Consider the following 456,096-nt stretch of genomic DNA (forward strand, 5'->3'; position numbering starts at 1 on the left):
CCCAAGGTGGTCCGGTTCGCCGCCGAGTCCGCCGCCCGGGGCCGTCCCCGGACGGGGTTGCTGCAGCGCACCTTCGAGGACCTGCTGCGCACCAACGAAAAGACGACCGCCGGCCTGGAACAGGAGGCATGAAACGATGGAAACGCTCTACCAGTGGTTCGCCGAGTCGGCCGCCGAGCACGCCGACGAACCCGCGCTCGAAGTCGGCGCGCGGACCCTGACCTACGCCGGACTGCGGGAGCTCGCCGGGCACATCGCCGCCGAGGCCGTCACCGCGGCGGGGACCGTGCCCGGCCGGATCGGCGTGCTGGCCGAACGCAGCGTGCTGACGTACGCCGGATACCTGGCCGGGCAACGGCTCGGCAGCACCGTCGTCCCGCTCAACCCCGCCTTTCCCGAAGAGCGCAACCGGATGATCGCCGAAGCCGCCGGCCTCGACCTGGTCCTCACCGAGGAGAGCGCCGGCCTCGGCGTGCCGGAACTCGTCATGGCCGAGCCCGCGAACGGCGCCGCGCGCACCCCGCCGGAGCCCCGCACCGGGGACCTGGCCTACATCCTGTTCACCTCCGGCTCGACCGGGAAGCCCAAGGGCGTCCCGATCCGGCACCGCAACGTCTGCGCCTACCTCGGGCACGTCGTGCCGCGGTACGGCATGGCGCCCGGCAGCCGCGTCTCGCAGACCTTCGACCTGACCTTCGACCTGTCGGTGTTCGACATGTTCACCGCGTGGAGCGGCGGTGCGACGCTAGTCGTCCCCAGCCGCGAAGACCTGCTGGCGCCGGTGCGGTTCGTCGCGGAGAAGCGGCTCACCCACTGGTTCGCCGTGCCGTCGATGGTGTCCTACGCCCAGCGGCTGCGCAGCCTGCGGCCGGGGAGCATGCCGACGCTCCGCTGGAGCCTCTTCTGCGGTGAGCCGCTGACCACGCACCAGGCCGAGGCGTGGCAGCGCGCCGCACCCGACGGGGTGGTCGAGAACCTGTACGGACCCACGGAACTGACCATCAGCTGCGCGGAGTTCCGGCTGCCCGCCGATCCGGCGGACTGGCCGGCCACCGCCAACGGGACCGTGCCGATCGGGCGGCCCTACCCCAGCGTCAGCCACATCGTGCTCGACGACCGGGGGCGCCCCGCGGTGGAGGGCGAACTCTGCGCGCGCGGGCCACAGCGGTTCCCCGGCTACCTCGACCCGGCCGCCAACGAGGGCCGCTTCTACCACTTCGGCCCGGGCGACGAGGTCGCGCGCCCGCACGGTCCGGACGACGAGCTCGACGACACCGCCTGGTACCGCACCGGCGACCGAGTGACCTGGCAGGACGGCGCGCTCGTCCACTTGGGACGGTCGGACCAGCAGGTGAAGGTGCAGGGCTACCGGGTGGAGCTCGGCGAGATCGAAGCCGTGCTGCGGGACCAGGAAGCCGTGCGCGACGCGATCGTGCTGGCCCTGCCCGGCCGCGGCGGCACCACCGAGCTCGAAGCGGTCTGCACGGGTTCGGGCCTCGCCCCCGACCGCCTGCTGACGGCGGCGGCCGCCCGCCTGCCCGGCTACATGGTGCCGCGGCGGCTCAGTGTGCTGGACGAGCTGCCCCTGAACGTAAACGGCAAGATCGACCGTTCGGCACTCACCGCGCAAGCGATCGGGCAGCGCGGATGACCGCCGCGGAAGGGAAGACCATGGAAACCGCCGAACTGGTGCCCACGGAAGGTTTTTGCCAAGCCATCGCGAAGCTGCCGACCGGGGTCACGGTGCTGACGACCGTCGCCGAGGACTCCCCCGTCGGCTGCACGGCCAACGCGGTCATGTCGCTGTCGGCCGACACGCCGAGCATCCTGGTGTCGCTGGGCAGCCACAGCCGCACCCTCGCGGCCATCCTCGACACCGGGTCCTTCGCCGTCAACACGCTGTCGTGGTCCCAGCGGGAGCTGACGAGAAAGTTCGCGACCGGGAGTCCGGCCGAGCGCTTCGCCGGGGTGCCGTGGCAGCCGGAGCGCCGCGTCCCGGTCCTGTCCGCGGCGGGCATGGCGCTGGTGTGCGAGGTGGGTGACACGGCGGACCTGCTGGACCACACCGTGGTCGTGGGGAAGGTGGTGTGGCTGCGCGACACGAACGCGGCCCCGACGGTGCTGTACGGGCGGGAGCAGTACCCGCTCGGGGCTTGAGGAAGCCGGAAGCGCCCGGCCCGCCGAGGTCGGCGGGCCGGGCGCTTTGCTGTGCGCAATCTAGAGCGCGGAAAGGCCCGCCGGAGCTGGTGTCGCGTCCGAGGTTCGTGACGGCCGGCGGCGCGTGCGAACGTCTTGAATGAGTCATTCAGGTCTTCGGAGGTCCTGAATGACTCATTCAAGACCTTTGGTCCGGCTGCCGGGCCCGGATCAAAGTCGGCGTGCGGCCGACTTCGATACCGGCTCTAGAGCGCGGACCGGCGAGCCGGGGTCGCCTCCGCGACCTGCTCGGCGGTCGCGCGGGCCGCCGCGTCGAGCAGCACCGAAAACCGCGGGTCGGCGCGGATCTCGCGGTGCCAGGCGACTTGGGTGAAGACCTGGAACGGGGCCGTCCACGGGACCTCGACCAGCCGGCCCTCGGCCAGCTCGGCCGCGACGCTCAACCTGGGCAGCAGCGAGATACCCAGCCCCGCGGTCAGCGCGTGCTTCACCGCGTCGATCGAGCCGAACGTCAGCGCGCGGACGCGGGTGTCCGCGGCATCGCCCAAAGTCCGTTCGAACAGGCGCTGGTAGCCGCTGCCGCGGTGGGCGCAGAGCAGGGGTTGCCGCGCCAGCCGCGCCGTCGGCACCGGCTCCGGGCCGACCGGCCCGTCCTGACCGGCGACCACCACGAGCGGCTCCGGGCACAGCAGCGTCGAATCGGCCTTCGACGAAGAGTCGCAGACGTCGATGAAGAAGGCACAGTCCACATCGGAATCCCCGATCCGGCTCCACGGATCTTCTTCCAGCGGCCGGATTTCCAGCGCGAGCTCCGGGTGGCGGCGGTACAGGTACTCGACGATCGGCACCAGCCGGTAGGACGTGAGGCCGCTGTCGGCCCCGACCGTCAGCGCGTCGCCGACGGCGGTGCCTTCGAGCACGGTCTCCTCCGCCATGCGGCTCAGCTTCACGATCTTGTGGGCGTAGCGCCGGAACCGCTGGCCGGCCGTGGTGAGCCGGATGAGCGCGCCGGTGCGGTGGAACAGGTCGCAGGCGAGGTCGCGCTCCAGTTTCTTGATCCGGGCGGTGACCGTCGGCTGGGCGACGCTCAGGTCGCTCGCGGCCTTGGTGAAGCTCGACTTCTCGGCCACGCTGAGGAAAGTGTTCAATGACGCGGTGTCCACGACTGGTTCACCACCGGCCCGCGCGAGCAGCACAGGGGTCCGGCGGCGCACCCGGCCGTCCGGTTTTCCACAGGACCGTGGCCACGGCTTCCCCACGGTGGTGGCGCAACTCGGTCCCGCACACTAAGCCTCCCAGCCGCCGGCCGCTCTGCGCCGGAATCGAATCTTTCACGACGACGTTTCCCCCATCGGCGCCCACGGCACCTTCGCGGTCCGGGACGACCACTCGTTCTTCGCATCGCGGATACCAACCGGACACGACCGGCAAACTGCTCCCATCAGGCGGGCGGGCGCGGACAGCGCTTTCACCCGCCGTGGCCGGTACGGCAACGTCCTTCACTCCAAGAGACCAGCATCGCCCCGTCATCCCATTCATCCTCTCCGCGGGATGAGCACACTCTTCGAATCAGCCGAACACCAGGCGCAGCAGGGCGCTCACGACGGCGGCGCCGATCATCGCGGTCAGGATCGACCGCTTGCCGGCCAGCAGAGCCACCCCGACGCCGACGCCCGCCAGCGCGGTCAGCGTCCGCACCGAAGACACCTGACCCGAGGTCGGCCACAGCAGGGTGACCACCAGCCCGGCGATGAGCGCCGGGGTCGCGCAGGTCAGCGCGTTGCGCAGCCAGGTCGGCAGTTCCCGTCCGCCCGCCGCCAGCGGCACGACCACCCGCAACGTGAGCGCGGTGGCGCCGAGCGCCAGCACGATCAGCCACTGGTACGTCATCGCCGCACCCCCCAGACCGCACCGGCCACGGCACCCGCGGCGCCGGCGACCAGCACCGGGACACCCGGGGGCGCCCAGGCGACCAGCGCGCCCGCCGCGACGGCGCCGAGGATCGCGAGGACCCACGCGCGCGTGGTTTTCAGGTGCGCGCGCAGCAGGCCGAGGAAGAACACCGGGTAGGCGGCGTCCAGCCCGAGCCGCCCCGGGTCGCCGATGGCGTCGCCGAGGAGCGCGCCCAGCGCGGTCCCCGCGGTCCAGCCGCACAGGCACAGCGAGCCGGCGACCCGCAGGATCCGCAGGTCGTAGCGCCCGTCGCCCTGATGGGCGATCGCCCAGGAGCCGTCGGTGATCAGCAGCGCCGTCCCCGCCCGCGACCAGGCGGACCCGGTCAGCGCGGGGGCGATCGTGGTGCCCATCAACAGGTAACGCGCGTTGAGCGCGGCCGCGGCGCCGACCACGGCCCAGACCGAGCCGTGCTGCCCGATGACAGCGACGGCGCCGTACTGGGCGCTGCCGGAAAAGACCAGCAGGGACATGGCCACCGGGGCCAGCACACCCATCCCGACCGAGGCCGCGAGCGCGCCGAACGCCATGCCGTCCGCCAGGTCGGCCGCGGCCACCGGCAGCACCGGGCGCACGACCCCGGCCGGTGAACGGCGTTCAGCGGTGGTTTCGGTCACGATGTTCACCTCCTCGGACTCGACCTGATCGACGTTACCAACCAAGCCGAGTGTTGGTAACCCAGGTGGGTGGCTCTACCCGGCAAATACTTCCCTAAACCACCAAAACACCCGGTATTGCTCCGTTTGTGGTAACCATCAGAAGAACTTGCTGGTAATCTCCCGCGTATGACCCCTCGCCCGGCCGCACCCGCTCCGCTCACCGTGCTCCAGAGCCTGGTGAACACCCGTGAGCTGCTGGAGAACCGGGACGACCTGACCACGGCGTCCGGCCTGGTGGCGTGGGCGGCGGCCGAGGGCCTGCCGTGCCCCGCCCGGCCCACGCAGGCGGACCTGACCCGCGTCAGCCGCGTCCGGGAGGCGTTGCGGCAGCTGCTGCACGGTGGCGAGGGCGCACCGGGCGCGGCGGCGGTGCTCAACGGCGAGCTGGCGCGCACCGGCACCCGCCCACTCCTGCGAGCCGACCCGCCCGGCGCGGAGTTCGTCGGCGACGCCGCCACCTCGCTGGACACGGCGCTCACCCGGGTGCTCGCCACGCTGGTCACCGCCCGCCTCGACGGCTCCTTGTCGCGCTTGAAGATCTGCGGCGCCGAGGACTGCCTGTGGGCCTACTACGACCGCTCCCCCAACGCGGTGAGCCGCTGGTGCGAGACGTCGGTCTGCGGCGCCCGGCACAAGATGCGCGCCTACCGCGCCCGCCGCGCCGCGGCCAACGCGAACTGAGCCCGGACCGCGAACGGCGGCGCGGCGACCGGAGGGCCGCCACGCCGCCGTTCGCCGGGCTCACCAGCCGACCGCGACCACCAGCCACTGCGGGTCGCCGTGCGAGACGAACGACGACTGGGCCGCCACGTCGTCGTACGGGAAGCCGTACGCCAGGCGGTTGATGCCGTGGTCGTGCCAGAACTTGGCGTAGTAGTTCGCCGGAGCGCCCTGGTAGTACTGCGCGGGGTCCTGCCACTGGGACTGCGGGAGGTGCGCCGTGTGCCGGTTGAGCGCCGCGCACATGTCGGGGTTGCCGGCCAGCGAGCCGGCGCAGCCGGTGATGTTCGACGTGGGTTCGTTGACGCCCACCGACTGCGCGTAGGCGGTGAAGTAGTTCGCGTACCGGCCGCCCGCGCGGAAGTCCGGCGCGCTGCCCGGCGCCGGGATCCGGTACGGCGCGTTCACCGTCGCCAGGTCCTTGAACTCCGTGGGCACCTCGGCCTGGAACCGCGCGAACGTGGCCGAGCGGTCCTCCTGGAACAACCCGTAGTCGTCGCCGACCTGGACGTCGTAGCCGTCGTGGGCGTGCAGCCGCATGGCCAGCTTGAGCGCGAACGCGTCGACCCGGGTGGTGTTGCCGTTGAAGACGTCCGGCCCGACGGTGAACTCGATGAAGTCGGCGTACTGGCCGTTCGGGGTGCCGAGGTAGAAGTACATCCGCCCGGCGGAGTTGGCCGGCATGTCGATGTACGGCTGTTCGGCGATCGAGTGGGTCTGGCCGCCGAAGCTCCAGTACACCTGGCTGTCCGGGTACTTGCCGTTGGTGCGGTTGAGGACCTTCACGGTGAGCACGTTCCGCGCGGCGGGGATGCTGCCGGTGTCGCCCCAGAACGAGTCCGGCGGCGTGCCCGGCTGCGTCGGGGTGGTGCCGCCACCGGTGCCGTACACCTGGAACTCCCAGAGCGAGACGCCGTAGGGGGTCGCCCGCGCGGTGGTGTTCAGGCGCACGTACCGCCCGGCGCCGGTCACGTTCAGCGTCTGCGTGCCGCCGGTGCCGGTGGTCGTCTGGTACACAGTGGACCAGGTGGATCCGTTGTCGGACAGCTGGATCTGGTACGCCGTGGCGTAAGCGGCCTCCCAGCGCAGCACGACCTGGCTCACCGTCGCGGCCCCGCCGAGGTCGATCCGGATCCACTGTGGATCGCTGAACTGCGACGACCACCGGGTGGCGGTGTTCCCGTCCACCGCGGCGGCCGCGGGCGTTCCGGCGTTCTCCACCGAGGACGCCGTCACGGCTTTTCCTTGCGAGATCAGGGGGTCGGCGGCGTTCGCGGCGGGGGCGGCGAGCCCGAGCGCGGCGACCGCGAGAGCGGCGGCCACGGTCGCGAGGCGGCTGGTGGGTCCGCGACGGCGGGGCCGCGGCGGGGCGTTCGTGGGCATGGTTCCTCCCTGGCCGGGAAAGGTCGGACGCGCCGCCGGTCAGGGGGCGACGTCGTCCGGCTCGCCCCTGAGCGCCGGGCGGATGCCCACGGGGGCCGGCGGGGACGATCGGTAGAAAGGTTCATACCACCGGCACCGCCCTGTCAAGACTTGACAGTCCGGCGCCGCGGAGCGATCCTCGGAACCGGTTCCACCACCGGACGAAGACGCACCGCCGCCGGGGGTGTTCGATGGCGGTGTGCGGAAATCGGAAGAAGCTGCGGCCACCCTGCCGGACGTGCTCGCCGAGGGGCTGCGGGTGGTGTTCGCCGGCATCAACCCCGGCCTCTCGTCGGCGGCCGCCGGGCACAGCTTCCACACCCCAGGCAACCGGTTCTGGCCCGCGCTGCACCGATCCGGCTTCACGCCGCGGCAGCTGCGCGCGGAGGAAGAACGGCTGCTGCTCGGGTGGGGGCTGGGCATCACGAGCATCGTGCGCCGCCCGACCGTCCGCGCCGCGCAGCTGTCGCGCGACGAACTCGTCGACGGCGGCCGGGACCTGGCCGAGCGGATCCGGGCGATCGGGCCGGAGTGGCTGGCGGTGCTGGGCGTGACCGGCTACCGGACGGCGTTCGGCGCCCCGGGCGCCCGGCTCGGCCCGCAGACCGGCACGATCGGCGGCGCGCGGGTGTGGATCGTGCCCAACCCCAGCGGCCTCAACGCGCACTTCCCGCCTGCGGCATTGGCGGTCGAGTTCGCCAAGCTGCGCGTGGCCGCCGGGATACCCGACCGTTCCGGCGTCCTCGGCGGGTGAAGTCCCGACTCAAGCCAGCGGGAACCGCTTACCCAGCCACTCGGCGATCTCCGCGGCCGCGAGCTCGTTCCCGGTGGGCTCCCCTTCGGCGATCGCCGCCCCGAAGTGGAGGCCGCGCACCTTGGCCGTGGTCAGGTCCGCCGCGCCGAGGGCCTCGATCATGCGGCGCGCGTCCGCGGGGAACGCGGCCTGGTCGCCGGTCAGTTCCAGGTACAGCGTCGGGACTTCGACGCCCGGCGCGCAGCGGACGAAGTCGGCGTACGAACTCAAGCCGGACCAAGTCGACAGCCACGCTTCGGGCGTGCTCAGGCGGCCGAAGCCGACCAGTCCGTAGTCGATCAGGTCGGGGCGCTTGCCGAACAGGGAGCCGTACGGCCGTGCGCTGGGGTCGAGGGTGAGGTCGACCGTGCGCGGATCGGCGTCCGTGCGGAACACCGTCAGGATCCGGGGTGCCAGTGCGCGCCGCCGATCGGCGGCCCGGCCGCCGGACTTGAACGCCGCGCGTGCTTCGGCCGCACGCGCGAGGTGGGCGCGGGCGATCGCGTCGATGCGGGCCACCCGGTCGCGCTGCGCCGCGCGGTAGCGCTCCAGGAACTCCGGCGGGTAGCGGGAAGTCCCCGGTGGCTCGGCGAACCCGTTGGCCGGGCTGAAGGGGTCGAGCTCGGGCACCACCGACAGCGGGTCAGCCTCGTCGGCCACCGAAGGGTCGATGCACGCCAGCAGCAGCTTGCCCTGACCGGGGTGCGGCGCGAGGAAGACGGCGCCGTCCGGCACCGGCATCTCCGCCTCCGCCAGCCCGGTCGGCCGCCCGCCCGGCGTGGTCCTCACGCGGTCCGCCGAGGACGCCTGCTCGCAGTAGTACGCGAACAGCGTGCCACCGCCGGAGTGGCCGAGCACCACCACCGCGTCGAAACCCCGCTCCCGCAGGAAGACCTGCCCGACGGCGACGTCCAGCAGCGCCTGCTCGTGGACCAGGTTCAAGTCGTTGTTGACCGAGCGGGCGTGCTGGGTCCAGACCGCCACGCCGGCCCGCAGCAGCAAGGGAACCAGCGGGTGGTGCGTCAGGTCCTGGCGCGGGTGCATCAGGCACACGACCGTGGTCGCACCGGGCACAGTGGACAGAACCCCGCGCACGGTCGCGCCGTCCGCGGTGGTCAGCTCGTGCACGGTCGAGGCCGGCCGATCACCGGCGGCGAGGTAGCGGCCGGCACCCAGGCGCTCGCTCACACCGGCTCCACGCGAAGGGCGTTCTTGTCGTGCTGGGTGATCCGGCTGTCGCGGGCGACCCCGGCAACGCACGAGTACCAGACGGCGTGCCGGCAGCTCGTGGCCCGCCGGTCCACCTCGATCGCGCCGGCCGCGCTGATCTCGAAGTACGGCCCGATCCGCCCGACGCGCACCGCGGGGTCTTCGGCGGCGATCTTGGCCACGGCGGTGTTTTCGGGGACGTCGAGGACGTAGAGCGCGGTCATCGCGCGGGAACCCAGTCGGCCGCGCGCTCGACGATCAGCTCCGCCTTGCGCGCCAGCAGCTTCCCGAACGACGGCTCCGGCTCGCCGACGACGTCGAGCAGCGCGTCGATGGTGAGGTTCGCGTCCAGGTCCTCCTGCGGCGTGACCGGGCGCATGGCGCGCGTGATCTCGAACATGTAGCCGTTCGGGTCGTGCGTGTAGATCGACTCGATGGTCTCGTGCTGGATCTGCATTTCGACCGGCCAGTCGCTGGCGTCGAGCCGGCGCCGGTACTCCAGCAGGTCTTCCTCGTTCTCGACGTGGATCGCGAGGTGCCGCGACCGCACGAAGTACTCCGGGACGTCCGCGCCGAACCGCGCGTAGACGTCGCCCTTGGCGGCCGGGGTTCCGCCGATCGCCGGGGTGGTGCCGAAGTAGTAGAAGAACGCGATCCGGTCTCCGTTGCCGATGTCGAAGAAGAAGTGGATGAAGTCGGGGTGGTCCTCCGGGCCCCAGCCCGCCGCGCAGATCGAGTGGACGACGGGGAAACCCAGCACGTCCCGGTAGAAGCGCACGGTGCCGGCGGGGTCGAAGGTGGGGAACGCGACGTGGTCGACGCCCCGCACCCGGTGGTCCAGCTCGGTCATGACATACCTCCCGCGTAGTTCTCGTGGGGTTCACGCTACGCGGAAGTCAACGAGTGCGTCAATATTCTGACGCCTGTGCTGAACGCCTCAGATGTCGAGGATGCGCTCGAGGTGGTCCAGGTCCTGACGCAGCATCTTCAACGCTGCCGCCGGCCCTTCCCCGTCCAGAACGTGCTGGTCAGCCCGCTGCAACGCACCCACCGCCATGTCGGCCAGCTGCTCGACGACCGACTCCGCCGAATCCCGCCCGCCCGGGGTGAACCACCACGCCACCCAGTTGCACATGCCCAGCACGCCGAGCGCGGCGACGCGGCCGTCGACCGGGCGGAAGCGGCCCGCTCGCACGCCGTCCTCGATGACGGCCGCGATGGTCTTCAGGACCGCGCGGCGGCCCTCGTCGTAGGCCTCGGTCAGCTCCGCGGGCAGCTCGGCCTCCGAGCGGATGAGCAGCCGGAAGCGCTCCGGCTGGCGGGCGCGGCGGCCGACGATGATCTCCACGATGCCGCGCAGCTTGGCCACCGGGTCGAGGTCGCGCGCCACCAGCTCGGTGAGCTCTTCCAGGGGCCCGTTGGTGACCTCGGTGACGAGCTTCGCCAGGAGCTCTTCCTTGCTCTTGACGTAGTAGTAGAGCGCGGGCCGCGTGATGCCCATGGCATCGGCGATGTCCTGCAGGCTGGTGCCGGCGAACCCGCGCTCGGCGAACAGCCGGGTGGCGTGCTCGTAGAGCTCGTTCTCCACCAGCTCCCGCCGGGACGTGGTCGCCTTTTCGCGGGACCCGCCCCGCGGTGTGCTGCCGCTCATCCCTGAGATGGTAGAGGTCCCGCCAGCAGCCGCCCGGCTCCCGGCAGGCGCGGCGCCAGGTTCAGCCGCCGCAGCAGCGCGTACGCCCCGGCCGTGGCCGCCGACAGCACGGGCAGCCCGAACTCCTCCTCCGCCGGCTCGACCAGGTCCAGCGACGGCATCTGCACGCACGCGGAGATGACCAGCGCGTCGGCGTCCGCCAGGTCCAGGCCGCGGGCGGCGGCCAGCACGCGGTCGCCGGGGATGCAGCCGACCTCGGCGTTGTCCCCGACCTCCAGGGCCGCCCAGTCGACGACGTCGAAGCCCTCCGCGCGCAGGTAGCCGACCACTTCCTCGGCCAGCGGCCGCAAGTACGGCGTCACGAGGGCGATCCGGCGGGCGCCGAGCGCGCGCAGGCCCTCGACGAGGGCGCCGGCGCTGGACAGCACGGCCGGGTGCGCGCCGCGCGCCGACAGCTGCCCCTCGACGAACTTCTCGGTGCGCTCGTGCTCGCCCGGGCCCTGCGCCATGACCGCGACGAGGCAGGCGTAGAGGAGAGCGTCGACGCCCGCGTCGGCCAGCTCGTCGACGCACCGCTCGCGTTGCGCGTTCATCGCGCGCAGCTCCTCCGGCGACACCCGGTGCATGCGCATCCGGCTGCTGTGGAAGGAAAACTCCTCGGGATGCCGCGCGAGCAGCGCCGGGACCTCCGTCTCCACGGTGACGTTCGAGCTGGGGACGACGAGCCCGATCCGGTGCGGGGTCACGGGTTTCCTCCTTGTTCGGTGGCGAGCTTCGCGGCGATCTCCGCCTGCAAGCGCTTCTTGTCGAGCTTCCCGACGACGGTCCGCGGGAGCTCGGGGACGACTTCGACGCGTTCGGGCCACTTGAACTTCGCGACGCCGTGCTCGGCGAAGTGGCGCTGGACGTCGGGCAGGCCGAGGGGCCCGCCGGTGACGAACGCGCACGTCCGCTCGCCGAGGCGCGGGTCCGGCATGGCCACGACGGCGGCCGCGGTGACGCTGGGGTGGCGCAGCAAGAGCAGTTCGATCTCTTCGGCGTTGATCTTCTCGCCGCCGCGGTTGATGACGTCCTTGAGCCGGCCTTCGATGGCCACGTACCGGACGCCGTCGATGACCTGCACCGAAGCGAGGTCGCCGGTGCGGTAGAAGCCGTCGGCGGTGAACGCGCGCGCGTTGTGCTCGGCGGCGTCGAAGTAGCCGCGCAGGGTGTACGGGCCGCGGCAGCACAGTTCGCCGACCTCGCCGTCCGGGACCTCTTCTCCGGCACCGGGTTCGAGCACGCGGACTTCGTCCACTTCGGACAGCGGGGTGCCGACGGTGGTGGCGCGCGCGAGCCGCGGGGCGCCGGGCCGGGTGGTGAGGAACAGGCCCTCCCCCATGCCGAACAGCTGCCCCGACCACAGCCCGCGGCGCTCGAGGTCGTCGAACAACGCGGGCGGCACCTTCGTGCCGGACAGCACGACCTGCGTCAGCGAGGCCGCCGCCGCGGCGAACGCGGGGTGGCCGACGGCGCCGAAATGGCCGTGGCCCAGCAGGACGTGCGTGGCTTTCTCGCGGGCGAGCAGCGGCAGGGAGCGGTCGAGGTCGGCGGTGCCGAGGACCAGGCACGCGCCGACGCTGTGCGCGCCGTGCAGGGCGCAGACGATCCCGGCGTTGTGCACGATCGGGATGAGGTGCGCGACCCGCGTTTCCGGCGTCCAGCCCCAGGACTCGGCGTAGGCGAGGGCGTTGTACCAGTACTCGGCGTGCAGCCGCGGGATCACCTTCGGCACGCCGGTGGTGCCGCCGGAGAGCTGGAAGACCGCGACGTCGTCCGGGCCGATCCCGGCCTGGATGTCCTCGACCGTCTTGCGCGCGGTGCCCAGGTCGAGGTCCCGCCCGAGGTGCTCGACGGAGACCCCGCGCGGGTCGTCGCCGAGCACGAGGACGTGCCGCAGCGTCGGGTGGTCGCGGCCTTGCTCGGCGGCGAAGCCGACGAGGTCGAACCCGCCCGTCTCCACCAGGTGGGCCACGGCGCCGACGCGGCGGCTGACCTCGCCGATCTCATGCGCGCGGTGCGCGGCCAGGGTGCACACCGGCACCAGGCCCGCCTTGAGGACGCCGTACCAGGCCAGCACCGTGCCGAGCCGGTTGGTCGTCTGGAAGAGCACGGGGTCGCCCGGCACCAGACCGAGCCCCGCGAGCCCGGCCGCCAGCAGGTCGGTGCGCTCGTCCAGCTCGCGGAAGGTGACCCGGCCGTCGAGCGCGACGACGGCGTCCCGGTCCGGGTGCGCCCGCGCGATCCGATGCAGCTGCCCGGCGATCGTGGCGGTCCCCCACAGGCCGCCGTCCCGGTACGCGTGCACGACGTCGGCCGGGTAGGGAACGACCTTGGCACCCCAGCGGCTCATGCGCCCCCCTCACTGACGCTCGGCGCCACCTGAGCCGGAAGCGCAGTGTCCGATGATTCGCTCACAAGCTCGCTCATGCGGTCTCCTCGATCAGGTCGGTGCGGGCGCTGACGAGACCGGCGGCGAGGTCGTCCCGCAGCGCCGCGGGGCCTTCCACCAGGACGATGCCACCGGCTTCGAGCCGGACGCGCTCGGCGAGGTCCAGGCGGGTGAGCAGGGCGCCGCGATCACCCGGTCCGGTGAACCGGAACCCGGCCGCACCGCGGTCCCGCGCTTCCCGGGCGCGAGCCACCACCGCGTCCCCCTCGAGGTCCCACGGGTCGGCGACGACGTCGCCGATCGTGACGAGGTCTCCTGGCGGCGCCGGTTGCCGGTCGAGCACCCAGTCGACGAACCCGCCCTCGGGCGGCGGCGCCCCGGCGTACTGGGTCAGCGCGGTCGCGACGACGTCCGGGCTGGTCACGGCGAACCGCTCGAGGGGGACGTTCCCGGCACGGGTCATGTAGGCGACCATCAGCCGTTCGACCGGCAGGTGCGTCCGCGCGGGGAACGACTCCCACCACAGCCGGCTCCGCCGGGCCAGCTCCTGCAGCCGTTCGACGGCCGGCCGCCGGTTCGTCTCGAAGGCGGCGAACGCCTCGGCGGTGCCCGGCGCGGACCGCAGGGCTTCGACCAGGCCGATCGCGTCCTCCATGGCCAGTTTCGTGCCCGAGCCGATGGAGAAGTGCGCGGTGTGCGCGGCGTCGCCGAGCAGGACGGTGTTCCCGGCCGCCCACCGGCCACAGTGGACGGTCCGGAACCGCAGCCAGCGGGTGCGGTTGCCGATCAGCCGGTGTCCCCGCAGCGGCCCGGCGAAGGCGTCCTGCAGGTACCGCAGGGAAACCTCGTCGGACGCCGTCTCGTCGACGGCCCGGTCGAACCCGGCCCGACGCCAGGTGGCCTCGTCGGTCTCGATGAGGAAAGTGCTGCGCCCGGCGCCGTACGGGTAGGCGTGCGTGACGAACACACCATGCTCGGTGCGGACCGGTTCGAACAGAGCGTCGTCGAGGGCGAAGTCGGCACCGCACCACAGGTACAGGCCTCGCCCGGTCTCGATCCGGGCGTCGAACGGGCCCTGCTCGCGGGTGGCGCTGCCGACGCCGTCGGCGGCGATGACCAGGTCGGCGTCGAGCTCGGCGGCCGTGCGGCGGGCGCCGAAGTGCAGCGTCACCCCGGCTTTTTCGGCGTGGCGCTGCAGGATCGCGAGCAGCTCGGTCCTCGCGACGCCGACGAGCCGGTCGTTGCGCACGCGGACGACGTCCGCGCCGACCCGCAGGGTCATGTCGTGCCGGCAGCCCGCGGCGACCACGTCGCGCAGGGTGGCGGGGTCGGCCGCGGCGAGCTTGCGCTGGGTGCCCGCGGCCAGCCCGACGCCGAACCCGAAGGTGGTGTCCGGCTCCCCCTGCTCGTGCACGGCGACCTCGCAGGACGGGAACGCGAGCTTGAGCAAGCGCGCGGCGTAGAGCCCGCCAGGTCCTCCGCCCAGCACCGCGACCCGGCGTGGCTGCATCTCCGACCTCCTTGTTTGACATCTACGTCGAGTATTTGACGTCATCGACCAGACGTCGTCAAGAGGGTTGACTCTTGTCACATGCGTTGAATAGTCTACGCCACAGTTAGCAGATTCTCCGCGCAAAGGAGCGTGAGTCATGGCCTATGTCATCGGCGTGGACGTGGGCGGCACGTTCACCGACGCCGTTCTCGACGACGACGCCGGGACCGTGCTCGCCGCGAAGTCCCCCTCCACCCCGCCGGACTACTCCCGGGGTGTGCTGGACGTCCTCGAGCTGCTGGCCGACCAGCTCGGCAAGCCGCTGCCGGAGATGCTGGCCGAGACCCACCACATCGCGCACGGGACGACGTCGTCGCTCAACGCGCTGGTGACGGGCAACGTGCCGCCGGTCGGCTTCCTCACCACCAAGGGCCACCGCGACTCGATCTTCATCATGAACGTCGAAGGCCGCTACCTCGGGCGCTCGCCGCACGAGCTGCAGAACGTGCTGGGGCAGCGGAAGGACCACGGGCTGCTGCCGAAACGGCTCGCCCAAGAGGTGACCGAGCGGGTCGACCGCGACGGCGCCGTCGTCGTCCGGCTCGACGAGGACGAAGCCCGCGCGAAGATCCGCGCGCTGCTGGCCGACGGCGTCCGCGCCATTGCCGTCTCGCTGCTGTGGTCGTTCCGCAACCCGGCGCACGAACAGCGGATCCGCGAGCTGATCCACGAAGCGGACCCGGACGTCTTCGTCGCACTGTCGTCGGAGGTGAGCCCGCGCATCCGCGAGTTCGCCCGCAACGCCACCACGATCATGAGCACGCAGATCGGCCCCGGCCTGCGCGACTACCTGACCACGCTGGAAGACACGCTGCGCGAGAACCGGCTCGCCGGGCCGCTGCTGGTGATGCAGAGCAACGGCGGGGCGGTCGCCGCGCGCGAGGCGCCCGCCACCGCGATCAGCACGGTCGGGTCGGTGCTCACCGGCGGGGTGATCGGCTCGGTCGCGCTGGGCCGCCAGCTCGGCCACCGCGACATCATCTCCACCGACGTCGGCGGCACCACGTTCCTGGCCGGGCTGGTCGTCGACGGCGAACCGGTGCGCGACACCACGACCGTCATCAACCACCACCCGATCAACGTGCCGACGCTGCGGGTCGACGCGATCGGGTCCGGCGGCGGCGCGATCGCCTGGCTCGACGCCGGCGGCAACCTGCGCATCGGGCCGCACAGCGCCCAGGCCGTGCCGGGCCCGGCCTGCTACGGCAACGGCGGCACCGAGCCGACCAACACCGACGCCAACCTGGTGCTCGGCATCCTGCCCGAGCGCGGGCTGCTCGGCGGCCGCAAGCCGCTGTCGCTGGAACTGGCCCGCGAAGCGATCGACACGCACATCGCCAAGCCGCTCGGCCTCACCGTCGAGGAGGCCGCGGCCGCGATCTACACCGTGCAGAACGCGCAGACCGGCGACCTGCTGCGCAAGACGGTCGTCGAAGCCGGGCACGACCCGCGCGGGTTCGTGCTCTACGCGTTCGGCGGCGCGGGTCCGGCGCACTGCGCGGGCTACGCGGCCGAAGTCGGGTGTACCGAGGTCGTGGTCCCGCTCGGGCCGGTCGCGTCGGCGTTCTCGGCGTTCGGGCTGGCGTCGTCGGACATCGTGCTGGCGGCCGAGCTGTCCGACCCGTTGAACGTCCCGTTCGACCCGCAGCGGGCCGAGCGCAACTTCGCCCAGCTGGAACAGCGCGTCCGCGACGGACTGGACCGCCAGGGCCTGAAGTTCGAAAAGGTCGAGCTGCACCGGGAAATCGACATGCGCTACTCGATGCAGCTCGCCGAAGTCACGACCCCCGTCGTCCAGGGACCTCTGGACACGGCGGCGATCGAAGAAGCCGCCGCCGGGTTCGAGGAGCGCTATGCCGCGCTCTACGGCAAGGACGCCGGGTTCCGCGAAGCCGGGATCCAGGCCATCACGTTCCGCGTTCGCGGCGTCGGCATCCTGCCGTTCAGCCCGGAACTGCCCGAAGTCCCGGTCGCGGACTCACCCGCCACGCAGGCCGGCACCCGGCCTGTCTGCCTCGACGCGGCACTCGGTTACGTCGACACCGCCGTCTACGACTACCGCGAGCTGCGCAGCGGCCACGTGCTGACCGGCCCGGCCATCGTCGAGGTCCCGACCACCACCGTCGTGGTGCCCGCCGGCTCCACCGGCACCGTCGACCACCTCGGCAACCTCACGATCAGGAGCGCCGCATGAGCATGCCCATCCCGGGCTCGGAGCAGTTCTCGAGCCGTCCCGTCGACCTCGGTGAGCTCCAGCGCTCGGTACCGTCCACTTTGGACGTCCATAGTGTCACCCAGGACCAGATCGACGCACTGGACCCGCTGACCTACGAGGTCATCCGGCACCGGCTGTGGTCGGTCACCGACGAGATGGGCGAAGCGCTCAAGCGCATGTCCGGCTCGCCGATCGTCACCGACGCCAACGACTTCGACTTCGCCATCTCCGACGAGCTCGGTCAGGAGGTGCAGGTCGGCCTCTACAACACGATGCTCGTCGGCGCGGTCGACCTCGCCATCTACTGGACGCTGCGCAACCGCGCCGTGAACCCGGGCATCGAAGCCGGCGACATGTTCCTGTGCAACGACCCCTGGGTCGGCGGCGGGCTGCACCAGAACGACGTCATCGTCTACCAGCCGGTCTTCCACGACGGGCAGCTGTTCGCCTGGACCAGCGCCATCGCCCACCAGCCGGACCTCGGCGGCGTCGGGCTCGGCTCCTTCTCCCCCGCCGCCGAGGACGTCTTCTCCGAGTCGCTGCCGACCCCGCCGGTCAAGGTGGTCCGCGGCGGGCAGCTGCAGCGCGACGTCGCCGACCTGTGGGTGCGCCGCTCCCGCGTGCCGATGCTCGTCGGACTCGACCTGCGCGCGAAGATCGGCGCCAACAACGTCGGCGCCGAGCGGCTGCACGCGCTGATCGGCCAGTACGGCGCGGACACCGTCAAGGCCGTGATGAAGCGGATGATGTCCGACGCCGAAAGCCGGTTGCGGGACAAGCTTTCCGCGCTGCCCGACGGCTCCTGGTCGGCCACCGGTTACCAGGACCAGTCGCACGAAGGCGACCGGAACCTGCACAAGATCACGGTCACCACCACCAAGACCGGCGACCACCTGACGTTCGACTTCACCGGCACCGACCCGCAGGCCGGCGTCATCAACTGCACGTACGCGGGCATGCGCGGCGGCGTCATGCTGGCGCTGCTGCCGATCCTCGCCGGCGACATCCCGTGGTCGGCGGGTGGGCTGATGCGCTGCTTCGACCTGGTCACCGAGGAAGGGACGCTCAACAACGCGACCTTCCCCGCCGCCGTCGGCCGCGGGCCGATCGGGCCGGCGTGGCTGACCGGCAGCCTGGTCGCCGAGTGCCTGTCCCGGATGCTCGACCGCGACCTGGAACTCGGCAAGAACGTCCAGGCGACCTGTTGCGGCACCTGGGACACCGCGGTCATCGCGGGCCTCGACGAACGCGGTGACGTCCCGGCGCCGTTCCTCAACATCATCATGGAACCGATGGCCGGCGGCTACGGCGCGCGCCCGGACGCCGACGGCATCGACACCGGCGGCCTGTTCTGCATCCCGATGGGCCGCGTCCCCGACGTCGAGATGACCGAGTTCCTCTACCCCGTGCTGGCGTTGTGGCGGCGGGAAGTCCCCGACTCCGGCGGCCCCGGGCGCCACCGCGGCGGGCTCGGCGCGTCGATCGCGCTGACCCCGCACGGCACCAGCCTCCCGATGGGCCTCGTGCTGGCGTCGGCCGGGAAGGCGGTCGCGCAGAACGGCGGGCTGGCCGGCGGGCACCCCGGCAACAGCGGGCTGGACGTCGTCGCGCGGCGGAGCCGGGTGGCGGACCTGTTCGCCGCCGGCCGCCTCCCGTCCACATTGGACGAAGTGAGCGACACCCTCGAGCCGGGGCAGAACTACGCGTCGAGCTACCTCGCGCCGGGTGAGGTGTTCGCGATGACGTGGCAGGGTGGCGGCGGCTACGGCGACCCGCTCACCCGCGATCCCGACGCCGTCGCCCGGGACCTGCGCGAGGACAAGATCACCGCGGCGGCGGCCACCGGCGTCTACGGCGTCGTCCTCGACGGCGGCGCGGTGGACCGGGCCGCGACGGCGGCCGAACGCGACCGGCGGCGCGACCACCGGCGCGCCCGGTCGGCCGCGGCGCCGTCCCTCGGCAAGACGTCCCTCGCCGCCGCCCGCCGCCTCGACGACAACCTGGTCGAGCCGTCCGGCGGTGGCCTGGCCTGCGGCCACTGCGGCGAGCTGCTCCGGACGGCGGACGGCGAACCGGCGGTCGCCGTGTACGAGGGGCCCGCCACCGAAGCCGGGCCCCAGATCATCGCCACCGCAACGGATTACGTGGACGCACCGGTCGTGTTCCGCCAGTACTGCTGCCCGTCCTGCTGGACGGCGGTGTATTCCGGCGTGGTCCCGGCCGGCCACCCGGACGCGCTGGCAGCACTCGGGCACCGGACCACCGCACCGGCCGGCTGACCCGGCGTCGGGATGGGTGCCCGCCCATCCCGACGCGGTTTCGTTCCGTGGCCGGCCGCCGTTCGCCCACGGTGCTGCGCCCGGCCACGCACCGGCGCTCTACTCGAATCGAGCCGACGATTCGCTGCCACGAGCGGGAGCAGGAGTGCCGGAGCGCCCGAACGTCACGGTCACCGTCCACCGGGTGGACGGGACGCGGGTCCTGGCTGTCGCGGGGGACCTCGACCTGGGCACCGTCGCCGCGATCCGGGCGCGGCTCGGCGAGATCTTCGCCGACGGCGCGACCGCGGTCGTCGCGGACCTCCGCGACGTCACGTTCTGCTCGACCGCCGGACTGCACCTGATCGAGGAACTGCGCTGCCGGTCCGTCGCCTGCCCGGCGTCGTTCGGGGTGGTGGTAGGAGACCCGATCAGCGGCCTGTTGCGGTTCCTCGAACTGCCCGACGGCCTGCGGATCTACCCCACCCTGGCGGCCGCGCTCGCGCCGCGCTGATCCCCCTCCACCCGGCCGCGCGCGTACCGTATCGGGTACCGCAGCCTGGAGAAGAGCGATCTCATGGCCACTACTCCGTCCTGCCTCGCCACGCCCGAACGGACGAGGTTCGCCACCGCCGACCCGGATGAGGCGCAGGAGTTCATCCGGCGGATGTACACCGCCCGCCCCGGCAAGGCCACGGCGTTCGACCGGCGGTCGGCAGTGGCGTTGTCTCAGGTCAGCGTGCGCGGGCTGAGCTTCGTCGACCTCACCCTGCCGCCGGACCTCACCCTGTCCCTGGAGGGCACCGACGACCTGTCGGTGAGCACGCTCGTCACCGGCAAGACCCACGCCGAGCTGGGCAAGGACGTCGAGCGCTACCGGCCCGGCGACGTGTGCCTCGGCAGCTTCCCCCGCGGCGGCTACCTCGTCGCCTGCCACGAACTGCACGTCCAGATCATGACGGTGCCGGCGGCCGCGATGGCCAGCGTCGCCGCGGCGCAGCCCCGGTTCAGCTCCCTGGCTCCCCGGTCGGCGGCCGCCGCCGGGCACTGGCGGCGCGCGGCGGCGTTCGTCCGGGGCCTGCTGGACGACGACCGGACGGCGTCGAGCCCGCTGCTCGTCGGCCACGCCACCCGCCTGCTCGCGGCGACCGCGCTGACGGTGTTCCCGAACACGGCGTACCCCGGCGACGGCCCGGACGGCACGACCGCGCCGGACACCCTGCGCCGCGCCGAGGACTTCGTCCACGAGCACGCGCACACGGACATCGGGCTGGGCGACATCGCCCGCGCCTGCCACGTCACGCCGAGGGCACTGCAGTACTCCTTCGCCCGCCACCACGACCTGACCCCGCTGCAGTACCTGCGGCGGATCCGGCTCGCCCGCGCCCACGAAGACCTCGTCGCCGCCGACCCGGGCCGGGGTGACACGGTGACCGCCATCGCGGTCCGCTGGGGCTTCCCGCACCCCGGCCGGTTCGCGGTCGCGTACAAGCGGCAGTACGGCCGCCCGCCCAGCCACACCCTGCGGGGGTGATCAGCCGGCTTCGTCGGTGACGCCGTGGGGCGCGCCGACCGGTTTCGACTCCGGCGAGCCGCGCTGGCGCAGGTAGACGCTGAACACGGCCATCGAGCCGATGGCCAGGAACTCCGACTGCCAGTTCTGCAGCGTCCGGGACCAGAAGTCCGCCGAGGCGAGGTAATCCGCCCAGGACACCGGGTCGCCGAAGTCGCTGAGCTGTTCGGCGTTGTACGCGGCGACGCCGGCGACCGACTGGGCCAGCCACGACAGCAGGAAGATCGTGCCCATCACCAGTCCGAGCGACCGCGCGAACACCGCCGTCCGCCAGCCGCCGGCGCGGGCCCAGGCGGGCGACCCGGCGACGGTGTACCGGCCGAGCTGCTGGTCGCGGTCGCTTTCGGTGCCGACGCGGCCCAGCGGCTTCGACTCCGGCGAGCCGCGCTGGACCAGCCACACGGTCGCGAAGACGTACAGGAAGAACTGCAGGTACTCCGACTGCCAGTTTTCCGCGACGTCGACGGCGAACGACGACGACGTCAGGTAGTGGCCGAGGCTGACGGGGTCGGCGCCGTGGGCGAGCCGGCGCTCGTCGAAACCGGCCAGCCCGGAGAGCGCCTGGCCGACGAGGCTCAGCAGGAAGAGGGTGCCGAACGCGAGGGCGAGCCCGTTGTCGCGGACGAACTTCTTCATCGGCCGAGCACCCCGATCACGATGAAGCAGGCCAGTCCACCGAGGACGAGGACCAGGTAGCCGGTGAACACCACGCGCGCTTTCACCGGCCACCCACCGCGCAGTCGTAGACCTGCTCGTTGCGGGGGTGGCAGCCCGCGCCGGTGATCCGCCAGCCGTCCGGGAAGTCGTGCAGGAACAACGTGTCCGCCGAAGAGCGGGCCTGGGCCTCGTCGCCCCAGACCACAGTGGACGCGACGCCGGCCTGCGGGAGCAGCGCGACCGGCGAGCCCGCGCCGCAGCCTACCGGCCCCAGCCCGTCGCGAGCCCGCGGTGCGAGCAGCACGCAGGCGGCGGCACCGTCGTGGTGCGCCACGGCGCTGACGAACTTCCCGGCCGCTTCCGCGGCATCCGGGGCATCGGCGGCCGAGCACGCGCTGAGCATCGCGGCGGCCGCGAGCACCGGCACGATCTTGGACACGCTCGGGAATACCCGCTTTTCGCCGCCTCAACCGCCGCCGTTCTACGACAGCAGGGCCCGGACCGCCGCCGGATCGGGGCCGTCCGGGGCGAGCAGCACGACGGCGTCGTCGAAGCCCGCCTCCGCGTACCGGTGCAGCACCTCGCCGGTCGGCCCCAGGTCCGCCGAAACCGGGACGGCGCAAACGATCGCGCGCTGTCCCCCGGCGGCTCGGTAGCGCTCGTGCGCCGCGAGGATCTGCTCGGGGGTGCGGCGGTACGCGGACGCCAGCCAGCCGTCGAACTCCCGGGCGGCTCGCTCGACTTTGGCGCCCCACGAGCCGAGCAGCAGCGGTGGCCCATCGGGAAGCAGCTCCCGCAAGCGCGGCAGGTTCTCGTCGAAGTTCCGGAAGCGCGCGCCGTAGTCCCGGCCGAGAGCGGCGTAGTCGAGGTCGGTCGAGCCGGGGCTGACGCCGAGGGTCAGGCGGTCGCCGCACACCGACAGCAGCGACCGGACCCGGTGGGCGAGGTCGGCGGGGTGGTGCAGCGGGACCTGCACGGTGGCCGTGCCGACTTCGACGTGCTCGGTGGCCGTGGCCGCCACCGCCAACGTGACGAACGGGTCCGGGACCGGGAACCCCCGCCCGATGATCTGAGGCGTCCACAAGCTCTCGAACCCTTCGCCCACCAAGCGTTTCGCCCACTCCGCGACCACGATCGGCGGTCCGGGGGCCAGGCGGGCGAGCGTCGCACCCAGGCGCATCTCAGCGCGCCCGGTCCGCCGCGAAGCGCGCGTACCAGCGCAACGCGTCCGGGTCGTCGACCGAAGCGACGTTCGCGGCCTTCTCCAGCTCCACGCCGGACAGCAGCCTCTTGATCGGCACCTCCAGCCGTTTGCCGCTCAGCGTGTGCGGGACGGCGGGCGCCTCGACGATCTCGTCCGGGACGTGCCGCGGCGTCAGGCGGGTCCGCAGGGTGGTGCCGATCTTCCGCTTCAGGGCCTCGTCGAGCTGGTGCCCGGGCGCCGGGACCACGAACAGTCCCAGCCAGTACTCGCCGCCGGGCCGGTCGAGGCCGATCACGAGGGTTTCGCTGATCTCGTCCAGGGTTTCCAGCACGTCGTAGAAGTCGCTGCTGCCCAGCCGGACGCCCTGGCGGTTGAGCGTCGAATCCGACCGGCCGTGGATGGTGACGCTGCCGTCGGCGTGCAGCGTCACCCAGTCGCCGTGCCGCCACACTCCCGGCCAGGTGTCGAAATAGGACTCGGTGTAGCGGACGGCGCCGGGGTCGTTCCACAGCGACACCGGCATCGACGGCATCGGCTGGGTGACGACGAGGTCCCCGACCGCGTCCACCACCGGCTCGCCGGCCTCGTTCCAGGCCTCGCAGTCGACGCCGGCGAGCCGCCCGCCGATGCGGCCCGGCCGGACCGGGTCGTACTCGCTCGCGCCGACGAACGAGCCCGAGATGTCGGTGCCGCCGCTGGTCGAGTCGATCCGCACCGCGGGGCTGACGTGCTCGGTGATCCAGTGGTAGCCCGCCGCGGGCAGCGCCGAGCCACTGACCATGACGTGCCGCAGCCGGCCGAAGTCGTGCTGCCGCCGCGGCGAAACCCCGGTGCCGGCGGTGACGACCGCGGCGCCGAGCAGCACGACGTCCGCCCGGGTCCGGGCCGCAACCTCCCAGACCGCGCCCGGCGGGTGGTGCGGAGCGCCTTCGTAAAGCGTGATCGCCGCGCCCTGGGTGAGCGCGCCCAGCTGCATGTTCCACAGCGCCCACCCGGTCGACGTGCAGGCGAACATCCGCTCGCCGGCCCGCAGCCCGCAGTACAGCCCGGACCACTTCAGCCCTTCCAGGGTGATCCCGCCGTGGCCGTGCACCAGGCCCTTGGGCCGCCCGGTGGTCCCGGAGGTGAACAGCACCCACAGCGGGTGGGAGAACTCGACCTGCTCGAACTCCAAGGGCTCGTCCCGGGCGAGCAGCTCGTCCCACGGCGTCGAGCCGGCCGGATCCGGCCGGTCGAACGCATACGGGACGTGGACGAAGTGGCGCAGCGCCGGGAGTTCCTCGCGCAGCCGCGCGACGACGTCGGCGCGGTCGATCACCTTGCCGTTCCAGTGGTAGCCGTCCGCCGCGATGAGCACGGTGGGTTCGAGCTGCGCGAGGCGCCCGAGGGTGCCGTCGGCGCCGAAGTCCGGGGAGCAGCACGCCCACACCGCGCCGACGGCGGCGGTCGCGAGGCAAGCGATCACGGCGTGCTCGGTGTTGGGCAGGTAGGCCGCGACGCGGTCGCCGGGGCGCACCCCCGCCCGGCGCAGCCAGCCGGCCGCGGCCGCCACCGACCGGCGCAGGGCGCCGAAGGTGATCTCGCGCGCGGACGCGTCATCCTCCCGGACGCACACCAGCGCCGTGCCGTCCTCGGCGCCGCGGCGCAGCGCGTGCTGCGCCCAGTTCAGCCGCGCGCCGGGGAACCAGCGGGTGTGCGGCATGGGATCGGCGGTGCGCACGCGCGTCCACGGCGTGCTGAAGGCGACGTCGTAGTAGCCGGCGACGGAGGTCCAGAACCGGTCCAGGTCCGCGACCGACCAGGCCCAGAGCGCGTCGTGGCCGGGGAACGGCCGTCCTTCGCGCCGCTCCAGCCAGTTCAGGTACGCGCGCAGCGGGGAGTTCTCGATCCGGTCCGCGGAGGGGCTCCAGAGCACGTCCATACCTGGGAACGTAAAGGCAGACCGCGGCGTGCGGCGGTGCTGTTGTCCGGGATTTGAGAATCACGTGTGATCGAGTTGAGCCGGCCGGCGCACGATCCGCTTGACGACGACGTCTCGAGGAGGCCGGACGCATGAAGCTCGCTCTCTACCTGCCCAACTTCCGCGACGAGGTGACGATCAAGGAGCTCGAAGACCTCACCGCGCTGGCCGAGGACCTCGACTTCGACTCCGTCTGGACGCTCGACCGGATCGTCGTCCCGGAGAGCTCCGACCGCGCCGAACTGCAGTACCCGTTCGGCATGATGACCGACCTGCCCAACGCCCTGCCGGTCATCTCGCGCGGCAAGTGGTTCCAGGGCATGACGCTGATCCCGTGGCTCGCGGCGAAGACCACGAAGGTGCGCATCGGGATGAGCATCATCGACACCCCGTACCGCTCCCCCGGCGTGCTCGCGGCCGAGCTCGCCACCCAGGACCACCTGTCGGGCGGCCGCCTCAACGTCGGCGTCGGCTCCGGCTGGATGCCCGAGGAGTTCGCCGCCGCCAGCGTCCCGCACCTGTTCCCGCGCCGGCACGGCCACGTCCGCGAAACGATCGAGATCATGCAGGGCATCTGGTCCAACGAGCTGTTCGAGTACCACGGCGAGTTCGCGGACTTCGAGCTGTCGGGCTTCGGCCACAAGCCGATCCAGCAGCCGCCGCCGATCTTCTTCTCCGGCCTGAAGGACCCGAAGCGCTCGGCCAAGCGCATCGCGAAGTACGGCCTGCAGGGCTGGATCGGCATCCAGGACACCCCGGAGGACATCAAGCGCTGGAAGGGCGAGATGGAGCGCGAGCTGGGCGAGCTCGGCCGCGGCTTCCCGGACGGCTTCGAGATGTGCAGCATGATCTGGTTCGTCATCACCGACGAGCCGATGGACCAGACCCCGGCGGGCAAGGGCACCAACCTGCTGGCCGGCAGCGCCCAGCAGATCGAGGACATCCTCAAGCGGTACAAGGATGCCGGTTTGACGATGCCGCTGCTGTGGCCGCCGTTCCGCGACGTGCCGACGTCGAAGACGCTCGACGATCTCAAGCGGCTGACCGAGGAGATCATGCCCAAGGTCGAGTCCGCGTGACACCATCCCCCGCGCCGGCTCGGTGATCTGGCCGTCGCGCCGCTGGTGAGGCACCATGGGTGCGGGCCGCGGCGTGGCGGCCGGACGGCGGCGAAGGAGCTCGTGATGGACGCCCGAGCGACGCTGCCCGGCAGCCGCCAAGTGCTCGTCGTCGACGACGATCCGCGGGTGCGGACCGTCGTCACCTGGCAGCTGGAAGCCGAGGGGTTCCGGGTCACCGAAGCGGCCGACGGCAGGCGGGCGCTCGAGGCCATCGAGCGCGACCGGCTGGACCTCGTCATCCTCGACCTCGCCCTGCCCGGCGTCGGCGGCCTCGACGTCCTGCGGCGGCTGCGCGGTGGCGAGCACGCCGCGCTGCCCGTGATCGTGCTGTCGGGCCGCAGCGGCGAGGCCGACCGGATCGTCGGGCTCGACCTGGGCGCCGACGACTACCTCGTGAAGCCCTTCTCCCCCGGCGAGCTGGCCGCCCGCGTGCGCTCGGTGCTGCGGCGGGCCGCGCCCGCGCCGCCGGGGCCCGCGGCCGGGCTGCGGATCGACCAGGGCGCGCGCGAGGTGTTCCTCGACGGCCGCGAGCTCACCATGACCGCGAAGGAGTTCGACCTGCTCACCTTCCTGTCCTCCCACCCGCGGCAGGTGTTCACTCGGGCCCAGCTGCTCGAACGCGTCTGGGCGAGCGCCGCCGAGTGGCAGGGCGAAGCGACCGTCACCGAGCACGTCCACCGCCTGCGCCAGAAGATCGGGGCGGAGCGGGTGCGGACCGTCCGCGGGGTCGGCTACCGGTTCGAGCCGTGACCCGCACCCGCGAAGCCGCCACCGACACCGAAGCGCTGCTCCAGGCGCAGTCCGGGGTCCTCGAACGCATCGCGGGCGGCGTCCCACTGCCCGACGTGCTGACCGAGGTCGCGACCACCCTCGAACGGCTCATGCCGGACTGCCACTGCTCGATCCTCCTGCTCGACCGCGAATCCTCGACGCTCCGCCACGGCGCCGCGCCCTCGTTGCCGCCGTCCTACTCCTCCCGCATCGACGGGCTCGCCATCGGCCGCGACGAAGGGTCCTGCGGCGCGGCCGCCTACCTGGGGACGCCGGTCGTCGCCGAAGACGTCACCACCGACCCGCGCTGGATCCGCTACCGCGACCTCGCGGGCGCGCACGGCCTGCGGGCCTGCTGGTCGACGCCGATCCGCGGCCGGGCCGGGGTGGTGGGCACCTTCGCCGTCTACCACGAGCGGACGCACCAGCCGAGTTCCCGCGAGCGGGACCTGGTCGACCGGCTCACCCACCTGGCGTCGGTGGCCATCGACCACCACGCGCTCTTCGGCGCGCTCGCCGACAGCGAGGAGCGGTTCCGGCGGGCGTTCGACGACAACGCGATCGGCATGGCGATCACCGCCGCCGACGGGGCCGTGACCAGGACGAACGAGGCACTGCGCGACCTGCTCGGGCGGTCCGAGCACGAGCTGACCGGCGTCCGGCTGGCCGAGCTGTTCACCCCGGTGACCGCGCCGGAGGCGCCCTACGAGGCGACACTGCGCCACCCCGACGGCCGGACGCTCGACGTGGTCGTCACGGTCTCGCCGGTGGCCGGGCCGGACGGCGTGCCGGTCCGGCTGATCGCCAACGTCCTGGACGTCACCCAGCGGCGCGCGGCCGAACGCGAACGCCAGGCCCGGCACGAGGCCGACGTCGCCCGCCAGGCCGCGGAGCGGGCCAGCCGCGCCAAGACCGACTTCGTCGCCGCCCTCGGCCACGAGCTGCGCACGCCGCTGCAGGCCGTCACCGGGTTCACCGAACTGCTCGGGTCGCTCGACCTGCCGCCGGAACGCCGCCAGGCGGCGCTCGAACACATCACCGGCGCGGCCGGGCACATCCTCGCCATGGTGGACGACGTCCTCGACGTGGCCCGGATCGAGGCCAGGGCGCTGCCGCTGCACCCGGTCGACATCGACGTGCCGGCCGTGGTCGCCGAGGTGCTGAGCCTGCTGGAACCGCTCGCCGATGCGGAAGGCGTGCACCTGCGCGACGAGAGCGGGCCGGCCGCGCTGCACGGTGACGAGCGGCGGCTCAAGCAGATCCTGCTCAACCTCGCGGGCAACGCCGTCCGCTACAACCGGACGGGCGGCACCGTCGTGCTCACCACCCGCACGGAGGCCGACGCGGTGGTCATCACCGTCGCCGACAGCGGCCGCGGCATCGCCCCGGAGCACCTCGACCGGCTGTTCACCCCGTTCGACAGGCTCGGCGCCGACTCCGGCGAGGGCGTCGGCCTGGGTCTCCCGCTGGCCAAGGGCCTCGCCGAGGCGATGGGCGGCGGGCTCGCCGTGGAAAGCACGCCCGGCCGGGGCACGACCGTCGAGGTGACGCTGCCGCGCTGATCTTCCCGGTTCGACCGCCCGGCGGCGGGGAACCGGGACGCGGCGAACCGTCCCCGAACCGGAGGTACCGATGCGCGCCGTGGACCACGACGTCCGGCCCGGCGTCGAAGCCGACATGGGTGACGGCGACGCGTGGCCGTCGATCCGCGCCAAGGTCCAGGCGGCCGACATCCTGCTCGTGGCCACGCCGACGTGGGTCGGGCACATGTCCAGCGTGGCGCAGCGCGTGCTGGAACGCCTCGACGCCGAACTGTCCGAAACGGACGGCGAAGGCCGGCAAGGTCGCCGTCGCCGCGGCGGTCGGCAACGAAGACGGCGCGCACAAGATCATCGCCGACCTCTTCCAGACCCTCAACGACACGGGGTTCTCGATCCCGGCCCAGGGCGGCGACTACAACGACCTCGACGAAACGCCCGACGCCGTCGCCTCGACCAACGCCACGCTGGCCGCAACGCCGTGCACCTGGCCCGGCTGCTGGAAAAGTCCCAGTACCCGGCCGCTTGAACCGCGCGGGTTCTGGGTAGAAGCACCAGTACCCGCGGTTCAGCCAGCAGCCGTGACGCTCTTCGCGTCGGCCCGGCTCCGCGGAGCCGCCGTCACACCGGAGGTGGCAGCACCATGCGCACTGAAGACCCGGTAGCCCGGTTCCACCGGCGCACCACGACCGTCACGGTCACCGCGACCGGCGAGGCCACCGTGCTGGCCGCCGTCGGCGACCTCGACCAGGACATCGCCGACCGCCTGTTCGCGCACCTGGACGCCGAGCTGCTCAAGCGCCCGCGCGCCCTGCTCGTCGACCTCACCCGGGTCGGCTTCTGCTCGGCCGGCGCCCTGCGGGTCCTCTTGCTGACCACGGCCGAGGCGCACGCCGCCGGCATCCCGTGCGTCATCGCGAGCGACCAGCACTCCGTCCGGCGGCCGATCGCCGCCCTGCACCTCGAACACCAGCTGCCGGTCTACCCGACCCTGGCCGACGCCCGCGATCGCCTGGCGCTCTGCGTGGCGTCGACGGCAGCACGAAGGTAGTGGTGCCGTCGGGCCCGGTGATGGTGATGTGGAAGCTGAACGTCTCCGTCGTCGTGGTCTCGGTGGTCGACGTCTCCGTCGTGCTGGATTCGGGCTGCTCTTCCGTGGGGCGGAACAGCTCCACCCGGAACAGCCCGAGGACGACCGCCGCGCCGAACAGCAGGCCCGCGAACGCGACCACCGCGAACGCGCACCCCTCCGGCGGCGGCCCGACCACAGTGGACTGCGGCGCCGGCTCGATCACCGCCTCTTCCGCCCGGCGCCGCCACTCCGCCGTCGGGTTCGGCACGACCTCGGCCCGCCACGGCCGGTCCGGTGGGTACTGGACCACGAGGACCTCGCCCGCCGGGAAGCCGGGCAGGTCGGCCAGGTTGACGCCGTGGGTGATCTCGACGCGGAACGACGGCGCGTCCTCGGGCGCGACGGTGAGGACGAGGGTCAGGGGGACGTCGCCCGTTTCCGTGCCGCCGGCCCGCCGGCTTTCGATCCTCGCGAGCGCGACGCGGGGAATGACCGCGGCCTCGCGGGCGCGGCGTGGCGCGCCGGCCACGTACAGCAGTAGTCCGTAGCCGGCGGGGAGGCCGAGCGCGGTCAGGATGAGCGGGACTTCCTCGAGCACGATCCCGGTGACGAAGGCGCTCACCGCCGCGCCGGCGACACCGCCGCCGAGGAAGCCGCGCAGGAGTGCGGCAGGGGACATGGGAACTCCTCAGAAGAAGGGCGATTCGGCCGGATCCGGTTCCACCAGCACGGTTTCCGGGTCGCGGGGGTCGTAGCGGACGCGGACGGCCGAGCCGCGCGACGGGGACTGGAGGACGGGCGTGACCATCGTCGTCACCACCGTGCGCTCCCCCGTTTCCGCCGGGAACCGGACGTGCACGACGTACCGCGGGTTCCCCAGCACCCAGACGTTGGTGAACTCGACGTGCGTGACGTGCCCGGTCACCTCGCGGCCGTACCGGCGCAGGGCTTCGGCGCGGTCGTCGGCCTCCGCCTCGGCGAGGAACGCCCGCAGCAGCACCACGATCAGCACCAGCGCGATCAGCGCGGCCACCGCCGGCACCAGGTAGGGCTCGTAGTAGACGACCCAGTCCACATCGGACCACGGCTCGCCGTCGCCGTCGAGGACCGGCAGCCGCCGCCCCACCGCCTCCGGCGGCGTCCACGAGGGAATGGCCACGCCGCTGCCCAGCGCCACACCCAGTGCGGCGGCGAGCGAGCCCGCCCGGAAGCGGACGGCCATCCGGTCCAGCGACAGGCCCGCCGTCCACAGCATCGCGAAGCCGAGCGACGACGCCACCGTGATCGCGAGGCTGAAGAACAGCACGAGCGAAACCACCGGGCCCGCGTCGGCCCCCCACGCGTCGACGCGGTTCAGCGACATCAGCCGGAAGCCGTCCAGCAGCCCGAGCGAGCCGGACCAGCCCACCGCGGCCCAGGCGAGCGTCGTGGGCACGCCGAGCAGCCACAGCCGCCGCCCGCGACGGTCCGGCCGCGGGTCTCCCGGCAATCCGAAGGCGAACACGGCGCCTCCTTTCGGTTCAGGTAAAGGTGATGGCCAAGTCACGACCGGCCGGCCGGCGACACCGGCCGGCTCGAACGGGGTGCCGCGAGGTCTTGAATGAGTCATTCAGGACCTCCCAAGACCTGAATGAGTCATTCAGGACCTCAGGCACCCCACGGCGAAGTACGCCGGACTAGGCGATCGGCCCGAACACCGCGACCTTCGCCGGGTCGGCCGGGTCGACGCGGGCCTCGTGCCGGGTGCCCGGTGCGTACTGCTGGATCGTCGCGAGCGGCGTGATCAGCGGCGTGACCGTCCGGTACGTGCTGCCGTCCGCCCGGGTCACCTCCAGCGTCGCGGTGTACCGGGCCTGACCGGCGACCGTCCGGTCGGTCGGCTCCAGAGCGCGCACGACCAGCGTGGCCGCCTCGCCGGTGTCGTACAGCCGCCGCAGTTCCGTGCCGTAGGCCTGCAGTTCCTGCTGCTGGCGCAGCTGCTCGTCGGCGGGCAACGCCAGGAACTCCGCCATCGCGGGGTCGGCGTTCATCGCCCGGAACGCCTGCGCGGCCAGCTGCGGCGTCGGCAGCTGCGGGGTGATGTCGTGGCCCTGGGCGGCGGCCGCCCGGCGGAACTGCTCCGCGTGCTGCTGGAACTGCTGCGCGCCGCGGGCCGCGCCCTGGCGGGTGGCTTCGTCGACCTGGCGCCGGATCTTCTTGAACATCGTGTCCTGCCTCTCTGTGCGGTGTGCACAGCTTCGGCGGGCCGCGGTGCTACCGAACCCAGGTTTGCCCGTCGTCGGAGGCGTCCAGGCAGGTCAGCGCCGCCCAGAACGCGGGCGAGCGGGCCGGCTCGGGCTGTTCGCGCCACCGCGCGAGGCGGGTGCGCTGCCACTCGCACAGCTCGGTCACCGGGTCGTCGCCGTCGAGGGCGGTGTCGACGGCGATCACCAGTTCGGCCATCGGGTCCGCGCCGGGCACCGCGGCCGACGTCGGCAGCGCCCACACCGTCGCGGCCACCAGGCTGGCCCCGGCCGCGACGGCGGCGAGCAGCACGCCGAACGGCTCGGGCAGGCCGAAGTCGCTCGCGCTGGCGCAGCCGAGCAGCGCCACCCGCGGCGGCATCGTGTCCACATCGGACAGTGCCAGGTCCGCGGCGGTGAACGGCCGGTGCGCCCCGATCGGCTCGGCGGTGCCGGGCAGCTCGGCCGGGCAGGACAGGTGCAGCGCGGTCTGCGCGCCGTGTTCGTCGCGCACCCGGCTGACGTGCCCGGCGAACACCAGCCGCGAACACGGCTCGGCCAGCAGCCGGGCGAGCAGCCGCCGGTCGGTGTCGGTGCGGCGGACCAGGTCGAGCCCGCGCGCGGCGGCGGGGCGGACCGGGCCGGCGGCGAGCCGCGCGTCCAGGTGGCGGATCAGCGGCGACGCCGGCTCCTGCTTGCCGAGCACCGAGCCCAGCTCCCCGAACGCGCTCTGGCCGGGGATTCGCGGGTCGAGCAGGTACACCGGCGGCCCGTCGGCGGCACGCGGCGGGCGGCGCGGGATCCCGGCGGGCGCGAGCAGGGAGACGTCGGCGACGTCGAGGACGCGCTCGTCGCCGTCGAAGCACGTGCCCTCCTCGCCGGGTTCGAGCGCGCGCTCCGGCCGCCGGTCGGGCAGGGCGAGCAGGCCCCACGGCACCGCGGCGAGGCTGGGCGAGGGCTGCACGCGCAGGAGCGGCCGCCGCCCACCGGCAGCGGCCTCCCGCAGCCGCGCGACCAGGTCCGCGGGCAGGAGGTTGAGCGCGAGCACCCGGGCCACACGCTGTTCGCCTTCGAAGCCGCCGAAGGCGTCCTCTCCCAGCGAGCGCCGGACGGCGTCGGCGACGCTCTCGCCTTCTCGCGGGGTCGGCGAAGCATCGGCCAGGACCTCGCGGGCCGTCGCCACCAGCGCGGCGTCGACCGGGTGGACGTGGACGGCGCCGAGGTCCCGCGTGCTCCGCCAGCTCAGGTAGGTGTGGCCGGCGTCGGCGTAGCGCAGGAGGAACGTTTCGCGCCCGGGCTCGGCGGTGGGCCACGTCGTGACGGGTCCGGCGGCCGGGCGGGGCGAGCCGTACCGCTCGGCGGCGACGTCGAGCCAGCGGTCGAGTTCCATCGGCGCGTCCGGCGACCAGCGCAGGGCGGGCGGCGGGGTGAGCCGCAGGGGCAGCGACGCCGTGACGGAACCCAGTGCGGCCAGCGGGAACCCGGCGCCGGGCGGCGCGGCTTCGGGGGCGGGCAGCGTGCCGGTCAGGTCGAGCGCGGGCGCCCCGGCCCCGGCGTACGCGCCGACCGCGCAGGTGCGCTCGATCAGTTCGGCGGCCAGCCTCGGCTCCCGCAGCCGGGCCAGCAGCGTCATCAGCAGTTCGGTGGCCGGGCTCGCGACGTCACGCGCCCAGGCCGTGCGCGCCCGCGGCGACGCGAACTCGAAGCGGTAGTCCGCCGCCGCCAGCGCCACCGGGAGCAGCAGGTCCAGCACGGCCGGCAGGTCTTCGCCGCGGGCGAAGCCGATCGTGGCCGCCACGAAGTCCGTGTGCAGGCGCTGGAGCCACTCCCCGGACGCCCGCGCCGACTCCCGCGCGCGCGTCACGTGCGCCTCCGCCGCCGCCCAGTCCCCCTCGGCCGCCGCGCACCGGGCCAGCGCGACGGCCAGCCGGCGCAGGCCCGGCGTGTCCCCGTTGGCCGTCCAGAGCGACCCGGCGTGCTCGAACTGGGCGCGGGCCTGCCGGGCGTCGCCCGCGAGCAGCAGGAGGGTGCCCAGCGCGTGGCTCGCCTCCGCCACGTCACCGGTCGCGCCGGCCGCCGCGAGGTCGTCGCGGGCCGCGACGATCGCCGCGACCGCGCCCGGGAAGTCGCCGCCCAGCGCCCGGTCCGCCGCGAGGTCGATGGCGAACTTCGCGCCCGCCGGAGCGCCTTCATGCCGGAGACCGAGCCGGACCAGGTCGGCCCGGGCGTCCGCGTCCTCGCCGCCGGCCTGACGGAGGCGGGCGCGCTCGGCTTGCGCCATCACCTGCAGCGACGCCCGTTGCTCGTCGGCTCCGGTCAGGGTTTCCAGCGCGGCGAGGATCTCCTCGAGCGCGGCCAGCGCCCCGGCCGGGTCGCCGGCCGCCGCCTGGACGCGCACTTCGAGGATCTGCAGCTCCAGCTCGTCGGCGCCGTGCGGGTCGAGCAGCTCGGGCGGATACTGCCCCGGCCCGGCCGCCTTGCGCCGCGCCGCCCGGTGCCGCTGTCCCGCGATCAGTTCGCGAGCGCGGGCGACGTCACCCTCCTCAGTGGACAGTGAGATCAGCACGCGGTCGGCGACCTCGCGAGACCCTTCGATCATCCGCAGCTCGGCGTACTGTCCGAAGTGGACAGCCGCGGCGGCGCTCACGGGGAAGACGGCCAGCACGGCCTCGGCGCACTGCCGCGCGGTGCGCAGGTCACCCGCGGCGTAGCGGAGGGTGGCCAGATCGCTGACGGCGGCCAGTTCCAGGTCGGTCCGATCGAGCCGCTGCGCGAACTCCCGCAGCCGGCCGTACTCCCGTTGCGCACCGGCGAAATCCCGCGCCGCGCCGAGCCGCTTGGCCTCTTGCTGGGTCTCGAAGGCCTCGCCGAGCAGCCGCCGGTACTCGGCGTCGGTGAGCGAGCACGCCGGCAGTTCGCCGTACGGCGCCGGGTCGAGGCCGAAGTGCCTTGCGACGCAGCGGCAGTTGTAGCCGTGCGAACTCGCCCCCGCCAGTTCGGCGGGCAGTGGCCGGTCCGGCGGGGTGAGCGGCGGCGGCAGGCCGGCGAGCACGTCAGAACTCCTCGTCGCCGGCCGCGGCCGCCGCCCGTTCGGCCAGGGTCCGGGCCGCCGTCGGCAGTGCCTCGCGCGCCCGCACGAGCGCGACCACCTCGGCGCGGTCCTCCGGCGTCGTGCCGACGAGAGCCTCGGCCGTCACGCCGACGACGAGTCCGATGTGGACGTCTCCGGTCAGGTCCGCCGCTCCGGAGAACTGTCCGACACCGAGCCGCAGCGGCACCTCCGCGACGACCTCGCCGTCCCGGGTCGCGAACGCCGTGAGCGCCGCGTCGGCGAAGGCCCCGGCGACTTCGACCTCGAGCCGGGTGCCGGTCGGCGCGGCGACGATCCGCCAGGTCACGGTGTCCTCCGCGGCGTCGAGGACGCCCGGCGGCACCCGCGCCCAGTCGACGCTCGCCCGGCCCTCGGCCAGAATCCCTTGCCCGGCCGACGATCCCTCCGTACCCGCCGCCAGTGCGTACGCCCGCTGTCCCGGCGAGACGGCGGCCGCCAGCGCGGCCGCGGCTTCGGCGCGCACGACGTCGTCCCGGTCATCGAACCAGGCGGACAAGCGCAGGCACAGGTCGCGGACTTCGTCGGCGACGGCGGTCGCCGCGATCCCCTCGGCGGCAGCGTCGAACAGCTCCCCCGGCGTGGCTTCGAAGCCGTCCAGCACGCCCTCGGCCACGGCCGTCGTCGCGACCGCGGCTTCCAGGTCCAGCAACGCGGGATCCAGCGGCGGAATGCCGAGGACGGGGCTCGCGGGCCACCACCGGCGGGCCCACAGCAGCAGCGCGAGCGCGGCCAGTTCCGGCCGGGCGGGCACCTCGGCGTGCCCGGCGGTGATGGCTCCCAGCGCGCGTTCTTCGCCGACGAGCCGCGTCAGCCACGGTTCCGCGGCCGCGGCGTCGCTCAGCTCGACGCGCATCGTCGCGGGCACCCCGGCGAGCAGTTCGGCGAGCGCGAACCGGACGAGCCCGCCGTCCGCCGCGACGACGGGGGTGTGCACCGGGTGCGTCACGACACGGCCTCCAGGTCCGGCAGCCGGGCCACGAGTGCGCGGCGCACCTTCGTCCGCAGGTCCAGCGAGGTGGAGCGGACGACGCCGGTGAGCAGATCCCGGACCTCGCCCGCGTCGGCCGGGCGGTCGCCGCGGACGTCGAAGCCGTGCAGCCGGACCCACAGCCGGCCGAGGAACTGCTTGGCGAACTCCCGCAGGTCGCGCACGAGCTCAGGGTCGGGCCGCGCGGTGAGCGGCGTGGTGCCGGCCAGCGCACGGCGGGCGTGCAGCACGTACCCCTCGCGCGCGACCCGGGCGTTGAGCTGCCGGGCGAGTTCCGGCGCCTCGCCGGGCGCGCCGCCGTCGAGCGGCCGGAGCGCGGGCGCGAGGACGACGCCGAGCGCGAAGCAGGTGGCGAGCGCGGGCAAGCCGAGCCCGAACCCGGCGGCGACCCGGGCGAGTTCGTCGGCGACGAGGGTGTCCACGGCACCCCGCTCGTCGGCGGGCAGCCGGCGCAAGGTGGCGCGCACCCGCCGCTCGACACTGCGTTCGAGCAGTTCGGGCCCGGTTTCGTCGTGCCGCCGCAGCGGGGGCACGGCGGTGCGGTCCCCGCGCTGCAGCCCGAGTTCCGGCGCACCGGGGACGGCTTCGGACCCGCCGGGCCGGCGCAGGGCGAGTCCCAGCGCGTGCCCGGCGGCGGAACCGGCGAGCGCGCGCCAGGCGTCGTCGCCGAGGTCGTCCGCGAAGGCGCCGAGCAACGCGACGGCGTCCCCGGGCGCGCCCCCGGGATCGGCCGGGCTCCGCCAGTGCCGGTGCAGCTCCGCGGTGAGATCGGCCGCCACCTGGGGATCGGCCAGGTACGCGGCCAGCCGCGCGACCCCGGCTTCTTCGGTGTCCCCGTGCAGCTCGCGCAACGCCGCCGCGGCCGCCTCCGGCGCGTCCGGGCCGGGCGCGCCGGACGTCGTGGCCAGCTCGTAGGCCAGGGGGAAGCAGACGTCCTGGACGTCGCCGGCGGTGATGCGCAGTGCCCGGCGCTGCCGCTTGAGGTGCGTGAACCACTCGGCGGTCGCCCGCAGCCGCGCGGCGTCGGCGACCAGCAGCGCGGTCAGCTCCGCCGCCTCGGCGGGTTCGAGCAGCGGCCGCCCCAGCCGCGGCCGCGCGGCGGTGCGCACGACGAGCGGGTCGATGATCTTCTTGACGGTGCGGGTCAAGGGACCGCCGTCCGCCGCGGACAGGACGTCGACCCCGGGGATCCGCGCCCACGCGGCGGCGAGCACGGCCGACCGCACCCGAGCCCGCCCCGATCCGGCCACCGCCACCCCCTCGTTCTCCCTCCCACCTTACGAGACGCCGAGGGTGCCCGGCAGCCGTGACGTCCGCAGTGGACGTTGCGTGCCGCCGCGCCGGGCCGCGGCGGCAGGCGGATGCGCCCCAATCCGGAACCAGAACACCAGACCCAGCAGCCACATCGGTCACCGCCCGCCGAAGCGGCCGCGCCGGCAGAGTCCGACGGCCTGCGGCGTCACGGCTGACAGTGGTACGCGGGCGAAAAACCGTTGGCGGACCGCGGCGGCCGCTGCTACCTTCCCGGAGGCCGTGCGAGAGACCGAGGAGGTGGTACCCGTGAACCAGGCGACATGGGTGCTCTCCTCCGGGGTCACGGTCGGGCGATAGGTCGCCCGGGAGCGCCGTTCGGCAGCACTCCCGGAAGGCACGACCATGCACTTCACTTCCGAACAACGCCTCGGCGACGGTGTCCTCGAGCGCGGGTTCACCCTCGGCGAAGTCCCCGGCATCCTGTGGACACCCGAGTCCGCGCCCGGACCGGTTCCGCTGCTCCTGCTCGGCCACCCCGGCGGCCTGGAGCGGATGCACCCGCGGCTCGCGGCCCGCGCCCGGCACGCGGTGGCGGACGGCTACGCCGCGGCCACGATCGAGCTGCCCGGCGGCGGCGACCGGCCCCGGCTGGCCACCGTCGACGAGGCACGAGCCGACCTGCGCCGCGCCTTGGCGGCCGGCGAACCGGTCGGCGAGGACGTCGTAGAGCGGCTCATCTTCCCGCTGGTCGATCAGGCGGTCCCGGAATGGCGGGCCACGCTCGACGCCCTCCTCGCGCAGCCCGGGATCGACGGCCCGGTCGGGTTCGCGGGCGGCGTGCTCGCCATCGCCGTCCGGCTGGCGCTGGTCGAGCCGCGCATCGCGGCCGCGGTCCTGTTCGCCGGCAGCTACGTGCCCCGCCGCATGTTCGACGAGGCCCGGCAGGTCACCACCCCGCTGCTGGTCCTGCTGCAGTGGGACGACGAAGGCAACGACCGGCAGCTGGCGCTCGACCTGTTCGATGCCTTGGGCGCCAAGGAAAAGACGTTGCACGCCAACCTGGGCGGGCACACCGGCATCCCGGGGTTCGAGGGGGATGACGGGAGCCGGTTCTTCGCCCGGCACCTGAAGTGAGCGAGCCCCGGCGGGTCAGCCAGGGCTCGCCCAGTGTCTTGAATGAGTCATTCAGGTCTTCGGAGGTCCTGAATGACTCATTCAAGACCTCTGCCGCGGCCGGGCAGCCCAGGCTGATCCGTCAGAAACCGGGGAACACCCGGCGCAGCTCGTCGAGCGTGACGCTCCCCTCGACCCGGACACCCTTGTCGTACGGCGCCTTCAGCCGGCCGCTGAGCAACCGGATGAACGCCTCCGCCGGGCCGTCGAACGTCGCCGACGGCGCTTCGAGGTGCGGAACCACCGTGACCGCGTCGTCGATCACCAGACCCCCGCCGGGGACGGCGACGGAAACCGGGTTCGCCAGCTCGGCGGGCTTCGCCAGGAAGCTCAGCATGAAGCCCACCGGCCCGGCGAGGAGGTCGAGGAGCACCGCGGCCGAGCCCGCGTCCACCCCGGCCTCGGGGTCGAAGGCGACGCGCACGTCCCAGGAGTGGTTGGCCACCTCGCTGAGCCGCATGCCCAACGCGGTCACCAGCGGCACCGGCTCCGGCAGGAAGCCGAGGTCGACGGTCAGCGACGACCGCTGCTCGGGCGTGAGCGCTTCGACGGTTTCGAGCCAGCGGCCGTTGTGCTCCAGGAAACCCTCGGCCTGCGCGCGCGGCGCGGACGAGTCCCAGCGGGCCCAGATCGTCTGGTTGTCTTCGACGGCCACGGTCTCCCCGGCGGCGCGGAGGATCGGCGCGCGGCCGATCTCGGCGCCGCTGCCGAGGTGGGACAAGGCCTGCGCGACGGTCCAGTCCGCGGCACCGCTGGTTTGGGTCAGCTGCTCGTCGGTGAGGGTGCGGGTGAGTCCGGCGAGCACGTCGTGCTCGGCGCGGAGGGCGGCGATCGTGCGATCCACGAGTTGGTCCATGCCCAGCACAACTCCCGGACCCGCGAGTGTGTTCCACCGATCACCGCGCGCGATGTGCCGACCGCCACCTTTGCAGTTAGGTAAGCCTGCCCTTATTGTCCTCGTGTGTCCCCAGCCCCCCACCAAGCCGGTGTCGACGCCCGCGAGGTCGATGTCGCCTACGGCAGCGACGTCGTCGTGCGCGCCGCGTCCATCTCCCTGCACGCCGGCCGCGTGACCGCGCTGATCGGCCCGAACGGGAGCGGGAAGTCGACGCTCCTGCGCGCGCTGGCGCGGCTGCACCCCCCGGTCGCCGGCTCGGTCACCTTCGCCGACGGAGCGGACCTGCGCGCACTGTCCGGAAAGGACATCGCCAGGCGGATCACCTTGCTGTCGCAGCAACGGAGCGCGCCGGGCGGCGTGTGCGTCCGGGAGCTCGTCGAGTTCGGCAGGCACCCGCACCGGTCCCGCTGGGGCGGGCGCGATCCCGAGGGGCCCGCCGCCGTCGAGCGCGCGCTGGAGCTGACCGGGCTCGCCGCGCTCGCCGACCGGCCGGTGCAGGCCCTCTCCGGCGGGCAGGCGCAGCGGGTGTGGCTGGCGAGCTGCCTGGCCCAGGACACCGCGCTGCTGCTGCTCGACGAGCCCACGACCTTCCTCGACCTGCGCTACCAGGTGGAGATCCTCGACGTCGTCCGCGACCTCGCCGACCACCACGGCGTCGGGGTCGGCGTGGTGCTGCACGACCTCGACCAGGCCGCGGCGGTCGCCGACCGGGTGCTCCTGCTGGAGGACGGCCGGGTGACCGCCGAAGGCTCCCCCGCCGACGTGCTGACCTCGGCGAACCTCAGCCGGGCCTACGGCATCCGCGTCGACGTCGCGCGGGACCCGGCCGACGGGCGGATCCACACCCGCGCGGTGGGCCGCTTCAACGACACCGCAGCGCGTACCGCTTCCGTCTGACCCAGCGAAACAGGAGAACCATGCGCACCACCCGGATGATCCTCGGCCTGACCGCGGCCGCCACGTTCTTCGTGGCCGCCTGCGGCACCACCGAGGAGCCCACCAGCGCCGCCGCGACGAGCGCCGCCGGCCCGGTCACGGTCGTCGACTCGCGCGGCAAGGAGGTGAAGCTGCCCCACCCGGCCAAGCGCGTCGCGGCGACCGAGTGGAACGGCGTCGAGCACCTCGTCTCGCTCGGCGTCATGCCGGTCGGCGTCTCCGACATCAAGGGCTACGGCCAATGGGTCAGCGCCGAGAAGCTCGACGGCACCCCGAAGGACATCGGCACCCGGGGCGAACCGAGCCTCGACACGCTCGGCTCGCTGGGGCTGGACCTCGTGATCGTCACCGACAGCGTGACCGAGGGGGCGCTCGAACAGATCGAGGCGAAGGTCCCGGTCGTCGTCATCACCGGCGGCAACGCGAAGGACCCGATCGCCGGGATGTACGCCGGCTTGGACGTGATCGCGAAGGCGACCGGCACCGAAGCCAAGGCCGCGCAGCTGAAGGCCGAGTTCGAGCAGAAACTCACTTCCGGCAAGGCCGAGGTGGAGAAGCTGGGCGCGGCCGGCCAGAAAGTCGCGTTCTCCGACGCCTACGTCACTTCCGGTTCGGTCAGCATCCGGCCCTACACCAAGGGCGCGCTGGTGTCCGCGGTGTTCGGCAGGCTCGGCCTCGAGACCGCCTGGCCGATGGACGGCGACCCGGTCTACGGGCTCGGGCAGGCCGACGTCGAGGGCCTGACCCGGCTGCCCGACGTCCGGTTCTGGTACATGGCCAACAACGCCGACGGCGACCCGTACCAGCAGCAGCTGGCGAACAACGCGATCTGGCGGAACCTCCCGTTCGTCAAGAGCGGCAAGGTGCACCGCTTCCCGGACTCCCTCTGGATGTTCGGCGGACCCAAGTCCATGGAGCAGTTCGTCGACGCGGCCGTCGCCGCCCTCAAGGGGTAGCGCGTACGTGAAAACCCTGACCGAGCCCCGGCGGCGCGGGCGGGCGGCGCTGCTCGCCACCGGCCTCGCGGTCCTGATCGCGGCGGGTTCGGCCGTGCACCTCACGCAGGGCACGGCGAACGTCCACGCGCTGGACGTGCTGCGGCTGGTGTTCGGCGGCGCGACCGGCGACACGACCGCGGTGGTCGTCGAGTCGCGGCTGCCGCGGCTGCTCGCGGCGCTGGTCGTCGGGGGCGCCCTCGGCGTGGCCGGCGCGGTGCTGCAGTCGGTGTCCCGCAACATCTTGGCCTCCCCCGACACGCTGGCCGTCAACGCCGGCGCGCACCTCGCCGTCGTCGCCGTCGCGGCGTTCGGCGTCTCGCTGCCGCTGCTCGGCGCGACCGGGGTCGCGTTCGGGGGCGGGCTGGCCGCGGCCGTGTTCGTGCTCGCGCTGTCCGGCACCGGCGGTACCGGGATCGTGCGGCTGGTGCTGGCGGGCACCGCCATCTCACTGGCCCTGATCTCGGTGACCCAGGTCCTGCTCCTGCTCTACGCGCAGGAAACCCGCGGCTTGTTCGCCTGGGGCGAGGGATCGCTGGAGCAGAACGGGCTCGGCGGCGTCCGCACCCTCGGCCCCCTGATCGCCGTGGCGGTGGTCGCGCTGCTCGGCATGTCCCGGCGGCTCGACCTCGTCCACGTCGGCGACGACCACGCCCGGACGCTGGGTGTCCACGTCGGACGGGTCCGCTTCGCCGCGATCGGGCTGGCGGTCCTGCTGGCCGCCTCGGCCGTCACCCTGGCCGGCCCCATCGGGTTCGTCGGCCTCGCCGCGCCGGCACTGGCCCGGCTGCTCGCGTCCGCGGTGCCGGGCCTGCACCGCCACGCCGCCCTGCTCCCGTTCTCCGCGGCGCTGGGTGCGGTTCTCCTGCTGGGTGCCGATGTGCTGCTCCGCGCGATCGTCGGCCCGCAGCGCGCCCTGGAGGTCCCGACCGGAGTCGTGACGACGATCCTCGGCGCGCTCTTCCTCGTGGTGCTGGCGCGCACGGCCCGGATCACGTCCGCGCCCGCCGAACCACCCTCGGCCGGCTCGCGAAGCGGGGTCAGCGCGCTGCGGTACGGCGTCGTCCTGGGCGTGCTGGCGCTCGTGACGGTGGGCGCCGCCGTCGGGGCGGTCCTGCTCGGGGACGCGAAACTGCTGCTGGGCGACGTCGTCAACTGGGTGACCGGCCAGGCGGGCCCGCTCGTCACCGGCGTGCTGGACACCCGCGTGCCGCGCGTGGTGGCCGCGCTGCTGGCGGGCGCGGCGCTGGCCCTCGGCGGGGCGCTCACCCAGGCGGTCGCCCGCAACCCGCTGGCCGAACCGGGGATGATCGGCGTCGTCGGCGGCGCGGGCCTCGGCGCGGTCGCCGTGATCACCCTGGTCTCCGGGGTCGGGTTCTGGACCTTGACCGGTTTCGCGGGCCTGGGTGCCGCGGTGGCGATGGCCGTGGTCTTCGCCGTGGCGGCGAAGGGCGGCTTCAGCAGCGAACGCCTGGTGCTGATCGGTTTCGGCGTGTACGCGGCGTCGCAGGCGCTGGTGACGCTGCTGATCACCCTGTCCGACCCGTGGAACGAGACCAAGGCGCTGACCTGGCTGGGCGGCTCGACCTACGGCCGGACCTTCACCCACCTGGTGCCGATGGCGCTGGCGCTGCTGCTGGTGGCGCCGGTGCTGTTCCGCATGCGCCGCGAGCTCGACCTGCTGGCACTGGACGAAGAGACGCCACGGGTGCTGGGCGTGCCGATCGCCCCTTCCCGCCTGCTGCTGCTTTCGTGCGCCGTCCTGCTGACGGGCGCGGCGGTGGCCGGGATCGGCGTGCTCGCGTTCGTCGGCCTGGTCGCCCCGCACGCGGCCCGCGCGATCGTCGGCAGCAGGCACTCCCGCCTGCTGCCGGCCGCGGCTCTGCTGGGCGCGATCCTGGTCTGCACGGCGGACACGGTCGGCCGCACGGTCATCGCGCCGGGCCAGCTGCCGGCCGGGTTGATGACCGCGATCATCGGCGCGCCGTACTTCGTGTGGCTGCTGTACCGGCACCGCCGCGGCTGAAGACGGTGGACCACGAGGCGAGCACCGTGCTAGAAATAGAACGTGTTTCACTTCTGACCGCCGGTGCCGGGAGGTGCGTGGATGAGCGTCCCGACGGTGACCGAACTGCTGCTGGCCCGCGCCGGGGACGACCGGCCGGGCCTGCGGTTCGAGGACGAGACCTGGTCGTGGGCCGAACACGTCGAGGCGTCGGCACGCCGGGCCGGTGACCTCCGGGCGGCGCTGGACCCGGGCAAACCGCCACACGTCGGCATCCTGGCCGACAACGTACCGGCGTTCTCGATCCTCCTGGGCGCCTGCGCGTTCGCCGGGGCGGTGCTGGTCGGGCTCAACCCCACCCGGCGCGGCGAGGCCCTCGCGCGGGACGTCCGGCTCGCCGACTGCCAGTTCGTGCTCGCCGAGCGGAAGTACCAGCCCCTCCTGACCGGGCTCGACCTCGGCGGAATTCGCGTGCTGGACCTGGATTCCCGGCCGTCGGCGAACACGCCGATCGAGCCCGTTCCCGCGGCGCCGGACGACCTGCTCATGCTGATCTTCACCTCCGGCACCAGCGGCGACCCGAAGGCCGTGCGGTGCACGCACGGCAAGATCGCATTCCCCGGCGCGATGCTCGCCGAACGCTTCGGACTGTCCACAGCGGACACCGTCTACGTCACGATGCCGATGTTCCACTCCAACGCGATCATGGCGGGCTGGGCGGTCGGACTCGCGGCCGGCGCGACCATCGCGTTGCGCCGCCGGTTTTCCGCCTCCGGTTTCCTCCCCGACGTGCGGAAGTTCGGCGCGACCTACGCGAACTACGTCGGCAAGCCACTGTCCTATGTGGTCGCCACGCCCCCGCGCCCGGACGACGCGGACAACCCGCTGCGCCTGGTCTACGGGAACGAAGGGGCGAGCGCCGACCTGGCCGCGTTCGAAAAACGCTTCGGCTGCAAGGTCGTCGACGCGTTCGGCTCCACCGAAGGCGGTGTGGGGTTCGCCCGCACCGACGACACCCCGCCCGGCTCACTCGGCAAGCCGGCCGGCGACGTCGCCATCCGGCACCCGCACACCGGCCGGCCGTGCCCGCCCGCCGAATTCGACGCCGACGGACACCTGGTCAACGCCGGGGAAGCCGTCGGCGAGCTGGTCAACACCACCGGCGCCGGCTGGTTCGCCGGGTACTACCGCGACCCCGAAGCCGATGCGGAGCGGCTGCGCGGCGGCGTGTTCCACACCGGCGATCTCGCCTACGCGGACAAGAACGGGTTCTACTACTTCGCCGGCCGGCTCGGCGACTGGCTGCGCGTCGACGGGGAGAACCTCGGCACCGCGCCGATCGAGCGGATCCTCCTGCGCCACCCCGCGATCACCGACACCGCGGTCTACGCGGTCCCCGACCCGGTGACCGGCGACCAGGTGATGGCCGCCATCGTCACCGACGGCACCCCGCTGGACCCCGCCGAGTTCGGGCGCTTCCTGGCCAGCCAGCCCGATCTCGGCCCCAAGCAGGTGCCGAAGTACGTGCGCACGGTCCGGGCGCTGCCGCGGACGTCGACGTTCAAGGTGGTCAAGCGGCAGCTTTCCGCCGAGGGCCTGAACTGCGACGACGTGCTTTGGGAGCGAGCGGGACAGGAGATCGGCTACACGAGCCGGTAGCCCGCGGCCGAGAACTCCGCCGTCAACGCGTAGCGGTCGCCGCGGACCAGGGTGTGGCGCCACTCCACCGGGCGGCCGCGGGCGTGGCTGAGGCGGTTGATCGCGAACGCCGCGACGTCGTGCGCGCACGCGAGCTGGGCGCGCTCGGCCGCGGTCGGGATGACCGCGCGGACCTCCTCGCGGCCGTGGTCGAGCCGCACGCCGGCGCGCCGCGCGAGCTCGGCGTACAGGCCGGTGTGCGTGAAATCGGCCGGCAGCAACGGTTTCGCCACGTCGGCCGGCAGCCAGACGCGGTCGAGCGCCAGCGGCTCGTCCCCCGCCAGGCGCAGCCGCTCCAGGTAGACCAGCGGCGTCGACGCCTCCAGGTCGAGCCGCTCGGCGACGAGCGCGTCCGCGCGGACGTCGAAGGTGCGCACGACGCTGTGCTGCGAGAGCCCGGCCGCCTCCACCGAGGCGAACAGGCTGTAGAGCGCCCCGAGCGGCTGGGCGATCTCCGCGGGCGGTGCCACCCGGGGCTGGCGGCCCCGCTCGGCGACGATCACCCCGTCCGCGCGCAGCTGCCGCAGCGCCTGCCGCACCGTGCTGCGGCTCACTTCGTACTCCTCGACCAGTGCCAGCTCACCGGGGAACTGGTCGGTGAACTCGCCGGCATCGAGCCTGGTCAGCAGCTCGCGCTGGAGCTGGCGCCAGAGCGGCTCGGTGCCGGAGCGGCTGAGCGTCCGCGGTGGCATGGCTTCCTCCCGGCTCGTCGCGGCGACCCTACCCGTGGCCAAATGTCCGTACATCATCTAAGTTGAATGTACGTACATTTCGAGACGGAGGCCAGGGTGACCACGATCCGGAACGCACCGGCCGCGCCGCAGGCGCCGGTCCGCCTGCGGCGCGAGGCGGGGGCGGTGCCCGGCCTGCTGGTGGCGGTCGCGATCGCCGCGGTCGCGACCGGGCTGGGCCGGCTGGCCCCGATCGTCGGCGGCCCGGTCTTCGGCATCCTGCTCGGCGGGCTCGCCGCCGCCGTCGTGCCGGGACTGCGCCAGGAGCGGTGGACCCCGGGCTACGCCGTCGCGTCGAAGCCCGTGTTGCAGGCCTCGATCGTGGTGCTGGGCACCGGGTTGTCACTGCGCCAGGTGCTCGAGGTGGGCGGCGGCTCGCTGCCGGTCATGCTCGGCACCCTGGCGGTCGCCCTCGGCGGGGCGTGGCTGCTCGGCCGGTGGCTCGGCGTCCGCGGCGACACACAGACCCTCATCGGCGTCGGCACCGGGATCTGCGGCGCGTCCGCGATCGCCGCGACCACCGCCGTCCTCAAGCCGAAGCAGGCCGACGTCGCCTACGCCCTCGGCACGATCTTCGCCTTCAACATCGCCGCCGTCCTGCTGTTCCCGCCGCTCGGGCACCTGCTCGGCCTGAGCCCGCACGCCTTCGGCCTCTGGGCGGGCACCGCGATCAACGACACCTCCTCGGTGGTCGCCGCCTCCTTCGCCTACGGCGGCGACGCCGGGTCGTACGGTCTCGTCGTCAAGCTCACCCGCACGCTCACGCTGATCCCGATCGTCATCGTGCTGGCCGTCCTCAAGGCCCGCCGCGAAGCCCGGCAGGCCGGCCCCGGCAGCACGGTCGCGGCGATGCCCTGGCGCCGGATCGTGCCCCTGTTCCTGCTCGGCTTCATCGCCGCGGCCGCGCTGAACAGCCTCGGCGTCATCCCCGGCGCCTGGCACCCCGCCCTCACCGCGCTGGGCACGTTCCTGATCACGACGGCGCTGGCCGGGATCGGGCTTTCCCTGCGCCTGGGCGATCTTCGCCGCGCGGGCGGGCGGCCGCTGCTGCTCGGCGGGCTGCTCTGGATCGCCGTCGCCGCGACGAGCCTCGGCCTGCAGTCCCTCACCGGCACGCTCTGAACCGACTCCCCGGTAGCATGCGGCTGGTGACCGACAGCCACGGCGACCGGCCGGACCGGCCCCGTAAGGTGTCCCGCTTCGTCGACCTGCTGCGGGCCGCGGACCAGCGCCCGGGCCTGATCCGGTCCGCCCGCGCGGTACGCCGCCTGGTCCCCGGCGACCGCGACCTCGGTGACGCGCTGTCGACGACGGCGGGCCACCCGTCGGACCGGGTCGCCCGGCTGCTCGCCGAAGCGAAAGCCGAGCAGCCCAGCGCGATGCGGGAACTCGGGCTCGCGGCCGTCCAGGTCTGGCAGGCCGTCGCGCAGGGACGGCACGGCGAGGCCGGCGAGGCGACGATCGTGTTCACCGATCTGGTCGGCTTCTCCAGCTGGGCCCTCGACGTCGGCGACGCGCGGGCGCTCGAACTGCTGCGCGCGGTTTCGACCGCGAGCGAGGCGACGATCTCCCGCCACCGCGGCCGGGTCGTCAAGGGCCTCGGCGACGGCTTGATGGCCGTCTTCGGCGATCCGGCGGCCGCGGTCGAAGCGGCGTACGAGACGTGCGGCGCGGTCAGCGCCATCGACCTCGACGGCTACCGGCCCCAGCTGCGAGCCGGCCTGCACACCGGACGCCCGCGCAGGGTCGGCCGCGACTACTTCGGCGTCGACGTCAACATCGCGGCGCGGATCGCCGACGCGGCCGCCGGCGGCGAGGTCCTGATCACCGGGGACGTGCTGGCGAACCTCGACGCCGAGCGGTTCACCGTCCGGCGGCGGCGCCGGTTCCGCGCGAAGGGCGCGCCCAGCGACCTCGAGGTGTTCGCCGTCGTCCCGCGGTACGACGAAACCTAGCGGGCCAGCCAGTAGACGACGCCGGGCACCACGACCAGCAGTGCCACCGCGAGCCAGTAAGGGCCCGCTTTGAGCTGCGGAGCGCGGAAGGCGAACAGGGCGTTCACGCCCGCCACGACGAGTCCGGCGAACACCACGGCGGCCAGGCCGAGCCCGATCGCGAAGCCCGCGCCGTCGTCGACCACGGTGGGGTCGGGCGTGCCCAGCCCGAGCTCCCACGCGAGGACCTGCGTCCCCAGCATCGCGAACGCGACCGGGAAGGCGCACGGGATGGCCAGCAGCAGGTTGAGCGGGACGCCGATCATCCAGACGTGCCGCGGGCGGAGGTGACGAGGGGCCATCCGCACATCATGCCGGGCTCAGGCCCTCGCCGAGCACCCGGTTCAGCTCGGGCAGCACGGTGGCCAGGTCCTTCGTCGTCCGGAAGACCACGATGGACGCCTCACCGTCGTCTTCTGGCCGGGTGAACAACGCGACCGTCTCCGCCATCGCCGCGTCGAACTCCCGCTCCGGGTCGCTCGACCGGCCGCGCAGCCACCGGCGCAGCACGTGGTTGTGCGCGGTCACGACCGCACCGGCCATCAGCTCCGCCCGCAACGCCGTGTCCTCGCCGCCGCCCATCCAGCGGTGCAGGAAACCCCGGAACAGCCGCTGGTACTGCCGCAACCCCGAGATCTCCCGGTCCCGCAGCGCCGGAACGCTGCGCGTCAGGCGGTACCGGGTCCGCGCCAGCTCCCCCTCGGCGAGGTAGTGGCGCAGGACCACGCGGGTGCCTTCGGTGACCGCGAGCAGCGCGGTCCGCTCGGTCGAGGCGGCCAAGCGGGCCTCGATGGCCTGGAGCAGCACTTCGTGGTCGGGGAAGATCACGTCTTCCTTCGCCCGGAACGTCCGGAAGAAGGTCGTGCGGCCGACTCCGGCGCGCTCGGTGATGTCGTCGATCGTCGTGTGGTCGTAGCCGCGCTCGGCGAACAGCGCGAACGCCGCCTCGACCAGGCGTTCCTTGGCCGTCATCCGCTTCCTCCGCCCTGCCGTGGCCCAGCGTAGGGCGTGGCGGTCGTCATATCCGGGAGCGACGCCTTCAGCTACTGGGCGGTACTGAGTACCGTCATGAGGGTATCGAGTCCCAGAGAGGTGGCGGCGATGGAACGCGTTGGCGTGGTCGGGTGCGGGCAGATGGGGGCCGGGATCGCCGAGGTGTGCGCTCGCGCGGGCCTCGACGTGGTGGTCGTCGAATCGAGCCCGGAAGCCGTGGCGGCCGGCCGGCGCCGGCTCGAAGCCTCGCTGGCCCGCGCGGAGAAGAAGGGCAAGGTGCCGAGCGCGGCCGCGGTCCTGGACCGGATCCGGGTCACCGAATCCCTCGACGACCTCGCCGACCGCACCTTCGTCGTGGAAGCGATCGTCGAAGACGAAGCCGTCAAGACGGAGCTGTTCGGCCGGCTCGACAAGGTCGTGACCGCACCGGACGCGATCCTCGCGTCCAACACCTCGTCCATCCCCATCATGAAGCTGGGCACCGCCACCGAACGGCCCGCGCAGGTCGTCGGGGTGCACTTCTTCAACCCGGTACCGGTGCTCCCGCTGGTCGAGCTGGTGCCCAGCCTGCTGACCACCGAAGCCACCGTCGACCGGGCCCGGACGTTCGCCCAGGACGTGCTCGGCAAGCAGGCGATCCTCTGCCAGGACCGCGCCGGGTTCGTGGTCAACGCGCTGCTGATCCCGTTCATCCTCGCCGCGATCCGCATGTTCGAGTCCGGCTTCGCCACCCGCGAAGCCATCGACGAAGGCCTCGTGCGCGGCGCCGCCCACCCGCAGGGCCCGCTCGCCCTCGCCGACCTGATCGGCCTCGACACCACCAAGGCCGTCGCCGAATCGCTCTACGAAGAGTTCAAGGAACCGCTCTACGCACCGCCGCCGCTCCTGGCGCGGATGGTCGACGCCGGCCTGCTCGGCCGCAAGACCGGCCGCGGCTTCTACACCTATGAGCGGCCATGACGGAGTGCCGCTGCCTGTGCGTCCCGGCCGGTCACGAGCACCACATCTGCACCGGCACCGCCGAACGCGGGCACTCGGTTCCGCTGCCGGGCAGCCCGACCGGGGCGTTCGTCCCGGCCTGCCCGCCGTGCCACCGCGCCGCGCTCCCCCACCGGGGCCGGCCGCCGGTCACGCGGGTGGGCGAGCCGCCGCGGCGCCTCGACGCCCGCGACTGGGACGCCGCCGAGCTGGCCCGCCCCGGCCGTCGCTCCGCCCGATGGCCCAAGGCGGCTACGGCAAGCTGACGCCCCGGCGGCTGTCTGCAAGCGCCGACGGGGGTGCCGTCCGGCCGTGCCGATGCACGGCCATTCGCACACCGAAACCCTTGAGAGACAAGAAAACTCGTACATCCGTCAGCTGACGGATGTCTGATCCACGCGGATCGCGAAGCATTGCTCTACGGGGCCCCGACGCTCCGACCTCGAGACCCGAGGAGGAGCGATGTCCCGTGCTACCACGACCGTCTCCACACTGGTGATTTTCCTCTTGGCCATCAACCTGCGCCCGGCCGTGACGAGCTTGGGCGCGGCCCTTCCGGACATCTCGGTCGCCGGCAACCTCGTCGCCGCGGTGCTCGTGGCGCTGCCCCTGTGGGCGATCGGTCTCGGCGGCTGGGCGACGCCGTGGCTGGCCAACCGGATCGGGACGTACCGGACCGTCGCCGCGGCGCTCGGCGCGCTGGTGCTCTCCCTGGGCGGACGGGTCCTCGGCGGCTCGGCGCAGCTCCTGATCGGAACAGCGCTGACGTGCCTGGCGATCGCCGTCCTCGGCACCATCCTGCCCCTGCTGGCCCGGGGTTCCGCCGCCTTCACGTTCGGGCTCGGGCTCGGCAGCACGGTCGGCGCGCTGGTCACGCCCGCGGTGGTCCTCTCGTCGTCGTGGCAGGTCGCACTCGGCCTGTGGGCGGCCGTGGCCCTGCTGGCCCTCTACGTGTGGCAGCTGACCCCGGGCGAGTTCGCGGCGCCGCAACCGGCGTCCGGGGCGACCCCCGCCTTCGCCCTCACCATCCACTTCGGACTCATTTCGACGGTGACGTTCCTGGTCATGGGCTGGCTCCCGGGAATCCTGCGCGACGCGGGCGTCCCGGCGACGACCGCGGGCGGGTGCCTCGCGCTGTCGATGGCCATGGGGCTGCCCATGATGCTGCTGGTCCCGCGCTGGACGCGCCGGTGGCGCAACCAGACCCTGCTCGTCATCGCACTGGCCGCGCCCAACGCCATCGGGGTGACCGGATTGCTCGTCGCACCCGCGGCCGCGCCCTGGGTGTGGGCCGCGGCCACCGGCACCGGCATGGGCTCCCTCGCGTTCGCGCTGACGACGATCTCGTTGCGCAGCAAGGACAGCTCGCTCTCGCTGTCCGCGGTGGTCCAGGGCGTGGGGTACGTCATCGCCGGCTTCGGCGTACTGGCCTGCGGCTGGCTGCACACCTACACCGGCGCGTGGCGGACCCCGCTGCTGCTGGTGCTGGCCGTCCTGATCGGCCAGGTCGCCAGCGGGCACGCCGCGGTCACGCCGCGGACGTTGGCGTCGCTCGTCCCGCGTCCGCTCTTCGTGCGCCGGCCGCTTTTCGTTCGCCGCCAGGACGACGCACCGGAGGTCGGGGTCTGATGGCTTCCCTCAGCCCGACGCGGACTGGTGACGGCCGGCTTCCCGGGCGATGTCGATCCGCGAATGCACGCCCAGCTTGTTCAGGATGTGCGACACGTGCGTGCCGACGGTGCGCGGGGACAGGTACAGCCGGGCCGCGATCTGCGGGTTCGACAGGCCCTCGACCACGAGGGCGGCGATCCTCCCTTCGGTCGGGGTGAGGCTGTCCCAGCCGTGTGTGGCCTGGCGGTGCTTCACCGTCGGGCCGCGCCGGATGCCGAATGCCCGGAAAAGCGCGCGCAGCCGGGCCACGTCCCACTGCGCGTCCAGCTCCGCGTAAAGGTCGACGGCGTGGGTGAAGGCCGCCCGCGCCGAACCGCGGTCTTCCTCCTTGGCCTTGGCGAAGGCGATCGCGGCCGCTTCCAGCGCCTTGGCGCGGGATAGCGGCCGGCCCGCGTCGCGGTAGCCGTCGGCGGCTCTCAGCAACGTCGTCCCATCCCCGTCGAGCAAGCCGCGGCAGTACAGGGCCAGTGCGCCGAGGTGCGGGACGGCGGAATCGGCGGCGAGCTTGCGCACCCGGGCTTCGATCTCCGTCGCGGTCCGCGTGTCACCGATCGTCGTGGCCAGCCGGACCGCGTCACCCAGCAGGTCCTCCCCCGCGTCCACGCCGGCCAGCACCGCGGTGAGCACGGCGAGCGCCCGCTCCGGCGCCCCGGCGTACTCGAACGCGAGACTCCGGGCCCGTACCAGGGATTCCACCACCCGGTCGCCGATGCGTTCCCAGTACGCCGCGGCGACGTCTAGGTGCTGGCGGGCCGCGGCCGTTTCGCCGCGGTGGAAGTGGATGATCGCGGCGACGCCGTGGTCGCAGCACACCACGCTCGGATCCTTGCGGTCGTCGGGGACGACGTCGACCTCGGCCAGCGCGTCGTCCCACCGGCCGGCGCCCAGCAGCAGCTGCCCGAGCGCGCTCTGGGCCTCGCTCAGCCGGACGACGCTGCCGGTGCGGTCGGCCAGTTCCCGCGCCTGCGCGGCGGCGGCGTGCGCCTCGGGGTAGCGGTCGAGCGCGCCGAAGGTGACCGACTGGTTGATGCGCAGCTGCAGGGTGAGGTCGATCAGCGCGGGATCGCCCCGCACGACGGCCATCGCGCGCTCGAACAGCGGCAGCGCACCGGCCCATTCGCCCCGCACCATCGCGACCAGGCTCAGCACGTGCAGCGCCCACCCGGTCGCCCAGCGGTCTTCGGCCGGGCCGAGTTCCGCCAGCGCCTCGGTGGCGACCCGGCCCGCGGTGTCGACCTCGCCGATGTAGCGGTGCGTGCGCGCGATGAGCACCAGCAGCCGGGCCCGGTGCCGGGGCTGCAGACCCGGCTGGCCCAAGGCGGAGTTCAGCTCGGTGAGGAACTCGGCGGACCGGCCGGTCATCGCGCGGCACTGGACGACCGTCGTGTACAGGTCGACGCGCACATCGGGATCGCGCACGCGATCCAGTGCGCGCTCGGCGATCCGCTCGGCTTGGGCGACGTTGCCCACGCCGTAGTACGCGTCGGCCAGCCGGCAGGCCAGCGCGCCGGTCACGGCGTCGTCGAGCGGCGCGTCCCGGACCGCCCGCCGCAGGAGGGCGACGGCGACCCCGGGCGCCTGGCCGATCAGCGGCGTGGCGACGTCGAGCAGCCACCGCACGGCCCAGGCGGGCACCGGCACCCGACTGTCCGTTGTGGACACCATGGGCAGCAGCTGCCGGGCGACCCGCTCGACCGGGGCGTTCGCCTCGGCCAGTGCCCACGCGGCGCCCTGGTGCCAGGCGATCCGGACCGCCGTCGGCATGTCGTCGTACAACGCCGTGCGGATCAACGGGTGCCGGAACTCCAGGTCGTCGCCGGCCGCCACGAGCACTCCGGCGGCACGGGCCTCGTCGAGGGCGGGCAGCAGGTCGGCGAGCGGGGTGTTCGTCACGGTCACGAGGTCCGCGACCGAGAAGCCGACCCCCAGCAGCGCCGCCGCGCGCAGCACGCCCCGCGCGGGCTCCGGGAGGAAGCCCAGCCGGTCCGCGATCGCCTCCGGCAGCGAGTCCGGCGTGGCCGCGCCGGTCAGCTCCGCGATGCCCGCGGGATCGACCTGCAGGCACGAGCTCCTGGTCAGCGCGTCGAGGAGTTCGGTGAGGTACAACGGGTTCCCGGCGGCGTCGGCGGCCAGCCGGGCCAGCTCGGCGCCCGGCTTCCCCCCGGCCAGCTCCGCCACCAGTTCGAGCACCGCCGGTTCCGCCAGCCGGCCCAGCCGCAGCCGCTCGCCCGGCCCGACGATCCGGAAGAGCGACCGCAGGTCGTCGCGGCGCGGGATCGGGCGCAGGACACCGATCAGCAGCAACGGGAGCTGCCGGACCGCACGGGCCAGCCGGCTCCACACCGCCACCGTCGTGCGATCGGCCCACTGCAGCTCGTCGACGACCAGCACGGCCGGGCCGTCCTGGCTCAGCTCGTCCACCAGCGCGATCAGCTGCTCGGCGGCCCGGGCGGCGAGGTCGGCCTCCTTGCCCACGACGGCGCCGCCCCGCAACAGCTTGGAAATGGCCACCCGACGGGGATCCCGCGCGGCCGGCGTGATCCGCAACGCCTCCAGCAGCGGCAGCAGCGGCAGAGCCTGCCCGAGCTCGTCGCCCGCTCCCCAGTACACCTGGCAGCCCGCGTCGGTCGCGGCCGCGCAGGCCGTCCGCACGAGCGCGGACTTGCCGATGCCCGGCTCGCCGTCCACCAGCACGGCGACCCCGCGACCGGCACCCGCTTCACGGATCCAGGCGACCAGCCAGGACAGCTCGCTGTCCCGACCGACCAGCAGCTCGGTACCGTCGGTGAGCGGTCGCACACGGAGATAATAAGAGTAAAACTTGTTGCCCAACAAGAGGTATGGTGAGAGAAACCCGGGACCACCGGCCGTTAACCAAGGCTTCCCTTCCGGGCAAACATCCATTTCGATAATAATCCCGTTTTGTGATCCGAGCGTGATTCCGCTGCCCGGAAGAATGTGGCTACTCAGCGCGCACGACGCCACCGGACGACACTTTCGCCGATCCGGACGGAATGCGGGGAAACGGTGTTATCGCCAACGAAACAGGCCGCGGCCGCGGCCGCGTGCCCGGGTTCCCCTCCTTTCCGGCGCCCGCGCCGTCGGCGCCGCGCGAGGCGTTCGAATATTTCGACGACCACGCCGCGTCGACAAAGATCAGCGCGGCGACACCCGGCGAGCGCCTGGTTATCGCGGGGTGAACCGGCCGGATTCACCCGTCCCGGCACGCCGCCGATCCGTTGTTTCCGCCTCGCCTTCCCCCGCACACCGCGTTTTCCGCATCCGCCGATGATCCGGTGGCCGGACGGGCGGGCGGGTTTCCCGGCGCCGCCCATCGCCCGGCAAGCGCTTACCGCCTCATCACAGCGAGTGACCGACCGGCGGGCCGCCGGCGCCGGAGCCGGAGCGGACGAATCGGCGAACCCGGCGCCCGTCCCTCCGGAATCGGCGGGCTCGCCGCGTTTCGACCGGAGCTATTCGTAGCACGGGACGGCGTTCGCTGAGCAAAAACAAGATCGTCGATCCGGCATTCGTGCCGCCATTCTGGTGAAATCCCGTTTTCGATGTACGCACGCGTTGTCAAGCGGTGACGCGGTGCCTACAGTGGCCTGCCTGACTCCGGGGAATGATTCACGCAAACCCCTTGGACTCGGTACCTCAATCGTGATCTCCCGTCGAGGAGCAGGCCTTGTTCGGAATAGCCAGGAGCAGCAACCGGGTTCGCACTCGTCATATCGCACTCGCACTGGCGGGCGTCATGGTCACCGCCGGCTGCGGCGCGCTCGGCGCGGAAGTCTCGAACTCGTCGTCGAGCGGCCGTGACCTGGAAAAGCACACGCTGAAGGTCTCCATCCTGCCCACCACGGACCTCGGGCCGTTCTGGCTCGCCCAGGAAGGCGGGTACTTCCAGGCCGAAGGCCTCACCGTCGAGTCCGTGATCGCCAACAGCGGCCAGGCGTCGCTGAGCAAAGCGATCTCCGGCGAGGCCGACATCGCGTTCTCCACCTACCCGCCGTTCTTCATCGCCCGGAGCTCCGGCTCCGCCGACATGCAGCTGGTCGCCGACGCGACCTCGGTCAACCCGAAGTCCAATGCGATCGTCACGGTGCCGAATTCCCCGGTGAAAACAATCTACGACCTGGCGGGCAAGAAGATCGCCATCACCGCGAAGAACACCGCGTCGGATCTGCTCACCCGCTCGGTGATGCAGGACCACAACGTCGATTTCAGCAAGGTGAAGTGGGTGCTGGTCGCGCTGCCGAACATCGCCGCCGCGCTGCAGCAGGGGCAGGCCGACGCCGCGTACCTGCCGGAGCCGTACGTCACGCAGGCGGCCCAGACGGTCGGCGCGATCCCGGTGATCGACATCAACAGCGGCGCGACCCAGGACTTCCCGCTGACCGGCTACGGCGCGACGCGGAAGTGGGTGCGGGAGAACCCGAAGTCACTGGCCGCTTTCCAGCGCGCGCTGCAGAAGGCCACCCACGAAACCCTGATCGACCGGGGCAAGGTCGAGCCGCTGCTGGTGCGGTTCGCCAAGATCGACGAGGACACCGCCAAGCTGCTCACCATGCCGGGCTACGGCTCGATCCTGGACGCGCGGCGGCTGCAGCGGGTCCCGGACCTGCTGCTGCAGCTCGGCGCCATCCCGTCCCCGATCGACGTGAACTCGATGATCGCGCCGCAAGCGGGCAGATGACCCCGGGTGTGTTGATCCGCGCCTCGCCCATTCGACACAGGGAGGCGAGGGCCGAGCGGCGGCCACGCGGGACGAGGAACGCACGATGCCGAAGTACATGCTGATCATGCGGGGCACCCGCGCAAGAAGCCGTTGCCCGAGCGCTGCTGGCGTGGCCGCTCCATCCCCCCGGCCAACCCGGCCGGCTGGCTTCGGTCGACCGCCCGGCGGCGGGCCATCGACGCGATCCGCCGCCGGGCGGCCCTGCGGGACCGCTACGCCCGGCTCGCGCCCGACCCGGTGGCCGAACGCCGAGGTCGACTCCGACCGCATCGACGACGACGTGACGCTGACCCTGCGCGTGGTCGGCGGCTAGTCCAGCAAGGCGATCGCCCGTGCGTTCTTCGTACCCGTGCGCATCACCCGGGGCAAGAAGACCATCGCGGCCGCCGCATGACCGGCTGCTGCACCCCGAGGTCGCGTACGAGGCGATCCGGCTGGCCCGCACGCTGGCCGCGCTGCTGCCGGACGAGCCCGAGGTGCACGGCCCCGCTCGCGTTGTGGGAGCTGACGACGGCGCGCTTCCCGGCCCGGACCGGACGGCGAGCCCGTCCTGCTGGCGGACCAGGACCGGCACCGGTGGGACCACTCGGCGATCCACCGCGGGCTCGCCGCGCTGGCCAAGGCGGGTCCCCGCGGCCTCGGCCCGTACGGCCTGCAGGCCGCGATCGCCGCCACCCACGCGACCGCGCCCTCGGTCGCCGACACGGACTGGGACCGGATCATGGTGCGGTACGAGACACTCGGCCGCATCGCGCCGTCGCCGTGGCCACCGGCCCGGAGCCGGCGCTCGCGATCGTGGACGAGCTGGTCGCCACGGACCGGCTGCCCGGTTCGCACCTGGTCCCGACCGTCCGCGGCGAGCTGCTGGCCCGCCTCGGACGGCAGCCGGAGGCGGGCGCCGAACTGGAACTGGCCGCCCGGCTGTGCGCCAACGAACGCGAACGCTCGGTGCTGCTGCGCAAGGCGGCCGCACTGGACTGACGCCTCACCCGGGTCCGGCGTCGTCGGCGACCGCTAGCGCGAGCTCGCAGAACATCGAGTCCGCCCAGGAGAACCAGGGTCGTGAGAACGACGCCGGATCCGAGGCGTCGAAGCTTTCGTGGATGTGCCCGGTCCCCGCGTCCGTGCCGGCGAGGAGGTTCAGCAGCCGCCGCCGGTCGGCCGGGGTGCCGGTCAGGCCCTCGACGGCGAGCGCGATCGGCCACACGCGGCCGGGTTTCGTGTGCGGGCTGCCGATCCCGCTCGCCACCCGGCCGCGGAAGTAGTACGGGTTGCCGTCGCTCAGCACGAACTCGCGGGTCGCCCGCCACACCCGCGCGTCGACGACGTCGGGGGCGACGAGCGGCAGCGAAAGCAGCGACGGCGTGTTGGCGTCGTCCATGCGGAGCACGCCGCCGAGGCCATCGACCTCGTAGGCGTAGCTGCCGTCGACGATGCCGTGCGCCTCGACGCCGTCGACGAGTTCGCGGGACAGCGTGCGGGCGCCGGCGGCGAGCGCGGGATCCCGCAAGACCTCGTCGGTGATTTCGGCGATCGCCCGCAACGCCTGCGCGGCGAACAGGTTGGCTGGGATGTTGTAGCCGTACGTGCAGGCGTCGTCCGAGGGCCGGAACCCGCTCCACGTCATGCCGGTGACGCCGACCGGCGTGCCGCGGCCGCCGCGCGCGAGGGTCTCGGTCGGTTTCGCGCCCGGCCGCTCGAAGCGGTACGGGGACTCGTCGTGCCGTTGCTCCAGGCGCAGCTGCGCGACGATCGTGCGCAGCACGCGGTGGGCGCGGGCGTCGAACACCTCGGCCGAACCGGTGGCCCGCCACAGCGCGTGCGCCAGCGTGACCGGGTAGGCGAGGCTGTCGACCTCGTACTTCTGCTCCCAGACGTGCGGGTCGTCGCACACGTCGCCGGGTTCGTAGCGGGCACCGGTCGGGCCGTCGTTGAACGCGTTGGCGTAGGAATCGTGGTCCAGGCAGGCGAACTGGCGGCGCACGACCGCGGTGACGAGGCCGGCGAGCGGCGGGCAGTCGCCGAGGAAACGCAGGTACGGCGTCAGCTGGGTGGTGGAGTCACGCAGCCACATGGCCGGGATGTCGCCGGTGATGACGAACGCGCTGCCGTCCGCGCCGATCGTGATGGTGTCGCGCAGGGTGCGCAGCAGCGCGGCTTCGACCAGGTCACCGATCCGCTCCCCCGCCGTCGCGCGCACGCGCGCCGCGGCGGCCGCGATCGTCCCGGCTATCGTTGCCACGGCGTCGATCCGTCCTCGCCGGTGACCCGCACCCGCACGGGCTCGCCGGTGCTCCAGACGTCGACATCGACCGGCACGGCGATCGGCTGCCCGGTCGCCCACGAGCCCAGTTCGTCGAGGCCCAGCTCGAACTCGACCGGCGAACTCGTCACCCGCCGCACGGCCAAGAGGCTCCGGCGGCGCGGCCGCACGCCGAGTTCGTGACGGCGGCCGTAGAGCGGCACGACGACGGAAGCACCGGGGTCGGCGAAGTCCACCGTGACCGTCAGCGTGCTCCCGTTGTTCAGCGCGGCCGCCGAAATGGTGTACGAACCCTCGCGTACCCGGGCCGGCGGTGTCGCGCCGCTGCCGAAGGGAATCCCCACCGGGTGCCGGTGTTCGAGGTAGCCACGCGCGGTCTCCAAGCGCTCGTCGTGCGCGACCGGGAAAACCCCGTCGGCCACGGGAAAAGACGCGGGCAGCAGACCCGAGGCCGTGCCCTCGAACAACGCGCTCGCGATCGCGGAACCGCCGCTCGGGCCGGGAAACGGCACGACGAACAGCGCGTCCGCGAGCCTGGCCAGCTCGGTGAGGGCCCGCGGCCGCCCGTCGATGACGACCGCGACGACCGGCTTGCCGCTCGCCCGGGCCCGCCGCGCGAGTTCGAGCTGTGGCTCGGGCAGGGCGATCGACGCGAGGTCGACGCCTTCGCCGTTGGTCGTGTCGGCGGCCGGACCTTCGACGGCGCCGTTGGCGGCGAACTCGTCCTCATAGCTTCGGCGGCTGGTGCCGCCGAGCACGAGCACGCAGACGTCGGCGCGTGCCACGACTTCGTCGACGGCTGCAAGCGCTTCCCCGCCCAGCGCCGTGCGCACCCGGGAGCCGGGGGTGTAGACCACGCGAGCGCCGAGCGCCGAGCGCACGGTCGACGCGGCGGGGTCGTCGGCAGGCCGCGGCGGGGTGTAGTCGCCCAGCTGCGCGTCGAGGTCGTCGGCGTTGGGGCCGACGAGCACAATCGTGGCGGCGGGATCGAGCGGCAGCACGCCGTGGTCGTGCACGAGCACCACGGCCTGCCGGGCGGCCCGGTCCACGAGCGTGGCGACGTCCCGGGCGGGCGGCGGAACCACCGGCTCGCCGAACAGCCCGACCCGGCGCTTGAGCGCGAGCACCCGGTCGACGGCGCGGTCGAGGTGCCGCTCCTCGACGAGCCCGCGGTCCAAGGCCTGCTCGAGGTGCGTGAAAGCCTCGTCCCACAGGCTCAGGTCGACGCCCGCGCGCAGGGCCAGCGCGGCCGCGGCGGCGGGGTCGGGCGCGCTGTCGCGGAGGCGGTCGATCGCGGTGCCGTCGGCCATGACGACGCCGTCCCAGCCCCACTCCTCGCGGAGCTTTCCCGTCAGCAGCGCCCGGTTCGCGCTGCACGGCACGCCGTCTACGTCGTTATACGCGGCCATGAACCCGGCTACGCCGAGGCGGGCGGCGGCGAAAGCGGGCCGGAGGTGGATCTCGCCGAGTTCGCGGGAGCCGATCGGCGCGCCCGAGCCGTTGCGGCCGCCGATCCCCGCGCCCTGGGCCGCGAAGTGCTTGGCGACGACGGCGACGTGCCCCGCGCCGATCGGCTCCGTTCCGGTCGAGCCGCCCTGCATCCCGCGCACGGTCGCGGCCACGAGGAGCGCGGCGAGCACGGGATCTTCGCTGAAGCATTCCTCGGCGCGGCCCCATCGCGGGTCGCGCAGCACGTCGAGACCCGACACGAGCGCGACGTGCGTTCCCCGGGCCCGTGCCTCGGCGGCGACCGCGGCCGCGAGCTGCTCGGTGAGGTCCGCGTCCATCCCCGCGCCGAGCGCGAGGTTGACCGGCAGCGTCGTCCCGCCGAGTGCCTGGAGGCCGTGCGGGGCCTCTTCGACGAACAGCACGGGGATGCCGTCGCCGTTGCGCGTGACGTAGTCCTGCACGGCCGCGTACGCTTCCGCGCTGCGCTCGGGCGGGATCCCGTTGTGCCAGTGGACGGCCGACCACGGATCGGCGCGCAGCACCCCGTAGATCGCGCCGATGCCGCCGAAGCGGTCGACTTCGCGCCGGAGGACGTCGGTGACGCGCGGGGCGCCGTCGATCCAGCGCAGCGCCTCCCAGCCCTTGAGGCGCTGGTTGACCTGGCCGATCCGGCCGCGTAGCGAGAGCTTCATCCTTTGAGCGCCCCGGAAACCAGCGCGCGCTGCATCTGCCGCTGCAGGACCGTGTAGACGAGGTACACCGGCAGCAGCGTGAACAGCGTGCCCGCCATGAGGACGCCGTAGTCGGTGCCCGCGTCGACCTTGAGGGTCGGCAGGGCGACCTGGATCGTGCGCTGCGCGGTGTCCGGCCCGGTGAGGATGAGCGGGTACAGGTAGGCGTTCCAGAACGACAGGAAGTTCAGCAGCAGCACGGTCGCGATGCCGGGCACGCAGATCGGCAGGTAGACCTGCCGCAGCACCTGCAGCGTCGAAGCGCCGTCCATCGACGCCGCTTCTTCCAGCTCACGCGGGATCGTGCGCATGAACGACGTCAGGATCACGATCGACAGCGGCAGCGCCGTGGCCGGCAGCAGGAAGACGACGAACGTGCGGCTGTGGAAGAGCCCGAGCGACGCCGCGAGCAGGAAGGTCGGGAACAGCGCCGCGAACGACGGGATGAGGAAGCCGAGTGCGAAGACGTTCTCGACGAGCTTGCCGAGCCGTCCGGTCGACCGCGCGAGGGCGAACGACGCGGGCAGCGCGAGCACCAGCGTCAGGACGAGCGCGCCCACGGTCGTCAGGACCGAGTTCGCGACCGCGAGGACGAGGTCGGCCTGGCCGATCGCGGTGGCGAAGTTCCCGAAGTCCCACGTCCCCGGCAGCGCCAGCGGTGACTCGAAGATCTCGTCGTTGGACTTGAACGACGAGACGATGAAGTAGTAGAAGGGCACGATCAGCAGGGCGGCGTAGATCCAGGCCAGCGTGCCGCTGGTGATCGAGCCGACGCGGTCGCGCAGCGGGCGGAGGGCGGTCCGGGCCATGGTGGGCTCCTTCGGTCAGTGGGTCGCGCGGAGCACCCGGCGGATCGCACCCATGCCCAGCAGGCCGAGTACGAACAGGACGATGCCCACCGCCTGGCTGTAGCCGAGGTCGGTTTCGACGAACGCCTTGCGGTAGACCAGGTAGGACAGCGTTGTCGTCGCCGTGCCGGGGCCGCCCTGGGTCAGCAGCAGCACGGTCTGGGCCGAGTTGAACAGCATCGACAGGAACTGCAGCATCGTCACCACGCCGATGAAGTCGCGGGCGATCGGCCAGTACATCCCCCACGCGATGCGCCAGTCCCCCGCGCCGTCGATGCGCGCGGCCTGCACGATTTCGGTGTCGACGCTGTCGAGGCGCGAGGCGATGAGCACCGCCGAGTAGCCGATCCCGCTCCAGAGCTCGACGGCGATGAGCGCGCCGAGCGCCGTCGAGGGGTCGGCGAGCCAGGCGTTGCCGTCGAGCCCGAGCGAGCGCAGCACGCCGTTGAGCAGGCCGTCGGGGTTCAGCATCGCGTAGAAGACCATCGCGGTCGCCGGCGCGGAGATGAGCGCGGGGATGAAGAGCAGGTAGCGCAACACCTTGTGGCCACGCGGTTTCTGCACGACGTAGAACGCGAGCAGGAACGCCAGCAGCACCATGACCGGCAGGCCGACGACGATCTGGAGCGCCGAGTTCCCGGCGGCCGCCCAGAAGACGTCGTCGGCGAAGACGCGCTTGAAGTTGGCCAGGCCCGCGAACCCGGGCTTGACGAGCATGCCGGGCCAGGACAGGAAGCCGATGACGAGCATCGCCACGACCGGGCCGATCATGAAGACCGCGTACCAGATCAGGGCGGGCAGGGCGAGCCCGGGAAAGCGCTCTCGCAACGACGGCCGGGGACCGCGGCCGGGCGGGGTGGGTGGTTCCGGGGTGGTGGTGGCGCCGGCGGCCACGTCGGTCAGTGCGGTCACGGGTGGGTCCCTCCTCAGGCCGTGGCGTAGGCCTTTTCGAAGACGTCGATGATGCGTTCGGCGGAGAGCGGGCCGTAGGCCGCCGCGGTGGCCTGGATCAGGGGCTCGAACGCGGACTGGGGAATGACCAGGTCGGGCAGCATGACCGGCGAGACCTGCTCGGCGGTGAGCCGCGAAGCCTGCGCGACGAGCGGGAAGTTCTTGCTGAGCGTGCCGGTGATCCGGCTCATGTCCCGGCCGGAGCCGAGGATCAGCGCGTCGGTGACCTCGTCGGTGTAGAGGTACTGGACGAACGGCTTGATGAGGTCTAGCTTCTTCGCGCCGTTCTCGCTGATCCAGATGCCGTGGCCGTTGAAGCTGCGGATCACGCTCGGGTGCGCCAGCACGCCCCCGTGGGACGGCTTGGGCCAGCCGCCGACCGTCACCTCCTTGGCGCGCTCGGCGGACACCTTGGCCAGTGCCGAGGACATCGCCGGGACGATCGCGGCCTTGCCGGTGTTGAACTGCGTCAGCTCGGAGTCGGAGGTGTAGCCCTGGACGTCGTCGATGAAGACGCCCGCGTCCCGCAGTTCGACGAAGTGCCGCACGCCGGCGATCGCGCCGGGGCTGTCGGAGAGCTTGCCGCTCTTGAAGACCTTTTTCGCCTCCTCCGCGGTGAGGAAGCCCTGGACGATCTGCAGGAACAGCTTCTGGCCGCTCCAGTCGGCCCCGCCGACGGTCACCGGGCCGATCCCCTTGGCGCGCAACGCGTCGGCGGCGGCGATCAGCTCGTCCGACGTCGTCGGGATGCCGACGCCGGCGCGTTCGAGGAGCCTCGTGTTGAACGAGACCGGCCAGTTGGTGCGGGTGAAGGGGAAGGCGCGCAGGCGGCCGTTTTCGTCGGTCCACTCCGCGACGGCGTCCGGGATGATCTTGTCGCGCAGCCCCCATTCGTCGAGCAGGTTCGTGACCGGGATCGTGGCGCCGAGCCCGGTCCAGGAGAGCGTGCGGCCCTGCAGGTTGACCAGCGCGACGTCGGCTTCCTCGCCGGCGAGTGAGCTGGTCTCGAACACGATGGGCAGGTCGGAGCCGTTCTTCAGCAGCGCCACCGGCCGGCCGGTCCGCCGTTCGTAGGCGGCGACGGCGTCGGCGAACACCTGGGCGCCGGCGACCGCGCCGCTGAGCTGGGTGTGCACCGAGAGGGCACCGGGCTTGCCCGAGGCGGGCATCAGCGCCCCGCACCCCGCGAGCAGCGGCGCGGCGAGGCCACCCCCGATCGCGGCGCGCAACGCGGTGCGCCTGCTGACGGCGTGGGACACGTGTCCTCCTCGGGGAGCCGAGCCCGCTTTGTAAAGCGGTACACATCAAGTGGCGAGCAAGGTATACCGCTTTACATCGAGCGGTCAATTCCCTAATCTCGGCGGTGCCATGACTGAACCTGCCAAGCGCGTGACGATCGCCGCCGTCGCCCGGCTCGCCGGCGTTTCGCCGTCCGCGGTGTCGCACGTCTTCAACGGGCGGCCGAACGTCTCCGCAGCCACCGCTACCCGGATCCGCGCCGCCGCCGACGAGCTCAACTGGCGCCCGAACTTCGCCAGCCGCAAGGTGTCCGGCCAGGGCGGCCGCAGCCTTGGGCTCGTCATCGCGAGGTCTCGGGACACGTTCAACCGCGATCCCTTCTTCATGCGGCTGGTCGCCGGGCTGACCGGGCCGCTGGCCGAGCTCGGCTGGTCGCTGGCGCTGACCCTCGTGCAGGCCGACGAGGAGGAACAGGTCTACCGGCAGTGGTGGGGCGAGCAGCGCGTCGACGCGTTCCTGCTCGTCGACGTGCGCGACGACGACCCGCGGCTGGCGCTGGTCGAGCAGCTCGGCGCGCCGGCCGCCCTGCTCGGCGCCCCCGTCCCCGGCCCGGTCACCGCGGTCACCGTCCGCGACGGCACGGCCTTCGCCGAGGCGATCGAGCACCTGACCGCGCTGGGCCACCGCCGCGTCACGCGGGTCACCGACGCCCCCGGCCTCGCCCACACCCGGGCCCGAGACAAGCGGTTCCGCGCCGCCGCACGGGAACGCGGCGTCGAAGCCGGCCTGGCCGCGTGGGCCCCGGACGCCGAAGACCCCGTCGCCGACCTGCTCGGCCGGTTGAAGGGCGCGACGGCGATCATCGTCGACAGCGAGACGATCGCCGCCGAGATCGTCGCCCACGCGCCCGAAGTCGGCGTGCGGGTGCCCGAGCAGCTGTCGGTGATCGCGTGGGAAGACTCCTGGGTGTCGTCGATCGTGCGCCCGCGCCTCACCGCTTTCGACGCGCCCGTCGAGGAAAGCGCCCGGACCGCCGTCGCCCTGCTGGAACGGCTCGTCCGCGGCGAAGACGTCGCACCCCGGACCGTCAGCGGCCGCCGCCTGATCGTGCGCGAATCCACGGCGGCCGCTCCGAACAACCCCGAAGGAAGCTCTTGAGCACGAGGTTTGGCGTCAACTACACCCCGTCGCGGGACTGGATGTTCCAGTGGCTGGCGATCGACCCCGGCGTGGTGCGCGCGGACTTCGCGGCGATCGCGGCGCTCGGCGCCGACCACGTCCGCGTCTTCCCGCTCTGGCCGGTGCTGCAACCGAACCGCACCCTGATCCGGCAGCGGGCCCTCGACGACATCGCACTGGTGGCCGACATCGCCGCCGAGTCCGGGCTCGACATCGCGGTCGACGTCATCCAGGGCCACATGTCCGGCTTCGACTTCGTGCCGGCCTGGCTGGTGAACTGGCACGACGGCAACATGTTCACCGACCCGCGCGCGATCGAAGCCCAGGCCGCGCTCGTCGCCGCCGTCTACGACGCGGTCCGCGACCGGCCGAACTTCCTGGGGCTGACGCTGGGCAACGAGCTCAACCAGTTCCAGCTCCCCAACCCCGCGGCGATGCCGGCCACTCCGGAGCAAGTGGAGCACTGGCTGCGCGCCCTGCTGGAAGCGCCTCGCGACCGCGACCCCCGCCACGTCGTCACCCACAGCGAAAACGACCACCTCTGGTACCGCGACGAGCACCCGTTCCTGCCCGCGCACGCCGCCCGGCTCGGCGACCTGACGACCGTGCACTCGTGGATCTTCAACGGCACCGCCGCGCGCTACGGGGCGCTGTCACCGCAGTCGGTGCGGCACGCGGAGTGGCTGATCGAGCTGGCGAAGGCGTTCGCGACGGACCCGGCGCGGCCGGTGTGGCTGCAGGAAGTCGGCGCGCCGTCGATGAACCTCGCCGAAGCGGAGATGCCCGAGTTCTGCACCCGCACGATCGAGGCCGCACTCACGACGACCGATCTCTTCGCGGTCACCTGGTGGTGCTCGCACGACGTTTCCCGGTCGCTCGCGGACTACAAGGACCTCGAGTATTCGCTCGGCCTCCTCGACACCGAGAACCGCGTGAAGCCGCTCGGCCGCCGCTTCGCCGAGCTGATCGCGGAGTCCCGTCGCCATTCGCCTCAGCCGCGGACGGTCGGCGTGGTCGTCGACGTCGATGCTGATGACCGGCCGCTTTCGCGAGCCGCCCTCGGCCCGGGCGGCGCGGTTTTCGAGCGCTGGCACGAATTGCGTGAGCGGGGTGTCGACGTCACGGTCGTCATGAGCACGACGGCCGGGTCGCCCGCGGCGCTGGCGGCCCGGGGTATCCGGGAGCTCGATCGCGAGGCGGCGCCGGCCCGGCGGAACTGACGGCGCCCGGCTGCCGGCAGGTCCGGCTCGCCAAAGGTCTTGAATGAGTCATTCAGGACCTCCGAAGACCTGAATGACTCATTCAAGACGTCAGCCGCCCGGGATCCCTGGTCAAGCCCGCCGGGATGGAGCAGGATTCCCGGCGTGCCCGACATCAGAGGATTCAGCCTGTTCGCCCGGATCGGCCTGGTTTGCTACGCCTTCGTGCACCTGGTCGTCGCGTGGCTGGCGGCCCAGGTGGCGCTCGGCGACAACGAGAAGGCCGACAAGGCAGGCGCGCTGCAGATCGTGGCCGCGGGCGGCGGGGCGTGGCTGCTCTGGCTGATTGCCGTCGGCACCGGGCTGCTGGCGCTGTGGCAGCTCGTCGAAGCGCTCGCCGGCCACCGCGGCGCCGCCCCGCGCCGGCGCTGGGTGCGGCGCGCGACCAGCGGCCTCGAGGTCGTCCTGTACGCCCTCGTCGCCTACAGTGCGGGCAAGATCGCGACCGGCGGTTCCGGCAAGGCGGGCTCGATCGTGGCCGCGGCACTGGCCCAGCCGTGGGGCGCCGCGGCGGTGATCACGGCCGGCGGCGCCGTGATCGCGGCCGCCGCGTTCCTCGCCTACCGCGGGATCCGCAAGAAGTTCGTCCACGACCTCGACTTCGACGGCGCGTCCCCGGCCCTGCGCCGCTCGGCGATCCGGCTCGGCCAGGTCGGCTGGTGCGCGATGGCCCTCGCCTACGGCACCGTGGGCGCGATGTTCGTCGTCGCCGCCGTCGAGTACGACCCCGCCAAGGCCGGCGGCCTGGACCCCGCGCTCAAGACGCTCGCGGTGCAGCCGTACGGGCAGGCGATGCTGCTGGCGCTGGCCGCGGGGATCGCGGTCTTCGGGGTGTTCGGACTGGTCGAGAGCCGGTACCGCAAGATCTGACGCGGCATCAGGGCCGGTCGGCGATCCGGGCGCAGGCGGTCCGGTCGAAGGGAAGTCCGGCCTTGCGGAAGACCAGAAGCGAGTTGCCGATCCGGCTGTCCCACAGCCGGGCGTTGGCGACCGCCGCCGCGAGGACGTCCCGTTGCGTCGCCGACAATCCGGCCTGTTCGTCGTACGGGGTGCTGAAAGCAGCCAGCAGCAACGGACCCCAGGTGGTGTCGAACCCGGTCCAGTCCGCGTGCCGGACGATCGTCCCGGCCGGTGCCGCGATGAGCGCGAAGTCGTCGACCCGGGCGAGGACGACGGCGATGAGTTCGCTGAGCGTGTAGGGCGCGGCATCGGCGACGCCGTGGTCCGCCGCGTCGGCCAAGGCGGCGATGAGGACGCTCGTGGCCGTGGCATCGGCCGCGGCGCGCGGGGCCAGTGCGGCGCACACGCGCACGTCGTGGTCGGGATCCGCGAGGTACGGCTCGGTGTCGGCGCCGAGCTCGCCGAGTTGCCGCACCCACTGGGCCCGGTCTTCCGACGGATCGTCCGCCCAGCGGCGGAGGCGGGCGGCGAGAGCGGCCCGCCGATCGGCCGGCGCGGGTGTCTTGACACAGGACACCGCCGCCAGAACGGCCCATCTCCGCAACGCCGGATCAGCGTCGTCAAGGAAACCGGCCACCACGGGATAAGACTCCGTGATCGCCTGCCGCAACGGCCCGACAAGGCCCTCGAAATGCGTCGACCCGGCTGATCGCACGGTTGCTTCGGCGACCCAGCCGATGAACTCGACGAGCGCGACGCGCACCCTCGGGGAAACGCGGCCTTCGGCGAGCAGCCGGGCGACGACCCGGGTGGCGGGCGCGGTGGCGGACTCGGGAAACCCTTGGTGGAGCACGGCGGCATCCAGGTGGTCGAGCGCCGCGTTCTGCGCGTCGACGTCCGCGGAGGTGAGCGCGGCCAGGTGCCCGGGAGTGTCGGTGGCGGGGCCGTAAGCGTGGGTGAGCGATCCCCAGTCGATCTCGTCCGGCACCCGCCCATGCTTCCACACAGCCGGGCGTAACCGGCCGTGTGGAGCAATCCGTCGGTTTTCGCCCGGCATCCCGCGGGACGGTGTTAACTTCCGTCCGTCATCCGCGGCCCGAGCGAGGTGTTCCCGTCACCGTGACCCCGCACATGGACAAGTTCGCCGCCCACCTGCGCATGTTGAAAGACCGCAGCGGGCAGGGCTACGAACGGCTCGGCCGGCAGGCCGGGGTCAGCGGCTCCAGCCTGCACCGGTACTGCTCGGGCAAGAGCTTCCCCGCCGACTACCGCGTGGTCCACTCCTTCGCCAAGGTCTGCGGCGCGTCCACGGAAGAACTGCGCGAACTGCACCAGCTGTGGGCGCTGGCCGACACCGGCCGCGCCGACGAGCCGCCGCCGGAACCGGCCGAAGTTCCGCCGCGGCCACGAAGACGCGCGTACGTGGCGGTGGCCATCGCGATCGCGGCCCTGCTGGCGGGCGGCCTCGCCTGGGCCACCGCCGGTGGGACCGCGTCCGGCCCCGCGGCCCCCGGCCGGTACGCGGACCGGGTGCTGTTCTCCACGGGCTGCCAGCCGCCGGTCAGCATGGGCCAGCACGACGAGTGCGTCACCGAGGTGCAGAACCTGCTCGTCGCGGCCCAGGGGCGGCTTTCGGTCGACGGCTCGTTCGGCCCGGAGACGCTGCGCCGCGTCACCGCGTTCCAGGTGCTGGCCGGGCTGCCCGCGCGCGGCGTCGTCGACGAGGCCACCAAGAACGCGTTGTACGACCACCGGACCAGCATGGCGGGCTGGTCGGCGGCCATGGTGGAGCAGCGGATCCGGGCCGTCTTCACCGAAGCGCCGGACACCGCGGTCGCGATCGCCCGCTGCGCCTCGTTCCTCGACCCGCTGTGGGTGCTGCCGAACACCAACGGCAGCCGCAACTGGGGCGTCTTCCAGATCTCCGACGGCCGCCTGCTGGAGCTGGGTGGCACGCCGCGCCAGGCGTTCGACCCGGTCTGGAACATCGACGCGGCGCACCGCCTCTGGAGCGCGCGCCACGACTTCCACGACTGGCCGGCCTGCTCGGCGGCCCTCCAGCCGCCGCAGCCGCACTAGAGCGGACAGGGCGAAGCCCGCGTCCTCCGCGAGGGGCGGCCCGGCGAGCGGGCCCGGAGGGCGCGGGCTTCGCGGCACACTGACGCCGGAACCCCCAGGTTCCCGGCGGCAGCCTTCGGGTCAGACCGTCCCGTTCTCCCACCACCACGCGCGGCCGAGGTCGGCCCGGCTGTCCACGTGCTGGTGATCGGTGTTGTACGTCTCGAGGCCGGAGAACCCGCTGGTTTCGGCCTTCTGGTAGACGGTCTTGTTCGACACACCCGGCACGTTCAGGTCGGCCGCCGTGCCGTAGAGGTGCATGCTGTCGCTGGCGCCGCCGATGTCCGCGTTGTGCGCGATGCTGCGGAACCCGGAGTTCACCGTGATCGGCTTGTTCCCGAGCTTCTTGCGCACCGCCTCCAGCTTGTACATGCAGCGGCGGGCGTTCTCCTTGGCGGTGGCCGCGCTGACCTTGCCGCCGTTGAAGGTGCCGCTCACCCGGTCGGTGAACTCGCTGAAGTCGAAGTGCGCGGTCGAGCCGTCGCTCTGTTCCAGCGCGTTGAGCGCGGCCTGGGTGGCCGGGCCGACCTGGCCGTCCGCGCTCAAGCCGTACGCCGCCTGGAACCGGCGGACCGCGGCCGCCGTGCCGGGGCCGAACTCGCCGTCGATCGAAACCCGGCTGTGGCTGGGCGAATCGGCCGCCCAGCCGGCGACCCGGATCTGCAGTTCGGCGACGTCGGCGCCCGTATTGCCTTGCACGAGAGTGCGGGACCAGGAGTACGCCTGTGCGGTACCGGGCAGCAGCAGCGGGCTGACCGCCGCGGCCGCACCGAGCACCACCGCGCCGCGCAGCACCGTGCGGCGGCTCATGGGGAGCGTCATTCTTTTCCTTTCCTAGCGGGGATTCAGCGGTTGGCAAGCTGGTCGAGGTCGGCCTGGGTGCCGTTGAAGACGTCCCCGGTCGCCGGCGCAGGGATGCCGTCGGGGATGGCCGCGTCGGTGTACTGCCACATCAGCCAGGTCTTCGAGCCGGCGGGCAGCGCCGGCTGCGTCACGGACTGGCGGTAGTCGGCGAGCTGCATCGGGTACGCCGAAAGCGCCGTGGTGCCACCCAAACAGGCGTCCAGGAACGACTTCTGGGTGTAGATGATCGGGGTCCGGCCGAACGCCGCCTGCACCTTGTCCAGCCACGCCTTGGCGTCGGCGACCGTGACGTACGGCGGGCAGCCGCCGGAACCGTCGTCCTTCCACTCCAGGTCGAACACCGGCGGGAGGTCGCCAGCCCGCTTGCCGGTGTACCCGGTGGCCTTCACCGCGGCGATGAACCGGTCGGCCTGCGCGCCGCCGGTGCCGGCCGCCGTGCCCGTGTAGAAGTGGTACGGCCCCACGGCCAGCCCGGCGTTGCGCGCGGCGGGCAGGTCCGTGGCCAGGTACTCGTCAGTGACGTTCAGGCCGCGGGTCGCCTTGACGGTCGCGAACTCCACCCCGGACGCTTTGACCGCGCCCCAGTTGATGGGCGCGCCGCCGGGGTGCTGGTACTTCGCGGTGTCGACGCCGTCGATCGGGTGCCCGGCGGGCTTCGGCGGCGTGCAGTAGGTGTTGCGGCTGGACCAGTCGGTCACTTTTGCCCAGGTGGTCGGCCCGGCGACGCCGTCGGCACTGGCGTTGACGCAGTGCTGGAACTGGATCACCCGGTTCCGGGTGCCATCACCGAACTGGCCGTCGACCGTCAGCGGCGGGTAGTGCCCCGGTTCCATGGCGAGGTTCAGCCGGCACTGGAGTTCCTTGACGTCGGTGCCGGTGGCGCCGCTCTGCAGGGTCGGCCGCGCGGTGGAATGACCGCACACCACGCTCTGCGCGGTGTCCGACGTGCCCTGGGTGGCGCACTTGCGCGGCCGTGCGGCCCACGAGTTCAGCGCGGCCCAGGTGTTCGGCCCGATCTGGCCGTCCACGCTCAGCGCGGCGCACTTCTGGAAGACGCGCACGCGGGCATCGGTGGCCGGCCCGAAGGAGCCGTCCGCCCCGATCGGCGTGTAGCGGCTCGCCTTGGTCGCGAGGTTCAGTTCGCACTGCGCCTCCGCGACCGAGGTGCCGGTCGCCCCTTGTTTCAGCGTGGGCTGGGCCGTCGTGTGCCCGCACACGGCAACGGGTTCGGCCGCGACCGCGGTTGCGGCCGCGGCGGGGAACACCAGCAGCACCGCGACGGCCAGAGCGAGTCTTTGCATGGCTCGCAGGCTGGCAGTGATCGGCTTGCCGGTCCCCGGTTGGCGGGCGACTCGGGATGCCGGGACGGTCCCACCCCGGTGGACCTGCGGGAATGGCGGGGCGGTGGGACGCCGCTGGGACGTGGTGGCCACGCTGGGGTGGTGGAGTCTTGCGTCGGGTGGACCTTTCGCGGCGGCCAGCCCCAGTCGAGATGTTCGCCTAGCGCACCGGGTTGCGCGAATCGGCGACCTCGCCGGGCGTGCGCTGCCCGGCCGCGATGTTCTTCCCGGCGCCGTCACCGAAACTCCCCAGGGCTCGGGCAAAGTCAAGCCGGCAGCCACATCGGTCACCGCCCGCACGTCATGAACGACCCGTTCACCTCGCCAGACGTCAGGGCCCCGACAAAGTCGCGTCGGTGCAGTTCGCAGCGTTGCACCAGCGTCTTGAATGACTCATTCAGGACCTCCGAAGACCTGAATGACTCATTCAAGACGTGGGGCCAGCGGGTCACCGACGGCAGAGTGGCCCGGCCGCGTGACTTTGCCGCAACCCCGGCCGTGATGTCGTGAACGACTCGTTCATGTCGTCGGGTGAGGTGAACGACCCGTTCATGACGTCCCGCGCGCCGGGCAGACCAGGCACGACTTTGCCGGGGCCCTGCCGGTACCCCGGCGGCGGAAATCCGCGCCGCCGGACCCGCGCGGGCGCGCCCGGAGTCCCGCGTCCGCTGGACCTTCCGCGGCGGCCACAGCGTCGACGACAACCCGTCACCACTACAAAGAGTGACCAACACCCGAAGGATCCTCATGATCACCGCGCACGAAAACCAAGCAGTTTTCGGAAAATCCGCTCCTCTACCAGTCCACGCGATCACTCTGTGTATCAGGGGGTCACTGAGCGCTCGTGATCATCACGCTAAGTTTCCCCCTGTTCGCCGGGGCCCGACGACGCGTCCCCGCCCATCCTCCGCCGGCGCGTGCCCCGTGGCGCGCGCTCGTTCGCCGTGCCGAAAGGAAGTTGCTTGACCGCCACGACGTTGACACAGGTGCTTCGCGAGACCCACACCGTCGCCGGGCCCACCCGGCTGATCGTGCGGTGGGACCGTGAAACCGGCTGGGCGCACCTGGCCATCGCCGTTCCGGGTGCCGGTCCGGCCTGTTTCGCGGGTTTCCACCGGTTCGCCGGGGGAAGCGCCGGAGCCGTCGCCGCCGAGCTCGCGGCCGCCGGGTGTGTGTCCGCTCCCCCGCTCCACCTCGACGACACCTTGTCGGAGATCGAAGCCGTGCTGCCGGAGGTGACCGTCGATGCGCGTGGATGACCTGTACCTCAACGGGATCGGCACCGACGTCGGCGCGCTGAGCCCGGTCGCCGCCTCGCTGGCGGCCGGGGAGTTCACCGCCGACGACGCCGGGCGGACCGGCCAGCTCTCCACCGCCGTCGCCGGGCTGCCCGGCCCCGAGCTGGCGGTGCGCGCGGGGCGGAAAGCCCTGCGTGAGGCGGAAAGCACGGGTGGCGAGCCGGTGTGGCCGACGTTGTGCCTGCACGCCGGGATCTACCACTCCGGCATCGATTTCTGGCACGCCGCGTCCTACGTGCGCGACCAGCTCGGCGTCGGCGCCGGGCCCGGCCTCACGCTCGAGCTCGGCGCGATGAGCAACAGCCTGGTCGCCGGCCTGGACGTCGCGGCGAGCGTGCTGCGCGGCCGTCCGGACCACGACGCCGCGCTCATCACCGCGGGCGACCGGTTCGGCGCGCCCGGCTTCCCGCACTGGACCACCGACACCGGCATCGTCTACGGCGACGCCGGCAGCGCGGTCGTGCTGTCCCGGCGGCCGGGCCTGGCGCGGATCCGCGCGATCGCCTCCTACACCGACCCGTCACTGGAAGGCCTGCAGCGCGGCAACGAACCGTTCCGCACGGCCAGCATCGCCGCGCACCGGTCACTCGACATCCGCGCCCGCAAGCGCCAGTGGCTCGGCCGCCACGGCGGCCCGGCGCTCGTCGACAGCCGCAACGCCGACGGCGTCACGACGGTGGTGAAGACCGCGCTGGCCGACGCGGGTGTCGACCTGCCCGACATCGCCCGGATCTGCGCCCCGCACTACGGCCGCCGCCTGGTGCACACGCAGATCCTGCGCCCGCTGGGCATTCCCGAGCACCGCACGATGACCGAACTCGGACTGCGAGTCGGTCACCTGGGCGCCAGCGACCAGATCGTGGCGCTCGACCACCTGCTCCGCACCGGCGAAGCGGGCCCGGGCGACCACGTGCTGCTGCTGGGTATCGGCGTCGGCATGACGTGGACGGCGGTGGTCCTGCAGCTCGGCCCGGTCGCCGCGCGGTGACCACCCTGCCCGGCGAGTACGGCTCGCCGGGCAGGGGGCTCAGCTGACGAGCTGCCAGAGGAAGCTCGCGTTGTTCACCGGCGCGGAAACCTTCTTCGTCCAGAGGTACTTCGTCGTGCAGGGCGGGACGATGTGGTACTTCCGCACGGTGAACGTGCGGGCCTCCTTGTACTGCTGCAACCGCATCACCTTGCCGGCGGGCACGGTCGCCGCGTAGGACCACGAGTCGGACTTCGAATAGCTCGCGCCCACGCTCACCGCGAGGGAAACGCTGGCCTTGGCGAAGATCACGCCCGCTTCCGCGCTGGTCGTCCCCGTGATCGACGCGTTCACCGTCGACGTCGCCGTCCGGTTGTAGGTGATCGTGCCCGGCCCGCGCAGGTAGTCGCTGCGGAGGTTCGTCGCGAGCCACGAACGCGAAGGGCTGGAGAACGTGTAGTCGGGCGGATCCCGCACCTCGGGGCACGGGTACAGCGCGAGGGCCTGCGCGCCCGCACCCGTCACGGCGGGCACGACGGCAGGCGCGCAGGTCAGCAGGACCACTGCGGCGATGGAACGCAAACGCATACCGGTCTCCCCTGGTTGATCTTGGGAACAACCCTAAGCGCAGCGAATCGGCGAAGCGCGGGAAGTAACCTCTTCGGGCGACCCGCGCCGAGGCCGGCGGCCTACCGCGTGGCCGCCGCGGGGATCGACGGGCCGGCATCCGGCACTCCCGCGTAGTCGGGCAGTTCGACGCCGTTGAGCGCGCGCTGGACCAGATCAGTGAGCCACTCCATGTCCGGCTCCCCGGCCGGCTCGGCGCCACTGCGCATCTCCGCGTGCAGCCGGCCCATCTCCTGGTTGGCCTCGACGAACGAGCGCATCCGCTCCTCGTAGCGGGCGAACGCGGTCGCGGGGTCCCAGCCGGCCGCGGCCAGCTCGCCGGCCAGCAGGTAGGCCCCGATCAGCGCCAGCCCGGTGCCCTGGCCGGACAGCGGCGACGAGCTGAACGCCGCGTCGCCGATCAGCCCCACCCGGCCGCTGGACCAGCTGTCCATCACCACCTGGGCGACCTGGTCGAGGTAGAAGTCCGGGGTGTCGTCGAGGTGCGCGAGGATGCGCGGGGTCAGCCAGCCGAAATCGCCCATCCGCTCGCGCAGCAGGCTTTTCTGGGCCTCGACGTCGCGGTGGTCGACGTCGAAGTCGGGTGCGGTGAAGGAGAACATCGCCATCGCACGGGTGGCGTCGCCGATCGGGCGCAGCATGGCGGAGCGCCCGGGCTCCTGGTAGTCCAGCAGCCAGCGGTCCAGCCCGAACTCGTTGGGCACGCTGTAGAACGCCAGCACGTGCCCGAGGTGGCGGACGAACCGCTCGTGCGGCCCGAACACCATCGCCCGCAGCGCCGAGTGCAGCCCGTCGGCCCCGATCACCAGGTCGAAACGCCGCCGGCCGCCGCCCGCGAAGGTCACGTCGACGCCGTCCGCGTCCTGGGTCAGCTCGGCGATCCGGTCGCCGAAGAGGTACTCGACGCCGTCGCGCGTGTCGTCGTACAGCACCTGGGACAGGTCACCGCGCAGGATCTCGATCTCCGAGATGTAGCCGTCGCCGCCGTCGTCCTCCGCGCTGAAGGTCTCCAGCACGTTCCCGTCCGCGTCCACCGTGTACGCGCCGGCGGTTTCGGTGCGGGCCGCGCGCACCGCGTCGTCCAGCCCCATCAGCCGGATGACCTCCCTGGTCACCCCGCGCGCGTCGACCGCCTGCCCGCCGGGCCGCAACCCGGGCGCCCGCTCCACCACGGTGACCTCGGCCCCGCGCCGGCACAGCCAGTGGGCCAGCGCGGGCCCCGCGATGCTGGCGCCGGCGATCAAAACTCTCGTACCGCTCACGGTTCCCCCTACCGGTTCCGATCAGTGCCGGGATCCTACAGCGGCACCTCAGTCGGCAGTGGGTTGTTCGCTGGGAAACAGGATCGGGCTGAGCAGGTAGCGGGTGCGGCCGGGGGCGGGCGGATTGGCCAGCCGGGGCAGGATCGCGGCGCGCAGTTCGTCGTTCATGGCGATCAGTTCTTCGCGGTTCAGCCAGATCGCGTGCTGCCGGTAGCCGACGGGATCGGTGGCGGGGTCGGCGTTCTCGCGGTCCAGGTAGGCGTTGAACTCGGCGACGAGCGCCGCGACCGCCACCGCGAACCCGCGCCGGTGGTCCTCGGGGGACAGTCCCGCGGCCGTGTCCGGATCGATCGACGCCCGTTCCGGCCGCAGCTCGTAGTGGCGCTCGACCGCGCCGCGCACGCGCCGTTCTTCGGCCACGCGCAGGATCCCGCCCGAGGCGAGCAGGTCGACGTGCCGGTAGACCATCGCTTTCGAGACGTCCGGCAGCAACGCGCAGAGCTGGGCGGTGGTGTGCGTCCGCCCGCCGCGCATCGCGTGCACGATCCGCAGCCGTACCGGGTGCGCCAGCAGTTCCAAGGTGTCCACTACCCAACGATCTCACACGGTGATACCGTTCGCAAAAAGCGAGAAAGGTGGGGGGACGATGACGGAACGGGGGCCCGCGGCAGTCGCCGCGGCGGTGGTGGACCTGGCGGCCGAGCGGCGGTTCGCCGACGTCGAGGAGCTGTTCGCGCCGAGGCTGCGGGCGGTGGCGTCGGCCGAGACGCTGCGGGTCGGCTGGGAGGGCGAGATCGCCCGGATCGGGCCGGTCTCGGCGATCGGCGGGCCGGTGAGCGGGCCGGCCGGGGCGGGGCTCGTCCGGGTGCGCGTTCCGGTGACCTGCGAACGCGGCGGGCTGACCGTGGTCATGTCGGTCGACGACGCCGGCCTGCTGCACGGCCTGCGGCTCGCCCCGCCGTCGAGCACCTCCTGGGAGCCACCGGATTACGCGACCCCCGGCCGGTTCACCGAGCGGGACATCACCGTCGGCGAAGGCCCGCTCGCGGTGCCCGGCACGCTGACCGTCCCCACCGGGCGCGGCCCGTGGCCCGGCTTGGTGCTGCTCAGCTCCGGCCCGTTCGACCGCGACCTGACGACCGGCCCGAACAAACCGTTCAAGGACCTGGCGTGGGGCCTGGCGAGCCGCGGTGTCGCGGTCGTCCGCTTCGACAAGGTCACTCACACGCATCCCCACGTCGGCGCCGAACCCGGGTTCACGATGGCCGAGGAGTACGTGCCGCACGCGCTTTCCGCCGTCCGCCTGCTCCAGCGGCAGCGGACCGTCGACGCCGAGCGGGTGTTCGTCGCCGGGCACAGCGGCGGCGGCAAGGCGGCACCGCGGGTCGCGGCCGCGGACGCGTCCATCGCCGGGCTGGTGAGCCTCGCCGGGGACACCCTGCCGTTGAGCCGGACGGCCGTCCGGGTGGTCAAGTACCTGGCGGAGCTGGATCCCGGCCCGGCCACGACGGCGGCCGTCGAGGCCGTCACCCGGCAGGCCGCGCTCGTCGAGAGCCCCGGCCTGTCCCCCGCGATCCCCGCGTCGGACCTGCTCTTCAACTGGCCGGCGTCGTACTGGCTGGACCTGCGCGACTACGACCCGGTCGCGACCGCGGCCGGGCTGGACCGGCCGATGCTCATCCTGCAGGGCGGCCGCGACTACCAGGTGACCGCGGACGGCGACCTCGCGGGCTGGCGGGCGGGCCTGGCAGACCGGCCCGGCGTCACGATCCGCGTGCACGACGCCGACGACCACATGTTCTTCCGCGGCGAAGGACCCTCCACGCCCGCCGCGTACGAGTCGCCGCAGCACGTCGACCCGGCCGTGGTCGCCGACATCGCCGAGTGGCTGGCTGCTCGGCGGCGGAAGGTCCCCCGGCGCTGGTTCCGCCGCGAGCGTTAGCCGAGCCGGGCCGCCAGGAGACTGCGGGCGGTGTCGGCGATGGTCTCTTCCACCGGGCGGGTCCGCCAGCCGAGTACGCTGCGCGCCTTGTCCGTGCGGATGACCGGGACGCGGCCGAGCCGGGCGAGCGCGTCCCGCATCGCCGGGTCGGTCTCGGCGGCGGCCCGCACCTGTTCGGCTGTCAGCTCGCCGGTGGGGAGGCCGGCCCCGCCGACGGTCTCCGCGAGGATCCGGGCCATCCCGAGGAAGCTGATCGACTTCCCGGCCGCGGCCAGGAACCGCTCCCCCGCGGCCCGCGGGTGGGTCATCGCCCGGACGTGCAGCTCGGCGACGTCCCGGACGTCGACGACGCCGAAGTACAGCGGCGGCACGACCGGCATCGCCCCGTCGAGCATCGCCCGCACCAGCGCGACCGACGACGACAGGCGGCCGCCGAGGACCGGGCCGAAGATGCCGGCCGGGTTGATCACCGCCAGCTCCGGGCCGCCCGCCGACCGCACCTGCGCCCACGCGGCGCGCTCGGCGATGACCTTCGACCGGACGTAGGCGCTGTTGGGATCGGCCGGGTCGGTCCAGTCGGCCTCGGTGTACTCCGCCCGCGGCGTGGCGCCGTAGCCGACCGCGGCGAAGGACGACGTCAGCACGACCCGCCGGACCCCGGCCTCCCGGGCGGCCGCCAGCACCCGGACCGCGCCGTCGCGAGCCGGGCGGATCACCTCGTCGTCGGTTCCGGGCGAGCCGGGCGGGAACGGCGAGGCGACGTGGAGCACCCCGTCCACGCCCTCGGCCGCTTCGGCCCAGCCGGCGTCCGCGCCGAGGTCCGCGGCCACCACCTCCAGGTCACCGGGCCCCACGGCGGCCCGCACCTCGGCCGCGCGCCCGAGGTCGCGCACGGTGGTGCGGACGCGGTGCCCGCCGGCCAGCAGGCGCGCGACGGTGTGCCCGCCCAGGTAGCCGGTGCCCCCGGTGACCAGGACCACCGATCGCTTGTCGTCGTTCATGTTTCCGTCCTCTCAGAACCGCTCGATCAGCGCCAGGAGCTCCGGGACGAGCCGCTTCGCCGTGTCGGCGTCACCCCGGTCGCGGGCGTCCCACAGCCGTGCCTTCAGCCGCAGGTACGCCAGCCGCGACCGCAACCGCTCGATCTCGGCTTCGAGCCGATCGGCGTGGTGGTCGAACAATTCACGCTGCTCGGCGGCGGCCTCGTCCCCGCGTGCCAGGAGAGCGAGGTAGCGACGCAGGTCCTCGACCCGCAGCCCGGCCGAACGCAGGCACCCGAGCGAATCGAGGACCTCCAGGGTCTCGGCGTCGTACCGCCGGTGCCCGCTGCTCGGGTCCCGCGGCACCGGGCCGATCAGCCCGATCTGCTCGTAGTAGCGCAGCGTCGGCTCGCTCAGCCCGCTGCGCCGCGACGCCTCGAGGATCGTCAGCCACACCTGCTCGCCCGCAACTCCTGCCATGGGAGACAGCATGCCGAACTTCAAGCACTTGAAGTCAACCGCACGGAACCGGTGTCGCCGACCACATCCGCCACGCGGAAATTGATCCAGATCGCCCCGCGGGCACCGAATGCGCGAATTCTTCGAATTCACCCGCTGCCGACGAAGAATCGGACTACCGTATCCGGCGGAGGGGAGCCGCCATGGCGCGAGTCACCGCGAACGACAATCACGAACCACGGCGGAGATTCGCGCGGATCCGGCATTTCCTGCGTCGCCGGGGCCGCCCGCTGACCGGGCTCGAGGCGTTCAACCTCATCGAACTCAAGCGGGGCGCCGATCCGATGCGCTGGCATTCCCGCCACGGCGTCTGGCCGCCGGACCGGGAATCGTCCGGGAAACCGAGCCGCCGGCCGTAGCGCGCGGTCTGTCCACTGTGGTCGGTCGCCCGGCCCGCCCGGGTAGCGACCGGAAACAGCCGACATCCGGGTGCTGGCGGCCGCCGGGGATCTACGTGACGATGGGAAGCGCTTGCATCCGGACAGAGGAGTTCGCATGGTCGAAGCGTTCAGCCGTCGCACCGTCCTGATCACCGGCACCGGGATCACCGCCGGGCTCGCGTTGCCCGGCCTCGCCCACGCCTCCCCGGGCGGCCGCGTCGGGTTCACCCTCGACGCCGAGACACTCGACGGCGGCGAGCAGGTCACCTCGCTCACCCTCGGCACCGCCCGGCTCGGCCCGATCGACCCGGCGAGCCTCACCACCGCCACGTTCGGCGTGCACGTCAAGGCCACCAGCCCGATCGACACCGGTGGCCAGGACATCGGCTACGAACTCGACCGCCCGGTGACGGCGGCGCGGCTCGAGCGCGGGAACATCGTGCTGGACCTCAGCCACGGCGAAGGCCAGACCGGCGGCGGCACCCTCGGGTACATCAACAGCAAGGCCCGCAACGTCCGCTTGGACCTGGTCTACACCATCACCCAGAACGCCCCCGTCACGCGGCACAGCCGTCCGGTCACCCTGACCGGGTTCACCCAGGGCCGCCTGGTCAACCCCGAAGTCGACGCCTTCACCCACCACGTCTCGCGGTCCGGCATGAAGTACCGGCTGTATTCCCCGCCGCCGCGGCGTGGCCGGCGGCCCTTGATCGTCTGGCTCCACGGCGGCGGAGAAGGCGCTTCCCTGCCCGACGGCTACTACGACAACGAGACCACGCTGCGCGCCAACCGCGGCGCCCTCGGCTTCACCACCCGCGAAGCACAGGCGATCTTCGAAAGCGCTTACGTCGTCGCCCCGCAATGCACGGCCGCCTGGATGGACAACGGGCCCCGCTTCGCCCCGCTCATCCACGAAATCGTCCGGGACGTCCTCCGCACGCACCCGGTCAACTCCGCCCGCGTCCACGTCACCGGCTGCAGCAACGGCGGCTACATGACCATGAAGATGACCACCGTCTATCCCACCGCCTTCGCTTCGTCGGTGCCGATCTGCGGCGTCGTCGCCGGCCGGAAAGCGGGTGACCCGCCGCTGATCCCCGACCCCGAACTGGCCGCGATCGCCACCCCCACCTGGCTGATCGCCTCCCGTGACGACGACACCGTCGACCCGCTGGCCAACTCCGTCCACGCGCACGACCTCATCCCCCGCGCCGAACTCACGCTGTACGACCACGTCGTGCGCGACGGCCACCAGTTCCCCGGCCACTGGTCGTGGATCTACGCCGCCCGCAACGACCCCAGCGTCCACGGCACGCACCTGTGGCAGTGGATGGCGCGGCAGGTCAGCGGCGGATGAGGCCGAGGTCCGTCGCGGCGGCGACCGCGGCGGTGCGCGAGTCGACGCCGAGCTTGGTGTAGCAGCGCGCCAGGTGGGACTTCACCGTGCCTTCGGTGAGGTGCAGCCGCTCCCCGATGGCCCGGTTCGACAGCCCGTCGGCGACCAGGGTGAGCACCTCGATCTCCCGCCGGGTCACCGCGACGCCGGGCCGGCGCATCCGGTCCAGGAGCCGGTCGGCGACGGCGGGCGCCAGTGCGGTGCGCCCGGCCGCGGCGGTGCGCACCGCCGCGGCCAGGTCTTCGGGCAGGGCGTCCTTGAGCAGGTACCCGGTGGCGCCGGCCTGGACGGCGGGCAGGATGTCGGCGTCGGTGTCGTAGGTGGTGACGATCAGCACGCGGGGTGCCCCGGGCCGGGCGGTGATCGCCGCGGTCGCTTCGGCTCCGGTCATCCCGGTGCCGAAGCGCAGGTCCATCAGGACGACGTCGATGTCGCCGGCGGCGGCCCGGGCCACGGCGGCTTCGGCGGTCGCGGCCTCGGCGACCACCGCGAGACCGGGTTCGGTCTCCAGCACCGCGCGCAGTCCCGCCCGCACCACGGGGTGGTCGTCGGCCAGCAGCAAGCGGATCTCGGTCACGGGCGCACCTCCGGCAGGGGAAGCCGGGCCGTCAGCGCGGTGCCGCCGCCGGGCGCCGACTCGACGGCGAAGGTGCCACCCAGCGCCCGGGTGCGAGCGCGCATGGCGGCCAGCCCGAAGCCGCCCTCGCCGGGGTCGGGCACCGGCAGCCGGCCGGTGTCGAAACCGCTGCCGTCGTCGGTGACGTCGAGGGTGACCTCGTCGGCGAGATAGCCCAAGGTGACTTCGGCGGTGGCGGCGCCGGCGTGCCGGACGGTGTTGGCGAGCGCCGCCTGGGCGATGCGCAGCAGCGCGACCTCGTGGGCGGTCGGCAGCGGCGCCGGGTCGCCGGTCAGGTGGAAGCGCGCGGTGATCGGGTGCCGCGTGCTGGTCGTGGCGCACAGGCGTTCCAGCGCGCCGGCGAGCGTGGTGCCGTCGAGCGACGGCGGGGTGAGGGCGGCGACGAAGCGGCGGGCCTCGGCGAGGTTGTCCGCGGCGGCCTGACGGGCCTGCTCGACGTAGCGGGCGGCGTTCCCCGCGGGTTCGGGCAGGGAGCGCCCGGCGGCGCGCAGCAGCAGCTGGATGCTGGACAGGCCCTGGGCGAGGGTGTCGTGGATCTCGTGGGCCAGGCGTTCCCGTTCGGCCAGCACCCCGGCGGTGTGCTGGGCCTCGGCCAGGTCGGCACGGGCCGCGGTGAGCTCCTCGATCAGGTGCCGACGGTGTTCGCTTTCCCGGTACAGCGCTTGGTAGCCCCACACCACGGCGACCGCGACGGCCGCACCGAGCGCCGGGCCGATCGCGGCGGCCGGGGTGAAGGCGCCCTGGTGCCCGGCGAAGGCGGTGATCGCGGCCAGCGCCGTGGCGAGCACCGCGAGCAGGCCTGCCCGGCGGGACAGCAGGTGGAGCTGGAGGAAGTACAGCGGGAAGGCGACCCACACCCCGTCGGCGGTCAGGACGACCAGTGCCAGCCACCCGGCGCCGACGACGCCCAGCCACGCGGCGGCGGCCCGCCGGGACACGCGGACACGCGGGAGGAGCGGCCCGGCCGCGTACACCAGCGCGCAGGCCACCGCGACCGCGACGACCGCACCGGCCCGCGGCTGTCCCCCGGTAACGGCCCGCACCGCCGCCAGGCCGAGCAGGGCGACGAGCAGCAGGTGCAGGCACCAGGTCAGCACCCGGCTGGTCGGGGTCAGTGCAGGAGCGGCGGCGTTCACAGTGCGTCCAGGCTACGGAGCCGCGGCGCGAACCACCTCTATCGAAAGAGGGAACCGCGGCGCCGTCGTCCGGCCCGGGAAGTGCCGTCCGCCGCCGGATGCCCCGCCGGGGCACCGGGGACGACTGTGGAGACGTACCCGCTTCCCTCCGGAAAGGACAGTCCGAGGCCGTGTTCGTCGCCTGGAGAGACCTCAAGTTCGCCAAGGGGCGCTTCGCCCTGATGGGAACCGTCATCGTGCTGATCACCCTGCTCGTCGGCCTGCTGTCCGGGCTGACCGCCGGGCTCGGCGAGCAGAACGTCTCCGCCATCACCGGCCTGCCCGCCGACGAGATCGTCTTCGCCGGCGGCCAGGACCCGTCGTACGCCGACTCCACGGTCACCGAGGCGCAGCGGCGGCAGTGGGCGGCCGCGCCGGGCGTCACCAGCGCCGAGCCGCTGGGCATCACCACCACCAAGGCCACCGCCGCCGGCCGCAGCGCCGGCGTCTCGGTCTTCGGCGTCCGGCCCGGCTCCGCCCTCGCACCGGAGAGCGGCAAGCTCACCGGAGCCGACGTCGTCCTGTCCGCCCCGGCCGCCGCCGACCTGGGCGTCCGGCCCGGCGACCGCGTCACCCTGGCCGGACGTCCGCTGACCGTCACGGCGGTGTCCGGCGACGCCTCCTTCAGCCACACGCCCGTCGTCTGGACCACGCTCGACGTCTGGCGCGCGCTCGCCCCGCCGATCGGCGGCGACGCGACGGTGCTCGCCCTGACCACGACGGCCGGCGCGGACCTCGCGGCCACCGACCGCGCCGCCGGCACCCGGACGGTCTCCCGGGCGGACTCCCTGTCCGCGATCGGCTCCTACCAGTCCGAAAACGGCTCGCTGCAGCTCATGCGCGGCTTCCTGTTCGTGATCTCCGCCCTGGTGATCGGCGCCTTCTTCACCGTCTGGACGATCCAGCGCAGCGCCGACATCGCCGTACTCAAGGCGCTGGGCGCCACCACGGCCGGGCTGCTCAAGGACGCGCTGGGCCAAGCCGTCGTCCTGCTCGCCGGCGGCACCCTCATCGGCACCGGCCTCGCCGTCGCCGCCGGGGCCGCGCTGGCCGGCTCCGCGATCCCCTTCCTCCTCACCCTCGCCACCGTGCTGGTCCCGGCCGCCGTGCTGGTCCTGCTCGGCGGGCTCGGCGCGGCACTCGCCATCCGCCGGCTCACCTCCGTCGACCCGCTGACCGCCCTGGGAAGTGCCCGATGAGCCTCACCCTGACCGACGTCACCCTCACCTACCCCGACGGCGACACGCGGCTGACCGCGCTCGACCGGGTCAGCCTGGACGTCCCGCGCGGCAGCCTGACCGCGGTGGTCGGCCCGTCCGGCTCCGGCAAGTCCAGCCTGCTGGCCGTCGCCGCCACGCTGATCACGCCCGACTCCGGCACGGTCGTCGTCGACGGCACCCCGGCCACCGGATTGAGCCGCGGCGAGCGCACCGACCTGCGCCGCCACAAGGTCGGCATCGTCTTCCAGCAGCCCAACCTGCTGCCCGCCCTGACCGCCGCCGAACAGCTCCAGGTCATGGCCCGGATCGACGGCCGGTCCGCCGCCAAGGCCCGCACCCGCGCGCTGGAGCTGCTCGACGCCGTCGGCCTCGCGCCCCAGGCCGGGCGCCGCCCGCACCAGCTTTCCGGCGGTCAGCGCCAGCGCGTGAACATCGCGCGTGCCCTGATGAACGAGCCCACCGTCCTCCTGGTCGACGAACCCACCAGCGCCCTCGACCACGACCGCGGCGCCGCCGTCATCGACCTCATCACCCGCCTCACCCACCAGCGGGCGACCGCGACCGTCCTGGTCACCCACGACCGCGCCCACCTCACGGCGGCCGACCGGATCACCGAAGTCCGCGACGGCCGCCTGCACGTGCCGGCACCGGCTTGAGAAGTGCCCCACGTCTTGAATGACTCATTCAGGTCTTCGGAAGTCCTGAATGAGTCATTCAAGACGCCGGCGCAGCCCAATGGGACTGCGGCCCTCAGGCGAACCCGAGGAAACGGTCGTCGCCCTCCAGCACCGCCGCCCGGGTGCGGGCCAGCTCCGCGCCCGGGTCGACCGAGAAATCGCACCGCAGCCGGTCGTGGACCCGCTGGTACACGGCCAGCGCATCGGTGCGCAGGCCACGGGCGTACAGCGCGCGCATGAGCAGCACCGCGATCGGCTCGCGGTGCGGGTGGGCGGCGAGCACAGTGGACAGTTCGTCGGCCGCCGAGGCGTACCGGCCCAGGCGCAGCTGGGAGTCCGCTTTCCGCTGGGCCAGGGAAAGCCGGTATTCCCGCAGCCGCAGGCGCTCGCCTTCGGCGAAGGGACCGGGCAGGCCCGCCAGCGGTTCGCCCTGGAAGAGCCCGATGGCGTCGGCGCACAGCTCGGCCGCGGCGGCCAGGTCTCCGGTGTCCGCGGCCGCTTTCGCTTCCTGGTCGAGCTCGCGCAGGCGCGTGAGGTCGGTCCAGACGCCGTTGCTCGCGAACAGGTAGCCCGCGCGGCCGCGGCGGATCACCGACTCCTTGCTGGTTTCGTGGGCCGCGCGCAGGCAGGAACGCAGGCGCAGCACGTACGTCGGCAGCACGCCGGTGCCGGTGCCCGGTGGCTCGAGGCCCCAGACGTCGTCGAGGAGGCCGTGGTCGGTGACCACGACGTCCGGGCGCAGCAGCAGGGCGGCCAGCAGTGCCTGCTGCCGGACCGGGCCGAGGTCGAGCGCGGCCGTGCCGCGCCACGCCCGCAGCGGGCCGAGCACCGAAAACCGCAGCCGCGCCGCCGCGGGCCGGGGTGCGGGCGCCGGCGGGACCGGGGTGGCGGCGGTGCTCCGGGCGGTCACGATGCCGTGGTCGAAGGCGTACACGACGGCCGCGGCCCGGTCGCGCAGGCCGAGCTCCTTCATGAGGCGGGCGAACCGGGTCTTCACCGCCGCTTCGGGCAGGCCGAGCGAGCGGGCGATCTCGGCGTCGGTGCCGCCCCGGCCGGCCGCGCGCAGCAGCTCGAGCTGGTCCGGGGTCAGGTGTCCCGGCTCCGGGTGCCCGGCCGACTGCCGGAACGTCGTGAGCACGCGGGCGGTGACGGCGACGTCGAGCCAGGCGTCGCCCGCGGCCACCGCGCGGACGGCCCGGATCAGGTCCTCGGCGGGCGAGTCCTTCAGGACGTACCCGACCGCGCCCGCCCGCAGCACGCCGGCGAGCAGCTCGTCGTCGTCGAACGTCGTCAGGGCCAGCACCGGTGGGCGGGCACCGGTCAGGCGCAGCCGCCGGGTCGCTTCGATCCCGTCGACGTGCTTCATCCGCAAGTCCATGACGACGACGTCGGCTTCGGCCGCGGCGAGCGCCGCGGGCACCTCGGCGCCGTCGCCGCATTCGCCGACGATGGTGAACCCGTCGCGCGGCCGCAGGATCCGGCGCAGGCCGGACCGCACCAGCTCCTGGTCGTCGACCAGCAGGACCCGGATCGCGGTCACCGGGTCGCTCCGGCCGGGGGCAGGGCGAGGTCGACGAGCCAGTCGCCGCCGTCGGGCCCGGTGCGCAGGCGGGCGCCGATCTGCTCGGCCCTGGCCGCCATCCCGGTCAGCCCCGAGCCGTCGGCGGCGAACTCGGCCGGCCGGTCGGGCAGGGTGTTGCGGACGATGAGGCGGACCTCGTTCCGGCCGACGTGCAGCCGGATCCGGGCGGTGCTGCGCGGGGCGTGCTTGGCGATGTTCGCGAGCGACTCCTGGGTGATGCGGTAGAGCGTGAGCCCGGCCAGGTCCGGCACCTCGGCGGCGTCGCCCTCCTGCTCGAAGTGGATGTCGAGACCGGCCCCGCGGGTGTGGGCGACCAGGCCGGCGATGTCGCCGGCGCCCGGCAGCGTGTGCCGTTCGGCCGGGGCGTGCGAGAGCAACCGGACCGTGCGGCGGATGTCGGTCATCGCCGCCCGGCCCACCCGCTCGGCTTCGGTGAGCCCTTCGATCGCTTCGTCGACGTCGCGGTCCTGCTGCAGCGCGCGCCGGGCACCGGTGAGGTGCAGCAGCGTGATGCTGAGCGAGTGGGCCACGACGTCGTGCACCTCGCGCGCGATGCGCTGGCGTTCGGTGAGGATCGTGTGCTCCCGCTCGGCCGCCCGGCCGGCGCGCTCGGCGGCCAGCGCGCGGACGTACCAGCGGAGCATGAACCCGCCCGAGTGCCCGAGCAGCACCGCGGCCAGGTACACCGCCGCCCCGGTCAGCCCGGGCCCGGCCGCCGCCCAGCCGAGCACCGCGAGGTCGAGACCGAGGAACAGGAACGCGACCGCCGGCCGGGCGATCGAGGCCACCTCGGCGGCCAGCACCACGAGCACGATCGGCGCGAAGTCCGGCAGCCGCGGCACGGTCAGCAGGATCGCCACCGCGGCGGCCACCGTGACGCACTTGGTCCACACCGGCAGGATCCGGCCGGTGCCCAGCCAGGCCAGGCTGGTCGCCACGGTCAGCAGCGCGACCAGCACGAGCACGAGCGGCGGCAGCGCCCCCGCCCGCTGGGTGATGGCGGTGGCGGCCAGCAACGCGGAGAACGCGTTGGTGCAGACCGCCACCCACCACGGCAACGCGATCCGGGACTGGGCGAGACTCGCTTCCAGCTTTTCCCGCATCTTCACCATTTCACCCTAGGGCTCCTCGCAGGATCAGGGGTAGTAGACGCCGTTGTACCACTGGCCGCCGGCGTCGTCGGAATAGACGTCGACGTTGAAGTTGTAGTTGCCGTGCTTGCCTTCCCACAGGTAACCGGGCAGGCCCGAGGCCGCGTCGATGTCGCAGATGACGTCGTCGGTGCACAACGTCAGCGTCGGGATGTTCCCGAAGAAGTCGTCCACCCCGGCGAGCGGGGCGCCGGCGATCGGGGCGATCAGCGGGTGGCCCGCCGCCCCGGCGTTGCCCGGGCCCGGTGCCCGCTTCGGATCCGCGATGAGCACGGCGTTCACGTTGTCGATGGTCGGCCAGTTTTCGGTCACCCAGGTGTGCACCACCGCGGCGCCGAGCGAGAACCCGACCGCCTTGACGTGCTGGCCCCCGCAGGCGTTGCGCTGGTCGCGGATCAGCCGGTTCAGCTCGTTGACGCCCTGGCGGGCGTTGTAGCCGATCGGCTGGGCCGGGTACCCGACACGTTGGCTGATGTTGCCCTGCCAATAAGGAGCGTTCGAATCGTTGTCCCCCGTGCCGCCGACCACGATCGTGTAAGTGCCGTCGCACGACGCGGCCTGCGCGGGCGGGGAAAGCAGGCCCAGCCCGGCGGACGCGAGAATGCCCGTCAGCAGAATGGAAATCTTCTTCACTTCAACCCCCTTGCGCTGTCGCGGCCCGAAATGACCCCGACGCGGGGGATGCTGCCAAGCGATCATGAAATTCCGATGAAACGGCGGACCGGTCACCCGGTCGGGGCGCGGGGAAGTCGGGTCGGCACGGCCGGTTCCGCCGTCCGGACGTCATGAAGGGGTCGTTCACCTCACCACCCGGCGGGGTCCCGGCAAAGTCACGCGGCCGGGCCACCCTGCCGCCGGTGACCCGCTCGCCCGACGTCTTGAATGACTCATTCAGGTCTTCGGAGGTCCTGAATGAGTCATTCAAGACGCTGGTGCAACGCTGCGGGCTGCACCGACGCGACTTTGCCGGAGCCCTGTCACCACCCGGCATGAACGACCCGTTCACGACATCCCCGCCACACCGAGCAAGCGGCCGCGCCACAAAACTCGCCGGAACCCTTGCTCACCCCGCCATGCGGTAGCCGACACCCCGCACAGTCTCGATCAGCACCGGTTCGCGCAGCTTGCGCCGCAGGCGGCCGATCACCACCTCCAGCACGTTCGACCCCGGGTCCGCCGCCTCGTCCCAGGCGTAGCCCAGCAGCGCCGTGCGCGACACCGGCCGCCCGGCGGCGGTCATCAGGCGTTCGAGGACGAGGTACTCCTTGCGGGTCAACGTGAGCAGCACGCCGGCGCGGGTCACCTGGTGCTTGCCGTTGTCCAGCTCGACGTCCGCGCAGCGCAGCACGTCCGGGCGGCTGGTGAGGTCGCGGCGGCACAGGCGGCGCACCCGCGCCACCAGTTCCGGCATGGCGAACGGCTTGACGAGGTAGTCGTCGGCGAAGCGCAGGCCGTCGATCCGGTCGGCGACGCTGTCGCGCGCGGTCAGGAACAGCACCGGCATCGGCCAGGCCTCCCGGCGCCGCTCGCTCACGTACCGCAGCGCGTCACCCGAAGGCAGCATGCGGTCGAACACCGCGCAGTCGTAGGAGTTCACGCACAGTGCCTCATCGGCGGCCGGCAGGTCGGCCACCGCGTCGACCGCGAACCCGGCGGCGCGGAGGGCGGCGTCGAGCGCCACCCGCAGGTTTTCGTCGTCCTCGGTCACCAGCACCCGCACCCCAGCACGTTAGCGTGCGGCCGCCACCACCACGTCGTCGGCGAGCAGCTCGCGCAGTTCGGCCACGTCCGGGATCCGGCCCAGCCGCCGCAGCCGCTGGGACTGCGCCTTGCGCATGCCTTCGAACAGCCGCCGCGCGTCGCGGGCGTTGCCGAAGTTCGGTTCGGCGGCGGCGCCGGTGAAGAAGTCGAGCAGCACCGGGTGCGCCGCCCGGTCCAGTGCGTAGTCCCCCGCCGAGACCATCCGGCCGACGATGCCGAGCAGCTCGCCGGGCGTGTAGTCCGCGAACTCGATCGTCTTGCCGAAGCGGGACGCGAGACCGGGGTTGGCCGACATGAACTCCGCCATTTCGGCGGTGTAGCCGGCCACGATCACCGCCACGTCGTCGCGGCGGTCCTCCATCAGCTTGACGAGCATGTCGATGGCTTCCTGGCCGAAGTCGCCGCCCGCCGACGCCGAGCGCGACAGCGTGTAGGCCTCGTCGATGAACAGCACGCCGCCGAGCGCCTCCTCGACCACGACCGCGGTCTTCTCCGCGGTGTGCCCGATGTACTGGCCGACCAGGTCCCGCCGCGACACCTCGCGGAACTGGCCGCGCGGCAAGACGCCCAGTGCCTTCAGCAGCTTCCCGTAGATCCGCGCGACCGTCGTCTTCCCGGTGCCGGGAGAGCCGGCGAACACGAGGTGGTGGCCGGTCGGGCCGACCGGCAGCCCGGCCCGGCGGCGCCATTCGTTGACCTGCAGCTCGTCGACCAGCGCCCGCACTTCGGCCTTCACGCCGGGCAGCCCGACCATCGCGTCCAGCTCGGCCAGCAGGTCGTCCAGCTCCTGGCTGCCGAGGCCACCGGACGCCGCCGGGTCGGCCGCCGCGGCCACCGTCGTCGTCGCACCCGGCGCCACCACGATGCCCGGTTCCGCGGTGTTCTCCACGCGGCACCCGGACACCCGGCCGCCGCAGCCCGCGGCGAACGTGATCCCGGCGCCCCGCGCGTCGCGGACCGTGCAGCCGGACAGCTCGGGCGCGCCGTGGTGCGCCACCGCGATGCCCTCCTGGCCGGTCCGGGTGATCTCGCAGCGTTCGACCACCGGCCGGGCGTACTGGTAGACGTACAGCCCGCGCAGCCCGCACCCGGTCACCGCGCAGTTGCGGATGACCGGGTCGGCGCCCATCGCGACGATGACGCCGTCGCCGGTGACGTCCCCGACCGTGGTGTCGGCGAGCGTGCCGGAGCCGCCTTCGACGACGATGCCCTGCTCCCCGCCCGAGACGGCGCACCCGGTCACCTCGAACCCCGCGGTCCCCCGGATCCGGATCGCCGGGCCGCGCCCGCCGGCGAAGACGCACTGCCGCACGGTGAGCGCGACGTCGTCGGCGAAGATCGCGGCCGCGTCCCCGGCGCGCACTTCGATCCCGCGCAGCGCGAAGGATCCGCCCTGCACGGCGAAGACCGGCCGGTCGGTGCCGACGCCGTCGACGACCACGGCCGCGCCGTCCGCGGCCACCAGCGTCACGCGGCGCCCGGCCAGTTCGAACACTTCGCGGTACGTGCCTGCGGCGACGGTGATGAGGGCGTCGTCGCCGGCGTCGGCCAGCGCTTCGCCGATCGTGGCGTACGCGCCGGGCCGCGCCGCGACCTCCAGCGTCCGGCCGGTCATCAGCCCGCCTCGGCCAGCAGCCAGCCGCGATCGACGGCCTTGGCCCCGGCCTGGAACCGGCTGCGCGCGCCGAGCCGGTTCATGATGTCGGCGACCATCCGGCCGACCGTGCGGACCGAGATGCCCAGCTGCGCCGCCGCCGACTCGTCGGTGCTGCCGGAGCACAGCAGCACCAGCAGGTCTCGCTCGCGCGCGGTCAGCATCTCGTCGTCGCCGGGCTCGGGCAGGTCCGACGGCCCGAGCGGCACGGCGGTCCGCCAGGCCCGCTCGAACAGCCCGGCCGTCGCGGTGACCATTCCCGGCAGCCGGAACGAAACCAGGCCGTGACATCCGGGGCTCCGCCCCGAGCCGGGGGCTCCGCCACCCGGGGCCCCCGAAACGAAATGGGGGCCCGGGCGTTCGGCCGGCAGCACCACGGACCGGCGGTCGAGCACCAGCGCCTCCATCGGGACGTCCGTGTCGGTCCGCACCCGCGCCCCGGCGAGCGCCAGTGCCCGCGCCGCGCCCGACAGCCGCGCCGAGTCCGGGAACAGCGCCCGGCAGGGCACCCCCGCCCGCAGGTTCGCGTGCGCGATCCGGCGGAACTCGCCGACGGCCGCCGCACTAATGTCGGCACTCATGATCAGGACCTCGCCGACCGCCGTGTCCGGTCCGGTCCCCTCGACGAGACTGAGCCCGCTTGCCTGGTCCATCGCCCCATCCCCTCGTTTCGCCGCGGCCGGTTCATGCCAGATCCCGCGGATCCGCTGGTCTTCGCCCGCCGACGCGTTAACGTGCTCGGGCATGTGGCCACTTTCCCCCGGGCACCTGAGGTTTCGATGACAAGCGTGCTGGTCGTCGAGGACGACGAAAACCTGCGGGTCGCGGTGGCCGCGCGGCTCGGCGCGGCGGGCCTCGCCGTCGAGGTCGCGGGCGATCTCGCGACCGCCGACCAGGCCCTGCGCGCCGGACGGCACGGCTGCGTCGTGTTCGACCGGATGCTGCCCGACGGCGACGCGATCGGGTACGTCCACGCACGGCGCCTCGAAGGCTGGCGGACGCCGGTGCTGTTCCTGACCGCGCGCGACGCGCTCGCCGACCGGGTCGCGGGCTTCGAGCACGGCGGCGACGACTACCTCGTCAAGCCGTTCGCCGTGGCCGAGCTGACCGAGCGCGTGCTCAACCTCTGCCGCAACGCCGGGCTCGACCGGCCGTCCGTGCTGCGGCACGACGACCTGGTGATGGACTGCGCGCGCCGCGAAGTGCGCCGGGCGGGCGTCCTGCTCACGTTGTCGAACAAGGAGTACGCGGTGCTGGAGTACCTCCTGGTGCACGGTGGCGACCCGGTGCAGCGGGCCGATCTGCTGGAGCACTGCTGGGACAGCACGACCGACCCGCTGTCCAACGTGGTCGACGTGACGATCCGCCGGTTGCGCCGCAAGCTGCGGGAACCGGAGCTGATCCACGCCGTGCGCGGCCTCGGCTACCGGCTGGGTGCCGGGTGAACGGGTCGTCGGCAGACCGCTTGCGGCGGCTGCGCTGGGCGTTGACGGCGCTGTTCACCGCGGTCAACGCCGTCGGGCTGATCGCGTTCGCCTGGTTCATGATCAGCGAAGACGCCGACCAGGGCACCGAGCGGATCAACGCCGACCTCCTGCGCGTCACGTCGTCGGTGAGCAGGCTGGTCGGCTACGACGACGCGATCGACCTCGCCCTCGTCAACACCGACGTGCTGAACGAGCAGTGCCCGCAGTTCGCGATCCTGCCCGGCGGCGCGGCCGGGTTCCAGCCGCACCTGTCGCGGCGGACGTGCGTGCCGGTGGACGCCCAGGTGCTCGACGGGCTGGCCACCGACGCGGTGCGCGGCGGCACGGTCGTGACCGGCTACCAGCGCGGCTCGGGCGGCGAGCTGGTCCAGGTCCGGGCCGAGCCGCTGCTCAGCCGGACGGGCAAGCCCTTCGCCGCGGTGGTCGCGGTCGAGGACACCGCGGCCGTGTCGGCCGAGCACACGCGCTACCTGCTGCTGGTGATCGGCAGCTGCGCGCTGCTGGTCACGGCGCTCGGGTTCGCGGCGCACGTGCTGTCCGGCCGGTCGATCCGCCCGGCGGCGTCGGCCTTGCAGCAGCAGGAGGTCCTCCTCGCCGAAACCGCGCACGACCTGCGCACCCCGGTGGCGGCGCTGCGCGCGCTGGCCGAGACGGCGATGCTCGACCCGGCCCAGCGCACGGACCTGCTGCCCCGCACGGTCCGCCTGGCGGCGAGGATGGGCGGCATCATCGACGACCTCCTGGTCCGCGCCCGCCTCGCGGCCGGCGTCGAGCAGCTGAGCATCCAGCCGGTGTGGCTCGACCAGCTCGTGGCGGGCGTGGTCGACGACACCGAACCGGACGGCGCCCAGGTCACGGTGACGACGGCCCCGACGAAGGTGAACGCCGACCCGGCCCTGGTCCAGCGAGCCGTCGGAAACCTCCTGAACAACGCGTTGCGCTACGGCCGCCAGCCGGGCGCCCCGGCGATCGTCCACGTGATGGTGGCGGGCGGCACGGTGACGGTCGCCGACCACGGCCCGGGCATCGACACGACGCTGACCGAGGACGCGTTCGACCGCTTCGCGAGCACCGGCGGGTCGTCGGGGCTGGGGCTCTCGATCGTGCGGTGGGTGGCCGAGGCCCACGGCGGGACGCTGTCGGTCTACAACGCCGACGAGGGCGGCGCGATCTTCGAGCTGCGGTTCCCGTTGAGCACGTCCTGAGCGGTCACTCCGCGGTCAGCCGCTGCCGGAGCCAGCCGGGAACGGTCTCTCGCGGGTACCTCCCGGCTTCGGCGGCGAAGTGTTCGCGGGACGGGACGTGGTCCCAGTCCGGCTCACCGTCCCAGTCGTACTCCGCGTCGTAGCGGCCCGGGTGCACCAGGTGGTAGCGCAGCGACGTCCAGGTGCCCTCGCCCGGCCGTGCCATGTCGTCCCTGAGGCCGGCGAAGAACTCGGCGACGCCGGGCGGCGGCGTCCACTCGAGGCCGCCGCCGAGCACGGTGATGATCGACGCGCGCAGCTCGACGTACCCGCCGACCGACCGGAACGTGAGGAACAGCTGGTCCCAGTCCGCCGGCACCGAGTGGATCATCCACGTGGTGAAGTCCTTGAGCACTTCGTGGGCCTGCGCCGTGGTCAGCGGCATCCGGGGCATCGGCATCAGTTCCGCTCCTCGCCGCTCGCCAGCTTTTCCCGCAGCCAGGCCGGAATGTGCTCCGGTTCGCGCGGGAACACCTTCAGGTCCTCGGCGTAGTCCGCGGCCGTCATCGGCGGGGTCAGCCGGGGCTCGTGGTCGTAGTTGTAGTTGTAGAAGATCGCCCCGGGCGGGTTCATCGAGACCCGCGCCGAGAACCAGGCGCCGCGACCGGGCCGGTAGGTCAGCGTGCGCAGCTTCGCGAGGACGACGTTCAGCTCGTGCGGCGGCCGGATCTCCGGCCGCGAGCCGTCGTCCATGATCACGGTCAGGCCGAGGTCCTGCACCGGCACGGTCATCGAGCTGACGAGGTCGATCCGCCGCCAGCCTTCCTCGGGCACCAGGTCCAGCAGCGCGATCCCGAGTCGCTGGACGAGGTCCTCGTGGCTCTCACCGCCGGAAGTCACGGGGCCAGAGCGGGGTGTTGTGGTCACCGGGGAAACTCCTGACATTGACGGTGATTCGGCCTTGCTCGTCCACGCCGTAGGAACGGTAGTGGCGGGTGTGCGGATCGTCGACGCCCGGGTCCCGCGCCGGCATGACGTCTTCGTGCGCCACCCGGTCGAGGTGCTCGTCGCGGACGCGTTCCATCTGGTACCAGCTGTCTTCGGGGTCGTAGGTGGCTTCGACGTCCTTGGTGCCCGCGTTGCTGTTGTCGATGCGCCCCTCGGTGGACTGGTTGATCGACTCGCCGCCCTTGCCCGTCGAAGTGCTGCCGTGGTGGCCACCGTCGTCGATGTTCCGGTTGTCCGGCCCCTTGCCGCCCAGCGCGCCCACTTCGGACTGCGCGGTGGTGTCGCGCCGGATCTGGCTGGCACCCGCCGCGTCGGGCGGCCCCGAGGTCGCCACCGTGTTCCCGCGCGCGTCGGTGCGGTGCACGTCGCCCTCGGTGATCCGAGTGCTGCCGTCCGGGTTGCGCACCTCGAGGCCGTGGTCGACGCGCACCGTCGCGCTCGGCGGCGGGTAGTTCAGGTCGGGGTTGGTCGGCTGGAAGGTGTGGACGTGGGTGACCGTGCCGTCCGGTCCGGTCTGGACGGTCGTGTACGGGTGCCCCTTCTGGTCGACGACGTGGATCCGGGTACTCGGCGGCAGGTCCGCGCGATCGACCAGCGGCGTGCCGCGCTTGCCGGTGACCGGGCCGGTCACGGCCTTCACCTCCGCGTCGCTCCAGCCGTCCGGGCGGCCCCCGGCGAAGCCACCGCCCTTCTTCTTGTGCGAGAACGTGACTTCCCGGTCGGGCGGGGGCCACGTCTCCTGGACGGTCTTGGCCTTGCCGGTGCCGTAGAAGCCGTCCTGGGTGACCTTCGCCCCTTCCGGCGCGTGGGTGATCTCGGGGTTGGTCCGGGCCCGCTGCCCGGTCGTCGTGTCGACGTGGGTGATCCGGCCGTCCGCGTCGGTGTGGAACGAACCGCGGAACTGCCCGTGGTCGTCGAACACCCGGTGCTCGCGCGCGCCGGCCAGGGGCGAGTTGCCCTCGGCGTCGACGTGGCCCTGCCGGTTGAACGCCTCGCCCTGGCGGAGGTTTCCGGTGTGCACGACAGCCTCACCCGAGTCGGGCGGCTGCCGCCAGGTGGCCGCGTGCTCGGGCCTGCCGTCCGCGCCGACGTGGAACTCCTGGTGGTTCGGCCCGCGGTCGACCCGGTAGTTGCCGTTCGCCACCCGGTGCTCGAGGTCCGGGTTGGGACGGCCGGGCGTGCCCTCGTGGGTGTCGACCCACTTGACCCGGCCCGCACCGTCGGTCTGGAAGCTGCCGCGCGGGTTCCCTTCGGAGTCCGTGACGTGGTAACGGGTGTCCGGGTCGAGGTCCCCCCGCGTGCCGAACGGCTGGTCCGCCCGCGGCGCGCGCGGGTCGTGCGGTCCGATATCGGTGTGCCGGGCCGGTTCCGGCGGGGTTTCGACGTGGTCGACGCGCGTGACGTCCCGCGTCCCGTGCACGGTCTTGACGTCGTGGTGCGTGACGGTCCGCACGCTCCCGTCCGGACCGGTCGGGTAGATGTCGTGCCGGCGCCCGACCTGCACCCGGTAGTCGGCGTCCGGGACCGGGTGGGCGACCTCCGGATTGCCGCCGCGCAGCGTGTTCGGCGCGTGCGCGTCCACATGGGACACCTGGCCGCGGTGGTCGGTGTACACCCGGGTGCGGACGGTGCCGTCGGGATCCAGGACGTGGTAGCGCGTGTCCGGCTTCAGTTCCCCGGCGTGGTCGAAGAAGTTCTCGTTCGCGCCGAGGCGTACTTCCTCACCCGGCGGCGTCCAGTTCGCCGGCTCCTTCCAGCGTCCCTCGACCTGGTGCTGCGGGTTGAAGTCGTCGCCGTCACCGCGGTGGCGCGCGCTGTCCGCGTCGACGTCGTGCGGGTCACCGTGGTGGCTGCCGGGGGCGAAGCCGTCTTCGCCGGCGCGGTGGGTGGAGCCGTCCGGGTGGTGGGTGTTCCACTCGCCGTCGGGTGGGATGCGGGGGCGGAGGCGGCCGTCCGGGCCGATTTCGAAGCCTGAGGAGAAGACGCGGCCACGGGAGTCGGTCCAGGCGGCCTTCGTCGGGGCCAGGACTTCGGTGTCGAGTTCGCGGGCCAGGCCGTGGGCGAACGCGTTGGAACTCGCGTCGCAGCCGATCAGGCGGATCGGGCCGCCGTCGTAGTCGGCATTGCGGCGCAGGACGTCGGCGAACTCCTTCGGGGTGTAGTGGTGGTCGCCGATGCGGGCGTGGCCGTCCGGGGTGACGTGGACGTCGACGGTGTAGCGGCCGTCCGGGTCGGGCGGTACCCGGTGGGGCAGGTCGCCCAGGTCCGGGTCGCCGACGTGGAACGAGCTGCCGGACGGGGTGCTTTCGGCGTGGGCGTTGGCGGGGTCCGGGGGCGGTGGGTCGTCGGGGTGGGGGCCGTGCTCGTGGGCGCCGTCCGGAGGCGGCGGATCGTCCGGCTGGGGACCGTGCTCTCGAGCGGCGGCCGGAGGCGGATCGTCAGGGCGGGGGCCGTGCTCGTGCGCGGTGTCCGGGTTGATCGCCCTGTCGATGTCGCTGCTCGGGTGGCCGCGGCCGGCTGGTGCGCCGGCCGGGGTCGGCTCCGGGTGAGGTCGCTCGGCGGGTTCGACGTGATCGACCTTCAGCGTGTCGGGGTCGACGTGCGCGACAGCACCCTCACCGGGCTTCGGCGGGACTGCCGGGTCGCCGGGCTTCGGGTCCGAAGTGGACTCCGGCGCGGGCTCGGCCGGCTTCTCCTCGTGGCCCTTCGGCTTGTGGTTCTTGGGCGGGTGCAACGGGGTCAGCTTGCTGGTGGGAAGCAAATCGTGCCCCGCGACCATGTCGATGCCCGTGTGCAGCACCCCCAGCCCCCGGAGTACGGCGAACGCCACCTTCTGCGTCGGCGTCTTCGGCTCGGGCGACGCGGCTCCCGCCCAGCGCTCCTGCTCCAAGAAGTGGTCGCCGCCCACGCCGGTCGTGGCGTGCGCTTCCCGTGCCGGCTCGAGGGAACCCGTCAGGCGTGCCTGCTGGGTGCGCGGGTCCAGCTCGGCCTTCGCGTCCCGCCACGGCGCGGTGTCCCCCGGCTCGTGGCGCCCCGACGGTTCGGGGTTCCGGTGCGCGGCGGGTGCCTCGCCCCGGCCCGGTTCCGCCGCGGTGTGCGGCTGGTTCCCGTGCGTTTCCCCGCCCATCGCCTCGCCGACGGAACCCGGCCGCGCCACGGGTTCCGCGGACCGCTCCCGCGCGCCCTCGGACGCCCCGTGCTCCGCCGGTCGCTCCGAAGCATGCTCGGCGGACCCCTCCAAAGCACGCCCACCAGGCCGCTCCGAAGCGTGCTCAGCAGGCCGTTCCGAAGCACGCACCGGCCGCTCCGGCGCGCGTTCGGAAGGCGTGTGCTCCCCCGTACGATCCGGCCGCCGCTCCCCACCCGGCCCCTCCTCCCGCGCCGAGTTCGGCCGGCTCGGCACGTTCTCCGGCGGCGGCCCGCCCGGCGGATCCCCCGGTGGCCCCTCCCCCGATCCCCCTTCCCGCCGCGCAGCCGGCTCCTCGACATGGGGCGCGCCCCGCCCGAGCCCGAACCGCGACAGCGCCCCCTCGACGCCCGGGATCTTGCGGACCACCTTCCCCGCCACTTCGGTGGCCGTGGGGATCTTCGTGATGGCCGAACCAGTCGTCTCCAGCACGCGACCGGCCGCCGCGACCGCGCCGATCCGGCTGCCCGCCGCGGCCGCGCCGGCGCCGCGCATCGCCGCGCCCGCTCCCTTCGTGCCCAGGACGGAGCTGACGATGTTGAACGTCGCCTTGCCGCCCGCGCGGGCCGGGTCGTCGCTCCACTCGTCCCACGCGACCAGGGACTTGCCGGCGTCGACGAGCGTGCGGCCCATCTCGCCGCGTTCGAAGCCCGGCAGGCCGTAGGTCTGGTCGATCGACGACAGCCCCGGCACGGCGTAGGTCGCGGCGGCGAGCGCGAACTTGCCCAGGCCGCCCCACGCCTGTCCGGCGGTCGACCACGACCAGTGGCCGTCGGCGTAACCCACCAGTGCGCCGAAGCCGACCACCATCTCCTTCGCGCCCTCGCCGATGCCGGCGAAGAACTCGCCGACGTTCCCCAAGAAGCCGTGCGGTTTATCAGGTTTCTTCGGTTCCGGGGGCTTGCCGAAGTTGTCGGCCAGGTCGGTTTGGATCTTCGCGACCCGGCTCGCCACGGTGATCACGAACACCAGCTGCCCCGCCAAGCTGGTGCAGTGCGCGAAGAGGCTTTCGTTCTGCGCGATGTACGTCCGGATCAGGAACTTGGCGCTGCTGACCTTGTTCGCGTAGTCCTGGCACAGCGCCGCCAGGCCGTCCATCGCGGTGGCGAGGCCGGCGATGCCCGAGTCGCCGGTGTCGCCGTGGTTCAGCGAGTGGACGGCGTAGTACATCTCGAACCCGGCCGCGTCCGTCCAGGTCACCCGCAGGTCGGCCGCGGCCTGGTCGGAGTGCTCGACGGCGTCGCGCAGCGCCTTCGCCGCGACGGTCCACGCCTGGGCGAGGTCGTGGGCGTCTGTCTCGCTGTCCGGCGGCCACAGCGAGTCCTTCGGCCGGCCGCCGTTCGCGACGACCCAGCGCCACAGATCGCCGTCCGGTTCGAGGAGGTCGGTCATCGCCGGGCGCGGGTCACCGGGGGAATTCGGCGGCGGCCGCGCGGTCCGCGGCCTCGTAGACCCGCACCGCCTGGTCACCGTTGGCCGCCAGCGTCTGGTACGCGCCGGTCAGCTGGGCCATCGCGTCGCCGATCGCCTGCTTCGGTCCATTGTAGACTTTTGCCAGCGCCTGCCCCAGCGGGCCGCCGCCCAGGCGCCCGGGAACCTCGATCCGGTCCCGGCACCCGGGCCAGGCCGCGTCCAGCGCCGTGCCGGCCTCGCGCAGCCGGCCCAGCCGGGCGGTGGTCTCGTCCGGGTCCATGTCGATGCGGCCGTCGCCGTCGTGGTCGATCCCGGTCATCGGGCGCTCCTGCGGTCGAGTTCGTGCAACAGCGGGTCGAAGCGCAGATCGGTCGACGCGGGGGTGGCGTCCGGCGGCAGCAGGCTCGCGACGATGGCGAGGCCCTCCTCTTCGGCGAGTTCGACGGCCCGGTGCACGGTGCCGGTGATGTCGCGCGCGAGCGCGGCCGCGTCTGTCGTGCGGTAGATGCGCGGGTCCAGCCGGAGGTCGAGCAGCTCGCCCGCGCCGCCGACGGTGACGCCGATCAGCCCGTCGTCGGACTCGGCGGTGGCCCGGATCTCGGCCATGCGCCGCTGCGTCGACCTGATGTCGCCGGCCAGGCGCGCGTGGTCGGCGCGCAAGTCGAACGGGAACGGGGAATCCACGGCCACCTCCGGAGGTCGTCTCCGGCCCAGTGTCACGCTGTCCGGGGCCTCGGACGGCCCGGTGACTTGTTCTTGCCACGACGGTCTTCTACGCCCCGCCGGGCCGGACGATGGCGGCATGACCTTCGACGTCGTCGCGCTGTGCCGGCGCGAACCCGGTCCCGAAGCCGTCGTCGCCGCGCTGCTGACGGCGGGCGAAGAGTCCTTTGTGGACTTCGACGCGGGCCGGCGGCTGATCGGGGTCCGGCACGCCGGCGGCCGGGTGCTGCTGACGGTCGAAGGCGCCCGGCTGGTGCGCGTTCCCGGCGAGGTGGACCGGTTGCTCGGTCTCGACGTTCCGCCTCCGGTGTGGTGGGTCGAAGGCCGCGCCCCGGACGACGACGCCGAAGCCGAAGCGGTGGCCAGGACCTTCGCCGAGGCACTGGCCGTCGCGACCGGGGGCCGGACGTGGTCGAGCCGGTGACCCCGGCCGCCGACCTCGTCACCGCGGAGGCCGTCGTCGTCGGACAGCACCGCGCCGTCGTGCCCGCCACGACGTGGCTGGTCGACGCGGCCAAGGCGGCCGCGCGCGGCGGGCGGGCGCTGCAGGTGCGCACCCCGGAGCACAGCCGCCTCACCTTCCCGCTGGAGCTGCTGCTCCGCGACGGCCTCGGCGACTGGGTCGCGGGCGACCGCGACGGCTTCCGGGGTTTTCCCTTGACGTGGAACGGGCTCCGGTTCGTCCGTGACGCCGGCCGCGCGCCGGAAATCCCGGTTCACGTACCGGGGTCCGGCGAGCTGGAGGTGCGCATCGTCACCGCGGATCCGCCCCGGCCCGGCGCGAGCGTCGAGACCGCGATGCGGGCCCTCACCGGCGGCCCGCCGCTCGGCTGGGGCGTCGCCGAGCCGGTCACGCAGCCGTGGTCCACCGACGACCTCGCGGATCATCTCCGGCGGCGCCATCCCCGTCCGGTGAACGTCGTCGTGGCCGGCGACGGCGTCATCGGGCGGCTGCGGATGTCGCAAGTGGACGGTGTGGTCGTCGAAGACGTCGAGCTGAGCGGCCCCGCGGCCGGCACCGTGGCGAGAGCCGGCATCGAAGCGCTGGCCACTGAATCCGCCCGCACGGCCCGGCTGGTCGTCGTCGGCGCGCACCCCGGGCGGCGGTCCGGGCTGCGCTCCCCCGGCGTGGCGACCGCGCTGCCGTACGGTGTCCTCTTCGGACCCGAGCTGGTGGCGGAGAACGGCATTGCCCACGCCCACCGCGCCCCGGCCGCACGGGTGAAACTCCTCGGCTCCGGCCGGCACACCGCGGTCTGGTGCCGGTTCGACGGCGACCCGGCGCCGCCGTACGAACAGTTCGCCGCCCTCCTGCACCACTTCGGCGCGGACTGAGCGGGTGTCCTGTTGTCGCCACGACGTCCCGGCGCCGCAGCTCGCGGCGGACGATGGCGGACGTGACCCGACCAAGACGACTCGCCGCCGTGCTGGCCGCGGCCGCGCTGCCCTTCCTCGTCGCACCGCCGGCCCACGCGGCGCCACCCGCCGGCGCCTGCCACGAACCGGAACCCGCGCACGCCACCGTGCCGGCCCAGCCGTGGGCCCAGCAAGCGCTTTCCCCGGAACGGGCGTGGCCGCACAGCCGCGGCGCGGGCGTGGTCGTCGCCGTCGTCGACTCCGGTGTGGACGCCGACCACCCGCAGCTGAACCGGCCGGGAAAGGTGTTGCCGGGCCGTGACTTCTACCTCGCCGGCGCGCTGCCCGGGGCGTTCGACTGCGTGTCCCACGGCACCGGGGTGGCCGGCATCGTCGGCGCGGACCCGGTGCCGGGCATCGGGTTCCACGGCGTGGCGCCGGACGCGGTGCTCCTGCCGGTGCGGATCAGCGACCGGGACGTCGGCGACCAGGGCGAGTCGCTGCGGATCGACCCGCAGGTCGTCGCGAACGGCATCCGCTACGCCGCGGACCAGGGCGCGAAGGTGATCAACCTGTCCTTGGCCGGCCACGACGACTTCCCGGTGATCCGCGACGCGGTCGCGTACGCGGTGTCGCGCGACGCGCTCGTCGTGGCGGCGGCGGGCAACGCGCAGAAGGACACGAGCGGCGAGCTGCCGTCGTACCCGGCGGCCTACGACGGGGTCCTCGGGGTGGGGGCCGTCGACATCGACGGCGCCCGGCTGAGTGGCTCGCAGATCGGCCCGTACGTCGATATCGTGGCCCCGGGGGCGAAGGTGCTGACCACGACCCGGGCGGGCGGGCACGCCTATGTGGACGGCACCAGCTTCGCCGCGCCGTTCGTCGCCGGGACCGCGGCGCTGGTACGTTCGGCCTGGCCGCAGCTGAGCGCGGCTCAAGTGGCCCAGCGGCTGCTGGCGACGGCGACCCCGGCCCGCGGCGGCCGCGGCAGCCACGCCTTCGGCGCCGGCGTGGTCGATCCCTACCGCGCGGTGACCGACGGGCTGGACCCGGCAAAACCCGCGCTGCTGCCTGCTTTCGTGCCCCAGCCACCGGACCGTGCCCGGCTCGACCGGGAGTCTGCGGAGCGCGAAACGGCGACGGCGGCGAAGTGGCTGGCTGTCGGCGTGGGAGGTGCGCTGGTGGTGGGCGGGCTGGTCGCGGTGGTCGTGCCCCGGGGCAGGCGGCGGCGCTGGCGGGCGGGCTGGGCCGCGCCGGTGCCTGTCGAACCCGCGGCTGTCGAACCGCCGGAGCAGGTGTTCCTCGTCTGACGCACGCGAAAGCGGCCCCGGAAGTCTTCCGGGGCCGCTCGTCTTCCCGTCCTCAGATGCCGCGGATCGCCTGCTCGGCGGCACGCACCGCGCTCATCAGGTGATCGTCGGCCCGGACGAGGCCCTGGCTCTGCGCGTTCTGCTGTTCCCAGGCCTCGTTGGCCTTCGCCTGGACGTTGCCGACGACCTCGTAGTAGCTCGAGCCGAACCTGTCGGTGAGTTCGTTCTCGTAGAGGAAGCCCGCGCCGTGGTGGTGGTCGTCGGTGTGTTCGCGGCTCTGCTGCGCGCCCTGCGCCACGGTCTGCGCCGTGCTGTGGATCGAGTCGCTGTTTCCGGTGATCCGGGACGTCATGGCGATTCCCCTTCGTCAGATCCGGTTCGAGATGTCGAAGCCGCCGCCCTGGTAGGTCACGCGGTTGGCTTCCTGGTTGGCCGCGTCGTCGGCGTCCTGGTAGCCGCCGGCGCCGCGGTGCATCGCGTCGGACGCCGCCAGGTACTTCGGGGCCAGGTGGTGGTCGACGACCGTCTGGCGGCCCTGATCGGCGTCGGCGAAGCCGTCGGCCCAGCGGCCGCTGCTCGCCGAGCGCAGGTCGGCCCCGGCACTCGTCACGTGCTGGGAGCTGTTCTGCAGGTTGGTGGCGGTCTCCGACGACGTCTTCGCCTGCCGCAGCATGGCGTCGACGTCGCCGTCGATTCCCCCTGTCGAACCGAACATCGCGGTTTCCCTCCGGTCGGATTGCGCCTGTCCCGGCCAGGCTAGGGCGGGAACCGGGCCTCGACGCCGCACGCGTCTTGTTCCGGTCACCGCGCCCACCGGGCGCCGCCGGGCGGGGACGCTCGTGGGGTGGCGACAATCGTGGTTAAGCGGCCGGCCCGCCGGCCCTCGCCGGAGCTGCCCTCCGGCGAGCTGATCCTCCAGGCGCCGCCGGAGATCCCGGCGCCGCCCGCGCGGCAGTGGGCGCAGCTGCTGATGGTGCTGCCGATGGTGGGCACCACCGGGGCGATGATGCTGATGTTCTCCGGCTCGGCGGGCGGATCCGTCCGCTACGCCGTTTTCGGGCTGATGGGCGTCGGCATGCTCGGCATGGTCGTGATGGGCCTGCTGCAGGGCGGCGGCCCGAGCCGGCGGGAGATGGGGTACGCGCGCCGCAAGTACCTGCGGCACCTCGCCCAGCACCGGCTGCGGCTGCGCCGCTCGGTGCGCCGCCAGCGCGAGGCGATGGAGTACCTGCACCCGGATCCGGCGTCGCTGTGGTCGCTGGCCGCGAGCTACCGACTGTGGGAACGGCGCAAGGACGACGCCGACTTCGGCGTCGCCCGGATCGGCCGCGGCGCGCAGGGGCCGGCCACGACGCTGGTCGCGCCGGACACCAAGCCGCTGGAAGAGCTGGAACCGTTGTCCGCGCTCGCGTTGCGCCGGTTCATCACCACCTACAGCACCGTCGACCGGCTGCCGCTGGCCATCGCCGTCAACGGGTTCAGCCGGATCCACGTGCGCGGCGACCGCGAGGCCGCGCTCGGTCTGCTGCGCGCGATGCTGGCCCAGCTGGCCACCCTGCAGTCGCCGGACGACCTGCGGATGGCCGTCTGCCTGTCCGACGACCGCCGCGGCGACTGGGACTGGGTCAAGTGGCTGCCGCACGCGCTGCACCCCGAGCGCGCCGACGCGCTCGGCCCGCTTCGCCTGGTGGCACCCACGATCCCCGCGCTGGAGTCGGTGCTCGAAGAGGAACTGGCGAAGCGGCCCCGCTTCGACCCGGAGTCCGACGGCCGGGTGCCCGGCCCGCACATCGTGGTCGTCCTCGACGGCGGTTCGGTCGCCGGCTCCGACCACCTGATGACCGGCGGCGGCGTCGAAGGCGTCACCGTCGTGGACCTGACGACGATGCCGCCGCGGGCGCTGGACCGCACCACCGTGGTGCTGGCGGTGGACGACGGCGGCGACCTCGTCAGCGAGACCATCGACGGCGAGGCCCCGCTCGGCCGCGCGGACGCGCTGGGCCCGCGCGCGGCGGAAGGCCTCGCCCGGCAGCTCGCCCCGCTGCGGCTGACCGTGGGCCGGGGCGGCGACGCGCCGATGACCGCGGAGCTGGGCCTGGCCGAGCTGCTCGGGCTCGGCGACCCGTACGCGTTCGACCCGGCCGACACCTGGGTGCCCCGGCCGAACCGCGACCGGCTGCGCGTCCAGTTCGGCATCCAGGCCGACGGGACGCCGATCGAGCTCGACCTCAAGGAGTCCGCCCAGGACGGCATGGGCCCGCACGGCCTGCTGATCGGCGCCACCGGGTCCGGCAAGTCGGAGCTGCTGCGCACCCTCGTGCTGGCGCTGGCGGTCACCCACCCGCCGAACTCGCTGAACTTCGCGCTGGTCGACTTCAAGGGCGGGGCGACCTTCACCCGGCTGGACGCGCTGCCGCACACCAGCGCCGTGATCACGAACCTGGCCGACGAGCTGCACCTCGTCGACCGGATGACCGACGCGATCAACGGCGAGCTCATCCGCCGCCAGGAGCTGCTGCGCGCGGCGGGGAACTTCGCTTCCCTGCGCGACTACGAAAAAGCCCGCGTAGCCGGTGCGCCACTGCCCGAAGTGCCGACGCTGCTGGTGATCTGCGACGAGTTCTCCGAGCTGCTGTCGGCCAAGCCCGACTTCATCGACATGTTCGTCCAGATCGGACGCGTCGGCCGGTCGCTCGGCGTGCACCTGCTGCTCGCCTCGCAGCGACTCGAGGAGGGCAGGCTGCGCGGGCTGGAAAGCCATCTGTCCTACCGGGTCGGGCTGCGCACGTTCTCCGAGATGGAAAGCCGCGCGGTGCTCGGCCACCCGGAGGCGTTCCGGCTGCCGCGCGCGCCCGGGCACGGGTTCCTGAAGGTCGGCACCGACCAGCTCGACCGGTTCCGCTCCGCCTACGTCTCCGGCGTCCACCAGCGGGCCGCGACCGGCGGCGTGCGGCCGGTGACGCCCGCGGACCAGCTGACGCTGCGTGAGTACACGACCGCCTACGTCGCCGGCGAGCTCGACACCGGCGAGGCCGAGCCCGAACCCGCCGACGAGCCCGCCACCGGCGAAACCCTGCTGGACATCCTCGTCGACCGGCTGACCGGCCAGGGCACGCCGGCGCACCAGGTGTGGCTGCCCCCGCTGTCGGACTCGCCCACCCTGGACCGGCTGCTGCCCGGCCTGGCCGTCGACCGGCAGCGCGGGCTGACCGCCGGCGCGCCCGGCGCGTTGCGGCCCGTGCTGGGGATCGTGGACCGGCCGTTCGAGCAGCGGCGCGACCCGCTGGTCCTCGACCTCTCCGGCGCCGCCGGGCACGTGCTGGTGCTCGGGGCGCCGCAGGCGGGCAAGAGCACGGCGCTGCGCACGCTGATCACCAGCCTCGCGCTCACCCACACCCCGCGCGAAGCGCAGTTCTACTGCCTGGACTTCGGCGGCGGCACGCTCGCGTCGATCGCCGGGCTGCCGCACGTCTCGGGCGTGTCGGGCCGGCTGGACACCGGGGCCGTGCGGCGGACGGTCGCCGAGGTCGCGGACCTGCTGGCCCGGCGGGAACGCCTCTTCGCCGAGCACCGGATCGACGGCATCGCCACCTACCGCAGGCTGCGCGCGGAAGGCCGGTTCGCCGAGCTCCCGCACGGCGACGTCTTCCTCGTGATCGACGGCTGGCAGACCCTGCGCACCGACTTCCCCGAGCTCGAGGAGGCGGTCGGCGACCTCACCGCGCGCGGCCTGTCCTACGGCGTCCACGTCGTGGCGAGCTGCGCCCGCGCGTTCGACCTGCGGATGAACATCCGGGACCTGTTCGCCAGCCGGCTGGAGCTGAAGATCGGCGACCCGATCGACTCGATCATCGACCGGCGGGCCGCGATGAGCGTGCCAGCCGACGCGCCCGGCAGCGGGATTTCGCCGACCGGGCACCAGATGCTGGTGGCCTTGCCCCGCATCGACGGCGTGTCGGCAGCCGGTGACCTTGCCGACGGCACCGGCGCGCTCGTCGAGGCGGTCCGCACGGCGTGGCCCGGCGAGCTGGCGCCGCCGGTCCGGCTGCTGCCGACGCAGCTCCCCTACGCAGAACTGCCCGCCGCCGACGAGCTGACCGGCGAGCACGCCGGGCTCGCGGTCGGCATCCACGAGCACGACCTTTCGCCGCTGCGCCTGGACTTCGCCGCCGACCCGCACTTCTTCCTGCTGGCCGACGCCCAGAGCGGCAAGACGTCGTTCCTGCGCGCGCTGGCCAAGCGGATCCAGGGCGCCTACCGGCCCGGCGAAGCCCGCATCATCGTGGTCGACCACCGCCGCGGCCTGCTCGGCGAGGTCGCCGACGAGTACCTCCTCGGCTTCGGCGTCAACGACGAGCACAGCGGTGGCATGCTCACCGAAACGGCCGAGGCGCTGACCAAGCGGCTGCCCGGCCCGGACGTCACGCCCGAGCAGCTCCGGGCCCGGAACTGGTGGCAGGGACCGGAAATCTTCGTACTGGTCGACGACTACGACATGGTGGCCACGCACCGGGACCACCCGCTGATGCCGTTGCTGCCGCTGGTCGCGCAGGCCTCGGACATCGGCCTGCACGTGGTCTTGGCCCGCCGGACCGGCGGGGCCGGGCGCGGCCTGTTCGAGCCGTTCCTCGGCCGGCTCCGCGAAGTCGGCACGCCGGGCCTGATGATGTCCGGCGACCGCGACGAGGGCCCGCTGCTGGGCGGCATGCGCGCCCAGGTGCTCCCGCCCGGCCGCGGCTGGCTGGTCGACCGCCGCGGCGGCAAGGGCCTCGTCCAGCTCGCCTGGCACCCCCCGACGACGTGAGATCAGGAGTGGACCATGAGTGGTGACATCGAGGGCGACACCGACGCCATGCGGGCGTTTTCGAAGGTGCTGCTGGACAGCCTCGAACGGGACCCGGTCCCCGCGGCGGTCAGCCGGCGGGAAATGGCGCTCCCGTGCCCGGACGGCTTCGGCAGTCCCCTGTGCGAAGCGCTCACGAGCGCGGACAACACGAGCATGCAGGCCCTGCAGGAGTTCATCACGCAGGTGACGCAGGGGTTCGAGATCTACAGCTCGTTCGTGCACCGGACGGCGAAAGCGTACGTGGACGCTGATGAACAGGCCCGCGCCGAGTTCACGGCACTCGATCCGCCGCCCGCGGCCCGGCCGGAGCGGTGAGGAGGTTCCGATGGGAGATCAGATCGGGCAGTGCGTCGACACCTCCGCTATCGAAACTCGGTACCGGCAGATCACGGCCGAGCGCCGGTTCCACGTCGGCAGGCTCGCGTCCGCGGCGCTCATGTGGACCCAGGGCCGCGACTGGATTTCGCGGCACGCGGGCCTTTTGTACTCCCAGGCGTCGGCCCTCACCGCAGCCGACCACTGGCCGGACGCGGCGGGCCGGGAGTTCCGTTCCCGGGCCGACCGGGACGCCGCGATCATGCGCAGCTGGGTCGACCCGAGCGGACTCGCCAACCTGGCGCTGGCCGACGGGCTTCCGCCGACCGGCGGCGATCCGGCGTCGACGGTGATCCACTGCCTCGACGACCTGGCACTCGGCATCTCCGAAGCGCAGACCAAAGTCGAACAGCTGCGCAACGACTTCGCCCGCTTGTCCATCGAGGAGCAGGCCGAGCAGTTCGACGACGTCTACCGCGCCATCATGACGGAGATCGACGGCCTGAAGCCCAAGTACGAGGCCGCGACCACCGCGCTGCACAAGGCGAAGGGCCTGGAATGGCGAGGTCCGCGGCGCGCGGCCCAGGACCCGCCCGGTCCCGCGTCGAAACCGGGACCGGCGGCGACCGCGCCGGGTGCCACCACGCCGGCGCCCGCGAATCCCGCGCCCACGGCCGCGCCACCGTCCACTCCGGACGAACCGGCCACCGAGGACCCGGTCAAGGCGGCGCTGGCGGAGGCGCCGAACGCCCTGGACGCGGCAAGCCAGGCGCTGCAGGGACTTCAGCAGCTGATGGGCGGCGGCGTGGGCTCACCGAGCCCGACCGACCTGGGTTCCCCGACACCGGCCGAAGTCGCGGAGCGGCTCAGCGGTCTCGGCGACGGGAGTCCGGGCGGCGCCGGGTTGCCGAGCCTCGCCGGGGGCGGCGCCGATCCGGCCGGCGGCGGCTTCGGTGCGGCGGGACTTCCCGCCGCGGCACCGCCGGCGCCCCCGGCGCTCCCGGCGCCGGACCCCGGCTCGACGACGGCAGCGGCCGCGCGGGTGTTGGGCACCGCGGCCGCGACCGGTGCGGCGGCCGCCGCCGGGAGTCCCGGGATGCTGCCGCCGATGCAGCCGCGTGGCGCGGGTGGGAAAGCCGCGGCCGAGATCAAGCCGGGGGACGCCGAGCACGCCGCCACCGGGCGGTCCCGCAAACCCGGTGCCACGCCCGGTGTTCCGCTGCTCGGGCGGGCGGGCCGGCGGGGCTCGGCGGCCACGCCGCCACCCGCGTCGAGGCGGCGCTGGGACACCGAAAACGACACCGTCCGGCTGCTCGACGAAGAGCTGTGGCAAGTGGACAAGACCGACGGCGCGGCGCGCTTCCGCGCGGGTCACTGAGGAGGGGTAATGGCCGCACAGGAAATCAACGGCGACACCGACGCGATGAGCACGTACGCCGGGCAGCTCACCGCGCCCGCGATGCCGCCGTCGCTGGCCCGGCTCGGCACGCCGCCGAACCTGACCGGGCTGTTCGAGGGCATCGCGATGTCGGTGCTCGACAAGGCCGCCACCGCCGCGATGGCCGCGCTGCTGACGAAGGTCACCGAGGACATGGTCACCGACAGCACGAAGGTCAAGGCCGCCGCCGCGGGGTACACCGCCGCCGACGTCGCCGGCGCGCTGACGCTCGCGGCGTCGGCGACCAAGGTCATCAAGCAGGGCGTCGACCTGTTCAAGAAGACGGCGGGCTCGGTCCCGCACCCGTCCGAGAAAACCGCCTGAGGAGAGCACCCATGGTCGTGCCCTACAACCTGCTGCCCATCGAACTGCACCGGGACATGGTCCAGGCCGAACAGGCCAAGGTCTCGGTGCTGCTGGACGCGGCGAAGATGTGGACCGAGTGCCGCGCCTGGATCGACGCCGCGAGCACGGAACTCAACACCCGCGCCGGCCGGCTCAGCCCGGAATGGCAGGACGACGCCGGCCGCGCGCACGAAGAGAAAACTCAGCGGTCACTGGCCGAGCTGAAGATGTGGGGCGAGCGGATCGACGCGGCCCAGCCCGCCGAGACGCTGACCACGCTCGCCTCGTCGATTTCGGAGGCGTACACCGAGGTCATGGCGTGCTACGCGGCGTACTGCGCGGCCGACCTGAACCCGCTGACCGCGATCCCGGCCAAGATCGCGGCGCAGCAGGCGTCGGCGTTCCGGATGAACGCGCTCGGCGGGCAGTTCGACGTGTCGATGCTGAAGGTCGTCGCGGCGTCCGGCCTGCGGTCCCCCGGCGATCTCATGCCGACGCCGAAGGCGGCCGCGGAAGGCAACTCCCCCGCGGACTTCGTCAAGGCCGCCGAGGCCGGCATGAGCGCGTTGACCGAGCTGGAAGGCCTCGCCGAATCCGCGGGCGTCGGCAGCGGTGGTGGCAGTGATGCGCAGCTTCCGAGTCTGCCCGGGCTCGACCAGGACGGTTCGCCGGGCCTGTCGCTGGCCGGGCTGTCCCCGGCGGCGTCCCTCCCGGTTGCCGCGACGGCGCTCGGCGGCCTGGGCGGCGGCGCGGGGACACCGCCGGTGGCGTCGGGCCTGCCGGGCATATTCGGCGCGGGCGGCCTCGGCGCGATCCCGGCGCTGGCCAAGCCGGTCGCCGGGAAACGCGCGCCCAGCCTGGCTTCGGAGGTCCGCCCGGGCACCGCGAACCCGGCCACGGCGAAGCCGGCCGGCAGCTCGATGCCACCGATGATGCCGCCGCAGGGCGGGCAGGGCGCGACGGCGGGGACGTTGCGGCCCGGATCGGCCGAGCAGCGCACCGGCCGGGGCGGCGGCGGGCGCCGTGCCGCCGACGCGACCGACGGTGTGCCCGCGAAACTGCGCGGCCGGTCGGTCAACGGGAATCCGGACGCCGGGTTCACGCTCCCCCGCGGCCGCCGCACCGGGGAGACCGACGCCGAGTCCGTCCAGCTGCTCGACGAGGAGCTGTGGCAGCCCGGCCGCTGACCCACCACGACGACGCCCCCGCACGGTGCAAACCGTGCGGGGGCGTCGTGTCTCCGGGCGTGATGCGCCCCAATGTGGCCTTCGGTGCGTCAGACGCACCGAAGGCCACATTGGGTGCGTCTCACGCAACCAAGGCCGCCTTGGGTCGTTGGCAGGCCGTCAGTGCTCGGTCTGGTTGCGGGCGGCGGCCGGGTCCAGGCCCGGTCCCTCCGGCATCCGGGCCACCAGCCCGGCGGGCAGCCGCAGTACGCGGTCCGACGGGTAGCCCAGCATCTTCAGCACCTCCGGCGCCGACAGCGAGTAGCGGCGGCCCATGTCGGTCACCAATGTCAACGTCCCCGACGGGGCCTGCGCCGACGGCATCGCTTCGACCACCGCCGCGCTGCCCGGTGGGACGTACACCCGGTCCGCCAGCGGGGTTCCGGTCGCCGAGCGGCGGGTCGTGGCCGACAGCGCGTCCGCCGGGGGCAGCTCCGGGTCGATCGCCAGGCCCGGGGACGACGCGCCCGGCTCGAAGGTCGCGCACACCGTCGCTTCCCGGTCCCGCGGGCGCGCGATCGGCGGGCGAGTTGCCGGGGCCGCGCCCTCGGCGTCGTCGGCCGGGTCGAGGCGGCGGGACGTCGTGGCCAGCGACGGTGGCAGCGTCACCGCCACCGGGTCGCCGCCGGGGTAGGCGGCCGGTGTCTGGGCGGCTGCTCGCTGGATGTCGTACTGCAGCACGGAAATCGGGCGCAGGGCGTCCCGCTCGGCCAGGTAGTACTGCTCGCCGCCGCCCGAGGGCCGGACCACCAGCAGCATCCCGGCGCGGAGGTCGGTCCGGCCCGGGACCGCCGTCGACGGTTCGCCCGGCCGCGCCACCGGGATCGGGCCGATCGGGGCGCCTTCGGGCAGGACGTCCAGCCACGGCCGGCCGACCCGGGCCCACGGCTCGGCGGTCAGCGCCAGGCCGGTGCCGACCGCGGCGTAGTCCTCGATGCGGTGCCGGTACCCGCGCCAGACCAGGTAGCGGTCGCCGGTCGTCACCAGTTCCACCAGCAGCGCCCGGTCGCCCAGCGCCGCGCCGCCCGCCGGAGCGGCGCCGGCCAGCAGCACGGACTCCTCGATCCGGGTGCCCGCCAGGTCGCTGGCGGGTGCCGAGCACAGCGACCACGAGCCGGTCAGCAGCCGGTCGGGCGCGGGCAGCGCGTCGGGCGCGTCGGGGATGCCGAGCCGGGGCCCGCGCGGGACGCCGGCGAGGGACTCGCGCGACACGTGCTCGGTGGCCCGGTGGTCACCGAGCAGCAGCAGCGCGGACGCGTAGTTGGCCACCGGGTGCAGCCGCCCGTCGAGGTAGACGTACCGGGTGCCGGTCTCCTTCTCCACGATCACCGCGGAATCCTGGCGCCACGCGGTGTTCCCGCCCGGCACGATCAGACCGTACACCCCGGCGCCCGCCAGCGACACGATGCCGAGCGCGATCCCGGCGAACGTCGCGCTCCCGGTGCGCCGGAACGGCGGCTGCTCGGGATCGGTCTCGCGGGTGACGAGCGCGGACGTCGCCCGCTGCACGAGGAACTGGTACGCCTGCAGCTGGTCGCGTTTGGACGCCACGGGTCAGCCTCCCAGCCCGCGCACGAGGGCGTACAGGTCGAGCACCCAGCACACCACCGGCACGATCGCGACCATCAGCAGGATCTCGAAGTACTCGGCGAACCGGCCGAGGTAGGGGTTCGGGCGCCGGGTGCTCAGCAGGACGCCGGCGGCGATCGCCCCCGCCGCCACGACGACCGCGAGCGGCCCGGCCGGCAGCAGCGCGCCGCCCGCCATCAGCGGTCCCAGCGCGAGGCAGCCGACGCCGGACATTCCCGCCAGCAGTAAGGGAACCCGTTGCCGCAGGATCGGATACAGCCTCGCGCGCATCAGGAAACCCAGTGCCAGCACCGAAACCAGCACGACCGGGGCGGTGCCGCCGGCGCGGATCAGCACGATCTGGCAGTACAGCACCACCACCGACGTCCCGGCCAGCAGGCCGGTCAGCAGCCCGTCGGCCCTGGCCACGGCGCTGTGCACGAGCGGGAGCGGCGGCTGCGGCTCGTCGCGGACCAGGTCCGCGGTGCTGCGCGGCAGCACCGGCATCGGGACGCGGGCGAGCCGCAGGGCCAGCGGAGCGAACGCGCCGGACAGCGCCAGCAGGCCGCCGCCGACCACCGCAGCGGCCCGGTACCCCGCGAGGGCGTCGAGCGTGGCCAGCCAGCCGCCGAGCACGGCGAGCAGCCCGGCCGTGGCCGCCGCGGTGAACAACGCCGGTGCCGCGGCCACGCCGAGGCGTCCCGCCAGCGCGGCCGCCAGCAGCGCGGCGCCCGCGAGCACGAGGTGGCCCGCGGACAACGCGGTGATCGGGGTGCCGCCGGCCGGGAGCAGCCCGCCCCCGGCGAAGGCGTAAGGCAGCGCGGACGCGGCGAGCACCGCCCCGGCCGCGGCGTCCCGCATCGCGCGCGCGAGCACCACTCCGGCGGTCAGCAGCAGCACGGCGGCGGTGAGCGCCCACAGCGCGGGTCCGGGCCACGGCGGCCCGGCGCGCAGCACTGCCACCAGCCCGAGCAGCAGGGCCGCGGCGCCGGCGGCCAGCCCGGCCACCCGGGTGTGCCGCGGGCCCCAGGCCCGGCCGGTCCGGCCGGAGCCGGTGGCGATCGCGTCGACCAGGTCGTCGTATTCCAGCTCGGGCCAGTCGGTGCGCCGCGGGGTCAGGTGCAAGACCTCGCCGTCGCGCACCCGGTGCGCGCCGAGGGTCCGGTCGAGGTCGAACGCCGTCCCGTCGGCCCGGCGCAACGACCAGCCGCCGCCGGGGACGCCGTCGTCGGCGAGCCCTTCGCCGGCGCGGGCGAGCAACCCCGGCAGGATCTCCGCGACGGCGGCGTGTTCCGGCAGCGCGATGTCGATGCGCCGGTGTGGGGTGGCGACGGTGAGCCTGACGAGGCCGGCGGTCTGCATGGGAAAAGCCTCGGCCACCGCGCGCGCGAATGGGTGACGACGGCCGGAACCGGCCGCGCGAAACCGCCCCCCGCACGGCTTTCGTGCGGGAGAATGGCGGCATGAGCATCGAGCACGCCGCCGTCGACCTGCTCGCCACCGGCCCGATCGCCACGGTGCACGCGATCCGGGCCACCGGCGAAGCGGTCAAGGTGTTCCCCGGCCCGTTCGACCGCGACACCCTGGCCGGGCTCGAGCGCGAGCGCAAGGCGCTGGCCGCTACCGGGCCGGCGCCGTCGATCCTGCCGGTGCTGGGCGTGGTCGACTACCCGGGCGGCCGCGCGGGCGTCCGGATGGAGCTGTGCCGCGGTTCACTGGCCGGGCTGCTCGCTTCCGGCGTCCGCCTGCCCGCCGACGCCGTGCTCGCGCTGGGCACAGCGGTCGCTTCGGCGCTGGCCGCGGCACACGGCGCCGGCGTCCTGCACGGCGGCGTGACGCCGGACAACGTGCTCTACCGCGCGTCGGGCGAGTTCGTCCTCGCCGACTTCGGGCAGACGCTGCGCCGCCGGTTCCCGCGCGATCCGGTGCACGCCGTGGAGTACACCGCCCCGGAAACCCTGCGCGACGACACGCTTTCGCCCGCGTCCGACCTCTACGGCCTGGGCGCGGTGCTGTACAGCGCACTGACCGGGGCGCCGCCGTTCCCGCGCCGGACCGGGCAGCAGCCCGGCGAGCGGATCCTGCAGGTGCTGCGGGAACCGGTCGCCCCGATCCACGGCGCGGACATCCCACCCGGACTGTCCGATGTGGTCACCCGACTGCTGGCCAAGGAACCGGACGACCGCCCGGCGGACGCGGCGGCCGTCGTGACGCTGCTCGAGAACCTCCGCGACGGCGTCGCACCACCGGTTCCCGCCGCGGAACCCGCGCGGCCCGAGGCCGAGCCGGAGCCGGCCGCGGCCGACGTCGAATTCGACGACTTCGCCGAGGAACCCCGGCCCGCCACGCCCGCGCCGGCCCCGCCGAACCCGGGCGGGCGCACGCTGATCCGCACGTTCGGCGGCCCGGCCGAGCGCACCGCTTCGCCCGCCCGGCGCCGCACCGCGCTTTCGGCGGGCGCGGGTGTGGTCGTCGCGGGCCTGGCCGTGCTGCCGTTCTTCACCGGACCGGACGAGGTGACCGGGCACGCGCTCCCGATCGCGCCGGCCGCGCAGCCGGCGAACACCGCGGCGGCCCCGGACATCCACCTGGCGCTGGCTCAGCCCGCCGACCTCGGCGACCACGTCCGGCTGACCTGGCAGGCCGACGGCGACCTCGACTTCGCCGTGGTGGTGGCGGGCGAGCGGATCGACACGATGGTGCTGGTGGCGCACCGGCAGCGCGCGATGGAGGTGCCGATCGACCCGGCCCGCCGCTACTGCTTCCAGATCCGGGCGACCGACGGCAAGAACGTGTACACGAGCACCCCCATCCCGATCCGCGGCGGCCACTGCACCCAGTGAGCGCCACGGGACAAGCGCCCCAATGTGGCCTTGGTTGCGTCACACGCACCCAATGTGGCCTTCGGTGCGTCAGACGCACCGAAGGCCACATTGGGGCGCACCGAAGAGCCGTCAGCGCCGCCGTGCGGGTGGGAGCAGCGTGCGCGGGTCCAGTGCCGAGCGCAGGCGGGTCGTCCACGGGCGCGTGGCCAGGCTGCGGCGCAGCTCCCCCACCTCCTGCCAGGCCCGGCGCACCGCGCCCTCCGTCACCGGAACTCCCGACCACAGCGCCATGTCGAGCACCTTGCCCAGCCGCGTGATCGGCTCCCGCGTCCCCTCTCCCGCCAGCTCGGCGAGGTCGCGCGGGGTCATCCCGACCCGGTAGGGCACGCCGTCCGCGCGAAGCCGGTCGCGGGCCTCCGCCCACGCGCCGATGACGCCCTCCGCGCCGGTCGACCGGCGACGGCGCCGGGTGCGGATCCCCTTCGCCAGCGGCACTCCCCACAGCCAGCCGACGAGCAGCGCGCCCGCGGCGATCGCCGCCACGACGTCCCAGCGGACCGAACCTCCGGTGGACGCGTCGGCGTCGCCGGACTCCGGGTGGTCCGGCGGCAGCTGCGGCGGCTGCAGCGACTGCTCCGGCGGCAGCTGCTGCCGGGCCAGCGCGGTCGCCTTCGCGAGACCGGTCTGCTGACCGGTCTTGGCCGCCGCGGCCGTCGGGTCGAGCGGCACCCAGCCGACGCCGTCGACGGCCACCTCGGGCCACGCCAGGACGTCGCGGTTGCGCACGACCCGGTAGTCGCCGTCCACTTCGGACGATCCGCTGAAGCCGACCACCAGCCGCGCCGGGATGCCGGTCAGCCGCGCGAGGGCGACGTAGGCCGCGGCGAACTGCTCGCTCGTGCCCCGGCGCGTGTCGAGCAGGAACCGCCGCAGCTGCGGCCAGCCGTGCCCGGTCGGCAGGTCGGTGCCGACGGCGACCTGGTAGTTGGTGCTGAGGAACCGTTCCAGCTGCAACGCCGACTGGAACGTCGGGCGCAGGCCGCGCACGGCGTCCCGGGCCAGCTGTTCGACGTCCGCGGGCACCTGGCCGAGTTCGCCGAGCCCGCCTTCGGCCTTCGCGTCGACCTCCGCGCCCTCGAGCCGGGCGGCGTCGACGTCCGGCGACGACCAGGTGAGCCGGTACCGCGGGTCCGGGGCGGGCGGGTCGAGCAGCAGCGCTCCCGCCGTCTCATCGACGAGCGGGTCGACGCCGGTCACCCCGGTCGGCACCGGCTGGCTCGGCAGCCACGGTCCGGGCAGCCCGGTCACCCGCACGTCGGCGCTGCGCAGGACGCCGTCGCTCTCGAGGTGCTGCCCGAGCCGGCGTAGCCGCAGGTCGGTGGTCCAGCCGGCGCCGTCGAACCCGTCGAGGACGGCGAGCCGCCAACGGTCGACCGGCGCGTCGCCGCGGTAGCGGAAGACTTCCGCGCCGGGCCGGGCGAGCCGCTCCCCGACCTGGTCCAGCGGATTGCCGAGCCCGTGCTGCGCGAGCGGCGCGACCTGGCCATCGGTGAGCCGGACGGGCTCGCGCCCGGCCGGGTCGAGCGCCCCGAACGCCGCGGCCCCGGCGAGCAGCCCGGCGACGGTCGCCACCACGAGCCAGCCGCCCGACCCACCCCGCGACCGGTCCGGACGAGACCACAGCGCCAGAGCGGCGACGCCCGCGTAGAGCACGGCCGCCCCGACTGCGGCCGGCCCGGACAACGGTTGGTACGCCTGGGAAAGCGCGGCGACGAGCAGACCTGGCAGCACTGCGAGGAGCGGTTTTCGCAGCCGCAGCAGCACTTCCAGGCCGACCACCGACGCGAGCAGCACGGCGAGCGGGACGAACAGCAGCTGCTCGGGAACCGGCCGGGCCGGCCAGGTGGACTGCAGGGTCAGCAGCCAGCCCTCGGTCGCCCCGCGAACCAGGACGGCCAGCGATTCGCCGGTCGGCAGGCCCGCGAGGGTGGTCGGGAACGCGACGGCCTCGATCAGCCCGAGAAGTCCGGTCGCCAGCACCAAAAGCGGCCGGTACGGCGCGGTTTTCGGCCAGCGTGTGCAAAGTTCGGCGCAGGCGTATGCGAGCACCACGACGACGAGCACCGGGACGAGCACGGCGGCGAAGCCGAACACCGGCGTGAACAGCAGTCCCGCCACGGCACCTGAGCCGAGAACTCCGGCGACGGCGGCCCGGTTGAGCACGGCCGCGCGCTTGACGCTCCTCCCGCCCGGGTGGCGGCGCCCTCTGCGCGCCGCCACCCGGGCCCCGGGCTCCACCCGGCCCCGCCGCGTCACCGCCACGCCGCCCCCACGTCGGCGCCCGGTGCCCACGGCGCGATCCACCCCCGCGGTCACACCGCCCCCACGACTCGATCGAGCCCCGCCGTCACGCCCCTCGCAGATCGCCGGGTCACCCCCACCCCCGGCCCCAAGCGCCCCAATGTGGCGTTCGGTGCGTTGGACGCACCGAACGCCACATTGGGTGCGTCCAACGCAACCAACGCCACATTGGGGACGCTCCGCCCCACCACGGCACCCCGTTGCCCCCCGGCGTCCACGACCCGCTCGAGCCCCGCCGTCACACCGCACCTCTCAGCAAGCCGTTCCACCCCCGCCGTCACGCTGCCCCCGTCATCAACGCATTCCACCGCGCAGCCGCATCGGCCGCGTCGACCGCCGTGATCTGCCCGGCGCCCGCGACCGAAGCCGACGGCGCCGCGCCGAGCCGGATCACCGTGTCCGGGTGCCACCGCCGGGCCGGGCCGAGGTCCGTGTCCGGGCCCGTCACCACCACGACCACCCCGCCCGGACGGCGCCCCGCCGCCAGTGGGCCCGGCAGCAGCGGAGCGTCGTCCGCGGCGTCCTGGGTGACCAGGCACAGCTCGTCCAGTACCACCCGCGCCACCCGCAACCCGCTGTCCACCGGCGTATCCGTGCCGGTCGTGGTGATCAGCCGGCAGTGCTGACCCGCCGTCGCCGACGCGAACAGCAGGGACGCCGCCACCTCGACCGCCTCCTCGAACGCGGCCGCGGTCAGCGCCCGGGGCCGGGTGTCGAGCAACACCGTGCACCGCAGCTGCGCGGGATCGGCGTACTCGCGCACCATGAGCCGTCCGGTGCGGGCCGACGCTTTCCAGTGCAGGTGCCGGACTTCGTCGCCGATCACGTACTGCCGGACCGCGCGCAGGTCCGCGGAGCCGCTCAGCGGGGGGTCCGTGATCGGGCCGTCGTGGTGGTGACGCGGGTGGCCGGCCCGTGCCGGGCGCACGGCGTGCCGGCGCGGGTGCACCCACAGGCTCGCGGTGCCGCCGACGGTCCGCTCGCCGCGGGCGAGGGCGAACAGGTCGGGGCGGTCGAGCACGAGCGGGCCCACCTCGAGCCGGCCGCGCCGGGTGGTCGGCAGCTCGTAGTGGTACGTCGCCGCCGTGCCGGGGGCGAGCGGGCGCACGCGCACGCCGTGCCTCGCCTCGCCCATGCGGTCGGCCGCCGCGAATCCGCCGTGCCGGCGCGTGCCGGTGTTGCGGACGGTCAGCGACGCCAGCGCGGGTTCGCCGCGTTCGATCCGGTCCGGCAGCACGGTCCGGTCGACCTCGACGTCGGGCCGGAACCGGACGACGGCCACCGCGACGAGCACCGCACCCGCCGCGATCCCGCCCAGCGCACGGAAAAGCGCGTACCCCAGCACTTCGCCCGCGGCGTACAGCACGACGGCGGAAGCGAGCACGAAAACACCGCGGCGGGTGAGCCGCATCGCTACCGCCCCGCCGTGGCCGCCGGCGCGGGCGTCTCGGCCAGCAGTTCGTCCACGACGTCGGCGGTGCGCCGCTGGTTCAGCTCCGCGTCCGGCGTCAGCACGAGCCGGTGCCCGAGCACCGGGTGCGTGACGTCCTTGACGTCGTCGGGCGTGACGAAGTCCCGGCCGTGCGTGGCCGCGAGCGCCTGTGCCGCCCGGATCAGCGCGATGCTGCCGCGCGGGCTGGCCCCGTACCGGACGGCCGGGTGCGTCCGGCTCGCCGTGGCCAGCCGGACCGCGTAGGACACGATTTCCGGGGCCAGGTGCGACTTGCGGACCTCGGCGATCACGGCCTGCACCGCGTCGAGGTCGAGCACCGGCCGCAGCTCGTCCGGGGTCACCCCGGCGCAGTCGCCCATCACGACCCGCATTTCGGCGTCGTGGTCGGGGTAACCGACCGAAAGCCGCATCAGGAACCGGTCGAGCTGCGCCTCGGGCAGCCGGTAGGTGCCCTCCAGCTCGATCGGGTTCTGCGTGGCCACCACGAAGAACGGCCGCGGCACGTCCTGGCTGACCGCGTCGACCGTCACCCGCCGCTCGGCCATCACCTCCAGCAGCGCGGACTGCGTCTTCGGCGTGCCGCGGTTGATTTCGTCGGCCAGCACGACGTTCGCGAAGATCCCGCCGGGGTGGAACTGGAACCGCTCGGCGTTCTGGTGGTAGACCATCACGCCGGTGATGTCGCCGGGCAGCAGGTCCGGCGTGAACTGGATGCGGTTCCAGCTCGCGCCGACGCTGCGCGCCAGGCAGCGGGCGAGCGTCGTCTTGCCGAGGCCCGGCACGTCTTCGATGAGCAGGTGCCCTTCGGCGAACAGCGCGGCGACGGCGAGGCGGACGAGCTCGGGCTTGCCGCGCACGACCGTCTGGACGTTCTCCGCGATCAGTTCGTAGGCGGCCTTGGGAGTCGGTGTCACGTTTCCTTCTTCGCCTCGGGTTTTCCGGTTTTCTTCAGCAGGCGGCGCGTGCCCAGCAGCGCGAACGGCCCGAGCACGACCACGAACGCGGGCGTGCCGTTGAAGTGGTCCGAGCCGGTGCCCGCCGACGTCGTGATGGTGACGTCGACCGGGATCGCGCCGACCCAGTAGACGTTCGAGATGGTGAGGTTCGTGGTGCCGCTGCACGGCACGGTCGGGGACGAGGCCGAACCCAACGCGGTCGCCTTGCACTTCGCGGCGGCGCCGTTGCCGTTCGCGGTCACGGTGACGATGATCTGCTGGTCCGGTGCGCCCTTGCCCTGGACGTGGGTGATCTTGATCGTCGGCGGTCCCGAGGGCACGCGCACCGTCTTCCGGCCTGGGCTCCCGGTGAGCGCGGCGCCCGAGCCGTACCGGGTGACCGCGCGGACGGTGACCGTGACCGACCCGGAAAGCCCGGAGAACTCGGTCGACGTCCCGGAAACCTGGCGCTCCCCCGCGCCCGTCGCGCTGACCAGGTAGTGCACCAGGTCCGCGCCGTGCAGGTCCGGCGCGGACCAGCTCGCCGAGACCTTCCCGCCCGTCCCGGCGGTCAGGGTGACCGACGGCGCGCCGGCCGCCTGCCCCGGCGCCGCCACCTTCGCGCTCGCGCCCGGGCCGCGGCCCGCGGAGTTCTCCGCGGCCACCGTGACCACATAGGACTTCCCGTTGTCCAGCCCGCTCACGGTGGCGCGCCGCGACGTCCCGGAGACCGTCGTCGACCCGCCCGCCCAGGACACGCGGTACGCGGTGATCCGCGCGCCGTTGTCCGCCGCGGCCGCCCACGTCACGACGACGGAGCCGGCCGACGCCGACGCGCTGACGTTGCGCGGCGCCCCCGGCGGCGTCGCCTTCGCGACCGGCGGCGGCACCGGCCGGGACGGCGGCTGCGGCGGGGCCGGTGGCGCCGAACCGGTGTCCGACGGCTGCGGCGGGGCCGGCGGCGGGGTCGCGGCCTGGTGCCGGGCCTGCTCGTCGACGGCCACGTCGGCGACCGAACCGTCGTCCCCGTCGACGATCAGCACGTGCGAGCCGTCCGAGCTGTCGACGTAGACGCGGTCGTCCTGGCCGTGCGCCAGCCTCGGTCGCCCACCGGGCACCTTCTTGGTGCCCTTGAGGGTGCCGTGGCTGTCGTAGGTCCGGACCTCGTTGCGGGTTTCGTCGACCAGCGCGACGACGTGCGAGGTGGCGACCGGGCCGCTGAACCGGCCGTCCTTGGGCAGGTCGACCGAAACCGGACGGCCGGCGGGGCCGTCCTTCCCGAGCCCGGTGGTGTCGATCAGGTGCAGCTGGTTGCGGTCCGGGTCGGCGACGGCGAGCCGCCCGTCGACCGAGGTGTTGGCCACCAGCGCCGTCGCGGGCAGCTTGACGCCGATCGCGACGGGCTCGCCGAGCCCGTCTTTGCTCACCGGGCTCAGCGTGTCCGCGGTGACGTCCAGCACCACCGGCCGGTCGTCGGCCAGCGCGAGCAGCCCGCTGTGCCCGGCGGGCAGGTGCGCCGGGCAGGTCGGGGTGGCGGCGCCGCGCGGCAGTTCGCACACCGAGCCGGTGTCGATCCGGTACACCCACAGGGTTCCGTCGCCGGTCGCGACGGGCGTGGCCAGCGGACCGCCGGCCGCGACGGTGGCCACCGGGTCACCGAGCCGGACGATCCGGCCGGCGTTGCGGTAGACCAGGTACGGCCCGCCCGCGACCTCCAGTACCGACGGCGTTTCGGCGGCGGGCGGCGCGATCGTGCTCTCCACGCCCAGCGTCGACTTGTCGAACAGGGTGATCCGCGACCGGTCGACGACGTAGCCGGACCGGCCGCCCTGCGCGACCTGGCTGCCCGGCCCGGCGGGCACCCCCGCCCGCGCGTCGACCTGACCGGCCCCGCCGTCGACGTGCAGCGCGGACTGGAGCGCGTCGCTGTACACCCAGTGACCGGCCTGGACGTACTCCAGGTCCGACGGCATCGGCGCCCGGCCGGCGACGGCCACCCCGATCAGCGCGAGGCACCCGGCGACCAGGAACGCGAGCACCAGCCGGGTTCGCGCGGCGGCGCCGAGCCCGCGGCCCTTCTTCTCCGTGCCCTCCCCGGCATACATGGCGCCGACGCTAGGGCCCGATCATGAAATTTCGATGAAACGCCCTGACCCGCGCCGATGTCATCGAAACCTCAGGTCGGCCGGGAAAACTGAGGCTCCCGGCCGGCAGGAAGAGGGGGCGCGATGACGGATTTCGGCGCGGCACAGGCGAACGCGCACCGCGGCGCGACCGCACCACCGCCCGCGTACCCCGTGGCCGCGAGTCCGGCTGCGTTCGGCACGGTGGCTGGCGCGGATGCGGCTTCCCGCGCGGCGGCCCGCGAGGCCGCGCTCGCCGCGTTGTCCGCCGCCCAGCCGCCGTTCTCCGCAGTCCAGCCGCCATTGCCCGCGGCCCAGCTCCCGTCGTCCGCGGCCCGGCCAGCGTCGGCTGCGGCCCAGCTGCCGTTCTCCGCGACACAGCCGCCGTTGTCCGCGGCCCAGCCAGCATCGGTCGCCGCCCAGCTGCCGTTCTCCGCCGCCCGGTCGGCGTCGGCCGCGGGTCCGGTCCCGGCGCCCGCGCCACTTCCGACCCCACCTCGGAATCCCCCGCCCGCACCCCGCCGCACCGCCGGGCGGCCGCGCACGATCGGCGTCGCGCGGATCGTGTGCTGGCAGCTCGTCCTGGTCGCACTGGTCGCCGCCGCCACCCGGCCGTGGCCTGTGCTCGTCGCCGTCGCGCTCCCGGCCGCGGTGGTCGTCGCACTGACGACCGTCCGGGTGCGCGGCCGGTGGCTGTCCGCCTGGCTCGTCGTGGGTTCGGACTACGCGCTCCGGGACCGGGTCCGCGACCTGCGCGGTCCGGCCGAAGCGGGCCGGGAACTGCTGCGCCTGATCTCACCGGAAGCGACCGGGACCGCCGGCGACACCGGCTTCCTGCTCAGCCGCGCGGCCGGGATCACCGTGGTGCTGCAACCGAAGTCGGCCGAGCGGGACCTGACGAAGGCGATGCCGTCGCCGGAGAGCCTGCTGCCCCCGCCGCACGAACCGGCCAAGGCGGTCGCGGCGCAGGTCGTCCACCACGCGGGCATCGCGCGCGACCGCCCGCCCCGCGTGTGGCTCGCGCTCCAGGCACTGCGCACGGCCGACGTCCAGCACGACGCCGACGTCCAGCGCGCGCTCGGCAACACCGTGCGGCGGGTGCTGCGCCGGCTCCGGCGCGACGGGCTGCCCGCGCACGGGCTGACCGAACCCGAGCTGCTGGGCACGCTGGCCTCGCTCGCGCACGTCAACGCCGGACGCGGGCAGGTGCGCGAGGACTGGCGCCACTGGTACAGCGGCCCGATCGCCCAGGCCACGTTCCGCCTCGACGGCTGGGCCGAACTGCCGCCCGGGGTGGCCCCGCAGCTGCTGCGCTGGCTGCCGGCGAGGATCCCCCGCGCGGCGGTCACGGTGGCGGTCACCGCCCACCGCCCGGCGGCCACGGCCCGGATCCGCACCGAAGCCACCGTCCGCCTCGCGGCAGCCGGCCCGGAAGACCTGGAAGCCGCGGCCGGTGAGCTGATCCGGCTGGCCAGCGAGTGGGCCCTGTCCGCGGACCGCCTCGACGGCCGGCACGCCAAGGGGGTGGCGGCCACGCTGCCGATCGGCCTCGCCGGGCCGTGACGACCGGACCCGGAAGCCGAAACCCGGCAGGCCCTGGTCGAAATGTTCGACGAGGCCAACCAGACCGAGCTCGACCTGGCGTCGGCCCGGCAGTCGGCCCGCGAGGCCGCCGCGGCGGCGAACGACCTCGCCAAGGAGTCCGTGCCGGCCGCGGACGACCTCGAAGCCGCCTTCGCCGAAACCACGCGCCTGCTCGAAACCACCGAGGCGCGGGCGGAGCGGCCACCGATCCCGACTTCGCGGTCCTGCGGCTGGCCACGCCCCTCGACGTCACCCCGCTGCCGCCCGGCCGGCCGGCCCTCCTGCGGATCGGCGACCAGCTCTGGCTCCCCGGCCCCGCGGACGACGGCGGCCGGACGCTGCTCACCGGTGTGGTCAACCGGTTCGAGGCGACCGACCGCGGAACGCGGTTGTTCCGCACGAGCCTCGCGCTCCCCGCCTCGTACGCGGGGACACCGGCCTTCGACGAGCTCGGCGAGGTCGTCGGTATCGCCGTGCCGACGGACGACGGCGGCGGGCTGGTGCTGAGCATCGACGCCGTCGAGGATCTCCTCCGGGAAGCGGGCGCTCAGCCTGCGAGTTGAGTGCACGCCTGTACACTCAATGGGCATGGTCACCATCGACTGGCCCGGCGAAGTCGTCACCGCCTGCCGTGCGCGGGGTGGTGCGTGATGGCGGAAGTCGGAATGCGTCCGCCGGTGTCGCCGCTGCGGCGCCGGGCACTGCGCGCGCTGCGCTGGCTGTTCACGCCGTTGCGGCCGGACGACTACCTCGAACTGATCAACCCGCTCTGGTCCACCCGTGAGCTGCGCGGGCTCGTCGAGCGGGTCGAGCCCGAACGCGGCGGGGCGGCGACCGTGCTGATCCGCCCCGGGTACGACTGGGTCGGGCACCGGCCCGGCCAGTACGTGCGGCTGGGCGTGGTCATCGACGGCGTGCACCACTGGCGCGCGTACTCGCTGACGTCGCGCCCGGACCGCCCGGACGGGCTCATCTCCGTCACGCCCAAGCGGGTCGACGGCGGTGTCGTCTCGCCGTACCTGGTCGAGCGGGCCCGGCCCGGCGAAGTGGTGCGGCTGGGCGAGGTCGAGGGGTCGTTCACCCTGCCGGACCGGCTTGATCGCGGCCTGCTGTTCATCACCGCCGGGAGCGGCATCACGCCGGTCATGAGCATGCTGCGGCACCTCGCGCCGGGACCGGGGCTGCGCGACGTCGTGCACGCCCATTCGGCGCGGGAGGCGGACGGCGTCATCTTCGGCGACGAACTCGCCGCGCTCGAAAAGGAGCACGACGGGTTCCGGCTCGAACTGCGCATCACCGGGCGCGACGGCCGGTTCACCCCGGACGCGCTGGAAGACCTCTGCCCGGACTGGCCGGAGCGGGAGACCTACGCCTGCGGGCCCGGCGAACTCCTCGACGCGCTGCAGGCGCACTGGCAGCGCCACGGCGACGCCGGCCGGCTGCACCACGAACGGTTCCAGCCGATCGTCGGCGGCGAAGGCGCCGAAGGCGACGGCGGGACGGTGCGGTTCGCCCACCGCAACGTCGACGCCGACTGCCCGCCCGGCACCCCGATTCTCGTCGCCGGGGAGAACGCGGGCGTGGACATGCCGTTCGGCTGCCGGGTCGGGGTGTGCCACACGTGCGTGCTGCCGATCCGGGAGGGCCGGATCCGCGACCTGCGCACGAACGTCGTCAGCGAGAAGCACAACGAGATCGTGCGCACCTGTGTGCACGGCGCCGAAGGCCGGGTCACGGTCGAACTCTGAGGGAGAAAGGAAAACATGTCCACGACAACGCACCCGTTCGCCCACCTGAGCGCGGACCAGCTCGTCGAACTCGCCCGCGAGTTCGACGCGATCCACGACCACGTGCGCGCCGACCTGGGCGAGCGCGACCGCCGGTACATCAAGGGCGTCATCCGGCTGCACCGGCAGATCGCGGTCGCCGGCCGGGCCCTGCTGCTCGGCTCACGGTCCAAAGTGGCCTGGACGGCGGGCACCGGCTGCCTGGCCATCGCGAAGATCCTGGAAAACATGGAGATCGGGCACAATGTCCTGCACGGTCAGTGGGACTGGATGAACGACCCGTACATCCATTCGTCCACTTGGGACTGGGACACCGCCTCGACGGCCGCGGCGTGGAAGCACTCGCACAACTACATCCACCACACCTACACCAACATCCGCGGCAAGGACAAAGACCTCGGCTACGAGATCATGCGCATCGACCCGCACCAGAAGTGGCATCCCGCGTACCTCGCGCAGCCGTTGTACAACCTGCTGCTGATGGCCTTCTTCGAATGGGGCGTCGCGGTCCACGACATGGACGTCGAAGCGATCCGCGCCGGCGAAAAGCCGCTGAAGGACGTGTGGCACGACATCAAGGGCATCTCGGGCAAGGCACGCGACCAGATCCTCAAGGACTACGTCGGCTGGCCGCTGGTGAGCGCGCTCGCCGCGACGGCCGTGGGCCGGCTGGTGAAGCCCGAACCCCGGTCACGGCGCCGGGTCCTGGCCGACCGCGCCCGCGGCCGGGGGTTCCGGGGCGCGGTCCGGGCCCAGCTCGCCGCCGTCCGGAAGGAAGGCGGCGGCACGTTCGCCGCGACGTTCTGGGCCGACTTCACCGCGAACGTCATCCGCAACGTCTGGGCGCACTCGATCATCTTCTGCGGCCACTTCCCCGACCAGACCTACACGTTCAGCCAGGAGGAGGTCCGCGACGAAACCCGCGGCGGCTGGTACGTCCGCCAGCTCGTCGGCGCGGCGAACATCACCGGCTCCCCGCTGTTCCACCTGCTCAGCGGCAACCTCGGCTACCAGGTCGAGCACCACCTGTTCCCGGACATGCCCAGCAGCCGCTACGCCGAGATCGCGCCGCGGGTGCGGGACATCTGCCGGCGCTACGGCCTGCCGTACAACACCGGCCCGCTCTCCCGCCAGCTCGGCACGGTGCACCGCACGATCCTGCGCCTGGCGTTCCCCGGTGGGAAGCCGCGCCCGAAGCCCGGCCCGTACCGCGGTGACGAGGTGGCCCGCGCCGCCTGAGCGGGGCCGGTCAGCGGGCCCGGAAGCCGTCGGCGTAGGCGCAGAGTTCCGACCGGTCGAGGTTGGTCTTCGTCTTGAGGCTGGACACGTGCTTCTCCACGGTCTTCGGCGAAATGTGCAGCCGCCGGGCGATCTCCTGGTTGCCGAGGCGTTCCGACAGCAACCGCAGGACGTCGAACTCCCGGGTCGTCACGCGCGCCCGCCGCAGCTGCGCCGGCAGGTGCTCGAAGCCGGTCCGCCGTTGCACGACCGGGGCCCCGGCGGACCTCAGCAGCGCCCGGCAGGCGCGGGCCGCGGCGTGGATCCCGGCGTCGTGGAAGTACGCCTCCGCGGCACGCAGCGGGCCGACCGGGTCGCCCCAGCCGTCGGCGATGGCGGCTTCGGCGGCCAGGCGGCAGCCGAGGTGCCGGGCCACCGGGAAGGGTTCGGACGCCCGGAGCGCTTCGGCGAAAGCCGCGGCGGCCGCTTCGCCGTCCCCTTGCCGCCCGAGCAGGACCGCCTCGGCGAAGCAGCTGAACTGGCGGTTCCAGCGCAGGCGGCTGTCGGCATGGGAAGCCTGCTCCCGCACCTCCCGCAACGTCACCTCACCGTCGAGCGCACGCAGGAGCAACGCCACGCCCCGGGGACCGGCCAGCGGGAACGCCCCGGGAAACCGGTCGAGGCAGCCGGCCGCGGCGGTCAGGTCCCGGACGGCGCGGTCGCGGTCCTCTTCGAGCAGCGCGCAGAACGCCCGGGCCAGGCCGAGGACCAGCGCCAGCTCGGCCTGGCCGTCGCCGCCACTGCCCAGGAAGTCTTCGATCGCCTGCTCCATGCCCCGCCGGTCGCCCTGGTGGGCGGCCGAGACCGCGCGGATGGCGTGCAGGTAGCGCACCAGGTCCACGAGCTGGAACCGCGCCGCGGTGCGGACGTCTTCGCCGAGCAGGCCGTCGGTGCCGTCGAAGTCCCCGCGCAGCACCCGGCCGTAGAACAGGAGGATCGCGTCGGCCATCAGGCCCACGGTGACGGCGCCGGTCTGCGCGGCCTCCTGGCGCGCGAGCTCGAGGACGTGCACGTCGCCGCCGAAGACGATCCGGTGCCCACCCAGCCGCAGCAGCACGTGCGCCCGCCAGGCCGGCAGGCGGTGCCGCTCGGTCAGGGCCCGCGCGCGTTCGTAAAACGCTTCGGCTTCGTCCAGCGATTCTTCGCGGGCCACGCAGGCGAGCGCGAGCAACGCCTGGCACGCGATGACCGGCTCGTCGTGGCTTTCGGCGTGGGAAAGCGCGCGGTGGGCCAGCCGGTGCGCCGTGCCGATGCGCTCGGTCCCGTCCAGCTCGACCAGCACGTTCGCCTCCACGGCGTCGATGGCGGCCCGGGCCGCCCCGGGCGGCGAGCCACCCGCCAGTTCGCGCGCGGCGGCCACCTCGGTCGCGGCGGTCTCGAACCGGCCGCCGAGGTAGGCGGCCCAGGCGAGGCCGACGTGCAGGGCGATGGCGCGTTCGGACGTGCCCAGCTCGACGAACCGCGGGGCGAGCGAAGCCGCGCGGTCGAACTGCCCGGCTTCACCCAAGGCGAGGACCAGCGCTTCCAGCACTTCGCCGCGCAGGTCGAGGTCGGGATCGCCGAGCAGCAGGGCGTCGGCCTTGGTGAGCAGGTCCACGGCGGTGTCCGCGCCGCCGCGGGCGAAGGCCGCGTTGCCCGCTCGCGCGAAGAGCCGGCCGGCCGCCGGCTCGTCCCCGGCGGCCAACCGGAGTGCGGCGGCGAGCGGGCACCAGTCGCCGGGCAGCCCGGGGTGCACCGCTGCCACGGCGTCGGCGGCGCGCCCGGCCAGCCGGGCGAGGGTCACCGGATCGTGCAGGGACCGCAGCGCGTCGACGGTGAGCGCGTGCCGGAAGGAGTACCAGCCGGCGGCCCCGGCTTCGGGTTCGATCAGCTGACCGGCGATCGCCGAGCGGACGAACGCGAGGGTGGTCCGCTCGTCGGCGTCCGCCGCGCGGCAGGCGACCTCGAGCGAAAACCGGAGACCGAGCACGGCCGCATGGGACAGCACGCTCCGCGCGCCGGCGTCCAGTTGCTCCACGCGCCTGGCGAGGCCGGCGCTCAGCGCGGCCGGCACGACCGGGAGCACCTCGGCGACGCGCCAGTGCCCGCCGACTTCGGTGAGCACGTCGTCGCGGACCATCTGGTACAGCAGTTCTTCGACCGTGAGCGGGTGGCCGGCGCTGAGCCGGAACAGGCAGTCGGCGACCTCGTCGGGGACGTCCGGCACCGCGGTGCCGAGGCAGCCGGCGACCATCTCGTGGACGTCCGCCCGGCCGAGCCACGAGAGTTCGAGGACGGTGCAGCGACCGCGTTGCGCCGCGGCCGAAGCCATCCGGAGCGTCGCGGGCGAGTCGTGCCGCGCCGTCGCCACCACGAGGACCCGGGTCCCGGCCAGTGATCCGGCCAGGTAGTCGAGGACGAACAGCGACTCGGCGTCGGCGTCGTGGAGGTCGTCGAGCAGCAGCACGCATCCCGTGTCCCGGCCGACGACGGTGAGCAGCCGCAGGGCCGCTTCGGCCACGGTCAGCGGCGAAAGCTGGTAGCCCTGATGGCTTTCCCGCCACCAATCCGGCACGAGCGCGCCGAGCGCGGGCAGGTAGGGATCGAGCTCGGCGGTCAGGACGTCCGCAGCCGAGCGCGCCAGCGACAGCAGGGCCTCGGTCAGGAGGCGGTAGGGCACCGGCGGCCCGACCGAGCCGCGCCGGCCGCGAAGCACCCGGGCACCCCCGGCCGCGGCGGTGTCCGCGAGTTCGTCGGCCAGCCGGGACTTGCCGATCCCGGCCTCGCCGAGCACGAGCGCGAGCTCGCCGGAACCACTCCGGGTCCGGTCCCACGCTTCACGCAGGCGCCGGAGCTCGCGCTGCCTGCCGACCAGCTCCGGTGCTCTCAGCAGCACCCGCGTCCCCGAGCGGCCGGGCTAGCAGAGACCCCGGGCCGAGGGGTTGCCGTCGCAGTAGAGGCTCAGCGTGTCGGCGTCCACGCGCGGCTTGCGCCCGTTCAAGGCGGCGTTCCGTTCGCCGGTCGTGTTCACGGCGGGCAACCGCACATCGCCGATGACTTCGTCCACGGACACGTTGTCGAGTTCCACGTGAGACCCCTCCCCTGGGTTCGCGATGTGTGGACATCTTGCCGGAACCGGCCCTGGTTGGCCAGCACCCGGCGGACCGGATTGGGCCGTTCGAGTCATCGGTTCCGTTCGCGGCGGCGGGAATCCGGGGGTGTTTCCCCTACTGCGCCGGGCGTGCGGCCCGCGAAGCTGATCACGCCCGGAACCGGCTCTGGGGGGCCGGTTCCGCACTTTCGAAAGAGGGGAACGTGCACCGAGCCGACGACGTCCCGAGGCGCACGCGCGTCGCGCCCGCCGTGGCGGCACCGCACCACGGCGGGCGGACGGCCGAGGCCGAGCACGTGCGGCCGCGGGACGAAGAAGCCCGGTGAACCCGGCGGCGGCGCTCGCGGGCGTTTCGCTGCTGGCCGCGGGAATGTTCACCAGCCCGGCGCCCGCCGCGGACACCGGGGTCGTGCTGTACGCGGCCGAGGTGACGGTGGCGAAAGTGGTCGTGTCGCGGGGAACCACGGGCTCCGCCGCGGTGCGGCTGGCAGTCGTCGTGACCCCGGTCGCCGTCCTGCGCGCGGCCCTCCGGCCCCAGTACCACCCCGCGTTCACCGGCTGAACGAGAATCAGCCGTCGAGGGCGGCCGCGGTCAGGGTGAGGTGGCGGGCGAGCAGCTCGGCCGCCGCGTCGGCGTCCCGGCTCAGGGCCGCCTCCTCCAGGCCGCGGTGCTCGCCGACGGCGTCCCGGTCGGGGGCGCGGCGGGCCGACCAGCGGCGGGCGAGTTCGCTCGCGGCCCACATGCGGTCGAAGGTCTCTAGCAGGGCCGCGTTGCCGCAGCCCTCCAGCAGGGTGCGGTGGAAGACCCGGTGGGCTTCGGACCAGGCGCCGCTGTAGTGCTCGCCTTCCTCCGGCGCGTACGGCTCCGTGCGGGCCAGGCGATGGTGCGCGGCGCGCACGCGGGCCTCCCAGTCGACGTCGCCGCGCTCCACCGACAGGCGCAGCACCACCGGCTCGACCGTCCGGCGCGCCTCCGTGATCTCCTGCCAGCGCCGGTCGGAGACCGCCGGGACGGCGAAGCCGCGGTTGGGCAGCCGGTCGGCCAGGCCCTCCCCGACCACCCGCACGAGCGCCTCGCGCACGACGGCCAGGCTCACGCCCTGGTCCCGGGCGAGGTCCTGCGGCTTGAGCGCCTCGCCGGGGGCGTAGTCCCCGCGCATGATCGCGTCCCGCAAGTGTGCGTAGACCTGCTCCGACAGCATCTGACCCATGGCCAGAGCATAGATGTTGCGGTTAATAATCGATTATCTGTATGATCGTCGATGAACTGAGTACCTGGAAGGACATCGATGACCGTCAACGACCCGTTCGCCCGCCTCCCCGAAGCCGCCGCTTTCTCCGTCACCAGCACCACGGTCGCCGACGGCGGCGCCTGGCCTCGCGCGCAGTTCTCGTCGGGGGTCCCGGGCGGCGAAGACCGCTCCCCGCAGCTGAGCTGGAGCGGCGCGCCGGAAGGCACCAAGAGCTTCGCCGTCACCGTCTACGACCCCGACGCCCCCACCGGCTCCGGGTTCTGGCACTGGGCGGTCGCCGACATTCCGACGACCGTCGCGGAACTGCCGGAGGGCGCCGGCGACGACACCGGCTCGGGCCTGCCGGAGGGCGCTTTCCAGCTGCCCAACGATGCCCGCGCGCCCCGCTACCTGGGCGCCGCCCCGCCCGCGGGGCACGGACCGCACCGCTACTTCGTCGTGGTGCACGCCCTCGACGTCGACGCCATCGGCGTCCCGGCGGACACCACCCCGGCCGTCCTGGGCTTCACGATGGCGGGCCACATCCTCGGTCGTGCGGTCTTGACCGCCACGGCCGAAACAGCCGCCTGAAATCCCGCCGGCCCCCGATAGGCTGGCGGGGACGGCAAAGTGTGCGGTGACGGAGAAAGGGAACCATGCCCGATTTTGACGAGATCAACGCCAAAGTCATCGACGAGTACCGCGCCAACGGCGGCGAGCTCAGCGGTGGGTTCGCCGGGGAAACCCTGATCCTGGTGCACCACTTCGGCGCCAAGTCGGGCGTCGAGCGCGTCTCCCCGCTGGCCTGCTACGCCGAGGGCGAGCGCCTGTTCGTCTTCGCCAGCAAGGCCGGCCTGCCGGAGAACCCGGGGTGGTACTACAACCTGATGGCCCACCCCGACGTGACCGTCGAGTTCGGCGACGAGACGTTCCCCGTGCGGGCGACGGAGATCAAGGGCCCCGAGCGGGACGAGATCTACGCCAAGAACGTCGAGAAGCGCCCGCAGTTCGGCGAATACCAGGCCAACGTCGACCGGCTGATCCCGGTCGTCGAACTGGTGCGCCGCTGAGGCACACCCGGCACCGGAAGCCCGATGGGCGCTTCCGGTGCCGGGCCGGCGTCAGATCCCGCAGGAGGACGCCGACCAGAAGCGGGTCGAGCGGTGAGCCACGTGCGTGTGGTCGCTGTGGCCCGGGTACCCCGGCCCGAGGATCTCGCTGAACCCGTGGTTCCGCGCCTCCCGCGCCAGCGCGCAGAAGCCCTGCACCCCGGCCCCGAGATCGACGGCGTCCCCGTAAAGATGCCTGCTGGCGGCCGCGCCACCGACCGCGTTGTTGCAGGCCACACTGCGGAAACCGCCGTTGACCACGATCGGGCGGTCGCCCATCGCGTGCCGCATGGCCTGCAGCTTCCACATCGACACCAGCGCGTTGGCCTTGGCCGTCGCGGCGGGGACGTTGCCGCCCGACCAGTCCGAGTTGCAGCGGTTCAGTTCCGCGTAGGTGAAGTTGACCGGCGTGCAGTCGTCGTCCTGCAGCTGGTAGATCTTGCCGAACGTCGCCGGGCCGGCGATGCCGTCCGCGGCGAGGCCGTAGGCCTGCTGGAAGCGGGTGACCGCGGCCTTGGTCCCCGGCCCGAACTGGCCGTCGAGGGCCAGGACCCCGCCGTAGCCCGGGTAACCGGCGACCCGGATCTGCAGCTGCCGGACGTCTTCACCGGACGCCCCTTGCGCCAGCGTGCGCCCCCAGGAGTAACAGGCGTCGGCGGCGACCATCGCCGATCCTTGGTCGGCCGCGACCGGGGCGGCCGCCGCCGTGCCGCACGCGGCCATCAGCGCGAACAGGGACAGCACCAGACGAATGCGCATGGCAGGAACACCTTTCGGACGTCCGCGATTCACTGCCCCGCACGCTAATGCGGCAGTGAGCACCACACTGTGGGGTGTTCGCACCACAAGGCCGCGTCAGCGCGCCAGCAACCCCAGCACCAGCGCCAGCGGCGGCCACACCTCCCGCCCGCGCCGGGTGCAGGCGAACGCCCGCTGCCGAACGTCCGGCCCGGCCAGTGGCAGCAACGCGACGCCGGGCTTCACCGCCCGGCCCGCGGGCAGCAAGCCGACCGCCGGGGCCGGCCCGGTCGCGATCAGGTCCTCCACCAGCTCCAGGCTGTCCGCGCGGTGGGTCACGCGCGGGGTGAACGTCGACGCCAGCCTGCGGACGACGTCCTCGTCGGCGGTGTTGCGGGAGTTGACGATCCAGTCGTGGTCGCGGAACGCCTCGAACGCCGCCACCGTGCCGCCGGCGCGGGCGAGCCCGGCGTCGGCCGCCGGGACGGCGAGGCCCCAGTGCGCGGTCCACAGTGGACTGACCGTGAGCGCGGGGTCCACGCTCGCCGGGGCGAGGTCGTAGTCGTAGGTGAGCGCGAGGTCGATGTCGTCGGCCAGCAAGGCCGCGAAGGCTTCAGCCGGTTCGTACTCGCTGATCCGCAACTTGACCCGCGGGTGGTGCTCGGCGAGCGCGGCCGCCGCCGGCAGCACGGAGCGCCGGATCGCCGTGGCGAACCCGGCGACGCGGACGGTCCCGGCCGGTTCGGCGCCGGGGTCCAGTGCGGCGCGCGCGGCCTCGACCGCAGCGAGGATCGTCACGGCGTGCTCGGCCAGCCGCCGTCCCGCGGGGGTGAGCCGCACGCGGCGGCCGTCCGGTTCGAGCAGCGGCGCCCCGGTTTCCTTCGCCAGCGTGGCGATCTGCTGCGAGACCGTGGACGTCGTGGTGCCGAGCACATCCGCGACGGCGCGCATCGAGCCGTGGCGGGACAGCTCGAGGAGGAACTGCAGCCTGCGGGTGTCCATCCAGCGATTGTCCACGATTCGCGAACGGTACGTCCACGATCGGCACGTGGACGTGAACGGTGGGATGGGCTTTGCTCGGCACGTGCGCTCCTCCACCCGTACCGGCACGGCCTTCGCGGTCGCCGCCATGCTCTGCGTCCAGCTCGGGCTCGCCGTGTCCGTCGGCCTGTTCGACCGCCTCGGCCCCGAAGGAGCGGCGTGGCTCCGCCTGGCGTGGGCCGGTGTCCTGTTGCTGGTCCTGGTCCGGCCGCGGCCGTCGTCGTTCCGGCGGAGCACCTTCCTCGCCTGCTGCGGCCTCGGCGTGGTCACCGCGGGCATGACCATGCTGTTCATGCAGGCGGTCGCCCTGCTGCCGCTGGGCACGGCGAGCGCGCTGGAGTTCCTCGGGCCGCTCACGGTCGCCGTCACACGCGGGCGCGGCGGCAAGAAGCTGTGGCCCGTCCTCGCCGCGGTCGGCGTGCTCCTGCTGACCGAACCGTGGCGGGGCGGCGCCGACCCGCTCGGCGTCGGCTACGCGCTCGCGTCCGCGGTGTGCTGGGCGGGCTACATCCTGCTGACGCAGCGGGTCGGCGACGAAGTGGCGGGCGTGCGCGGGCTGGCCGTGTCGATGCCGGTGGCGGGGATCGTGGCGACGCTCGCCTTCGGCCCGGGCGCCTTCGGGCACCTGACGTGGGAGCTGCTGCTCATCGGCCTCGGGCTCGCGATCCTGCTGCCGGTGATCCCGTTCAGCCTGGAGATGCTTGCCCTGCGCCGGCTGAACGCCTCGGCGTTCGGCACGTTGATGAGCCTGGAGCCGGCCATCGCGCTGACGATCGGGTTCGCCGTGCTGCACCAGGTCCCGAACCCCGGCGCGGTGGCCGGGGTCCTCTTCGTGGTGGTGGCCGGCGTCGGCGCCGAACGCGGCGGGGCGCGGGAGCCCGTGCTCAGCCGGTCAGCGCCGGGCTGAGGTCCAGGTGGACGCGGTAGTCGACGATCCGCTCCTCCTCGAGCCACATCACCGTCACGCACGGCAGGGCCAGCGGCTGGCCCGCCGGTGACTCGGTTTCGATCGTGAAGCGGCAGAACAGCTGGTCCTCCCCCACCACCGCGACCTGGTCGACGACGTGGCGGACCCACGGCAGGGCGCCGGCCGCCCCGGCCGTCGCCGCGGTGATCGCGGCGCGCCCGATGAGCGGCTCGGCGTTGCCGAACACGTAGGTGGCGTCGTCGGCGAACCACGACGCGAAGGCCTCCGCGTCGCCCGCGTCGACGGCCGCGCACATCTCGCGGACCATCCGCTCGTGGTTCACTTCTGCAAGCTCAGGCCGTAGCGGGTCATCACTTCCGCGACCAGCTTCATGTCCCGCCCGGGCGGCAGTTCGGACAGCTCCTGGTAGTAGTTTTCCAGCCCCGGCGGGGAAACCACGGCGATGATGCGGGTCTCCTCGTCGAACGGGTTGCGGAACACGTGCGGCACCCCGCGCGGCATCAGCAGCGAGTCACCCGGGCCGAGCACGTGCCGGACGCCGTCCAACTCGACCTCGACGCGCCCCTGGACACACGTGAACAGCTCGTCCTCGCGGCTGTGGACGTGGGTCGGCGGGCCGCCGAGGCCCGGCGGCACGACGTATTCGAACAGCGAGTACGCGCCGTTCGTGTCGGCGCCGGTGAGCCGGGCGTGGATGCCCAGCCCGATCGCGCCGAGGTTCGTCCCGTCGCCGGGGCGGATCACGCCGGTCGTCACGGTGTCCATTTCGGACTCCTTTCTACAGCGGGGCTTTCGCGGGTTCGGGAGTGCTTTGCAGCCGGGCCAGCAGCTTCGGCGTCAGCGAGCGGTACGCCGACGGCGCGACCGGGTTCAGCCAGTGCGTGAAGCGGGTGAACCGGCCGAGCTGGACGCCGAGGTCGCCGAGCACCTCGTCGACGTTGTGGATGGAGAACGGGATGATCTTCGTGCCGCGGCAGTGGTGCGCCGCGGTCGCGACGTCCAGGAAGGCGAGCTGGGCGACGACGTCTTCGCGGCGCGCCGCCTCGTCCGGCAGGGTCAGCGCGCCGGCCAGGTCGGCCGCGATCCACAGCGCCGCCACCTCGGCGTTGAGCGGGCTGAAGAACGACGAGTTGTAGCCGTTGAAGTACAGCCCCGGCACGCCGATCGGCTGGATCTGCCGGTACAGCAGGAAGTTCCGCCGTTCGTCGAAGAGCCGCTCCTGGACGGGCGCGGGCAGGAACGGCACGCCCTGGGTGAACCCGGTGGCGCAGACGACGAGATCGGCGCGCAGCACCGTGCCGTCGGCCAGGTGCGCCACCGGGTGGCCGCCGTCGGCGGCGAGCCGCTTGATCACCTGGTCGCGGTGGACCCGGATCGAGCCGTCGGCGACGCCTTCGAAGAAGCCTTCGGTGGCCAGCCCGATCGCGTTCTTGACGATGTCCTCCATCCGCCCGCGCGGCACCAGGTCGTGCCGGGCGAGGCCGAACTGCCGCACCGACACCGACCCGATGGAGTTCAGCATCGCCCGCCGCAGCCGGTTTCCCGGGCCGTGCAGGAACTTTTCGAAGCCGCGCAGCCACCGGTAGCGGAACAGCGCCTCGCCCAGCCGGGTCAGCAGCAGCATCTTGAAGTTGAGCACGCCGGCGATCTTGCGCGGCACCTTCCACAGCAACTGCCGGGCGATGACGTCGGTGCTCGCGGCGACGCCGCTGATCGCGACGGTCACGTCACAGGCGGACTTGCCGTAGCCGACGACCAGCACGTGCTCGCCGCGCGCTTCCTCGACGTCGTGGAAGTCCGAGCCGGCCAGCAGCCGCCCGCCGGCCGCCTCGAACTCCGCGCGGCCCGGGTAGTCCGGGAGCGCGGGCTCGCAGAACACGCCGTTCGCGACCACCACCCGGTCGAACCCCGCGGCCCCCTGCGCCGCGGTGGTCACCACCCACCGGCCGCCGTCGGGCACCACCGACGTGACTTCGGTGCCCAGCCGCAGGTGCGGCGTGACGCCGTACTCGTCGGCGTAGGCCGCGAGGTACTCCTGGATCTGCGCGCCGGACGGCCATTCCGGGAACTCGCGCGGCATCGGGAAGTCCGAAAAGGAGTACTGCGCCTTCGGGCTCTGCGTCGTCAGCCCCGGGTAGCGCCGGGTCCGGCTCCACACCCCGCCGACGTCCGGTGCCTTGTCGAACACCTCGACGTCGTGCCCGGCCTGCCGCAGCACCTTGGCCGTGGTCAGCCCGGCGAGCCCGGCCCCGATGATCGCGACGCGCATGCCCTGCTCCTCCTCGTCGAGGCCGTCGGGACGGGTGCCCGGCTCGGCGTGCGCACAGCGTTCATCAGCGAGCCGCCGCGGGCCAACCGGGAGTCCTGCTCACTGGGACGGCAGCTCCGCGCGGGGCACCGCCCAGCGCCGGGCGGAGTAGGCGCGGCTGGCCGCCGCGGCCGCCATCCGCACCGCCGGCCCGATCCGGTCGGGCTGCACCGCGGCGCTCGGGCCGGTGACCGACAGGGCGGCCGTGACCCCGCCGGTGAAGTCGAAGATCGGCGCCGCCACGCAGCTGATGCCGACGTTGCCCTCTTCGCGGTCGTAAGCCCAGCCCTGCTCGTGGACGACGGCCAGCTCGCGTTCCAGCGCATCCGCGGTGGTGATGGTGCGCGGGGTGCGCCGGGTCAGCCCGGCCGCCACCACCGCCGCGACCGTTTCCGCGTCCGCCCAGGCGAGGATCGCCCGGCCGATGCCCGAGCAGTGCGCCGGGATGAAGCCGCCGACCTGGTCGAGCATCGGCAGCGGCCGGTGCCCGCTGATCTTCTCGACGACCAGGATCCGCGTGCCCTCCAGCACGCCGAGCTGCACGGTCGTCTTCGCCGCGGCGTAAAGGTCCTGCAGGTACGGCAGCACCGCCTCACGAAGTTCGTGGCGCACCGGCACCAGCCCGGACAGCTCGAACAGGCGGGTACCGATCCGGTACTTCTCCCCCGGCTTGTCCAGCCAGCCGAGCTCGATCATCCGGGCCGCGGTGCGGTGCACGGTCGAGCGCGGCAGGCCCGAGCGCTCGACGAGCCGGGCGAGGGTGAGCTCGCGGTGCGTCACGTCGAAGGCGTCCAGCAGCGCGGCGGCCCGTTCGAGCGCGCCGGAGTCCCGGGCAGTGGGACTCATCCTTGGTCACCGGGGGTCATGCGCCGAATGTAGGGCACATCATGGAGAGCAACCAGACCTTCGCGAACCGCCGCCGCGTGGCTCTCGTCGGCGGCGGCGCCGGCGGCATCGGCTCGGCCTGCGCGGCCACGCTGCACGCGAGCGGCCACTGCGTGGTCCTCGCCGGGCGCACGGAGACCACCCTCACCGAAACCGCGCTCGAGCTCGGTCCCGGCGCCGATTACGTCGTCTGCGACCTCGGGGACCCGGCCGCGGCGGCGGCCGCCGTGGACCACGTGCGCGAGCGGCACGGCTCGCTCGACGTCGTCGTGGCCAACGCGGGCGGGCCGGCGCCGGGCACAGTCTTCGACGTCCCCGCCGCACAGTGGCACCACGACCTCGACCTGCTGGTCCTCGGCCCGCTCTCCCTGATGCGGGCCGCGCTGCCCGCCATGGCCGAGCGCGGGTACGGCCGCGTCGTCGTGCTCACCTCGACGGCGGTGCGCCAGCCGCAACCCGGCCTGGCCGCGTCGACCGTGCTGCGCTCGGCGACGACGTCGGCGGCGAAGCTGGCCGCGCTCGAGTACGCCGACCGGGGCGTCACCGTCAACTGCGTCGCGGTCGGTGCGACGCTCACCGAGCGGCGCCTCGAAGTGGTGCGCTCCCGGGCCGGCGCGGCCGGCGTCGACGTCGCCACGGCGCTGGCCGAGGACCTCGCCGCCATCCCGGCCGGGCGGGCCGCGGCACCCCGCGAGGTCGCGGCCGCGGTGGCGTTCCTGGCATCCCCCGAGGCGGGGTACGTCAACGGGACGGTGCTGACGGTCGACGGCGGCCGCACGGAATGCCCAGCCTGAAAGGTGCGCCCATGACCACGTCCGGACCCGGCTTCGCGATGCCCGACTTCCTCGCGAGCATCGGCCACACCGTCCGCCCCGGCGAGCAGCGCCCGCTCGTCGTGCACGACGGCGAACTGGAGGAGATCCCGCCCGGCGCCGTCCCGAACCCGACGTCGCTGCGGATCGCCGGGAAGCTGCCGACCACGACGTTCGAGCTGTTCCGGCAGGTCATCCCGGCCGGTGCGAGCTCGGACATGCAGCGCCACCACCACGAGACCGTCCACTTCGTCCTCTCGGGCGACGGGCACAGCGAAATCGAGGACGAGACCGTCACGTGGACGACGGGGTCGTTCGTCTACACCCCGCCGTGGACCTGGCACCGCCACTACAACGACTCGGCCGAGCACCCGGTCGAGTTCCTGACCATCGAAAACTCGCGGCTGCTCGGCCTGTTCGGGCTCGGCCGCCGCCAGAGCGCGGGCCTGGCGACCATGGCCGAAGCCCGCCACCGGGAGGACCAGTGAGCACCACCGAACGCGCCGCCCCGCCGATCCCCGACCACGTCGGGATCTGGGGCGAGCTGGGCGAACTCGAGCACACCCTGCGCTACCTCGACGTGCCGCTGGACGGGCAGCCGGTGCGCACCCGCGTCCTGCAAGCCGGCGCCGGGCCGGACCTGGTCCTGCTGCACGGCACCGGCGGCCACCTCGAGGCCTACGCCCGCGACCTGGCCGGGCTGGCGCGCGACTTCCGCGTCACGGTCTACGACATGGTCGGCCACGGCTGGTCGGACCTGCCGGACCGGCCGTACACCATCGACGTCCTCTCGGCGCACCTGGTGTCCCTTTTGGACACTCTCGGCATCGGGCGCGCGCACCTGTCCGGCGAGTCGCTCGGGGGCTGGGTGGTCGCGTGGACCGCCGCCCACCACCCGGACCGCGTCGACCGGCTGGTGCTCAACACCCCCGGCAACATCGCCAACAAGCCCGAAGTGATGGCCAAGATGCGGGACAGCACGATGGCCGCGGTGCTCGACCCGAGCGACGAGACGGTCCGCCGCCGCGTCGAGTTCCTGTTCCACCACAAGGAGATGGTCACCGACGAGCTGGTGAACCTGCGCCGCCGGGTCTACTCGCGGCCGGGGTTCGTGCGGGCCATCGGCAACACGCTCGTGCTGCAGGACCCCGCGGTGCGCAAGGATTTCGCGTGGGATCCGTCGTGGGTTTCGCGCGTCACCGCGCCGACGTTGCTGCTGTGGACCAGCCACGACCCCACCGGCGGGCTCGACGAGGCCGAGCTGCTGCTGGACTGGCTGCCGGACGCGCTGCTGCACGTCATCGACGACGCCGGCCACTGGCCGCAGTGGGAGAAGGTCGGCGAATTCCTCGACGTCCACCGCAGGTGGCTGCTGACCGGCGAGGACCCGTCCTGATGGCCGAGCTCATCGGGTTCGCCGGCATGTCCCACAGCCCGTTCGCGACCCTGCTGCCGCCCCCGCCCGAAGGCGGCCCGGGCGCGAAGTTCCTCGCCGACGCCGCCGTCGTGCGCCGCGCGGTGGCAGCGCTGGCGCCGGACGCGATCGTCGTCATCGGCCCGGACCACTTCCACGGCAACTTCTACGACGTGATGCCGCCGTTCGTCCTCGGCGTCGAGCACGCGGCCGGCTTCGGGGACTTCGGCAGCACCGAAGGCCCGTTGCCGATCGCGGGCCCGCTCGCCTGGTCCGTCCACAACGGACTGACCGGCGCCGGGTTCGACGTGTCGCTGTCGTACTCGCTCACCGTGGACCACGGCATCGTCCAGACCTACGAGATGCTCACCGGCGGCACCACGCTGCCGCTGGTGCCGCTGGTCGTCAACACCGCGGCGCCCCCGCTGCCCTCCCTCGACCGGTGTCTCGCGCTGGGCCGGGCGCTCGGCGAGGCGCTGCGCTCGGCCGAGTTCCCCGGCCGCGTCCTGGTGGCGGCGAGCGGCGGCCTGTCGCACTGGCTCCCGTCCAACGACCCCCGCGAGGTGGCGGGCGAACGCCGTGAGTCCCTCATCCACGGCCGCGCGGACATCCACGCGTTCGCGGCGGCCCGCGAACCCCGCGTCCGCGCCATGGCCGGCGACCCCACCGCGCGGGTGAACACGCAGTGGGACGCCTGGTTCCTCGACCGCCTGACCGCGGGCGACCCCGGGTCGGTGGCCGCGCTGGGCCACGAGCGGCTGGAAACCCTGGCCGGCAGCGGCGGCCACGAGGTCCGCTGCTGGCTGATCGGCCAGGCCGCGATCGCCGCGCCCCTGACGTGGACCAGCTACGAACCGGTCCCCGAGTGGATCACCGGAATGGGCATCGGCACCACGTTCCCGGTCGGGTGAGCCCGGCTACCACCGGAAGGGCACGAGCGTGGGACCGCAGTGGTGGTACTCGTCCGCGTGCTCCGGTTCGGCGTGGTGCCCGAGGTGACCGCAGTACCAGAGCACGGCGTCGGCGCTCGTCATCGGCTCACCGGTCAGGTAGGCGGCGAGCCCGTCCCCCTGCGCGGTGCCCTGGTTCCCGCGGAGGTCTTCCCCGCCGCGGTAGCGCATGATCCAGATGTCCCGGTCGGAGAACGTGTCCGCGACGCCGTCGTCCGGGTCGGGCAGGACGTGGTACCCCCGCTGGGAGTTCAGGTCCATGATCGCCCAGCTGCGTTTGGTCGGCGGGTTCTTGACGCGGCTGATCTCCCGGGTCTTCTGGTGCCAGCCCGGACCCCAGCCGAGGTTCGGCGTCGACGTGTTGTATTCGAACACGCTGTCCGTGCCGGCGCCGTCGATGTCGAAGTCCAGCCGCCAGTACGCGTGGTGGCGGTGGTCGGTGTTGCACTGGAGCCCGGCGCTGTAGAGGCGCGGGGTGATCCGGCCGTCGGCCCAGAACGTCCACCGCTCGGTCAGCTTGTAGGCCCCGATGCGGTGGAACGCCTCGACGGCGATCCCCGGCAGCCCGGCGCTGACGACGGTGTAGGTCTTGACCTTCTTGGTCCCGGCCAGCGGCTGGGCGTTGTTGTAGGTGAGCGGATCCTTGTACGGCCCGCAGGCGTTGTGGTCGTACTGGACCCGCAGCGACGGCAGGCTGCCCTTGTAGAGCACCTGGTGGTCCCGGTAGAACGCCTGCGTGATGGCAATCCCTTCGCAGGCAGGCGGGTCGGCCAGCGTGTAGGTGAACCGCCACAGCGCCGAACCCGGGCTCGGCCACGCGATGTACCCCGACTCGCCCATCAGTCTTCGCCTCCCGCGTTTCCGCAGCCACATTCGCGGTCGGCCCTGGCCACCTTGAGGACCTGCTCGGTGCTGAGGTCCACCCAGATCCGGTGGCGGGGCAGCCGCTGCCCGCACGCGCCGAACAGCACCTCGACGAGCCGGTGGTTCGCGGCCGCCTCGGGCAGCCCTTCCGGGGCGACCTGGATGGCCATGGCTTCCAGCTCGGCGAGCTCGGCCCGGTCGAGCCGGGCGTCGCCGCGGGCCAGCTCCACCGCTTTCTCGACCTCCGCGGTGGCGAGGGGCGGCTGCGTGACGGTTTCGGTGATCGCGACCAGCTCTTCACGCCGTCCGTCGAGCACGGCGTCGATCGCGCGATTGCCTTCGTAGTCGAAGGCGGTGACGACGAAACTCCACGCTTCGTCGCCCTTGTCCCGGAACCGGCTGACGCCGATGAGCTGCCAACGAGCCCCCAGCCGTTCCCGCAGTTTGGGCTGCGACAGGGCCAGCTCGACCATCCGCTCGGCCAGCTCGGCGGTGAATTCGTCCTCGTCCCGCTGCGCTTCGAACGGCTCCGTTTCGTCCGGGAGTTCCCCGGTCCAGGGGGCCAGCCGCAGCCCGCCCAGGTGCGGCGGCAGCTCCGCCGAAGCGGCCAGCCTCGGCGGTGGCACCAGATAAACCTCGTTCTCGGGCATGACGGCCTCGACCTCCCGGATCTCGAACGCACTTGTCGTACGCCGGGCAAAGAGAGCCGGGACCCCGCGCTGGATACCCGCGGCGGGAGGTGAAGAAATGGCGGGAAATCGCTGTTCCGAGGCGGTCGGATCACGAATTCGTCAGAGGCTGCCGCTTTGTGGCGGGGACGACGGACGCCGCGGCTACACCGAAGCCGCGCGCTGCCTCCGGTGGGCGGCCATCCGGACCGGCGAATTGACCGCGCCATCACCGGCATAGCCGCCGATCCGTTGCACCACCTCGAAGAACACCCGGCCGCCCAGCACCACCGTGAAGAAGTGCAGCAGTTCGCCGTGGTCGTCGCGGTCGTAGAGCACCGACTCCTGCCGCAACGCCGCCAGCAGCGCTGGATCCGGCGCCAGGCGGGCGTCGAGGTCGTCGTAGTAGTTGCCCGGGATCTCGAGCAGCGGCGCTCCCCGCTCGCGCATCCGGCGGGCGCTCGCCAGCGCGTCCCCGGTGGTCAACGCGATGCGCTGGGGCTCGCGCACCCCCGGCGCCCAGTCGCCGCGGCGGAGCAGGGCCGATTCGAGGGCGATGCGGACGCGGCCGGACGGGTCGGCCACCGTCCGGCTGCGCACCAGCCCGAACGGCGCCGCGAACTCCGTCACCGGCTCCGGCGCCAGGCCGAGCACCGCGCGGTAGAACAGCGCCGCCTCGTCGAAGTGGTCGAACGGCTGGGTGAGGGCCAGGTGGTCGACCCCGGTCACCCCGGCACTCTCGCCCACCGGCGACGTCTCCGTGAAGTCACCGAGCCAGCTGTCCGCGGTGTCCGCGCCGGTGCGGCAGAAGAAGACCGAGGTGCCGTCGGGCGCGGCGATCGCCGACAGGTCCGCTTCGTCCGCACGGTGGCCGCGGGGCAGGATCGGCGCGAGCAGCCTCTGCGCGCGCCGGGCCGACGCGACCGGGTCGGCGCTCTCGACGGCGACCGCGGCGACCGACGCGCCCTCGGGAGCGCCGGAGCCGTTCAGCAGGATCCGCGCGTCCCCCTGCCGCCACAACCGGACCGGCTTGGACCGGTGGTGGCCCGTCTCGGTGAAACCCAGTCCGGTCAACGCCTGCGCCAGCGCCGGCCCGGCCGCGTCGTCGACCGCCAGCTCGACGAACGCGTGCCCGGCCAGCGCCGGCGCGGGCGGCAGCTCGGCGGCCCCGAGCGTCTCCTGCAGGCCGAGCAGGGACCGCATCGCGTCGACGGCCGCGGGTCCCGGGTCGGCCTGGCGGAAGACGTCGTTGAACACCTCGAGCGACAGCGGCCCGCGGTAGCCGGCCGCCAGCACGTGCCCGGTGAACGCCGTCAGGTCGAACGCACCCTGGCCCGGGAAGAGCCGGTGGTGCCTGCTCCACTGCAGGACGTCCATCTGCAGCCGCGGCGCGTCGGCCAGCTGCAGGAAGAACAGCTTCTCGCCGGGGATCGTGCGGATCGCGGCCGGGTCGCTGCCCCGCGACAGGATGTGGAAGCTGTCCAGGCACAGCCCGAGCGCGGGGTGGGCGGCGCGGCGCACGATGCGCCACGAGTGGTCGTAGGTGTTGACGAACCGGCCCCACGCCAGCGCTTCGTAGGCGATCCGGATCCCCCGCGCCGCCGCGCGCTCGGCCAGCAGGTGCAGCTGCTCGGCGGCGAGGTCGTCGTCGTCGACCGCGTCCGGCGACACCGACGAGCACACCAGCATCGTGTCCGCGCCGAGCTGGCCCATGACGTCGAACTTCAGCTCCGCGCGCCGGAGGTTGCGGGCCAGCACGTCCGGCGGCACCGCTTCGAAGTCGCGGAACGGCTGGTACAGGTCGATCGTCAAGCCGAGTTCGGCGCAGTGTTCGCCGATCTCCTTGGGCGACCACGACGAGGCGACGAGGTCGTTTTCGAAGATCTCCACGCCGTCGAACCCGGCGCGGGCGGCCGCGGTCAGCTTGTCTTCCAGGGTGCCGGACAGGCACACGGTGGCGATCGAACGGCGGGACTCAGTCGAGGGCATCGGCGGGCTGCCTTTCCTGGGACGTCGTGAGCCGGGCGAAGTGATCCAGCATCCGCGCGGCGTCGGGTTCGGTGCCGGTGAACAGGCCGAGGGCGCCGGCGGCCTGGAACACCGCCATCCGGCCGCCGTCGAGGACCCGCGCCCCGAGCGCGCGGGCGGTGCGGACCAGCTCGGTTTCGAGCGGGCGGTAGACCACCTCGGCGACCCACAAGTCCGGGCGCAGCAGCCGCGCGGGCAGCGGCAGCCCCGGGTGGGCGGCCATGCCGGTCGGGGTGGCGTGCACGAGCCCGTCCGCGGCGCCCACCGCCGCGTCGAGGTCGGTTCCCGCCGAGGCGCGGCCGGCGCCGAACCGGGCGGCGAGGGCACCGGCCAGCTCCGCGGCCCGGCCGGCGTCGAGGTCGAAGATCCGGAGGCGGCCCGCGCCCGCGGTGAGCAGGCCGTACGCCACCGCGGCCCCGGCCCCGCCCGCACCGAGCACCAGCACGGAGTCCAGCTCCACACCGGGCAGCCCGGTCCGGAGCCCGCGCGCGAAGCCCGACCAGTCGGTGTTGTGCCCGATCGCGCGGCCGTCTTCGAACACGACGGTGTTGACCGCGGCCAGCGCGGCCGCGTCGGCCGACAGCTCGTCCAGGTGGTCGAGCACGACCTGCTTGCACGGGTGCGTGATGTTCAGCCCGCGGTACCCGGCGGCACGGGCCTCGGCCAGCATCGGGCCGACGGCGGTGGCCGGGACGTCGTGGTCGTCGAGGTCGAACCGGGCGTAGACCAGCTCCAGCCCGAGCCTGCGGGCCTCGGTCTCGTGCAGCGGCGGGCTCAGCGACGGGCCGATGCCCGTGCCGATCAGGCCGGTGAGCACCGTGCCCGGCGTGGCCCGATCCGCGTACCCGCGGATCGCCTCGGCGGCTGATGACAAGGTCACGCGCCCTCCCCTAATGTACGAACTAGTACGTTATTTGTACCACGGCCTAGAGTGGTCAGCACCAGCTGAAGCGAGGAAGGAAGTCCGTGGCAGCACCGACGTCGGGCGAAGTGGCGAACAGCGGACCCGGACGCGTCCGCGACGCCGACCGGACCCGCACCGAGATCCTGGACACCGCCGCCCGCGAGTTCGCCGAAAAGGGCTTCGACGGCGCCCGGGTGGACGAAATCGCCGCGAAGACCCGCACGACCAAGCGGATGATCTACTACTACTTCACGAACAAGGACCAGCTGTTCGTCGAGGTGCTCGAACGGGCCTACACCGTCATCCGCTCGCTCGAGCAGAACCTCGACGTCGACCACCTCGACCCCGCCGAGGCGATCCGGCAGCTCGCCGGGCTCACCTTCGACCACCACGAGTCCCACCCGGACTTCGTGCGGCTGGTCAGCATCGAGAACATCCACCGCGCCGAGCACATCGCCCGCTCGACCGCACTGTCCAATCTGGCCAACCCGGCCCTCGACGTGCTGACCCGCATCCTCGCCCGCGGCCGCGAAACCGGGCAGTTCCGCGACGACGTCGACGCGCTCGACGTGCACATGGCCATCAGCGCGTTCTGTGTGTTCCGCACGGCGAACCGGCACACGTTCAACGCGATCTTCGGCCGCGACATGCTCGACCCGGCCTTCCGGGACCACCACCGGCGCATGGTCGCCGACATGCTCGTCAGCTACCTGACGACCCGCTGAGCCGCACGATCCGGTCCGTCACCGGCGGGTACCGCGCCAGCACCTCCGGGTCGTGCCCCGGCACCGCCAGGCCGGGGCCCGCCAGCTCCCGGATCCGGTCGAAAGCGCCGTACACCCCGGCCATCGAGTGCAGCAGCGGCGCCGGGCGGTCTTCCTCGAGGTTCTCGTGGAAGTGACTGGCGTCCGAGGCCAGCACCACCGGACCGGCGGCCGTCTCGACCCGGACGACCTGCATGCCGGCCGTGTGCCCGCCGACCAAGTGGACGCTCAGCCCCGGCACGACCTCGGCGTCCCCGTCGACCAGGTCGGCTCGCAGGTCTTCGAGCGCCACTTCGTCGAGCAGCCACCGCTCCCGCTCGATCCGCTTCGCCAACGGGCCGGTCCAATAGTCCACTTCGGACCGTTGGACGACGACTCTCGCCCCGGGGAACTCGCCCACCGTGCCGCAGTGGTCGTAGTGCAGGTGGGTGAGGACGACGTGGTCCACCGTCTCCGGGCCGACACCGAGTTCGGCGAGCAGCCGGACGGGCTCGACGTAGTCCAGCCCGTCGATTTCGCGCGCCCGCTCGGCCCGGATGCCGGCGTCGACGAGCACCGTGTGCTCCGGCGACACCGCCAGCCAGACGTAGTAGGCGGTCGGGTGGGGTTCCGCGGATTTCCCGTCGTAGCCCAGGAAGTGCTCACCCCGGAACCCCGTCCGCCGTCCGTAGCAGAGCGCGTAGACCTCGAACTCGTTCATCGCGGAACGGCGACCTCGCCGCGCACCGGGTCCTTGCGGCCGAGCTGCGCGGTGGGCACCCGGTAGGTCTCCTTCCCGGTGGCCACGGCGACGACGTTCACCAGGCACAGCGCGGCGGTGAAGACGGCCACGCCCAGCCACGCGCCCCGGCCCGTCCCGGTCACCCCCACCGCGATGGTGGGCAGGAACCCGCTGATCGCGAACCCGATCTGGGTCCCGATCGCCGTCCCGGACAGGCGCACCCGCGCGGGGAACATCTCGCCGTAGAACGACGGCCACACGGCACTCGTGGCGGTGTAGACGATCCCGAACATCCCGATGCCGACGACGAAGATCCACAGGTAGCTGCCGGCCGCGATGGCACCGAGGTACGCGAAGATCAAGACGGCGCAGCCCAGTGAACCGGCAATGAAGATCCGCTTGCGGCCGACGCGGTCGGAAAGCTTGGCCCACAGCGGGATCGAAACGACGGCGGCGACGTTGGCCAGCACCCCGACCCACAGCATGGGCGTCTTGCTCAGGCCCACCGTGTTCACGGCGTAGCTGAGCGCGTAGACGGTGAAGATCGTGCTGACGGAAGCGATCAGCGCCGCGACGACGACGCGCAGGACGTCGGCCCAGTGGTCCCGCAACAGCACGGCCAGCGGCAGCTTCACGACTTCGCCGCCGGCGACTTCTTCCTGGAACACCGGCGTCTCGTCCAGCGAGCGGCGGATGTAGTAGCCCACCAGCACCACGACGGCGCTGAGCCAGAACGGGACCCGCCAGCCCCACGACAGCAGCGCTTCCTGCGGCAGCGCGGCGACCGGCAGGAACACCGCGGTCGCCAGGATCTGCCCGGCCTGCGTGCCGCTGAGGGTGAAGCTCGTGTAGTACGCGCGGCGGTGCTCGGGGGCGTGCTCGAGGCTCATGGAGTTCGCGCTGGCCTGCTCGCCGCCGGCGGACAGGCCCTGCAGCAACCGCAGCGCGACCAGCAGGATCGGCGCGGCGACGCCCCAGCTGCCGTAAGCGGGCAGGCAGCCGACGAGCACGGTGGACAGCCCCATCAGCAGGAGTGTGGCCAGCAGGACGCGCTTGCGGCCGAACTTGTCCCCCAGGTGCCCCAGCAGCAGCGCCCCGAGCGGCCGCGAGACGTAGCCGACGCCGAAGGTCGACAGCGCCAGCAACGTGCCGGTCGCCGGCGACGAGGCCGGGAAGAAGATCTTGTTGAAGACCAGCGCGGCGGCCGTGCCGTAGATGAAGAAGTCGTAGTACTCGAGCGCGCTGCCGATCCACGCGGCCAGTGCCGCTTTGGCGGGCCGGCCCGCGGGAGGGGCGTCCACTGCGCCATCCGGACGATCGGTCACGTCATTCTCCTCCGCGGGTGCGCCACTGCAGTCCGAGTAACTAACCGGTTAGGTATGTACCGTACGGTTAATTAGAGAGATTGAACGGCGCCCGCGGGCTTGTCAAGTACGAGTTCCCGGTCCTCAGGACGGCGGGGTGAGGTTCTGGCAGAGCGACCTGGGAAACGCCGGTTCGACGGCCAGGATTTCACCGCAGCCGCCGCCGCTGGCCGAGGCGAAGCTCGCCCAGCCGGTGCCCGCCCAGCGGTAGGCGACCCGGTTCGGGGCCTGGCCGCTGTGCCGCTGCAGGTCGTGGATCAGCCAGTTCTGGTCGCACGCCCGCGTGGTGCCGGGGTACTCGGCCTCCGTGCTGAACTCGATCTGCGCGACCCACGCCTGGGCGCAGTGGTCGGGGGGCGGTTCGCAGCCAAGGATCTTGTCGCACTTCTTCCAGCCGCCGGGCAGCAGCCGCCAGCTGTCCTCGGCGTTGACGATCACCGGCCGCTTCCCGATCGGTGCCGCCGTCTTCAGCGGGACGTCGGCCGGGACCTGCTGGCAGTCCGGCCCGGCCCCGGCCTGGAACAGGACGCCGGCGTCGATCCGCTCGGGGGCCTCGGTGACCTGGGCGTGCGGCGCGATGGCGCAGGCGGACAGGTCGACGTGCAGCACCGCGCTGTGGTCGTCCAGGCCCGGCCGGATGTCCGTGACCCACGCGGTCATCTCCGCCGGAGCGGCCGCGGGTACGGGCGGCGGTTCCGGGGTGGTCGCGGACGTGGTTTCCGGGGCGGCGGTGCTCCGGTACGGGATGTTGAGCGCCAGCAGCACGCCGAACACGAGGCCCCCGGCGGCGAGCGCCCCGAACGTCCACAGCACGGGTCTGACGAATCGCGACACCGAAGTTCCCCCTCCACCGTTGCCGGCGGGAGCCTACCGGCCGACGACGTCCAGGCAGTGCCGCAGCAGCCGTTCCGCGTCGCCGGGCGCCGGGCGCGTGCCGGGCAGCAGGTGCGTCGGCCGGTCCCGGCGGTCGTGCCAGAACCGCCCCGGCGGCGGGCCGGGCTCGGTCGCCGCCAGCCACACCGCCGTGTCGGCGCCCTCGGCGGCCGTGCGCAGCACGGGCCCGAGCAGCCGCCGGAACGACGGCAGGGACGCGGCCAGGCCCGGGGTGTCCGCCCAGCCGGGATGCGTGCTGTGCACCGCGATCCCGTCCGGCCGCCACCGGTCGGCCAGCACCGGCGTGAGCTCGACCTGCATCCGCTTCGTGCGCGCGTACGCGGTCGCGCCGCGGTAGCGCCCGCCCCGGTATTCCGGGTCGTCGACGGCGAGCGGCTGGGTGTACATCCCGCCGGAGGACACCCAGATCACCCGCGCGTCGGCCGACGCACGCAGCGCGGGCCGCAGCAGTTCGGTCAGCAGCAGCGGTCCGAGCACGTGCGTGGCGAACGTGCGCTCGTGGCCGTCCACGCTCTCTTCCCGCCGCGGCGGCAGCACTCCGGCGTTGTGGACGAGAACGTCCACACGCGACTCCCGGGCCGCGAACTCGCGCACCGACGCGAAATCGGCGACATCGCACCGGGCTGTCCGGACCTTCGCGTCCGGCACCGCCGCGTGGATCCGGTCGAGCGCCGACTCCCCGCGTGCGAGGTCGCGCACCACCAGCACGACTTCCGCGCCCAGCCGGGCCAGCCCGGTGGCGGTCGCTTCGCCGAGGCCGGAACTCGCGCCGGTCACCAGTGCGACCCGGCCCCGCAGCGCGTCCGGCGCGGGATCACCGGCCGCCCAGGCGCGGCGACGCAGCGCGTAGCCGAGGCGGGAATAGCCGACGACCACGGTGCGGTCGAGGAGGGTGTCGAGCAGCAAGGGGATTCTCCGATCAGTTCAGGACGACGATCGCGGCATTGAGCGCCGTCGCGAAGAGCGTCCACGCGAGGTACGGCAGCTGAAGCGCGGCCGCTGCTCGCGAGCGGCGCCGGAAGACCAGCGCGGTCGCGGCGATCACGACGTCGAGCGCCACGATCTCCACCAAGGCGACGGTGTACGCGCCCGCGGCGAAGAACAACGGCGTCCACGCCGCGTTGAGCACCAGCCCGGCGGCGTACCAGCCGAACTCCCGCCGCGGTCCCCCGGCGCGCCAGAAGAGCCAGCCGGACAGGGCGATCGCCAGGTACAGGACTGTCCACACCGGACCGAACAACCACGAGGGCGGCGCCCACGGCGGCTGCGCCAGTCCGGCGTAGACGGCGCGGGACTGCGTCGCGGCGAGGCCGCCGACGACGGCGACGACGGCCACCGCGGCGACGAACCCCGCCAGGGCCAGCGGCGGCGCGGGACGGTGGATGGTGGTCATACCGGCTCTCCTACGGTCGGGCGTGCGTCCGAATCGGTTTTGGCGCCCAGCAAGTGGGCGAGCGCGTCGCGAAGCCGGCCGTGACGGAACTCGTGCCCGGCGTCGAGCAGGCGCCCGGGCCGCACCCGCTGGTCGGCGAGCGCCAGCTCGCGAGCCCCTTCGCGGCCGAGCAGCAGCCGCGGGCCGAACGCCGGCACCGGCAGCAGCGCCGGGCGGTGCAGCACCCGCCCGAGGGTCTTCGTGTACTCGGCGTTCCGCACCGGTTCGGGACTGACGGCGTTCACCGCGCCGGACAGGGCCCGGTCGGTCACGGCCCGCAGGTAGACGTCGGTCAGGTCGTCGAGGCCGATCCACGGCAGCCACTGCCCGCCGGTCCCGATCGGGCCGCCCAGGCCGGCGGCGAAGAGCGGGCGCTGGAGCCGGAGCACGCCGCCGCGCGGGCTGAGCACCAGCCCGGTGCGCACCCGGACCACGCGGATTCCCGCGCCGGCCGCCGGTTCCGCGGCGGCCTCCCAGTCTTCGACGACGTCGGCGAGAAACCCTTCCCCGCGCTCGCTGTCCTCGGTCAGCACCTCGTCGCCCCGCTCCGGGCCGTAGTAGCCGACCGCGGACGCCGAGACGAACACCCCGGGACCGTCCGGGGTGCGGGCGGCCAGTTCGGCGAGCTTCCGGGTGGGGCCGATCCGGCTGTCGCGCACGGCCCGCCGGTGGCGCTCGTCGAACCGCCCGGCCACCGAGGCACCGGCCAGGTGCACCACCGCGTCGACGCCGGCCAGGAGGTCCTCGGCGGGCTCTTCCGGCCGCCACGTCCGCTCGTCCGGAGTGCGCGCGGCGCGCCGCACCAGGCGGATCACCCGGTGGCCGCCGGTGGTGAGCAACGCCGTCAGCGCGGTGCCCACCAGCCCGCTCGCCCCGGTCACCGCGATGGTCAGCGGCTCGTGCCAGTACCGCCGCTGCGCGGCCAGGTCGGCCGCGAGCTGGCGGTACCGGTAGGCGAACATCGAGCGCAGCGCCGCCGCCGGCACGGGCGTCTCCACGCGGTCGGTGAGCACGGTGCGGCCGGGGCCGTCGGCTTCGAACCGGTGAACGTGCCGCCACGGCACGACGGCCGAGAGCACCGGCGTGGCGAGCCGGTCGACGAACTGGTGCGGCGGCCGGTAGCCGGCGGGCTCGTGCTCGGCGGTCCACTTCAACCCGCCGGGCAGCACCAGCTCGGCCGTGCCGTCGCACAGGGACTCGGCCTCGGTCCCGACCCGGACCGGCTGCCACGGCGGGGCGAGCCGCGTGAACGCCCCGGGCAGCCCGTGCCACGAGAACACCTCAGCCAAGGGGGCGGAGACGACGCCCGAGAACTCCGCGACCACGCGCTCCTCCGATGCAGTATCGACTCAACTATCGCCGTAACCGTACCTCGGCCTGGTGATTCTCGCCTATTTCCCCTGTCAGGTGCGATTCATCTTCGATGCAGCCGCGTGCAATCTCGGCGCACCGGTGTGACGATCGAGAAGGCAAGCGACCGATCCCTGGAGAGTCCGATGAGTTCACTCACCACCCCGACCAAGGGGTCGAGTGCCGTGGAGCGGCACGTGGGCGAGGCCGCGGACAACGCGGACCGGCGGTACCACGCGGCCAAGGGCCTGCGGCACCAGATGAACAAGGTGTTCCCGACGCACTGGTCGTTCCTGCTCGGGGAGATCGCGCTCTACAGCTTCATCATCCTGCTGCTCACCGGTGTGTACCTGACGCTGTTCTTCGACCCCTCCATGCAGGAGGTCGTCTACCAGGGCAGCTTCAAGAACATGCAGGGCCTGGAGATGTCGCAGGCGTTCCGCACGACGCTGGACCTCTCCTTCGACGTCCGCGGCGGGCTGTTCATGCGGCAGCTGCACCACTGGGCGGCGCTGATCTTCGTGGCGTCGATGGCCGTGCACATGCTGCGGATCTTCTTCACCGGTGCGTTCCGGCGCCCGCGTGAGGCGAACTGGGTGATCGGCGGGCTGCTGCTGATCCTGGGCTGTTTCGAGGGCTTCTTCGGGTATTCGCTGCCGGACGACCTGCTCTCGGGTACCGGTATCCGCGCGACGCTGTCGGGCATCGTGCTCTCGGTGCCGGTGATGGGCACCTGGATCCACTGGGCGCTGTTCGGCGGGGAGTTCCCGGGCGACCAGATCATCCCGCGCCTGTACACGCTGCACATCCTGCTGCTGCCGGGCATCATGCTCGCGCTGGTCGGGGCGCACCTGGCGCTGGTCTGGTACCAGAAGCACACCCAGTTCCCGGGGGTGCGCCGCAAGGAGACCAACGTCGTCGGCGTCCGGATCATGCCGTACTTCGCGCTCAAGGGCGGGGCGTTCTTCACCCTCGTGGTGGGTGTGCTGGCGTTGATGTCGGGGTTGTTCCAGATCAACCCGGTGTGGAACTTCGGCCCGTACAACCCTTCCCAGGTCTCCGCCGGGTCCCAGCCGGACTGGTACATGGGCTGGGCCGACGGGCTCCTGCGCGTCTGGCCGCCGTGGGAGCTCTACCTCGGCGACCACACCGTCCCGCCGGTGTTCTTCGCCGGCGCCATCGGGATCGCGGTGCTCGTGACGCTGCTGCTCAGTTATCCGTTCCTGGAACGGAAACTCTCCGGCGACACCGCGCACCACAACCTGCTCCAGCGCCCGCGCGACGTCCCGGTGCGCACCTCCATCGGGGCGATGGCGATCACGTTCTTCCTCGTGCTCACCCTCTCCAGCTTCAACGACATCCTCGCGGTCCAGTTCGACGTCTCGCTCAACGCCATGACGTGGGCCGGCCGGATCGGGCTGCTCGTCGGCCCGCCGGTGGTCTACTTCCTCACCTACCGGCTCTGCGTCGGCCTGCAGCGGGCCGACCGCGAGGTGCTGGAGCACGGCATCGAAACCGGCATCATCAAGCGGCTCCCCCACGGCGAGTTCATCGAAATCCACCAGCCGCTCGCCGCCGGGCCGCTCGAGTACCAGGGTGCGCCGGTGCCGAAGAAGATGAACCAGCTGGGCTCGGCCGGGCACGCCGTCCCCGGCTCCCTGCTGACCCCGGACCCGGTCGAAGAAACCGCGGCGCTGGAGCGGGAGCGGCGATGACCGTCACGGCACCCCGCGTCGCCGTCGCGTCCCGCCTCGCGACAGGATGCGCCGCGGGGGCGGCACTGTTGTCCGCGTTCGCCACGACGAGCAGTTTCGGCTGGCTGCCCCTCGAATCGCCCGCGGTGGCCGCGGGGCTGGCCCTGACGGTGCACGCCACGCTGCTGCTGACCATTGTGGACAGCCGGGACCGGCGGCTGCGCGGCCCGGCCGTCGTCGTCGGATCGCTGCTCGCCTGCGGCCTGCTCGCCGGCTCGCTCTGGGCCGCGACCGCGCACTCCCCCGGCCAGGCGGGCCCGGTCTTCGTTCAGGTCGTGGAAAACATCGCCGGGCCGCTGGCCGTCCTGACCGTCCACATCGGAGCGGGGCGCACCTCGTGACCCGGCCGGTCCTGATCACCACGGCCGCGCCGTCGGCCGAAGAACAGCTCGCCCGGCGGCGCCGCAAGTACGTGGTGATGATGGCCTGCCGGATCCCGTGCCTGGTCCTCGCCGGGCTCACGGCGCACGTCTGGTGGCTGGCGCTGACCTTCCTGGCGATCTCCATCCCCCTGCCGTGGGCCGCGGTGCTCATCGCCAACGACGTCCCGGCGCGGCGGAAGGAGCCGGCCGCCCGCCACCTCGCGCGGCCCGCGCTGTCACCCGGAGAAGACCGCGAGCGCCCCGGCGAATGACGGCGGGAGCGGTTCGCCCACGGTCGGCAGCCCGCGCCAGCCGGGACCGGCCGGGCGCACCGGCACCCCGTCGGCGTGCAGCGCGCGCAGGATCCGCACGTCCGCGGACTGCGACGTCATCGACCAGACCACCACCTCCCCCGGCTCGAACCGGGCGGCGACCACGCGCAGGACGTCGAGGGAAACCAAGCCTCCCAAGAACATCGCCGACGCGCCGTCGTCGTTCAGCGCGGCGCTGAGCATCTTCACCGGCAGGTCGTGGCGCTCCGCCGGACCGCACACGAAGAGGACGGGCGCCCGGCCGGCCCGCGCGGGCGCGGGATACCGGTCCACCGCCCCGGACGCCGCGGTGGCCAGCGCCCACTCCGCGGCCATCGCGGCGCGGTCGCCGTGCCGCGCCCACCGTTCCCCGATGGCCCGCAGCACGGGGCCGACGACCTCGGTCCACGTCTTCGCCACGCCCAGGCTGCCGAGCGCGTCGTCGACCAGACCGCCCATGGTGGGCAGGTCGAGCGACTCCGCGGCCTCGGCGAGCCGTTGCCTGCGCTGCCCGGCGGTCACCTCGGCGGCCGAGCGGTCCAGCACCAGCCGGGCGGCGTCGCGCGCGCTGGTCCCCTGGGCCTGCAGGGCACGCATCCGGCGCAGCCGTTCGACGTCCTCGGGGGTGTACCGCCGCCGTCCGTTCGCTTCGCGCTCGGCGGCGCCGATGCCGTACCGCTGCTCCCAGGTGCGCAGCGTCACCTGCGACACGCCCAGCGTCCGCGCGACCTCGCTCGAGCTGAGGAACCGCGCCCCTGCGGTGCTGCTCATCGGGCCTCCTCGTGAACGCGTAGTGAATCACGAGCATACCGATTCAACTGCGATGCACACTTCCGCTGACTCGACCGAGTCTCCCGGATCGATCGCAGCCCCGCAACAGGTGATTGACCTGCTACTTCTCGCTCTCCGCTGCCGATCCGTCACTTGTGTGCCGAGCGAACGAGAGCAGGCGCCTTCGCGCTCGCGCAGCGCACGCGGCACACAAAGCTTAGATTCGCATCGACTCTGCATCGACCACCGGAAGGCGTCGCATGGCCGACAGCAGCCGGACCGCGGCCGGCCGCGGTCCACGTCCCGCGAGCAGCCGGTGCGCGGCTTGACCCTCCTCATGAGCGGCCGCGAGCACCTCCGTCAAGGCCGCGGCCACCTCGCCGGGGGTGACGCGGAAGGGGTCGAGCGCCCGGCCGGCCGGAATCCGTTCGAGGTCGTGAGCCACGGCGAACTGGTCGCTGGAAAACGGCAGGGCCACCGCGGGCACCCCCGCCGCCAGGCACTCCGTGAAGGAGTTGTTGCCACCGTGGTGCACGACGGCGGCCGTCCGCGGCAGCAGCGCCCGCTGGGGCACCTGGTCGGCGACGTCGACCCGGGGCTCGCCGTCGAACTCCGCGCGAAGACCGGCCGCGCGATCACCGGCGGCCACCAGCACCGACACCTCGCGCACTTCGAGCAGGCCGCGCACCACCGTGCGCAAGACGTCGTCCCGCGCGGACAGGAAGGTCCCGAAGGACACGAGGACGAGCCGCCGCCGGCCGCCGTCGGTCAGCGCGTCGGTCCGCCGGGCCCAGTCGCCGGGCAGCACCACCGCCCCGACGTCGCTGCAGTGTCCGGCGAAGATCCGGGCGGGACCGGCCGGGAGCTCGGGCAGCCAGGGCAGCTCGGGGTAGTTGAACAGCACTGCTTCCGGGGAAGTCAGCCCGAAGGCGCTCTTCGGCACCGGCCGGTCCGGGGCGTGCTCGGCGAGGAAGCCGGCGAACAGCCCGGTGAACAGCCGGTCGTTCGCCTCGGCCTCGGCGCGCAACCGGCCCACTTCGCCGTCGGTGGGCCGGATCGCGCGCGGCCAGTACGGCGGCAGCCCGAAGAAGCGGCCGGCACCCTCGAGGACGTAGCTGGGGTGGCCGGGGCAGAAGGCGGCCCACCGGCGCCCCAGGGTGTGCACCGCCAGCGTGACGGCGTAGGCCAGCTGGTCGATCAGGTACCAGTCCGGTCGCAGCCGCTCGTCGAGCGACCGGATGGACGCGAGCACGCCGCCGGGATCGGGCAGCATGTCGGCACGCCGGTGCCGGGCCTGGGCCAGCAACGCGGGCACCGCGCCGGCGCGGGTGGCTTCGAGGAACTCGGCCAGCCGCCGCGCGCCGTCGGCTTCCTGGCGGGTGCGCTCGGCGATGCCCGTGTTGGCGTTGTCCCCGAAAACCAGCGCCGTGAAGGGCAGTCCGTGCTCGGCGGCCAAGCCCGCGAAAGCGGGCGCGCAAGCGAACGTCACCTCCGCTCCTTCGGCGGCGAGCGCCGCCCCCACCGTCGCGAGTGGACGCGCGTGCGAAGCGAACGGCGGGCTCACCACCACGATCCGCGATGCCTTCATCCCGGTCTCCTCCCTCTTCCCCGCCGACCCTACGGCCCGACCACCGGAGCAGCGCAGTGATCAGTCAGGACACCCGGACCACCGCGGCCACCGACCCGCTGGCCGTCCTCCGCACGCTCACGCCCGGAACCGATCCGGCCCGGATCGACGCGGTCCGCCGGGCCCTCCACCCGGACTTCGCCGGGCCCGCGCTGGTCGAATACGCCGGCGCCCCGGCGGGTGGCGTCGATCCCGACGGGGCGGTGGCCGCGCTGCGCGCCCGCACCCGCGGGACCGCCACGCCCAGCGCCGTCGACGTACTGGCCGCGATCCCGGACACCGGGGACGACGTGCTCGACGACCTGGCCGGATCCATCGCGTTGGACCTCTTCGCCGCCGCGGTCGCCGCGCACGGCGAAGCGGCCGCGGCCGCGGCGATCGGCCTCGCGTTCGCCGATGCGCCGCCCCGGCGCGGGGCGCTCCTGCTGGATCTCGCGGAACGGCACGGCCTCCGCTGCCTGCCGGTCAAGGCACTGGCCGGAGCCGCGCCGGGCCACCGGCGGTACCGGCACGCGATGTGGCGCTACCTTTCCCAGCTCGACGAAGCCGCGGAAGCGACCGAACTGCTGGCCGCCGCCCACGTCCGGGCCGGGGATCCCTACGAACGCGCGCTGTCCGCGGTGTGCCTGGCCCGGCAGTCCGGGCCGGGTTTCAAGAGTCCCCTGTGGACCGTTCCGGCGTCCGGCCGGAGCGGGCTGACGGTGGCGCAGTCGATGCTGCTGGGATCCTTCGACCAGCCCGGCGCCGGTGCCAGCGGCGGCCTCACGGTCCTGCTGCGGCACCTCGGCACCGCCTTGCCCCGCCACGCCGGCATCGCCCGCGTCGTGACGCTGACCTTGGCGGGCCAGGACCTGCTGCGCGACCGGAACACCCTCGCCGAAGCCGACGACCACGGGCACGTCGTGCTGCGGCTGCCCGTCGACTCCCCCGGCGCCCCGGCGCAGGCGGCGCTCTCCCGGCACCGGCCGGCCATCGGGTTCCTGGCCCGGCACCTGCTGTGGCTCACGGACTGCATCCCGGACGTCGTCCACGTGCGGTATGCCGACGACGGCTCAGCCGCGGTCGCGGACGCCGCCGGGGCGATGGGCGCGCGGACGGTCTTCACCCTCACCGCCGATCCGCACCGCTCCCTGGCCGAGCGGTACCGGCCCGGTCTCGCGGCGGACCGCGCGGCGGCCCGGTTCGACCTGCACCGGATGTACGCTGCCGACCGGCTGGTGGCGGCCGCCGACACCCTGCTGGGGCTGCCCGGGCGCCCGGGCGGGGAACTCACGGCGTACTTCCCCCAGCTGCGCGAAGGCCCGGAACCGGAGTCACTGGCCGAAGGAATCCCCTTGCTCTCGCCCGTGGTCACGGCCGATGCCCGCCAAGAGCAGCTGATCGCGTCCTTGTTCGCGCCCGGCTCCGTGCTGCCCCGGCTCGCGCCCGAGGTCCGCGGTCTCCCGATCACGCTGTCGGTGGGCCGGCTGCACCCGGTCAAGCAACAGGACGTGCTCGTCGAAGCCTGGCTGGCCCGCGGCCTGTACCGGCACACCGCGCTCGTGCTCGTCGGCGGCGACCCCGCGCACCCGAACGACGACGAATCCCGGATCCTGGCCCGCATCCGGGAACTGGCGAGCGCGTACCCGGACGCGGCGGGCCGGCTGGCGGTGCTGGCCGCCGTGAGCAACGAGGACGTCCGCTCGCTGGAGCACGGCCTGGCCCGCCGGCTACCCGCCCCGACGCCGCACCTCTACGTCTGCCCCAGCCGCAAGGAGGAATTCGGCATCGCCGTCCTCGAAGCCATGGACGCCGGCCTGCTCGTCCTCGGCCCCCGCCGCGGCGGGCTCGGCCACTACATCGAGCACGGCCGCAACGGTCTGCTCGCCGACACCTCGACCCTCGCCGCGTTCGGTGACGCGCTCACCGCGTTCGTCCGCGGCGCGGCCGGCGATCCGGCGCGAGCCCGGGCGGTCGCGGCCGCCGGCCGGGACACCGTCGCCCGGCGCTTCGGCATCCACGAGGTCGCCGGCCGCTTCGCCGGCGTCTACCAGCGCACCGCAGGCACCAGCGCCCGGCGGGCGACCACGAACCGCGGACCCCTGTCCTCGCTGCCGCCGGGCCCGGAGCCGCGATGACCTCCCCGCGAAACGCCGTCCGGCCACGCTGCGCGGTCCTGGGCGCGACCGGTTTCGTCGGCCGGGCGCTCGTCTCCGATCTCGTCGCCGCCGGCCACCCGGTCCGCGTCCTGTCCCGCTCCGCGGCACACCGCTTCCCCGGGCAGGTCGAGGTGACGCTCGGGGACGCCGCGGACCCGCGTGCCCTCGAGACCGCGATCGCCGGCGCGGACGTGGTCTTCCACCTCGTGCACTCGCTGGCCCGGTCCGACTTCGCCGCGCGGGACCGCCTCATCGCCGAACGCCTCGCCGCCGCGGCCGCCACCGCGCGGGTCGGGCAGATCGTCTACCTCGGCGGGCCGCGCCCGGTGACCGCCGCTTCGCCGCACCTGGCCTCCCGGTCCGAAGCGGCCGACATCCTGCTCGGCGGCGACGTCCCGGCGATCGCGCTGCAAGCCTCGATGGTCCTGGGCCGGGGATCCGCCGGGGTCGAACTGCTGGCCCGGACCGCGCGGCTGCCGATCCGGCCGCGTCCCCGCTGGACCGCCCGGCGAAGCCGTCCGGTCGCGCTCGCCGACGTCCGGCACTACCTGCGGGCCGCCGTCGATCTCGCGCCGCTGCGGGGCCGGTTCGACGTGAGCGGCCCGGAAACGATCAGTTACCACGACCTGGTGCGCCGGTGCGCCCGCGTGCTGCGCCGGCCCGCCGCGCTCGACCTGCCTTCGCCGTGGTGGTCGCACGAGATCGCCGCCCGGGTCGCCGGGGCGGCGTCGCCCGTTCCGACCGCCGTCGCGGCCGGGTTGTTCGCTTCTCTCGAGCACGACCTGCTCCCGGCCGACGTCCCGGCGGAGACCGTCCTGCCGTCACTTCCGGCCGGGGCCACCAGCCTGGACAACGCCTTGCGGGCAGCACTCGGGGTTCCGCTGCCGGACCCGCCGGCGGGACGGTCCCACGTGGAGGAAGACACCGAAAGCTCGACCGCCACCCCCGAACGGCTGTGGCGGGCGATCACCGAGCTGGGCGGGGAAAGCGGCCGGTTCCCGCCCGGACCCGCGTGGGCCCTCCGCGGCCTGCTCGACCAGGCCCTGGGCGGTGCCGGGCTCTACCGCGGCCGTCCGGAACGCCCGGGAACCGGGGACGTCATCGACTTCTGGGCCGTCCGGCACCGGGACGACACCCGCCGTGAACTCGTGCTGGCCGCCGACATGCGCTTGCCCGGCGACGCCGAGCTGACCTTGCGCGCGGAACGGGCCGCTTCGGGGAGCCGGCTGCGCCGCCGGGTCCGGTTCACCCCGGCCGGCCGGCTGGGCGACGCCTACTGGTACCTCCAGAAGCCGGCGCACGACCTCGTGTTCGCGTGGCTCGCCCGCTCGATCGTCCGCGCCGCCGAAGGCTGAAGACCGCGGGGGATCAGCCGGGCACGGCTTCCGCGGCGGTGAGCCGGTAGCCCGGCACGAGCCGCACGTCGTCCGGGCCGAACTCGACCCAGACCGAACCGGGCCGCAGATCCGGGGTCCGGTCCACCACCACGCCGGTCCGGCCGCGGAACTGGCCGCTGTGCGCGCGGACGCGCAGCCCGGCGGGAAAACCGCCCGTCCGGGCCGGTCCGGGGTCGGGCGTGCGGTGGGCGAAAGTCATGCCGACCTCCAGGGAACGCCGGTCAGGACAGGGAAGCGGTGGTGGCGGCCGGAAGGGGCCGGTTCACCACCACCGTTCTCCGCGAGGGCGTCCGCCGCCGATTTCGACCGGGCCGGCGCCGGGCGGCTCCCTCATCAGCCAGGTTCCTCGCGCCGCCGGGCCCGCGCAGTGTTCGAAAGTCCTTGGGGGCGGGGACGAAAGGCCGTGCGGTTCTCTCGGAACTGACACGGTTCATGGACGGACGGCGGCCGGTGATAGGGGTCTGGGCCGCCGCCCGTCCGGGAAAGCGGCGATCCCCCGGGGGGAGGGGAGGGATCGCCGCCAGTCAGGGAGCCCGGTGGCTCAGTGGGTGGGACGGGTGGCCGGCGGCCCGGACGGGTGCGTCTCGGGCGCACCGGTCGGGTGGGTGGGAACCGTCGCCGGCGCGTGGTCCTTGCCGTTCTCCGAGTTGCCCGGGTCCGCCGGCGCTCCCGGCGAATCGGTGGTGTGCACCGGCTTCGAGGCCTCGTCCTTGAGCACCGTGTCGCAGTACCCGTCGACGCCGTTCTTGTCGCCCGCGGCCGCGATCAGCTCGGCGAACGCGGGGCTTTCCAGCGCCTTGCCGTGCTCGGCCTTGTCACCGGCGGCGTACGCGTGGCACAGCCCGACCAGGGACGGCGACGGCGACGGGTGGTCCGACGGCCGGGACCCGGCGGGTGCGTGGGTCGTGGCCGCGTCCGACGCGCCGGCCGGGGGCTGGGCGTGGGTGGAGGCCGAGGGGGCCGCGGGCGCGTTGCTGCCCGGGAGGGGCAGTGCGCCGGTCACGGCGGCCGCGGCGACGCCGCCGGCGGCGAACAGCGCCGCCACGACGGCGGCGACCTTGGCCGTCAGCAGCTTCGCCGAAATGCTCTTGATCATCGAGGGACTCCGGGGTTGAGGGGCGTTGGCGTGCTGAGCCGCCTCGAGGAACGCCGTCATGGCCGCTGGTTCCCCACCCAGCTCGCCGTCGCGCGGTGGGGCGGCCGCGGCGGCGAGCAGGCCGGCCAGCGCGTCCGGGGCATCGGCCGGCGCACCCCGCAGCAACTGCTCGGCGGTGTGCCGGTCGAGCCGGCGCCCTTCGTGCTTGCTCATCACATTCCCCTCAGCGTCGGGCCGCTCGAAAGTGTCACACCTGCCCGCCGAGCCGGTCGGCGAGCGTGCGAAGTCCCCGGTAGGCGGCGGTGCGCACGGCGCCGGGGCGCTTCCCCAGCACGGCCGCGGCGGCCTTGGCGTCGAGGCCGACCACGACCCGCAGCACCACCGCCTCGGCCTGGTCACGCGGCAGCGTCGCGATCAGCGCCAGCGCCGCGCCGGTGGCCGTCGCCTCGATGGCCGCGCCGGCGGTGTCGTCGGGCGCGGCCCGCTCGGGGAACCATTCCGCCGGCGTGTCCGAGACCGGGCGACGGCGGTGGTGCCGCAGGTGGTCCAGCGCCCGGTGCCGCCCGATCGTGGCGGTCCAGGCCCGGAAGCCGTCCAGGTCACCCCGGAACGACGCCAGGTCGCGCGTGATCTGCAGCCACGCCTCCGAGGCGACGTCCTCGGCGTCCTGTCCCACCAGGACCCGCAGGTAGCGGCACAGCCCGGGCTGCACCGCCCGGTACAGCGCGCGGAAGGCCTCCTCGTCACCGTGCCGGGCTCGTTCGAGGGCGGCCGACAAACCGGCGTCCACCGCCGGCTCCACCGGCGCGCGCTCACCACGGTAAGGGACCGAATCCAGCACCACACGCATCCTTTGCGGTCTGCCCCACCGCGTTCGTCCGGCCATCATGGTCCATCGCCCCGGCTCGCGATAGCCCGCCCCACCCCTGTTCCGCACGGCTTCCGACAAAGCGGCCAGGTCGGAAATTCTCCCCCTCCTCGCGGTACGCAACGGGATGGTGCTGCGGCTCCGGCAAAGTCGTGGTCTCGCGGTCTGCCCGGCGTCGCGGCGATGTCATGAAAGGGTCGTTCATGTCGCCTGGCGACAGGGTCCCGGCAAAGTCGCGTCGGTGCAGCCCGCAGCGGTGCGCCAGCGTCTTGAATGACTCATTCAGGACCTCCGAAGACCTGAATGAGTCATTCAAGACGTCGGGCGAGCTGGTCACCGACGGCAGAGCGGCCCAGCCGCGTGACTTTGCCGGGACCTGGGGGTGATGCTGCTCAGCGACGGCGGCTGGTCAGTCGCGTGAGCACCACGAGGACGGACTTCAGCCGGTGACCTTGGACGGGTGCGCCGCCAGCGGCGTGACCTGGATGTCCATGTAGGGGAACAAGGGCAGCCCCGACAGCACCGCGTGCAGCTCGTCGTGGTCCGCGACGTCCAGGATCGAGAAGTTGGCGTACTCCCCCGCGATCCGCCACAGCTGGGGCCACTTGCCCGCCCGCTGCAGCCGCCGGCTGTATTCCTTCTCGCGCGCCACGATCTCCTCGCGCGCGCCCGGGTCCAGGTCGGCGGGCAGGCGGACGTCCATCCGGACGTGGTACAGCATCAGGACCGCTCCGGGTCCAGGACGAAGCCGTACTCGATGGCCTCGCCGCCGTCGACGGAGCGCGGGTCCAGCAGCAGTTCCGGCTTGACCGCCGAGGCGATGTCGTCGTCGTTGTGCTCGTCGCCCGGGAAGTACAGCTGCGCGGTAAGCAGTTCGTGGCCCGGGGCGGACACCTTGACGTGCAGGTGCGCCGGGCGCCAGGCGTGCCAGCCGGCCGCCGCGATCAGCTTGCCGCAGGCGCCGTCGGTCGGGATCTGGTACGGCGCCGGGCGCACGGTGTGGATCTCGAAGCGGCCGGAGTCGTCCGCGGTGAAGGAGGCACGCAGGTTCCACTCCGGGATGCCCGGCGCGAACTGGGAGTAGAAGCCGTCGGCGTCGGCGTGCCACAGCTCGACCTTCGCCCCGGCCAGCGGGGAGCCGTCGGTCGAGGTGACCTGGCCCGTCCAGGTCAGCGGGGTGCCGGGCTCGCCGTCCCGCATGGGCACCGAGCCGCGGGCGCCCCGCTCGGGTGCGTCCGGGACGTAGTACGGGCCTTCGATGGTGCCCTTGTTGCCTTCGCGGTGCTCGGTGGCTACCTCTTCGACGACGTGCTCGACCCAGACGTCGAGGAACAGCGGCCATTCGCCGTCCTCGCCGACGCCGATCAGCCACGCCTTGAGCGCGTTGTACTCGTCGTAGGTGACCTTGTGCTTGCGGATCGTGCCGTGCACAGCCTCCAGGACTTCCCGCGCGAGCAGGCTGACGCGCTCGGGCGGAGTTCCGGCGACGCCGGCGAACTTGTCGCTCTTGAAGCGCTCGGTGGCGTTGGCGCCCGAAGCCGCGGCGGTCGCGGTCTCTTGGATGGCGGTCATGAATCCTCCTTGATTCGTGGTGGGAGTCAGCGGTCCTGGCGGTAGCGCCGGAGTTTTTCGGGATCGATCTCGGCACCGAGGCCGGCGCCGGGGCGGACGGCGAGTTCGCCGTCGCTGATGCACATCGGTTCGGCGAGCAGGTCGTCGCTCATGTCGAGGAAGTTGGACAGCTCGCCGGCGCGCCGTGAAGTCAGCTCGTACGCCGCCCCGAAGGCGACGGTGCACAGCGAACCGAGCTGGCCGTCGATCTGGTTGCCCATCACGACTTCCAGGCCGAGGCCCTCGGCGAGGTGGTGGGTGCGCTGCGACCGCGTGAAGCCGGTGCGCGCGGTCTTGATGCTCACCGCCGTCGCGGACCCGCCGAGGATCTCGCGGGTGACGTCGGCGGGCGTCACGGCCGACTCGTCGGCGATGAACGGGACGTCCAGCCGCTGCACGAGCCACCGCCGGCCCAGCACGTCGTCGGCCGGGCACAGCTCCTCCGCGAAGAGGAGGTCCAGATCGGCCATCTCCTTCATCGCGCGCGCCGACTCGGCGGCGGTCCAGCCGCGGTTGCCGTCGACGTAGAGGTCGGCGCTGTCACCGAAGTGCTCCCGCAAGGCACGCACGACCGCGGTGTCCAGCGACGCCGGGCGGCGGCCCACCTTGACCTTGAACGTCGTGATGCCGTGGGTCTGGCGCATCTTCTCGGCCTCGGCGACCATCGCCGCGGGCTCGTCGAACCCGAGCATGTGCGCCACGCGCATGCGGTCGGTGTAGCCGCCGAGCAGCTCGGTCACCGACACGTCGAGGCTGCGCCCGAGCGCGTCCCAGATCGCCATGTCGATGGCGGACTTCGCGGCCGGGTTGCCGACCGTCCGGGACAGTCGCGTGTGGACGGTCTCGCGGTCGAGCAGGCTCAGCCCGACGACCTGCGGCGCGAAGATCGAGTCGATGACGGCGACGATCCCGGCCTGGGTCTCGCCGTAGGTGAACGGCCGCGGGGGCGCCTCGGCCACGCCCACGACGCCGTCGTCGGTGTGCACCCGCACGAGGACGTGCTCGGCGGTGCGCACCTCGCCGGAGGCGAACCGCAGCGGCTTGCGGTACGGGATCGCGAACGGGATCGCCTCGACGTGCGTGATCTTCATCGGCTGACCTCCGAGGGTGGCCGGGTGGACGGGAAGACGTCCTCGAGCGCGGCGAGGACGGTCGAAACGAGCGGGGACCGGGTTTCGCGGTGCCAGGCGAGCGCGAGTTCGACGCTCGCCGCTCCCGCCACGTCCCGGAAGACGACGCCGGCCAGGGGCAGCGACCGCGCCGACGCGGGCACGACGCCGATGCCGAGGCCGCCGGCGACCAGCGCGAGCAGCGGCGCGGTGCCGGGTGCCTCGTGCTGGCGGCGCGGGGTGAAGCCCGCTTCGCGGCAGCTGCGCGCGACCGCTTCGTGCACCACCGAGTTGCGCCCGGTGTAGGTCACCAGCGGCTCGGCCCGCAGGTCGCTCATCGCCACCACCGGCTCGACCGCGAGCCGGTGGTCGGCCGGGACCGCGAGGATGAGCGGCTCGGCCTCGATCACGCGGAACGCGATGTCGTCCCCGGTCACCGGCGGGCGCAGCACGCCGATGCCGAGCGTGCCGGCCCGCAGGAGCTCGCACTGTTCGGCGGTGAGCAGGTCGGCGCGGACTTCCAGCTCGACCTGCGGCACCCGCTGGGCGAGCGCCCGGGCCAGGTGCGGCAGGTGGGAGAACGCGGCCGTCCCGGTGAAGCCGATCCGGACCAGGCCGAGCTTGCCCTCGCCGATGCGCCGGACCCCGCGCACCCCGGCGTCGACGGCGGCGAGCACGTGCCGGGCCTCGGCGAGGAAGAACTCGCCCGCCGGGGTGACGCTGACCTGGCGGGTGGTGCGGGCCAGCAGGGCCACGCCGAGCTCGTCCTCCAGCTGCCGGATGGCGTGCGACAACGCCGGCTGGGCGATGTGCAGCCGCTCGGCGGCGCGGCCGAAGTGGCACGTCTCGGCGACGGTGGCGAAGTAGCGCAGGTGACGGAGTTCCACGGTGAGCCTCCTCCCGGTGCCGTTGTCGCCGATCACCTCACGGTAAGGAGCAAGCTGATCGAAGACAAAGACCTGATGTCGAGTGATCCATAAACAGTAGCTATCAATCGCACCCTGGGTCAGGTCTAGGCAGATGTCCGGTGTGACCGACCGCACGGCCTGTCATGGTCGATCCATGACCGAGATGCTGGAGCACGTGTCCGCCGTCGTCGCCGACGCCGTCGTCGAAGACCCCGAAGCCGGCGTCTACCGCGCCAACCGGCGGATCTTCACCGACGAAGGGGTCTTCGAGCTGGAGATGAAGCACATCTTCGAGGGCAACTGGATCTACCTCGCCCACGAGAGCCAGCTGCCGGACCCCGGCGACTACTTCACGACGTACATCGGGCGCCAGCCGGTCGTCATCACCCGGGACGCCGGCGGCGAGCTGCACTGCCTGATCAACGCCTGCGCCCACCGCGGGGCGATGGTCTGCCGCCGCAAGACCGACAACCGCACCACGCTGACCTGCCCGTTCCACGGCTGGACGTTCCGCAACGACGGCAAGCTGCTCAAGGTCAAGGACCCCGACGGCGCCGGCTACCCGGACAGCTTCGACACCGGCGGCTCGCACGACATGACGCGCGTCGCCCGCTTCGACTCCTACCGCGGCTTCCTGTTCGGCAGCCTCAACCCGGACGTCACGACCCTGGAAGAGCACCTCGGCGACACCACCAAGGTGATCGACATGCTCGTCGACCAGTCCCCCGACGGCCTCGAGGTGCTGCGCGGCGCGTCGACCTACACCTACGACGGCAACTGGAAGGTGCAGGCCGAGAACGGCGCCGACGGCTACCACGTCACCGCGACGCACTGGAACTACGCGGCGACGACCGCCCGGCGGAACACCGGCGAGTCCAAGAACAGCACCAAAACGCTCGACGCGGGCAGCTGGGGCAAGTCCGGCGGCGGCTACTGGTCCTACCCGAACGGGCACCTGTGCCTGTGGACGTGGGCGGGCAACCCGCAAGACCGTCCACTGTGGAACCGCATGGCGGAGCTGAAGGAGAAGTTCGGCGACGCCAAGGGCGAGTTCATGGTCCGCGGGTCCCGCAACCTCTGCCTGTACCCGAACGTGTACCTGATGGACCAGTTCTCCACCCAGATCCGGCACTTCCGGCCGATCGCGCCGGACAAGACCGAGGTCACCATCTACTGCATCGCACCCAAGGGCGAGAGCGCCGACGCACGGGCGTGGCGGATCCGCCAGTACGAGGACTTCTTCAACGCCTCCGGCATGGCCACCCCGGACGACCTCGAGGAGTTCCGCTCCTGCCAGCTCACCTTCCGCGCCACCGCCGCGCCCTGGAACGACATGAGCCGCGGCGCGCGGCACTGGCTCACTGGCCCGGACGAAGTGGCCGAGGCCCTGGGCATGACGGGCGTGATCTCCGCGGGCAAGAAGAACGAGGACGAGGGCCTCTACCCCGTCCAGCACGGCTACTGGCGCGAGACCATGCAGGCCGCGATCGCCGCCGAGCGAGGAGAAACCCGATGACGACCGCCGAAAAGACGATCACCCAGCACGACATCGAGCAGTTCCTCTACCGCGAAGCCCGCTACCTCGACGACCGCGAGTTCGAGAAGTGGCTGGAGTGCTACGCCGACGACGTCGTCTACTGGATGCCGTCCTGGGGCGACGACGACCTGCTGACCGAAGACCCGCAGACGTCGATCTCGCTGATCTTCTACCCGGACAAGGGCGGCCTGGAGGACCGGGTGTTCCGCATCCGCACCGAACGCTCGAGCGCGACGTCGATCCCGGAGCCGCGGACCAGCCACAACATCACCAACGTCGAGCTGATCGAACGGCGCGGGGAGGTCGTGGACGTCCGGTTCAACTGGCACACCATGTACTTCCGGTACAAGACCGTGGCCCCGTACTACGGGACTTCGTTCTACACCATCGACTTCTCCGGCCCCGCGCCGCTGATCCGCCGCAAGACCGTGGTGCTCAAGAACGACTACATCCACCACGTCGTCGACGTCTACCACATCTGAGGTCCCGTCATGACGCACCAAGTCGCACTGTCCTTCGAGGACGGTGTCACCCGGTTCATCACGTGCGCGCCGGACCAGACGGTCGCGGACGCGTCCTACCGCCAGCGCATCAACATCCCGCTGGACTGCCGCGACGGCGCCTGCGGCACGTGCAAGGCGTTCTGCGAGTCCGGCGAGTACGACGGCGGCACCTACATCGACGACGCGCTCACCGCCGACGAAGCCGGACGCGGGTACGTGCTGCCGTGCAGCATGAAACCCAAGTCGGACCTGGTCCTGCGGATCGCGAGCACGTCGGCGGTCGCCAAGACGCAGGCCGCCACCTACCCGGCGACGATCACCGCGCTCGACCGGCTCTCCCCCACGACCATGGCGGTCACCCTGGAGACGCCGGAGCGGGACAAGCTGGCTTTCCTGCCCGGCCAGTACGTCAACATCGCCGTGCCCGGCACCGGCGAATCCCGGTCGTACTCCTTCAGCAACGCCCCCGACGAGAAGCACCTGACGTTCCTGGTGAAGATCACGCCCGGCGGCGTGATGTCGGAATACCTGACCGGGCGGGCGAAAACCGGCGACGAGCTGACCTTCACCGGCCCGCACGGCAGCTTCTTCCTGCGGGAGACCGACCGCCCGGTGCTCCTGCTGGCCGGCGGCACCGGGCTCGCGCCGATCCTGTCGATCCTGCGCACCCTGCGGGCGGCCGGATCCACCCGGCCCGTCCACCTGATCTACGGCGTCAGCACCGACGACGACCTCGTCGAAGTCGAAACGCTCGAGGAGCTGGCCGCCCAGGTCGAGAACCTCACCTGGGACCACTGCGTGGCCGATCCGGGCAGCACCGCGCCCCACAAGGGGTACGTCACGACGCTCATCCGGGACGAGCACCTGCACGGCGGCGACGTCGCGGTCTACCTGTGCGGGCCGCCGCCGATGGTCGAGGCCGTCCGCGAGCACTTCAGCGGCGCCGGGTTCGAGCCGACCGGGTTCTACTACGAGAAGTTCGCCCTCGCCGCGACGCCGGTTCCCGAACCCGTCTCGGTGCCCGAGCCCGTCGTGGAGCAGCCGCCCGCGAGCCGCGGCCTGGGCGGGCAGGACCTGTTCCCGGCCGTCGCGGTCGACCCCCTGTGGGCGGGGACACCGCTCTCGGCCACCGCCGAGGCCGCCGTCGCCCGGACGATCGCGGGACAGGACGTGTTCCCGGCGCCGCCGTCGTCCGGCCACTACGAGATCGGCGAAGAACACCCGTCGGTGCACGAGTCGGACGCGGTGTTCGAAGCGCGTCAAGCCCTCGAACTGGGCGCGCTGGAACTCACCATCGGCCGGCTGGATTCCCGGCAGCTCGCCGGGTACCGGCTGCTCGCCGAGTCGGCGGTGCCCTATGTGGACGGTGACCGGTTCGTCGACGCCGCCGCCTACACCGAGGCCAACGCCGCGTTCCACGACTACCTGTTCACCCTCACCGGCAACGAGCACCTCCTGCAGGCCTACCGCGCGCTCGGCGTCAAGGGCCACATGGAGACCACGCTGCGGAACGCGACCTGGTGCCACCCGCGCTGCACGCAGGACCACCTCGACATCGTCACCGCCTTCGAAGCGGGCGACCGCGCCACGGCCCGCCGGCTGATCGCCGAACACGCCGGCCGTTCGAAGCTGACCACCCGCCGGGCGATGGCCACCGAGCCCGCGCGGCCGGCGTTCGTCACGCCTGGCCGGTTCGACGGCAGGGTCGTCGTCGTCACCGGCGCCGCCCAGGGCATCGGCGAGCGGACCGCACGTCGGATCGCGGCCGAAGGGGGCTCGGTCGTCCTGGCCGACCGCTCCGATCTGGTCCACGACGTCGCCGGCGAACTCGCGGGCGAGGCCGTGGTCGCCGACCTGGAGACCTGGGCGGGCGCGCAGGCCGTGGCCGAGGCGGCGCTCGCCCGGTTCGGGCGGATCGACGTGCTCGTCAACAACGTCGGCGGAGCCATCCGGTTCAAGCCGTTCACCGAGTTCTCCCCGGCGGAGATCGAAGCCGAGCTGCGCCGGTCGCTGCTGACCACGTTGTTCGCCTGCCGGGCCGCGCTGCCGTCGATGTCCGCGGGCGCGGTGATCGTCAACGTCTCCTCGGCCGCCACCCGCGGCATCCACCGGATTCCCTATTCCGCGGCCAAGGGCGGGGTCAACGCCCTCACCGCGTCGCTCGCCTTGGAGTACGCCGACGCGGGGATCCGGGTCGTCGCGGTCGCCCCCGGCGGCACCGAGGCACCCCCGCGGCGCGTCTCCCGCGGCGGCTCGGCGTTGGAAACCGACCAGGAACGGGCCTGGTTCCAGGCCCACATCGACCAGACGCTCGAGTCGTCGCTGCTCAAGCGATACGGCACGCTGGACGAGCAGGCCGCGGCGATCGCGTTCCTGGCCTCCGACGAGGCCTCCTACGTGACCGGGACGGTGCTGCCCGTAGCCGGGGGCGACCTCGGCTGAACCCGCGTGAGGTGGACGTGACACGACCGGCGCAGCCGCTGATCGGGCGAGCGGAGCTCGTGGCCGGGCTGGAGCAGGGCCTCCGGACCGGCCACAACCGCTTCGTGCTGCTGGCCGGGCCGCCCGGCAGCGGCACGTCGGCCATCGCCGCGCACCTCGCGCGCAGCCACCACGGCCCGACCCACCGCGCGACCGCGGCGGCGTGGGAGTCCCACTGTCCGTACGCCCTGCTCACGCAGGCGTTCCCCGGGCTCCCGACGTCCGAGCCGTTCCGCACCGCCGGGGAACTCGCCGCCCGGCTCGACCCCGGCACCCTGCTGGTCGTCGACGACGCCCACCTCGCCGACGAGGCCTCGCTGCAGACTCTGGCCTCCGCCCTGCGCCACCACCCGGACGCCCACCTGCGGATCATCGCCACCGCCACCACCGGCGACCCGCGGGCGAGTGCCGCGGCGCTCGACCTGCTGCCGCGCATCGCGACCGACCACCCCCGGATCCCGCCGCTGGACGCCGCGCAGATCAGCGAACTGGCCGCCGCCTACGGCATCGCGCTCCACCCTTCGATCGCCGAACGGCTGCTGCGCCACAGCCTCGGGCGGCCGAAGCCGGTGGTCGAGCTGCTCACCGAGCTGCCCAAGACGACCTGGACGCAGTTCGACCCCACGCTGCCCGCCCCGGCCACGGTCACCGCCCGCGTGCGGGACGCCCTCGCGGCGTGCTCGCCCCCGGCCCGGCGGTTCGCCGAGGCGGCCGCCGTCCTCGGCACCGATACCGCGGTGCAGGACGTCGTCGCGCTCGCCGGGCTCGACGCCGGCCCGCTGGAGCTGCTGGACGAAACCGCCGCCGCCGGCCTCGTCCGGCTGGCCCCGCGCGGGCTCACCAAGGTCGGCCCGCCCGACCCGACGGTGCGCGCGGCCGTCCTGACCGAACTCGGCCCGGCCCGGCGCGCCGTGCTGCAACGGCGGGCCGCGGAGCTGGTCACCGATCCGGTCCGGGCCCTGCGCCTGCTGGCGGCCGCCAGCCCGGTGCCCGACGCCGCCGTCGCCGTCCGGCTGGACGACCTGGCCCGCGAGCGGGCCGCCGAAGGTGCCTGGGGCACCGCGGCGACGTTGCTCAGCGACGCCGGCCGGCTCACCGACGACCCGCAGCTGCGGCAGGCCCGCATCACCCGCGCCGTCGACGCGCTGATCGGCGCGGGCGACGTGTTCCGGGCGGCGGCCCTGGTCCCGGAAGTGGAAAGCATCCGGGAAACCCCGCTGCGAGACGCCGTTCTCGGCTACCTGGCCGTGGTTCGCGGCCGCGCCACCGAGGCCGGCACCCGGCTCCGCCGCGCCTGGGACATCGTCAACCCCGAGCGCGATCCCGAGACCGCCGCGCTCATCTGCCAGCGCTACGTCCTCGACGCCCTCGCCCGCTACGACGGCCGCGACCTCGTCCGCTGGGCCGACCGCGCCATCGAGCTCGCCGGCGCCGACACCCCGCCGGCCGTCGAAGCCGCCGCCATCCGCGGCCTCGGCCTGGCCGCCACCGGCCGGGCTAAGCAGGCCCGGCGCGACTACGAGCAGCTCACCACGCGCCTGCGCCACGGTGCACAGGCGCAGCGCGCGACGATGGCGCGCGGCTGGCTCGGTCTGCTCACCGACCGGCTCGACGACGCCCGCGTCGACCTGGAAACCGCCGTGCCCACCAGCTACCTCGGCGGCTCCGCGCGGATTTCGCTGTGGGCCCGCGCGTGGCTGGCGCGCACGCAGTTCCTCACCGGCGAACTCGACGACGCCCTCGCCACCGTGCGCGAGGCCTCGGATCTGCAAGAACGGACCGGCATCCTGCTGACCGGCCCGCTGCTGTCGTGGACGGCCGCGGCGGTGCACGCGCTGCGCGGCGAGTGGGACGCCGCCGAGGCCCACCTCCTGCGCGGCGGCACCGGGGCGAGCGACTACCCGATCATGCGGATCCCGAGCCTGCTGGCGCGAGCGCACGTCGCCGAGGCCCGCGCCGACTCCGCCGGTGTGCTGCGCGCGCTCCACCCGTTCACCCGGCCGTCGCCGGAGTCCAGCGCCGACGAACCCGGCCACTGGCCCTGGCAGGACATGTACGCCCACGCCCTGATCCTGCTCGGCCGGCTCGATGAAGCCGGGGAATTCCTTGTCCCGCACGAAAAACTGGCCGCCAAGCGCGACCACGCGTCCGCGCGTGCCCGCCTCGCCGCGGCCCGCGGCCGCCTCCACGGCGTCCGGGGCGACGTCACCGGTGCGACCGCCTGTTTCGACGAAGCTCTCGAACTGATCAGCACCCTGCCCCTGCGTTACGACCAAGCCCGCGTCAACTTCGGGTACGGCCAGACCCTGCGCCGTCTCGGCCGCCGCGCCCGCGCCGACGTCGCGCTCACCGCCGCCCGCGACGGCTTCGCCGCGATGGGCGCGACGACGTACGTCGACCGCTGCGACCGCGAGCTGAAAGCCGGCGGCGTCCACCTCGCCCGGTCGGACTCGACACTGACGCCGCAGGAGGAAGCCGTCACCCGGCTCGTCGCACGGGGGATGTCGAACAAGGAGGTCGCCGCGGAACTGTTCCTGTCGAGCAAAACCGTCCAGTACCACCTGACCCGCGTCTACGCGAAGCTCGGTGTCCGCTCGCGGACGGAGCTGGCGGCCCACCACCGCACCGAGGACTGACCGAGCCGTCCGCCCGGACGGCGCGGGAATCCACGCCGTCCGGGAAGAACCGCGTCAGCTCAGCTTGTTCTTCGCCGACTTCGCCTTGCCCTTCACCTTGCCGACCGCGTCCATCGTCGGCGAATACGTGCCGTACAACGCCGGGTCGGGCCTCGGTGCGGTGCCCGGCCCGCCCAGGGGCTTCGGGTCGGTCAGGTACTCGATCCCGGCCTTGGTGGTCCAGCCGCCCTTCGGGCCGTCCGGTCCGTCGGACAGGCCCCAGATCGTGTTGTTGTGGGTCTGGTCTTCCTCGTCCAGCAACGCGTTCGGGGCGATCTCGCCCTCGAGGCCGTCGGCCTCCAGTTCCTCGATCGCCGCGAGCCACTGCTTCTGGTGCACGGTGTCGCGGGCGAGGTTGAACTGCAGCATCGCCTTCACGCCGGGGTCGTCGGTCATGTTGTACAACCGCGCGGTCTGCAGCCGCCCCTGCGCTTCGGCGGCGGCGTTGGCCCGGAAGTCCGCCAGCAGGTTGCCCGAGGCGATGATGTACTTGCCGTTCCACGGCGTGCCGTTGCTGTCCGCCGGCAGGGCGCCGCCACCGGCGACGATGGCCTGCTGCGGGTCCATGCCGCCGAGCACCGCCGCCATCACCGGATCCTTGACCGCTTCGGCGGTCGCGGTCGCGGGCGCGCCTTCCAGCAGCCGGGCGACCATGGTGGCGAGCATTTCGACGTGCCCGATCTCCTCGGTCGCGGTGTCCATGATCAGGTCCTTGTACTTGCCCTCGACGCGGCAGTTCCAGCCCTGGAACAGGTACTGCATGGTCACCGTCATCTCGCCGAACGCGCCGCCGATCAGCTCTTGGAGCTTGTGCGCGTACACCGGGTCCGGCTTCTCGGGCTTGGCCTCGAACTGCAGCAACTTCGTGTGACGAAACACGGGGACTCCTCCGTCTGCCTGGTGGATCCCGGCCGGAACCCGGCGGGATCGTCGGGGCTTTCCCCGCCGTCCGCCGGATAACCACGATCGGATCAGGCGCGCAGGGCGTACCGCCGCTCGGCGTAGGCGAGGTCGTCACGCCACAGCCGCGCCGCCGTGTGCCGCATGAGCGGGCGGATCGCCGGCGCCAGCTTGGCCGCGACGGCGAAGCCCGGCCGCTCCGACGCGGCGATCGTCGCCTCGATCACCGCGGTCCGGGGCCGCCCGTCCGCGCCGGGGCCGAGCGGCGTCGCGTGCGTCTCCACCACGCTGCCTTCGCCTTCGCCCTCGACGATGCGCATCACGACCGTGCGCGGCTCGGGACAGGCGAACTCGGCCACGACGGGCACTCCCCAGCGCCCGGTGATCCGGAACGTCACCTCGACGAGGAACCGGTCCTCCGCCTCGGGCACGTCGACGCCCTTCGGCGCCGAGAGCACCCGCAGGCGCGCGAAGGAGTAGGGGTGGAACCAGGCGCCGTGCCACGGGTCGAGCCGGTTCGCCACGACGTCCTCCGGTTCGCACACCCCGGTGAGCGTCGCGACGGCGTCGATGCGCGCGCCGTCCGGCCGGTCCGGGACCACCGGCCGGTCGGTGGGCTGCTCGCGCCCGGTCGCGTCGAGGCGGGCCCAGACGAGCACACCGTCGTCGTAGGCCGGGATCGGAGCCCAGCCACCGCGGCGGCCGCCGCCGAGGCGCAGCCCGTGCCACCGGCAGACCAGCTCCCCGCGGTCGAGCCGGGCGTCGGCGAGCGGGGCGCCCAGGTGCGGGCACGCGCCCGGCCCGGCGCGGACCTCGCCGTCGCGGTCGCGCCACGCGACGAGCTCGCGGCCGGCGACCGTCACGCCGAAGGGCCGGTCCGGCCGCACCGATCGGCTGGCCCCGAGGACGAACCAGTTCCCGGACGGGCGGGCCGACGCGCGTTTGCCCGCGGCCTCGATGAGCGCGGGCGCGCAGTCGCGGTAGGTCGGTTCCTGGCCGGCCCACCGCGGTTCGCGGAACGGCTGGACGGGCCACCGCCGCGGCCAGAGCCCGGTGATGCGCTGACTGACGTTCACCGCCCCATCGTGGCGGCCGCGCAACGAACGCGCACGACGGACCGTGGTGCCACTTTCGAGGGAACGCACGTTTAACCGCGCTTCACTAGGGTAAGGCTGAACGGACGCATCGCTTGCGCATCGAATGGTCCTGCGTCAACCGAAGGAGCCTGCATGACCGTGACGTCCGCCGCCGACGCGACCACGGCCTGGCTGGCCCACCTGCGCCGGAAGTGCGCCGACGACGTGCGGGAGTTCGTCGGCGACCGGGTGCGGGAGCACTTCACCGGCCGCGCCGCCACCCCGGCGGCCACCGCGCTGCCGGAGTTCGTGGCGGGCGGGAAGTTCCTGCGGCCGCTGTTCGCCTACACCGGCTGGTGCTGCGGCGCGCCGGACGACGAAGCCGCGCTGCGGGCCGCCTCCGCGCTCGAACTCCTGCACTGCTTCGCCCTTGCGCAGGACGACGTCATGGACGGCTCCGAACGCCGCCGCGGCCGTCCGGCGCTGCACGTGACGTTCGCGCGCTGGCACGCCGAAACGGGGCTCGGCGGCTCGGCCGCGCGGTTCGGCGAGTCGGCCGCGATCCTCGCCGGCGACCTGTTCCTCGTCTGGTCCGAGCAGCTGCTGCGCGGCAGCGGCCTGCCCGCCGGGACGCTCGCCCGCGGCTGGCCGGTGTACGACCACCTGCGCTCCGAGCTCGCCGTCGGTCAGCTCGGCGACCTGGTCAACGACGCTCGCGCGCTGCCCGCTTGGGGTGACGTCCTCGACGTCGTCCGCCGCAAGTCCGGCAACTACACCGTGCGCCGCCCGCTCGAGTTCGGCGCCGCGCTGGCCGGGTGCGACGAGCGCGTCCGCGCGGCGCTCGGCACGTACGGCGGCCTGGTCGGGGAAGCCTTCCAGTTCCGCGACGACCTGCTGGGGGTGTTCGGCGATCCGGCCGTCACCGGCAAGCCGGTCGGCGACGACCTGCGTGAGCGGAAGGCCTCCACGGTGGTCGTCCTCGCCGCCGAGCTGGCCGGCCCTCGGCAGCGCGCCGAGCTGGCCGACCTGCTGGCCCTCGACGTCGTCGACGCGGCCGCGGTCGAGCGCTGGCAGCGGCTGATCACCGCGACCGGCGCCCGCGACCAGCTGGAGAAGTTCGCCGACGAGCGGGTGCGCCACGCGCTCGAAGCGCTCGACCTGGCCGGGCTCCCCCAACGCCCCGCGGACGCGCTGACGACACTGGCGCTGCGCTGCACCGAGCGGGTCCGGTGAGGACGGTCACCGGCCGCACCGACCGCGTGGTGGTCGTCGGTGCGGGACTCGCCGGGCTCTCGGCCGCCCTGCACCTGGCCGGGCGCGGCCGCTCGGTCGTCGTCCTCGAACGCGACCCCGGACCCGGCGGCCGAGCCGGGCGGGTGGAGCGCGACGGCTACCGGCTCGACACCGGCCCGACCGTGCTGACCATGCCGGAGATCCTCGGCGACGCCTTCGCCGCGGTGGGCGCGGACCTGGCCGATCAGTTGCGGCTGCGGCGGCTCGAACCCGCCTACACCGCGCGGTTCGCCGACGGCTCGAGCCTGCCGGTGCACACCGACGGCGACCGGATGGCCGACGCCGTGCGGGACTTCGCCGGCCCGGCCGACGCCGCGGGCTACCGGCGGCTGCGCGACTGGCTGACCCGCCTCTACCGCACCGAGTTCGACCGGTTCGTCGCCGCCAACTTCGACTCGCCGCTCGGCCTGCTCACCCCGGCCCTCGCCCGGATCGTGGCGCTCGGCGGCTTCCGACGCCTCGACAACCGGATCGGGGCCTTCCTGACCGACGAGCGGCTCAAGCGCGTCTTCACCTTCCAGGCGCTGTACGCGGGAGAATCGCCGATGCGGGCGCTCGCGCTGTACGCGGTCATCGCCTACATGGACACCGTCGGCGGCGTGTACTTCCCCGACGGCGGCATGGCGGCCGTCCCGCGGGCCATGGCCCGGGCCGCGACGGAGGCCGGGATCGAGTTCCGCTTCGGCACTTCCGTGACGGCGCTCGAACGCCGCGGGACCCGGGTCACCGCGCTGCTCACCAGCGAAGGAGACCGGATCGAAGCCGACGCCGTCGTCCTGACCACCGAACCGCACGAAAGCCACCGGCTGCTCGGCCGCACCCCGCGCCGTCCCGTTCCGTTGCGCGCGGCGCCGTCCGCGCTCGTCCTGCACGCCGGCGGGCGCGCGGACCCGTCCCTCGGGCACCACACGATCTCCTTCGGGCACGGCTGGCGCTCGACGTTCCGCGAGCTGATCACCGAGGGACGGCGGATGAGCGACCCGTCCCTGCTGATCACCCGGCCCACCGCGACCGACCCGTCGCTGGCCCCGCCCGGCAGGGAGCTGTTCTCGATCCTCGCGCCGGTGCCGAACCTCGAGCGCGGGCCCCGCGACTGGGACGCCGAAGCCGGGCCCTACGCCGAAGAGATCCTCGCGCACGTCCGGTCCCGGCTGCTGCCCGGCTTCACCCCCGAAACGTCCTACGTGCTGAGCCCGGCGGACTGGGCCCGGCGCGGGCTGGTGGCCGGCACGCCGTTCAGCTATGCGCACTCATTTGTCCAAACCGGACCGTTCCGGCCCCGGAACCTGCCCCGTGGCAACGAAAACGTCGTGCTCGCCGGCGGCGGGACCGTGCCCGGGGTCGGCGTCCCGACCGTCCTGCTCTCCGGACGGCTGGCCGCCGACCGGATCACCGGAACCCGGCGCGCCGCGACCGCCGCCGCCGGCCTCGCCGCGGAAGGAGCCCGATGACGAGCCGTGAGCTCGACGCCGCCGGCATCACCGACCCCGGACTGCGCCAGGCCTACCGGCGCTGCCGGGAGGTCAACGCCCGGCACGGCCGGACCTACTTCCTCGCCACGCGCATGCTTTCCCCGGCCCAGCGCCCGGCCGTGCACGCGCTTTACGCGTTCGCGCGCCGCCTCGACGACCTCGTCGACGAGCCGGCGCCCGGCACCACCCCGGAGCGCATCGCCGCCACGCTGCACGATGTCGAACGGCGGTTCTTCGCCGCGCTCGCCGCCGGGCACAGCGACGACCCGCTGCTGACCGCGGTGCTCGACACCATCGGGCGCCACGGCATCGCCGAGGCGCACTTCCGCGCGTTCTTCGCGTCCATGCGCATGGACCTCACGGTCACCGGCTATCCGAACCGCGCCGCGCTCGACGAGTACGTGCACGGCTCGGCCGAGGTGATCGGGCTGCAGGTGCTGCCGGTGCTGGGCACCGTGGTCGCCCGTGCGGAGGCGGCCCCGCGCGCCGCCGCGCTCGGGAAGGCGTTCCAGCTGACCAACTTCCTGCGCGACGTCGCCGAAGACCTCGGTCGCGGCCGCGTCTACCTGCCCGAGGACGAACTCGCCGCGGACGGCGTCGACCGTGACCGGCTGCGGTGGTGCACCCGCGCCCGCCGAACGGATCCGGCGGTCCGCCGGGCGCTGGCCGTTCAGGTGGCCCGGACGCGCCGGATCTACGCCGAAGCCCGGCCCGGCATCGCGATGCTGCACCCGGCGTCCCGGCCGTGCGTGGCGACCGCGTTCGACCTCTACGGCGGCATCCTCGACCGCATCGAGGCCGCGGACTTCAACGTCTTCGGCGGCCGCGCCCGCGTCCCACGGCACCGCCGGGCGCTCGCGGCCGGCGGTGCGCTCGTCCGCGCGCAGTGGGCGCGTCGCCGCCACCCGGTGGCGGTGGCCTGAGGTGGGCAAGCTGGAGTACCTGCTGGTCCTGGCCGCCTGCGTAGTGGTGACGCTGCCGCTGGAACTGGCCGGGGCCCGCGTCTACCGGCGGCCGCGACGGCTGGCGCGAGCCGTGCTGCCCGTCGCGGCGGTGTTCCTGGTCTGGGACGCCATCGCCATCGCCGCCGGCGCCTGGGACTTCGACCCGGCGTTCGTCACCGGTGTCCGGCTGCCGCTGGGGATTCCGCTCGAAGAGGTGCTGTTCTTCGCCGTCGTCCCGATCTGCGGGCTGCTGACCTACGAAGCCGTGCAGCTGACCGGGCGGCTCGCCACGCGGCTGCTGCGCCGCCGGGAGCGGGTGCCGCGCTGATGCCTTGGGGCTACACGGTTCCCGCCGTCGCCGCCGTGCTCGTCGTGGTGGCCGCCGAGCTGCTCGTCCTGCGCACCGGCCTGCTGCGGCGCCCGGCCTACTGGGTCACGATGGCCATCGTGACCGCCTTCCAGGTCCCGGTCGACGGCTGGCTGACGAAGCTTTCCGCTCCCATCGTCCGGTACGCACCCGACGGCGTCACCGGGTGGCGGTTCCCGTGGGACATCCCGGTCGAAGACTTCCTCTTCGGCTACGCCATGGTCACCGCGGTCCTGCTGCTGTGGGAACGCGGCAAGTCGCGAGAGGACAGTGCATGAGCTCGTTGCCCCGCAACGGTTTGCCGCGCGCCGAGGTGCCGTCGGCGTTCGACGGGGGTGCCGCGGCCTACGACCGGCTCGTCGGCGCGAACCCGGGCTACCACCGCGACCTCCGGCTCTCCGCGCGCCGCCTGGAGCTGCCCGACGGCGGCGCGGGGCAGCACGTCCTCGACGCCGGCTGCGGCACCGGCGCGTCGACCGCCGCGCTGCTGCGGGCCGCCCCCGGGGCGCGGGTCACCGCGATCGACGCGTCCGCCGGGATGCTGGCGCGGGCGCGCGCGAAGCGGTGGCCGGCCGACGTCGAGTTCGTCCACACGCCCGTGGAGGAGCTGACGGCCGAGGAGCCCTTCGACGCGATCTTCGCCGCTTACCTGGTGCGGAACCTCGCCGATCCCGACGCCGGGCTGGCCGGGCTGTACCGCCTCCTGCGCCCGGGCGGCCGCATCGCGCTGCACGAGTACTCGGTGCGGGACTCGCGGCGCGCCCGCTGGGTGTGGAACGCGGTGTGCGGCGCCGTCGTGATCCCGCTGGGCCGGCTCGCCACCGGCGACGCGACGCTGTACCGGCACCTGCGCCGCAGTGTGCTCGCCTTCGACGGGCTCGCCGACCTGTGCGCGCGGCTCACGCGGGCCGGCTTCACCGACGTCCGCACCGGCACGATGCCCGGCTGGTCACGCGGGATCGTCCACACCGTCCTGGGTACGCGCCCGTGAGCCGCGACCGCCGCGCCGAGCTGCACCCCGCCCCCGGCGGCCTCCCCGACGCCGGAGCGCTCGGCCGTCGTCCCCGCACCGCCGTCGTCGGGGGCGGGATCGCCGGGCTCACCGCGGCGACCGGACTCGCCGAGCGCGGCGTCGAGGTCACGGTGTTCGAGCGCGAGCAGCACCTCGGCGGGCGGGCCGGCGGCTGGGCCGAGCGGCTGCCGGACGGCACCGCGGTCACCATGAGCCGCGGCTTCCACGCGTTCTTCCGCCAGTACTACAACCTCCGCGCGCTGCTCGCCCGCACCGACCCCGGCCTGCGGCGGCTCACGCCGGTGCCGGACTACCCGCTCATCGACGCGCTCGGCCGCACGGACACCTTCGCCGGGCTGCCGCGCACGCCGCCGTTGAACGCGCTGGCGTTCGCCCTGCGCAGCCCCACGTTCCGGGCGCGCGACCTGCTGCGCCTCGACGGACGGCGGGCGCTGCCCCTGGCCGGCGTCGGCGTCCCCCGCGTCTACGACCAGCTCGACCACGTCGACGCGGCGACGTTCCTGAGCGCGATCAACTTCCCGGCCGCGGCCCGGCACCTCGCGTTCGACGTGTTTTCGCGCAGCTTCTTCGCCGACCCCGGCGAGCTGTCCGCCGCCGAGCTGGCGACGATGTTCCACCTGTACTTCCTCGGCTCCGCCGAAGGCCTGCTCTTCGACGTGCCCACCGAGCCCTTCCCCCAGGCCCTCTGGAACCCGCTGGGCGACTACCTCACCGCGCGGCGCGCCGACATCCGCACCGGAGTGTCGGTCACCTCCATCGAGCTGCGCCCCGGCGGTTTCCTCGTCGACGGCGAGTTCTTCGACGCCGTCGTGCTCGCCTGCGACGTACCGGGACTGCGGCGCGTCGTGGCGGATTCGCCCGGCCTGGGCACCGCGGACTGGCGCGACGCGATCGCCCGGCTGCGCACGGCACCCCCGTTCGTCGTGCGGCGGCTGTGGCTCGACCGGCCCGTCGACGCCGCCCGGCCCGCGTTCCTCGGCACCGGCGGCCTGCGGCCGCTGGACAACATCAGCGTCCTCGACCGCTACGAGGGCGAGGCCCGCCGCTGGGCCGGCCGGCACGGCGGCTCGGTCGTCGAACTGCACGCCTACGCGGCCGGCGCGGACACCGCCCGCGTCTCGCACGACCTGGACGGGCTCCTGCACCAGCTCTACCCCGAGACCGCCGGTGCCAGGGTGCTCGGCTCGAGCACCCTCGTGCGCGAGGACTGCCCGCTGTTCCCGGTCGGCGGCTTCGCCCACCGGCCCGCCGTCGAGACGCCCCAGTCCGGCCTGCTCCTCGCCGGCGACGCGATCCGCGTCGACCTGCCGGTCGCCCTCATGGAACGCGCGGCGACCACCGGCTGGACCGCCGCGAACACCCTGCTGCGCGGGTGGGGCCTGGCCGGGCACCCGCTGCGCTCGGTGCCCAACCACGGCCGCATCGCGCTGTTCGACCGGCTCGCCGCCCGGACCGGGCGGCTGTCCGCGCACCGCTGATCAGCTGGCCAGGGCGGGCGCCGGGCCAGCCGGGCGATGCGCCCCAATGTGGCGTTCGGTGCGTTGGACGCACCGAACGCCACATTGGGTGCATCCGGGACCAGACCACCAGACCCAGCAACCACATCAATCACACCGCACGGGCCCAGCCAGCCGGTCGGACACAACTGCGCCGGAGCCCTGGCGTTCGCCCAATCCGCTGAGGCGACGTCCGCGAGTGACGGCTGATCAGCTGGCCAGCACCTGCGGGGAAAGGATCTTCAGCATGGCGTTGGTCCACTTCAGCTGACGCACCGTCCGCGGGTGACAGCGTCCGGCGAGCGCGAGCAGATCGGGATCCTTGACCGCTTGGGCACCTTGGGCCACCAGTTCCCAGTCCAGGGACACCCCGGCCGCCTTGCGGTGCAGCCGCCGCAGGTCCGCCAGCAGCACCAGTCCCGGCTCGGGACGGCGGCCGGTCAGCTCGGCGACCGTGGCACGGATCGCCTCCAGCGGCCCGGATGGCGAGGGGACTTCCGGGGACAGCTCGACGTCGTAGCCGCGGGCCGCTTCGGCCAGCTCGCGGACGTTTTCCCGCGACCAGCGCGCCAGATCGTGGGCGACGTGGTGGACCTCGTGCTCGGCGGCGTGCCGGTCGGCGACCTTGACCAGGTCCTTCGCCAGCGCCGTCTCCGACCGGTGCAGTTCGCGGAGCGCCAACCCGAGTTTCACCGCGCACCTCCGGTCGACACGGGCCGGATGGCGGCCGCGGCGGTCTTGAACAGCGGCTGTTTGGACACCGGGTCCCACTCGGTCCTCGTCAGCTCGTTCGCGGCGCGGTCGGCCCGGCCGCCTGTGGGGTCGTCGGTGTCGAAGTAGCCGTAGTGGAAGGGGATGAAGAGCACTCCTTCCCGGATTCCGCCGACGCGCACGCGGGCGAACACCCGGCCACGCGGGGTGGTGATCTCCGCCCACGCGCCGTCGTGGAGATCGAGCCGCTTCGCGTCCACATCGGACACTTCGACCCAGGACTCCGGGGCTGCGGCCTGCAACTGCGGCGCGCGGGCCGTCTTGGTCCGGGTGTGGAAGTGGTAGATCGTGCGCCCGGTGATCAGCGCGAACGGGTGGTCCTCCCCCGGCGTTTCGTGCGGCGGCAGGTATTCGGCGGCCTTGAGCATCGCTTTCCCGTCCGGGTTCATCGCCCGGTACTCGTCCGGTTCCACCGGCGCACCCGTGATCAAGTCGCGGCCGTAGCTTTCGCAGTAATCGGGCTGGGCGAAGAACTTCCCGTCGGCGTAAAGCCGTTCCGCGCCGTCGGGATTTTCCTCGTTGCACGGCCATTGGACGCCGCTGGTCGCCCGCAGCTTCGCGTAACTCAGGCCGGTGTAGTCGCACGGGCGGCCCGCCGTCGCGCGTTTCCACGCCTCGAACGCCGACTCGGCGTCGTGCCAGGACGGCAGCGGCGCGCCATCCTTGTCCCGGAAGTCCATGCGGCGCGCGTAGTCGAGCAGGATGTCCAGGTCCGGCCGCGCCTGCCCAGGTGGCTCGACGGCCTTCTCCGACAGGTGGACGGTGCGGTCGGCGTTGGTGACCGTGCCGGTCTTCTCGCCCCAGATCGCCGCCGGCAGCACGACGTCGGCGAGTTCGGCGGTTTCGGTGCGGAAGGCGTCCTGGACGACGAGGAAGAGCCGGTCCTGGCTCAGGATCGACCGGACGCGCCGCAGCTCCGGCAGCGAGACCGCCGGGTTGGTCGCCGAGACCCACAAGAACCGCAGCGTGCCGTTTTCGGCGTAGCGCAGCAGCTGCATCAGGTGCGTCGGCGGCCCGTAGTGCGGGATGGTCGACTGCTCGACGTTCCACAGCTCGGCCAGCTCGGCGACGTGCGCGTCGTTGGCCCAGTTGCGGAACCCGGTCAGGTCGCCGTCGGCGCCGCACTCGCGGGTGTTCTCCGCGGTCGGCTGGCCGTTCATCTGCAGGACGCCCGCGCCGGGCTTGCCCAGCATTCCCCGCAGCAGCACGAGGTTGTTGACCTGCACGGACGCCGCACTCGCCTGGTGCGACTGGTAGAAGCCCTGCAGGACGGTGCACAGCAGCCGTTCGGCCGACCCCAGCAGTTCGGCGGCGGCGGTGATCTCGCCGGCGTCGAGCCCGCAGATCTCCGCGACCCGGTCCGGCGGGTACCCGGCGACCATCTGCTTCAGGTCGTCGTAGCCGACGGTGCACCGGCGGACGTAGTCGTGGTCGACCCGGTCGTGGGCGATGACCTCGTGCAGGAGGCCGTTCATCAGCGCCAGGTTGGTGCCGGGCAGCGGGGCGAGGTGCAGCGTCGCCGCGCGCGCGACCGGGGTGTCGCGGGGGTCGACGCACAGGATGGCGGGCGGGTTCGGGCCGGCGAGCCGGTCGAGCACGCGCGACCACAGCACGGACTGCGTTTCCGCGACGTTGTGGCCGAAGAGCGCGATGACGTCGGCGTGGTCGACGTCGGTATAGGAGGCGGGCTGGCCGTCGCAGCCGAAGGACTCCTTGAGCGCGGCGGCCGCGGTGGCCGTGCAGAGCCGGGTGTTGCCGTCGAGGTGGTTCGTGCCGAGACCGGCGCGGGCGATCGCGGCGAGCGTGTAGTACTCCTCGGCGAACAGCTGGCCGCTGGTGTAGAAGCCGATCGCGCTGGGTCCCTGCTCGTCGAGCAGTTCCTTGCTGCGCCCGGCGACCAGTGCCATCGCCTCGTCCCAGGTCGCCGCGACGAGCTCGCCGTCTCGGCGGACCAGCGGGGTCGTCAGCCGGTCGGGCGAGGAGTTGGCCTGCCAGCCGTAAAGGTCTTTCGGGTCCAGCCGGCCGCGGTTGACGCGGTCGTCCGCCCGGCCCCGCACGCCGACGATCGCGCCGTCCTTGACCGCGAGGTCGAGACCGTCACCGTTGGAGTGCAGCACGGCGGCGGTGCGGACCCAGCGGTCGATGTCATCAGACGCCAGCCCGTCGGCGAGGTGGCTGTCCACGCGCACCGGCCACGCTTCGCCGGGGCCGTAAGGCGTCCGGGCACCCCACGGCTGGTCGATGGCGTCCCGTCCGGCCACGATCGCACCTCCCGTCCACTACCGGCTGAGGCGCGATTACCCGCGTGCGTGCCTGGCAAACACACGTCGTTTGCCGGACGCAAATGTCAGGGCGCGTCCGGGGTGGCGACCGAGGCGAAGTTCGCGAACGCGGTGAGCACCGAGGCCCGGACGTCCTCGTCGAGCCGGTCGAGCACGGCGGCGAGCACCCGCCGCCGGTCCTCGTCGACCCGCCCGACCAGCTGGCGCCCCTTCGCCGTCGGCGCCAGCAGCGTCTCGCGCCGGTTGAGTGGGTTCTGCGCCTTCTGGAGCAGGTCGAGGCCGGTCAGGCGCTCACACGCCCGGGTGACGGTCGAGGGGTTCATCGCCAGCTCGTCGGCGACGCGGCTCATCGTCACCGGAGTCCGCTCGCTGACCACCCGCAGGGCGTGGAACTGCGTCAGCGTGAGCTGCCCGGTGGCGCGCTCGACGGTCGAGTCCGCGATCGCCACCATCGCCCGCAGGACCGCCAGTGCGGTCTCCACACCGTGATCCGCGGAAATATTTTGCGTCACGCAAGCATGCTAAGCGCCGAGAGCGGGTACAGCGAATTCGAGTACCGCTTCCGCAGACGGGGTATCCGGCACCGCACCCGAGACACGGCTAAGGAGTTCCCATGGCCCAGACAGTCGGCGACCACCTGCTCCAGCGCTTGCGCGAATGGGGTGTCGAGCAGGTGTTCGCCTATCCCGGCGACGGGATCAACGGCCTCGTCGCCTCCTTCGGCAAAGCGGACAACCAGCCTCGTTTCGTCCAGACCCGGCACGAGGAGATGGCCGCGTTCGCGGCGGTCGGTTACGCGAAGTTCAGCGGAAATGTCGGCGTCTGCATGGCCACTTCCGGCCCCGGCGCGATCCACCTGCTCAACGGCCTCTACGACGCCAAGCTCGACCACGTCCCGGTCGTCGCGATCGTCGGGCAGACCGCCCGCAGCGCGATGGGCGGCAGCTACCAGCAGGAAGTCGACCTGCAGTCGCTCTACAAGGACGTCGCGAGCGAGTATCTCGTCGAGGTGAACGTCGCCGAGCAGCTGCCGAACGCCCTCGACCGGGCGATCCGCACGGCGCAGTCCTCCCGCTGCCCGACCGCGCTGATCATCCCGGCCGACTTGCAGGAAGAGCCGTACGAAGCGCCGAAGCACGCCTTCAAGCAGGTGCCCTCCAGCCCGCCGAGCACGTCCTGGCCGGCGCCGGTGCCCGCCGAGCGCGACCTCGATGCCGCCGCCGAAGTCCTCAACGCCGGCGAGAAGGTCGCCATCCTGGTCGGCCAAGGCGCCCGCGGCGCGGCCGAGGAGGTTCGCCAGGTCGCCGAGGTCACCGGGGCGGGCGTGGCGAAAGCCTTGCTGGGCAAGGACGTCCTGTCCGACGAGCTGCCGTACGTGACCGGCGCGATCGGGCTGCTCGGCACCCGGCCGAGCTACGAGCTGATGCGCGATTGCGACACGCTGCTGATCGTCGGCTCGAACTTCCCCTACAGCCAGTTCCTCCCGGACTTCGGCCAGGCGCGCGCGGTGCAGATCGACCTGGACGGCCGGTTGATCGGGATGCGCTACCCGACCGAGGTCAACCTCGTCGGCGACAGCGCGGCCACCCTCCGGGCCATCCTGCCCCGGCTGACGAGCAAACCGGACCGCTCGTGGCGCGAGACGGTCGAGAAGAACGTCTCGTCCTGGTGGGACACCATCGACAAGGAAGCCGACGTCGACGCCGACCCGGTGAACCCGATGCTCGTCGTGTCGGAGCTGTCGAAGCGGATCCCCGAAAACGCGATCGTCACCGCGGACTCCGGCTCCTCCACCAACTGGTACGCCCGCAACCTGCGCATCCGCGGCGACATCCGCGGCTCGCTGTCGGGCACCCTCGCCACCATGGGCCCGGGCGTGCCGTACGCGATCGGCGCGAAGTTCGCCCACCCGGACCGGCCGGTGATCGCCCTCGTCGGCGACGGCGCCATGCAGATGAACGGCCTCGCCGAGCTGATCACCATCGCCCGCTACCAGAGCCTGTGGACCGACCCGACGTGCGTGATCTGCGTGTTCCACAACAACGATCTCAACCAGGTCACCTGGGAGCTGCGCGCGATGGGCGGCGCGCCGAAGTTCGAGGAGTCCCAGAGCCTGCCGGACGTCGACTACGCCGGTTTCGCGCTCTCGCTCGGGCTCACGGCCGTCACGGTGGACAAGCCGGACCAGCTCGCGTCGGCGTGGGACACGGCGCTGTCCGCGGGCAAGCCCGCGGTGCTCGACGTCCGCTGCGACCCCGAGGTGCCGCCGATCCCGCCGCACGCCACCTTCGAGCAGGTGAAGTCCGCGGCCCAGGCGGTGCTCAAGGGCGACCCCGACGCGTTCCACCTCGTCGCGCAGGGGGTCAAGACGAAGCTGCAGGAGTTCTTGCCGGGCAAGAAGAACTGATGTCCACCGTCGACCGGGTCGGTGCCCGCGCCTACCGGGTGCCGACCCCCGGCCCGGAGGCGGACGGGACCCTGGAGTGGGACTCGACGACGATCGTCGTGGTGCACGTCGAGGCGGCGGGCGTCACCGGGCTGGGCTGGACCTACGCCGACGCGGCCTGCGTGCCGCTGATCGAGGGCACCCTCGCCCCGGTCGTGCGCGGTCGACCGGTGCTCGACGTCCCCGCCTGCTGGACGGCCATGCGGCGCGCCATCCGCAACCTCGGCCGTCCCGGCCTGGTCTCCTGCGCGCTGTCCGCCGTCGACATCGCGTTGTCGGACGCCGCCGCCCGCTCGCTCGGACTGCCCCTCGGCAGGCTGCTCGGCCGGGTGCGCGATGAGGCCGCCGTCTACGGCAGCGGCGGCTTCACCACCTTCAGCGACGGCGAACTGGTCGCGCAGCTGGACGATTGGGTGCGCCGCCGTCGCATTCCCCGGGTCAAGATCAAGATCGGCGAGTCCTGGGGCAGCCGGACGCGCCGCGACCTGGACCGGGTCGCCGTGACGCGGGACAAGGTCGGCGACGACGTCGAGATCTTCGTCGACGCCAACGGCGCGTACCAGGTCGGGCAGGCCCGCCGGATCGCCGAACGGCTGCTGGAGTGGGGCGTCACCTGGTTCGAGGAGCCGGTCTCGAGCGACGACCTCCCCGGGCTCGCGGCCGTCCGCTTCCCCGGCGGCCCGGACGTCGCGGCCGGCGAATACGGCTACGACCTGCCCTACTTCGCGCGCATGGTGCCGGTCGTGGACTGCCTGCAGGTCGACGTCACCCGCTGCGGCGGGTACACCGAGTGGGCCCGGGCGGCCGCCGTCGCCGCGGCGGCCAACCGCGACGTCTCCGCGCACTGCGCGCCGAACCTGTCCGCGCACGCCGCGGTGGCCACGCCGAACTTCCGGCACATCGAATGGTTCGCCGACCACGACCGGATCGAACGCGCCCTCTTCGACGGCTGCCTCGACCCGAGCGGCGGCACCGTCACGCCGTCGATGTCCGTCCCCGGGCACGGCCTGACCTTCCGGCCCGAAGCCGCCGCCGAATACGCACTCTGAAGGAGGAGCAGCGATGGCAGACCTCGACGTCGGCGCGCTCGCCGGAGCGCTGCGGGAAGCGGTCGCCGGCGAAGTCCGCTTCGACCCCGGCACCCGGGCCGCGTACTCGACCGACGCCTCGAACTTCCGCCAGGTCCCGATCGGCGTCGTCCTCCCCCGCACCCCGGAGGACGCCGTCGCCGCGGTCGCGGTCGCGCGGGAGTTCGGCGCCCCGGTCCTGTCCCGCGGCGGCGGCACCAGCCTCGCCGGCCAGTGCACCAACACCGCCGTCGTGCTCGACTTCTCCCAGTACTGCACCGAACTCGAGTCCGTCGACACCGGTGCCCGCACGTGCGTGGTCCAGCCCGGGATCGTGCTCGACGTCCTGAACTCCCGGCTGGCGGAGACCGGCCTGCGGTTCGGGCCGGAACCGGCGACGCACATGAACTGCACGCTCGGCGGCATGATCGGCAACAACTCCTGCGGCGCCACCGCCCAGCGGACCGGCAAGGTCGTCGACAACGTCAAGCGCCTGGAAGTCCTCACCTACGACGGCACCCGCTTCTGGTGCGGTGAAACCACCGACGAGGAATACGCCGAAATCGAACGCCACGGCGACAAGCGGTCGGCGATCTACCGGCAGCTCCGCCGGCTGCGCGACGAGTACGCCGACGAGATCCGCCGCCGGTTCCCGGACATCCCCCGCCGCGTTTCGGGCTACAACCTCGATTCCCTGCTGCCCGAGCACGGTTTCGACGTCGCCGGGTTGCTCGTCGGCAGCGAGTCCACTTTGGTCACCGTGCTGCGGGCCGAGCTGGAACTGGTGCCCGTGCTGCCGGAGCGGACGCTCGTCGTGCTCGGCTACCCCGACATCGCCACGGCCGCCGAGGCCGTGCCGTCGATCCTGCCGCACGAGCCGGTCGCGCTGGAAGGCGTCGACCACAAGCTGATCCGCGACCAGCAGATCAAGGACATGAACCCGCAAGCTCTCGAGGAACTCCCCGAGGGCCGCGCGTTCCTGATGGTGCAGTTCGCCGGGCGGACCACCGAAGAGGTCGACGCCCAGGCCCACCGGATGCTCACGGCCCTGCACGGCACCGCGCACGAAGCCGACGTCGAGTTCCTGGACGACCCCGAGCGGGAAAACGAGCTGTGGCAGGTCCGCGAAGCCGGGCTCGGCGCGACCGCGCACGTCCCGGGCAAGGCCGACACCTTCGAAGGCTGGGAGGATTCCGCCGTCGCACCCGGACGGCTCGGGGAGTACCTGCGGAAGCTGACGGCGCTGTACGAGGAGTTCGGCTACGCGAGCGAGACCGGGCCGAGCCTGTACGGGCACTTCGGCCAAGGCTGCGTGCACACCCGGATCCCGTTCGACCTCTACTCCGCCGACGGCGTCGCCACCTACCGCCGGTTCATGGAACGCGCGGCCGACCTCGTCGCGTCGATGGGCGGTTCCTTGTCGGGCGAGCACGGCGACGGGCAGTCGCGCGGCGAGCTGCTGCCGAAGATGTTCGGCGCCGACCTCGTCACCGCGTTCGGCAGGCTCAAAGCCGTCTTCGACCCGGAAAACCGGATGAACCCCGGCAAGGTCGTCGCCCCGGCCCGGCTCGACGAACACCTGCGCCTCGGCGGCGACTGGGCGCCGGCGGACCCGCGGGACCTGCGCTTCCGGTTCCCCGGCGACGGCGGTTCGTTCGCCCAGGCCGCCAACCGCTGCGTCGGCGTCGGCCGCTGCCGGCAGCACACCACCAGCGGCGGGGAGGTGATGTGCCCGTCGTACCAGGTGACCGGCGAAGAGGAGCACTCCACGCGGGGGCGGGCTCGGCTGCTGTTCGAGATGCTCGACGGGCACGGCGACAGCCCGGTCGGCGACGGCTGGCGCTCCACCGAAGTCCGCGACGCGCTCGACCTCTGCCTGGCCTGCAAGGGGTGCAAGACCGACTGCCCGGCCAATGTGGACATGGCCACCTACAAGGCGGAGTTCCTGTCCCACCACTACGAAGGCCGCCCGTGGCGCCGGCCGCGGTCCGACTTCACGATGGGCTGGCTGCCCGCCTTCGCCCGGCTCGTCGGCAAGCTCCGCGCCGGAAAGCTGGTCAACGCCCTCACGCACGCCCCGGGCCTGGCCCGGCTGGCCACGCTGGCCGCGGGCGTCGAGAACCGCGAAATCCCGCTGTTCGCAGGGGAAACACTGCAGCAGTGGTTCGCCCGCCGCATGCCACGCGGTACGGGCGCCCGCGGCACGGTGCTGCTGTGGCCGGACACGTTCACCAACTCCTTCCACCCGCACGTCGGGCAGGCCGCGGTCCGGGTCATGGAAGACGCCGGGTGGCGGGTGGCGCTGCCGTCCGCGCCCCTCTGCTGCGGCCTCACCTGGATCTCCACCGGGCAGCTCGACGTCGCCAAGCGCATCCTCGCCCGCACCGTCCGGGCGCTGGCCCCGCATCTGCGCGAAGGCGGACTCGTCGTGGGCTTGGAACCCAGCTGCACGGCCGTGTTCCGGTCGGACGCGTTCGAGCTGTTCCCCGGCGACCAGGACGTCCGGCGGCTGCGCGCGCGGACGGTCACCCTCGCCGAGCTGCTCACCGAGCACTCCCCCGGCTACCGCCCGCCACAGCTCGAGGTGAAGGCGATCGCCCAGGTGCACTGCCACCAGCACGCGGTCCTGGGCTGGGACGCCGATCAGCAGCTGCTGAAAGCGGCCGGCGTCGACGCCGAACACCTGGACTCCGGTTGTTGCGGCCTGGCCGGGAACTTCGGGTTCGAGAAGGGGCACCTCGACGTCTCCGAGGCGTGCGCCGAGCGCGTCCTGCTCCCCCGCGTCCGCGCCGCCGAGCCGGGCACCGCGGTGCTCGCCGACGGGTTCAGCTGCCGCACCCAGCTGCACCAGCTCGACAGCGGCGGCCGGGAAGGCGTGCACCTGGCCGAACTCCTCGACTTCGCGCTCGGCAAGGGCGGCCCGCGGTGACGCGCCCGGATGCGGCGGCCCGCATCGCGTGGGGCCTGGGAATTCTGGCCGCTTCCCGTCGGCTGCCCGTGCCGCGGGAAGTGGCCGTGGCCCTCGCCATGCGTCACCTCGCACAAGCGGTCGCGACCCTGCGGCGGCCAAACGGTTTCGTCGCGCACTGGGGCTGGACCGCCGACGTCGCACACGGCGTGAGCATGCTCGGCCTCGCCGCCGTTTCGCCCCGGTGGCGTGCGGCGGCGCTGGTGAACGCGGTCGTCGCGGCCGCCTGGGCCCGTGCGGCCAAACAGAACGGAGGTAACCATGTCTGACACCCAGGTCGTCGTCGTGACCGGAGCCAGCGGCGGCATCGGCCGCGCGGTCGCCCGTGCCTTCGGCGCCCGGCGGGCGCGGGTCGCGCTGCTGGCCCGCGGCGAACGCGGGCTGGCGGCCGCCGCCGCGGACGTCGAACGCGGCGGCGGAACCGCCTTGGCGATCCCCACCGACGTCGCCGACTTCGGCGCGGTCGACGCCGCCGCCGAGCGGGCCGAGAAAGAACTCGGGCCGATCGACGTCTGGGTCAACGTCGCCTTCACCTCGGTCTTCGCCCCCTTCGAAGACATCGGGCCGGACGAGTTCCGCCGCGTCACCGAGGTCAGCTACCTCGGCTACGTCCACGGCACGATGGCCGCCCTGAACCGGATGAAGCCGCGGGACCGCGGCACGGTGGTCCAGGTCGGCTCCGCGCTCGCGTACCGCGGAATCCCGTTGCAGAGCGCCTATTGCGGCGCCAAGCACGCCATCCAGGGCTTCAACGAATCGCTGCGCTGCGAACTCCTCCACGAAGGCAGCCACGTCCGGACGACCATGGTGCAGATGCCCGCCGTCAACACCCCGCAGTTCTCCTGGGTGCTTTCGCGGCTGCCGGACCACGCGCAGCCGGTGCCCCCGATCTACCAGCCCGAGGTCGCCGCCCGCGCCGTGCTGTACGCCACCGATCACCCCCGCCGGCGGGAGTACTGGGTCGGCGGCAGCACCGCCGGCACGCTCATCGCAAACGCCGTCGCGCCCGGGATCCTCGACCGCTACCTCGCCAAGACGGGCTTCAAAGCGCAGCAGACCGGCTCGCCCAAGCCCGCCGACCAGCCGGCGAACCTGTGGGCACCGGCCGACCGTGACACAGACTTCGGCGCCCACGGCGAGTTCGACGCGAAGTCCACGCCGCGCAGCCTCCAGCTGTGGGCGAGCCGGCACCACGGCCTCCTCGCGGCGGGCGGCAGTGCCCTGGCCGCGACGGCGCTGGCCGTCTGGCGGCGGGCTCGCTCGTGACCGGCTTCGCCCCGCACGTCCTGCGCGAGTACGCGCTGCTGGCCGACGGCGAGCGCGGCGCGCTGGGCGGCCCACGCGGGGACATCTGCTGGCTCTGCGCGCCCGGGTGGTCCGACAGCGCCGTGCTGTCCTCGCTCATCGGCGGCACCGGCAGCTACACCGTCAGCCCGGTGGACACGTACGTCTGGGGCGGGTACTACGAGCCCGGCAGCCTGATCTGGCGCAACCGCTGGGTGACGACGTCGACCGCGGTCGAATGCCGGGAAGCGCTGGCCCGCCCCGCGGACCCGCACCGGGTGGTCCTGCTGCGCCGCGTCGAAGCCGTCGAGCGGGACGTCCGGGTCCGCGTCCGGCTCGACCTGGCCGACGACTTCGGCCGCCGCCCGTTGTGCGAGCTTCGCCGCGGCGACGACGGGACGTGGACCGGCCGCGCCGGCGACCTTTGGGTGCGGTGGACCGGCGCCGCCGGGCCCGGGCTGGGGTTCGAGCTGACCGTCCCGTCCGGCGGCCACCACGACCTGGTCCTGGAGATCTCCTCGCGGCAGTTGCCGGACCCGGTCGAGGCAGGTCGGCTGTGGCAAGCCACCGAACAGGCCTGGCACGCCGACGTCCCCCGGTTCGAAAACAGCGTCGCGCCCCGGGACGCGCGGCACGCCTACGCGGTCCTGCGCGGGCTGACCACCGGCACCGGCGGCATGGTCGCCGCGGCCACGCTGGGCCTGCCGGAACGCGCCGAAGCCGGCCGCAACTACGACTACCGGTACGTCTGGCTGCGCGACCAGTGCTACGCCGGCCTCGCCGCCGCCGTCGGGGAACCCCATCCGCTGCTCGACGACGCCCTGCGGTTCACCACCGCCCGCGTCCTCGACCACGGCGACCGGCTCCTGCCCGCCTACCGCACCGATGGCACCCCGCCGCCCGGTGAGACGCGGCTGGACCTGCCCGGCTACCCCGGCGGCGCCGGCATCGTGGGCAACCACGTCAACGAACAGTTCCAGCTCGACGCCTTGGGCGAGCTGCTGCAGCTGCATGCGGCCGCGGCCCGCCACGGCCGCCTGGGCGCCGATGACCGGCGCGCCACCGCCATCGTCGTCCAGCTCATCACCGACAGGTGGGACACGCCGGAGGCGGGCGTCTGGGAGCTGCACGACGAGTGGTGGACGCACTCGCGGCTCGCGTGCGTCGCGGGCCTGCGCGCGCTGGCCCGCGAGGTACCCCGCGGCGACGAGCTGACCCGGCTCGCCGACAAGCTGCTCGCCGAAACGACCGCGCGCTGCCTCGGCCCGCGCGGAGCGTGGCAGCGCAGCCCGGCGCACCCCGGCACGGACGCGGCCCTGTTGCTACCGCCCGTGCGCGGCGCCCTGCCACCCGAAGACCCGCGAACGCGCGCGACGCTCGCCGCGGTCGAGGACACGCTGACCGAGGACGGCTACGTCTACCGCTTCGCCCCGGACGACCGCCGCCTCGGCGAGGCCGAAGGCGCGTTCCTGCTGTGCGGCTTCACCATGGCACTCGCGCACTGGCACCAGGGCGACCAGGCCACGGCGTTACGCTGGTTCGAGCGCAACCGCGCGTCGTGCGGACCGCCCGGGCTCTTGGCGGAGGAGTACGACGTCCGGCAGCGCCAGCTGCGGGGCAACCTGCCGCAGGCGTTCGTCCACGCTCTGCTGCTGGAGACCTCGCAGCGCTTCGCCTGCTGAGCGCGGGTCAGCGGAACTCGGGCAGCACGTGCTCCTGCCAGCCGCGGAAGAACGCGTCGTGGTCCGGGCCGACCTGCTGGACGTAGACCTCGTCCACCCCCGCGTCGACGTACTGCCGGACGCGCTCCGCGTGGGCCTTCGGGTCGTCGCCGCACACGATCGCCTCGGCGACGTCGTCGCGCGAGACCAGCGACATCGCCGCGGCGAAGTCCTCCGGTCGCGGGATGATCTGGCCCAGCTGACCCGGCAGCGCGTCGCTGGCCCACAGCCGGTGCGCGACGTCGAGGGCGGCGTCCGCGTCGGCGTCCCAGCTCACCTTCATCCCGGCCTGCACCGGCTTGTCACCGCCGCCGGACTCGCGGAACGCGCGCACCAGGTCGGCGTCCGGCATGACGGTGCAGTAGCCGTCCCCGATCCGGCCGGCGAGCTCGGTCGCCTGCGGCCCGAAGCCGGAGACGTAGATCGGCACCGGCCGCTCCGGCACCGTGTAGATCCGGGCGTCCTGCACCCGGTAGTGCGGCCCGCGGTGGCTGACGGACTCGCCCCGGATGCCGGCCGCGTGCAGTTCCCGGATGACCTCGATCGCCTCTTCGAGCATGGCCAGCCGTTCCCCGACCGACGGCCACGGGTCGCCGAGGATGTGCTCGTTGAGCGCCTCCCCCGACCCCACCCCCAGCACGAACCGCCCGTCGAGCTGCACGGCCGCGGTCGCCGCCGCCTGGGCGATCACCGCCGGGTGCAGCCGGATCGTCGGGCAGGTCACCGCCGTCGTCACCGGCAGCGAGACCGCCTCCGACAGCGCCCCGATCACCGACCAGACGAACGGGCTCTGCCCCTGCTCGTCGTTCCACGGGTGGAAGTGGTCGGAGATCCACAGCTTCTCGAACCCCGCGGCCTCGGCCGCCTTGGCCTGGGCGATCAGTTCACGCGGGCCGTACTGCTCGCAGGACAAGAAGTATCCGATCGACGTCATGGCCCGCGGGTACCCGGCCCGAGGGCCCGGTACACCGGCCGGAGCAGCTCGGCGACGTCTGCACCGGCCACGGTGACCCCGAACGGCGGCGCCTGGTCCAGCAGCGCGTCGACCGCCGTCCGCGGGCCGTGCAGCGGTGCCGCGGCACCCAAGCCCGGAGCCTGACCGCAGTCGAAGAAGGTGTCCATGACGTCGGTCAGGGCCGGCGACGTGTCGGCGGGGTCGCGCGGCTCGGCGGACATGAGCCGGTTCTTCAGCTCGTCGAGCAACGCTTCGCGGTTCCGGCCGCGCAGCGCGAGGACCGTGAACGGATCGTCGGCGACCCGCGCCACGAGCGCGGAGAACACCGCGTTCAGGTGACCGCACGGCACCTCGGCGGCCGGGCAGGTGCAGTCCAGGGACACCTCCCGCGCCGACGACGGGAACAACGGCAGCCGGGCCGCGGTGAAGATCTGCTCGACGTCGCGGGGCAGCTCGCCACCGAGCAGCAGCACCGTCAGCGACGCTTTCGCCGCGAGGGCCTGGGTGATCGCCGCCCAGTCCGGTTTCCCGAACGCCGTGAGCCCGATCCGCACCTGGTGGACGCGGTCGTCCCGCACCTCGGCGTCGACGCGCCCGGCGCCGACCGTCAGGGACTCGACGTGCCCCTGGCCCTGCGCGGGGAGGAGGACGCCGACGGCCGTCAGCGCCCGGATGAACCGGGCCGGCCACCACGGGAGCGGCTCAGTCATCGATCGCGTCCTCCCCCAGGGCGAGCAGGCCGCGCAGCGCGTCCGTGGACAGTTCGGTGAGCCAGCTTTCGCCCTCGCCCACGACCATGCCCGCGAGCGCGCGCTTCTTGGTGATCAAGGTGTCGATGCGTTCCTCGATGGTGCCCGGGCAGAGGAACTTCCGGACCTGGACCCTGCGGCCCTGCCCGATCCGGAACGCCCGGTCGGTGGCCTGGTTCTCCACCGCCGGGTTCCACCAGCGGTCCAGGTGCAGGACCTGATTGGCGGCGGTCAGCGTGAGCCCGGAACCACCCGCTTTGAGTGAGAGCAAGAGGATCCGCGGGCCGTCGCCGGCCTGGAACCGCTCCACGATCGCGTCCCGCGCGCCTTTCGCCAGGCTTCCGTGCAGGAACGCGACTTCGGTGCCGAGCCGGTCGGTCAGGTGGGGCACGAGCAGGTGGCCGAATTCGGTGTACTGCGTGAAGCACAGCACCCGGTCACCCGAGGCGAGGATTTCCGCCAGGATCTCTTCGAGGCGGCTGACCTTGCCCGAGCGGCGGCCGATCGGCGAACCGTCGTGCAGCAGGTGCGCGGGGTGGTTGCAGACCTGCTTGAGCTTCGTGATCGCGGCGAGGACGTTGCCGCGGCGCTTGATGCCCTGGCTGTTCTCGATCTTCTTCATCATCTCGTCGACGATGGCGCGGTAGAGCGTGCCCTGTTCGCGGGTGAGCCGGTACTCCTGCCGGATTTCGATCTTTTCCGGAAGCTCGGGCACGATCACCGGATCCGTCTTCACCCGGCGCAGCAGGTACGGCTGCGTGAGCCGGCGCAGCTCGGCGGCCGTGGCGGTGTCGCCCCGGCGCTCGATCGGGACCGCGAACCGTTGCCGGAACTCGAACCTGCTGCCGAGCAGCCCGGGGTTGAGCAGGTCCAGTACCGACCACAGGTCCGCCAGCCGGTTCTCCACCGGGGTGCCGGTCAGCGCGAGCCGGTGCCCGGCGGTGAACCGCCGCACTGCCTTGGCCGTCGCGGTGTCGGCGTTCTTGATGGCGTGCGCTTCGTCGAGCACCAGGCGCCGCCAGGTGACCGTCTCGAGCTCGCCGGCGTCACGGGCGGCGGTGGCGTAGGTCGTGACGACGAGGTCGGCCGCGGCGACCCGCTCGGCAAGGGCGTCCCCGTGCAGGCGGGCGCCGCCGTGGTGGGCGTGGACCCGCAGGCCGGGCGCGAAGTCCGCCGCCTCCCGCTGCCACATGCCGACCAGCGACATCGGGCACAGCACCAGCGTCGGGCCGCGGTCGCCGTCCGCTCGCTCGAGCGCCTCGAGGGCCAGCGTCTGGACGGTCTTGCCGAGGCCCATGTCGTCGGCCAGGCACGCACCGAGCCCCAGCTCCGACATGAACGCCAGCCAGGCGACCCCCCGCTGCTGGTAGGGGCGCAGCGTGGCGCGGAACGACGGCGGCAGCTCGACCGGCCGCAGTTTCTGCTGGACCCGCCCGGCCAGGACGTCCCCGGCCCAGCCGTCGGCGCTGACGCCGGTGACCGGGAGCGGCGTCTCCCGTGTGAGGTGGACGAGCTCCAGCACCTCGGCCGCGGTGGGGCGCCGGTGCGGGTCGCGGCGCAGGTACTCGAGACCGGCGCGGAGCCGTTCGGGATCGACGCTGATCCACCTCCCCCGCAGCCGCACCAGCGGGGTCTTCGCCGCGACGAGCTTCGCCAGCTCTTCTTCGCCGAGCTCGTCGTCGCCCACCGCGAGCGACCAGCGGAACGCGGCCAGCTCGTCGCGGCCCACCCGGCTGCGGGTGACGACCTGCTCCGACGGCGTGCTGCTGACCGACAGCCGCAACGCGAGCCGGCGCCGGCCGTCCCAGGTGGCCGGGAGCTGCACCTCGAACCCGGCTTCGACGAGCCGGGTCGCGCCCGAGGTGAGGAACTGTTCGGCTTCCTCGACGGTCAGGTCGTACTCGGCCGGTTGCGTCCGGCGCACGGCGGGCGCCAGCACCGGCTCGACGAGCGCGGCGCGGCCGAGTTCGGCGAGGAACAGCCCCTTCGGGTCCCGGACCAGGCCGTTCGCCTCGCCCGACCAGATCTGCCCCGCCGACAGCAGCAAGCTCGGATCGGCGGTCGACCGCAGCAGGAACTGCAGCTGCCACTTGGTGCCGTCCCCGGTCTGGTCGTCCGGATCGTCCTCGGCCGGCCGCCGCAAGGTGCCGACCTCGGCCAGCCGGAAACACGCCCGGCCGTCGACGACGTCGCTGTCGGCGACTTCGTCCCACTTCGCGACGGCCTCGGCCAGGACCCCGAGCTCGTCCAGCGGCAGTTCGACGCGGGGATCGCCGCCCGCCAGCGCGGCCAGCCACACCCCGGCCGCGCCCCGGCCCCCGCGCAGGTCGACGGGCGGATCCGCCCGCGCCAGCCGATCCCGCACCGCGGCGTCGGCCAGGGCGTGCAGGGCATCGGTGACGAGCGCTCGCGGCGAGGCCCCGGTGAGCGGCGCGATCTCCTCGGCCCGCCCGACCGGCGGCATGGCCGCGGCCAGCGCGTCGAACGCGACGAAGTCCACCCCCTGCAGCACCGGGCGCCACCGGGCCTCCGCTGCGTCGCCCCGGCGGAGCAGCGTCGGCAGGACCCGCCCGCGCCGCACCAGGTCCGCGGCCAGGCGGGCCACCGCCCGCAGGTAGGTGACCGAAGCGCCGTAGGAGGCCGAGTCGTCGAGGTCGTCCAGCTCGGCCGCGTCCACGACCAGGGCCGGGACCGACCACGGCCGCAACGACGGAGCCGCGCCCCGCCGCTTGGCGGCCGGCTCGGCGGACGCGAAGGGCCGGTTCGCCCGTGACGGCAGCAGCAGCGTCACCGACGTCGGCTTGCCGGGGTGCAGCGCGGTCAGGCTCGCGCTGGAGACCGCGAACGGGTGCGACAGGGCGATCCGGCTCGGCCGGCTCGACGGGCCGGCCGCGATCCGGTCGTGCTCCGCCCAGAGCAGCAGACCCCGGCCCGGCGACCACAGGGCGTGCACCAACGGCAAGGGCTGAGGCTCCTTCGTCGTCCGATCCGGGTTCCCCGCAGATCGTCGCACGGCGCACGTGGCGGCCCGACGCCCGCCTGAGGGAGCTTCACCGCCAGGGCAGGACTTCGCCGTGGCGGACCAGCTCGCCGTACTGCGCGGGGTCGAGGGGCGCCGACACGAGGTCCAGCAGCACCTCCGCCGCTTGGGCGGGGCTCGGCGCGTCGCGGACGTCCCACCACAGCGCCGACGTCGGGGTGTTCATCATCCCGGGGCAGACGGCGGCGAGCAGGATCCCGCGCGCCAGGTCGTCGTCACGGCGCCCGGCGGCGAGCGCGCGCACGGCCGCGACCTGGCCGATCTTGGACGGGATGTTGACGAACCCCGGCCAGTCACCGCCGCGGGCACTGCCGTCTTTGACCGCGTCACGCCAGGCGGCCACCTGCTTGTCCAACTCGTCCAAAGAGGACAGACCGTCGAACCGGTCGTGCAGCGCCGGTGCCAGGTGCCGCAAGGTGCCGAACGAGCTGGCCACGACGAGGAACCGGCCGCCGTCGCGCAGCAGCGGCGCGAACGCCCGCAGCAGCCGGGTGGTGCCGAAGTTGTTCACCTCGGCGTACTCCTCGACGATCGCGCGGGGGTCGTCATCGGGCCCGACGCGCATGACGGCGTTGCCGAACACGACGTCGACCCCGCCGTGCCGGTCCGCCAGCCGCTCGGCGAGCCGGGCCGGAGCGTGCGGATCGGCGACGTCGAGAACTTCGCCGCGGACCCGGGCGCCCCCGGCGGGCATGGCCTCGACGGCCTGGGCCACGCGTCCGGCGTCGCGGCCGGTGAGGTAGACGGTGTCCTCAGTGGACCACCGCTGGGCGAGCCCGTCGACGAGGGCCAGGCCGAGTCCCTGGGTGGCCCCGGTGACGAGGGCGGCTTTCGGGGTCATGCGATTCCTTTCGCGAGCAGGGTTTCCGACCGGGTCCACAGCCGCTCGGCGCCTTCGGGGTCGAGCGCGTAGCGGGCCACACCGTGCAACGGCGCGGCGTCCCCGCGGCGGTCGATGGTCCCGGTCTCGTTGCAGTCGGCGAAGTAGCGGCCGCCGATCCCGTCGAGCAGCGGCGAGGTGGCGAGCAGGACCGACGTCGCCGCGCCCTGTTCCGGCGTCTTGATCAGCTCCGGCGGGACCTTGCCGGAGCCGCGGCCACCGGTGTGGCGCTGGAGGTTCGTGTAGATCGCGCCGGGCATCAGCGCGTTGGCCGTGATGCCGTCCCCGGCCCAGCGGCGCGTCGCTTCGACCGCGAAGAGCACGTTGGCGGTTTTGGATTGCCCGTAGGCGAGCCACGGGTCGTACGGCTGGAAGGCGAAGTGAATGTCGTCGAAGACCACCGGCGACTGTTGGTGCCCGCTGGAGCTGACCACCACGATCCGCGCGGCGCCGGCCGCGGCCAGCGCGTCGTGCAGGCCGGTGGCCAGCGCGAAGTGCCCGAGGTGGTTGGTGGCGAACTGCCACTCCCAGCCCTGCTCGGTGTACTGCTCCGGCGTCGCCATCACGCCGGCGTTGTTGACGAGGATGTGCAGCGGGCCGTCCCAGGCCGACGTGAAGGCGGCGATCGAGTCGGGGTCGGTGAGGTCCAGCGGCGCGACGCGCAGCGCGGTGCTCCCGGTCGTGGCCGCGATGTCCTTGGCGGCACGCTCCCCCGCCTCGACGTCACGGACGGCCAGGGTCACCTCGGCGCCGGTCGTGGCCAGTGCGCGCGCGGTCTCGGTGCCGAGGCCGGAGGACGCACCGGTCACCACCGCACGCCGGCCGCTCAGGTCGATGCCCGCGGCGACCTCCGCCGCGGTGCTGCGGAAACCGAAGGGAGTCTTGATCAGGTCCATGACTCCACGCTAGATCCGCTCGGGCCATGCGAAAAGTGAAAGGTCGGCAGACCTGGTATGCGGAAAAGTCATGCCCGCACTCGTCGATGGCCCAGGGGCCCGGCGAAGTCACGCGGCCGGGCCACTCCGCCGCCGGTGACCCGCTCGCCCCACGTCCTGAATGACTCATTCAGGTCTTCGGAGGTCCTGAATGAGTCATTCAAGACGCCGGCGCGACGCCGCGGACCGCACCGACCCGACTTTGCCGGGCCCCTGCGTCGGTGGCCGGGCGGCAGCGGAGTTTCACATCTCGAAGACGACGCGGGCGGGGACCCGGCCGGCCAGCACGTCCGCGATCGAGTCGTTGACTTCGTCGAGCTTGCGGTCGACGGCGACGACCTTCGTCCGGCCGGCCGCGTGCAGGGCGAACACGTCGGCGAGGTCGTTGCGGGTCCCGACGATCGAGCCGATGACCGACTTCCCGCCGAGGACGGTGTCGAAGATCGGCAGGCTCATCGTGCCGTCCGCGGGCAGCGCCACGCACACCAGCCGGCCGCCGCGGCGCAGGGACCGGAACGCCTGGTCGAACGAGGCGGGCGAGGCCGCCAGTGCCACCGCGACGTCCGCGCCTCCCAGCGCCTGGATCGCCTCGGCCGGATCACCCGCCGACGCGTCGACGACGTGGTCGGCACCCAGTTCCTTCGCCAGCGCCAGCTTTTCGGCGGTCACGTCGACCCCGATGGTGAACCCGCCGAAGATCCGCGCGTACTGCAGCGCCAGGTGCCCGAGACCGCCGATCCCGAACACCGCGACCGTTTCGGCCGGTGCCACCCCGGCGACCTTGATCGCCTTGTACGTGGTCACGCCCGCACAGGTCAGCGGGGCGGCGTCACGGGAGCTCACGTCGTCCGGCACCGGGGTGGCGAACGCCGCGGGAACGGCCACGTACTCGGCGAACGCGCCGTCGACCGAGTAGCCGGAGTTGCGCTGCTGCTCGCACAGCGTTTCCCGGCCGGAGATGCAGTACCGGCATTCGCCGCAGGCGCCGGCCAGCCAGGCGATCGCGACCCGCTGCCCGATCTGCCGGTTGCCACCGCCGACCCGAGTTCCCGGATCACGCCGATGCCTTCGTGGCCTGGGACGAACGGCGGTGACGGCTTGACCGGCCAGTCCCCGTGGGCCGCGTGGATGTCGGTGTGGCACAACCCGCTGTGCTCGACGCGGACGAGGACATCGCCGGGCCCGATCGCGGGCACCGGGAGGTCCTGGATCTCACAACACCGGCGTCCGGCGGCTCCCCAGGTCCGAAAGTCCCCGGCCGCGTCGACCAAGGCCCTCCCGGGTCAGCGCCGCCACCGCGTGCTCAAGAACCCGCCGGGCTCTGGTCACCCTTGCGCCGGGTCTGCAGGACGTTCCACTCCCGTTGCCACTCGGCGAAGCGGTACCGGTTCAGCAGGAACACCAGCACGCGGTACGCCGCGACGAGCATCGACGTCACCGCCGCCCACAGGGTCAGCGCCGCGATCGGGGCACCGATCGCCGCCGCGGCCGTGGTCAGCGGAGGCTGGGTGGGCGCACCCGTCGCGTCCAGCCAGATGTCGATCCCTTGGCCCGCGACCGCTCCGGCCGGTGCGTCCACGTCGCCGGCGCGCTGCAGGCCGTCGCGGGTCCACCAGGTCGCCCGGGTCGGGCCGGCCTCGTAGGACGTTCCGCCGCGGCCGGCCGCGGCGGGCAGCGGGCCGTCGACGAGCAAGGTCGCCGTCGCCGGGTAGCGGGTGGCGCTCTGTTCGACGGCTTTCGCCGACTGGGCCGAATACACGCCGATACCGAACGGCACCGCGCCCGCCGTCGCCCCGAGCACCAGCAGGATCAGCAGTGCCAGGAGCCGCGCCTGCAGGCGGTCCGACGGGCGGGCCAGCGAGTCGCGTCCGGGCAGGAGGCTGTGCCGCAGCCGGGTCAACCGCATCCTGGTGTACATCTCTCCTGCCCTCCGGATCGCTCGGAAACGTGTCACCAGCATCGCCGGGGCGGTGGGGCGCACCGCAGGGGAAACGGTCCTCGTTCGGCGGGCACTGAGACCGTTCCGCCGCCGGGGGTTCCGGTGACTTTGGGCCCTGGCCAAGGCGTCCGTGGTGCCCGACAGTGGACATCCGCGCGTCCAGTGAGAGGCGACCCCATGCAGACTGTCGACGTCGGCACGCTCTCGATCTCGGCCTACCGGGCAGTCGCACCGGACTGGGTCGTGCAGCCTCTCCTCTCCGTCGCGGAGCGGCTCAGCGACGCGCGGGTGGTCCACCTGAGCGCCACCCCCTACGGTGGCGGCGTTTCCGAGCTGCTGCGCTCGGCCGTGCCGCTCTACAACGACCTGGGCGTCCACGCGAGCTGGAAGATCATCAGCGGGGAGCCTGCGTTCTTCACCGTGACGAAGAAGCTGCACAACGCCCTGCAGGGCGGCGGAGACCCGCTCACGGACGCCGACATCCGGCTCTACGAGGAGACCTCACGCCGCAATGCCGAGCAGCTGTCGGCCGACCCGGACTTCCTCGCGGCCGACTTCGTCTTCGTGCACGACCCGCAGCCCGCCGCCGTACTGTCCTTTGCGGACGGTTCGAGCGCGCGATCGGTGTGGCGGTGCCACGTCGACACCTCCGAGCCGGCTCCGGGCGCCTGGGACTACCTCGGCGGGTTCGTCGAGCGCTACGACGCGACGGTCTTCACCATGGCGGACTTCGTGCCGCCGACGCTTTCCCGCGACCGCGCCGACATCATCTGCCCGGCCATCGATCCGCTCAGCCCCAAGAACATGTCACTGGACGACCGGACCGCGCACGCGGTGCTCAACTGGATCGGCATCGAACCCGACCGCCCGCTCGTGACGCAGGTGTCGCGGTTCGACCCGTGGAAGGACCCGCTGGGTGTGATCGACGCGTTCCGCCTGGTCCGGCCCGAGGTACCCGGGCTGCAGCTCGCGCTGGTCGGCTCGATGGCGCTCGACGACCCGCAGGGCTGGGACGTCTACCGCCAGATCGGCGAGGCCGGCCGCGACGACCCGGACATCCACGTCTTCACCAACCTGACGGGCGTCGGCAACGTCGAGGTCAACGCGTTCCAGAAGTTCTCCTCGGTGATGATCCAGAAGTCGGTCCGCGAAGGGTTCGGGCTGGTGGTGTCCGAAGCGCTGTGGAAGGGCACGCCGATCGTGGCGGGCCGGGCCGGCGGGATCCCGCTGCAGGTCGCCGGCACCGCCGGCGGGGTGCTCGTCGACTCGACCGACGAGTGCGCGAAGGCGCTGCTCGGGTTGCTCCGGGATCCCGCCCGCTCGGCCGCGATGGGTGCGGCGGGCCGCGAGCGCGTGCGGCGGCACTTCCTCCTCCCCCGGCTCCTGCTCGACGAGCTGACGTTGCTGGACGGCCTCGCCCACGGCGATCCGCCCGGCGCGCTGATGACCCGGTCGGACCACCGCGATCCGGTCTGCGGGCTGACGGTCCCGCCCGACGCCGGGACCCCCACGGCGGTCCGGGCCGGGAAGACCCGCTTCTTCTGCTCGCCGGAGTGCCGCACCACCTTTCTGAACGGAGCGGAATCGTGACGACCAGGCGCTGGCACGGCGGCGAACTGCGCTGGAACGCCGAAACCGAGGACTGGACGGTGCTCGCGCCCGGCCGGCGGGACCGCCCGCACGGCGTCGGCCGGACCGCGTGCCCGTTCTGCCCGGGGCCGGCCCAGGACACCCCGCCCGAAACGTGGCGGCTCCCCGCTGCGGGCCCGGGCTGGCGCGTCCGCGCGGTCCCGAACCGCTATGCCCTCTCCGACAAACACGAGATCGTCATCGAATCGCCGCGCCACGACTGGGACCTCGCGACCGGAACACCGGCGGAGGTCGCGGACGTCCTCACGGCGTGGCAGGACCGCCACCGGTCGCTCCGTGCGTCGGCCGCCCAGGTCGTCGTGTTCCGCAACCACGGGCTCGCGGCCGGGATCTCCCTGGCGCACCCGCACTCGCAGGTGGCCGGCCTGCCCGTGCTGTCCGCCGGCACCCGGCGCGAACTGGAGACCGCGCGGGCGCACCACCGCGACCACGGGCGGCGGCTCGCGGACGAACAGCTCGAAGCGGCGCTGAGCGAGGGCAGCCGGGTCGTCTTCGCCGACGACCACGCGGTCGCGTACGCGCCGTTCGCGCCGGTCGCGGCGTACGAGTTCCGGATCGTCCCGCACCACCCGCGACCGGACTTCGCGGCCTCGACCGAGGAGGAGATCCACGCGACGGCCGGGTGCTTGCGGGCCGTCCTCGCCGCCCTGCGCGCCGAACTGGGCGACCCGGCCTACAACGTCGTCGTGCGGACCGCGCCGTGCGGTTACGAGGCCGCACCGTTCCTCGCCTGGTCGTTGCAGGTGGTACCCCGCCTGGAGATCCCCGCCGGCCTGGAACTGGCGACGGGTGTTCCCGTCACGACGGTCAGCCCGGAACACGCCGCCGCCCGCCTGCGCACCGCGGTCGGCGAGGCCCGGCCGCCGGGGTCCCGGCAAAGTCGTGCGTGGTCTGCCCGGGGTCGCGGGTCGTCATGAAGGTCGTTCATGACGTGCGGGTGGTGACCGGCGTGGCTGCTGGGTCTGGTGTTCCGGTCCCGGAAGCACCCAATGTGGCGTTCGGTGCGCTGGACGCACCCAACGCCACATTGGGGCGCATCCGCCAGCCACCTCCGGCCCGACTCTGCCGCAGTCCTGGCCGGACCGCGGTGAGCGAGGCCGCTCAGTTCCCGGGGTCCGGGGCCTCCGGGACGATCCGGAACACCGGGACGTCCGCGGCGATTTCGGCGAACTCCTCGAGCGAGGCGTGCCGGTCGACCGCGATGTGGGCCCGGGCGCCGGGCGCGACGGCGAGGTAGCGGCGAAGCACCGGCGGGCGTTCCTCCGGCACCACCTCTTCCAGCCGCACGGTTTCCCCGCGGCCGTGCCGGAGCACCACGTGACCCCCGGCCGCGCGGACGTTGCGCACCCACTGGGTCCGGTCGCCCAGCATCGCCACGAGGTACCGCTCGCCGTCGTGGTCGGCGACCACGAGGGGAACCCGGACCAGCCGCCCGGTGGCGCGGCCGGGCACCTCCAGCGTCGCGACCCGCTGCGGGAGCACGCCCGCCGAATACGCGAGCGCGGCGCCGCGGTTCATCAGCCGGGCCACGCCGTGCGGGCGGGCACCGCGGTACTGGCGGCGCGCCCACCGCTGCACCGGGCCGTCCGGCGGTGCCGTGCGGCCGTCGACGAGCGACGCCGCGTCGTCGCGGATCGTCCGCAAGGTGGCCAGCATGACGAAGCGGGCGAACGGCCGGACCAGCCGCCAGTGACGGGCGAACCGCCGGGCCGACTCCGGGTCGGTGGTGGCCGCCCGCGCCTCGTAGGTGACCAGCGTGCGGGAAGGTCCGTAGGGGCGAAGCGAAATCCCGGCCACGATGCGGCACCAGCCGGGTTCGGCGAACTCCGCGAACCCGCCGGGTGTCATCGTCCGCACGTCGTGCCACTCGACGCCGGGCAGCCAGAACCGCCCGATCGCGCCCAGGACCACCTCGCGTCCCGGCGTGTCGCCCAGCCGCAGCCAGCCGGGGAACCCCGTGGCGCGGTCGAAGGGCTTCAGCTCGGCCGGCGTGGTCCGCGAGAACACCGCCAGGCCGGTCAGCGGGGACCGGACCCGGGTGAGGTCCAGGTCGCGCACGGCGCGCCAGGTTTCGCCGATGTCGGCGTCGGCGACGACGTGCTCGATCAGCGTGACGTCGAACCGCGGGAGGAACCGGTCGACGAGCAGGTCCGCGCCCGCGAGGGCGGTATCGGTCATGGCCGTGCCTTTCGTTCGGCGGGCGGATCACCCGCGGGCTTCCGGAGGGCCGCCCGGACCACGGTCACCAGTCCGACGACGAGGCCGAGCACCGATCCCGCGATCCCGGCGACGAGCACGATCCGGGCCACCACGGCCCAGTCGAACGACCCGCCGCCGAAGTCGAACGGGAAGACCTGCCACAACCGCACGAGGGCGACCAGGCCGGCGCACGTCGTCACCACGCCGTCGAGCGCGACCAGCCACTCGGGGTCGTGCCACAGGTGCACGAAGCCGGTGACCGCGCCGACCACCAAGGCGAGGTCGACGACTCCGACCACCGAGGAGAACGCCGGGGTGAGGAACGGCACCACCGCCCAGCCGGGCCTGCCGTTGATCAGCACCAGCAGGACGCCGTTGACCACCACCCCGGCGAAGTAGCCGGCGAGCCGGGTCCGGGCGGGGGGACGGCGGGTTTTCACGCTGGTGGTCATCGCGGGCCTCCGTTCGCTCCGATCGTCGTCCGCCGGGTGGTTCCGGGGCAGGGTCCTGGGTCCACGACGGGAGAGCCGAAAGGCCGCTCTTCAGCCGGATTCCCCGCGCACCACAGCCAGTTCCGCCGCCAGTCCGTCGACGAGGACGTCCAGGTCGGGGCACCGGTCGGCGGCCGCGAGCACCGAGATCGTCAGCGTGCCCGCGTAGGAGAGCGCTTCGAAGACGACGGCCAGGTTCCCGCTTTCGCCCACGCTGAGCGGGATCGCCGCCAGGACCGGCGCACCGCCGAAGCCGACCGGCTCGGCCGGGCCCCGCACATGGCTGACGAGCGTGTGCATCCGGCGCTGGTGGTTCATGTACCAGCGGTAGCCACCGAGCGCGGCCGCCGCCCGGAAGGCCGCACCCAGCACGGCGATCGGCGGTGGCCCGGAAGCGGCGGCCTTGGCGGACCGGACCTGGGACGTCACCCGGCCGAGCCGGGCGCGCACGGAACCGGTGGCCGGCACCGTGACGAGCATCGGGCTGACCGCGTTGCCCAGGGCCGCGCCGTCGCCCGCGGTCCGGCCCGACACCGGCACGGTGATCACGAACGCGTCGACGTCCTCCCCGCGAGCGGCCGCCAGCCGGCGCAGCGCACCGGCCACGACGACCAGGACGGCGTCGTTCACCGATGCGCCGTACCGGTGGGCCGCCGCCCCCAGTGCGGACAGGTCGGTCCGGACCACCGCGAGCTTGCGACCCGGTCCGGTCGGGCCGACCAGCGAACACGGGGTGGCGCGCGCCGGGTGCAGGCCGCCACCGGCGGCGGTGGCGCGTCGCAACGCGCGCAGGGCCGGCCCGATCCGGCGCACCGCGCGCAACCGGCCGGCCAGCGCGTCCCGGCGCAGCGTCCCGGCACCGGGACGCGGGACCGGGAAAGGCGGCACGTCCGGCTCCGCGGTTCCGTCCACCAGGCGAGCCAAGACGGCGAGACCTCCGACGCCGTCCGCGAGCACGTGGTCGAACACCACCACCAACGCGGCTTCGTGGCCGGCCAGCCCGGTCACGAAGGTCGCCGACCACAGCGGGGCGTTCCGGGGCAACGGGGTGGACACCAGCGACAACGCGGTGTCGAGCACCGCCTGCCGATCGCCGGGCGGTGCGCACACCGCGGCCCGGACGTGGCGGCGGACGTCGAAGCAGGCGTCGTCGGCCCAGATCGGCCCGCCGCCGCCCAGCGGCGCCCGGACCAGCCGACGGCGCAGCCGCGGGACGGCCGGGATCCGCTCGGCGATCCGCTGCCGCACCCGGGCCAGGTCGAGCCCCGGAGCCGGCCCGAGCAGCAGGAGCACCCCGAACTGCACCGGTACCTCGGCCGTGTTCATCGCCAGGAAGGCGCGGTCGGCCGGACTCGCGCGGTCCACGACCGGCCGCGCCGGGCGGCCCCTTCGCACCATGGCCCGAGTCGACCCCGGAACCCGGGGTATCGGCCAGGGCCGGAAGTCACCAGGCCCGTGCCGGCCCGGACCGGTCTTCCGGGCCCATCGGCCGCGCCCGCCGGCGGATCTCCGCGAACAGCTCGCCGACGCGGTCGTGCATCTCCGGGCCGCCGTCGGGGCCGGTCCAGAAGCGGCGGACCACGCCGGTCAGGCGGTAGCAGGCGTCGACCGGGACGAGGAAGCAGTCCGTGGTCCGCTCCGCGCCGCGGAACACGATCGCCTCGACGTCCGGTTCCGCCGCCGCCAGGAGGGGGTGGCCGGCCGCGATGTCCGTCCAGAGGTCGGCGGGCAGCGTGGTCTCGGCGGCGCCGGCCGGACCGGGCTGGAACGCCGTGACCCGGGTGCCGCGGCGCAGCACGAACGCGAACCCGGCCGGCACGCCGAGGGCGCGCCAGTCGAGGCACGCGACCGGGTGGGCGGGGTCCCAGAGGTAGCGCTCCGGAACCGCCCGGTAGCGCGCGCCGTCGCACCTCGTGCACCGCAGGAAGCACGCGCGGCACGCGCACAGCAGGCCCCGCCGGCCGGTGTCGACCACGTGGGCGTGCCGGCCGGCCACCGGCGTCCCGCACAGCTCGCACGCCTCCGGGCGCACCGCTCCCCGGTTCAGCGCGGCGGGAAAAGCTCCACTGTGGACACTCATGACGCCGGTCCGGCGTAGCCCGGCGGCGGTCCGACGCCGATCCGGTGGAACGCGGTGACGAACTCGACGCCGGTGACCTCCGGTGCGGCGTCGCGGACCGCCGCGGCCACCGCCGGCCGGGACGCGGCCCCGCAGCCGCCGCCGAGCCACAGGCGCACCACCCCGCCGTCGGTGTTCAGGTACCCGGCGTCGGCGCCCACCCGGGCCAGGGCGCGCCGGATCCGGGCGGTGGCGTCGTGCGGATGGAGGTCGTGCAGCACCAGCAGGTCCGTCACGACGTCGTCCGCGGCGATCGCGTCCAGCGCGCCGGGAGCGTGCTCGCGCAGGAGGGCGACGACCCTGGTCAGGCCTTCGCCGTACAGGTCCGTCAGCTGCCGGACGATCTCTTCGGCGGGCCGGCGGCCCGGCCCGGCGAGCAGCGTGGACAGAAGTGTCCTGAGCCGGGTTTCGACGGAGCTCACCGCTCGCCCGCCGTGCGGATCTCGCGGAGGATGCGGATCGCCGAGCCGGTCACGCTTTCCGTCGCGGTCGGCACCCCGGCGTCGACCGGGTTCTCCATGAACGGCATGAACTTGTCCGGGAACCCGGGCATGGTGCAGCCGATGCAGATGCCGCCGACGTTCGGACAGCCGCCCACGCCGTTGATCCAGCCCCGCTTGGGCACGTTGCACCGGACCACCTGGCCCCAGCACCCCAGCTTCACCAGGCAGCGCGGCGAGTCGTGCCGGTCGGCGAACTCGTCCTGCTCGTAGTAGCCGGCCCGGTCGCACCCTTCGTGGACGGTGTTGCCGAACAGCCACTTCGGCCGCAGGGCCTCGTCGACGTCGATCACCGGTGCGCTCCCGGACGCCTGGAACAGCAGGTGCAGGATGGTCTCGGACATGTTGTCCGGCTGGGCCGGGCAGCCGGGCACGCACACGATCGGCAGCCCGGCCCACGACCGCCAGTCCCGGCCGAGGTACTCGGGCACCCCCATGGCGCCGGTGGGGTTGCCGGCCATGGCGTGCACCCCGCCGTACGCGGCGCAGGTGCCGACCGCCAGGATCGCCATCGCCCGGGGCGCCAGCCGGTCGAGCCACTCGGCGGCGGTGATCGGCTGGCCCGTCTCCGGATCGGTGCCGAACCCGCACCAGAAGCCTTCGGCCTTGTTCGTCTCGTCGGCGATCGAGCCTTCGACGATCAGGATGAACGGGTCGAGGTCGCCGCGGGCCGCGCGGTGCCACCATTCGATGAAGCTGTCCGGACCGCCGTCGGGCCCGCTCTGGAAATCGAGGAACGGCCAGTGCATCACGATCTCGGGAAGGCCGGGAAGACCACCGAGGACGATCTCTTCGATACCGGGCTGGGTGGCCGCGGTGAGGGCCACCGATTCCCCGTCGCAGCTCAGCCCGCCATTCATCCACAGAATGTGGACGGTCGGCGGGAGATTTCCCGAGCCGGCCTTCGCCATCGTCGATCCCTTCCCCGCGAGCGAGAAGACGCCACCGTAGTCCGTGCCCGGCGGGCGCGGCAAGGCCGGCCGGACACACCTGAGCGACGGGCGGGACAAAACCGGCCGTCCGCGCTCGGTATTCCGCGACTACACTGAACACCCCGTCGGAAGGGACTTTGATCGAAATGGAAACGGCCGGCCGGTCAGCGGGCAAGTCGATCGAGGTGGTACCGGTCGAAATCGTCACGAAGATCTTTCCGGCCCGGCCGTCCGCGGTTCCGCGAATCCGGGAATTCGTCCAGGGGTGTCTCGGGGACGCGCCGCTCGCCGACGCGGAAGACCGCGAGATCGGCAACACGATCCTCACGGCGCTGCTGAGCGCCGCCGGACCTTCGGGGGTGCTCGAGGTCTCGTGCCGGCGGTACCCCGGGCACGTCGAGTTCGACGTGCTCCCCTCCCGCGCCCCGCGGTCCGGCCCGGTTGCCCCGCGGCCGGAGCCGGCCGCCAGCTTCGCCGCCTGGCTGGCCGAGGCGCTGCTCAGCCGGGGCATCACCAAGGAGGCCGCCGCCGAGCAGCTGGGCGTGTCGACCAAGACGCTGACCCGCTGGCTCGGCGGGCAGACCGAGCCCCGGCTGCGCGACCTGCGCCGGATCGAAGACCGGTTCGGTGACGTGCGGCTGCGGTGAGGACAGGTATGTCCGCGCCGCTCAGTCCCCGGCCGCGCGTTCCCGCATGGCCAGCTCGACGGTGCAGCCGGCGGCGTCGGAGCTGATGTCGAGCCACTCGCAGATCTGGTCGGTCATCCAGAGGCCGCCACCCGGGCCGGCCGCGGCGCGAAGGCCGTAGAACGCCGGGCCAGCGACCGGCCGGTCGCTGTGCAGCGTGCACACCACCCGGCCGGCCGCCGGCCGCACCCAGACGGCCGCCCGGTCGATACCGCGCTCGAGCAGGTAGGCGATCGCTTCGCCGACGGCGATGCCGAACAGCGTCGCCGTGTCCTCGGAACGGAGCAGAGCGCCGGCCCGGTCGAGCACGTACCGCCGGACGGCGACCAGATCCCCTTCGAAGCGGAAGACCTCATCGGCTTCCGGTGTCCCGGCCACCTCGAACGCGTCCCCTGCCGCGGGTGGCGTGAACCGCGCGGAGAGCCGGACCTGGCCGGCGATGACGCACTCGGGGTGGGTGCGGCGGGCCTCCTCGACGACGCCCGCGTCGAGGACCCTGGTGTCGTACGGGCAGATCAGCCAGATGCGGGTACCGCCCAGCGCCGCGTTGAACCCGTGTTCGGTGCGCTGCCACGCGGCCGCTTCACGGGCGCCGCCGCTGCGCGCGGGTTCGGCGAGGACGCGGACCGCCCCGGTCGGCGCGGTGGACCGGTGCCGGTCCCAGTAGCGCCGCAGCGCGTTGGCCAGCTTCGCCGGCCGACGGCCGATGTAACCCGATTCGGCGAAGGCGATCCGGTCGGCGTCGGCGCCCAGCACGGCGCGCAGCAGCTCCAGGTTGGCCGCGGTCGTGGTCACCAGCACCGGTTCGCCCCGGCACAGCCCTTCCTGCGCGAACGGCACGGCCGTCGCGAGGAACTCGGCGTCCGTGCCGTAGAGGAACCCTTGGTGGCGGAAACCGGCCTCCGGCACACCTCCCGGCGCCGAGCCGGTGGCCGCGGTCGTCTCGTGCACGAAACCTCCTGAAGCCGTCGTCGATCGCTTGTCGCGATGATCGCGTTTTCCCCCGAAATTCCCGAAGACCGCCGGAGCCTACTCGACGGCGCCCGATCCGGCTAATGCCCGACGAATTGATTGCACCCGTTCGGAGCAATTGCCGCCACCGGGACCCGACGGCCGGGAAACACTGCCCCATCGCAGGTCTAGGGCCAGATGTGTCTCACCGCCCAGCGACCCGGACAGTACTGTCCACCGATCGACCGAAAAAGGTCGGAACCATTGCACAATGGCGTTCCACGAACAATTGAATGACTGTTGCGACCAGGCATTCGAAATTGTTTCACCGCTCGCGCAGCACCTCTTCGACCGCCCGGCGAGGAGCGGGCGCGACCGCTTCCGCGGCGTAGCCGACGCGCACGAGAGCTTGCGGGAAGCCGGTGAGGCCGAGGTCCTCGCACAGCGCGGAGCGCACCGGCGCCCAGTGCAGCGGCTGCGTGAGCACCGCCGCGGCCAGGCCGAGGTCGACCGCCGCGAGCCAGGCCCGCTCCATCGCGTAGCCCACGCGGACGTGGTCCAGGCGGGCGTCGTCGGCGGTCACGAACAGCAGCAGGGTCTCGCCGGCCAGGCGGCGTTCGAGCTCGGCCGGCTCGGGGATTTCGGTCGCGCGGCGGACCAGGCCCGCCCACGGCACCGAGCCGGCGGGGATCCGGCTGGCGGGAACGCCGACGCCGTGGCGGTGGACAGCCTCGTCCCGGATCGTCCACAGGGACAGCTCGCGCTGGTAGACGCCGTCCTGGCGGAAGTGCTCGGCGGCGGAGTGCAGCAACCGGGACACGACGGCGACTTCCCGGCCGGCCTGGACCGGGCGCGCCTCGACGCCCCGCGCACCTCCGGCGGCGACGATGGCCCGTACGACCGGCGCCGGCACGGCCACCCCTTCGAACGGGGCGCGGTGGCTGACCCGGCGGGCGATGGCGCCGTAGCGGCGCAGTTCCTCGGCGGCAGGCGGTTCGGGGTCCCCGACGGCGATCCGCGCCACCAGGTCCGGCCGGCCGTCGTCGGGCAGGAAGGCGACCTCCGCCGAGCGGCCGAGGGTGCGGACCGCGAGTTCGAGGTTGGCCACGGCGGCACCGCAGGAAGCGGCGCGGTCGCGGCCGAGCGGGTCGTGGTGCGGCAGGGCCGGCTCGGCGCGTTCGCGCACCGACAGCTCCCCCGGCGCGACCTCCAGCAGCCACGGCTGGGTGTTGTGCACCGAAGGCGCGAGCATCATCGACCGGACCAGTACCTCGGTCTCGGCCGGCGTCCAGGTCGCGCGAGCCACAGCGGACATCGGCGTCACCCCGCTCCGGTCCGGAAGGGGACGGTCGTGGCCCACAGGCCGCGGCGGTGGCGCCGCAGCCGGTCCAGCAGTTCGCCGCGGTCGCCTCGCAGGTCCGGCGGGACGGGCTCGCCGGACCCGCCGCCGGCCAGCCGGACCGCCGCCACGAAACCGCGGACGCGCGCCGGGCTGGGCACGAGTTCCCCGCCGAGGTAGGCGAGCACCAGCAGGTCCTCGCCGGAATGGGTCTCCATGGCGAACGCCCAGCCGTGGCGTTCGTCCCACAGCAGCGCCATGTCCCGCCCGGGGTGCCGGGGCAGCCGGACGTCGAGGGCGACGTACGCGGAAGCGGGGGCATCGATGTCGACGGTGCAGGACTCCTCCCCCACCCCCACCGCGGCGCTCACCGCCGCCAGGTAGCCGGTCAGCCCGCCGCGCAGGCCGTGGTCACGGTCGATACCGGTCAGCAGGGGAATCACCTTCCATCGCTTCGGGACGTGCACCGGCCACATCGGACCGGGGTGTACCGGGATCCGACGGTACGTTCACGGAACGCCCGGCGGATGGCGTCGTTCGGCCCGGGATGCGAGGACTTTCGTCACTTCGCTTCCGGAAGGCACGCAGCAGGTCGCGCAGGACGGGGGTGCCCGGCCGGTCGTCGATCCGGCGCAACCCCACCCACCCCGCGGCCAGGACCGCGCCACCGGCGCCGAGCAGCACCACCCGGGCCGCGGGGATCCCCTGCGGGACCGCGCGAAGACCGACGAGCACGCTCGCGAGGGCGATCGACACCAGCAGGGCGACGCGCCCGCCTGCCTCGACGAAGCCGAAGACGCGGCCACGCAGGTCGTCGCCCACCTCGCTGCCCAGGAGGGTCCAGCCGACGAGGAAGGTCATGCCCGCCCCGGCGCCCGTGCCGACGCAGGCGGCCACGGCCGAGCCGAGGTCCGGGACGACGGCCAGCACCGCGACCGAGAACCCGGCGAGCACGATCGACAACGCGAACCAGCGGCGGCGGGAGAGCGCGTGCACGACCAGCGGCCCGCCGCCGACACCGAGCGCCATGCCGGCGAACAGCGCCGCGAACAGCAGTGCGAAGACGACGTCACCGTCGCCCAGAGTCCGGGCGTACCGCTGGGCGGCACCGATCACGGCACCCGCCCCGGCGAAGGCGACCAGGATCCCGGTGACCAGCCCGCGCACCGACGGGGTCCGGCGCACGTACCGCCACGCCTCGCCCAGCTCGCGCCGGACGCCGGGGTGCCCGGGCCGCGGCCCCCGGCCGCTCAGCTCGCGCACCCCCACCGCGAGCACGCCGGCGTTCGCCAGGAAGGTCGCGGAGTTCAGCAGCAGTGCGACGGTGACCGGGTCGAACCGGTCCGGGAGCCCGTACAGGCCCGCCATGGCCAGCGCGGAGACCACCGGCGTGACACCGTAGGTGGTCGCCAGGGAAAGCCGGTTGGCCGCTTCCAGCGCTTCGCGCGGGACGAGCGTGGGCACGGCGGCGTCACGGGCGGGCGACCACACCATCGCGAGGGCTTCGATGCCGAAAGTGGCGATCGCGGCCCACGCCACGACGGCCCCGGCGTCGGCCACCAGCAGCCCCACCGCCGGGATCGACGCGAAGAGCAGGAACCGGAGGAGGTCGCAGACGATCATCGTGTGCCGCCGGTCGAACCGGTCGGCCAGTACCCCGGCGACCGGGCCGAGCAGCAGCGCGGGCAGCAGGCGCACGGCCATCACCCCGCCGAAGGCGGCGCCCTGGGCCGTCGGGCCGGTGAAGCGCGCCGCGGCGAACGTCGAGGTGGCAAGCAAGCCGAGCCAGTCGCCGGTCGAGGAGACCGCGAGGACGAGCCACAGCCGCCGGAACGGCCGGATCCGCAGCACGGCGGCCACGGTGGGTGTCGTCGCCATCCGGACGTCCTTTCCCGGTTCCCGTGGCCGGAGTCAACGCCGTGCCCCGCGACCCCGCCAGTACCATCGGTCCCCCGGCCCGCGGACCTTCGGCCCTCCCGGTGCCGACCGCTCCCGCCGATGCTGGGCCGATGACGCACCAGGTAGCAGCGACGCCGGCGCGCTCCTCGACCGACGGGGTCCTGGCCGCGACCGGACTGGTCAAGCGCTTCGGTGACCGGCTCGCGGTCGACGACGTCACCTTCGCCATCCCGGCCGGAGAGACCTACGGGCTGCTGGGCCCGAACGGCGCGGGCAAGACCACGACCATCCGGCTGGTGTGCGGTCTGCTGCACGCGGACGCCGGCCACGTCGTGGTCGGCGGGACCGCGGTGAGTCCCGCTTCCACCGCCGGGCGGGGCCTGATCGGCTACGTTCCGCAGGATGTCGCGCTCTACCCCGACCTCACCGCCCGGGAGAACCTGACCTTCTTCGGGCGCCTGTACCGGCTGCGCGGCAAGGTGCTGCGTGACCGGGTGGACGAAGTCCTCGAGCTGATCGGGCTCGCCGACCGGGCGAAGGACAAGGTGGAGTCCTTTTCCGGCGGGATGCGGCGCCGCCTCAACATCGGCGCGGGGCTCCTGCACCGGCCGACGCTGCTGGTGCTCGACGAGCCGACCGTCGGCGTGGACCCGCAGAGCCGCCACGCGATCATGGAAAGCGTCCACCGGTTCGGCGCGGGCGGCATGGCCGTCCTCTACACCACGCACGACATGGCGGAAGCCGAACGGCTCTGCGACCGGGTCGGGATCATCGACCACGGCAGGCTGATCGCCGAAGGAACCCGCCGCGAGCTGGTCGACCGGCTCGGCGAACGGGACCGGATCACCCTGTCGGCGTCGGGCGACCTCGTCGGGTTCGCCACCCTCTGCCGCGACCTGCCCGGCATCGAGGGTGCGGACGCCACCGGGACCGAAGTCCACCTCATCGGGCGCGACGGCCGGAAGCTCCTGCCGTCGCTGTTCGCCGCGGCCGAGCGGGCGGGCGTGGCCGTCCGCTCGGCCGAGGTGGCCGAACCCGACCTCGAAGCGGTGTTCCTGCACCTCACCGGCACCGCACTGCGGGACTGAGCATGTGGCCCGTCTTCGTCGTAGCCGCGAAGGACCTCCGGCAGCGCGCCCGCGACCGCTCCGCCTGGGTGCTCGGTTTCCTGGCTCCGCTCGCGATCGCCGCGCTGGTGAGCTTCGCCTTCGGCGGCGCCGAGACCTTCCACGCCGACGTCGCGGTCGTCGACGAGGACCACGGTGTCCTCGCGCGTACCTTCACCGGCCTCCTGACCAGTCCCGAACTGGCTTCGGTGCTCACCGTCACCGCGGTCGGCGACGCCGCCGACGCCCGCGCCCGGGTCGACCGCGGCGCGGTCGGTGCGGCCGTGGTGATCCCCGCCGGGTTCTCGGCCGCCGCGGGCGGCGCACCGAGCCGCCCGGTCACCGTGCTGACCACAGTGGACAGTCCGCTGGCGGGCCAGGTGGTGCGCTCGGTCGCCGAGTCGTTCGCCGCCCAGCTCGACGCGAACCGGCTTTCGGTGGCGTCAGCGGTCGCCGCCGGGGCGCCGGCAGGCGACCTCACCGCCCGCGCGGCGCAGCTGCGGCTCCCCGAGCAGGTGGTCCGGCAGGCGTCCGGCAGCCGGCCGATCTCCGGCGTCGAGTACTTCGCGCCGGCCATGGGGATCTTCTTCCTCTTCTTCGCCATGGGGTTCGGCGCCCGGGGCTACTTCCTCGAGCTCCGGGACGGGACGCTCGACCGGATCGCCGTCGCTCCCGGGGGCCGGGGCGCCGCGCTGGCCGGCAAGTCGCTCGCCACCTTCGCCTACAGCGTCGCCGGCCTCGGCACGGTCTGCCTGGTGACCTCGATGGCGTTCGGCGCGGACTGGGGACCGCTGCCGGCCGTCGCCGTCTTGATCTTCGCGGTCGCGTTGAGCGTCGCGTGCCTGACCGCGTTCGTCATCACGGTGTCCCGCACCGAGCGCCAGGCCGACGGCCTGGCCGCGATCCTCACGTTCGGGCTGGTGCTCGTCGGCGGGCAGTTCGTGTTCGCCGGGACCGGACCCGAGCTCGTGCGGCGGCTGGCGCTGTTCACCCCGAACGGCTGGGCGCTGCGGGGGTTCACCGATCTGGCCGGCGGCGCGCCCGGGACCAGCGTGGCCGTGCCCGTCCTCGCGATCCTGGCGTTCTGCGCGCTGCTCGCCCTCGTGACCGGCGTCCTCCAGCGGCGGGCGGTGCGCCGATGACCGTCATCACCATCGCGGCCACTTCCCTCGCCCGGCTGCTGCGCGACCGGGTCGCCGCGTTCTTCATGATCCTGTTGCCGCTGGTCGTGATCCTCGTGATCGGCGCGACCGTCGGCGGTCCCACCACCCCGCGGGTCGGCGTGGTCACCGCCGCGGGGCCGCTGGCCGCCGGGCTCACCCAGGTCTTGGACAGCTCCGACGACCTGCGGGCGACCGCGTTCGCCGACGAGCGGGCCGCGCGGGATTCGTTGCGCCGCAACGAACTGGATGCCGTCCTGGTCATCCCCGCCGGATTCGACGCGGCGCTGGCGAGCGGCGGCACCGCCCGGCTGCCCCTGCTGACCGGTGGGACCACGGGGGGCGGGCAAAGCGCGTGGCAGGCGGTGTCCGCGGCGGTGGCGCGGCACGCGAAGACCCTGCAGGCGGCGGGATTCGCCGCGGCGGTCGCCGGGGGCACCGTGACCGGCCGGCTGCCGCTGGCCACCGCGGTGGCCGGTCAGGTGCCCGCGACGGTCGTGGCCGGCGAGGTGGTGAACGGCTCGAGCGACATCCTGCCCGGCGGGTTCGGCTACAGCGCGCCGACCATGCTCGTGCTGTTCGTGTTCGTGAACTCGCTCGCCGCCGGCGCCGCCATGGTGCAGACGCGGCGCCTCGGCGTCCACGCCCGGGTGCTGGCCGCGCCCGTGCGGGCGCGGGAGATCGTCCTCGGCGAGGCCCTCTGCCAGCTCGGGCTCGCGCTGCTGCAGTCCGCGCTGATCGTCACCGCGGGCGCGGTGCTGTTCGGGGTGCGCTGGGGTGATCCGTTCGCCGCCGCCGTGCTGGTCGTGACGTGGGCGGTCGTGGGCACCGGGGCCGGCCTGCTCGCCGGCACCCTGTTCCGCACGCCCGAGCAAGCGTCCGCGCTCGGCACGACGTTCGGCGTCGGCCTCGGGATGCTCGGCGGCTGCATGTGGCCGCTGGAGATCGTGCCGGGGGCGGTGCGCGCACTGGGCCACCTCACCCCGCACGCCTGGGCGGTCGACGCCTGGACGACGCTGCTTTCGCGGGGCGGCGGGCTCGTGGACATCCTGCTCCCGCTCGGGGTGCTGACCGCGTTCGCGGCGCTGCTGCTGGCCTTGGCGTCGTGGCGGCTGAACCGGGCACTGACCACCTGAGGCGGACGGTGGACGCGGCCCCTCAGGGGGTGCGGCGGCGCAGGGTGGCCGCGCCGAGCAGGAGGGCGACCACGCCGCAGCCGGCGATGATCGCGACGTTGCGGACCAGCGTCCCGTCGATCTCGGCCGAGCGCGTGACGTGCGTGAGCGCGTCGACGGCGTACGACAGCGGCATGACGTCCGACAGCGCGCTCAGCACCCAGCCCATGTCCCCGCGCGGGACGAACAGGCCGCACAGCAGGAACTGCGGCAGCACGAACACCGGCAGGAACTGGATCGCCTGGAACTCCGTGCGGGCGAACGCGCTGACGAACAGCCCCAGCGCCGTGCCGAGCAGCGCGTCCAGCACGACGATGAGCAGCAGCGTCCAGACCGAGCCGGCGATGTCGAGGCCCAGCCAGGTCAATGAAATTCCGGCGGCGACGACGACCTGCAGGGTGGCGAGCAGGCCGAACGCCAGTGCGTAGCCGAGCAGCAGGTCGAGCTTGCCGATCGGCATCGTCATCAGGCGCTCGAGCGTTCCGGTCGTGCGCTCGCGCAACGTCGTCACGGAGGTGAGCAGGAACATGATCGTGAACGGGAAGATGCCCAGCAGCGCCGGCGCGATCGCGCTGAAGCGCTGCTCGGAGTTCAGGACGTAGCGCAGCAGGATCATCAGCACGCTCGGCACGCCGATGATGAGCGCGACCGTGCGCGGGTCGTGCCGCAGCTGGGTGAGGATCCGGCGCGCGGTGGCCAGGGTGATCGGGGTGCTCATCGGGTCGCTCCTGCCTTGATCAGGCGCAGGAACGCCTGCTCGAGATCGGCCGCGCCGGTCCGCGCGCGCAGGTCCTCCGGCGTGCCCCTGGCGAGCAGCTTTCCCCGGTGCAGCAGGAGGAGGTCGTCGCAGCGCGCGGCCTCGTCCATGACGTGGCTGGAGATCAGCAGGGTCACCCCGGTCGCCGCGAGGTCGTGGAACAGCTGCCAGAGCTCGTCCCGCAGCTCGGGGTCGGAGCCGACGGTCGGCTCGTCCAGCACGAGCAGTTCGGGCGTGCCCAGCAGGGCGACGGCCAGGTTGGCCCGGCCGCGCTGGCCGCCGGAGAGCCGGCCGACCAGCGTGCGGGCCGACCCCGAGAGCCCCGTCTGCGCGATCACCCGGTCCACATCGGACGGACGCGCGCCGAGCACCGCGGCGAAGTAGCGCAGGGCCTCGGTGACGCTCAAGTCCGCGTAGATCGCGGGTTCCTGCGTCGCGTAGCCGATCCGGCGGCGCAGCTCGGGGCTGCCCGCCGGCCGGCGCAGCACCGTCACCTGCCCCGCGTCGACGATCTGCACGCCGACGATCGAGCGCATGAGAGTGCTCTTGCCGCAGCCGTTCGGGCCGAGCAACCCGGTGACGGTGCCGCGGCGCACGGAGAACCCGATGTCGCGCAGCACCTCCTGGCCCCCGCGGCGGACGCGCAGGCCCGCCACCTCGATCGCCGTCTCGTCCACGTCGCTCCTCCGCTCTCGACGGATCCATGGTGGGCGCCCGGCCGGCCCGGGACAGGTGGCCGCGGTCCCCGGCGCCGGTGACTTTCGTCCCCGGCGCGACAGCCCCGCGGAAGCCGATGCTCGGGACATGAACAGACCATGGGCCGACGTGCACGAAACCCACATCGGCGCGGTCTTCCTGGTCGGAGACCTGGCCTACAAGCTGAAAAAGCCCGTCGACCTCGGCTTCCTGGACTTTTCGGCACGGAAGACGCGCGAGCGGGTGTGCCACCGCGAGGTGGAGCTGAACCGGCGGCTGGCACCGGACGTCTACCTCGGCGTCGCCGACGTCACCGGCCCGGACGGCGAAGTCCTCGACCACCTGGTCGTCATGCGCCGGATGCCCGAGGACCGGCGGTTGTCCGCGCTGGTCCGCCGTCGGGCGCCGCTGTCCCTGGCGATCCGGCGGCTGGCCCGGCAGCTCGCGGCGTTCCACTCCCGGGCCGCGCGCGGGCCGGAGATCGACGCCGACGAGACCCGCGACGCGGTCCGCGACCGGTGGCGGGACAGCTTCGAGCAGGTCCGGCCGTTCCACGGCGCGGTGCTCGACCCGGCCACCGCGCTGGAGATCGAAGCCCTCGCCGAGGAGTTCCTGGCCGGCCGCGAGCCGCTGTTCGAGCGGCGGATCGCCGAAGGGCACGTCGTCGACGGGCACGGCGACCTGCTCGCCGACGACGTCTTCTGCCTCGACGACGGCCCCCGGGTCCTGGACTGCCTGGAGTTCGACGACCGCCTCCGGCACGTCGACGTCCTCGACGACGTCGCGTTCCTGGCCATGGACCTCGAGCGCCTCGACGCGCCCGAACTGGGTGCGCAGCTGCTGCTCGACTACCGCGAGTTCAGCGGCGACCCCGCTCCCCCGGCGCTGGTGCACCACTACCTCGCCTACCGCGCGTTCGTCCGGGTCAAGGTGGCCTGCCTGCGCCACGCACAGGGCGACCCCGAAGCGGCCGCGCTGGCCCGCGAGTACGCCGAGCTCACGCTGTGGCACCTGCGGCTCGGCCGGGTGCGCCTGGTCCTCGTCGGCGGAGAGCCCGGCACGGGCAAGTCGACGATCGCCGGCGGGCTGGCCGACCGGCTCGGCGCCACGCTGCTGCAGTCGGACCGGCTGCGGAAGGAGCTGGCCGGGCTCGCGCCCGTCCGGCGGCCCGCCGAGGGCTACCGGCAAGGCCTCTACGACGCGGGCCACACGGACGCGACCTACGCGGAGCTCGTGCGCCGCGCCGGTGAACTGCTGGCCCTCGGCGAGTTCGTGGTGCTGGACGCGTCCTGGAACGCCGCCCGGCACCGCGCGCTCGCCGCCGAAGTGGCCGGCCGGACGGACACCCCGCTCCTCGCCGTGCGCTGCCAGGCCCCCGAAGAGACCGCGGCGCGGCGGATCACGACCCGCTCCGGCGCGCTGTCCGACGCCACCCCGGAGATCGCGCACCGGATGGCCGCGGACGCCGACCCGTGGCCCGAAGCGCACCCACTGCCGACGACCGGCACCCCGGCCGAGACGCTCGCGCGGGCGGTCGCGGCCCTGGTGCCGGAGCACCGAAAGTCCCCCGGGCAGAGGCACTCCGACTCTCCCGGCGCCCGACGCCGCGGTGCGAAGGTCGAACCCGAAGACACCCACGATCCCGAGGAAGGCCGATGATGGAGCGAGGACTCCCGGACGAGTTCACCGTCAAGACCGCGGTCGCGATGGCCGTCCGCGCACCGTCGGTGCACAACTCCCAGCCGTGGTACTGGCGGATCGGGCACAGCTCGCTGCACCTCTACGCCGACGAGGACCGCCGGCTGCCCGAGACCGACCCGGACGGCCGCGACCTGATCCTCAGCTGCGGCGCGGCCCTGCACCACCTGCGAGTCGGCTTCGCCGCGCTCGGCTGGGCCGCGCAGGTGCACCGGCTGCCGAACCCGGACGAGCCCGCCCACCTCGCCGCGATCACGCTGCAGCGGCACGATCCGTCGCAGGACGAGATCGCGATGGCGGCGGCGATCCCGCGGCGGCGCACCGACCGGCGCCGGCACAGTTCGTGGTCCGTGCCGCGCAGCTACGTCGAAGCGATGGCCAAAGCCGCGGCGCTGGAAGGCACCGTCCTGCGCGCCGCCGACAACTCGGCGCGCTACTACCTGGCGACGGCGATCGAGGAGGCCTCGCGACGGCACGCCGGCGATCCCGCCTACCGCACCGAGCTGGCAGCCTGGAGCGGCCGCCACATCGCGCCGGACGGCGTGCCCGCGCGCAACACCCCGGCACCGGACGACACGCCGGGCGCGCTGCGGGGCCGCCCGTTCGCCGACCCGATGCTCACCCAGCCGCCGGACGCCAAGGCCGAAGACGACGAGACCGTGCTGCTGGTGCTGAGCACCGCCTCCGACGACCGGATGTCGCGGCTGCGCGCCGGCGAAGCGACCAGCGCCGTGCTGCTCACGGCGAACGCCTACGGCCTGTCCTCGTGCCCCCTGACCGAGCCGCTGGAGCTGGCCGACGTCCGCGAGAGCGTGACCGAGCACGTCACCGGCGGGTCGTTCCCGCAGATGGTGCTGCGCATCGGCTGGGCACCCGCCAACGCCGACCCGCTGCCCGCGACGCCGCGGCGCGACCTCGCCGACGTGCTGCAGCCGCTCGAGGCGGCCCCCAAGCACTTCCAGTCCCGCTAGGAGAGGAGCCGTCATGCCGTACTGGAACCACCCGGGAACCATGGGCTGGGCCGGCTGGGCCGGTGGCATCGGCATGCTCGTGCTGATGGTGCTGGTCCTGGCCGCGCTCGTCAGCCTCGTCGTGGTCTTCGCGCGCCGGGCGCCGCAGCCACCGCCCCCGGTCGACCCCGCCCGGCGCATCCTCGACGAGCGGTTCGCCCGCGGCGAGATCGACCAGGAAGAGTACGAACGCCGGCGCGACGCCCTCACCCGGGCGAGCTGACCGTGCGCGGGCAGGCGATCGTCGTCGCGCTGGGGTGCGGGCTCGCCCTCGCCGGGTGCGGGGCCGACCAGGGAGCGTCGCCGTCGACCAGTACGCCGCTCTCGGCTTCGGTGCTCCCGGCACCGGTGACCACCACGGCCACCACGCCGGCTCCGGCGACGACCACCCCCGCGAAGCCGGCACCGTCCTCGACGGCGCCGGCGACCCCGGCGTGTACGGAAACTTCGGGCTGGCGCACGGATCCGCGCGGCTCGGACACGATGAGCCGGGACGCGCTCTACCTGGTGCGTGCCGGGCGGCACGCCTGCTTCGACCGCGTGGTCTTCGACGTCAACGGCCCGGCCGCAGCCGGGTACGCCGTCCAGTACGTCCCCGTGGTCACCTCGGACCCGAAGGGCGACCCGCTGCCGGTCCCCGGCGGCGCCGCGCTGGAGATCGTCGTCCGGGCACCCGCGCTGGGCAGCGACGACGCCGGGCACCAGCCCGGGCGGGTGCTCGCCGCGGTCGGCGACACCCTCGTGAACACCCCGGACTGGCCGTCCCTGCGGGCCGTGCGCTTCGCCGGTTCGTTCGAAGGCCAGAGCACCTTCGCCGCGGGAGTCCGCGCGAAGCTGCCGTTCCGCGTCTTCACCCAGACCGGGCCGCAGGACCAGGTCCGCCGGGTGGTCGTCGACATCGCCCACTGAGAGGACGTCATGGACCGGCTCAGCCCACTGGATGCGGCGTTCCTCGAGATCGAGGACGAAGACCCCAGCTCGTCGCTGGCCATCGCCTCGGTGGCGATCGCCGAAGGTCCCGCGCCCGCGCAGGAGGAGTTCACCGCCGCCGTGCTCGCGCGCCTGGCCGGGATTCCCCGGTACCACCAGAAGGTGCGGACGGTGCCGTTCGACCTCGGGCCGCCGGTCTGGGTGGACGACCCCGAGTTCGACCCGGCCGCGCATTTCGGCCGGGTCTCGCTCCCCGCGCCGCACGACCGGGCCGCGCTGAACGAACTGGTCGCGCTCCTGATGGGCGAGCGGCTCGAGCGCGAGCGGCCGCTGTGGGAGTTCTGGGTGATCGAGGGCCTGCCGGACGGGCGCTGGGCCATCCTGTCCAAAGTGCACCACGCGCTCGCCGACGGGCTCGCGGCGACCCGGCTCCAGACGATCCTGTTCGGGACGACCCCGGCCGCCCCGGAACCCGCGGCCGAGGCACCCGATCCCGGCGGCGTGAACCTGCTGCTGGACGCGGCGGGCAAGCTGCTGCGCACCCCGTGGGACCAGGCGCGGCTGCTGCTGCGCCAAGCCCGGCACCCGAACCGGCTGGCCCGCCGCGTCAGCGACGTCGCCCTCGGCCTCGCGTCGATGGCCTCCGCGCTGCTGCCCGCGTCCCCGAGCCCCCTCACCGGACCACTCGGCCGCGACCGGCGCTACTCGACCGTTTCGGTGCCGCTGGCCGAGGTCAAAGCCGTCGCCCGGGCGTTCGACGTCACGGTGAACGACGTGCTGCTGGCCGCCGTCACCGGCGGGCTCCGCGAACTGCTGCTGCAGCGCGGGGAAACCCTCGCCGCCGACAGCGTGCGGTCCCTGGTACCGGTGTCGGTGCGGACCGGCACGGACCTCGACAACGAAGTTTCGCTCCTGCTGCCGCTGCTGCCGGTCGACCTGGCCGACCCGGTGCAGCGCCTGCTCCGGATCCACCACCGGCTGGGCACGCTGAAGGCGGGCACGGAAGCCGCGGCCGGCGCCCTGCTCACCGCGACGGCCGCCCGCGAGCCGTTCGCCCCGGTGGCGTGGGCGATCCGGGCCGCCGCGCACCTGCCGCAGCGCAACATCGTGACGGTCACGACGAACGTGCGCGGGCCGGCGGAACCGCTCTCCGCGCTCGGGCGGCCGATCGTCGAGATGTACCCGTACGTCCCGATCGCTTTGCGGGTGCGGATCGGCGTGGCGATGCTCAGTTATGCCGGGCAGGTGACGTTCGGGATCACTTCCGATGCTGACGCGGTGCCGGAGACCGATGTGCTCGTGAAGGGGATCGAGCGGGAGATCCAGTCCCTGCGGGGCGCCGCGCGCTGAGCTGCTGGGACCCTTCCGGATGTCATGAACGGGTCGTTCACCTCGCCAGACGTCATGAACAGGGCTCCGGCAAAGTCGCGTCGGTGCAGTCCGCAGGGTTGCGCCAGCGTCCTGGCTCGTAAATCGAGGTGACCGTGGGCGCGCGGTAGCGCCCCCGGCGCAGCGCAGCGGAGCCGGGGCCTGGACCTGGGCCCGGGTGGTGGGCTAGGCGGCGTGAGGTCGCAGGGTGACGTGCTGGCCGGTGAGGCGTTCGAGGTCACGGATGAGGGTGCGGCGGCGACGTTGCGTGGTGTACCGGTCGGCGTAGTAGCCCTGGCCGAGGTCCTGGTAACGGGCTCCGGGGTCGGACAGCAGATGCCAGATGATCTTGAGGACGGAGTTGCCGACGGCGGTGATGGCGCGTTTCTTGCCGCGGCGGCGCACCAGACGCCGGTAGCGTTCCCCGAGGAAGGTGCGGGTGCGAGAGAGACCGGCCACGACTTCGCCCAGGGTCCCGGCCAGCCACGGGTTGCCTTTGCCGGTGGAGCCGTAGCCGGTGGTAGCGGCGGACTGATGCGCGATCGGGGCGAATTTGGCCCACGAGACCAGATGCCCCGGGCTGGGGAACCGGGTCATGTCGACCCCGATCTCGGCGATCAGTTCCTGGGCGGAGATGATCCCGATCCCGGTAATCTCATCCAGCCGCTGCGCGGCGGCGCGAAAGGGAGCCATCGCCTCCTCGATCGCGGCGTTGACCTTCTCGACATCGGCGCTGATCCGGTCGATCCGGTCGATCATCGTGCGGGTCAGGAACGCATGGTGGTCGGTGAAATGCCCGGTCAGCGCCTCTTCCAGTACCCCGATCTTGGTGCGCATCCGGGTCCTGGCCAGCTGCGCCAGCACCCGCGGGTTCCGTTGCCCGCCGATCATGGCCTCCAGCATCTCCCGGCCGGAGACACCCAGGATGTCGCTGATCACGCTGGAGAGTTTGATCTGGGCGTCTTCCAGCAGTTTCTCCAGCCGTTGCTTCTCCCGGGTCCGGTCCTGGATCAGGGTGCGGCGATACCGGGTCAGATCCCGCAGCTGCCGGATCGGGGCGGGATGGACCAGGCTGGGCCGGCACATCCCGCGCTCGACGACCTTGGCCAGCCAGACCGCGTCCAGGGTGTCGGTCTTCGGGCGGCCGGGCAGATGCTTGACGTGCTTGGGGTTGAGCAGCCAGCAGTCGAACCCTTCGGCTTCCAGCAGGTAGAACACCGGCTTCCAGTAGGAACTGGTGGCCTCCATCGCCACCAGGGTCACCCGCTCGGCCCGCAACCAGTCCGCCAGTTCCAGCAACGACCGGGAAAACGTGTCATAGGAGCGGACCTCCTGCTGGCGTCGGCCCGGCCGGTCCGAGGGCACCCGCACACACGCGACCAGACCGGCCTTGCCCAGATCCACCCCGGCCACGCGTTCGATGATCTGGTCGAGTTCGTCCACCTCTTCCACGACTCACCTCGCTTCGGTCTCGCATCAGCGACAACGGCGGTCACCCGGGGAGCCAGGGATGTGAGCCAAAGCCGGGCTCGCGTGCTCGAAGCAACAATGCAGGACCCTCAACGACTCCCAGCGTCAGACTGAATGACGGCCTTGACCCAGCGCCAAGGACACACGACGTCACGCAGGCGACCAGACACGATTTTCACCCCAGCACGGACGTCCCGCCAGGGACACCAACGACTGAATGACTCATTCAGGTCCTTGGAGGTCCTGAATGAGTCATTCAAGACGTGGGGCGAGCGGGTCACCGGCGGCAGAGTGGCCCGGCCGTGTGACTTTGCCGGGACCCGGCCCGCACGACATGACCTTTCAGGCCCGCTCGGCCGCCGCGGCGAACTCCTCCGCCAGGGCCTCCACCAACGCCTCCGGGTCCGGGATCAGCTTCCGGTCCGTGCCGAACCCGAAGCGGACCTCGCCGGCGTAGCTGAAGATGCAGATCGTGATCGCCTGGCGGCCGCTGCACGGTGCCCAGCCGACGATGCCCTCGACCGGTGCTCCCGCCAGCGTCATCGGGGTGCGCGGGCCCGGCACGTTCGTGAGCACGCCGACGGCCTTGCCGGCGAAGAACCGGCTCGCCGGCAGGCCCAGCGCCGCCGGGCCCCGCGCGATCGCGTACTGCACCCCGAAGGTCAGCACCGGCTCGTACGAGTCGCGGATGCGGGCGACCCGGCGGTGCACTTCGGCGAGGCGCTCGGCGAACGTCCGGCGGCCGAGGGGCAGCTGGGCCAGCACGAGCGAGAAGTGGTTGCCCAGCGTCGCCGGCAGCTCGTCGTCGAACGACGACAGGCTCACCGGGATCAGCCAGCCGAGGTCGGACGGGTCCGGGCGGGCGATGCCGTGGGCGGCGAAGTACCGGTCGAGCGCCCCGGTCACGAGCGCGGTGCAGACGTCGTTGAGCGTCGTTCCGGTCTCGTGCCCGATCCGGGCGAGGGTGAGGAGCGGAACCGGGTCGCCCCAGGCGGCGGTCTTCTCGACCCCTGGTTCGCCGTCCCACAAGCCGGTGGCGGTCGAGGGTCCGAGCAGCTCGCCGACGCCGGTGGCGCTGTGCCAGAGGGTCGTCGCCGCACCGGCGGCCGTGTCGACCGCCCGGCGCGGGCCACCGCTCAACGCCGACGACACGAACCCGGCGGCGGACCCCGCTGCTCCCGCGACCGCCGACGCGCCGAGAACCGGTAGCGCCACCGCGGACTCCAGCACCGGGTGCACCCGGGCGGCCTGCTGCCGGGCCTTCTCACCCGCGTCACCGAGCGCGCGCAGCACCGCCGCGCCGAGCCGGACGACCGGCTGGGCCACGGCTTCCCGGTGCGGCGCAGCGCCACCCACCTTCGCGTGCGGCGCGGTTTCGCCGTCGACCGGGTCCAGGAGGCTGAACAGGACCTGCGTGAGGCGGATCCCGTCCGCCATCGCGTGGTGCGTGCGGGAGACCAGCGCGCTGCCGCCGCGGTAGTCCTGCAGCAGATCGATGGTCCACAGTGGATGCTTCGGGTCGAGCGGCTCGCTCCGCCGCGTGGCGACGAACTCCTGCAGCGCCGCTTCGCCGGCGCCCTCCGGGAGGTTCCGCACGACCAGGTGGTCGCCGAGGTCGAAGCCGGGATCGGTTTCCCAGGACAGGGTCCGTCCGTGGGCCACGGGTCGCTGGCAGTACACCGGGTAGCGCGCGAGCAGCCGGTCCGAGACGACCGACCGCAGCCGCGCCGGATCGACCGGGGTCCGCGTCCAGAGCACCGACGTGACGACCATCAGGTTCTCCGGCCGGTCCAGGTGCAGCCACAGGCTGTCCTGCGCGGGGATCCGGCGGTGCGGGCCCGCCGGCCTTCTCGTGTTCGGCACGGGTCCACTCTCCGTCCGCGCGAAGTCGCCGGGAAAGGGCCGGAAGTCCTCCGTGCGGACCGCCGAGGACCCTGCCTCGCGCACTCTTCCGGCCGCATCGTGGAGGCACCCTCGAAACCCTGGAGCATCGGAGAGACTCATGTCCCCCACCCACGTCGTCGTGCTGGGCAGCGGGTTCGCCGGGCTGGAAACCACGTTCGCGCTGCGCGCGCTCGCGAGCCCGGAGCAGGTCCGGCTGACCCTGGTCTCCGACCGGGACGACTTCTTCTACCGGCCCGGCGGCAGCTACCTGCCGTTCGGCGCGGCCGAATCACCGCTGCACGTTCCGCTCGCGAAACCGTTGCGGCGCCGGGAAATCGACGTCCGGGTCGCCACGGCCGAAGGCGTCGACACCGCCCGCGGCGTCGTGCACACCTCCCGCGGCCCGGTTCCCTACGACCACCTCGTCGTCGCCACCGGCGCCGCGATGCGGCCTGAGGAAGTGGCCGGCCTGGCCGAGCACGCCCGCACCGTCTGGAAGCCCGGTCAGCTGCACGCGCTCGGCGAACAGCTGCGATGGGTCGCGCAGAACGCGCGGCACGGCCGGCTGCAGCAGGTCCTCTTCCTCGTGCCACCGGGCAACAAGTGGGCCGGACCGCTGTACGAGATCGCGTTGATGCTCGACACCTGGCTGCGCCGCCGCGAAGTCCGCGACAACGTCCAGCTCGCCTTCACCACGTCCGAGCAGAGCTACGTGCAGGCGTTCGGGCCCAAGCTCCACGACGTCGTGGCGGCGGAGTTCGCCGAGCGCGGCGTCGACGGCCGCACGGGAGCGTCGCCGGACAAGGTCAGCGAGCTCGAGATCGCCTACACCGACGGCACCGCGCAGGAGTTCGACCTGCTGGTGACGTTCCCGCCGTACGTCGCCGCCCATCGCTTCGACGGCCTCCCGGCCGACGACCGCGGCTTCCTCGTCTGCGAGGAAAGCACGCGCCGGGTCCTCGGCCACCCGAACGTGTACGCCCCCGGTGACGCCGGCGACTTCCCCGTCAAACAGGCCTTCCTGGCGCTGCGCCAAGCCCAGGCGGTGGCCGGGCAGATCGCCGCGGACGTGGGCGCGCACCTGCCGGGGCCCGGGTTCGAGCCGGTCGGCATGTGCGTGCTGGAGATGTTCGACAAGGCCACCTTCGCCCAGGTGCCCCTGTCGGTCACCGGTGACCCGGCGAACCCGGTGGTGGTCGACCCGAAGGCGCTCGACGCCTACCGCGTCGGCACTTCGCCGGTCTGGCGGCTGGGCAAGAAGGCCCTCGGGACGTACGTGACCGGGCGGTTCCGGGCCGGGCTGCCGGTGCACGCCGGCACGGGCTGGGACGCCATGGAGCTCGGCCTGCGCGGAGCGACGCGCTGGCTGGCCCGGTGAGCCACCGGTTGCTCCTGGTCCCGGCCGCTGCGGCGGCCGTGGCGGTGTACGCGGTCGGCGACGTGCTCTCGACCCTACGGTACGACGGCTACCGCGCCGCCGACCAGGCGATCAGCGAACTGAGCGCCTTCGGGTCACCCGTCCGGCCGCTGATGGTGACCGCGATCCTCGTCCACAACGCGCTGCTGCTCGGCTTCGGAGTCGGCCTGCTCAGGGCGGCCCGGAGCCGGAGCGCGTGGTGGATCGGCGTTTTGCAGATCGCGGACGTCGTCCTGGTCGGCATCGCGACCCACACGTTCTGGGCGATGAGCTCACGCGGAAGTCAGCCGGGGTTCAACGACGTCATGCACATCGCCTTGTCGGGCGTGTTCAGCGTGCTCGTGATCGCGATGGTGGTCCTCTCGGCCGTCGCGTACCCCGGCTGGTTCCGCGGCTACGCGCTCACGACGGCGATCGTGGTGGCGGGCTTCGGCATCGCGGCCGCACTGGCGATGCGCGGCCTGGCTCGGAACGACACCCCGTGGGCCGGCGCCTTCGAGCGGATCAACGCCTACGCCTACTTCGCCTGGCTCGTGGTCCTCGCCGTCGTGGCGGCCCGCCACGAGCCGCGGCCGTCGCCGGCACCGGAAATCCGTGAAGGCCACCTTCAGGAACGTTGAGTTCCTCAAGGTGGCCTTCACGAACCGGCGCGTCAGCGGGGTGCGGGGACAGGAACCACGGGTTCGCCGTTGGGCGCCGCCTTGACCTCGGGGGTGGCCGCGGCCGCCTCGCGGGCCAGGAACGTGCCCAGCTCGCCGATCGTGCTCATCAACGGTGCCGGGAAGACCACCGTGCTGTTGTGGTCGACGCCGATCTCCATCAGCGTCTGCAGGTTGCGCAGCTGCAGCGCCAGCGGGTGCGCCATCATCGTGTCCGACGCCGCCCCGAGCGCCGCCGCGGCCTGGGCTTCGCCCTCCGCGTTGATGATCTTGGCTCGCTTCTCCCGCTCGGCCTCGGCCTGCTTGGCCATGGCCCGCTTCATCGACTCCGGCAGCTGGATGTCCTTCAGCTCCACCAGGGTCACGTCGACGCCCCACTCGGACGTGGTCACGTCGAGGATCTGCCGGATGTCCGAGTTGATCTTGTCGGTTTCGGCCAGCGTCTCGTCCAGGGTGTGCTGGCCGACGACCTTCCGCAGCGTCGTCTGGGCGATCTGGTCGATCGCGGCGTAGACGTTTTCGATCGCCACCACCGACTTCGTCGCGTCCACCACGCGGAAGTACGCCACGGCCGAGACGTCGACGCTGACGTTGTCGCGCGTGATGATGCCCTGCGACTGGATCGGCATCGTGACGATCCGCAGGGACACCCGGCGCAGCACGTCGATCACCGGGATGATGAACCGCAGCCCCGGCTCGCGCACGCCGACGACGCGGCCCAGCCGGAACAGCACACCCTTCTCGTACTGCTTGACGATCCGGATCGACAGCGCCAGCAAGACGATGACGACCGCGGCGATGATCAGCCACACGGTCATGACGCCACTCCTTCCATTTGCCCGCTCCAGCGGTCGGAGCGGCCCGCGGTCATCAGGTCGACGACCGTTTCCTTGGTCAGCTCGCCGGTGGCGTACACGCCCGCCAGCCGGCCGAGGTACAGCACCGCGATGCGGTCGGCCACGTCGAAGACGTCGTTCATGTTGTGCGACACCACGACGACGCCGAGCCCGCGTTCGGCCAGCCGGCCGACGAGCTCCAGCACGACCTCGGTCTGCTGGACGCCGAGCGCCGCGGTCGGCTCGTCCATGATCACCAGTTTCGAGTGCCACAGCACGGCTTTGGCGATCGCCACCGCCTGGCGCTGGCCGCCCGAGAGGGATCCGACCGGCTGGCGGACGGACGTCACCGTCGTGACGCCGAGGCTGTGCAGGGTCTCCTTCGCGGCCAGCTCCATGGCGTCCTCGTCGAGCGTCACGCGACGGAGCTTTTCCCGGCCCAGGAACATGTTCTGCACGATGTCGAGGTTGTCGCAGAGCGCGAGGTCCTGGTACACCGTCTCGATGCCGAGTGCGGCGGCGTCGCGCGGGGTGCGGATGCGCACTCGCCGCCCCTGCCACGTGAGCGTCCCGGCGTCCGGGACATGGATGCCCGCGATGCACTTGATCAGCACGGACTTGCCCGCGCCGTTGTCGCCGACCAGCGCGGTCACCTGCCCGGCCGGGATGTCGAGGTCGACCCCGGCCAGCGCCTGCACGGGCCCGAACTTCTTGGTGACGCCCCGGACGCTCAACAGCGGCGCGGTGGTCACGGCGTCAGGCCTTTCCCGGCGTGACCTCGGCCAGCCGCTTGCCCAACGCGCTCTCCGGCGCCCGGGCCGGCGGCGGGATCACGGCCACCGGGCAGGTCGCGTGCCGCAGGCAGGCGCTGCTCACCGAACCGGCGAGCGCCGCGCGCAGCTTGCCCTTGCCGTGGCTGCCGACCACCAGCATGGTCGCGTCCTTCGCCCGGTCGACCAGGATCCCGGCGGGATCGCCGTCCGGGGCCAGGCAGCGCGCGTTCACCCCGCCGAGGTCCTTCGTGACCGTGGCGACGAGCTTTTCGAGCTCGTGGAAGTGCACCCGCCGGGCCTCTTCGAGCGTCCGGTTCACCGAGGCGTCGTCGAGCATGGCGTCGTGCGTCCACACCGTCACGACCTCCAGTCCGGCGCCACTGGACGCCGCTTGGCCGGCCGCCCACAGGAGTGCGGCCATGCCCGCGTCCGAACCGTCGACGCCGACCACGATCCGGCCCTTCCCGGTTGCTTCGGTCATCACCGCTCCTCTTCGGGTCGCAGGCCCCCTCGATCCCCAGCCAACTCCCTCCGGCCGCGGGGCGAAGCAGGCCTACTACCCGACCTGCGAGGACCAAAGGCCTTCCGCGAGCACCGCCCGTACCGCGGCCGGGATCGCCGCCGCCACCGGGGCCGAAAGCTCCTGTCCCGGCACGAAATCCGTCCCGGTTATCCCGATCACCACGAGCCGTCGCGGCACCAGGCCCAGCGCTTCGCCGAGCCGTACCGCCGCCGCGAGGTCTAGCGTGTGCCCGCCCCGGCCGGCGCCGGCTGGCCAGCCGCCTTCCCCGGTGATCCGCAGGATCTCCCCGGCCGGGGACGTGCTCCGGACCGCGTCGACGAGCACCGCGGGATCGGCGCCGGCCCAGGCGTCGAGGAGCTGCGCCGGGTCCGCGATCCGGGGCACGACCAGCACGCCGGGCAGCGCCGGCAACGCGGCCACCACCGCGGGGCCGATCCCGTCGTCGCCGCCCAGCGGGTTGCCGAGCCCCAGCACGACCGCGGTCACCGGCGGACGACCGTCAGGTCGAGGAAGTGCGTGGCGCAGGAGATGCACGGGTCGTGGTTGCGGATCGCCCGCTCGCAGAACAGCGCGAGGGCGTCGTCGCCGAGGCCGAGCCGCGTGCTCGCGAGCCGGCACAGGTCGTCTTCGATCGCCGCCTGGTTCTGCGACGTCGGCGGGACGATCGCCGCCGCGGTGACGAGCCCGGCCTCGTCGAGGGTGTAGCGGTGGTAGAGCAGGCCGCGCGGTGCTTCGCTGACGCCGTGCCCGGTGCCCGCGCGCGGGGTCACCTCGGCGCACGGCCGGTCGGGCCGCTCGTAGCCGTCGATCAGCCGCAGCGCTTCTTCCACCGCGTACACGACTTCGACGGCACGGACCACGATGGACCGGAAGGGGTTGCGGCACTCCGGCCCGAGCCCGGCTTCGGCCGCCGCTTCGCGCGCCGCCGGGCCGAGCAGCGCCGAGTTGAGCGAGTACCGGGCGAGCGGGCCGGTCAGGTAGCGGCGCCCGTCGAGGCTCGCGTGCAGCGCGGTGGAGTGCGGGACCTGCCGCTCGACGACGTGCGCCGGGAACTCCTCCGCGGGGAAGGCGGCACCGGTGCTCGTGACGACGCTCCCGCGGTCGATCGGGTAGCGCCCGGGCTCGCTCGCCGAGAGCAGGTCGTGGTCGGTCTCGAAGTCGGGGAAGTCGAAGCCGGCCACCCAGCGCACCACTTCGCGGGCCTGGTCGAGCGCGCCCAGCAGCCGTTCGCGCATCGGCGCGAGATCGGCCCGCGCGGGCACCGAGTAGAACCCGCCGACCCGGACGTTCACCGGGTGGATCGCCCGGCCGCCGAGCAGCTCCATCAGCGCGTTGCCGGTCTTCTTGAGCGCCAGCCCGCGTTCGAGGACGCCGCGGTGTTCGCCCGCCATGGCGATGCCGTCGGGGAAGCCGAGGAAGTCCGGCGCGTGCAGCAGGTGGATGTGCAGCGCGTGGCTGGAGATCCATTCACCGCAGTAGACCAGCCGCCGCAGGTCGGCGAGCGGCCCGTCGAGCGTGACGCCGCACGCGGCCTCCAGTGCGTTGCACGCGCTCGTCTGGTAGGCCACCGGGCAGATGCCGCAGATCCGCGAGGTGATGTCCGGCGGCTCGGTCCAGGCCCGGCCGCGCAGCAGCGCCTCGAAGAAGCGGGGTGGTTCGTAGATGTTCAGCTCGGCGGTGTGCACCCGGCCGTCCTCGACGACGAGCCGCAGCGCGCCTTCGCCTTCGACGCGGGCGATCGCGTTCACCGCCAGCCGGCGCGCGGTCACCGCCGCTCCCAGGACACCGCGGCGAAGTCGGGCGCGGCCGCGTTGAAGGTGGCGAAGACGCGGCCGATGGCGTCCTCGCCCATCCCGCAGGTCCGCAGGATCGGCAGCAGGGCCGCGGTGTTCGGCTTCGCCATCGGCCCGAAGCACCCGAAGCAGCCGCGGCGGTGCGCCGGGCACAGCGCGCCGCACCCCGCGTGGGTGACCGGCCCGAGGCACGGTGTGCCGTCGGCGACCGTCACGCAGGTGAGGCCGCGGCGCTTGCACTCGGTGCACACGCTGGTGTCGGGCAGGTCGGGTTTGCGCCCGGCGAGGAACGCGGCGAGGGTCTCCAGCAGCTGGCCGCGGTCGATCGGGCAGCCGCGCAGCTCGAAGTCCACCGGCACGTGCGCGCTGATCGGGGTCGAAGTGTCCAACGTGGACAGGTACTCCGGGTTCGCGTAGATCGACGCGGCGAACTCGGCGACGTCCCCGAAGTTCCGCAGGGCCTGGATGCCGCCGCTGGTCGCGCACGCGCCGATCGTGACGAGCACCCGGGACTGTGCGCGGACCTCGCGGATCCGCCGTTCGTCGGCCGGGGTGGTGATCGAGCCTTCGACGAGCGAGACGTCGTACGGGCCGGGCAGCACCGCGCTGGTCGCTTCGGTGAAGTAGGCGATCTTCACGCGGCCGGCGAGGTCGAGCAGCTCGTCCTCGCAGTCGAGCAGCGTGAGCTGGCAGCCGTCGCAGGAGGCGAACTTCCAGACGGCGAGGGTGGGCAGGCTCATGTCACAGCTCCCGGACCAGGAGGAGGGGTTCGGCTTCGGCGTAGGACACGACCGGGCCGTCGCGGCACAGCAGCAACGGGCCCAGCTGGCAGTGCCCGCACAGGGCCGCGCCGCACTGCATGTTCCGTTCCAGCGAGACGCGGATGTCTTCCGGCGCGAGCCCGTCGCGCAGCAGCACTTGGGCGCTGAAGCGCATCATCGGCTCGGGCCCGCAGAGGAACGCCGTGGTCCGGTCGGCGGTCGGCCGCACGCGGGCCAGTGGCTCGGTGACGAAGCCGACCTCGCCGCTCCAGCCGTCGGCCGGCTGGTCGACGGTCCGGTGGACTTCGATCGAGGTCTCCCAGGCCGCGAACTCGTCGCGGTAGAGGAAGTCGCCGGGCGTGCGGGCGCCCGCGACCAGGACCACCCGGCCGTAGGCGGCCCGGTCGGCGAGCACCGCGAGCACGACCGGGCGCAGCGGCGCCAGCCCCACTCCCCCGGCGACGATCACGACGTCGCCGCCGCGCGCCGACTCGACGTCCCACCCGCGCCCGAACGGTCCGCGCACGCCCAGCACGGTGCCCGGCCCGGCGTCGTGCAGGGCGTGGCTGACCGCGCCGACGTCCCGGATCGTCTGCTCGAGCGCACCGTCCGCTGTGGACGGATCGCCGCTGATCGAGATGGCGACCTCGCCGACGCCGCGGGCGTAGAGCATCGTGAACTGGCCGGGCCGGAACCGCGGCAGGCTGCGGCCGGCGGGTACCAGCCGCAGCGTCGCGGTGTCCCGGGTCTGCGGCGTGCGCCGCTCGACCCGGTACGGCACCGGCACCATCGGCTCAGTCACGCCCGCTCCGGTAGAGGTCGAGCAGCCGGGCCCGGGTGCCGCGCAGCCGGTGCGCCAGCACCTCGGCCATCGCGCGGGTCAGGGCGTAGCCGAACACGGGGTCCTCGTCGGCGAGCGCGCGCAGGAGGTTCCCGTCCAGCTCGGCCGCGGTGACGGTGGTGACCGCGCGGGCCCCGAAGTCCCAGCGGTACGGCGGGACGAGCCACGACCAGCCGAGCAGCTCACCGGCACCGAGCGTCTGCACGACGACGTCGCCGCGGCCCGGTACCGTGGTGACGATCTCGACCCGGCCGCTCTCGAGCACCCAGAGCCGGTCGGCCGGGCGGCCTTCCTCGCACAGCCGCTCCCCGGCGGCGAACGCGACCTCGCGGGTGGCGCGGGTCAGCTGGGCGGTCTCCGCGGGCGTCAGGCGGGAGAACGGGGGCAACGCGGTGAAGCGGTCAACCGCCGACACGGCCGGCTCCTTCCCCGGCGAGCCGCGCGGCTTCGGCCGTGATGTCGATCCCGGCCGGGCACCAGGCGATGCAGCGCCCGCAGCCGACGCACCCGGAGGTGCCGAACTGGTCGTACCAGGTGCTCAGCTTGTGGCTCATCCACTGCCGGTACCGGCTGTCCCCCGACTCGCGCACGCTGCCGCCGTGCACGTAGGAGAAGTCGAGCTCGAAGCAGGAAGCCCAGCGCTCGGCCCGCCCGGCGTGCTCGCCGGTGACGTCCGTGACGTCCTCGGTCGTCGTGCAGAAGCAGGTCGGGCAGACCATGGTGCAGTTGCCGCAGGTGAGGCACCGGCTCGCGATCTCCGACCAGACCGGGGACTCGCGCGAGTCCCGCAGCAGCGTCTTCAGGTCACCCGGCGGCATCGCGCGGCCCATCTTCGCCGCGGCGGCCTCGACGTCCGCTCGCGCGCCGTCGACTTCGGCTTCCGCCGCTTCGCGGGTGGTGACCAGCGCGAGGATGCGGTCGCCTTCGGCCGACCCGACGCCGACCACGAACCGGTGGCCGTCGTCGTCGACCCGTTCGGTGAGCGCGAGGTCGTACCCGGCGGTCGCGCCCGGGCCGGTGCCCATGGACGCGCAGAAGCACACTTCGCCGGGTTCGGTGCAGTTCGCCGCGATGGTGAACAGCCCCTGCCGGCGGCGGGCGAACGACCCGCTCGCGGCGAGGACGGTGCCGAGCACGGAGATCGCGGCGAGGTCGCAGGCGCGGACCCCCAGGAAGGCGTACCGCGGCACGTCTTCCTCCGCCGCGGTGTATTCGCCATCGGGGCCGATGTGCCACAGCGGCCGGTGCGGCGGGTGCAGGAAGCGCTTCCACGACTGGGGGCCCGCCGAATGGCCGAACACCGCGGCGTCCGCCCGGCGGCGCAGCCGGTACCGGCCGGGCGCGGTCTCCACCCCCCAGCCGGCGGGCAGTTCGGCCGCCGAGTCCAGCTCGGCCAGCACGATCGCGTCGTCGCGCACCACCGGTCCGACGACGCGGTAGCCCTCGCCGAGCAGGACCTCGACCAGCCGGTCGAGGCCGGCCCGGTCGAGCACACGATGTCCGGCCGCCATCCCGCTCCCCTTTCGCCGTCGTCCAGCCAACCGGGTCCGGCTCGATCACCCAAGGGCCGAAGGTCACCGAGCGGGGAAGTTCGGCTCCCGCCCTGGGGAACTTGGGCCCTACGGGCGAGGCCGACGGATCACCACCATAGAGGAGGAAATCGACGACAGGGAGAAGATGATGACAGTACGGCTCGGGATCAACGGCTTCGGCAGGATCGGGCGGGACATCCTCCGGTGCGTGCTGGAGTCGCCGGACAGCCCGATCGAAGTGGTCGCGGTCAACGACATCACGTCGCCGGAGATGCTGGCGCACCTGCTCGTGCACGATTCCACCTACGGCAGGCTGCGCATCCCGGTGGAAGTCGTCGACGGCGAAGCCCTGCGCGTCGGGGACCACTTGATCCAGGTGACCGCGAAGGCCGATCCCGCGCAGCTGCCGTGGGGCGAGTACGGCGTCGACGTCGTCGTCGAGTCGACCGGCAAGTTCCGCACCCGCGAAGCCGCGGGGGTGCACCTGGCCGCGGGCGCGAAGAAGGTCGTGATCTCCGCACCCGGCAAGGATGTCGACGCGACGATCGTGCTCGGGGTCAACGAAGGCGACTACGACCCCGCGAAGCACCACATCATCTCGAACGCCTCCTGCACGACGAACTGCGTGGCGCCGATGGTGAAGGTGCTGCACTCCGCGTTCGGCATCCGGCGCGGCCTGCTCACCACGATCCACAGCTACACCGGGGACCAGGCCCTGCTGGACCGCCCGCACAAGGACCCGCGGCGCGCGCGCTCGGCGGCGGTCAACGTCGTGCCCACCAGCACCGGCGCCGCGAAAGCGATCGGCCTGGTGCTCCCGGAGCTGGCCGGCAAGCTCGACGGCGTCGCGGTGCGCGTCCCGGTCGAGGACGGCTCGCTGACCGACCTGACGGTGGAGCTCGAGCGCCCGGTGACGGCCGAGCAGGTCAACCACGCGTTCGCCGAGGCCGCCGACGGCGATCTCAAGGGCATCCTGCGCTACACCGAGGCGCCCGTCGTCTCGCGCGACATCATCGGCGACCCGGCGTCGTGCGTGTTCGACGCGGAACTGACCAAGGCCGACTCGCACCTGGCGAAGGTGTTCGGCTGGTACGACAACGAATGGGGCTATGCGACCCGCACGGTGGAACTGGTGGAGCTGATCGGACGCTCGCTCGCCTAGTGCACCGGGTGCCCGCCGGTGGTGCGGCCCGGCGGGCACCCGTTCCTCACGCGGTCGAGACGATGTCCGCGGACAGCGGCGCGATGGCACCGATGATCGTCTCCGTCGTCTCCTGGGGCACCCCGGCGGCGAGGAGGGCGTCGGTGAGGTACTTCGCCACGAGGTCGAAGTGGTGCTGCTCGATCCCCCGGCCCAGGTGGACGTCTTTCATGGACCGGCCGCGGTACTCGTCGGGCCCGCCGAGCGCGGCCGTGAAGAACTCGACCTGCATGCCCTTGAGCCGCGGCAGGTTCGTCCCGCGGAAGAACACCGCGAGTTCCGCGTCGGCGAGGACGCGTTCGTAGAAGTCGTCGACCACGGCCACCAGTGCTTCCTGGCCGCCGATCCCCTCGTAGATGCTCGTCACGTCGCCTCCCGGTCGTGGTGGTCACCGTGGTGACCAGCCAACAACCGGGAGGTTTCGCGCCGGTAAGAACACGATCACCCGGGGGTTAGATCGGCCTCACCGCGTCAGGTGAAGATGATCTGACCGCCCGCGGCGAGGTCGTAGAACTCGCCGACCGTGATGATCCCGTTCACCTGGTCGATGAAGTCCGACTTCTCCATCCCGAACAGGTCCACCGACGCCTGGCAGGCGTAGAGCCCCGCGCCGGTGTCGGCGATCATCTCCACGAACTCCGGGATCGACGGGATGTCGAGCGCCTCCATCTTGTGCGCCATGTAGTGCGTCATCACCGACGACAGGCCGGGCAGGCCGCCCGCCCACGTCGCCAGGTGCAGGCCGGGGTTGCCGACCGTGGCGAGCTTGATGTGCTCGTGGCGCGCCTTGTGGATCGCGTCCAGTCCGAAGAACGTGAAGAACAGGTTCGCCTCGATGCCTTCGGCCCGGGCGCCGTTCGCCATGATCAGCGCCGGGTAGATCCCCTCGAGGGACCCCTTCGACACGATGATGGAAACCTTTTCGATCTTGTCGGTCATGACGTCCTCCGGACTCAGATGCAGCCACGCGGCTTCGGGATCCCGGCGATGCGGGCCGCCAGCTTGGCCGGCCCCTTCGGGAACAGCTGGTAAAGCTCCTTGACCGCCACCCCGGACGTCTTGCCGAGGACGCGGACCGTCGGGCCGGTGCCCTTCTCCTCGAACTCGGCGCGGACGAACTTCAGCACCTGCCAGTGCCGTTCGCCCAGCTCGCCGACGCCCGCGTCGGCGGCGATCTCCGGCGCCATCTCCTCGCGCCAGAGCGCGGGATCGGTGAAGAAGCCTTCTTCGTTCACGGGCACCTCGGTACCCGCGTAGACCTTCGTGAACATGGTCCTCCTATCGTCCGGCGGGTTCCGGGAACCGCTTTCCCGCGCGCGGCATCGCGCTCGACACGCCGGGCAGGTCCCGGCCGGGGAGCAGGCTGTGCCAGTAGAGCCACGAGAACATCAGCTTCCCGAGGTGGTTGAGCCGCGACTCCTTGAGCAGCGGCAGTCCCGTGTCGGCCGGGTAGTGGCCGGGCAGCGGTTCGGTGTCGTAGTTGAAGTCGATGAGCAGCGCCTTGCCGAACCCGCTCTCGATGAAGCAGTTCGTGTGCCCGTCGAAACTCGCGTCCAGCGGCCTGCCGTCCAGGAACTGCCCGACGTTGCGGGTCAGCACCTCGCCCTCGAAGTGGGTGACCGAGCCGGCCTTGGACGTCGGCACCGAGGCGGCGTCGCCGAGGACGAAGATGTTCTCCTTGACCTTCGAGCGCAGGGTGTGCTCGTCGGCGCGGACGAACCCGAGCTCGTCACCCAGCCCCGGCGATCGGTCCACATAGGACGCTCCGCCGTGCAGGGGTACCACCACGGCCTGGTCGAAGCCGATCTCGCGGCCGTCGAAGGACACGAGCCGCCCGCCGTCGCCGTCGACCTCGCCGGTGTTGAACTCGGTGACCAGCTCGATGCCCTTCGCTTCCAGGATCCCGGCGAGGGTCCGCGCGGCCACCGGCTTGGTGAAGGCCGCGTCGAGCGGCGTGACGTAGGTCAGCTCGACGCGGTCGCGGATGCCGCGCTCCGTGAAGAACCAGTCGGCGAGGAAGCAGAACTCCAGCGGCGCGACCGGGCACTTGACCGGCAGGTCGACGACGTTCACCACGAGGCGGCCGCCGTCGAACGCGGCGAGCGCCGACGCGAGGCCCACCGCGCCGTCGAGGTCGTAGAAGGTGTCCACGCGGCCGCGCCAGCCCGGGCCGGTGAGCCCTTCGGTCTCCTCCGGCAGGAGCCGGGCACCGGTCGCGATCACCAGCGCGTCGTAGCCCAGCACGGTGCCGTCGGCCAGGTGGACGCGGTCGGCGTCGATGTCGACCCGCTCGACTTCGCTGCGGTGGTAGCCGATCCCGGCGGCCAGCTGCCGCGGGCGCGAGCGGACGAGGTCCTCGGCGTCGGCCATGCCGAAGGGCACGAACAACAGCCCCGGCTGGTAAACGTGCTGGTCGTCCCGGTCGACGACGGTGATCTCCGCGCCGTCGCCGTAGTCGCGGCGCAGGCGGTTCGCCGCGAGGGTGCCGCCGGTTCCCCCGCCGAGGATGACAATGCGTTTCATCACTTCTCCTGTCAGCGCAGCTCGGCGGCCGCGCCGTCGTCTTGGGCCCACTTCATGCGGTTGCGCACCGCGACGACGCCGGGTATCGAGCCGGTCAGCCACTCGGCGCGTTCCACCTCGCTGCGCCGGTCGATGACCCCGCTCAACGTCACGACGCCGTCGTCGACCCGCACGGTGGCCGCCGCGGGGTCCGCCCAGATCGACCGCTGCAGCACTTCCCGCTCGACGGTCTCCTTGATTTCCTCGTCCGGGCGCAGGAAGGCGCCAAGGACGTCCCGCCGGGCGATGACGCCGGTGAGCCGGCCCGAGCCGTCGACCACGTACAGGCACCGCTGGTTCGTCTCGACCAGCCTCCGGCCCGCGGCGGTCACCGGCTCGTCCTTGGCGATCGTGGGCACGCGGCGGGTCATCAGCTCGCGCGCGGTCAGCCCCTGCGCCTTGCTCCACACCCGGCGCTTCCACAGCACCGGCTCCGGACGGCGCGCGTCTCGGCCGTGCCGGGCCAGCAGATCCGCCTCGCCGACCACGCCGATCGGCCGCCGGTGCTCGTCGACCACCGGGACCGCCGCGATGCCGTGCTCGGCAAGGAGAGAAACCAGTTCCTTGAACGGCGTCCCGGGCCCGGCGGACACCACCGGCGAGGTCATCAGGTCGGACACCAAGGGACCGCGCATGGCACACCTCCGTCGAAGGGTTTTCCCCACGGTAGGAACACGTGCCCCCGGACCGGAGCGGGCGACGGTCCCCGGTCCGAAGGCCTTTCGCCCCTTTGCCCGGACCCGGGGCGTGCCGTTGCCTGGACACCCCGGCGGAAGGAGCGGAAATGAACGACCACAAGCGGTGGCGCGAGCTGAGCCCCCGGCAGCGCGCCCGGATCCGCGTCGCGGCAGGTGTCCAGCTGCTGCTCGCCGCATCGGCGTGGTGGGACCTGGCCCGCCGGCCCGCCTCGCTGGTCCGCGGACCGAAGTGGCTGTGGGCACTGGTGATCGCCGTGAACTTCGTCGGCCCGGTGGTCTACTTCACCCGGGGCCGGGCCACGAGCACCGGGCAGAGCGCGTACGACATCAACGCCTGACTCGTCGAACCCAGCGCCAAACCACTGATCCCGCCCCGGCCGCGGCTGCCGGCGACCAGCAACTGCGCGCGGTCGGCGAAGTCGAGCAGCCGCTCGGCCGGGCGCCCGGTGACGACCTCGCGGTCGACGACGACGTCCGGGAACTTCTCCTGCCAGCCCGCCAGCCGCTGGGCGAGCAGTTCGCGCGCGTACTCCCCGGCGGGTTCGCCCGCGTCCCACCAGCCGTCGTGGCGGCAGTGCACGGCGATCAACCGCGCGCGCCGCCAGGACGCCTCCTCGAACGCGGTGGCGATGGCCTCTTCACTCGCCGGGCTGCCGTCGACGCCGACCACGACCGGTCCCTGCGCGGGCGGCTCGTCTTCGCCGGCGTGCGGGCGGATCAGCGCGACCGGGCAGTGCGCGTGCGCGGTGAGGGCCACCGTGACCGAGCCGAGCAGGAACCGGCCGAGGGGGCGCAGGCCCGGGGTGCCGAGCACGAACATCCGCGCGTCGCGGGATTCGGCGACCAGGGCGTCCGCGGGTCGTTCGGGGCGCAGCACCGTCTTCACGCTGATGTCCGCGGCCACCTCACGGGCTTCGGCCAGGACGCTCCGGCCCTGCCCCGCGGCCGCTTCCAGCAGCTGCTCGTAGGTCGGATCGGCCCGCGGGTAGGGCGCCGGCAGTTCCGGCAGCGCGTGCACCAGCCGCAGCCCGAGGTTCCGTTCCCGCGCGACGCGGGCGGCCCACCGGACCGCCGTGAGTGCGCCCGCCGAGCCGTCGACCCCGACGACGAGTTCCGAGCCGCTCATCCGTTTCCCCTTTCGCCTCACGGAAGTCAACCGGCCGAAGGCGCTTCCGGCGCGAGGCTTCGGCCCCCGCGCGGGAGGACTTCGGTCCCTTTCCGGGTGGTCCCCGTCAGGCGGCGCCCAAGGGCCCCCGGTCCGGTGACCTTCGGCCCCAGCACCCGCCGCGGACGCGGAACAAGCTGACCGCAGCACCGAAGAGAAAGAACGGAGGTTTCCCCATGTCCATCCGACCGGATGAGAAGAACACCCCGGTTCACCGGGCCACCGAACCGGCACCGGTCCCCGACTTCGTCGCCGCACCCACCATCGCCGGGAAGTCCCTGGCCGTCCTGCGCGTCGCCACCGGCTTCATCTTCCTGTGGGCGTTCCTGGACAAGCTGTTCGGCCTGGGCTACGCGACCCCGTCGAAGGGCGCCTGGCTCAACGGCGGCTCGCCGACCAAGGGCTTCCTCAGCAACGTCCACGTCGGCCCGTTCGAGTCGATGTTCCACGCCTGGGCCGGCACCTGGTGGGCCGACTGGCTGTTCATGCTCGGCCTCGGCGCCATCGGCCTCGCCGTGATCGCGGGCGTCGGGCTGCGCCTGTCCGCCGCGGCGGGCGCGCTGATGATGCTCATGATGTGGGCCGCCGAATGGCCGCTCGCGCAGAGCATGAGCACCGGCGAAGCAACGCACTCGACCAACCCGATCGTCGACTACCACATCATCTACGCGCTGATCCTCGTCGCGCTGGCCGCCGCGTCGGCCGGGAACACGTGGGGACTCGGCCGCCGCTGGTCCGCCCTCGTCGGCGACCGCACGTGGCTGCGCTGAAACCGATCCGTTCCCTGGGCGCCCGCCGACCGGCGGGCGCCCTTTTCCCCTGCCGGAAGGAAGAAAGATGAAGGCACTCGTGTACGACGGCCCCGGCCGGCGCAGCTGGACCGACCACGCCGAGCCGGGGATCGCCGCGCCGACCGACGCGATCGTGCGGGTCGACGCGGTCACCATCTGCGGCACCGATCTGCACATCCTCAAGGGCGACGTGCCCGAGGTCGAGCGCGGCCGGATCCTCGGCCACGAAGCGGTCGGCACGATCGTCGAGACCGGATCCGCCGTCACCACGGTCAAGTCCGGGGACAAGGTCCTGGTCTCCTGCATCTCCGCCTGCGGCCGCTGCGAGTACTGCCGGGTGGCCGCCTACGGCCAGTGCCTCGGCGGCGGGGGCTGGATCCTCGGGCACACCACCGACGGCGTCCAGGCCGAGTACGCGCGCGTGCCGTTCGCCGACACCTCGACGTACCTGCTGCCGTCCGGGGTGAGCGACGAGTCGGCGCTGATGCTGGCCGACATCGTGCCGACGTCCTACGAGGTCGGCGTCCGCAACGGCGGGGTCAAGCCGGGTGACACGGTGGTGATCGTCGGGGCCGGGCCGATCGGGCTGGCCGCGATCACGAACGCCCAGCTGTTCGCGCCGAGCACGATCATCGTGGTCGACAAGGAACCGGCCCGCCTCGACGCGGCCAAGTCGTTCGGCGCCGACGTGATGGTGCGGCCGGACGAAGCGGCGGCCGCGGTGGCGGAAGCGAGCGGCGGGCTCGGCGCGGACGTCGCGATCGAGGCGGTCGGCGTCCCGGAGACGTTCGAGCTGTGTGCGAAGCTGGTCCGCCCGGGCGGGCACGTCGCGAACGTCGGCGTGCACGGCGCACCGGCGACGTTGCACCTCGAGGAGCTGTGGATCAAGAACATCACGATCACGACGGGCCTGGTCGACACGTCCAGCACTCCGATGCTGCTGCGCATGCTCGCGGCCGGCCGGCTGGACACGAGCCGGTTCGTCACCCACCGGTTCGGGCTCGACGAGATGGACGAGGCCTACGACGTCTTCGCCCACCCGCAGGACAGCAACGCGCTGAAGGTCGCGCTGTTCCGCAGCTGAACCGGAAGCGGCCACCGTCCATTCCGGACGGTGGCCGCTTCGCGTCCCCGGCTCAGAACACCGGGCGCTTCCGGCTCAGCATCCCGGCCGGCCCGGGCGGGACCGGTGCCACGCCCCGGTCGTCGAAGTGGGACTTCAGGGTCTGGCGCACCTCGACGACCCCGTCGACCCGGCGGACCAGCGCGACGATGACCGGGATCATGCTCTCCCGCTCGACCGTGCCGTTGAGGGTCACGATGCCGTTGTGCACGGAGACGTACAGCGAAGCCGGGTCCAAGGCCATGTCCCGCAGCAGCACCTCGTCGCGGACTTCGTCCCGGATCTCCCGGTCCGTGCGCAGGAACACCCGGACCAGGTCCGAACGCGACACCACCCCGACCAGCTTTCCGTCCTCGTCGACCACCGGCAGGCGGTGGAAGTGGTGCTGCTCCAGCAGTTTGGCGGCCACCGCGACGTCGTCGTCAGCGCGCACCGTCACCGCCGGGCTGGTCATCAGGTCCGCGACGAAGGCCGCGCCCGCCTTGCGCCTGGCCTGTCGCGAGCCGGGCTGGAGCAGACCGTGCGGTGCCTCGCGCTCGAGCAGGTCGCCCTGCGACACGACCCCGAGCACCAGCCCGTCCTCGTCCACCACGGGCGCTCCGCTGATGTTCCACGTGGCCAGCAGGACCGCGACCGCCTTGAAGGGGGTGTCCGGCCCGACGGTCGTGACGTCGGTGGTCATGACCGAGCCGACTTTGCGGCGACTGGGCATCTTGATCTCCTTCACAGCAGCGGCCCCGGGTAGTACGTGGCCGCGGGCTCCACGGCCGGCTCGGCTTCCTTCTCGGCTTCCGGAACGGTCCGGGCCGGGATCACCACCACGGGGCAGCTCGCCTCGCGCAGGCAGTGCTCGGCGACCGAGCCGACGAGCAGCTTCAGCAACCGGCCGCGGCCGTGGCTGCCGAGCACGAGCATCGCCGCGGTCTTCGACGCCTCTTCCAGCGCCACCGGCGCCGAGTGCTCGACCAGCTCGGCGCGGACGGCCACGCCCGGGTGCTCGGCGCGGACCTGGCCGATGACGTCGTCGAGCTGCTGCCGCTCCCGCTCCGCGACCGTCTGCGGCGTCCCGGCGACCGCCGCGCCGAGGTCGTAGACCGGCTCGAACGTCCACGCCCGCAGCGCGACGACCCGACGGCCGCTTTGCGCGGCCTCGGCGACCGCCCAGCGCAAGGCGGCCACGCTGACCGCCGAATGGTCGACACCGACGACGATGTCGCCCTGGTTTGCCGTGGTCATTTCGGTTTCACCTTCTCCTCGTTCTCAAGAGTGGGTTTTGCGGTCCTGGTCGGCGAACCACTCCCGCTGCCACCGGGCGTAGCGGGCGCGGTCGAGCGCGAAGGCGGTGAGCCGGTAACCGGCCGCCAGCAACGCCAGCGCGGCGGCCCACAGCCCCAGCCCGACCCCGACCGCGTCGATGACGACGGCCGCGCCGGTCAGCGGCGGCTCGGCCACGGTGCCGTCCCGGTTCACCCAGACGGCCACCGTCTCCCCTTTGAGCGTGCCCTGGTCGGCGACGACCTTGCCGACGCGGCGGGTCCCGTCCGCGAGCGTCCAGGTCGCGTCGGTGGGTTCCCCGTTCCCGGCGACGCCGGTGCGCGGGTTCGGCGCGATGGCCGGCCCGTCGGCGAGCAGGGTCGCGTTCACCTGCGTGCGCTCGGCCAGCTGCTGCGCGGACTGTCCTTGCTGCCGCACATAGGTTTCCGAGCCGAAGCTGGCGGCGACCGGCAGGGCGGCGAGCGCGAGCAAGGCCACGAAGACCAGCAGGCCGGCCTGGAAGCGGTCCGAGCCGCGCGCCACCGAGCCGCGCCCGGGCAGGACGGTGTGCCACAGCCGCGTGAGCGGGTTCGACGACGTGCTCATGGTTCTTGCCCTCTCCGGTCGGGAGTCCTTTCTGTGTCCAGGATCATCGGAATCGCCGCCCGCCCGAAGAGGACTTGGACCCCGGCGTGAAGACCCTCGGCCGGTTGCCCGGGGACTTAGGACCCTGTGCCGGTCCCCGGCCCGCCCGGGATGGTCGGGGAACCCGACGGAAACGGAGCACGGACCATGCGCGCACGCGACATCATGACCACCCCGACGTTCGCACTGACGCCGTCCGCGACGCTCGACGAAGCCGCCGAGATGATGACCGGCCACCGGTTCACCACCATGCCGGTGGTCGACGCGGACGGGCGGCTGCTCGGCCTGCTCACCGAAGCCGACATCCTGCTGACGCCCGAGCCGTCCGGCGACCCCGACACCGGCGTGATGCTCGACAGCAAGCCGCGCACGGCGGGCGCGGCCATGCGCACCACCGGTCTCGCGGTGCCCGCCGGCACCGACGTGCGCGAACTGGCGCGGCAGATGACCGACGCCGGGGTCCGCTCGGCACCGGTCGTCGAAGGCGGGCGGGTGATCGGCATGGTGACCTTCCAGGACGTCCTGCGCGCCCAGCGCGCTTGACGACGTCGGCCCGGCCGCTCACCCCAGCGCCCCAATGTGGCCTTGGTTGCGTCCCACGCACCCAAGGCGGCCTTCGGTGCGTCTGACGCACCGAAGGCCACCTTGGGGCGCTGATCCGGCGGGCCTCACCAGAGCACGCGCTCACCGTCTTCCGGGACCACCGCGCACCAGCCCGCCTCGGCGTGCAGTGCCTTCGCCAGCGCGTGCGACGGCCTCGCCGGTCCGTCGACGACGAACGCGGTCTCCGGGGCCGGGCTTGCGGTCGCCCACGCCAGCAGTTCCGCCGGATCGGCGAACTCGCCCGTGCTGCCCAGCGCCGTCACCTCGGCCCGGACCGGGTGGTACCGCCCGTGGATCTTCACGTGGCGGGCCCCGGCCCCGAGCCGGGCGGCACGCGTGCCCGGCGCCGGATGCCCCAGCAGGATGACGCCGTTGCGCGGGTCCGGCAGCAGGGTCTCCAGGTGCCGGAGCACCCGGCCCACGTCCGCCGGCTCCGGCCCGGGCACGATGATCGACGGCCGGTCCGGCACCTCCGCGACCAGCGAGCCGGGCTCCTCGAACCGGCGGTCGCGGCGCAGCTCGGGCCACTGCTCGGCCACTGCCCGCCGGAAGACCTCGAGCCCGGCGCCGCCGTCGAGGAGCACCGGTGACGGCGGGATCTCCCCGGCGTCCACGAGGTTCCGCACCATCGTCAGCACCAGCTCCGTGCCACCGGCCGCGGACGCGAGGACGACCACGCTGCCCCCGCGCCGGAACGCGCGGTGCACCGCCGCGGCGAAGCGGCCGGCCAGGTGCCCGTCGCCGGGCGGGTGCGGGGCGGTGAGGACCAGGACGTCGGAGCGCGGCCGCGGGTCCGGGGCGCGCAGCAGCGGGTGGTCGTCCGCCCCGAGCGGCCCCGCGAGCACGACCGAGCGCCCCTCGGCGCGGATCCGCACCCACGCGGCCCCCAGCCGGCCGCCCGCGCGGCCGAACTCGAACTCGGCGCCGTCGAGCCGGTGCGGCGTGCCGAAGTCGACCGGCCGCAGCAGCGCGACGGCACGGGTGACGTCTGCCGGCCGGAACGGCGGCAGCCCGACGCCGAACGGGCTGCGGTCCGCGTCCTCCGCGAACTGCGTCGCGGCATCGGACAACACCGCCGGGAGCAGCGCGGCGGTGGCGGGCGTCGCGAACACCGGCCCGTGCCACCCTTCGGCGACCAGCTGCGGGAGGAAACCCGCGTGCCCGAGTGCGGCGCTCGGCAGGAGCACCGCGTCGGCGGCGTGGAACTCGTCGGGGCCGGGCGAGAAGTTGCCGCGCCGCGCCGCGTCCGGCCCAGCGAACAGGCCGCACCCGACCAGGAGCGTCGTGCCCGGTGTTTCGACGAGGCAGCGGGCGCAGCCGGTCCCGCCCAGGAACGTCAGCACCGGGTCCGGGAACCCGCCCGGCCACGGACCGGTGCGGTAGCGGGCGGCGAGCGCGGCGGCGCGGGAACCGTCGGACATCGGTTTCCTTCCCTTCACGGTGTCAGCCGGCGATGTCGCGCCGACGGAACCCCGCCACGCCGGCCGCGACCAGCACGGCCCCGAGCGCGGCGAGCCAGAGCAACGGCGTCGCGTGCACCGCCGCGCCCGGGAGCTTCGGCGAGTGCGTGAACGGCGACAGGTCGAGCACCCACTGGTCGAGCTTCAGCAGCGTGCCGAACTCGCCGAGGAGCAGGAACGCCACCAGCGCGACCCAGGCCGCGGTCAGCGCGCGGCCGAACAGCCCGAACACCGCGGTCGCGATGCCGGTCAGCACCCAGACCGCCGGCAGCTGCGCCAGCGCCGCGCCGGCGAGCCGGGCCACCTCCGGCCCGATCCGGCCGAGGTGGGCGCCGTTGGTCAGCCCGGCCGCCAGGCCGAGGGCGGTCAGCAGGACCGCCGGCGCCACCGCGGCGAAGACGAGGTAGCCGCCCAGGAGCCGGCGCCGGTCCACCGCGGCCGCCAGCAGCGGCTCGACCCGCAGCGCCCGTTCCTCGGCGCGCAGCCGGGCCAGCACGGCGATCACGTAGGTGGACGTGATCACGCCGGCCATCGCCAGCTCCGCCGCGAGGAACGCGTCGGAGATCCCCTTTTCGCCGCCCAGCGCGGTGATCATGGCCTGCGCCTGCGAGTTCGTGAGCATCGAGCCGACGTTGCCGGCGAGGCTGCCGCACACCACCCCGAGCAGCACGTACGCGCACGCCCAGACGGCCAGGGTGCCGCGGTTGAGCCGCCAGGCCAGGCCCCACGGACTCCGCAGCGCCCGCCCCGCACCGGCGGGGCCGGGGTGGTCGGGCAGCAGGCCCGCGTCGAGGTCGCGGACCCGGGCCAGCGCGATCGCGAGCCCGCCGAGCGCCGCGGCCGCCACGACCGGGAGCACGAGCACCCACCAGGCGTCCCCGGCGTACGGCCGGACCTCCTCGCTCCACCCGATCGGCGACGCCCAGGAGAGCCAGGCCGGGCCGGCCGAGTCGCCCACCGCGCGCAGGAAGTACGCGACGACCAGGGCGAGCACCGCCAGGCCCGACGCCGACCGGGCACTCTTCGTCAGCTGGGCCGTCACGGCCGCCGCGCCACCGAAGACCAGGCCCGCCGCCGCCCAGCAGAGCCCGAAGGCGAGCGAGCCGGCGACCGGCAGCCCGGTCGCGACGAGCGCCGCCGCGGTGGCCAGGCCGAGCACGACGCTCGCGCCCGCCGTGACGGCCAGCCCGGCGGCGAGCCCGGCGTAGCGGCCCACCACCGTCGCCCCCAGCAGTTCGCGGCGTCCCGCCTCCTCCTCGGCCCGGGTGTGCCGGACCGCGGTGAAGACCATCAGCAGCCCGACGAGCGCGGCCCCGAAGGCGGTCAGCTTGAACACCGACGTCGCGCCGAGGGTCGCCTCGCGCACCGGGCCGTACAACGCCCGCAGCGACGGCACGGCGTTGATGCTCGCGGCCGCGGCGTGCAGGTCGGCGTCCGTCGGGTAGACCGCCATCGTGGCGGCCGCGGCCGAGGCCGCCGTCGCCGCGAACACGGCGATCCACACCGGCAGGCGGATCCGGTCGCGCCGCAGGGCGAGCCGGACCAGCGCGCCGGTGCCGGCGAAGGCGCCGCTCATACCGGCACCGCCTCCGCGACCGGTTCGCCGCGGTAGTGCCGCAGGAACAGCTCTTCGAGCGTCGGCGGCCGGCTGACCAGGCTGTGCACGCCGCACCGGCCGAGCGCGGCGAGCACCGGCGACAGCGCGGCGGTGTCGACGGTCAGCCGGACGTCGGCGCCGTCCAAGACGAAGTCGTGCACCCCCGGCAACCGCGCGAGGCCGTCCGGTGCGCCCGCGAGCCGGGCGGTGATCGTGGTGCGGGTGAGGTGGCGGAGGTCGTCGAGACTGCCCGAGTCCACCAGCCGGCCGCCGCGGATGATGCTGACCCGGTCGCACAGGGCCTCCGCCTCGGACAGGATGTGGCTGGACAGCAGGATCGTGCGGCCGCGCTCGCGTTCCTCCCGGACACACTCCCGGAAGGTCTCCTCCATCAGCGGGTCGAGCCCCGCCGTCGGCTCGTCGAGCAGCAGCAGCTCGACGTCCGAGGCGAGGGCCGCGACGACGGCGACCTTCTGCCGGTTGCCCTTCGAGTACGCGCGGCCCTTGACCCGCGGGTCGAGCTCGAAGCGGTCCAGGTACCGCTTGCGGCGCGCGGGATCCAGGCCGCCGCGCAGCCGGCCGAGCAGGTCGATGACCTCCCCGCCGGTGAGGTTGGGCCACAGCGACACCTCCCCCGGCACGTACGCGAGCCGCCGGTGCAGCGCGACGGCGTCGTGCCAGGGGTCGCCGCCGAGCAGCCGCAGCTCACCGGCGTCGGCGCGCAGCAGGCCCAGGAGCACCCGCAGCGTCGTCGTCTTGCCGGCGCCGTTCGGGCCGAGGAAACCGTGCACCTCACCGGTTTCCACGGTCAGCTCGAGTCCGTCGAGGGCACGGGTGTGCCCGAAGGACTTCCGCAGCCCGCGGATCTCGATCGCCGGATTCATCGGGTGGCCTCCAGGAGGATCCGGCGCTCGGCCGAGGCGATCGCCGCGCGGGCGGGACCGATGACGTCCGGGTTGACCGAGATCGACGTGATCCCGAAGCGCACGAGGTGCTCGGCGAAGCCGGGCTTCGTGGACGGCGCCTGGCCGCACAGCGACGAGGTGATGTTGTGGTGCCGCGCGATGCGGACGATGCGCTCGATGGCGTCCAGCACGGCCGGGTCGGCCTCGTCGAACAGCTCCGCGCACTGCCCCGAGTCGCGGTCGACGCCCAGCATCAGCTGGGTGAGGTCGTTGCTGCCGATGGAGACGCCGTCGATGCCCATGCCGGCGTACTCGCCCAGCCAGTGCACGACCGACGGAACCTCGGCCATGACCCAGCGGTGCAGGCCGCGCTGCCGGCCCAGCGGGCTGGCGTCGACCAGCTCCAGGCACTCCTCCAGCTCCCACTTGGTGCGCACGAACGGGATCATCAGGTGCAGGTTCGGCGAGTGCTCGCGCACCCGGGCGAGGGTCTCCAGCTCGAGGGCGAACAGATCGCGCTCGCGGACGTACCGGTAGCAGCCGCGGTACCCGATCATCGGGTTGCTCTCGACCGGCTCGAACTCCTCGCCGCCGGCGAGGCCGCGGAACTCGTTGGTGCGCAGGTCGGTCGCCCGGTAGACGACCGGGCGGGTGCCGAACGGCTTGGTGATCTTCAGCAGGGATTCGGTCATCTTGTCCACGAAGGACCGTTCCTCACCCTTGGCGAGCAGGTCCCGCGGGTGGCGGCCGCCGAGCGCCTCGGTGAGCAGGAACTCGGCGCGCAGCAGGCCGACGCCGTCGACCGCCTGCGCGGCGACCTCTTCGGCGTGCTCGGGCATGGCGAGGTTGACGTACAGCTTGGTGCCGATCGCTTCCGGGGCCACCGGCCCCGCGACCGGCGCGGTGCGGGCGGCCTCGTGCTTGGTCGCGCCCGGCCGGACCTCGCCCTGCGTGCCGTCGACGGTGACGAGGCTGCGGTCGACCAGGACGCGGGTGGCGTCCCCGGTGCCGACCACGGCGGGCACGCCCAGCTCGCGGGCGACCACGGCCGCGTGGCAGGTCATCCCGCCGCCGTCGGTGACCACCGCGGCCGCCCGGCGGATCGCCGGTACCCAGTCCGGGTTGGTCATCGGCGCGACCAGGATCTCGCCGTCGCGCAGGTGCTTCGCCTCGACCGGGTCGTGCAGCACGCGCACCGCGCCGCTGCCCTCGCCCGGCGACGCGCCGAGCCCGGTCACCAGCGCGACGGTGCTCGCCGGGGTGAGCGGCGGCAGCGTGGTGATCGGCCGGGACTGCACCAGGAAGATCTCGTGGTCGGCGATCGCGAACTCGATGTCCTGTGGCACGCCGTAGTGCTCCTCGACGCGGCTGGCCATCCGGGCCAGTTCGAGCACGGCGGTCTCGCTCAGCACGCGGCGCCCGCCCGCGGGTTCCGGCAGCTGGACGGTGATGTCGCCGCCGCCTTCGTCCGCGACGATCTTGTGGGTCTGCCGCCCGATCCGGACGGACAGGATCAGCAGGTCCTGCTTGCCGACGACGTAGGTGTCGGGCTCGACGGCGCCGCTGACGATCGCTTCGCCCTGACCGAACACGGCTTCGATGACCACGCGCTCGCGGTCGCCGGTGCGCGGGTCGGCGGTGAAGATGACCCCGGCGCGCTCCGAGGCGATCATGCGCTGCACGACGACGGCGATCGCCGGCTCGCCGGTGAACCCGCGGCTGGCCCGGTAGCTGACGACGCGCGGGCTGAACAGCGACGTCCAGCAGTCGATGACGTGCTCGGCGACCGCGTGGTCGCCCCAGATGTTGGTGTAGGTGGCGTTCATCCCGGCGAAGGAGGCTTCCGCGCCGTCCTCCCCGGTGGCCGAGGACCGGATGGCGACCGGCGTCGACGCGCCGAGCTCGCGGTAGGCCTGCGCGATCTCTTCCCGCAGCTCGCCGGTCAGGCCGGCGAGGCGGACGAGGTCGCGGATGCGGTCGCACTGCTCGGACAGGAAGTCGGAATCGTCCACATTGGCCAGTGCCTTGGCGTGCAGGTCGGCCACTTCGGCGCGGACGCCCGCCTTCTCGAGCGCGGCCCAGTAGCCGTCGCGGGAGATGACGAATCCGCCCGGGACGGGGAACCCGGCGGAAATGAGCTCGCCGAGGTTGGCGCCCTTGCCGCCGACGGTTTCGTCGTCGGCGAGCCGGATCTCGGACAGGTCGCGTACGTAGGTCATCGGGGTCCTCCTGTGGGTGGGAACAGCTCGCCGAGTGGAAGCCGTGGTGAGGGTGCCGCCGGGACGGCGGGGTAGCCGAAGCGGAAGATCGCCTGGGGACAACCGGGGAGCGCCAGCTCCGACACGAGCCGGGCCCGGAAACCGGTGAGGTGCAAGGGTTGCGTCAGGACCGAGCCGACCAGCGCCTTCGTGGTCGCGGTGAGCCAGGCGCGCTGCAGTGCCGCGCCGGCGGCGAGGTGCTCGGCCCGGGTGTCGCCGTCGGTGCAGACGATCAGCAGGTTCTCCTCGGCCAGCCGGGCCGCGAGCACGACGTCGTCCGGGACCGGGGTGTCCGCGCGGACGAGTCCGGCCCCCGGCAGGGCTTCGCGGGTCAGCGCGTCCTCCGGAACGCCGTCGCCGACGGCTCCCCAGCCGTGGGTGTGCGCGGTCCAGACTTCGAGTTCGCGTTGGTAGCCGCGGTCTTCGCGCAGCACGCGCGTGGCGAAGCCGAGGAGTTCGGCCAGCTTGCCGAGGTTCCCGGGCGCGACGAGGTGCACGCCGGTCGTCTCCCCCGCGGCGGCCACCGCCGCGACGGCGGTGGCGGGCACCCGGCCGTGGTGGAACCGGTGCCGGTGGCTGCGGCGGCGGGGAATGGCGTTGTACAGCGCGAAGTCCCGGGCCGGCGTCGGGTGCGAACGCCCGATCGTCACGGTGGCCGCGACGTCGTCTTCGTACTCGACGTGGCAGTCCCGGCCGAGCGCGCGCACCGCGAGCTCGAGGTTGGTCACGGCGGCACCGCAGGAGAGCAGCCGGTCCCGGCCGAACGGGTCGTGGCGGCGCAGCTCGACGTCCCGGCGCTCGACCAGGTCCACCTCGGTGCCGCGGACGAGCAGTTGCCACGGCTGGCTGTTGTGCACCGAAGGCGCCCGGCTCACGGCCCGCGCGAGAATGCCGATCTGGTCGGACGTCAGTGCGGCCGGTGCGGCGGCGGTCATCGCGGTCACTCCTCCTCGGGCGGAGGCAGCCGCTCCGCCGCCAGTCATGGTGCGACCGCGGACGGTGTGCCCACCGGAGCACAAAGTCCCCCGCTCCGGCGGAATTCGTCCCCTACCGCGGCTTCGCGCCGGCCCGCACGCTCGGTACGACACCGGAGAGAAAGAAGGACACCATGACTGCCGGACGCGTGATCGTCGTCGGAACGGACGGTTCTCCCCGCGGCGACGCGGCGCTGCGCTGGGCGCTCGAGATCGGCGCGCACGCCGGCGACACGGTCCGGGCGATCCTCGTCCGGCCCCGCGACACCCTGCTGCCGGGCACCTCGTTCACCCTCCAGCCGCACGGCCGGGTGCCCGAGGCGAACTACTCCCTGGACGAGCACATCGCCGGCCTCGCCATCGAAACCGCCGCGGCCGTCGAGACCAGGACCGTCCACGGCGACCCGGCGACGGAACTGGTGACGGCGTCGGCCGACGCGGACCTGCTGGTGCTCGGCACGCACCGCGGTGGTGCGATGGCGGACCTGGTGCTGGGCAGTGTCGGACGCGAGTGCGTGCGCTTCTCCCGCTGCCCGGTCGTGGTCATCACGCCGGAAGCGGCCCACCGCCTCGCCCCGGCTTGAGCCCGTGCCGGCGCCCCAGGAGCGGGCTGAAGGGGACGTTCCGCTCATCTGATGCGGGGAACGTCCCCTTCAGCGCATCTGGTGCGAGGAAAGTCCCCTTCGCTTCGGGGTCGCGATGCCGATCAGCAGCAGTCCTTGCGGGCGCCCGGGCAGCGGTTCCGCGTGGCGGGCCCGCTCCGCCGTGGTCAGGTAAGGCAACTGGACCCGCTCCGACGCGAACCCGCGCATCGCCGCGGCCAGCCGCGTCGTGTGGAGCGCGGCGCCGGCGAGGACGTGGTGGCGGCGGCTGTCGCCCGGCGTCGTGACGAGGAGAGCCGACCGGCCGGCGAGATCCGCGCCGAGCCGCTTGAGAACCGCGATCCAGGCGGGGCGGACGGTCCGGACGTCGGTGTCCGGCCAGAAGTCGTCGGCCGCCAGCGCCCCGAGGACCGCGAGGCTGACCGGCCGCAGCACCGTGCCGTGGCCCGGGTCCGCCACTTCGCGCAGCGCCGCGTACCGCGCCCACTCCGCGCTCGACGGCGTGCGCGGGCCGCCCACCCGGACGACGGCGGCGACGTCGGGCCGGTCCGGGTCCTGCGGGAAGGCCACGACCGGGTCGCGGCCCAGCACCCGCAAGACCGTCCAGATGGTCGAAAGCGCGGCTCCGCATTCGAGCAGGGCGGCGTTGCCGGCCCGCTCGCGCCGGGCGGGCGGTTCGGTCAGCACGACCTCGTCCGGCCGGACCTCGGCGACGCACCGGTTGGGGCCCAGCCGTTCCAGGGCGTCACCGAGGACCGCCTTGGCCGAGGGGTCCCAGCGGAACGCGGGCCGGGTCATCCGCCCGAAACGGGAACGCCGAGGTGTCTCGTGGCGGCCCGGCAGGTGGCCAGCAGGCCGTCGACATCGATCACGGTGACCCGGTTCTCCAGGCCCGGCGGTACCTCGGCGCGGACGCACGGGTCCGGGGAGACCAGCGCGACGGGCACGTGGTCGCGGACCGCGCAGACGACGCCGAACTCGCGCGCGGTCAGCTCGGCGCCCTGGCCTCGCACGTCGACGAGCAGGTCGGGCTGGGCAAAGGGCTCGTCGAGCGGGCAGCGGCCGCCCGGGGCGAGCGCCCGGCACAGACCGGCGCGGCTGTGGCACCGGCTGACCAGGCAGCCGGCGTCCCGCAGGGGCTGGACGAGGAAGTCGGCGTCACCGAAGGACGCTTCGGTCAGCAGGACGTGCACGGGGTCACCTCACGGTCTCTCGGGCGAGCGCCTCCTCGGCGCCACGGGCCAGCTCCAGGTCTTCCCGGGGCTGCACGATCAGGGCGGGCACCGGCGAGCCGGCGCGGGTCACGACCCGGTCGACGTCGGTGTGCGGCACCTTCCCCGCCCGCAGGCCGAGCACCCCCAGCCCGTCGACGACGGACGTGATCAGCTCCGGCTGGTGCTCGGCGACGCCGCCGGTGAACACCACGGCGTCCAGGCGGGACAAGCTCATCGCCGCCGCACCGATCTCCCGGCGCAGGCGGTGCCGGTAGACGTCGAGGGCGACCGCCGCGTCCCCTTCGCCCCGCGCGGCCGCGGCCAGCACCCGCCGCAGGTCGCCGTTCGTGCCGCTCATCCCGGCCAGCCCGGACCGGTGGAACAGCGCGTCGGCCATCTCCGCCGCGCTCATCGGCGCGGTCTGCATGACGTGCAGCAGCAGGCCCGGATCGACCGAACCCGAGCGCGTCGCCATCATCGCGCCTTCGAGCGGGGTGAAGCCCATGCTGGTGTCCACGCCGTGGCCGTCGCGGATCGCCGTCACCGAGACCCCGGCCCCGACGTGCGCGCACACCAGCTGGAGGTTTTCGGGCGCCCGGCCCAGCAGCTCGCCGGTGCGGCGCAGCGCGTACTGGCACGACAAGCCGTGAAAACCGTAGCGGCGCAAGCGGTTCTGCGCGGTCCACGACCGCGGCAGCGGGTACCGCGCCGCGGCCTCGGGCATCCGGGCGTGGAACGCGGTGTCGAAGCACGCGACCACCGGGACGGCCGGGAGCAGGCGGCGGACCTCGCGGGTGACCTGCAGCGACAGCGGCTGGTGGTTCGGGGCCAGCGACGTCAGCCGTTCCAGGTTGGCGAGCAGGGCGTCGTCGACCCGGGCCGGCACCTTCTGGGAGCCGCCGTGCACGAACCGGACGGCGATCGCGTCCACGCCGGTCCACCGGCTGATCGCCTGGGCGACCGCACCGGGCGCGCTCAGGTCCCACGCGGCCCAGCCGACGCCCGTGCCGTCGTCGACCAGCGCCACCTTCATGCTGGACGAGCCCGGGTTCAGGGTCAGCACACGCACGGCTTTCCTCCTAAGAAAGTCAGTCCCGCAGTCCGCGCAGGAACGGGTCCGGCGCCGTCGGCCGCTCCAGCCGGGCGCGGACGTCGAGCGCCACACAGCCGTCGGATCGGACGCGCACGGGATTCAGGTCCAGCTCGGTCAGCTCCGGCACCAGTTCGGCCAGCCGGCTGACCTTGAGCAGCAGGTCGCGGACGGCGGCCCGGTCGAGCTGCCCCGGCGCCCACAGCGCCTTCGAGGAGCGCAGGCCGTCGAGCAGCAGGTCGGCGTCGGCGCCGGTGAGCGGCGCCAGCCGGGCGGCCCGGTCGTCGATCAGGTCGGTGTCGACGCCGCCGAGGCCGAACACGACCAGCGGCCCGAACACCGGGTCCGACCGCACGCCGACCAGCAGTTCGCGCCCGGGTTCGGCCATCGGCTGGACGGTCACACCGCGCAGGGCCGAGCCGAAGCGGGACCGCAGGGTGCGGAACGCCTCGAGGATCCGGTCGGCGCCGTGCACGTTCAGCAGCACGCCGCCGGCGGCGGTCTTGTGCAGCACACCGTCGGCGTCGGCCTTGAGCACGACCGGCGCGCCGAGGTCGGCGGCCGCGGCGGCCATCGAGTCGCCGGCTTCGACGTAGTGGGTCTCCACCATCGGAACCTCGGCCAGGCGCAGCAGTTCGACGGCGTCGGCGGGCGAGAGCCAGCCTTCACGCTCGGCGGCGAACGAGCGCAGCGCCTCCGGATTCTCCAGCGGGGCAAGGGAATCTTCGGTCTCGGGCCGGTTCAGCCACTGCTCGTAGCGGACGAGCCGGGCCAGCACGGCGGCCGCGGCGGCGGGGTCGTCGTAGCAGGCGGTCACCCCGCGGCCGGGCACCAGCGGCTCGACGCGGGCGCGCTGCCCGGGCCGCACGGCGAAGACGGTCTTGTACTCCGGCGGCAGCACGGCGGCCAGCGACGAGCCGGGATCACCGACGGCGGTGGGCACGGTCGCGGCGATGACCGCGTCGACGCCGTCGTCGTCGAGCACCGCGCGCAGCGCGTCGGCGAACACCGCCGGCGCGACGGCCGCGGTCGTGTCGACCGGGTTCCGCGCCGCCGCCTCCGCCGGGAGCAGCTTCACCAGCCGTTCCCGGGTGTGCTCGGACAGCTCGGCCATGACCAGGCCTTCGCGCTCGCACGCGTCGGCGGCCAGCACTCCGGCGCCGCCCGCGTTGCTGACGACGGCCACGCGGGGCCCGCCCGGCAGGAGCTGCCACGACAACCCGGCGATGACGTCGACCAGCTCGGCGACCGTGTCCACGGCGATCACCCCGGCCTGCTCGAAAAGCGCGTCGCGGGTGACGGCGGGGGTCGCGGCCGCGGCGGTGTGCGAAGCCGCCGCGCGCTGGGCGGTGTCCCCGCTGCCGGACCGGACCGCGAGCACCGGCCGCGTCCGGGCGAGCTGCCGCGCGAGGCGGCCGAACTTGCGCGGATTGCCGAACGACTCGAGGTAGAGCACGACCAGCTCGGTGCGGAGGTCGGCGGTCCACCACATCAGCAGGTCGTTGCCGCTGACGTCGTACTTGTCGCCGGTGGACACCAGCGTCGACACGCCGAGCCCGAGGTCGCCGAGCGACTCGGCGAGCGCGATCCCGACCCCGCCGGACTGGGTGACGACGCCGATGTTGCCGGGGCGGACCGGGGTGGCGAGGAAGGTGAGGTCATAGGGGTGGGCCGGATCGGTGGAGACGACACCGAGGCAGTTCGGGCCGACCAGGCGCATGCCGTACTCGCGCACGGCGGCGTGGACCCGCTCGCCGAACCCGGTGCCGGTGAGCCCGGAGGAGATGACCACGACGGCCCGGACACCGCGCTTGCCGCACGCTTCGACCGCGTCCGCGGCGGCCGGCGCGGGCAGGCAGATCACCGCGAGTTCGGGCGTGCGGGTCAGCTCGGCGACGGATGGCACGCTTCGCACGCCGAGGATCGCGCGGGCGTGCGGGTTCACCACCTCGACCGGGCCCCGGAAACCGGAAGCGGTCAGGTTGGCCAGCACCGCGTGGCCCACCGACCCCGGCCGCCGGCCGGCACCGATCACGGCGATCGAGGACGGCTTGAACAGGTGCGCGAGGCTGGCCGCGTCCGCGACCGAGTCGCGCTTCAGCACGGCGTCCAGGTAAGCGGGGTCTTCGTCGAGGTTCAGCACGACGTCGCGCTCGGGTCCGCCGACGCTGGCCTCGAAGCTGAGTCCGAGGTCCTTGAAGACGTGGAGCACCTTGGCGTTCTCCGCGAGCACCTCGGCGAGGAACCGCCGGAGGCCGGTCTTGCGGGCGTGGGAGACGAGGTGCTCCAGCAAGAGGGTGGCGACGCCTTGGGTGCGCACGGTCTCGTCGACGACGAGCGCGACTTCGGCGTCGGCCGAGCCGTCGAGGACTTCGTAGTTCGCGACGCCGAGCAGCTCACCGCGCCGGTAGCAGCCCACCGCGTAGTGGCCGGGCCCGGGGTCGGCGGCGATCTCCGCCGCGAGCCGGTCCAGGCGGGACGGTGCGCCGAAGAAGCGGAAGTAGGTGTCCTGCTGGGTCAGCCGGGTGTGCAGGGCGAGCACCTCGGCGGTGTCGGCCGGGTGCAGCGGGCGCACGAGCACCACGTCACCGCCGGCGAGCAGGGCCCGGGAGCCCGCCTCCACGCTCATCGAAACTCCTCGGGGCACGAGGGTGGGCGCGGCCGACCAAGGGCCGCGCCCACCGCGGGAGGGTCACCTAGTTCTTGGTGACCTGGATCTTGACGTGCTTGTCGCGCGGGTGCTCCGAAACCGGCATCGAGATCTCCAGGATGCCGTCGGCGTACGTCGCCTTGACCTTCGCCGGGTCGGCCCCGGCCGGCAGGCTGACCGTGCGGCTGAAGGTGCCGTAGTAGAACTCGCTGCGGCCGCCCTCGGCGACTTCCTTCGCCTCACGTTCGGCGGAGATGGTCAGCAGCCCGTTGTGCGTGGTCACGGAGATGTGTTTCTCCGGGTCGAAGCCGGGCAGTTCGGCCCGGACGAGGTACTTGCCGTCCTCGGTGGACTCCTCGATCCGGACCGGGTTGTGCTCGGCGAACGGCCAGGGGTTCTCCAGCCACGCCGCGATGCTCGGCAACGCCAGGCGTGAGCCCGGCACCAGGGTGGTCATCCGTTCTCTCCTCTCCGCGACGACGGGGCGTCGCAGAGCAAGGAAACCTCCGGAAGGGGGTCCGGCGACGCGGCCGGATTGCCCGAACCGCGAGGACCTTCGTCACCGAACGGGGAGAGCGGACCCGGTCGACCCACGGGCTCGGACCTGAGAGAGCAGGAGCGGCGACGGCCCGGACCACGCGGGGAACCGCGACGGGGTGGCGGGACGCGGGCCGGCGAGCCGAGGGGGAGGGAGCGCGCCGACCCGCGTGACAGACGCTAGCCGATCGTCACCGAACACGCCGATCGGACAGAAATCCCTCGGGACGCTCGCTCAGCCGACCGGCGCCACCCACTCCACCCGCACGCCACCTTCCGGACCGCTGCCGAGCGTGCACGACCCGCCCGAAGCTTCCGCCCGGTCCCGCAGGTTGCCCAGCCCGCTCGGCGTCACCCCTTCGGGCAGTCCCTTGCCGTCGTCGACGACGACCACGCGGATCAGGTCGTCCTTCACCGCCACCGAAACCGACACCGAGGACGCCTCCGCGTGCCGGACCGCGTTGCTGACCGCTTCGCGCACCACCGCCTCGACGTGCTCGGCCAGCTGGGTGGGCAGCGCGTCGAGCGGGCCGGCCATGCTGACCGTCGGGTGCACCGGGGCGTCGTCGGTCAGCTCGGCGATCGCGTCGTGCAGCCGGTGCCGCAGCCGCAGACCGGTCTCCCCCGCGACGCCGCCGTGCAGGTCGAAGATCGCCGTCCGGATCTCCAGCACGATCTCGTGCAGCTGCTCGATGCTGTCCCCGAGCCGCTTCTGCAGCTCCGGCGACTTCGTCCGGCGCTGCGTGCTCTGCATCGACAACCCCACCGCGAACAGCCGCTGGATGACGTGGTCGTGCAGGTCACGCGCGATCCGGTCGCGGTCGCCGAGCACGTCCAGCTCCCGCGCGGTCCGCTGCTGCGCCGCCAGCTGCAGCGCCAGCGCGGCCTGGTCGGCGAACGACGCCACCACCGGCAGCTGCGCCGACTCGAACAGCGCCGCGCCGCGTTCGCGCGCCGCGATGAGCACCCCGGTCGTCCGGTCGCCGGCCCGCAGCGGGACCACCAGCGCGGGCCCGAGCCGGTGCTCCCGCAACGCGATCTCCGCGACGCTGCGCGGCGTCCGGTCCCGGTACACCGCGCCCGGCACACTCGCGTCGAGGTCGATGTGCGTGCCCGACAGCTCCGCCGCCCGGGCACCCGCGCAGACCGTGACCGTCAGGTCGTCGGCGTCGTCACCGCCGTCTTCGTCCACGTCGAGCCGCCCGGAGTCGGGCAGCGCGAGCATCGTGACGTCCGAACCCGTCAGCTCCAGCGCGCGGCTCGCGATGGTGTTCAGCGCCTCGGCCGGATCGGTGCCGCCGAGCAGCTCGGTCGTCACCTCGCTGGTCGCGGCGAGCCACTGCTGCCGCACCCGCGCCTGCTCGTAGAGGTGCGCGTTCTCGATCGCGATGCCGGCCGCCGCGGCCAGCGCCTGGACCACCACCTCGTCGTCGTCGGTGAACGGCTCGCCGTTCTTCTTCTCCGTCAGGTACAGCCGCCCGAACACCTCGTCGCGCACGCGGACCGGCACGCCGAGGAACGAATGCATCGGCGGGTGGTGCGCGGGGAAGCCGACCGAGGCCGGGTGCGCGGAGATCTCCTCCATGCGCAGCGGCTTCGCCTCGTCGATGACCACGCCGAGCACGCCGTGGCCGGTCGGCAGGTCACCGATCAGCTGCCGGGTCTCGTCGTCGATGCCGACGTAGACGAACTCCGACAGGGAACCGTCCTCGGCGAGCACGCCCAGCGCGCCGTACTTCGCCTCACCGAGCTCGATCGCCGCCTGCACGATCCGCCGCAGCGTCGTGTCCAGCTCCAGGCCCGAGGCGACCGCGAGCACGGCGTCGAGCAAGCCGTCCATCTTGTCGCGCGTGCCGATCAGCAGCTCGATCCGGTCCTGCAGGTCGCGCAGCAGTTCGCGCAGCCGCAGGCCGGACAGCGTGCCCGCCATCCGGCGCGGCTCGTGCCGGGCTTCACTCACCAAGGCCTCCGCATCATCGGTGACTTTGTCCCCTTTCCGCGGCACCTCGGCACGAGAGACCGTCGACGGAAGCTTTCGGATCATCAGTGTGCCGCTCCGCGGCACCGAGGGGAAACCATGACACTACCCATCACTTCGATCGGCTTGCTGGACGCCGATCAGGTGAAGTCCGTCATCGGCGCCGCGGTCCTGGCGCCCTCGACGCACAATACGCAGCCTTGGCGGTTCCACTGCACGTCAGCGGGCCTCGAGCTGCACGCCGACCCGGATCGGGCGCTGCCGGTGGCCGACGCCGACCAGCGCGAGCTGCTGCTCTCCTGCGGCGCCGCGCTGTTCAACCTGCGCACCGCCATCCAGGCACTCGGCGCCCACCCGGCGACGACGCTCCTCCCCCGCCGCGACGACCCGGCGTTGCTGGCCGTCGTCCGGCCGTTCGCGGCCCGCCGCCCGGATCCCCGCCTGGTCGAGCTGGCCGCGGCGATCCCCCGCCGGCACACCAACCGGACGCCGTTCGAAGACGGCGCCGTCCCGCCGTCGGTGGTCAACAGCCTGCGTCACGCCGCCGAGGTGGAGCAGGCCTGGCTGCCGAAACTGGACACGCAGCAGCTCGAAGGGCTGCGAGAACTGGTGCACAAGGCCCACCACACCCAGATCGCCGACCCGGCCTTCCTCGACGAGTGGCGGCTGTGGACCGGACGCAGCCCGGAGTCCCGCGACGGCGTCCCCGAGTACGCCGCCGGTGCCATGCCGTCGAACAACGGGGGCTGGGTCCTGCGCGACTTCGGCGTCCGGCCGCGCGGCCGGACCGACAGCTCCGAGCCGCTGGTCGTGGTCATCGGCTCCTTCGACGACACCGCGGTCGACCGGATCCGGGCGGGTCAGGCCATGCAGCGGGTCCTGCTCACCGCGACCGCGGCCGGGCTGGACGCGTCCTTCATCTCCCAGCCGGTCGAGGTCCCCGCCGTCCGGGCCGAGCTGCGCCAGCTGCTCGGCGGCGGGCTCTGGCCGCAGATCGTGCTGCGCATCGGCCGGGGCACCCCGGTGCCGTGGACGCCGCGGCGTTCCCTCGACGACGTGCTCGGGTGACCCGGGCGGCGGCCGGTCACCGGCCCGCCGCCGGGCCACTCAGCTCCGCTGGTTGCGCAGTTCGGTGGCCAGCACGGCGGCTTGCGTGCGCCGCTCCATCCCGAGCTTGGTCAGCAGCCGCGAGACGTAGTTCTTGACCGTCTTCTCGGCCAGGAACATCCGCTCCGAGATCTGCCGGTTGGTCAGGCCCTCGCCGATCAGCTCCAGCAGCTTCCGCTCCTGGTCCGACAGGTCGGCCAGCGGCCCCTTCTTGACCTGGCTGTCGCGCAGCCGCGCCATCAGCGCCGCCGCGGCGTGCGCGTCCAGCAGGGACTTGCCCGCCCCGACGTCCCGCACGGCCGAGACCAGGTCCATGCCCTTGATGTCCTTGATGACGAACCCGCTGGCCCCGGCCATCACGGCGTCGAGCATCGCCTGCTCGTCGGTGAACGACGTCAGCATCAGGCACTTGAGCTCGGGCAGCTTCGACCGCAGCTCCCGAGCCAGCTCGATGCCGTTGCCGTCGGGCAGCCGGACGTCCAGCACGGCGACGTCGGGGTTCAGCGCCGGGATCCGCGCCAGTGCCTGCGACACGGTGCCGGCCTGGCCGACCACCGTCAGGTTCTCGTCTTCGTCGAGCAGGTCGGCGACACCACGACGGACGACCTCGTGGTCGTCGACCAGGAATACGCGGAGCATTCGACCTCCTGTGAACGGTTTGTCGAAGGTCAGCCTACGACCACAGGGCCCTGGGCTCCAGGGACCCGGGACCGTCCGGGAAGTGACCAAGGACCCTCTCGCCGGAGTGCCCCCGGCCCCGATGCTTCCGTGGTCACCAGCGTCCGCGCGAGCAGGAGAACCGGATGAACGCCCTGGACCTCGCCCGATGGCAGTTCGGGATCACCACCGTCTACCACTTCCTCTTCGTCCCCCTGACCATCGGGCTGTCCTTCCTGGTCGCCGGGATGCAGACGGCCTGGGTGCGGACCGGGAACGACAAGTACCGCCGGATGACGAAGTTCTGGGGAAAGCTGTTCCTCATCAACTTCGCCATGGGCGTGGCGACCGGCATCGTGCAGGAGTTCCAGTTCGGGATGAACTGGTCGGACTACAGCACGTTCGTCGGCGACATCTTCGGCGCGCCGCTGGCCATCGAAGGCCTGCTGGCGTTCTTCCTCGAGTCGACGTTCCTCGGCCTGTGGATCTTCGGCTGGGACAAGCTGCCGAAGAAGCTGCACCTGGCCACCATCTGGCTCGCCGCGACCGGCACGCTGCTCTCGGCGTACTTCATCCTCGCCGCCAACTCCTGGATGCAGCACCCGGTCGGCTACGCGGTCAACCCCGCGAGCGGCCGCGCGGAGCTGAAGGACTTCGGTGCCGTCCTGACCAACTCGACCGCCGTCGGCGCCTTCGCCCACACCATCACCGCGTGCTTCCTCACCGGCGGCATGTTCGTCGTCGGGATCAGCGCGTGGCAGATCAAGCGGCAGCGCAACGTCGACGTCTTCCGGCCGTCGATGAAGCTCGCGCTGGTCACCGTGCTGGTCGCCAGCCTGGGCGTCATCGTCACCGGTGACCTGCAGGCCCGGCTGATGACCGAGCAGCAGCCGATGAAGATGGCCGCCGCCGAGGCGCTCTACGACACCGTCGCGCCCGCGTCGTTCTCGCTGTTCACCATCGGCTCGCTCGACGGCTCGCAGGAGAGGTTCAGCATCCGCGTGCCCGGCGTCCTGTCCTTCATGGCCACCGGCAAGTTCGACGGCCGCGTCGAGGGCATCAACGACCTGCAGGCCGCCGAACAGCAGCAGTACGGGCCCGGGGAGTACCGGCCCGACATCCCGGTCGCCTACTGGACGTTCCGCCTGATGATCGGCTTCGGCTTCCTCTGCCTGCTGATCTCCCTGGTCGGACTCTGGCTGTTCCGCCGCGGCCGCACCCCGCGCGCCCGCTGGTTCTTCCCCGTCGCGACCGCCGGCCTCGCCCTGCCGTTCCTGGCCAACAGCGTCGGCTGGATCTTCACCGAGCTGGGCCGCCAGCCGTGGTCGGTCTTCGGCGTGCTGAAGACCGCCGACTCGGTGTCCCCCACCGTCTCGGCCGGGAACGTGCTGACCTCGCTGATCGTGTTCACCGTGCTCTACGGCGTCCTCGCGGTCGTCGACGGCGTCCTGATGGTCCGCTACGCGAAGGCCGGTCCCCCGCCACCGGAAGCTCCGCGCGAAGACACCGATTCCGACGAGCCGCGGCCCGCGGCCTTCGCCTACTGACGCCGGAGAAACCGTCATGGCCCTCACCGACATCTGGTTCCTGCTCATCGCGGTCCTCTGGACCGGCTACTTCGTCCTGGAAGGCTTCGACTTCGGCGTCGGCACGCTGCTGCGCGTCCTCGGCCACGACGACACCGACCGCCGCGTGCTGATCAACACGATCGGCCCGGTGTGGGACGGCAACGAGGTGTGGCTACTCGTCGCCGGCGGTGCCACCTTCGCCGCCTTCCCGCTCTGGTACTCGAGCCTGTTCTCCGGCTTCTACCTGGCGCTGCTGCTCGTGCTCGTCGCGCTGATCCTGCGGGGCGTCGCGTTCGAGTTCCGCGGCAAGATCGACAGCCCGCGCTGGCGCACCACCTGGGACTGGGTCATCGTGGCCGGTTCCGCGGCGCCGGCGCTGCTCTGGGGCGTGGCGTTCGGCAACATCGTGCACGGCGTCCCGCTCGACGCCCAGCACCACTTCACCGGCTCGTTCTTCACGCTGCTCAACCCGTACGCGCTGCTCGGCGGGCTGGCCACGCTGAGCCTGTTCACCTTCCACGGGGCCGTGTTCCTCACGCTGAAGACGACCGAGGCCCTGCGCGACCGGGCCCGGACGCTGAGCCGCGCGCTGGGTGGCGCGGCGATCGTGACCGGCGGCGGATTCCTCGCCTACACCGCCGTCGAGCACGGCGGCTGGACGTGGCTCACCTCGGCCGTCGCGGCCCTGCTCCTGGCCGCGGGCGTGCTGTTCGCCGCAGGTGAGCGCGACGGGCTCGCCTTCGCGAGCACGGCCGGCGCGATCATCGCGGTCACCTTCACGCTGTTCTGGGCGCTCTACCCGGACGTGCTGCCCTCCACGACCGACCCGGCGTTCAGCCTGACCACGACGAACGCGTCCTCGACGCCGTACACGCTGCGGATCATGACCTGGGTGGCGGTCGTGTTCACCCCGATCGTGCTGGCCTACCAGGCCTGGACGTACTGGGTGTTCCGCAAGCGGATCAGCCGGACGTCGATCCCCGCCGGCGGCGGCCTGCCCGCGAGCCGCCGGTGAAGCCCCTCGACCCGCGGCTGCTGCGCCACGCGAGCGCGGTCCGGCCGTTCGTCCTGGCCTGCGCGGCGCTGGGCGCGCTCACCGCGATGCTGGTGCTCGCCCAGGCCGAGCTGCTGGCCAAGACGATCACCTGGGCGTTCCTCGACGGCTTCACCTTCCGGGCCCTGCTGGTGCCGATCGGCATGCTCTCGCTGGTCGTCCTCGCCCGCGCCGGCGTGACCTGGCTGTCGGAGACGACCGCCCACCGCGCCGCCGCCCGCGCGCTGTCGCAGCTGCGGGAGACCGTCGTCGCGGCCGCGCTGCGGATCGGGCCGCGCCGGGCGGAGCGCTCCCCCGCGGAGGTCGCGGCACTGGCCACGCACGGCGTCGACCGGCTGGACGGCTACTTCTCGCGGTACCTGCCGCAGCTGCTGATCGCCGCCGTCGTGCCGCTCGTCGTCGGCGCGCGGATCCTGCTCGCCGACTGGGTGGCCGCGGCCGTGATCGGCCTGACCGTCCCGCTCATCCCGGTCTTCATGATCCTCATCGGCCGCTACACCGAGCGCGACGTCCGGCGCCAGTGGAAGACGCTTTCGGTGCTGAGCAACCACTTCCTCGACCTCGTCGCCGGGCTCGCCGAGCTCACGGCGTTCGGCCGGGCCCGGGCGCAGCTCCGGTCGTTGCGCGAGATCACCGGGAAGTACCGCACGCACACGATGCGGACGCTGCGCGTCGCGTTCCTGTCCGCCCTCGCCCTGGAACTGCTGGCCACGCTGTCGGTCGCGCTCGTGGCGGTGTCGATCGGCCTGCGGCTGCTCGCCGGCGAACTCGACCTGCAGACCGCGCTCGTGGTGCTGGTCCTCGCGCCGGAGGTGTACCTGCCGCTGCGGGCGGTCGGCGCGCGGTTCCACGACAGCGCCGAAGGCCTGGCCGCCGCCGAGGAGATCATCGCGCTCGCCGGCACGCCGTCCGGCGACCACGGCACCGGTGTCGTGCCCGACCTGACGCGGGTCGCACTGCGCTGCGAGGACGTGACCGTCGAAGGCCGGTCCGGGCCGGTCCTCGACGGCTTCAGCCTGCGGCTCCCGCCCGGCGAGGTCGTCGGCGTGACCGGGCCCAGCGGAGCGGGCAAGTCGACGCTGCTCGACCTCCTGCTCGGCTGGCGCCGGCCCGACTCGGGCCGGATCCTCGCCGGCGACGTCGACCTGGCCGGCATCGGCCGGGCCACCTGGCACCGGCACCTGGCCTGGGTGCCGCAGCAGCCGCACCTGGTGGCGGGCACGGTGGCCGAGAACATCCGGCTGGGCTGTCCCGACGCCACCGACGACGCCGTGCTGGCCGCCGCCGACACCGCGGCGCTCGACGTCGCACTGTCCACTGTGGTCGGCGAGCTGGGTGCCGGGCTGTCGACCGGGCAGCGCCGCCGCGTCGCGCTGGCCCGCGCGGTGCTGCTGGACCGGCCGCTGATCCTGCTCGACGAACCGACCGAAGGCGTCGACGCGGAAACCGAGGCCGCCATCCTGGAGCGGCTGCCGAAGGTGCTCGCCGGGCGGACCGCCGTCATCGTCAGCCACCACCCCGCCGTGCTGGCGCGGTGCGACCGCGTCGTCTCCCTCGGCGGGCCGGTCACCGTCGCCGTCCCGGCAGCGGTGTCGTCTGTTGCGCCCGGCCCGATTTCCCAGCCGGCTGGCATCACCGAACTCGACGAGCCCACCGGGGAAGTTTCCCGGTGGCGCCCCCTGCGCGAGGCGATCCGCCCGCACCGGCTCCGGCTGGCGCTGGCGTGTCTCGCCGCGACCGCCGCGCTGGGCTGCGGGGTGGCGCTCACCGCGACGTCGTCGTGGCTGATCGCGAGCGCGGCCCTGCACCCGCCGGTGCTGAGCCTGATGGTGGCGATCGTCGCGGTGCGGACGTTCGGCCTGGCGAAGGGGATCTTCCGGTACGTCGAGCGGCTGCTGTCCCACGACGTGGCACTGCGGGCGCTGGCCGACCTCCGGGTGCGAGTGTGGGCCCAGCTGGTCCGGATCGGCCCGGCGGGCACGGCCCGCCTGCGCCGGGGCGACCTGCTGCACCGGCTCGTGTCCGATGTGGACAGCCAGCAGGACGTCCTCGTCCGCGGCCTGGTGCCGGGCGTCTCGACGGTTCTCGTGCTGGCGGCGACCGCGGTCACCCTCGGGGTGCTCCTGCCGGGCGCCGGCCTCGCGGCGGCGCTGGGCCTGGCCGTGGCCGGGGTGCTGGCGCCGGTCGTCGCCGCGCTGGCGGCCCGCCGGGCGCAGCGCGAAACGGCCCGGCTGCGCGCGGACCTCACGGCGGGCACCGTGGAACTGCTACAGGCTTCGGCCGACCTGATCGCCTGTGACGCGGCGGCCCGCCGGCACGTGCGGCTGCGCGAACTCGACGCCGCGGTGACGGCCCTCAACCGCCGGTCCGCGGCCTGGCGCGGGCTGGGCGGCGGCATCGCGACGCTGGGCGTCGGCCTGACTTCGGTCGCGTGCCTGGCACTGGGCGTCCTGGCGGTGCGGGCGGGGACGATCTCCGGTCCGGCGCTCGCCGTGCTGGCCCTGATGCCGCTCGCGACCGCCGAACTGGTGGCTGGCCTGCCGGAGGCGGCGCAGCGGTTGCTCGGCGCTTCGGGCTCCGCACGTCGCCTCGCCGAGCTGGACGCCCTCCCCGCGCCTCACATGGCGGGCACCGCCACCGCACCGGCCGCCGCCGAACTGACGGCGGAGCGCCTGTCGGTCCGCTGGCCCTCGGCCCCGCGCGACGCGGTCCACGAGGTGGACCTGCGCATCGGCCAAGGCCGCCGGATCACGCTGACGGGCCGTTCGGGCGCGGGCAAGAGCACCGTGATCGCGGCGCTGATGCGCTACCTCGACCCGTCGTCGGGCCGGGTCCTGCTCGACCGGACGGACACGCTGGCCTGCGACGGGGACTCCGTCCGGGAGCGGATCGCCTGGTGCGGGCCGGAAACCCACCTGTTCGACAGCACGCTGCGCGAGAACCTCCGGCTGGCCCGGCCCGCCGCCGCCGATCCCGACCTGCGGGCCGCGCTCGAACGGGCCCAGCTGGGCCCCTGGTTCGCCGGACTGCCGGACGGCCTCGACACCACCCTGGGCGCCCACGGAACCCCGGTCTCGGGCGGCGAGCGCCAGCGCGTCGGCGTGGCTCGCGCGCTGCTGTCGGACCGCCCGATCCTGCTGCTCGACGAGCCGACGGCCCACCTGGACGCCCCCACCGCGGCGGCGTTGGCGGCCGACGTGCTGGCGGCGACGGAGGGCCGGTCGGCGCTGGTGGTGACGCACCGGCCCGCGGAATTCGCCTCGCTGCCCGCGGTGCGCCTGCCCGGCACCGGCGGTTCCCCGCGCGAGGACGGTCGGCCCACCGGCCGGGGACGGAGGACCCTGGCGGCGTCCCGGCGTCCGGCGCGAAGCTGACCCGTGTGAAGACCTACGAGATCCGCATCCGGAACCGGAACGCGCAGCAGACCGCCGTCGCCGAGGCGACGCTCGACGTCTCGGAGATCGGGGCCTGGCTGGGCCGGCAGTACCGTGCGGTCGCCGAAGCACTGGCCGCCCACGGCTCGGCGCCCGCCGGCCCGCCCTTCGCTCGGTACCACCCCGAGGCCGAGGGGCAATTCCACGTCGAAGCCGGGTTCCCGGTCGCGACCGCCATCGAGCCCGTGGCCGGGATCCGGCCGTCGACGCTGCCCGGCGGGCCCGTCGCGGAGACGGTCCACACCGGCTCGTACGACACGATGGAACCCGCGTACGGCGCGCTCGCGTGCTGGGTGCACGAGCACGACGGCGAACTGGCCGGCCCGGCGTGGGAGGTTTACCTGACGTCGCCGGAAGACCAGCCGGATCCCGGCTCGTGGCGGACCGAAGTCGTTCAGCCGTACCGGATCCACTGATCAGCGGTGGCTGGGCGGCTTCGCCTTGCCGGTGAAGGTGATGTCGCCCTCGGTGCGGAGGCGTTCGACCATGTGCGGGTAGTGCAGTTCGAACGCGGGCCGCTCGGAGCGGATCCGGGGCAGCTCGGTGAAGTTGTGCCGCGGCGGCGGGCACGTGGTCGCCCACTCCAGCGAGTTGCCGTAGCCCCACGGGTCGTCCACCGTGACGATCTCGCCGTACCGGTAGCTCTTCACCACGTTCCACAGGAACGGCAGGACCGAAGCGCCGAGCAGGTACGCACCGACCGTGGAGATCGTGTTCAGGGTGGTGAAGCCGTCGGTGGACAGGTAGTCCGCGTAGCGCCGCGGCATGCCTTCGTTGCCGAGCCAGTGCTGGACGAGGAACGTGGTGTGGAAGCCGATGAAGGTCGTCCAGAAGTGCCAGCGGGCCAGGCGTTCGTCCAGCATCCGGCCGGTGATCTTCGGGAACCAGAAGTAGATGCCGGCGAAGGTGGCGAACACGATCGTGCCGTAGAGCACGTAGTGGAAGTGCGCGACGACGAAGTAGGTGTCGGAGACGTGGAAGTCGATCGCCGGCGCGGCGAGCAGCACCCCGGAGAGACCGCCGAAGAGGAAGGTGACGAGGAACCCGACCGAGAACAGCATCGGCGACTCGAAGCACAGCTGCCCTTTCCACATCGTGCCGATCCAGTTGAAGAACTTCACCCCGGTCGGTACCGCGACCAGGAACGTCATGATGGAGAAGAACGGCAGCAGCACGGCGCCGGTGGCGTACATGTGGTGCGCCCACACCGCGACCGACAGCGCCGCGATCGACAACGTCGCCCACACCAGGCTCCGGTAGCCGAACAGCGGTTTGCGGGAGAACACCGGCAGGATCTCCGAGACGACCCCGAAGAACGGCAAGGCCAGGATGTAGACCTCCGGGTGGCCGAAGAACCAGAACAGGTGCTGCCACAGCACGGTGCCGCCGTTGGCCGGGTCGAACACGTGCGCCCCGATCAGCCGGTCGGCGAGCAGCCCGAACCCGGCCGCGGTGAGGATCGGGAACACGATCAGCACCAGGATGCTGGTGACGAGGATGTTCCAGGTGAAGATCGGCATCCGCCACATCGTCATGCCCGGCGCGCGGAGGCAGACGATGGTGGTGACCATGTTGACCGCGCCGAGGATCGTCCCCAGCCCGCCGACGGCGACCCCGACGATCCAGAGGTTCGCGCCGACACCGGGTGAATGGATGGCGTTGGACAGGGGTGTGTAGGCGAACCAGCCGAAGTCGGCGGCGCCGCCCGGGACGAGGAACCCCGAGAGCATGAGCAGCCCGCCGAAGAGGAACAGCCAGAAGGAGAACGCGTTCAGCCGCGGGAACGCCACGTCCGGGGAGCCGATCTGCAGTGGCAGGACGAAGTTGGCGAACCCGAACACGCTCGGGGTGGCGTAGAGCAGCAGCATCACCGTGCCGTGCATGGTGAACAGCTGGTTGTACTGCTCCTGGGACAGGAACTGCAGGCCCGGCCGCGCGAGCTCGGAACGGATCAGCATGGCCATCGCGCCGCCGATGAGGAAGAAGGCGAACGTGGTGACCAGGTACATGACCCCGATCTGCTTGTGATCGGTCGTCCGGAGCACCTGGAGCAGCCAGGCGCCCTTGATCCGCCGGCGCGCCGGCGACACGCTGAGGGTGATCGGCTTCGGTACGGTCGCCGCCACGAAGAACTCCTGTCTCCCGGAAGAAGGCCGGAGACAGTCGATCGTGAAAGCCGTCGCGCCGTTTAGGGACGAAAGTCCTCAGCGGCGTGGCCGAAGTCCTTCGTTCCGCCTCAGCTCTGCGAGAGCGGCACCCACCAGACCAGTTCGCGCTCGCGCACTTCCGAGGCGCCGCCCCTTCGCCGCGCGAGTTCGGCGATCCGCGCCGGCGCCTCCTCCGGTGTCGCGGCGAGCGGGCTGCCGTCGTGCGCCAGCACCACGCTCAGCCGCCCCTCCGCCGACCGCACCGCCACCTGAACCGACACCGCGCCGGTGCGGCGGGCGATCAGCGACAGCCCCTCGCGCAACGCCGTGACCAGCTCGTCGGCCAGCTCCGGCGGCGAAATCGCGTCCAGCTTGCCCGAGAACTCCGTCGACGCCGTGAACCCCAGCTCGGCCCCGACGTCGGCCAGGACTTCGAGGACCCGGTCGTGGACGCTGGCCGCGGCCCGGGGCAGCACGTCGTCGAGCTCGAAGACCGTGTCACGGATCCGGGTGATCACGGAGTCGAGGTCCGCGATCGCCGTGCGCACCCGGCGCGCCACCACTTCCGAGCGGGCCGCCCCCGCCGTCGTCTGCAGCGAGAGACCGATCGCGTACAGCCGCTGGACCACGTCGCTGTGCAGTTCCACCGCGATCCGGTCGCGCTCGTCGTACAGCTCGCTGCGCTGCTGCTCGGCGCGCGCGTCGGCCAGCTCGATCGCCACCGAGGCCTGGCTCGCGAAACCCGCCGCCATCGCGAGGTCGTCGGCGGTGAACCCCGGCCTGCCGATCTTCCTGGCCGCCGTGAGCACCCCGTTCACCTGGCCGGCCCCGGTCAGCGGGACCACCATGACGGCGTCGAGCCCGGCGCGGAGCGGATCGGCGGCGTCGGACCGCGCTTGCCGGTCGAGCCACGACCCCAGCAGCGGCGCACCGGTGGTGAAGACCTGTCCGGACATCGTCCCGTCGGGCTCGAGGACGCTCCCGGCGAGCTCTTCGGTCCCCAGGCCGACCGCGACTTCGATGCGCAGCCGCTCGCCGTCGGGACGCACCACGGTGACGAGATCGGCGTCCGCCAGGTCGAGGGTGTGCCCGGCGATCAGCTCCAGCGGCCGCCCGGACCCGGTCGAGAGCAGCTCCCGCATGATCGCCCCCGACGCCGCGAGCCACTCCTGCTGCTTCCGCGCGGTCTCGTAGAGCCGCGCGTTGTCGATGGCCTGGCCCGCGGTCGCGGCCAGCGCGAGGGCGAGCTGCTCGTCTTCCGCGGTGAACTCGCCGTGCCGGCATTCGGTGAGGTAGAGGTTGCCGAACACGATGCCGCGGACCCGGATCGGGACCCCGAGGAAGCTGCGCATCGGCGGGTGCTCGTCGGGGAACCCGGACGAGCGGGGATCGTCGCCGATGGTGGCCAGCCGGATCGGGCGCGGGTCCTCGACCACGGCCCCGAGCAGGCCTTTTCCTTCGGGCAGCCGCCCGACCCGCGCCACCGTCTCCTCGTCCATCCCGACGTGGACGAACTCGGCGAGCTGCCCGTCCGACCCGATCACGCCGAGCGCCGCGTACCGCGCGCCCAGCAGCTCGCGGGCCGCCTCGACGATCCGGCGCAGCAGGGTCGGCAGGTCGAGATCGCCGGCCACCACCTGGCTCGCCCGCAGCAGGCCGCGCAGGCGGCCCTGGGTGCCCATGACCTCCTGGGCCCGCTCGACGAGCTGGCCCAGCAGCTGGTCCAGTTCCATCCGCGGCAGGTCCGGGAAAGTCAGTCTGTCCTGCTCATCACCCGTCCGGCTCACACGAAACAGTGTCCCGCTTCGGACGGGGTGCGGGTCAAGCCGCGGTGTGCGTCATTACGGTGAATCATTCACCGTAATTTCGGGCGGTTTTGCCCGCGGTGGACCAGGCCGGACGCCCCAATCGCTGCAGAGCCGATGCGAAGTGCTCGGCCCGGTCAACGTCTTGAATGAGTCATTCAGGACCTCTGAAGACCTGAATGAGTCATTCAAGACGTTTGCCGAGCACGACCGGCGACACCGCGGCGGGCCAGGACGGCCGCGGCGATCACCTCTCAGCCCTCCCAGGTCCAGCGGCGCACCTCGGGCAGGTCCTCGCCGTGGGCGCGGATCCACCGCCGGTGCCGTCCCTGTGCCTCGGTCATCCGCTGCCGCAGCACCCCCGCGGTCGCGACCAGCCCCGGCACCCGGTCGATCACGTCGACGACCAGCTGGAACCGGTCCATGTGGTTGAGCACCAGCATGTCGAACGGCGTGGTCGTGGTGCCGTGCTCGGTGTAGCCGCGGACGTGGAGGTCGTGGTGCCCGGTGCGGCGGTAGGCGAGCCGGTGGATCAGCCACGGGTAGCCGTGGTAGGCGAAGATCACCGGCCGGTCCGGGGTGAACAGCGCGTCGAACTCCCGGTCCGAAAGCCCGTGCGGGTGCTCGTCGGCGGGCTGCAGGCGCATCAGGTCGACGACGTTGACCACCCGCACCGCCAGCTCCGGCAGTTCCGCGCGGAGGATCTTCGCGGCCGCCAGGACTTCCAGCGTGGGGGCGTCGCCCGCGCAGGCGAGGACGACGTCCGGTTCCCGGTCGACCCTCGTGCTCGCCCACTCCCAGATGCTCACGCCGCGGGCGCAGTGCAGCGCCGCCTGCTCGGCGTCGAGCCAGTTGGGGCTGTCGTTCTTCCCCGCCACCACGACGTTCACGTAGTCGCGGCTGCGCAGGCAGTGCGCCGCGACCTCCAGGAGCGTGTTGGTGTCCGGCGGGAAGTAGACGCGCACGACCTCGGAGCTCTTGTTCGCCACGTGGTCGACGAATCCGGGGTCCTGGTGGGAAAAGCCGTTGTGGTCCTGGCGCCACACGTGCGAGGTCAGCAGGTAGTTCAGCGACGCGATCGGGCGCCGCCACGGGATCTGCCGGTGCACGCGCAGCCACTTGATGTGCTGGTTCACCATCGAGTCGACGATGTGCACGAACGCCTCGTAGCACGAGAACAGCCCGTGCCGGCCCGACAGCAGGTAACCCTCGAGCCAGCCCTGGCACAGGTGCTCGGAAAGCACCTCCAGGACCCGGCCGTCCGGGGCCAGGTGCTCGTCGACCGGTTCGATCGCCGCCTGCCACTCCTTCGCGGTGACGTCGTAGACCGCGTCGAGGCGGTTGGACGCCGTCTCGTCGGGGCCGAAGAGGCGGAAGTTCGCCCGGTCGGCGTTGAGCGCGAAGACGTCCCGCAGGAACCGGCCCAGTACCCGGGTCGGCTCGGCGTGGGTGGTGCCCGGCGAGGCGACGGCGACGGCGTGGGACGCGGTGTCCGGCAGCGTCAGCGGCCGCAGGAGCACACCGCCGTTGGCGTGCGGGTTGGCGCCCATCCGCCGCTCCCCCACCGGGATCGTCGCCGTGACGTCGGCGACCGGGCGGCCGGACTCGTCGAACAGCTCCGAAGGCCGGTAGGACAGCAGCCAGTCCTCGAGCTGCTTCAGGTGTTCCGCGTTGTGCCGGACCTCGGCGAGCGGCACCTGGTGCGAGCGCCAGGTCCCCTCGACCGGCAGACCGTCCACAACGGACGGACCGGTCCAGCCCTTGGGGCTGCGCAGCACGATCATCGGCCACACCCCGCGGCGCTCCGCGAGGGTGGCGACCGCCGAGTCGAGCGCGGCCGCCATGGCCTGGTGCATCGGCTCCGGTTCGCTGCCTTCGACGTAGATCGGCGCGTAGCCGTAGCCGCGCAGCAGTGCGTCCAGCTCGGCCGGCGGGATGCGCGACAGCACGGTCGGGTTGGCGATCTTGTACCCGTTGAGGTGCAGGATCGGCAGCACCGCGCCGTCGCGGACCGGGTCGAGGAACTTGTTGGCGTGCCAGGACGTCGCCAGCGGGCCGGTCTCGGCCTCGCCGTCGCCCACCACGCACGCGACGATCAGGTCCGGGTTGTCGAACGCGGCCCCGAACGCGTGCGCGAGCGAGTACCCCAGCTCCCCGCCTTCGTGGATCGATCCGGGCACCTGCGGGGCGACGTGGCTCGGGACCCCGCCGGGGAAGGAGAACTGCTTGAACAGCTCCGCCATCCCGGCGGCGTCCCGGGTGACCTCGGGCCAGGCTTCGGAGTAACTGCCTTCCAGCCACGTGTTCGCCAGCAGCGCCGGGCCGCCGTGGCCCGGGCCGGTGACGAGCATCGCGTTCAGGTCGTGGGCGCGGATCGCGCGGTTGAGGTGGGCGTAGACGAAGTTGAGACCGGGCGAGGTCCCCCAGTGCCCGAGCAGTCTCGGCTTGATGTGCTCGGGCCGCAGCGGCTCGCGCAGCAACGGGTTGGCCATCAGGTAGATCTGGCCCGCCGAAAGGTAGTTCGCGGCCCGCCACAGGGCATCCACCTGCGTGAGCTCGGTGCTGCCGAGCACCGCGGGCCGCGCGTCGAGGGCGGTCACGCCGTCTTCTCCGGGCGGACCACGAGCACCGGGCACTGGGCGTGCTGGACCAGCGCCTGGCTCGTCGAGCCCAGGAGCATGCCCGAGAAGCCGCCGCGGCCCCGGCTGCCGACCACCACGAGCTGCGCCGCCGCGGAGGCCTCGAGCAGCGCGTGCCGCGGCCGGTTGCGCACGAGCACTCGGCGGATTTCGACGTCGGGGTACTTCTCCTGCCAGCCGGCGAGCCGCTGGCCGAGCAAGCGCTCTTCGTCCTCTTCCAGGCTTTCCGGCTGGGGCAGGAGCCGGGCGGTGCCGTAAGCGTCCTCCCAGGTGACGTCGTTCCAGGCGTGCAGCGCGGTCAGCGGCGCCCCGCGCAGCGAGGCTTCCTCGAACGCGACGGCGATGGCCTGCTCGCTGTTCGGGCTGCCGTCGACCCCGACCACGACCGGGCCGGCCTCCGGGATCGTCGAGTCGGCGCGCCCGCGGACGACGGCGACCGGCGAGTGGGCGTGGCTGACGACCGAAGCCGCCGTGCCGCCGAGCAGCATGTCCGCGAAACCGTCGGTGCCGGTCCGGCCCACCACGAGCAGCCGGGCGTGCCGGGACTCGTCGATGAGCAGCGGCACCGGCGGGTCGTTCGGCAGGTCCGTCGTGACGACGAGGTCCTTGTCGATCGACGCCGCCAGGCTGCGCGCGTCGGCCACGACCCGCTCGCCGTCGGCGCGGATCGCGTCGAACAACGCCTCCGCGCCCGCGCCGAGCACGCCGCCCCCGTAGTACACGCCGGCGAGCTGGAGCCCGTGCACGATCCTGAGTTCGAGGTGCCGGAGCGAGGCGATCTTCGCCGCCCACGCGACGGCGGCGGTACTGCCCGCCGACCCGTCCACGCCGACGGTGATCCTCGGGTCCGTGGTGCTCATCGGTTCTGCTCCTCACCCGCGTAGGCGGTTTCGGCGGCGACGACCCCCGGCACGGCGAGCGCCAGCAGCTGGGCGACGTGCCGGTCGGAGTCGTCGTCGAACTGGTCGGTGATGTGGACGAACCCGTCGCGGACGTCGACGCCCCAGCGGCCGCTGCCGCCGTAGATCTCCAAGCGGTGCTTGACGTCCCGGGCGATCTCGACGTCGTCCCGCGCGAGCACGCGCACGACGTCGCCGCGGGTGACGATGCCGACGACGGCCGAGCCGTCGACGATCGGCACCGCGCGGATCCGCGCGTCCACCAGCGCCTGGCACAGATCGGCGACGTCGGTGCCGGTGCTCATGGCGGTGACGGGGGTGGTCATCAGGTCGCCCGCGGTCTTGCCGGCCACGGCCACGCGGGGCTCGTGGGTGTAGCGGGGGTCGGCCGGGATGCGGCCGCGGATCAGGTCGGCCTCGGTGACGATGCCGACCAGCCGGTCGTCGTCGTCCACCACGGGCAGTGCGGTGAAGCCGTGCGCGGACAGCAGTTCGGCCGCCTCCTTGGCGGACGTCCACGGGTGCACGGTGATCACCGGCGCGGTCATCAGGTCGCGTGCTCGCATCGGGTGTTCCTGCCTTTCGGGTCACCTCCCAACGTAGGCAGGCGGCAGCCGGGCAACCGCTGGCGTCGGTCACCGGTCGTGGGGACTTATGTCCTTTCGCGCGCCGGTGTCCACAACGGACGAAGGTCCCGGCGGAGGTCGCGCCACGCTCCGGGCAGCGCCGACGCGCAGCGTTCGGCCGAGGCCGCTTCGGCGTCGATGATCGCGGCGAGGCCGCCGTCGCGGGCTTCGAGCACCCGCAGGTGCGCTCGTGCGACGACCGCGTCCTGGAATTCCCCGAGCAGGTCCTGGAAGTCCCGCAACGGCCCGGTGCCGACCGGCAGCACCCCGGCGCCGGCTTCCAGCGCGTACCTCAGCCGCTTGGCGGCCTTGCGGACCTCGTGGACCGCGCGATCCCGGTCCGGCGCCGCGGGCAGCGCGGCCACCCGGCCGTCGACGTCGTCGGCCATCGCCCGCGCGAGCCGGCTCAGGACCTTCGCGGCCGGCCGCCGCGCGGCTTTCGGCCACTCGCGCCGCGGCTGCTCGCTCAGGACCACCTCGAGCACGTCGAGGGCGTTGAGCAGCTGCACGTACCGGTGGCTGTCCAGCGCGCGCCGCACCCGGGCGTTCCCTTCCTCGGTGAGCTCCGCGAAGTACGCGTCCGTCCGCTCCCGGGCCCAGGCCCGCGAGCGCGCCCACTGGACTTCGGTGTCACGGGCGGGCGCGAGCTCGCCGCCCAGCCAGCGCAGGGCGCCGCCGAGCTCCTTCAGCAGCTTGCGCCCGCCGAGCACCGGCGCGTAGACGGAGAAGACGCCCCGCAGCCGCCGCGCGGCCACGCGCATCCGGTGCACCGAGTCGGGCTTGCCCTGCCGGACGGCCAGGTCGGCGGCGGCGAGCGCGGCGATCTGAGCCCGCACGTACTCAAGGACCACGCACCGGGCGGAGCCGTCGGACGGCCGGGCCGGTGCGGTCAGGCGGCCACCGACCAGGGCCCGCAGCTCGGCCGGGCCGCCCCGCAGCCGCGCGACCGGCACCAGCTCGTCGCCACGGGTGTAGGCGCGCACGAGCCGGGACAAGGTCGGCGGCACCGCCCGCGGGGAGCCGGCGACGCCGACCGGACCGTCCGGGGTGTCGAGGCACCACCGGCCGGCGTGGTTGCCCAGCGTCAGGCCGTTGCGGAGCAGGCGCAGCGAATCGGTGTCGAAGAACTCCGTTTCGTGCCGGACGGTGACGGACGCGCTCATGGCGACCCCAGTCTCCGGCGGGCCAGCAGCGCCAGCCCGGCCAAGACGATCAACAGCGCCACGGTCACCCACTGCACCGGTGCCCGCAGGCCGATGACGCCGAACTGGATCGCCAGCCAGCCGGCGAGCACCGCGCAGGCGGCGAGGGCCGCGACCGGCGCGCGGAAGTCGATCCGCCAGGCGAACACCGAGGCCGCGGCCAAGGACCCGCCGACCACGAGCACGAGCGCGATCCCGGGCAGCACCCAGCTGGTCAGGCCGAGCGGGGCCAGCCATTCGACGGGCATCGCGAACCCCGGTGCCCCGGCGGCCAGCGAGATCCCGCCGTACACCGCGCTCGCGGCGAGCAGCGTCTCGAACGTGGCCAGCAGGCGCATCGTGGCCCGGACCCGCAAGGTGGTCACCTCCCGGTCCGCTGGGGACGCACGACGGCCACCGGGCACGGCGCGTGCGCGATCAGCGCCTGGCTGACCGAGCCGAGCAGCATGCCGGTGAACCCGCCACGGCCCCGGCAGCCCACCACGACCAGCTGCGCGTGCTCACCGCGCTCCAGCAGTGCGCGGACCGGCCGCCCGCGCGTGACGTCGAACTCGATCGCGACGTCCGGGTACTTCGCCTGCCAGCCCGCCACCTGCTGCGCGAGCTTGTCCCGCTCCGCCTGCTGGATCGCCGCCGGGTCCTCCTCCAGCGGATGTGGCCGCAGCATGCCGTCGGCCAGGACGTCGCTCCACGTGTGCAGCGCGATGAGCCCGGTGCCGCGCAGCCGGGCCTCCTCGCAGGCGAACGCCAGCGCGGCCTCGCTGTCGGGCGAGCCGTCCGCGCCGACGAGCACCGGTCCGGTGACCGGCGGCGGGTCGTGCGGGGTCCGGCCGCGGACCACGACGATCGGGCAGCGCGCGTGCGCCACGATCGAGACGGCGGTGGAGCCGACGAGCAGGCCGGTGAACCCGCCCAGCCCCCGCGAGCCCAGCACGACGAGTTCGGCGTGCTGGGACTCCTGCACCAGCGCCGTGACCGGGCTCCATTCGCGCGCCGCGGTGGTGATTTCGGCCGCCGGATATGCTTCGAGCACCGCCGCCTCGGCTCCGGTGAGCCACTCTTCGGCTCGTTCCGCCAGGCCCGCGCGGACCTGCTCGTGGGTGCCGAACGCGGCGGGCGCGCGCACCGTCGGCAAGGTGTAGACCTGCACCAGCCGCAGCGGGCGGCCGCGGCGGACGGCTTCCCCGCCGGCCCAGACGGCGGCCTCGACCGCCGACGAGGACCCGTCGATCCCGGCGACGACCGCGCCCTCAACGAACCCGGACATGACCGTCCTCCTCGTGGATGGCCCGCCGGAACCGGTCGAATCGAGTCGACGCGCGGTCTTCGGCCGCCTTCTCTTCGGCAGCGGTCAGGACGACCGCGTCGGGGCCGGGGAAGACGGTCGACACGTGGTCGTCGGCCGTCCAGCGGACGACGTAGGGCGGCGCTCCGTCGGCGGAGCGGACCTCCAGGATCCGGCCGCGCTGTTCGGGCGCGTCGACCCGCGGGCCCTTGACGACGAGCCAGTCGCCCGGCTGTGCGTGCATGATCGTTCCTTCCTCAACTGTCCACTGTGGATTGTTCGGGCGGGGTGGGCGCCCCCGGCCGCCGCGAAGCGCGGTGGGCGGCGGCGCCGATCAGGACGGCACCACCGGCCAGCGCCACGGCCCCGGAAACCAGCAGCGCCAGCGCGATCCAGCCCAGCGCGGGTGCGGTCGAGCCCGCTTCGGCGCGCACGGACACCCCGCGCGAACCGTCCGCGTTCATCACCACGGCGGTCCAGTTCCCGTCGAGCACCGGCCAGCCGACGGTCTGCGTTCCCGCGCCGGACGCGCCGGCGACCCACACCCCGGCGGCGTCGCCGGGCGGGACGGCCGGGGCACCGCCCGGGTGCGTGCGGTTCCCGGCCGTCGTGTACTCCGTGGCGGCCAGGTAGCGCTCGACGTCGGCGGTGCGGCCGATGCCGACGAAGACCGGGCGGCCGGCGGAGTCCGTGGCCCGGATCCGGACGTCGCCGAGCACTACGTCGGCCTTGGGCGCGGCCACGCCCCGCAGCCGCACCGGGTCGGTGGCGACCGCGTAGCCGTTCGAAACGAACGTGCTCGACGCGGTGAGGTAGCCGTCGGCGTCGCGCTGGGTGCGATCCGCCCACAGCGCGGTCCCGCCACCGGTGAGCAGGCCCATCGACCCGAGCACCAGCACCGCGCCGGTCACCGCGGCGGCGATCCGCCCGGCGGACCAGCCGGCCGCGTGGGGGTGGGGCGCGTGCGGGTGCGGAGGCTCGTGGCCGGCTTCCGCGCCGCCCATGTCCAGCCGGAACGGCGGGTACTCGTCGGTCATCAGGGACACGTAGGCCGCGACGCGCAGCACCCAGCGATCCATGCCGAGGACGAAGTCGAAGATCGGCCGGGGATAGCGGCCGGTGAACAGCAGCACCACGCCGGCCACGAGGACCAGCACGCCGACGAGTCCGCCGGCGGCCCAGTCGAAGTCGTCGTCGCTCGCGCGGAAGACCAGCCAGCTGCCGCCGCCGGCGAACAGGCCCACGATGACGAGGTGCGGGATGGCCAGCAGCCACCACTTCACCAGCACCAGTCCGCGCGAAAGCCGTTCGGGGTAGGCGATTTCGAGCCGGGCCGGGTAGTCCGGGACGTCGGCGAAGGTGAACGGCGGGTACCGGTCGGTGCCCAGCGCGGCGTAGGAGTAGTACTGCACCCGCCAGCTCCAGCGCAGCACCCCGGAGGTGAAGTCGAACAGCGGCCGCGGGTACCGGCCGGTCACCAGGATCGCGAAGAACGCCGCGATCGTGACGAACGGGTAGGCGAACCACAGGAACGCCAGGATCACGTAGTGCGGGATGGCCAGCAGCCACTTCACCAGCCAGAGACCGCGGGACAGCGGCTCGTCCAGGGTCGCCTCGACCCGGACCGGGTAGTCGGTCATGGCACGCTCCTTTCCGCGTGGGCCAGGCTCGTCCCGATCTCGCGCCCCCACGCGCGGATCGACGGCCAGTCCCGGTTGTCGGCGTCGGGGACCCGCAGCGCCGTCACGACGGCGCGCTCGGGGAACTTCAAGAGGTGGCGGTCGATCTTGCCGCCGAAGAGCCGGTGCCCCCGCGCGTCCAGCCGCCGTACGAGGTCCTCGACGGCGACGGGCTCCTCCGCCGGGCGCTTCTGCTCGCCGACCGGGCCACTCGAGAAGAGCCAGACCGGCACCCGGCGGAGTTCGTCCGAAAAGGACTCCGCGAGCTTCCTGGCCGGCTCGATCCAGTGTCCCAGGTAGACAGCGCTGCCGAGGACCACGGCGTCGAAGCCCTCGACCGACCGCACCAGGCCCGCGTCCCGGACGTCGACCAGCGACCACACCCCGGCGTCGGTCAGCGCCGAGCCGATCGCGGTGCCCACGGCCTCGGCGATCTCCCTGGTGGCTCCGTGCCGGGTCGCCACCGCCACGAGGACCTTCATGTCCGCACCGAGGCGTCTTCCCACAGCTCGACGCCGACGACGCCGTAGATCGTCCTGGCCAGCGCGGTCACCACGCGGCGCTCGGCCTCGTCGACGAAGACACCGCGGATCGTCACCATCCCGCCGGTGACGGAGATCGTCCAGCGGTCGCGGTGACTGGAGTAGTCGGTCAGCAGCGCGTTGAGGTGCGACGCGATGGTGTCGTCCTGCCGCACCAGCGGGCTGAGCATGTCGCGGCGACTGACGATGCCCACGAGCACGCCCTCGTCGTCGACCACCGGGATGCTGCGCAACCGATCCCCCAGCATGTGCCGCGCGATCTCGGCGACGTCGGTGTCGAGCTGCACGGTCTGGGCCGGCGAGGTCATCTTCGTTCCCACCAGCGCTTCCGCCGCCGGCCCCTCGCCGGGGACACTGCTGCGCAGCGCGTCGGCTTCGGTGAACATCCCCAGCACGGCGTCCTCCGCCCCCACCACCGGCAGGGCCGCGACGCAGTGCTCGGTGAGCAGCACGATCGCTTCGCGGACCGGCGTGGCCGGGCCGACCCGGACCACGGGCCTCGTCATGATGTCGCGTGCCTTCACTTCGATTCCTTTCAGTGCACGACCGCGACCGGGCAGGCCGCGTGCGCGAGCAGTGCGTTGCCGGTCGAGCCCAGCACCCCGCCGGCGACCGGGCCGCGGCCGCGCGTGCCCACGACGATCAAGCGAGCGTCGGGAGCCGCGTCCCGCAGGGCGCGCGCCGGAACGCGGTCCGCCACGACCTTGGTGACGACCTCGAGGTCCGGGTACTTGCCGATCCAGCTCGCGACCCGGGCCTCCAGCTCCAGCTGTTCGGCGACGCCGTCGCCGCCGTGCCGGGCGTGGACGACCAGCACCGGCGCCCGCGCCGCGTCGGCCGCCTCGAAGGCGAACCGCAACGCGTGCTCGCTGGACTCGGACCGGTCGACCCCGGCGACGACGGGCCCGGTCCGGATCGGCTGGTGGCCCGGGACCACGACGACGGGGCACGGCGCCTCCGCCGCCACGCGCAGGGCGACCGAACCGATCAGCGCACCGCGCAGCCCGCCGAGCCCGTGCGAACCGAGGACGACCATCTCGGCATCGGCCGCCTCGGCGAGCAGGACGTCGACCGCGAGCCCCAGCCGGACCGCCGTCTCCACCTGCAGTCCCGGTGCCCATTCGCGGGCGATCTCGGCGGCCCGGCGGAGCCAGCGGTAAACGTGTTCGAGCAGGAGCTCGTCGTGGTCCCGGGGAGTGGGGTCGTCGAACACACAGGCGTGCAGCAGCCGCAGCGCGGTGCCGCGGCGCGACGCTTCCCTCGCGGCCCAGCGTACGGCTTCGAACGAAGGTGCCGAAGCGTCCACACCGGCGAGCACCGGGCGGTTCGGGGTTGCGGTCATCGAATCCTCCCTGCGGGTCCGGAATGAGCATGAGGCGGGCGGGTACTCGCCGGTCAGGGCACGAAGTCCCTTTCACCGGGGACCAAATCCGCCTGTCCCCGGGGGCCGGGTCCACGACCCTGGGGCGATGACCGCACCCGATCTGTTCATCGACCACTTCCTGCCGCACCCGCACTTCGAGCTGGCGCGCACCGAGATCGTGGACGCACCCGTCAGGGAGACCTACGCGGCGGCGCGCGAACTCGACTTCACCGATGTCCGCGGCGGCGTCGTCTCCGCGGCCGGCTGGCTGCGCCTGCTGCCCGAACGCTGGCACAACCGACGGCACGGCCCACCACGCCGCCCCACCCGCCTGACGCCGGACGACCTCGACGCGGGCTCCGAGTGGGCCCTGCTCGGCGACCGGCCGGGCAGCGAGTTCGCGCTCGGTGTCACGGGCAAGTTCTGGAAGCCGGTGATCACCTGGCACCGGGTGGCGGCCGAGGACTTCGCGGCCTTCGACGAACCCGGCTACGGGAAGCTCGTCCTGGCCGTGGCGGCGTTTCCCTACGGCCCGCACCGCACGGTGCTGACGGTGCACACGAGGATCCGGCTGAGCGACCCCGAAAGCTGGGTGAAGTTCCGGCGATACTGGCGGGTCTCCCGGCCCGCCATCGGGTGGGTGCACACCGCGCTGATCCGCACGATCGCCGCGAACGCCCGGACCCGGGCGCTCGCGGCTTACCGGCGCACCGATCAGTCCTGACGTCCGCCCACCGGCTGCCGAGGTGCGTCCGCGGCGGCCGGCACCTCGTCTTCTTCGTTCTCCTTGACCGCGTGGTGTTCGACCGCGTGCAGGTAGCGGCCCACCACCGGGCCGTGCCGGCCGCGCTCGGCGACGTCCCGCCGAGCCTCCGCCTCGATGGCGGCCTTTTCCTTGTCGTCCATGGTTCTCTCCTCCGGTTCAGCGCGGCAGCAGGGTGGCCGCGTGGTCGGGGACGTAGGTCTGCAGCCGCCGGTCGGGCCGGAAGTAGCCGGTCGGTTGGGGCCGCGGCGGCAGCGAGACGGCCTGGCGGGGCACCTCGAAGTAGGGAACGCTCGAGAGCAGGTGCGCGATCATGTTGAGCCGGCCGCGCCGCTTCTCCTCGCTTTCCACCACGTGCCACGGGGATTCGGTGGTGTCGGTGTGCACGAACATGTCGTCCTTCGCCCGCGAGTAGTCCTCCCAGTGCGTCACCGACTGCAGGTCGATGGTCGAGAGCTTCCAGCGGCGCATGGGATCGTCGATCCGCGCGGAGAACCGGCGTTCCTGCTCGTCGAGGCTGACCGAGAACCAGTACTTGCGGAGCAGGATGCCGTCGTCGACCAGCAGGCGCTCGAAGATCGGGCACTGCTGGAGGAACCTGCGGTGTTCTTCGGGCGTGCAGAACCCCATCACCCGCTCGACGCCGGCCCGGTTGTACCAGCTGCGGTCGAACAGCACGATCTCGCCCGCGGCGGGCAGGTGCTCGACGTAGCGCTGGAAGTACCACTGCGTGCGCTCGCGTTCGGTGGGGCTCGGCAACGCGGCGATGCGCACCACCCGCGGGTTGAGGTGTTCGGTGACGCGCTTGATCGTGCTGCCCTTGCCGGCCGCGTCCCGGCCCTCGAAGACCACGACCAGGCGAGCCCCCTCGGCCCGTACCCACTCCTGCAGCTTCACCAGCTCGGCCTGCAGGCGCAGCAGTTCGCGCTCGTAGACCGCGCGGGGGAGCCGCGCCTTCTTCCGTCCGGCCATGCCCCGACACTACGAATCCGGGACCCGCCCGTGCTGCGGCCGGACGTCGGCGGAGCGGGGGTCTTTGGTCCTTCGGTCCGGGGTGCCGCGAGGGTCGAAGGGCCTCGGCCGCGGCCCCTCGGTGTGCCCGGCCCGGAGGCCTTCGGCCCTGGGTACCGCGGCCCCGGCCGGGAGAGCATGGCGGCACGCGACCCGAGGAGGAGCGATGGACCACACGATGCCCGACGCGTACACCGTGAGGGCGGCTGTCGCGCTCGCGGTGCGTGCCCCTTCGGTGCACAATTCCCAGCCGTGGCAATGGCACGTCGGCGGCCGCACGGTCGAGTTGCGGGCCGACCCGCGCCGCCGGCTGCGGCACGCCGACCCCGACGGCCGCGACCTGCTGGTCAGCTGCGGGTGCGCGCTGCACCACTTCACGGTCGCCGCCGCGGCGATGGGGTGGGCCGCCCAGGTCGACCGGCTGCCCGAACCCGGCGTGCTGGCCCGCATCGACCTCGTGCCCCACGACACGCGCGACGGCGACATCGCCCTCGCCGCGGCCATCCCCCGGCGCCGCTCGGACCGCCGCCGCTTCGCCGAGCGCCCGTTGCTCGTCCGTGACGAGGTTTTCCTGCAGAAGAGCGCGGCCGACCAGGGTGCGGAGCTGCGGATCGTCACCGAGGCCCCGCACCGGTCGGCCCTCACCAACGCGGCCGAGGAGGCAGGCTGGGTGCACCGGGCCGACCCGGACTACGAGATCGAACTCGCGGCGTGGAGCGGCCGCGGCTACGCGACGGACGGCGTCCCCGCCCGGAACGCCGTCCCCGCCACCGTTCTGTCGCACGAACTGCGGGTCCGCGCCTTCGCCGGCGCCCAGTTGCCGGACACGGGCGAGCACGACGGCGCGGTCCTCACGGTGTTGGACACCGCGGGCGACACCGCTCTCGACCGCCTTCGCGCCGGTGAAGCCGCCAGCGCGGTCCTGCTGACCGCGACCCGGCTGAACCTGGCCTCGTGCGTGTACACCGAGCCGCTGGAGCTCACCAGCACCCGCGGCCTGATCCGCGACTGCGTCCTCGGCGGACGGCGCGAGCCCCAGCTCGTCATCCGCGTCGGGTACGCACCGGAGCACGCGGCCCCGCTCCCGGCGACCCCGCGCCGCCCGATCGGCGAGGTCCTCGGACCGCTCCCCCACCCGTACGGCATGGGGTTGCCGATCCCGGAGCAGCTGCGCGGCCGTTGACCGCGCGGGCGGTTCCTACGTCGGAAACCGGTTGTGATCAAACGCTTCCCGGTGATCTGCTCAGGCCGACGGCCTGCGCGTTCGCGCGGCGCCGGGGCCTCGAAGAGAAAGAGCAGATCGCATGAGCGAAAAGGACCGGCACGTCGTGCCGAACCCATCTGGTGGCTGGGACGTCGTCAAGCCGGGAGCGAGCCGGGCGAGCGCGCACACCGATACCCAGGCGCAGGCGACGTCTCGAGCTCGGGACATCACCGCGAACACGGGCGGGGAAACCGTGGTGCACGGCCGTGACGGCCGGATCCGGCAGAAGGACACCTCCCCGAAGGGGCACGACCCGACCCCGCCGCGTGACAAGCACTGACCGCCAACGCGAGAAGGCCTCCACCCGAGTCCGGGTGGAGGCCTTCTCGCATCAGGCCGCTCAGGCCACGTCGTTCCACACGTAGTCGAGGCGGTTGCGCACCTCCACCACCCCGGACAGCTCCTGGATCAGCCGCGTCACCGGGTCGATGTCGCTGCGCCGTTCGACGCGTCCCACGACCGTCACGACGCCGGCGCGCACCTCGACGCGGACGCGGTCCGGGCCGAGGTTGAGGCGCTCGCGCAGCACCTGGTCGCGCACCTCGCGCTCGAGGTCCGCGTCGCCGCGGGTGTAGACGCGCACCAGGTCGCGGCGGGACAGCACGCCCGCGACCTTCCCGTTGCGCAGCACGAACAACCGCCGGACGCCGGTGCGCGCGAACTTCGCCGCGGCGGCCGGGAGGGACTCTTCCACGTCGATCGTGACCGGCGGGCTGGTCATCAGGTCCTTCGCGGTGCAGGCGGTCGCCTTCCGGGCCAGCCGGCGGTCCCGCCAGCGGGGCTTCGGGCTGTCCCACAGGTGCGGCAGCAGGTCGGCCTCGGAGACGACGCCGACGAGCGCGCCCCTCTTGTCGAGGACACCGACCGCGCTGATCCCGTTTCCGGTGAGCAGCTCGGCGATGTCCTTGAACGGCGTCTGCTGGGAGACGGTGATCGGATCGGCGGTCATCACCGCGGCTACCGTGGTCATGGCAGGACTCCTTGTGGTTCAGGCGTTTTCGGTGCGGACGACCATCACCGGGCACGCCGCGTGGTGGATCAGTGCCTGGCTCGTCGAGCCGAGGACGAGACCGCCGAAGCCACCGCGGCCCCGGCTGCCGACGACGACGAGCTGCGCGCCGTGGCTGGCCGAAAGCAGGCGGGAACGGGGCTTGTCGTGCTCGACCCGGCGCTCGACGGCGACGTCGGGGTACTTCTCCTGCCAGCCGGCGAGCCGCTGCGCGAGCAGCCGCCGCCCGGAGTCCCGCAGGGATTCACCCTGGAAGGCGACGTTGCCGTCGCTGAACAGGCCGGCCGTGTCCCCGTCGTGCCAGGTGTAGAGAGCGATGAGCGGGGCGCTGCGGATCGAGGCCTCCTCGAAGGCCCACGCGATGGCGGCTTCGCTGAGCGGGCTGCCGTCGGTGCCCACGACCACCGGGCCGTCGACGCTCTCGTTCCCGCGCACGACGACGACCGGGCAGTGCGCCTTGGCGGCGAGGTCGACGTCGGGCGAACCGCTGAACAGGCCCGCGATCACCCCGACGGGCTCGCCGGTGACGAGCACCCGGGCCCGCCCCGAGACCTCCAGCAGCGCCGGGACCGGACCGCGGTCACTGGCTTCGGTGGTCACCGCCAGCCCGGGGACGGCGGCTTCCAGCGTCGCCCGCGTCTGCCGCAGCAGCTGGTCGGCTTCCGCCTCTTTGACGGCGAGCCAGTCCGACGGCGGGTAGACCTTGCCCCCGAACGCGGTGTCTTCGTAGCCGTAGGCGGTGAAGACGAGCAGCGAAGCGTGGCGGCGGGCCGCTTCCCCGGCCGCCCACAGCGCGGCCGCGGCGGCGCTCTCCGAGCCGTCCACGGCCACCACGACCGGTGGGTTTCCGGTTGCGCTCATGACGTTTCCCTCCGGGTTCCAGTTCGTGGACCCGACGGTAGGTCGCTTCCGGGGGCGCAGGCTGCGGTCGTTCGTCCCCGCGCCCGGTGACCTTTGGCCGCTCCTGGCCCCGGCCCCGGCGAGCATCGTGTACCGCGAGGAGGTGACCGCGATGTACCGCGAATGGCGAGACACCGCGGCGACCGTGCCGGTCCTGGTCACGATCGCCCTGTACATCGACTACCTGGCCGACGGGACGGCCCTGTGGGTGCACGGCCCGCGGGCGATGGCCGCCACCGTGCTCGTGCTTGGCCTGACCGCGGGCGCGCTCGGCGCGCAGGCGTTGACCCGCGCGGCGGGGTGGTTCGGCGTCCCGCTCGGCACGGCCGCGCTGCTGCTCGCGGTCTTCACGTTCGTCACCGGCGACGGCACGACGCTCGCCGTGCTGGTCGGGCTGGTCGTGGCGCTGTGGGCCGGGACCACGGTCCGGCACCTGCGCACCCCGGCCGGGCGGCCGTGACCGTCCGGCTGGTGTCCGGGTCAGCCGGCCCGCAGCACCGCCGCGCCGTTCACCCGGTCGGCAGCCAGGTCCGTCAGCGCCTGATCCGCTTCGGCCAGTGCGTAGGGCACCGTGCTGACGCTCAGGTGGTGCGTCCCGGCGAAGTCCAGGAACTCCCGTGCGTCGGCTCGCGTGTTCGCCGTGACGCTGCGCACCTGACGCTCCTGGAACAGGTGCTGCTGGTAGTTCAGCGGCGGCACGTCGGACAGGTGGATGCCCGCGATGGCCAGCGTTCCGCCGCGGTCGAGGGCTTCGAGCGCCGGGAGCACCAGCTCGCCGGCGGGAGCGAAGAGGATCGCCGAGTCCAGGGGCTCCGGCGCTGGGTCGGCGGCGTCGCCGGCTGACGCGGCGCCCAGTGCCAGGGCGAGCTCACGCGCCTCCGCGCTGCGCGTCATGACGTGCACGGTGGCGCCGCGGGCGAGGGCGACCTGGGCGGTCAGGTGCGCGCTGCCGCCGAAGCCGTAGATGCCGAGCCGCCCCTTTTCCGGTACCTCGGCCCGGGTGAGCGCGTGGTACCCGATCAGCCCGGCGCACAGCAGCGGCGCCAGCTCGTCGTCGGAGTAGCCGTCGGGCAGCGGCAGCGCGTACGCCGCCGGGACGACGGCGAATTCGGCGTACCCGCCGTCGGCGTCCCACCCGGTGTAGCGAGACTCCGGGCACAGGTTCTCCCGCCCGCGCAGGCAGTACCGGCACCGGCCGCAGGTGCCGCGCAGCCACGCGATCCCCACCCGGTCCCCGGTGCCGAAGCCCGTGACGCCGTCGCCGAGCCCGACGACCTCGCCGACGGCCTCGTGCCCCGGCGTCACCCCGGGCCGGTGCACCGGCAGGTCGCCTTCCGCGACGTGCAGGTCCGTCCGGCACACCCCGCAGACGAGCACCCGCACCAGCAGCTCACCGGCGGCGGGCCGCGGCACGGGCACACGGGACCACTCGAGCGGCCGGGTAGCCATCGGGCCGGGCCGGGTGACGTGCCAGGCCCGCATCGTCGTCGGCAGGTTCACGGGCGGTCTCCTCGGGTCTCGGGCGCACTTCGGGCCAGGATGCCGCCACCGACCGCGCGCCGCGACCTTCCGTGGTCCTCGCGGTCGAGGACGTTCGGCCCTTCTTGCCGGTCCGGCGCGGCCGGGAAGGTGGGCGGAACGGACCAGCAGCGACCCCAGGAGCACATCATGTCCCGAACCGCCCGGTCCGGTCCGCCGCCCACGCCGGCGCCGAAGCCGGAGCCGCCGCACCGGTCCCGGGGCGGCGGCTGGCTGCTCACGGCCATCACGTTGCTGATCCTCGGGGCGATCGTCGTGCCGGCCTTCTGGACGCCGTCCGCGCCGTCGATGACCTACACGGAGTTCCTGGCCGAGGTGGACGCCGGGCACGTCGAATCGGTGTCGATCGACGACACCGGCGCGGTCGACGGGATGCGGCGCGGCGGTGCGGGCTTCACCAGCCGGGTCCCCACCGCGCTCGAGCCGGCCGGGCTGGAAGCCAAGCTGCGCGAGAAGAAAGTCGCCATCACCGCCACGAAGGCGAGTGGCTCCCTGCTGTCGGGGCTGCTGGGCTACCTGCCCTTCTTCCTGCTCCTCGGGTTCCTCCTCTGGGCCGGGATGCGGGCACAGAAAACAGCGGGCGGCGGCCTCGGCATGACCGGGTTCGGCCGGGCCAAGGCGAAGATCATCGAGGCGCAGCGGCCGACCACCCGCTTCGCCGACATCGCCGGCTACGAAGGCGTCAAGCAGGAGATCGGCGAGATCATCGACTTCCTGCGCGACCCCGCGCGCTACGCCGCGGCCGGGGCCAAGGGGCCGCGCGGGGTCATCATGGTCGGGCCGCCCGGTACCGGCAAGACGCTCTTCGCCCGCGCGGTCGCCGGCGAGGCGAGCGTGCCGTTCCTGTCCATCACGGGCTCGGCGTTCGTCGAGATGTTCGTCGGCGTCGGCGCGTCCCGGGTGCGGGACCTGTTCGAAGAGGCGCGCACCCGGGCGCCGTCGATCATCTTCATCGACGAGATCGACGCCGTCGGCGGCCGCCGCGGCACCGGGGGCGGCCTCGGCGGCCACGACGAGCGGGAGCAGACGCTCAACCAGCTGCTGGCCGAGATGGACGGCTTCGACCAGAGCAGCGGCGTCGTCGTGCTCGCGGCCACGAACCGCCCGGAGACGCTCGACGGGGCGCTGCTGCGGCCGGGGCGGTTCGACCGGCAGGTCACCGTCCCGCTGCCGAACCAGGCCGAGCGCGCGGCGATCCTGGCCACCCACATCGACGGCAAGCACCTCGCCCCGGACGTCGACCTGGGCATCGTCGCGCGCGGCACCCCGGGCTTTTCCGGCGCCGACCTGGCGAACCTGGTCAACGAGGCGGCGATCAACGCCGTTCGCGACGACCGCACGACGCTGACGGCCGCCGACCTCGCCGCCGCCCGGGACCGGGTGCTGCTGGGGCGGCGCGACAGCTCGAACGCGCTGCTGCCCGAGGAGCGGCGCTCGGTCGCGGTGCACGAGTCCGGCCACGCGCTGGTGGCGGCGCTCTGCGAGCACGCCGACCCGGTCGCGAAGGTGACGATCCTGCCGGCGGGGATGGCACTGGGCGCGACCGAGCAGCTCCCGGAGGCGGAGCGGCACCTCTACCGCGAGAGCCACCTGACCGACCTGCTCGCGATCCGCCTCGGCGGCCGCGCGGCGGAGCTGGTGGTCTTCGGTGAAACCTCGACCGGCGCGGCGAACGACCTCGCCGGCGCGACGGCGCTGGCCGCCAAGATGGTGACGGAGTTCGGGATGTCTCCCGCCCTGGGCCCCGTCGGCTACGGCTCGGGCTCGGGCTCGGGCTCGGGCGAACGGCCGGAGCTGCTCGGCAGGCCGTATTCGGAACAGACCCAGCGAGCGGTGGACGAGGAGATCGCCCGGCTGGTCCGGGCCGCCCAGGACCGGGCGGCCGACCTGCTGCGGCGGCACCGGCGAGCGCTCGACGCGCTGGCGGGGCAGCTGCAGGAGCACGAGACCGTCGACGGGGGCGTGGTGCTCGCGGTACTGCGGGACGAACCGGCCACTGTGGACAGCCGCCCCGGTTCTCACCCCGTGGTCGCGAGCCAGGTGCGGTAGGCCGCCACCGCCGTCGGCAGCGTCGGGAAGATCCGCTCCTCCCCCACCTTCGCCACCAGCCCCGCCGCCACCAGGTCGTCGCGCAGGTCCTGCTTCACCCGCGCCATCGCGAACACGATGCCGCGCCGGCCGAACTCCTCGCGCAGCCGGTCGAGGGCGTCGGCCGCGGTCACGTCCAGTTCGACGTTCGCCTCCGCGTTCAGCACGAACCACCGCGTCCCGGCGGCCGCCGCCGCCAGGGCGCGGCGGCGGAAGTCCTCCGCGTTCGCGAAGCACAGGGGCGCGTCGTAGCGGTACACGACCAGGCCCGGTTCGGTCGTCGCCGCCGGGTAGTCGTCGACGTCGTGCATGCCGGCCAGGCCCGGCACCGTCCCGAGGATCCCGTCGTGCGGGCGGGCGATCCGGCGCAGCAGGTCCAAAATGGACAGCCCGACCGCGGCCAGCACGCCGTAGAGGACGCCGAGCCCGAGCACCCCGGCCGTGGTCAGCAGGGCCAGCACGAGCTCGCTGCGGCGGAACCGGGCGAACCGCCGCAGCTCGCGCAGGTCGACCAGGTGCACCGCCGCGAAGACGACCAGCGCGCCGAGCGCCGCCTTCGGGAACGCCGCCAGCAAGGGGCGGGCGAAGAGCACGGTGAGCGCGACCGTGCCCAGCGCGACCAGTGAATGCAGCTGGGTCCGGCCGCCGACCGCGGCGCCCAGCGCGGTCCGGCTGCCGCTGCTGCTGACCGGGAAGCCGTGCAGCAGCCCGGCCGCCACGTTCGCCGCCGCGAGCGCGCGCAGTTCCTGGTCCGCGTCGATCTCCTCGCCGCGGCGGGCCGCGAACGCCCGGGCCGTCAGCACGTTGTCGGAGAACCCGACGATCGCGATCCCGACCGCGGGCAGCACGAGCTGCCCGACGTCGGCCGCGGCGACACCGGAGCCCGCCGGCGGCAGGCCGGCGGGCAGGGCCCCCACGACGTCGACGCCCGTGAGCCCGGACGCGACCACCGTCGCCACGGCCATCGCGACGAGCGGCCCCGGTGCCCAGGGCGCGAGCCGTTCCAGCAGGAGGAGCAGGGCCAGCACGCCCGCGGCCAGCCCCACCGCGGGCCAGTGGACGTGCCCGAGCCGGGCGAAGAAGGAGCCGACCTCGGCCCCGAACTCCCCGCCGTCGACCGGCACGCCGGTGACCTTCCCGAGCTGCCCCGCGATCATGAGCACGGCGACGCCGGCCATGTACCCGGTGAGCACCGGCTTGGACAGCAGCTCGGCGAGCACCCCGAGCCGGGCCAGCCCGGCCACCAGGCACAGGCAGCCGACCATGATCGCGAGCACCGCCGCCAGCGCCGCGTAGTGCCCGGGATCCCCCGCGGCGAGCGGCATCAGGACGGCCGCCGTCATCAAGGCGGTCGTCGACTCCGGTCCGACCGACAGCAGCCGCGACGAACCCAGCAGCGCGTACACCGCCAGCGGGCCGAACGCCGCCCACAGCCCGGCGACCGGCGGCAGGCCGGCGACTTCCGCGTACGCCATCACCTGCGGCACGAGGTAGGCGGCGACCGTGACCCCGGCGACGACGTCCCCGCGCAGCCACGCGCGGCGGTAGTGGCGCAGGCGGGCGAGTCCGGGCAGCACGGCGGAAACGTTCACGCCGTCGAGGATGCGGGCCGCGGGGACCCCGGTGCTGCGGCCGGAAGTCCCGCCGCCGGGTGACTTCCGGCCGCAGCCCGGCCGCGGGCCGCCGCCCTACCCTCGGGGCCCGACACCCGTGATCAGGAGCTGTCATGACGATGACTCACGAACCGATCGTCACCGGAGTGGACGGTTCGGGCGAGGCGCTCGACGCCGTCCGCTGGGCCGGGCGCACCGCCCGGCAGCACGACGTCCCGTTGGAGATCGTGCACGCCCTCGACTTCTCGGCGCTGCTCGCCGGCGGCGTCGTCCCGCCGCCCGAGGAGATGAAGGACGTCCTGCGCGCGCACGGGCGGCGCTTCCTGCGCGCGGCGCGGGAGATCGCCGAAGCGCAGGGCGCACCCGCCGTCACCACCCGGCTGGACCCCGACCGCGCCGCCCAAGCCCTCATCGAAGCCTCGCGGAAGGCCTCGCTCGTCGTGGTCGGCTCGGGCGGGCGCGGCCGGCTCACCGGGCTCCTCGCCGGCTCGGTCGCCTCCGCCGTCGGCGCGCACGCGTGCTCCGATGTGGTGGTGGTCCGCGGCGACTCCTGGGACGAGCCCGGTGCCGAAGACCGGCCGGTCGTCGCCGGCATCGACGGCAGCGAACCGAGCGGCCGGATCCTGGCGACGGCGGTGGCCGAGGCCAAGGCACGGCGGACCCGCCTGGTCGTCGTGCACGCGTCGGCCGACGACCCGCCCCGGCCGGAAGCCGAACCGCACCTGGATCCGAAGGCGGTCACCGAGGCCGGAACCCGGCTGCTCACCGGCTTGACCGGGGAGCACGACGACGGCGGTGTCCGCATCGAACGGGTCGTGGTCCGCGGCCACCCCCGCCGCGAGCTGATCGAACGGAGCGCGACCGCGCAACTCGTCGTGCTGGGCGACCGGGGCCGTGGCGGCTTCCCCGGCATGCTGCTGGGCTCGACCGGCCAGGCCCTGCTGCACAACGCGGTCTGCCCGGTGTACCTCGTGCGCACCGCCACCTGACGGGACCGAAAGTCCTCCCGCGGATGGGCCTTCGCCCCACCGGAACCGGGGCCACCGGGCCCCGGGAACCGGGGCGGTCCGGCCCTCGTCGCCCGGCCCCGCCCGGCGGAGGCTGGAGCACGACGAAAGCGAGGCACCCCATGGACACCCAGCCCGGATCCGCCCCGGCGACCACCGCCGAGCCGACGTCCCTACGCCGCAACCGCCGCGACCGCCTCGCCCTGCGGCCCGCCGACTTCGTCGACCCGCGCTACGCCGACGTCGCCGACCAGCGGCTGGCACGCTCGCTGACCGCGGAGGACCGGTCCGAAGAGGACGGTCTGGACCCGCTCGACCGCGTCACCTGCCGCACCCACCGGCGCTGGCTCCACGACTGCGTCGCCTCCCCGCTGCACGTCGTCGTCATCACCGGCACCCGCTGGTGCCGCAGCTGCGAACGCGCGCTGAACGTCGCGATCGACCAGCTGGCCGGCGACGTCTCCGTCCACTGCCCGTCCTGCGGCGAACCGCCGTCGACGCGGGCCACCCGTCAGCTGGTCCGCGCCTGCCGCGCCAGCCTGGCCACGGCGTACGACCGCTGAGCCGGCGATGACGCGCAGCCGGCTGTACCGCAGCGGTGTCCTCGAGCGGGAGGACTTCCCGGCCGCCGAGGCCGCCCGCCACCTCGCCGACCCGTCGGTGACCCTGTGGCTCGACCTGGACGCGCCCACCGCGCAGGACCTGGCGGTGCTCGCCCGCGAATTCGATCTGCACCCGCTCGCCGTCGCGTCCGTGCTCGACGACGACCACCAGCGGCCCAAGCTCGTGCACTACGACCGGCACGCGTTCCTCGCCGCGTACGCGGTGCACGTCACCGACGGCGCGCTGGCGGCGTCCGAGATCGACGCCTTCCTCACCGACCGCGTGCTGATCACCGTGCACCACAACAACACCACCGGCATCGGCGCCCTCACCGAGCGCTGGGACAGCACCCCCGAGCTGGCCAAGAACGGCGCCGCGTTCCTGCTCCACGGGCTGCTCGACCACCTCGTCGACGGGCACCTCGACGCCGTCCAAGCGCTGGACGAGCAGGTCGAGGAACTCGAGGACCTGGTGTTCGCCGACCACGTCGACCACACCGATCTGCAGCGCCGGTCACTGCGGCTGCGCCGGAGCCTCAGCCGGCTGCGCCACCTGGCCGTGCCGATGCGGGAGATCGTCGCCTCGCTGATGCGCCGCGACGACACGCTCCTGCCGTACTTCCAGGACGTCTACGACCACGTCCTGCGCGTGACGGAGTGGACGGAGTCCCTGCGCGACCTGATCGCGACGATCCGCGAAACCCAGCTGAGCATCCAGGGCAACCGGCTCAACACGATCATGAAGAAGGTCACCAGCTGGGCGGCGATCATCGCGGTCCCGACCGCGATCACCGGCTTCTACGGGCAGAACATCCCCTATCCCGGGTTCGGCCAGGCCTCCGGCGTGTGGGTCTCGACGCTGGCCATCCTGGTCATCTCCGCGACGCTGTACGCGTTGTTCAAGCGCCGGGACTGGCTCTGATGGCGACCACCCACCGCCGCCGCTTCCCCCGGGCCGAGGTGACGCCGGAGACGCCGATCTGCGGCCGCGAACCCCTGCGGGGAAAGCGGCTGGCCCGGCGGTGGTTCCTCGTCGTGACGGTCGCCGAGTTCCTCGGCTTCTCGATACCCGCGGTGGCCGGTGCGCTGACCGCCGACCATCCGCTGGCCCTCCCCGTGCTGCTGCTCGCCGGAGCCGCCGAAGGTGCCGCGCTCGGGTTCGGGCAGGCACTCGTCCTCCGGCGCGCCCTTCCCGCGTTGAACGCGCGTCACTGGGTGGCCGCGACAGCGTCCGCCGCGGCGTTCGCCTACTTGCTGGGTCTCGCGCCGAGCACGTGGGCCGCGGCGCTGACGACCTGGCCACCCGCGCTGCTCTGGCCGGTGGCCGCCGTCCTGGGGATCGCCTTGCTGCTGTCCATCGGGTTCGCGCAGTGGCTCGTGCTGCGGCACCTGCTCGCCCGCTCGGCCCGGTGGGTGGTCACGACCGCCGCCGCGTGGCTGCTCGGGCTGGCGGTCTTCCTCGGCTTCACGATGCCGCTCTGGCAGCCCGGCCAGGCGCTCGTGACCACGGTCCTCATCGGAGTTTTCGGCGGCCTGCTGATGGCGGCGACCACCTCGGCGGTCACCGGCTTCGCGCTCGCGCGGCTGACGCCCGCGCAAACGCCGTGAAGGCCTCCTTACCGGCTTCTGGTGCCGGTAAGGAGGCCTTCACGGAACTAAAAGCCGGTAAGGGGCCCTTCACGGACCACCGCGGCGTGAGGCCCGGCGTGCGGTGAAGCGCAGCCACAGCAGCTTGTCCGCCTCCACCACCGCGAACGCCACCACCGCGGCCCCCAGCACCCACAGCCACGACACCAGCCCGACCGGCGCGGTGTGGAACCACGTGTTCAGCACCGGCACGTACGTCAGCACCAGCTGCAACCCGGCCGTCAAGACGAGCCCCAGCGCGAACATCCGGCTGTGGCCCGGCCACGCGCGCAGCACCGGGCGGTCGAGCGAGCGGCAGCTGAGCAGGTAGGCGGCCTGGACGCCGACGAACACGTTGACCGCGGTCGTCCGCGCCTCCTCGACCGGGGCACCCGAGCCGAGTTGCAGGCGGTACGCGGCGAACGCGGCCACCACCTGCAGGAGCGAGACGAGCACGACCCGGCGCAACAGCGATGCGGTGAACAACGGCCGTGCGGGTGGCCGCGGCGGGCGCCGCATCACGCCGGCCTCGGTCGGCTCGAACGCCATCGTCAGTCCCAGGAAGACCGCCGTGGTCATGTTGATCCACAGGATCTGCACCGGCACGATCGGCAGCGTCGCCCCCAGCACGATCGCCACGAGCACGACCATGCCCTCGCCGATGTTGGCGGGCAGCGTCCACGCGATGAACTTGCGCAGGTTGTCGAACACCCCGCGGCCCACCCGCACGGCCGCCTCGATCGAGGCGAAGTCGTCGCCGGTCAGGACCATGTCCGCGGCCTGGCGGGCGGCGTCGGTCCCGCCCGCGCCCATCGCGACGCCGATGTCCGCGCGGCGCAGCGCAGGAGCGTCGTTCACCCCGTCGCCGGTCATCGCGACGACGTGCCCGCGCCGCTGCAACGCCTGCACCAGCTCGAGCTTCTGTCCCGGCGACACGCGTGCGAACACACTCGTGTCCGCGACCGCGTCGTCGAACTCCGCCGGCGGCAGTTCCGCCAGCTCGGCCCCGGTGCGGACCCGCGCGGAATCGGCCAGTCCCACGGCGCCGGCGACCGCGAGGGCGGTCCCGGCGTGGTCGCCGGTGATCATCTTGACGTCGATGCCCGCGCTCCGGCAGGCCTCGACCGCGGTGACCGCCTCGGGCCGCGGCGGGTCCTGCATCGCCTGCAGGCCCAGCAGGACCGGCACCGGCGTGAGCCGCGCGAACGCGAGCACCCGCAATCCGCGCGCGGTCAGGGTTTCCTGCATCCGGTCGAGGGCGGCCCGGTCGAGCGGGCGCTCGCCGCCGCCGGGCAGCAGCTCGGTCTCGCAGCGGGCCGCGACCTCTTCGACGGCCCCCTTGAGATAGGCGACTCCATTGTGGACCGTGGTCATGGTACGGGTCTCGGACTCGAACGGGACGGTCTCCGTGCGCGGCGCGGCCGCCCGGATCGCGGCCGGGTCCAGTCCGGCCTCGACCGCCGCGGCGAGCAGCGCGATCTCCGTCGGATCGCCTTCGTCGAGTTCGGCGTCATTGCACAGGACGCCGGCGACGAGACACTCCCGCAGCGCGCTTCCCGCCTCTGCCAAGGGAACCGGCTCGCCCGCCGCCGCGAGGGTGGTCACGGTCATCCGGTTGCGGGTGAGGGTGCCGGTCTTGTCCGTGCAGATCACCGTCGTCCCGCCCAGCGTTTCGACCGCGGGCAGGTGCCGGACGATCGCGCCGCGCCGGGACATCCGCACCACGCCGATGGCCAGCACGATCGCCACCGCGGCCGGCAGTCCCTCGGGGATCGCGCCGACGGCGAGCGCCACCACGGCGGTGAACATCTCCGGCGCCGGCGTGCCCCGTGCGACGCCGAGCGCGAACGCCCCGGCCGAGACCGCGACGATCACCACGCTCAGCTGCCGCGAAAACCGGGCCAGCTTGCGCGTCAACGGCGTGGTGACGACTTCCGCGGTGGCCACCAGGTGCTGGATGTCGCCCAGCTGCGTCGCACCGCCGGTCGCGGTCACCAGGCCGCGCGCCTGGCCGCGGGTCACGAGCGTCCCCGAGTAGGCCGAGCCGGCGCGGTCGGCGACCACGGCCGACGCGGGCACCGGATCGGCGGACTTCACCACCGGCACCGACTCCCCGGTCAGCGCGGACTCGTCGATCTCGGCCAGGTGCACCTCGGTCAGCCGAAGATCGGCCGGAACCCGGTCACCGGCAGCGAGCTCCACGACGTCACCCGGCACGAGCCGCGCGGCGGGGATCCGCCGCGGGACGCCGTCCCGGACGACGGTCGCCTCCACCGGGACCATGGTCGACAGTGCCTCCAGCGCCCGCTGCGCCCGCGACTCCTGCACGAACCCGACGACGGCGTTCAGCAGCACGACCCCGCCGATCACCCCGGCGTCGACGCGCCCGCCGAACACCCAGGTCACCACGCCGGCGAGCAGCAGGACGTAGATGAGCGGGTTGTGGAACTGGACGAGGAACCGCCGGAGCGGCCCGGGTCCGGCGGGCACGCTGACGGTGTTGGCGCCGTAGCGGCGCAACCGGGCGTCGGCATCCTCGCTGCTCAGGCCGCGCCGCGGGTCGACCCCGAGCCGGTCGGCCACGGTCGACACCGGCAACGCGTGGAACTCGTCCGTGCCCAGCACCGTTCCCGAACTCATCGCGCCACCTCCAGGCTTTCGTCGTCCGTTCCCCGGGTCACCGCGGCCAGCCGAGCCGCGAACGCCGCCGGGGTCTTCGATGCCGCGCGAAGCGCGCGCTGCCGGCCCGCACCGCCGCCCCGAGACCCGATCGCACAGCAGCCCCGCTGCACCTCGTCGAGGTCACCGGTGGCCAGCAGCGCCGGGCGGACGTAAGCCAGCAAGTCCGCCACGAGCTTCTCCCCCGGCGCCGGCGACCCGGTGACGACGTCCAGGCCGGGTCCGGCCAGTCCGTGCCGGGCGGCGGTGCGCAGCGACCGCGCGATCACCGAGTCCGGTGGCCGAACCGCGGGAGCGCCTTCGCCGAGCGCCGTGACCACGAGCGCCCGCACCAGGCCCGCGAGCACGACAGCGTCGCCGACGTCGAGACAGACATCGGCGATCCGCACCTCGACGGTCGGGTGCCTCGGCGAGAGCCGGGCGTAGAAGTACACGCTGCGGGCGTCCGGCGCGGCGCCGCTCCGGATCGCTTCGCCGACCGCCGCGTCGTACTCGGCGACGTCGCGCCACGCGGCCGGTGGCCGGGCCGTCGGCCAGCGCGACCACAGCGGGTACCGGGCGCTCGCCCACCCCGAATCGAGGCCGTCGACGTACGGCGAGTTCGCGCTCAGCGCCAGGAGCACGCCGAGCCACGGTCGCAGCCCGGCGAGCGCGCGCACGCCGGCGGCCCGGGACGGGATCCCGACGTGGACGTGGCAGGCGCAGGTCCCCGCGCCGGCGACCAGCGCCGGGAACCGCGCCGCGAGCCGCTGGTACCGCACGTCGGCGGTGACCACCGGCGCGGCGCCGAACGGCGGGACGGCGGTCGCCACCGCCAGGCACCCCTCACCCGCCGCGGCCTCGCTCACCCGCCGGCGCAACCGCGTCAGGTCCGCGCGGACCTCGGCCAGCGACCGGCACACCCCCGTCAGCGTCTCGAGCTGGAAGCGCAGGAACTCCGGCACCACGCCGGGTTCGTCGTCCAGGACGCCGAGGACCGACGGCGCCGCCGGGACGGCCACCCCGGTCCGGGGGTCCAGCAGCACGAACTCCTCCTCCACGCCGACCGTAGGCGGTCCCCCCACGACGATCAGGAGAGGCTGCGGCCCAGGGCCGCACCCCACGCCTCGGCGCGCTCGACCTCACCGGGCTTCGGTCCGGCGTCGGCCGGGCTCGTCTCGACGAAGAAGCTCTCCGCCGGCCGGACGAGCCGGCACCCGCGCCGGCGCAGCCGTTTGGCCTCGCCGAGCGACGCGGCCCCGGTCAGCACGCGCGGCTTCTCCAGCCGGGTGTCGAAGGTCGCGGCCGGCAGCCCGGCCGGCACTGACTCGAGCGAGTCCAGCCATTCGCGCACGCCGGTCTGCGAGTGGGTCGGTTGCTCCGACTGCTCCGCGGCCGACTTGCGGGTGGCGGCGCGGCTCATCGCGTGCACGTGGGTCGGGCCGCCGACGACGAGCAGGTCGACGCCGGTCAGGTCCCGTGGCGCTTTGTCGACGTTGACCACCTCCACCGGGGCGGCCCCGGCCAGCCCCTTGCCGATGGCCTCCGCGATTTCTTCGGTGGCACCGAACATCGATTCGAAGACGACGAGGATCCGCATGTCCTGCTCCTCTCAGTGGTCCAGCCGGACCGGCTTGTGCGTGAGCGCCTCGATGTCGCCCGCGGCGCACTCGAGCAGGTTGTGCGCCAGGTCGCTCAGCGCGCGCGAGGTGGCGAGCTCGTCCCCGATCTCGGGGATGTCCCGGTCGGCGGGGTTGAGCCGGGCGACGCCGGTCCCGGAGATCCTGGTGTCGTCGGCCGTCTCGAGCCGGGCCGTGGCGCGGGTGCGGCCGTCGTCGTCTTCGTCGATGTGCACTTCGACGTGCCAGCGCTTCTCCTGCATGACTCACTCCTCAGGTTTCTTCGGGCACCATTTCGATGGCGCCGCAGGGGCATTCGGCGACGCAGATCCCGCACCCCTTGCAGTAGTCGAGGTCGATCGCGTACTTCTCGCCCGGCTCGAGCTTGAGCACCGCGTTGTCCGGGCAGACGCCGTAGCAGTTGTCGCATTCGAAGCAGTTGCCGCACGAGAGGCAGCGGCGTGCCTCGAACAGGGCCGTGGACTCGTTCAGCCCGCCCTTGATCTCGTCGAAGGTGGAGACCCGCCGGGACAGGTCGAGGTGCGGGCGGACCTTCCGGTCCGCGTCGCTGTAGTACCAGGTGTTCAGGTCGTCGAAAGTGGCCTCGCGCCGGGCGGGCGCCTCGGGGTCGACGGCGTCGCGCAGCCAGGCGTCGATCTGCCGGGCCGCCTTCGCGCCGTGCCCGACCGCGACGGTCGCGGTCCGGCCCGATGGCACCATGTCCCCGCCGGCGAAGATCCCCGCGTGCCCGGTCATCATCCCCGGGCCGACGCGCACGACGCCGTGCTCGCGCTCCACGTCGGGCAGAGCGTCCACAAGGGACAGATCGGCGTCCTGGCCGAGCGCCAGCACGACGCTGTCCGCGGCCAGCCGCTCGAATTCGCCGGTGGGCTGCGGGAAGCCGGTGTCGTCCAGCCGCATCTTCTCGATCGTGATGCCTTCGCCGTCGATCTCGCTGATCGTCGACAGCCAGCGCATCGAGACGCCTTCTTCGGCCGCCTCGGTCACTTCGGACTCGTGGGCGGGCATCCGGTCGCGCGTCCGCCGGTAGACGACCACGGCGTCGGTGGCGCCGAGCCGTTTCGCGGTGCGGGCCGCGTCCATCGCGGTGTTGCCACCGCCGTAGACGGCGACCCGGCGGCCGAGCAGCGGCCGCTCCCCGGCTTCCAGGTCGTGCAGCACGGAAATCGCGTCGAGCACCCTGGCCGAGTCGCCGGCCGGGATGTAGGCGCGCTTGCCGACCTGGGCGCCGACGGCGAGGAAGACGGCGTCGAACCCGCCGTCGGCCTTCGCGGCCACGACGTCGGTGACCCGGCTGTTCTGTTCGAAGGTCACTCCCATGTCGGCGATCCGGCGGATCTCGGCGTCGATGACCTCGCGCGGCAGCCGGTAGCGCGGGATGCCGTAGCGCATCATGCCACCGGGAGCGGCTTCCGCGTCGCGGACGGTGACGGCGTGCCCGAGCCGGGCCAGGTGGTAGGCGGCGGACAGCCCCGCCGGGCCGGCGCCGACGACGAGCACCTTCCGCCCGGTCGGCGCCGCGACCGGCATCTTCCAGTGCCGCTTGATCCCTTCGTCGCCGAGGAACCGCTCGACGGAGTTGATGCCGACGGCTTCGTCGAGCTGACCGCGGTTGCACGCGCTCTCGCACGGCCGGTAGCAGATCCGGCCGAGCACGGCGGGCAGCGGGTTGTCGGTCATGATCCCGCGCCACGCGTCCTCGTAGTCGCCGGATTCGGCGTGGTAGAGCCACTTCTGGATGTCCTGCCCGGACGGGCAGGCCTGGTTGCACGGCGGCAGCAGGTCGACGTAGACGGGCCGCTCGCTGCGCCAGGCGCCGGTCTTGTTCGCCCGGCTCGAGCCGACGTCGAGCGTGATCGCGAACGGCTTCTCGTGCTCCATCTCAGGCCTCCCCGAGCAGGTTGTAGCGGCGGATGTTCCGGTCGGCCTGCGCCTGGATCCCGGCGATCACGCCGGTCCGCGGCTCGTCGCCGAACAGGTGCGCGTACCGGGTCTGCAACCGCAGGTAGTCCTCGACGGGTACCTGGTGCCGGATCTTCGAGGTCGCGACGACCTCGCCGTACTCGGCCTCGAACACCGGGAAGAGCCCGCTTTCCTTGGCCAGCCGCGCGATCCGGATGGTGTCGTGGGACGCGCTGCCCCAGCCGAGCGGGCACGGCACCAGGACGTGCAGGTAGCGCGCGCCGTGGAACTCCATCGCCCGTGTCACCTTGGCCTCCAGGTCACGCAAGTCCGCGACGGTCGCCGTCGCCACGTACGGGATCTCGTGCGCCATCGCGATCATCGGCAGGTCCTTGCCCTGGCCGAACACCGCGCCGGGTTCGGGGCCGACGGCCGGGGTCGTCGCCGTGCGCGCGGCGGCCGGCGTCGCCCCGGACCGCTGGACGCCGGTGTTCATGTACGCCTCGTTGTCGTAGCAGATGTAGAGCACGTCGTCGTCGCGCTCGAACATCCCGGACAGGCAGGCGAACCCGATGTCGACGGTCCCGCCGTCGCCGCCCTGGCCGACGACGCGGACGTCGGTGCGGCCCTTGGCCTTCATCGCCGCGGCCACGCCGGTGGCCACGGCCGGGGCGTTGCCGAACAGCGAGTGCAGCCACGGGATCCGCCACGACGTCTCGGGGTACGGCGTCGAGAACACCTCCAGGCAGCCGGTCGCGTTGACCGCCACCATCCGGTTCCCGGTCGCGCGCATGGCCGCGTCGAGCGCGTACCGCGCGCCCAGTGCCTCACCGCAGCCCTGGCAGGCGCGGTGCCCGCAGTCGATGGAGTTGATCCGCTCGCGGTCGGACTGGACGCTGCGCTGGTCTTCACCGAGCAGCCGGCCGCCCACCGCGAAGCTGCCGGTCTGGTAGAACTTGATCGGCGTCACTGCCATCTCATCACCCGATTCGCGAGGCGACCGCACCGAGGTCGCGCAGGATGTTTTCGGCCGTCGGCCCGGAGCGGCGGGTGGCCGCGAGCCGGGACAGCTCGCGGTCGATCAGCGAGCGGTCGAGGTCGAGGAAGGTCAACGGCGGCAACCGGTCCGCGGCCCGCAGCAGCGCGGTGAGGGACTTCTTCGTGATCGCCCGGCCGCCGAGCCCGGCGACCACCGTGTGGACGTCGGCCGCGGGTGCCGCGCTGACGATGTTCTGCGTGACGATCCCGCCCACGCCGGGCTCGAAGGCCCGTTCCAGGACGACGACGCGCCGCGCGTGCCCGAGCGCCGCGCGAACGGCATCGGCCGGGAACGGCCGGAAGCACGTCAGGCCCAGCACGCCGACCCGCGCGCCGTCCGCGCGCAGCTCGTCGACGGTGTCCTTGAGCGTGCCCAGCACCGAACCGAGCGCGACGACGACCGTTTCGGCGTCTTCGGTGCGGTACGAGCGGGTCAGCCCGCCGGAGTTGCGGCCGAACGCCTCGGCGAAGCGGTCCGCGACGTCCGGGACGACGTCGAGGGCCTCCATCAGGCGGGCGTGCGCGAGGTAGCGGACCTCGGTGAACGCCTCCGGCCCGACCATCGCCCCGATCGACGACGGCTCGTCCGGGTCGAGGACCTGGCGCGGCTCGTACGGCGGCAGGAACGCGTCGACCTCTTCCTGCGTCGGCGTGTCCACCGGCTCCCAGGCGTGGGTCAGCACGAACCCGTCCATGCACACCATCACCGGCGTGGACAGCTCTTCGGCGATCCGGAACGCCTGGACGTGGAGGTCGGCGGCTTCCTGGTTGGTCTCGGCGTAGAGCTGGATCCAGCCGGCGTCGCGCAGGGCCATGCTGTCGCTCTGGTCGTTCCAGATGTTGATCGGCGCGCCGATCGCGCGGTTGGCCACCGTCATCACGATCGGCAGGCCGAGCCCGGACGCGTTGAACACCGCTTCGGTCATGTACAGCAGCCCTTGGCTGGCGGTCGCGGTGTAGGCCCGCGCACCGGCGGCGGACGCGCCGATCGCCACGGACATCGCGGCGAACTCCGACTCGACGTTGACGAACTCGCACGGCGTGAGCGCGCCGGACTTCACCAGCTCCGCCAGGCCTTCGACGATGTGGGTCTGCGGCGAGATGGGGTACGCGCAGATCACTTCCGGGCGGCACAGCGCCACGGCTTCGGCGACGGCCCGGGATCCCTCAATCTGCCTGCGCACCGGCCAGCTCCTCCCGCTCGGCCCGGACGAACTCGTACGCGGCGGTCGCCGCGCCGAGGTTTCCTTCGGCGGCCCGGCCGTGGAACCGGCCCGAGATGGCGGACAGCACGCTCTCCAGCCCGACGATCCCGGTCATCGCGGCGAACCCGCCGAGCAGCGCGGCGTTCGGCACCGGGCGGCCGAGGTGCTCCCGGGCGAACTCGGTCGCCGGGACGACGAGCAGCCGCTCGGGGCGGCAGCCGCGGACGAACTCCCCGAGCCCGAGCTCGGCGAAGCCGTGCGCGGAGTTGATCAGCAGGTACCCGCCGGGGTCGAAACCTTCGAAGACGTTCACCTGGTGCAGCAGGGTGGCGTCCTGGATGATCAGCACGTCCGGCCGGACGACCGGCTCGCGGGTCCGGATCACCCGGTCCCCGATCCGGCAGAACGCGACCACCGGCGCGCCGGTGCGCTCGGAGCCGAAGCTGGGGAACGCCTGCGCGTGCCGGCCTTCGGTGAACGCGGCGACCGACAGCAGCTCGGCCGCGGTCACCACGCCCTGGCCGCCGCGGCCGTGGATGCGGACCTCGGTGGCGCTCATGCGCTCGGGTACTTGGCGAGGATGTCCCGCAGCGCGCCGACGAACCGCAGGGACTCGTCGTGCTCGCGCTGCCAGACGTTGCGGCCGAAGATCAGGCCGGTCGCGCCGGCCTCCATCGACTCGCGGGCCTTTTCCAGCATCGCGTCGTCACCGGCCTTGCCGCCGCCGGAGACCAGCAGCAGGGTGCGCCCGGCCGAGCGGACGACGGCGTCGATCGCTTCCTGGCTGGTGGTTTCCCTGGCGTAGGCGCCGGGCACGTTGTCGATCTTCGCCGGGTGCGGGAAATTGACCTTGACGACGTCGGCGCCGAGCTCGGACGCGGTCCGGGCGGCGTAGTCGACCGCGTAGAACGAGTCGCGGCCGCCCTTGGCTTCGATGGCCGAGCCGCGCGGGTACGCCCAGACGATCAGCGGCATCCCGAGGCGGTGCGCGTCGGCGCGGACCTGGCGCAGCTGCGCGAAGTCCTGTTCCTGGGCGGGCGTGCCGACGTAGAGGGTGTAGCCGACGGCGTCGGCGCCCAGCCGGACGGCGTCCTCGACGCTGCCGTGCAGCGGGGAGAGCGCTTCGGCGTCGGACGGGATCTCGGTCTTGCCGTTGAGCTTCAGCACCAGCGGCAGTTCACCCGCGTAGTCCCAGTAGAACTTCTCGGCCAGCCCGATCTGGATGGCGATCCCGTTGAAGCCGCCCTCGAGCGCGAGCTTGAGGATGTACTTCGGGTCACCCGCTGCGGGGTTGGCGAAGAAGTCACGGGGGCCGTGTTCGAGCCCCTGGTCGTAGGGCAGGAAGAACGCCGTGCCGTTGCGCAGCCCGTGTTCGTGCAGGATGCGGTGCAGCCGCGTCTTCTTGCCGGTGTTCAGCCCGAGTTCGGCCAGCGGGGGACGGTGCGCCATGGTGGCCTCCGGAGTCGCTGATGCTTGGTGAAGCCAGCAAATCGCGCCGGGACGGCCGACACCGCTGGCGAACGCCACCGGCGCCGGGGTCCTCGGTCACCGGCAGCGGGGACCATCGGCTCTGCCTCGCGGGGGAACCCGGCGGGAAACTCCGGCTCATGAAGGTCGACGAACTGCTCGCGAAGGCGAAGGACGGGCTCCGGACCGGAATGGTCTACGGGGAGCCGTACGAGGTCGACGGCGTCACGGTGATCGTGGCCTCGACAGTCGGTACCGGCGGTGGTGGCGGGGACAGCCGGGACGAGAAGGGCCGCTCCGGCGAAGGCGGCGGGTTCGGCTTGTCGGCCAAGCCGGTCGGGGCCTACGTCATCAAGGACGGCAAGCTCCACTGGGAGCCGGCGATCGACGTGAACCGCCTCCTGGTGACGCTCGGCGCGATCGTGGTGGCCGCGCTCTTCGCCGCGACACGGCTGGCGAAGCTCAAGTACCGCGGGGACACCGGCTCCTGATCCGGCTATCCCGTCGGCTCGGCCGAGCAATCCTCTTCCCCGGTGGCCTGGATCTGCTCCGTGAGGGCTTCGGCGATGGCCGCGGGCTGGGCGGCACGTTCGCGCAGCGCCTGAGCGATCCTGGCGAGCACCACGGTGAACTCGCGGATGTGGGCGGGCTCCGAGCGCGAGACCGATTGGTACACGTCCGCTTTGAACAGCGCGAAGCTGGCCTTGATGGCTGCCCGGCCACCGGGGGTCAGCACGACCAGGACGCTTCGCCGATCGGTCGGGTGCCGCTCGCGACGGGTGTAGCCGGCGGCTTCGAGGCGGTCGAGCAGGGCGGTCACGCTCGCCGAAGCGATGCCCAGCCGCTTCACCAGCGCCGACGGGGGCAACGGGCCCTCGTGGAGCAGTTCGCCCAGCACCGCCGCCTCGTGCACGCCCACCCCGAACGCGGAAGCCATGGCGCGCCGGTACTCGTCGGTGGCCACGATGACCGATCTCAGCTGTTCAGCCAGACGTTCCATGCCTCACTACCCGAAAAGATCACAAGCGAAATTACTAGCTAAACTAGATAGTAGCCCATCTAGGGTCATGCTGCCCACGCGATGCCGCCTCACCCTCCCCGCACCACCGAGCCGATCTTCCGCGTCGTTCGCGCAAAGATAGGGCAGCGACCACGGCGGCCCACACCCGCCACGCCGACCGCGAAAAAACGGGGACCGACGGCGCGAAGATTCTCGCTTCCCGAAATAGGTGCCAGCCGAGAATCATGGCACCGGGCGCCCTGTTTTCGGTTGCCCCGCAGGAGAACCCGCAGATCGGCCAGACACTTTCCGACCCCGGTTGGAATGCGGCCGTAATCGACGCCGAGATACCGGATAACGGAGAAGTTTCATCGCGCCAACGACCGGCGAATTGCCGAAAGGATCGTTATCCTCGACACAGCACGCCGTTTTCGAGGAGATTCACCGATGACCGAAGCGCCGTTTCCCGAACCCGCCGCCCCGCTGCCCGAGGCAGCCCTCCTCCGCCGCGAGCGCAACCGGTGGCTGCGCCGCGAAGCGAACCTGGTCCTGGACCGCGCCGGAGCGGACGAGCCCGAAACCCAGCAGGCTCGCACCGCGCACCTCGTGCTCACCTACGCGCTGGCGATCGTCGAGCAGCGCCCCGCCGTCATCGGCTCGTTCGCCGACCTCACCCGGCACCGAAGCGGGACCTGACGTCCGATCACTCGCGCCGGTGCTCGTCTTCGGGCGGCGGGTCCACGACGACCGGGAAGACCTCGTGCTCGTGCACCACCGTCACCCGCGACGGCGGGGGGACGTGGCAGGCCGGATCACCGTCGAGGTGGAAGCAGCTGAACAACACGACGGGCAGGGGGTGCGCTTCGTCGCGGATCTGCCGCACCACATGGTCCTCGTCCGGGTGGATCGGGCGCCAGCAGCGCTCGCACAGCAGCACTTCGGGTACGTCCATCGCCGGCACCGTCCAATCCGGACCACAGCGCCGCCGTCGACCCGCGGGGCGGGGCCGCCGGCGGCGCTTCCTGGGTGCGTCATCCCGAGCCCGAGGGCGGTGGAGCTCCGGATGACCGCCTCCAGGCTGACAGTTCACGCGCGCTCCGCGGAGCCACCGGACGGAGGAGAATTGTTCGGAGAATTTCGGAAAGCGAAAATGATCGCAGCCGAGCGAAACCGAGCACCCGGCCTCGACGGTGCGGTGACTTCGGTCCTGCCCGCGAGTGACCTCGTCCCCTGGGAGCACCGGCGCCGGCAGCGGAAGAATCCTCCCTCCAACGAGATCTCGAGACCGGGGACGACCAGTGACCACACCGGATCTGCGCGCGCTGGGCCCGGCCCGCTGCCGCGAGCTGCTCGCCTCCGTCCCACTGGGCCGGCTCGGCTTCGTCCGCGACGGTCGCCCCGCGATCCGGCCGGTGAACTTCACCGTGGCCGGCGACGCGATCTGGCTGCGGGCGGGCCGCAGCTCCTGGGCCGACCGGCTCGACGGACAGCCGGTCACCTTCGAAGCCGACGCCTACGACGCCCGCGGCCGTACCGGCTGGAGCGTCATCGTGAGCGGGATCGCGACCCTGACGACCGACGTCGAAACCGTGGCGGCCCAGCTCGGCGCCGGCCTGCGCTCCTGGGCACCGCCACCGCGTGACCGGCTGCTGCGGATCCGCGTCGACCGGATCGAGGGCAGGCGGCTCGCGCGCCGTCCGGACGCCGACGACACGACCGAAACGGGGGCACCATGACGGGACGCCGCGCCGCCCTGACGAGCCTGACCGCCGGCCTCGCGCTGCTCCTCGCGGCGTGCGCCCCGGCCGGCAACACCTTCGCCGACCACGCTTCGCGGCCCGGATTCTGGCTGGGGCTGTGGCACGGGTTCATCTGCCCGGTCAGCTTCGTCGTTTCGCTGTTCAACGACCACGTCGGGGTCTACGAGGTGCACAACAACGGCCATTGGTACGACTTCGGGTTCGTGTTCGGCATCCTCGTCGCCGCGAGCGTCTTCCACGGCCCGAGCTACACCCGGCGCCGGCGGCGCGCCTTAACCGACCGCTAACCCGCCGCTGGCGTCCCGGAAACCCGGCAGGACGCGCGGCCCGCGTACGGGCATCATGGCGGCCATGCCCCACCGCGTTCTGCTCGCCGACGACGACCGCGCCATCCGCGAGTCGCTGGTCCGGGCCCTCGACCTCGAGGGCTACCACGTCACCGAGGTGACCGACGGGGTCGACGCGCTCGCCACCGCCCGGCGCGACGACTTCGACGTGCTGATCCTCGACGTGATGATGCCCGGCGTCGACGGGCTCGGCGTGTGCCGCGTGCTGCGCGCGGAAGGCGATCCGACCCCGATCCTCATGCTCACCGCGCGGGTCGAGACCCCCGACCGGGTGGCCGGCCTGGACGCCGGGGCCGACGACTACCTGCCCAAGCCGTTCGAGCTGGACGAGCTCCTCGCGCGGTTGCGCGCCCTGCTGCGCCGCACCTCGGCCGAGCCGGAAGCGCGGCGCACCCTGCGGCTGGGCGAGCTCGCGGTCGACCCGGCGGCCCGGCGGGTGTGGTGGCAGGGCACCGAGATCACCCTGTCGAAGACCGAGTTCGACCTGCTGGAACTGCTGGTGCGCAACGCCGGGATCGTGCTCGACCGCACCACGATCTACCAGCGCATCTGGGGTTACGAGTTCGGCGCGGACTCCAAGAACCTCGCCGTCTACATCGGTTATCTGCGGCGCAAGCTGGAGCGGGCCGGCGCCACGGAGCTGATCCACACCGTGCGCGGGGTGGGCTACTCGGTGCGGCCGGCGTGAACCTGCGCAGCAAGCTCGCGATCGCGTTCGCCGGGGTCGGCGCGGCGGCGGCGATCCTCGTCGGGGTGCTGAGCTACCAAGCCGCTTCGGAACGGATCCACGCGGAGCTCGACCGGTCGCTGCTCACCACGTCGGCGGAGGTCGCGGCCGGCGCGACGCAGGTGCTGGCCCCGAGCCCGGTCACCCGCGGCCCCGATGACGACGACCACGACGAGGCCCAGCCGATGGTCGCGCAGGCGCTCGCCGCCGACGGGACGACCCGGCCGATCGGCGGCCGCCGGGTGCGCCTCCCCGTCGACGACGCCGACCGCGCGCTGGCCGCGACCGGCGCGCCCGGGGACCACCGCTACCGGGACTTCACCGCCAGCCGCGACGACTACCGGGTCATCACCGTGGCCCTCGGCCCCGGCCGCGGCGCCGTCCAGCTCGGCATCGACGTCGACGAGTCGCGGCACGTGCTCGGCGGCCTCGCCAAACGCATCACCGGGCTCAGCGCGCTGGTGCTCGCCGGCGCCGCCTTGGCCGGCTGGCTGCTCGCCCGTCAGATCACCCGGCGGCTCGTCCGGCTGACCGACGTCACCGAGCAGGTCAGCGACGGCCGCCTCGACGACGTCGCCGTGCCCACCGGCGGCCGCGACGAGGTCGGCAGGCTCGCGACCTCGTTCGACCGGATGCTCGGCCGGCTCGCCGACGCCCGCGCCGACCAGGAACGCCTGGTCCAGGACGCCGCCCACGAACTGCGGACGCCGCTGACCAGCCTGCGCACCAACGCCAGCGTCCTGCGCCGGTTCGCCGAGCTCAGCCCCGAATCCCGCGGCCGCCTGCTCGACGACGTCGACGGCGAAACCCGCGAGCTGACCCACCTCGTCGACGAGCTCGTCGAGCTGGCCACCCGCCGCTACGAGGCCGAAGAGGCCACACCGGTCGCGCTGGGCGAAATCGTCGAGCACGCGGCCGATCGCGTGCGGCGGCGGTCGGGGCGCACCATCACGGTCGACACCGATCCGTCGGCGGTGACCGGCCAGGCGAAAGCACTGGAACGCGCGGTGGCGAACCTGCTGGAGAACGCCGTCAAGTTCGCACCCGGCGGCCCGATCGAGGTCGTCGTCCGCGACGGCCGGGTGCAGGTGCTCGACCGCGGCCCCGGCATCGCCGACGACGAGTCGGCCCGCGTGTTCGACCGCTTCCACCGCGCGGACGGCGCCCGCGGCCTGCCCGGCTCCGGGCTGGGACTGGCCATCGTGCGGGACATCGCCCTCGCCCACGGGGGCACGGTGTTCGCCGAGCCGCGCCCCGGCGGTGGCGCGGTGGTCGGCTTCACCGTCGGAGCGGATCTTCTCTTACCGAACTCTCACCCCGGTCACGTCGACGGCTAACCGGCCTCGGGAAGGGTGGACCGGAGAAAGCGATCACCCCGAGGAGCCCGATGACCGCCACGCTCACCACCCCCCGCTTGGCGCGGCCCCGGGTCCGCGCGTGGTGGCGGGACGCGGCGGGCCTGACGGCCTGGCTGAGCGTCCTGTTCGTGGTCGCGCTCTGGGTTTCCGGGCGCGGCCTGCAGGACCTCCGCACCGACTTCTTCACCAGCACCGGCCGGCTGACCGGGCTGCTGTCGGCCGACCTCCTGCTCCTGCAGCTGGTGCTGATGGCCCGCATCCCGTGGGTCGAACGCAGCTACGGGCAGGACGAGCTGGCCCGGCGGCACCGCATCGCCGGGTTCACCTCGATCACGTTGCTGGCCGCACACCTCGTGCTGATCACCCTCGGCTACGCGGCGACCGACCGCTCCGGCGTCCTGGCCGAGGCCTGGGCGCTGGTGACGACGTACCCGGGCATGCTGCTGGCGACCGCCGGGACGGCCGCGCTCGTCATGGTCGCGGTGACGTCGGTCCGCGCCGCCCGGCGACGGCTGCGCTACGAGTCCTGGCACCTGCTGCACCTCTACGCCTACCTCGGCGCCGGCCTCGCCTTGCCGCACCAGCTGTGGACCGGGGCCGACTTCACCGCCTCCCCCGTGGCGACCGGCTTCTGGTGGACCGCCTACGCGGTGGCCGCGGGCGCCGTGCTCGTGTTCCGCGTCGGCCGGCCGGTGTGGCTCAACGCCCGGCACCGCCTGGTCGTCGAGCAGGTCGTGCCCGAAGGTCGCGGCGTCGTCTCGGTGTACCTGCGCGGCCGCGCCCTCGACCGGCTGCCGGTGGCGGCGGGCCAGTTCTTCGTCTGGCGGTTCGCGGCCGGGCCGGGCTGGACCCGCGGCAAGCCGTTCTCCCTGTCGGCCGCCCCGGACGGGCACCGGCTGCGCATCACGGCGAAGGACCTCGGCGAGGGCAGCCGACGGCTCGCGACCCTGCGTCCCGGCACCCCCGCGTTGTTCGAAGGCCCGTACGGCCGGCTGACCGGCACTGTCCGAAAGGGACGGAAGCTGGCGTTCTTCGCCTCGGGCATCGGGATCACGCCCCTGCGCGCGCTCCTGGACGAACTACCCTACCGGCCCGGGGAAGCCGTGCTGTTCCAGCGGGCCGGCCGACCGGCGGACCTGCTGTTCCGCGCGGAACTGGCGGACCTCGCCACCCGCCGCGGCATCAGGGTCCACTACCTGCTCGGCCGGCGCTCGCGCGACCGCGCTTCCTGGCTGCCCGCCGGCTACGCCCCCGTGCCCGACGAGCAGGTGCTGCGCCACCTGGTGCCCGACATCGCCGACCACGACGTCTACGTGTGCGGCCCCGACGCCTGGACCGGTGCCGTGCTCGGCAGCGCCCACCGCGCCGGCGTCCCCGCCGACCGCGTCCACGCCGAGCGATTCTCCTGGTAGGAAAGGACTTCCGATGCGCCGGATCGCCATCGCCTTCGCGGCGACCGTCTCCATCGTCGTGCTGCTGTTCAGCTACCGCACCAGCACCGACCAGACCCCGGTCGCCACCGGCCGCCCGCTCGGTGCCACCCCACCGTCCCGCACGACCGGCCCGGCCACCGCCACCGCCACCGCCGCGGGCGGCGGCGACGGGACGTTCACCGGAGACGCCGCCGACACCCGCTACGGGCCGGTCCAGGTGCGGATCACCGTCGCGGGCGGCAAGATCACCGACGCCCAGGCCGTCGAGTACCCTCAGGAAAGCGGCCGCGACGTCCGGATCAACTCCGCGGCCGTACCGGAGCTGAACCAGGAGACGCTGCAGGCCCAGAGCGCGCAGATCGACACGGTCAGCGGCGCCACCTACACCTCCGAGGGCTACCAGCAGTCGCTGCAGTCGGCCCTCGACCAGGCCCACCGGTGAGCACAAGGCTTCGCCGGTCCTGGACCCGGCCGGTCATGGGGACGGCGGCCAGCCTCCACCTGCGCGGCCCGCGCATCGACTCCGACCCCGCCGTCGAACCGGCCGTGGCGGCGGTGTTCGGGCACCTGCGGGCCGCCGACGAGCTGTTCAGCACCTACCGCCCCGGCAGCCAGGTCAGCGCACTGCGCCGCCATGAACTCCCCCGCGAGGAACGGCACCCGTGGCTGACCGAAGTCCTGGAGCTGTGCGAAGAAGCGCGCGACCGCACCGCCGGCTACTTCGACGCGTGGGCGCCCGGTGGCTTCGACCCGTCCGGTCTGGTGAAGGGCTGGGCGGCCGAGCGGGCCGCCGCGCACGTCTCCCGCCTCCGCGGGTTCGACCACTACCTCAACGTCGGCGGCGACATCACCGGCCGGGTCGGCCTCGCGAGCGCCCCGCCGTGGCGGGTCGCCGTCGAAGACCCGGTCACCGAAGCGGCGTTCCTGGCGATCCTCGACCTGCGCGACGGCGGTGTCGCGACCTCCGGCACGGCCGCCCGCGGCGCGCACATCGTCGACCCGCACACCGGCACCCACCCGCGCGACCTGCTCGCCGTGACGGTGACCGGCCCGACCCTGCTGTGGGCCGACGTCTTCGCCACGGCCGCGTTCGCCCGCGGTGGCGAAGACGTCGCCGACTGGGTCGCGACGCGCGCGCCCGGTTACCGCGTCGCCGCCCTCGCCCGCGCACCGTGACCACACCCCGCCGCCACGTCCCTCACCCTCCACAAAGGACACCATGACCACCGTCAACGGCCTGCCCGCCCACGTGCTGCTCGTGCACGCGATCGTCGTCCTGCTCCCCCTCTCCGCCCTGCTGCTGGTGCTCACCGCCCTCTGGCCGGCCGCACGCGCCAAGCTCGCCGGCCCGAACGCGATCCTGTCCGTCGTCGTGGTGGCGCTCGTCCCGGTCACCACCGAAGCCGGCGAATGGCTGGAACGCCGCGTCGCCTCGACGCCGCTCCTGCGGAACCACACCGAACTCGGCGACACCGCGCTGTGGGTCGCGCTCCCGGTGGCCGTGCTCGCGCTCGTCGTCTGGTGGCGACGGCGGGAGAGCCTCCGCACCCCGGCGAACGACACGAGCGCCCGCCGGACGTTCCTGGCCCCGGCATCGACCGCGGTGACCGTCGTCCTTTCGGTGCTGGCGGTCGGAGCCGCGGGCGCGGCGGTGTTCGACGTCTACCGCATCGGCGACTCCGGGGCGCAGGCCAGCTGGCAAGGCCAGTTCAGCACCGTGCCGGCCCCCCGCGGCCCGGGCGGGTGAGCCCCGCCGGCGACGCCGCTCATCACGCGGCGAGGCCACTCTGCCGCCGGTGACCCGCTCGCCCACGTCTTGAATGACTCATTCAGGACCTCCGAAGACCTGAATGAGTCATTCAAGACACCGGCACGACGCTGCGGACCGCACCGACGCGACTTTGCCGGGACTCGGGCGCCTGCGACGCCCCTACCGCCATCGCCGCCGCGACGTGCCCAGCACGAGCGCCGCGCCGGTGGTGGTCGTGAGGAAGGCGCCCAGCGCGAGCCAGGCGACCGCCACGCCCGTCTCGGCCAAGCCCCGCGAAGGCGTCGACGCCGACCGCGCCGCCGGTGCCGCGGCCGGTGCGGGGCGGACGGCGGGCGGCGTCGCGGGATCCGGATCGCGCTGGTACGGGCCGGGAACGACGAAGTACAGGTGGCGGTAGGGATGGTCGGGGTCCACCCCGTTCTCCCCGTCGCGCACCACGAACTCCGGGTCGGAGTAGACCAGCTGCCACGGTCCCACGATCCCGAAGTCGTACAGGCCGGCCGGCACGCCGAAGAACGTGAAGCCGCCACTGCTGCCGCTCACCGCGCGGGCGACGACCGCTCCGGTGACCTGGCTCTTCAGGTAGACCTTCACCCCGGGCAGGGGATCGCTGTTGGGCAGCCCGAGTTGCGGCTTGTCGCGGAAGAGCCCGAGGTAGCCGTCGACCCGGGGAGCCAGGCCGCCGGGGATCCTCGCGGTCGCCTGGAGGGAGCCCGTGCCGTTCAGGTTCGGCGGCGTGCCGACGGTGCAATGGACGCGCAGGTAGCCCTCGGTGAACTCTTCGGCCGTGATCCGGACCGTCATGCCGAAGATCCGCCGCTGCCCGGCCGGGATGGCCACTCCGGGCCCGCCTTCGGCCAGCACGCCGGTCTCGACCTGGCCCGAACCGGTGGCCCAGCACGCCGCGGTCAGGTGCGCGAGCGTCGCCTGCCCCTTGTTGGTCAAGTTCAGGGTCAGGTGGGCGACCTCGTCCTTCCGGTACACCGGCCGCGTGAACGCCATCGAAGCGGACAGCCAGGTGTCGACCGAGGGCGCGGCGCGGATCAGGAGGTCGGGATCGCCGGTACCGGTCACCTCGGCACCCGGGCCCAGCAGGAACCAGCCGGGAGCGGGCCCGAACCAGGTGTAGTAGCTGCCGGCCGGCAGGTCCGGGAAGGTGAAGCGCCCGCGGGCGTCGGTGGTCGTGCTGCGCTGGACCGTCGGAACGCCACCCGAGGTGTTCGCCGCGAGCCCGGCCAGCGCCTCGCCGGGATCCATCGCGCCGTTCCCGTTCCGGTCGCCGTAGACGGTTCCGCGGAGGCTCCCGCTGACGTGCGTGACCGGGACGGAGACGGTGACGGTGTTGTCCGCCGGATCGGCGTCCGGCTCGCCGGCGGGCAGGGCCGCCGTGACGGTGAGCGTCACCGGGCCGGAGGTGGTGGTCACGTACCCGGCGGCGCTGCCCGTCACGGTCTGCCCGGGTTCGACCGGCACGCCCAGGGGCGAAATCGGCGACCACCAGGACGTCGAGAAGTTCCCGGTGGAAACGAGGGTGACCCGGGACGCGGTCTTGGTCCCCGCGTTGGTGACGCTGGCGTGCGCGGTGATCTCTTGGGTGGCGAAGTAGGAAGGCCGGTCGAACCACACCGACAGCCGCAGGTCCGCCGACTCCGGCGCGGGAGTTCGCGGCTGCGTGGTCGCCGTCGCGATCGCGCTCGTCGGGGGAACGGTGGTCGCCGGGGCCGGGGTCGACGGCCCGGCCGGGAGCGCTTCGCCCGCGAAAGCGGGTCCCGCGGGGACCGCGAGGCAGAGTGCGATCGCCGACAGCACCACTGCGGCAGATCTGGATCGTGACATCATCGGACGCCTCGATTCGCCGGGGTTCGTGCTCTCGACACCGAGAGCCTTCACCCCAGCCAACTGCGTGCCGCGAAATCCCGACGCGGGCACAAGTCCTCCGGCCGGTGGACGAAAGACCATCGCGCGGGCACAAGTGCCCGAACGCACGGGAAGAACGGCTCACGCGTGCCTGGCTTCCGCCTCTGCCCGCGCTCGCCACCGAGCGTGATCCTGGTGAGGAAAGCAAAACACCCGGCACTTCCCTCCACGAGGAGGCCGAAATGAGCTTCGCCCACCACGATCGGCACCAGGGGCCCGCCCGTACGGACGGATTCCCCGACGGCTTGCGGGTGCGCGCGCACGGCGGCCGGTTCACCGGGCGGACGGGAACCGTGGTCGACCGCGCGCCCGACCTGCGTCCCGGCTCGGTCTGGGTCCGATTCACCGACGGCGACGCACGGCTCGTTCCCGGCTACCGGCTCGACCGCGCGGAGACGGACGACTGAAGGGGGCCGCAGTGCACGACGAGCCGACGCCCGGCGAGCGCACTCGCGTGATCCGCGTGGTGAAGCGGCAGGCGCGGAACAGCGACGAGGAGGCCGAGCTGATCGCGATGCTCGGTCTGGACCGCACGGAACCCGCGCCCCCGAAGCACCGGTCGCGCGGCGCGCTCTCGGCCGCCGAGTTGCACGACATGCTCGCGCCGTTCGCCGCCGAGCGCGTCCGCCGTTACCGCCGCACACGCAAAGAACAGGAGTAACCATGTCTGCTTCCGGTACCTGCCGGACGGCCGCGGCCGTCGGCATCCTCTTGGCCACGGCAGCGGCGTGCGGTCACAACGCGAACACCGCGGCACCGACCTCCACGCCGAACCTGACCACGGCGCCACCGGCGTCGACCACCACCGCGTCGCCGACCCAGCCGTCGGTGACCCCGCCGCCCGGGACCCGCTCGACACCGCGGACGAGCGCGCCGCCGGCCACGCCGTCGATCACCCGGTGCACCACTGCCGCACTGCGCCTCAGCCTCGGACAGGGCGACGGTGCCGCCGGGCACCTCTACGTCCCGGTCACGTTCACCAACACCGGGCGCACCTGCACCATCACCGGCTACCCCGGGGTGTCCTACTTCGCCGGCGCCGACCACCACCAGGTCGGCGCGGCCGCGGTCCGCGACCCCAGCGCCACGCCGACGCTCCTCCTGCACCGCGGGCAGTCCGCGGTGGCCTGGGTCGACCAGGTCAACATCGACGCCTACGACCCCGCCGTGTGCGGGCCCACCCCGGTGACGGGCCTGCGCGTGTACCCGCCCGGCAGCACGACGCCGGTGCTGCTGCCCGAACCCGGCGCCCGCGCCTGCACCAAGCAACTGCCCGGCGGCCAGCGGACCCTCGCCGTCCAGGCCGTGCGGCGCGACACCGGCGCCCCCTGAGGCAGGGTCCCCGGGCCCTCCCGGAAGTGTCTTTGTCCTTCTCCGGCAAGGACTTCGAGCCCTGCCCCCGGCCGGCTTACCGGCGAAGCATCGGACGTGAGGGAGCCGCCCGCCGCCTCCCGCGAACCCGGTGGCGGGGCCCCCTCCCCGCAACGGTGGTGGCGGCCCGGGCCGCGCTCCCCCTCCCCCCGCACCCGGCGGTCACCACCGTTCGCGGCCGAAAGCACGCACCCAATGTGGCGTTCGGTGCGTCCAGCGCACCCAATGTGGCGTTCGGTGCGTCAGACGCAACCAACGCCACATTGGGGCGCATCGCCGGGCCGCTGCCTAGTTCCGGTCGTCCGTAGTCTGGAGGTGCCGGATGGAATCCCCGCCCTTGTGGTGCCAGGCCCGGCCGTACTCGCTCTCCAGCGCGCTCACGAGCTTGCGCACCGCACCGTGGCACGCCTCGGCCACCGAACCCGCGTGGTGGGTTACGGAAACCGTCCGGTGACCGGCGAGGTGGGCGTCGACCACGCACCGCCGTTCCCCCTTCTCGCGGCCGGCGGCGGTTTCCTCGCCGAGGTGGACGCCGAGGCGGGTGATCCGGTCGGTGAACCGGGACAACGCGGACTCGAATTCGCCTTCCAGGCGCCGGATGAGTGTTTCGCTGCCGTGCACGGTCTTGTCCGTGCCGATCTGGATCTGCATGCCCTGATCGTCTTCGCCGCGGCGGGTCCGCCCCAGGACCGCAGGTCCCCGGCCCGGAGGACCAAAGGCCGTACCGGAGCGGGTCATGGGACCCGGCAGGTCAGGTCAGCTCGGCCGGCTCCGGCGTGAGCAGCGTCCTGAACGAGCGGGGCAGCGACGCCAGCACGTGGTCGAGGTTCCCCGCCGAGCACAGCGTGTCGAGCGCCGCGCTGACCGCGACGGCCGCGTCGGCGACCTGGCTCTGGTGGATCCCGGCTTCCGCGGCGAACCGTTCGCAGAACTCGGCGACGTCGTAGGTCATCGGGACGCGAGCGGGGTTCCAGCCGTCGAAGAACTCGCCCCGCAGCAGCACCGGCAACTGGGCGGCGAAGTGCACCGCGGGTCCGGCGGGCAAGCGGTCGCGGACCACGTGCAGCCACGCCCGCAGCACCCGGTGGGCCAGCGAGCGGTCGTCGGTACCCAGCTCCCCGCCCACGACGGCGAGCCACTCGTGGGCGGTCGCCTCGGCCCGGCCGAACGGATCGGCAACGACTGACATCGCACTCCCTCATTCCCGGTAGCGGCTCGTGCGCATTCCGCCGGACCCTATGCCTGGCGCGAACGCGGAGTATGCGGCCGGAAGTCACCACCGGCCGGGTCTTCGTGCCCCGCCTCACCGAGCCGTCAGGACGTGGTCACCGCGTCGATGACGGTCCGCGCCTGGACTCGCGTGAGGTGCAGCGTGCGCACCAGCTCGTCCGCGCCCGATCCGGTCGAGGCCAGTACCGCGGCGGTGCACAGGACACCGGGGAGCACCCCGGGCAGTGTGGTCCCGAGCCGGTCGAGCAGGTCGCGTGGACCGTTGTCGCCGGCCGGGCCGAGCCGGTCGCGCCAGAGCAGCATCGCCACGTCGTCGTCGGGTCCGCTGCCGCCCGCGGCCAGGCGCGCCATCGCCTCGCGGTAACCGTCCTGGGCGAGCTGGCCGTCAAGGAGCCGCGCGGTCAGCAGCCGCTCCCGGTCGGCCGCGCCGGGCTCGTCACCACTGGTCTCGACCGGCGCGCGCCGGTGCGCGCGCACGAGCCGCCAGGCGAGCAAAAACAGCACCAGGACCCCGGCCACCAGTCCGATCGCCATGATTCGCCCTCCCCGCGGGTGCGTCCCCTTCGATGGTGACAGCACCCGGCGGCCGAGCGGAGGGCCGAAAGTCCACTTCCACCCGGAACGCCGATACGCCTAGGCGTAGCCGGCCGGCGACGACACCTCCGCAGGCGTGCCCCGCCCGGTCACCAGCCGCTCGTAGAGCGCGATGTACTGGAAGAACGACCGCGTTCCCAGGAAGTCGCGCCGGACCCGGAGCCGGGCCCGCTCCCCCATCTCCGCCGCCCGGCCCGGGTCGGCCACCAGGCCCGTCACCGCCCGGCCGAACGCGGCCAGGTCGCGGGCCTCGACCAGGCAGCCGGTGCGGCCGTCGTCCAGCTGGTCCTGGATGCCGCCGATGCGGCTGGCCACCACCGGCCGCGCCTTCCACATCGCTTCGGCCACCGTGAGCCCGAACCCCTCGGCGATGGACTTCTGCACCACCACCTGCGCCCGGCGCTGGAGCGCGTTCACGATCGCTGCGTTCTCCTCGAGGTCGGCCATCGGCAGGCTCGCGAGGTGGACGTGGTCCCGCGCGTGCTCGGGAAGCGCGGCGTAGTAAGCCTTCGCCTCGCCCAGCACGTCCCCGCCCTCCGGGTCGTCGGCGACCTCCTCCACCGCGGGTCCCGCCAGCACCAGGTGGGCCCCGGTGGCCGGGAGGACGTGGTGCACGAACCCGTCGATCACCCCGAGCGGGTCCTTGAGCCGGTCCCAGCGCGAAACCTGCGCCACCACCGTGTCGTCCGGGCGCAGCCGCCGGGTTTCCGTCATGCGCGCGAGGCGCTCGACCCGCGCCGCCGAGCCGTCGAACCGGGTGAACACCGGCTCGGCCGCCGGCGCGCCGTCCTGCACGCCCGCCGCCGCGAGGATGGCGGACACCCGGTCTTCGGCGAGGTCCTGGTTCTTGGCCGAGAAAGCGTCGATCGACGGGGCGATGACCGCGGTCTTCGCCGGGTCCAGGTCGGCCCAGACGTGCTGGCGGCGTGAGAAGACGTAGGCGTCCGCCTGCCGGACGTAGCCGCGCAGGAACTCCCACGCCCGCAGGGTCACCGGGGTGGCGTGGTCGATCCCGACGTGGCTGCGCCACACGACCGGCACGCCGAGCCCGCTCAGCACCGGGACCATCCCCGCCGTCTGCGGATCGTGCAACAGCACGACGTCACCCGGCGAAAGCCGGTTCGCGAGCTCTTCGCCCGCAGCGCGGGTGAACGACTCGTAGACCTCCCTGGCCTCCCCGTCGAGCGGCAGCCCGTCGCCGGGCGCGCCGTGCAGGTTGTTGTGCAGCCGCTTGGTCACCGCGAAGTACGGTGCCGTGCCGGCGACGGCCAGCCAGCGCTGCTCGATGCCGGCGCCCCGCCCGTAAGCCAGCAGCGAGTGGAGCATCTCGGCCACGCCACCGCCGCGCGCGGTCGAGTTCACGTGCCACATGACGTGGTCGCCGAGCAGTTCCCGCCCGCGGGCGAACCGGTCCAGCAACCGGTGGTAGACCTGCTCGCCGACCAGCGGTTCGAACCGTTCGAGCGCCAGTCTGCCCACCGGGACCGGAACCAGCAGGGAACCGGCGGGCGCCGGGCCGGGTGTGATCATCGTGGGCTCCTCGGGTCGGTACGCTCGGCGGGGTGGTGGCTTTCGGCCCTGTGCGGCCGGGGAAGCCGTGAGCAAGCTGGCACCGTGACCCGACACTGGCTCGCGTACGGGATGCGGGACGTCGCCACGGCCGACGACTGGCTGTCGCCGGCCGAAGCCGCCCGCCTGGGCGCGCTCGCGCACCCGAAACGGCGATCGGAACTGAGGTTGTCGCGCTGGACGGCGAAACACGCGCTCGCGGCCGTGCTCGGGCTCGGCACCGAGGCGGCCGCCCTCGCCCGGATCGAAGTCCGGCCGGCGGCGACCGGCGCGCCGGTGGCCTGCCACGACGGCGTTCCCGCTCCCGTGGCGGTGTCGCTGACCGACCGCGCCGACTGGGCCGTCTGCCTGACCGGGCCGCCGGGCACGGCGCTCGGCTGCGACCTCGAACTGGTGGAACCGCGCTCGGCCGCCTTCGTGCGGACGTGGTTCACCGACCGGGAGCGCCGGGCGGTCTCCGCCGGCGACCGGTCCCTGCTGGCCAACCTGATCTGGTCGGCCAAGGAAAGCGCGCTGAAGGTGCTGGGCACCGGCCTGCGCCGGGACACCCGCTCGGTCGAGGTCGAACTCGGCGCCACCCGGCCCGGGTGGAGCCCCCTGGTCGTGCGCGCGGCCGAAGGCGGCGAGTTCCCCGGCTGGTGGCGGCGGTACGGCGAGTTCGTGCTCACCTGCGCGGCCGCGGCCCCCGGGCCCCCACCGCGCTGCCTGACGGAACCGCCGTCGCTGGCGACGGCGGTTCCGTCACACGGCTGGCTCACCGAGGTGCGGCGCACCGGGCCAGCCCCCGTTCCAGCGCCGCGATCAGGTACGGGCGGAGCTCACTCGCCGGGATGATGTGGTCCACCGACCCGACGTCGCGCGCGCGGCCGATGTCGTGGGTCTCGTCGAACTCCGCCGCCACCTCGCCGAGCTTCTCCGCCCGGACCCGCTCCTCCGTCTCGGCCACGTCGGCGGCGGAGCCGGTGCCGCTGCGGCGCCGGGCTTCCGCCTCGGCCACGCGCGGGTCCGACCGGGTGCGGGACCGCACCTCCCTGGCGAACACCACGGCCGCCGCCGGCGCCCCGCCGATCACCGACGCGTAGGAGCCTTCGACCGCGGCGACCTCCAGGTTCTCGTTGAGCTGCTTGGAGAACACGACGAACGCGCCGCCGTGGTAGCGCGACACGACCGCGAACACGATCGGCCCGGCGAAGTTGGTCACCGCGCGGCCGATCTCCGCGCCGTACTCCAGCTGACGGCTGCGCATCGACTCGGGCGAGCCGTCGAAGCCCGACAGGTTGGCCAGCACGACGACCGGCCGGTTGCCGCTCGCCGCGTTGATCGCCCGCGCCACCTTCTTCGACGACTGCGGGAACAGCGTCCCCGCGGTCCACACCGCCGGGCCGTCGCCGGGCACCGGGTCTTCGCGGGGCACCGGGTGCGACTCGAACCCGATCAGGCACACCGGGATCCCGCCGAGGTGCGCGTCCTGCACCACCGCGGTGTCGGCGTGCTTCCACCGGGCCCAGCGCTCCAGCGGCCGGTGGTCGTCGTCGGCGACCGCGCGCAGCACCGCCCGGATGGCGAAGGGCTTCTTGCGCTCGGGGTTGGCCGTGGGCGAGAAGATGTCCCCGACGGTCGTGAAGTCCGTGCCGGCCAGCCGCGGGTGCGGGGCGTCCCGGACGTCCCGGTCGAACGGGTCGGCGGTGCGGGCCCGCCGCGGGAACCGCTCGCCGGGCACCACGTAGGTGTGCTCGTAGTGCGCGAAGAGGATCTCGCACGCCGACTCCAGGTCGTCGGCTCGGTACTGGGCCTGCCCGTTCGGGCCCATGATCCGCTCGAACCCGCCGATGCCGAGGTTGTCCTCGGCCGAGACGCCGCCGGAGAAGTCGAGCGCCTGCTTGCCGGTGAGCACCATCGCGCTCTCCGGCAGCATCACGAGCACCCCGCGGGTGTGCATGAGCATCGTCGCTTCGGCGTTCCAGTACGGCTGGGCGCCGACGTTGATCCCGGTGACGACGATGTTGATCTCGCCGCCGCCCTGGGTGAACGTGATGATGCGGCGCAGCACCGCGCCGATCCAGTCCATGTTCTCCGTGCCGCTGGTCATCGAGATCCGCGCGCCGGAGGACACCGCGAACCACTCCACCGGCACGCCCAGCCGCTCGGCCAGGTCGAGGGCCGCGACGATCCGGCGGCACTCCGGCTCGGCGAGCGCGCCGAGGCTGCGGCTGGGGTCGCCGGCGATCAGCACGCGCGCCATGCCCTCCGGCACGGTCGTGGTGTGGTTGCGGATCAGGCCGGTGACGAGGTTGGCCGTGTTGCCGCCGGGCGGCTGGTCCACCGGGCCGAACCCGCCGTCGCCGAAGTCGTACTCGGTGAACTCCCCCGGCGGGAAGTCCGCCGACGCTCCGACCGGCGGGGTGAGCAGCCGGATCAGCTCGTACGGGTAGACGTCGCCGCGCCGCTCGGTCCGCAGGGCCTTCAGGTCGTACTCGCCGAGCGGGGCGATCGGCTCGTCCGACGGCACCGTCTCGCGCACGACGATCCCGACGCCACCGAGGTGGCTCACGTCCAGGGCGACGTCGCGGAGCCCGCCGTCCTCGCCGGCCACCCGCAGGCGGACCAGGACGTGCTCGACGCCGAGCCCGCGGAACGACGGCGCCAGCCGGTGGCCGAGGTCGCGCCACAGCTCGGCGGCGACCGTCCACGGTGGACGGACGTGCAGCAGCACCACGTTCTTCAGCAGCCGCTGCCCCGGCGGCCGGTGGGACTGGAACCGGCGCAGCCCGGACAGCACCTCGCCGAGCACCCAGTCCAGCGCGGGATAGCTCAGCACCTCGCCGTGTTCACCGGTGACCGGGGTCAGATCGCGGACCTCGGCGAGCGCGAACAGCCGTTCGTCCTTCGGGTTGTCGTGCGCGACGCCGTGGAAGAGGTAGACGTCTTCGGCGGAGTCGAGGCGGGTGATCGCGAAGCGGGACAGCCGGTCCACGTTCAGCCGCTTGGCCAGCATCGGGTGCAGGTCCCGGTACAGCGGCTCCTCGGCCAGTCCATCCACTGTGGACCGGAACGTCCAGTGCCGGGTCTCCCGCGGGCCGCTGACCGTCACGTCGGCGCGGTGCAGTGCCCGGCCGGTCACCGCCGCGGCGAGGACGTCCCGCAGGTGCTCGCGCAGGGTCTCGTCGGGCTCGGCGCCGGCCCAGACGTGCAGGTCGAGCACCGGCCGCAGGTGCGCGGCGACGCCTTCGAGGTACCGGCCGACGGCGTCCGCGAGGGTGTCGAGCCCCTCGGCCGCCCCGCAGCCGACCACCAGGTGGAACAGCTCGTCGCGGTGCCGGTACCCGGCCACGGCGAGCCGGACTCCCCCGGCGTCGACCAGGTCCACCGGGCCCAGGTCGCGGATCCGGTAGTAGCGGCGCGCCGACACCTCGAGCGCGACGTCCCGCGCCCGCTCGCCGCCCCGCCGGTACCACCGCAGCAGCAACGGCCGCAGCGGCTGCGGGCAGGCCACCAGCGCGGCCATGCGCCGGCCCCGTTCGGCCCCGGTGACCGCACCCGTGGCGAGCGCGGCGATGTGGCCGTCCATCTCCCGGTAGAGCCGGGCCCGCGCCCGCACCAGCACCGGTTGCTCGAAGCAGCGGAACCGGACGTCGCGGGCCAGGTCCATGACCGCCGGGTAGCGCCGGTCGGTCGCTTCGACGAGCCGGTCGAGCAGCTCGCGCAGGTCGTCGTCGGCGTGCCGGGCCAGTTCCGGGCCACGGGCGATCCAGCGGTCCAGCACCGCGGCGACCGCGGGCAGCACCGCTTCGAGCCGGTGCTGCCCGCGGTAGAGGCGCAGCAGGGCGTCCGCGACCCCGGCCGATGGGCCCAGCTTCGTGATCCCGTGGTGGCCCAGCACCCGCAGCAGCGCCTCGAGGAACCGGGGCGGCAGGCCCTCGCCACCGGTGCCGTAGGTCCGCAGGCAGGTGAGCAGGTACTCCTCGGGGGCGCGGACGGCCTCCTCGCCGGTTTCGTCAGCGGGCTCGGGCCGGCGGCGCGACACCGCGCAGACGTCGGTGAACAGCCGCAGGAACTCGCGCTCGCCGCGGAACCGCGCGGCGTCGGGCAGCGGGACCCAGGGGTCCTCGCCGCGGTCCAGCCGGGCCAGTGCGCCGGGATCCGGGTCGAAGCCGAGCACCAGCGAGCGCAGCGCGTCGGCCAGGCTCCACGCGGTGCCGGTGCCGACGCTCAGCGCCGGGACGGCGTGGCCCGGGGCGGGCGCGTCCCCGATCACCGGGTCCAGCCGCACCAGCGGCGCACCCGAGCCGACCTGCCCGTTCGGGGCCACGAGCACCGCCCGCACCCGGCCGGGGAACGTCGCGGTCACGGCCGTCTCCATCTTCATGGACTCGAGGACGACCAGCGGGTCGCCCACCGCGACCGCGTCCCCGGCCGCGACGGCGACCGACACCACCACCGCCGGGGTCGGCGAGCGGACGACCCCACCCTCGTCCCGGGCGATCGTGTGGGTGATCCCTTCGACCTCCACGGTGTGGATCGGGCCCGCGTGCGCGGCGAGCACCCGGTAGCCGCGGCCCGGGAAGCTCAGCCGCCGCTCGACCTCCCCGACGCGGACGACCTCGACGTCGGTTTCGGCGTCCCCGAGCGAAACCCGGTAGCTCGCCGGGCCGCGCCGGCGGACGCCGACCGCGCACGCCGTCCCGCGGTAGCGGAACTCGATGCGCCGGCCGCCGTCGGGCAGCTCGCCCGGCCGGCCGCGGGCCACGCCCGCGTAGAAGTTCGCGCGGGTGCGCTCGTGTTCCAGCTCGTAGGCCTCCACCCCGGCACACACCAGCGCGATGTCGGCGTACCGGCGTTCGAGGAGTTCGCCGGTGGCCATCTTCGCGTCGAGCCAGCCAGTGTCGTAGTGCCCGGCCACGACGTCGGGGTGGTCGAGCAGGGTCAGCAGGAACGCCTTGGTGATCCGGCCGCCCTCGACGATCAGCTGGGTGCGGGCCAGCGCGCCGGCCAGCCGCGCCCGCGCCTCTTCGCGGTCGCGGCCCCACGCCAGCACCTTCGCGATCATCGAGTCGAACTCGGCGGCGATCTCGTCGCCCTCGGCGACCCCGGTGTCCACGCGGACACCGGGCCCGGCCGGCAGCCGGAACCGGCGGATCCGCCCGGGCGCCGGCGCGAAGCCGTGGTCCGGGTCCTCGGCGGTGAGCCGGACCTCCATCGCGTGCCCGGACGGGGCCGGCGGCGCACCGGTGAGCCGTTCGCCGCGGGCGACGGCGATCTGCAGCTTCACCAGGTCGAGCCCGGTGGTCAGCTCGGTGACCGGGTGCTCGACCTGCAGGCGCGCGTTGACCTCGAGGAAGCAGTACTCCCGCGTCGCGGGCAGGTACAGGAATTCGACGGTGCCGGCGTTCGTGTACCCGGCGTCGCAGCAGAGCCGGGCCGCCGCGGCCCGGATCCCGGCCTCCTGCGCGGGATCGAGCAGCACGCACGCCGACTCCTCGAGGACCTTCTGGTGCCGCCGCTGCAGCGAGCAGTCGCGCAGGCCGACCGGCCAGACGGCGCCGTGCCGGTCGGCGATGACCTGGACCTCGACGTGCCGGGCGCCGGTGAGCTCGCGTTCGAGGAACACGCTCGCGTCGCCGAAGCCGTGCCGCGCCTCGGCGCGGGCCGACTCGAAGGCCGCTTCGAGCTCGCCGGGACCGCGCACCCGGCGGATCCCGCGGCCCCCGCCACCCGCGGTCGCCTTGACCAGCAACGGATAGCCGATCCCCGCCGCAGCCGCGGCGGCGTCGGCGAGGGTGTCGACCGGTCCGCCGCTCCACGGCACCACGGGCACGCCGGCCCGCTCGGCCAGCTGCTTGGCCCGGATCTTGTCCCCGGCCAGGCGCATCGCCTCCGGGCTCGGCCCGATGAAGACGACACCCAGCTTTTCGCACAGCTCGGCGAATTCCGCGTGCTCGGCGACGAAGCCCCAGCCGACCCACGCGGCGTCGGCGCGGGCCTCGACGAGCGCCTGTTCCAGCCGGGGCAGGTCCAGGTAGGCCTGGACCTGCCGGCCGGAGTGCTCGTCGGTGGTCGTGGCCGGGCCGAGGCACACGGCTTCGTCGGCTTCGCGCACGAACCAGGCCTGCCGGTCGGGTTCGGTGTAGAGCGCGATGGTGGTCAGCGGGTCGCCCTCGCGGGCGAGCTCGGCGGCGGCGGTGAGGAACCGCATCGCCGGCTCGCCGCGGTTGACGACGGCCACCCGGTGGAAGCCGCTCACGACATCGCCTCCGTCATCGGGGCGCTGCGCTCGACGTCGAGGGCGCCGGGCAGCTCGGTCGTGCGGTAGCCGCTCAGCTCCAGCAGGACCGCGCCGGTCTCGTCGAGCACGCGCCCGCCGAAACCGTCCGCTTCGGACGTCACGACGGCTTCGAGCCGTCCCCGCGGCTCGGGGGCGTCGTGCAGCACGATCCGGTCGACGTGCCGCGGCAGGCCGAACCGGCCGTGGCGGCCGATGTCCCACACGCCCGCGGTCTGGAAGACCAGCTCGATCAGCCGGGGCGACACGAGTTCCGGCTCCTCGGCCGGCACGTGGTCGGCCGGCAGGTCGCTCGCGTAGAGCCCCACCGGGCCGGCTTCAGCGCGCCAGGCCTGTTCGAGGACCTGGAAGGCCGGGCCGTGGAAGAAGACGTCGTAGATCGCGTCCGCGCGCACGCCCTTCCCGTCGGGCACCGGCGGCGCGGCCGTGGTGACCGCGTCGCCGACCGGGGTGCGGGCCAGCCGGACCCGGCCGGTGAAGTGCGTCGTCACCTGCGGTTCGGCCTGGCCGGCGAGCTGACGGCTGCCGGTCAGCGCGCAGTCGGCGACGAGGCCGTCGCCGTCCGCGCGGAAGACCGCGGTGACGGTGAGCGTCCGCGGCTCGTCCCGGTAGAACTTGCAGGGGGCGAGGAACTCGACGTCTTCAACGGCCACCGGGCGCCAGCCGGGCAGCGGCATGGCCGCCACCTCCGCGAACGCCTCGATGCCCAGCACACCGGGCAGCACCGGGGTGCCGTCGATGCGGTGGTCGGCCAGGAACGGCTGGACGCCCGGGTCGAGCGTGGTCCGCACGACGAGCCCGGTGTGCACGCCCATCCGCTCGACCTCGCCGGCCATCGGCCCGGCCGGGAAGCGCGCCGGCTCGATGCCGTCGCGTTCGCCGACGAGCGCGCCCAGCTCGCCCGCGACCACGACCTCGCCCCGGTGCGCGCCACCGGTCAGCTCGCGGCGGATCCACGGGACGCCGATCTCGGGCGGGAGCATCTCGATGCCGGCGCGTTCCATCATCTTCGGGATGGACCCGCGCGTCGCCATGCCGATGCCGGCCCACGCGGTCCAGTCGATGGCGAGGCCACCGGTCGCCGAGGTGAGCTTGCAGAGCAGGTCGTTGGCCGCGCTGTAGTCGGTCTGGCCGAGGTTGCCGAAGCGGCCGGCGACCGAGCTGAACACGACGGTCGTGCCGGGCGGGTGGTCGCCGAGTGCCTTGCGCACGGTGAACCAGCCGTCGGCCTTGACGCCGAACACGAGGTCGTACTCGCGGGGTTTCTTGTCCGGCAGGGCGTGGCTGATGTCGAGCCCGGCCGCGTGCAGCAGCACGTCGACGCGCTCGACGCCCTCGAGCGCCCGCGCGACCGCGTCGGCGTCGGTGAGGTCGACGCTGTGGTAGTGGACCTGCCCGCCCGCGTCGCGCACGGCGTCGATCGCGGCCTGAGCGGCGGCGAGCCGTTCGTACCGGGCCAGTTCCCGTTCGACCTTCACCGGGGTGGGGCGCTTGCCCTTCGCCGTGAGCCGGGTGATCAGGTCGGCTTTGAGGCCGTCGTGATCGGTGGTGAACCGGACGACGTCGGCGTCGCCCTCGGCCGGTTCCGGCGTCAGGTCGAGCAGGTGGAACGTGCCGCCGGAGGCCTGCGCGAGGTCGGCGGTGATGGCGGAGACGATGCTGCCCGCCGCGCCGGTCACGACGAAGACGGTGTCCGGTCCCAGTGCCATCCCTTCGCCGGTCATCGGCCGTTCCTCGACCGTGACGCTCCACCGCAGTCCGTCGGCCCGGCCGATCTCCAAGGCGCCGGGGTCGGTGAGGGTCTCCTCGATGAGCGCGTCCGCGATCTGGTCGTTCGTCGCCCCGGGCCCGAAGTCGACCGCTTTGACCAGCGCGTCGGGACGTTCCCGTCCGTAGGCCTTGGCGAACCCGGTGACGGCGCCGCCGAGCGGGGCGTACGCGCCCGCGTCGTCGTAGCCGTGGCGGCCGCCGAGGCGGGTGCCGGTGACGAGGAACGGTTCGCTGTCGTACAGCTTTCGCATCGTGGCGTAGAGCAGCTTGACGCGGATCCGGTTGGCTTCGCGCCAGGCGTCGAGGTCCATGGCTTCGATCGGGCCTTCGTGGTCGAGGGCCGGGAGCCAGTAGACGCCGTGGACGGGCCCGTCGGCGACTCGGGCGACGAGGTTCTCCGCCGCCGGGTGGCCTTCGACGAGGAGCACGTCGACACCACGGTCGGCGAGCTTCGCGGCGAGCGCGGCGCCCGCGCCCCCGTCGTCACACGCGACGACGACCCGCTGTCCCTCTCCGAGTTCGACGCCGGTCGACCGGCAGAACCCCACCGGCGGCCGGATGGTCGCGACCGGCACCCGGCGCGGGAACGCCCCGGACTCGGCCGGTGCTTCCTCCACAGTGGACTCTTCGACGGTCTTGAGGGTCGACGCCCGCTCGCGCACGAAGCCGATGACGTGGGCCAACGTCGGGTAGTCACGGAGCTTCAGGGTGTCGTCGCGCTCGATGCCGAACCGCTCGCGGATCTGCGCGAACACCTCGGCCTGCTTGACCGTGTCCACGCCGAGGTCGGCTTCCAGATCCAGGTCCAGTTCGAGCATGTCCTCCGGGTAGCCGGTCTTCCCGGCGACGACGGCGAGGACTTCGGCTTCCACGGTGTCCACATCGGACTCGGCCGGGACGCCGGAGCGCTCGCGCACGAAGCCGATGACGTGGTTCAACGTCGGGTAATCCCGCAACCGCAACGTGTCGTCCCGCTCGATCCCGAACCGCTCCCGAATCTCCGCGAACACCTCCGCCTGCTTCACCGTGTCCACACCCAAGTCGGCCTCCAGATCCAGGTCGAGTTCGAGCATGTCCTCCGGGTAACCCGTCTTCTCCGCCACCACGGCCACAACCTGCCCGGCAACGTCGTCGACCACCGGTTCAGGCACCACACCGGAACGCTCACGCACGAAACCGATCACGTGATTCAGCGTCGGATAGTCCCGCAGCCGCAACGAATCATCCCGCTCGATCCCGAACCGCTCCCGGATCTCCGCAAACACTTCAGCCTGCTTCACCGTGTCCACACCCAGATCCGCCTCCAGATCCAGGTCCAGTTCGAGCATGTCCTCCGGATAGCCCGTCTTCTCCGCCACCACCGACAGCACCTGCGCGGTGGTGTCATCACCGACCGGAGCAGGCTCGGCGACCGGGACGTTCCCCCGCTCCCGCACAAAACCGATCACGTGGTTCAACGTCGGGTAATCCCGCAACCGCAACGTGTCGTCGCGCTCGATCCCGAACCGCTCCCGAATCTCCGCGAACACCTCCGCCTGCTTCACCGTGTCCACACCCAAGTCGGCCTCCAGATCCAGGTCGAGTTCGAGCATGTCCTCCGGATAGCCCGTCTTCTCCGCCACCACCGCCACGACCTGTGCGGTGATGTCGTCACCAGCCGGCTCGGGTTCGGCGATCTCGACCGGCTCGGGCTCGGGTGCCGGCCGCCGCTCGGCCGGGTGGTCGGCGATCCGCAGCCGCCGGTGGTCGACCTCCAGCTCCGTGCCGCCCAGGTCCGTCAACCACCGCTGCCACGCGGCCCGGTCGGCGATGCGGTACCCGTAGCCCAGCTCGGCGGGCGCGCGGTGGCGGCCGTCGGCGACCGGGGTCCAGCGCAGCAGCACCATGCTGATCTGCGAACCGAACCCCGCCGCGAGCCGCAGCGCGTAGCGGACCGGGTAAGCGCCGCCGCCCGACAGGTTCAGGCGGCCCAGCGAAGGGTCGACCTCCTTGAAGTTCGGCACCGGCGGCACGATCCCCGTCTCCAGGGCCTTCACCGCGACGACGTCCTCGATCCCGACACCCATCGGGTGCCCGGTGAACCCCTTGGTGTTGGCGATGATGACGCGGTCGGCGTCCGGCCCGAAGACCGCGCGCAGCGCGTCGATCTCCGCCTGGGCGCTGCCGCCCCGGGCCGGCGTGTACGTCTCGTGGGAGACGAACACCATTTCGGACGCGACCGCGTGCCGGTCGATCCCCCGCCGCTCCGCTTGCGACACCAGGCTTTCCATCACGCCGGAGATGTGCTCGACGTCCAGCTTCGTCCCGTGGAACGCGCTGTTGGCGCTGACGCCGGCCAGGACTTCGCAGATCGGCCGCAGCCCGCGTTCCCGCGCGGCCGAAGCGGCCTCGACGACGATGCCCGCCGCCCCCATGCCGAGCAGCATGCCGTGGCGCCGCGCGTCGAACGGGACGGCCGCGTCCTCGACCGCCGCGTCGGTGGCCGCCGCGCCGCTGGCCAGGAAGCCGGCGCCGACCCATTCCAGCAGCGAGTCGGACGTCGCGTCGTCGGCCGCGACGATCACCACGCGGCGGCAGCGGCCGGCCCGGATCCAGTCCTCGGCCAGCCCGATCGCCTGGGTGGTGCTCGCGCAGGCGGAGTTGACCTGGGTGTTCGGGCCGCGCGCGCCGATGATCTCGGCGAACTGCGAGTGCCCCATCGACAGCACGCGGAACAGGAACCGCCGGTCGAACTCGAACGGCTCCGCCGCGATCGCGGCGTCCAGCTCCCCGATCCGCCGGTCGAGGTCGGCGGCGACGTCGCCCTCGGCCCGGACCCGGATCGCCTTCAAGGTGTCACGCTCGTGGCGCCGGTGCCGGTCGGCGAGGTACCGCTCGACGTCCTCGGCGAACTCGCCGAGACCGGGGAACGCGGACGCGAAGATGACGCCGGTGTCGTCGCGCAGCGCCGCGGGCAGGCCCCACCGGTCGGCCAGCCGCGTCCCGACCGTCGTGGTCTTGTAGTGCTGCGCCAACGGGATCCCGGCGTCGCGCAGCGCGTCGAAGCCCGCGCCGATCGCCAGCCGGGTGCACTCGCCGAGGGCCTTGTCGCGCTCGGCGTCGACCCCGAACTCGTCGACGAGGTCGAGCGCGCCCGCCCGCGCCGCCAGCTTGATCACGTCGTCCGGGCTGTCGATGGCCGTGAAGCGCGGCGAGCCGTTTTCGCTCTTGACCAGCCGGGTGATGTGCTTGTCCGCCATCGCGTCCCGCAAGGCCTGCGGGATCGCGCCGATGAACTGCTCGCCGTGCAGGATCCGGCCGACGTTGGCGTCGTCGAAGACGCGCTCGGTGCCGGGCAGGCCGAGGGCGGCGCCGGTGATCACGACCGGCTCGGTCTCCGCCGGAACCGGCGCCGGCGCTGGTGCGGCCACGCCGCCCAGCACGGCCTGGCCGCGGGTGAAGAAGTCGGCCACCAGGTGGCCCAGTTCGGTGTAGCGGTCGGGGGTCACGGTGTCCGTCCTCGGTTCGACGGGGGCCGGCGCGGCCGCTTCGGCGGCGCCGAACCCGGCGGCGTAGAGCCCGCACAGGGCCTGGTTGAACGACACCAGGTCGCCCTGCTTGGGGTGGTTGGTGAACAGGGCCAGCACGTCGTCGTGCCGGCTGCCGAGCGCGTCCTCGACGAAGCCGTGCAAGGCCTTCTTCGGCCCGACTTCGACGAACACCCGCGCGCCTTCGGCGTAGAGCGTCTCAAGGCCCTTGACGAACTGGACCGGCGAGGCGACCTGGCGCTCCAGGATGTCGAGCATCCGCTCGCGCGCGTCCGGCCCGGTCGGGTACAGCTCGCCGTCGACGTTGGCGACGACGGGCAGCGCCGGCACCTTCAGGTCGAGCCGCCGCAGCATCCGGCCCAGCGGTTCGCTGACCGGCGCGACGATCGAGGTGTGGAAGGCGTGGCTGACCGGCAGCCGCACGGCGGTGCGCCCGGCCGCGGTGAACGCCGCCACCGCGGCTTCGACGGCGGTCGTGGCGCCGCCGATCACCGCCTGGCTGGTGCTGTTGACGTTGGCGATCACGACGTAACCGTCGATCCCGGCGACCGTCCGTTCGATCTCCTCGAGCGGGGCGAACACCGCGGCCATCGCGCCGTTGTCCTCGATGGCGAGGTGGGCCATCTCGTTCCCGCGCGCGCTGACCGCTTCGAGCGCGTCCGCGAAGGACAGTGCGCCCGCCGCAACCAGCGCGCCGTACTCGCCGAGACTGTGCCCCATCGCCAGGTCCGGCCGGACGTTGTGCGTGGCCAGCAGCCGGGTGAGCGCGAGGTCCGCCGCCAGCACGGCGGGCTGGGTGATCTCGGTCTGCAGCAACTGCTGCTCCGCACGGGCGACGGCGTCGGCGCCGTCGGCGAAGAGGTATTCGGTAAGCGGTTTCCCGAGCAGTGGCGTCATCACTTCGTCCGCCTGCGCGAAGGTCTCGGCCACCACCGGTTCCCGCGCGGCCAGCGTGCGGAGCATGTTGACGTACTGGGAACCCTGGCCCGTGTAGAGGAACGCGATCTTGCCGCGCGGGCCGCGTCCGAGGAAGATCCCCTGGGCCCGCAACGCCTTCCACATCGCCGGCTTCTCGAACGCCTGCAGGGCGCGGCTCGCCTTCGCGGCCAGTTCGGCCGCGTCGCCGTAGTCGATCGCGATCCGCACCGGCGCGGCGAGGTCGGCCGCCGACGGCGGTCCCGCGGGTGGTGCCTCACCCGCGACCACCTGCCGGAGCCGGTCGGTGATCCCGCGTTCGTCGGCGGCGCCCGCGACGAACGCGCCGCGCGCGGGTTCCGACTTCGCGGGCAGGTCCGCTCCGGCGAAGGACACGGACTTCCGTTCCGGGTCGCGGTGCCGGCCGGGCACGTACTCCTCGAGCACGGCGTGGAAGTTGGTCCCGCCGAAGCCGAACGCGCTCACCCCGGCCCGGCGGATCCCGGCCGCGGGGGCGGCCCACTCGCGGATCTCCGTGTTGGGCCGGAAGGGACCGTGGGCGAAGTCGATGTTCGGGTTGGGCACCTCGGCGTGCAAGGTGGCCGGCAGCACCTTCTCGTGCAGGGCCATGGCGGCCTTGAACAGTCCCGCCGTCCCGGCCGCGCCCTTGAGGTGGCCGATGTTGGACTTCACCGAGCCGAGCGGGATCGAGCCCGCCGGCACCGAGCCGAAGACCTCGGTGAGCGCCTGCACCTCGACGACGTCGCCGACCGCGGTGGACGTGCCGTGGCCTTCCACCAGCGAGCAGGTCGCCGGGTCTTCGCCCGCCAGCCGCCAGGCCCGCTCGACGGCGAGCCGCTGCCCGACCGGGTTGGGCGCGGTGATGCCCTTGCCCTTGCCGTCACTGGACCCCGCCATGCCCAGCAGCACGGCGTAGATCCGGTCGCCGTCACGCTCGGCGTCGGCGAGCCGCTTGAGCAGGAACAGGTTCCCGCCTTCGCCCATCACGAACCCGTCCGCGCCCGTGCCGTAGGGCCGGGTGCCGGTGGCCGAGAGGGCACCGATCTTGCAGAACTTCACGTACGCGGCGATGCCCATGTTGCGGTCGATGCCGCCGGTCAGCACCGTGTCGTACTCGCCGTTGATCAGGCCTTCGATCGAGGCGGCCATGGCGGCGAGCCCGGACGCGCAGGCCGCGTCGGTGACGTAGCTGGGGCCACGGAAGTCGAAGAGGTTGGCGATCCGGCCGGCGATGACGTTGGCCAGCTCGCCGGGCATGCTGTCTTCGGTGACGGCCGGGATGGTTTCGCGCAGGCCGTGGCGGGCCTCGTCGACGATCGCGGCGCGGGTCGCCTTGGGCAGTGCGGAAAACGCCGCCGACCGCTCCAGCTCCCGGGCGAACTCGGGGAAGCTGATCCGCAGCGCGGTCTGGTAGTGCTTCTCCCCCGCCAGCGCGTTGCCGATCACGACGGCGGTGCGCTCGTGGTCCAGTTTCCGGTCGGGCCAGCCGTAGTCGATCAGCGTCGCGCGTGCCAGGTTCACGCCCCACTGCTGGGCGATGTCCATCGCCGCGGAGACCTTCGGTGGCACCGGCAGCCGCCAAGCCCGCGGGTCCCACTCGAACTCGCGGACCCAGCCGCCGATCTTCGAGTACGTCTTGTCCGGCACCGCGGGGTCGGCGTCGTAGTACAGCGCCGGGTCCCAGCGCTCCGGCGGGACGTCGCTGATCGAGTAGCGGCCGCCGACGATGTTGCTCCAGAACTTCTTCGCGTCCGGCGCGTCCGGCATGATCGCGCTCACGCCGACGATCGCGACGGCCCGTGCGTTGGGCTGCTCGTGCATCACTTGCCTCCGGAACGGCTGTTGAGGATGTCGGCGAGGGCGTCGGAATCGGCGAGCCCGCCGGCCTGGCTCGCGGCGACCTCGGCCAGCCGCAGCGCCGAGGTCAGGTCGGCCACCGGGCTCTCCACGCTGCCCTGGACGAGCTGCAGCCCCCCGGTAGCCACGCGCAGCACCGCCTCGCGCCCGAAGACCCGGGCCAGCACGGCGAGCTCGGCGAGGTCGAACCGCCGGTCGGCCTTCGCCGGCAGCTCCGCGAGGGCGGCACGCCGGCACAGGGCGGCGGCGCATTCGGCGTACGCGATGAGCTCGCCGAGGCGCAGCAGGACGTGCTGGCGCCGGGTGAGCCGCGCGGTGCGGCACCGTTCGAGCAGCTCGGCGAGCACGTGCAAGCCGAGCGCGGCGGTCCCCGCCCCGATCCCGGGGTGGGCGGCGTCGAGGGATTCCAGTTCGGCGGCCCGGTCGTGGTAGTACCGGCCGCGGGTCTTGAGGTGCTCCTGCCAGCGGTCACGGGAGATCGTCATCTCCATGATCTCCGACGTGCCTTCGTAGATCGTGGTGATCCGGACGTCGCGCTTGATCTTTTCGACGAGGTACTCGTGGGTGTAGCCGTAGCCGCCGTGCGCCTGGATCGCCGCGTCGGCGGCCAGGTTGCCGGCCTCGGTGGCGAGGTACTTGGCGATCGCGCCCTCGGTGTTGAGCCCCTGCTCGCCGGAATCCAGGCGGGCCGCGGTCTCTTCGATGTACGCGCGGGCGGCTTCGAGCCGTGCGGCGTGCGGCACGAGCAGCTTGTGCGTGTAGCCCTGCTTGCGGGACAGGGGCCCGCCGGCCTGGATCCGGTCGGCGGCGTAGGCGATCGCCTTGTCGAGCGCCGCCCAGCCGGCGCCGAGCCCGAAGGCGGCGACCATGAGCCGCGTGTGGCCGAACACCTGCTGGGCCTGCCACAGCCCCCGGCCCTCGACGCCACCGACGAGCGCGTCGACGCCGACCTCGACGTCGTCGAGGAACAGCGCGGCGGTGTTGCTCAGCCGGATGCCGTGCTTGTCCTCCGGTTTCGCCCGCGTGAACCCCGGCGTGTCGCGCTCGACGACGAACCAGCTCGGTCCGCCCGGCGCGTTGGCCAGCACGCTGTAGGCGTCGGCGATGCCGCCGTTGCTGATCCACTGCTTGCGGCCGGTGATCCGGTACCCGGTGGTGTCGCCGTCTTCGACGACCGGGACGGCGACGGTCTTGAGCGCCCCGAGATCGCTGCCCGCCTCGGGCTCGGTCGCCCCGTAGGCGAACAGCAGGCCCTCCCCGGCCATCCGGGACAACCACGTCTTCTTCTGCTCCGGGGTCGCGCCGACGGCGATCGGATCGCTGCCCAGCGCGGTCGCGAGCACGCTGGTCGCAACCCCGAGGTCGATCCCCGCCATGCGTTCGCAGACGCGGCAGACGTCCAGGCTGCCCGCCCCCATCCCGCCGTGGGCCTCCGGCACGAACAGCAGGTGGATGCCGAGGTCGTCCCCGCACATGCGGCGCACCACGTCCTCGGGGCATTCGTCGTCGTGGTCGAGCCGCAGCAGCAGCTCGGCGGGCAGGTTCCGGTCGGCGAACTCCCCGATCGCCTCCAGGATCATGGCCAGGGTTTCGGCGTCCAGGCCGGACAGCTCGGCATCACTCATGGCTCGGCCCGCGATGTCGCGCGATGACCAGGCAGCCCTGCATCGCGGGTCCTCCTCTCCGTTGAGACGGGACGTGCGCGGAGCTTCCACCGTCGGACCGACCCGCCGGTAGGACAGGGGCCTTACGTCACCGCCCGGGTGCCGATCGTCCCGAGATCGGCCCGCACCGGCGAACCTGCTGCCACGTGGGGGAAATCGCTCGTCCCGACGGCCCAGCGGGCAGCCGGGACCAGGTTCCTCCCGCGAGTGACCTCCTGCCCTATCCCGTGCTCCGCGTCGCCGCGCAGGCTGGCCGGGCGGCGCGCGAGCCGGGAGGTAAGCCATGGCCGAGAAGAGAACACTCGTGGACGTCGTCCCGTCGCCGAAGCGCGTCCGGCACTGGCCCGCCGGCTGGTGGTACGTCCCGCTGACGATCCTCACGGCGGGGCTCGCGGCGTGGGCTCCGTTCCTCCACGCCGCCGTGGTGCTCGGCAGTGCCCGCTTGCGCTGGGTCGCCGCCGCCTACGGCGCGGCGATCGTGGCGCTCTTCGTCTGCGCCGTGGCCGCACCCGCCGACGCGCAGGGCAACCCGGTGGGCGCCGCCGGAGACGTACTCCCGGTCATCGCCGGGATGGGCTGGCTGGCGCTGATCCCCGTGGCCTGCGTCCACCAGCTGTTCCTGCGGCGGAGGCTCGCTCCGAGCCGGCAGGAGCCCCGGCCCGAGCCCGCGATCACGCAGGCGCTCGCGGCCCGCACCCGGCGGAACGCCGCACGCGAACTCGCCGCGGCCGACCCCCTGCTGGCCCGCGAGCTGCGGATCGGCCGCCCGGACCTGCCCCACAGCTACGACGACGGCGGCCTGGTCGACCTCAACAACGCTCCGGCCGCGATCATCGCGCAGGTGTGCGAGATCCCGCTTCCGGCCGCCGAGGACATCGTCCGCGCCCGGCGGGACGGCGGGTTCTCCGGCGTCGACGAGCTGCTCGTCATGGTCACCGTTCCCGTGTCGGCGTGGGACCGGATCCGGGACCGGGGCCTGACCCTGCCCGGGTGACCCGGTTACTTTCGGGGCCCGGCAAAGGACTTTCGGCCTCTGACCCGCGACGTCCCCGGCGGGTTTCATCTCTACTCGACGGTGATCGTCGCCGGCGAGGGAGAGCGATGTCCGATCCACAAGAGACACAGCCGGCTCCGGGCCGGCCTGCCGAGCACCGGATGCGGGCGCTGGGACTGACGTCGGCGACCGGCCTGGTCGCCGGCAGCGTCATCGGCACCGGGGTCTTCACGATGCCCGCCGTGCTGGCCGGCGCGGGTACCAGCTCCCTGCTCGTCCTCGGCGTCGTCGCGGCCGGTGCGGCGCTGCTGGCCGTCCTTTTCGGACAGCTGACCAAGCGGGTGCCCAACTCCGACGGCGGCCTGTACGCGTACGCCCGCCACGAGTTCGGCGACTTCGCCGGCTACCTCGTCGGCTGGTGCTACTGGGTTTCGGCGTGGGCGGGCAACGCCGCGATCGTGTCCTCCTGGGTCCTCTACGTCGAAGCCCTGCTCGGCATCGACAACCCGACGGTCTGGGCGAACCTCGGCATCGCGCTGGCGGGACTGTGGATCCCGGCCGCGGTGAACCTGATCGGGGTCAAGCAGATGGCCTGGTTCCAGAACGTCACCGTGGCCCTGAAGTTCCTGCCGCTGCTGTTCGTCGGCGTGATCGGCTGGTTCTTCGTGTCCCGGGCCAACTTCGGCGCCTTCAACGCCTCCGGCGGCAGCCTCTACAGCGCCATCGGCATCGCGGCCGGCGTCGCGCTGTTCTCGTTCATCGGCGTCGAGGTCGCCGCGGTGACGGCCAAGCGGGTCCGCGAGCCCGGGCGCAACGTCGGCCGGGCTTCGCTGCTGGGCACCGGCGCCAGCGCGGTGCTGTACCTGGTGGTGTCCGCGGCCGTCATGGGCCTCGTCCCCCACGACGTCCTGGCCGGGAGCGGCACGCCGTTCGTCCCGGCCTTCGAGGCGATCCTGCCCGATGCCGCGTGGGCCGGGAAGCTCGTCGCCGCCCTCGCCGTGGTCTCGGGGATCGGCGCGCTGAACGGCTGGACCCTCGTCACCACCGAGGTCTCGCGCGCGGCCGCCGCGGACGGGCTGTTCCCGCGGGCGTTCGCCTGGACCGACCGCAAGGACACCGCGTGGTTCGGGATCGTGCTGGCGGCCCTGCTGCCTTCGCTGCTCATGGTGTGGCGCTACACCTCCGGCACCGGCCTGACCGTGTTCACCTTCCTGGTCAACCTCGCGGTGGTCACCGTCGCCATCCCCTACCTGTTCTCCGCCTGCGCGCAGCTGACCCACCTGGTGTCCCGCCGGCGCCGGGTGAACGGCTGGCTGCTGGCCCGCGACCTGGTCATCACCGCGGCGACCGTGCTCTTCTCGCTGTGGGTGACCTTCGCCGCCGGGTACGCCGCCGTCTACGAGGCGATGCTCGTGCTGCTCGCCGGCCTGATCCTGCACGCCGTGCTCAAGGGCCGCGCCACCGCGACACGCGGTCAGGCGGCACCGGCCGAAGACGACCAGTGGCCACGGGCCGCGTGACCGGGAAGGCCGCCGAGCGGATGAACTTCACCGTCGCCTCCGAGACCGGCCGGCTCCGGCAGGTCGTCCTGCACCGGCCGGGACCGGAGCTGGCGCGGCTGACCCCGCGCAACGTCCACGAGCTGCTCTTCGACGACGTCATGTGGGCCCGCAAGGCCAAGGAAGAGCACGACGTCTTCGCCGAGGCCCTGCGCGAACAGGGCGTGCGGGTGCACTACTTCGACCGCCTCCTCGCCGAGACCCTCGACGACCCGGCGGGCCGCGCGTTCGTGCTCGACCGGGTCTGCACCCCGCAGGCCGTCGGCCCGGCCCTGGTGCCCACGCTGCGGAAGCTGTTCGACGACCTCGACGGCGCGAGCCTCGCCGGTTCGCTGGTCGGCGGCGTCCTGAAGGCCGACCTGCACCCCCTGCGGACGAGCAGCCTGAAGTGGCACACGCTGCGGGCGGACGACTTCCTCCTGCCGCCCCTGCCCAACCACCTGTTCCCGCGGGACAACTCCTGCTGGATCTACGGCGGGGTGTCGATCAACCCGATGGCCAAGCCCGCGCGGCAGCGCGAAACCCTGCACGCCCGGGCCATCTACCGCTACCACCCCCTGTTCGCGGACGCGGAGTTCACCACCTACCTCGGTGACGACGACGCCACCCACTTCCCCGCGACCATCGAAGGCGGTGACGTCCACGTCCTCGGCGATGGCGCGGTGCTCATCGGCATGGGCGAACGGACCACCCCGATGGCCGTCGAGCTGCTCGCCCGGGCGCTGTTCGACAGCGGCCAGGCGCACACGGTCATCGCGGTCGAGCTACCCCGGTCCCACGCCATGATGCACCTGGACACGCTGATGACCATGGTCGACGCGTCGACGTTCGTGCTCTACCCCTACTTCGACCGCCGGCTGCGCTCGTGGACCGTGACGCCCGGCCCCAGTGCCCTCGCCGTCGAGCAGAACGACGACCTCTGGGCCACGCTCGGCCGCACCCTCGGCGTCGAGCGGGTCACCGTGCTGTCCACCGACGAAGACGTCCGGGCCGCCGAGCGCGAGCAGTGGGACGACGGCAACAACTACCTCGCCGTCGCTCCCGGCGTCGTCGTCGGCTACGACCGCAACGTCGCCACCAACACCATGCTGCGCAAGCACGGCATCGAGGTGATCACCGTCCCCGGCAGCGAGCTCGGCCGCGGGCGCGGCGGCCCCCGGTGCATGAGCTGCCCGATCGAGCGCGACCCCGTCCGATGACCACTCACCCCGTGGAGAACCCGATGCACCTGCAGGGCCGCAACCTGCTCAAGGAAACCGACCTCACCGCCGACGAGTTCCGCGGCCTGGTCAGCCTCGCCGCCGAGCTGCGCCGGGAGAAACGCGCCGGCGCGCGGCCGCTGCGGCTGGCCGGGCGCAACATCGCCCTCGTCTTCGAGAAGAGCTCCACGCGCACCCGCTCCGGGTTCGAGGTCGCCGCCCACGACGAAGGCGCGCACATCACCTACCTCGGTCCCGACGAATCCCACTTGGGCCACAAGGAGTCGGTCAAGGACACCGCCCGCGTGCTGGGCCGGATGTTCGACGGCATCGAGTTCCGCGGCTCGTCCCAGGACGCCGTCGAGACGCTCGGCGCGTACGCGGGCGTCCCGGTCTGGAACGGGCTCACCGACACCTGGCACCCCACCCAGATGCTCGCCGACGTCCTCACCATGCGCGACCACGCCCGCAAGCCCCTCGACGACGTCGCCTACTGCTACCTCGGCGACGGCCGCAACAACGTCGCCAACTCGCTGCTGGTCACCGGCGCGCTGCTCGGGCTCGACGTCCGCGTCTGCGCGCCGAAGGCACTCTGGCCCGCGCCGGAGATCCGGCGCATCGCCGCCGACGTCGCCCACGCTTCGGGCGCGACCGTGCTGGTCACCGACGACGTCGGCGAAGCGGTGCGCCACGCCGACTTCCTCTACACCGACGTGTGGCTGTCGATGGGCGAGCAGGAGGAGACCTGGGGCCCGCGCATCGAGCAGCTGCTCCCTTACCAGGTCAACGCCAAGGTCCTCGGCGCCACCGAAAACCCGGCGGTGAAGTTCCTGCACTGCCTGCCCGCCCTGCACGGCCGCGACACCGCCATCGGCCGCCGGCTCGGCGAGCAGTACGGGCTCGACGCCCTCGAAGTCACCGACGAGGTCTTCGAATCGCCCGCGTCGATCGTCTTCGACCAGGCGGAGAACCGGATGCACACCATCAAGGCCGTCATGGTCGCCACGGTGGGGTCGTGAGGATCGTCGTCGCCCTCGGCGGGAACGCCCTGCTCGAACGCGGCGAACCACCGGAGTCCGAGATCCAGGAGAAGCACGTGCTGGCCGCCGCGGAGGCTCTGGCACCGCTGGCGCGCGAGCACGAGCTCGTCATCACCCACGGCAACGGGCCCCAGGTCGGCCTGCTGGCGCTGGAGAACGAGACCGATCCGGCGTTGCGCCGCCCGTACCCCTTCGACGTCCTCGGCGCCCAGACCCAGGGCATGATCGGGTACTGGCTGGTGCAGGCCCTGCAGAACGCCACCGGGCGCCCGGCGTTCTGCGTGCTCACCCGGACGCTGGTGCACGCCACCGACCCGGCGTTCGCCGCTCCCACCAAGTTCGTGGGCCAGGTCTACGACCGGGAAACCGCCGGACGGCTCGCCGCCCGGCACGGCTGGCAGGTCCGCCAGGACGGCGGCGCGTGGCGGCGGGTGGTGCCGTCTCCGGAACCGGCCGGGCTGGTCGAGCTGCCGCTGCTCGAAAACCTGGTCGGCACCGGCGCCACCGTGGTGTGCGCGGGTGGCGGCGGGATCCCCGTGATCGCCGGGGAAAGCGGCCTCCGCGGTGTCGAAGCCGTGGTGGACAAGGACCTCACCGCGGCTCTGCTCGGCCAGGCGATCGGCGCCGACGCACTGCTGCTCCTCACCGACGTCGACGCCGTCCAGGACGGCTACGGCACGCCGCGGGCCCGGCCCATCCACGACATCACCAGCACGGAGCTGCGGGCCCGCAGCTTCCCCGCCGGGTCCATGGGCCCCAAGGTCACCGCGGCCTGCCGGTTCGTCGACGCCGGCGGGGGCTTCGCCGCCATCGGCCGCCTCGACGCGGCCGGGGATCTCGCCCGCGGTGCCGCGGGCACGCGGGTCCACGGCTGAGCGGTTCCTCGCGGCCCGATCAGGTCGTCACGGCGTGGGCAGGGTCAGCGAGTTCACCGCGGCCCGCACGGCTTCGACGCGGTCGTCGTCCCAGCTGACTTCCGGGTCGGGCTCGAGGAAGGCTACGGCCGTGGCGGCGATGCCCAGCGCCGGCAGCGACCAGTCCGCGGTCTCGGACGCTCCGAAGGGGCGCGCCGAGACCCGGCGGCCGGCGATGTCCGGTGTGGACAGTGCCATCAGGATCAGGCCCCGTGCGGTGGCGCTGACCAGGATCGCCACCGTCTCGAACGTCGACCCCAGCTCGGGCCGCAGCCGGTAGCCGAACAACGCCGCGATGTGCTCCCAGGCCGCGGCGACCCGGGTGGCGAACCCGTGCTCGGAGCGGGCGAGGATCTCCTGGATCCGCTGCCGCAGCTCGCCTTCCGCGATGCTGAGGAACGTCGCGTGCAGGGCGAGGTAGGTCCGCCACCGGGCCGACCCGTAGAGGTCCTGGAAGTCCTGCAGCGCCGCCTGCCGGAACAGCTCGACCAGCAGCGCGTGCCGCCCCTCGGCGGTGCCGAGCCGGTCCCGGCGCTCGGCCACGACCTTCTTGATCAGGCCGATGATCGCGTCGGTGTCGGCCGCGCTCGGGACGGCGGCCTCGGCCAGCTCGGTCAACAGGTCGCTGAAGAACAGGTCCTTGTACGGCCAGCGGCGGTAGACGGCACTGCGCGCGACGTCGGCCTCGCGGATGATGTCCTCGAACCGCAGGTGGTCCAGGCTCACCGTCAGGCCCGTGCGGTCGACCATCGCCACCGCCGCGTCGAGCATCCGCCTGGCGGTCTCCTGGTCCGACAGCCGGCCGCGGCGGCGGCCCAGTCCGGTCGGCTCACGGCTCGGCTCGTTCACGTCCACTCCGAAGTTACTTTGGACTCTATGTCTCAAGTCTCATACCGGGTCAAGCTTACCCCAGTCCGAGGACCCGACCAAGGAGACGAACGATCATGTGGCCGTACTCTTCCGACCGCTTGCGAGCGATGTACCGCGGTGGCCGCGCGGACCGCACCGCCCGGCGCTTCTCCCGGCTGTGGGCCGCCGTCTTCAGCTGGGGCGTGCTGCCCCCGCGCTGGGTGACCCTCCAGGTGACCGGCCGCCGTTCCGGTCGGCCGACCCGGTTCCCGCTGGGCATGGCCGACTGGCACGGCGGCTGGTACCTGGTGCCGATGCTGGGCGAACGGTGCAACTGGGTGCACAACGTCCGCGCCGCCGACGGCCACGCCGTCCTCCACCGCCGGGGCCGCCATCCGTGCCGGCTCGTCGAGATCCCCGTCGCGGACCGCGGCCCGATCCTCCGCCGCTACCTCGAAACCGTGCCCGGCGCCCGCCCCCACCTGGCGATCAGCCCCGACGCGCCGGCCGCGGAGTTCGACGCCATCGCGGCCGACTACCCCGTCTTCCAAGTTCTTCCCGACCCCGCGCCCCAGCGCTGAAAGGACCGTTACCCATGATCACCACGACGTCCGAAACCGCCAGCAGACCGCCGCGCAAACGCCGCTGGCTCCGCCGCACCCTGATCGCCCTGGCCGCACTGGTCGTCCTGCTCGTGGCCGCGGTCGTCCTCTACGTCAAGCTCGCGCCGGTGCCCGCCCCCCTGGCCTTGCCCGCCACGACCAGCGCTCCCACCGGACCCCTCGCGGGCCAATGGGATGTCACGACCGGCTCCGCCGCGGGCTTCCGCATCCAGCAGACCGTTCTCTTCGTGAGCAACGACGTCGTCCAGCGCACCGGGTCCGTCGCCGGCAGCCTCACCATCGCCGACGACCAGGCCACCGCCGCCCGGTTCACCGTCGACCTCACCACCCTCACCACGAACGGCAAGCCGACGCCCCAGCTCGCCATCAGCCTCGACACGGCCCGGTACCCCGAGGCGCTCGTGACGCTGGCCGCGCCGCAGAAGGTCGACGCCACCTTCGCCTCCGGCGACGCCGTCACCGAAACGGTTGCGGGGCAACTGATGCTGCGCGGCCGGACTCATCCCGTCACGATCACGCTCACCGCCCGCCGGGACGGCGACCTGCTCCGCACTGCGGGGACGATTCCGGTGACGTTCGCCGACTGGGACATCCCCAGCCCGGCGGGCTACGGCCCCTTCGGCTCATTGGCCGACCACGGTATCGCCGAATTTTCCCTGGTCCTGCACCGCCATTGACGCACTTAGTGCAGCGCGACAGTCAGCAGCACGGCGCTGTCGGCGAGCGCGGTCAGCCCGTGCCGGTCCGGCGGGATGCGGGCGAGCTGGCCGCGTTCGAGGGTCCAGGCGTGGTCGTGGGTGTGCAGCCGCACGCGGCCGGTGACCACGTACAGGGTGGCGGCCGGCGGCGAGTCGTGCTCGGCCAGCTCGGCGCCGTCGGCGAGCGCGATGAGGGTCGCGCGCTGCATGGTTCCGGTGATGAGGGTCCGCGCGGCGCGGCGGGTGCCGTGCCCGCGGGCCTCGTCGATCAGCTCGCCGGCGACGGTGTCGACCTGGGTGACTTGCGGGTGGGTGGTCATTTCGCGGGTTCCTCCGTCCGTTCGGCCAGGCCGGTGCCGACGCGCCGCCGGACCGCCTCGATCGCGTCCCACTCGGCCGGGTCCAGCCGGCCGAGTGCCGTGGGGAAGACGCCGTCCTGCTCGGCGAGGATGTGCTCGCGGAGCAGGTGCAGCGCCGCCAGCAGCCGGTCCGGCCAGGCCGGGTCGGCGGGCGGGCCCCCGGCGGCCTCGCCGAGCACCGCCTCGATGACGCGGTGCTGGGCGGTCAGGTCGGCGACGTGGTCCGGGAACTCCGCCGCCATCGCCGGGAACAGGCCGTCCTCCTCGACCGCCGTGTGCGGGCCGAGGACCTGCGTGATCCGGGTGGCGAGGCCGGCCATCGCCGGGACGTCGCCGTCGGCGTGCGCGGCGCGGACGTGGCTGATCAGCGCGACGACTTCGTCGTGTTCGCGGGTCAGGTCCCGGATGGCGGTCAGGGCCTGGCAGCCGCAGTACTCACACATGCTGGTGCAGCGAGCGCCGCGCCACCGTGGCGGTGAACGCGAGGGCCGCCCCCGCGACCAGGGCCAGTGCGGCCAGGCCGAGCGCGTACGACCCCAGCTCGCCGTAGAGCGCGCCCATCACCAGCGGTGGGATGAACCCGCCGAGACCGCCCGCGGCACCGACGACGCCGGTGACCGAGCCGACCTTGTTCGCCGGGGCGAGCTGCGCGACGAGCGCGAACACCGCGCCGCTGCCGGCGCCGAGCGCGGCCGCCATGGCCAGGAACGCGATCGTGCCCAGCGGCATCAGGCCGGGGGTGAACGCCTGGACGGCGGCGGTCACGGCGACCACCGAGAAGACGCCGCCCAGCACCCGCACGGGGCCGAAGCGGTCGGACAGCCAGCCGCCGATCGGGCGCATCACCACGGCGAAGAGCACGAAGCCGGCCATGCGGTTGGCCGCGTCGGCCTGGGCGAGCCCGTAGCCGGCCTTCAAGTAGGCGGGCAGGTAAACGGAGAAGGCGACGTAGCCACCGAACGCGATGGCGTACAACGCCGAGGCCTGCCACGTCACCGGCAGCCGGAGGGTGTCGCGCATCCTTCGTGCCAGCGGCTCGGTCGGCACCGTGCGCCCCGGCGCGTCACGCAGGAACACGGCCGCGACGACCGCGTAGAGGGCCAAAACGACGGCGGTGATGACGAACGGCGTCGCGACGGCCCCCGCCTTCACCAGCGGAACCGTGGTCAGCGCGCTGATCGCGGTGCCGCCCATCCCGGCGCCGAAGACGCCGATCGCCAGCCCGCGCCGCTCGGGCGGGAACCAGGCGTTGACGAACGGGACCCCGACCGCGAACGCCGTGCCGCCGAGGCCGAGGAAGAACCCGCCGATCAGCAGCGCGGCCAGCGACGAGTGCCCGGCGAGGCCGAGGAACAGCACGGGCACGATGGTCAGGGCCGAGATCACCGGGAACATCACGCGTCCGCCGAACCGGTCGGTCAGCGCGCCCACCGGGATCCGCCCGAGGGAGCCGACCACCACGGGGACGGCGACCAAGAGGGCTTGCTGGAACGCGGTCAGCTTCAGGGAATCCTTGAAGAGCGGGCCGAGGGGGCTCAGCAGGGCCCACGCCCAGAAGTTCAGCGCGAACCCGGCGGTGGCCAGGCCCAGCATGAGCATCCGCCGTCCGGTCTTGACCGGGTGGTCTGGTGTCGAGGTCATCGGCCCAGCATCCGCGCTCCGCGATGCCCGGGACAGAGCCGAAGTCCTTCCGTCCGAGGACCAAGGTCCACAGTGCACTAGAGGACCGGAAAGGCCGCTGCGGCAACGCAAACGAGCCCGCCCAGCTCGACCAGGCCGATCCGGGCCGGGCGCCAGGAGGGGTCGTGCCACCAGAACGCCCGGACGGCCAAGAGGACGAACGGCACCACCAGCCACCCGTGCCCGGAAACCAGGTACACGACAACGGGCGAGGCGAGCGCGAAAGCCCGGGATGCCCGCGTGTAGGCCGGGTTGGCGCGTTCCCGGATCAGCGATTTCACGTGCAAGGTGGAGCCGACGAGCGCGAGGGCGGTGAGCACCGCGGCGGTCAGCACGGGCAGCGTCCCGATTTCGCCGTCGACCACGCCGGCCACGACCGGCACCAGCAGCACGCACTCGGCGATCAGCACCAGGCCGTTGGCCAGCGAGCGTTCCCGGCGCGCCCGTGCCAGCCGCAGGTTGACGACGAAGAGCAGGAGGTACGCGACCAGTACGCCGCCGAGCCAAAGGTGGGTGACCAGCAGCGGGACGCCGGCGGCGACGCAGATCGGGGTCCACAGCCGCGCCGCCTTGCGGAACCGCTCGGGCCGCCGGGCGGTGAGCAGGCCCGTCAGCGCCCAGCTGCACGGGTAGGCGGCCACCCAGGCGACCGCCAGCGGGACCAGCCAGAACGACCAGCCGGTGGCCGCGATGCCGAGGAGCAGCGGGAGCGCGAGAAATCCCCACGCGCCGTGCTGCCCGGGCAGCACCGGATCGCGACGGCGGGCCGGAGTCCGCGTGCTCACGAGCCGCGCTCCGCCGCCCGCGCGGCGACATCGGCGTCGCTGCAGAACCCGGTGCGGCGCCGCTTGAGGCACAGCAGCCCCACGAGGACGCCCTCGGCGTCGACCGCAGCCAGCCGCCGCTGCCCGCGGGCCAGCATGAGCTGCCGGGCGTCCGCGGCGGGCAGCTCCGCCGGGATCGTCCGGCCCGCCACGCGCGAGTGGACCAGAGCCGGCCCGTCGGCGACGCCGGCCAGGTCCTCGCGGGCCAGGGTGCCCAGCAGCCGTCCGGCTTCGGTGAGCAGGAGCAGGTGGACGTGGTCGTCCGTGAAGCAAGCGCGGGCCTGCGCGACGGAGGTGTCCACCGGCAGTGTCTTGGGCAGCCGGACGACCACGTCGCCGGCCGTCGGCTCACGCAACGCTCTTCCGCTCCGCGACGGCCCGGTCGCGCACGACGGCCGGAGCGGGGACCGGCACGGGCGGCGCACCCCGCCGGGCGCGGTAGACCACGTACGGGCGCCACAGGTAGGCCAGCGGTGCCGACCACACGTGGACCAGCCGCGTGAACGGCCACAGCGCCAGGAACAGGAACCCGCCGACCGCGTGCAGCTGGTAGACCAGTGGCGCTTCGATCATCAGGTGGCTCTGCGGCGAGAACCAGAAGACGCTCCGGAACCAGACCGCGATCGTCTCGCGGTAGTCGTAGCCCTCCCCCAGCAGGTTGGTGCCGACGGTGGCCGTCATCCCGAGCACCACCATCACGGCGAGTGCCATATAAAGAACTCTGTCCATTGTGGTCGTCGTCCGGCGGAGACGGCCCTTGACGAACCGGCGGGCGATCAGCAGCACCAGACCGGCGACCAGCATGACGCCGGTGATCGTGCCGCCCCACACCGCGGTGGCGTGGTAGAGGCTTTCCGGGATGCCCAGCGCCGCCGTCAGGGAGGCCGGCACCAGCAGGCCCATGGCGTGGCCGCCGATCACGCCGAACGCGCCGAGGTGGAACAGCGGCGAACCCCAGCGCAGGATGCGGCTCTCCAGCAACTGACTGGTGTGGGTGGTCCACCCGAACTGGTCCTTGCGCCACCGCCAGACGTGGCCGAGCACGAACACCGCGAGGCAGGCGTAGGGAATGACGATCCAGACGAACGTGCTCACGGGGCACTCTCCAAGGACGGGCACGAACCGGCACCGAACCCGATCGCGCCGGTGCCGTAGGGCGCGAGGCCGACCGATTCGACGGGCGGTCCGTCGACGGCGAGCGCCCGGATCGCCTCCCGGTCGGTATCGGTGAGCGGGCACAACGCGGCGACGACGGCTTCGAGCAAGTGGTGGTAGGGCGATCCGGCCTCGGCCAAGGCGACGCGGAGCAGTTCCAAGCCTTGGCGGTGCTGGCGCAGCGGCGCTTCGCCGTCACCCGGGCCGACGGCGGCGGCGAACTCGAGCACCACCGGCAGCAGGTCCGGCAGCTCCCCCTCGGCCAGGCGCAGGCCGTGGGCGCGGTAGCGCTGTTTGAGCGTGAGCAGGGCGATGCCGCGCTTGCGGGTGTCGCCGTGCAGGTAGTACGTCAAGTACAGGCCACAGCGGCGGCGCAGGTCGAACGTCCGCACGTAGTGGGCTTCGACCTCGATCGGGTCGGTCGTGAGGAACCAGCCGAGGAACGCCGTGAGCCGCTCGCGCACCTCGGCGTCGGTGATTTCGCCGACGGCGCCGCGCAGTTCCGCCGCCGCGCCGGACAACCGGCTGTCGGGGTAGGTGAGCAGCAACGACGCGAGGTCGAACAAGCGCGGCCGGTCTTCGGGGATCACGACTCGCCTCCCGCCGGGCCGATGGACAGGCCGAGCCGCCCGTCGGAGCGACGGCTGGCCAGGGCGCCCGGCTCCGTCATGCCCGGGCCACCGGCGCAGTCGAGTGAACAGTCCGAAGTGGACGCTGCGTGCGCTTCCAGTTCGGCGGCAGCCTTGCTGTATGCGGTGGGGATGACGTACCGCTCGTCGTACTTCGCGATCGCGAGCAGCCGGTACATCGCCTCGATCCGCTCCCCCGGCATGCCGACGGCTTCGCAGATCTCCTCGGCGACGGTGCCGTCGAGCGTCCGGGCTCGCATGTACGAGCGCATCGCGGCGAGCTTCATCAGCACCCCGGCCACGGCGTCGGCGTCGCCCGCGGTGAACAGCTCGGCCAGGTACTCCACCGGGATCCGCAGGTCGCGGATGGTGTGGAAGACGTCGTCGGCGTCGGTGTCGTCGCGCCCGGCCGCCCCGACGGCGTCCAGCACCGGCGAGAGCGGCGGGACGTACCAGACCATCGGCAGGGTGCGGTATTCCGGGTGCAGCGGCAGCGCGATCCGGTACTCGCTGATCAGCTGCCACACCGGCGACGCCTGCGCGGCGAGCACCCACTCCTCGGGCAGCCCGGCTTCGGTCGCCAGTCGCACGGTCTCGGGGTCGTTCGGGTCCAGGAACACGTCGCGCTGCGCGGCGAGCAGCTCGCGCTCGTCCTCGACCGAAGCGGCGGCGAGCACGGCGTCCTCGTCGTAGAAGACCAGCCCCAGGTACCGCAAGCGGCCGACGCAGGTCTCGGAGCAGATCGTGGGCTGCCCGGCTTCGATGCGCGGGAAGCAGAAGGTGCACTTCTCGGCCTTGCCGGTGGCGTGGTTGACGTAGACCTTCTTGTACGGGCAGGCACTCACGCACATCCGCCAGCCGCGGCAGCGGTCCTGGTCGACCAGGACGATGCCGTCCTCTTCACGCTTGTACATCGCGCCCGACGGGCACGCCGAGACGCACGCCGGGTTGAGGCAGTGTTCGCAGATGCGCGGCAGGTGGAACATGAACGTCTTCTCGAACTCGAACTTCACCCGCGCGGCCGCTTCCGGGTCCATCGCGGTGATGTTCGGGTCGGTGCCGGCCCGCTCGTGGGCGCCGCCGAGGCCGTCTTCCCAGTTGGCGCCCCACTCCAGGCTCATCGGCTCGCCGGTGAGCGCCGAGCGCGGCTGCTTGACGGGAGTGTCGGTCAGCCCGGCGGGCGCGTCGACGAGGACGTCCTTGTCGAAGGTCGCGGGCTCGTAGTAGTCCTCGAGCGTCGGCAGGTCGGGGTTGGCGAAGATCCGCGACAGCCGCTTCACGCGGCCGCCGGAGCGCAGCACAAGCCGGCCCTTGGCGTCGAGCCGCCAGCCGCCCTTCCAGCGGTCCTGGTCCTCGTAGTGCTTCGGGTAGCCGATGCCGGGTTTCGTCTCGACGTTGTTGAACCAGACGTATTCGGTGCCCTCACGGTTGGTCCACGTCTGCTTGCAGGTGACCGAACACGTGTGGCAGCCGATGCACTTGTCGAGGTTCATCACCATCGCCACTTGAGCGCGGATGCGCATGTCAGTACTCCACTTCCTGGCTGCGCCGCCGGATGACGGTGATCTCGTCGCGTTGGCTGCCGATGGGGCCGTAGTAGTTGAAGGCGTAGGTCAGCTGGGCGTGCCCGCCCGCGAGGTGCGTGGGCTTGACCAGCAGCCGGGTCATCGAGTTGTGGTAGCCGCCGCGCTTTCCCTTGCCCTGGCCGGATTTCTCGGTCTTCGGGACGTTCACCGTGCGCTCGGGCGAGTGGTACTGGAACACCGTGCCCTCGGGCATCCGGTGGCTGACCACCGCGCGCGCCACGACGACGCCGTTGCGGTTGACCGCTTCGATCCAGTCGTTGTCCGCGACGCCGATCTTCGCGGCGTCCTGGACGCTCATCCAGATCACCGGCCCGCCGCGCGAAAGCGCGAGCATCAGCTCGTTGTCGTGGTACATCGAGTGGATCGACCACTTCGCGTGCGGCGTGAGGAACCGGACGGTGACGCCGCCATCAGCAAGCTCGCCGGGCTTGCCGAAGTGGCGCGCCATGTTCAGCGGCGGCCGGTAGCCGGGCAGGTGCTCGCCCAGTTCGGCGACCCAGTCGTGCTCGACGAAGAAGTGCTGCCGCCCGGTAAGCGTGTGCCACGGCTTGTGCCGCTCGACGTTGATGGTGAACGGCGAGTACCGGCGGCCGCCCTTTTCCGAGCCGGACCACTCCGGGCTGGTGAACACCGGCTGTGGCGCCTGCTGGGTGGCCGCGTAGGTGACGTGGTCGGTCTCGTGGCCTTCGACGAGGTCGGTGAACGGCTGCCCGGTCCGCTTTTCCAGCTGCAGGAAGCCTTCGTGGGCGAGGCGGCCGTTGGTGGTGCCGGACAGGGCGAGGATCGCCTCGCACATCCGGTCCGCTGTGGACAGTGACGGCCGGTCCGCGAAGGGGCCGTGGCCGACGACGCCGTTCCGGTGGCGCAGGTACGCCAGCTCCGGGGTGACGTCGACGGTGATGCCCTTGGTCGTCGTGCCGAGCTTGTCCAGCAGCGGGCCGACCGCGCGCATCTTGGCGCCGATCAGGGTGTAGTCCCGCTCGACCTCGACGAGCTTCGGCATGGTCACGCCGGGGATCGGCTCGCACTCGCCGCGGCGCCAGTCACGCACCCGGCCCGACGGCGTCGCCAGCTCGTCGGGGGTGTCGTGCTGCAAGGGCGCGGCCAGCACGTCCCGGCGCGTGCCGAGGTGGGTGACCGCGTACTCGCTGACCTTGTCGGCGATGGCCAGGAAGGCGTCGTAGTCGGTGCGCACGTCGGCCGGCGGCGCGACCGCCGGGGAGAACGCGTGCACGAACGGGTGCATGTCGGTCGTGGAGATGTCGTGCTTTTCGTACCAGGTGGCCGCGGGCAGCACGATGTCGGAGTGCAGGCCGGTGTTGGTCATCCGGAAGTCGATCGTGGTGAGCAGGTCGAGCTTGCCGGTGGGCGCCTCGTCCCGCCACGCCACGTCACGCGGCCGCTCACCGGGCCCGCACTCCTCGGCCGAGGCCAGCGAGTCGACGCCGAGCAGGTGCTTCATGAAGAACTCGTTGCCCTTGCCGGACGAGCCGAGCAGGTTGGCCCGCCACAGGGTCAGGCAGCGCGGGAAGTTCGCGGGGTCGTCGGGGTCGTCGGCGACGGCCGTGAGCCGTCCCGCCTTCAGCTCGCCGACGATGTGCTCGGCGGTGCTCACCCCCGCCGCGGCGGCTTCGTCGGTCAGGTCGAGGGGGTTGCGGTCGAACGCCGGGTGCCCGGGCGACCAGCCCATCCGCTGCGCGGCCGCGACGGTGTCGGCGAAGGTCATCCCGGCCAGCCGGCCCTCCCCCAGCGGGGACGCCAGCTCGTCGGCGGGAACTTTCTCGTACCGCCACTGGTCGGTGTGCAGGTACCAGAACGGCGTGCTCGCCTGGTGGCGCATCGGGCGCTGCCAGTCGAAGGCGAAGCTCAGGTGCTGCTGGCCGGTGACCGGCCGGGCCTTCTCCTGGCCGACGTAGTGCGCCCAGCCACCGCCGTTGACGCCCTGGCAGCCGGTGAGGGTGACCAGCGCGATGAACGCGCGGTAGGTCATGTCGGAGTGGAACCACTGGTTCGCGCCCGCGCCCATGGCGATCAGGGACCGGCCGTGGCTGCGCTCGGCATTGCGGGCGAACTCGCGCCCGATCTTCGTGGCGAGCGCCGCGGGCACGCCGGTGATGCGCTCCTGCCAGGCCGGGGTGTTCGGGGCTTCGGCGTCGTCGTAGCCGGTCGGCCACTCGCCGGGCAGGCCGCCCCGGCGGACACCGTACTGGGCCATGACCAGGTCGAACACGCCGGTGACCAGGTGCTCGCCGACCCGGACGACCGGAACGCCGCGGCGCATCGTGGTGCCGCCCTCGGTCTCGCCGGCGTCGAAGCGGGCGAGGTCGACGGCGACCTGCCCGGTGGCGTGGTCCAGCACCCCGAGCGCCGGGACGACGGTGCCGAGGTCGAGGTTCCAGCGGCCCTCGCCCTCGGCGCCGTACCGGAACCCGAGCGAGCCGTTGGGCACGACGGGTCCGCCGGTGGCGTCGTCGAGCAGGACGGTCTTGTGCTCCGCGCTTTCGGTGGTGTCACCCAGGTCGGCGGCGGTGAGGAACCGGTCGCTGGTGTAGACGCCGGGCTCGCGCTCGCGCAGCGTGACCAGGAACGGCAGGTCGGTGTAGGAGCGCACGTAGTCGGTGAAGTACGGGACCTGGCGGTCGCGGAAGAACTCGGTGAGCACGACGTGGCCCATGGCCATCGCGAGCGCGCCGTCGGTGCCGGGGTGCGGGGCCAGCCAGTCGTCGGCGAACTTGACGTTGTCGGCGTAGTCGGGGCTGACCGCGACGACTTTGGTGCCGCGGTAGCGGGCCTCGGCGAGGAAGTGGGCGTCCGGGGTGCGGGTGACCGGGATGTTGGAGCCCCACATGATCAGGTAGGTCGCGTTCCACCAGTCGCCGGCCTCGGGGACGTCGGTCTGGTCGCCCCACACCTGCGGCGAGGCGACCGGCAGGTCGGCGTACCAGTCGTAGAACGAGAGCAGCGTCCCGCCGAGCAGCGCGTGGTAGCGGGTCCCGGCGGCGAAGGACGCCATCGACATGGCGGGGATCGGCGAGAACCCGACCACGCGGTCCGGCCCGAAGGTCTTGGTGGTGTACACGTGCGCGGCGGCCACCATCGCCGTCGCCTCGTCCAGCGTCGCCCGCACGAACCCGCCGCGGCCGCGCTGTCCCTTGTAGGCCTCGGCCTTGCGCGGGTCTTCGACGATGTCGGCCCAGGCCGCGACCGGGTCACCGAACCGCTTCAACCCCGCCCGGAACATGGTGAGCAGCGAGCCCCGCACGTAGGGGTGCCGGACCCGAGACGGCGAGTACTCGTACCAGGAGAACGACGCGCCGCGCGGGCAGCCGCGAGGTTCGTAGTCCGGGCTGTCCGGGCCGGTCGTGGGGTAGTCGGTGGCCTGGTGCTCCCAGGTGATGAGGTCGTCCTTGACGAAGACGTTCCACGAGCACGACCCGGTGCAGTTGACGCCGTGGGTGGAGCGCACGACCTTGTCGTAGCTCCACCGGTCGCGGTAGAAGGACTCCCAGGCGCCCGCGTCGATCTGGTGCAGGGTGCGCCCGTGGTCGCCGACGGTCTCCTTGGTCAGGAAGCGGCGGACGCCCAGTAGCGGTCCGTGCCCGGGAACGTGGTCGTTCGCCGGAACTGGTCGAGTGGACAAGGCGCGACTCCTCCGCGCGGACCGGCGCGGCGGCGAGCGCCCCGCCGCGACACCACCCTGGTGTCAGCCGCACGCGGTCCAGCTTCGGCGAAATCCCCGTGGCGATCGGCAGGCGAATGTCACGGGCCGAAGTGACCTTCGTCCTTCGTGGACGGCAGGAGGTCCGGTGGGCCCGGAGGCCGTCCCGGCCGGCAGTGTCTTGAATGAGTCATTCAGGTCTTCGGAGGTCCTGAATGACTCATTCAAGACGTCGGCGAAACCCGTTGCCAGGCGCACCGCCGCGCTTCAGTTGCGCTGCTCCGGCGGCACGTACTCGAACGTCGGGCCCGCCGTCGTCGTCCCGTCGCCGGTGGGCAGCTTCATCAACGCCTGTGCCTGCTTGCGCAGCGCGAACATCGTGCCGACCGCGTCCATCATCCCGCCCGGGCTGCCGTTGAACGCCTCCTCCAGCTGGAAGAGCAGCAGGCAGTACGTCTGGTTGAACTCCTCCTGCGCGACGCGGATCGGGCTGCCTGCCGGGTAGTCGGCGGTCCGCGGGTCGGGCCGCATCGGCAGCACACCGTCGAAGTCGACCGCGATCTGCTCGCCGGTCGGGCCGGACTGCGGGGTGTCGCCGGTCTGGTAGCGGCGGCCCACCTTCAGCTCCTGGAACCGGAAGTAGTGCGCGACCTCCTCCCGGTCGGGGTGGAAGACGTCACGGTCGCCGTCCCACACGTCGGTGCGCGCGGCGCCTTCGCCCTGCTCGACGATTTCCGCCAGCGCGGCCGACGCGGACTTCAGGTCGTGGACCGGGAGCACCTCGCCACCGCCGCCGCGGAGGTGGAGCTCGCCGATCTGGCGGGCCGGGTCGCCGGTGAACACCTGCTCCTCGCCCAGCTCGTCGCACAGCTTGCGCAGCCCCTGCTCGATCGCGGCGTAGAACTGCCCGATCGTGCGGTACTCGTCGGCCTGCGGCGGCGCGTCCGCCGACTCCGGCTGCTCGATGCGCAGGAACAGCTCCAGCGCCTCGGGGCCGAACGGGACCAGGTGGACGTGCACGGACCGGTCGCCGTGGGGCAGCGGGTGCGGGTACGGCGGCAGCAGCTCCGGCGTGTCGAGCTTCGGCTCGCCGCCGACGGCGTTGAGCAGGTTCGCGGCCAGGGCCAGGTGGATCATCTCCTCGGCGAGGACCGTGCCGACGACCTGGGTGGCTTCGGGGTTGCGCGCCGCGTCCAGCGAGTACAGCGCGCACAGGTACGGCGGGATCGTCGCGTGCTCGAGTTCGATCGCCCACTGCAGGTGGCGGCGGAGATCGTCGATCGTGTCGATGGCGTGGGCGCCACGGGTGTCCATGCGGTGCTCCGGTTCGTCAGGTGGGTGTCGCCAGGCAAGACCGGACGCCGTCGCGGTTTGTGACAGCCCGGGGCTGTCACAAACCGGGCGCCGGTCCGGTCCTTACTGGCGAACGACGTCCCGGAGCGGCCGGGACGCGGGAGGAGACACACCATGAAGATCGTCGTGATCGGCGGCAGCGGGCTGATCGGCTCGAAGCTCGTCCGGAAGCTGACCGCACACGGCCACGAAGCGGTCCCCGCGTCACCCGAATCGGGCGTGAACACGCTGACCGGCGAGGGGCTGGCCGAAGTGCTGGCGGGCGCCCAGGTCCTGGTCGACGTCTCGAACTCGCCGTCGTTCGCCGACGACGCCGTGCTGGACTTCTTCCGCACCTCCACCGGGAACCTCCTCGCCGCCGGGGAGAAGGCCGGGGTGGGCCATCACGTCGCGTTGTCGGTCGTCGGCACCGAGCGGCTCGCCGAAAGCGGTTACTTCCGCGCGAAGATCGCGCAGGAGAAGCTCATCAAGGAGTCCGGGCGGCCGTACTCGATCGTGCACGCCACGCAGTTCTTCGAGTTCGTGGGCAGCATCGCCCAGTCGGCGACCGAGGGGAACACCGTCCGCCTGTCGGACGCGCGCATCCAGCCGATGGCCGCCGACGACGTGGCCACCGCGGTCGGCCGGGTCGCCGCCGGCACCCCGCTGAACGGCACCGTCGAGGTGGCCGGTCCCGAGCAGTTCGGTCTCGACGAGCTGATCCGCACCGGGCTGGCCTTCCGCGGCGACCCGCGCGAGGTCGTCACCGACCCGGACGCGCGCTACTTCGGTGCCCTGCTGGACAAGGACATGCTCCTGCCCGGCCCCGGCGCGCAGCCGGCCGACACCCGGTTCGCCGACTGGCTGCCGCTCAACCCGCCGCCGGCCAAGTGAGCGTGACCGGCCGGCCGCCCCCGAGACCGTCCGGATCGTGGCCGCGAACGTGCGCGCCCTGCGGCGGGCGGTGCGGGACACCATGACCGAGCACGCCGGGGTGGTCCGCGACGAGACCGGCCTGGCCGCGCTGGAGAACCGGATGGGTGCCGTGGTTGTCCAGGACCTGGCGCACGCGTTCGGCCTCAAGGCCGCGGTGCCGGCCGCGCGGGCGGCCCTCGAGCGCCGGGGAGACACGGGCTACCACAATCTGGTCCGGGCACGGGAACCGATCTCGTAGAGTGGCTTGCGAGACGACGAGGGGACGTGGGGTGGCGGATTCCGGAGTGGGTGCCGAACTCGGCGACGTGGCCGGTCTCGAATCGGCCACGGCGGTGTTCACGCGGCTGCGGCCGCGCTTGTTCGGGATCGCCTACCGCATGCTGAGCAGCGTCACCGAGGCCGAGGACCTGGTGCAGGAGGTCTGGCTGCGGTGGCAGGCCTACGACCGGTCCACTGTGGCCAGTCCGGAGGCCTTCCTGGCGACCACCACCACCCGGCTGGCCATCAACGTCCTCCAGTCGGCGCGGAAACGGCGGGAGACCTACATCGGGCCGTGGCTGCCCGAGCCGGTCGACACCGGCGCGGACCCGTACCTGGGTGCCGAGCGCGGGGAAGCCCTGGAGTTCGCGGCCCTGCTGCTGATGGAGAAGCTCACCCCCGGCGAACGCGCGGCCTACGTGCTGCGGGAAGCCTTCGATTACTCCTACGCGGAAATCGCCGACATCCTCTCCTCGACCGACGCCGCGGTGCGCCAGCTCGTCAGCCGGGCCCGCAAGCACCTGAAGAGCGAGCGGCAGGCGTCGGTGCCCGCGGCCGAGCAGCGGGAGCTGCTGGCCACGTTCCTCGCCGCCGCGCGGTCCGGCGACATGGCCGAGCTGGAGCGGCTCTTCACGCCGGACGTCACCAGCCTGTCCGACGGCAACGGCCGCAAGGGCATCGCCCGCACGCCGGTCGTGGGCGCGGCGCGGGTGGCGAAGTTCCTGCACGCGATCTCCACCTGGTTCTGGGACGAGGTCGAGGTCCGCTGGACGGTCACGAACGGGCAGACGTCCGCCGTGCTCGTGCAGAACGGCGTCGTGTACGGCCTGCTCACGATCGGCGCCACCGCCGACGGCATCGACCAGGTGCTGTGGCTGGTCAACCCGGACAAGAACAAAGCGGTGTCGTCGGCGGGCTGAGCCGCCGGCGTCACCGCGCGAGAGAACGGGAGCACCGGGTGCGCGAATCCCGTGATCGGCACGACGACGTCGTCCGCAGGTTCGCCGACGCCTGCCGCCGGGCGGACGTCACGGGGCTCACCGCCGTCCTGGCCGCCGACGCCGTCGCGACGTGCGACGCCGGCGGGCACGTCCCCGGCCCGGCCGGCCCGGTCCACGGCCGGGCGGCGGTCGCCCGGCTGGTCGTGGCATCGCTGTGCGGGCGCCCCGGTGCGGTGCTGACGGTCGAGTCCGTCAACGGCCGCACCGGCCTCGCCCTGCGCCACACCTCCCGCCCGGTCGCGGTCGTCGGTGCCGAGACGGCCGGGTCCCGGATCACGACGCTGTGGATCGTGCTCAACCCGGCCAAGCTGGCCGGCTGGCACCGCGGGACCCCGGATACCGCCTAGAACCAAAGGTCTTGAATGAGTCATTCAGGACCTCCGAAGACCTGAATGACTCATTCAAGACGTTCGCACGCGCCGCCGGCCGTCAACGAACCTCGGACGCGCGACACTAGGACCCGGCAGCGGTGGAGTACATCCGGTTGAACCGCGGCGGCACGTAAGGCAGATACCGTCCCGGCCCGCCGTCGGCGGCCGTCGAGAGGTGGTTCATCGTCTCCGGTGCCGTGTCCGGCCAGTGCCCGCTCCGCAGGCGGGTCAGCATCCGGTCGATCGCCGCCTGCTGTTCGCCGGTCGTGTACGTGCAGTGTCCCGCAGTCTGCACGTACGTCTGCCGCAGCAGTGACGCGTTGCCCGCCCGCGCGACCAGCGTGCCGTAGGACTGCTGCTGGGCGACGGTCGAGATCTGGTCGCCGGTGCCGTTGACCGTGAGGACCGGGATCCGCAGGTCGCCGGTGAACACGATGCCGTGCTCGAGGTAGCGGACGGCGGCGGGATCGGCGGCCACGCGGGGTTCGGCGGCAAGCCGGCCGAGGTCGGCGCCCAGGTCGAGCCCGGCCCGCGCGTACAGCCGGCGTACGGCGTTCTGCTGTTCCGGCGCGGCCGTCGAGAGCTGGCGCGCGTAGTCGATGCCGGTGTTCCACGACGGGTTGCCGCCCGCCAGCTGCTCGATCGCGCGGCGGCTGCTCATCGCCTGCCCGAGGTACGGCAGCGGGCCGCCCGCGAGCGCGAGGAACATCCCCTGCTCGACGCCGTCCGCGTCGCGGGGGGCCGGGACCGGGGTCGGCGTGCCGTCGGCGGCCAGGCCCCAGCCCGGCACCTGGCCGATCGCCGCCGCGAGCGCGATCCGGGCCCGGCCCGCCGGGGTGGCCTGGGCCGACGTCATCGCCGAAACCCACTGCTGCTGAGTGCCGGGGACGTCGGCGGGGATGCTCGTGACCGGCAGGGCGGTGTCGCGGAAGAGCAACGTCTTGAGCGTGAAGACGGTGTCCAGCTTCTGGTTCCACTGCCCCACCGCGCCACCGAGGCCGCCGCACATCGGGACGGCCGCGTCGAAGCGGTCCGGGTGCACCTGGGCGACCCCGGCGGCGACCATGCCGCCCATCGAGCGGCCCTCGGCGATCGCGTACCGCGCCGGGCCGAACGCGGTTTCGAAGCGGCCGAGCGCTTCGGCCTGGTTGTCGATGGCTCGCGCGATGTTCCAGCCGGTGACCGTGCGCGTGGTGCCGCCCACCGCGTAGCCGTGCTTCAGCAGGCTCGCGGTCAGCCCGCTCGACAACCCGCCCGCGGCGAAGTCGAGGTCCACCAGCACGGTTCCGTTCCAGCCGGACGGCTTGGCGAAGCTGTACGGCGTGCCGTCGGCCAGCTGCCCGTCGGCGCAGCTCGCCGCGGCGGGACAGGCCGGGGCACCGTCCGCCGCGTGCGCGGCGGCGGGCAGGCCGGCGGCCAAGACGGCGACCACGGCCGGCAACGTCGTTCTGATACCCATTCGAACGCTCCTGTCAGAAGTTCTTGGCGGTGACGGTCCAGCCCGGCGTGGCGCAGAGACCGCAGCCCACGCCGAGGAAGTAGCCGCGCGCGGTCCGGTTTCCGTTGAGGGTGAAGTCGAACCAGTTCACGAGCACGCGCACCGCTTCCTCGCGAATGGCCGGGTCGGGATTGCCGTCCCGCTGGCCGTAGACGAACCCGGTGTGCCCGGCGGCGGGATTGGTCACCCGGACCGCGGGGACGGTGACGAGGTCGTAGTTGGCGCCGCTGTTCGCGTAGGCGACGTCGGCGGGGCCGCCATCGGCGAACAGGACGGGCGTGTGCAGCTTCCCCAGGTTTTCCCGGCCGTAGCCGAGGGTGCCGTCGGCGAAGAACCCGCTGTCGAGCGACAGCACCGACTTCACCCGCGGATCCGCGCCGGCGACGAGGGCCTCGATGCCGCCGCAGGAGTGCCCGGTGACGCCCATCCGGTGGGTGTCGAGCTTGTTCCGCAGCGCGCTCCCCCGGCGGTCGTTCTCCCGTTCCGCCCAGGTGAGCGCATCGGTGATCACCTTCGGCTGCGGGCTGCCGTTCTCGGTCAGGGCGGGCTCGTCGAACCCGCCGACGGCCACGACGACGAACCCGTGCGCGGCCAGCAGCGTCTCCAGCGTGAGCAGCTCGTCGTTGCTCGTGTGCCGGCACGCGCCGTTGCCGAACACCACGACCGGCAGCCGGCCGGGCACCCGGTCCGGGTCGGCGGGCCGGTAGACGGTGTACTCGGCGGCGTAGTCCCCCGTCCGGGCCGCGGGTTCGCGGACCACCGGGTGGAACACCGCGGCCGCGGGCGGCGCGGGTGGGGCCGCGACCTCCGCCTCGGGGGAACCGGGCACCGTCGCGGCGGTCACCGCGACGAGGGCGGTCACGGCGGCGACCAGGGCGGGCTTGAGCCAGGCGTGTCCCATCGAACGTCCTTTCACCGTGGGGTGGCAGCGTTGAAGACCGGCTTCGGCACCGCGACCTGGTTGAGCCCCCAGCGGGACATGATCCCGACGTAGGTGCCGTTCTCGAAAAGCTCCTCGAACGCCTTCTGCAGCACCGGGCCCAGGCCGGACGACTTGGGGACGTACAACGCCAGATCGTCCTTGCTCGCCCCTTGCGCTTCGGTCTGCGTGACGTACTTGTTCCCGCCCTGCCGCTGGGTGACGTCGATCGCCGCGGCTTCGGTCATCCCCGCGGCGTCCGCACGGCCCGAGCGGGTGGCCAGCAGGGTGGCGTCGGTGTCGTCGAGGCCGACGGTCTGCGTTGCTTTCCGCTTGCTGTCGGTGCAGAACCGGGACAGCTTGTTCAGCTGCTCTTCGACGACGCTGGCGGTCACCACCGCGATGCGCTTGCCGCAGAGGTCTTCGACCCGCGCGATCCCGGCCGTCGAGTCCGTGGGGAAGACGTAGGCGGTGCGGGTGGTCATCCAGGTGATCGTGTCGAACTGCTTCTCGCGCTCGGCGGTGACCTTGACCGGGCCGTTGAACGCGTCGTACCGGTCGGCCAGCATGCCCTGCAGCGCGGCCGGCAGCCCGGCGACGACGAGGGTCTGCGTCTTGACGCCGAGCACCTGGCCGAGCGCGGCCTGGAAGTCGGCGTCGATCCCGGTGACCGTGCCGTCCGGCGCCACCGTGCGGTAGGGCGGGTGGGAGTCACCGGCGAACCGGAGCACCCCGGCGTCCTTGATCGCCTGCGGCAGGGCGTCGTGCAAGGCCGGCACCACCGGGAGGTTCGTCCCGGTGGCCAGGCTCGGGGAGCCGCCACCCACCGTGCACCCGGTGGCGGCCAGCCCGAAGGCGGCCGCCGCGAGGATCGCACTCCGGCTTCGTCGGCGAAGTGAAGATCGCACAAGACTCCTTTTCGGACGGTCACATCAGGGCATCGAGCCATTCGGTCATTCGCGCGGTCAGTCCGTCGCCGGTGCGGGCGTCGACGTTGTCGGCGTGCAGTTCGAGCACCGGGATGCCCGCCGCGCGCAGGGCGCGGGTGGTGAAGTAGCTGCCGCGGGCGTCGTCGGAAACGAGGTGCACCACGCCATCCACACCGTGGTGCCGGGCTTCCTTGACGTACCACTCCGCCGACCACGGCGGCGTGTACAGCTGGTCGCTGAAGGCGGCGAAGCGGGCGGCCAGTGCCCGCAGCGGGTCGTCGCCGTAGCGCAGGTAGCCGTCGGCGGCGATGGCGAGGTACATCGACCACACGAAGACCGCGCCGTGCGACTCCTGGAACCGCCGGTAGAAGTCGAGGTCGAACCACAGCCCGCGGCCGATCCACATCAGCCGCCGCCGCTCGTCCGGGCACACCGCGACACCGGCGTCGATCCGGTCGCGGACCTCGTCGTGGAACGCGCGCGCGGCGTCGCGCGCCCATGCGGTGCCGCGGTGCCACTGGGGCACCATGACGCTGGGGATGCCGTCGGTGACGGCGATCGGGCACGGCCGGGCCGCCGCGATCAGGTCGCGCGTGCGGCGGTTCCACTCCTGCTGCTCGTTGACCAGGTCCAGGACTTCGCGGAACCGGGTCTCGGAGAACACCCGGCCGGTGGTCTGCTCCAGGAACCGGATCAGCCCGGTCAGCTCGCCGGTCAGCAGGTCGAGCCGGTCGCTGCCGATCGCCTCTTCCCAGCGGTGCGGCATCAGCTCCCACCACCGCTCCGGGACCTCGTTCTCCGCCGCGCTTTCCAGGGGGTAGTAGGTGACGCCGGGCTGGGCGTCCCAGACGTCGAAGATCTTGCGGGACGCGTCCCCGGTCGTCTCGCCGAGCACGATCGACGGCTTCGGCAGCCCGCCCCACGGCGCCTGGCCGGGATCATCCTCGAACGCCGACGCGAGCGAGGTGGCGCTGTACTGCTCGACGTAGTCGGGGTAGCCGCGGTCGCGCAGCAGGCCGAGGTAGCGCTGCGTCTGGCGTTTCGCGGCGACGATCGAGGCCCACCACTGGTTGACCACGTACGGGATGCCCATCGCGCGGAAGATCTCCTGCGGCGCGTCCGCGTTGACCAGTGCCAGCGGGCCACCCTCGTCGCGCAGCCGGGCGAACCACTCGCGCTGGTAGGCGGTCGCGGTGGTCGCCGACGCCAGCCGGGCCGTCATGCCGCCGCTCCGGCCGGGACGAGCGCCGCCAGCGCCTCGGGCGTCAGCTCGCCGTACGGCTGGCGCTCCGCCAGGACCACCGGCAGTCCCGTCGCGGCCCGCTGCTCCGGGAAGTCCCACGGCGGCGCGTCGTCGTGGATGCGTGCGTAGGAAAACAGGATCTCGGCACCGCAGGCGCGCGCGGCGGACGCGGTGTGTGCGGCCCGCTGCCGGATCGACGCGCGCGCCGCGGCCGGGCCGTTGTACTGGTAGCGCTCGGCCAGCGCGAGTTCCGTCGGCGCCGCGCAGGTGCGGGCGAAGAGCAGCTCGCCCCAGTCGTGATCCTCCCCCACGACGAGGAAACCGTTGCGCTCCAAGGTTTCGTACACGGCCGGGCCGTCGTGGGAACTTCCCGTGAGGAACAGCCCGACCCCTTCGGTCTCACGCGGGTCGGCGGATACGCCGTCGACGAGCGCGATGGCCTCGGTGACCGGCAATGCGGTGGTCCGGGCGACGACTTCGAGGAACCGGGTGCCGCTCAAGCGGTTGGCCCGGCGCAGGTCGGCGAGCCGCCCGAGCGACCGCCGCAGGGTGTCGTGCGCGGTGATGGCCGCGGCGAGGTCGTCGTCGGTGATGGGCCGCCACTGCCCCAGCCACTCGCGCAGCTGGGCGATCTTCGCGTGGACGTACCGGGTGGTGGTGTGGTGCGGCAGGTGCAGGACGTCGACCAGGCGCACCGGCGGCAACCCCAGCTCCGGCTCGACGCGGTGCAGCTCGCGCAAGGCGTAGAACAGCCGCAAGGACGCCTCGCAATCGCGGGAGACCACGATGGCTTCGAGCGGCCCGTAGGCGCCGGTGAGGATCCGCGTCAGGACCGACCGGGCGACCGGATCGACGCCACGGCCGAGGTAGCGGTCGCCGAGCGCGCTGTCCTCGCCCGGGTTCCCGGTCAGGCGCCGGGGCCGCAGTCCGGCCGCGGTGATCAGCTCGACCGGGACGTCGGCGCCGACATACCCGACGGTGCTCAAATCACGGCCTCCGAGACCAGCTCCGCCAGCTGCTCTTCGGTGTAGCCGAGCAGCTCGCGGTAGACGTGTTCGTTGTGCTCGCCGAGCCCCGGCGCGGGCCGGTCGAGGGCGACGCGGGCGGCGGAGAAGCGGATCGGCACCCCGGTCCCGGCCAGGTCGGCGACGTCCCCGTGCCGCGGGTGCCGCAGCGGCACCACCTCTTCGCGCGCCAGGACCAGCGGGTCCCGGATGGCGTCGCGCGGCTCCCGGACTTCGGCCGCGGGCACGCCTTCGGCGGTGAACGCGGCGAGGATCTCGGCGAGGGGCCGCACCCGGCACCACTCGCGGATGAGCCCGTGCAGTTCGTCGGCGGCGCGGACCCGCTGGTCGCGCGTGCGGTAGCGGTCGTCGTCGGCCAGCTCCGGGCGGCCGATCGCGCGGAGGACCCCGTGGGCGAAGGCGTCGGTCGGCGCGCAGAGGGCGAGGTAACCGTCCGAAGCGGGCAGGATCCCGAACGGCGCCAGCCGCGGCACCATCGACCCGGTGCGCTGCGGCAGGCCGACCGCGTCGAAGGCGTCGAACGGCTCGCACGCGACCAGCGACGTCAGCGCACCGAGCATCGACACGTCCACGTGCTGGCCCTCGCCGGTGTGCTCGGCCTGCAGCAGCGCCGACACCGTGCCGACCACAGCGAACAGTGGAGCGAGGAGGTCACCGATCGGCAGCCCGAAGCGGACCGGGCCCTCGTCGGGCTCGCCGGCGGTCAGCATCACGCCGCTCAGCGCCTGGATGATCGAGTCCATCGCCTTGCCGGACCCCGGGCCGCCCTGGGCGCCGAACCCGCTGATCGAGGTGTAGACCAGCCGCGGGTTGATTTCCCGGACGTCGTCGTAGGAGATGCCGAGCCGGTCGGTGACGCCCGGGCTGTAGTTCTCGACGAGCACGTCGGCGTCGCGGACGAGGTCGGTGAACACCGCGCGGGAGCGCGGGTTCTTCAGGTCGAGGGTGACGCTGAGCTTGTTGCGGCCGCGCAGCAGCATCGACACCGACAGGTCGTCGTCGTGCCGGCGGGCGAGGTTCAGGCCGTCGCGGCCGACGTAGGGCGCGTTGTTGCGCGACGAATCCCCGCCCGTGGCCGGGTTTTCCACCTTGATCACGGTGGCCCCGAGCCCGGCGAGCAGCAGCGTGGCGTACGGCCCGGCGAGCGCGGTGGTCAGGTCGATGACGGTGCGGCCGGCCAGTGGCTGGTCGGTCATGCGGGAACCCCCTCGGTGAGATCGACGAGCACTTCGGTGCCGCGGGTGGTGAACCGGCCGTTGAGGTTCGCGCCGCGGGTGATGTCCTCGATGTACTTCGCCACGGCTTCGCCTTCCGGCGTGCCGCCGACCGGGACCGGACGCCCCTGGTCGTCGACCCAGCAGGGGACGAAACCCGCTTCGCGCAGCCCGGTCTCGTCGAAGCGGCAGAAGGCGATGGCGGTGTTGCGGCTTTCCGGGTGGAACGGGAAGAACGGCATGTCCGGGTTCGGCGCGAAGCCGTAGAGCTTCGTCCGTCGTTCGGCCCACGCGCGCAGTTCGTCCGCGCCCACGCCCGCCCCCGGCGTCAAGGCGTGGGTGACGGTGGCGAAGTTGCCCAGGCCGTGGAAGATCGGCCGTCCTCTGTGGACTTCGATGCCGCGCATGATGTGCGGGTGGTGGGAGAACACCGCGTCGGCCCCGGCGTCGATCGCCGCGCGGGCGACCGGGCTCTCGTACATCGCGACGACGACCGGCGTGTGCCCGACGCCCTTGTGCAGCGCCACCATCACGACGTCGACCTCGGCCCGGAGGCGGCGGACGTCGCCGGCCATCGCGTCCAGGCTGTCCGGGTCGGCGAAGGTGTAGATCTTCGGCGGCCCGCCCGGGCTCGCGTGGTCGAGTTCGTAGTGGGTCAGGACGTGGACGTACGCGCAGCCGGGCTTGCGCGAGGTGGCCCAGGACTCGCGTGGGCCTACGCAGTTGTACGACAGGACGCCGATGCGCAGGCCGCCGCGTTCCACGATCGCCGGGCGCCGGGCCTGCGCGAGGTCCGGCCCGGCGCCGGTCGTCAGCATGCCCGCCGCGCGGGCGTAGGCGATGGTGTCGGCCAGTCCCCCGTCACCGGCGTCCATGACGTGGTTGCCCGCCAGGGTGGCCACCGCGAACCCGGCCTCGGCCACCGCTTTCAGCGCCGCGGGGTCCGCGGGCGGCGCGGGGACGTCGGTGCTGTGCTGGACCGCCGTGGTGGAGTGCGGGACCTCGATGTGGCCGATCGCCAGGTCCATCCCCTTCAGCACCGGCGCCGCCGGGGCGAGGAAGAACTCCGGGTCGGGCTCGTCCAGGATGAGGTCGCCGACGGCGCCGACAGTGATCACGAGACACCTTCCTTTTCGGACAGATGGCGGGACAGGAAGGCACGCAGCCGGTCCGTCCGCGGCCGGGTGAACAGCTCGGCCGGCGGGCCCTCCTCGACGATCCGGCCCGCTTCCATGAACACGCACCGGTCGGCGACCTCGCGCGCGAACGCCATTTCGTGGGTCACCACGACCATCGTGGTGCCCGCAGCGGCGAGGTTCCGCAACACGGCCAGCACTTCGTCGACCAGTTCCGGGTCGAGGGCACTGGTCGGCTCGTCGAACAGCATGATCCGCGGCCGGACCAGCACCGCGCGGGCGATGGCGACGCGCTGCTGCTGCCCGCCCGAAAGCTGGCGCGGGTAGTGGTCCTCGCGCCCGGCCAGCCCGATCCGCTCGAGCAGTTCCCGGGCCTCCCGCTCCACAGTGGACCGATCGCGGCCGTGGACGCGGATCGCCGCGTCGGTCACGTTGCGCAGCACGGTGAACTGCGGGAAGAGGTTGAACTGCTGGAAGACCATGCTCATCCGGCGCCGCTGCGCCGCGATCCGCCGCTCGGTCAGCGGGCGCAGGCCACCCGGCGAGCGGCGGTGGCCGAGCAGCTCGTCGTCGAGGTACATCGCGCCGCCGTCGATCGGTTCGAGCTGGTGGGCGCAGCGGACGAGCGTCGACTTGCCGGACCCCGACGGCCCGATGACCACCACCGTCTCGCCTTCGTGCACGTCGAGGCTGACCCCGGCCAGCGCGGTCACCGCGCCGAACTCCTTGCGGACGTCGCTGATCCGCAGCACCGGCGCGCTCATCGGGCACTCCGGTGGCCACGGGAGAAGCGGCGTTCCAGCCGGCGTTGCCCGGCGGTGAGAACCGTGACGACGACCAGGTACCAGAAGCACGCGACCAGCAGCATCGGCACGATCTCGTAGGTGCGGTTGTAGATGACCTGCACCGAGTGCAGCAGGTCGGACATCGCGATCACCGACACCAGCGCGGTGCCCTTGAGCACGTTGATGAACTGGCTGCCCGCGGGCGGGATGATCACGCGCATCGCCTGCGGCAGCACGATCCGCAGCAGCGTCTGGCCCGGCGGGTACCCCATCGCGCGGGCCGCGTCGCGCTGGCCGGGATCGACCGACAAGACCCCGGCGCGGAAGATTTCGGCCAGGTAGGCCGATTCGACGAGCGACAACCCGATCACCGCGGCGGTCAGCGGCGTGATGACGGAGTTGGCGTCCCACGTCCCGAACACCGGGCCGAACGGGATGCCGATCGACAGCTTCGGCAGCAGGTAAGCGAGGTTGAACCAGAAGATCAGCTGCACCAATGGCGGGATGCCGCGGAAAAGCCCGACCCACAGCGTCGCCACCCACCGCGCGGGCCCGAACCCGCTCAGCTGCATGGCCGCGACCACCCCGCCGGCGAGCGACCCGAGCACCATCGCCGCGACCGCGAGCAGCACCGTGGTGCCCAGGCCCGCCATTACGCTCTTCTCGAACAGGTACTTCACGACGACGTCCCACTGGAAGCGGGAGTTGCCGATCAGGAAGACGATCAGCTGGGCGGCCAGCACCGCCAGCACGAGCACGAACAGCCAGCGCAGCGGGCGGAAGCGGCCGCGGGCCCCGGCGACGTCGTCGCGGACCGGCGTGGTTTCCTCCACAGTGGACACCGCGGTCATTTCGCCGACGCCGCGTCGAAGATCGGCGCCGGGACCGTGACGTCCTGCAGGCCCCACTGCTTCATGATCCGGGCGTAGGTGCCGTTGCGGAACAGCTCCTCGAACGCCTTCTGCAGGACCGGGCCGAGCTTGCCCGCCTTCGGGGTGTACAGCGCGAGGTTGTCCTTCGTGGCGCCCTGTTCCTCGGTCTGCGTCACGTATTCGTACTGCCCCTTCTGCTGGGTGGTGACGTCGATCGCGGCGGCCTGGGTCATCCCGGCGGCTTCGGCGCGCCCGGACTTCGCGGCCAGCAGGGTGGCGTTCGTGTCGTCGAGCCCGACCACCTGCACGGCCGGGCGCTGCTGCTTCTCGCAGAACGCGGACAGCTTGGCGAGCTGGTCTTCCACGACGCTGGCGGTGACCACCGCGACGCGCTTGCCGCACAGGTCGTCCGCCCGCTTGATGCCGGCCGGGGAGCCTTCGGGGATCACGTAGGAGGTGCGGGTGGTCATCCACGTGACGGTGTCGAACTGCTTCTCACGCTCGGCCGTGGCCTTGACCGGCCCGTTGAAAGCCTCGTAGCGACCGCTGAGCATGCCCTGCAGCGCGGCCGGCAGGCCGCTGACGATGGTGGTTTCGGTGCGCACGCCCAAGAGCTGGCCGAGCGCCTGCTGGAAGTCGTGGTCGATGCCGGTCACCGTCTTGCCGTCCGGGCCGACCGTGCGGTACGGCGGGTGCGAGTCGCCGGCGAACCGGAGGACACCCGAGTCCTTCACGGCCTGCGGCAGCTGGTCGTGCAGCGCCTGGTCGGCGGTCAGGGCCGCGGCGGTGGGCGCCGCGGCGGGGCCGTCGTCGACCGTGCACCCGGCCAGCGCGAGTCCCGCGGCGACCGCGGCGAGCGTGCTTCGACGCCATTGACGAAGTGAGAAACCCATGTCGGTTACTTCCTACGGAAGGCAATAGGTTGCTAATCGAGTGCCGATCGTCGCATGATGTGTCGCGTGATTCAACCCCTCGATGCGTCCGCCTGGACGGCACTGCCACCATGGAGGCCATGGACACCCGCAGTGGGCAAGCGATGACAGCGACGCCCTCGGGCCCGCTGCCCCGCGCACAGCAGGGCGCCGAACCGCAGCTGCTGCTGACGTCCCTGCTCGGCGACTTCTGGTACTGGCGCGACGAGCACATCCCCTCGGCCGCGCTGGTCGAGCTGCTCGGCGAGTTCGACATCAGCCCGGCGAGCGCGCGGGCGGCGATCCGCCGCCTGTCCGCCCGCGGCCTGCTGACCGTGTCGCGCAGTGGACGGACCACGGCCTACGGCATCCCCGCCCGCACGTCCGAGGTGATCATCGAGCGCACGCACCGGATGCTGACCTTCGGCACCACCCCGCCCGAGTGGGACGGCCGGTGGACGGTGGTCACCTTTTCCGTGCCGGAGCAGGACCGCGGGCTGCGCACGGCCTTGCGCTCGCGACTGCGGGTCCTGCGCTTCGCCGCGCTCTACGACGGCGTCTGGGTCAGCCCGCACGACCTGACCGGCCCGGCGCTGGCCGCGCTGGACGAGCTCGGCCTCCGCAGCGCGACGGTCTTCCGCGCCACCGAGGTCCCCGGGTCGGCCGCGGCGGTCACGGCGTTCGACCTCGAACCGCTGGCCCGCGAGTACGGGCAGTTCGTCGAGCGCTACGAGCAGGTGCTCACCGGGCTGGAAGCCGGCCTGATCAGCCCGGCGCAGGCGCTGCGCACCCGGACCGAGCTGCGCGTGGACTGGCGCCGGTTCCCGGAGACCGATCCCGACCTGCCCGCCGAACTGCTGCCCGCGGACTGGGCGCGCGACCGGGCCCAGAAGGTGTTCCTCCAGATCTACGACCGGCTCGGCCCGCTCGCCGAGCTCCGGTTCCGCCAGGTGCTGGCCGCCACGGACCCCGCGCTGGCCGAGTTCGCGTCCCACCACGACTCGGTCAAGGTGGCCGCGTTGTTCGCCGGGCTCGGCGACCGCCACCCGGCCGGCGACACGCCGTTCGAGCAGGCGGCCGAGGCGCGCCGCCTGGACGACGCACGGCGCCGGTAAGGGCGGCACTTCCCGCGTCGTCCGAACGGCCACGTGGGCTCGAAAGTCGATCGAAACTCTTTGCGGACCGGCGCTGAACCGTGTTCTTCTGCTGACGGTAAGCAACACCGTCGATGCGTGCCGTTAAGGAGACCACCCATGGCAGGAAGTTCGCCGAGCCCGCGCAGCAGATGGTGGCGATCACCCGCCACCAGGGCACTGGCCGGAGTGGCCACCGTGGCCGCGACGGCCGCTGTCCTGGTCACCGCGCCCGGCGCCGACGCCGCCGCCAGCACTCTGGGTGCCGCGGCCGCGCAGTCCGGCCGGTACTTCGGCACGGCCATCGCGGCCGGCCGGCTCAACGACTCGACGTACACCTCGATCGCCTCGCGCGAGTTCAACATGGTGACGCCCGAGAACGAGATGAAGCCCGACGCGACCGAGCCCAACCAGAACCAGTTCAACTTCTCCTCCGGCGACCAGATCTACAACTGGGCCGTCGGCCACGGCGCCAAGGTCCGCGGCCACACCCTCGCCTGGCACGCCCAGCAGCCGGGCTGGATGCAGAACATGGGCGGCAGTTCACTCCGCAACGCGATGATCAACCACATCCAGAAGGTGATGGCCCACTACCAAGGCAAGCTCGCCTACTGGGACGTGGTCAACGAAGCCTTCAACGAGGACGGCAGCCGCCGCTCGTCGAACCTGCAGAGCACGGGCAACGACTGGATCGAGGTCGCGTTCAAGACCGCGCGCGCGGCCGACCCGTCGACGAAGCTCTGCTACAACGACTACAACATCGACAACTGGAACTACGGCAAGACCCAGGGCGTGTACCGCATGGTGCAGGACTTCAAGTCCCGCGGCGTGCCGATCGACTGCGTCGGCCTGCAGGCCCACTTCACCGGCGGCAGCTCCGTCCCGAGCAACCTCCAGACGACGATCTCCAGCTTCGCGGCGCTCGGCGTCGACGTGGCGCTGACCGAGGTCGACGTCACGAACGCGAACACTTCGCAGTACGCGGCGCTGACCCAGGCGTGCATGAACGTCGCGCGCTGCGTCGGCATCACCGTGTGGGGCGTGCGGGACAGCGACTCGTGGCGCTCCAGTGAGAGTCCCCTGCTGTTCGACGGCAACGGGAACAAGAAGGCCGCGTACAACTCGGTGCTGAACGTCCTCAACTCCGGCGGCGGGACGACCACCACACCGACGACCCCGACGGGCCCCACGACGACACCGACGGGGCCCACGACGACCCCGACCACGCCGGGCGGCGGCAGCTGCACCGCCTCGCTGTCGGCGGGACAGTCGTGGAGTGACCGGTACAACCTCAACGTCTCGGTGAGCGGCGCCAGTTCGTGGACGGTCACCATGACCGTACCGAGTCCCGCGCGGATCAGCGCGACCTGGAACATCAACGCGACGTGGCCGAGCAGCCAGGTCCTCGTCGCGACGCCCAACGGAAACGGCAACAACTGGGGCGTCACCATCCAGCACAACGGGAACTGGAACTGGCCCAGCGTCAGTTGCAGCACTTCCTGAGGGGGTGACAGGGGCTCGTTCGCCGGGACTCACCGGTGAACGAGCCCCTTTCCCCAGCGCCGAAATGTTAGCGATAACAGTGCCCTGACCAGGAGAGGTCCTCATGAACGAAGCAGGTACCGGCCGCAGGTTCGCGGCACTCGCCGCCGCGACGACCGTCGCGGCGGCCGTCGTTTCGGCGGTGACCTTGGGAGCCGGCGCGGCCTCGGCCGACGTCACCGGTTCCTTGCGCGGCACCGGGTCGGGCCGGTGCCTGGACGTCCCGAACGCCAGCCAGACCGACGGGACGGCCGTGCAGATCTACGACTGCTGGGGCGGTTCCGGCCAGCAGTGGACGTCGACGTCGGCCGGCGAGCTGACGGTGTTCGGCGGCAAGTGCCTGGACGTACCCGGCAGCGCGACCACCGCCGGCACCCGGCCGCAGATCTGGACCTGTCACGGCGGCGCCAACCAGCAGTGGCGCGTGAACGCCGACGGCACCGTGGTCGCGGTGCAGTCCGGGCTCTGCCTGGACGTCACCGGCGCCGGGACCGCCAACGGCACGGCGGTGCAGCTCTGGACCTGCACCGGGGCCAGCAACCAGAAATGGACCGGCCTGTCGAGCACCCCGACGACGACGCCGACCACCACCACGACCGGCGGCAGCAGCTGCTCGCTGCCGTCGAGCTACCGCTGGTCCTCGACCGGCGTCCTCGCCCAGCCCAAGAACGGCTGGGTCTCGCTCAAGGACTTCACCAACGTCGTCTACAACGGAAAACACCTCGTCTACGCGTCCAACGTCTCCGGCTCCACCTATGGCTCGATGGCCTTCACGCCGTTCACCAACTGGTCCGACATGGCCTCCGCCGGGCAGACCGGCATGAGCCAAAGCGCGGTGGCGCCCACCCTGTTCTACTTCGCACCGAAGAACATCTGGGTACTCGCCTACCAATGGGGCGCGTGGCCGTTCATCTACCGCACCTCCAGCGACCCCACCAACCCCAACGGCTGGTCCTCGCCGCAAGCGCTGTTCACCGGCAGCATCTCCGGCTCCAGCACCGGCCCGATCGACCAGACGCTCATCGCCGACGGCTCGAACATGTACCTCTTCTTCGCCGGTGACAACGGAAAGATCTACCGAGCCAGCATGCCCATCGGGAACTTCCCCGGCAGCTTCGGCTCCAACTACACCACCGTCATGAGCGACTCCACCAACAACCTGTTCGAAGCCGTCCAGGTCTACAAGGTCCAGGGCCAGAACCAGTACCTCATGATCGTCGAATCCATCGGCGCGAACGGACGCTACTTCCGTTCGTACACGGCAAGCAGCCTCAGCGGCTCGTGGACTCCGCAGGCCACCAGCGAAAGCAACCCCTTCGCGGGCAAGGCCAACAGCGGCGCCAGCTGGACCAACGACATCAGCCACGGCGACCTCGTCCGCACCAACCCCGACCAGACGATGACCGTGGATCCCTGCAACCTCCAGCTGCTCTACCAAGGGAAGTCGCCGTCCGCCAGTGGCCCCTACGACCAGCTGCCCTGGCGGCCGGGTGTCCTGACGCTGCAACGCTGATTCAGCGGTCTTGGTCGGCGTGTTTCCACCAAAAGGCCGTCCCCAGCACTCCGGCGACGCCGGCTACGGCCACGAGGCCGTAGCCGACGGGCCCGGGTGGCTGGCGGCCGGCGATGTCGCTGACGAGGGCGGGTACGGTCCACGGGAAGTACGGGCCGTACCCGAGCAGGGCGATGACCTGGGCGAGGAAGACGGCGAGGAACAGGGCACCGACCCCGGCGAGGTAGCCGCGGCCGACGCTGGCGGCGAGGGCGAACGGGGTCGCGACGGCGATCGTCAGCACCGCGGTGAGCAGCAGTTTCGCCAGACCGGTCGCGGCGACCGCGGCCGACCAGCCGGACAGGCCGAGCGCGGCGCCGATCGCCAGCCCGAGCAGGTACGTCTGCCCGGTGAGCACCAGCGACCAGCCCGTGGTGACGGCGAACTTCGCGCCGACGAGCGTGGTGCGCGGAGTGGGCAGGGCCAGCAGGTCCTTGGCGGTGCCCTGGCTGAATTCGCGGCCGAACGTCCAGATCACGATGACACCGAAGAGAACGGCGCCGCCGACGGCGATGATCTGGGCGAGCAGCGCGAAGTAGGCTGGCCAGTCGGCGGTGCCGCCGGTGAGCGCGGCCTTGGTGCCGAGCAAGCCGAGGGCCCGCGCGCGGCGGACGTCCTGCAGGATGAACATGATCAGGCCGCCGAAGCCGGCCGCGACGGTGAACGCCGCGACCGTGACCCATGGCAGCCGGGAGCGGCGGGCCTTGAGCAGTTCGGTCCGGACCGCGGCCGTGGCGGTGCTCATGACCGGCCGACCAGGCGCAGGAAGCAGGTCTCGAGGTCGTCCTGCTCCACGGCGAGCCGGGTGGGCGGGCAGCCCGCGGTCACGAGCTGGGTGGCGATCTCTTCGGGGTGGTGGATCGCGCGGTCACCGGTGAGGGCGAGCCCGCCCTCCTCGTCGGAGACGGCGTGCCCGGCCGCGCGCAACACCGCCGTCGCGCGACCGGAATCGTGGACCTCGACGCGCAACCGCGGGCGTGACCGGCCGGCCAGGTCGGCGGCGGCGCCTTCCCAGACCAGCCGTCCGTGGTCGAGGACGCCGATGCGGGTGGCCAGGCGGGCGACTTCGGTGAGGATGTGGCTGGAGAGCAGGATTGTCACCCCGTCGTGGTGGGCGAGGTCGTGCAGCAGGTTCCGGATCTCGGCGACGCCCGCGGGGTCGAGGCCGTTGGCGGGTTCGTCGAGGATCAGCAGCTCGGGCCGGTGCAGCAGCGCTTTGGCCAGTGCGAGGCGCTGCTTGTTGCCCAGCGAGAGGGTTTGCGCGCGGCGGTGGGCGTGGGGTCGCAGGCCGAGCCGGGCGATGGCATCGGTCACGGCGTGCTCGTCGCGCAGGCCACGGAGCTGCGCGATCACCTGGAGGTTTTCGGTCACGGTGAGCTCGGGGTAGGCGGCGGGAGTCTCGACCAGGTACCCGACCCGGGCCCAGCCGGCGTTGTGGCCGGGCCGGACCCGTTCCCCGAACAGCGACACCTCACCGCGGGTCGGGCGCAGCAGGCCGAGCAGCATCCGGATGGTCGTGGTCTTGCCGGCGCCGTTGAGGCCGAGCAGGGCGTAGATCTCACCGGGTGCGACGCGCAGTGTCACCTCGTCCACGGCCCGGACGTCGCGGTACTGCTTGGTCAGGTGGACGGCGTCGATCGTCATGGGAGCCTCGTTTCGCGCGCAGGACTGTCGCGCCGACCAGGCTTCCCGGCACACCCGGGGCCAGCGTACTCCCGCGGCGCGCCTGAGTGTCCTCAATGGACGGTATCGGCCAGCACCGAGCGCTCGATCTCCGACACCGGCAGGTCGCGCCCGGCCGGCTGCAGGTAGCGGGCGGTGAACTCCGCCGGCCCGAGCTGTTCGCGTTCCCGCCACCCGTACTCGGCGAGCAGCCCCGCGACCTCGCCGGGCGCCAGCCCGAACCGCCAGAGCCGCCACTTGACCACGAAGTCCTCGTAGGCCGCGCGTGCCCCGTAGAACTGCTCGCCGTCGAGGAAGTCCTTGCGGAGGTAGGTGAAGGCCAGCCGGCTGCCCGGCGCGAGGTCGGCCAGCTGCTCGAGGGTGTGCCGCACGGCGGGTTCGGTGAGGTACTGGGTCACCGCCTCCCACACGACGAAGGTCTTCCGTCCGCCGGTGAAGCCGTGGCGGCGCAGTTCCGCCCGGAAGTCCTGGGTCTCGAAGTCCACCGGGACCAGCGTGACGTCCCCGGGGACCCGGCCGAACCGCCTGCGCAGCGCGGCGGCCTTGCGGGCCGTGTTGGCCGGCAGGTCCACCTCGTAGACCGGGATCCCGCGCAGCCGGGGCAGCCGGTAGGCCCGGGTGTCGAACCCGGCACCGAGGATCACCACGGCGTCGAGCCCACCGGCCGCGGCGTCGAGCAGCTGGTCGTCGACGTAGCGCTTGCGGCAGAGCATGCTCGCCCACAGCCCCGGCATCTTCTTCTCGGTCGTCGACCAGCGGCGCGGGCTCGAACTGCTCGACGGCCACGATGACCATCGGCCCCAGCGCGGTCCCGTCGGCGGTCTTGCTCATGGCGTGCTCCTCGGTCGGCGAAAGAAGACGCTCAACCACCGTACGGCTACTCCTGGCCGAACACGTCGCTCACCCAATCGGCGATGTAAGTGCTGACGTGCCCCAGATGGTCCAGCCCGATGTGCTCACTCCCCCCTTCCTCGACGCTGAAGATCCGCAGGTCCCGCCGCGGGCTGCCCACCGCCTGCTCGTACGAGCGGTGCGCGTACGCCACCGGGATCTGCCGGTCGCGTTCGCCGTGGCAGATGAGGAACGGCACGGTGATGTGCTCGACGACGCCGTCGAGGTTGATGCAGTCGGCGAACGCGATGAACTCGTCCAGGTCTTCGTGGCCCCACACCCACCGGACGTGCTCCCAGTAGTGCGGCACCGGGCGCTCGCCTTCGCGTTCCAGCCGGCGCCGCTGCACCGCGCCCCAGTCGTGGTTGGCGCCCCACGCGACGACCAGCGCGAGCCGCTTCTCGAAGGCGGCGGCGCGCGGGGCGTAGTAGCCGCCGAGCGACCAGCCGACCAGGCCGATCCGGGCCGGGTCGACGTCGTCGCGGGTTTCGAGGTAGTCGACGCAGGCGCTCGCCCACGCCTCGGTGTCGACGCGGGCGGTGAGGCCCTGCACGCGCAGCGCCTCACCGGAACCGGGGCAGTCGACCATCAGGGCCGAGATGCCGCGTGCGGCCAGCTCTTCCCAGTGCCCGGAGGCGTACATGTGCTCCTTGGTCGAGTCCAGCCCGTTCCACATGATCATGACCGGGGCGTGCTCGCCGGCGGAGCTGAAGTACGCCGGCAGCGTCGTGCCCTCGTACGGGACCTCGACCCGGGTGATGCCCGGGTCCTTGAGGTCGAACGCCTTCTGCTGCAGCTCCAGCACGCGCCGGTAGCTGTCGAGCCGGCCCTCGGCGGACGCGCTCTGGAGGCGTTCGGCCTGCGAAAGATAATTGGTGGCGCGCGCGTACAGCTGCCCGGCGGTCCGCAGGTGGCCGGTCTTCTCGGCTTCCTCGGCCTGCGCGACGAGCTGGTCGGTCAGCGCCGTCCAGGCGCGCAGGAAGTCCGGGGTGCCCGCGTCCTCGCCGCGGGTGGCCGCCTCACGGATGGGGCGGCAGGCCCGGTCGACCTCGTCGATGAGCCCGCCGCTGTTGAGCGTCGCGACGACCCCCAGGCTCCACGGGTAGTTCTCGGGGAAGTACTCGAACACGGTGATCCTTTCGTTGTCGTCATCGCGTGCGCTGTCTCGGCCGCGGGCGGGCGGGGGCCACCGGCGGCAGCGCGGAACCGGCGACGACGGTGTTGCGGATCGTCCCCAGCCCCTCGACCGTCATCTCGACGACGTCGCCCGGGGCCAGCGGCGGGAGGTCCCGGCCCCGGCCCCACAGCTCGGCCAGGCAGCCGCCGTTGCCGCAGGTGCCCGACCCGAGCACGTCCCCGGCGCGGACCCACGTGCCCCGCGAGGCGTAGGAGACCAGCTCGGCGAACGGCCAGCCCATGTTCGACAGCAGGTCGTGCCCGACGCGCACGCCGTTGACCGCGACGGTCATCTCGAGCGCGAGGAAGCCGTCCTCGTCGTGGTGCGCCGCCAGCTCGTCCGCGGTCACCAGCCACGGCCCCAGGGTGGTGGCGGAGTCCTTGCCCTTGGCCGGCCCGAGCTGGACCTTCATCTCCCGGCGCTGCAGGTCGCGGGCGGACCAGTCGTTGAGGATGGTGTACCCGAAGATCGCCTCCCGGGCCCGCGCGGGATCCAGGGACGCGCCGCCGCGGCCGATGACCGCGGCGACCTCCAGCTCGAAGTCGAACAGCTCGCAGCCCGGCGGGACCGGGACGTCGTCGTGGGCGCCGAGCAGCGCGTACGGGTTGGTGAAGTAGAAGGTCGGGGCCTGGTACCACTCGGGCGGCACCCCGGCCCCGCCGGACACGCTCGCGACGACGCCTTCGACGTGCTCCTCGAAGGCCACGAAGTCCCGGACGGTGGGCGGGTCCAGCGGCGGCAGCAACCGCACGGCGGACAGCGGCACCGCCGGTCGCCGCAGCGCCGCCGTCCCGGCTTCGAGCGCGGCGGGCAACCCGGCGCGCACAAGATCGAGCACAGTTGTCTTTTCCGGCAACGGATGCAGCCCGTCGTCGCCGGCGATTCCGGAGTGGACGGTCCCGTCCAGCTCGTAAGTGGCGAACCTCATGGCTACACCGGCGGGGCGACGAAGAGACCCTTGTCGGGGTCGTTGAACGACTTCCGCGCGACGAACTCGTTCATCGCGTTCGCCGTCCCCCACTGGTCGGAGACCTCCGGCTTGCTGAAGTCGTAGAGGTGGGGGTGCCAGGTGTCCTCGTCGACCTCGTCCAGCTCGGTCGTGTATTCGAGGGTGTTGCCGTGCGGGTCGAGGAAGTAGGAGAACGTGTTGTTCCCGGCGAGGTGCCGGCCCGGGCCCCAGATCTTTTCCACTCCGGCGCGCAGCAGGCGGCCGGTGCCGCGCATGTACTCGTCCAGCCCGCGCAGTTCGAAGGACGCGTGGTGCAGCGACGGGTGCGGCCCGCGGGCGATCGCGACGCTGTGGTGCCAGGCGTTGATCCGCAGGAACCACATCATCTCGCCCATCCGCGGGTGCATGAGCGTGTCCGAGAGCCGGAACCCGAGGTGGCGTTCGTAGAACGCGCGTGTGCCCTCGGGATCCGCGGAGTTGATGACCACATGCGACAGTCGCACCGGGACGGATTCACCGGCTTCGACCTTGCGGTGCGCGCGGATCGCGACGTCGGCGCTGACCTCGATCGTGCGGCCTTCGTTGTCGAAGAACCGGAAACCGTAGCCGCCACCCGGCGTCAGGAGGGTCTTCGGTTCGTGGACGAGGGTGACGCCGGAAGTCGCCAGGCGCGCGGCGAGGGTGTCGACGTCGGCCGGGGTGGCGGCGCCGAACGCGATCAGGTCGATCCGCTTGTCCTCGGCTTGGCGCAGCCGGACGACGTACTGCTCGGGCGAGCCCGCCGCGGCGAGGAACGCGATGCCGGTGTCGGTGTGCTCGGTGCTCAGGCCCCAGGCGCCGGTGAAGAAGTCGCGCTGCCGGGCGAAGCCGGGCACGGCGAGGTCGACGTGCCGCAGGTGGGTGATCAGGCGGTCGGTCACGGATTCCTCCGGGGGGGTCAGGCGGGCTGGGAGACGAGTTCGGTGATCCGGCGCATGAGGCCGGGGACGTCGCCCGGCTCGCGGTCGAGCAGCCACTGGCCCAGCTGGTTGGACGCGTCGACGACGGCTTTGGCGCGGGCGTAGCGGCGGTCGGTGAACGCCGTCCACAGCCGCTCGTCCACGACGTCGTGCCCGGTCAGCAGCTCGGCCAGGACCGCCGCGTCTTCCAGGGCCTGCGCCCCGCCCTGGGCGAGGGTGGGCGGGCAGGAGTGCGCGGCGTCGCCGATCAGCACGACCCGGCCGCGGTGCCACGGCGCCGGCAGGACGTGCGTTTCGAACCAGGTGTAGTGGATGCGCGCCGGGTCGTCGAGCGCGGCGCGGATCTCGTCCCACGGCCCGTGGTAGGCCGACGCGAGCTGCCGCATCGTCTCGAGCCGTTCCACGGGACCGAGCCCACTGCGGTCTTGCGCGTCCTCGACGAGATAGGCGTAGAGCGAGTTCTCCCCGGTCGGGCAGTACCCGGCGATGTGGCACGGGCCGCCGTAGCAGAGATCGGTCCGCGTGATCGACGCCGGGCGCGGACCGAACGCGCGCCAGATCCCCATCCCGGTGGGCCGCGGGCCGGTCTCGATGCCGAGCAGCCGCCGGACCGTCGAGCGGATGCCGTCCGCGCCGACGACCAGGTCGTACCGGCCGGTCGAGCCGTCGGAGAAGGTGACGTCGCCGGCTTCGCCCAGCCCGGTGACTGACAGTCCGAAGTGGAGTTTCACGCCCGAGTCGCGGGCTCGGTCGATGAGGATGCGCGCCAGCGCGGGCCGGGGCATGCCCAGGGTCGCGGGCAGGTCGGGGCCGCCGGTGCGAGCGTCGGGGATCTCGGCCAGCACGGTGCCGTCCGGGGCACGCAGGCCCACGCTGTCGAAGCAGTAGCCTTCGGCTCGCGCGGCCTCCCAGACGCCGAGGTCGCGCAGCACGCGCAAGGCATTGCCCTGCAACGTGATTCCCGACCCGAGCGCGCTGATTCCGGCGTCGACCTCGACCAGGTCGACCGTGACTCCGCGGGCGGCGAGCAGGATCGCGGTGCCGGTCCCGGCGAGACCCGCGCCGACCACGAGGACGGTGTTCACGGCGGTCACGACAGGCTCCTTCGGTTACTTGACGGCGATGGGGGCGACCGGGGCACCGACGGCGCCGGTCACGGGCAGGGGCGCGGCGGTCAGCCAAAACTCGTGAACGCCGTCGGCCGCGCAGTCCTCGGCGAGGGCGTCGAGGTCCCACATCTCCCCCAGGAACAGCCCGATGTGCGGGATGGCGACCTGGTGCAGCGGCTGGAACGCGTCGTCGAACTCGTTGGGCCGCACCTCGACACCCCAGGTGTCGGTGGCGATCCCGGCTATCTCGGTGCCGTGCAGCCAGTCCGCGGTGGTGAACGACAGGCCGGGCGAATCGCCGCCCGCGTAGTCGCCCCAGCCTTCGCGCCGGGCCCGGGTGAGCCGGCCGGTCCGGACGAGGACGAGGTCGCCGCGGCCGACCCGGGCGGTGGGACCGTGGGCGGCGATCGTGGCCTCGAGGTGCTCGACGGTGATCGCGAACCCGTCGGGCAGCTCACCGCCGCCGAGCACGCGCCCGACGTCGAGCAGCACCCCGCGCCCGGCGATCAGCCCGGCGGTCGTCTCGATCCCGGTGACTCGGTCACCCTCGCTGGTGACGACATCACCCGCGCGGCGGCCGTTGTAGGCCACGCCGTGGTCGAAGATGTGGCCGAGCCCGTCCCATTGGGTCGAGGCCTGCAGCGGCATGAACACGACGTCGTCGGCGCCGCCGATCCCGTGCGGGAAGCCCTGCGTGCCGCGTTCGGCGTCGACGCCGGTGTCGAGCATCGTGTGCACCGGGTTCGTCCGGCGGCGCCAGCCCTTCTGCGGGCCGTCGGCGCCGAAGCTCTGCGCCAGGGAGAAGCTCACGCCACGCCGGACGAGCGCGGCGCCTTCCACGCGTTTGGCCGCGTCGAGGTGGTTCAGCGTGCCGAGCACGTCGTCCGGGCCCCAGCGGCCCGCGTTGGTGCACCGTTTCGCCGCCGCCGCGATCGCGCCTTCGGGATCGTTTCGTTCCACGCACCCCAGGGTGGAGCCTCCGGGGGCATCCGGGAAGACGAATCAGCTGATGCACCACATCAGCGCGGTGGATATCCTGCCGCGATGAATCTCGCCACGCTGGACCTGAACCTGCTGGTCACGCTGGACGCGCTGCTGCAGCAGCGCAGCGTCACCCGCGCCGCCGAGCAGGTGGGGCTGAGCCAGCCGGCGGTCTCGGCCCAGCTCGGCAGGCTGCGCCGGCACTTCCACGACGAGCTGCTGATCCGGGTCGGCAACGCCTCCCGCCTGACGCCGCTGGCCGTCCAGCTGAAGGAGCGGGTCCGGGTCGCGCTGGCCGGCGTGGACCGGGTCTTCGCCGCCGCGGCCCACTTCGATCCCGCGACCACCACGCGCGAGTTTTCTTTCGTGGTCAGCGATTACGGCGCGGCGGTGCTCGGCCCGGCGCTCGTGGCGTTGCTCGACGAACAGGCTCCCGGCGCTCAGCTGCGGCTGCTGGCGAACACCCCGCACCTGGTCGACGCGGCCGAACAGGTGCTGGCGGGCGTCGACTTGCTGTTGCTGCCGCACGGTTTCCTCCAGGGCCTGCGGCACCAGGACCTCTACACCGACGAGTGGGTGTGCCTCGTCGCCGCCGACAACCCGGACGTCGGGGACGCCCTGACGACCGCGCAGCTCGAAACGATGCCCTGGGTGGCCACCTACCACGGGCCGACCGCGTCGACGCCGGCCGCGCGGCAGATGCGCATGCTGGGCATCGAACCGCGCGTGCAGATCGTCACCGAGTCCTTTTTGGCCATTCCCGGCCTGGTCGCCGGATCGCCCCGGGTCGCGTTGCTGCAACGGCGGCTGGCCGACCGGATCCCGGCCGCCCTCGGCGTCCGGGCGCTGCCGTGCCCGTTCGAGGTGAGCCCGTTGCTGGAGGCGATGTGGTGGCACCCGATCCACGACGACGATCCCGAGCACCGCTACCTCCGCGACCTAGTCGCCGCGGCGGCGGCACGAGTCGCCACCTGACCGCATCCACCGCGGTGATGCCCGACTTCACGAATGGTGATTTCCGTTCCAGGGCCGGGATACCCAGACTTCTTCCACAGTTTCCCCTCCTGGACCGATGACGAATCTAGGTGCCGCCATGCCCGAAAGCCCCGCACGCAACCGGCCGCCGGACACCGGTCTCTCGCACCAATCTGCCTCCCGGCGATCGGCGGGGATCACGCAGCTGGTGCTCCTGCTGTCCGGCAGCTGCATGTCCGTGCTCGGAGCCGTCCTCATCGCCCCCGTCCTCCCGCGGATGACCCGGGCGTTCGCGGACACGCCCGGCGCCGACGTCCTCGTCCCGCTCGTGCTCACCGCCCCGGCGTTGCTGATCGCGCTCACCGCGCCACTCGCCGGCATCGCCGTCGACAAGATCGACCGGAAGCGGCTGCTGATCGCCGCGATGCTGGCCTACGCCGTGTTCGGCACCGCACCGCTGTACCTGGACTCGCTCGGCGCGATCCTCGCCAGCCGGGTTCTGGTCGGATTGTGCGAAGGCGCGATCATGACCTGCTGCACGACCCTGATCGGCGACTACTGGTCGGGGTCACGCCGGGCGCGCTACCTGGCCCTGCAGACGCTGGTCGCCACGCTGTCGGCCACCGCGTTCCTGGCCCTCGGCGGCGCACTCGGCGCGTCGAGCTGGCGCACGCCGTTCTGGCTGTACGCCGTGGCCGCGCCGCTCGCGATCCCGATGCTGGTCAAGCTGTGGCAACCCGTCTCGCCGGAGAAGCGGGCCGCGAACCGCCACCTGCCGAAGCTCCCCTGGGGCGGGCTGGCCGCGCCGTGCCTGGTCACCGTCTTCGGCGGTGTCGTCTTCTACGCCCTCATCGTCGAACTGCCTTACGTGCTCACGGAAGTGGGCGTCACCTCGACCGGCGCCATCGGGCTGGTCTCGGTGATCATGTCGCTGGGCACGGCCGGCGGCGCGCTGGCGTTCGGTCCGCTGGCCGGGAAGTCCCCGCGGGTCCTGCTGCCGGTGGAGTTCGGCCTGTCCGCCGCCGGTTTCCTGCTCGTGTTCGCCGCCGCGTCCCCGGTGCTCATCACCATCGGCGCGGTCCTCACCGGATTCGGCACCGGGATGCTGCTGCCCACCTTGGTCACCTGGGCCGTCAAGCGGCTCGCGTTCGAGCAGCGCGGCCGCGGTACCGGCTTGTGGACGAGCACGCTGTTCCTCGGCGAGTTCGCCTCCCCGCTCGCCATTTCCGCCATCGCCACCGGCACCGGTGGCGTCCGGAGCGCGCTCGCGGTCCTCGGCATCGCGACCGCGGTCATGGCCGCGCTGACCGCGATCGCGGTGCGGCGCACCGACCGGCCCCGGCACATCTCCGACACCTGACCTCACCGCCCCGCCTCCCGACGGCGATCGGCCGCATCGCGCCGCAGCCGTTCGGCGTGCTCGCCGATCGCGCCCACCTGCTCGGCCAGCCCGACGTGATCGCGCTCGAGGTGGGTCCGGATCTCGGCCAGGGGCGGCAGCAGCCCGGTGACGTCGTCCTCGCCCAGCGCGGCACCGAGCCGGGCGGCGCTCGCCTGCCCGGCGTCGCCGAGGCCGCGCACCGCGCTGACCTGAGCGGCCAGCTGCCGCAGCACCGCCGAGTTCCGGCGCGCCCACTCGGCGACCGCCCGGTCGCCGGCGCGACGACCGCGTTCGGCGGCCACCCGCGCTTCGCCGGTCAGCTCGCCGTTCGGCGTGGGCCGCAACCGGAGGAACCGGCGCTCGGCCGCCTGCCGGCTCGCCACGCCCAGCGCCGGGGCGAGCGCCGCCCAGCTCACCCCGCCGGCGCGCGCCGCCGCGATCAGCTCCGGCTCCCACGACCCGAGCTGGTCGCGCAACGCCCGCAACCGGGTCAGCGCACCGAGCACGTCGTCGGGAGCCGCACTGCCGGCCCGGGCCGCGCGCACGACGTCACTGATTCCCGGCACTTCCTCATCGTTCATTTGTCATCCTATCGACGACGCCACACTTGTCATCCAAATGACGACATGCTAGAAAAGCGATGCGTGTTGACGCAAGACGACCCTGGAGGTGGACCCCGATGTTGATGCGCACCGACCCGTTCCGCGAATTCGACCGCTTCGCCCAGCAGGTGTTCGGCACCCCGGCCCCCGGCACCTGGTCCAGGCCCGCCCCCATGCCCCTGGACGCCTACCGCGCGGGCGACGAATTCGTGGTCAGCTTCGACCTCCCCGGCGTCGACCCCGGCGCCATCGAGCTCGACGTCGAACGCAACGTCCTGACCGTCAAGGCCGAACGCCGTCCGCTGCCGACCGGCGACGACGTCCGGCTGCAGGTCTCGGAACGGCCGCTGGGCGTGTTCTCGCGGCAGCTGTTCCTCGGCGACACCCTCGACACCGACCGGATCACCGCCGACTACGACCGCGGCGTGCTCACCCTGCGCATCCCGATCGCCGAGCGGGCCAAGCCCCGGCGCATCGAAGTCACCGGCGCGAACACCGATCGGCAGCAGATCCAGGCCTGACCCGGTATCGGCGGGTGGCCGGACCCGGGTGTCCGGCCACCCGGCGCACGCGCACGAAGGACGTGTTCATGACCACCCCGCTGCACCTCGGCCGGGGCAGCCACCCCGCCCTGGCCACGCTGTACGACTACCTGGCCGAAGTCACCGCCGCACTGGGCATCGGCATGGAGTCCTGCACCGTCGACCACGACACCCCGGTCTCCGCCTACGTCGCCCTCGACGAGCGCCTGCCCGGGTACCCGGATCGCGATGTCGCCCTGCTGTGGGACGAAGTCCACGGCTGGTCCGCCGCCGTCGAAACCCACTCCGGCGAAGACATGATCGTCCTGCGGTACCTCGGCGGCCCCACGGTCACCCCGCCACCGGCGCGGATCACGCGGTTCCTCACCGCGCTGCAGGAAGACGACCACCGCATCGGCCGCCTCGATCCACCGGCCCTGCGCACGGCCGCCGGGCCGGACGAGCTGCGCGCCGCCCTGCGGGCCCGGAGGACGGCATGACCCTGCCCTTGCCGACCAGCTTCGCGCTCACCCTGCGCGGCTACGACCGCGAGCAGGTCGACGAGCACCTCGCCGAAATCCGGGACGAGCTGCGGCTGCTCACCCTCGACCGCGACGCCGCTGTCGCCGAAGCCGAAACACTGGCCCGGCGGCTCGAAGCGGCCCGAACCGAAATCGACCGGCTGCGCGTCCGCCTGGACCGGCTCGCCGCCGCCCCGGCCGATCCGGCGGCGGTGGGCGACCGCGTCCGGCACATGCTCGAACTCGCCCGCGCCGAGGCCGACGCCGTCGTGACGACCGCGCGTCGGCGCGCGGACGCGATCGTGCGGCAGGCCAATGCGGTGGAACAGCGCGCCGCGGCCCGGTTGCGCGCGATCGACGACTACCTCGCCCGGGCGGAGCACCTGCTCGCCGAGGAAGCCGAGCCGGCCGTGCGGAGCAAGCACCTCACCGCCGCGTGAGGCCGGGCCCGCGCGGTCTGCCGACGTCGCCGACGTCTTGAATGAGTCATTCAGGTCTTCGGCGGTCCTGAATGACTCATTCAAGACACCGCATCGATCTCCTCCGTGCCGGGTGACGGCCGGGCCGCGCCGAGCGGGCACCGTGGGCCTCGCCGCCGTCCGTCTCCGGAGGGATCCGCATGCTGCGAGCATCGTTCACCGATTTCCCGGCCCACCGGTTCCGCAAGCCCCGGCGGAGCCGGACCGCGGCCGGTGAGCGGCGGGCGGACCGCCCCGCACGGCAGCCCTTCCGGAGACTCGCCGACCGGTTCGGTGGCGGCGCGCACCCGCCGCCGGTCCCGTGGCCGCCCGAAAGCGACCTCGGGACCGGTGGCACTCCCCTGCCCCGCGCGCTCGTGGTGCTGCTCGGTGCCGCCGCCGCGGTGGTCGTGCTGGCCGGCGTCCAGGCCGTCGCCTGGCTCGTCGGCCCGGTCTTCCTCGCCCTCGTCGTCGTGATCACCCTCGATCCGGTGCGGACGTGGCTGCGGGACAAGGGAATGCCGCGCTGGCTGACCGTCGCCGTGCTGGTGATCACCGTCTACGCGGCCCTGCTCGCCTTCTTCCTGGTCGTCGTGGTCTCCGTCGCGCAGCTGTCGGCCCTGATCCCCGGCTACACCGGCCGGGTCGACGAGCTCCTGCACGACGGGCTGACCGTGCTCGGCCGCTTCGGGGTCGGCGAACCGGAGCTGCGGACCATGCTGTCGTCCGTCGACGCCGGCAAACTGGTCGGCCTGGCCGGTTCCCTCCTCGCCGGGGTCGGCGGCCTGGCGACGAACCTGGCCTTCCTGCTCGCCCTCCTGCTGTTCCTGAGCGCCGAGACCGCGTGGGCGGGCCAGCGCCTCGGCCGGATCGGCCGCGACCGGCCGTGGATTTCCGCGTCGCTGCGCGGTTTCGTCACCGGCACCCGCCGCTACCTGCTCGTGACGACCGTGTTCGGCGGCCTCGTGGCGGCGCTCGACACGACCGCGCTGGCCCTGCTTTCCGTCCCGGGCGCCGTGCTGTGGGGGCTGCTCGCCTTCGTCACCAACTACATCCCGAACGTGGGCTTCGTGATCGGGGTCGCCCCGCCCGCACTCATCGCGCTCCTCGACGGCGGCTGGAGCAGCCTGCTCGTGGTGCTGATCGTGTACGCCGGGCTGAACTTCGTCGTGCAATCGCTGATCCAGCCCAGGTTCGTGGCCGGCTCGGTCGGTCTGTCCACTTTGGTCACCGTGCTGGCGCTCGTGTTCTGGACCTGGCTGCTGGGCCCGCTCGGCGCGGTTCTCGCCGTGCCCGCCACCCTGCTCGCGAAGGCGCTGCTGGTGGATGTCGACCCGCGCGCCCGCTGGGCCGACGCGCTCCTGTCGGCCCCTCGCCGCGACGAAGACTGAGGGGCTTCGGGCCGGATCGTGCTGGCAGGCGACTTCTGAACCTGGTGCCGTGCGTCCGATGTTCGTCGACAGCGTCCCGGCGTGCGCCCCAATGTGGCGTTGGTTGCGTCTGACGCACCGAACGCCACATTGGGTGCGCTGGACGCACCGAACGCCACATTGGGGCGCTCGGCCCGAGCGTCAACCAACTTTCGACGCGTGACACTGGCTGCTGTGCCCGCTGAGCCGACGCGCTGCTCTCAGCACACCCCGCCGCGACGAAAGCCGTCAGGTCAGCCCGTGGTGGCGGGCGACCACAACGGCCGAGCGGCGGTTGTTCACACCGAGCTTCCCGTATATGGCCCGCACATGGGTCTTCACCGTGTTGACCGAAACCGTCAAGTCGGACGCGATCTCGTCCAGCGACCGCTGAGACGGCAGCCGCTGCAGGACCACCTGCTCGCGGTCGGTCAGATCACTCGGCGGAGCGTGCGGCACCAGCCGCCCGCGAATCCCCTGAGCGAACCGGTCCAGCGAGCCGAACCCACCGGAGTGGTCGATCAGCAGACGCCCGACCTGCGGTTCGGCGAGGGCGAACGGGCGCACCAGCCCGTTCGGCCGCGCGAGCGCAAGTGCCCGGTCAAGAGCGTGGAGGGCCTTGGTCCGCCGGTGCGAACGCAGGGCGAGCGCCGTTTCGGCCAGGCAGCGGTCGACCGGGGTGGCCGGCAACAGCGACGTCGCCGACGCGGTGTCCCGCAGGACCGCTTCGGCCGCGTCGGTCTCGTCGGCGGCGAGGTGGCCGCGGACCCGCAGGAGGGCCAGCTCGCCGCTGCCGGGCAGCCGTTCCTGGGCCCAGGCGAGCACTTCGGCCGCGTGCAGTCCCTCGCCGAGGGTCAGCGCCGCGTGGTACTCCGCGACCGCGCACACCCCGATCACTTCGCGGGGCAGCTCGAGGTCGGCGAGCCGGTGCCGCGCCGCCCGCATGAGCTGCGAGCTCGCCGGCCGGTCGCCGTCGTCGAAGCGGACCATGCCTTCGAAGAACTCACGCAGCGGCGGCAGCATCGGCACGCCGCCGGGGACTTCCGCCGTCGCCGCCTGGGCCAGTTCCCGGCCCGCGGCGACCGGCTCGGCGCGCATCAGGTCGTCGTAGGCCAGCAGCAGGTGGCACTCGGCCACTCCCGGGGACCGGCGCCAGCCGTGCCGGCGCGCGACGGCGAGGGCGCCGGTGCAGGCCCGCCGCATCGCCAGGTGGTCCCCGCCCACGGCGGTGGCGACGGCGACCGCGAGCCTGCTGTGCAGCACCAGGTGGTCGAGCCGCTCGCCCTGGGCCAGCCGCAGCGCTTCCTGCGCCTGCGTGAGGGCGTGCCGGCGCGCCCCCCGGTACACCGACCGCCACGCGCGATCGAGGGTCGCCCACGCGACGATCTCCGGGTGACGCGCCGCCGGCAGTTCGGCTTCCGGCGGGCGCCGTCCGGTCACCGAGGCCAGGTGGCGGACGGCGAGCGGCCACAGGTCTTCGCCGTCCACCCCGTCGCCGAGGTCGGCCGCCGCTTCGGCGAGGCGGCCGCCTTGGACGTTCTCCAGTGCGGAGGCCAGCCGCAGGCGCGGGTGCCCGGCGACCGTCGCGGCGCCCAGGTGGGTGAGCGCGATCCGCACCGGGTTCCCGTCGCCCACCAGCACCTGGCGCACCGCCTGCTCCCGCGCGAGCGCCAGGACCTGCTCCCGGTCGCGGGCCGCCACGGCGTGCCGGAGCGCCTCGCCGAAGCGTCCTTCGCCGGCGTACCAGCGCGCGGCGATCCCGTGCAGCCGCGGGACCCGCTCCGGGTTCCGCCGGTCCAGTTCGGCACGCAGGAAGACGCGCAGCAACGGCGGAAGCCGGTAGGTCTCGGCCGGGGTCCGCGTGACGAGGCCCATCGCGCGCTCGAGTCCGTCCAGGCGGGCCCCGGCATCCGAACGGCCCGACAGGCGGACCGCGAGCGCCGGCGCCGCCGCGTCGCAGACACTGAGGCACAGCAGCAGATCCGACGTGGCCGCGGGCAATCCCGAGAGGACTTCGTCGGCGAGGAAGCGGGCGACGGCGCGGTCGTCGCCGGTGATGGCCGCGACGAGTGCGTCCGCGTCGTCGGCTTCCCGCACCGAAACCGCGGCCCAGCCGAGCGCCGCGGCCCAGCCCGCGGTGCGTTCGGTGAGCTCGCGCACGCGGTCGTCGCCGACCGCGGCGCCGGCGGCCCGCAACAGGTTCGCGGTTTCCTTCGCGGTGAACCGGAGTTCGGCGGCCTCCACCCGGGACAGCGCGCCTTCGACGTGCAGGCGGGCCAGCCGCAACCGCGGCTCGGCACGGGTGGCCAGCACCAGCCGCAGGCCGGGCGGCAGGTGCCGCGCGAGGGCCGCGAGCGCCTCCAGCGGTTCCGGGTGCGAAATCTCCTGGAGGTCGTCGAGTACCAGCCGTACCGGCTGCTTCAGACCGGCGAGCGCGTCGTCGAGGTCGGCCAGGAACGGCTGCCGCCGCCCGTGCCCGGGCGGGGAGAGCCGGTCCAGGGCGCCGCCCGCGGGCACGCCGGGACAGCGTCGCAACGCGCAGAGGATCGCCGCCCACAGCCGGGACTCGTCGTTGTCGTCCTGGTCGAGGGACACCCACGCGACGGCCCGGCCGTCACCGGCCCAGCCGGCCAGCGCCGTGGTCTTGCCGGCGCCGGCCGGTGCCCGGACCACCGTGACCGGCCGGGTGGTGGCGTGGTCGAGCAGCACCGCCAACCGCGCACGGGGCACGAAGATCCCCGGCAGCCGCGGGACGGCGACCTTGCCGCCGGGCACCGGCCGGAACGAGCTCGTCGCTGGATCGGGCACGTCAACCTCTCGGCTGTGGGGAGACTTCGCCCCGGTTCCGCGGTCGACGCCGGGCGGAGGCAACGACTGTACTGATCACCGGCGTGCGCGCGGGCCGCCGGGTCACCAGATTTCGTAGGTGGATTGGTCGCCGTGCACGATGACGGCCCAGATCACGAGGACGTCGAGGGCGATCACGATGGCGCCCCAGAACGGGTACGCGGACAGGAAAGCCAGCTGCGCCAGCGCGTTGAACCCGGCGAGCGCGACCGTCACGACCCGCGCCCACTGCGAGCCGGTGGACAGCGCGATGCCGGTCACCACCACGAGGCAGCCGACGATCAGGTGGATCCAGCCCCAGCCCGCCAGGGAGAAGACGAGCAGCCCGGACGGGCCGACGACGTAGTAGTCGCGGTCGAACAACGCGACCACGCCTTCCACCACGTTGAACAGTCCGACCAGGACGGTGATCGCCGAGGCGAACCAGATCCAGCCGACCCGCCGTGACCGCGCGACGGCCCGATCCGGCGGGAGGGGTGCCCGGTCGCCGGTCGTTCCGGTCCGGGGCTGCATGGGTTCGGTCATGATCCCTCTTCCTCGTTGCGTCGACGAGCTGCGGACCCGGGCGATCATGGTCGGTCGGCCGTCCGCCGGTCCTCGCCCGCCCCAGGTGAGATCAGGTGGCCCGGCCGCGGCGGGCGGGCGGCTCACACGGCGTGGGCGATGCCTTGCCCCGTGCGGGAGGACACAGTCCGGCAAGACCACCGAACCCGGACCGAGGAGGACGTCGTGTCCACGTTGACCGTGTGGCGGTTCCCGACCGTCGAAGGTGCCGAAAACGCACTGGATCTGCTCCGTCAGCTGCAGAAGCAGCAGCTGATCTCGATCGCCGATGCGGCTTGCGTGAGCTGGCCCGAGGGGCGGAAGAAGCCGAAGACCAAGGATCTCGGTTCCCTGACCGGGGCCGGCGCGCTGGGCGGGGGCTTCTGGGGCCTGCTGTTCGGCCTGATCTTCTTCGTCCCGTTGCTGGGCATGGCCGTCGGCGCCGCGATCGGGGCGCTGACCGGGTCGCTGAGCCACGTCGGGATCGACGAAGAGTTCATCGGCACCGTCCGGGCCCGGGTCACCCCCGGGACGTCCGCCCTGTTCGTGATGTCCGAAGACACCGTGCTGGACCGGGTCGTCGAGCCGTTCAAGGAAACCGGTGCGTCGCTGCTGAGCACCAACCTGTCCGAGGAGGAAGAAGCCCGGCTGCGCGACGCCTTCGGCGAAACCCCGCAGCGGGAGCCGCGCTAGTCACGCGTCCCAGATTCGTTGACAACGCCCCAGCGATGCCCAGAGTCGTGCGGGCGGGACCGCGGCGGCGCCCCCGAGCGTCGCCGCGGCCCCGCAGGAGGTTCCGCCCGCCCGGTGGCACTCCCCCGAGAGCACCGCGGGGCGGGCCGACGGGATGGCGGAGCGAGGCGCCGAACGTCGCCGGGGAGATCCCCGTGGCGTTCCGGCCCGGCGCCGGCGAGCGCCCGTCGTCCACTCCGTCATCACCGCACCTCCACGGATCACCCTGCGGCTCGCGCCGCTTCCGGTCGTCACCCGTGGTGGATGACTCCCCGCTTCACCCCCGGCGGGCGACGCAGCGGCCGGTTCCGCGGCCGACGATCCGTCCATGACTCTCACCGACAAGGAGACCGCGGCCCCCGATGCGCGGATCGCCAGGGCGCGCGCCGCGCGTACCGCCGTGCCGGCAGCCGCCCACGCCGAATTCCCCGGTCCCGTCCGGCGCGCGGACCCTCTCACGCTGCTGGCCCGCCAGGACCGCGACCGCGTCGCGGAACTGGTACCCCTGCGCTACGGCCGGATGGCCGCCTCGCCGCTGGCCTACTTCCGCGGCGCCGCGCTCCCCGCGGCGGCCGATCTCGCCATGACCCCGCGGACCGGCTTCGTGGTCCAGGCGTGCGGAGACGCCCAGCTGGCGAACTTCGGCTTGTTCGCCGCTCAGGGCAGGCGGCTCGTCTTCGACTTCGCCGACTTCGACGAGACTCTGCCCGCGCCCTGGGAATGGGACGTCAAACGGCTGGCCGCGAGCTTCGAGGTCACCGCACGGGAAAACGAGCACCCGGCGGGCCAGTGCCGGCGCACGGTGCTGGCCGCGGTCGAGTCCTACCGCCTGGCGATGCACGACTTCGCCCGCCGCACACCGCTCGACATCTACTTCGCCCCCGCCGACGCCCGGACGCTGCGGGTGGTCGCGTCCCACCGGCTGGGACCGGCGAAGCGGCGCGTCGCGGGAACGCGCCGGTTCACCGAGATCCGTGACGGGCACCTGCGGCTGGCCGCCGGGCAGCCCTCGGTCGTCCCGGCGGGCCACCTGGCCGGCGACGGCGACCCGGCGACGCTCGCCGACCGCCTCGGCGCCGTGTTCGCGCGGTACCGGCGCACGCTCGGCCCGGCGCGGCGGGCACTGCTGGACCGCTACCGGCTGGCCGACGTGGCCCGCACCGTGCCCGGGCCGGGTGACGCGGGCACGCGCTGCTGGGTGGCGCTGCTCGTCCGGACCGGTGCCGGGGACCCGCTCTTCCTGCAGCTCAAGGAAGCCCGGCCGTCGGTGCTGCAGGAGTACACCGGCGCCGCCGTGCCGGGCGGCCCGGCCCGGCGGGTGGTCACCGGGCAACGGCTGATCCAGGCCACCGGCGACGTCTTCCTCGGCTGGGCCCGCGCCGCGGAGTTCGACGGGCGGGCCGGCGAGTTCCACGTCCGGCGGCTGCGCGACGACCACGACGCCGGCGACGTCACGGCGATGACCCCGGACGTGCTGAGAGCCCACGCCCGGCTCTGCGGGTGGACGCTGGCCCGGGCCCACGCGCGGACCGGGGACCCGCTGGCGATCGCCGCGTACCTCGGCTCGGGCCCGGCGTTCGCCGAAGCCGTCCGGGAGTTCGCGGTGGCCTGCGCCGACCAGAACGAACGCGACCACGCCGCCCTGAAGCAGGCGATCCGGGCCGGCTACGTAACGGCGGCGTCCGGGCCGTGACGGATCGTCCGGACCCGGTGCACCGACTCGACGTGCATCCCGAACACCTCGAGCCGGCGCAAAATCTCCGGCAGGCATCCGGGGTCGGCCACCGTACCGAACACAATCGTCTCCGGCGGAACGGGCACGACGAGCACTTCCCGGAAATCGTCGGAGCCATCGGACACCCATTCCGGAATGGCACCGCGAACCCGGAACACGTAATTCGAACCCGTGGCGAGCAGGCCCGCGCGGCTCACCGGGCGGTCCCGTCCCGGCGGGGCCGCCCCGCCGAATACCAGGCGCGGGCGACGACCGCGACGTCGAGCAGCACCACCAGGATCGACCAGCCGCGCGCCGGCAGGAAGACCAGCCGCGCGACCAGGTCGGCACCGGCTCGGACACCGGTCCGCACCTCCGCCACCGGGGTCAGCGCGGAGAGCGCGACGGCCACCCAGAGCAGCACCGACCCGAGGCTGATCCGGCCCGTCCGGACCACGTCGAGCACCAGGACCTCGCCCGGCCCGAGCCAGAAGAACTGCGAGACGGCGAATCGCCGCCGACGTCTTCCCGAGGAATTCCCGTGGATTTTCACCCGCCACACGATCGTGCTCGCTGCCGTTCTTTTCCTCGCCTGCCACGGGTGAGCCGAGCCAATTGCGTGGCAAGATCCGCCGGGAATGTCCGAAACCGATCACGAAGGAGAACAGCGCATGCACCAGTGCCACGACATCTCGTCCCGAAGACGGGTACCGAGGACGAAGATCACCGTTCCCGGCGCCCCGGCGGATCTCGTGTCGCGACCGCGGCTGCTCACCGCCCTCGACCGGGCGAGCGAGGCGGCCATGGTGTTCGTCGGCGCCCCGGCGGGGTTCGGGAAGACCGTCCTGCTCGCCGACTGGGCGCGGCGCCGGGACCACGGCGCGGTCGCCTGGCTGTCCGCCGACGCCGACGACAACGATGACCGGCTGTTCTGGTCCGCGGTCCTGGAAGCACTCGGCTGCTGCGGCCGGGTCCCGGACGGCAACCCGCTGCGGCGGCTGGCGGTCCCCGACCACCCGAGCACCGACCTCGCTTTCCTGGCCCAGGTCGCCGACGCGCTCGACACGCTGCCCGGACCCGTCGTGCTCGTCCTCGACGGCGCGCAGGAAATCACCGCGCCCGATCCGTGGCACGGGCTGCGGGCGCTGGTCCGCCACCAGCCGGCCGGGCTGTGCCTCGCGGTCTCGAGCCGGCGTGAACCGCCGTTGCCACTGGGCCGGGCCCGGCTCGCGGACCGGCTCGTCGAAATCGGCGCCGCCCGGCTGCGGTTCACCGCCGACGAGGCCGACGCGCTGCTCGCCGCGGGCGACGCGGCCATCCCGCGTGACGAGGCCGGCCCGCTCGTCGCTCGGACCGGCGGCTGGCCGGCCGGGTTGCGCCTGGCCGCGGCGTCCGCGGCCCGCTACGGCAGCCTGCGGGAGTTCGACACCGGACAGGACGGCGCCGTCCTCGACTACCTGACCGACGAGGTCCTCGCCCCGCTCACCCACGCCCAGCGGGACCTGCTGCGGGCGATCAGCATCTGCGACGAGCTCCCGGCCGGGCTCGCGCCGGTGCTCAGCGGCCGCGCGGACGCCGAAGCGATGCTCCACGAGCTGAGTGAGCCCGCCATCCGCGTGGTCGACTCGGGCGACACCCCGCCGCACCACCGCGTGACCCCGCTGTTGCGCACGTACCTGCGGGCCGAGCTGCAGCGCCGGGTCCCGGACCGGGCGCGGGCCCTCCACGCCGCCGCGGCCCGCTGGTTCGCCGGGCACGACCGGTCCGCACCGGCCCTGCTGCACAGCGTCCGCGCGGGTGACCCCGCCCGGATCGGCGAACTGCTGCGCGAGCACGCCGTGACCTTGTTCCTCTCCGGCGAGCACCACGTCCTGCGCCTCGCGCTCACCGCGCTGGAAGGCCGGCGGCGGCCCGCCGATCCGCTGGCCGCGCTGATCTCGGCCGCGCTGTGCCTGGAAGCGGCCGAGACGTCGGCGGCCGGGTTGCAGCTGGCCAGGACGGAGGCGGCGTGGCCGGAGCGGCCCACGGCGGAGCTCACCGTCCTGCGCCAGCTCGCGTACTCGCGGCTCGCCCAGCTCGACCGCGCCCCGGCCCAGATCCGCCGCGCGGCCGAAGAGATCGACGAAGGTCTCGCCGCGGGCACCGCACTCGGCAGCCTCGCGACCCTGCACCGCGCCGGGACCCTGCTCGCCGCCGGGCAGGCCCGGGAGATCCTGGTGGGGCTGCTCGGCACCGCGGAAGCGCTCCGGCAGGACTTCACGGTCGCCCAGTGCCTCACCACGCTCGCCGAACTGGCCGGGCACGACGGCGACTACCGGGTCATGGAGACGCTGGCCCGCCGGGCGGAGGTCCGCCGGCCGCGGCAGGAGTCCCTCCGGTCCCTCCAAGGCGCGCAAGCCACCGCCATGCTGGCCTACGGCGCCCTGCTGCGCGGGGAGCCCGCCGAGTGCCTCAAGCACGCGAAAGGAACCCGGAACCTCATCGGTGACGCCCCCGCCCGCGCGGCCCGTGACGTGCGGTTGTTCTCGGAAACACTGCGCGGGGCCGCGGAGTTCGAGCTCGGCGGCTGGCACGCGGGGCTGCGGCGGATGCGGCGGGCCCGGACCCGCCTCGGGCACGGCCGCGCCTACCCGGCCGGGTACGCGGCGCTGTGTGCGGTGCTGGAGCAGCGCGCGGCGCTCCGGCTGGGCGCGGCGGCCCAGGCCAGGGAGACGGTCCGCTGGGCCCTGCCGGTCCTCGCCGGTTCGGGCGAGCTGCTGCTGATGCGCGCCCGGACGCAGCTCCGGCTCGGCCGGCACCAGGCGGCCGGCTCCGTGCTGCGCTGCCTGAGCGACGACGAAGTGCCATTGGAGCTGGCGTGGGCGGGGATCGAGGCGTCGCTGGTCGGCGTGCAGGCCGCACTGGCGGCGGGGGCACCGGAGCGCGCGGCCCGGCTGCTCGACGAGGCGTTGCGCACCGCCGAACCCACCGGGGTCCGGTTCCCCTTCGTCTTCGCCCCGGCCGAGCTCGTCGGGTTCCTGACCAGCCGGCTGGGCGGGCTCGGCGCGGGCGAACGGTTCGCGGGCGAGATCCTGTCCGTGCGGCGCCGGCTGCGCACCCCGCCGATCCCGGCGCCGCTGACCGAACGCGAACGCAGCGTCCTGCGTCTGCTGCCGACCCAGCGGTCGATCGACGAGATCGCCCAGGACCTGACCGTCTCGCCGAACACCGTCAAGACCCACGTGCGCGGCATCTACGCGAAGCTCGACGTCCGCAGCCGGCGCGAGGCCGTGTCGGCCGCGCGGGAACGCGGCCTGCTCGACGCCGAAGTCGCCGATTTCACGGTCTGACGGGCGCTCGCCTCACCCGCCCCGGGTGAGGCGGGCGCACCCGGGATCGGTGTCGAGTGGGCCGGGCACGTTCGAGCGTGCCCGGCCCCGACCCCCCGGATGAGGAGATGTCATGGCACTGGCGAGCGCGGAGTACCCGTTCCTCGATCTCATGTGGACGATGCTGGTGTTCTTCTGCTGGATCGCCTGGTTCTGGCTGCTGTTCGTGGCTTTCGGCGACCTGTACCGCCGCGCCGACGTGTCCGGCTGGGCCAAGGCGGGCTGGACGGTGCTGGTGATCGTGCTGCCGATCATCGGCGTGCTGCTCTACCTCGGCACCCGGGGCAGGCACCTCGCCGAGCGGCAGCGGGCCCGGGAAACGGGTTACATGTCCACATCGGACACGACCGGTGCGGCACAGATCGCCGAAGCCCGGCGGCTGCTCGAGGACGGGGTCATCAACGACGAGGAATACCAGGCGCTCAAGCAGAAGGCCCTCGCGCGGTGACGCGCCGGTGGCGCTTCGTCCACCTCGCGGTGCTCCGGCCGCTGTGCACGGTCACCGCGCTGGTCTGCCTCTACTACCTGCTCCCGGTCGGTCAGGCCCTGCGGCCGTGGACCGCGGTCGTGTTCACCGCCGGGCTCGCGCTCGTCGCGCTGCTGGTCGTCGGCGAGGTGCGGATGATCCTGCGCTCGCCGTTCCCGGCCTGGCAGGGTGTCCAGGCGCTGGCCCTCATCCTCCCGCTCTTCCTCCTGCTGTTCGCCGACGGCTACTACGTGCTCGCCCACGACAGCGCGGGCTCGTTCGGCACGGCGCTGACGCGGACCGACGCCCTGTACTTCGCGGTCACCGTGTTCACCACCGTCGGCTTCGGCGACATCGCCCCGCTCTCCACCGGTGCGCGGGTGCTGGTGACCCTCCAGATGATCGCCGACCTCGTGGTGCTGGGCGTGGTGCTGCGGGTGATCGTCACCGCGGTCCGGCATTCGTCCACACCGGACGGTTCACTCGGGCAGCAGCAGGGCCGCGACCAGGCCGGCCACCGCCACGGCGCCCAGGGTCGTGAGGGCCAGCGCGAAGGACCGGCCGCCGAGGTGCGGCGCCCCGGCCAGGACGGAACCGGCCAGCGCCGTCCCCACCGACGAGCCGAGGTTGGACGCGCTGCGCGACACTCCCGAAATGTCGCCCTGGGCGGCGTCCGGGAAGCGCGACTGCACCAGGTTCACCGACGCCGTCAGCATGATCCCGACGCCGGCGCCGAGCAGGAACAGCCCGGGAACGGCGCTCGCCACCCCGGAATCGGCCCGCACCAGCAGGAGCACGAGACCCAGGCCCGCGACGGTGAGGACGAAGCCGGCCCGGATGAGGTACCGCTGGGAATGCCGGCGCGCCAGCCGCCCGGCGGCCGCGGAGGCGCCCAGGATGCCGACCGTCGCGGGGGTCAGCATCAGCCCGGTCTCGATCGCGTCGTAGCCGCGGACCTGCTGCAGGAAGACCGCCACCACGAAGAACGAGCCCTGCAGGACGAGCCACTGGACGTGCTGCGTCGCCAGCCCGAGCCCGGTGACGCGGTCGCGGAAGAGGCCGGCCGGGACCAGCGGTTCCCGGCCGGCCCGCTCGCGCGCCCGGACGTGCGCGAAGAACACGGCGATCAACCCGGCGCCGATCCCGGCGAACAGCCACACCGGCGAGATCCCGCCGGCGGGCAGCAGGACCACGCCGCCGACGGCGAAGTCCGCGCGTGAGACGAGCCAGCCGTAGGTGCCCGTCTGCAGCACGCCGAACACGACGAAGAACAGGCCGGCCGCCGAGAGGATCGCGCCGGGGACGTCGAATTCCTGCTCACGGGGCGGTGCGGGCGGTTCGGTGATCCGCACCGCCAGCAGGACGATCAGGCCGACCAGCAGCACCTGCAGGAGGAACGACGCGCGCCAGCCGAACCACGTCGTGACCAGGCCGCCGACGAGCGGGCCGGCCGCGGCGCCGAGCGCGCCAGCCCCGCTGACCACGCCGAAGGCGCGGGCCCGGCTCGGCAGGTCCGGGCTGGTCACGGTGACCAGGATGTAGATCGGCGGGATCAGCAGCGCCGACCCGATGCCCTCCAGCAGCGAGTAGCCGAAGATCAGCATTCCCTGGCCGTGCGCGAGCGAAGCCAGCAGCGCGCCGGCGCCGTAGACGGCCAGCCCCGCCAGGAAGCAGCGCTTGCGGCCCAGCAGGTCGCTGAGCTTGCTGCCCGGCACCATGAGCGACGCCATCGTGAGGGTGAACACCGTGATCGCCGTCTGCACGCCGATCACGGTCGTGCCGAGGTCCGCGGCGATGTCGCTGACGGCCACGGTCATGGTGGTCGCCGCGTAGCTCGCGACGAACTGGGCGAGGGCCAGGGGCAGCACGATCATCGGCGGGCCTTCCTCGTCGGGTGCCGCACACGGTGGCCCGGCCGGGGCCGGGCCACCTCACCTGCGGTGGATGAGGCAGTCCCGGCCCGCTCGGGCGACGGTGCACACGACCCCCTGGAGGAAAACTATGACCGAGACGACGATCGCCGAACACGCGCTGATCGGCGACCTGCAGACCGCCGCACTGGTCACGACCGACGGGTCGATCGACTGGTTCTGCGCCCCGCGGTTCGATTCGCCGTCGGTCTTCGGCGCACTCCTCGACGACGAGCGCGGCGGCCGGTTCCGCATCCGCCCGGCCGGTGCCTGCGCGAGCTCGCAGATGTACCACCCGGACACCGCCGTGCTGATCACCCGGTTCTCCGGCCCGGACGGCATCGCCGAAGTCGTCGACTTCATGCCGCCCTGCGGCCCCACCGCCACCACCGCGCACCGGATCGCCCGGCTCGTGCGCTGCGTCCGCGGCCGGATGACGTTCGACGTCGTGGTCGCGCCCCGGTTCGACTACGGCCGCCGGCCGCACCAGGCGATGCTCGTCGCGAACGGGGCCGTGTTCATCGCCCGCGACACGTCGCTGACGCTGAACGTGGTGCGCGAGCCCGGCGACGAGCACCTCGCCGAGGCGAGCATCGAAGGCGGCGACGTGCACCTGCGGCTCGCCCTCGCCGCGGGCGAGGTCCGCGGGGTCGTGCTCGAGACCGACGCTTCGGCGCCACCGCGGGAAATCCGCGTCGCCGAGTTCACCGCGCTCTTCGACTCCACTGTGGACTGGTGGCGGGAGTGGCTGGCCCGCTCCACCTACCGCGGCCGCTGGCGGGAGATCGTGGCCCGCTCCGCGATCACCCTCAAGCTGCTCACCTACGCGCCGACCGGCGGGCTGGTCGCCGCGCCCACCCTCGGCCTGCCCGAGCAGCTCGGCGGGGAGCGCAACTGGGACTACCGCTACACCTGGGTCCGGGACGCGTCGTTCTCGGTTTCGGCGTTGCTGGCGCTCGGGTTCACCGAAGAGGCCGCCCGGTTCGGCGGCTGGCTCGGCGACCGCATCCGGGACGGCGGGAAGGGGAACGGGACCGGCGGGCCGCTCGCCGTGCTGTACCGGGTGGACGGCACGTCGGACCTGCGGGAGGAAAGCCTCGCGCACTGGTCCGGGTACCGCGGCTCGAGCCCGGTCCGGATCGGCAACGACGCCTCCGGGCAGCTGCAGCTCGACATCTACGGCGAAGCCCTCGACAGCGTGTTCGCCGCCGACCGCGCGGGGTTCGAGCTCCCCCACCAGGGCTGGACCGCACTCCGCGCGGCGCTGGACTGGCTCGGCGACCACTGGGACCAGGCCGAAGAAGGCATCTGGGAGACCCGGGGCGGGCGCAAGTCGTTCACCTACGGCCGCCTGATGAGCTGGGTCGCGTTCGACCGCGGCATCCGGCTCGCGAGTGCCCACGGCCGCGCGGCGCCGGTCGAGGAGTGGACGTGGCAGCGCGACAGCATCCACGGCCAGATCCTCAGCCGGGGCTGGCACCGGACGCGCAACGCCTTCGTCCAGCACTACACCGGCGAAGAGCTCGACGCGTCCCTGCTCCGCATGCCCCGCACCGGTTTCCTGCCGGCCACGGACCCGTTGTGGCTCTCGACGCTCGACGCCATCGGGACCGGCCTGGTGACCGACAGCCTGGTCTACCGCTACGACACCGAGACGTCCCCGGACGGGCTCGCCGGCGACGAAGGCACGTTTTCCCTGTGCAGCTTCGCCTACGTCGACGCCCTCGCCCGCGCGGGCCGGCTCGAGGCAGCCCGCACTGCGTTCGAGAAGATGCTGACCTACGCCAACCACGTCGGCCTCTACGCCGAGGAGATCGCGCCGACCGGGGAGCAGCTCGGCAACTTCCCGCAGGCCTTCACCCACCTCGCCCTCATCGACGCCGCGGTCACCCTCGATGCCGCGCTCGGCTGAGGAAGCGGTCTCGCCCGCAACGGATGACCCGGACGGGACCGGCCCGGAACACGATGAAGCACCCGTCGAGGCGAGCCCGGGAGGCCGACAGCCATGACCACGACCAACCGACCGAGCCGGCCCCCGGAGTCGACGGGCGCCTCCCCGCCACCCGCCGAGGGGGCGCGGCGCGCGAGACCGCCCGCCGCGGCGTGGATCTCCTGGATCGCGCTCGCGCTCATGACGACCAGTTCCGTCGCGAGCCTGCGCCCGTCGCCGACGATGGCCGTGTACGGCCTGGCGGCCGTCTTCCTCTACGTCGTCCCGGCGATCGTGTTCCTGCTGCCGACGTCGCTGGTCTCGGCCGAGCTGGCTTCGGGCTGGCCGGGCGGGGTCTACAACTGGGTGGCGCTCGGGATCTCGAAGCCGATGGGGTTCCTGGCCGTCTGGTGCCAGTTCGCGATGACGATCTTCTACTACCCGAGCCTGCTCGGCTACGTCGCGAGCACGCTCGCCTACGTCTTCGACCCGAGCCTGGCGGACAACGGGTGGTGGACGGCCGCCGTCATCGTCGTCGCGTACTGGTCGGGGGTCTGGATCTCCTCTCGCGGCACGAAGGGCGTGGCCGGGCTCGCCGGTGGCGGGCTCGTCATCGGGACGCTGGTCCCGGGCGCGCTGCTGGTGGTCCTCGGCATCGTGTTCCTGGCCCAGGGCCACCCGTCCGCGGCGCCGATGTCGGCGGACCACCTGCTCCCGACCTGGGCGGGGCTCGCGAGCCTGGTGCTGATCGTGAACAACTTCCTGTCCTACTCCGGCATGGAGATGAACGCGGTGCACGTCTCCTCGCTGCGCAAGCCGGGCAAGGAGTTCCCGCGGGCCATGTTCCTGGCGATGGCGCTGGTATTGCTCATCTTCGTGCTGCCCGCGCTGGCGATCAGCTGGGTCATCCCCGCCGACCAGCTGTCGCTCACGGCCGGGGTGATGCAGGCCTTCGAAACCGTCTTCGCCACCTTCGGCATGCAATGGCTGACGCCGCTGATCGGCGTCATGCTGGTGCTGGCCTCGCTCGGCGGGATGCTGACCTGGCTGGCCGGCCCGTCGAAGGGCCTGCTCCTGATCTCCCGGCAGGAGGGGTACCTGCCGCCGTTCCTGCAGCGGCTCAACAAACAGGGCGTGCAGCGGAACATCCTCGTCGTCCAAGGCGCGGTCACCACGTTGATCGCCCTGTGCTACGCGTTCATCCCGGACGTGTCGAGCGCGTACTGGATCTTCTCGGTGATCACCACCCAGGTGTACCTGATCATGTACCTGCTGATGTTCGTCGCGGCGGTGCGGTTGCGGCGCAAGCACCCCGACCACCCGCGCGGGTACCGCGCGCCGATGCTGCTCGGGCTGTGCGGGGTCGGGTTCTGCGCGTCGCTGGCCGCGCTGCTGGTCGGGTTCGTCCCGCCGTCGCAGTTCGGTTCGGGCAACCCGTGGGTGTACCTCGTGGTCGTCGCGGGCGGCGCGCTCGGCCTCGGCCTCGTGGTGCCGTTCCTGTTCTACCGCCTGCGCAAACCGTCGTGGCGGCAACCGGAGGTGAGTGCGTCGTGACCACAGTGGACGAACGATCGACCCGGAAGCAGCGGATGCTCGTGTACCTCTTGGTGGGCCTCGTGCTCGGCGGCCTGCTGGTGGCCGGGTACGTGCTCTTCCGCTCCGCGCGGGTGACCGCCGAAGCCGGGGCGAAGGCCGACCGGCTCAGCGCGCGGCTCACCGAGGAGGGGGCGCGGGTGCCGGCGCGGGACCAGCTCGTCCGGCTGCTCGGCACGGACGGCGGCCCGATCTGCGTCGACCCCGCCGCCGCGCTCGCCCGCGCGACGAGCGACACCGGGATGGCCAACGGCGCCGGCGGCCCCGGGACGCGCCCGGTGCTCGCGACCGGCACCGCGGTGCACGCGCAGCTGCTCGTCATCGAGGTCTACTGCCCGGCGAAGCTCGCCGGCTTCCAGGAGTACGTCAGCGGGCTGGGCTTCGCCGGCGTGGCGGGCGGGTGAGCGCGGTGGAACTCCGGGACCGGATCGCCGAGCTCATGCCCCGGGCGCGTGAAGAACTCGCGGCCCTCGTCGCGATGCGCTCCGTCGCGGACCCGCGGCAGTTCCCGCCGGCGGAGTGCCTGCGGGCCGCGGGCTGGGTGGCCGACGCGTTCGCCGCGGCCGGGTTCGCCACCCGCATCGCCGAGACCCCGGACGGCAGCCCGGCCGTGGTCGGTTCCCGGTCGTGCGGCCGGACCGGGGCGCCGACCGTGCTGCTCTACGCGCACTACGACGTGCAGCCACCGCTGGGGGAAGCCGAGTGGCGGACCCCGCCGTTCCGGCTGACCGAAGTGGACGGTCGCTGGTACGGGCGCGGCGCGGCCGACTGCAAGGGCAACATCCTCATGCACCTCACCGCCCTGCGCGCGCTCGGCGACGACGTGCCCGTCCACCTCAAGCTCGTCGTCGAAGGCTCCGAGGAACAGGGCACCGGCGGCTTGGAGGCGTTCGTGCCCGGGCACGCCGACCTCCTGCAGGCCGACGCGATCCTGGTGGCCGACACCGGGAACATCGCGGTCGGGCAGCCCGCGGTGACGGTCAGCCTGCGCGGGATGGTCAACGTCGTCGTCACGGTCGAGGCGCTCTCGTCCGAGCTGCACTCGGGCATGTTCGGCGGCCCCGCCCCGGACGCGCTGGCGGCGTTGGTGTCGGTGCTCGCCACGCTCCGCGACGACGCGGGCGACACCACCGTCCACGGCCTGCCCAACGACGGCCACTGGCCCGGCGCCCCCTACCCGGCGGACCGGTTCCGCACGGACGCCGGCCTCTCCCCCGGCGCCCTCCTCCTCGGCGGCGGCGAAGTGGCGGACACCCTGTGGGCCCGCTCGACGCTGACGGTGCTCGGCATCGACTGTCCCCCGGTCATCGGCTCGGCGGCGGCCATCACCCCGCGCGCCCGGGCCCGGCTGAACCTCCGCATCCCACCCGGCATCGAGCCATCCGACGCGGCCCGCGCACTGACCGGCCACCTGCTCGCGGCGGCCCCGTGGGGCGTGCGCCTGTCGGTGGAGGTGGAGGCCACCGGCCGCCCGTTCCGCCCGGCCACCGACGGCCCGGCGTACCGCGCGATGGCCGAGGCGATGCACAGCGCGTACGGCCGCCCGATGCGCCAGCTCGGCCAGGGCGGGTCGATCCCGTTGTGCACCGTCTTAGCCGAGACGTATCCCGACGCGGAGATCTTGCTGATCGGCGTCGAGGAACCGCAGGCGCGCATCCACGCGCCCAACGAAAGCGTCGCACCGGAGGAGATCGCGTCGATGGCACTGGCAGAGGCACTCTTCTTGCGCGGCTACGGTTCGCGCCCCGCCTGAACCGGAGGTGTCAGGGTCCCGGCAAAGTTGCGGCAGATCGCTCCGCAGCGGCTTCACCGGCGTCTTGAATGACTCATTCAGGTCTTCGGATGTCCTGAATGACTCATTCAAGACATCGCAGGCCCGCGTCGGCGACTTTGCCGGGACCCGGCGGGGTCAGCCGCGGTCTGCGGCCGCCTGCTCCCGGAGGGCATCGACCATCGCCGTCGCCCCCGCCGACCGGCCCTGCCGGGTCACCGCCACCGCGGCCCGGCCGCGCCACGACGGATCCTCCACCGAAACCACCACCACACCCGCCGGTACCGACGCGGCCGCCACTCCCGGCAGCAACGCGATCCCCAGCCCCGCCGCCACCATGCCCAGCCGGGTCGTCCAGCTGCGGACCGCGTGGCCGACGCGCGGATCCTCCAGCGTCGGCCAGGCACCGAACTGCGGCTCGCCTCGCCCGCCACGGCCGACGATCCACGTCTCGTCGCGCAGGTCGGCCACCGCCACCCGGGGCCGGTGGGCGAGGCGGTGGCCGGCCGGGACCGCGACGCGCAGGTCGTCCTCGGTCAGGACGTCCTGTTGGAGGCCCCCGAGGTCGTAACCCGGCAGTCCGTCGCCGACCCCGATCACCACGACTTCGGTGCGGCCGGCGCGCAGCCGGGAGAGCAGGGCCGGGGTCGCGCCTTCCTCGAGCGTGACGGCCAGACCGGGGTGCCGGGTGCGCAGGACGGCCAGCGCCCGCGGGACCAGGACCGCCGCCGCGGCCGGGAACGCGCCGATCGACAAGCGGCCGGCCAGCCGGTCGCGCAGGCCCGCGAGTTCCTGCTCCGCGGTGTCGACGACGGCCAGTGCGGTGGTCGCGTGCCGGGCCAGCAGCGCCCCCGCGGGGCTCGGCCGCACCCCGCGGGCGTGCCGCTCGAACAGCGCCGTGCCCGCCGCGGCTTCCATCATCGCGATCTGCCGCGAGATCGCGGACTGCGTGTACCCGAGCGAAGCGGCCGCCGCGGTGAACGAGCCCGTGGCCGCCACCTCCCGGATCACCCGCAGGCCGGTCAGCGTCACTTCTGCCATGCCGCCAGCCTAGCCATGAGTGCTGCGCACAGCAGCGGTGCGAAAACATCGCTGGTGCTCATACCTCAGGGAGCTCACTCTGGAAGCATGATTTGGTTCATCACAGGATCTTCGAAGGGCTTCGGCCGCCACTGGACCGAAGCCGCCCTCGACCGCGGCGACCGGGTCGCCGCGACCGCACGGAACCCCGCTCGGCTGGCCGACCTCGTCGAACGCCACGGCGACGCGATCCTCCCGCTCGAGCTCGACGTCACCGACCGCGCCGCCGCCTTCGCCGCGGTCCGGCGCGCCGCGGACCACTTCGGCGGCCTGGACGTCGTGGTCAACAACGCCGGCTACGGCCACTTCGGCCGGGTCGAGGAGCTGAGCGAAGCGGACGTCCGCGCGCAGCTGGAGACGAACTTCTTCGGCGCGCTCTGGGTCACCCAGGCCGCGTTGCCGATCCTGCGGGCGCGGCGGCGCGGGCACATCATCCAGGTCACCAGCGAGGGCGGCATCGTCGCGTTCCCGGGCATCGGCGCCTACCACGCGTCGAAGTGGGCGCTGGAAGGGCTGTCGCAGTCCCTCGCCCAGGAGGTCGCGGAGTTCGGCATCCACGTCACCAACCTGGAGCCGGGTCCCTACGCCACCGACTGGCTGGCCGTCGGCTCGCGCCGCAGCACCCCGAACCCGGCCTACCCGGCCCCCACCGACGGCCACTGGGAGATCGGCGACCCGCACGCCACCCGGGCGGCGATCCTCGAGCTCGTCGACGCCGCGGACCCGCCGCGCCGGATGTTCCTCGGCAAGTCGCTCGCCGCGGTGACCGAGGAGTACCAGGGTCGGCTGAAGACGTGGCAAGAGTGGGAGGACGTGGCCGTGCGGGCGTTCGGCTGACCACGCGGCTCAGGTCACCTTGATGACGACCTTGCCCGCAGCGTGACCGTTTTCGACGGTGGCCAGCGCGGCCGGGGCGTCGGACAGCGGGTGGACCGCGGTGACCACCGGCGCGAGGACGCCGTCGAGGGCCAGCTGTGCGGACCGCTCCAGGTTCGCCCGGTCCAGGCGGCGCTCGACGAACCGGCCGCCCAGCTCGGACACGGACTGGTCGCCGACGGAGATCACGGTGCGGGGCTCGCGCGCCAGCGGGGCGACGGTCCGCAGCGAGGTGCCGCCGACCAGGTCGACGATCCCGTCGAACCCCTCCGGCACCAGCTCGCGCAGCGCCTCGACGACGTCCTGCGCGGTGTAGTCGACGAACCGCACCCCGATCGCTTCGGCCTGCTCGCGCTTCGCGGCGCTGCCGGTGCCGAGCACGCGCAGCTCGCGCGCCGCGGCCAGCCGGGCGACCGCGAGGCCGACCCCGCCGCCGACGCCGTTGACCAGGATCGTGGCGCCGGCCGGCAGGCCGAGCTGGTCGAGGGCGTCCACCGCGGTCGTCCCGGCCACCGGCAGCGTCGCCGCCACCGCCGCCGGCAGGCCCGCCGGGATGCGCGCGGTGTTCTCGGCGGACAGCACCGTCGTCTCGGCGTACGTGCCGCCGCCGGTCAGGGCGAAGCCGAAGACCGCGTCACCCACCTCGAGCCCCTCGACGTCTTCGCCGAGGGCGAGCACGGTCCCCGCCGCCTCCATGCCCAGCACGCGGGGGAACGGGCGCCCGCCGTCGAGCCCGGGGACCAGCCCCGCGCGCAGGAGGTGGTCGAGCGGGTTCACGCCGGCGACGTCGACCCGGATCAGCACCTCACCGCGCCCGGGGGCGGGATCGGGGCGTTCGAAGAACTCCTGCACCTCGGGCCCGCCGTGCCTGCCGAAACCCCATGCCTGTCCCATTTTCCGCTGCCTTCCGGATGACCGGCCCGGTGGTTCCGGGCCCTGCGGCCATGCTCACCGCTGACACCGGTGTCAGGGGCAACCGGCTGAGGCGCGGGTCACAGTCTCAGGCCGACCGGGCCACCGGCGCCGCGGCCAGCGCCGCGCGGTGCCTGCTGTTGGCCTCGAGCACCACGTCGAGCGCGTCCCTGGCCTCGGTCAAGCGGGCGATCTCGGCGTCGATCCGGTCGCGCTCGCGCGTCATCGTCGCGAACGCCTCCTCGGCGACCTGCGGGTCGGCCGGGCTTTCCACGCACGGCAGCACCGAAGCGATCACCCGGCTGGACAAGCCCGCGTCGAACAGCTGCCGGATCAGCGACACGCGCTCGACCACGGCTTCGGCGTAGTGCCGCTGCCCGGCGCGGGAGCGCGAGCTGGTGAGCAGGCCCTGCTCTTCGTAGTACCGCAAGGAACGCGAACTCACGCCCGTGCGCTTGGACAGCTCGCCGATTCGCATACCGGAATTTTACGCTGACCCGAGCCAAGTAAACTGTTCCGTACCGAACACTTGAGGTGGACGCCCATGGCCCGACGCGGGGAAGCGCTGCGCGAACACATCCTCGACACGGCGAAGCTCGCGTTCCTGGAGACGGGCTTCGAACGGACCTCGATGGACGCGATCGCGGCGCGCGCGGAAACGTCGAAGCGCTCCCTGTACGCGCACTTCCCGACCAAGGACGTCCTGTTCCACGCGGTCGTCGAACGCATCCGCACCCTGTTCGCCGACCGGATGGGCACGCCTGCCGACTACGCCGAGCAGCCCGCGGAGGCGATCGTCCGGTACTGCGGGCGCTTCGTGCAGCTGCTGCGCTGGTCCTCGGTCGCGAAGATGGTCCGCCTCGGCATCGGCGAGGCGGACCGGCTGCCGGAACTGGCCGCGGGACTCTTCGACGTCGTCTTCGGCGTCACGACCGGCAATCTCGCGGCCCACCTGGTGACCGCGTGGGGACTTCCGGCCGACGAGGCCGAGACCGTGGCGAACGAACTGGTCGGCATCGCCATCCACCCGACGCTCCCCCGCCTGCTGTTCGGCGTCGAGCCGCTCACGGAGAAGATGCCGGAGCGAGCCCGGTTGGAGAGCGACGTCGACCTCGACCGGATCCGGCGGCTCCTCCGCCACGTCCTGCCGGCGACGTAACGCGAAACGATCGCCCGTCAAAAGATCGCCAGTGGGTTCACCGGCAGGCCGGTGGTGCCGAGGATCCGGGGAACCGCGGCGACGAACAGAAACGTGCACCGCCCCTGCTCTTCGCACACCGCAACGAGTTCCTCGCCCCGGGCGCCGTCGATCAGCACGAGACCCAGACGGCCGAGCCCCAGCCGGTGCAGCGCGCCCGGGAAGTCGTCCTTCACCGGCGGAGACGCGTCGCCGATGTCCCCGGCGTAGACGGCGATCCCGTGGTCGTGCATCCACCGGACCGCACCCGACGTCATGCCCGGCAGCGCCCGGCCGTCGTCGGGCACCCGGTCCCAGCCCGCGCGGACGACCAGTGCGTCACCGGACCGCACCTCGACGTCGGCCCGTGCCGCCGCGGCCGCCAGGTCGGCGCCCGTGACCGGGTGGCCGTCGGGCAGCTTGCCGCCCGGGGCCAGGTCGAGCAGCACGCCCCGGGTCACGATGCCGTCGGCGAAAACGTCCGCGGCACCATGGGTCACTCCCGCCGGGCTGGAGCTCTCCGCCTGCGCGAGCCCGGGGTACACCCGCCCGTCCACGACCATGTGCGACAGCGCATCCAGGTGCGTGACCTCGGGGTGGTGCGTCGTGACGAGCATCAGTTCGGCCATCGCCAGCGGCGGCGAGCCGGTGAACGACATGATGGTCTGCACGCCCGTGGTCTCCGCCCGCAGGGCGGCCATCGGCCCGCCCATCAGCGGCGCCGTCGGGGTCTTGCGGGCCAGCGAAACCGACACTCCCGTCCGCGCTTCGGCGACGCCGCGCGCGCGGGCCTCCGGGGTGATCAGGTTGACGGTGCCGAACTGGTCGGCCTCGCCCCAGCGTCCCCAGTTGCTCGGGAACCCGGCACCGTGCTGATCCATGTTTGCTTCCTCCCACTCGTGGCTTGGCCGCATCGTCACCGGACCGGCCTGTGGCCCACCAGCCCATCCGGTGCCCACCTGGTGCCCGTTCCGGTGGGCAGCGGTGGCTACAGTCGGGCGCATGACCTCCCTCGGCCACACGGTGCGCGAGCTGCGGCGGCGGTCTTTCGTCGGCCGGGACGAGGAAGCCGCCGTGTTCCGGGACGCGCTGGGCGCGGCCGGCGTGCTCTTCGTGCACGGTGCCGGCGGCGTGGGCAAGAGCACGTTGCTCGACGTGTTCGCCGAGATCGCCGTCGAGAAGGGTTTCGATCCGGTCCGGGTCGATGCCCGCCACCTCACTCTCGGGCGGGAAGCGCTTCCAGCTCCGGCCGGCGACGCGCCCGCGGTGCTGTTCATCGACACCTACGAACTGCTGGAACCCGTCGACGACTGGGTCCGCGAGCGGTATCTGCCTTCCCTGCCCGCGTCCTGCCTGGTGGTGCTCGCCGGACGGCGCGAACCCGGACCGCGGTGGCGCGCGGACCCGGCCTGGCGGACGTTGCTGCGGGTCGTCGCGCTCGGCGAGCTGCCGCCGCGAGACGGACTCGCCTACCTGACCGCTCAGGACGTGCCCGGGGAGCTGCACGACCGGCTGCTGCGGATCAGCCGGGGCCACCCGCTCACCTTGTCGCTGATGGTGGACGCCGTGCGCCGCGGAGCCGCGCCGCGCAGCCTGTCGGATCTGCCCGGCGGGGTCGGCGCGTTGCTCGCGCAGCTGCTCGACGAAGTGCCGAGCGCCCGGCACCGCGCGGCACTGGAAGTGTGCGCACTGCTGCTCGTCACGACCGAGGACCTGTTGCGCGCCATGACCGGCGGCGATGCCGGTGAGCTGTTCGCCTGGCTGCGGACGCAGGTGTTCGTCGAGGAGTCCCCGTACGGGCTCTACCCGCACGACGTCGTCCGCGACGCCCTCATCGCCGACCTGCGCTGGCGCGACCCCGGCCGGTACGCCGACCTCTACCGCCGCAAGCTCGGCGTGTTCCACGGCCAGGTCCGCGCGATGGCGGACGACCGGGAGCGGCTGGACCTGATGGCGATGACCGTCGTGCTGAACGGCGCTCGTTCGCCGCTCGCCGCGCTGGCGTCGCTGCCGCCGACGATGCGGGCCCACGCCGACGCACTGCACGACAACGACCGGTCCGCGATCGTCGCCATGACCGCCGAGTGGCAGGGGCGCGAGCAGGCCGGCCTGGTGGCGCACTGGATGCGGCGCCGGCCCGGGGCGTTCCGGGCGTTCCGCACCGCGACCGGCGAGCTGCAAGGGTACGGCGCGTGCCTGGACCTGACCGAAGACGACCTCGGCGCAGACCCGGGCGTCGACGCGATCTGGGGCTATGCCGGGAAGCACGGGGCGCCGCGCGCCGGCGAACGGGTCCGCGCCTGGCGCTTCTTCCTCGACCGCGACCACGGGCAACGGCCGTCACCGTCGCTGACGCTGTTCGTAGCGTGGCAGATGCTGGACATCATCCTGATCGGCGAAGACACGGCGTGGAGCTTCGTGGGCGCGTTCGTAGACGGCGAACTGTGGGCACCCGCCATGCAATCCCTCGACTTCTGGACCGCCGACGAGGCCGGCTACACCGTCGGCGAGTCGCGGTTCCCGGTGTTCGCGCACGACTGGCGCCGGACCGGCACCGCGAAGTACACCGATCTGCTGCACGCCCGTCAGCTCGGCCTGCCGACCCGGCCCGCCGGGCAAGCCCTCGGTGAACCGGTGCTGTCCCGGCCGGAGTTCGCCGACGCCGTCCGCTCGGCCCTGCGCACCTTGCACACGCCGGAACTCCTGCGGTCGAATCCGCTGACGCGATCCCGGATCGTCCGGCAGCACGAACGAACCGGCCGTGCACCCACAGAAATCCTGCGGGAGCTGCTCGACGAAACCGCCGCCACGCTGAAGCCGGAATTCCGCGTGCTGATCGACCGCACTTTCCTGCGGCCGACCGGCGTTCAGGAGCGCGTCGCGGACTCGCTGCACCTGTCGTTCAACACCTATCGACGGCGCCGGGACAAGGCGATCACGCACCTGACCGAAGTACTGTGGGACCGCGAAACCGGCCGGCCGGCGTGACAGCCCCCGGCCCCCTGCCGGTGTAACTTTCACGAGCCCGGCTGTCCGAATCCGCGCACCCGGGCGAGCGGATTGACAACTCTTCCGCTGGAAGCACAGGCTGATCCGGCTTTATGTTAGCGATAACAGTCGTTTCCTAACTGGCTGGGAGAAGTTCACGATGGACAGAAGAAGTATCAGCCGAAGGAGCCGGTCCAAGATCGCCGCACTCACCGCCGCGGGAACGGTCACGGCGGCGATGACGGTCGCGGTGACGCTGGGCGCCGGGCCGGCGCTGGCCGACGTCACCGGATCGCTGCGCGGTGTCGGTTCCGGCCGCTGCCTGGATGTGCCGAACGCCAGTCAAACCGACGGCACCTCCCTGCAGATCTACGACTGCTCGGGCGGCGCGGGCCAGCAGTGGACGTCCACCGCCTCCGGCCAGCTGACGGTGTTCGGCGGCAAGTGCCTCGACGTACCGGGCAGCGCGACGACCGCTGGTACGCGGGTGCAGATCTGGACCTGTCACGGCGGGGCCAACCAGCAGTGGCGGGTGAACGCCGACGGCACGGTGGTCGGCGTGCAGTCCGGCCTCTGCCTGGACGTCACCGGCGCCGCCACGGCCAACGGCACGGCGGTCGAAATCTGGACGTGCAACGGTGGCAGCAACCAGAAGTGGACGGGCCTGTCGGGCACACCGACGACCACGACCACCACCGGTGGCGGCACCGGCTGCTCGCTGCCGTCGTCCTACCGCTGGTCCTCGACCGGTGTTCTCGCCCAACCCCAGCACGGCTGGGTCTCGCTCAAGGACTTCACCAACGTCGTCTACAACGGCAAGCACCTGGTGTACGCGTCGAACGTCTCGGGATCGTCGTACGGCTCGATGGCCTTCACCCCGTTCACGAACTGGTCCGACATGGCCTCGGCCGGGCAGACCGGCATGAACCAGGGCACGGTGGCCCCCACCCTGTTCTACTTCGCACCGAAGAACATCTGGGTGCTGGCGTACCAGTGGGGTGCGTGGCCGTTCATCTACCGCACCTCCAGCGATCCCACCAACCCCAACGGCTGGTCGTCGCCGCAGCCGCTGTTCACCGGCAGCATCTCCGGTTCGGGTACCGGCCCGATCGACCAGACCCTGATCGCCGACGGCTCGAACATGTACCTCTTCTTCGCCGGTGACAACGGAAAGATCTACCGAGCCAGCATGCCCATCGGGAACTTCCCGGGCAGCTTCGGCTCGAACTACACGACGATCATGAGCGACTCGACGAACAACCTGTTCGAAGCGGTCCAGGTCTACAAGGTCCAGGGCCAGAACCAGTACCTCATGATCGTCGAATCGATCGGCGCGAACGGACGCTACTTCCGTTCGTACACGGCAAGCAGCCTCAGTGGTTCGTGGACTCCGCAGGCCACCAGCGAAAGCAATCCCTTCGCGGGCAAGGCCAACAGCGGCGCCAGCTGGACCAACGACATCAGCCACGGCGATCTGGTCCGCAGCAACCCGGACCAGACGATGACCGTGGATCCCTGCAACCTCCAACTGCTCTACCAAGGGAAGTCCCCGTCCGCGGGCGGTCCTTACGACCAGCTGCCGTGGCGGCCGGGTGTCCTGACGCTGCAGCGCTAGCGACACTCCCCACCCGACGCCGAGAGCACGGCACCCGGATGGGTGCCGTGCTCTCGGTCTGTTCCGGCGGACGCGGTGGGCCTAAGCGGCCGACGGCCCGCTCCACTGCTGGTTGGACCCGCCGTTGCAGGTCCAGATGATCACGGCGGTTCCGTTGGCGGTCCCCGCGCCGGTCACGTCCAGGCACAGACCCGATTGGGCGTTCGTGATGGTGCCGTTGCCCGGGAACGTCCACTTCTGGCCGTTGCCGCCGGTGCAGTTCGCGATCACCGCGGCGGTGCCCGCGGCCGTGCCGCCGCCGGCGGTGTCCAGGCAGCGCTGCGAATCACCCGAATAGACGGTCAAGGCCCCGGTGCTCGTCCGGGTCCACTGCTGGTTGGTCCCGCTGTGACAGTCCCAGATCTGCAGCGAAGTGCCGGCCGTGGTCGACGAGTTCGGCACGTCCAGGCAGCGGTTCGCGGCCACCGCACGCAGCGCGGCGTCACCTCCGTTGCCGCCGCCGCCGTTGAGCACGTCGAGGACCGCGGTGTAGGCCTGCTTCTTGCCGTAGTTGCCGTCGAACAGCAACGGCGTGTCGCCCGACCGCCACGAGTACTTGTCCGTGACGCCCCAGACGGTGATGCCGGTGCAGCGGGCCACCGCCTTGCACGCCTGCGTGACCTGCCGGTACACGTTCGCCTGGCCGGACCCCGAACCGCCGACGTCCAGCTCGGTGATCTGCACGTCGACCCCGAGGTCGGCGAAGCGCTGCAGGTTCGCCTGGTAGCTGCTCAGGTTGGACGTCGAGCCGAGGTGGCTCTGGAAGCCCACGCAGTCGATCGGCACGCCACGGCTCTTGAAGTCCCGGACCATGTTGTAGATCCCGGTGCTCTTCGCGTTGACGCCGTCGGTGTTGTAGTCGTTGTAGCAGAGCTTGGCGTTCGGGTCGGCCGTGCGGGCGGTGCGGAAGGCGTCCTCGATGTAGCCGTCACCGAGCTTCTGCTGGAACACCGACTGCCGTCGGGTGCCGTTCTCCTCGAACGCCTCGTTGACGACGTCCCACGCGTAGAGCTGGCCCTTCCAGTGGCCGGCCACCTGGCTGATGTGGTTCTCCATCGCCGACCGCAGGTTGCTCGCGTCCAGGCCGCTCACCCACCCGGCCAGCTGCCCGTGCCACACCAGCGTGTGCCCGCGGATCTTCATCCCCTTGCTCCGGCCCTGGCTGACGATCTGCTCCCCCGGCCCGAAGTTGAACTGGTTCCGGTTCGGCTCGACCGTGGCCCACTTCATCTCGTTTTCCGGGGTGACGCCGTTGAACTCCGCCGTCCACGTGTTCACGTAGGCCGCTTCGCCGAGGTGGCTCGTGGAGATCGCGGCGCCGAAGTACCGGCCGCTCTGCGCCGCCGCCGCGCCGAGGGTGCTCGCCGCGCCGGCGGTCCCTGGCGACAGCACCAGGGAAGCCACCGTGAGGGCGGTGGTCGCGGTGGCGGCGAGCGCGGTCCGCCACCGGGTCGGGCTGGTGGTCATCACAACCTCGTTCCTTCCCTCGAAGGTGCTCAACCCAGCGTCCACTGCTGGTTGCTGCCGCCGTTGCAGGTCCACAGCTCGACCAGCGCGCCGTTGGCCGTGGACGCGCTCGTCACGTCCAGGCACAGCCCGGACTGCGCACCGGTGACCGTGCCGTTGGAGTTGACGGTCCACTGCTGGTTGGCCCCGCCGTTGCAGGACCAGGTCACCACCTTCGTCCCGGCGCTGGTGCCGTTGCCCGAGGCGTCCAGGCAGAGCGTCTGCCCGCCGACGGTGGCCGTCAGCTGGTTCGACGACGTGCGGGTCCACGTCTGGTTCGCCTGGCCGCTGCAGCTGTAGATCTGCAGCTGGGTGCCGGCGGTGGTGGTGGAGCCGGGGATGTCGAGGCACTTGCCGGCGCCCACCGCGTGCAGCGGCCCGGTGGTGGTGCCGGTGCCGCCGGTGCCGTACCCGGCCGCGGTGATGTTGGCCTGCACGGCGTTCTCGGTGGCGTCCGACGGGTAGCCGGACGTCATCACGCCTTCGTAGAAGGTGCCCGCGGAACCGATGCTGTTGTCGCCACCGGTACCGAGGATGATGGCGCCTTCCTTGCGCATCGGGTTGTAGCCGGACACGTTGGGCCGGGCGCCGTCGTAGAAGGTCGACAGCCCGCCGGACTGCGCGTTGCCGCCGCGGATGGCCCAGCGGTTGGGCCCGCCCTTGATGATCGCGGTCAGGTAGCGGTGGCTGATGGTCGGGTCGTTGGCGTTGTAGCGCTGGTTGATCCCGGAGAAGAGGCCGTTCTCGAGGTCGGCCATGATCCACGGGCCGTTCCCGGCGCCGTAGCCCCAGACCTTGATGTTGCCGAAGTAGATGGCTTCCATCGTGCCGTTGCCGTTGTCCCGGCTGTTGCGCTCGGCGTTGCCGTAGTCGAAGCAGCAGCCGCCGTTGTAGTGCGTGCCGTCGAAGATCGCGTACATGCCCTCCGGCTGGTCACCGGTCGCCGTCCCGGTGGCGTTGTTGTTCCGGTAGCCGGTGCCCGGGGCCACGAACACGCCGTACGCCTTCTGCCCGCCGACGGTGATCGGCGCGGCCGCCGCGTTGGCGAGGTTGTCGTACCCGCCGGCGGCCGGGCCGGAGAACCCGCCCGGCGGGGCCTGCGTGAGGTGGTTGCCGCGGCCGGACTGGTCGTAGATGACGGTGATCAGGCACGTCGTGCCGGCGCAGAAGGAATCCTGCGTCGCGGCGTTCGCGACGCCGCCCGCGCTCAGCACACCGACGTCCCGGGTGGCGTTGTCCGAGGCCCGCCGGACTTGGTAGAGCGCGCCGTTGTAGGCGCCGTACAACGCCCGGGTCGTCGAATGGGCCGCCACGCACGGCGTGCCGCCGGCGGCGTAGAGGTCGCACGGCCCCTGGGTGGCGGCCTGCGCCGGTGCGGCGGGACCAGCCAGCGCGCCCGAGGCGAGCACCACCGCGGCTCCCGTGGTCTGCAGCGTCCTTATCCATCGTGCTTTCATCGAACTCCTTTGTCCGGACGAAACACTGTCAGCTCCGTGCCCACTTCTGGGCGTCGCCGCCCGTGCAGGTCTGCAGGGTCACGGGCGTGCTGTTCGCGGTGCCGCCGCCGGTCGGGGCGAGGCACAGTCCTGATTGGACACCGGTGACCGTGCCGTCGGCGTTCGCGTTCCACTGCTGGTTCGTGCCGCCCGTGCAGTCCCAGGTGATCGCCCGGGTGCCGGGAGCCGTGCTCGCGCTCTCGGCGTCGAGGCACTTCGCGCCGTACACCTGCAGCTGCTTGGCGGAGGTGAGCGTCCACTGCTGGTTCCCGCCGCCGTTGCAGTCCCACAGCGCCACCTGGGTGCCGTTGGTCTGGGACACGTTGGGGACGTCGAGGCAGCGGCCGGAGCCGGTGTTGCGCAGCACCGACGTCGACCCGCCGCCCGAGCCGGTCACCGCGAAGTTGTCGAACTGGGCGGTCTCCCCGGTGCTCGTGCCGATCCCGGCCTGGCCGGCCGGGAACGTGCTGTCGGTGACCGTGCCGAGCACGGCGCCGTCGACGGAAGCGGTGATCGTGCTGCCGGAGAAGCCCAGCGACAGCTTGTGCCAGCTGTTGGTGCCGAGGGCGGCCGCCGTGCCGCTGCGCAGCGTGGTGACCTGCTGGCTGGTGTTGTTGCGCTGGATCGACCACGCGCCGGTGTCGCTGATCCGCAGGTAGTAGGCGTTCACCGCGCCCTGGTTGCCGGTGTCCTGCGAGCCGACCCGGCCGAGCAGCTGGACGGAACCGGACTTCTCCAGCAGCACGTCCGCGTTGACCGTGTAGTTGCTCCAGGCCACGTTGCCCAGCAGCGCGTAGGGATCGACGAACTTCTTCCAGGGGATCGTCTTCTGCGGCGCGGCCTGGCGCACGCACGTGCCGGCGCGGCCGGCACCGCAGGCGGCCGTCTCGAAGGCGCCCTCCATGTCCATCAGGTACTTGGCTTCCTTGCCGGTCGCGTACCCGTCGAAGTCGTCGCTGTAGGGCAGGTTCAGCGAACCCTGCGCCGGGCTGGTCGCGGTGCCCTTGCCCTGCCCGGTGGTGGTCGTGATCGTGTAGAGGTACCCGGGCTGCGCGGTGAGGGAGAACGCTCCCCCGGACGGCGTGATGTCGGCCGTGTGCTTGAAGAAGTCCGCGGAGTTGTTCGAGTTGAGGTTCGTCGCCCACACGTGCACCTGGCCGGTCGACAGCCCGCCGGTGACGTTGAGGTTCAGCGTCTGGGCCGACGTGGCGTCCATCGTCTCGATGACCGTGCTGTAGTCACCGGTGCTCGGGGACCTCAGCGAGACGTAGCTGCCGTTGGCGCGGTTCCCGCCGAGGTACCCGCTGGAGGCGTCGAGGTACTTCCAGCCGGGTGCGGTGAACTGCGTCGTGTGCGCCAGCGCCCAGGCGTCCTTGCCGACCGAGTAGTAGCCCGACCACGGCTGGTTGGCGAGGATCAGCCCCACGGTCGGCCAGGGGATGTTCGGCGTGGTGGCGGCGATGAGGTCCCAGTTGAGGTAGGCGGTCATCTTGCCGTCGAGGTAGACGCGGTTGATGCCGCGGGCCAGCGGCTTGGCGCCGTCGTTGTAGTCCTGGGAGCCGTTCTCGCTGGACCACAGCGTCTTGCCGGTGCCGGTGACGCTGGACGGGACACTGCACGACGTCTGCGCGCTGAGGTAGCCGCAGGTGTAGTGCGCGCTCAGCACGTCCGTCGCGTCGCGGTAGGCCGTGTTCGTCGAGATCGCGCTCGCGGGCCCCCAGTCCCCCGGCCACGAGTCGCCGGAGATGACCTTGACGGCGCTGTACCCGTTGGCGTTGAGCGCGTTGCGCATCGTCACGGTCCAGTCGGCGCTCCACTGCTTCTCGTTCTGGACGGTCGTGAGGTAGTCGATGGTCAGCCCGTGCTGCTTCGCGCACCCGAGCCACGACAGGTAGTAGCCGGTCAGGTCGTTGGAGAAGAACGTGCCGTTGCCGATCCAGCCCGGCGCGCCCCACGGCAGGCCGACGAGCTTGATGCCGGGGTTGCGTGCCTTGGCCTGCTCCATGAGCCACCACTCGTACCCGCGGTTGCAGTCCAGGTCGCCGCGGAAGTGCGCGTGGCTGGGTTCCGCGCCGCTGGTGGAGTTGGTGTCCCCGCCCATCTCCACCTTGAGGATCTGCAGCGCGGCGCCGTAGCCCGGCTTGAAGAGGTAGTCGAGGATCTGGCCGCGCTGCGGCTCGGGGTAGTCGATCAGCAGGCGGCTGTTGCCGCCCCCGCCGCTGACCGCGCCGACGCCGTCGAACGTGCGCCCGGCCGACCCGCCGTTGATCGTGATCGAGGTGGCCGCCTCGGCCGGCGCGGTGGCGGCCACCAAGCCGGCGGCCAGGACGACGGTGGCGACCACCGCGGCTCGCACCCTCCGCAGCAGGGTTCGGGGCATGGCAGTTCTCTCTTCCGACGAAGGGGATCAGACGGCCGTGACGGTCCACTGGTTGTTGGTGCTGCCGTTCGGGGCCCACAGGACCACGGCCGAGCCGGCCGTCGTGCTGCCCGCGCCGTCGAGCGCGGTGCCGGTGGCCCGGTTGACGATCTGGTAGCGCCCGTTGCCCAGCGCGGCCAGCCGCCACTGCTGGTTGTCGCTGCCGGTCCAGGCCGCCTGCACGGCGTTGACGCCGTTGCCGGTCCGGCCGGCGCTGTCGGCGACCATGCCGTTGGTGCGGTTGACGATCCGGTGGTAGCCGGTGCCCAGGTCGACCAGCTGCCAGTGCAGGTTGGTGGAACCGTCGTAGGACCACTGCTTGAGCACCGATCCGGTCGCGACGTTCCCGCCGCTGTCGAGCACGAGACCGGTCGTGACGTTCGCGATCCGCACCCAGCTCGTGGGGAGCGGACCGGAGCCCGGGGCGGGGATCTGGCCGGCGAACGTCAGCTTCACCACGTACGCCGGGGCGCTGAACGGCATCGACGGCAGCCGGATGTGCAGCCCGGAGCCGTCCTGGGTGCGGTCGGGCAGGTCGGTGTACGACCCGGCGGTGGCGCCGAGCAGCTGCACCGACTGCAGCGAGCCGAGGTTGATCCGGCCCGAGCCGAGGGTGGCGATGTCCAGCGTGCCGCTCGGCCAGCCCATGACCGTGGCGTACAGGACGGTGTTGTCCTTGCTGCGGGTGAAGCGGATGTCGCGGTTGGTGCCCTCGCGGGGTGTCGTGAAGGAGCCGCCGCCCATCTGCGTCGGGCCCTCGCCGTAGACCGACCAGGCGCGGGTGGCGTAGATCGACTCCCCGAACCGGGCGAGGTAGTCGCCGATGCCGAGCAGGATCGTCCGCTGCCCGGCCGGGATGGTGCCGTCGGCCATCGGCGCGATGTTCAGCAGCATGGTGCCGTTCTTGCTGACGCGGTCGATCAGCGAATGCAGCATCGCCTTCATCGAGTAGTAGCCGATACCGGTCGTGTAGCACCAGCTGGAGCTGGAGATGCTGTCGTCGGTCAGCCAGTACGGGGTCTGGATGTCCCCCGGCCCGCCGCGCTCGAAGTCGAAGACCTCGCCCCGGTTGTCGAACCCGTCCTTGTAGGTCGCGACGACGTCCTTGTTCCACGCGACGGCCTTGTTGTAGTAGTACGCGAGGAAGTTCAGTCGCCGGGACTCGTCGACACGGGAGAGGTTGAAGTCCTGCCACAGCAGGTCCGGCTGGTAGCCGTCGACGACCTCGGCCAGCTTGTCGTACCAGAGCTGGTTTTCCGCCGCCGAGCCCAGCTGGCCGTAGAGCTTGCGCAGGCTCGCGTCCGACTGCGCGGGCACGTGGTCGTAGTAGCCGGTGAAGTGGTAGGCGTGGTGCAGCGACACCATGAACTTCAGGCCACGGGCGCGGATCGCGTCGGCGTGCAGCCGCACCAGGTCCAGCCGCGGCCCCTTGGCGACCGAGTTCCATTCGTTGACGGCGCTGTTCCACATCGAGAAGCCGTCGTGGTGCTCGGCGACCGGCCCGGCGAACTTCGCGCCGGCGTCGGCGAACAGCTGCGCCCACTCCGCGGGGTCGAAGTTCCCGCCCGCGGACTTCAGCTTCGGCGCGAACTGCACCCAGTTGCCCGCCTTGTCCCGGGCCCCGTTGACGAAGTTGTGGTACGGCCACGCCGACGGGTCGCCGTACACCGCCTTGTGGTGGTTGTTCTCGCTGGACCCGCTGATGTACATGTTGCGCGGGTACCACTCGTTGCCGAACGCGGGGACGCTGAAGACGCCCCAGTGGAAGTAGATGCCGAACTTGGCGTCCTGGAACCATTCCGCGGCGGGCGGGTGCTGGTCGACCGACGACCAGGTCGGCGTGTAGCTGCTGGGCCCCGCGGTGGCCGAAGCGATGCCCCCGCGCAGGAGACCGGCCGCCGCCGCGCCGCCCACCGTGATCAGGCCCAGTGCTGTGCGACGGCTGAACTCGGGCATGTCGGGAAGCCTCCTCGGCACCGAAATAAGTTAGCGCTAACACGCTCTGTTTAGGCTCGTGCGAGCCAGGTGGTCAAGGCTTGCGCGGGCCCGAAACCGGGGAATGCGGCGAAATCCCAGCGTGCACCGCACGGGCGAGGTGTAACTTTCACGCGCTGCGGCAAATGCTTGTGAGCGTGAACATCCGCGTGCCACACTGCTCCTCGCCTGGCCTCGGAGCGCGAGCAACGGTGACCACAATCGAAGGAGCACCCGTGAAAGTCGTCACCCTCCTCGTCGCGCTGCTGTGCGCGCTCGGGCTGTTCCCGGCTGTGGCCGCGGCGGACAACCCGATCATCCAGACCATCTACACCGCCGACCCGGCACCACTGGTCTACAACGGCCGCGTCTACCTCTACACCGGCCACGACGAAGACGCCTCGACGTACTTCACCATGAAGGAATGGCGGGTGTGGTCGTCGGCGGACATGGTGAACTGGACCGACCACGGATCGCCGTTGAACCTGGCCAGTTTCAGCTGGGCGAGCGCCAACGCCTGGGCGGGCCAGACCGTCTACCGGAACGGCAAGTTCTACTGGTACGTCCCGATGACGGTCCGGGCGACCGGCGCGATGGCCATCGGCGTGGCCGTGTCGACCAGCCCGACCGGCCCGTTCAGCGACGCGCTCGGGCACCCGCTCGTCGCCAACGGCGAGTTCGACCCCACGGTGTTCGTCGACGACGACGGGCAGGCTTACCTGTACTGGGGCAATCCGCACCTGTGGTACGTGAAGCTGAACGCCGACATGATCTCCTACTCCGGTGGGGTGAACCAGATCCCGCTCACCACCGCCGGGTTCGGCACGCGCACCGGGGACGCGAACCGGCCGACCCTGTTCGAGGAAGGCCCCTGGGTCTACAAGCGCAACGGCTTGTACTACAACGTGTTCGCGGCGAAGTGCTGCTCCGAGTTCATCGGGTACTCGACCGCGCCCGGCCCGACCGGACCGTGGACCTACCGCGGGACGGTCATGCCCACCCAGGGCAGCAGCTTCACCAACCACCCGGGCGTGATCGACTTCAACGGGAACTCGTACTTCTTCTACCACAACGGTGCTTTGCCGGGCGGCGGTGGCTACACGCGCTCGGTGGCCGTGGAGAAGTTCGCCTACAACGCCGATGGCTCCATCCCGACGATCAACATGACCACCACCGGCGCACCGCAGGTGGGCACGCTGAACCCGTACACGCGGCAAGAGGCCGAGACGATCGCCTGGGAGTCCGGCGTCGAGACCGAGCCGTCCACCGAGGGCGGGATGAACGTCGGCTACCTCGAGAACGGCGACTGGATCAAGGTCAAGGGCGCCGCTTTCGGTACCGGCGCCCGGTCCTTCACCGCGCGAGTCGCGTCCGCGGCCTCCGGCGGCCGGATCGAGCTGCGGCTGGACAGCACCGGCGGCACCCTGGCCGGCACCTGCACCGTCGGGGGCACCGGTGGCTGGCAGGCCTGGACGAGCGTGTCCTGCCCGGTGTCCGGCGCCACCGGGACCCACGACCTGTACCTCCGGTTCACCGGCGGCAGCGGCTACCTGTTCAACGTGAACTGGTGGCAGTTCGCGGCCTGACGACTCCTGGAAAGGGGCGACGATGCCCGTTCGACCGCGCCACCTGCTCACCGCCGCGGCCACCGCACTGGCCGTGCTCACCGTGCCTACGGGCGCCGAGGCCGCGCCCGGCAGCCCGGCGCTCACCCCGCCGCTGGGCTGGAACAGCTGGAACAGCTTCGGCTGCGGTGTCACCGAGACCGCCGTCCGCCAGGCGGCCGACGCGATGGTCTCGTCCGGGATGAAGGACGCGGGCTACCAGTACGTCGTCGTCGACGACTGCTGGTTCGACCCGCAACGCGACTCCCAGGGCGCGCTGCGCGCCAACGCGTCGAAGTTCCCGAACGGCATGAAGGCCCTGGGCGACTACATCCACAGCCGGGGCCTGAAGTTCGGCATCTACCAGGTGCCGACCGACCGCACCTGCGCCCAGCGGACCGGTACCTACCCCGGGTCCACCGGCAGCCAGGGGCACGAGGCCCAGGACGCGCGCACGTTCGCGTCCTGGGGCGTGGACTACCTCAAGTACGACTGGTGCTCCCCCGCCGGCACGCGCGACGAACAGGTCGCCCGGTTCACGGTGATGCGCGACGCGGTGCGCGCCACCGGGCGCCCGATCGTCTACAGCATCAACCCCAACAGCTACCACGCCATCACCGGCGACAAGTACGACTGGGGCCAGGTCGCGGACCTCTGGCGCACCACCGAAGACCTGCTGGACATCTGGCAGAACGGCAACACCAACAGCTACCCGATGGGCGTGGGCAACGTCCTCGACGTCACCGCCCCGCTCGCCGCGCAGGCCGGGCCGGGACACTGGAACGACCCGGACATGCTCGTGGTCGGCCGGCCCGGGCTGTCCCTGACCGAATCCCGCGCGCACTTCACGCTGTGGGCGCTCATGGCCGCGCCGCTGATGGCGGGCAACGACATCCGCACGATGTCGGCCGACATCAGCGCGGTGCTCCGGAACCCGCGGCTGCTGGCGGTCGACCAGGACCGGCTCGGCGCCGGCGGCCGCCGGGTCCGCGACGACGGCGACGTCGAGATCTTCGCCAAGGCATTGGCCGACGGCTCGGTGGCGGTCGGGCTCCTCAACCGCGGCGGCGCCACGGCCACGGTGAGCACGACCGCGGCCCAGGCCGGCCTCTCCGGCACGGCGTTCACCCTGACCGACCTGTGGAGCGGCACGACGTCCACGACCGCGGGGGCGATCAGCGCGAGCGTCCCGGCCCACGGCGCCGTGGCGTACCGCGTGTCCGGCGGCACCCCGCTCACCGCGACGACGTCCCGGCTGCGCGGCACGGGCTCCGGCCGCTGCCTCGACGTCGACAACGCCTCGACGGCCGCCGGCGCGGGCACGCTGATCTGGGACTGCCAGACCGCGGCGAACCAGCTGTGGACGAGCTGGGAAACCGGCGAAGTGCGCGTCTTCGGCGACAAGTGCCTCGACGCCGACCACCAGGGCACCACCAACGGCACCCGGGTGATCAGCTGGCCGTGTTCCGGGCAGGACAACCAGAAGTGGACGTTCGGTGCGGACGGCTCGATCCGCAACGTCCATTCCGGACTGTGCCTGGACGCCGAGGGCGCGGCGACGGCGAATGGGACGCACGCGATCCTGTGGAGTTGCAACGGGCAGCCGAACCAGCGGTGGAGCCGCGTCTGAACCCGGCTGGGACATCCAGGTCCAGTCCTCGCAGCAGCACATCGGTCACCGCCCGCCCGTCATGAAGGGGTCGTTCACCTCACCAGACGACAGGGTCCCGGCAAAGTCCCGCGGCCAGGCCACTCCGCCGCCGGTAACCCGCTCGCCCCACGTCTTGAATGACTCATTCAGGTCTTCGGACGTCCTGAATGACTCATTCAAGACGCCGGCGCACCGCTGCGAACCGCACCGACCCGGCCGTGTGGAACACCGGCTTGACGAACCGACGCCGGGCACAGCCGGACGCCCGGGCCGTCCACCACGGCCCGGGCGTCCGGTTTCTCCCCGCCAGTCAGCTCAGCGATACCCGGCAGCCACGATGTTCGCCTGCACCGCGTTCTCTGTCGCATCGGACGGATAACCGGCGACCATCGCCCCTTCGTAGAACGTCCCCGCGCTCAGGTTCGCACCCCCACCAGGCTTGCAGCAGTCACCGCCGCTGCCCAGCACGATCGCGCCCTGCTTCTTCATCGGGCTGTAGCCGTTCGGGAGGTTTCCGTCCCACAGCGTCGTCAAGCTGCCGGACTGGGCGTCGCTGCCCTTCAGCGCGAACCGCGACGTGCCGTTGTTCTTCAGCACCGCCGTGACGAACTTGCTGCCGAACGCCCGCTGGTTCGGGTTCCACGACTGGCTGCCGCCGGGGTACAGCCCCCACTCGAGGTCGGCCTGCACCCACGGGCCGGTGCCGGAGCAGCCGCCGAACCAGCACTCCTTGCCGAAGTTGATCGCGTCCATGGCGCCGGCGGCGTCGGCCTTGCGGGTCGTTTCGCTGTTGCCGTAGTCGAAGCAGCAGCCGCTGTTGACGTGCGTCCCGCTGGTCACCATGTACATGCCCTCGGGCGCGCTGCCGGTGGGCACGCCGGTCGCGTGGCCGTCGCGCCAGTAGCTGTTGCCCGGGTTGATGTACAGGGAATAGGCCTTCCGGCTGCCGATCGTGAGCGACTCCGTGGTCGACTTCGCCGGGCTGCTCTGGCTGGATCCCGGCACCACGCTCGACCCCTGGTACCACAGGTCGTTCCCCCGGCCGGACTGGTCGTAGACCACCGTTGTGACGCAGGAAGTGTTCGCGCAGAAGGAATCCTGGCCCGTGGCGTCGGCCGCCCCACCCGCCGCCACGACGCCGATGTTGCGGGTCGTGTTGTCGGACGCGCGCCGGACCTGGTACAGGTTTCCGGCGTAGGAACCGTAGAGCGCGCGGACCGTGCTGTGCGCGGCGATGCACGGCGTGCCGCCCGAAGCGTAGATGTCGCACGGGCCCGCGCCGGTCGGTGGCGGGGTGTTCGTGGTCCACCGCTGGTTGCTCTGGCCGTGGCACGTCCAGAGGATGACCGCGGTCCCGTTCGCCGTCCCAGCCCCGTTGACGTCGAGGCACAGCCCCGACTGGACGCCGGTGATCGTGCCGTCGGAGTTCTGCCGCCACTGCTGGTTCGCCCCGCCGGTGCAGGACCAGATGATCACCGCCGTCCCGGGTGCGGTCTGGTTGCCGTAGGCGTCCACGCACCGCGTCCCGCTCATCGCCCGCAGTTCCCCGGCGGAGGTGAACTCGAAGGCCTGGCTCGCCTGGCCGGTGCAGTCCCGGATCTCCAGCGCCGTGCCCGGCGTGTCGACGCCGCCCGTCACGTTCAGGCACCGCCCCGACGCCGCGCTCGTGAGGGACGTCGTCGCCGCGGACGCCGATGTGGCGCCGGCCAGCGCGGCCGCCAGCACCGTGGCCACCACCAGGACGGCGCGCACCGGGTTGCCTCGAATGGTCACGAATCCTCCTTCGCGCACTGCGGATCACCCCGCAGGCGATTGTTAGCGCTAACAGTAATCGTCAGGCGGTGGCGCGCAGGATGAGCTTCGTGTCCAGCACGGCACAGCGAGGCGCGGCCGAGCCGCCGAGCATCGCGAGCAGCTCACCCGTCATCCGGGCGCCCATCTCTTCGATCGGCTGGCGGACGGTGGTGAGCGGCGGATCCGTCCGGCGGCCGATCGGCAGGTCGTCGAACCCGATGACGGCCACGTCGCCGGGCACCCGGCGGCCCGCGCGGTGCAGCGCCCGCATCGCGCCGACCGCCATCATGTCGGAGGCGGCGAAGATGGCGTCGACGTGCGGCCTGCGGTCGAGCAGCCGGGTGGTGGCGTGCTCGCCGGAGGCCTGGCCGAAGTCGCCGAACACCACCAGGCCGCGGTCGGCCTGGCCGGCGCCCACCACCGCCTGCCGGTAGCCGAGCAGCCGGTCCACGCCGGCGGTCATGTCCTGCGGGCCGGCGATGGTCGCCACCGTGCGCCGGCCGGCGTCGATGAGGCGCTGGGTGGCCCGCTGCGCGCCACCCCGGTTGTCCACGTCGACGTACGACGAGCAGCCGCCACCCCCGACCGGGCGGCCGCCGAACACCACCGGGATGCCGAGCCAGTCCAGGTCGAGGGGACGGCGGCCGTGCATGCCGACGACGAGTGCCCCGTCGACGTGACCACCGTCGAGGTACCGCACCACCGGGGCCTGGTAGTTCTCCGTCGCCGGCACGGTGAGCAGGACGAGCTGCAGGCCCGCTTCGGTCAGCTCCTTGCCCGCACCGGCCGAGATGCGGGCGAAGAACGGGTCGGCGAACAGCCGCAGCACCTCCTCGCACACGACCAGCGCGACCGACCCGGTCCGGCCCGCGGTCGCCCGCGCGGCTCTCTGCCGGGCGTACCCGAGAGCCGACATCGCCGACTCCACCTGCTTGCGCGTTTTCGGCCGGACCCGCGGAAAGCCGTTGAGCACGCGGGACGCGGTGGCGGTCGACACCCCCGCCTCCCGCGCGACATCGGCCAGGGTCGGACGGAGCTGAGGCAACTCGACGGACGACACGTTCGCTCTCCCAAGACGTCTTTGTCTCTGCAGGGCTCGATCGAGGATACCGCCGGGTAGCGGCTTTTCAGGCGCGCTGGACCCGGAATCGCTGGTTGGCCCCTCCGGTGGACGTCCACTGGGAGATCCGCGCGCCGTCGGCGGTCGAGGCGCCCCAGACGTCCATCGTCAGTCCGCTCAGGCGGTTGACCAGGCTGACGACACCGCCACCCAGGTCGGTCACGCGCCACTGCTGGGCGGCGGCACCGGAGTCCGGCTGCTGGCTGATGTCCGCGCCGGTGCCCGAACCGGCCACCTGGAGCACCAGCCCGCTGTGGCGGGCCCGGATGCGGTAGTACCCGTCACCGGAGTCGAGGAAGTCGAACTGCTGGTTCTGCCCGCCGGTGGCCGGCCACTGCTGCAGCAGGGCGCCGGCCGCGGTGGAGACGCCGCTGACGTCCAGGAGCTTGCCGCTGTGCTCGGCGGTCAGGGTGTAGTTCACCCCGACCTGCACCGGCGGCCCGGGCGGCGGGGTCGACGAATCGAACTGCGTGATGAACTTCCACACCTCGCCCGAGGTCCAGGTCTGCCAGCCGCTGCAGGTGCACCCGTCGCGCGGGCCGGGGTCGTGGCCGCCGTCGAACGCGGCCCAGACCACCGGGTAGCCGGCCCGGCAGCCGGAGTAGGCGGTGACGATGTGGGTGTGGCTCCCGCTCGATGGCTCCGGCGGGTTCTGCGGCGTGCACCCGTTGTTGCGGACGAACTGGTCACGCAGTGACCGTCCGGACGCGATGGGCAGGACGTTGTCCCCGATGCCGTGCATGCCGATGTAGGCGACCGGCTGGGTGCCACCGCTGCAGCCGCTGAGGTTCGCGCCGGAGTAGACGGCGACCGCGCGGAAGACCGTCGGCCGCGCACAGGCGAGCGCGTAGCTCATGGCGGCGCCGTAGCTGAAGCCGCCCGCGAAAACCTGCGAGGTGTCGACGCACAACGCCGTTTCGAGCTGCCTCAGCAGGTCGTCGATGAACGTGACGTCCTGGCCGCCCGGGTTGGCCCAGCCGTTGCCGTTGCCCTGGGGCGCCACGAAGATCGTGGTGTTGCCCGCGGTGTCCGCGAGCCGCCGGAGGCCGTAGTAGGACCAGTTGTAGCCGTCGGTCCCGCCGGAGTCGACGTCGTTGGCCGTGCCACCGCGCCAGTGCAGCCCGACGAACAGCCGGTACGGGTGGCTGTTGTCGTAGTTCGCCGGCACCCGCAGGATGTAGCTGCGGTTCTGGCCGCCGCTGGAGATGGTGTGATTGCCGCTCGCCAAGCCGGGCGCGGTCCCGCAGCCCGCGGTACCCGCGGCGGCGGCCGACGGCGCGGCGGGAACGGCGGCTTGAGCGGTGCCGATCCCGGGCGTCATCAACAGCGCCCCGATCGCGGCGGACGCGAACAGCCGTCTGAGCTTCATCGCAGCAGTTCCTTCCACTGGTCAGTTCCGGGTCCATTGCTGGGTGGTTCCGTGGGTGCAGGTCCCCAGCCGCACGGCGGTGCCGTTCGCGGTCGCGCCCGCGGCGAGCTCCAGGCAGAGCCCGGACTGCGCCCCGGTGATGGTGCCGTCGGAACCGATCTGCCACTTCTGGTTGGTCCCGCCGTGGCAGGCCCAGATGATCGCGGCCGTGCCGGACGAGGTCCCGGCGCCCTCGGCGTCCAGGCAGCGCAGCGAGCCGCCGGAATAGACGGTCAGCTCCCCGGCCGCGGTGGCCGTCCAAGTCTGGTTCGTACCGCCGTGGCAGTCCCAGACCTGCAGGCGCGTGCCCTGGGTGGTCGACTGGCCCGGCACGTCCAGGCACCGGCCCGCGCCCACCGACCGCACCGGCGCGCCGGTGGTCGTGCTCCCGCCGCTGTCGAGGCCGAGGAAGGAGATGGCGTACGCGATCATCCCGGCCTGCGGCAGGGTGTGCCCGGTGCCCGCGATCGTGATGCCCTCGACCGGCGCCTGGGTGCCGGTGCCGCCGTAGCGGTTCCGGGTCCACGACGACTGCGGGTGGTCGGTGGCCGACGGCGTCTGGCCCAGCCCGCGCAACGCGGTCCACTGCTTGATCTCTTCGCCGTAGTTCGGGTACGCCAGGGTGGTGTCCTGGTCCCCGTGCCACAGCTGCATCCGCGGGTAGCTGCCGGCGTAGCCCGGGTACATGGCGTGGGCTTGGTCGGCCCACTGCTGCGCGGACTTGATGACGTTGCCGCCCGAGCACTGGCTGTTCCAGAGCGAACCGTCGGTGGTCGCGAAACAGCCGGCCGGCACGCCGGAGAACGCGGCCCCGGCGGCGAAGACGTCCGGGTATTCGGCGGCCAGGACGTTCGTCATCATGGCCCCCGAGGAGAAGCCGCTGACCACGATCCGGCCCGGGTCGACGTTGTAGTGCTGGCGGGTCCAGGCCACCATCGCCATGATGCCGGTGGAGTCGCTGCCGCCGTCGCGCGTCAGGCCCGCTTTCGTGGACACGTCGAAGCAGTGCCCGTCCCGGGTCGCCTCGGGCACGACGACGAGGTAGCCGTAGCGGTCGGCCGCCGTCGCATAGTCGTGCCCGTTGCCGTTGAAGATCGCGCTCGCCGAACCGCTGCAGTAGTGCACCAGCACGAGCAGGGCCGGCTTGGGTGCCACGTGGTCCGGCACGTACAGGTACATGCCGAGGTTGGTGGGGTTGGCGCCGAACCCGGTGATGCGGGTCAGCGTGGCGGCCTCGGCCGGCCGGGCGGCCGCGAACACCACGGTGAGCGGCAAGAGGAGAAGGAACGCGAGGGCGCCGGCAAAGCCGCGCCGTCGAGCCCGCCTGCCGCCGGTGCCTCGCTTGCCGTACGTCTTGAATGAGTCATTCAGGTCTTCGGAGGTCCTGAATGACTCATTCAAGACACTGGCGGAACGCCCCGGAGCCCTGCGGAGAAGGAGGGTGAGCAGACGTCTCATCGCAGGCTCCACTGCTGGTTGGCCTGGCCGCCGCAGGACCAGAGGATGATTTTCGTGCCGTTGGCCGTGCCCTGGGCGTTCGCGTCGAGGCACAGCCCCGACTGGACGCCGGTGATGGTGCCGTTGGTGTTGACGTTCCACTGCTGGTTCACCTGGCTGTGGCAGTCCCAGATGATGACCTGCGTGCCGTTGGCCGTGCCCTGCCCGGACGCGTCCAGGCACTTGTTCCCGTAGACCACCAGCTGCTTGCCGCTGGTGTAGGTCCACTGCTGGTTGGCGGCCTGGCTGCCGCAGTCGCGCAGCTGCACCTGGGTCCCGTTGGCCGTCGAGGAGTTCGGTACCTCCACGCACCGGCCGGACTGCGTCCCCACGATCTGCTTGCCCGAGGCCGGGGTGCCCGGCTGGCCGACGCCTGAGCCGGTGAAGTGCACCCAGTTGACGTTGAACAGGTAGGCGGCTCCGCCCTGGCCGGCGGGGTTGCGGGCCACGAAGTAGAGCTTCCCGGTACCGGTGGGCGGGCTCGCCAGGCTGACGGCGAAGTCCTGCCAGTTCTGCCAGCCGCCGGTGCCGGTGATCGGCACCGAGGCGACCAGTGCGCCGTCCGGCGCGTTGCGGCGCACCTCGAGCGTGCCGCCGGAGCCGCCCGAAGACGCCCGGACGCTCAGACCGGTGATGTTGTCCAGGGCGATCGGGTCGAAGGACCACCAGTCGCCGTCCTGGACGAACGCCGCGCTGCTGCCGCCGCCCATCGGGTCGGTCGCGGCCTCCACGGTGACGCCCGCGGTGTCGGTGCCCTTCCCGTCCGCGGTGCGGCCGGTGGCGGTGAAGAACTCGGCCTGCTTCACCTTCGGTTGCAGGATCACCTGGGCGCGGCCGGTGATCGGGCCCGATCCGCCGGCGCCGCCCTTGTCCGTGTAGGACGCTTCGACGACGTAGAAGATGTTGTCGTTTTCGTTGTGCCCCGAGGAAAGCGTGGTCTGCACCTCGGCGGTGCAGCCGTGGTACTGGTCGAGCGGGTGCCCGTGCTCGTCGTGGCCGAGGTAGGCCTGGACGGTCACCTGCGAGCAGTCGATCGTCCCGTCCTCGGGATCGGTGACCGTGACGGCGAAGTTCACTTTGTCGCCCCACTCGAACAGCCCGCCGGCCGGTGGATCGGTGATGGTGACCGTCGGCGCCGTGTTGCCCGCGGTGATCGCGACGCTCGCGGTCCCGGTGGCCCCGGCCGAGTTCGTCACGGTGAGCACGGCGGTGTAGTTGCCCGCGGCGTAGGTGTGGCTCGGGTTCGCCGCGGTGGACGTGGTGCCGTCCCCGAAGTTCCAGCTGTAACGCAACGTGGAGCCGCCCGGGTCGGCCGAGCCGGCGCTGGAGAAGTTCACGGTGAGCGGGGCGGGCCCGCTGGTGCGGTCCGCGGCGGCCTTCGCGACCGGCGCGGCGGAGCCGCCACCGAGGTAGTCGACCCGGTCGATGGACGCGTCGCTGTTCCCGCCGCCGTACCCGGTGCCCCATTCGATGACGTAGAGCGCGCCGTCCGGGCCGAACTTGAAGTCCATCGGCCGGTTGAACTTCACCGACGGCAGCAGCGGGTCGATCGAGGTGACGTTCGTGCCGCCGCTGTCGAGCTGGAAGGTGTACATCGAGCTGGTGTTCCACTCGGCGAAGACCGCCCGGCCGTCGAAGTCCACGGGCCACTTGCGGGTGGAGGCGAGGTCCGGGTCGTACCGGTAGACCGGGCCTGCCATCGGCGCGCCACCGGAGAGCTGCGGGAAGTGCGCCGGGTCGGCGGTGTAGTGGTAGTACACCTGCGCCGGGATGGCCGGCGGCAGCTTGGTCAGGCCGGTGTTGTTCGGCGAGCTGTTGGTCGGGCCGCCCGCGCAGTCGAACTTCGCGCCGGAGGTGCCGGTGGCGAAGTCGTACTGGTTGTAGGCCAGGTTCGGGCCGATGCAGAACGGCCAGCCGGCGTTGCCGGGCTTGCTGACGACGTCCCACTCCACGGTGTTCTCCGGCCCGCGGTTCGCGTTGGCCGACCCGGCGTCCGGGCCGTAGTTGGCGACCAGCGGGTAGCCGGTCTTCGGGTCGAGGCCCATCCGGAACGGGTTGCGCTCACCCATCGTGTAGATCTCCGGGCGGGTGTTCGCCGTGCCGGGTGCGAACAGGTTGCCCGACGGGATCGTGTAGGTGCCGTTCGTCTCCGGGTGGATCCGCAGGACCTTGCCGGACAGGCTGTTGGTGTTGCCCGCGGTGCGTTCGGCGTCCCAGTACGCCCGCCCGGAACGCCGGTCGAGCGGGCTGTAGCCGTCCGAGGCGAAGGGGTTGGTGTTGTCACCCGGCGACAGCCACAGGTTCCCGTTCTTCTTGTCGATGACCATGCCCGCGCCGTGGTGGCAGCATTCGGCGCGCTGCACCGGCACGTCCAGCACGACCTTCTCGGTCGACCGGTCGATGGTGTCGCCGGTGACGGTGAAGCGGCTCAGCCGGTCGACGTTGCCGGCGCTGTTCGGCGAGTAGTAGACGTACACCCATTGGTTCGTCGCGAAACCCGGGTCCACCGCGATGTTGAGCCCGCCGGACTCGTTGGCCGTGAAGACGTCGAGGTGCGTGGAAAGGACCGTGGTGCCGTTCGGCTTGACGACCTTCACGTCCCCGAGCCGGTCGATGTAGAAGACCCGCCCGTCCGGGGCCACGTCGAGCGCCATCGGGTTGGCCGTTTCGGTGTGCAGGGTGACCTTCTGGAACTTCGAGTCCGGCGGCAGCGCCGCCGCGGCGGCCGGTGCGGCGGCGTTCACGGGGGTCGCGAGCACCGGGACCAGCGCGGCGGCCAGTACCCCGGCCACCGCCAGCGCGCCGCGGCGCAGCGCGGAAAATCCGGACATGACAGGTCTCCTCGAGGCAGCCGGGGGTGGGACGGGGTCAGCGCAGGGTCCACTGCTGGTTGGCCTGCCCACCGCAGGACCACAGGATGATCTTCGTGCCGTTGGCCGTACCGCGGCCGGAGGCGTCCAGGCACAGGTTCGACTGGACGCCGGTAATCGTGTTCGCGTTAACATTCCACTGCTGATTGGACTGCCCGGTGCAGTCCCAGATGATCACCGGGGTGCCGTTGGCCGTGCCGCGGCCGGAGGCGTCCAGGCACTTGTTGCCGTACACCGTCAGCTGCTTGCCCGCGGTGTAGGTCCACGTCTGGTTCGCCTGGCCCGCCACGCAGTCCCGCAGCTGCACCTGCGTCCCGTTCGCCGTCGAAGCGTTCGGCACCTCCACGCACCGGCCCGACTGCGCGCCCACGATCTGCTTGCCCGACGGCGGCGGCGTGGTGGCGACCGAACAGTCGGCGGGGACCGCCCCGGCCGCGGTCCGGATCCCGCCCAGCAGCAGGTGCAGGAAGTTCGGTTCGCTGAAGCTTTCGATCGTGTGGCCCATGCCGGTGTACCAGGCACGGCCGCCGTCGAAGTCGTGGCACCACGTCATGGGGTGGTCCGCGCCCATCGTGGCGCCCGAGTAGCTCGATTCGTCCACAGTGGTCAGAACGTGGACCGAGGGACGCGGGTTGGCCCGGAAGTCGTACCACTCGTCGTAGCGGGTGTACTGGGCCGGCAGCCCTTGCGTGGACGGGTGGTTCGCGTCTTCGACCTTGACGAGCGCGTTCTGCTGCGCCGGGTGCTGCTTGAAGTAGGCCCCGACGAGCTGGCCGTACCAGGTCCAGTCGTAGCCGCTGTCGGACGCGGCGTGGATGCCGGCGAAGCCGCCGCCGTGCTCGATGTAGCGCCGGAAGGCGTCCTTCCCGGCCTGCGTGCCGACCGGGTCGCCGGTCGTGGACAGGAAGACCACGGCGGCGTACGGGGCCAGGCCGGCGTCGGTGAACACCGCGTCGTCCTCGGTGGCGTCCACCGCGAAGTCGTTCTGCTGGCCCAGTTGCCGGATCGCGGCGATCCCGGCCGGGATGGAGTCGTGCCGGAATCCGGTGGTCTTGGAGAACACCAGCACTTTGAAGGCCGCCGCGTTCGCGGTGGGAACGGGCGCCGCGAACGCCAGGATCAGTGCGGCGAGCGGGAAAACCACGCGGAGAGCACGGGACAGCGTCGTCACGGGTACTCCTCTTCAGGAGCGCGAGGAGCGTGCGGGGTGCGCGCTCCGGAATCGTTCAGCTACCGACCGAACGGGTAAGAGCCAAGATAAGAGTGCTTGGCGGCAAAGGTCAATGCTCGGTGAAACTTACGCAATCCCGCTGCTGAGTCCACAAAGGAATGAGCACGGCGGTGCCGTGCTCATCGGTCGAAGAGGCGCCGCTGGATCTCCCGCCGGTAGTCCTCCAGGGTGTTGTCGAGGTGGATGGCGGCCGCACGGGCCGCCTCCTCCGGGTCGCCGTCCCGGATCGCCCGGAAGATGGCGGCGTGCTCTTCGACGGCGTCGGACGCGTGGCCGCCGACCGCGCCGGACATCCCGATGATGTTCGTCTGGCGTTGCAGGCGGCGGGCTTCGCGCACGGCAGCGACGAGGAACTGGTTGTGGGACGCGGTGGCGATCGCGAGGTGGAAGTCGTCGTCGCCGCGGTCGAACAGCGCGCTCTGGCCGGTCAGGTGGCCGTGACGGCAGGTCTCGGCGGCGGTCTCGATCGCACGCAGCTCGACCGGGGTGGCGTTCGTCGCCGCCAGCCGGCCGGCCGCGGTCTCCTGGACCCGGCGGAATTCGAAAAGCATGTAGACGTGGTCGAGGTCGGCGGGCAGGAAGAAGCCGCCCCAGCGGGAAGCGCCGAGCATGCCCTCGTCGTCGGACACATACAGCCCACGCCCCTTGTGCGCTCGCACCCGGCCGATCGCCGAGAGGATCTTGACGGCCTCCCGCACCACGGTCCGGCTGGTTCCCATCCGCGCCGCCAGCTCGACCTCCGTCGGCATCCGGTCACCGGGTTTCAGTTCCAGCTCGGCGATCAGCTGCAGGATCTGCTCGGCCACCACTTCGTAGCCGGGCCGGTACGGGGCAGGCGGTGCGGTCTCCTCGTCACGAGTCACCCGATGAGTATGACTCACCGGGCTCCGGCCAGTGACTGTACCTCGCCGCCCTGCCGTGCGGTCAACACCGGCGAGAGCCGGAATGAAACTTACATACGTTCCCACAGGTGAAAGTGTCGAAGGCGAACACCGGGCCGGCACACCTCTTGACGGCGGTCACCCGATGACCTCGTATGAGTCGTACACATCCTTCCCTCGACCTGTCCGATCCACTGTGGACCGTCGAGCGGCACGATCCCGTCCCCGGAGAGGTTCCCACCATGCCGCCGCGCACCGGTTCCGCGGCCGCCGCACTCGTCACCGCGCTTCTGGTGACCGCGGTGGCCGCGCCGCCCGCCCACGCCGCGACCGTCACCATCGCCGTGGCACCCACGGGTGACGACGCCAACCCCGGTACCCCCGAGCAGCCGGTCGCCACCCCGGCGAAGGCCCAGCAGCTGGCCCGCGCCCAGTCGGGCGCCTCCGACGTGGTCGTGCAGCTCGCCGGTGGCACCTATCGGCTTTCCGCCCCGCTGAAGTTCACCGGTGCCGACTCGGGGCAGAACGGCCACACCGTCACCTGGCAGGCCGCGGCCGGCCACGCGCCGATCCTCTCCGGCGGCACCCAGGTCACCGGCTGGGCGGTGCAGGACGCCGGCCAGAACATCTGGGCGGCCGCCGTGCCGCAGGGCACCGACTCGCGGCAGCTGTTCGTGGACGGGGCGCTGGCGCCGCGCGCGGCGATCCCGATCTCGCGCGGCGACGTGCAGATCACCACCAGCGGCATGACCATCGTGAACTCCGCGCTGAACTACCTGGCGACGTTGCCGCGGCAGAACCGGATCGAGGTGGAGAGCCAGAACTCCTTCACCGACCGCTACTCCCCCGTCGACCACGTCAGCGGCACCTCGATCGTCATGCAGCAACCCGCGTGGAACAACAACAACTGGGGCTACGACACCCTCGCCAAACCCTTCGGCGGCGGCCAGCTGTTCCTGGAGAACTCCTACTCGTTCCTCAAGAACGCCGGCCAGTGGTACCTGGACCCGCAGGCCGGTCAGCTCTACTACAAGGCACCGGCGGGCTGGGTGCCCGGCGACCACGACGTCGAGCTCCCCCGGCTGACGTCGCTGCTGCAGATCAGCGGCACGTACGACAGTCCGGTGCGGGGAATCACGTTCCAGGGCCTGCACTTCGAGCACACGACGTGGCTCACGCCGGGCACTTCGGTCGGCTACGCCAACCAGCAGAGCGGCACGTTCCTCCCCGCCGCGGCGCCGATGCCGGGCGACTTCCTGAGCTCGTGCCAGTCGGGCTGCCCGCTGTTCGAAGGGGCCCGCAACGGCTGGGCGCAGGCCCCGGCCGCCGTGCAGGTCTCGGCCGCCACCGGGATCACCTTCAGCGGCAACACCTTCAGCCACCTCGGGCAGGTGGCGCTGGGTATCGGCAACGACGCGAACGCCCACGCGTCCGGGATCGGCCTCGGGGCGTCGTCGATCGTCGTGGACCGGAACACCTTCACCGAGAACTCGGGCGCGGGCATCGTCGTCGGCGGCGTGCGGCCGGACGCCCACCACCCCTCGAACGCGGCGATGACCAACCGCGACATCACGCTGTCGGGCAACACGGTCAGCCGGGTCGCCCTCGACTACCGGGAAATGGCCGGCATCCTGTCGACCTACGTCACGCACGCCGTGATCACGCACAACGACGTGGCGAACCTGACCTACGACGGCATCGACGTCGGCTGGGGCTGGGGCGCGAACGACCCGGGCGGCAGCCAGGACTACCGCAACCGCGGTCTCTACAACTACCAGCCCGTGTACTCCACCCCGACGACGTTGCGGGACACCGTCGTCAGCTACAACCGGGTGCACGGCACCAAGAAGCTCATGCACGACGGCGGCAGCATCTACAACCTCTCCGCCAACCCCGGCAGCTCCATAGACCACAACCACGTCTTCGACAACAACCACACCGTCGGCCTGTACCTCGACGAGGGCTCCCGCTACGTTTCCCTGTCGGCCAACGTGATCCAGGACTCCGGCGTGTGGGCCTTCACCAACGCCGGCGGCAGCAACAACACCAGCGACAGCACCTTCAGCGGCAACTGGTACAACGGCGGCGCGACGAACGTGGCCACCGGGCCGCCGCACAACAACGTCCTGAGCGGCAACGTCCAGGTGAGCGGCACCAACTGGCCTTCGGGCGCGCAGCAGGTCATCGCCGCCGCGGGCCCGGGCGGCACCGGGACGGCCGCGAGCCCGGTGCGCGCGGCCGGGGCGGGCAAGTGCCTGGACGTCAACGGCGCGAGCACCACCCCCGGCGCCCAGGTGCAGATCTGGGACTGCAACGGCGGTGCCAACCAGTCCTGGACCCGGACCACCGCGGGCGAGCTGACCGTCTACGGCGGCGACAGCACCCGCTGCCTGGACGCCTCCGGCCAGGGCACCACCCCTGGCACCAAGGTCGTCACCTGGACCTGCAACGGCGGCGCGAACCAGCGCTGGCAGGTCACTTCGGCCGGCACCATCACCGGTGTCCAATCAGGACTGTGCCTCGAGGTGACCGGCAGCGGTACCGCCAACGGCACCGCCGTCCGGCTCTGGACGTGCACCGGGCAAGCCAATCAGAAGTGGACCTTCGGCTGACCGATTCGAGGAGAACCATGAGAATCCGGCTCATCGCGGCCGCGACCGCCCTGTTCCTGAGCGCGTTCCTCCCGGGCACCCCGGCGGCCGCCGAATCCAACGGCGGGGTCCGGGTCATGCCGCTGGGCGACTCCATCACCGAAGGCACCCAGGTCCCCGGCGGGTACCGGATCGGGCTGTGGCAACGCCTGAGCGCGGGCGGCTACCAGGTCGACTTCACCGGCTCGCAGTACAACGGGCCGGCCGCCCTCGGCGACCACGACCACGAGGGCCACCCGGGCTGGCGCATCGACCAGATCGACGCGAACGTCGTCACCTGGCTGCGCAACACCGGCTCGCACACGGTCCTGCTGCACATCGGCACCAACGACATCCTGCAGAACTACGACGTCGGCCGCGCGCCCGCCCGGCTGTCCGGATTGATCGACCACATCACCGCGACCGCACCGGACGCCGAGGTCTTCGTCGCCACGATCATCCCGCTCGCCAACGCCGGGCAGGAGTCCGCGGCCCGCACGTTCAACTCCGCGATCCCCGGCATCGTGGCGAACAACCAGAACGCCGGCAAGCACGTACATCTGGTCGACATGCACTCGGCGCTGACCACCGGCGACCTGACCGACGGCATCCACCCCACGGCCACCGGCTACGACAAGATGGCCGCCACCTGGTTCAGCGCGCTGAAGGCCGTGCCCGGGAGCATCGGCAACCCCGGGACGTCCGCGGCGCGGCAGATCGTCGGCGCGCAGTCGGGCCGGTGCGTGGACGCCGCGAGCGCGGCCAACGGGACCCAGGTACGGCTGCAGGACTGCGGCGGGCAGGCCGGCCAGGCGTGGACCCGGTCCGGCCAGACGCTGACCGTCGGCGGGACGAAGTGCCTCGACGCGTCCGGCCACGGGACCACGAACGGCACCCCGGTGATCGTCTGGGACTGCCACGGGCAGACCAACCAGCAGTGGACCGTCGCCGCGAACGGCACGATCACCGGCGTCCAGTCGGGACTCTGCCTCGACGCGTACGGGCAGGGCACCGCCAACGGCACCCAGCTGGTCCTCTGGACCTGCAGCGGGCAGGCGAACCAGCAGTGGACACTGCGCTAGGAGGCACGACATGGCCCGGGTGCTGATCCTGACCGGGGACGCCGCCGAGGAACTCGACTCGATGTACCCGATCTTCCGCCTGCGCGAAGGCGGCCACGAGGCGGTCGTGGCCGCGCCCACGACGCGCCCGGTGCACCTCGTGGTCCACGACTTCGAGCCCGGGTGGGACGCCTACACCGAGAAGCCGGGGCACCTGCTCCCGGTCGACCTGGCGTTCGCCGACGTGGACCCCGGCGATTTCGACGCGCTCGTGATCCCCGGCGGCCGCGCCCCGGAGTACCTGCGGACCGACCCGGAGGTGGCCCGGATCGTCCCGCCCTTCTTCGAGCGCGACCTCCCGGTCGGCACGATCTGCCACGGCGCCCAGGTCCCGGCGGCGCTGGGTCTCCTCCGCGGCCGCACCACGGCCGCCTTCCCGCCCCTGAAGCCGGACGTGGAGCAGGCGGGCGCCACGTTCGCCGACGCACCCGACGTCGTCGACGGCACGATGGTGTCCTGCCGCGGCTGGCCCGACCTGCCCGAGTGGTCCCGCGCTTTCCTCCGGCTGCTCGAGAAGGCGAGCCCGGCTTAGGCCGTGTCCGTCACCCCTCGGCCCCGTCGCAGGGCACTTCCGCCCACACGGTCTTGCCGCCGCTCGCGCGGTGTTCCCGCACGCCCCAGGCGGCGGCGAGCTTGGCCACGATCTGCATGCCCCGGCCACCGGGCGTGTCCGCCGACGGAGTCACGACGACCGGGTGCTCCAGGCAGTTGTCCTCCACCTCGATCCGGACCCGGCACGGCCGCGCGGTGCGGCTCATCCGGACCTGCACCGGCCCCTTGCCGTGGTCGTAGGCGTTGGTCACCAGCTCGGTGGCCACCAGCAGCACGTCCCCCAGGTGGTCGTCGCCGACGTGGGCCAGCGCGCGGGACGCCCACCGCCGGATGCCCACGAGCGCCGGGGCGGTGGTGCCCCGCAGGTCCATCGCCCACGGCGCCGGGGCGCCGCGCTCGCCGTCCGTTTCGGGCATGGGGACACCACCCCTCCCCGGGGCTCGCCGTCCTCGCTGGTGAAGACGTCCGCACCTCAGCCATTCCCCGCAGAGCGCCGGCTCAACCATCGGGGTCAGCCGAAGACGCGCCGCCGGATCTCGCGCCGGTAGTCCTCGAGGGTGTTGTCGAGGTGGACCGCGGTGGCCCGCGCGGCGGCTTCCGGGTCGCCGTCCCGGATCGCCCGGTGGATCGCGGCGTGCTCGCCGACCGCCTCGGCCGCGTGCCCGCCGACGGTGCCGTGCAGCCCGATCGTGCTGCACTGATGCTGCAGCCGGCGCGCTTCGCGGACGGCCTCCAGGAGGAACCGGTTGTGGGACGCGGCCGCGATGCCGAGGTGGAACTCGTCGTCCCCGCGGTCGAACAGCGCCGCCTCGCCGGTCAGGAGTCCCTGTCGGCAGGTTTCCGCCGCCGCCTCGATCGTCCGCAGCTCGACGGGGGTGGCCCGGGACGCCGCCAGCCGGACGGCGGCCAGCTCCTGGACCCGGCGGAACTCGAACAGCAGGTAGACGTGGTCGAGGTCGGTCGGCAGGAACAGCCCGCCCCAGAACGCCGAGCCGAGCATCCCCTCGTCGTCGGCGACGTAGAGGCCGCGCCCCTTCTGGGCCCGCACCCGGCCGATCGCGGAAAGGATCTTGACCGCCTCGCGCACCACCGTGCGGGAGCTGCCCAGCCGGGCGGCCAGCTCGTTCTCGGTGGGCATGCGGTCGCCCGGCAGCAGCCGGAGCTCGGCGATGAGCCGGAGGATCCGCTCGGCCACGAGCTCGTAGCCCGGCCGGTACGACGGCGCGCCGTCCATCACTCGGCTCCTTCACCCTCGGCGACAATGAAGCATACCTTTGCCGCAGCCCTCGAAGAATAAGTACTACACATTTATCGAGCCGCACCCTCTTGACTCCAGGCAGACAACCGACTCTGATAGACGGCACCCCGCCGACATCGCGCGATGTGTCACACACATAGCCGGATGACGTTGCCTGATCAGGTTGACCCGCGGGCCCCCACGATGGAGTGGAGCAGCTCATGACGACCTCAGCCCCAGGAGCCCGGAGATCACCCCGCCGCCGCCGGTCCGCGGGACTGGTGCTCGGTGTCACGGCCGTCCTCGCCGCGGTCACGGCGTGCGGGAACGGCGGCACCGGCACCGGCGCCCAGAGCGAGTTCCAGCCGGCGCCGCAGACCGGCGGCCCGCTCACCGTGTGGGTCGACTCGACACGGCTGCCCGCCGCGCAGCTGTACCAGAAGCAGCACCCGGCGGTGCAGCTGAACATCGTCACCTACGACGGCGACGCCAACGGCTCGAACTACCTGCAGACCAAGGTGAGCCTGTTCAACCGCACCCGCAGCGGCTGGCCCGACGTCGTGTTCAGCACCCAGAACAACGAGACCTCCTGGGCGGTGCAGGCCGGCTTCACCGCGCCGCTGAACAAGGGGCAGATCCCGGCCGCCATGCTGAGCGGGTGGGCCTCCGGCGCCAACGACCCGTGCACGGTGGACGGCACGCTCTACTGCCTGCGCAACGACCTCGCCCAGACCGTGCTCTGGTACAACGCCTCGCTGATGCGGCAGTGGAACTACCAGGTGCCCAAGACCTGGGAGGAGTACGAAGCGCTGGGCCGGCGCGTCGCCACCGAGCACCCCGGCTACCTGGTCGGCACGGCCGGGGACAGCTTCACCCCGGAGATCTACCTGTGGGCCGGCAAGTGCGGCGCCAACGAGATCACCGGCCCGAAGAAGGTCAAGGTCGTCACCACCAGCCCGGCCTGCACCCGGATGGCCGGACTGCTCGACACGCTGGTCCAGAACAAGACGATGTCCACCAGCAGCGTGTTCAGCTCGGACTTCGACAAGAACTCCGGCCACAAGATCCTCATGCTGCCGGGCCCGTCCTGGTTCGGCGGTTCGATCTTCCAGGAGTCACTGAAGACGCCCAAGGGCCAGATCTCCGTCGCGCCGATGCCCCAGTGGGCGGGCGAAACGGCGCCGTCGGTCGGCAACGTCGGCGGCGGCACCTGGCTGCTGTCCGCGCACAGCGCCAACCTCAAGGACGCCACCGACTTCCTCACCTGGGTGACCACCGCGCCCGACTACCAGGGCCAGGTCGCGCCGGGCTACCCGGCGCACACGACCGCGGCCAAGGCCTGGCTGGCGAAGCAGACCTCCAGCGGTTACTACGCCGGCGACATCACCGCGCCGCTGCAGACGGCGGCCGCGCAGGTGTGGCCCGGCTGGGGTTACGGGCAGTTCAGCCAGGAGGCGATCTGGGCCGCGACAGTCACCCCCGGCCAGACCGCGGGCAAGTCGATCGTCTCCCTCCTCCCCGAATGGCAGAAGGCGATCACCGACCACGCGCGGTCCAACGGCTACGAGGTCGGGCAATGAGCACGGCCACCCGGCCGGCCGCCGCACCGGCCCGGCGGCGGACGCACTGGCCGGGCCGGGCCGGGCACTCCTTCGTCGCCGCCTACGTCGTCCTGCTGGTCGCGTTCGGGGTCGTGCCCACGGTGTACGCCGTGTACTTCGCGTTCACCGACGCGGGCGACCGCTTCGCCGGCCTGTCGAACTTCGTCGAGGCCGCCGAGGACTTCCGGTACCTGCCCGCGGTCGGTCACGTGGCGCTGTACCTGCTGTGCTGGCTGGTTTCGCTGGTGGTGCTCGTCGTCGGGCTGGCCCTGCTGCTGCACCGCCTGAGCTCCCGCGCGGCCGGCACCGCCCTGCGTTTCCTCTACTACATCCCCGGTGCGCTGGCGGGCGCGGCGAGCGTGCTGGTCTGGCTGTTCATGCTGGACCCGTCGGTGAGCCCGGTGAGCTTCCTGCTGCAGGCGTTCGGGTTCGACACCTTCGGCCAGGTCGTCGCGCCCGGGCACCTGCCGGTCCTGTTCACCGTGATCGCGTTCTGGACCGGGGCGGGCGGCTGGATCGTCGTGATGTACGGCGCGCTGAACACTATCTCTCCCAACCTGCTGGAAGCGGCGCGGATCGACGGCGCGGGCGCGTGGCAGACCGCGTGGCGCATCCAGATCCCCCTGCTGCGCAAGTGGATCGTCTACATGGTGATCCTCGCCTTCGCCGGCGGCACCCAGCTGTTCGTCGAACCGCAGCTGCTCTCGCAGGCGAGTGTCGGCGTCGCCGGGCGCGACTACTCGCTCAACCAGCTGTCCTACGATTTCGCGTTCCAGAACAACAACGTGAACACGGCCGCGGCCATCTCGGTCGAGCTGCTGGTGATCAGCGTCGTCGTCGCCGGCGTGTTCGTCGCCCGGTCGGGGTTCTTCGATGCCGAGTAGCCCCGGGCGGAAGCTGCCGAACCCGCTGTCGGTCGTGGTGCTCGCGCTGTTCGTGATCTTCTTCGTGCTGCCGGTGCTGTGGCTGCTGCTGGCCGCCACCAAGACCGACGACCAGCTCGTGCACGGAAACCCGCTGTCGTTCGGCTCGTGGGAGGCGCTCGGGGCGAACTGGACCGCGTTGACCTCCTTCGGGGACAACGCGATCCTCCGGTGGCTGGGCAACTCCGCGACGTACTCGTTCCTCGCGCTCGCGATCACGCTGTGCGTGGCGATCCCGGCCGGCTACGCCCTGGCGATGACCGAGTTCCGCGGTCGGCAGACGCTGCTCGTCGCGACGCTGGTGGTCATGCTGATGCCGAACGCTACGCTGGTGGTGCCGCTGTTCCTCGAGGCGAACGCCGTGCACCTGATCGGTTCGATGTGGTCGATCATCCTGCCGTATTCGTTCTACCCGTTCGGGGTCTACCTGACCTACATCTACTTCAGCACCGCGCTCCCCCGCGACCTGATCGACGCGGCGAGGCTCGACGGCTGCTCGCCGTTCGGCGTGTTCCGCCACATCGCCCTGCCGCTGGCCGCCCCGGTGGTGGCGCTCGTCGGCTTCTTCAGCTTCGTCGCCAACTGGACCAACTACTTCCTGCCCTACGTCCTGCTCCCGGAAAGCGACCAGTTCCCCGTCCAGGTCGGCCTGGGCACCCTGCTCGACGCCGTGCCCCAGTTCAACCCGACCGTCGGCACCGCGGCGGTCCAGCGTCCCGAACTCGCGCTGGCCACCCTGCTCGCGATCACCCCGGTGCTCGTCGTCTTCCTGTTCTCCCAACGTTTCCTGGTAGCCGGGATGCTCGCCGGCGCGACCAAGGAGTGACCGCGATGCCTCCCGTCATCACCGCCTCGGTGCCCCTGCTCGAGCCGCCCGGCTGGGCGCTCGCCGAGCGCGCGCTGTTCGACCTGCTCGACCGCGCCTGGCGCCGGTTCGCCCGCGACTTCACCGATCCGGACGGACGGCTGCGCTACAGCGGCGAGCTGACCACCCGCGACGGCGTGGACGACTTCTACGAGACGTTCTTCAACTGGCCCCAGCTCTACCTGCTCGGCGGCGCCGGCGACCTCCTCGCCGAGTCCGAGCGCCACTGGGAAGGCGTCACCCGGCAGCTGACCGAGCTGGGCATGCTGCACGACGAATACGAACGCGGCTACGACTGGTTCCACCAGGGGGAAAGCCTGCTGCTGCTGTACTTCCTGTGCATGGCCGCGCCCGGGCGGTGGCGGGAGCGGGCGGTGCGGTTCGCGGAACTCTACGTCGATCCCGCGCACGGCAACTACGATCCCGCCCACCGCATCATCCGGCGTCCCCACAACGGCAGCGACCCGGCGCGCGAAGGACTCTTCGACGGCGACTCGTACCCGTGGCTGCCCCGGGAGGCCAGGACGTACGGCTTCCCCCTGGAGTGGCTGGCGCCGGAGGGCTCCGCGATGGGCGAGCAGATGCGCCGGCGGATGGGGACGGGCGACACGGCGGTCAACCTGGCGGCGTCCGGGCTCGTCCTGAACGCCCTGCTGCTGACCGGCGACCCGCGCTACCGCGACTGGCTCGCCGAGTACGTGGGCGCCTGGCGGCACCGCGCGGCGGCCAACGGCGGCATCCTGCCCGACAACGTCGCTCCCGACGGCACGGTGGGCGGCCTGTTGGAGGGCCGCTGGTACAGCGGCCACTACGGCTGGTCGTGGCCGCACGGCTGGTACAGCGTCGGCCACGCCGCCGTCGTCGGCGCGCTGTCGGCCGCGCTCGCGACCGGCGACGACACGTTCACCGACCTGGTGCGCCCGGCGCTGGACGAGATCATCGCCCAGGGCAAGGTCATGACCTTCACCGAAGCGGACTCCAGCCTCGAGACGAAGTGGTCGGTCCAGCTGCGCGAGGACGTCCACACGCCGACGCTGCACGTGCCCTTCCGCCACGACGACCGCGGGTGGTTCGACTACAACCCGATGCTGATGGGCGTCCCGATCGCGCTGTGGCACCACTCGGCTTCGCCTGACGACCGCGAGCGCCTCGAACGCCTGCGCGCCGCGAGCGGCTACGACTGGCGGACCGTGCGGCCCTTCCGCAGCAAGGAAGAGGCCGGTCACGAGGAGCCGTGGTTCGCCTACCTGGCCGGCGACGACCCGAGCTATCCGGAACGGATCCTGGCCGCCGCCCAGGCCCAGGTCCGGCACCGGCTGGCACGGATGGAGCGCTACCGCGGGCAGGACGTCCCCGAAGCCGACATCCACCTGTGGCAGCAGTCCAACCCGGTGGTCACCGAGGCGCTGGTCCAGCTCACATGGGGTGGCCCGCAAGTGGTCTACAACGGTGGTTTGCCGCAGGCCCGGGTGCGGTACTACGACGCGCAGGGGCGGCGGCCGGGTCTCCCTTCGTCGGTGGCGGCTCTGGTGTCCGGGATCGCTCCGGACGCGACTGTGCTCGAACTGGTCAACCTCGATCCGCTGGCGGCACGGTCGGTGGTCGTGCAGGCCGGGGCGTTCGCCGAGCACGACATCCGGACCGCGGAGTACAGCGTGTGCGACGACCCTTCGTGGGTGGGCGATCTCTATGACTACGGTCATGGCGAGCCGGTGGTGACGACGGCGTCGATCATTGTCGGAGGGCCGTGGTTGCGGGTGGAGTTGCCTCCGTCCACCCGCATCCGGCTGTCGCTGGAGCTTGCGCTGCGGGCGCGTCCGGCGTCATACGCGACTCCGTTCGACGAATAGCCGGGTGCCTCGGGGCTCCGGCGAAGTCGTGGCCGCGCGGTCTGCCCAGGGTCGCGGAGATGTCATGAAGGGGTCGTTCATGACGTCTGGCGACAGGGCTCCGGCAAAGTCGCGCGGCCAGGCCACTCCGCCGCCGGTAACCCGCTCGCCCCACGTCCTGAATGACTCATTCAGGTCTTCGGACGTCCTGAATGACTCATTCAAGACGCCGGCGCACCGCTGCGCGCCGCACCGACCCGACTTTGCCGGGCCCCTGACGTCTGGCGAGGTGAACGACCCTTTCATGACGTGCGAGCGGCCGGTCGGGTGCCTCCCGGGCCCGGCAAAGTCGCGCGGCCAAGCCACTCTGCCGCCGGTTGCCCGCTCGCCCCACGTCCTGAATGACTCATTCAGGTCTTCGGACGTCCTGAATGAGTCATTCAAGACGTTGGCGCACCGCCGCGGACTGCGACACGGCGCCAGGCATCACATGTCTAAGGTCTCAATTACCGCAATCCCCGTCGAAATCGTAGAATACTTTCCCCCGAACTCAAGATTCATCATACGAATGCTAAGATCTCGCCAATCGATGCCCGAGGAGTGCCATGGCGAGGTCCCTGACCGACGAAGCGATCGACCGGATCCGCGAATTCGTCCGGTCCGGCCGCTTTCCCGCGGGCGCCAAGCTGCCTCCCGAGCACGAACTCGCCACCGAGCTGGGCATCTCCCGCAGTCCCACCCGCGAAGCGGTCAAGGCGCTGGCACTGGCCCGCGTCCTCGAAGTCCGCCGCGGCGACGGCACCTACGTCACGAGCCTCGCCCCCGGCCTCCTGCTCGAAGGCCTCGGCAGCGCGGTGGCGCTCATGCAGGGCGGCACCGTGCTGGAACTGACCGAGGTGCGCCGCCTCCTGGAACCCGCCGCCACCGGGCTCGCCGCGACCCGGATCACCGACGCCCAGCTCGCGACCGTGGCCGAACTGCTCGACGCGATGCAGGAAGCCGTCGAGGACGTCGAACGGCTCACCGTGCTCGATGCCGCCTTCCACCGCGAAGTGGTCACCGCGGCGGGGAACGAAACCCTGACGGCGCTGCTGGACGGCATCTCCTCGCGGACGCTGCGGGCGCGGATCTGGCGCGGCACCATCGACCGCGGCGTGACGCACGAGACCCTGTCCCAGCACAAGGCGATCCACGACGCGCTGGCCGCCCGAGATCCCGCCGTGGCCACCGCCGCCGCGCTGCTGCACGTGGACACCTCCGAACGCTGGCTGCGGGCCCACCTGGCGGACTTCCCGAATCTGGAAGACGGGTAGCCGTCAGGTCTGCCGCTTGCCGCTGGTGATGCGGGACATCACCAGCGCGACCAGGATGATCGTGCCGTTGAGCGCCCCGATCCATTGCGCGGGTACGCCGGCCAGGGTGAGCACGTTCTGGATCATGTACAGCAGCAGGATTCCGGTGAAGGCGCCGAACAGCGTGCCGCGCCCGCCGTTCAGGCTGACGCCGCCGATCACCGCCGCGGCGAAGACGGTGAAGATGTAGCCGTTGCCCTGCGCCGCGGCCACCGACGCGAGCCGGCCCGAGAGAAGCAGGCCGCCGAGCGCGGCCAGGACGCTCGCCGCGATCAGGACGATCCACACCATGCGGTCCGTCCGGATGCCCGCCGCCTTCGCCGCGTCCTCGTTCCCGCCGATCGCGTAGAGGCTGCGGCCCGGCCGGGTCTTCCCGAGCAGGACCACGCCGCCGGCGAACAGGAGCACGCAGATCCAGATCGAGGCCGGGATCCCGGCCCACAGCGTGGTGCCGAGGTACAGCATCGACTCGGGCATGCCGAAGAACGTCTGGCCGCCGGAGATCCCGGTCAGCAGGCCGCGCAGCACGATCAGCATGCCGAGGGTGACCACGAACCCGCTCAGTCCGAAGCGGACGATCAGCAGGGCGTTGAGCGCGCCGACCAGCACCCCGACCAGGAGCACCACGGGCACCGCGGTCCACGACGGCAGGAGCCCGAGGGAATGGCCGCCTTCGATCGTCAGCCAGGCCGCCACGCCGGGAGCCAGGCCGAACGTCGACTCCAGGGAGAGGTCCATCTTGCCGACGACCAGTACCAGGGTCTGGGCGAGCACCAGCAGCGCGATCTCCGACATCGTCTGCAGGATGTTGATCACGTTGTCGTACTGGAGGAACACCGGGTTCACCAGCTGGCCGACCACCGCGATCGCGATGATCCCCGGCACCAGGGCGAAGTCGCGCAGCCTCGCGACGGCGATCCCGCGCGGCGGCCGGGCGGTAGCGGGCTCGGCACGCAGCACGGCAGGGCTATCCGGCATCGAGGTCGACTCCTTCCACGGCGGCCACGACCTCGCGGTCCTGCCAGCCGGCGGGTAGTTCGGCGGTGAGCCTCCCGTGGACCATGACGAGCACGCGGTCGCAGAGGCGCAGGTCGTCCAGCTCGTCCGAAGCGATCAGCACCGCGGTGCCCGCGGCCGCGGCTTCGGCCACCTTGCCGAGGAGGAACTCCTTCGACCGCACATCCACGCCCGCGGTGGGGGTGATCAGCACGAGCACGCGTGGATCGCCGGCGAGCGCGCGGGCCAGGACGACCTTCTGCTGGTTGCCGCCGGAAAGCGCCGACACCGCGAGCTCCGGGCCGGGTGTCTTCACCGCCAGGCGGGTGATCATCGTCCCGGCCAGCCGGTCGCGCAGGGCGGACCGGACGAAGATGCCGGGGCCGAGCCGGTCCAGGACGGACAGGGTGGTGTTGTCCGCGACCGACATCTCCGGGACGAGTCCCTGGCGGTGCCGGTCCTCCGGGACGAAACCGATCCCGGCCGCGAGCGCCGCCGGGACGTCGCCGGGCCGGGGACGGCGCTCCCCGACGGCGATGGTGCCCGAATCGGCCGTCCGCAGGCCGGTCAGCGTCTCGGCGACCTCGGTCTTGCCGCTGCCGCCGGCCCCGGCCAGGCCGACGATCTCCCCTGGCGCGACGTCGAAGGAAACGCCTTCGTAGCCGGGGTCGAGGCTCAAGTCGCGGACCCGCAGCACCGGCGGGGCGCCGGGCCGGACGGAGGAAGCGCGTTCGGCGGACAGGGTGGCGTCTTCCCCGGTCATCGCGGCGACGAGGTCGAGCTTCGGCAATCCGGCGACCGGCGCGGTCAGGACGTGCCGGGCGTCGCGGAAGACCGTGACCGTGTCGCAGATTTCGTAGACCTCCTGCAGGTGGTGGCTGATGAACAGGAACGTCACGCCCTGGCGCTGCAACTCGGCGAGGTGGCCGAACAGCCGGGTGATGGCGCCCCCGTCCAGCTGCGCGGTCGGTTCGTCGAGGATGACGAACCGCGCGCCGAAGGACAGCGCCCGCGCGATCTCGACGAACTGCCGCTGCTCGACGCCGAGCTCGCCCGCGGGCCGGCGGACGTCGACGTCGACCGACCAGCGTTCGAGCAGCTCGGTGGCCGCCCGGCGCACCGCGGACCAGCGGACGAAGCCGCGCCGGGTCTCCTGCCGGTTGAGGAACAGGTTCTCCGCCACCGAAAGATGCGGGATGATCGTCGACTTCTGGTACACGCACGCGACCAGCGCGCGCCACTTGTCCCGATCGGACAGTCCCGGTACCGGCTCGCCGTTCACCAGCAGGGAACCGGAATCCGGCTCGGTCAGGCCGGTGAGGATGGACACGAGGGTCGACTTCCCCGCGCCGTTGCGGCCGACGAGTGCGTGTGTCTGTCCCGTTAGGACGGTCAGGTCGGCGTGGTCCAGCGCGACCGTGGCGCCGTAGCGCTTGACCACCTGCCGCGCTTCGACGACCGGCACGGTGCCCATGTACGCCTCCGTTCAGCTCTTGCTGTTGCCCCACAAGGACTGGTCGTCGACCTTCACGCTGGCGACCGTCCCGAAGGTCGCGCCGTCCGCGGTGACCAGCGGCGCGACCAGCTGGTCTTCCATCAGTCCGTCGCGGACGGCCACGATGGTGCTGTCGTGGTCGGTCCGGCCCGGCACCTGCTTCTTGCCGGCGATGGCGTCCTTGACGTACTGCAGCGCGTACCGGGCGAACAGGTCCGCGGGCTGGGAGACGGTCGCGTCCATCTCCCCCGCCCGGATCTTGGCCAGTTCCTCGGGGATGCCGTCGTTGGAAACGATGAACACGTGCTTCGGATCGGCCGCCGGGACGAGCAGGCCGCGCTGCTTCAGCAGCTGCAGCGTCCCGGAAAGCGCGAAGCTGGACTGCATGTAGACGCCCTTGATGTCCGGGTTCGCCGTCAGCCGGGTCTGCAGTTTCTGGGCCGCGGTCCCGGCGTCCCAGTTGGTGGCTTCGCCGAACACCGTGATGCCGGGGAAGTTCTGCTTCATGCAGTCGTTGAAGGCTTCGGTGCGGTCGCGCCCGTTGATCGAGGCGAGATCCCCTTGCAGCATTACGACTTTGCCGTGGCCGCCGAGCTTCGTGCCGAGGAACCGGCACGCCTTTTCGCCGTAGGCCCGGTTGTCCGCCCGCACGACCATGTAGACGTCGCCCTGGTCCGGGCGGGTGTCGACGGAGACGACCGGGATCTTCTTGGCGGCCAACTGCTGCAGCGTCGGGATGATCGCCGCGGTGTCCTGGGGCGCCATGACGACACCCTTGACACCCTGGCTGATCATCGTCTGCACGTTGGCGGTCAGCGTGGCGACGTCGTTCTGGGAGTTCGTGGTCTTGAGCTCGAACCCGTCCTCGCCGGCGAACCGGGGCACGTACTTGATGTAGGCGTTCCAGAAGTCGGTGTCCGACCGGGGGTAGTCGACGCCGACGACCGTCCCGCCGGTCGCGGAGGTGCCACCGCCACCGCAGCCGGCGAGCACCGCCGCGGTGAGCAGGCCGGCGGCGACGGCGCACAGGGACCGGATCTTCATGACCTCTCCTCGCTGAAAGGGTGGGACACGCGAGTACAAGGGACAGACAACATATGTATGGCTACGCCACGCCCGGTCGATTGTCCAGATGCCCGACTGGCTCGCGAAAAGCCTGGTAGAGACATCATATGTCTGCTACGGTCTACGACAGTTCCGCACCAGTCCGCTGAGTCGACTGAGATGATCGCGGGGGCACCATGACTGCCGAAGCAGGCGCCACTTCACGAAGAACCGCACTGAAGTACCTGGGCATGGGCGGGGGAACGGTCGCCGCGAGCGCGCTGCTGGCGGCGTGCACCAGCGTCCAAGAAGCCCAGAACGGTGGTAAATCGGGCCCGTTCCCGAGCACCCCGGGGTGGCGGTTCGTGTTCGTCAACCACGTCACCACCAACTCCTTCTTCGTCCCGACCCGGTCCGGGCTCGCCGACGCCGCCGCGCTGCTCGGCGTACCCGAACCACAGTGGACCGGCTCGGAAAACGGCAACGTCGCCCAGATGGCGAGCGCCATGGAAACGGCGATCAACAGCAAGGTCGACGGAATCGCCGTCTCGCTGACCGACGACAACGCGTTCGTCGACCTCACCAAGCGAGCGCTCGGCCAGGGCATCCCGGTGATCGCCTACAACGCGAGCGCGGCCGGGAACTACCCGCTCACCTACGTCGGGCAGGACCTGTACCTGTCCGGATTCCGCATGGGACAGCGCATCGCGCAGAAGATCACCTCCGGCGACATCCTGGTCGGCATCGCCCAGCCGGGCGGCAACAACGTCCAGCCGCGCCTGGACGGGATCACCGACGCGCTCAAGCAGGCCGCACCCGGCGTCCGGGTCCAGTCGGTGAACACCGGCGCCGAGCAGGCCGGCGAGCTCAACGCGATGACCGCCGCCTACACCGGGAACACCGGCGTCAAGGGGATCTACGCGGTCGACGCGGGCAGCACCGCCGCGTGCGCGAAGCTGATCGCCGACCGCAAGCTGTCCGGCAAGATCGGCAGCGGCGGGTTCGACCTGCTGGACGACACGGTGACCGGGGTGAAGGACGGCGCGCTCGACTTCACCATCGACCAGTCCCCCTACCTCCAGGGGTTCCTTTCCGTGCTCTACCTGTACCTGTTCCGCCTGTCCGGCACACTGGTCGCGCCGCCGGTCACCGACACCGGTCTCACGTTCGTCACCAAGGAAAACGTCGGCCCGTACGCGTCGGCCCACAGCCGGTTCGAGGGCGGCGACAACAAGGACGTGCTCGCGATGCCCGCTTCGATCCCGTTGCCGCCGCCGTCGGTGCTGAGCCGGTAGCGGGTGATGTCGTCGAAGCCGTTGCTCCTCGGCGTGCTGCAGGTCAAGGAGCTGAGCATCCTGCTGGTCACGATCGCCGCGGGGATCTACTTCACGGCGACCAGTGACGCGTTCAACTCCCTGGACAACTACCAGACGATCGCCCAGTACGTCGCACCGTGGTCGATCATCGCCGCGGGGCAGGTGATGTTGCTGATCTGCGGGGAAATCGACCTGTCCGCCGGCTTCGTGTTCACCCTCGCGCCGTTCACGATGATGCAGTTCTTCGTCAACGGCTGGCCGCTGTGGCTCGCGCTGCTCGGCGCGATCGTGGTGAGCACGCTGGTGGGCCTGGCGAACGGGCTCATCCGGACCGTGCTGGGGATCCCGTCGTTCATCACCACGCTGGGCATGGCGTTCCTGTTGCAGGGCCTGGTCTTGATCATCTCGAACGCCCGTCCGGTGGGCACGCCGAAGAACAGCGGCGTGCTCGAGGTGTTCGGCGGGGCGCGCTGGACCGAGTTCCTGTGGGCGCTCGGCGTGGTCGTCGTCATGCAGGTCGTGCTGTCGGCGACCCGGTTCGGCATCCACACGCAGGCCACCGGCGGGAACCCGGTCGGCGCCGCGGAGTCCGGCATCGCGGTGAACCGGGTGAAGGTGGTCAACTTCGCGATCACCAGCACGCTGGCCGGGCTCGCCGGCATCCTGCAGGGCACCCGGGTCGGCTCCTACGACCCGACCAACGGCGGGTTCACGACGATGTTCTTCGCGGTGGCGTCGGCCGTGATCGGCGGCACGGCGCTGCTGGGCGGGTCCGGCACGGTGGTCGGCGCGTTCCTGGGCGCGCTGCTGCTGGGCATCGTGTTCGACGGGTTCAACCTGACCGGGGTCAGCGCGAACGCGTTCAACGTGGTGCTCGGCGCCGCCATCTTGCTGGCGATGGTGCTGAACGTGACGCTGATCGTGGTGCGCAAGCGCATCGGCAGCCGGGAGCTGACATGACCGAACCCGCCGCCGAGGTCATCCGGGTCGAGGGCGTCGGCAAGAACTTCGGCCCGGTCAACGCGCTCGCCGACGTCAACCTTCACGTGCGGCGCGGCGAAGTGCTGGGGCTCATCGGGGACAACGGCGCCGGCAAGTCGACGCTGATCAAGATCCTCACCGGCTACCACCAGCCGAGTGGCGGGCGGATCCTGTTCGAGGGGAAGCCGGTCACGCTCAAGTCGGTGGTGCACGCGAGGTCACTGGGCATCGAGACGGTGTTCCAGGACCTGGCGATGGTCGACGAACTGCCGGTGTACCTGAACCTGCACCTGAACCGCGAGCTGACGCACCGCCCGGTCCCGTTCCTGCGGCGCCGCGAGATGAAGCGCCTCGCCCGGGAGGCGCTGGACTCGATCGGCATCAGCATCCCGTCGGTGGCGGCCGAGGTCGGCATGCTGTCCGGTGGCCAGCGGCAGGCGATCGCGGTGGCGCGGTCGGTGTACTCGAAGGCGAAGCTGTTGCTGCTCGACGAGCCGCTCGCCGCGATGGGCGCCAAGGAAAGCGCGATGATCCTGCGCCTGCTGCGGGAGCTGAAGCAGCGCGGGGACATCGCGATCATCCTCATCGCGCACAACTACGGGCAGGTGATGGACGTCTGCGACCGGGTGAACCTGCTGCAGCACGGGGAGATCACCTTCGACCGGGCGGCGGCGGACACCTCGGTGGCCGAACTGCTCGAGCTGGTGAACGCGGAATACCGCCTGGGCGGCGGGAACCAGGAACCGGGCCGGCCCTGACAGCCCAGACCAAAGGTCTTGAATGAGTCATTCAGGTCTTCGGAGGTCCTGAATGACTCATTCAAGACCTCCGCACTCACTGCCGCGCTGTCACTCGTGAGTCGACGGATAAGGGCGTGGGCGGTGATCGAGCCGTCGCTCTCACCCTCGGCGAAGGACTCGGCCGGTCACGCGGCGGACTGAGCACGAGATCCACCTCGCCGCCGTGCACTGGCTCCGCCGATTTGAAGGACGGCGCCCAGGAACCCGGGCCGGCTGGAAGGGGGTGCGCTTGGCGGAAGTGCCGGGGCGCGAAACGCACAACCCCTTCGTTGCCGGGTGAGCGCGGCGGTTCAGTCGCCGGCGCGCAGTTCGGTGTTGCGGCGTTGTGCTTCGTGGAGCTGGTCTTCGAGCGAAACGATCCGGCAAGCCGCCTCGACGGGAGTGCCCTGGTCGACCAGTTCCCGCGCCCGGGCGGCCAACCGCAGCTGCTGCCGCGAGTAGCGGCGGTGCCCACCGGCGGAGCGTTGCGGCGTGATCAGCCCGGCGTCGCCGAGGCTGCGCAGGAAACCCTGCGTCGTGCCGAGCATGTCCGCGGCCCGGCCCATGGTGTAGGCGGGGTACTCGTCGTCGTCGAACTTGTCGGCCCGGCTCGGCGTGGCCGGTCCTTCCTGGTCAGGTATCAAATCCACCTCCACATCACGAAGGACCCCGGGTGCCGTGGACGGCACCCGGGGTCCTCAAGGGTTGGGTTTCACCATTGTCAACCGGCGCGACCGCCGGCTTCCTGCACCCGCGTCCGGCCGAAAGCCGGATTGCGCGGGGATCGCTTACTCGTGACCGAGCACCACCTCCGAACTCGATGGAACTGCGGCACCCGCGCGGCGCTACCCAGCCGCTGCGGGCGATCCAATGATGGCTCCGTTCCCTTCTTTCCTCGGTATTCCACTTACTCGGTACTGCAACTGCGGATACTGCAACTTCAGGTACTGCGATTTCAGGTACTGCTACTGCACTTGCTACCGACGTCACTGCTGAGACCCTTCCACTGATCGGTCCCAGCACGCTGACGCCGCTGGCCACTGCCCGGAGCCCCGTTCACTGATCGGCTCCGGCCACCTGACCGGTCCTGCCACTACATCTTGCTTGCACTGCTTCGCGGGTAGTTACGTCCTCTCCCGCGCCTGCTTGATGTTGTCTCTCTCGGTACGAACAGAAGACTACACACACCCGCCGTTGAATGTCTACCCCGGCCGACATAGATTTTCGGCGTTGCTGACGACGACACGAAGGGGGAGACGCGATGCGGGACGAGGCCACCCAGGATCCGCTCGGGGAGCGCTACGGCCTGACAGGGGCCGCTGACCTCGGCGAATACGCCGAGGCACTGGCGCGGCTGCTGGCCCGGGGACGACGGGAGCAGTGCGTGGCGCTGGTGTCGGAGGCCGAGGCCTACGCGGCCGCGGAGCTGCTCGGGCAGTTCGCCATGCTCGATCCGCAAGCCGCGCTGAACCGGCTGGCCGCCACGCTCGCCAGCCGGCTCTACAGCCGGCTCGGCGCCTGACCAGGAACCGCTCACACGGGGCCGCTCCCCCACAGGCGCCACGTCTGGTTCAGCGGGCTGCTCTGGGTGACCGCCCGGCACGTCCACTGGATGAGCTGGGCGCGCGCGGCCGTGGCCGCCTGGTTGACGTCGACGCACTTGCCGCTGTGCCGGGCGACCAGCTGGTAGTCGTGGGAGTCGTTGCCGCTGTAGGTCACCT

At 72.7% G+C, this 456,096-nt stretch carries 414 protein-coding genes and 5 pseudogenes (2 of these 419 cut by a window edge); 178 read left to right on the plus strand and 241 right to left on the minus strand.

Annotation, left to right across the window (positions count from 1 at the left end; translation table 11 throughout):
- The 3 genes in view from H4696_RS12655 to H4696_RS12665 are tightly spaced (at most 4 nt apart) and all read left to right on the plus strand, a layout consistent with a single transcriptional unit that may run on beyond the window.
- Window positions 1-132: the end of a hypothetical protein gene (locus tag H4696_RS12655; RefSeq protein ID WP_086865472.1), read on the plus strand. It extends 813 nt beyond the left edge of the window; 132 of the gene's 945 nt are visible here — the last part of the coding sequence; its start codon lies beyond the left edge, outside the window; the stop codon is at window positions 130-132.
- Between the two features lie 4 nt (window positions 133-136).
- Complete coding sequence (locus H4696_RS12660) at window positions 137-1,651, plus strand: amino acid adenylation domain-containing protein (protein WP_086865473.1); 1,515 nt, start codon at window positions 137-139, stop codon at window positions 1,649-1,651.
- Window positions 1,648-2,157: a flavin reductase family protein gene (locus H4696_RS12665; protein ID WP_192782270.1), complete on the plus strand. Its 510-nt coding sequence runs from the start codon at window positions 1,648-1,650 to the stop codon at window positions 2,155-2,157. The genes H4696_RS12660 and H4696_RS12665 overlap by 4 nt, the downstream gene beginning before the upstream one ends.
- A 245-nt stretch (window positions 2,158-2,402) precedes the next feature.
- Here the strand turns inward: H4696_RS12665 and H4696_RS12670 are convergent, their stop codons facing one another.
- From H4696_RS12670 to H4696_RS12680, 3 genes are all read right to left on the minus strand, one after another.
- Window positions 2,403-3,371: a LysR family transcriptional regulator gene (locus H4696_RS12670; RefSeq protein ID WP_338078670.1), complete on the minus strand. Its 969-nt coding sequence runs from the start codon at window positions 3,369-3,371 to the stop codon at window positions 2,403-2,405.
- A gap of 355 nt (window positions 3,372-3,726) precedes the next feature.
- Window positions 3,727-4,047: an AzlD domain-containing protein gene (locus H4696_RS12675; RefSeq protein WP_086863300.1), complete on the minus strand. Its 321-nt coding sequence runs from the start codon at window positions 4,045-4,047 to the stop codon at window positions 3,727-3,729.
- Window positions 4,044-4,727, minus strand: coding sequence for an AzlC family ABC transporter permease (locus tag H4696_RS12680; protein ID WP_249027144.1), 684 nt, complete (start codon window positions 4,725-4,727; stop codon window positions 4,044-4,046). Before H4696_RS12680 ends, H4696_RS12675 begins: the two co-directional genes overlap by 4 nt.
- 168 nt (window positions 4,728-4,895) lie before the next feature.
- On the opposite strand from H4696_RS12680, the gene H4696_RS12685 reads away from it, so the two are divergent.
- Window positions 4,896-5,450 (plus strand): CGNR zinc finger domain-containing protein, encoded by a 555-nt coding sequence (locus tag H4696_RS12685; RefSeq protein WP_086863298.1) that lies wholly within the window; start codon window positions 4,896-4,898, stop codon window positions 5,448-5,450.
- A 60-nt stretch (window positions 5,451-5,510) separates the two neighbouring features.
- Here H4696_RS12685 and H4696_RS51215 read toward each other — a convergent pair whose 3' ends face one another.
- Window positions 5,511-6,872, minus strand: coding sequence for a beta-1,3-glucanase family protein (locus H4696_RS51215; protein ID WP_086863297.1), 1,362 nt, complete (start codon window positions 6,870-6,872; stop codon window positions 5,511-5,513).
- Between the two features lie 238 nt (window positions 6,873-7,110).
- Between H4696_RS51215 and mug the strand changes: the two genes are divergently transcribed.
- On the plus strand, window positions 7,111-7,665 hold the full coding sequence (gene mug, locus H4696_RS12695) for a G/U mismatch-specific DNA glycosylase (protein ID WP_249027143.1): 555 nt from the start codon (window positions 7,111-7,113) through the stop codon (window positions 7,663-7,665).
- A gap of 9 nt (window positions 7,666-7,674) precedes the next feature.
- On the opposite strand, the gene H4696_RS12700 is transcribed toward mug, so the two are convergent.
- From H4696_RS12700 to H4696_RS12730, 7 genes are all read right to left on the minus strand, one after another.
- A complete protein-coding gene (locus tag H4696_RS12700; RefSeq protein WP_086863296.1) occupies window positions 7,675-8,892 on the minus strand; it encodes a lipase family protein in 1,218 nt (405 codons plus the stop codon).
- The gene (locus H4696_RS12705; RefSeq protein ID WP_086863295.1) at window positions 8,889-9,137 is read right to left on the minus strand and encodes a hypothetical protein; all 249 of its coding nucleotides are present in this window, start codon (window positions 9,135-9,137) and stop codon (window positions 8,889-8,891) included. The genes H4696_RS12700 and H4696_RS12705 overlap by 4 nt, the downstream gene beginning before the upstream one ends.
- Complete coding sequence (locus H4696_RS12710) at window positions 9,134-9,763, minus strand: VOC family protein (protein WP_086863294.1); 630 nt, start codon at window positions 9,761-9,763, stop codon at window positions 9,134-9,136. The genes H4696_RS12705 and H4696_RS12710 overlap by 4 nt, the downstream gene beginning before the upstream one ends.
- 87 nt (window positions 9,764-9,850) lie before the next feature.
- Window positions 9,851-10,564, minus strand: coding sequence for a TetR/AcrR family transcriptional regulator (locus H4696_RS12715; protein WP_086863293.1), 714 nt, complete (start codon window positions 10,562-10,564; stop codon window positions 9,851-9,853).
- The gene (locus H4696_RS12720) at window positions 10,561-11,310 is read right to left on the minus strand and encodes a maleate cis-trans isomerase family protein (protein WP_086863292.1); all 750 of its coding nucleotides are present in this window, start codon (window positions 11,308-11,310) and stop codon (window positions 10,561-10,563) included. The genes H4696_RS12715 and H4696_RS12720 overlap by 4 nt, the downstream gene beginning before the upstream one ends.
- A complete protein-coding gene (locus H4696_RS12725) occupies window positions 11,307-12,956 on the minus strand; it encodes a (2,3-dihydroxybenzoyl)adenylate synthase (protein WP_086863291.1) in 1,650 nt (549 codons plus the stop codon). The genes H4696_RS12720 and H4696_RS12725 overlap by 4 nt, the downstream gene beginning before the upstream one ends.
- Before the next feature lie 73 nt (window positions 12,957-13,029).
- Window positions 13,030-14,505, minus strand: a complete 1,476-nt coding sequence (locus H4696_RS12730; RefSeq protein WP_086863290.1) for an FAD-dependent monooxygenase — start codon at window positions 14,503-14,505, stop codon at window positions 13,030-13,032.
- 139 nt (window positions 14,506-14,644) lie between these two features.
- On the opposite strand from H4696_RS12730, the gene H4696_RS12735 reads away from it, so the two are divergent.
- The 4 genes from H4696_RS12735 to H4696_RS12750 all read left to right on the plus strand — a co-directional run bounded on the left by H4696_RS12735 (window position 14,645) and on the right by H4696_RS12750 (window position 20,554).
- Window positions 14,645-16,741, plus strand: coding sequence for a hydantoinase/oxoprolinase family protein (locus H4696_RS12735; protein WP_086863289.1), 2,097 nt, complete (start codon window positions 14,645-14,647; stop codon window positions 16,739-16,741).
- The gene (locus tag H4696_RS12740) at window positions 16,738-19,041 is read left to right on the plus strand and encodes a hydantoinase B/oxoprolinase family protein (RefSeq protein WP_192782271.1); all 2,304 of its coding nucleotides are present in this window, start codon (window positions 16,738-16,740) and stop codon (window positions 19,039-19,041) included. The genes H4696_RS12735 and H4696_RS12740 overlap by 4 nt, the downstream gene beginning before the upstream one ends.
- 145 nt (window positions 19,042-19,186) lie before the next feature.
- On the plus strand, window positions 19,187-19,534 hold the full coding sequence (locus tag H4696_RS12745) for an STAS domain-containing protein (RefSeq protein WP_086865634.1): 348 nt from the start codon (window positions 19,187-19,189) through the stop codon (window positions 19,532-19,534).
- A gap of 63 nt (window positions 19,535-19,597) precedes the next feature.
- Complete coding sequence (locus tag H4696_RS12750) at window positions 19,598-20,554, plus strand: helix-turn-helix transcriptional regulator (RefSeq protein ID WP_086865635.1); 957 nt, start codon at window positions 19,598-19,600, stop codon at window positions 20,552-20,554.
- On the opposite strand, the gene H4696_RS12755 is transcribed toward H4696_RS12750, so the two are convergent.
- From H4696_RS12755 to H4696_RS12770, 4 genes are all read right to left on the minus strand, one after another.
- A complete protein-coding gene (locus tag H4696_RS12755; protein ID WP_086865636.1) occupies window positions 20,555-21,229 on the minus strand; it encodes a DUF6766 family protein in 675 nt (224 codons plus the stop codon). It lies immediately after the preceding gene.
- Window positions 21,230-21,311: 82 nt separating this feature from the next.
- Entirely contained in the window at window positions 21,312-21,689 is a 378-nt protein-coding gene (locus tag H4696_RS12760; RefSeq protein WP_086865637.1) for a hypothetical protein, read from the minus strand.
- Window positions 21,690-21,731: 42 nt separating this feature from the next.
- A complete protein-coding gene (locus tag H4696_RS12765; protein ID WP_086865638.1) occupies window positions 21,732-22,430 on the minus strand; it encodes an LLM class flavin-dependent oxidoreductase in 699 nt (232 codons plus the stop codon).
- Window position 22,431: 1 nt separating this feature from the next.
- Window positions 22,432-24,375 (minus strand): acetoacetate--CoA ligase, encoded by a 1,944-nt coding sequence (locus H4696_RS12770; RefSeq protein WP_192782272.1) that lies wholly within the window; start codon window positions 24,373-24,375, stop codon window positions 22,432-22,434.
- 131 nt (window positions 24,376-24,506) lie between these two features.
- Here H4696_RS12770 and H4696_RS12775 point away from each other — a divergent pair, with 131 nt between their 5' ends.
- From H4696_RS12775 to H4696_RS12795, 5 genes and pseudogenes are all read left to right on the plus strand, one after another.
- Complete coding sequence (locus tag H4696_RS12775; RefSeq protein WP_086865445.1) at window positions 24,507-25,493, plus strand: LLM class flavin-dependent oxidoreductase; 987 nt, start codon at window positions 24,507-24,509, stop codon at window positions 25,491-25,493.
- A gap of 105 nt (window positions 25,494-25,598) precedes the next feature.
- Entirely contained in the window at window positions 25,599-26,285 is a 687-nt protein-coding gene (locus H4696_RS12780) for a response regulator transcription factor (RefSeq protein WP_086865444.1), read from the plus strand.
- Entirely contained in the window at window positions 26,282-27,868 is a 1,587-nt protein-coding gene (locus H4696_RS12785) for a GAF domain-containing sensor histidine kinase (RefSeq protein ID WP_086865443.1), read from the plus strand. Before H4696_RS12780 ends, H4696_RS12785 begins: the two co-directional genes overlap by 4 nt.
- A 70-nt stretch (window positions 27,869-27,938) precedes the next feature.
- Window positions 27,939-28,373 (plus strand): annotated as a pseudogene (locus tag H4696_RS12790) (NAD(P)H-dependent oxidoreductase); the annotation flags it as partial.
- Between the two features lie 114 nt (window positions 28,374-28,487).
- A pseudogene (locus H4696_RS12795) lies at window positions 28,488-28,787 on the plus strand (STAS domain-containing protein); the annotation flags it as partial.
- On the opposite strand, the gene H4696_RS49990 reads toward H4696_RS12795, so the two are convergent.
- The 6 genes from H4696_RS49990 to H4696_RS12820 all read right to left on the minus strand — a co-directional run bounded on the left by H4696_RS49990 (window position 28,756) and on the right by H4696_RS12820 (window position 36,488).
- Window positions 28,756-29,595, minus strand: coding sequence for a hypothetical protein (locus H4696_RS49990; RefSeq protein ID WP_225955667.1), 840 nt, complete (start codon window positions 29,593-29,595; stop codon window positions 28,756-28,758). The pseudogene H4696_RS12795 and the gene H4696_RS49990 overlap by 32 nt on opposite strands.
- Before the next feature lie 9 nt (window positions 29,596-29,604).
- Entirely contained in the window at window positions 29,605-30,420 is an 816-nt protein-coding gene (locus H4696_RS12800) for a DUF3592 domain-containing protein (protein ID WP_086857459.1), read from the minus strand.
- A gap of 172 nt (window positions 30,421-30,592) precedes the next feature.
- Complete coding sequence (locus tag H4696_RS12805; RefSeq protein WP_086857460.1) at window positions 30,593-31,120, minus strand: hypothetical protein; 528 nt, start codon at window positions 31,118-31,120, stop codon at window positions 30,593-30,595.
- Window positions 31,121-31,169: 49 nt separating this feature from the next.
- Window positions 31,170-34,190, minus strand: coding sequence for a hypothetical protein (locus tag H4696_RS12810; RefSeq protein ID WP_192782273.1), 3,021 nt, complete (start codon window positions 34,188-34,190; stop codon window positions 31,170-31,172).
- A 1-nt stretch (window position 34,191) separates the two neighbouring features.
- Entirely contained in the window at window positions 34,192-35,196 is a 1,005-nt protein-coding gene (locus H4696_RS12815) for a hypothetical protein (protein WP_192782274.1), read from the minus strand.
- Complete coding sequence (locus H4696_RS12820; protein WP_086865399.1) at window positions 35,193-36,488, minus strand: hypothetical protein; 1,296 nt, start codon at window positions 36,486-36,488, stop codon at window positions 35,193-35,195. Before H4696_RS12820 ends, H4696_RS12815 begins: the two co-directional genes overlap by 4 nt.
- A 406-nt stretch (window positions 36,489-36,894) precedes the next feature.
- Here H4696_RS12820 and H4696_RS12825 point away from each other — a divergent pair, with 406 nt between their 5' ends.
- The gene (locus H4696_RS12825; RefSeq protein ID WP_086862794.1) at window positions 36,895-37,626 is read left to right on the plus strand and encodes a dienelactone hydrolase family protein; all 732 of its coding nucleotides are present in this window, start codon (window positions 36,895-36,897) and stop codon (window positions 37,624-37,626) included.
- Window positions 37,627-37,747: 121 nt separating this feature from the next.
- Here H4696_RS12825 and H4696_RS12830 read toward each other — a convergent pair whose 3' ends face one another.
- Entirely contained in the window at window positions 37,748-38,521 is a 774-nt protein-coding gene (locus H4696_RS12830; RefSeq protein WP_086862793.1) for a maleylpyruvate isomerase family mycothiol-dependent enzyme, read from the minus strand.
- Between the two features lie 105 nt (window positions 38,522-38,626).
- On the opposite strand from H4696_RS12830, the gene H4696_RS12835 reads away from it, so the two are divergent.
- The 4 genes from H4696_RS12835 to H4696_RS12850 all read left to right on the plus strand — a co-directional run bounded on the left by H4696_RS12835 (window position 38,627) and on the right by H4696_RS12850 (window position 44,158).
- Window positions 38,627-39,460, plus strand: coding sequence for an ABC transporter ATP-binding protein (locus H4696_RS12835; RefSeq protein ID WP_086862792.1), 834 nt, complete (start codon window positions 38,627-38,629; stop codon window positions 39,458-39,460).
- A gap of 20 nt (window positions 39,461-39,480) precedes the next feature.
- Complete coding sequence (locus H4696_RS12840; protein WP_086862791.1) at window positions 39,481-40,455, plus strand: ABC transporter substrate-binding protein; 975 nt, start codon at window positions 39,481-39,483, stop codon at window positions 40,453-40,455.
- A 7-nt stretch (window positions 40,456-40,462) separates the two neighbouring features.
- Entirely contained in the window at window positions 40,463-42,520 is a 2,058-nt protein-coding gene (locus tag H4696_RS12845) for an iron ABC transporter permease (protein ID WP_086862790.1), read from the plus strand.
- A gap of 81 nt (window positions 42,521-42,601) precedes the next feature.
- Window positions 42,602-44,158 (plus strand): long-chain-fatty-acid--CoA ligase, encoded by a 1,557-nt coding sequence (locus H4696_RS12850; protein WP_086862789.1) that lies wholly within the window; start codon window positions 42,602-42,604, stop codon window positions 44,156-44,158.
- On the opposite strand, the gene H4696_RS12855 is transcribed toward H4696_RS12850, so the two are convergent.
- On the minus strand, window positions 44,143-44,889 hold the full coding sequence (locus H4696_RS12855) for a GntR family transcriptional regulator (RefSeq protein WP_086862788.1): 747 nt from the start codon (window positions 44,887-44,889) through the stop codon (window positions 44,143-44,145). The genes H4696_RS12850 and H4696_RS12855 overlap by 16 nt on opposite strands.
- A gap of 96 nt (window positions 44,890-44,985) precedes the next feature.
- On the opposite strand from H4696_RS12855, the gene H4696_RS12860 reads away from it, so the two are divergent.
- Together H4696_RS12860 and H4696_RS12865 are read left to right on the plus strand one after the other, a co-directional pair.
- Window positions 44,986-46,050 carry a YeiH family protein gene (locus H4696_RS12860; protein WP_249027104.1) on the plus strand — a complete coding sequence of 355 codons (1,065 nt, stop codon included), beginning with the start codon at window positions 44,986-44,988 and terminating at the stop codon, window positions 46,048-46,050.
- Window positions 46,051-46,076: 26 nt separating this feature from the next.
- Complete coding sequence (locus H4696_RS12865) at window positions 46,077-46,883, plus strand: adenylate/guanylate cyclase domain-containing protein (protein ID WP_249027103.1); 807 nt, start codon at window positions 46,077-46,079, stop codon at window positions 46,881-46,883.
- Here H4696_RS12865 and H4696_RS12870 read toward each other — a convergent pair.
- A complete protein-coding gene (locus H4696_RS12870) occupies window positions 46,880-47,224 on the minus strand; it encodes a hypothetical protein (RefSeq protein WP_086862785.1) in 345 nt (114 codons plus the stop codon). The genes H4696_RS12865 and H4696_RS12870 overlap by 4 nt on opposite strands.
- A 7-nt stretch (window positions 47,225-47,231) precedes the next feature.
- On the minus strand, window positions 47,232-47,894 hold the full coding sequence (locus tag H4696_RS12875; protein ID WP_086862784.1) for a TetR/AcrR family transcriptional regulator: 663 nt from the start codon (window positions 47,892-47,894) through the stop codon (window positions 47,232-47,234).
- 120 nt (window positions 47,895-48,014) lie between these two features.
- On the opposite strand from H4696_RS12875, the gene H4696_RS12880 reads away from it, so the two are divergent.
- From H4696_RS12880 to H4696_RS12890, 3 genes are all read left to right on the plus strand, one after another.
- Window positions 48,015-48,875 carry a 3-hydroxybutyryl-CoA dehydrogenase gene (locus H4696_RS12880; protein WP_276328946.1) on the plus strand — a complete coding sequence of 287 codons (861 nt, stop codon included), beginning with the start codon at window positions 48,015-48,017 and terminating at the stop codon, window positions 48,873-48,875.
- Window positions 48,872-49,159 (plus strand): hypothetical protein, encoded by a 288-nt coding sequence (locus tag H4696_RS12885; RefSeq protein WP_086862782.1) that lies wholly within the window; start codon window positions 48,872-48,874, stop codon window positions 49,157-49,159. Before H4696_RS12880 ends, H4696_RS12885 begins: the two co-directional genes overlap by 4 nt.
- A 196-nt stretch (window positions 49,160-49,355) precedes the next feature.
- A complete protein-coding gene (locus tag H4696_RS12890; RefSeq protein WP_086862781.1) occupies window positions 49,356-50,522 on the plus strand; it encodes an MFS transporter in 1,167 nt (388 codons plus the stop codon).
- A gap of 9 nt (window positions 50,523-50,531) precedes the next feature.
- On the opposite strand, the gene H4696_RS12895 is transcribed toward H4696_RS12890, so the two are convergent.
- On the minus strand, window positions 50,532-53,363 hold the full coding sequence (locus H4696_RS12895; protein WP_086862780.1) for a LuxR family transcriptional regulator: 2,832 nt from the start codon (window positions 53,361-53,363) through the stop codon (window positions 50,532-50,534).
- A gap of 889 nt (window positions 53,364-54,252) precedes the next feature.
- On the opposite strand from H4696_RS12895, the gene H4696_RS12900 reads away from it, so the two are divergent.
- Together H4696_RS12900 and H4696_RS51510 are read left to right on the plus strand one after the other, a co-directional pair.
- Complete coding sequence (locus H4696_RS12900) at window positions 54,253-55,263, plus strand: ABC transporter substrate-binding protein (protein WP_086865690.1); 1,011 nt, start codon at window positions 54,253-54,255, stop codon at window positions 55,261-55,263.
- Between the two features lie 119 nt (window positions 55,264-55,382).
- Window positions 55,383-56,286, plus strand: a pseudogene (locus tag H4696_RS51510) (RNA polymerase sigma factor); the annotation flags it as partial.
- Between the two features lie 4 nt (window positions 56,287-56,290).
- Here H4696_RS51510 and H4696_RS12910 read toward each other — a convergent pair.
- The 5 genes from H4696_RS12910 to H4696_RS12930 are packed head-to-tail and all read right to left on the minus strand — an operon-like array spanning window position 56,291 to window position 62,806.
- The gene (locus H4696_RS12910) at window positions 56,291-57,547 is read right to left on the minus strand and encodes a glycoside hydrolase family 125 protein (RefSeq protein ID WP_249027040.1); all 1,257 of its coding nucleotides are present in this window, start codon (window positions 57,545-57,547) and stop codon (window positions 56,291-56,293) included.
- Window positions 57,535-59,709: a glycoside hydrolase family 3 protein gene (locus tag H4696_RS12915; protein ID WP_086861467.1), complete on the minus strand. Its 2,175-nt coding sequence runs from the start codon at window positions 59,707-59,709 to the stop codon at window positions 57,535-57,537. Before H4696_RS12915 ends, H4696_RS12910 begins: the two co-directional genes overlap by 13 nt.
- Complete coding sequence (locus H4696_RS12920; protein WP_086861468.1) at window positions 59,706-60,557, minus strand: carbohydrate ABC transporter permease; 852 nt, start codon at window positions 60,555-60,557, stop codon at window positions 59,706-59,708. Before H4696_RS12920 ends, H4696_RS12915 begins: the two co-directional genes overlap by 4 nt.
- 15 nt (window positions 60,558-60,572) lie before the next feature.
- A complete protein-coding gene (locus H4696_RS12925; protein ID WP_192782275.1) occupies window positions 60,573-61,508 on the minus strand; it encodes an ABC transporter permease subunit in 936 nt (311 codons plus the stop codon).
- A 14-nt stretch (window positions 61,509-61,522) separates the two neighbouring features.
- Complete coding sequence (locus tag H4696_RS12930) at window positions 61,523-62,806, minus strand: extracellular solute-binding protein (RefSeq protein ID WP_192782276.1); 1,284 nt, start codon at window positions 62,804-62,806, stop codon at window positions 61,523-61,525.
- 109 nt (window positions 62,807-62,915) lie between these two features.
- Here H4696_RS12930 and H4696_RS12935 point away from each other — a divergent pair, with 109 nt between their 5' ends.
- From H4696_RS12935 to H4696_RS12945, 3 genes are all read left to right on the plus strand, one after another.
- Window positions 62,916-63,944, plus strand: coding sequence for a LacI family DNA-binding transcriptional regulator (locus H4696_RS12935; protein ID WP_086865137.1), 1,029 nt, complete (start codon window positions 62,916-62,918; stop codon window positions 63,942-63,944).
- Window positions 63,941-65,185 (plus strand): glycoside hydrolase 5 family protein, encoded by a 1,245-nt coding sequence (locus H4696_RS12940; protein ID WP_211299837.1) that lies wholly within the window; start codon window positions 63,941-63,943, stop codon window positions 65,183-65,185. Before H4696_RS12935 ends, H4696_RS12940 begins: the two co-directional genes overlap by 4 nt.
- A 144-nt stretch (window positions 65,186-65,329) precedes the next feature.
- Window positions 65,330-66,094, plus strand: a complete 765-nt coding sequence (locus tag H4696_RS12945; RefSeq protein WP_086865139.1) for a DUF1206 domain-containing protein — start codon at window positions 65,330-65,332, stop codon at window positions 66,092-66,094.
- Window positions 66,095-66,101: 7 nt separating this feature from the next.
- Here H4696_RS12945 and H4696_RS12950 read toward each other — a convergent pair whose 3' ends face one another.
- Window positions 66,102-67,112: a hypothetical protein gene (locus H4696_RS12950; protein WP_086865140.1), complete on the minus strand. Its 1,011-nt coding sequence runs from the start codon at window positions 67,110-67,112 to the stop codon at window positions 66,102-66,104.
- A 131-nt stretch (window positions 67,113-67,243) separates the two neighbouring features.
- On the opposite strand from H4696_RS12950, the gene H4696_RS12955 reads away from it, so the two are divergent.
- Window positions 67,244-68,203, plus strand: coding sequence for a helix-turn-helix domain-containing protein (locus H4696_RS12955; protein ID WP_086865141.1), 960 nt, complete (start codon window positions 67,244-67,246; stop codon window positions 68,201-68,203).
- 120 nt (window positions 68,204-68,323) lie between these two features.
- Here the strand turns inward: H4696_RS12955 and H4696_RS12960 are convergent, their stop codons facing one another.
- Window positions 68,324-69,052 (minus strand): D-Ala-D-Ala carboxypeptidase family metallohydrolase, encoded by a 729-nt coding sequence (locus tag H4696_RS12960; RefSeq protein WP_086865142.1) that lies wholly within the window; start codon window positions 69,050-69,052, stop codon window positions 68,324-68,326.
- Window positions 69,053-69,087: 35 nt separating this feature from the next.
- A complete protein-coding gene (locus H4696_RS12965; protein ID WP_225955672.1) occupies window positions 69,088-70,407 on the minus strand; it encodes a GH25 family lysozyme in 1,320 nt (439 codons plus the stop codon).
- A gap of 1,001 nt (window positions 70,408-71,408) precedes the next feature.
- Here H4696_RS12965 and H4696_RS12970 point away from each other — a divergent pair.
- Window positions 71,409-71,705, plus strand: coding sequence for a hypothetical protein (locus tag H4696_RS12970; RefSeq protein ID WP_086862094.1), 297 nt, complete (start codon window positions 71,409-71,411; stop codon window positions 71,703-71,705).
- Complete coding sequence (locus H4696_RS12975) at window positions 71,692-72,732, plus strand: ketoacyl-ACP synthase III family protein (RefSeq protein ID WP_086862093.1); 1,041 nt, start codon at window positions 71,692-71,694, stop codon at window positions 72,730-72,732. Before H4696_RS12970 ends, H4696_RS12975 begins: the two co-directional genes overlap by 14 nt.
- A 39-nt stretch (window positions 72,733-72,771) precedes the next feature.
- On the opposite strand, the gene H4696_RS12980 is transcribed toward H4696_RS12975, so the two are convergent.
- The 3 genes from H4696_RS12980 to H4696_RS12990 form a co-directional block, all read right to left on the minus strand.
- The gene (locus H4696_RS12980; RefSeq protein ID WP_143265187.1) at window positions 72,772-73,299 is read right to left on the minus strand and encodes a hypothetical protein; all 528 of its coding nucleotides are present in this window, start codon (window positions 73,297-73,299) and stop codon (window positions 72,772-72,774) included.
- A 101-nt stretch (window positions 73,300-73,400) separates the two neighbouring features.
- Window positions 73,401-74,600, minus strand: coding sequence for an FAD-dependent monooxygenase (locus tag H4696_RS12985; protein ID WP_192782277.1), 1,200 nt, complete (start codon window positions 74,598-74,600; stop codon window positions 73,401-73,403).
- A gap of 48 nt (window positions 74,601-74,648) precedes the next feature.
- Window positions 74,649-75,188 carry a helix-turn-helix domain-containing protein gene (locus H4696_RS12990; RefSeq protein ID WP_086862090.1) on the minus strand — a complete coding sequence of 180 codons (540 nt, stop codon included), beginning with the start codon at window positions 75,186-75,188 and terminating at the stop codon, window positions 74,649-74,651.
- A 58-nt stretch (window positions 75,189-75,246) separates the two neighbouring features.
- Here H4696_RS12990 and H4696_RS12995 point away from each other — a divergent pair, with 58 nt between their 5' ends.
- Complete coding sequence (locus H4696_RS12995; RefSeq protein ID WP_086862089.1) at window positions 75,247-76,542, plus strand: alpha/beta hydrolase family protein; 1,296 nt, start codon at window positions 75,247-75,249, stop codon at window positions 76,540-76,542.
- Here the strand turns inward: H4696_RS12995 and H4696_RS13000 are convergent.
- Complete coding sequence (locus tag H4696_RS13000; RefSeq protein ID WP_086862088.1) at window positions 76,539-77,543, minus strand: SDR family oxidoreductase; 1,005 nt, start codon at window positions 77,541-77,543, stop codon at window positions 76,539-76,541. The genes H4696_RS12995 and H4696_RS13000 overlap by 4 nt on opposite strands.
- A gap of 12 nt (window positions 77,544-77,555) precedes the next feature.
- A complete protein-coding gene (locus tag H4696_RS13005) occupies window positions 77,556-78,002 on the minus strand; it encodes a MerR family transcriptional regulator (RefSeq protein ID WP_086862087.1) in 447 nt (148 codons plus the stop codon).
- 182 nt (window positions 78,003-78,184) lie between these two features.
- Between H4696_RS13005 and H4696_RS13010 the strand changes: the two genes are divergently transcribed.
- Both H4696_RS13010 and H4696_RS13015 read left to right on the plus strand, forming a co-directional pair.
- A complete protein-coding gene (locus tag H4696_RS13010) occupies window positions 78,185-78,400 on the plus strand; it encodes a hypothetical protein (protein WP_086862086.1) in 216 nt (71 codons plus the stop codon).
- 136 nt (window positions 78,401-78,536) lie between these two features.
- Window positions 78,537-79,778, plus strand: coding sequence for a PHB depolymerase family esterase (locus tag H4696_RS13015; protein WP_086862085.1), 1,242 nt, complete (start codon window positions 78,537-78,539; stop codon window positions 79,776-79,778).
- On the opposite strand, the gene H4696_RS13020 is transcribed toward H4696_RS13015, so the two are convergent.
- Window positions 79,765-80,394 (minus strand): response regulator, encoded by a 630-nt coding sequence (locus H4696_RS13020; RefSeq protein ID WP_086862084.1) that lies wholly within the window; start codon window positions 80,392-80,394, stop codon window positions 79,765-79,767. The two genes, H4696_RS13015 and H4696_RS13020, sit on opposite strands and share 14 nt — an antisense overlap.
- A complete protein-coding gene (locus tag H4696_RS13025; RefSeq protein ID WP_192782278.1) occupies window positions 80,391-81,590 on the minus strand; it encodes a histidine kinase in 1,200 nt (399 codons plus the stop codon). The genes H4696_RS13020 and H4696_RS13025 overlap by 4 nt, the downstream gene beginning before the upstream one ends.
- A gap of 170 nt (window positions 81,591-81,760) precedes the next feature.
- Here H4696_RS13025 and H4696_RS13030 point away from each other — a divergent pair, with 170 nt between their 5' ends.
- A complete protein-coding gene (locus H4696_RS13030) occupies window positions 81,761-82,828 on the plus strand; it encodes an ABC transporter permease (protein WP_086862083.1) in 1,068 nt (355 codons plus the stop codon).
- Window positions 82,825-83,505: an ABC transporter ATP-binding protein gene (locus H4696_RS13035; protein WP_086862082.1), complete on the plus strand. Its 681-nt coding sequence runs from the start codon at window positions 82,825-82,827 to the stop codon at window positions 83,503-83,505. Before H4696_RS13030 ends, H4696_RS13035 begins: the two co-directional genes overlap by 4 nt.
- A 94-nt stretch (window positions 83,506-83,599) precedes the next feature.
- Here H4696_RS13035 and H4696_RS13040 read toward each other — a convergent pair whose 3' ends face one another.
- The 6 genes from H4696_RS13040 to H4696_RS13065 form a co-directional block, all read right to left on the minus strand.
- Window positions 83,600-85,066 carry a BTAD domain-containing putative transcriptional regulator gene (locus H4696_RS13040; RefSeq protein WP_169735047.1) on the minus strand — a complete coding sequence of 489 codons (1,467 nt, stop codon included), beginning with the start codon at window positions 85,064-85,066 and terminating at the stop codon, window positions 83,600-83,602.
- Window positions 85,063-86,211, minus strand: a complete 1,149-nt coding sequence (locus tag H4696_RS13045; RefSeq protein WP_225956642.1) for a sensor histidine kinase — start codon at window positions 86,209-86,211, stop codon at window positions 85,063-85,065. Before H4696_RS13045 ends, H4696_RS13040 begins: the two co-directional genes overlap by 4 nt.
- A 33-nt stretch (window positions 86,212-86,244) precedes the next feature.
- Window positions 86,245-86,892, minus strand: coding sequence for a cutinase family protein (locus tag H4696_RS13050; RefSeq protein WP_192782280.1), 648 nt, complete (start codon window positions 86,890-86,892; stop codon window positions 86,245-86,247).
- Between the two features lie 430 nt (window positions 86,893-87,322).
- Window positions 87,323-87,979, minus strand: a complete 657-nt coding sequence (locus tag H4696_RS13055) for a winged helix-turn-helix domain-containing protein (RefSeq protein WP_192782281.1) — start codon at window positions 87,977-87,979, stop codon at window positions 87,323-87,325.
- A 9-nt stretch (window positions 87,980-87,988) separates the two neighbouring features.
- The gene (locus tag H4696_RS13060) at window positions 87,989-89,635 is read right to left on the minus strand and encodes a right-handed parallel beta-helix repeat-containing protein (RefSeq protein WP_086864541.1); all 1,647 of its coding nucleotides are present in this window, start codon (window positions 89,633-89,635) and stop codon (window positions 87,989-87,991) included.
- The gene (locus H4696_RS13065) at window positions 89,635-90,420 is read right to left on the minus strand and encodes a helix-turn-helix transcriptional regulator (protein WP_225955673.1); all 786 of its coding nucleotides are present in this window, start codon (window positions 90,418-90,420) and stop codon (window positions 89,635-89,637) included. The genes H4696_RS13060 and H4696_RS13065 overlap by 1 nt, the downstream gene beginning before the upstream one ends.
- A 33-nt stretch (window positions 90,421-90,453) precedes the next feature.
- On the opposite strand from H4696_RS13065, the gene H4696_RS13070 reads away from it, so the two are divergent.
- Window positions 90,454-91,119 carry a response regulator transcription factor gene (locus tag H4696_RS13070; protein ID WP_192782282.1) on the plus strand — a complete coding sequence of 222 codons (666 nt, stop codon included), beginning with the start codon at window positions 90,454-90,456 and terminating at the stop codon, window positions 91,117-91,119.
- Window positions 91,116-92,366, plus strand: coding sequence for a sensor histidine kinase (locus H4696_RS13075; RefSeq protein WP_086864543.1), 1,251 nt, complete (start codon window positions 91,116-91,118; stop codon window positions 92,364-92,366). The genes H4696_RS13070 and H4696_RS13075 overlap by 4 nt, the downstream gene beginning before the upstream one ends.
- Before the next feature lie 4 nt (window positions 92,367-92,370).
- Here H4696_RS13075 and H4696_RS13080 read toward each other — a convergent pair whose 3' ends face one another.
- Genes H4696_RS13080 through H4696_RS13100 form a run of 5 tightly spaced genes read right to left on the minus strand, consistent with a single transcriptional unit; the run spans window position 92,371 to window position 98,637 of the window.
- Window positions 92,371-92,805 carry a hypothetical protein gene (locus tag H4696_RS13080; protein ID WP_225955674.1) on the minus strand — a complete coding sequence of 145 codons (435 nt, stop codon included), beginning with the start codon at window positions 92,803-92,805 and terminating at the stop codon, window positions 92,371-92,373.
- Complete coding sequence (locus H4696_RS13085) at window positions 92,805-93,245, minus strand: hypothetical protein (protein ID WP_249027219.1); 441 nt, start codon at window positions 93,243-93,245, stop codon at window positions 92,805-92,807. The genes H4696_RS13080 and H4696_RS13085 overlap by 1 nt, the downstream gene beginning before the upstream one ends.
- Entirely contained in the window at window positions 93,229-97,932 is a 4,704-nt protein-coding gene (locus H4696_RS13090) for a WXG100-like domain-containing protein (RefSeq protein ID WP_192782283.1), read from the minus strand. The genes H4696_RS13085 and H4696_RS13090 overlap by 17 nt, the downstream gene beginning before the upstream one ends.
- Before the next feature lie 13 nt (window positions 97,933-97,945).
- Entirely contained in the window at window positions 97,946-98,272 is a 327-nt protein-coding gene (locus H4696_RS13095) for a hypothetical protein (RefSeq protein WP_086865603.1), read from the minus strand.
- Window positions 98,269-98,637 (minus strand): YbaB/EbfC family nucleoid-associated protein, encoded by a 369-nt coding sequence (locus H4696_RS13100; RefSeq protein ID WP_249027304.1) that lies wholly within the window; start codon window positions 98,635-98,637, stop codon window positions 98,269-98,271. The genes H4696_RS13095 and H4696_RS13100 overlap by 4 nt, the downstream gene beginning before the upstream one ends.
- Window positions 98,638-98,755: 118 nt before the next feature.
- On the opposite strand from H4696_RS13100, the gene H4696_RS13105 reads away from it, so the two are divergent.
- The 3 genes from H4696_RS13105 to mycP are packed head-to-tail and all read left to right on the plus strand — an operon-like array spanning window position 98,756 to window position 101,342.
- A complete protein-coding gene (locus H4696_RS13105; protein ID WP_086865605.1) occupies window positions 98,756-99,100 on the plus strand; it encodes a hypothetical protein in 345 nt (114 codons plus the stop codon).
- Entirely contained in the window at window positions 99,085-100,011 is a 927-nt protein-coding gene (locus H4696_RS13110; protein WP_086865606.1) for a DUF6177 family protein, read from the plus strand. Before H4696_RS13105 ends, H4696_RS13110 begins: the two co-directional genes overlap by 16 nt.
- Before the next feature lie 53 nt (window positions 100,012-100,064).
- A complete protein-coding gene (gene mycP / locus H4696_RS13115) occupies window positions 100,065-101,342 on the plus strand; it encodes a type VII secretion-associated serine protease mycosin (RefSeq protein WP_086865607.1) in 1,278 nt (425 codons plus the stop codon).
- Window positions 101,343-101,394: 52 nt separating this feature from the next.
- Here mycP and H4696_RS13120 read toward each other — a convergent pair whose 3' ends face one another.
- Both H4696_RS13120 and H4696_RS13125 read right to left on the minus strand, forming a co-directional pair.
- The gene (locus tag H4696_RS13120; RefSeq protein WP_086865608.1) at window positions 101,395-101,694 is read right to left on the minus strand and encodes a hypothetical protein; all 300 of its coding nucleotides are present in this window, start codon (window positions 101,692-101,694) and stop codon (window positions 101,395-101,397) included.
- A 15-nt stretch (window positions 101,695-101,709) separates the two neighbouring features.
- Window positions 101,710-102,057, minus strand: coding sequence for a hypothetical protein (locus H4696_RS13125; protein WP_086865609.1), 348 nt, complete (start codon window positions 102,055-102,057; stop codon window positions 101,710-101,712).
- A gap of 129 nt (window positions 102,058-102,186) precedes the next feature.
- Here H4696_RS13125 and eccCa point away from each other — a divergent pair, with 129 nt between their 5' ends.
- From eccCa to H4696_RS13150, 5 genes are read left to right on the plus strand one after another with little or no spacing between them, the layout of a single operon-like run.
- A complete protein-coding gene (eccCa, locus tag H4696_RS13130) occupies window positions 102,187-106,146 on the plus strand; it encodes a type VII secretion protein EccCa (RefSeq protein ID WP_086865610.1) in 3,960 nt (1,319 codons plus the stop codon).
- Between the two features lie 15 nt (window positions 106,147-106,161).
- Entirely contained in the window at window positions 106,162-106,503 is a 342-nt protein-coding gene (locus tag H4696_RS13135; RefSeq protein ID WP_086865611.1) for a hypothetical protein, read from the plus strand.
- Window positions 106,504-106,513: 10 nt separating this feature from the next.
- A complete protein-coding gene (locus H4696_RS13140; protein WP_192782284.1) occupies window positions 106,514-107,881 on the plus strand; it encodes a hypothetical protein in 1,368 nt (455 codons plus the stop codon).
- A gap of 9 nt (window positions 107,882-107,890) precedes the next feature.
- Window positions 107,891-108,265, plus strand: a complete 375-nt coding sequence (locus tag H4696_RS13145) for a hypothetical protein (protein ID WP_086865365.1) — start codon at window positions 107,891-107,893, stop codon at window positions 108,263-108,265.
- A gap of 11 nt (window positions 108,266-108,276) precedes the next feature.
- Window positions 108,277-109,473, plus strand: coding sequence for a hypothetical protein (locus H4696_RS13150; protein ID WP_086865366.1), 1,197 nt, complete (start codon window positions 108,277-108,279; stop codon window positions 109,471-109,473).
- Between the two features lie 159 nt (window positions 109,474-109,632).
- On the opposite strand, the gene eccB is transcribed toward H4696_RS13150, so the two are convergent.
- Window positions 109,633-111,063, minus strand: coding sequence for a type VII secretion protein EccB (eccB, locus tag H4696_RS13155; RefSeq protein WP_086865367.1), 1,431 nt, complete (start codon window positions 111,061-111,063; stop codon window positions 109,633-109,635).
- 3 nt (window positions 111,064-111,066) lie between these two features.
- Window positions 111,067-112,443, minus strand: a complete 1,377-nt coding sequence (eccD, locus tag H4696_RS13160; RefSeq protein ID WP_086865368.1) for a type VII secretion integral membrane protein EccD — start codon at window positions 112,441-112,443, stop codon at window positions 111,067-111,069.
- A gap of 101 nt (window positions 112,444-112,544) precedes the next feature.
- On the opposite strand from eccD, the gene H4696_RS13165 reads away from it, so the two are divergent.
- Window positions 112,545-113,924 carry a serine/threonine protein kinase gene (locus tag H4696_RS13165; RefSeq protein WP_225955676.1) on the plus strand — a complete coding sequence of 460 codons (1,380 nt, stop codon included), beginning with the start codon at window positions 112,545-112,547 and terminating at the stop codon, window positions 113,922-113,924.
- A 111-nt stretch (window positions 113,925-114,035) separates the two neighbouring features.
- Here the strand turns inward: H4696_RS13165 and H4696_RS13170 are convergent, their stop codons facing one another.
- The 4 genes from H4696_RS13170 to H4696_RS13185 all read right to left on the minus strand — a co-directional run bounded on the left by H4696_RS13170 (window position 114,036) and on the right by H4696_RS13185 (window position 120,760).
- On the minus strand, window positions 114,036-116,186 hold the full coding sequence (locus H4696_RS13170; protein WP_086864103.1) for a transglutaminase TgpA family protein: 2,151 nt from the start codon (window positions 116,184-116,186) through the stop codon (window positions 114,036-114,038).
- A 358-nt stretch (window positions 116,187-116,544) separates the two neighbouring features.
- Window positions 116,545-117,678 carry a DUF58 domain-containing protein gene (locus H4696_RS13175; protein ID WP_192782285.1) on the minus strand — a complete coding sequence of 378 codons (1,134 nt, stop codon included), beginning with the start codon at window positions 117,676-117,678 and terminating at the stop codon, window positions 116,545-116,547.
- 2 nt (window positions 117,679-117,680) lie between these two features.
- Entirely contained in the window at window positions 117,681-118,634 is a 954-nt protein-coding gene (locus H4696_RS13180) for an AAA family ATPase (protein WP_086862310.1), read from the minus strand.
- Entirely contained in the window at window positions 118,631-120,760 is a 2,130-nt protein-coding gene (locus H4696_RS13185; RefSeq protein ID WP_192782286.1) for a fibronectin type III domain-containing protein, read from the minus strand. Before H4696_RS13185 ends, H4696_RS13180 begins: the two co-directional genes overlap by 4 nt.
- A 123-nt stretch (window positions 120,761-120,883) precedes the next feature.
- Between H4696_RS13185 and H4696_RS13190 the strand changes: the two genes are divergently transcribed.
- From H4696_RS13190 to H4696_RS13205, 4 genes are all read left to right on the plus strand, one after another.
- On the plus strand, window positions 120,884-122,341 hold the full coding sequence (locus tag H4696_RS13190) for a type VII secretion protein EccE (protein WP_192782287.1): 1,458 nt from the start codon (window positions 120,884-120,886) through the stop codon (window positions 122,339-122,341).
- Window positions 122,338-122,925 carry a S1 family peptidase gene (locus H4696_RS50000; protein ID WP_158104309.1) on the plus strand — a complete coding sequence of 196 codons (588 nt, stop codon included), beginning with the start codon at window positions 122,338-122,340 and terminating at the stop codon, window positions 122,923-122,925. Before H4696_RS13190 ends, H4696_RS50000 begins: the two co-directional genes overlap by 4 nt.
- Window positions 122,926-123,012: 87 nt before the next feature.
- The gene (locus H4696_RS13200) at window positions 123,013-124,110 is read left to right on the plus strand and encodes a ferredoxin reductase (RefSeq protein ID WP_086860526.1); all 1,098 of its coding nucleotides are present in this window, start codon (window positions 123,013-123,015) and stop codon (window positions 124,108-124,110) included.
- 15 nt (window positions 124,111-124,125) lie between these two features.
- On the plus strand, window positions 124,126-125,388 hold the full coding sequence (locus tag H4696_RS13205; RefSeq protein ID WP_086860528.1) for a fatty acid desaturase family protein: 1,263 nt from the start codon (window positions 124,126-124,128) through the stop codon (window positions 125,386-125,388).
- A gap of 10 nt (window positions 125,389-125,398) precedes the next feature.
- On the opposite strand, the gene H4696_RS50775 is transcribed toward H4696_RS13205, so the two are convergent.
- Window positions 125,399-128,302, minus strand: coding sequence for a helix-turn-helix transcriptional regulator (locus tag H4696_RS50775; RefSeq protein WP_086860530.1), 2,904 nt, complete (start codon window positions 128,300-128,302; stop codon window positions 125,399-125,401).
- Window positions 128,303-128,323: 21 nt separating this feature from the next.
- On the minus strand, window positions 128,324-128,494 hold the full coding sequence (locus H4696_RS13215; RefSeq protein WP_158104310.1) for a hypothetical protein: 171 nt from the start codon (window positions 128,492-128,494) through the stop codon (window positions 128,324-128,326).
- A gap of 227 nt (window positions 128,495-128,721) precedes the next feature.
- On the opposite strand from H4696_RS13215, the gene H4696_RS50780 reads away from it, so the two are divergent.
- Together H4696_RS50780 and H4696_RS13220 are read left to right on the plus strand one after the other, a co-directional pair.
- On the plus strand, window positions 128,722-128,844 hold the full coding sequence (locus tag H4696_RS50780; RefSeq protein WP_264086322.1) for a hypothetical protein: 123 nt from the start codon (window positions 128,722-128,724) through the stop codon (window positions 128,842-128,844).
- Entirely contained in the window at window positions 128,841-129,080 is a 240-nt protein-coding gene (locus tag H4696_RS13220) for a hypothetical protein (RefSeq protein WP_086860532.1), read from the plus strand. Before H4696_RS50780 ends, H4696_RS13220 begins: the two co-directional genes overlap by 4 nt.
- Before the next feature lie 7 nt (window positions 129,081-129,087).
- On the opposite strand, the gene H4696_RS13225 is transcribed toward H4696_RS13220, so the two are convergent.
- Window positions 129,088-129,720, minus strand: a complete 633-nt coding sequence (locus H4696_RS13225) for a GntR family transcriptional regulator (protein ID WP_086860540.1) — start codon at window positions 129,718-129,720, stop codon at window positions 129,088-129,090.
- An 87-nt stretch (window positions 129,721-129,807) separates the two neighbouring features.
- Here H4696_RS13225 and H4696_RS13230 point away from each other — a divergent pair, with 87 nt between their 5' ends.
- The gene (locus tag H4696_RS13230) at window positions 129,808-130,341 is read left to right on the plus strand and encodes a YbhB/YbcL family Raf kinase inhibitor-like protein (RefSeq protein ID WP_086860534.1); all 534 of its coding nucleotides are present in this window, start codon (window positions 129,808-129,810) and stop codon (window positions 130,339-130,341) included.
- Window positions 130,342-130,406: 65 nt separating this feature from the next.
- Complete coding sequence (locus H4696_RS13235) at window positions 130,407-130,820, plus strand: nitroreductase/quinone reductase family protein (RefSeq protein WP_086860536.1); 414 nt, start codon at window positions 130,407-130,409, stop codon at window positions 130,818-130,820.
- A gap of 51 nt (window positions 130,821-130,871) precedes the next feature.
- Here the strand turns inward: H4696_RS13235 and H4696_RS13240 are convergent, their stop codons facing one another.
- Together H4696_RS13240 and H4696_RS13245 are read right to left on the minus strand one after the other, a co-directional pair.
- Window positions 130,872-131,618 carry a D-Ala-D-Ala carboxypeptidase family metallohydrolase gene (locus tag H4696_RS13240; RefSeq protein ID WP_086864656.1) on the minus strand — a complete coding sequence of 249 codons (747 nt, stop codon included), beginning with the start codon at window positions 131,616-131,618 and terminating at the stop codon, window positions 130,872-130,874.
- A 96-nt stretch (window positions 131,619-131,714) separates the two neighbouring features.
- Window positions 131,715-132,599 carry a LysR family transcriptional regulator gene (locus tag H4696_RS13245; RefSeq protein ID WP_086864655.1) on the minus strand — a complete coding sequence of 295 codons (885 nt, stop codon included), beginning with the start codon at window positions 132,597-132,599 and terminating at the stop codon, window positions 131,715-131,717.
- A gap of 82 nt (window positions 132,600-132,681) precedes the next feature.
- Here H4696_RS13245 and H4696_RS13250 point away from each other — a divergent pair, with 82 nt between their 5' ends.
- On the plus strand, window positions 132,682-133,545 hold the full coding sequence (locus tag H4696_RS13250; protein ID WP_249027228.1) for an EamA family transporter: 864 nt from the start codon (window positions 132,682-132,684) through the stop codon (window positions 133,543-133,545).
- On the opposite strand, the gene H4696_RS13255 is transcribed toward H4696_RS13250, so the two are convergent.
- The 4 genes from H4696_RS13255 to H4696_RS13270 form a co-directional block, all read right to left on the minus strand.
- Entirely contained in the window at window positions 133,523-133,888 is a 366-nt protein-coding gene (locus tag H4696_RS13255) for a nuclear transport factor 2 family protein (RefSeq protein WP_086864654.1), read from the minus strand. The genes H4696_RS13250 and H4696_RS13255 overlap by 23 nt on opposite strands.
- Window positions 133,885-134,331 carry a cupin domain-containing protein gene (locus tag H4696_RS13260; RefSeq protein ID WP_086864653.1) on the minus strand — a complete coding sequence of 149 codons (447 nt, stop codon included), beginning with the start codon at window positions 134,329-134,331 and terminating at the stop codon, window positions 133,885-133,887. The genes H4696_RS13255 and H4696_RS13260 overlap by 4 nt, the downstream gene beginning before the upstream one ends.
- 13 nt (window positions 134,332-134,344) lie before the next feature.
- Window positions 134,345-135,835 carry a flavin-containing monooxygenase gene (locus tag H4696_RS13265; RefSeq protein WP_086864652.1) on the minus strand — a complete coding sequence of 497 codons (1,491 nt, stop codon included), beginning with the start codon at window positions 135,833-135,835 and terminating at the stop codon, window positions 134,345-134,347.
- A 99-nt stretch (window positions 135,836-135,934) separates the two neighbouring features.
- The gene (locus tag H4696_RS13270; RefSeq protein ID WP_192782288.1) at window positions 135,935-136,720 is read right to left on the minus strand and encodes an IclR family transcriptional regulator; all 786 of its coding nucleotides are present in this window, start codon (window positions 136,718-136,720) and stop codon (window positions 135,935-135,937) included.
- Window positions 136,721-136,761: 41 nt separating this feature from the next.
- On the opposite strand from H4696_RS13270, the gene H4696_RS13275 reads away from it, so the two are divergent.
- The 4 genes from H4696_RS13275 to H4696_RS13290 are packed head-to-tail and all read left to right on the plus strand — an operon-like array spanning window position 136,762 to window position 139,896.
- Window positions 136,762-137,553 (plus strand): SDR family oxidoreductase, encoded by a 792-nt coding sequence (locus H4696_RS13275; RefSeq protein ID WP_086864650.1) that lies wholly within the window; start codon window positions 136,762-136,764, stop codon window positions 137,551-137,553.
- Window positions 137,554-137,564: 11 nt separating this feature from the next.
- Complete coding sequence (locus tag H4696_RS13280; RefSeq protein ID WP_086864649.1) at window positions 137,565-138,059, plus strand: cupin domain-containing protein; 495 nt, start codon at window positions 137,565-137,567, stop codon at window positions 138,057-138,059.
- Entirely contained in the window at window positions 138,056-138,967 is a 912-nt protein-coding gene (locus H4696_RS13285; protein ID WP_249027227.1) for an alpha/beta fold hydrolase, read from the plus strand. Before H4696_RS13280 ends, H4696_RS13285 begins: the two co-directional genes overlap by 4 nt.
- Window positions 138,967-139,896: a DODA-type extradiol aromatic ring-opening family dioxygenase gene (locus H4696_RS13290; RefSeq protein ID WP_086864648.1), complete on the plus strand. Its 930-nt coding sequence runs from the start codon at window positions 138,967-138,969 to the stop codon at window positions 139,894-139,896. The genes H4696_RS13285 and H4696_RS13290 overlap by 1 nt, the downstream gene beginning before the upstream one ends.
- 6 nt (window positions 139,897-139,902) lie before the next feature.
- Here H4696_RS13290 and H4696_RS13295 read toward each other — a convergent pair whose 3' ends face one another.
- From H4696_RS13295 to H4696_RS13310, 4 genes are all read right to left on the minus strand, one after another.
- The gene (locus H4696_RS13295) at window positions 139,903-140,775 is read right to left on the minus strand and encodes a hypothetical protein (protein WP_086864647.1); all 873 of its coding nucleotides are present in this window, start codon (window positions 140,773-140,775) and stop codon (window positions 139,903-139,905) included.
- On the minus strand, window positions 140,775-141,449 hold the full coding sequence (locus H4696_RS13300; RefSeq protein WP_086864646.1) for a hypothetical protein: 675 nt from the start codon (window positions 141,447-141,449) through the stop codon (window positions 140,775-140,777). The genes H4696_RS13295 and H4696_RS13300 overlap by 1 nt, the downstream gene beginning before the upstream one ends.
- Window positions 141,450-141,632: 183 nt before the next feature.
- Window positions 141,633-143,456, minus strand: coding sequence for a bifunctional sugar phosphate isomerase/epimerase/4-hydroxyphenylpyruvate dioxygenase family protein (locus H4696_RS13305; RefSeq protein WP_086864645.1), 1,824 nt, complete (start codon window positions 143,454-143,456; stop codon window positions 141,633-141,635).
- Window positions 143,443-144,369 carry a shikimate dehydrogenase gene (locus H4696_RS13310; protein ID WP_169735178.1) on the minus strand — a complete coding sequence of 309 codons (927 nt, stop codon included), beginning with the start codon at window positions 144,367-144,369 and terminating at the stop codon, window positions 143,443-143,445. The genes H4696_RS13305 and H4696_RS13310 overlap by 14 nt, the downstream gene beginning before the upstream one ends.
- 92 nt (window positions 144,370-144,461) lie before the next feature.
- Here H4696_RS13310 and H4696_RS13315 point away from each other — a divergent pair, with 92 nt between their 5' ends.
- Window positions 144,462-145,124, plus strand: a complete 663-nt coding sequence (locus H4696_RS13315; RefSeq protein ID WP_086864644.1) for a TetR/AcrR family transcriptional regulator — start codon at window positions 144,462-144,464, stop codon at window positions 145,122-145,124.
- Here H4696_RS13315 and H4696_RS13320 read toward each other — a convergent pair.
- The 6 genes from H4696_RS13320 to H4696_RS13345 all read right to left on the minus strand — a co-directional run bounded on the left by H4696_RS13320 (window position 145,102) and on the right by H4696_RS13345 (window position 150,899).
- Window positions 145,102-145,863: an N-acyl homoserine lactonase family protein gene (locus H4696_RS13320; RefSeq protein ID WP_086864643.1), complete on the minus strand. Its 762-nt coding sequence runs from the start codon at window positions 145,861-145,863 to the stop codon at window positions 145,102-145,104. The genes H4696_RS13315 and H4696_RS13320 overlap by 23 nt on opposite strands.
- Window positions 145,860-147,209 carry an MFS transporter gene (locus H4696_RS13325; protein WP_249027226.1) on the minus strand — a complete coding sequence of 450 codons (1,350 nt, stop codon included), beginning with the start codon at window positions 147,207-147,209 and terminating at the stop codon, window positions 145,860-145,862. The genes H4696_RS13320 and H4696_RS13325 overlap by 4 nt, the downstream gene beginning before the upstream one ends.
- 123 nt (window positions 147,210-147,332) lie before the next feature.
- On the minus strand, window positions 147,333-148,082 hold the full coding sequence (locus H4696_RS13330; protein WP_086864641.1) for a hypothetical protein: 750 nt from the start codon (window positions 148,080-148,082) through the stop codon (window positions 147,333-147,335).
- Between the two features lie 33 nt (window positions 148,083-148,115).
- A complete protein-coding gene (locus H4696_RS13335) occupies window positions 148,116-149,048 on the minus strand; it encodes an SDR family NAD(P)-dependent oxidoreductase (protein WP_225955677.1) in 933 nt (310 codons plus the stop codon).
- A gap of 13 nt (window positions 149,049-149,061) precedes the next feature.
- A complete protein-coding gene (locus tag H4696_RS13340; RefSeq protein ID WP_086864640.1) occupies window positions 149,062-149,535 on the minus strand; it encodes a TspO/MBR family protein in 474 nt (157 codons plus the stop codon).
- Window positions 149,532-150,899, minus strand: coding sequence for a TIGR01777 family oxidoreductase (locus tag H4696_RS13345; RefSeq protein ID WP_143265397.1), 1,368 nt, complete (start codon window positions 150,897-150,899; stop codon window positions 149,532-149,534). Before H4696_RS13345 ends, H4696_RS13340 begins: the two co-directional genes overlap by 4 nt.
- Window positions 150,900-151,070: 171 nt before the next feature.
- Here H4696_RS13345 and qcrB point away from each other — a divergent pair, with 171 nt between their 5' ends.
- From qcrB to H4696_RS13360, 3 genes are read left to right on the plus strand one after another with little or no spacing between them, the layout of a single operon-like run.
- Window positions 151,071-152,639: a cytochrome bc1 complex cytochrome b subunit gene (gene qcrB / locus H4696_RS13350; protein ID WP_192782289.1), complete on the plus strand. Its 1,569-nt coding sequence runs from the start codon at window positions 151,071-151,073 to the stop codon at window positions 152,637-152,639.
- Window positions 152,636-153,019, plus strand: coding sequence for a hypothetical protein (locus tag H4696_RS13355; protein ID WP_086863929.1), 384 nt, complete (start codon window positions 152,636-152,638; stop codon window positions 153,017-153,019). Before qcrB ends, H4696_RS13355 begins: the two co-directional genes overlap by 4 nt.
- On the plus strand, window positions 153,016-153,312 hold the full coding sequence (locus H4696_RS13360) for a DUF3099 domain-containing protein (protein WP_086863930.1): 297 nt from the start codon (window positions 153,016-153,018) through the stop codon (window positions 153,310-153,312). The genes H4696_RS13355 and H4696_RS13360 overlap by 4 nt, the downstream gene beginning before the upstream one ends.
- On the opposite strand, the gene H4696_RS13365 is transcribed toward H4696_RS13360, so the two are convergent.
- On the minus strand, window positions 153,277-154,122 hold the full coding sequence (locus tag H4696_RS13365; protein ID WP_086863931.1) for a MerR family transcriptional regulator: 846 nt from the start codon (window positions 154,120-154,122) through the stop codon (window positions 153,277-153,279). The genes H4696_RS13360 and H4696_RS13365 overlap by 36 nt on opposite strands.
- A gap of 217 nt (window positions 154,123-154,339) precedes the next feature.
- Complete coding sequence (locus H4696_RS13370; RefSeq protein WP_192782290.1) at window positions 154,340-155,710, minus strand: glycosyltransferase; 1,371 nt, start codon at window positions 155,708-155,710, stop codon at window positions 154,340-154,342.
- Between the two features lie 56 nt (window positions 155,711-155,766).
- On the opposite strand from H4696_RS13370, the gene H4696_RS51220 reads away from it, so the two are divergent.
- Together H4696_RS51220 and H4696_RS13380 are read left to right on the plus strand one after the other, a co-directional pair.
- Window positions 155,767-157,866 (plus strand): glycosyltransferase family 4 protein, encoded by a 2,100-nt coding sequence (locus tag H4696_RS51220; RefSeq protein ID WP_086860994.1) that lies wholly within the window; start codon window positions 155,767-155,769, stop codon window positions 157,864-157,866.
- Window positions 157,863-159,242 carry a DUF2867 domain-containing protein gene (locus tag H4696_RS13380; protein ID WP_192782291.1) on the plus strand — a complete coding sequence of 460 codons (1,380 nt, stop codon included), beginning with the start codon at window positions 157,863-157,865 and terminating at the stop codon, window positions 159,240-159,242. Before H4696_RS51220 ends, H4696_RS13380 begins: the two co-directional genes overlap by 4 nt.
- 13 nt (window positions 159,243-159,255) lie before the next feature.
- Here the strand turns inward: H4696_RS13380 and H4696_RS13385 are convergent, their stop codons facing one another.
- The 7 genes from H4696_RS13385 to H4696_RS13415 all read right to left on the minus strand — a co-directional run bounded on the left by H4696_RS13385 (window position 159,256) and on the right by H4696_RS13415 (window position 164,855).
- Window positions 159,256-159,483: a hypothetical protein gene (locus H4696_RS13385; protein ID WP_192782292.1), complete on the minus strand. Its 228-nt coding sequence runs from the start codon at window positions 159,481-159,483 to the stop codon at window positions 159,256-159,258.
- Window positions 159,484-159,825: 342 nt separating this feature from the next.
- Window positions 159,826-160,593: a hypothetical protein gene (locus tag H4696_RS13390; protein ID WP_192782293.1), complete on the minus strand. Its 768-nt coding sequence runs from the start codon at window positions 160,591-160,593 to the stop codon at window positions 159,826-159,828.
- Window positions 160,594-160,627: 34 nt separating this feature from the next.
- A complete protein-coding gene (locus tag H4696_RS13395; protein ID WP_338078671.1) occupies window positions 160,628-161,170 on the minus strand; it encodes an RNA polymerase sigma factor in 543 nt (180 codons plus the stop codon).
- A 517-nt stretch (window positions 161,171-161,687) separates the two neighbouring features.
- The gene (gene catC / locus H4696_RS13400) at window positions 161,688-161,969 is read right to left on the minus strand and encodes a muconolactone Delta-isomerase (RefSeq protein ID WP_086862629.1); all 282 of its coding nucleotides are present in this window, start codon (window positions 161,967-161,969) and stop codon (window positions 161,688-161,690) included.
- Complete coding sequence (gene catA / locus H4696_RS13405; protein ID WP_086862628.1) at window positions 161,969-162,820, minus strand: catechol 1,2-dioxygenase; 852 nt, start codon at window positions 162,818-162,820, stop codon at window positions 161,969-161,971. The genes catC and catA overlap by 1 nt, the downstream gene beginning before the upstream one ends.
- 26 nt (window positions 162,821-162,846) lie before the next feature.
- A complete protein-coding gene (locus H4696_RS13410) occupies window positions 162,847-163,950 on the minus strand; it encodes a mandelate racemase/muconate lactonizing enzyme family protein (protein WP_192782295.1) in 1,104 nt (367 codons plus the stop codon).
- A complete protein-coding gene (locus tag H4696_RS13415) occupies window positions 163,947-164,855 on the minus strand; it encodes a LysR substrate-binding domain-containing protein (protein ID WP_086864797.1) in 909 nt (302 codons plus the stop codon). The genes H4696_RS13410 and H4696_RS13415 overlap by 4 nt, the downstream gene beginning before the upstream one ends.
- A gap of 175 nt (window positions 164,856-165,030) precedes the next feature.
- On the opposite strand from H4696_RS13415, the gene benA reads away from it, so the two are divergent.
- The 4 genes from benA to H4696_RS13435 are packed head-to-tail and all read left to right on the plus strand — an operon-like array spanning window position 165,031 to window position 172,033.
- On the plus strand, window positions 165,031-166,392 hold the full coding sequence (gene benA / locus H4696_RS13420) for a benzoate 1,2-dioxygenase large subunit (protein WP_086864798.1): 1,362 nt from the start codon (window positions 165,031-165,033) through the stop codon (window positions 166,390-166,392).
- Complete coding sequence (gene benB, locus H4696_RS13425) at window positions 166,389-166,895, plus strand: benzoate 1,2-dioxygenase small subunit (protein WP_086864799.1); 507 nt, start codon at window positions 166,389-166,391, stop codon at window positions 166,893-166,895. The genes benA and benB overlap by 4 nt, the downstream gene beginning before the upstream one ends.
- A gap of 9 nt (window positions 166,896-166,904) precedes the next feature.
- The gene (gene benC, locus H4696_RS13430) at window positions 166,905-169,358 is read left to right on the plus strand and encodes a benzoate 1,2-dioxygenase electron transfer component BenC (RefSeq protein ID WP_086864800.1); all 2,454 of its coding nucleotides are present in this window, start codon (window positions 166,905-166,907) and stop codon (window positions 169,356-169,358) included.
- Between the two features lie 17 nt (window positions 169,359-169,375).
- On the plus strand, window positions 169,376-172,033 hold the full coding sequence (locus tag H4696_RS13435; RefSeq protein WP_086864804.1) for a helix-turn-helix transcriptional regulator: 2,658 nt from the start codon (window positions 169,376-169,378) through the stop codon (window positions 172,031-172,033).
- 54 nt (window positions 172,034-172,087) lie between these two features.
- On the opposite strand, the gene H4696_RS13440 is transcribed toward H4696_RS13435, so the two are convergent.
- Both H4696_RS13440 and H4696_RS13445 read right to left on the minus strand, forming a co-directional pair.
- Entirely contained in the window at window positions 172,088-172,951 is an 864-nt protein-coding gene (locus H4696_RS13440) for a manganese catalase (protein ID WP_086864801.1), read from the minus strand.
- A 92-nt stretch (window positions 172,952-173,043) separates the two neighbouring features.
- Window positions 173,044-174,048, minus strand: coding sequence for a Rieske (2Fe-2S) protein (locus H4696_RS13445; RefSeq protein WP_086864802.1), 1,005 nt, complete (start codon window positions 174,046-174,048; stop codon window positions 173,044-173,046).
- Between the two features lie 153 nt (window positions 174,049-174,201).
- Between H4696_RS13445 and H4696_RS13450 the strand changes: the two genes are divergently transcribed.
- The 7 genes from H4696_RS13450 to H4696_RS13480 are packed head-to-tail and all read left to right on the plus strand — an operon-like array spanning window position 174,202 to window position 180,635.
- Window positions 174,202-175,281, plus strand: coding sequence for a polyprenyl synthetase family protein (locus H4696_RS13450; protein ID WP_086864803.1), 1,080 nt, complete (start codon window positions 174,202-174,204; stop codon window positions 175,279-175,281).
- Window positions 175,278-176,792 carry a phytoene desaturase family protein gene (crtI, locus tag H4696_RS13455; protein ID WP_192782296.1) on the plus strand — a complete coding sequence of 505 codons (1,515 nt, stop codon included), beginning with the start codon at window positions 175,278-175,280 and terminating at the stop codon, window positions 176,790-176,792. The genes H4696_RS13450 and crtI overlap by 4 nt, the downstream gene beginning before the upstream one ends.
- Window positions 176,789-177,736, plus strand: a complete 948-nt coding sequence (locus tag H4696_RS13460) for a phytoene/squalene synthase family protein (protein ID WP_086864877.1) — start codon at window positions 176,789-176,791, stop codon at window positions 177,734-177,736. The genes crtI and H4696_RS13460 overlap by 4 nt, the downstream gene beginning before the upstream one ends.
- Window position 177,737: 1 nt before the next feature.
- The gene (locus H4696_RS13465; protein ID WP_086864878.1) at window positions 177,738-178,085 is read left to right on the plus strand and encodes a lycopene cyclase domain-containing protein; all 348 of its coding nucleotides are present in this window, start codon (window positions 177,738-177,740) and stop codon (window positions 178,083-178,085) included.
- Window positions 178,085-178,402, plus strand: a complete 318-nt coding sequence (locus tag H4696_RS13470) for a lycopene cyclase domain-containing protein (RefSeq protein ID WP_086864879.1) — start codon at window positions 178,085-178,087, stop codon at window positions 178,400-178,402. Before H4696_RS13465 ends, H4696_RS13470 begins: the two co-directional genes overlap by 1 nt.
- Entirely contained in the window at window positions 178,399-179,115 is a 717-nt protein-coding gene (locus tag H4696_RS13475; protein WP_086864880.1) for a class I SAM-dependent methyltransferase, read from the plus strand. Before H4696_RS13470 ends, H4696_RS13475 begins: the two co-directional genes overlap by 4 nt.
- Entirely contained in the window at window positions 179,112-180,635 is a 1,524-nt protein-coding gene (locus H4696_RS13480; RefSeq protein ID WP_169735194.1) for an FAD-dependent oxidoreductase, read from the plus strand. The genes H4696_RS13475 and H4696_RS13480 overlap by 4 nt, the downstream gene beginning before the upstream one ends.
- A gap of 228 nt (window positions 180,636-180,863) precedes the next feature.
- On the opposite strand, the gene H4696_RS13485 is transcribed toward H4696_RS13480, so the two are convergent.
- The 3 genes from H4696_RS13485 to H4696_RS13495 form a co-directional block, all read right to left on the minus strand.
- Window positions 180,864-181,346: a hypothetical protein gene (locus tag H4696_RS13485; RefSeq protein ID WP_086864881.1), complete on the minus strand. Its 483-nt coding sequence runs from the start codon at window positions 181,344-181,346 to the stop codon at window positions 180,864-180,866.
- Window positions 181,343-183,685, minus strand: coding sequence for a molybdopterin oxidoreductase family protein (locus H4696_RS13490; protein WP_086864882.1), 2,343 nt, complete (start codon window positions 183,683-183,685; stop codon window positions 181,343-181,345). The genes H4696_RS13485 and H4696_RS13490 overlap by 4 nt, the downstream gene beginning before the upstream one ends.
- A gap of 86 nt (window positions 183,686-183,771) precedes the next feature.
- Complete coding sequence (locus H4696_RS13495) at window positions 183,772-184,188, minus strand: MarR family winged helix-turn-helix transcriptional regulator (RefSeq protein ID WP_249027241.1); 417 nt, start codon at window positions 184,186-184,188, stop codon at window positions 183,772-183,774.
- A 131-nt stretch (window positions 184,189-184,319) separates the two neighbouring features.
- Between H4696_RS13495 and H4696_RS13500 the strand changes: the two genes are divergently transcribed.
- Genes H4696_RS13500 through H4696_RS13525 form a run of 6 tightly spaced genes read left to right on the plus strand, consistent with a single transcriptional unit; the run spans window position 184,320 to window position 193,153 of the window.
- On the plus strand, window positions 184,320-186,113 hold the full coding sequence (locus H4696_RS13500; RefSeq protein WP_192782297.1) for a thiamine pyrophosphate-requiring protein: 1,794 nt from the start codon (window positions 184,320-184,322) through the stop codon (window positions 186,111-186,113).
- Entirely contained in the window at window positions 186,113-187,201 is a 1,089-nt protein-coding gene (locus H4696_RS13505) for an enolase C-terminal domain-like protein (protein ID WP_086857861.1), read from the plus strand. The genes H4696_RS13500 and H4696_RS13505 overlap by 1 nt, the downstream gene beginning before the upstream one ends.
- Window positions 187,202-187,214: 13 nt before the next feature.
- The gene (locus tag H4696_RS13510) at window positions 187,215-190,148 is read left to right on the plus strand and encodes an FAD-binding and (Fe-S)-binding domain-containing protein (RefSeq protein ID WP_086857862.1); all 2,934 of its coding nucleotides are present in this window, start codon (window positions 187,215-187,217) and stop codon (window positions 190,146-190,148) included.
- A complete protein-coding gene (locus H4696_RS13515; RefSeq protein ID WP_143264994.1) occupies window positions 190,145-190,456 on the plus strand; it encodes a hypothetical protein in 312 nt (103 codons plus the stop codon). The genes H4696_RS13510 and H4696_RS13515 overlap by 4 nt, the downstream gene beginning before the upstream one ends.
- Window positions 190,449-191,453 (plus strand): SDR family oxidoreductase, encoded by a 1,005-nt coding sequence (locus H4696_RS13520; protein WP_086857864.1) that lies wholly within the window; start codon window positions 190,449-190,451, stop codon window positions 191,451-191,453. The genes H4696_RS13515 and H4696_RS13520 overlap by 8 nt, the downstream gene beginning before the upstream one ends.
- On the plus strand, window positions 191,450-193,153 hold the full coding sequence (locus H4696_RS13525; protein WP_249026901.1) for a glycoside hydrolase family 15 protein: 1,704 nt from the start codon (window positions 191,450-191,452) through the stop codon (window positions 193,151-193,153). Before H4696_RS13520 ends, H4696_RS13525 begins: the two co-directional genes overlap by 4 nt.
- A 7-nt stretch (window positions 193,154-193,160) precedes the next feature.
- On the opposite strand, the gene H4696_RS13530 is transcribed toward H4696_RS13525, so the two are convergent.
- The 8 genes and pseudogenes from H4696_RS13530 to H4696_RS13560 form a co-directional block, all read right to left on the minus strand.
- Entirely contained in the window at window positions 193,161-194,126 is a 966-nt protein-coding gene (locus H4696_RS13530) for a TIGR03557 family F420-dependent LLM class oxidoreductase (RefSeq protein ID WP_086857865.1), read from the minus strand.
- Window positions 194,123-194,857, minus strand: a complete 735-nt coding sequence (locus tag H4696_RS13535; RefSeq protein WP_086857866.1) for an SWIM zinc finger family protein — start codon at window positions 194,855-194,857, stop codon at window positions 194,123-194,125. Before H4696_RS13535 ends, H4696_RS13530 begins: the two co-directional genes overlap by 4 nt.
- Entirely contained in the window at window positions 194,850-197,858 is a 3,009-nt protein-coding gene (locus H4696_RS13540; protein WP_086857867.1) for a DEAD/DEAH box helicase, read from the minus strand. Before H4696_RS13540 ends, H4696_RS13535 begins: the two co-directional genes overlap by 8 nt.
- Before the next feature lie 88 nt (window positions 197,859-197,946).
- Window positions 197,947-198,777, minus strand: coding sequence for an SDR family NAD(P)-dependent oxidoreductase (locus tag H4696_RS13545; protein ID WP_086857868.1), 831 nt, complete (start codon window positions 198,775-198,777; stop codon window positions 197,947-197,949).
- Window positions 198,774-199,712 carry an SDR family NAD(P)-dependent oxidoreductase gene (locus H4696_RS13550; RefSeq protein ID WP_086857869.1) on the minus strand — a complete coding sequence of 313 codons (939 nt, stop codon included), beginning with the start codon at window positions 199,710-199,712 and terminating at the stop codon, window positions 198,774-198,776. Before H4696_RS13550 ends, H4696_RS13545 begins: the two co-directional genes overlap by 4 nt.
- Window positions 199,713-199,994: 282 nt before the next feature.
- A complete protein-coding gene (locus H4696_RS50030; RefSeq protein ID WP_420831563.1) occupies window positions 199,995-200,636 on the minus strand; it encodes an alcohol dehydrogenase catalytic domain-containing protein in 642 nt (213 codons plus the stop codon).
- Window positions 200,637-200,657: 21 nt separating this feature from the next.
- Window positions 200,658-200,947 (minus strand): annotated as a pseudogene (locus H4696_RS51515) (alcohol dehydrogenase catalytic domain-containing protein); the annotation flags it as partial.
- A 107-nt stretch (window positions 200,948-201,054) separates the two neighbouring features.
- On the minus strand, window positions 201,055-201,669 hold the full coding sequence (locus H4696_RS13560; RefSeq protein ID WP_143264995.1) for an Rv1733c family protein: 615 nt from the start codon (window positions 201,667-201,669) through the stop codon (window positions 201,055-201,057).
- Window positions 201,670-201,867: 198 nt separating this feature from the next.
- Between H4696_RS13560 and H4696_RS13565 the strand changes: the two genes are divergently transcribed.
- Both H4696_RS13565 and H4696_RS13570 read left to right on the plus strand, forming a co-directional pair.
- Window positions 201,868-203,280, plus strand: coding sequence for a glycosyltransferase (locus H4696_RS13565; protein ID WP_086857871.1), 1,413 nt, complete (start codon window positions 201,868-201,870; stop codon window positions 203,278-203,280).
- Window positions 203,277-204,257, plus strand: a complete 981-nt coding sequence (locus H4696_RS13570) for a galactose-1-phosphate uridylyltransferase (RefSeq protein WP_086857872.1) — start codon at window positions 203,277-203,279, stop codon at window positions 204,255-204,257. Before H4696_RS13565 ends, H4696_RS13570 begins: the two co-directional genes overlap by 4 nt.
- Window positions 204,258-204,441: 184 nt before the next feature.
- Here H4696_RS13570 and H4696_RS50040 read toward each other — a convergent pair whose 3' ends face one another.
- From H4696_RS50040 to H4696_RS13600, 6 genes are all read right to left on the minus strand, one after another.
- The gene (locus H4696_RS50040; protein ID WP_225955678.1) at window positions 204,442-205,518 is read right to left on the minus strand and encodes a nitroreductase/quinone reductase family protein; all 1,077 of its coding nucleotides are present in this window, start codon (window positions 205,516-205,518) and stop codon (window positions 204,442-204,444) included.
- Window positions 205,515-205,991, minus strand: coding sequence for a hypothetical protein (locus tag H4696_RS13580; protein WP_211299639.1), 477 nt, complete (start codon window positions 205,989-205,991; stop codon window positions 205,515-205,517). The genes H4696_RS50040 and H4696_RS13580 overlap by 4 nt, the downstream gene beginning before the upstream one ends.
- Before the next feature lie 90 nt (window positions 205,992-206,081).
- Entirely contained in the window at window positions 206,082-207,428 is a 1,347-nt protein-coding gene (locus H4696_RS13585; protein WP_086857873.1) for a wax ester/triacylglycerol synthase domain-containing protein, read from the minus strand.
- Between the two features lie 46 nt (window positions 207,429-207,474).
- Window positions 207,475-208,110, minus strand: coding sequence for a DUF5947 family protein (locus H4696_RS13590; RefSeq protein ID WP_086857874.1), 636 nt, complete (start codon window positions 208,108-208,110; stop codon window positions 207,475-207,477).
- A complete protein-coding gene (locus tag H4696_RS13595; protein ID WP_086857875.1) occupies window positions 208,107-208,571 on the minus strand; it encodes a thioredoxin in 465 nt (154 codons plus the stop codon). Before H4696_RS13595 ends, H4696_RS13590 begins: the two co-directional genes overlap by 4 nt.
- Complete coding sequence (locus H4696_RS13600) at window positions 208,568-209,509, minus strand: NADH-quinone oxidoreductase subunit B family protein (protein WP_420831498.1); 942 nt, start codon at window positions 209,507-209,509, stop codon at window positions 208,568-208,570. The genes H4696_RS13595 and H4696_RS13600 overlap by 4 nt, the downstream gene beginning before the upstream one ends.
- A gap of 218 nt (window positions 209,510-209,727) precedes the next feature.
- Here H4696_RS13600 and H4696_RS13605 point away from each other — a divergent pair, with 218 nt between their 5' ends.
- Window positions 209,728-210,228 carry a helix-turn-helix domain-containing protein gene (locus H4696_RS13605; RefSeq protein WP_225955679.1) on the plus strand — a complete coding sequence of 167 codons (501 nt, stop codon included), beginning with the start codon at window positions 209,728-209,730 and terminating at the stop codon, window positions 210,226-210,228.
- Between the two features lie 21 nt (window positions 210,229-210,249).
- Here H4696_RS13605 and H4696_RS13610 read toward each other — a convergent pair whose 3' ends face one another.
- From H4696_RS13610 to H4696_RS13625, 4 genes are all read right to left on the minus strand, one after another.
- Window positions 210,250-211,218 (minus strand): MEDS domain-containing protein, encoded by a 969-nt coding sequence (locus tag H4696_RS13610; RefSeq protein WP_249026902.1) that lies wholly within the window; start codon window positions 211,216-211,218, stop codon window positions 210,250-210,252.
- A 325-nt stretch (window positions 211,219-211,543) separates the two neighbouring features.
- The gene (locus H4696_RS13615) at window positions 211,544-212,533 is read right to left on the minus strand and encodes an Acg family FMN-binding oxidoreductase (RefSeq protein ID WP_192782298.1); all 990 of its coding nucleotides are present in this window, start codon (window positions 212,531-212,533) and stop codon (window positions 211,544-211,546) included.
- A gap of 5 nt (window positions 212,534-212,538) precedes the next feature.
- Window positions 212,539-213,000: a DUF6292 family protein gene (locus H4696_RS13620; protein WP_086857877.1), complete on the minus strand. Its 462-nt coding sequence runs from the start codon at window positions 212,998-213,000 to the stop codon at window positions 212,539-212,541.
- Entirely contained in the window at window positions 212,969-214,435 is a 1,467-nt protein-coding gene (locus tag H4696_RS13625) for an MFS transporter (protein ID WP_086857878.1), read from the minus strand. Before H4696_RS13625 ends, H4696_RS13620 begins: the two co-directional genes overlap by 32 nt.
- Before the next feature lie 131 nt (window positions 214,436-214,566).
- Here H4696_RS13625 and H4696_RS13630 point away from each other — a divergent pair, with 131 nt between their 5' ends.
- Genes H4696_RS13630 through H4696_RS13640 form a run of 3 tightly spaced genes read left to right on the plus strand, consistent with a single transcriptional unit; the run spans window position 214,567 to window position 217,858 of the window.
- Window positions 214,567-215,544, plus strand: a complete 978-nt coding sequence (locus tag H4696_RS13630) for an ABC transporter ATP-binding protein (protein WP_086857879.1) — start codon at window positions 214,567-214,569, stop codon at window positions 215,542-215,544.
- 2 nt (window positions 215,545-215,546) lie between these two features.
- Window positions 215,547-216,704, plus strand: a complete 1,158-nt coding sequence (locus tag H4696_RS13635; RefSeq protein ID WP_086857880.1) for an ABC transporter permease — start codon at window positions 215,547-215,549, stop codon at window positions 216,702-216,704.
- Window positions 216,701-217,858: an ABC transporter permease gene (locus tag H4696_RS13640; RefSeq protein WP_086857881.1), complete on the plus strand. Its 1,158-nt coding sequence runs from the start codon at window positions 216,701-216,703 to the stop codon at window positions 217,856-217,858. Before H4696_RS13635 ends, H4696_RS13640 begins: the two co-directional genes overlap by 4 nt.
- A gap of 22 nt (window positions 217,859-217,880) precedes the next feature.
- Here H4696_RS13640 and H4696_RS13645 read toward each other — a convergent pair whose 3' ends face one another.
- Window positions 217,881-218,615, minus strand: coding sequence for an ABC transporter permease (locus tag H4696_RS13645; RefSeq protein ID WP_086857882.1), 735 nt, complete (start codon window positions 218,613-218,615; stop codon window positions 217,881-217,883).
- Window positions 218,612-219,331: an ABC transporter ATP-binding protein gene (locus H4696_RS13650; RefSeq protein WP_086857883.1), complete on the minus strand. Its 720-nt coding sequence runs from the start codon at window positions 219,329-219,331 to the stop codon at window positions 218,612-218,614. The genes H4696_RS13645 and H4696_RS13650 overlap by 4 nt, the downstream gene beginning before the upstream one ends.
- A 127-nt stretch (window positions 219,332-219,458) precedes the next feature.
- Between H4696_RS13650 and H4696_RS13655 the strand changes: the two genes are divergently transcribed.
- Genes H4696_RS13655 through H4696_RS13665 form a run of 3 tightly spaced genes read left to right on the plus strand, consistent with a single transcriptional unit; the run spans window position 219,459 to window position 222,281 of the window.
- A complete protein-coding gene (locus H4696_RS13655; RefSeq protein ID WP_086857884.1) occupies window positions 219,459-221,009 on the plus strand; it encodes a bifunctional aminoglycoside phosphotransferase/ATP-binding protein in 1,551 nt (516 codons plus the stop codon).
- Window positions 221,009-222,019 (plus strand): Acg family FMN-binding oxidoreductase, encoded by a 1,011-nt coding sequence (locus H4696_RS13660; RefSeq protein WP_086857885.1) that lies wholly within the window; start codon window positions 221,009-221,011, stop codon window positions 222,017-222,019. The genes H4696_RS13655 and H4696_RS13660 overlap by 1 nt, the downstream gene beginning before the upstream one ends.
- 13 nt (window positions 222,020-222,032) lie before the next feature.
- Window positions 222,033-222,281, plus strand: coding sequence for an SHOCT domain-containing protein (locus tag H4696_RS13665; RefSeq protein WP_192782300.1), 249 nt, complete (start codon window positions 222,033-222,035; stop codon window positions 222,279-222,281).
- On the opposite strand, the gene H4696_RS13670 is transcribed toward H4696_RS13665, so the two are convergent.
- Window positions 222,265-222,519, minus strand: coding sequence for a hypothetical protein (locus H4696_RS13670; RefSeq protein ID WP_192782301.1), 255 nt, complete (start codon window positions 222,517-222,519; stop codon window positions 222,265-222,267). The genes H4696_RS13665 and H4696_RS13670 overlap by 17 nt on opposite strands.
- Before the next feature lie 22 nt (window positions 222,520-222,541).
- Between H4696_RS13670 and H4696_RS13675 the strand changes: the two genes are divergently transcribed.
- Together H4696_RS13675 and H4696_RS13680 are read left to right on the plus strand one after the other, a co-directional pair.
- Window positions 222,542-222,967 carry an AMIN-like domain-containing (lipo)protein gene (locus H4696_RS13675; protein ID WP_086864321.1) on the plus strand — a complete coding sequence of 142 codons (426 nt, stop codon included), beginning with the start codon at window positions 222,542-222,544 and terminating at the stop codon, window positions 222,965-222,967.
- 9 nt (window positions 222,968-222,976) lie between these two features.
- Complete coding sequence (locus H4696_RS13680; protein WP_086864322.1) at window positions 222,977-224,338, plus strand: wax ester/triacylglycerol synthase family O-acyltransferase; 1,362 nt, start codon at window positions 222,977-222,979, stop codon at window positions 224,336-224,338.
- 204 nt (window positions 224,339-224,542) lie between these two features.
- Here the strand turns inward: H4696_RS13680 and H4696_RS13685 are convergent, their stop codons facing one another.
- Window positions 224,543-225,799, minus strand: a complete 1,257-nt coding sequence (locus tag H4696_RS13685; RefSeq protein ID WP_338078659.1) for an IS110 family RNA-guided transposase — start codon at window positions 225,797-225,799, stop codon at window positions 224,543-224,545.
- 369 nt (window positions 225,800-226,168) lie between these two features.
- Window positions 226,169-227,689 carry a WS/DGAT domain-containing protein gene (locus H4696_RS13690; protein WP_158104328.1) on the minus strand — a complete coding sequence of 507 codons (1,521 nt, stop codon included), beginning with the start codon at window positions 227,687-227,689 and terminating at the stop codon, window positions 226,169-226,171.
- Window positions 227,690-227,828: 139 nt separating this feature from the next.
- Between H4696_RS13690 and H4696_RS13695 the strand changes: the two genes are divergently transcribed.
- Together H4696_RS13695 and H4696_RS13700 are read left to right on the plus strand one after the other, a co-directional pair.
- The gene (locus tag H4696_RS13695; RefSeq protein ID WP_086861440.1) at window positions 227,829-229,088 is read left to right on the plus strand and encodes an NAD(P)/FAD-dependent oxidoreductase; all 1,260 of its coding nucleotides are present in this window, start codon (window positions 227,829-227,831) and stop codon (window positions 229,086-229,088) included.
- A complete protein-coding gene (locus H4696_RS13700; protein WP_158104329.1) occupies window positions 229,085-229,747 on the plus strand; it encodes a DUF998 domain-containing protein in 663 nt (220 codons plus the stop codon). Before H4696_RS13695 ends, H4696_RS13700 begins: the two co-directional genes overlap by 4 nt.
- Window positions 229,748-229,779: 32 nt before the next feature.
- Here H4696_RS13700 and H4696_RS13705 read toward each other — a convergent pair whose 3' ends face one another.
- The 9 genes from H4696_RS13705 to H4696_RS13745 form a co-directional block, all read right to left on the minus strand.
- Window positions 229,780-230,604, minus strand: a complete 825-nt coding sequence (locus tag H4696_RS13705) for a slipin family protein (protein ID WP_086861442.1) — start codon at window positions 230,602-230,604, stop codon at window positions 229,780-229,782.
- The gene (locus H4696_RS13710; RefSeq protein WP_086861443.1) at window positions 230,601-231,374 is read right to left on the minus strand and encodes an ATP-binding cassette domain-containing protein; all 774 of its coding nucleotides are present in this window, start codon (window positions 231,372-231,374) and stop codon (window positions 230,601-230,603) included. Before H4696_RS13710 ends, H4696_RS13705 begins: the two co-directional genes overlap by 4 nt.
- A gap of 4 nt (window positions 231,375-231,378) precedes the next feature.
- Window positions 231,379-231,876 carry a universal stress protein gene (locus H4696_RS13715; protein ID WP_086861444.1) on the minus strand — a complete coding sequence of 166 codons (498 nt, stop codon included), beginning with the start codon at window positions 231,874-231,876 and terminating at the stop codon, window positions 231,379-231,381.
- Window positions 231,877-231,951: 75 nt separating this feature from the next.
- Window positions 231,952-232,404, minus strand: a complete 453-nt coding sequence (locus H4696_RS13720; protein ID WP_192782302.1) for a hydrogenase maturation protease — start codon at window positions 232,402-232,404, stop codon at window positions 231,952-231,954.
- Entirely contained in the window at window positions 232,401-233,687 is a 1,287-nt protein-coding gene (locus H4696_RS13725; RefSeq protein WP_086861446.1) for a Ni/Fe hydrogenase subunit alpha, read from the minus strand. Before H4696_RS13725 ends, H4696_RS13720 begins: the two co-directional genes overlap by 4 nt.
- Window positions 233,684-234,451 carry an NADH-quinone oxidoreductase subunit B family protein gene (locus tag H4696_RS13730; RefSeq protein WP_086861447.1) on the minus strand — a complete coding sequence of 256 codons (768 nt, stop codon included), beginning with the start codon at window positions 234,449-234,451 and terminating at the stop codon, window positions 233,684-233,686. The genes H4696_RS13725 and H4696_RS13730 overlap by 4 nt, the downstream gene beginning before the upstream one ends.
- A 1-nt stretch (window position 234,452) precedes the next feature.
- Window positions 234,453-235,274 (minus strand): FAD/NAD(P)-binding protein, encoded by an 822-nt coding sequence (locus tag H4696_RS13735; RefSeq protein WP_249027039.1) that lies wholly within the window; start codon window positions 235,272-235,274, stop codon window positions 234,453-234,455.
- On the minus strand, window positions 235,267-235,728 hold the full coding sequence (locus H4696_RS13740; protein ID WP_211299711.1) for a Crp/Fnr family transcriptional regulator: 462 nt from the start codon (window positions 235,726-235,728) through the stop codon (window positions 235,267-235,269). Before H4696_RS13740 ends, H4696_RS13735 begins: the two co-directional genes overlap by 8 nt.
- Window positions 235,715-236,824, minus strand: a complete 1,110-nt coding sequence (locus H4696_RS13745; protein ID WP_086861449.1) for a 4Fe-4S dicluster domain-containing protein — start codon at window positions 236,822-236,824, stop codon at window positions 235,715-235,717. Before H4696_RS13745 ends, H4696_RS13740 begins: the two co-directional genes overlap by 14 nt.
- A 169-nt stretch (window positions 236,825-236,993) precedes the next feature.
- Here H4696_RS13745 and gap point away from each other — a divergent pair, with 169 nt between their 5' ends.
- Entirely contained in the window at window positions 236,994-238,007 is a 1,014-nt protein-coding gene (gene gap, locus H4696_RS13750) for a type I glyceraldehyde-3-phosphate dehydrogenase (RefSeq protein ID WP_086861457.1), read from the plus strand.
- A 46-nt stretch (window positions 238,008-238,053) separates the two neighbouring features.
- On the opposite strand, the gene H4696_RS13755 is transcribed toward gap, so the two are convergent.
- The 5 genes from H4696_RS13755 to H4696_RS13775 form a co-directional block, all read right to left on the minus strand.
- Window positions 238,054-238,413 carry a group I truncated hemoglobin gene (locus H4696_RS13755; RefSeq protein WP_086861450.1) on the minus strand — a complete coding sequence of 120 codons (360 nt, stop codon included), beginning with the start codon at window positions 238,411-238,413 and terminating at the stop codon, window positions 238,054-238,056.
- A 104-nt stretch (window positions 238,414-238,517) separates the two neighbouring features.
- Window positions 238,518-238,985, minus strand: a complete 468-nt coding sequence (locus H4696_RS13760) for a DsrE/DsrF/DrsH-like family protein (protein ID WP_086861451.1) — start codon at window positions 238,983-238,985, stop codon at window positions 238,518-238,520.
- A 14-nt stretch (window positions 238,986-238,999) separates the two neighbouring features.
- A complete protein-coding gene (locus H4696_RS13765) occupies window positions 239,000-239,317 on the minus strand; it encodes a TusE/DsrC/DsvC family sulfur relay protein (protein WP_086861452.1) in 318 nt (105 codons plus the stop codon).
- Window positions 239,318-239,324: 7 nt separating this feature from the next.
- Window positions 239,325-240,569 carry a type III sulfide quinone reductase, selenoprotein subtype gene (gene sqr, locus H4696_RS13770; RefSeq protein ID WP_225955681.1) on the minus strand — a complete coding sequence of 415 codons (1,245 nt, stop codon included), beginning with the start codon at window positions 240,567-240,569 and terminating at the stop codon, window positions 239,325-239,327.
- A gap of 11 nt (window positions 240,570-240,580) precedes the next feature.
- Window positions 240,581-241,243 carry a CBS domain-containing protein gene (locus H4696_RS13775; RefSeq protein WP_086861454.1) on the minus strand — a complete coding sequence of 221 codons (663 nt, stop codon included), beginning with the start codon at window positions 241,241-241,243 and terminating at the stop codon, window positions 240,581-240,583.
- A 149-nt stretch (window positions 241,244-241,392) separates the two neighbouring features.
- Here H4696_RS13775 and H4696_RS13780 point away from each other — a divergent pair, with 149 nt between their 5' ends.
- Entirely contained in the window at window positions 241,393-241,644 is a 252-nt protein-coding gene (locus H4696_RS13780) for a PLD nuclease N-terminal domain-containing protein (protein WP_086861455.1), read from the plus strand.
- Here H4696_RS13780 and H4696_RS13785 read toward each other — a convergent pair.
- Window positions 241,584-242,432, minus strand: a complete 849-nt coding sequence (locus H4696_RS13785) for a universal stress protein (protein ID WP_192782303.1) — start codon at window positions 242,430-242,432, stop codon at window positions 241,584-241,586. The two genes, H4696_RS13780 and H4696_RS13785, sit on opposite strands and share 61 nt — an antisense overlap.
- A 215-nt stretch (window positions 242,433-242,647) precedes the next feature.
- On the opposite strand from H4696_RS13785, the gene H4696_RS13790 reads away from it, so the two are divergent.
- Complete coding sequence (locus H4696_RS13790; RefSeq protein ID WP_192782304.1) at window positions 242,648-243,241, plus strand: DoxX family membrane protein; 594 nt, start codon at window positions 242,648-242,650, stop codon at window positions 243,239-243,241.
- A gap of 67 nt (window positions 243,242-243,308) precedes the next feature.
- Entirely contained in the window at window positions 243,309-244,346 is a 1,038-nt protein-coding gene (locus tag H4696_RS13795; protein ID WP_086862252.1) for a zinc-dependent alcohol dehydrogenase family protein, read from the plus strand.
- A 52-nt stretch (window positions 244,347-244,398) separates the two neighbouring features.
- On the opposite strand, the gene H4696_RS13800 is transcribed toward H4696_RS13795, so the two are convergent.
- The 3 genes from H4696_RS13800 to H4696_RS13810 are packed head-to-tail and all read right to left on the minus strand — an operon-like array spanning window position 244,399 to window position 246,245.
- Complete coding sequence (locus H4696_RS13800; protein WP_225955682.1) at window positions 244,399-245,097, minus strand: CBS domain-containing protein; 699 nt, start codon at window positions 245,095-245,097, stop codon at window positions 244,399-244,401.
- An 11-nt stretch (window positions 245,098-245,108) separates the two neighbouring features.
- The gene (locus H4696_RS13805) at window positions 245,109-245,621 is read right to left on the minus strand and encodes a universal stress protein (RefSeq protein ID WP_086862254.1); all 513 of its coding nucleotides are present in this window, start codon (window positions 245,619-245,621) and stop codon (window positions 245,109-245,111) included.
- A 24-nt stretch (window positions 245,622-245,645) separates the two neighbouring features.
- A complete protein-coding gene (locus H4696_RS13810) occupies window positions 245,646-246,245 on the minus strand; it encodes an Rv1733c family protein (protein ID WP_143265203.1) in 600 nt (199 codons plus the stop codon).
- Between the two features lie 186 nt (window positions 246,246-246,431).
- Between H4696_RS13810 and H4696_RS13815 the strand changes: the two genes are divergently transcribed.
- Window positions 246,432-246,827 carry a CBS domain-containing protein gene (locus H4696_RS13815; RefSeq protein WP_086862255.1) on the plus strand — a complete coding sequence of 132 codons (396 nt, stop codon included), beginning with the start codon at window positions 246,432-246,434 and terminating at the stop codon, window positions 246,825-246,827.
- A 125-nt stretch (window positions 246,828-246,952) separates the two neighbouring features.
- Here H4696_RS13815 and H4696_RS13820 read toward each other — a convergent pair whose 3' ends face one another.
- Genes H4696_RS13820 through H4696_RS13840 form a run of 5 tightly spaced genes read right to left on the minus strand, consistent with a single transcriptional unit; the run spans window position 246,953 to window position 254,042 of the window.
- Window positions 246,953-248,308, minus strand: a complete 1,356-nt coding sequence (locus H4696_RS13820) for an MBL fold metallo-hydrolase (protein WP_086862256.1) — start codon at window positions 248,306-248,308, stop codon at window positions 246,953-246,955.
- A 22-nt stretch (window positions 248,309-248,330) separates the two neighbouring features.
- Window positions 248,331-249,923 carry an ABC transporter permease gene (locus tag H4696_RS13825; RefSeq protein ID WP_086862257.1) on the minus strand — a complete coding sequence of 531 codons (1,593 nt, stop codon included), beginning with the start codon at window positions 249,921-249,923 and terminating at the stop codon, window positions 248,331-248,333.
- Window positions 249,920-250,828, minus strand: coding sequence for an ABC transporter ATP-binding protein (locus H4696_RS13830; protein WP_086862258.1), 909 nt, complete (start codon window positions 250,826-250,828; stop codon window positions 249,920-249,922). Before H4696_RS13830 ends, H4696_RS13825 begins: the two co-directional genes overlap by 4 nt.
- Entirely contained in the window at window positions 250,825-253,068 is a 2,244-nt protein-coding gene (gene ppsA, locus H4696_RS13835) for a phosphoenolpyruvate synthase (protein ID WP_086862259.1), read from the minus strand. Before ppsA ends, H4696_RS13830 begins: the two co-directional genes overlap by 4 nt.
- Window positions 253,065-254,042: an Acg family FMN-binding oxidoreductase gene (locus tag H4696_RS13840; RefSeq protein WP_086862263.1), complete on the minus strand. Its 978-nt coding sequence runs from the start codon at window positions 254,040-254,042 to the stop codon at window positions 253,065-253,067. The genes ppsA and H4696_RS13840 overlap by 4 nt, the downstream gene beginning before the upstream one ends.
- Before the next feature lie 173 nt (window positions 254,043-254,215).
- Between H4696_RS13840 and H4696_RS13845 the strand changes: the two genes are divergently transcribed.
- Complete coding sequence (locus tag H4696_RS13845; RefSeq protein ID WP_086862260.1) at window positions 254,216-254,665, plus strand: universal stress protein; 450 nt, start codon at window positions 254,216-254,218, stop codon at window positions 254,663-254,665.
- Between the two features lie 69 nt (window positions 254,666-254,734).
- Here H4696_RS13845 and H4696_RS13850 read toward each other — a convergent pair whose 3' ends face one another.
- The 6 genes from H4696_RS13850 to H4696_RS13875 form a co-directional block, all read right to left on the minus strand.
- The gene (locus H4696_RS13850) at window positions 254,735-255,481 is read right to left on the minus strand and encodes a hypothetical protein (protein WP_086862261.1); all 747 of its coding nucleotides are present in this window, start codon (window positions 255,479-255,481) and stop codon (window positions 254,735-254,737) included.
- A complete protein-coding gene (locus tag H4696_RS13855) occupies window positions 255,478-255,876 on the minus strand; it encodes a hypothetical protein (protein WP_086862262.1) in 399 nt (132 codons plus the stop codon). The genes H4696_RS13850 and H4696_RS13855 overlap by 4 nt, the downstream gene beginning before the upstream one ends.
- Window positions 255,877-255,880: 4 nt before the next feature.
- A complete protein-coding gene (locus tag H4696_RS13860; protein WP_192782305.1) occupies window positions 255,881-256,966 on the minus strand; it encodes an acetate kinase in 1,086 nt (361 codons plus the stop codon).
- 19 nt (window positions 256,967-256,985) lie between these two features.
- The gene (locus H4696_RS13865; protein WP_086861135.1) at window positions 256,986-259,616 is read right to left on the minus strand and encodes a bifunctional acetate--CoA ligase family protein/GNAT family N-acetyltransferase; all 2,631 of its coding nucleotides are present in this window, start codon (window positions 259,614-259,616) and stop codon (window positions 256,986-256,988) included.
- A 67-nt stretch (window positions 259,617-259,683) separates the two neighbouring features.
- Window positions 259,684-260,094: an Hsp20/alpha crystallin family protein gene (locus tag H4696_RS13870; RefSeq protein ID WP_086861138.1), complete on the minus strand. Its 411-nt coding sequence runs from the start codon at window positions 260,092-260,094 to the stop codon at window positions 259,684-259,686.
- 315 nt (window positions 260,095-260,409) lie between these two features.
- Entirely contained in the window at window positions 260,410-262,104 is a 1,695-nt protein-coding gene (locus H4696_RS13875; RefSeq protein ID WP_169735007.1) for a sensor histidine kinase, read from the minus strand.
- Between the two features lie 147 nt (window positions 262,105-262,251).
- Between H4696_RS13875 and H4696_RS13880 the strand changes: the two genes are divergently transcribed.
- A complete protein-coding gene (locus H4696_RS13880) occupies window positions 262,252-263,220 on the plus strand; it encodes an Acg family FMN-binding oxidoreductase (protein WP_192782306.1) in 969 nt (322 codons plus the stop codon).
- Window positions 263,221-263,259: 39 nt separating this feature from the next.
- On the opposite strand, the gene H4696_RS13885 is transcribed toward H4696_RS13880, so the two are convergent.
- Window positions 263,260-263,898, minus strand: a complete 639-nt coding sequence (locus tag H4696_RS13885; RefSeq protein WP_086861142.1) for a response regulator transcription factor — start codon at window positions 263,896-263,898, stop codon at window positions 263,260-263,262.
- 164 nt (window positions 263,899-264,062) lie between these two features.
- Between H4696_RS13885 and H4696_RS13890 the strand changes: the two genes are divergently transcribed.
- The 4 genes from H4696_RS13890 to H4696_RS13905 are packed head-to-tail and all read left to right on the plus strand — an operon-like array spanning window position 264,063 to window position 270,388.
- Window positions 264,063-265,463 carry a cytochrome ubiquinol oxidase subunit I gene (locus tag H4696_RS13890; RefSeq protein WP_086861144.1) on the plus strand — a complete coding sequence of 467 codons (1,401 nt, stop codon included), beginning with the start codon at window positions 264,063-264,065 and terminating at the stop codon, window positions 265,461-265,463.
- Between the two features lie 16 nt (window positions 265,464-265,479).
- Window positions 265,480-266,499, plus strand: a complete 1,020-nt coding sequence (gene cydB, locus H4696_RS13895; protein ID WP_086861146.1) for a cytochrome d ubiquinol oxidase subunit II — start codon at window positions 265,480-265,482, stop codon at window positions 266,497-266,499.
- On the plus strand, window positions 266,496-269,912 hold the full coding sequence (gene cydD, locus H4696_RS13900) for a thiol reductant ABC exporter subunit CydD (RefSeq protein ID WP_192782307.1): 3,417 nt from the start codon (window positions 266,496-266,498) through the stop codon (window positions 269,910-269,912). Before cydB ends, cydD begins: the two co-directional genes overlap by 4 nt.
- A gap of 5 nt (window positions 269,913-269,917) precedes the next feature.
- Entirely contained in the window at window positions 269,918-270,388 is a 471-nt protein-coding gene (locus H4696_RS13905) for a GyrI-like domain-containing protein (protein WP_086864759.1), read from the plus strand.
- On the opposite strand, the gene ctaD is transcribed toward H4696_RS13905, so the two are convergent.
- The 13 genes from ctaD to H4696_RS13970 all read right to left on the minus strand — a co-directional run bounded on the left by ctaD (window position 270,389) and on the right by H4696_RS13970 (window position 284,138).
- Window positions 270,389-272,098: an aa3-type cytochrome oxidase subunit I gene (gene ctaD / locus H4696_RS13910; protein WP_086864758.1), complete on the minus strand. Its 1,710-nt coding sequence runs from the start codon at window positions 272,096-272,098 to the stop codon at window positions 270,389-270,391.
- 110 nt (window positions 272,099-272,208) lie between these two features.
- Complete coding sequence (locus H4696_RS13915; RefSeq protein WP_086864757.1) at window positions 272,209-273,852, minus strand: sensor histidine kinase; 1,644 nt, start codon at window positions 273,850-273,852, stop codon at window positions 272,209-272,211.
- Window positions 273,853-274,178: 326 nt separating this feature from the next.
- Window positions 274,179-276,524, minus strand: coding sequence for a phosphoketolase family protein (locus H4696_RS13920; protein ID WP_086864756.1), 2,346 nt, complete (start codon window positions 276,522-276,524; stop codon window positions 274,179-274,181).
- The gene (locus H4696_RS13925) at window positions 276,521-277,423 is read right to left on the minus strand and encodes a universal stress protein (RefSeq protein ID WP_086864755.1); all 903 of its coding nucleotides are present in this window, start codon (window positions 277,421-277,423) and stop codon (window positions 276,521-276,523) included. Before H4696_RS13925 ends, H4696_RS13920 begins: the two co-directional genes overlap by 4 nt.
- Window positions 277,420-278,028, minus strand: a complete 609-nt coding sequence (locus tag H4696_RS13930; RefSeq protein ID WP_086864754.1) for a CBS domain-containing protein — start codon at window positions 278,026-278,028, stop codon at window positions 277,420-277,422. Before H4696_RS13930 ends, H4696_RS13925 begins: the two co-directional genes overlap by 4 nt.
- An 86-nt stretch (window positions 278,029-278,114) precedes the next feature.
- On the minus strand, window positions 278,115-279,251 hold the full coding sequence (locus tag H4696_RS13935) for a CHAD domain-containing protein (RefSeq protein ID WP_086864753.1): 1,137 nt from the start codon (window positions 279,249-279,251) through the stop codon (window positions 278,115-278,117).
- A complete protein-coding gene (locus H4696_RS13940) occupies window positions 279,248-279,655 on the minus strand; it encodes a hypothetical protein (protein ID WP_086864752.1) in 408 nt (135 codons plus the stop codon). The genes H4696_RS13935 and H4696_RS13940 overlap by 4 nt, the downstream gene beginning before the upstream one ends.
- Window positions 279,652-280,557: a universal stress protein gene (locus H4696_RS13945; RefSeq protein WP_086864751.1), complete on the minus strand. Its 906-nt coding sequence runs from the start codon at window positions 280,555-280,557 to the stop codon at window positions 279,652-279,654. Before H4696_RS13945 ends, H4696_RS13940 begins: the two co-directional genes overlap by 4 nt.
- On the minus strand, window positions 280,541-280,819 hold the full coding sequence (locus H4696_RS13950) for a DUF1918 domain-containing protein (RefSeq protein ID WP_086864750.1): 279 nt from the start codon (window positions 280,817-280,819) through the stop codon (window positions 280,541-280,543). Before H4696_RS13950 ends, H4696_RS13945 begins: the two co-directional genes overlap by 17 nt.
- A 13-nt stretch (window positions 280,820-280,832) precedes the next feature.
- Window positions 280,833-282,215: a DUF4389 domain-containing protein gene (locus H4696_RS13955; RefSeq protein ID WP_086864749.1), complete on the minus strand. Its 1,383-nt coding sequence runs from the start codon at window positions 282,213-282,215 to the stop codon at window positions 280,833-280,835.
- Complete coding sequence (locus H4696_RS13960) at window positions 282,212-282,736, minus strand: flavodoxin domain-containing protein (protein WP_086864748.1); 525 nt, start codon at window positions 282,734-282,736, stop codon at window positions 282,212-282,214. Before H4696_RS13960 ends, H4696_RS13955 begins: the two co-directional genes overlap by 4 nt.
- A complete protein-coding gene (locus H4696_RS13965; RefSeq protein ID WP_086864747.1) occupies window positions 282,733-283,320 on the minus strand; it encodes a CBS domain-containing protein in 588 nt (195 codons plus the stop codon). The genes H4696_RS13960 and H4696_RS13965 overlap by 4 nt, the downstream gene beginning before the upstream one ends.
- A gap of 11 nt (window positions 283,321-283,331) precedes the next feature.
- Window positions 283,332-284,138, minus strand: a complete 807-nt coding sequence (locus tag H4696_RS13970) for a universal stress protein (RefSeq protein ID WP_086864746.1) — start codon at window positions 284,136-284,138, stop codon at window positions 283,332-283,334.
- A 127-nt stretch (window positions 284,139-284,265) separates the two neighbouring features.
- Here H4696_RS13970 and H4696_RS13975 point away from each other — a divergent pair, with 127 nt between their 5' ends.
- Window positions 284,266-284,883 (plus strand): hypothetical protein, encoded by a 618-nt coding sequence (locus tag H4696_RS13975; protein WP_086864745.1) that lies wholly within the window; start codon window positions 284,266-284,268, stop codon window positions 284,881-284,883.
- On the opposite strand, the gene H4696_RS13980 is transcribed toward H4696_RS13975, so the two are convergent.
- Together H4696_RS13980 and ppk2 are read right to left on the minus strand one after the other, a co-directional pair.
- Entirely contained in the window at window positions 284,874-285,065 is a 192-nt protein-coding gene (locus H4696_RS13980; RefSeq protein WP_086864744.1) for a hypothetical protein, read from the minus strand. The genes H4696_RS13975 and H4696_RS13980 overlap by 10 nt on opposite strands.
- A gap of 16 nt (window positions 285,066-285,081) precedes the next feature.
- Window positions 285,082-285,894: a polyphosphate kinase 2 gene (ppk2, locus tag H4696_RS13985; RefSeq protein WP_086864743.1), complete on the minus strand. Its 813-nt coding sequence runs from the start codon at window positions 285,892-285,894 to the stop codon at window positions 285,082-285,084.
- Window positions 285,895-286,099: 205 nt separating this feature from the next.
- Between ppk2 and H4696_RS13990 the strand changes: the two genes are divergently transcribed.
- Window positions 286,100-287,116 (plus strand): Acg family FMN-binding oxidoreductase, encoded by a 1,017-nt coding sequence (locus tag H4696_RS13990; protein WP_169735184.1) that lies wholly within the window; start codon window positions 286,100-286,102, stop codon window positions 287,114-287,116.
- Window positions 287,117-287,237: 121 nt separating this feature from the next.
- On the plus strand, window positions 287,238-287,477 hold the full coding sequence (locus H4696_RS13995; RefSeq protein ID WP_086864741.1) for a DUF2188 domain-containing protein: 240 nt from the start codon (window positions 287,238-287,240) through the stop codon (window positions 287,475-287,477).
- Window positions 287,478-287,537: 60 nt separating this feature from the next.
- Here H4696_RS13995 and H4696_RS14000 read toward each other — a convergent pair whose 3' ends face one another.
- Together H4696_RS14000 and H4696_RS14005 are read right to left on the minus strand one after the other, a co-directional pair.
- A complete protein-coding gene (locus H4696_RS14000) occupies window positions 287,538-288,167 on the minus strand; it encodes a CBS domain-containing protein (protein WP_086864740.1) in 630 nt (209 codons plus the stop codon).
- Between the two features lie 18 nt (window positions 288,168-288,185).
- Window positions 288,186-289,067 (minus strand): universal stress protein, encoded by an 882-nt coding sequence (locus H4696_RS14005; protein ID WP_086864739.1) that lies wholly within the window; start codon window positions 289,065-289,067, stop codon window positions 288,186-288,188.
- Between H4696_RS14005 and H4696_RS14010 the strand changes: the two genes are divergently transcribed.
- Window positions 289,066-289,566, plus strand: a complete 501-nt coding sequence (locus H4696_RS14010; RefSeq protein ID WP_225955683.1) for a hypothetical protein — start codon at window positions 289,066-289,068, stop codon at window positions 289,564-289,566. The genes H4696_RS14005 and H4696_RS14010 overlap by 2 nt on opposite strands.
- A gap of 20 nt (window positions 289,567-289,586) precedes the next feature.
- Here the strand turns inward: H4696_RS14010 and H4696_RS14015 are convergent, their stop codons facing one another.
- Entirely contained in the window at window positions 289,587-290,588 is a 1,002-nt protein-coding gene (locus H4696_RS14015) for a zinc-binding alcohol dehydrogenase family protein (protein WP_086864761.1), read from the minus strand.
- 186 nt (window positions 290,589-290,774) lie between these two features.
- Here H4696_RS14015 and ftsH point away from each other — a divergent pair, with 186 nt between their 5' ends.
- Complete coding sequence (ftsH, locus tag H4696_RS14020; RefSeq protein WP_086864738.1) at window positions 290,775-292,694, plus strand: ATP-dependent zinc metalloprotease FtsH; 1,920 nt, start codon at window positions 290,775-290,777, stop codon at window positions 292,692-292,694.
- Here ftsH and sulP read toward each other — a convergent pair.
- On the minus strand, window positions 292,664-294,325 hold the full coding sequence (sulP, locus tag H4696_RS14025; protein WP_086864737.1) for a sulfate permease: 1,662 nt from the start codon (window positions 294,323-294,325) through the stop codon (window positions 292,664-292,666). The two genes, ftsH and sulP, sit on opposite strands and share 31 nt — an antisense overlap.
- Before the next feature lie 134 nt (window positions 294,326-294,459).
- Here sulP and H4696_RS14030 point away from each other — a divergent pair, with 134 nt between their 5' ends.
- From H4696_RS14030 to H4696_RS14045, 4 genes are all read left to right on the plus strand, one after another.
- Window positions 294,460-295,335, plus strand: a complete 876-nt coding sequence (locus H4696_RS14030; protein WP_086864736.1) for a universal stress protein — start codon at window positions 294,460-294,462, stop codon at window positions 295,333-295,335.
- 140 nt (window positions 295,336-295,475) lie between these two features.
- Complete coding sequence (locus H4696_RS14035; RefSeq protein ID WP_086864735.1) at window positions 295,476-295,916, plus strand: hypothetical protein; 441 nt, start codon at window positions 295,476-295,478, stop codon at window positions 295,914-295,916.
- Between the two features lie 7 nt (window positions 295,917-295,923).
- Window positions 295,924-296,877: a magnesium transporter CorA family protein gene (locus H4696_RS14040; RefSeq protein WP_086864734.1), complete on the plus strand. Its 954-nt coding sequence runs from the start codon at window positions 295,924-295,926 to the stop codon at window positions 296,875-296,877.
- Window positions 296,877-297,563: a hypothetical protein gene (locus H4696_RS14045; protein ID WP_211299826.1), complete on the plus strand. Its 687-nt coding sequence runs from the start codon at window positions 296,877-296,879 to the stop codon at window positions 297,561-297,563. The genes H4696_RS14040 and H4696_RS14045 overlap by 1 nt, the downstream gene beginning before the upstream one ends.
- Window positions 297,564-297,632: 69 nt before the next feature.
- Here the strand turns inward: H4696_RS14045 and H4696_RS14050 are convergent, their stop codons facing one another.
- From H4696_RS14050 to H4696_RS14090, 9 genes are read right to left on the minus strand one after another with little or no spacing between them, the layout of a single operon-like run.
- On the minus strand, window positions 297,633-300,221 hold the full coding sequence (locus H4696_RS14050) for a cation-translocating P-type ATPase (RefSeq protein ID WP_086864733.1): 2,589 nt from the start codon (window positions 300,219-300,221) through the stop codon (window positions 297,633-297,635).
- Window positions 300,218-301,324, minus strand: coding sequence for a carboxylate-amine ligase (locus H4696_RS14055; RefSeq protein WP_338078674.1), 1,107 nt, complete (start codon window positions 301,322-301,324; stop codon window positions 300,218-300,220). The genes H4696_RS14050 and H4696_RS14055 overlap by 4 nt, the downstream gene beginning before the upstream one ends.
- 5 nt (window positions 301,325-301,329) lie before the next feature.
- Window positions 301,330-301,839 (minus strand): flavodoxin family protein, encoded by a 510-nt coding sequence (locus tag H4696_RS14060; protein WP_086865684.1) that lies wholly within the window; start codon window positions 301,837-301,839, stop codon window positions 301,330-301,332.
- Window positions 301,840-301,851: 12 nt separating this feature from the next.
- Entirely contained in the window at window positions 301,852-302,121 is a 270-nt protein-coding gene (locus H4696_RS14065) for a DUF1876 domain-containing protein (RefSeq protein ID WP_086865683.1), read from the minus strand.
- 10 nt (window positions 302,122-302,131) lie between these two features.
- On the minus strand, window positions 302,132-303,760 hold the full coding sequence (locus H4696_RS14070) for an NAD(P)-binding protein (protein WP_086865682.1): 1,629 nt from the start codon (window positions 303,758-303,760) through the stop codon (window positions 302,132-302,134).
- Between the two features lies 1 nt (window position 303,761).
- Window positions 303,762-304,757: a thiamine pyrophosphate-dependent enzyme gene (locus H4696_RS14075; protein WP_086865681.1), complete on the minus strand. Its 996-nt coding sequence runs from the start codon at window positions 304,755-304,757 to the stop codon at window positions 303,762-303,764.
- A gap of 4 nt (window positions 304,758-304,761) precedes the next feature.
- Window positions 304,762-306,003, minus strand: a complete 1,242-nt coding sequence (locus H4696_RS14080) for a transketolase C-terminal domain-containing protein (protein WP_086865680.1) — start codon at window positions 306,001-306,003, stop codon at window positions 304,762-304,764.
- Window positions 305,987-306,583: a 2-oxoacid:acceptor oxidoreductase family protein gene (locus H4696_RS14085; protein WP_192782308.1), complete on the minus strand. Its 597-nt coding sequence runs from the start codon at window positions 306,581-306,583 to the stop codon at window positions 305,987-305,989. The genes H4696_RS14080 and H4696_RS14085 overlap by 17 nt, the downstream gene beginning before the upstream one ends.
- Window positions 306,580-307,473, minus strand: coding sequence for a class I fructose-bisphosphate aldolase (locus tag H4696_RS14090; protein WP_086859152.1), 894 nt, complete (start codon window positions 307,471-307,473; stop codon window positions 306,580-306,582). Before H4696_RS14090 ends, H4696_RS14085 begins: the two co-directional genes overlap by 4 nt.
- 158 nt (window positions 307,474-307,631) lie before the next feature.
- Here H4696_RS14090 and H4696_RS14095 point away from each other — a divergent pair, with 158 nt between their 5' ends.
- On the plus strand, window positions 307,632-307,982 hold the full coding sequence (locus H4696_RS14095; protein WP_086859151.1) for a spore germination protein GerW family protein: 351 nt from the start codon (window positions 307,632-307,634) through the stop codon (window positions 307,980-307,982).
- Window positions 307,983-307,987: 5 nt separating this feature from the next.
- On the opposite strand, the gene H4696_RS14100 is transcribed toward H4696_RS14095, so the two are convergent.
- The gene (locus H4696_RS14100) at window positions 307,988-308,491 is read right to left on the minus strand and encodes a MarR family winged helix-turn-helix transcriptional regulator (protein ID WP_086859150.1); all 504 of its coding nucleotides are present in this window, start codon (window positions 308,489-308,491) and stop codon (window positions 307,988-307,990) included.
- 447 nt (window positions 308,492-308,938) lie between these two features.
- Here H4696_RS14100 and H4696_RS14105 point away from each other — a divergent pair, with 447 nt between their 5' ends.
- On the plus strand, window positions 308,939-309,187 hold the full coding sequence (locus tag H4696_RS14105; RefSeq protein WP_086859149.1) for a hypothetical protein: 249 nt from the start codon (window positions 308,939-308,941) through the stop codon (window positions 309,185-309,187).
- A gap of 7 nt (window positions 309,188-309,194) precedes the next feature.
- Here the strand turns inward: H4696_RS14105 and H4696_RS14110 are convergent, their stop codons facing one another.
- Window positions 309,195-309,443 (minus strand): hypothetical protein, encoded by a 249-nt coding sequence (locus tag H4696_RS14110; protein ID WP_086859148.1) that lies wholly within the window; start codon window positions 309,441-309,443, stop codon window positions 309,195-309,197.
- Between the two features lie 346 nt (window positions 309,444-309,789).
- On the opposite strand from H4696_RS14110, the gene H4696_RS14115 reads away from it, so the two are divergent.
- The 8 genes from H4696_RS14115 to H4696_RS14150 are packed head-to-tail and all read left to right on the plus strand — an operon-like array spanning window position 309,790 to window position 315,863.
- Window positions 309,790-310,227, plus strand: a complete 438-nt coding sequence (locus H4696_RS14115) for a pyridoxamine 5'-phosphate oxidase family protein (RefSeq protein ID WP_086859147.1) — start codon at window positions 309,790-309,792, stop codon at window positions 310,225-310,227.
- A complete protein-coding gene (locus H4696_RS14120; RefSeq protein WP_086859146.1) occupies window positions 310,224-310,538 on the plus strand; it encodes a hypothetical protein in 315 nt (104 codons plus the stop codon). Before H4696_RS14115 ends, H4696_RS14120 begins: the two co-directional genes overlap by 4 nt.
- Window positions 310,539-310,593: 55 nt before the next feature.
- Window positions 310,594-311,286, plus strand: a complete 693-nt coding sequence (locus tag H4696_RS14125; protein ID WP_086859145.1) for a response regulator transcription factor — start codon at window positions 310,594-310,596, stop codon at window positions 311,284-311,286.
- Entirely contained in the window at window positions 311,283-312,662 is a 1,380-nt protein-coding gene (locus H4696_RS14130; RefSeq protein ID WP_086859144.1) for a HAMP domain-containing sensor histidine kinase, read from the plus strand. The genes H4696_RS14125 and H4696_RS14130 overlap by 4 nt, the downstream gene beginning before the upstream one ends.
- Window positions 312,663-312,712: 50 nt before the next feature.
- Entirely contained in the window at window positions 312,713-314,095 is a 1,383-nt protein-coding gene (locus tag H4696_RS14135; RefSeq protein ID WP_086859143.1) for a ferredoxin reductase family protein, read from the plus strand.
- A 13-nt stretch (window positions 314,096-314,108) separates the two neighbouring features.
- Window positions 314,109-314,558: an FMN-binding protein gene (locus tag H4696_RS14140; protein WP_086859142.1), complete on the plus strand. Its 450-nt coding sequence runs from the start codon at window positions 314,109-314,111 to the stop codon at window positions 314,556-314,558.
- 35 nt (window positions 314,559-314,593) lie between these two features.
- Window positions 314,594-315,292 carry an FAD:protein FMN transferase gene (locus H4696_RS14145; protein WP_086859141.1) on the plus strand — a complete coding sequence of 233 codons (699 nt, stop codon included), beginning with the start codon at window positions 314,594-314,596 and terminating at the stop codon, window positions 315,290-315,292.
- Between the two features lie 43 nt (window positions 315,293-315,335).
- Entirely contained in the window at window positions 315,336-315,863 is a 528-nt protein-coding gene (locus H4696_RS14150) for a DUF2231 domain-containing protein (RefSeq protein ID WP_086859140.1), read from the plus strand.
- Window positions 315,864-316,046: 183 nt separating this feature from the next.
- Here the strand turns inward: H4696_RS14150 and H4696_RS14155 are convergent, their stop codons facing one another.
- The gene (locus H4696_RS14155; protein ID WP_192782309.1) at window positions 316,047-317,723 is read right to left on the minus strand and encodes a hypothetical protein; all 1,677 of its coding nucleotides are present in this window, start codon (window positions 317,721-317,723) and stop codon (window positions 316,047-316,049) included.
- 263 nt (window positions 317,724-317,986) lie between these two features.
- On the opposite strand from H4696_RS14155, the gene H4696_RS14160 reads away from it, so the two are divergent.
- From H4696_RS14160 to H4696_RS14170, 3 genes are read left to right on the plus strand one after another with little or no spacing between them, the layout of a single operon-like run.
- The gene (locus H4696_RS14160; RefSeq protein WP_086859138.1) at window positions 317,987-318,211 is read left to right on the plus strand and encodes a tudor domain-containing protein; all 225 of its coding nucleotides are present in this window, start codon (window positions 317,987-317,989) and stop codon (window positions 318,209-318,211) included.
- 11 nt (window positions 318,212-318,222) lie between these two features.
- Window positions 318,223-318,465 carry a hypothetical protein gene (locus tag H4696_RS14165; protein ID WP_086859137.1) on the plus strand — a complete coding sequence of 81 codons (243 nt, stop codon included), beginning with the start codon at window positions 318,223-318,225 and terminating at the stop codon, window positions 318,463-318,465.
- 2 nt (window positions 318,466-318,467) lie between these two features.
- Window positions 318,468-319,136 (plus strand): DUF4232 domain-containing protein, encoded by a 669-nt coding sequence (locus H4696_RS14170; protein WP_086859136.1) that lies wholly within the window; start codon window positions 318,468-318,470, stop codon window positions 319,134-319,136.
- Window positions 319,137-319,463: 327 nt separating this feature from the next.
- Here the strand turns inward: H4696_RS14170 and H4696_RS14175 are convergent, their stop codons facing one another.
- The 4 genes from H4696_RS14175 to H4696_RS14190 all read right to left on the minus strand — a co-directional run bounded on the left by H4696_RS14175 (window position 319,464) and on the right by H4696_RS14190 (window position 322,529).
- A complete protein-coding gene (locus H4696_RS14175) occupies window positions 319,464-319,826 on the minus strand; it encodes a ribosomal subunit interface protein (RefSeq protein ID WP_086859135.1) in 363 nt (120 codons plus the stop codon).
- A 100-nt stretch (window positions 319,827-319,926) separates the two neighbouring features.
- A complete protein-coding gene (locus H4696_RS14180; RefSeq protein WP_086859134.1) occupies window positions 319,927-320,364 on the minus strand; it encodes a DUF2267 domain-containing protein in 438 nt (145 codons plus the stop codon).
- Between the two features lie 125 nt (window positions 320,365-320,489).
- Window positions 320,490-320,939, minus strand: coding sequence for a hypothetical protein (locus H4696_RS14185; RefSeq protein ID WP_086859133.1), 450 nt, complete (start codon window positions 320,937-320,939; stop codon window positions 320,490-320,492).
- Window positions 320,940-321,038: 99 nt separating this feature from the next.
- Window positions 321,039-322,529, minus strand: coding sequence for a glycosyltransferase (locus H4696_RS14190; RefSeq protein ID WP_086859132.1), 1,491 nt, complete (start codon window positions 322,527-322,529; stop codon window positions 321,039-321,041).
- 84 nt (window positions 322,530-322,613) lie between these two features.
- Here H4696_RS14190 and H4696_RS14195 point away from each other — a divergent pair, with 84 nt between their 5' ends.
- On the plus strand, window positions 322,614-323,402 hold the full coding sequence (locus H4696_RS14195; protein WP_086859131.1) for a 4'-phosphopantetheinyl transferase family protein: 789 nt from the start codon (window positions 322,614-322,616) through the stop codon (window positions 323,400-323,402).
- Here H4696_RS14195 and H4696_RS14200 read toward each other — a convergent pair.
- The 3 genes from H4696_RS14200 to H4696_RS14210 are packed head-to-tail and all read right to left on the minus strand — an operon-like array spanning window position 323,323 to window position 338,563.
- Window positions 323,323-328,809, minus strand: coding sequence for an ATP-binding protein (locus tag H4696_RS14200; RefSeq protein ID WP_276328926.1), 5,487 nt, complete (start codon window positions 328,807-328,809; stop codon window positions 323,323-323,325). The genes H4696_RS14195 and H4696_RS14200 overlap by 80 nt on opposite strands.
- Window positions 328,806-336,902 carry a type I polyketide synthase gene (locus H4696_RS14205; protein ID WP_086859130.1) on the minus strand — a complete coding sequence of 2,699 codons (8,097 nt, stop codon included), beginning with the start codon at window positions 336,900-336,902 and terminating at the stop codon, window positions 328,806-328,808. Before H4696_RS14205 ends, H4696_RS14200 begins: the two co-directional genes overlap by 4 nt.
- Entirely contained in the window at window positions 336,902-338,563 is a 1,662-nt protein-coding gene (locus H4696_RS14210; RefSeq protein WP_086859129.1) for an acyl-CoA dehydrogenase family protein, read from the minus strand. The genes H4696_RS14205 and H4696_RS14210 overlap by 1 nt, the downstream gene beginning before the upstream one ends.
- A 322-nt stretch (window positions 338,564-338,885) precedes the next feature.
- On the opposite strand from H4696_RS14210, the gene H4696_RS14215 reads away from it, so the two are divergent.
- The 5 genes from H4696_RS14215 (at window position 338,886) to H4696_RS14235 (ending at window position 344,269) form a co-directional block, all read left to right on the plus strand.
- On the plus strand, window positions 338,886-339,596 hold the full coding sequence (locus H4696_RS14215; protein WP_225955684.1) for a ComEA family DNA-binding protein: 711 nt from the start codon (window positions 338,886-338,888) through the stop codon (window positions 339,594-339,596).
- A gap of 107 nt (window positions 339,597-339,703) precedes the next feature.
- Window positions 339,704-341,116 (plus strand): amino acid permease, encoded by a 1,413-nt coding sequence (locus H4696_RS14220; RefSeq protein WP_086863064.1) that lies wholly within the window; start codon window positions 339,704-339,706, stop codon window positions 341,114-341,116.
- Window positions 341,098-342,354: an arginine deiminase gene (locus H4696_RS14225; RefSeq protein ID WP_338064944.1), complete on the plus strand. Its 1,257-nt coding sequence runs from the start codon at window positions 341,098-341,100 to the stop codon at window positions 342,352-342,354. Before H4696_RS14220 ends, H4696_RS14225 begins: the two co-directional genes overlap by 19 nt.
- Window positions 342,351-343,373, plus strand: coding sequence for an ornithine carbamoyltransferase (gene argF, locus H4696_RS14230; protein WP_476693059.1), 1,023 nt, complete (start codon window positions 342,351-342,353; stop codon window positions 343,371-343,373). Before H4696_RS14225 ends, argF begins: the two co-directional genes overlap by 4 nt.
- A complete protein-coding gene (locus tag H4696_RS14235; RefSeq protein WP_086863063.1) occupies window positions 343,370-344,269 on the plus strand; it encodes a carbamate kinase in 900 nt (299 codons plus the stop codon). Before argF ends, H4696_RS14235 begins: the two co-directional genes overlap by 4 nt.
- 27 nt (window positions 344,270-344,296) lie before the next feature.
- On the opposite strand, the gene H4696_RS14240 is transcribed toward H4696_RS14235, so the two are convergent.
- Complete coding sequence (locus H4696_RS14240) at window positions 344,297-345,157, minus strand: hypothetical protein (protein WP_211299765.1); 861 nt, start codon at window positions 345,155-345,157, stop codon at window positions 344,297-344,299.
- Between the two features lie 95 nt (window positions 345,158-345,252).
- Between H4696_RS14240 and H4696_RS14245 the strand changes: the two genes are divergently transcribed.
- Both H4696_RS14245 and H4696_RS14250 read left to right on the plus strand, forming a co-directional pair.
- Window positions 345,253-345,738 (plus strand): nitroreductase/quinone reductase family protein, encoded by a 486-nt coding sequence (locus H4696_RS14245; RefSeq protein ID WP_086863062.1) that lies wholly within the window; start codon window positions 345,253-345,255, stop codon window positions 345,736-345,738.
- Window positions 345,739-345,752: 14 nt separating this feature from the next.
- Window positions 345,753-346,457: a YceI family protein gene (locus tag H4696_RS14250; protein ID WP_086863061.1), complete on the plus strand. Its 705-nt coding sequence runs from the start codon at window positions 345,753-345,755 to the stop codon at window positions 346,455-346,457.
- Between the two features lie 5 nt (window positions 346,458-346,462).
- On the opposite strand, the gene H4696_RS14255 is transcribed toward H4696_RS14250, so the two are convergent.
- From H4696_RS14255 to H4696_RS14300, 10 genes are all read right to left on the minus strand, one after another.
- Entirely contained in the window at window positions 346,463-346,798 is a 336-nt protein-coding gene (locus tag H4696_RS14255; RefSeq protein WP_086863060.1) for a cupin domain-containing protein, read from the minus strand.
- Window positions 346,795-347,280 carry a hemerythrin domain-containing protein gene (locus H4696_RS14260; RefSeq protein ID WP_086863059.1) on the minus strand — a complete coding sequence of 162 codons (486 nt, stop codon included), beginning with the start codon at window positions 347,278-347,280 and terminating at the stop codon, window positions 346,795-346,797. The genes H4696_RS14255 and H4696_RS14260 overlap by 4 nt, the downstream gene beginning before the upstream one ends.
- Window positions 347,273-348,478, minus strand: coding sequence for an MFS transporter (locus H4696_RS14265; RefSeq protein ID WP_086863058.1), 1,206 nt, complete (start codon window positions 348,476-348,478; stop codon window positions 347,273-347,275). Before H4696_RS14265 ends, H4696_RS14260 begins: the two co-directional genes overlap by 8 nt.
- 77 nt (window positions 348,479-348,555) lie before the next feature.
- Window positions 348,556-349,302: a YwiC-like family protein gene (locus H4696_RS14270; RefSeq protein WP_158104377.1), complete on the minus strand. Its 747-nt coding sequence runs from the start codon at window positions 349,300-349,302 to the stop codon at window positions 348,556-348,558.
- Window positions 349,299-349,697: a CBS domain-containing protein gene (locus H4696_RS14275; RefSeq protein ID WP_158104376.1), complete on the minus strand. Its 399-nt coding sequence runs from the start codon at window positions 349,695-349,697 to the stop codon at window positions 349,299-349,301. The genes H4696_RS14270 and H4696_RS14275 overlap by 4 nt, the downstream gene beginning before the upstream one ends.
- The gene (gene narI, locus H4696_RS14280; protein WP_086863056.1) at window positions 349,690-350,436 is read right to left on the minus strand and encodes a respiratory nitrate reductase subunit gamma; all 747 of its coding nucleotides are present in this window, start codon (window positions 350,434-350,436) and stop codon (window positions 349,690-349,692) included. The genes H4696_RS14275 and narI overlap by 8 nt, the downstream gene beginning before the upstream one ends.
- Entirely contained in the window at window positions 350,433-351,086 is a 654-nt protein-coding gene (gene narJ / locus H4696_RS14285) for a nitrate reductase molybdenum cofactor assembly chaperone (RefSeq protein ID WP_086863055.1), read from the minus strand. Before narJ ends, narI begins: the two co-directional genes overlap by 4 nt.
- A complete protein-coding gene (gene narH, locus H4696_RS14290) occupies window positions 351,083-352,648 on the minus strand; it encodes a nitrate reductase subunit beta (protein WP_086863054.1) in 1,566 nt (521 codons plus the stop codon). The genes narJ and narH overlap by 4 nt, the downstream gene beginning before the upstream one ends.
- Window position 352,649: 1 nt before the next feature.
- On the minus strand, window positions 352,650-356,351 hold the full coding sequence (locus tag H4696_RS14295; RefSeq protein WP_086863053.1) for a nitrate reductase subunit alpha: 3,702 nt from the start codon (window positions 356,349-356,351) through the stop codon (window positions 352,650-352,652).
- 285 nt (window positions 356,352-356,636) lie between these two features.
- A complete protein-coding gene (locus H4696_RS14300; RefSeq protein WP_086863052.1) occupies window positions 356,637-357,683 on the minus strand; it encodes a ferritin-like domain-containing protein in 1,047 nt (348 codons plus the stop codon).
- 153 nt (window positions 357,684-357,836) lie between these two features.
- Here H4696_RS14300 and H4696_RS14305 point away from each other — a divergent pair, with 153 nt between their 5' ends.
- The 4 genes from H4696_RS14305 to H4696_RS14320 are packed head-to-tail and all read left to right on the plus strand — an operon-like array spanning window position 357,837 to window position 360,243.
- Entirely contained in the window at window positions 357,837-358,595 is a 759-nt protein-coding gene (locus H4696_RS14305) for an SDR family oxidoreductase (protein WP_086863051.1), read from the plus strand.
- A 37-nt stretch (window positions 358,596-358,632) separates the two neighbouring features.
- Window positions 358,633-358,875 (plus strand): hypothetical protein, encoded by a 243-nt coding sequence (locus tag H4696_RS51230; RefSeq protein ID WP_211299764.1) that lies wholly within the window; start codon window positions 358,633-358,635, stop codon window positions 358,873-358,875.
- A gap of 31 nt (window positions 358,876-358,906) precedes the next feature.
- Entirely contained in the window at window positions 358,907-359,815 is a 909-nt protein-coding gene (locus H4696_RS14315) for an RNA polymerase sigma-70 factor (protein ID WP_249027130.1), read from the plus strand.
- A 38-nt stretch (window positions 359,816-359,853) separates the two neighbouring features.
- On the plus strand, window positions 359,854-360,243 hold the full coding sequence (locus tag H4696_RS14320; RefSeq protein ID WP_143265262.1) for a nuclear transport factor 2 family protein: 390 nt from the start codon (window positions 359,854-359,856) through the stop codon (window positions 360,241-360,243).
- A 106-nt stretch (window positions 360,244-360,349) separates the two neighbouring features.
- Here H4696_RS14320 and H4696_RS14325 read toward each other — a convergent pair whose 3' ends face one another.
- From H4696_RS14325 to H4696_RS14370, 10 genes are read right to left on the minus strand one after another with little or no spacing between them, the layout of a single operon-like run.
- Window positions 360,350-361,726 (minus strand): alpha/beta fold hydrolase, encoded by a 1,377-nt coding sequence (locus tag H4696_RS14325; RefSeq protein ID WP_086863049.1) that lies wholly within the window; start codon window positions 361,724-361,726, stop codon window positions 360,350-360,352.
- 13 nt (window positions 361,727-361,739) lie between these two features.
- Window positions 361,740-362,666: a poly(ethylene terephthalate) hydrolase family protein gene (locus tag H4696_RS14330; RefSeq protein WP_086863048.1), complete on the minus strand. Its 927-nt coding sequence runs from the start codon at window positions 362,664-362,666 to the stop codon at window positions 361,740-361,742.
- Window positions 362,667-362,677: 11 nt separating this feature from the next.
- Entirely contained in the window at window positions 362,678-363,592 is a 915-nt protein-coding gene (locus H4696_RS14335) for a transporter substrate-binding domain-containing protein (RefSeq protein WP_169735090.1), read from the minus strand.
- Window positions 363,593-363,611: 19 nt separating this feature from the next.
- A complete protein-coding gene (locus H4696_RS14340; protein ID WP_086863046.1) occupies window positions 363,612-364,835 on the minus strand; it encodes a 2-hydroxyacyl-CoA dehydratase family protein in 1,224 nt (407 codons plus the stop codon).
- Entirely contained in the window at window positions 364,832-365,842 is a 1,011-nt protein-coding gene (locus H4696_RS14345; protein ID WP_086863045.1) for a 2-hydroxyacyl-CoA dehydratase family protein, read from the minus strand. The genes H4696_RS14340 and H4696_RS14345 overlap by 4 nt, the downstream gene beginning before the upstream one ends.
- Entirely contained in the window at window positions 365,839-367,077 is a 1,239-nt protein-coding gene (locus H4696_RS14350) for a CaiB/BaiF CoA transferase family protein (RefSeq protein ID WP_192782310.1), read from the minus strand. The genes H4696_RS14345 and H4696_RS14350 overlap by 4 nt, the downstream gene beginning before the upstream one ends.
- Window positions 367,074-368,213 carry a CapA family protein gene (locus H4696_RS14355; protein WP_086856402.1) on the minus strand — a complete coding sequence of 380 codons (1,140 nt, stop codon included), beginning with the start codon at window positions 368,211-368,213 and terminating at the stop codon, window positions 367,074-367,076. The genes H4696_RS14350 and H4696_RS14355 overlap by 4 nt, the downstream gene beginning before the upstream one ends.
- Window positions 368,210-368,995: an amino acid ABC transporter ATP-binding protein gene (locus tag H4696_RS14360; RefSeq protein ID WP_086856403.1), complete on the minus strand. Its 786-nt coding sequence runs from the start codon at window positions 368,993-368,995 to the stop codon at window positions 368,210-368,212. The genes H4696_RS14355 and H4696_RS14360 overlap by 4 nt, the downstream gene beginning before the upstream one ends.
- Window positions 368,992-369,867, minus strand: a complete 876-nt coding sequence (locus H4696_RS14365; protein WP_086856404.1) for an amino acid ABC transporter permease — start codon at window positions 369,865-369,867, stop codon at window positions 368,992-368,994. The genes H4696_RS14360 and H4696_RS14365 overlap by 4 nt, the downstream gene beginning before the upstream one ends.
- Entirely contained in the window at window positions 369,864-370,781 is a 918-nt protein-coding gene (locus tag H4696_RS14370; protein ID WP_086856405.1) for a transporter substrate-binding domain-containing protein, read from the minus strand. The genes H4696_RS14365 and H4696_RS14370 overlap by 4 nt, the downstream gene beginning before the upstream one ends.
- 119 nt (window positions 370,782-370,900) lie before the next feature.
- On the opposite strand from H4696_RS14370, the gene H4696_RS14375 reads away from it, so the two are divergent.
- From H4696_RS14375 to H4696_RS14385, 3 genes are all read left to right on the plus strand, one after another.
- Window positions 370,901-371,914, plus strand: a complete 1,014-nt coding sequence (locus H4696_RS14375; protein ID WP_086856406.1) for a PaaX family transcriptional regulator — start codon at window positions 370,901-370,903, stop codon at window positions 371,912-371,914.
- Window positions 371,915-372,052: 138 nt separating this feature from the next.
- Window positions 372,053-373,435: a glycoside hydrolase family 10 protein gene (locus H4696_RS14380; protein WP_086856407.1), complete on the plus strand. Its 1,383-nt coding sequence runs from the start codon at window positions 372,053-372,055 to the stop codon at window positions 373,433-373,435.
- Between the two features lie 103 nt (window positions 373,436-373,538).
- The gene (locus tag H4696_RS14385) at window positions 373,539-374,987 is read left to right on the plus strand and encodes a non-reducing end alpha-L-arabinofuranosidase family hydrolase (protein ID WP_086856408.1); all 1,449 of its coding nucleotides are present in this window, start codon (window positions 373,539-373,541) and stop codon (window positions 374,985-374,987) included.
- 1 nt (window position 374,988) lies between these two features.
- Here the strand turns inward: H4696_RS14385 and H4696_RS14390 are convergent, their stop codons facing one another.
- The 8 genes from H4696_RS14390 to H4696_RS14425 all read right to left on the minus strand — a co-directional run bounded on the left by H4696_RS14390 (window position 374,989) and on the right by H4696_RS14425 (window position 382,754).
- Window positions 374,989-375,771, minus strand: a complete 783-nt coding sequence (locus tag H4696_RS14390) for an ABC transporter permease (RefSeq protein WP_086856409.1) — start codon at window positions 375,769-375,771, stop codon at window positions 374,989-374,991.
- Complete coding sequence (locus H4696_RS14395) at window positions 375,768-376,670, minus strand: ABC transporter ATP-binding protein (RefSeq protein WP_086856410.1); 903 nt, start codon at window positions 376,668-376,670, stop codon at window positions 375,768-375,770. Before H4696_RS14395 ends, H4696_RS14390 begins: the two co-directional genes overlap by 4 nt.
- 92 nt (window positions 376,671-376,762) lie before the next feature.
- On the minus strand, window positions 376,763-377,443 hold the full coding sequence (locus H4696_RS14400) for a class I SAM-dependent methyltransferase (RefSeq protein WP_225955685.1): 681 nt from the start codon (window positions 377,441-377,443) through the stop codon (window positions 376,763-376,765).
- Window positions 377,444-377,586: 143 nt separating this feature from the next.
- Complete coding sequence (locus H4696_RS14405; protein ID WP_086856411.1) at window positions 377,587-378,729, minus strand: alpha/beta hydrolase family protein; 1,143 nt, start codon at window positions 378,727-378,729, stop codon at window positions 377,587-377,589.
- A 19-nt stretch (window positions 378,730-378,748) separates the two neighbouring features.
- Window positions 378,749-379,705 carry a fumarylacetoacetate hydrolase family protein gene (locus H4696_RS14410; RefSeq protein WP_086856412.1) on the minus strand — a complete coding sequence of 319 codons (957 nt, stop codon included), beginning with the start codon at window positions 379,703-379,705 and terminating at the stop codon, window positions 378,749-378,751.
- A gap of 2 nt (window positions 379,706-379,707) precedes the next feature.
- Entirely contained in the window at window positions 379,708-380,646 is a 939-nt protein-coding gene (locus H4696_RS14415) for a VOC family protein (RefSeq protein ID WP_086856413.1), read from the minus strand.
- 17 nt (window positions 380,647-380,663) lie between these two features.
- Window positions 380,664-381,779, minus strand: coding sequence for an FAD-dependent oxidoreductase (locus H4696_RS14420; RefSeq protein ID WP_086856414.1), 1,116 nt, complete (start codon window positions 381,777-381,779; stop codon window positions 380,664-380,666).
- A gap of 15 nt (window positions 381,780-381,794) precedes the next feature.
- Window positions 381,795-382,754, minus strand: coding sequence for a cyclase family protein (locus tag H4696_RS14425; protein ID WP_086856415.1), 960 nt, complete (start codon window positions 382,752-382,754; stop codon window positions 381,795-381,797).
- Window positions 382,755-382,838: 84 nt separating this feature from the next.
- Between H4696_RS14425 and H4696_RS14430 the strand changes: the two genes are divergently transcribed.
- Together H4696_RS14430 and H4696_RS14435 are read left to right on the plus strand one after the other, a co-directional pair.
- On the plus strand, window positions 382,839-383,750 hold the full coding sequence (locus H4696_RS14430) for a LysR family transcriptional regulator (RefSeq protein ID WP_086856416.1): 912 nt from the start codon (window positions 382,839-382,841) through the stop codon (window positions 383,748-383,750).
- A gap of 118 nt (window positions 383,751-383,868) precedes the next feature.
- Window positions 383,869-385,110: an MFS transporter gene (locus H4696_RS14435; RefSeq protein ID WP_086856417.1), complete on the plus strand. Its 1,242-nt coding sequence runs from the start codon at window positions 383,869-383,871 to the stop codon at window positions 385,108-385,110.
- Window positions 385,111-385,112: 2 nt separating this feature from the next.
- On the opposite strand, the gene H4696_RS14440 is transcribed toward H4696_RS14435, so the two are convergent.
- Entirely contained in the window at window positions 385,113-385,712 is a 600-nt protein-coding gene (locus tag H4696_RS14440; protein WP_086856418.1) for an HSP18 transcriptional regulator, read from the minus strand.
- Between the two features lie 98 nt (window positions 385,713-385,810).
- Here H4696_RS14440 and H4696_RS14445 point away from each other — a divergent pair, with 98 nt between their 5' ends.
- From H4696_RS14445 to H4696_RS14460, 4 genes are all read left to right on the plus strand, one after another.
- Window positions 385,811-386,254, plus strand: coding sequence for an Hsp20/alpha crystallin family protein (locus H4696_RS14445; protein ID WP_192782311.1), 444 nt, complete (start codon window positions 385,811-385,813; stop codon window positions 386,252-386,254).
- 68 nt (window positions 386,255-386,322) lie between these two features.
- Window positions 386,323-386,754: a DUF6292 family protein gene (locus tag H4696_RS14450; RefSeq protein ID WP_086864440.1), complete on the plus strand. Its 432-nt coding sequence runs from the start codon at window positions 386,323-386,325 to the stop codon at window positions 386,752-386,754.
- Window positions 386,751-387,215, plus strand: a complete 465-nt coding sequence (locus H4696_RS14455) for a DivIVA domain-containing protein (protein WP_086864439.1) — start codon at window positions 386,751-386,753, stop codon at window positions 387,213-387,215. Before H4696_RS14450 ends, H4696_RS14455 begins: the two co-directional genes overlap by 4 nt.
- A 179-nt stretch (window positions 387,216-387,394) precedes the next feature.
- Window positions 387,395-388,624 carry an AI-2E family transporter gene (locus H4696_RS14460; RefSeq protein WP_086864438.1) on the plus strand — a complete coding sequence of 410 codons (1,230 nt, stop codon included), beginning with the start codon at window positions 387,395-387,397 and terminating at the stop codon, window positions 388,622-388,624.
- A 267-nt stretch (window positions 388,625-388,891) separates the two neighbouring features.
- Here H4696_RS14460 and H4696_RS14465 read toward each other — a convergent pair whose 3' ends face one another.
- Window positions 388,892-391,450, minus strand: a complete 2,559-nt coding sequence (locus H4696_RS14465) for a winged helix-turn-helix domain-containing protein (protein WP_086858336.1) — start codon at window positions 391,448-391,450, stop codon at window positions 388,892-388,894.
- A 102-nt stretch (window positions 391,451-391,552) separates the two neighbouring features.
- Window positions 391,553-392,014 carry a DUF7144 family membrane protein gene (locus tag H4696_RS14470; RefSeq protein ID WP_086858337.1) on the minus strand — a complete coding sequence of 154 codons (462 nt, stop codon included), beginning with the start codon at window positions 392,012-392,014 and terminating at the stop codon, window positions 391,553-391,555.
- Between the two features lie 204 nt (window positions 392,015-392,218).
- Between H4696_RS14470 and H4696_RS14475 the strand changes: the two genes are divergently transcribed.
- Window positions 392,219-392,725: a DUF1269 domain-containing protein gene (locus tag H4696_RS14475; protein ID WP_086858338.1), complete on the plus strand. Its 507-nt coding sequence runs from the start codon at window positions 392,219-392,221 to the stop codon at window positions 392,723-392,725.
- Window positions 392,726-393,092: 367 nt separating this feature from the next.
- The gene (locus H4696_RS14480; RefSeq protein WP_086858339.1) at window positions 393,093-394,457 is read left to right on the plus strand and encodes a DUF2252 domain-containing protein; all 1,365 of its coding nucleotides are present in this window, start codon (window positions 393,093-393,095) and stop codon (window positions 394,455-394,457) included.
- Here the strand turns inward: H4696_RS14480 and H4696_RS14485 are convergent.
- Both H4696_RS14485 and H4696_RS14490 read right to left on the minus strand, forming a co-directional pair.
- Window positions 394,430-394,696, minus strand: coding sequence for a hypothetical protein (locus H4696_RS14485; RefSeq protein WP_249026932.1), 267 nt, complete (start codon window positions 394,694-394,696; stop codon window positions 394,430-394,432). The two genes, H4696_RS14480 and H4696_RS14485, sit on opposite strands and share 28 nt — an antisense overlap.
- Window positions 394,693-395,031, minus strand: coding sequence for a hypothetical protein (locus H4696_RS14490; RefSeq protein WP_225955687.1), 339 nt, complete (start codon window positions 395,029-395,031; stop codon window positions 394,693-394,695). The genes H4696_RS14485 and H4696_RS14490 overlap by 4 nt, the downstream gene beginning before the upstream one ends.
- A gap of 118 nt (window positions 395,032-395,149) precedes the next feature.
- Between H4696_RS14490 and H4696_RS14495 the strand changes: the two genes are divergently transcribed.
- The 3 genes and pseudogenes from H4696_RS14495 to H4696_RS50045 form a co-directional block, all read left to right on the plus strand.
- Entirely contained in the window at window positions 395,150-397,807 is a 2,658-nt protein-coding gene (locus H4696_RS14495) for a winged helix-turn-helix domain-containing protein (protein WP_086858340.1), read from the plus strand.
- A 112-nt stretch (window positions 397,808-397,919) separates the two neighbouring features.
- A complete protein-coding gene (locus H4696_RS14500) occupies window positions 397,920-398,294 on the plus strand; it encodes an SHOCT domain-containing protein (RefSeq protein WP_086858341.1) in 375 nt (124 codons plus the stop codon).
- 173 nt (window positions 398,295-398,467) lie between these two features.
- Window positions 398,468-398,707: pseudogene (locus tag H4696_RS50045) on the plus strand (ion channel); the annotation flags it as partial.
- 84 nt (window positions 398,708-398,791) lie between these two features.
- Here the strand turns inward: H4696_RS50045 and H4696_RS14510 are convergent.
- Window positions 398,792-400,186 carry an MFS transporter gene (locus tag H4696_RS14510; RefSeq protein WP_086858342.1) on the minus strand — a complete coding sequence of 465 codons (1,395 nt, stop codon included), beginning with the start codon at window positions 400,184-400,186 and terminating at the stop codon, window positions 398,792-398,794.
- A 127-nt stretch (window positions 400,187-400,313) separates the two neighbouring features.
- Here H4696_RS14510 and H4696_RS14515 point away from each other — a divergent pair, with 127 nt between their 5' ends.
- From H4696_RS14515 to H4696_RS14530, 4 genes are all read left to right on the plus strand, one after another.
- Window positions 400,314-402,134, plus strand: coding sequence for a glycoside hydrolase family 15 protein (locus H4696_RS14515; RefSeq protein WP_086858343.1), 1,821 nt, complete (start codon window positions 400,314-400,316; stop codon window positions 402,132-402,134).
- A gap of 93 nt (window positions 402,135-402,227) precedes the next feature.
- Complete coding sequence (gene gadC, locus H4696_RS14520; protein WP_086858344.1) at window positions 402,228-403,706, plus strand: glutamate/gamma-aminobutyrate antiporter GadC; 1,479 nt, start codon at window positions 402,228-402,230, stop codon at window positions 403,704-403,706.
- Window positions 403,703-404,149, plus strand: a complete 447-nt coding sequence (locus tag H4696_RS14525; RefSeq protein ID WP_086858345.1) for a hypothetical protein — start codon at window positions 403,703-403,705, stop codon at window positions 404,147-404,149. The genes gadC and H4696_RS14525 overlap by 4 nt, the downstream gene beginning before the upstream one ends.
- Window positions 404,146-405,498 (plus strand): dipeptidase, encoded by a 1,353-nt coding sequence (locus tag H4696_RS14530; RefSeq protein ID WP_086858346.1) that lies wholly within the window; start codon window positions 404,146-404,148, stop codon window positions 405,496-405,498. The genes H4696_RS14525 and H4696_RS14530 overlap by 4 nt, the downstream gene beginning before the upstream one ends.
- Before the next feature lie 156 nt (window positions 405,499-405,654).
- Here H4696_RS14530 and H4696_RS14535 read toward each other — a convergent pair whose 3' ends face one another.
- On the minus strand, window positions 405,655-406,557 hold the full coding sequence (locus H4696_RS14535; RefSeq protein WP_086858347.1) for a LysR family transcriptional regulator: 903 nt from the start codon (window positions 406,555-406,557) through the stop codon (window positions 405,655-405,657).
- Between the two features lie 87 nt (window positions 406,558-406,644).
- Between H4696_RS14535 and H4696_RS14540 the strand changes: the two genes are divergently transcribed.
- Window positions 406,645-407,433, plus strand: a complete 789-nt coding sequence (locus tag H4696_RS14540) for an SDR family NAD(P)-dependent oxidoreductase (RefSeq protein ID WP_086858348.1) — start codon at window positions 406,645-406,647, stop codon at window positions 407,431-407,433.
- 9 nt (window positions 407,434-407,442) lie between these two features.
- On the opposite strand, the gene H4696_RS14545 is transcribed toward H4696_RS14540, so the two are convergent.
- A complete protein-coding gene (locus tag H4696_RS14545; protein WP_086858349.1) occupies window positions 407,443-408,366 on the minus strand; it encodes an NADP-dependent oxidoreductase in 924 nt (307 codons plus the stop codon).
- 106 nt (window positions 408,367-408,472) lie between these two features.
- Window positions 408,473-408,862, minus strand: a complete 390-nt coding sequence (locus H4696_RS14550) for a MerR family transcriptional regulator (protein ID WP_086858350.1) — start codon at window positions 408,860-408,862, stop codon at window positions 408,473-408,475.
- A gap of 66 nt (window positions 408,863-408,928) precedes the next feature.
- Between H4696_RS14550 and H4696_RS14555 the strand changes: the two genes are divergently transcribed.
- Window positions 408,929-409,543 (plus strand): TetR/AcrR family transcriptional regulator, encoded by a 615-nt coding sequence (locus H4696_RS14555; RefSeq protein WP_086858351.1) that lies wholly within the window; start codon window positions 408,929-408,931, stop codon window positions 409,541-409,543.
- Window positions 409,544-409,560: 17 nt separating this feature from the next.
- Here the strand turns inward: H4696_RS14555 and H4696_RS14560 are convergent, their stop codons facing one another.
- Entirely contained in the window at window positions 409,561-410,442 is an 882-nt protein-coding gene (locus tag H4696_RS14560) for a cyclase family protein (RefSeq protein ID WP_086858352.1), read from the minus strand.
- A 121-nt stretch (window positions 410,443-410,563) separates the two neighbouring features.
- Between H4696_RS14560 and H4696_RS14565 the strand changes: the two genes are divergently transcribed.
- Together H4696_RS14565 and H4696_RS14570 are read left to right on the plus strand one after the other, a co-directional pair.
- Window positions 410,564-412,549 (plus strand): ATP-binding protein, encoded by a 1,986-nt coding sequence (locus H4696_RS14565; protein ID WP_086858353.1) that lies wholly within the window; start codon window positions 410,564-410,566, stop codon window positions 412,547-412,549.
- 160 nt (window positions 412,550-412,709) lie between these two features.
- Window positions 412,710-414,164 carry a non-reducing end alpha-L-arabinofuranosidase family hydrolase gene (locus H4696_RS14570; protein WP_086858354.1) on the plus strand — a complete coding sequence of 485 codons (1,455 nt, stop codon included), beginning with the start codon at window positions 412,710-412,712 and terminating at the stop codon, window positions 414,162-414,164.
- An 81-nt stretch (window positions 414,165-414,245) separates the two neighbouring features.
- Here H4696_RS14570 and H4696_RS14575 read toward each other — a convergent pair whose 3' ends face one another.
- Genes H4696_RS14575 through H4696_RS14590 form a run of 4 tightly spaced genes read right to left on the minus strand, consistent with a single transcriptional unit; the run spans window position 414,246 to window position 421,580 of the window.
- Window positions 414,246-415,670, minus strand: a complete 1,425-nt coding sequence (locus tag H4696_RS14575; RefSeq protein WP_086858355.1) for an endo-1,4-beta-xylanase — start codon at window positions 415,668-415,670, stop codon at window positions 414,246-414,248.
- A gap of 29 nt (window positions 415,671-415,699) precedes the next feature.
- On the minus strand, window positions 415,700-417,166 hold the full coding sequence (locus H4696_RS14580) for an arabinofuranosidase catalytic domain-containing protein (protein WP_086858356.1): 1,467 nt from the start codon (window positions 417,164-417,166) through the stop codon (window positions 415,700-415,702).
- A 28-nt stretch (window positions 417,167-417,194) separates the two neighbouring features.
- Window positions 417,195-419,585, minus strand: coding sequence for a ricin-type beta-trefoil lectin domain protein (locus H4696_RS14585; protein ID WP_086858357.1), 2,391 nt, complete (start codon window positions 419,583-419,585; stop codon window positions 417,195-417,197).
- Between the two features lie 27 nt (window positions 419,586-419,612).
- Window positions 419,613-421,580, minus strand: coding sequence for an alpha-L-fucosidase (locus tag H4696_RS14590; protein WP_086858358.1), 1,968 nt, complete (start codon window positions 421,578-421,580; stop codon window positions 419,613-419,615).
- 254 nt (window positions 421,581-421,834) lie between these two features.
- On the opposite strand from H4696_RS14590, the gene H4696_RS14595 reads away from it, so the two are divergent.
- Both H4696_RS14595 and H4696_RS14600 read left to right on the plus strand, forming a co-directional pair.
- Window positions 421,835-423,184, plus strand: coding sequence for a glycoside hydrolase family 43 protein (locus H4696_RS14595; RefSeq protein WP_249026933.1), 1,350 nt, complete (start codon window positions 421,835-421,837; stop codon window positions 423,182-423,184).
- Between the two features lie 22 nt (window positions 423,185-423,206).
- Window positions 423,207-424,832 (plus strand): glycoside hydrolase family 27 protein, encoded by a 1,626-nt coding sequence (locus tag H4696_RS14600; RefSeq protein WP_086858360.1) that lies wholly within the window; start codon window positions 423,207-423,209, stop codon window positions 424,830-424,832.
- A gap of 336 nt (window positions 424,833-425,168) precedes the next feature.
- On the opposite strand, the gene H4696_RS14605 is transcribed toward H4696_RS14600, so the two are convergent.
- From H4696_RS14605 to H4696_RS51240, 7 genes are all read right to left on the minus strand, one after another.
- Complete coding sequence (locus H4696_RS14605; RefSeq protein WP_249026986.1) at window positions 425,169-426,626, minus strand: arabinofuranosidase catalytic domain-containing protein; 1,458 nt, start codon at window positions 426,624-426,626, stop codon at window positions 425,169-425,171.
- A 61-nt stretch (window positions 426,627-426,687) separates the two neighbouring features.
- The gene (locus H4696_RS14610; RefSeq protein ID WP_086859707.1) at window positions 426,688-427,707 is read right to left on the minus strand and encodes a LacI family DNA-binding transcriptional regulator; all 1,020 of its coding nucleotides are present in this window, start codon (window positions 427,705-427,707) and stop codon (window positions 426,688-426,690) included.
- A 67-nt stretch (window positions 427,708-427,774) separates the two neighbouring features.
- Window positions 427,775-429,136: an RICIN domain-containing protein gene (locus H4696_RS14615; RefSeq protein WP_192782312.1), complete on the minus strand. Its 1,362-nt coding sequence runs from the start codon at window positions 429,134-429,136 to the stop codon at window positions 427,775-427,777.
- A 21-nt stretch (window positions 429,137-429,157) separates the two neighbouring features.
- A complete protein-coding gene (locus H4696_RS14620; RefSeq protein ID WP_086861387.1) occupies window positions 429,158-430,450 on the minus strand; it encodes an extracellular catalytic domain type 1 short-chain-length polyhydroxyalkanoate depolymerase in 1,293 nt (430 codons plus the stop codon).
- A 179-nt stretch (window positions 430,451-430,629) separates the two neighbouring features.
- On the minus strand, window positions 430,630-433,503 hold the full coding sequence (locus H4696_RS14625; RefSeq protein ID WP_086861388.1) for a PQQ-dependent sugar dehydrogenase: 2,874 nt from the start codon (window positions 433,501-433,503) through the stop codon (window positions 430,630-430,632).
- Window positions 433,504-433,540: 37 nt separating this feature from the next.
- Window positions 433,541-434,713, minus strand: a complete 1,173-nt coding sequence (locus H4696_RS51235) for a ThuA domain-containing protein (protein ID WP_420831499.1) — start codon at window positions 434,711-434,713, stop codon at window positions 433,541-433,543.
- Between the two features lie 179 nt (window positions 434,714-434,892).
- The gene (locus H4696_RS51240) at window positions 434,893-435,636 is read right to left on the minus strand and encodes a FadR/GntR family transcriptional regulator (RefSeq protein WP_249027037.1); all 744 of its coding nucleotides are present in this window, start codon (window positions 435,634-435,636) and stop codon (window positions 434,893-434,895) included.
- A gap of 260 nt (window positions 435,637-435,896) precedes the next feature.
- On the opposite strand from H4696_RS51240, the gene H4696_RS14640 reads away from it, so the two are divergent.
- The 3 genes from H4696_RS14640 to H4696_RS14650 are packed head-to-tail and all read left to right on the plus strand — an operon-like array spanning window position 435,897 to window position 439,937.
- Window positions 435,897-438,266, plus strand: coding sequence for an RICIN domain-containing protein (locus H4696_RS14640; RefSeq protein ID WP_192782313.1), 2,370 nt, complete (start codon window positions 435,897-435,899; stop codon window positions 438,264-438,266).
- 17 nt (window positions 438,267-438,283) lie between these two features.
- Window positions 438,284-439,366: an RICIN domain-containing protein gene (locus tag H4696_RS14645; protein WP_086863369.1), complete on the plus strand. Its 1,083-nt coding sequence runs from the start codon at window positions 438,284-438,286 to the stop codon at window positions 439,364-439,366.
- Window positions 439,367-439,376: 10 nt separating this feature from the next.
- The gene (locus tag H4696_RS14650; protein ID WP_086863368.1) at window positions 439,377-439,937 is read left to right on the plus strand and encodes a DJ-1/PfpI family protein; all 561 of its coding nucleotides are present in this window, start codon (window positions 439,377-439,379) and stop codon (window positions 439,935-439,937) included.
- Between the two features lie 10 nt (window positions 439,938-439,947).
- Here the strand turns inward: H4696_RS14650 and H4696_RS14655 are convergent, their stop codons facing one another.
- Both H4696_RS14655 and H4696_RS14660 read right to left on the minus strand, forming a co-directional pair.
- The gene (locus H4696_RS14655) at window positions 439,948-440,373 is read right to left on the minus strand and encodes an ATP-binding protein (protein WP_086863367.1); all 426 of its coding nucleotides are present in this window, start codon (window positions 440,371-440,373) and stop codon (window positions 439,948-439,950) included.
- Window positions 440,374-440,468: 95 nt separating this feature from the next.
- Entirely contained in the window at window positions 440,469-441,191 is a 723-nt protein-coding gene (locus H4696_RS14660; protein WP_169735107.1) for a FadR/GntR family transcriptional regulator, read from the minus strand.
- Window positions 441,192-441,415: 224 nt separating this feature from the next.
- On the opposite strand from H4696_RS14660, the gene H4696_RS14665 reads away from it, so the two are divergent.
- The 5 genes from H4696_RS14665 (at window position 441,416) to H4696_RS14685 (ending at window position 447,725) form a co-directional block, all read left to right on the plus strand.
- A complete protein-coding gene (locus H4696_RS14665; protein WP_192782314.1) occupies window positions 441,416-442,774 on the plus strand; it encodes an ABC transporter substrate-binding protein in 1,359 nt (452 codons plus the stop codon).
- Window positions 442,771-443,679: a carbohydrate ABC transporter permease gene (locus H4696_RS14670; protein ID WP_086862841.1), complete on the plus strand. Its 909-nt coding sequence runs from the start codon at window positions 442,771-442,773 to the stop codon at window positions 443,677-443,679. The genes H4696_RS14665 and H4696_RS14670 overlap by 4 nt, the downstream gene beginning before the upstream one ends.
- On the plus strand, window positions 443,669-444,544 hold the full coding sequence (locus tag H4696_RS14675; protein WP_086862840.1) for a carbohydrate ABC transporter permease: 876 nt from the start codon (window positions 443,669-443,671) through the stop codon (window positions 444,542-444,544). Before H4696_RS14670 ends, H4696_RS14675 begins: the two co-directional genes overlap by 11 nt.
- 5 nt (window positions 444,545-444,549) lie before the next feature.
- The gene (locus H4696_RS14680; protein WP_086862839.1) at window positions 444,550-446,433 is read left to right on the plus strand and encodes a DUF8034 domain-containing protein; all 1,884 of its coding nucleotides are present in this window, start codon (window positions 444,550-444,552) and stop codon (window positions 446,431-446,433) included.
- A 584-nt stretch (window positions 446,434-447,017) separates the two neighbouring features.
- The gene (locus H4696_RS14685; RefSeq protein ID WP_086857982.1) at window positions 447,018-447,725 is read left to right on the plus strand and encodes a FadR/GntR family transcriptional regulator; all 708 of its coding nucleotides are present in this window, start codon (window positions 447,018-447,020) and stop codon (window positions 447,723-447,725) included.
- Window positions 447,726-447,728: 3 nt separating this feature from the next.
- Here the strand turns inward: H4696_RS14685 and H4696_RS14690 are convergent, their stop codons facing one another.
- The 3 genes from H4696_RS14690 to H4696_RS14700 are packed head-to-tail and all read right to left on the minus strand — an operon-like array spanning window position 447,729 to window position 451,299.
- Entirely contained in the window at window positions 447,729-448,742 is a 1,014-nt protein-coding gene (locus tag H4696_RS14690; RefSeq protein ID WP_086857981.1) for an ABC transporter permease, read from the minus strand.
- The gene (locus H4696_RS14695) at window positions 448,732-450,234 is read right to left on the minus strand and encodes a sugar ABC transporter ATP-binding protein (RefSeq protein WP_086857980.1); all 1,503 of its coding nucleotides are present in this window, start codon (window positions 450,232-450,234) and stop codon (window positions 448,732-448,734) included. The genes H4696_RS14690 and H4696_RS14695 overlap by 11 nt, the downstream gene beginning before the upstream one ends.
- Before the next feature lie 12 nt (window positions 450,235-450,246).
- Window positions 450,247-451,299, minus strand: a complete 1,053-nt coding sequence (locus tag H4696_RS14700; protein ID WP_086857979.1) for a sugar ABC transporter substrate-binding protein — start codon at window positions 451,297-451,299, stop codon at window positions 450,247-450,249.
- 197 nt (window positions 451,300-451,496) lie between these two features.
- Here H4696_RS14700 and H4696_RS14705 point away from each other — a divergent pair, with 197 nt between their 5' ends.
- From H4696_RS14705 to H4696_RS14715, 3 genes are read left to right on the plus strand one after another with little or no spacing between them, the layout of a single operon-like run.
- Complete coding sequence (locus tag H4696_RS14705; RefSeq protein ID WP_086857978.1) at window positions 451,497-452,594, plus strand: sugar ABC transporter substrate-binding protein; 1,098 nt, start codon at window positions 451,497-451,499, stop codon at window positions 452,592-452,594.
- 6 nt (window positions 452,595-452,600) lie between these two features.
- On the plus strand, window positions 452,601-453,575 hold the full coding sequence (locus H4696_RS14710; RefSeq protein WP_086857977.1) for an ABC transporter permease: 975 nt from the start codon (window positions 452,601-452,603) through the stop codon (window positions 453,573-453,575).
- A complete protein-coding gene (locus H4696_RS14715; RefSeq protein WP_086857976.1) occupies window positions 453,572-454,354 on the plus strand; it encodes an ATP-binding cassette domain-containing protein in 783 nt (260 codons plus the stop codon). The genes H4696_RS14710 and H4696_RS14715 overlap by 4 nt, the downstream gene beginning before the upstream one ends.
- Window positions 454,355-454,686: 332 nt before the next feature.
- Here H4696_RS14715 and H4696_RS14720 read toward each other — a convergent pair whose 3' ends face one another.
- Entirely contained in the window at window positions 454,687-455,019 is a 333-nt protein-coding gene (locus H4696_RS14720) for a helix-turn-helix domain-containing protein (RefSeq protein ID WP_086857975.1), read from the minus strand.
- A gap of 617 nt (window positions 455,020-455,636) precedes the next feature.
- Between H4696_RS14720 and H4696_RS14725 the strand changes: the two genes are divergently transcribed.
- Window positions 455,637-455,897, plus strand: a complete 261-nt coding sequence (locus tag H4696_RS14725; protein WP_086857974.1) for a hypothetical protein — start codon at window positions 455,637-455,639, stop codon at window positions 455,895-455,897.
- Between the two features lie 11 nt (window positions 455,898-455,908).
- Here H4696_RS14725 and H4696_RS14730 read toward each other — a convergent pair whose 3' ends face one another.
- Window positions 455,909-456,096 carry the 3' portion of an RICIN domain-containing protein gene (locus H4696_RS14730; RefSeq protein WP_086857973.1) on the minus strand. The gene runs 1,642 nt beyond the window's last position, so 188 of the gene's 1,830 nt are visible here — the last part of the coding sequence; the start codon falls outside the window, past its right edge; the stop codon is at window positions 455,909-455,911.

This window comes from Amycolatopsis lexingtonensis, from assembly GCF_014873755.1.
In the GTDB taxonomy this organism is placed as follows: Bacteria; Actinomycetota; Actinomycetes; order Mycobacteriales; family Pseudonocardiaceae; genus Amycolatopsis; species Amycolatopsis lexingtonensis.

Excerpts from the sequence above, each read along its gene's own strand:
- H4696_RS13745 (WP_086861449.1), bottom strand. The coding sequence starts at position 236,824 with ATGGCGGCCGGACATCGTGTGCTCGACCGGGCCGGCCTCGACCGGCTG.
- H4696_RS14180 (WP_086859134.1), bottom strand. The coding sequence starts at position 320,364 with ATGTCAGTCGTTGCCGATCCGTTCGGCCGGGCCGAGGCGACCGCCCAC.
- H4696_RS13795 (WP_086862252.1), top strand. The coding sequence starts at position 243,309 with ATGAAGGCACTCGTGTACGACGGCCCCGGCCGGCGCAGCTGGACCGAC.
- H4696_RS14480 (WP_086858339.1), top strand. The coding sequence starts at position 393,093 with ATGACTCTCACCGACAAGGAGACCGCGGCCCCCGATGCGCGGATCGCC.
- H4696_RS14375 (WP_086856406.1), top strand. The coding sequence starts at position 370,901 with ATGGACACCCGCAGTGGGCAAGCGATGACAGCGACGCCCTCGGGCCCG.
- H4696_RS14640 (WP_192782313.1), top strand. The coding sequence starts at position 435,897 with ATGCCGCCGCGCACCGGTTCCGCGGCCGCCGCACTCGTCACCGCGCTT.
- H4696_RS13475 (WP_086864880.1), top strand. The coding sequence starts at position 178,399 with ATGAGCTCGTTGCCCCGCAACGGTTTGCCGCGCGCCGAGGTGCCGTCG.
- H4696_RS13265 (WP_086864652.1), bottom strand. The coding sequence starts at position 135,835 with ATGCGCGTCGCGATCATCGGGGCCGGGCTCGCCGGGCTGACCACGGCC.
- H4696_RS14075 (WP_086865681.1), bottom strand. The coding sequence starts at position 304,757 with ATGGCAGTGACGCCGATCAAGTTCTACCAGACCGGCAGCTTCGCGGTG.
- H4696_RS13840 (WP_086862263.1), bottom strand. The coding sequence starts at position 254,042 with ATGACCGCCGCCGCACCGGCCGCACTGACGTCCGACCAGATCGGCATT.
- H4696_RS13580 (WP_211299639.1), bottom strand. The coding sequence starts at position 205,991 with ATGACCACCAGCGTGAAAACCCGCCGTCCCCCCGCCCGGACCCGGCTC.
- H4696_RS12770 (WP_192782272.1), bottom strand. The coding sequence starts at position 24,375 with ATGGACGTGCTCTGGAGCCCCTCCGCGGACCGGATCGAGAACTCCCCG.
- H4696_RS13825 (WP_086862257.1), bottom strand. The coding sequence starts at position 249,923 with ATGAGCGGCGCCTTCGCCGGCACCGGCGCGCTGGTCCGGCTCGCCCTG.
- eccD (WP_086865368.1), bottom strand. The coding sequence starts at position 112,443 with ATGCAGACCGCCGGCCTCGTCAGGCTCACCGTCGCCACCCCACACCGG.
- H4696_RS12735 (WP_086863289.1), top strand. The coding sequence starts at position 14,645 with ATGGCCTATGTCATCGGCGTGGACGTGGGCGGCACGTTCACCGACGCC.
- H4696_RS14045 (WP_211299826.1), top strand. The coding sequence starts at position 296,877 with ATGGCGACCACCCACCGCCGCCGCTTCCCCCGGGCCGAGGTGACGCCG.
- H4696_RS14615 (WP_192782312.1), bottom strand. The coding sequence starts at position 429,136 with ATGAAGCTCAGACGGCTGTTCGCGTCCGCCGCGATCGGGGCGCTGTTG.
- H4696_RS14690 (WP_086857981.1), bottom strand. The coding sequence starts at position 448,742 with ATGCCGGATAGCCCTGCCGTGCTGCGTGCCGAGCCCGCTACCGCCCGG.
- H4696_RS13060 (WP_086864541.1), bottom strand. The coding sequence starts at position 89,635 with ATGACCGGCCGGACGCTGGAGGTCGCGGCGCGGCCCGGCGCGTACGCC.
- H4696_RS13230 (WP_086860534.1), top strand. The coding sequence starts at position 129,808 with ATGACCGTCAACGACCCGTTCGCCCGCCTCCCCGAAGCCGCCGCTTTC.
- H4696_RS13035 (WP_086862082.1), top strand. The coding sequence starts at position 82,825 with ATGAGCCTCACCCTGACCGACGTCACCCTCACCTACCCCGACGGCGAC.
- H4696_RS13500 (WP_192782297.1), top strand. The coding sequence starts at position 184,320 with ATGGCCCAGACAGTCGGCGACCACCTGCTCCAGCGCTTGCGCGAATGG.
- H4696_RS13655 (WP_086857884.1), top strand. The coding sequence starts at position 219,459 with ATGAACAGACCATGGGCCGACGTGCACGAAACCCACATCGGCGCGGTC.
- H4696_RS13880 (WP_192782306.1), top strand. The coding sequence starts at position 262,252 with ATGACACTACCCATCACTTCGATCGGCTTGCTGGACGCCGATCAGGTG.
- H4696_RS13850 (WP_086862261.1), bottom strand. The coding sequence starts at position 255,481 with ATGACCCGGCCCGCGTTCCGCTGGGACCCCTCGGCCAAGGCGGTCCTC.
- H4696_RS13955 (WP_086864749.1), bottom strand. The coding sequence starts at position 282,215 with ATGACCGACTACCCGGTCCGGGTCGAGGCGACCCTGGACGAGCCGCTG.
- H4696_RS12960 (WP_086865142.1), bottom strand. The coding sequence starts at position 69,052 with ATGAGCCGCCGCACGGTGCTGCGCGGCGCGGTGGTGCTCGGTGCGGCC.
- H4696_RS13370 (WP_192782290.1), bottom strand. The coding sequence starts at position 155,710 with ATGAAGGCATCGCGGATCGTGGTGGTGAGCCCGCCGTTCGCTTCGCAC.
- H4696_RS13355 (WP_086863929.1), top strand. The coding sequence starts at position 152,636 with ATGACCGTCACGGCACCCCGCGTCGCCGTCGCGTCCCGCCTCGCGACA.
- H4696_RS13290 (WP_086864648.1), top strand. The coding sequence starts at position 138,967 with ATGGCCGAGCTCATCGGGTTCGCCGGCATGTCCCACAGCCCGTTCGCG.
- H4696_RS13625 (WP_086857878.1), bottom strand. The coding sequence starts at position 214,435 with ATGGCGACGACACCCACCGTGGCCGCCGTGCTGCGGATCCGGCCGTTC.
- H4696_RS13150 (WP_086865366.1), top strand. The coding sequence starts at position 108,277 with ATGGTCGTGCCCTACAACCTGCTGCCCATCGAACTGCACCGGGACATG.
- H4696_RS14000 (WP_086864740.1), bottom strand. The coding sequence starts at position 288,167 with ATGACCACGGTAGCCGCGGTGATGACCGCCGATCCGATCACCGTCTCC.
- H4696_RS14585 (WP_086858357.1), bottom strand. The coding sequence starts at position 419,585 with ATGCCCCGAACCCTGCTGCGGAGGGTGCGAGCCGCGGTGGTCGCCACC.
- H4696_RS13125 (WP_086865609.1), bottom strand. The coding sequence starts at position 102,057 with ATGTTCGGTTCGACAGGGGGAATCGACGGCGACGTCGACGCCATGCTG.
- H4696_RS13365 (WP_086863931.1), bottom strand. The coding sequence starts at position 154,122 with ATGAGCAGCACCGCAGGGGCGCGGTTCCTCAGCTCGAGCGAGGTCGCG.
- H4696_RS13005 (WP_086862087.1), bottom strand. The coding sequence starts at position 78,002 with ATGGCAGGAGTTGCGGGCGAGCAGGTGTGGCTGACGATCCTCGAGGCG.
- H4696_RS12995 (WP_086862089.1), top strand. The coding sequence starts at position 75,247 with ATGACGGAACGGGGGCCCGCGGCAGTCGCCGCGGCGGTGGTGGACCTG.
- H4696_RS12850 (WP_086862789.1), top strand. The coding sequence starts at position 42,602 with ATGAGCGTCCCGACGGTGACCGAACTGCTGCTGGCCCGCGCCGGGGAC.
- H4696_RS14600 (WP_086858360.1), top strand. The coding sequence starts at position 423,207 with ATGCCCGTTCGACCGCGCCACCTGCTCACCGCCGCGGCCACCGCACTG.
- H4696_RS13730 (WP_086861447.1), bottom strand. The coding sequence starts at position 234,451 with ATGAGCCTGCCCACCCTCGCCGTCTGGAAGTTCGCCTCCTGCGACGGC.
- H4696_RS12885 (WP_086862782.1), top strand. The coding sequence starts at position 48,872 with ATGACGGAGTGCCGCTGCCTGTGCGTCCCGGCCGGTCACGAGCACCAC.
- H4696_RS13190 (WP_192782287.1), top strand. The coding sequence starts at position 120,884 with ATGACGGATTTCGGCGCGGCACAGGCGAACGCGCACCGCGGCGCGACC.
- H4696_RS12980 (WP_143265187.1), bottom strand. The coding sequence starts at position 73,299 with ATGCGTTTGCGTTCCATCGCCGCAGTGGTCCTGCTGACCTGCGCGCCT.
- H4696_RS13080 (WP_225955674.1), bottom strand. The coding sequence starts at position 92,805 with ATGCCGATGCCCCGGATGCCGCTGACCACGGCGCAGGCCCACGAAGTG.
- H4696_RS13875 (WP_169735007.1), bottom strand. The coding sequence starts at position 262,104 with ATGGCGGGCACGCTGTCCGGCCTGCGGCTGCGCGAACTGCTGCGCGAC.
- H4696_RS13925 (WP_086864755.1), bottom strand. The coding sequence starts at position 277,423 with ATGAGCACCACGGACCCGAGGATCACCGTCGGCGTGGACGGGTCGGCG.
- H4696_RS14500 (WP_086858341.1), top strand. The coding sequence starts at position 397,920 with ATGGCACTGGCGAGCGCGGAGTACCCGTTCCTCGATCTCATGTGGACG.
- H4696_RS13245 (WP_086864655.1), bottom strand. The coding sequence starts at position 132,599 with ATGGACACCCGCAGGCTGCAGTTCCTCCTCGAGCTGTCCCGCCACGGC.
- H4696_RS13660 (WP_086857885.1), top strand. The coding sequence starts at position 221,009 with ATGGAGCGAGGACTCCCGGACGAGTTCACCGTCAAGACCGCGGTCGCG.
- H4696_RS13890 (WP_086861144.1), top strand. The coding sequence starts at position 264,063 with ATGAACGCCCTGGACCTCGCCCGATGGCAGTTCGGGATCACCACCGTC.
- H4696_RS12920 (WP_086861468.1), bottom strand. The coding sequence starts at position 60,557 with ATGGCCCGGACCGCCCTCCGCCCGCTGCGCGACCGCGTCGGCTCGATC.
- cydB (WP_086861146.1), top strand. The coding sequence starts at position 265,480 with ATGGCCCTCACCGACATCTGGTTCCTGCTCATCGCGGTCCTCTGGACC.
- H4696_RS14545 (WP_086858349.1), bottom strand. The coding sequence starts at position 408,366 with ATGGGACAGGCATGGGGTTTCGGCAGGCACGGCGGGCCCGAGGTGCAG.
- H4696_RS14090 (WP_086859152.1), bottom strand. The coding sequence starts at position 307,473 with ATGGCGCACCGTCCCCCGCTGGCCGAACTCGGGCTGAACACCGGCAAG.
- H4696_RS14125 (WP_086859145.1), top strand. The coding sequence starts at position 310,594 with ATGGCGGCCATGCCCCACCGCGTTCTGCTCGCCGACGACGACCGCGCC.
- H4696_RS13845 (WP_086862260.1), top strand. The coding sequence starts at position 254,216 with ATGACTGCCGGACGCGTGATCGTCGTCGGAACGGACGGTTCTCCCCGC.
- H4696_RS12675 (WP_086863300.1), bottom strand. The coding sequence starts at position 4,047 with ATGACGTACCAGTGGCTGATCGTGCTGGCGCTCGGCGCCACCGCGCTC.
- catC (WP_086862629.1), bottom strand. The coding sequence starts at position 161,969 with ATGCTGTACCACGTCCGGATGGACGTCCGCCTGCCCGCCGACCTGGAC.
- H4696_RS14435 (WP_086856417.1), top strand. The coding sequence starts at position 383,869 with ATGCCCGAAAGCCCCGCACGCAACCGGCCGCCGGACACCGGTCTCTCG.
- gap (WP_086861457.1), top strand. The coding sequence starts at position 236,994 with ATGACAGTACGGCTCGGGATCAACGGCTTCGGCAGGATCGGGCGGGAC.
- ppk2 (WP_086864743.1), bottom strand. The coding sequence starts at position 285,894 with ATGGCCGGACGGAAGAAGGCGCGGCTCCCCCGCGCGGTCTACGAGCGC.
- catA (WP_086862628.1), bottom strand. The coding sequence starts at position 162,820 with ATGACCGCCATCCAAGAGACCGCGACCGCCGCGGCTTCGGGCGCCAAC.
- ppsA (WP_086862259.1), bottom strand. The coding sequence starts at position 253,068 with ATGACCTACGTACGCGACCTGTCCGAGATCCGGCTCGCCGACGACGAA.
- H4696_RS13640 (WP_086857881.1), top strand. The coding sequence starts at position 216,701 with ATGACCGTCATCACCATCGCGGCCACTTCCCTCGCCCGGCTGCTGCGC.
- H4696_RS13505 (WP_086857861.1), top strand. The coding sequence starts at position 186,113 with ATGTCCACCGTCGACCGGGTCGGTGCCCGCGCCTACCGGGTGCCGACC.
- H4696_RS14495 (WP_086858340.1), top strand. The coding sequence starts at position 395,150 with ATGCACCAGTGCCACGACATCTCGTCCCGAAGACGGGTACCGAGGACG.
- H4696_RS14540 (WP_086858348.1), top strand. The coding sequence starts at position 406,645 with ATGATTTGGTTCATCACAGGATCTTCGAAGGGCTTCGGCCGCCACTGG.
- H4696_RS14340 (WP_086863046.1), bottom strand. The coding sequence starts at position 364,835 with ATGACGGCCCGGCTGGCGTCGGCGACCACCGCGACCGCCTACCAGCGC.
- H4696_RS14145 (WP_086859141.1), top strand. The coding sequence starts at position 314,594 with ATGGGGACGGCGGCCAGCCTCCACCTGCGCGGCCCGCGCATCGACTCC.
- H4696_RS14085 (WP_192782308.1), bottom strand. The coding sequence starts at position 306,583 with ATGAGCGCCACCGAGGTCCGCATCCACGGCCGCGGCGGCCAGGGCGTG.
- H4696_RS13225 (WP_086860540.1), bottom strand. The coding sequence starts at position 129,720 with ATGCTGTCGGAGCAGGTCTACGCACACTTGCGGGACGCGATCATGCGC.
- H4696_RS12665 (WP_192782270.1), top strand. The coding sequence starts at position 1,648 with ATGACCGCCGCGGAAGGGAAGACCATGGAAACCGCCGAACTGGTGCCC.
- H4696_RS14645 (WP_086863369.1), top strand. The coding sequence starts at position 438,284 with ATGAGAATCCGGCTCATCGCGGCCGCGACCGCCCTGTTCCTGAGCGCG.
- H4696_RS13240 (WP_086864656.1), bottom strand. The coding sequence starts at position 131,618 with ATGCGCATTCGTCTGGTGCTGTCCCTGTTCGCGCTGATGGCCGCGTGC.
- ftsH (WP_086864738.1), top strand. The coding sequence starts at position 290,775 with ATGTCCCGAACCGCCCGGTCCGGTCCGCCGCCCACGCCGGCGCCGAAG.
- H4696_RS13120 (WP_086865608.1), bottom strand. The coding sequence starts at position 101,694 with ATGACGTCCCGGATCACCGGAAACAGCGACTCGATCCACAGCACGGCG.
- H4696_RS14625 (WP_086861388.1), bottom strand. The coding sequence starts at position 433,503 with ATGTCCGGATTTTCCGCGCTGCGCCGCGGCGCGCTGGCGGTGGCCGGG.
- H4696_RS13165 (WP_225955676.1), top strand. The coding sequence starts at position 112,545 with ATGAGCATCGAGCACGCCGCCGTCGACCTGCTCGCCACCGGCCCGATC.
- H4696_RS14385 (WP_086856408.1), top strand. The coding sequence starts at position 373,539 with ATGAACGAAGCAGGTACCGGCCGCAGGTTCGCGGCACTCGCCGCCGCG.
- H4696_RS12805 (WP_086857460.1), bottom strand. The coding sequence starts at position 31,120 with ATGTTCAAGAAGATCCGGCGCCAGGTCGACGAAGCCACCCGCCAGGGC.
- H4696_RS14185 (WP_086859133.1), bottom strand. The coding sequence starts at position 320,939 with ATGGCGATCGGACTGGTGGCCGGGGTCCTGGTGCTGTTTTTGCTCGCC.
- H4696_RS14380 (WP_086856407.1), top strand. The coding sequence starts at position 372,053 with ATGGCAGGAAGTTCGCCGAGCCCGCGCAGCAGATGGTGGCGATCACCC.
- H4696_RS14675 (WP_086862840.1), top strand. The coding sequence starts at position 443,669 with ATGCCGAGTAGCCCCGGGCGGAAGCTGCCGAACCCGCTGTCGGTCGTG.
- H4696_RS13200 (WP_086860526.1), top strand. The coding sequence starts at position 123,013 with ATGGCGGAAGTCGGAATGCGTCCGCCGGTGTCGCCGCTGCGGCGCCGG.
- H4696_RS12855 (WP_086862788.1), bottom strand. The coding sequence starts at position 44,889 with ATGCCACCGCGGACGCTCAGCCGCTCCGGCACCGAGCCGCTCTGGCGC.
- H4696_RS14140 (WP_086859142.1), top strand. The coding sequence starts at position 314,109 with ATGCGCCGGATCGCCATCGCCTTCGCGGCGACCGTCTCCATCGTCGTG.
- H4696_RS13800 (WP_225955682.1), bottom strand. The coding sequence starts at position 245,097 with ATGCCCAGTCGCCGCAAAGTCGGCTCGGTCATGACCACCGACGTCACG.
- H4696_RS13145 (WP_086865365.1), top strand. The coding sequence starts at position 107,891 with ATGGCCGCACAGGAAATCAACGGCGACACCGACGCGATGAGCACGTAC.
- H4696_RS14515 (WP_086858343.1), top strand. The coding sequence starts at position 400,314 with ATGACCGAGACGACGATCGCCGAACACGCGCTGATCGGCGACCTGCAG.
- H4696_RS14155 (WP_192782309.1), bottom strand. The coding sequence starts at position 317,723 with ATGTCACGATCCAGATCTGCCGCAGTGGTGCTGTCGGCGATCGCACTC.
- qcrB (WP_192782289.1), top strand. The coding sequence starts at position 151,071 with ATGAGTTCACTCACCACCCCGACCAAGGGGTCGAGTGCCGTGGAGCGG.
- H4696_RS14470 (WP_086858337.1), bottom strand. The coding sequence starts at position 392,014 with ATGACCGAACCCATGCAGCCCCGGACCGGAACGACCGGCGACCGGGCA.
- H4696_RS14575 (WP_086858355.1), bottom strand. The coding sequence starts at position 415,670 with ATGACCACCAGCCCGACCCGGTGGCGGACCGCGCTCGCCGCCACCGCG.
- H4696_RS13520 (WP_086857864.1), top strand. The coding sequence starts at position 190,449 with ATGTCTGACACCCAGGTCGTCGTCGTGACCGGAGCCAGCGGCGGCATC.
- H4696_RS13990 (WP_169735184.1), top strand. The coding sequence starts at position 286,100 with ATGGACCACACGATGCCCGACGCGTACACCGTGAGGGCGGCTGTCGCG.
- H4696_RS13175 (WP_192782285.1), bottom strand. The coding sequence starts at position 117,678 with ATGCGGCTCACCCGCCGCGGTGTTTTCGTGCTCGCTTCCGCCGTCGTG.
- H4696_RS14560 (WP_086858352.1), bottom strand. The coding sequence starts at position 410,442 with ATGGATCAGCACGGTGCCGGGTTCCCGAGCAACTGGGGACGCTGGGGC.
- H4696_RS13885 (WP_086861142.1), bottom strand. The coding sequence starts at position 263,898 with ATGCTCCGCGTATTCCTGGTCGACGACCACGAGGTCGTCCGTCGTGGT.
- H4696_RS13185 (WP_192782286.1), bottom strand. The coding sequence starts at position 120,760 with ATGTATGCCGGGGAGGGCACGGAGAAGAAGGGCCGCGGGCTCGGCGCC.
- H4696_RS14250 (WP_086863061.1), top strand. The coding sequence starts at position 345,753 with ATGATCACCACGACGTCCGAAACCGCCAGCAGACCGCCGCGCAAACGC.
- benC (WP_086864800.1), top strand. The coding sequence starts at position 166,905 with ATGACGCACCAAGTCGCACTGTCCTTCGAGGACGGTGTCACCCGGTTC.
- H4696_RS13305 (WP_086864645.1), bottom strand. The coding sequence starts at position 143,456 with ATGCCCTCGACTGAGTCCCGCCGTTCGATCGCCACCGTGTGCCTGTCC.
- H4696_RS13095 (WP_086865603.1), bottom strand. The coding sequence starts at position 98,272 with ATGACCGGGATCGACCACGACGGCGACGGCCGCATCGACATGGACCCG.
- H4696_RS14260 (WP_086863059.1), bottom strand. The coding sequence starts at position 347,280 with ATGTGTGAGTACTGCGGCTGCCAGGCCCTGACCGCCATCCGGGACCTG.
- H4696_RS14535 (WP_086858347.1), bottom strand. The coding sequence starts at position 406,557 with ATGGCAGAAGTGACGCTGACCGGCCTGCGGGTGATCCGGGAGGTGGCG.
- benA (WP_086864798.1), top strand. The coding sequence starts at position 165,031 with ATGACCGAGATGCTGGAGCACGTGTCCGCCGTCGTCGCCGACGCCGTC.
- H4696_RS13450 (WP_086864803.1), top strand. The coding sequence starts at position 174,202 with ATGACCGTGACGTCCGCCGCCGACGCGACCACGGCCTGGCTGGCCCAC.
- H4696_RS13045 (WP_225956642.1), bottom strand. The coding sequence starts at position 86,211 with ATGCGGGAAAAGCTGGAAGCGAGTCTCGCCCAGTCCCGGATCGCGTTG.
- H4696_RS12975 (WP_086862093.1), top strand. The coding sequence starts at position 71,692 with ATGCGCGTGGATGACCTGTACCTCAACGGGATCGGCACCGACGTCGGC.
- H4696_RS14010 (WP_225955683.1), top strand. The coding sequence starts at position 289,066 with ATGACGTTTCCCTCCGGGTTCCAGTTCGTGGACCCGACGGTAGGTCGC.
- H4696_RS14120 (WP_086859146.1), top strand. The coding sequence starts at position 310,224 with ATGACGGGACGCCGCGCCGCCCTGACGAGCCTGACCGCCGGCCTCGCG.
- H4696_RS13945 (WP_086864751.1), bottom strand. The coding sequence starts at position 280,557 with ATGTCCGGGTTCGTTGAGGGCGCGGTCGTCGCCGGGATCGACGGGTCC.
- H4696_RS13105 (WP_086865605.1), top strand. The coding sequence starts at position 98,756 with ATGACCTTCGACGTCGTCGCGCTGTGCCGGCGCGAACCCGGTCCCGAA.
- H4696_RS14360 (WP_086856403.1), bottom strand. The coding sequence starts at position 368,995 with ATGAGCGCGCCGGTGCTGCGGATCAGCGACGTCCGCAAGGAGTTCGGC.
- H4696_RS14685 (WP_086857982.1), top strand. The coding sequence starts at position 447,018 with ATGGCGAGGTCCCTGACCGACGAAGCGATCGACCGGATCCGCGAATTC.
- H4696_RS14030 (WP_086864736.1), top strand. The coding sequence starts at position 294,460 with ATGACGATGACTCACGAACCGATCGTCACCGGAGTGGACGGTTCGGGC.
- H4696_RS12890 (WP_086862781.1), top strand. The coding sequence starts at position 49,356 with ATGTCCCGTGCTACCACGACCGTCTCCACACTGGTGATTTTCCTCTTG.
- H4696_RS14300 (WP_086863052.1), bottom strand. The coding sequence starts at position 357,683 with ATGGACACCCGTGGCGCCCACGCCATCGACACGATCGACGATCTCCGC.
- H4696_RS14325 (WP_086863049.1), bottom strand. The coding sequence starts at position 361,726 with ATGGGTATCAGAACGACGTTGCCGGCCGTGGTCGCCGTCTTGGCCGCC.
- H4696_RS14400 (WP_225955685.1), bottom strand. The coding sequence starts at position 377,443 with ATGCCGGGGCTGTGGGCGAGCATGCTCTGCCGCAAGCGCTACGTCGAC.
- H4696_RS14555 (WP_086858351.1), top strand. The coding sequence starts at position 408,929 with ATGGCCCGACGCGGGGAAGCGCTGCGCGAACACATCCTCGACACGGCG.
- H4696_RS12765 (WP_086865638.1), bottom strand. The coding sequence starts at position 22,430 with ATGCGCCTGGGTGCGACGCTCGCCCGCCTGGCCCCCGGACCGCCGATC.
- H4696_RS13950 (WP_086864750.1), bottom strand. The coding sequence starts at position 280,819 with ATGCACGCACAGCCGGGCGACTGGCTCGTCGTCAAGGGCCCGCGGGTC.
- H4696_RS14670 (WP_086862841.1), top strand. The coding sequence starts at position 442,771 with ATGAGCACGGCCACCCGGCCGGCCGCCGCACCGGCCCGGCGGCGGACG.
- H4696_RS12750 (WP_086865635.1), top strand. The coding sequence starts at position 19,598 with ATGGCCACTACTCCGTCCTGCCTCGCCACGCCCGAACGGACGAGGTTC.
- H4696_RS14095 (WP_086859151.1), top strand. The coding sequence starts at position 307,632 with ATGAAGGTCGACGAACTGCTCGCGAAGGCGAAGGACGGGCTCCGGACC.
- H4696_RS13695 (WP_086861440.1), top strand. The coding sequence starts at position 227,829 with ATGTCCCCCACCCACGTCGTCGTGCTGGGCAGCGGGTTCGCCGGGCTG.
- H4696_RS14440 (WP_086856418.1), bottom strand. The coding sequence starts at position 385,712 with ATGAACGATGAGGAAGTGCCGGGAATCAGTGACGTCGTGCGCGCGGCC.
- H4696_RS13865 (WP_086861135.1), bottom strand. The coding sequence starts at position 259,616 with ATGAGCGTGGAGGCGGGCTCCCGGGCCCTGCTCGCCGGCGGTGACGTG.
- H4696_RS13635 (WP_086857880.1), top strand. The coding sequence starts at position 215,547 with ATGTGGCCCGTCTTCGTCGTAGCCGCGAAGGACCTCCGGCAGCGCGCC.
- H4696_RS13565 (WP_086857871.1), top strand. The coding sequence starts at position 201,868 with ATGCAGACTGTCGACGTCGGCACGCTCTCGATCTCGGCCTACCGGGCA.
- H4696_RS13545 (WP_086857868.1), bottom strand. The coding sequence starts at position 198,777 with ATGACCCCGAAAGCCGCCCTCGTCACCGGGGCCACCCAGGGACTCGGC.
- H4696_RS14050 (WP_086864733.1), bottom strand. The coding sequence starts at position 300,221 with ATGAGTTCGGGAACGGTGCTGGGCACGGACGAGTTCCACGCGTTGCCG.
- H4696_RS13275 (WP_086864650.1), top strand. The coding sequence starts at position 136,762 with ATGGAGAGCAACCAGACCTTCGCGAACCGCCGCCGCGTGGCTCTCGTC.
- H4696_RS13970 (WP_086864746.1), bottom strand. The coding sequence starts at position 284,138 with ATGACCGCAACCCCGAACCGCCCGGTGCTCGCCGGTGTGGACGCTTCG.
- H4696_RS12830 (WP_086862793.1), bottom strand. The coding sequence starts at position 38,521 with ATGGACCAACTCGTGGATCGCACGATCGCCGCCCTCCGCGCCGAGCAC.
- H4696_RS14245 (WP_086863062.1), top strand. The coding sequence starts at position 345,253 with ATGTGGCCGTACTCTTCCGACCGCTTGCGAGCGATGTACCGCGGTGGC.
- H4696_RS12965 (WP_225955672.1), bottom strand. The coding sequence starts at position 70,407 with ATGCAAAGACTCGCTCTGGCCGTCGCGGTGCTGCTGGTGTTCCCCGCC.
- H4696_RS13270 (WP_192782288.1), bottom strand. The coding sequence starts at position 136,720 with ATGAGTCCCACTGCCCGGGACTCCGGCGCGCTCGAACGGGCCGCCGCG.
- H4696_RS12825 (WP_086862794.1), top strand. The coding sequence starts at position 36,895 with ATGCACTTCACTTCCGAACAACGCCTCGGCGACGGTGTCCTCGAGCGC.
- H4696_RS13135 (WP_086865611.1), top strand. The coding sequence starts at position 106,162 with ATGAGTGGTGACATCGAGGGCGACACCGACGCCATGCGGGCGTTTTCG.
- H4696_RS14445 (WP_192782311.1), top strand. The coding sequence starts at position 385,811 with ATGTTGATGCGCACCGACCCGTTCCGCGAATTCGACCGCTTCGCCCAG.
- H4696_RS14060 (WP_086865684.1), bottom strand. The coding sequence starts at position 301,839 with ATGCGGATCCTCGTCGTCTTCGAATCGATGTTCGGTGCCACCGAAGAA.
- H4696_RS12875 (WP_086862784.1), bottom strand. The coding sequence starts at position 47,894 with ATGACGGCCAAGGAACGCCTGGTCGAGGCGGCGTTCGCGCTGTTCGCC.
- H4696_RS13715 (WP_086861444.1), bottom strand. The coding sequence starts at position 231,876 with ATGACCGAAGCAACCGGGAAGGGCCGGATCGTGGTCGGCGTCGACGGT.
- mycP (WP_086865607.1), top strand. The coding sequence starts at position 100,065 with ATGGCGGACGTGACCCGACCAAGACGACTCGCCGCCGTGCTGGCCGCG.
- H4696_RS13915 (WP_086864757.1), bottom strand. The coding sequence starts at position 273,852 with ATGGAACTGGACCAGCTGCTGGGCCAGCTCGTCGAGCGGGCCCAGGAG.
- H4696_RS13380 (WP_192782291.1), top strand. The coding sequence starts at position 157,863 with ATGACCTCCCCGCGAAACGCCGTCCGGCCACGCTGCGCGGTCCTGGGC.
- H4696_RS13000 (WP_086862088.1), bottom strand. The coding sequence starts at position 77,543 with ATGAACGACGACAAGCGATCGGTGGTCCTGGTCACCGGGGGCACCGGC.
- H4696_RS12935 (WP_086865137.1), top strand. The coding sequence starts at position 62,916 with ATGACTGAACCTGCCAAGCGCGTGACGATCGCCGCCGTCGCCCGGCTC.
- H4696_RS50040 (WP_225955678.1), bottom strand. The coding sequence starts at position 205,518 with ATGACCGATACCGCCCTCGCGGGCGCGGACCTGCTCGTCGACCGGTTC.
- H4696_RS13590 (WP_086857874.1), bottom strand. The coding sequence starts at position 208,110 with ATGAGTGTCCACAGTGGAGCTTTTCCCGCCGCGCTGAACCGGGGAGCG.
- H4696_RS14710 (WP_086857977.1), top strand. The coding sequence starts at position 452,601 with ATGTCGTCGAAGCCGTTGCTCCTCGGCGTGCTGCAGGTCAAGGAGCTG.
- H4696_RS13605 (WP_225955679.1), top strand. The coding sequence starts at position 209,728 with ATGGAAACGGCCGGCCGGTCAGCGGGCAAGTCGATCGAGGTGGTACCG.
- H4696_RS12840 (WP_086862791.1), top strand. The coding sequence starts at position 39,481 with ATGCGCACCACCCGGATGATCCTCGGCCTGACCGCGGCCGCCACGTTC.
- H4696_RS12710 (WP_086863294.1), bottom strand. The coding sequence starts at position 9,763 with ATGACCGAGCTGGACCACCGGGTGCGGGGCGTCGACCACGTCGCGTTC.
- H4696_RS13975 (WP_086864745.1), top strand. The coding sequence starts at position 284,266 with ATGACCGCACCCGATCTGTTCATCGACCACTTCCTGCCGCACCCGCAC.
- H4696_RS13935 (WP_086864753.1), bottom strand. The coding sequence starts at position 279,251 with ATGAGCGCGTCCGTCACCGTCCGGCACGAAACGGAGTTCTTCGACACC.
- H4696_RS13065 (WP_225955673.1), bottom strand. The coding sequence starts at position 90,420 with ATGCCCGAGCACGTTAACGCGTCGGCGGGCGAAGACCAGCGGATCCGC.
- H4696_RS13390 (WP_192782293.1), bottom strand. The coding sequence starts at position 160,593 with ATGAGCAAGCACGAAGGGCGCCGGCTCGACCGGCACACCGCCGAGCAG.
- H4696_RS13340 (WP_086864640.1), bottom strand. The coding sequence starts at position 149,535 with ATGACCACCATCCACCGTCCCGCGCCGCCGCTGGCCCTGGCGGGGTTC.
- H4696_RS13790 (WP_192782304.1), top strand. The coding sequence starts at position 242,648 with ATGTCCATCCGACCGGATGAGAAGAACACCCCGGTTCACCGGGCCACC.
- H4696_RS13535 (WP_086857866.1), bottom strand. The coding sequence starts at position 194,857 with ATGACTGAGCCGCTCCCGTGGTGGCCGGCCCGGTTCATCCGGGCGCTG.
- H4696_RS14395 (WP_086856410.1), bottom strand. The coding sequence starts at position 376,670 with ATGACGATCGACGCCGTCCACCTGACCAAGCAGTACCGCGACGTCCGG.
- H4696_RS13680 (WP_086864322.1), top strand. The coding sequence starts at position 222,977 with ATGGACCGGCTCAGCCCACTGGATGCGGCGTTCCTCGAGATCGAGGAC.
- H4696_RS14570 (WP_086858354.1), top strand. The coding sequence starts at position 412,710 with ATGGACAGAAGAAGTATCAGCCGAAGGAGCCGGTCCAAGATCGCCGCA.
- H4696_RS13295 (WP_086864647.1), bottom strand. The coding sequence starts at position 140,775 with ATGGGCGAGTCGGGGTACATCGCGTGGCCGAGCCCGGGTTCGGCGCTG.
- H4696_RS13260 (WP_086864653.1), bottom strand. The coding sequence starts at position 134,331 with ATGGACACCGTGACGACCGGCGTGATCCGCCCCGGCGACGGGACGAAC.
- H4696_RS14580 (WP_086858356.1), bottom strand. The coding sequence starts at position 417,166 with ATGAAAGCACGATGGATAAGGACGCTGCAGACCACGGGAGCCGCGGTG.
- H4696_RS14510 (WP_086858342.1), bottom strand. The coding sequence starts at position 400,186 with ATGATCGTGCTGCCCCTGGCCCTCGCCCAGTTCGTCGCGAGCTACGCG.
- H4696_RS12685 (WP_086863298.1), top strand. The coding sequence starts at position 4,896 with ATGACCCCTCGCCCGGCCGCACCCGCTCCGCTCACCGTGCTCCAGAGC.
- H4696_RS12780 (WP_086865444.1), top strand. The coding sequence starts at position 25,599 with ATGGACGCCCGAGCGACGCTGCCCGGCAGCCGCCAAGTGCTCGTCGTC.
- H4696_RS14105 (WP_086859149.1), top strand. The coding sequence starts at position 308,939 with ATGACCGAAGCGCCGTTTCCCGAACCCGCCGCCCCGCTGCCCGAGGCA.
- H4696_RS13140 (WP_192782284.1), top strand. The coding sequence starts at position 106,514 with ATGGGAGATCAGATCGGGCAGTGCGTCGACACCTCCGCTATCGAAACT.
- H4696_RS14220 (WP_086863064.1), top strand. The coding sequence starts at position 339,704 with ATGTCCGATCCACAAGAGACACAGCCGGCTCCGGGCCGGCCTGCCGAG.
- H4696_RS12730 (WP_086863290.1), bottom strand. The coding sequence starts at position 14,505 with ATGCAGCCACGCCGGGTCGCGGTGCTGGGCGGAGGACCTGGCGGGCTC.
- H4696_RS14070 (WP_086865682.1), bottom strand. The coding sequence starts at position 303,760 with ATGGAGCACGAGAAGCCGTTCGCGATCACGCTCGACGTCGGCTCGAGC.
- H4696_RS13870 (WP_086861138.1), bottom strand. The coding sequence starts at position 260,094 with ATGACCACCCTGGTGCCGGGCTCACGCCTGGCGTTGCCGAGCATCGCG.
- H4696_RS13300 (WP_086864646.1), bottom strand. The coding sequence starts at position 141,449 with ATGCCCGAGAACGAGGTTTATCTGGTGCCACCGCCGAGGCTGGCCGCT.
- narH (WP_086863054.1), bottom strand. The coding sequence starts at position 352,648 with ATGCGCATCCGCGCTCAAGTGGCGATGGTGATGAACCTCGACAAGTGC.
- H4696_RS12705 (WP_086863295.1), bottom strand. The coding sequence starts at position 9,137 with ATGACCGCGCTCTACGTCCTCGACGTCCCCGAAAACACCGCCGTGGCC.
- gadC (WP_086858344.1), top strand. The coding sequence starts at position 402,228 with ATGACCACGACCAACCGACCGAGCCGGCCCCCGGAGTCGACGGGCGCC.
- H4696_RS14665 (WP_192782314.1), top strand. The coding sequence starts at position 441,416 with ATGACGACCTCAGCCCCAGGAGCCCGGAGATCACCCCGCCGCCGCCGG.
- H4696_RS14460 (WP_086864438.1), top strand. The coding sequence starts at position 387,395 with ATGCTGCGAGCATCGTTCACCGATTTCCCGGCCCACCGGTTCCGCAAG.
- H4696_RS14410 (WP_086856412.1), bottom strand. The coding sequence starts at position 379,705 with ATGAGGTTCGCCACTTACGAGCTGGACGGGACCGTCCACTCCGGAATC.
- H4696_RS12755 (WP_086865636.1), bottom strand. The coding sequence starts at position 21,229 with ATGAAGAAGTTCGTCCGCGACAACGGGCTCGCCCTCGCGTTCGGCACC.
- H4696_RS14565 (WP_086858353.1), top strand. The coding sequence starts at position 410,564 with ATGACCTCCCTCGGCCACACGGTGCGCGAGCTGCGGCGGCGGTCTTTC.
- H4696_RS14170 (WP_086859136.1), top strand. The coding sequence starts at position 318,468 with ATGTCTGCTTCCGGTACCTGCCGGACGGCCGCGGCCGTCGGCATCCTC.
- H4696_RS12775 (WP_086865445.1), top strand. The coding sequence starts at position 24,507 with ATGAAGCTCGCTCTCTACCTGCCCAACTTCCGCGACGAGGTGACGATC.
- H4696_RS14035 (WP_086864735.1), top strand. The coding sequence starts at position 295,476 with ATGGACACCCAGCCCGGATCCGCCCCGGCGACCACCGCCGAGCCGACG.
- H4696_RS12915 (WP_086861467.1), bottom strand. The coding sequence starts at position 59,709 with ATGAAGCTCTCGCTACGCGGCCGGATCGGCCAGGTCAACCAGCGCCTC.
- H4696_RS14450 (WP_086864440.1), top strand. The coding sequence starts at position 386,323 with ATGACCACCCCGCTGCACCTCGGCCGGGGCAGCCACCCCGCCCTGGCC.
- H4696_RS14215 (WP_225955684.1), top strand. The coding sequence starts at position 338,886 with ATGGCCGAGAAGAGAACACTCGTGGACGTCGTCCCGTCGCCGAAGCGC.
- H4696_RS14430 (WP_086856416.1), top strand. The coding sequence starts at position 382,839 with ATGAATCTCGCCACGCTGGACCTGAACCTGCTGGTCACGCTGGACGCG.
- H4696_RS14160 (WP_086859138.1), top strand. The coding sequence starts at position 317,987 with ATGAGCTTCGCCCACCACGATCGGCACCAGGGGCCCGCCCGTACGGAC.
- H4696_RS14715 (WP_086857976.1), top strand. The coding sequence starts at position 453,572 with ATGACCGAACCCGCCGCCGAGGTCATCCGGGTCGAGGGCGTCGGCAAG.
- H4696_RS13010 (WP_086862086.1), top strand. The coding sequence starts at position 78,185 with ATGGCGCGAGTCACCGCGAACGACAATCACGAACCACGGCGGAGATTC.
- sqr (WP_225955681.1), bottom strand. The coding sequence starts at position 240,569 with ATGAAACGCATTGTCATCCTCGGCGGGGGAACCGGCGGCACCCTCGCG.
- H4696_RS13805 (WP_086862254.1), bottom strand. The coding sequence starts at position 245,621 with ATGACCACGGCAAACCAGGGCGACATCGTCGTCGGTGTCGACCATTCG.
- H4696_RS13775 (WP_086861454.1), bottom strand. The coding sequence starts at position 241,243 with ATGCGCGGTCCCTTGGTGTCCGACCTGATGACCTCGCCGGTGGTGTCC.
- H4696_RS13070 (WP_192782282.1), top strand. The coding sequence starts at position 90,454 with ATGACAAGCGTGCTGGTCGTCGAGGACGACGAAAACCTGCGGGTCGCG.
- H4696_RS14660 (WP_169735107.1), bottom strand. The coding sequence starts at position 441,191 with ATGGACGGCGCGCCGTCGTACCGGCCGGGCTACGAGCTCGTGGCCGAG.
- H4696_RS12715 (WP_086863293.1), bottom strand. The coding sequence starts at position 10,564 with ATGAGCGGCAGCACACCGCGGGGCGGGTCCCGCGAAAAGGCGACCACG.
- H4696_RS12660 (WP_086865473.1), top strand. The coding sequence starts at position 137 with ATGGAAACGCTCTACCAGTGGTTCGCCGAGTCGGCCGCCGAGCACGCC.
- H4696_RS13960 (WP_086864748.1), bottom strand. The coding sequence starts at position 282,736 with ATGAAGGTCCTCGTGGCGGTGGCGACCCGGCACGGAGCCACCAGGGAG.
- H4696_RS13830 (WP_086862258.1), bottom strand. The coding sequence starts at position 250,828 with ATGAATCCGGCGATCGAGATCCGCGGGCTGCGGAAGTCCTTCGGGCAC.
- H4696_RS14305 (WP_086863051.1), top strand. The coding sequence starts at position 357,837 with ATGAAGATCGTCGTGATCGGCGGCAGCGGGCTGATCGGCTCGAAGCTC.
- H4696_RS13705 (WP_086861442.1), bottom strand. The coding sequence starts at position 230,604 with ATGACCGTGTGGCTGATCATCGCCGCGGTCGTCATCGTCTTGCTGGCG.
- H4696_RS13560 (WP_143264995.1), bottom strand. The coding sequence starts at position 201,669 with ATGTACACCAGGATGCGGTTGACCCGGCTGCGGCACAGCCTCCTGCCC.
- H4696_RS13205 (WP_086860528.1), top strand. The coding sequence starts at position 124,126 with ATGTCCACGACAACGCACCCGTTCGCCCACCTGAGCGCGGACCAGCTC.
- H4696_RS14695 (WP_086857980.1), bottom strand. The coding sequence starts at position 450,234 with ATGGGCACCGTGCCGGTCGTCGAAGCGCGGCAGGTGGTCAAGCGCTAC.
- H4696_RS49990 (WP_225955667.1), bottom strand. The coding sequence starts at position 29,595 with ATGTCCCCTGCCGCACTCCTGCGCGGCTTCCTCGGCGGCGGTGTCGCC.
- H4696_RS13785 (WP_192782303.1), bottom strand. The coding sequence starts at position 242,432 with ATGAGCGGCTCGGAACTCGTCGTCGGGGTCGACGGCTCGGCGGGCGCA.
- H4696_RS14655 (WP_086863367.1), bottom strand. The coding sequence starts at position 440,373 with ATGCCCGAAACGGACGGCGAGCGCGGCGCCCCGGCGCCGTGGGCGATG.
- H4696_RS13530 (WP_086857865.1), bottom strand. The coding sequence starts at position 194,126 with ATGACGTCGATCGGATACTTCTTGTCCTGCGAGCAGTACGGCCCGCGT.
- H4696_RS13615 (WP_192782298.1), bottom strand. The coding sequence starts at position 212,533 with ATGTCCGCTGTGGCTCGCGCGACCTGGACGCCGGCCGAGACCGAGGTA.
- H4696_RS12870 (WP_086862785.1), bottom strand. The coding sequence starts at position 47,224 with ATGGCCCCTCGTCACCTCCGCCCGCGGCACGTCTGGATGATCGGCGTC.
- H4696_RS14100 (WP_086859150.1), bottom strand. The coding sequence starts at position 308,491 with ATGGAACGTCTGGCTGAACAGCTGAGATCGGTCATCGTGGCCACCGAC.
- H4696_RS14650 (WP_086863368.1), top strand. The coding sequence starts at position 439,377 with ATGGCCCGGGTGCTGATCCTGACCGGGGACGCCGCCGAGGAACTCGAC.
- H4696_RS12740 (WP_192782271.1), top strand. The coding sequence starts at position 16,738 with ATGAGCATGCCCATCCCGGGCTCGGAGCAGTTCTCGAGCCGTCCCGTC.
- H4696_RS14190 (WP_086859132.1), bottom strand. The coding sequence starts at position 322,529 with ATGATCACACCCGGCCCGGCGCCCGCCGGTTCCCTGCTGGTTCCGGTC.
- H4696_RS13760 (WP_086861451.1), bottom strand. The coding sequence starts at position 238,985 with ATGACCGACAAGATCGAAAAGGTTTCCATCATCGTGTCGAAGGGGTCC.
- H4696_RS13470 (WP_086864879.1), top strand. The coding sequence starts at position 178,085 with ATGCCTTGGGGCTACACGGTTCCCGCCGTCGCCGCCGTGCTCGTCGTG.
- argF (WP_476693059.1), top strand. The coding sequence starts at position 342,351 with ATGACCACTCACCCCGTGGAGAACCCGATGCACCTGCAGGGCCGCAAC.
- benB (WP_086864799.1), top strand. The coding sequence starts at position 166,389 with ATGACGACCGCCGAAAAGACGATCACCCAGCACGACATCGAGCAGTTC.
- H4696_RS13385 (WP_192782292.1), bottom strand. The coding sequence starts at position 159,483 with ATGACTTTCGCCCACCGCACGCCCGACCCCGGACCGGCCCGGACGGGC.
- H4696_RS13280 (WP_086864649.1), top strand. The coding sequence starts at position 137,565 with ATGACCACGTCCGGACCCGGCTTCGCGATGCCCGACTTCCTCGCGAGC.
- H4696_RS13235 (WP_086860536.1), top strand. The coding sequence starts at position 130,407 with ATGCCCGATTTTGACGAGATCAACGCCAAAGTCATCGACGAGTACCGC.
- H4696_RS14205 (WP_086859130.1), bottom strand. The coding sequence starts at position 336,902 with ATGCACGAGCAGCCCAACGCACGGGCCGTCGCGATCGTCGGCGTGAGC.
- H4696_RS13765 (WP_086861452.1), bottom strand. The coding sequence starts at position 239,317 with ATGTTCACGAAGGTCTACGCGGGTACCGAGGTGCCCGTGAACGAAGAA.
- H4696_RS13675 (WP_086864321.1), top strand. The coding sequence starts at position 222,542 with ATGAGCCGGGACGCGCTCTACCTGGTGCGTGCCGGGCGGCACGCCTGC.
- H4696_RS13810 (WP_143265203.1), bottom strand. The coding sequence starts at position 246,245 with ATGAGCACGTCGTCGAACCCGCTCACGCGGCTGTGGCACACCGTCCTG.
- H4696_RS14455 (WP_086864439.1), top strand. The coding sequence starts at position 386,751 with ATGACCCTGCCCTTGCCGACCAGCTTCGCGCTCACCCTGCGCGGCTAC.
- H4696_RS13320 (WP_086864643.1), bottom strand. The coding sequence starts at position 145,863 with ATGAACGAGTTCGAGGTCTACGCGCTCTGCTACGGACGGCGGACGGGG.
- H4696_RS13780 (WP_086861455.1), top strand. The coding sequence starts at position 241,393 with ATGAACGACCACAAGCGGTGGCGCGAGCTGAGCCCCCGGCAGCGCGCC.
- H4696_RS14175 (WP_086859135.1), bottom strand. The coding sequence starts at position 319,826 with ATGCAGATCCAGATCGGCACGGACAAGACCGTGCACGGCAGCGAAACA.
- H4696_RS13930 (WP_086864754.1), bottom strand. The coding sequence starts at position 278,028 with ATGCGAGCACGCGACCTGATGACCGCGCCGGTGATCACCGTGCACCCG.
- H4696_RS14590 (WP_086858358.1), bottom strand. The coding sequence starts at position 421,580 with ATGCCCGAGTTCAGCCGTCGCACAGCACTGGGCCTGATCACGGTGGGC.
- H4696_RS14330 (WP_086863048.1), bottom strand. The coding sequence starts at position 362,666 with ATGGGACACGCCTGGCTCAAGCCCGCCCTGGTCGCCGCCGTGACCGCC.
- H4696_RS14700 (WP_086857979.1), bottom strand. The coding sequence starts at position 451,299 with ATGAAGATCCGGTCCCTGTGCGCCGTCGCCGCCGGCCTGCTCACCGCG.
- H4696_RS14065 (WP_086865683.1), bottom strand. The coding sequence starts at position 302,121 with ATGCAGGAGAAGCGCTGGCACGTCGAAGTGCACATCGACGAAGACGAC.
- H4696_RS14135 (WP_086859143.1), top strand. The coding sequence starts at position 312,713 with ATGACCGCCACGCTCACCACCCCCCGCTTGGCGCGGCCCCGGGTCCGC.
- H4696_RS13550 (WP_086857869.1), bottom strand. The coding sequence starts at position 199,712 with ATGGACCTGATCAAGACTCCCTTCGGTTTCCGCAGCACCGCGGCGGAG.
- H4696_RS14365 (WP_086856404.1), bottom strand. The coding sequence starts at position 369,867 with ATGACCGCGGTGTCCACTGTGGAGGAAACCACGCCGGTCCGCGACGAC.
- H4696_RS13980 (WP_086864744.1), bottom strand. The coding sequence starts at position 285,065 with ATGGACGACAAGGAAAAGGCCGCCATCGAGGCGGAGGCTCGGCGGGAC.
- H4696_RS13510 (WP_086857862.1), top strand. The coding sequence starts at position 187,215 with ATGGCAGACCTCGACGTCGGCGCGCTCGCCGGAGCGCTGCGGGAAGCG.
- H4696_RS14255 (WP_086863060.1), bottom strand. The coding sequence starts at position 346,798 with ATGACCACCCACCCGCAAGTCACCCAGGTCGACACCGTCGCCGGCGAG.
- H4696_RS12725 (WP_086863291.1), bottom strand. The coding sequence starts at position 12,956 with ATGAGCCGCTGGGGTGCCAAGGTCGTTCCCTACCCGGCCGACGTCGTG.
- H4696_RS14265 (WP_086863058.1), bottom strand. The coding sequence starts at position 348,478 with ATGACCTCGACACCAGACCACCCGGTCAAGACCGGACGGCGGATGCTC.
- H4696_RS14040 (WP_086864734.1), top strand. The coding sequence starts at position 295,924 with ATGACGCGCAGCCGGCTGTACCGCAGCGGTGTCCTCGAGCGGGAGGAC.
- H4696_RS13630 (WP_086857879.1), top strand. The coding sequence starts at position 214,567 with ATGACGCACCAGGTAGCAGCGACGCCGGCGCGCTCCTCGACCGACGGG.
- H4696_RS51215 (WP_086863297.1), bottom strand. The coding sequence starts at position 6,872 with ATGCCCACGAACGCCCCGCCGCGGCCCCGCCGTCGCGGACCCACCAGC.
- H4696_RS13665 (WP_192782300.1), top strand. The coding sequence starts at position 222,033 with ATGCCGTACTGGAACCACCCGGGAACCATGGGCTGGGCCGGCTGGGCC.
- H4696_RS14015 (WP_086864761.1), bottom strand. The coding sequence starts at position 290,588 with ATGCGGGCCTGGCACGTCACCCGGCCCGGCCCGATGGCTACCCGGCCG.
- H4696_RS13815 (WP_086862255.1), top strand. The coding sequence starts at position 246,432 with ATGCGCGCACGCGACATCATGACCACCCCGACGTTCGCACTGACGCCG.
- H4696_RS13090 (WP_192782283.1), bottom strand. The coding sequence starts at position 97,932 with ATGACCGACCTCCTCGAACCGGACGGCGATCTGTGGCGCTGGGTCGTC.
- H4696_RS13995 (WP_086864741.1), top strand. The coding sequence starts at position 287,238 with ATGAGCGAAAAGGACCGGCACGTCGTGCCGAACCCATCTGGTGGCTGG.
- H4696_RS14370 (WP_086856405.1), bottom strand. The coding sequence starts at position 370,781 with ATGGGTTTCTCACTTCGTCAATGGCGTCGAAGCACGCTCGCCGCGGTC.
- H4696_RS13460 (WP_086864877.1), top strand. The coding sequence starts at position 176,789 with ATGACGAGCCGTGAGCTCGACGCCGCCGGCATCACCGACCCCGGACTG.
- H4696_RS13585 (WP_086857873.1), bottom strand. The coding sequence starts at position 207,428 with ATGGTGCGAAGGGGCCGCCCGGCGCGGCCGGTCGTGGACCGCGCGAGT.
- H4696_RS13015 (WP_086862085.1), top strand. The coding sequence starts at position 78,537 with ATGGTCGAAGCGTTCAGCCGTCGCACCGTCCTGATCACCGGCACCGGG.
- H4696_RS14390 (WP_086856409.1), bottom strand. The coding sequence starts at position 375,771 with ATGAGCACCGCCACGGCCGCGGTCCGGACCGAACTGCTCAAGGCCCGC.
- H4696_RS14210 (WP_086859129.1), bottom strand. The coding sequence starts at position 338,563 with ATGAGTGATGCCGAGCTGTCCGGCCTGGACGCCGAAACCCTGGCCATG.
- H4696_RS14110 (WP_086859148.1), bottom strand. The coding sequence starts at position 309,443 with ATGGACGTACCCGAAGTGCTGCTGTGCGAGCGCTGCTGGCGCCCGATC.
- H4696_RS13820 (WP_086862256.1), bottom strand. The coding sequence starts at position 248,308 with ATGTCCGACGGTTCCCGCGCCGCCGCGCTCGCCGCCCGCTACCGCACC.
- H4696_RS14350 (WP_192782310.1), bottom strand. The coding sequence starts at position 367,077 with ATGACCGACCAGCCACTGGCCGGCCGCACCGTCATCGACCTGACCACC.
- H4696_RS13600 (WP_420831498.1), bottom strand. The coding sequence starts at position 209,509 with ATGAATGGCGGGCTGAGCTGCGACGGGGAATCGGTGGCCCTCACCGCG.
- H4696_RS14705 (WP_086857978.1), top strand. The coding sequence starts at position 451,497 with ATGACTGCCGAAGCAGGCGCCACTTCACGAAGAACCGCACTGAAGTAC.
- H4696_RS14550 (WP_086858350.1), bottom strand. The coding sequence starts at position 408,862 with ATGCGAATCGGCGAGCTGTCCAAGCGCACGGGCGTGAGTTCGCGTTCC.
- H4696_RS14005 (WP_086864739.1), bottom strand. The coding sequence starts at position 289,067 with ATGAGCGCAACCGGAAACCCACCGGTCGTGGTGGCCGTGGACGGCTCG.
- H4696_RS13410 (WP_192782295.1), bottom strand. The coding sequence starts at position 163,950 with ATGAAGATCACGCACGTCGAGGCGATCCCGTTCGCGATCCCGTACCGC.
- H4696_RS13645 (WP_086857882.1), bottom strand. The coding sequence starts at position 218,615 with ATGAGCACCCCGATCACCCTGGCCACCGCGCGCCGGATCCTCACCCAG.
- H4696_RS14680 (WP_086862839.1), top strand. The coding sequence starts at position 444,550 with ATGCCTCCCGTCATCACCGCCTCGGTGCCCCTGCTCGAGCCGCCCGGC.
- H4696_RS14725 (WP_086857974.1), top strand. The coding sequence starts at position 455,637 with ATGCGGGACGAGGCCACCCAGGATCCGCTCGGGGAGCGCTACGGCCTG.
- H4696_RS14150 (WP_086859140.1), top strand. The coding sequence starts at position 315,336 with ATGACCACCGTCAACGGCCTGCCCGCCCACGTGCTGCTCGTGCACGCG.